This window comes from Hymenobacter sp. DG25A, from assembly GCF_001280305.1.
Lineage (GTDB): Bacteria > Bacteroidota > Bacteroidia > Cytophagales > Hymenobacteraceae > Hymenobacter.
The window spans coordinates 3107172-3568544 of record NZ_CP012623.1 but is presented as its reverse complement, the minus strand read 5'-3'; the positions used below and the strand labels follow the sequence as shown (position 1 = coordinate 3568544).

General features: G+C 58.2%; 396 protein-coding genes, 5 tRNA genes and 2 riboswitches (2 of these 403 running past the window's edge). Of the genes, 212 read left to right on the top strand and 189 right to left on the bottom strand.

Annotation, left to right across the window (positions count from 1 at the left end):
• Positions 1 to 452, top strand: partial view of a phosphatase PAP2-related protein gene (locus AM218_RS15260; protein WP_054414809.1) — the 3' portion only. It extends 190 nt beyond the left edge of the window; the window shows 452 of its 642 coding nt (coding positions 191-642); its start codon lies beyond the left edge, outside the window; its stop codon occupies positions 450 to 452.
• A gap of 4 nt (positions 453 to 456) precedes the next feature.
• Here AM218_RS15260 and AM218_RS15255 read toward each other — a convergent pair whose 3' ends face one another.
• Positions 457 to 1266: an SDR family NAD(P)-dependent oxidoreductase gene (locus tag AM218_RS15255; protein WP_054414807.1), complete on the bottom strand. Its 810-nt coding sequence runs from the start codon at positions 1264 to 1266 to the stop codon at positions 457 to 459.
• A gap of 55 nt (positions 1267 to 1321) precedes the next feature.
• On the bottom strand, positions 1322 to 2137 hold the full coding sequence (locus AM218_RS15250; RefSeq protein WP_054414805.1) for a phytanoyl-CoA dioxygenase family protein: 816 nt from the start codon (positions 2135 to 2137) through the stop codon (positions 1322 to 1324).
• Positions 2138 to 2395: 258 nt separating this feature from the next.
• On the opposite strand from AM218_RS15250, the gene AM218_RS15245 reads away from it, so the two are divergent.
• The 4 genes from AM218_RS15245 to AM218_RS15235 all read left to right on the top strand — a co-directional run bounded on the left by AM218_RS15245 (position 2396) and on the right by AM218_RS15235 (position 6047).
• Positions 2396 to 3130 carry a WG repeat-containing protein gene (locus tag AM218_RS15245; protein WP_197273984.1) on the top strand — a complete coding sequence of 245 codons (735 nt, stop codon included), beginning with the start codon at positions 2396 to 2398 and terminating at the stop codon, positions 3128 to 3130.
• Positions 3131 to 3216: 86 nt separating this feature from the next.
• Positions 3217 to 3870, top strand: a complete 654-nt coding sequence (locus AM218_RS15240) for an energy transducer TonB (RefSeq protein WP_054414801.1) — start codon at positions 3217 to 3219, stop codon at positions 3868 to 3870.
• Positions 3871 to 4114: 244 nt separating this feature from the next.
• Positions 4115 to 4405, top strand: a complete 291-nt coding sequence (locus tag AM218_RS16955) for an energy transducer TonB (protein WP_071843813.1) — start codon at positions 4115 to 4117, stop codon at positions 4403 to 4405.
• 85 nt (positions 4406 to 4490) lie between these two features.
• Positions 4491 to 6047: a hydroxymethylglutaryl-CoA reductase gene (locus AM218_RS15235; RefSeq protein ID WP_054414799.1), complete on the top strand. Its 1557-nt coding sequence runs from the start codon at positions 4491 to 4493 to the stop codon at positions 6045 to 6047.
• 74 nt (positions 6048 to 6121) lie between these two features.
• On the opposite strand, the gene AM218_RS15230 is transcribed toward AM218_RS15235, so the two are convergent.
• From AM218_RS15230 to AM218_RS15220, 3 genes are all read right to left on the bottom strand, one after another.
• Positions 6122 to 6649, bottom strand: coding sequence for a hypothetical protein (locus AM218_RS15230; RefSeq protein ID WP_054414797.1), 528 nt, complete (start codon positions 6647 to 6649; stop codon positions 6122 to 6124).
• Positions 6650 to 6756: 107 nt separating this feature from the next.
• The gene (locus tag AM218_RS15225) at positions 6757 to 7959 is read right to left on the bottom strand and encodes a homogentisate 1,2-dioxygenase (protein ID WP_054414795.1); all 1203 of its coding nucleotides are present in this window, start codon (positions 7957 to 7959) and stop codon (positions 6757 to 6759) included.
• A gap of 148 nt (positions 7960 to 8107) precedes the next feature.
• Positions 8108 to 9796, bottom strand: coding sequence for a S41 family peptidase (locus tag AM218_RS15220; protein WP_054414793.1), 1689 nt, complete (start codon positions 9794 to 9796; stop codon positions 8108 to 8110).
• Positions 9797 to 10157: 361 nt separating this feature from the next.
• Here AM218_RS15220 and ruvX point away from each other — a divergent pair, with 361 nt between their 5' ends.
• The 3 genes from ruvX (at position 10158) to AM218_RS15205 (ending at position 12300) form a co-directional block, all read left to right on the top strand.
• Entirely contained in the window at positions 10158 to 10568 is a 411-nt protein-coding gene (ruvX, locus tag AM218_RS15215) for a Holliday junction resolvase RuvX (RefSeq protein ID WP_054414791.1), read from the top strand.
• On the top strand, positions 10565 to 11164 hold the full coding sequence (gene def, locus AM218_RS15210; RefSeq protein ID WP_054414789.1) for a peptide deformylase: 600 nt from the start codon (positions 10565 to 10567) through the stop codon (positions 11162 to 11164). The genes ruvX and def overlap by 4 nt, the downstream gene beginning before the upstream one ends.
• A 164-nt stretch (positions 11165 to 11328) precedes the next feature.
• A complete protein-coding gene (locus AM218_RS15205) occupies positions 11329 to 12300 on the top strand; it encodes a zinc dependent phospholipase C family protein (protein WP_054414787.1) in 972 nt (323 codons plus the stop codon).
• Positions 12301 to 12354: 54 nt separating this feature from the next.
• Here the strand turns inward: AM218_RS15205 and AM218_RS15200 are convergent, their stop codons facing one another.
• Positions 12355 to 13317: an ion channel gene (locus AM218_RS15200; protein WP_054414785.1), complete on the bottom strand. Its 963-nt coding sequence runs from the start codon at positions 13315 to 13317 to the stop codon at positions 12355 to 12357.
• 85 nt (positions 13318 to 13402) lie between these two features.
• Here AM218_RS15200 and AM218_RS15195 point away from each other — a divergent pair, with 85 nt between their 5' ends.
• Together AM218_RS15195 and AM218_RS15190 are read left to right on the top strand one after the other, a co-directional pair.
• Positions 13403 to 13774: a DMT family protein gene (locus AM218_RS15195; protein WP_054414781.1), complete on the top strand. Its 372-nt coding sequence runs from the start codon at positions 13403 to 13405 to the stop codon at positions 13772 to 13774.
• A gap of 112 nt (positions 13775 to 13886) precedes the next feature.
• A complete protein-coding gene (locus AM218_RS15190) occupies positions 13887 to 16226 on the top strand; it encodes a patatin-like phospholipase family protein (RefSeq protein ID WP_054414779.1) in 2340 nt (779 codons plus the stop codon).
• 61 nt (positions 16227 to 16287) lie between these two features.
• On the opposite strand, the gene AM218_RS15185 is transcribed toward AM218_RS15190, so the two are convergent.
• The 4 genes from AM218_RS15185 to AM218_RS15170 all read right to left on the bottom strand — a co-directional run bounded on the left by AM218_RS15185 (position 16288) and on the right by AM218_RS15170 (position 20951).
• Positions 16288 to 17127 carry an MIP/aquaporin family protein gene (locus AM218_RS15185; protein WP_054414777.1) on the bottom strand — a complete coding sequence of 280 codons (840 nt, stop codon included), beginning with the start codon at positions 17125 to 17127 and terminating at the stop codon, positions 16288 to 16290.
• 59 nt (positions 17128 to 17186) lie between these two features.
• Complete coding sequence (gene pulA / locus AM218_RS15180; RefSeq protein ID WP_054414775.1) at positions 17187 to 19193, bottom strand: type I pullulanase; 2007 nt, start codon at positions 19191 to 19193, stop codon at positions 17187 to 17189.
• 63 nt (positions 19194 to 19256) lie between these two features.
• Positions 19257 to 19988: an alpha/beta fold hydrolase gene (locus AM218_RS15175; RefSeq protein WP_054414774.1), complete on the bottom strand. Its 732-nt coding sequence runs from the start codon at positions 19986 to 19988 to the stop codon at positions 19257 to 19259.
• Between the two features lie 33 nt (positions 19989 to 20021).
• Positions 20022 to 20951, bottom strand: coding sequence for a LysR substrate-binding domain-containing protein (locus AM218_RS15170; protein WP_054414773.1), 930 nt, complete (start codon positions 20949 to 20951; stop codon positions 20022 to 20024).
• Positions 20952 to 21082: 131 nt separating this feature from the next.
• Here AM218_RS15170 and AM218_RS15165 point away from each other — a divergent pair, with 131 nt between their 5' ends.
• Positions 21083 to 22597 (top strand): catalase, encoded by a 1515-nt coding sequence (locus AM218_RS15165; RefSeq protein ID WP_054414771.1) that lies wholly within the window; start codon positions 21083 to 21085, stop codon positions 22595 to 22597.
• A gap of 88 nt (positions 22598 to 22685) precedes the next feature.
• On the opposite strand, the gene AM218_RS15160 is transcribed toward AM218_RS15165, so the two are convergent.
• The 10 genes from AM218_RS15160 to AM218_RS15115 form a co-directional block, all read right to left on the bottom strand.
• Positions 22686 to 23123 carry a hypothetical protein gene (locus tag AM218_RS15160; protein ID WP_054414769.1) on the bottom strand — a complete coding sequence of 146 codons (438 nt, stop codon included), beginning with the start codon at positions 23121 to 23123 and terminating at the stop codon, positions 22686 to 22688.
• Between the two features lie 177 nt (positions 23124 to 23300).
• The gene (locus AM218_RS15155; protein WP_054414767.1) at positions 23301 to 24755 is read right to left on the bottom strand and encodes a M16 family metallopeptidase; all 1455 of its coding nucleotides are present in this window, start codon (positions 24753 to 24755) and stop codon (positions 23301 to 23303) included.
• A 12-nt stretch (positions 24756 to 24767) separates the two neighbouring features.
• Complete coding sequence (locus AM218_RS15150; protein WP_082318266.1) at positions 24768 to 26207, bottom strand: M16 family metallopeptidase; 1440 nt, start codon at positions 26205 to 26207, stop codon at positions 24768 to 24770.
• Between the two features lie 162 nt (positions 26208 to 26369).
• Positions 26370 to 28631, bottom strand: a complete 2262-nt coding sequence (locus AM218_RS16615; RefSeq protein WP_082318265.1) for a T9SS type A sorting domain-containing protein — start codon at positions 28629 to 28631, stop codon at positions 26370 to 26372.
• A 221-nt stretch (positions 28632 to 28852) separates the two neighbouring features.
• Complete coding sequence (locus AM218_RS15140) at positions 28853 to 29776, bottom strand: bestrophin family protein (protein WP_054414763.1); 924 nt, start codon at positions 29774 to 29776, stop codon at positions 28853 to 28855.
• Positions 29777 to 29951: 175 nt separating this feature from the next.
• Positions 29952 to 31289 (bottom strand): family 1 glycosylhydrolase, encoded by a 1338-nt coding sequence (locus AM218_RS15135; protein WP_054414761.1) that lies wholly within the window; start codon positions 31287 to 31289, stop codon positions 29952 to 29954.
• Positions 31290 to 31491: 202 nt separating this feature from the next.
• Complete coding sequence (locus AM218_RS15130; RefSeq protein ID WP_082318264.1) at positions 31492 to 33156, bottom strand: GMC family oxidoreductase; 1665 nt, start codon at positions 33154 to 33156, stop codon at positions 31492 to 31494.
• A gap of 105 nt (positions 33157 to 33261) precedes the next feature.
• Entirely contained in the window at positions 33262 to 33855 is a 594-nt protein-coding gene (locus tag AM218_RS15125) for a gluconate 2-dehydrogenase subunit 3 family protein (RefSeq protein ID WP_054414758.1), read from the bottom strand.
• A 121-nt stretch (positions 33856 to 33976) separates the two neighbouring features.
• Complete coding sequence (locus AM218_RS15120) at positions 33977 to 34822, bottom strand: SDR family oxidoreductase (protein WP_410471224.1); 846 nt, start codon at positions 34820 to 34822, stop codon at positions 33977 to 33979.
• A 712-nt stretch (positions 34823 to 35534) separates the two neighbouring features.
• The gene (locus AM218_RS15115) at positions 35535 to 36128 is read right to left on the bottom strand and encodes an FMN-dependent NADH-azoreductase (RefSeq protein ID WP_054414754.1); all 594 of its coding nucleotides are present in this window, start codon (positions 36126 to 36128) and stop codon (positions 35535 to 35537) included.
• Between the two features lie 160 nt (positions 36129 to 36288).
• Positions 36289 to 36397, top strand: a riboswitch (SAM riboswitch).
• Between the two features lie 72 nt (positions 36398 to 36469).
• Here AM218_RS15115 and AM218_RS15110 point away from each other — a divergent pair.
• Positions 36470 to 36763 carry a homocysteine S-methyltransferase family protein gene (locus AM218_RS15110; protein ID WP_054414752.1) on the top strand — a complete coding sequence of 98 codons (294 nt, stop codon included), beginning with the start codon at positions 36470 to 36472 and terminating at the stop codon, positions 36761 to 36763.
• Between the two features lie 29 nt (positions 36764 to 36792).
• Here AM218_RS15110 and AM218_RS16865 read toward each other — a convergent pair whose 3' ends face one another.
• Complete coding sequence (locus tag AM218_RS16865) at positions 36793 to 36954, bottom strand: hypothetical protein (RefSeq protein ID WP_157547683.1); 162 nt, start codon at positions 36952 to 36954, stop codon at positions 36793 to 36795.
• 159 nt (positions 36955 to 37113) lie between these two features.
• Positions 37114 to 38271, bottom strand: a complete 1158-nt coding sequence (locus AM218_RS15105) for a PA14 domain-containing protein (protein WP_071843812.1) — start codon at positions 38269 to 38271, stop codon at positions 37114 to 37116.
• Between the two features lie 101 nt (positions 38272 to 38372).
• A riboswitch (SAM riboswitch) is annotated at positions 38373 to 38479 on the top strand.
• 68 nt (positions 38480 to 38547) lie between these two features.
• On the opposite strand from AM218_RS15105, the gene metH reads away from it, so the two are divergent.
• Both metH and metF read left to right on the top strand, forming a co-directional pair.
• On the top strand, positions 38548 to 42258 hold the full coding sequence (gene metH / locus AM218_RS15100; protein WP_054414748.1) for a methionine synthase: 3711 nt from the start codon (positions 38548 to 38550) through the stop codon (positions 42256 to 42258).
• Positions 42259 to 42541: 283 nt separating this feature from the next.
• On the top strand, positions 42542 to 43498 hold the full coding sequence (gene metF, locus AM218_RS15095) for a methylenetetrahydrofolate reductase [NAD(P)H] (RefSeq protein ID WP_054415676.1): 957 nt from the start codon (positions 42542 to 42544) through the stop codon (positions 43496 to 43498).
• 83 nt (positions 43499 to 43581) lie between these two features.
• Here the strand turns inward: metF and AM218_RS15090 are convergent, their stop codons facing one another.
• The 4 genes from AM218_RS15090 to AM218_RS15075 all read right to left on the bottom strand — a co-directional run bounded on the left by AM218_RS15090 (position 43582) and on the right by AM218_RS15075 (position 58497).
• Positions 43582 to 44565, bottom strand: coding sequence for an NAD(P)/FAD-dependent oxidoreductase (locus AM218_RS15090; RefSeq protein ID WP_082318263.1), 984 nt, complete (start codon positions 44563 to 44565; stop codon positions 43582 to 43584).
• A gap of 124 nt (positions 44566 to 44689) precedes the next feature.
• Positions 44690 to 50794: a T9SS type A sorting domain-containing protein gene (locus AM218_RS15085; protein ID WP_082318262.1), complete on the bottom strand. Its 6105-nt coding sequence runs from the start codon at positions 50792 to 50794 to the stop codon at positions 44690 to 44692.
• Between the two features lie 278 nt (positions 50795 to 51072).
• Complete coding sequence (locus tag AM218_RS15080; protein ID WP_410471218.1) at positions 51073 to 55329, bottom strand: Ig-like domain-containing protein; 4257 nt, start codon at positions 55327 to 55329, stop codon at positions 51073 to 51075.
• Between the two features lie 432 nt (positions 55330 to 55761).
• Positions 55762 to 58497 (bottom strand): 4-alpha-glucanotransferase, encoded by a 2736-nt coding sequence (locus AM218_RS15075; RefSeq protein WP_071843811.1) that lies wholly within the window; start codon positions 58495 to 58497, stop codon positions 55762 to 55764.
• Positions 58498 to 58724: 227 nt separating this feature from the next.
• Between AM218_RS15075 and AM218_RS15070 the strand changes: the two genes are divergently transcribed.
• The 3 genes from AM218_RS15070 (at position 58725) to AM218_RS15060 (ending at position 67440) form a co-directional block, all read left to right on the top strand.
• Positions 58725 to 63863, top strand: coding sequence for a translocation/assembly module TamB domain-containing protein (locus tag AM218_RS15070; protein WP_231717597.1), 5139 nt, complete (start codon positions 58725 to 58727; stop codon positions 63861 to 63863).
• A gap of 8 nt (positions 63864 to 63871) precedes the next feature.
• Positions 63872 to 66274, top strand: coding sequence for a translocation and assembly module lipoprotein TamL (gene tamL, locus AM218_RS15065; protein ID WP_082318261.1), 2403 nt, complete (start codon positions 63872 to 63874; stop codon positions 66272 to 66274).
• 71 nt (positions 66275 to 66345) lie between these two features.
• Positions 66346 to 67440 (top strand): acyltransferase family protein, encoded by a 1095-nt coding sequence (locus AM218_RS15060; protein WP_054414737.1) that lies wholly within the window; start codon positions 66346 to 66348, stop codon positions 67438 to 67440.
• A gap of 92 nt (positions 67441 to 67532) precedes the next feature.
• Here the strand turns inward: AM218_RS15060 and AM218_RS15055 are convergent, their stop codons facing one another.
• From AM218_RS15055 to fdhD, 4 genes are all read right to left on the bottom strand, one after another.
• A complete protein-coding gene (locus tag AM218_RS15055) occupies positions 67533 to 68651 on the bottom strand; it encodes a serine hydrolase domain-containing protein (RefSeq protein ID WP_054414735.1) in 1119 nt (372 codons plus the stop codon).
• 182 nt (positions 68652 to 68833) lie between these two features.
• Positions 68834 to 71386, bottom strand: coding sequence for an FdhF/YdeP family oxidoreductase (locus tag AM218_RS15050; protein ID WP_054414733.1), 2553 nt, complete (start codon positions 71384 to 71386; stop codon positions 68834 to 68836).
• A 53-nt stretch (positions 71387 to 71439) separates the two neighbouring features.
• Positions 71440 to 71772, bottom strand: a complete 333-nt coding sequence (locus AM218_RS15045; RefSeq protein WP_054414731.1) for a DUF7009 family protein — start codon at positions 71770 to 71772, stop codon at positions 71440 to 71442.
• A gap of 85 nt (positions 71773 to 71857) precedes the next feature.
• A complete protein-coding gene (gene fdhD, locus AM218_RS15040; RefSeq protein WP_231717506.1) occupies positions 71858 to 72724 on the bottom strand; it encodes a formate dehydrogenase accessory sulfurtransferase FdhD in 867 nt (288 codons plus the stop codon).
• Between the two features lie 173 nt (positions 72725 to 72897).
• Between fdhD and moeB the strand changes: the two genes are divergently transcribed.
• The 3 genes from moeB (at position 72898) to AM218_RS15025 (ending at position 75675) form a co-directional block, all read left to right on the top strand.
• A complete protein-coding gene (gene moeB, locus AM218_RS15035; protein ID WP_054414730.1) occupies positions 72898 to 74007 on the top strand; it encodes a molybdopterin-synthase adenylyltransferase MoeB in 1110 nt (369 codons plus the stop codon).
• An 81-nt stretch (positions 74008 to 74088) separates the two neighbouring features.
• Positions 74089 to 75252, top strand: coding sequence for a putative sulfate/molybdate transporter (locus AM218_RS15030; protein WP_054414728.1), 1164 nt, complete (start codon positions 74089 to 74091; stop codon positions 75250 to 75252).
• A gap of 39 nt (positions 75253 to 75291) precedes the next feature.
• Positions 75292 to 75675 (top strand): nuclear transport factor 2 family protein, encoded by a 384-nt coding sequence (locus AM218_RS15025; RefSeq protein WP_054414727.1) that lies wholly within the window; start codon positions 75292 to 75294, stop codon positions 75673 to 75675.
• 7 nt (positions 75676 to 75682) lie between these two features.
• On the opposite strand, the gene moaA is transcribed toward AM218_RS15025, so the two are convergent.
• On the bottom strand, positions 75683 to 76690 hold the full coding sequence (gene moaA / locus AM218_RS15020) for a GTP 3',8-cyclase MoaA (RefSeq protein WP_054414726.1): 1008 nt from the start codon (positions 76688 to 76690) through the stop codon (positions 75683 to 75685).
• 127 nt (positions 76691 to 76817) lie between these two features.
• Here moaA and moaD point away from each other — a divergent pair, with 127 nt between their 5' ends.
• Positions 76818 to 77060: a molybdopterin converting factor subunit 1 gene (moaD, locus tag AM218_RS15015; protein ID WP_054414725.1), complete on the top strand. Its 243-nt coding sequence runs from the start codon at positions 76818 to 76820 to the stop codon at positions 77058 to 77060.
• A gap of 64 nt (positions 77061 to 77124) precedes the next feature.
• Complete coding sequence (locus tag AM218_RS15010) at positions 77125 to 77541, top strand: molybdenum cofactor biosynthesis protein MoaE (RefSeq protein WP_054414723.1); 417 nt, start codon at positions 77125 to 77127, stop codon at positions 77539 to 77541.
• A 3-nt stretch (positions 77542 to 77544) separates the two neighbouring features.
• On the opposite strand, the gene AM218_RS16610 is transcribed toward AM218_RS15010, so the two are convergent.
• Positions 77545 to 78705: an NTP transferase domain-containing protein gene (locus AM218_RS16610; RefSeq protein ID WP_231717505.1), complete on the bottom strand. Its 1161-nt coding sequence runs from the start codon at positions 78703 to 78705 to the stop codon at positions 77545 to 77547.
• Positions 78698 to 79195, bottom strand: a complete 498-nt coding sequence (moaC, locus tag AM218_RS15000; RefSeq protein ID WP_054414721.1) for a cyclic pyranopterin monophosphate synthase MoaC — start codon at positions 79193 to 79195, stop codon at positions 78698 to 78700. The genes AM218_RS16610 and moaC overlap by 8 nt, the downstream gene beginning before the upstream one ends.
• A gap of 112 nt (positions 79196 to 79307) precedes the next feature.
• On the opposite strand from moaC, the gene AM218_RS14995 reads away from it, so the two are divergent.
• Positions 79308 to 80525, top strand: coding sequence for a molybdopterin molybdotransferase MoeA (locus tag AM218_RS14995; protein WP_054414720.1), 1218 nt, complete (start codon positions 79308 to 79310; stop codon positions 80523 to 80525).
• Between the two features lie 91 nt (positions 80526 to 80616).
• Here the strand turns inward: AM218_RS14995 and AM218_RS16950 are convergent, their stop codons facing one another.
• The 5 genes from AM218_RS16950 to AM218_RS14975 all read right to left on the bottom strand — a co-directional run bounded on the left by AM218_RS16950 (position 80617) and on the right by AM218_RS14975 (position 84386).
• On the bottom strand, positions 80617 to 80763 hold the full coding sequence (locus AM218_RS16950) for an MFS transporter small subunit (RefSeq protein WP_197273983.1): 147 nt from the start codon (positions 80761 to 80763) through the stop codon (positions 80617 to 80619).
• A 43-nt stretch (positions 80764 to 80806) separates the two neighbouring features.
• Complete coding sequence (locus AM218_RS14990; protein ID WP_054414719.1) at positions 80807 to 82207, bottom strand: L-lactate MFS transporter; 1401 nt, start codon at positions 82205 to 82207, stop codon at positions 80807 to 80809.
• A 257-nt stretch (positions 82208 to 82464) separates the two neighbouring features.
• Positions 82465 to 83004, bottom strand: coding sequence for a hypothetical protein (locus tag AM218_RS14985; RefSeq protein WP_054414718.1), 540 nt, complete (start codon positions 83002 to 83004; stop codon positions 82465 to 82467).
• A 42-nt stretch (positions 83005 to 83046) separates the two neighbouring features.
• Positions 83047 to 83619 carry an energy transducer TonB gene (locus AM218_RS14980; protein WP_054414717.1) on the bottom strand — a complete coding sequence of 191 codons (573 nt, stop codon included), beginning with the start codon at positions 83617 to 83619 and terminating at the stop codon, positions 83047 to 83049.
• A 284-nt stretch (positions 83620 to 83903) separates the two neighbouring features.
• The gene (locus AM218_RS14975; protein WP_054414715.1) at positions 83904 to 84386 is read right to left on the bottom strand and encodes a tetratricopeptide repeat protein; all 483 of its coding nucleotides are present in this window, start codon (positions 84384 to 84386) and stop codon (positions 83904 to 83906) included.
• Between the two features lie 72 nt (positions 84387 to 84458).
• On the opposite strand from AM218_RS14975, the gene AM218_RS14970 reads away from it, so the two are divergent.
• Positions 84459 to 85106, top strand: coding sequence for a carbonic anhydrase (locus AM218_RS14970; RefSeq protein ID WP_054414713.1), 648 nt, complete (start codon positions 84459 to 84461; stop codon positions 85104 to 85106).
• Here AM218_RS14970 and glpD read toward each other — a convergent pair.
• Positions 85103 to 86746: a glycerol-3-phosphate dehydrogenase gene (gene glpD / locus AM218_RS14965; protein WP_054414712.1), complete on the bottom strand. Its 1644-nt coding sequence runs from the start codon at positions 86744 to 86746 to the stop codon at positions 85103 to 85105. The genes AM218_RS14970 and glpD overlap by 4 nt on opposite strands.
• A 309-nt stretch (positions 86747 to 87055) precedes the next feature.
• Between glpD and AM218_RS14960 the strand changes: the two genes are divergently transcribed.
• Positions 87056 to 94099, top strand: coding sequence for a tandem-95 repeat protein (locus AM218_RS14960; RefSeq protein ID WP_082318260.1), 7044 nt, complete (start codon positions 87056 to 87058; stop codon positions 94097 to 94099).
• 107 nt (positions 94100 to 94206) lie between these two features.
• On the opposite strand, the gene AM218_RS14955 is transcribed toward AM218_RS14960, so the two are convergent.
• Positions 94207 to 94279 (bottom strand) — tRNA-Met (locus AM218_RS14955).
• A gap of 284 nt (positions 94280 to 94563) precedes the next feature.
• On the opposite strand from AM218_RS14955, the gene AM218_RS14950 reads away from it, so the two are divergent.
• On the top strand, positions 94564 to 95667 hold the full coding sequence (locus AM218_RS14950) for an alpha/beta hydrolase (RefSeq protein ID WP_071843810.1): 1104 nt from the start codon (positions 94564 to 94566) through the stop codon (positions 95665 to 95667).
• Positions 95668 to 95739: 72 nt separating this feature from the next.
• Here AM218_RS14950 and AM218_RS14945 read toward each other — a convergent pair whose 3' ends face one another.
• Positions 95740 to 97599, bottom strand: a complete 1860-nt coding sequence (locus AM218_RS14945; RefSeq protein ID WP_054414708.1) for a BamA/TamA family outer membrane protein — start codon at positions 97597 to 97599, stop codon at positions 95740 to 95742.
• Positions 97600 to 97749: 150 nt separating this feature from the next.
• Here AM218_RS14945 and AM218_RS16605 point away from each other — a divergent pair, with 150 nt between their 5' ends.
• The 6 genes from AM218_RS16605 to AM218_RS14915 all read left to right on the top strand — a co-directional run bounded on the left by AM218_RS16605 (position 97750) and on the right by AM218_RS14915 (position 102443).
• Positions 97750 to 98310, top strand: coding sequence for a hypothetical protein (locus tag AM218_RS16605; protein ID WP_082318259.1), 561 nt, complete (start codon positions 97750 to 97752; stop codon positions 98308 to 98310).
• A gap of 37 nt (positions 98311 to 98347) precedes the next feature.
• On the top strand, positions 98348 to 98977 hold the full coding sequence (locus AM218_RS14935; RefSeq protein WP_071843809.1) for a class I SAM-dependent methyltransferase: 630 nt from the start codon (positions 98348 to 98350) through the stop codon (positions 98975 to 98977).
• A gap of 101 nt (positions 98978 to 99078) precedes the next feature.
• The gene (gene hemW / locus AM218_RS14930; protein ID WP_054414704.1) at positions 99079 to 100212 is read left to right on the top strand and encodes a radical SAM family heme chaperone HemW; all 1134 of its coding nucleotides are present in this window, start codon (positions 99079 to 99081) and stop codon (positions 100210 to 100212) included.
• An 80-nt stretch (positions 100213 to 100292) separates the two neighbouring features.
• Positions 100293 to 100712 carry a hypothetical protein gene (locus tag AM218_RS14925; RefSeq protein ID WP_054414701.1) on the top strand — a complete coding sequence of 140 codons (420 nt, stop codon included), beginning with the start codon at positions 100293 to 100295 and terminating at the stop codon, positions 100710 to 100712.
• 10 nt (positions 100713 to 100722) lie between these two features.
• Complete coding sequence (locus AM218_RS14920) at positions 100723 to 101409, top strand: alpha/beta fold hydrolase (RefSeq protein ID WP_054414699.1); 687 nt, start codon at positions 100723 to 100725, stop codon at positions 101407 to 101409.
• Positions 101410 to 101633: 224 nt separating this feature from the next.
• Positions 101634 to 102443 carry a cyclase family protein gene (locus AM218_RS14915; protein WP_316937422.1) on the top strand — a complete coding sequence of 270 codons (810 nt, stop codon included), beginning with the start codon at positions 101634 to 101636 and terminating at the stop codon, positions 102441 to 102443.
• Between the two features lie 243 nt (positions 102444 to 102686).
• Here AM218_RS14915 and rpmA read toward each other — a convergent pair whose 3' ends face one another.
• Complete coding sequence (rpmA, locus tag AM218_RS14910) at positions 102687 to 102998, bottom strand: 50S ribosomal protein L27 (protein WP_054414697.1); 312 nt, start codon at positions 102996 to 102998, stop codon at positions 102687 to 102689.
• 110 nt (positions 102999 to 103108) lie between these two features.
• A complete protein-coding gene (gene rplU, locus AM218_RS14905; RefSeq protein ID WP_044510541.1) occupies positions 103109 to 103414 on the bottom strand; it encodes a 50S ribosomal protein L21 in 306 nt (101 codons plus the stop codon).
• Between the two features lie 460 nt (positions 103415 to 103874).
• Between rplU and AM218_RS14900 the strand changes: the two genes are divergently transcribed.
• From AM218_RS14900 to AM218_RS14880, 5 genes are all read left to right on the top strand, one after another.
• Positions 103875 to 104837, top strand: a complete 963-nt coding sequence (locus AM218_RS14900) for a ribonucleoside-diphosphate reductase small subunit (RefSeq protein WP_071843808.1) — start codon at positions 103875 to 103877, stop codon at positions 104835 to 104837.
• Positions 104838 to 105011: 174 nt separating this feature from the next.
• The gene (locus tag AM218_RS14895) at positions 105012 to 105296 is read left to right on the top strand and encodes a GIY-YIG nuclease family protein (RefSeq protein WP_054414695.1); all 285 of its coding nucleotides are present in this window, start codon (positions 105012 to 105014) and stop codon (positions 105294 to 105296) included.
• Between the two features lie 549 nt (positions 105297 to 105845).
• Positions 105846 to 108221, top strand: coding sequence for a ribonucleoside-diphosphate reductase subunit alpha (locus AM218_RS14890; RefSeq protein ID WP_044510545.1), 2376 nt, complete (start codon positions 105846 to 105848; stop codon positions 108219 to 108221).
• 70 nt (positions 108222 to 108291) lie between these two features.
• A complete protein-coding gene (locus AM218_RS14885) occupies positions 108292 to 109038 on the top strand; it encodes a DNA-binding transcriptional response regulator (RefSeq protein WP_054414694.1) in 747 nt (248 codons plus the stop codon).
• 14 nt (positions 109039 to 109052) lie between these two features.
• Positions 109053 to 110135 (top strand): sensor histidine kinase, encoded by a 1083-nt coding sequence (locus AM218_RS14880; protein WP_082318258.1) that lies wholly within the window; start codon positions 109053 to 109055, stop codon positions 110133 to 110135.
• Positions 110136 to 110306: 171 nt separating this feature from the next.
• Here the strand turns inward: AM218_RS14880 and AM218_RS14875 are convergent, their stop codons facing one another.
• A complete protein-coding gene (locus AM218_RS14875; protein WP_054414692.1) occupies positions 110307 to 110957 on the bottom strand; it encodes a hypothetical protein in 651 nt (216 codons plus the stop codon).
• Positions 110958 to 111181: 224 nt separating this feature from the next.
• Positions 111182 to 111472 carry a hypothetical protein gene (locus AM218_RS14870; protein WP_052430506.1) on the bottom strand — a complete coding sequence of 97 codons (291 nt, stop codon included), beginning with the start codon at positions 111470 to 111472 and terminating at the stop codon, positions 111182 to 111184.
• A gap of 1014 nt (positions 111473 to 112486) precedes the next feature.
• Between AM218_RS14870 and AM218_RS14865 the strand changes: the two genes are divergently transcribed.
• Complete coding sequence (locus AM218_RS14865; RefSeq protein WP_044510551.1) at positions 112487 to 112891, top strand: hypothetical protein; 405 nt, start codon at positions 112487 to 112489, stop codon at positions 112889 to 112891.
• Positions 112892 to 113049: 158 nt separating this feature from the next.
• Here AM218_RS14865 and AM218_RS14860 read toward each other — a convergent pair whose 3' ends face one another.
• Entirely contained in the window at positions 113050 to 114180 is a 1131-nt protein-coding gene (locus AM218_RS14860) for a T9SS type A sorting domain-containing protein (RefSeq protein ID WP_197273981.1), read from the bottom strand.
• Between the two features lie 502 nt (positions 114181 to 114682).
• Between AM218_RS14860 and AM218_RS14855 the strand changes: the two genes are divergently transcribed.
• Both AM218_RS14855 and AM218_RS14850 read left to right on the top strand, forming a co-directional pair.
• The gene (locus AM218_RS14855; RefSeq protein WP_054414689.1) at positions 114683 to 115084 is read left to right on the top strand and encodes a hypothetical protein; all 402 of its coding nucleotides are present in this window, start codon (positions 114683 to 114685) and stop codon (positions 115082 to 115084) included.
• A 263-nt stretch (positions 115085 to 115347) separates the two neighbouring features.
• The gene (locus AM218_RS14850) at positions 115348 to 116238 is read left to right on the top strand and encodes a DUF5694 domain-containing protein (protein WP_157547681.1); all 891 of its coding nucleotides are present in this window, start codon (positions 115348 to 115350) and stop codon (positions 116236 to 116238) included.
• A gap of 22 nt (positions 116239 to 116260) precedes the next feature.
• Here AM218_RS14850 and AM218_RS14845 read toward each other — a convergent pair whose 3' ends face one another.
• Entirely contained in the window at positions 116261 to 116692 is a 432-nt protein-coding gene (locus AM218_RS14845) for a SpoIIAA family protein (RefSeq protein WP_157547680.1), read from the bottom strand.
• A 170-nt stretch (positions 116693 to 116862) separates the two neighbouring features.
• Here AM218_RS14845 and AM218_RS14840 point away from each other — a divergent pair, with 170 nt between their 5' ends.
• A complete protein-coding gene (locus AM218_RS14840; protein WP_054414680.1) occupies positions 116863 to 117141 on the top strand; it encodes a hypothetical protein in 279 nt (92 codons plus the stop codon).
• A 106-nt stretch (positions 117142 to 117247) separates the two neighbouring features.
• Here AM218_RS14840 and AM218_RS14835 read toward each other — a convergent pair whose 3' ends face one another.
• The 5 genes from AM218_RS14835 to AM218_RS17095 all read right to left on the bottom strand — a co-directional run bounded on the left by AM218_RS14835 (position 117248) and on the right by AM218_RS17095 (position 122159).
• The gene (locus AM218_RS14835; RefSeq protein WP_044510562.1) at positions 117248 to 117583 is read right to left on the bottom strand and encodes a hypothetical protein; all 336 of its coding nucleotides are present in this window, start codon (positions 117581 to 117583) and stop codon (positions 117248 to 117250) included.
• A gap of 147 nt (positions 117584 to 117730) precedes the next feature.
• Positions 117731 to 119368, bottom strand: a complete 1638-nt coding sequence (locus AM218_RS14830) for an MFS transporter (protein ID WP_054414677.1) — start codon at positions 119366 to 119368, stop codon at positions 117731 to 117733.
• 188 nt (positions 119369 to 119556) lie between these two features.
• On the bottom strand, positions 119557 to 120018 hold the full coding sequence (locus AM218_RS14825) for a hypothetical protein (RefSeq protein WP_054414675.1): 462 nt from the start codon (positions 120016 to 120018) through the stop codon (positions 119557 to 119559).
• Positions 120019 to 120335: 317 nt separating this feature from the next.
• Positions 120336 to 121661, bottom strand: a complete 1326-nt coding sequence (locus tag AM218_RS14820) for an alpha-amylase domain-containing protein (RefSeq protein WP_054414673.1) — start codon at positions 121659 to 121661, stop codon at positions 120336 to 120338.
• Positions 121662 to 121682: 21 nt separating this feature from the next.
• Positions 121683 to 122159 (bottom strand): alpha-amylase family glycosyl hydrolase, encoded by a 477-nt coding sequence (locus AM218_RS17095; protein ID WP_231717504.1) that lies wholly within the window; start codon positions 122157 to 122159, stop codon positions 121683 to 121685.
• A gap of 520 nt (positions 122160 to 122679) precedes the next feature.
• Between AM218_RS17095 and AM218_RS14810 the strand changes: the two genes are divergently transcribed.
• The gene (locus AM218_RS14810; protein ID WP_054414665.1) at positions 122680 to 123042 is read left to right on the top strand and encodes a VOC family protein; all 363 of its coding nucleotides are present in this window, start codon (positions 122680 to 122682) and stop codon (positions 123040 to 123042) included.
• 97 nt (positions 123043 to 123139) lie between these two features.
• Here the strand turns inward: AM218_RS14810 and AM218_RS14805 are convergent, their stop codons facing one another.
• The 5 genes from AM218_RS14805 to AM218_RS14785 all read right to left on the bottom strand — a co-directional run bounded on the left by AM218_RS14805 (position 123140) and on the right by AM218_RS14785 (position 130667).
• The gene (locus tag AM218_RS14805) at positions 123140 to 124669 is read right to left on the bottom strand and encodes a M56 family metallopeptidase (protein ID WP_054414663.1); all 1530 of its coding nucleotides are present in this window, start codon (positions 124667 to 124669) and stop codon (positions 123140 to 123142) included.
• Entirely contained in the window at positions 124666 to 125037 is a 372-nt protein-coding gene (locus tag AM218_RS14800) for a BlaI/MecI/CopY family transcriptional regulator (protein WP_054414662.1), read from the bottom strand. Before AM218_RS14800 ends, AM218_RS14805 begins: the two co-directional genes overlap by 4 nt.
• Positions 125038 to 125181: 144 nt before the next feature.
• Positions 125182 to 127305: a M13 family metallopeptidase gene (locus tag AM218_RS14795; protein ID WP_054414660.1), complete on the bottom strand. Its 2124-nt coding sequence runs from the start codon at positions 127303 to 127305 to the stop codon at positions 125182 to 125184.
• A 60-nt stretch (positions 127306 to 127365) separates the two neighbouring features.
• Entirely contained in the window at positions 127366 to 129468 is a 2103-nt protein-coding gene (locus tag AM218_RS14790) for a M13 family metallopeptidase (protein ID WP_054415663.1), read from the bottom strand.
• A 122-nt stretch (positions 129469 to 129590) separates the two neighbouring features.
• Complete coding sequence (locus AM218_RS14785) at positions 129591 to 130667, bottom strand: NADH:flavin oxidoreductase/NADH oxidase (RefSeq protein WP_054415661.1); 1077 nt, start codon at positions 130665 to 130667, stop codon at positions 129591 to 129593.
• A gap of 173 nt (positions 130668 to 130840) precedes the next feature.
• Here AM218_RS14785 and AM218_RS14780 point away from each other — a divergent pair, with 173 nt between their 5' ends.
• From AM218_RS14780 to AM218_RS14760, 5 genes are all read left to right on the top strand, one after another.
• A complete protein-coding gene (locus AM218_RS14780) occupies positions 130841 to 131758 on the top strand; it encodes an alpha/beta fold hydrolase (RefSeq protein ID WP_054414659.1) in 918 nt (305 codons plus the stop codon).
• A gap of 100 nt (positions 131759 to 131858) precedes the next feature.
• Positions 131859 to 132383, top strand: a complete 525-nt coding sequence (locus AM218_RS14775; RefSeq protein ID WP_054414657.1) for a DinB family protein — start codon at positions 131859 to 131861, stop codon at positions 132381 to 132383.
• Positions 132384 to 132425: 42 nt separating this feature from the next.
• A complete protein-coding gene (locus AM218_RS14770; protein ID WP_054414655.1) occupies positions 132426 to 133286 on the top strand; it encodes a pirin family protein in 861 nt (286 codons plus the stop codon).
• 45 nt (positions 133287 to 133331) lie between these two features.
• On the top strand, positions 133332 to 133796 hold the full coding sequence (locus AM218_RS14765) for an SUKH-3 domain-containing protein (protein ID WP_082318257.1): 465 nt from the start codon (positions 133332 to 133334) through the stop codon (positions 133794 to 133796).
• Between the two features lie 36 nt (positions 133797 to 133832).
• On the top strand, positions 133833 to 134864 hold the full coding sequence (locus AM218_RS14760) for a Gfo/Idh/MocA family protein (protein WP_054414651.1): 1032 nt from the start codon (positions 133833 to 133835) through the stop codon (positions 134862 to 134864).
• Here the strand turns inward: AM218_RS14760 and AM218_RS14755 are convergent.
• From AM218_RS14755 to AM218_RS14740, 4 genes are all read right to left on the bottom strand, one after another.
• A complete protein-coding gene (locus AM218_RS14755) occupies positions 134861 to 136747 on the bottom strand; it encodes a chloride channel protein (protein ID WP_054414650.1) in 1887 nt (628 codons plus the stop codon). The two genes, AM218_RS14760 and AM218_RS14755, sit on opposite strands and share 4 nt — an antisense overlap.
• A 225-nt stretch (positions 136748 to 136972) precedes the next feature.
• Positions 136973 to 137482: a GNAT family N-acetyltransferase gene (locus tag AM218_RS14750; RefSeq protein WP_054414649.1), complete on the bottom strand. Its 510-nt coding sequence runs from the start codon at positions 137480 to 137482 to the stop codon at positions 136973 to 136975.
• An 18-nt stretch (positions 137483 to 137500) separates the two neighbouring features.
• Complete coding sequence (locus tag AM218_RS14745; protein ID WP_054414648.1) at positions 137501 to 138745, bottom strand: TCR/Tet family MFS transporter; 1245 nt, start codon at positions 138743 to 138745, stop codon at positions 137501 to 137503.
• Between the two features lie 26 nt (positions 138746 to 138771).
• Positions 138772 to 139188 carry a hypothetical protein gene (locus AM218_RS14740; protein WP_157547679.1) on the bottom strand — a complete coding sequence of 139 codons (417 nt, stop codon included), beginning with the start codon at positions 139186 to 139188 and terminating at the stop codon, positions 138772 to 138774.
• 273 nt (positions 139189 to 139461) lie between these two features.
• On the opposite strand from AM218_RS14740, the gene AM218_RS14735 reads away from it, so the two are divergent.
• Positions 139462 to 140028, top strand: a complete 567-nt coding sequence (locus AM218_RS14735; protein WP_197273980.1) for an Hsp20/alpha crystallin family protein — start codon at positions 139462 to 139464, stop codon at positions 140026 to 140028.
• Between the two features lie 201 nt (positions 140029 to 140229).
• A complete protein-coding gene (locus AM218_RS14730) occupies positions 140230 to 140613 on the top strand; it encodes an Hsp20/alpha crystallin family protein (protein WP_054414636.1) in 384 nt (127 codons plus the stop codon).
• 80 nt (positions 140614 to 140693) lie between these two features.
• Here the strand turns inward: AM218_RS14730 and AM218_RS14725 are convergent, their stop codons facing one another.
• Positions 140694 to 141017 carry a hypothetical protein gene (locus tag AM218_RS14725; protein ID WP_054414634.1) on the bottom strand — a complete coding sequence of 108 codons (324 nt, stop codon included), beginning with the start codon at positions 141015 to 141017 and terminating at the stop codon, positions 140694 to 140696.
• A 30-nt stretch (positions 141018 to 141047) separates the two neighbouring features.
• A complete protein-coding gene (locus tag AM218_RS14720) occupies positions 141048 to 141317 on the bottom strand; it encodes a VF530 family protein (protein WP_054415659.1) in 270 nt (89 codons plus the stop codon).
• A 114-nt stretch (positions 141318 to 141431) separates the two neighbouring features.
• Here AM218_RS14720 and AM218_RS14715 point away from each other — a divergent pair, with 114 nt between their 5' ends.
• From AM218_RS14715 to AM218_RS14705, 3 genes are read left to right on the top strand one after another with little or no spacing between them, the layout of a single operon-like run.
• Positions 141432 to 142271, top strand: coding sequence for a glycoside hydrolase family 25 protein (locus AM218_RS14715; RefSeq protein ID WP_054414632.1), 840 nt, complete (start codon positions 141432 to 141434; stop codon positions 142269 to 142271).
• 19 nt (positions 142272 to 142290) lie between these two features.
• A complete protein-coding gene (locus AM218_RS14710; protein WP_054414630.1) occupies positions 142291 to 142656 on the top strand; it encodes a septal ring lytic transglycosylase RlpA family protein in 366 nt (121 codons plus the stop codon).
• A 24-nt stretch (positions 142657 to 142680) separates the two neighbouring features.
• Positions 142681 to 142887 (top strand): hypothetical protein, encoded by a 207-nt coding sequence (locus tag AM218_RS14705; protein WP_054414629.1) that lies wholly within the window; start codon positions 142681 to 142683, stop codon positions 142885 to 142887.
• A gap of 62 nt (positions 142888 to 142949) precedes the next feature.
• Here the strand turns inward: AM218_RS14705 and AM218_RS14700 are convergent, their stop codons facing one another.
• Positions 142950 to 143375: a DUF6799 domain-containing protein gene (locus AM218_RS14700; RefSeq protein ID WP_157547678.1), complete on the bottom strand. Its 426-nt coding sequence runs from the start codon at positions 143373 to 143375 to the stop codon at positions 142950 to 142952.
• Positions 143376 to 143550: 175 nt separating this feature from the next.
• Between AM218_RS14700 and AM218_RS14695 the strand changes: the two genes are divergently transcribed.
• Together AM218_RS14695 and AM218_RS14690 are read left to right on the top strand one after the other, a co-directional pair.
• Positions 143551 to 144522, top strand: a complete 972-nt coding sequence (locus AM218_RS14695; RefSeq protein WP_410471217.1) for a DnaJ C-terminal domain-containing protein — start codon at positions 143551 to 143553, stop codon at positions 144520 to 144522.
• A gap of 71 nt (positions 144523 to 144593) precedes the next feature.
• Positions 144594 to 144917, top strand: a complete 324-nt coding sequence (locus tag AM218_RS14690) for a chaperone modulator CbpM (protein WP_054414626.1) — start codon at positions 144594 to 144596, stop codon at positions 144915 to 144917.
• 6 nt (positions 144918 to 144923) lie between these two features.
• Here the strand turns inward: AM218_RS14690 and AM218_RS14685 are convergent, their stop codons facing one another.
• The 7 genes from AM218_RS14685 to AM218_RS14655 all read right to left on the bottom strand — a co-directional run bounded on the left by AM218_RS14685 (position 144924) and on the right by AM218_RS14655 (position 149487).
• On the bottom strand, positions 144924 to 145652 hold the full coding sequence (locus AM218_RS14685) for a ZIP family metal transporter (protein WP_054414624.1): 729 nt from the start codon (positions 145650 to 145652) through the stop codon (positions 144924 to 144926).
• Between the two features lie 222 nt (positions 145653 to 145874).
• Positions 145875 to 146618, bottom strand: coding sequence for an SAM-dependent methyltransferase (locus AM218_RS14680; RefSeq protein WP_054414622.1), 744 nt, complete (start codon positions 146616 to 146618; stop codon positions 145875 to 145877).
• 53 nt (positions 146619 to 146671) lie between these two features.
• A complete protein-coding gene (locus tag AM218_RS14675; protein WP_054414620.1) occupies positions 146672 to 146956 on the bottom strand; it encodes a heavy metal-binding domain-containing protein in 285 nt (94 codons plus the stop codon).
• 9 nt (positions 146957 to 146965) lie between these two features.
• Positions 146966 to 147310, bottom strand: coding sequence for a hypothetical protein (locus AM218_RS14670; protein WP_156126190.1), 345 nt, complete (start codon positions 147308 to 147310; stop codon positions 146966 to 146968).
• A gap of 53 nt (positions 147311 to 147363) precedes the next feature.
• Positions 147364 to 147972 carry a YcxB family protein gene (locus AM218_RS14665; protein ID WP_054414617.1) on the bottom strand — a complete coding sequence of 203 codons (609 nt, stop codon included), beginning with the start codon at positions 147970 to 147972 and terminating at the stop codon, positions 147364 to 147366.
• 85 nt (positions 147973 to 148057) lie between these two features.
• Positions 148058 to 148918 carry a carboxylating nicotinate-nucleotide diphosphorylase gene (gene nadC, locus AM218_RS14660; protein ID WP_054414615.1) on the bottom strand — a complete coding sequence of 287 codons (861 nt, stop codon included), beginning with the start codon at positions 148916 to 148918 and terminating at the stop codon, positions 148058 to 148060.
• A 167-nt stretch (positions 148919 to 149085) separates the two neighbouring features.
• Entirely contained in the window at positions 149086 to 149487 is a 402-nt protein-coding gene (locus tag AM218_RS14655) for a DUF4783 domain-containing protein (protein WP_054414613.1), read from the bottom strand.
• Between the two features lie 137 nt (positions 149488 to 149624).
• On the opposite strand from AM218_RS14655, the gene gpmI reads away from it, so the two are divergent.
• Together gpmI and AM218_RS14645 are read left to right on the top strand one after the other, a co-directional pair.
• Positions 149625 to 151175: a 2,3-bisphosphoglycerate-independent phosphoglycerate mutase gene (gpmI, locus tag AM218_RS14650; protein ID WP_054414611.1), complete on the top strand. Its 1551-nt coding sequence runs from the start codon at positions 149625 to 149627 to the stop codon at positions 151173 to 151175.
• Positions 151168 to 151734, top strand: a complete 567-nt coding sequence (locus tag AM218_RS14645; protein WP_054414609.1) for a hypothetical protein — start codon at positions 151168 to 151170, stop codon at positions 151732 to 151734. Before gpmI ends, AM218_RS14645 begins: the two co-directional genes overlap by 8 nt.
• A gap of 76 nt (positions 151735 to 151810) precedes the next feature.
• On the opposite strand, the gene AM218_RS14640 is transcribed toward AM218_RS14645, so the two are convergent.
• From AM218_RS14640 to prfA, 4 genes are all read right to left on the bottom strand, one after another.
• Positions 151811 to 152398, bottom strand: a complete 588-nt coding sequence (locus tag AM218_RS14640) for a hypothetical protein (protein WP_054414607.1) — start codon at positions 152396 to 152398, stop codon at positions 151811 to 151813.
• A 55-nt stretch (positions 152399 to 152453) separates the two neighbouring features.
• Positions 152454 to 152882 carry a secondary thiamine-phosphate synthase enzyme YjbQ gene (locus AM218_RS14635; RefSeq protein WP_054414605.1) on the bottom strand — a complete coding sequence of 143 codons (429 nt, stop codon included), beginning with the start codon at positions 152880 to 152882 and terminating at the stop codon, positions 152454 to 152456.
• Positions 152883 to 152885: 3 nt separating this feature from the next.
• Entirely contained in the window at positions 152886 to 154406 is a 1521-nt protein-coding gene (locus AM218_RS14630; protein ID WP_054414603.1) for a right-handed parallel beta-helix repeat-containing protein, read from the bottom strand.
• Between the two features lie 135 nt (positions 154407 to 154541).
• A complete protein-coding gene (prfA, locus tag AM218_RS14625; RefSeq protein ID WP_054414601.1) occupies positions 154542 to 155612 on the bottom strand; it encodes a peptide chain release factor 1 in 1071 nt (356 codons plus the stop codon).
• Between the two features lie 221 nt (positions 155613 to 155833).
• Here prfA and AM218_RS14620 point away from each other — a divergent pair, with 221 nt between their 5' ends.
• From AM218_RS14620 to AM218_RS14605, 4 genes are all read left to right on the top strand, one after another.
• Positions 155834 to 156508: a Tll0287-like domain-containing protein gene (locus AM218_RS14620; RefSeq protein ID WP_157547677.1), complete on the top strand. Its 675-nt coding sequence runs from the start codon at positions 155834 to 155836 to the stop codon at positions 156506 to 156508.
• A gap of 33 nt (positions 156509 to 156541) precedes the next feature.
• Positions 156542 to 157216, top strand: a complete 675-nt coding sequence (locus AM218_RS14615; protein WP_054414598.1) for a phosphoribosylanthranilate isomerase — start codon at positions 156542 to 156544, stop codon at positions 157214 to 157216.
• Between the two features lie 376 nt (positions 157217 to 157592).
• Entirely contained in the window at positions 157593 to 160256 is a 2664-nt protein-coding gene (locus AM218_RS14610; RefSeq protein ID WP_054414596.1) for a cation-translocating P-type ATPase, read from the top strand.
• Positions 160257 to 160411: 155 nt separating this feature from the next.
• Positions 160412 to 161692, top strand: coding sequence for a protoporphyrinogen/coproporphyrinogen oxidase (locus AM218_RS14605; RefSeq protein ID WP_071843807.1), 1281 nt, complete (start codon positions 160412 to 160414; stop codon positions 161690 to 161692).
• Between the two features lie 346 nt (positions 161693 to 162038).
• Here AM218_RS14605 and AM218_RS14600 read toward each other — a convergent pair whose 3' ends face one another.
• A complete protein-coding gene (locus AM218_RS14600) occupies positions 162039 to 165080 on the bottom strand; it encodes a M16 family metallopeptidase (protein WP_316937421.1) in 3042 nt (1013 codons plus the stop codon).
• 200 nt (positions 165081 to 165280) lie between these two features.
• Between AM218_RS14600 and AM218_RS14595 the strand changes: the two genes are divergently transcribed.
• Together AM218_RS14595 and AM218_RS14590 are read left to right on the top strand one after the other, a co-directional pair.
• Positions 165281 to 167035 (top strand): M28 family metallopeptidase, encoded by a 1755-nt coding sequence (locus tag AM218_RS14595; RefSeq protein WP_082318256.1) that lies wholly within the window; start codon positions 165281 to 165283, stop codon positions 167033 to 167035.
• A gap of 152 nt (positions 167036 to 167187) precedes the next feature.
• Positions 167188 to 167595: a hypothetical protein gene (locus tag AM218_RS14590; RefSeq protein ID WP_157547676.1), complete on the top strand. Its 408-nt coding sequence runs from the start codon at positions 167188 to 167190 to the stop codon at positions 167593 to 167595.
• A gap of 18 nt (positions 167596 to 167613) precedes the next feature.
• Here the strand turns inward: AM218_RS14590 and AM218_RS14585 are convergent, their stop codons facing one another.
• The 8 genes from AM218_RS14585 to AM218_RS14550 all read right to left on the bottom strand — a co-directional run bounded on the left by AM218_RS14585 (position 167614) and on the right by AM218_RS14550 (position 179834).
• Positions 167614 to 168711 (bottom strand): glycosyltransferase, encoded by a 1098-nt coding sequence (locus AM218_RS14585; protein WP_054414585.1) that lies wholly within the window; start codon positions 168709 to 168711, stop codon positions 167614 to 167616.
• 218 nt (positions 168712 to 168929) lie between these two features.
• Positions 168930 to 170342: an MFS transporter gene (locus AM218_RS14580; RefSeq protein WP_071843806.1), complete on the bottom strand. Its 1413-nt coding sequence runs from the start codon at positions 170340 to 170342 to the stop codon at positions 168930 to 168932.
• A 72-nt stretch (positions 170343 to 170414) separates the two neighbouring features.
• Entirely contained in the window at positions 170415 to 172253 is a 1839-nt protein-coding gene (locus AM218_RS14575; protein WP_054414582.1) for an alpha-amylase family protein, read from the bottom strand.
• Positions 172254 to 172351: 98 nt separating this feature from the next.
• Positions 172352 to 173068, bottom strand: coding sequence for an SDR family oxidoreductase (locus AM218_RS14570; RefSeq protein WP_231717503.1), 717 nt, complete (start codon positions 173066 to 173068; stop codon positions 172352 to 172354).
• Positions 173069 to 173229: 161 nt separating this feature from the next.
• Positions 173230 to 175509, bottom strand: a complete 2280-nt coding sequence (locus AM218_RS14565) for a glycoside hydrolase family 65 protein (protein ID WP_054414579.1) — start codon at positions 175507 to 175509, stop codon at positions 173230 to 173232.
• A gap of 48 nt (positions 175510 to 175557) precedes the next feature.
• Positions 175558 to 176211, bottom strand: coding sequence for a beta-phosphoglucomutase (gene pgmB / locus AM218_RS14560; RefSeq protein ID WP_054414576.1), 654 nt, complete (start codon positions 176209 to 176211; stop codon positions 175558 to 175560).
• 58 nt (positions 176212 to 176269) lie between these two features.
• Entirely contained in the window at positions 176270 to 178207 is a 1938-nt protein-coding gene (locus tag AM218_RS14555) for a glycoside hydrolase family 13 protein (protein WP_054414573.1), read from the bottom strand.
• A gap of 190 nt (positions 178208 to 178397) precedes the next feature.
• Entirely contained in the window at positions 178398 to 179834 is a 1437-nt protein-coding gene (locus tag AM218_RS14550) for a hypothetical protein (RefSeq protein WP_054414570.1), read from the bottom strand.
• A gap of 287 nt (positions 179835 to 180121) precedes the next feature.
• On the opposite strand from AM218_RS14550, the gene glgP reads away from it, so the two are divergent.
• The 3 genes from glgP to AM218_RS14535 all read left to right on the top strand — a co-directional run bounded on the left by glgP (position 180122) and on the right by AM218_RS14535 (position 183348).
• Positions 180122 to 181771, top strand: coding sequence for an alpha-glucan family phosphorylase (glgP, locus tag AM218_RS14545; RefSeq protein ID WP_054414567.1), 1650 nt, complete (start codon positions 180122 to 180124; stop codon positions 181769 to 181771).
• Between the two features lie 322 nt (positions 181772 to 182093).
• The gene (gene gntA / locus AM218_RS14540; protein ID WP_071843805.1) at positions 182094 to 182789 is read left to right on the top strand and encodes a guanitoxin biosynthesis heme-dependent pre-guanitoxin N-hydroxylase GntA; all 696 of its coding nucleotides are present in this window, start codon (positions 182094 to 182096) and stop codon (positions 182787 to 182789) included.
• Entirely contained in the window at positions 182755 to 183348 is a 594-nt protein-coding gene (locus AM218_RS14535) for a DUF1989 domain-containing protein (protein ID WP_054414562.1), read from the top strand. Before gntA ends, AM218_RS14535 begins: the two co-directional genes overlap by 35 nt.
• A gap of 19 nt (positions 183349 to 183367) precedes the next feature.
• Here AM218_RS14535 and AM218_RS14530 read toward each other — a convergent pair whose 3' ends face one another.
• Entirely contained in the window at positions 183368 to 184066 is a 699-nt protein-coding gene (locus AM218_RS14530; RefSeq protein WP_071843929.1) for an arylesterase, read from the bottom strand.
• Between the two features lie 190 nt (positions 184067 to 184256).
• Here AM218_RS14530 and AM218_RS14525 point away from each other — a divergent pair, with 190 nt between their 5' ends.
• Together AM218_RS14525 and AM218_RS14520 are read left to right on the top strand one after the other, a co-directional pair.
• Positions 184257 to 184568, top strand: a complete 312-nt coding sequence (locus AM218_RS14525) for a thioredoxin family protein (protein ID WP_054414557.1) — start codon at positions 184257 to 184259, stop codon at positions 184566 to 184568.
• An 11-nt stretch (positions 184569 to 184579) separates the two neighbouring features.
• Entirely contained in the window at positions 184580 to 184822 is a 243-nt protein-coding gene (locus AM218_RS14520; RefSeq protein ID WP_054414556.1) for a DUF6952 family protein, read from the top strand.
• Positions 184823 to 184917: 95 nt separating this feature from the next.
• Here the strand turns inward: AM218_RS14520 and AM218_RS14515 are convergent, their stop codons facing one another.
• From AM218_RS14515 to AM218_RS14495, 5 genes are all read right to left on the bottom strand, one after another.
• Complete coding sequence (locus AM218_RS14515) at positions 184918 to 185541, bottom strand: TetR/AcrR family transcriptional regulator (protein ID WP_071843928.1); 624 nt, start codon at positions 185539 to 185541, stop codon at positions 184918 to 184920.
• A gap of 74 nt (positions 185542 to 185615) precedes the next feature.
• Positions 185616 to 186287 (bottom strand): carotenoid biosynthesis protein, encoded by a 672-nt coding sequence (locus tag AM218_RS14510; protein ID WP_071843927.1) that lies wholly within the window; start codon positions 186285 to 186287, stop codon positions 185616 to 185618.
• A gap of 31 nt (positions 186288 to 186318) precedes the next feature.
• Complete coding sequence (gene crtD, locus AM218_RS14505; protein WP_054414547.1) at positions 186319 to 187815, bottom strand: 1-hydroxycarotenoid 3,4-desaturase CrtD; 1497 nt, start codon at positions 187813 to 187815, stop codon at positions 186319 to 186321.
• 26 nt (positions 187816 to 187841) lie between these two features.
• Positions 187842 to 188291, bottom strand: a complete 450-nt coding sequence (locus AM218_RS14500; RefSeq protein WP_054414545.1) for a hypothetical protein — start codon at positions 188289 to 188291, stop codon at positions 187842 to 187844.
• Between the two features lie 32 nt (positions 188292 to 188323).
• Positions 188324 to 189514: a class I SAM-dependent rRNA methyltransferase gene (locus AM218_RS14495; RefSeq protein WP_054414544.1), complete on the bottom strand. Its 1191-nt coding sequence runs from the start codon at positions 189512 to 189514 to the stop codon at positions 188324 to 188326.
• A gap of 130 nt (positions 189515 to 189644) precedes the next feature.
• On the opposite strand from AM218_RS14495, the gene AM218_RS14490 reads away from it, so the two are divergent.
• Positions 189645 to 190121, top strand: a complete 477-nt coding sequence (locus AM218_RS14490) for a GNAT family N-acetyltransferase (RefSeq protein ID WP_231717502.1) — start codon at positions 189645 to 189647, stop codon at positions 190119 to 190121.
• Here the strand turns inward: AM218_RS14490 and AM218_RS14485 are convergent.
• Together AM218_RS14485 and AM218_RS14480 are read right to left on the bottom strand one after the other, a co-directional pair.
• On the bottom strand, positions 190098 to 190550 hold the full coding sequence (locus tag AM218_RS14485) for an SRPBCC family protein (RefSeq protein WP_071843804.1): 453 nt from the start codon (positions 190548 to 190550) through the stop codon (positions 190098 to 190100). The genes AM218_RS14490 and AM218_RS14485 overlap by 24 nt on opposite strands.
• A 267-nt stretch (positions 190551 to 190817) precedes the next feature.
• A complete protein-coding gene (locus tag AM218_RS14480) occupies positions 190818 to 191261 on the bottom strand; it encodes a hypothetical protein (protein WP_054414541.1) in 444 nt (147 codons plus the stop codon).
• Between the two features lie 523 nt (positions 191262 to 191784).
• Here AM218_RS14480 and AM218_RS14475 point away from each other — a divergent pair.
• The 5 genes from AM218_RS14475 (at position 191785) to AM218_RS14455 (ending at position 198321) form a co-directional block, all read left to right on the top strand.
• Positions 191785 to 195810: a DUF8696 domain-containing protein gene (locus AM218_RS14475; protein ID WP_054414540.1), complete on the top strand. Its 4026-nt coding sequence runs from the start codon at positions 191785 to 191787 to the stop codon at positions 195808 to 195810.
• Between the two features lie 71 nt (positions 195811 to 195881).
• Entirely contained in the window at positions 195882 to 196853 is a 972-nt protein-coding gene (locus AM218_RS14470) for a PorP/SprF family type IX secretion system membrane protein (protein ID WP_054414539.1), read from the top strand.
• A gap of 119 nt (positions 196854 to 196972) precedes the next feature.
• Positions 196973 to 197566, top strand: coding sequence for a hypothetical protein (locus AM218_RS14465; RefSeq protein ID WP_157547675.1), 594 nt, complete (start codon positions 196973 to 196975; stop codon positions 197564 to 197566).
• Between the two features lie 174 nt (positions 197567 to 197740).
• Positions 197741 to 198001: an AbrB/MazE/SpoVT family DNA-binding domain-containing protein gene (locus AM218_RS14460; RefSeq protein WP_054414537.1), complete on the top strand. Its 261-nt coding sequence runs from the start codon at positions 197741 to 197743 to the stop codon at positions 197999 to 198001.
• Complete coding sequence (locus AM218_RS14455) at positions 197989 to 198321, top strand: type II toxin-antitoxin system PemK/MazF family toxin (RefSeq protein WP_054414536.1); 333 nt, start codon at positions 197989 to 197991, stop codon at positions 198319 to 198321. Before AM218_RS14460 ends, AM218_RS14455 begins: the two co-directional genes overlap by 13 nt.
• 11 nt (positions 198322 to 198332) lie before the next feature.
• On the opposite strand, the gene AM218_RS14450 is transcribed toward AM218_RS14455, so the two are convergent.
• The 4 genes from AM218_RS14450 to AM218_RS14435 form a co-directional block, all read right to left on the bottom strand.
• Entirely contained in the window at positions 198333 to 201311 is a 2979-nt protein-coding gene (locus AM218_RS14450) for a DEAD/DEAH box helicase (RefSeq protein WP_054414535.1), read from the bottom strand.
• A gap of 171 nt (positions 201312 to 201482) precedes the next feature.
• The gene (locus AM218_RS14445) at positions 201483 to 202712 is read right to left on the bottom strand and encodes an ABC transporter permease (RefSeq protein ID WP_054414534.1); all 1230 of its coding nucleotides are present in this window, start codon (positions 202710 to 202712) and stop codon (positions 201483 to 201485) included.
• An 86-nt stretch (positions 202713 to 202798) separates the two neighbouring features.
• Positions 202799 to 203608 carry a class I SAM-dependent methyltransferase gene (locus AM218_RS14440; RefSeq protein WP_054414533.1) on the bottom strand — a complete coding sequence of 270 codons (810 nt, stop codon included), beginning with the start codon at positions 203606 to 203608 and terminating at the stop codon, positions 202799 to 202801.
• Between the two features lie 121 nt (positions 203609 to 203729).
• Complete coding sequence (locus AM218_RS14435) at positions 203730 to 204155, bottom strand: ribosome-binding factor A (protein WP_054414532.1); 426 nt, start codon at positions 204153 to 204155, stop codon at positions 203730 to 203732.
• A 50-nt stretch (positions 204156 to 204205) separates the two neighbouring features.
• Here AM218_RS14435 and AM218_RS17145 point away from each other — a divergent pair, with 50 nt between their 5' ends.
• The gene (locus tag AM218_RS17145; RefSeq protein ID WP_262489777.1) at positions 204206 to 204334 is read left to right on the top strand and encodes a hypothetical protein; all 129 of its coding nucleotides are present in this window, start codon (positions 204206 to 204208) and stop codon (positions 204332 to 204334) included.
• Positions 204328 to 205737 (top strand): hypothetical protein, encoded by a 1410-nt coding sequence (locus AM218_RS14430; RefSeq protein ID WP_054414531.1) that lies wholly within the window; start codon positions 204328 to 204330, stop codon positions 205735 to 205737. Before AM218_RS17145 ends, AM218_RS14430 begins: the two co-directional genes overlap by 7 nt.
• Positions 205738 to 205821: 84 nt before the next feature.
• Here the strand turns inward: AM218_RS14430 and rpiB are convergent, their stop codons facing one another.
• The 7 genes from rpiB to AM218_RS14395 all read right to left on the bottom strand — a co-directional run bounded on the left by rpiB (position 205822) and on the right by AM218_RS14395 (position 210622).
• Complete coding sequence (rpiB, locus tag AM218_RS14425) at positions 205822 to 206250, bottom strand: ribose 5-phosphate isomerase B (RefSeq protein ID WP_054414530.1); 429 nt, start codon at positions 206248 to 206250, stop codon at positions 205822 to 205824.
• Positions 206251 to 206284: 34 nt separating this feature from the next.
• On the bottom strand, positions 206285 to 207154 hold the full coding sequence (gene tatC, locus AM218_RS14420) for a twin-arginine translocase subunit TatC (RefSeq protein ID WP_316937420.1): 870 nt from the start codon (positions 207152 to 207154) through the stop codon (positions 206285 to 206287).
• A 139-nt stretch (positions 207155 to 207293) separates the two neighbouring features.
• Positions 207294 to 207620, bottom strand: a complete 327-nt coding sequence (locus tag AM218_RS14415; protein WP_054414528.1) for a putative quinol monooxygenase — start codon at positions 207618 to 207620, stop codon at positions 207294 to 207296.
• Between the two features lie 69 nt (positions 207621 to 207689).
• Complete coding sequence (gene glyA, locus AM218_RS14410; protein WP_054414527.1) at positions 207690 to 208982, bottom strand: serine hydroxymethyltransferase; 1293 nt, start codon at positions 208980 to 208982, stop codon at positions 207690 to 207692.
• Positions 208983 to 209045: 63 nt separating this feature from the next.
• Positions 209046 to 209750 carry a metallophosphoesterase family protein gene (locus AM218_RS14405; RefSeq protein ID WP_054414526.1) on the bottom strand — a complete coding sequence of 235 codons (705 nt, stop codon included), beginning with the start codon at positions 209748 to 209750 and terminating at the stop codon, positions 209046 to 209048.
• An 80-nt stretch (positions 209751 to 209830) separates the two neighbouring features.
• Complete coding sequence (locus AM218_RS14400; RefSeq protein ID WP_054414525.1) at positions 209831 to 210043, bottom strand: hypothetical protein; 213 nt, start codon at positions 210041 to 210043, stop codon at positions 209831 to 209833.
• A 75-nt stretch (positions 210044 to 210118) separates the two neighbouring features.
• On the bottom strand, positions 210119 to 210622 hold the full coding sequence (locus AM218_RS14395; protein WP_054414524.1) for a hypothetical protein: 504 nt from the start codon (positions 210620 to 210622) through the stop codon (positions 210119 to 210121).
• Positions 210623 to 210740: 118 nt separating this feature from the next.
• On the opposite strand from AM218_RS14395, the gene ybiA reads away from it, so the two are divergent.
• A complete protein-coding gene (gene ybiA, locus AM218_RS14390; RefSeq protein WP_054414523.1) occupies positions 210741 to 211307 on the top strand; it encodes a riboflavin biosynthesis intermediates N-glycosidase in 567 nt (188 codons plus the stop codon).
• Here the strand turns inward: ybiA and AM218_RS14385 are convergent.
• Positions 211304 to 211561: a hypothetical protein gene (locus AM218_RS14385; protein WP_054414522.1), complete on the bottom strand. Its 258-nt coding sequence runs from the start codon at positions 211559 to 211561 to the stop codon at positions 211304 to 211306. The genes ybiA and AM218_RS14385 overlap by 4 nt on opposite strands.
• 117 nt (positions 211562 to 211678) lie before the next feature.
• On the opposite strand from AM218_RS14385, the gene AM218_RS14380 reads away from it, so the two are divergent.
• From AM218_RS14380 to AM218_RS14350, 7 genes are all read left to right on the top strand, one after another.
• A complete protein-coding gene (locus AM218_RS14380; RefSeq protein ID WP_054414521.1) occupies positions 211679 to 211939 on the top strand; it encodes a 4a-hydroxytetrahydrobiopterin dehydratase in 261 nt (86 codons plus the stop codon).
• A gap of 85 nt (positions 211940 to 212024) precedes the next feature.
• Entirely contained in the window at positions 212025 to 212759 is a 735-nt protein-coding gene (rsmI, locus tag AM218_RS14375; protein WP_054414520.1) for a 16S rRNA (cytidine(1402)-2'-O)-methyltransferase, read from the top strand.
• Complete coding sequence (gene lnt / locus AM218_RS14370) at positions 212749 to 214434, top strand: apolipoprotein N-acyltransferase (protein ID WP_231717501.1); 1686 nt, start codon at positions 212749 to 212751, stop codon at positions 214432 to 214434. The genes rsmI and lnt overlap by 11 nt, the downstream gene beginning before the upstream one ends.
• 142 nt (positions 214435 to 214576) lie before the next feature.
• A complete protein-coding gene (locus AM218_RS14365) occupies positions 214577 to 215401 on the top strand; it encodes an inositol monophosphatase family protein (RefSeq protein ID WP_054414519.1) in 825 nt (274 codons plus the stop codon).
• A gap of 34 nt (positions 215402 to 215435) precedes the next feature.
• Positions 215436 to 215633, top strand: coding sequence for a FeoB-associated Cys-rich membrane protein (locus AM218_RS14360; RefSeq protein ID WP_157547674.1), 198 nt, complete (start codon positions 215436 to 215438; stop codon positions 215631 to 215633).
• A 119-nt stretch (positions 215634 to 215752) separates the two neighbouring features.
• Positions 215753 to 216094 carry a hypothetical protein gene (locus tag AM218_RS14355; protein WP_054414517.1) on the top strand — a complete coding sequence of 114 codons (342 nt, stop codon included), beginning with the start codon at positions 215753 to 215755 and terminating at the stop codon, positions 216092 to 216094.
• 88 nt (positions 216095 to 216182) lie between these two features.
• Positions 216183 to 217478, top strand: coding sequence for an erythromycin esterase family protein (locus AM218_RS14350; RefSeq protein WP_054414516.1), 1296 nt, complete (start codon positions 216183 to 216185; stop codon positions 217476 to 217478).
• A 114-nt stretch (positions 217479 to 217592) separates the two neighbouring features.
• Here the strand turns inward: AM218_RS14350 and AM218_RS14345 are convergent, their stop codons facing one another.
• From AM218_RS14345 to radA, 4 genes are all read right to left on the bottom strand, one after another.
• Positions 217593 to 218465 carry a mechanosensitive ion channel family protein gene (locus AM218_RS14345; protein ID WP_054414515.1) on the bottom strand — a complete coding sequence of 291 codons (873 nt, stop codon included), beginning with the start codon at positions 218463 to 218465 and terminating at the stop codon, positions 217593 to 217595.
• A 72-nt stretch (positions 218466 to 218537) separates the two neighbouring features.
• Positions 218538 to 219557, bottom strand: a complete 1020-nt coding sequence (locus AM218_RS14340; RefSeq protein WP_054415644.1) for an SPASM domain-containing protein — start codon at positions 219555 to 219557, stop codon at positions 218538 to 218540.
• A 255-nt stretch (positions 219558 to 219812) separates the two neighbouring features.
• Positions 219813 to 221228: a TlpA family protein disulfide reductase gene (locus tag AM218_RS14335; RefSeq protein WP_054414514.1), complete on the bottom strand. Its 1416-nt coding sequence runs from the start codon at positions 221226 to 221228 to the stop codon at positions 219813 to 219815.
• A 249-nt stretch (positions 221229 to 221477) separates the two neighbouring features.
• A complete protein-coding gene (radA, locus tag AM218_RS14330) occupies positions 221478 to 222863 on the bottom strand; it encodes a DNA repair protein RadA (protein WP_044510752.1) in 1386 nt (461 codons plus the stop codon).
• 218 nt (positions 222864 to 223081) lie between these two features.
• Here radA and AM218_RS14325 point away from each other — a divergent pair, with 218 nt between their 5' ends.
• The 4 genes from AM218_RS14325 (at position 223082) to AM218_RS14310 (ending at position 226032) form a co-directional block, all read left to right on the top strand.
• The gene (locus tag AM218_RS14325) at positions 223082 to 223909 is read left to right on the top strand and encodes a metallophosphoesterase family protein (protein ID WP_054414513.1); all 828 of its coding nucleotides are present in this window, start codon (positions 223082 to 223084) and stop codon (positions 223907 to 223909) included.
• Between the two features lie 5 nt (positions 223910 to 223914).
• On the top strand, positions 223915 to 224523 hold the full coding sequence (locus AM218_RS14320; protein ID WP_157547673.1) for a hypothetical protein: 609 nt from the start codon (positions 223915 to 223917) through the stop codon (positions 224521 to 224523).
• 116 nt (positions 224524 to 224639) lie between these two features.
• The gene (locus AM218_RS14315; RefSeq protein WP_231717500.1) at positions 224640 to 225452 is read left to right on the top strand and encodes a metallophosphoesterase family protein; all 813 of its coding nucleotides are present in this window, start codon (positions 224640 to 224642) and stop codon (positions 225450 to 225452) included.
• Entirely contained in the window at positions 225436 to 226032 is a 597-nt protein-coding gene (locus tag AM218_RS14310; protein WP_054414510.1) for a hypothetical protein, read from the top strand. The genes AM218_RS14315 and AM218_RS14310 overlap by 17 nt, the downstream gene beginning before the upstream one ends.
• Here AM218_RS14310 and AM218_RS14305 read toward each other — a convergent pair.
• From AM218_RS14305 to AM218_RS14285, 5 genes are all read right to left on the bottom strand, one after another.
• Entirely contained in the window at positions 226022 to 227410 is a 1389-nt protein-coding gene (locus AM218_RS14305) for a lysophospholipid acyltransferase family protein (protein ID WP_054414509.1), read from the bottom strand. The genes AM218_RS14310 and AM218_RS14305 overlap by 11 nt on opposite strands.
• A gap of 256 nt (positions 227411 to 227666) precedes the next feature.
• On the bottom strand, positions 227667 to 228740 hold the full coding sequence (locus AM218_RS14300; RefSeq protein ID WP_054414508.1) for a chorismate mutase: 1074 nt from the start codon (positions 228738 to 228740) through the stop codon (positions 227667 to 227669).
• Between the two features lie 163 nt (positions 228741 to 228903).
• A complete protein-coding gene (locus tag AM218_RS14295) occupies positions 228904 to 229749 on the bottom strand; it encodes a prephenate dehydrogenase (protein ID WP_054414507.1) in 846 nt (281 codons plus the stop codon).
• The gene (locus AM218_RS14290; protein WP_054414506.1) at positions 229746 to 230939 is read right to left on the bottom strand and encodes a pyridoxal phosphate-dependent aminotransferase; all 1194 of its coding nucleotides are present in this window, start codon (positions 230937 to 230939) and stop codon (positions 229746 to 229748) included. Before AM218_RS14290 ends, AM218_RS14295 begins: the two co-directional genes overlap by 4 nt.
• 128 nt (positions 230940 to 231067) lie before the next feature.
• Positions 231068 to 231901, bottom strand: a complete 834-nt coding sequence (locus AM218_RS14285; RefSeq protein WP_054414505.1) for a prephenate dehydratase — start codon at positions 231899 to 231901, stop codon at positions 231068 to 231070.
• A 458-nt stretch (positions 231902 to 232359) separates the two neighbouring features.
• Between AM218_RS14285 and AM218_RS14280 the strand changes: the two genes are divergently transcribed.
• The 4 genes from AM218_RS14280 (at position 232360) to AM218_RS14265 (ending at position 236924) form a co-directional block, all read left to right on the top strand.
• Positions 232360 to 233334 carry a hypothetical protein gene (locus tag AM218_RS14280; protein WP_157547672.1) on the top strand — a complete coding sequence of 325 codons (975 nt, stop codon included), beginning with the start codon at positions 232360 to 232362 and terminating at the stop codon, positions 233332 to 233334.
• Between the two features lie 226 nt (positions 233335 to 233560).
• Positions 233561 to 234331, top strand: coding sequence for a porin family protein (locus tag AM218_RS14275; RefSeq protein ID WP_054414503.1), 771 nt, complete (start codon positions 233561 to 233563; stop codon positions 234329 to 234331).
• Positions 234332 to 234940: 609 nt separating this feature from the next.
• Complete coding sequence (locus AM218_RS14270) at positions 234941 to 235570, top strand: RNA polymerase sigma factor (protein ID WP_054414502.1); 630 nt, start codon at positions 234941 to 234943, stop codon at positions 235568 to 235570.
• On the top strand, positions 235557 to 236924 hold the full coding sequence (locus tag AM218_RS14265) for a carboxypeptidase regulatory-like domain-containing protein (RefSeq protein WP_082318253.1): 1368 nt from the start codon (positions 235557 to 235559) through the stop codon (positions 236922 to 236924). Before AM218_RS14270 ends, AM218_RS14265 begins: the two co-directional genes overlap by 14 nt.
• A gap of 4 nt (positions 236925 to 236928) precedes the next feature.
• Here AM218_RS14265 and AM218_RS16435 read toward each other — a convergent pair whose 3' ends face one another.
• Entirely contained in the window at positions 236929 to 237297 is a 369-nt protein-coding gene (locus AM218_RS16435) for a dodecin family protein (RefSeq protein WP_071843802.1), read from the bottom strand.
• A gap of 246 nt (positions 237298 to 237543) precedes the next feature.
• Here AM218_RS16435 and fumC point away from each other — a divergent pair, with 246 nt between their 5' ends.
• The 6 genes from fumC to AM218_RS14230 all read left to right on the top strand — a co-directional run bounded on the left by fumC (position 237544) and on the right by AM218_RS14230 (position 241995).
• On the top strand, positions 237544 to 238950 hold the full coding sequence (gene fumC / locus AM218_RS14255; RefSeq protein ID WP_054414500.1) for a class II fumarate hydratase: 1407 nt from the start codon (positions 237544 to 237546) through the stop codon (positions 238948 to 238950).
• A 141-nt stretch (positions 238951 to 239091) separates the two neighbouring features.
• Positions 239092 to 239688, top strand: a complete 597-nt coding sequence (locus AM218_RS14250; RefSeq protein WP_054414499.1) for a GNAT family N-acetyltransferase — start codon at positions 239092 to 239094, stop codon at positions 239686 to 239688.
• Positions 239681 to 240076 carry a diacylglycerol kinase family protein gene (locus tag AM218_RS14245; protein ID WP_054414498.1) on the top strand — a complete coding sequence of 132 codons (396 nt, stop codon included), beginning with the start codon at positions 239681 to 239683 and terminating at the stop codon, positions 240074 to 240076. Before AM218_RS14250 ends, AM218_RS14245 begins: the two co-directional genes overlap by 8 nt.
• Positions 240077 to 240190: 114 nt before the next feature.
• Complete coding sequence (locus AM218_RS17090) at positions 240191 to 240661, top strand: DUF6970 domain-containing protein (protein ID WP_231717499.1); 471 nt, start codon at positions 240191 to 240193, stop codon at positions 240659 to 240661.
• A 106-nt stretch (positions 240662 to 240767) separates the two neighbouring features.
• Positions 240768 to 241271, top strand: coding sequence for a DinB family protein (locus AM218_RS14235; RefSeq protein ID WP_054414497.1), 504 nt, complete (start codon positions 240768 to 240770; stop codon positions 241269 to 241271).
• 97 nt (positions 241272 to 241368) lie between these two features.
• Positions 241369 to 241995 carry a thioredoxin family protein gene (locus tag AM218_RS14230; protein ID WP_054414496.1) on the top strand — a complete coding sequence of 209 codons (627 nt, stop codon included), beginning with the start codon at positions 241369 to 241371 and terminating at the stop codon, positions 241993 to 241995.
• Between the two features lie 84 nt (positions 241996 to 242079).
• Here the strand turns inward: AM218_RS14230 and AM218_RS14225 are convergent, their stop codons facing one another.
• Positions 242080 to 242877, bottom strand: coding sequence for a DUF4382 domain-containing protein (locus AM218_RS14225; RefSeq protein ID WP_054414495.1), 798 nt, complete (start codon positions 242875 to 242877; stop codon positions 242080 to 242082).
• A 136-nt stretch (positions 242878 to 243013) separates the two neighbouring features.
• The gene (locus AM218_RS14220; protein ID WP_054414494.1) at positions 243014 to 246088 is read right to left on the bottom strand and encodes an AsmA family protein; all 3075 of its coding nucleotides are present in this window, start codon (positions 246086 to 246088) and stop codon (positions 243014 to 243016) included.
• A 163-nt stretch (positions 246089 to 246251) separates the two neighbouring features.
• On the opposite strand from AM218_RS14220, the gene AM218_RS14215 reads away from it, so the two are divergent.
• A complete protein-coding gene (locus AM218_RS14215) occupies positions 246252 to 247307 on the top strand; it encodes a PorP/SprF family type IX secretion system membrane protein (protein WP_197273978.1) in 1056 nt (351 codons plus the stop codon).
• 69 nt (positions 247308 to 247376) lie between these two features.
• Positions 247377 to 248642, top strand: a complete 1266-nt coding sequence (locus AM218_RS14210) for an SUMF1/EgtB/PvdO family nonheme iron enzyme (protein WP_054414492.1) — start codon at positions 247377 to 247379, stop codon at positions 248640 to 248642.
• Between the two features lie 70 nt (positions 248643 to 248712).
• On the opposite strand, the gene AM218_RS14205 is transcribed toward AM218_RS14210, so the two are convergent.
• Entirely contained in the window at positions 248713 to 249417 is a 705-nt protein-coding gene (locus AM218_RS14205; RefSeq protein ID WP_054414491.1) for a ComF family protein, read from the bottom strand.
• 142 nt (positions 249418 to 249559) lie between these two features.
• Between AM218_RS14205 and AM218_RS14200 the strand changes: the two genes are divergently transcribed.
• From AM218_RS14200 to AM218_RS14145, 12 genes are all read left to right on the top strand, one after another.
• Entirely contained in the window at positions 249560 to 249940 is a 381-nt protein-coding gene (locus AM218_RS14200; protein WP_054414490.1) for a carboxymuconolactone decarboxylase family protein, read from the top strand.
• Positions 249941 to 249943: 3 nt separating this feature from the next.
• Positions 249944 to 250309 carry a hypothetical protein gene (locus AM218_RS14195; RefSeq protein ID WP_054414489.1) on the top strand — a complete coding sequence of 122 codons (366 nt, stop codon included), beginning with the start codon at positions 249944 to 249946 and terminating at the stop codon, positions 250307 to 250309.
• Positions 250310 to 250475: 166 nt separating this feature from the next.
• The gene (locus AM218_RS14190; RefSeq protein WP_054414488.1) at positions 250476 to 251243 is read left to right on the top strand and encodes an exodeoxyribonuclease III; all 768 of its coding nucleotides are present in this window, start codon (positions 250476 to 250478) and stop codon (positions 251241 to 251243) included.
• A 143-nt stretch (positions 251244 to 251386) separates the two neighbouring features.
• Positions 251387 to 254767 (top strand): DUF4175 family protein, encoded by a 3381-nt coding sequence (locus tag AM218_RS14185; protein WP_054414487.1) that lies wholly within the window; start codon positions 251387 to 251389, stop codon positions 254765 to 254767.
• A 44-nt stretch (positions 254768 to 254811) separates the two neighbouring features.
• Positions 254812 to 255273 carry an ATP-binding protein gene (locus AM218_RS14180; RefSeq protein WP_054414486.1) on the top strand — a complete coding sequence of 154 codons (462 nt, stop codon included), beginning with the start codon at positions 254812 to 254814 and terminating at the stop codon, positions 255271 to 255273.
• Entirely contained in the window at positions 255185 to 255754 is a 570-nt protein-coding gene (gene ybeY, locus AM218_RS14175) for an rRNA maturation RNase YbeY (RefSeq protein ID WP_082318251.1), read from the top strand. Before AM218_RS14180 ends, ybeY begins: the two co-directional genes overlap by 89 nt.
• A 144-nt stretch (positions 255755 to 255898) precedes the next feature.
• Complete coding sequence (locus tag AM218_RS14170) at positions 255899 to 256627, top strand: GNAT family N-acetyltransferase (RefSeq protein ID WP_082318250.1); 729 nt, start codon at positions 255899 to 255901, stop codon at positions 256625 to 256627.
• Positions 256628 to 256876: 249 nt separating this feature from the next.
• A complete protein-coding gene (gene mnmG, locus AM218_RS14165) occupies positions 256877 to 258745 on the top strand; it encodes a tRNA uridine-5-carboxymethylaminomethyl(34) synthesis enzyme MnmG (RefSeq protein WP_054414485.1) in 1869 nt (622 codons plus the stop codon).
• 155 nt (positions 258746 to 258900) lie between these two features.
• Complete coding sequence (locus tag AM218_RS14160; protein ID WP_054414484.1) at positions 258901 to 259794, top strand: class I SAM-dependent methyltransferase; 894 nt, start codon at positions 258901 to 258903, stop codon at positions 259792 to 259794.
• 150 nt (positions 259795 to 259944) lie between these two features.
• Entirely contained in the window at positions 259945 to 261558 is a 1614-nt protein-coding gene (locus AM218_RS14155; protein ID WP_054414483.1) for an Ig-like domain-containing domain, read from the top strand.
• A gap of 726 nt (positions 261559 to 262284) precedes the next feature.
• Entirely contained in the window at positions 262285 to 262776 is a 492-nt protein-coding gene (locus AM218_RS14150) for a DUF4385 domain-containing protein (RefSeq protein ID WP_054414482.1), read from the top strand.
• Positions 262777 to 262882: 106 nt separating this feature from the next.
• Positions 262883 to 263368, top strand: a complete 486-nt coding sequence (locus AM218_RS14145) for a hypothetical protein (protein ID WP_054414481.1) — start codon at positions 262883 to 262885, stop codon at positions 263366 to 263368.
• Between the two features lie 199 nt (positions 263369 to 263567).
• On the opposite strand, the gene AM218_RS14140 is transcribed toward AM218_RS14145, so the two are convergent.
• On the bottom strand, positions 263568 to 264968 hold the full coding sequence (locus AM218_RS14140) for an inorganic phosphate transporter (RefSeq protein WP_054414480.1): 1401 nt from the start codon (positions 264966 to 264968) through the stop codon (positions 263568 to 263570).
• A gap of 190 nt (positions 264969 to 265158) precedes the next feature.
• Here AM218_RS14140 and AM218_RS14135 point away from each other — a divergent pair, with 190 nt between their 5' ends.
• Positions 265159 to 266679: a glycine--tRNA ligase gene (locus AM218_RS14135; RefSeq protein ID WP_054414479.1), complete on the top strand. Its 1521-nt coding sequence runs from the start codon at positions 265159 to 265161 to the stop codon at positions 266677 to 266679.
• Positions 266680 to 266775: 96 nt separating this feature from the next.
• Here AM218_RS14135 and AM218_RS14130 read toward each other — a convergent pair whose 3' ends face one another.
• Positions 266776 to 267180, bottom strand: coding sequence for a hypothetical protein (locus tag AM218_RS14130; RefSeq protein ID WP_054414478.1), 405 nt, complete (start codon positions 267178 to 267180; stop codon positions 266776 to 266778).
• Positions 267181 to 267412: 232 nt separating this feature from the next.
• Between AM218_RS14130 and AM218_RS14125 the strand changes: the two genes are divergently transcribed.
• The 8 genes from AM218_RS14125 (at position 267413) to AM218_RS14090 (ending at position 281822) form a co-directional block, all read left to right on the top strand.
• Positions 267413 to 269839 carry an efflux RND transporter permease subunit gene (locus AM218_RS14125; protein WP_054414477.1) on the top strand — a complete coding sequence of 809 codons (2427 nt, stop codon included), beginning with the start codon at positions 267413 to 267415 and terminating at the stop codon, positions 269837 to 269839.
• Positions 269840 to 269986: 147 nt separating this feature from the next.
• The gene (gene ileS / locus AM218_RS14120; protein WP_054414476.1) at positions 269987 to 273475 is read left to right on the top strand and encodes an isoleucine--tRNA ligase; all 3489 of its coding nucleotides are present in this window, start codon (positions 269987 to 269989) and stop codon (positions 273473 to 273475) included.
• A 263-nt stretch (positions 273476 to 273738) separates the two neighbouring features.
• On the top strand, positions 273739 to 274395 hold the full coding sequence (locus AM218_RS14115; protein WP_054414475.1) for a lipoprotein signal peptidase: 657 nt from the start codon (positions 273739 to 273741) through the stop codon (positions 274393 to 274395).
• A gap of 270 nt (positions 274396 to 274665) precedes the next feature.
• Positions 274666 to 276681: an ABC transporter ATP-binding protein gene (locus tag AM218_RS14110; RefSeq protein WP_054415637.1), complete on the top strand. Its 2016-nt coding sequence runs from the start codon at positions 274666 to 274668 to the stop codon at positions 276679 to 276681.
• A 352-nt stretch (positions 276682 to 277033) separates the two neighbouring features.
• Positions 277034 to 279538, top strand: a complete 2505-nt coding sequence (rnr, locus tag AM218_RS14105) for a ribonuclease R (RefSeq protein WP_054414474.1) — start codon at positions 277034 to 277036, stop codon at positions 279536 to 279538.
• 169 nt (positions 279539 to 279707) lie between these two features.
• Entirely contained in the window at positions 279708 to 280679 is a 972-nt protein-coding gene (locus AM218_RS14100; RefSeq protein WP_054414473.1) for a polyprenyl synthetase family protein, read from the top strand.
• Between the two features lie 120 nt (positions 280680 to 280799).
• Positions 280800 to 281432, top strand: coding sequence for a rhomboid family intramembrane serine protease (locus AM218_RS14095; protein WP_157547671.1), 633 nt, complete (start codon positions 280800 to 280802; stop codon positions 281430 to 281432).
• 114 nt (positions 281433 to 281546) lie between these two features.
• Complete coding sequence (locus AM218_RS14090; RefSeq protein WP_054414472.1) at positions 281547 to 281822, top strand: PLD nuclease N-terminal domain-containing protein; 276 nt, start codon at positions 281547 to 281549, stop codon at positions 281820 to 281822.
• A gap of 80 nt (positions 281823 to 281902) precedes the next feature.
• Here AM218_RS14090 and AM218_RS14085 read toward each other — a convergent pair whose 3' ends face one another.
• Positions 281903 to 282511, bottom strand: coding sequence for a DUF2939 domain-containing protein (locus AM218_RS14085; RefSeq protein WP_054414471.1), 609 nt, complete (start codon positions 282509 to 282511; stop codon positions 281903 to 281905).
• Positions 282512 to 282594: 83 nt separating this feature from the next.
• Between AM218_RS14085 and AM218_RS14080 the strand changes: the two genes are divergently transcribed.
• Positions 282595 to 283434: a glycerophosphodiester phosphodiesterase gene (locus AM218_RS14080; protein WP_054414470.1), complete on the top strand. Its 840-nt coding sequence runs from the start codon at positions 282595 to 282597 to the stop codon at positions 283432 to 283434.
• A gap of 363 nt (positions 283435 to 283797) precedes the next feature.
• Complete coding sequence (locus AM218_RS16860) at positions 283798 to 284196, top strand: helix-turn-helix domain-containing protein (protein ID WP_071843801.1); 399 nt, start codon at positions 283798 to 283800, stop codon at positions 284194 to 284196.
• A 703-nt stretch (positions 284197 to 284899) separates the two neighbouring features.
• Here the strand turns inward: AM218_RS16860 and AM218_RS14075 are convergent.
• Both AM218_RS14075 and recF read right to left on the bottom strand, forming a co-directional pair.
• On the bottom strand, positions 284900 to 285172 hold the full coding sequence (locus AM218_RS14075; protein WP_231717497.1) for a DciA family protein: 273 nt from the start codon (positions 285170 to 285172) through the stop codon (positions 284900 to 284902).
• A 125-nt stretch (positions 285173 to 285297) separates the two neighbouring features.
• Positions 285298 to 286410, bottom strand: coding sequence for a DNA replication/repair protein RecF (gene recF, locus AM218_RS14070; RefSeq protein WP_054414469.1), 1113 nt, complete (start codon positions 286408 to 286410; stop codon positions 285298 to 285300).
• Between the two features lie 190 nt (positions 286411 to 286600).
• Between recF and pdhA the strand changes: the two genes are divergently transcribed.
• The 13 genes from pdhA to AM218_RS14005 all read left to right on the top strand — a co-directional run bounded on the left by pdhA (position 286601) and on the right by AM218_RS14005 (position 302857).
• A complete protein-coding gene (gene pdhA, locus AM218_RS14065) occupies positions 286601 to 287644 on the top strand; it encodes a pyruvate dehydrogenase (acetyl-transferring) E1 component subunit alpha (RefSeq protein WP_054414468.1) in 1044 nt (347 codons plus the stop codon).
• 52 nt (positions 287645 to 287696) lie between these two features.
• The gene (locus tag AM218_RS14060) at positions 287697 to 288476 is read left to right on the top strand and encodes a tetratricopeptide repeat protein (RefSeq protein ID WP_082318248.1); all 780 of its coding nucleotides are present in this window, start codon (positions 287697 to 287699) and stop codon (positions 288474 to 288476) included.
• A gap of 87 nt (positions 288477 to 288563) precedes the next feature.
• Positions 288564 to 289040, top strand: a complete 477-nt coding sequence (gene ribH / locus AM218_RS14055) for a 6,7-dimethyl-8-ribityllumazine synthase (protein ID WP_054414467.1) — start codon at positions 288564 to 288566, stop codon at positions 289038 to 289040.
• A 232-nt stretch (positions 289041 to 289272) separates the two neighbouring features.
• Entirely contained in the window at positions 289273 to 289656 is a 384-nt protein-coding gene (locus tag AM218_RS14050; protein WP_044510862.1) for a TraR/DksA family transcriptional regulator, read from the top strand.
• A gap of 544 nt (positions 289657 to 290200) precedes the next feature.
• Positions 290201 to 291691: a pseudouridine synthase gene (locus tag AM218_RS14045; RefSeq protein WP_054414466.1), complete on the top strand. Its 1491-nt coding sequence runs from the start codon at positions 290201 to 290203 to the stop codon at positions 291689 to 291691.
• 54 nt (positions 291692 to 291745) lie between these two features.
• Positions 291746 to 292486 (top strand): type III pantothenate kinase, encoded by a 741-nt coding sequence (locus tag AM218_RS14040; protein ID WP_054414465.1) that lies wholly within the window; start codon positions 291746 to 291748, stop codon positions 292484 to 292486.
• A complete protein-coding gene (gene bamG, locus AM218_RS14035) occupies positions 292476 to 293804 on the top strand; it encodes a BamG family beta-barrel-assembly machinery protein (protein WP_054414464.1) in 1329 nt (442 codons plus the stop codon). Before AM218_RS14040 ends, bamG begins: the two co-directional genes overlap by 11 nt.
• A 22-nt stretch (positions 293805 to 293826) precedes the next feature.
• Positions 293827 to 294381, top strand: coding sequence for an LPS export ABC transporter periplasmic protein LptC (lptC, locus tag AM218_RS14030; RefSeq protein WP_071843800.1), 555 nt, complete (start codon positions 293827 to 293829; stop codon positions 294379 to 294381).
• 3 nt (positions 294382 to 294384) lie between these two features.
• Positions 294385 to 294654 (top strand): hypothetical protein, encoded by a 270-nt coding sequence (locus AM218_RS14025; protein ID WP_054414463.1) that lies wholly within the window; start codon positions 294385 to 294387, stop codon positions 294652 to 294654.
• Positions 294655 to 294789: 135 nt separating this feature from the next.
• The gene (locus tag AM218_RS14020; protein WP_054414462.1) at positions 294790 to 296916 is read left to right on the top strand and encodes a peptidylprolyl isomerase; all 2127 of its coding nucleotides are present in this window, start codon (positions 294790 to 294792) and stop codon (positions 296914 to 296916) included.
• 163 nt (positions 296917 to 297079) lie between these two features.
• Entirely contained in the window at positions 297080 to 298921 is a 1842-nt protein-coding gene (locus AM218_RS14015; RefSeq protein ID WP_231717496.1) for a tetratricopeptide repeat protein, read from the top strand.
• Positions 298922 to 299179: 258 nt separating this feature from the next.
• A complete protein-coding gene (recJ, locus tag AM218_RS14010; protein ID WP_054414460.1) occupies positions 299180 to 300904 on the top strand; it encodes a single-stranded-DNA-specific exonuclease RecJ in 1725 nt (574 codons plus the stop codon).
• A 111-nt stretch (positions 300905 to 301015) separates the two neighbouring features.
• Positions 301016 to 302857, top strand: coding sequence for a M61 family metallopeptidase (locus tag AM218_RS14005; RefSeq protein ID WP_082318247.1), 1842 nt, complete (start codon positions 301016 to 301018; stop codon positions 302855 to 302857).
• A gap of 42 nt (positions 302858 to 302899) precedes the next feature.
• Here AM218_RS14005 and AM218_RS14000 read toward each other — a convergent pair whose 3' ends face one another.
• Positions 302900 to 303613, bottom strand: a complete 714-nt coding sequence (locus AM218_RS14000) for a porin family protein (RefSeq protein WP_054414458.1) — start codon at positions 303611 to 303613, stop codon at positions 302900 to 302902.
• Between the two features lie 475 nt (positions 303614 to 304088).
• Here AM218_RS14000 and lptB point away from each other — a divergent pair, with 475 nt between their 5' ends.
• Complete coding sequence (lptB, locus tag AM218_RS13995) at positions 304089 to 304820, top strand: LPS export ABC transporter ATP-binding protein (protein ID WP_054414457.1); 732 nt, start codon at positions 304089 to 304091, stop codon at positions 304818 to 304820.
• Between the two features lie 171 nt (positions 304821 to 304991).
• Positions 304992 to 306488, top strand: coding sequence for a GH3 auxin-responsive promoter family protein (locus AM218_RS13990; protein ID WP_054414456.1), 1497 nt, complete (start codon positions 304992 to 304994; stop codon positions 306486 to 306488).
• A gap of 993 nt (positions 306489 to 307481) precedes the next feature.
• Here the strand turns inward: AM218_RS13990 and AM218_RS13985 are convergent.
• From AM218_RS13985 to AM218_RS13960, 6 genes are all read right to left on the bottom strand, one after another.
• On the bottom strand, positions 307482 to 308264 hold the full coding sequence (locus AM218_RS13985; protein ID WP_054414455.1) for a TIGR00266 family protein: 783 nt from the start codon (positions 308262 to 308264) through the stop codon (positions 307482 to 307484).
• 142 nt (positions 308265 to 308406) lie between these two features.
• Positions 308407 to 308769, bottom strand: a complete 363-nt coding sequence (locus tag AM218_RS16945; RefSeq protein WP_071843799.1) for a hypothetical protein — start codon at positions 308767 to 308769, stop codon at positions 308407 to 308409.
• A gap of 120 nt (positions 308770 to 308889) precedes the next feature.
• On the bottom strand, positions 308890 to 310449 hold the full coding sequence (gltX, locus tag AM218_RS13975) for a glutamate--tRNA ligase (protein ID WP_054414454.1): 1560 nt from the start codon (positions 310447 to 310449) through the stop codon (positions 308890 to 308892).
• A gap of 117 nt (positions 310450 to 310566) precedes the next feature.
• Positions 310567 to 311142: a pentapeptide repeat-containing protein gene (locus AM218_RS13970; protein WP_197273977.1), complete on the bottom strand. Its 576-nt coding sequence runs from the start codon at positions 311140 to 311142 to the stop codon at positions 310567 to 310569.
• A 35-nt stretch (positions 311143 to 311177) separates the two neighbouring features.
• Complete coding sequence (locus tag AM218_RS13965; protein ID WP_054414452.1) at positions 311178 to 311363, bottom strand: hypothetical protein; 186 nt, start codon at positions 311361 to 311363, stop codon at positions 311178 to 311180.
• A gap of 92 nt (positions 311364 to 311455) precedes the next feature.
• The gene (locus AM218_RS13960) at positions 311456 to 311845 is read right to left on the bottom strand and encodes a RidA family protein (protein ID WP_054414451.1); all 390 of its coding nucleotides are present in this window, start codon (positions 311843 to 311845) and stop codon (positions 311456 to 311458) included.
• Positions 311846 to 311902: 57 nt separating this feature from the next.
• On the opposite strand from AM218_RS13960, the gene AM218_RS13955 reads away from it, so the two are divergent.
• Positions 311903 to 312574, top strand: a complete 672-nt coding sequence (locus AM218_RS13955) for a 3-hydroxyacyl-CoA dehydrogenase family protein (protein ID WP_054414450.1) — start codon at positions 311903 to 311905, stop codon at positions 312572 to 312574.
• Between the two features lie 122 nt (positions 312575 to 312696).
• Here the strand turns inward: AM218_RS13955 and glmS are convergent, their stop codons facing one another.
• The 3 genes from glmS to AM218_RS13940 all read right to left on the bottom strand — a co-directional run bounded on the left by glmS (position 312697) and on the right by AM218_RS13940 (position 316927).
• Positions 312697 to 314532, bottom strand: a complete 1836-nt coding sequence (gene glmS / locus AM218_RS13950) for a glutamine--fructose-6-phosphate transaminase (isomerizing) (protein WP_054414449.1) — start codon at positions 314530 to 314532, stop codon at positions 312697 to 312699.
• A 108-nt stretch (positions 314533 to 314640) separates the two neighbouring features.
• Positions 314641 to 316131, bottom strand: a complete 1491-nt coding sequence (locus tag AM218_RS13945; protein ID WP_054414448.1) for a DUF4270 family protein — start codon at positions 316129 to 316131, stop codon at positions 314641 to 314643.
• Positions 316115 to 316927, bottom strand: coding sequence for a glycogen/starch synthase (locus AM218_RS13940; protein WP_054414447.1), 813 nt, complete (start codon positions 316925 to 316927; stop codon positions 316115 to 316117). The genes AM218_RS13945 and AM218_RS13940 overlap by 17 nt, the downstream gene beginning before the upstream one ends.
• Positions 316928 to 317054: 127 nt before the next feature.
• Here AM218_RS13940 and panC point away from each other — a divergent pair, with 127 nt between their 5' ends.
• The 7 genes from panC (at position 317055) to AM218_RS13905 (ending at position 323117) form a co-directional block, all read left to right on the top strand.
• On the top strand, positions 317055 to 317909 hold the full coding sequence (panC, locus tag AM218_RS13935; protein ID WP_054415629.1) for a pantoate--beta-alanine ligase: 855 nt from the start codon (positions 317055 to 317057) through the stop codon (positions 317907 to 317909).
• Positions 317910 to 317972: 63 nt separating this feature from the next.
• Positions 317973 to 318320, top strand: a complete 348-nt coding sequence (gene panD, locus AM218_RS13930) for an aspartate 1-decarboxylase (protein WP_044510915.1) — start codon at positions 317973 to 317975, stop codon at positions 318318 to 318320.
• Positions 318321 to 318420: 100 nt separating this feature from the next.
• On the top strand, positions 318421 to 319470 hold the full coding sequence (locus AM218_RS13925; RefSeq protein ID WP_082318322.1) for a lysylphosphatidylglycerol synthase transmembrane domain-containing protein: 1050 nt from the start codon (positions 318421 to 318423) through the stop codon (positions 319468 to 319470).
• Positions 319460 to 319945, top strand: coding sequence for a D-glycero-beta-D-manno-heptose 1-phosphate adenylyltransferase (gene rfaE2 / locus AM218_RS13920; protein ID WP_054414445.1), 486 nt, complete (start codon positions 319460 to 319462; stop codon positions 319943 to 319945). The genes AM218_RS13925 and rfaE2 overlap by 11 nt, the downstream gene beginning before the upstream one ends.
• Before the next feature lie 11 nt (positions 319946 to 319956).
• Positions 319957 to 320652, top strand: a complete 696-nt coding sequence (locus tag AM218_RS13915) for a zinc metallopeptidase (RefSeq protein WP_071843797.1) — start codon at positions 319957 to 319959, stop codon at positions 320650 to 320652.
• A 240-nt stretch (positions 320653 to 320892) separates the two neighbouring features.
• Positions 320893 to 322032: an acyl-CoA dehydrogenase gene (locus AM218_RS13910; protein WP_054414443.1), complete on the top strand. Its 1140-nt coding sequence runs from the start codon at positions 320893 to 320895 to the stop codon at positions 322030 to 322032.
• Between the two features lie 158 nt (positions 322033 to 322190).
• Positions 322191 to 323117, top strand: coding sequence for a helix-turn-helix domain-containing protein (locus tag AM218_RS13905; protein WP_044510927.1), 927 nt, complete (start codon positions 322191 to 322193; stop codon positions 323115 to 323117).
• Between the two features lie 83 nt (positions 323118 to 323200).
• Here the strand turns inward: AM218_RS13905 and AM218_RS13900 are convergent, their stop codons facing one another.
• Genes AM218_RS13900 through AM218_RS13890 form a run of 3 tightly spaced genes read right to left on the bottom strand, consistent with a single transcriptional unit; the run spans position 323201 to position 325094 of the window.
• Positions 323201 to 323974: a geranylgeranylglyceryl/heptaprenylglyceryl phosphate synthase gene (locus AM218_RS13900; protein ID WP_054414442.1), complete on the bottom strand. Its 774-nt coding sequence runs from the start codon at positions 323972 to 323974 to the stop codon at positions 323201 to 323203.
• Complete coding sequence (locus AM218_RS13895) at positions 323952 to 324707, bottom strand: hypothetical protein (RefSeq protein ID WP_054414441.1); 756 nt, start codon at positions 324705 to 324707, stop codon at positions 323952 to 323954. The genes AM218_RS13900 and AM218_RS13895 overlap by 23 nt, the downstream gene beginning before the upstream one ends.
• A gap of 9 nt (positions 324708 to 324716) precedes the next feature.
• Positions 324717 to 325094: a phage holin family protein gene (locus tag AM218_RS13890; RefSeq protein ID WP_054414440.1), complete on the bottom strand. Its 378-nt coding sequence runs from the start codon at positions 325092 to 325094 to the stop codon at positions 324717 to 324719.
• Between the two features lie 161 nt (positions 325095 to 325255).
• Here AM218_RS13890 and AM218_RS13885 point away from each other — a divergent pair, with 161 nt between their 5' ends.
• A complete protein-coding gene (locus AM218_RS13885) occupies positions 325256 to 326401 on the top strand; it encodes a J domain-containing protein (protein ID WP_054414439.1) in 1146 nt (381 codons plus the stop codon).
• Positions 326402 to 326511: 110 nt separating this feature from the next.
• Here AM218_RS13885 and AM218_RS13880 read toward each other — a convergent pair whose 3' ends face one another.
• A complete protein-coding gene (locus AM218_RS13880) occupies positions 326512 to 328065 on the bottom strand; it encodes an FAD-dependent oxidoreductase (protein WP_054414438.1) in 1554 nt (517 codons plus the stop codon).
• Between the two features lie 178 nt (positions 328066 to 328243).
• Positions 328244 to 328316 (bottom strand) — tRNA-Phe (locus tag AM218_RS13875).
• Positions 328317 to 329663: 1347 nt separating this feature from the next.
• Here AM218_RS13875 and AM218_RS17080 point away from each other — a divergent pair.
• The 5 genes from AM218_RS17080 to AM218_RS13850 all read left to right on the top strand — a co-directional run bounded on the left by AM218_RS17080 (position 329664) and on the right by AM218_RS13850 (position 334891).
• Positions 329664 to 329876: a hypothetical protein gene (locus tag AM218_RS17080; RefSeq protein WP_231717495.1), complete on the top strand. Its 213-nt coding sequence runs from the start codon at positions 329664 to 329666 to the stop codon at positions 329874 to 329876.
• A 122-nt stretch (positions 329877 to 329998) separates the two neighbouring features.
• Positions 329999 to 330853, top strand: coding sequence for a (Fe-S)-binding protein (locus AM218_RS13865; protein WP_054414437.1), 855 nt, complete (start codon positions 329999 to 330001; stop codon positions 330851 to 330853).
• Positions 330854 to 331015: 162 nt separating this feature from the next.
• The gene (locus AM218_RS13860) at positions 331016 to 331543 is read left to right on the top strand and encodes a hypothetical protein (protein WP_054414436.1); all 528 of its coding nucleotides are present in this window, start codon (positions 331016 to 331018) and stop codon (positions 331541 to 331543) included.
• 72 nt (positions 331544 to 331615) lie between these two features.
• Positions 331616 to 333556, top strand: a complete 1941-nt coding sequence (locus AM218_RS13855; RefSeq protein WP_054414435.1) for a CHU_0125 family OmpA-like outer membrane integrity protein — start codon at positions 331616 to 331618, stop codon at positions 333554 to 333556.
• A 186-nt stretch (positions 333557 to 333742) separates the two neighbouring features.
• Entirely contained in the window at positions 333743 to 334891 is a 1149-nt protein-coding gene (locus AM218_RS13850) for a proline and serine-rich protein 1 family protein (protein WP_054414434.1), read from the top strand.
• Positions 334892 to 334975: 84 nt separating this feature from the next.
• On the opposite strand, the gene AM218_RS13845 is transcribed toward AM218_RS13850, so the two are convergent.
• A complete protein-coding gene (locus AM218_RS13845; RefSeq protein ID WP_054414433.1) occupies positions 334976 to 335452 on the bottom strand; it encodes a DUF4293 family protein in 477 nt (158 codons plus the stop codon).
• Between the two features lie 91 nt (positions 335453 to 335543).
• On the opposite strand from AM218_RS13845, the gene AM218_RS13840 reads away from it, so the two are divergent.
• The 5 genes from AM218_RS13840 to AM218_RS13820 all read left to right on the top strand — a co-directional run bounded on the left by AM218_RS13840 (position 335544) and on the right by AM218_RS13820 (position 340695).
• Positions 335544 to 336746: a thiolase family protein gene (locus AM218_RS13840; RefSeq protein ID WP_054414432.1), complete on the top strand. Its 1203-nt coding sequence runs from the start codon at positions 335544 to 335546 to the stop codon at positions 336744 to 336746.
• 88 nt (positions 336747 to 336834) lie between these two features.
• Complete coding sequence (locus tag AM218_RS13835) at positions 336835 to 337380, top strand: GNAT family N-acetyltransferase (RefSeq protein ID WP_054414431.1); 546 nt, start codon at positions 336835 to 336837, stop codon at positions 337378 to 337380.
• Positions 337381 to 337443: 63 nt separating this feature from the next.
• The gene (gene truA, locus AM218_RS13830; RefSeq protein ID WP_054414430.1) at positions 337444 to 338235 is read left to right on the top strand and encodes a tRNA pseudouridine(38-40) synthase TruA; all 792 of its coding nucleotides are present in this window, start codon (positions 337444 to 337446) and stop codon (positions 338233 to 338235) included.
• Positions 338236 to 338390: 155 nt separating this feature from the next.
• On the top strand, positions 338391 to 340097 hold the full coding sequence (locus AM218_RS13825) for an ABC transporter ATP-binding protein (RefSeq protein WP_054415627.1): 1707 nt from the start codon (positions 338391 to 338393) through the stop codon (positions 340095 to 340097).
• 73 nt (positions 340098 to 340170) lie between these two features.
• Positions 340171 to 340695, top strand: coding sequence for a porin family protein (locus tag AM218_RS13820; protein ID WP_054414429.1), 525 nt, complete (start codon positions 340171 to 340173; stop codon positions 340693 to 340695).
• Positions 340696 to 340776: 81 nt separating this feature from the next.
• On the opposite strand, the gene AM218_RS16420 is transcribed toward AM218_RS13820, so the two are convergent.
• The 3 genes from AM218_RS16420 to AM218_RS13810 all read right to left on the bottom strand — a co-directional run bounded on the left by AM218_RS16420 (position 340777) and on the right by AM218_RS13810 (position 341937).
• Complete coding sequence (locus AM218_RS16420; RefSeq protein ID WP_071843796.1) at positions 340777 to 341460, bottom strand: outer membrane beta-barrel protein; 684 nt, start codon at positions 341458 to 341460, stop codon at positions 340777 to 340779.
• A gap of 226 nt (positions 341461 to 341686) precedes the next feature.
• Positions 341687 to 341760: transfer RNA gene (locus AM218_RS13815), tRNA-Pro, on the bottom strand.
• 103 nt (positions 341761 to 341863) lie between these two features.
• Positions 341864 to 341937: transfer RNA gene (locus AM218_RS13810), tRNA-Pro, on the bottom strand.
• Between the two features lie 347 nt (positions 341938 to 342284).
• On the opposite strand from AM218_RS13810, the gene AM218_RS16855 reads away from it, so the two are divergent.
• Both AM218_RS16855 and AM218_RS13800 read left to right on the top strand, forming a co-directional pair.
• The gene (locus AM218_RS16855; RefSeq protein ID WP_054414428.1) at positions 342285 to 342800 is read left to right on the top strand and encodes a T9SS type A sorting domain-containing protein; all 516 of its coding nucleotides are present in this window, start codon (positions 342285 to 342287) and stop codon (positions 342798 to 342800) included.
• A gap of 102 nt (positions 342801 to 342902) precedes the next feature.
• Positions 342903 to 344042, top strand: a complete 1140-nt coding sequence (locus tag AM218_RS13800; protein ID WP_054414427.1) for an NAD(P)/FAD-dependent oxidoreductase — start codon at positions 342903 to 342905, stop codon at positions 344040 to 344042.
• A gap of 118 nt (positions 344043 to 344160) precedes the next feature.
• Here the strand turns inward: AM218_RS13800 and AM218_RS13795 are convergent, their stop codons facing one another.
• Positions 344161 to 345945, bottom strand: coding sequence for an ABC transporter ATP-binding protein (locus tag AM218_RS13795; protein WP_054415625.1), 1785 nt, complete (start codon positions 345943 to 345945; stop codon positions 344161 to 344163).
• Between the two features lie 204 nt (positions 345946 to 346149).
• Here AM218_RS13795 and AM218_RS13790 point away from each other — a divergent pair, with 204 nt between their 5' ends.
• The 8 genes from AM218_RS13790 to coaE all read left to right on the top strand — a co-directional run bounded on the left by AM218_RS13790 (position 346150) and on the right by coaE (position 352776).
• Positions 346150 to 347241, top strand: coding sequence for a Glu/Leu/Phe/Val dehydrogenase dimerization domain-containing protein (locus AM218_RS13790; RefSeq protein ID WP_054414426.1), 1092 nt, complete (start codon positions 346150 to 346152; stop codon positions 347239 to 347241).
• A gap of 121 nt (positions 347242 to 347362) precedes the next feature.
• Positions 347363 to 348547, top strand: coding sequence for a transcription antitermination factor NusB (gene nusB, locus AM218_RS13785; RefSeq protein WP_054414425.1), 1185 nt, complete (start codon positions 347363 to 347365; stop codon positions 348545 to 348547).
• 91 nt (positions 348548 to 348638) lie between these two features.
• Positions 348639 to 348953: a YtxH domain-containing protein gene (locus AM218_RS13780; RefSeq protein WP_054414424.1), complete on the top strand. Its 315-nt coding sequence runs from the start codon at positions 348639 to 348641 to the stop codon at positions 348951 to 348953.
• Between the two features lie 111 nt (positions 348954 to 349064).
• Positions 349065 to 350066 carry an isocitrate/isopropylmalate dehydrogenase family protein gene (locus AM218_RS13775; protein WP_054414423.1) on the top strand — a complete coding sequence of 334 codons (1002 nt, stop codon included), beginning with the start codon at positions 349065 to 349067 and terminating at the stop codon, positions 350064 to 350066.
• Between the two features lie 161 nt (positions 350067 to 350227).
• Positions 350228 to 350749: a DUF1573 domain-containing protein gene (locus AM218_RS13770; RefSeq protein ID WP_071843793.1), complete on the top strand. Its 522-nt coding sequence runs from the start codon at positions 350228 to 350230 to the stop codon at positions 350747 to 350749.
• A gap of 98 nt (positions 350750 to 350847) precedes the next feature.
• On the top strand, positions 350848 to 351177 hold the full coding sequence (gene yajC, locus AM218_RS13765; protein ID WP_054414421.1) for a preprotein translocase subunit YajC: 330 nt from the start codon (positions 350848 to 350850) through the stop codon (positions 351175 to 351177).
• A gap of 19 nt (positions 351178 to 351196) precedes the next feature.
• Positions 351197 to 352168: a YbbR-like domain-containing protein gene (locus tag AM218_RS13760; RefSeq protein ID WP_157547670.1), complete on the top strand. Its 972-nt coding sequence runs from the start codon at positions 351197 to 351199 to the stop codon at positions 352166 to 352168.
• A gap of 2 nt (positions 352169 to 352170) precedes the next feature.
• Entirely contained in the window at positions 352171 to 352776 is a 606-nt protein-coding gene (coaE, locus tag AM218_RS13755) for a dephospho-CoA kinase (RefSeq protein WP_054414419.1), read from the top strand.
• 66 nt (positions 352777 to 352842) lie between these two features.
• On the opposite strand, the gene AM218_RS13750 is transcribed toward coaE, so the two are convergent.
• The 4 genes from AM218_RS13750 to AM218_RS13735 form a co-directional block, all read right to left on the bottom strand.
• On the bottom strand, positions 352843 to 354018 hold the full coding sequence (locus AM218_RS13750; RefSeq protein ID WP_316937419.1) for a GNAT family N-acetyltransferase: 1176 nt from the start codon (positions 354016 to 354018) through the stop codon (positions 352843 to 352845).
• 75 nt (positions 354019 to 354093) lie between these two features.
• On the bottom strand, positions 354094 to 355680 hold the full coding sequence (locus AM218_RS13745; protein ID WP_054414417.1) for a glycosyltransferase family protein: 1587 nt from the start codon (positions 355678 to 355680) through the stop codon (positions 354094 to 354096).
• Between the two features lie 6 nt (positions 355681 to 355686).
• Positions 355687 to 357294 (bottom strand): ArnT family glycosyltransferase, encoded by a 1608-nt coding sequence (locus tag AM218_RS13740; RefSeq protein ID WP_082318245.1) that lies wholly within the window; start codon positions 357292 to 357294, stop codon positions 355687 to 355689.
• A 244-nt stretch (positions 357295 to 357538) separates the two neighbouring features.
• A tRNA-Val gene (locus AM218_RS13735) sits at positions 357539 to 357616 on the bottom strand.
• Positions 357617 to 357797: 181 nt separating this feature from the next.
• Here AM218_RS13735 and AM218_RS13730 point away from each other — a divergent pair.
• Both AM218_RS13730 and AM218_RS13725 read left to right on the top strand, forming a co-directional pair.
• Positions 357798 to 360341 (top strand): AsmA-like C-terminal region-containing protein, encoded by a 2544-nt coding sequence (locus tag AM218_RS13730; protein ID WP_054414415.1) that lies wholly within the window; start codon positions 357798 to 357800, stop codon positions 360339 to 360341.
• A gap of 101 nt (positions 360342 to 360442) precedes the next feature.
• A complete protein-coding gene (locus AM218_RS13725; RefSeq protein WP_071843792.1) occupies positions 360443 to 361297 on the top strand; it encodes a TerB family tellurite resistance protein in 855 nt (284 codons plus the stop codon).
• A 126-nt stretch (positions 361298 to 361423) separates the two neighbouring features.
• Here AM218_RS13725 and AM218_RS13720 read toward each other — a convergent pair whose 3' ends face one another.
• Together AM218_RS13720 and AM218_RS13715 are read right to left on the bottom strand one after the other, a co-directional pair.
• Positions 361424 to 362572, bottom strand: coding sequence for a mechanosensitive ion channel family protein (locus AM218_RS13720; protein ID WP_054414414.1), 1149 nt, complete (start codon positions 362570 to 362572; stop codon positions 361424 to 361426).
• A 111-nt stretch (positions 362573 to 362683) separates the two neighbouring features.
• Entirely contained in the window at positions 362684 to 363910 is a 1227-nt protein-coding gene (locus AM218_RS13715) for a Glu/Leu/Phe/Val dehydrogenase dimerization domain-containing protein (RefSeq protein ID WP_054414413.1), read from the bottom strand.
• Positions 363911 to 364153: 243 nt separating this feature from the next.
• On the opposite strand from AM218_RS13715, the gene AM218_RS13710 reads away from it, so the two are divergent.
• Positions 364154 to 364462, top strand: a complete 309-nt coding sequence (locus AM218_RS13710) for an ArsR/SmtB family transcription factor (protein WP_044516101.1) — start codon at positions 364154 to 364156, stop codon at positions 364460 to 364462.
• A 138-nt stretch (positions 364463 to 364600) separates the two neighbouring features.
• Here the strand turns inward: AM218_RS13710 and hemA are convergent, their stop codons facing one another.
• Positions 364601 to 365872 (bottom strand): glutamyl-tRNA reductase, encoded by a 1272-nt coding sequence (hemA, locus tag AM218_RS13705; protein WP_054414412.1) that lies wholly within the window; start codon positions 365870 to 365872, stop codon positions 364601 to 364603.
• A 302-nt stretch (positions 365873 to 366174) separates the two neighbouring features.
• Here hemA and AM218_RS13700 point away from each other — a divergent pair, with 302 nt between their 5' ends.
• On the top strand, positions 366175 to 367368 hold the full coding sequence (locus AM218_RS13700; RefSeq protein WP_054414411.1) for an ATP-binding protein: 1194 nt from the start codon (positions 366175 to 366177) through the stop codon (positions 367366 to 367368).
• 73 nt (positions 367369 to 367441) lie between these two features.
• On the opposite strand, the gene AM218_RS13695 is transcribed toward AM218_RS13700, so the two are convergent.
• Both AM218_RS13695 and AM218_RS13690 read right to left on the bottom strand, forming a co-directional pair.
• Positions 367442 to 368590: a lipocalin-like domain-containing protein gene (locus AM218_RS13695; RefSeq protein ID WP_054414410.1), complete on the bottom strand. Its 1149-nt coding sequence runs from the start codon at positions 368588 to 368590 to the stop codon at positions 367442 to 367444.
• A 50-nt stretch (positions 368591 to 368640) separates the two neighbouring features.
• Positions 368641 to 369378 carry a carboxypeptidase-like regulatory domain-containing protein gene (locus AM218_RS13690; protein WP_197273976.1) on the bottom strand — a complete coding sequence of 246 codons (738 nt, stop codon included), beginning with the start codon at positions 369376 to 369378 and terminating at the stop codon, positions 368641 to 368643.
• A 163-nt stretch (positions 369379 to 369541) separates the two neighbouring features.
• On the opposite strand from AM218_RS13690, the gene AM218_RS13685 reads away from it, so the two are divergent.
• From AM218_RS13685 to AM218_RS13675, 3 genes are all read left to right on the top strand, one after another.
• Entirely contained in the window at positions 369542 to 371311 is a 1770-nt protein-coding gene (locus tag AM218_RS13685; protein ID WP_410471216.1) for an amino acid permease, read from the top strand.
• 135 nt (positions 371312 to 371446) lie between these two features.
• The gene (gene proA, locus AM218_RS13680; RefSeq protein WP_054414408.1) at positions 371447 to 376156 is read left to right on the top strand and encodes an anti-phage protein ProA; all 4710 of its coding nucleotides are present in this window, start codon (positions 371447 to 371449) and stop codon (positions 376154 to 376156) included.
• A 237-nt stretch (positions 376157 to 376393) separates the two neighbouring features.
• Positions 376394 to 377272: an SMP-30/gluconolactonase/LRE family protein gene (locus tag AM218_RS13675; RefSeq protein WP_054414407.1), complete on the top strand. Its 879-nt coding sequence runs from the start codon at positions 376394 to 376396 to the stop codon at positions 377270 to 377272.
• A 50-nt stretch (positions 377273 to 377322) separates the two neighbouring features.
• Here AM218_RS13675 and AM218_RS13670 read toward each other — a convergent pair whose 3' ends face one another.
• Positions 377323 to 378288, bottom strand: a complete 966-nt coding sequence (locus AM218_RS13670) for a DMT family transporter (protein ID WP_082318241.1) — start codon at positions 378286 to 378288, stop codon at positions 377323 to 377325.
• A 212-nt stretch (positions 378289 to 378500) separates the two neighbouring features.
• Between AM218_RS13670 and AM218_RS13665 the strand changes: the two genes are divergently transcribed.
• On the top strand, positions 378501 to 378908 hold the full coding sequence (locus AM218_RS13665) for an ester cyclase (protein ID WP_197273975.1): 408 nt from the start codon (positions 378501 to 378503) through the stop codon (positions 378906 to 378908).
• Positions 378909 to 378988: 80 nt separating this feature from the next.
• Here the strand turns inward: AM218_RS13665 and dusB are convergent, their stop codons facing one another.
• On the bottom strand, positions 378989 to 379978 hold the full coding sequence (gene dusB, locus AM218_RS13660) for a tRNA dihydrouridine synthase DusB (protein WP_054414406.1): 990 nt from the start codon (positions 379976 to 379978) through the stop codon (positions 378989 to 378991).
• Positions 379979 to 380037: 59 nt separating this feature from the next.
• Here dusB and AM218_RS13655 point away from each other — a divergent pair, with 59 nt between their 5' ends.
• The 4 genes from AM218_RS13655 (at position 380038) to AM218_RS13640 (ending at position 384335) form a co-directional block, all read left to right on the top strand.
• On the top strand, positions 380038 to 381087 hold the full coding sequence (locus AM218_RS13655; RefSeq protein ID WP_082318240.1) for a CPBP family intramembrane glutamic endopeptidase: 1050 nt from the start codon (positions 380038 to 380040) through the stop codon (positions 381085 to 381087).
• Positions 381088 to 381135: 48 nt separating this feature from the next.
• A complete protein-coding gene (locus tag AM218_RS13650; protein WP_054414404.1) occupies positions 381136 to 382071 on the top strand; it encodes a phosphatidate cytidylyltransferase in 936 nt (311 codons plus the stop codon).
• Positions 382072 to 382211: 140 nt separating this feature from the next.
• On the top strand, positions 382212 to 383501 hold the full coding sequence (locus AM218_RS13645; RefSeq protein WP_054414403.1) for a Glu/Leu/Phe/Val family dehydrogenase: 1290 nt from the start codon (positions 382212 to 382214) through the stop codon (positions 383499 to 383501).
• Positions 383502 to 383654: 153 nt separating this feature from the next.
• Positions 383655 to 384335 (top strand): phosphatidylserine decarboxylase family protein, encoded by a 681-nt coding sequence (locus AM218_RS13640; protein WP_054414402.1) that lies wholly within the window; start codon positions 383655 to 383657, stop codon positions 384333 to 384335.
• A 118-nt stretch (positions 384336 to 384453) separates the two neighbouring features.
• Here the strand turns inward: AM218_RS13640 and AM218_RS13635 are convergent, their stop codons facing one another.
• The 4 genes from AM218_RS13635 to ribD form a co-directional block, all read right to left on the bottom strand.
• Positions 384454 to 385629, bottom strand: a complete 1176-nt coding sequence (locus AM218_RS13635; RefSeq protein WP_054414401.1) for a glutathionylspermidine synthase family protein — start codon at positions 385627 to 385629, stop codon at positions 384454 to 384456.
• A 105-nt stretch (positions 385630 to 385734) separates the two neighbouring features.
• Positions 385735 to 386406, bottom strand: coding sequence for a Cj0371 family chemotaxis-regulating polar lipoprotein (locus tag AM218_RS13630; RefSeq protein WP_054414400.1), 672 nt, complete (start codon positions 386404 to 386406; stop codon positions 385735 to 385737).
• Between the two features lie 120 nt (positions 386407 to 386526).
• On the bottom strand, positions 386527 to 387009 hold the full coding sequence (gene msrC, locus AM218_RS13625; protein ID WP_054414399.1) for a free L-methionine (R)-S-oxide reductase MsrC: 483 nt from the start codon (positions 387007 to 387009) through the stop codon (positions 386527 to 386529).
• 119 nt (positions 387010 to 387128) lie between these two features.
• Positions 387129 to 388172, bottom strand: a complete 1044-nt coding sequence (gene ribD / locus AM218_RS13620) for a bifunctional diaminohydroxyphosphoribosylaminopyrimidine deaminase/5-amino-6-(5-phosphoribosylamino)uracil reductase RibD (protein ID WP_054414398.1) — start codon at positions 388170 to 388172, stop codon at positions 387129 to 387131.
• A 98-nt stretch (positions 388173 to 388270) separates the two neighbouring features.
• On the opposite strand from ribD, the gene prmC reads away from it, so the two are divergent.
• The 7 genes from prmC (at position 388271) to rfbA (ending at position 395355) form a co-directional block, all read left to right on the top strand.
• Positions 388271 to 389143 carry a peptide chain release factor N(5)-glutamine methyltransferase gene (prmC, locus tag AM218_RS13615; protein ID WP_054414397.1) on the top strand — a complete coding sequence of 291 codons (873 nt, stop codon included), beginning with the start codon at positions 388271 to 388273 and terminating at the stop codon, positions 389141 to 389143.
• A 97-nt stretch (positions 389144 to 389240) separates the two neighbouring features.
• Positions 389241 to 389840: an acyltransferase gene (locus tag AM218_RS13610; RefSeq protein ID WP_054414396.1), complete on the top strand. Its 600-nt coding sequence runs from the start codon at positions 389241 to 389243 to the stop codon at positions 389838 to 389840.
• Between the two features lie 4 nt (positions 389841 to 389844).
• Complete coding sequence (locus tag AM218_RS13605; RefSeq protein ID WP_054414395.1) at positions 389845 to 391140, top strand: nucleotide sugar dehydrogenase; 1296 nt, start codon at positions 389845 to 389847, stop codon at positions 391138 to 391140.
• A gap of 80 nt (positions 391141 to 391220) precedes the next feature.
• On the top strand, positions 391221 to 392252 hold the full coding sequence (gene galE, locus AM218_RS13600; protein ID WP_054414394.1) for a UDP-glucose 4-epimerase GalE: 1032 nt from the start codon (positions 391221 to 391223) through the stop codon (positions 392250 to 392252).
• Positions 392253 to 392316: 64 nt separating this feature from the next.
• The gene (gene rfbB / locus AM218_RS13595; RefSeq protein WP_054414393.1) at positions 392317 to 393372 is read left to right on the top strand and encodes a dTDP-glucose 4,6-dehydratase; all 1056 of its coding nucleotides are present in this window, start codon (positions 392317 to 392319) and stop codon (positions 393370 to 393372) included.
• Positions 393373 to 393414: 42 nt separating this feature from the next.
• On the top strand, positions 393415 to 394422 hold the full coding sequence (locus tag AM218_RS13590) for an SDR family oxidoreductase (protein WP_054414392.1): 1008 nt from the start codon (positions 393415 to 393417) through the stop codon (positions 394420 to 394422).
• 60 nt (positions 394423 to 394482) lie between these two features.
• Positions 394483 to 395355, top strand: coding sequence for a glucose-1-phosphate thymidylyltransferase RfbA (gene rfbA, locus AM218_RS13585; protein ID WP_054414391.1), 873 nt, complete (start codon positions 394483 to 394485; stop codon positions 395353 to 395355).
• Between the two features lie 69 nt (positions 395356 to 395424).
• Here rfbA and chrA read toward each other — a convergent pair whose 3' ends face one another.
• Together chrA and AM218_RS13575 are read right to left on the bottom strand one after the other, a co-directional pair.
• Entirely contained in the window at positions 395425 to 396642 is a 1218-nt protein-coding gene (chrA, locus tag AM218_RS13580; protein WP_082318239.1) for a chromate efflux transporter, read from the bottom strand.
• A 149-nt stretch (positions 396643 to 396791) separates the two neighbouring features.
• A complete protein-coding gene (locus AM218_RS13575) occupies positions 396792 to 397769 on the bottom strand; it encodes an isopenicillin N synthase family dioxygenase (protein WP_054414390.1) in 978 nt (325 codons plus the stop codon).
• A gap of 137 nt (positions 397770 to 397906) precedes the next feature.
• Here AM218_RS13575 and AM218_RS13570 point away from each other — a divergent pair, with 137 nt between their 5' ends.
• Both AM218_RS13570 and AM218_RS13565 read left to right on the top strand, forming a co-directional pair.
• Positions 397907 to 398734 (top strand): hypothetical protein, encoded by an 828-nt coding sequence (locus AM218_RS13570; RefSeq protein ID WP_054414389.1) that lies wholly within the window; start codon positions 397907 to 397909, stop codon positions 398732 to 398734.
• Between the two features lie 316 nt (positions 398735 to 399050).
• Positions 399051 to 401099, top strand: coding sequence for an OmpA family protein (locus tag AM218_RS13565; RefSeq protein ID WP_071843791.1), 2049 nt, complete (start codon positions 399051 to 399053; stop codon positions 401097 to 401099).
• 78 nt (positions 401100 to 401177) lie between these two features.
• Here the strand turns inward: AM218_RS13565 and floA are convergent, their stop codons facing one another.
• Together floA and AM218_RS13555 are read right to left on the bottom strand one after the other, a co-directional pair.
• Positions 401178 to 402176 carry a flotillin-like protein FloA gene (gene floA / locus AM218_RS13560; RefSeq protein ID WP_054414387.1) on the bottom strand — a complete coding sequence of 333 codons (999 nt, stop codon included), beginning with the start codon at positions 402174 to 402176 and terminating at the stop codon, positions 401178 to 401180.
• A 107-nt stretch (positions 402177 to 402283) separates the two neighbouring features.
• Positions 402284 to 402802, bottom strand: coding sequence for an NfeD family protein (locus AM218_RS13555; protein ID WP_502213741.1), 519 nt, complete (start codon positions 402800 to 402802; stop codon positions 402284 to 402286).
• Positions 402803 to 402862: 60 nt separating this feature from the next.
• Between AM218_RS13555 and AM218_RS13550 the strand changes: the two genes are divergently transcribed.
• Both AM218_RS13550 and AM218_RS13545 read left to right on the top strand, forming a co-directional pair.
• The gene (locus AM218_RS13550) at positions 402863 to 403459 is read left to right on the top strand and encodes a Crp/Fnr family transcriptional regulator (RefSeq protein WP_054414385.1); all 597 of its coding nucleotides are present in this window, start codon (positions 402863 to 402865) and stop codon (positions 403457 to 403459) included.
• Positions 403460 to 403541: 82 nt separating this feature from the next.
• The gene (locus AM218_RS13545; RefSeq protein ID WP_054414384.1) at positions 403542 to 404126 is read left to right on the top strand and encodes a DinB family protein; all 585 of its coding nucleotides are present in this window, start codon (positions 403542 to 403544) and stop codon (positions 404124 to 404126) included.
• A gap of 73 nt (positions 404127 to 404199) precedes the next feature.
• Here AM218_RS13545 and proS read toward each other — a convergent pair whose 3' ends face one another.
• Positions 404200 to 405675 carry a proline--tRNA ligase gene (gene proS, locus AM218_RS13540; RefSeq protein ID WP_054414383.1) on the bottom strand — a complete coding sequence of 492 codons (1476 nt, stop codon included), beginning with the start codon at positions 405673 to 405675 and terminating at the stop codon, positions 404200 to 404202.
• Between the two features lie 194 nt (positions 405676 to 405869).
• Between proS and AM218_RS13535 the strand changes: the two genes are divergently transcribed.
• Positions 405870 to 407075, top strand: a complete 1206-nt coding sequence (locus AM218_RS13535; protein ID WP_054414382.1) for a hypothetical protein — start codon at positions 405870 to 405872, stop codon at positions 407073 to 407075.
• Positions 407076 to 407122: 47 nt separating this feature from the next.
• The gene (locus tag AM218_RS13530) at positions 407123 to 408664 is read left to right on the top strand and encodes an OmpP1/FadL family transporter (RefSeq protein ID WP_054414381.1); all 1542 of its coding nucleotides are present in this window, start codon (positions 407123 to 407125) and stop codon (positions 408662 to 408664) included.
• Between the two features lie 85 nt (positions 408665 to 408749).
• On the opposite strand, the gene AM218_RS13525 is transcribed toward AM218_RS13530, so the two are convergent.
• A complete protein-coding gene (locus AM218_RS13525) occupies positions 408750 to 409688 on the bottom strand; it encodes a hypothetical protein (protein ID WP_157547669.1) in 939 nt (312 codons plus the stop codon).
• 174 nt (positions 409689 to 409862) lie between these two features.
• Between AM218_RS13525 and AM218_RS13520 the strand changes: the two genes are divergently transcribed.
• Together AM218_RS13520 and AM218_RS13515 are read left to right on the top strand one after the other, a co-directional pair.
• Positions 409863 to 412130 carry a S9 family peptidase gene (locus tag AM218_RS13520; protein ID WP_082318238.1) on the top strand — a complete coding sequence of 756 codons (2268 nt, stop codon included), beginning with the start codon at positions 409863 to 409865 and terminating at the stop codon, positions 412128 to 412130.
• 123 nt (positions 412131 to 412253) lie between these two features.
• On the top strand, positions 412254 to 413720 hold the full coding sequence (locus AM218_RS13515) for an energy transducer TonB (RefSeq protein ID WP_197273974.1): 1467 nt from the start codon (positions 412254 to 412256) through the stop codon (positions 413718 to 413720).
• Positions 413721 to 413726: 6 nt separating this feature from the next.
• Here AM218_RS13515 and AM218_RS13510 read toward each other — a convergent pair whose 3' ends face one another.
• Positions 413727 to 415172: an aldehyde dehydrogenase gene (locus AM218_RS13510; protein ID WP_054414378.1), complete on the bottom strand. Its 1446-nt coding sequence runs from the start codon at positions 415170 to 415172 to the stop codon at positions 413727 to 413729.
• Between the two features lie 113 nt (positions 415173 to 415285).
• On the opposite strand from AM218_RS13510, the gene AM218_RS13505 reads away from it, so the two are divergent.
• Both AM218_RS13505 and AM218_RS13500 read left to right on the top strand, forming a co-directional pair.
• Complete coding sequence (locus AM218_RS13505) at positions 415286 to 415957, top strand: hypothetical protein (RefSeq protein WP_054414377.1); 672 nt, start codon at positions 415286 to 415288, stop codon at positions 415955 to 415957.
• Positions 415908 to 416636, top strand: a complete 729-nt coding sequence (locus tag AM218_RS13500; RefSeq protein WP_157547667.1) for a hypothetical protein — start codon at positions 415908 to 415910, stop codon at positions 416634 to 416636. Before AM218_RS13505 ends, AM218_RS13500 begins: the two co-directional genes overlap by 50 nt.
• A 113-nt stretch (positions 416637 to 416749) precedes the next feature.
• Here AM218_RS13500 and AM218_RS13495 read toward each other — a convergent pair whose 3' ends face one another.
• The 7 genes from AM218_RS13495 to AM218_RS13465 all read right to left on the bottom strand — a co-directional run bounded on the left by AM218_RS13495 (position 416750) and on the right by AM218_RS13465 (position 425094).
• The gene (locus tag AM218_RS13495; RefSeq protein WP_054414375.1) at positions 416750 to 419134 is read right to left on the bottom strand and encodes a DUF6311 domain-containing protein; all 2385 of its coding nucleotides are present in this window, start codon (positions 419132 to 419134) and stop codon (positions 416750 to 416752) included.
• On the bottom strand, positions 419131 to 419847 hold the full coding sequence (locus tag AM218_RS13490; RefSeq protein WP_054414374.1) for a glycosyltransferase family 2 protein: 717 nt from the start codon (positions 419845 to 419847) through the stop codon (positions 419131 to 419133). The genes AM218_RS13495 and AM218_RS13490 overlap by 4 nt, the downstream gene beginning before the upstream one ends.
• A complete protein-coding gene (locus AM218_RS13485) occupies positions 419848 to 420804 on the bottom strand; it encodes a glycosyltransferase family 2 protein (protein ID WP_054414373.1) in 957 nt (318 codons plus the stop codon). It abuts the gene before it with no gap.
• 21 nt (positions 420805 to 420825) lie between these two features.
• Positions 420826 to 421569, bottom strand: coding sequence for a class I SAM-dependent methyltransferase (locus AM218_RS13480; RefSeq protein ID WP_054414372.1), 744 nt, complete (start codon positions 421567 to 421569; stop codon positions 420826 to 420828).
• Complete coding sequence (locus AM218_RS13475; RefSeq protein ID WP_082318321.1) at positions 421566 to 422543, bottom strand: glycosyltransferase family 2 protein; 978 nt, start codon at positions 422541 to 422543, stop codon at positions 421566 to 421568. The genes AM218_RS13480 and AM218_RS13475 overlap by 4 nt, the downstream gene beginning before the upstream one ends.
• A gap of 254 nt (positions 422544 to 422797) precedes the next feature.
• Positions 422798 to 424063 (bottom strand): hypothetical protein, encoded by a 1266-nt coding sequence (locus AM218_RS13470; protein WP_157547666.1) that lies wholly within the window; start codon positions 424061 to 424063, stop codon positions 422798 to 422800.
• Positions 423979 to 425094, bottom strand: coding sequence for a DUF6311 domain-containing protein (locus AM218_RS13465; RefSeq protein WP_157547665.1), 1116 nt, complete (start codon positions 425092 to 425094; stop codon positions 423979 to 423981). The genes AM218_RS13470 and AM218_RS13465 overlap by 85 nt, the downstream gene beginning before the upstream one ends.
• A 233-nt stretch (positions 425095 to 425327) precedes the next feature.
• Here AM218_RS13465 and AM218_RS13460 point away from each other — a divergent pair, with 233 nt between their 5' ends.
• The 3 genes from AM218_RS13460 (at position 425328) to AM218_RS13450 (ending at position 428778) form a co-directional block, all read left to right on the top strand.
• Positions 425328 to 426734, top strand: a complete 1407-nt coding sequence (locus tag AM218_RS13460) for a hypothetical protein (protein WP_054414368.1) — start codon at positions 425328 to 425330, stop codon at positions 426732 to 426734.
• A gap of 139 nt (positions 426735 to 426873) precedes the next feature.
• The gene (locus AM218_RS13455; protein WP_054414367.1) at positions 426874 to 427419 is read left to right on the top strand and encodes a hypothetical protein; all 546 of its coding nucleotides are present in this window, start codon (positions 426874 to 426876) and stop codon (positions 427417 to 427419) included.
• 126 nt (positions 427420 to 427545) lie between these two features.
• On the top strand, positions 427546 to 428778 hold the full coding sequence (locus tag AM218_RS13450) for a hypothetical protein (protein WP_157547664.1): 1233 nt from the start codon (positions 427546 to 427548) through the stop codon (positions 428776 to 428778).
• Here the strand turns inward: AM218_RS13450 and AM218_RS13445 are convergent.
• Together AM218_RS13445 and AM218_RS13440 are read right to left on the bottom strand one after the other, a co-directional pair.
• The gene (locus AM218_RS13445; protein WP_054414365.1) at positions 428775 to 429497 is read right to left on the bottom strand and encodes a glycosyltransferase family 2 protein; all 723 of its coding nucleotides are present in this window, start codon (positions 429495 to 429497) and stop codon (positions 428775 to 428777) included. The genes AM218_RS13450 and AM218_RS13445 overlap by 4 nt on opposite strands.
• A 103-nt stretch (positions 429498 to 429600) precedes the next feature.
• Positions 429601 to 430392, bottom strand: a complete 792-nt coding sequence (locus tag AM218_RS13440; RefSeq protein ID WP_054414364.1) for an SDR family oxidoreductase — start codon at positions 430390 to 430392, stop codon at positions 429601 to 429603.
• Between the two features lie 152 nt (positions 430393 to 430544).
• Between AM218_RS13440 and AM218_RS13435 the strand changes: the two genes are divergently transcribed.
• From AM218_RS13435 to AM218_RS13410, 6 genes are all read left to right on the top strand, one after another.
• A complete protein-coding gene (locus tag AM218_RS13435) occupies positions 430545 to 431075 on the top strand; it encodes a 3-hydroxyanthranilate 3,4-dioxygenase (protein ID WP_054414363.1) in 531 nt (176 codons plus the stop codon).
• A gap of 23 nt (positions 431076 to 431098) precedes the next feature.
• Positions 431099 to 432145, top strand: coding sequence for an amidohydrolase family protein (locus AM218_RS13430; protein ID WP_054414362.1), 1047 nt, complete (start codon positions 431099 to 431101; stop codon positions 432143 to 432145).
• 57 nt (positions 432146 to 432202) lie between these two features.
• Entirely contained in the window at positions 432203 to 433477 is a 1275-nt protein-coding gene (locus AM218_RS13425; protein WP_054414361.1) for a putative hexosyltransferase, read from the top strand.
• A gap of 47 nt (positions 433478 to 433524) precedes the next feature.
• Complete coding sequence (kynU, locus tag AM218_RS13420) at positions 433525 to 434808, top strand: kynureninase (RefSeq protein ID WP_054414360.1); 1284 nt, start codon at positions 433525 to 433527, stop codon at positions 434806 to 434808.
• A gap of 90 nt (positions 434809 to 434898) precedes the next feature.
• Positions 434899 to 435588, top strand: coding sequence for a hypothetical protein (locus tag AM218_RS13415; RefSeq protein ID WP_054414359.1), 690 nt, complete (start codon positions 434899 to 434901; stop codon positions 435586 to 435588).
• Positions 435589 to 435613: 25 nt separating this feature from the next.
• Positions 435614 to 436222 carry an alpha-ketoglutarate-dependent dioxygenase AlkB family protein gene (locus AM218_RS13410; RefSeq protein WP_054414358.1) on the top strand — a complete coding sequence of 203 codons (609 nt, stop codon included), beginning with the start codon at positions 435614 to 435616 and terminating at the stop codon, positions 436220 to 436222.
• Between the two features lie 79 nt (positions 436223 to 436301).
• Here AM218_RS13410 and AM218_RS13405 read toward each other — a convergent pair whose 3' ends face one another.
• Together AM218_RS13405 and AM218_RS13400 are read right to left on the bottom strand one after the other, a co-directional pair.
• The gene (locus AM218_RS13405; protein ID WP_054414357.1) at positions 436302 to 438980 is read right to left on the bottom strand and encodes a TonB-dependent receptor; all 2679 of its coding nucleotides are present in this window, start codon (positions 438978 to 438980) and stop codon (positions 436302 to 436304) included.
• Between the two features lie 175 nt (positions 438981 to 439155).
• Positions 439156 to 439446 (bottom strand): hypothetical protein, encoded by a 291-nt coding sequence (locus AM218_RS13400; protein WP_054414356.1) that lies wholly within the window; start codon positions 439444 to 439446, stop codon positions 439156 to 439158.
• A gap of 229 nt (positions 439447 to 439675) precedes the next feature.
• Between AM218_RS13400 and AM218_RS13395 the strand changes: the two genes are divergently transcribed.
• Positions 439676 to 441073 carry an FAD-dependent oxidoreductase gene (locus AM218_RS13395; RefSeq protein ID WP_054414355.1) on the top strand — a complete coding sequence of 466 codons (1398 nt, stop codon included), beginning with the start codon at positions 439676 to 439678 and terminating at the stop codon, positions 441071 to 441073.
• 98 nt (positions 441074 to 441171) lie between these two features.
• On the opposite strand, the gene AM218_RS13390 is transcribed toward AM218_RS13395, so the two are convergent.
• The 3 genes from AM218_RS13390 to rpoN all read right to left on the bottom strand — a co-directional run bounded on the left by AM218_RS13390 (position 441172) and on the right by rpoN (position 444053).
• Positions 441172 to 441603: a hypothetical protein gene (locus AM218_RS13390; protein ID WP_054414354.1), complete on the bottom strand. Its 432-nt coding sequence runs from the start codon at positions 441601 to 441603 to the stop codon at positions 441172 to 441174.
• 152 nt (positions 441604 to 441755) lie between these two features.
• The gene (locus tag AM218_RS13385) at positions 441756 to 442376 is read right to left on the bottom strand and encodes a hypothetical protein (RefSeq protein ID WP_054414353.1); all 621 of its coding nucleotides are present in this window, start codon (positions 442374 to 442376) and stop codon (positions 441756 to 441758) included.
• A gap of 93 nt (positions 442377 to 442469) precedes the next feature.
• Positions 442470 to 444053: an RNA polymerase factor sigma-54 gene (gene rpoN / locus AM218_RS13380; protein WP_054414352.1), complete on the bottom strand. Its 1584-nt coding sequence runs from the start codon at positions 444051 to 444053 to the stop codon at positions 442470 to 442472.
• 235 nt (positions 444054 to 444288) lie between these two features.
• Here rpoN and asnS point away from each other — a divergent pair, with 235 nt between their 5' ends.
• Positions 444289 to 445686, top strand: coding sequence for an asparagine--tRNA ligase (gene asnS / locus AM218_RS13375; RefSeq protein ID WP_054414351.1), 1398 nt, complete (start codon positions 444289 to 444291; stop codon positions 445684 to 445686).
• Positions 445687 to 445744: 58 nt separating this feature from the next.
• Here the strand turns inward: asnS and AM218_RS13370 are convergent, their stop codons facing one another.
• Positions 445745 to 445993: a hypothetical protein gene (locus AM218_RS13370; protein ID WP_054414350.1), complete on the bottom strand. Its 249-nt coding sequence runs from the start codon at positions 445991 to 445993 to the stop codon at positions 445745 to 445747.
• A 76-nt stretch (positions 445994 to 446069) separates the two neighbouring features.
• The gene (locus AM218_RS13365) at positions 446070 to 446582 is read right to left on the bottom strand and encodes a hypothetical protein (RefSeq protein WP_054414349.1); all 513 of its coding nucleotides are present in this window, start codon (positions 446580 to 446582) and stop codon (positions 446070 to 446072) included.
• Positions 446583 to 446848: 266 nt separating this feature from the next.
• Here AM218_RS13365 and uvrA point away from each other — a divergent pair, with 266 nt between their 5' ends.
• Entirely contained in the window at positions 446849 to 449893 is a 3045-nt protein-coding gene (uvrA, locus tag AM218_RS13360; RefSeq protein ID WP_082318236.1) for an excinuclease ABC subunit UvrA, read from the top strand.
• Between the two features lie 55 nt (positions 449894 to 449948).
• Here uvrA and AM218_RS13355 read toward each other — a convergent pair whose 3' ends face one another.
• The 3 genes from AM218_RS13355 to AM218_RS13345 are packed head-to-tail and all read right to left on the bottom strand — an operon-like array spanning position 449949 to position 451427.
• The gene (locus tag AM218_RS13355) at positions 449949 to 450548 is read right to left on the bottom strand and encodes a DUF4142 domain-containing protein (RefSeq protein WP_054414348.1); all 600 of its coding nucleotides are present in this window, start codon (positions 450546 to 450548) and stop codon (positions 449949 to 449951) included.
• A gap of 36 nt (positions 450549 to 450584) precedes the next feature.
• Complete coding sequence (locus tag AM218_RS13350) at positions 450585 to 450824, bottom strand: hypothetical protein (protein WP_054414347.1); 240 nt, start codon at positions 450822 to 450824, stop codon at positions 450585 to 450587.
• A gap of 48 nt (positions 450825 to 450872) precedes the next feature.
• Complete coding sequence (locus AM218_RS13345) at positions 450873 to 451427, bottom strand: DUF4142 domain-containing protein (RefSeq protein WP_054414346.1); 555 nt, start codon at positions 451425 to 451427, stop codon at positions 450873 to 450875.
• A 219-nt stretch (positions 451428 to 451646) separates the two neighbouring features.
• On the opposite strand from AM218_RS13345, the gene AM218_RS13340 reads away from it, so the two are divergent.
• Positions 451647 to 452492 (top strand): hypothetical protein, encoded by an 846-nt coding sequence (locus AM218_RS13340; protein ID WP_054414345.1) that lies wholly within the window; start codon positions 451647 to 451649, stop codon positions 452490 to 452492.
• A gap of 74 nt (positions 452493 to 452566) precedes the next feature.
• Here AM218_RS13340 and AM218_RS13335 read toward each other — a convergent pair whose 3' ends face one another.
• Together AM218_RS13335 and AM218_RS13330 are read right to left on the bottom strand one after the other, a co-directional pair.
• Entirely contained in the window at positions 452567 to 453367 is an 801-nt protein-coding gene (locus AM218_RS13335; RefSeq protein ID WP_054414344.1) for an enoyl-CoA hydratase-related protein, read from the bottom strand.
• 67 nt (positions 453368 to 453434) lie between these two features.
• Positions 453435 to 454130 carry a 2-C-methyl-D-erythritol 4-phosphate cytidylyltransferase gene (locus AM218_RS13330; RefSeq protein WP_054414343.1) on the bottom strand — a complete coding sequence of 232 codons (696 nt, stop codon included), beginning with the start codon at positions 454128 to 454130 and terminating at the stop codon, positions 453435 to 453437.
• A 155-nt stretch (positions 454131 to 454285) separates the two neighbouring features.
• Here AM218_RS13330 and AM218_RS13325 point away from each other — a divergent pair, with 155 nt between their 5' ends.
• Positions 454286 to 454633: a hypothetical protein gene (locus AM218_RS13325; RefSeq protein WP_197273973.1), complete on the top strand. Its 348-nt coding sequence runs from the start codon at positions 454286 to 454288 to the stop codon at positions 454631 to 454633.
• Positions 454634 to 454706: 73 nt separating this feature from the next.
• Here AM218_RS13325 and queA read toward each other — a convergent pair whose 3' ends face one another.
• Complete coding sequence (queA, locus tag AM218_RS13320) at positions 454707 to 455756, bottom strand: tRNA preQ1(34) S-adenosylmethionine ribosyltransferase-isomerase QueA (RefSeq protein WP_054414342.1); 1050 nt, start codon at positions 455754 to 455756, stop codon at positions 454707 to 454709.
• Positions 455757 to 455897: 141 nt separating this feature from the next.
• On the opposite strand from queA, the gene AM218_RS13315 reads away from it, so the two are divergent.
• From AM218_RS13315 to AM218_RS13305, 3 genes are all read left to right on the top strand, one after another.
• Positions 455898 to 457157: an ABC transporter permease gene (locus AM218_RS13315; RefSeq protein WP_054414341.1), complete on the top strand. Its 1260-nt coding sequence runs from the start codon at positions 455898 to 455900 to the stop codon at positions 457155 to 457157.
• A 172-nt stretch (positions 457158 to 457329) separates the two neighbouring features.
• Positions 457330 to 458193 carry an LOG family protein gene (locus AM218_RS13310; RefSeq protein WP_082318234.1) on the top strand — a complete coding sequence of 288 codons (864 nt, stop codon included), beginning with the start codon at positions 457330 to 457332 and terminating at the stop codon, positions 458191 to 458193.
• 229 nt (positions 458194 to 458422) lie between these two features.
• Complete coding sequence (locus AM218_RS13305) at positions 458423 to 459607, top strand: lycopene cyclase family protein (RefSeq protein ID WP_054414340.1); 1185 nt, start codon at positions 458423 to 458425, stop codon at positions 459605 to 459607.
• A gap of 173 nt (positions 459608 to 459780) precedes the next feature.
• Here the strand turns inward: AM218_RS13305 and AM218_RS13300 are convergent, their stop codons facing one another.
• The 3 genes from AM218_RS13300 to AM218_RS13290 all read right to left on the bottom strand — a co-directional run.
• Positions 459781 to 460467 carry an ABC transporter ATP-binding protein gene (locus AM218_RS13300; RefSeq protein WP_231717494.1) on the bottom strand — a complete coding sequence of 229 codons (687 nt, stop codon included), beginning with the start codon at positions 460465 to 460467 and terminating at the stop codon, positions 459781 to 459783.
• Between the two features lie 127 nt (positions 460468 to 460594).
• Positions 460595 to 460816 carry a DUF2795 domain-containing protein gene (locus AM218_RS13295; RefSeq protein WP_019948259.1) on the bottom strand — a complete coding sequence of 74 codons (222 nt, stop codon included), beginning with the start codon at positions 460814 to 460816 and terminating at the stop codon, positions 460595 to 460597.
• 138 nt (positions 460817 to 460954) lie between these two features.
• Positions 460955 to 461373, bottom strand: the 3' end of a protein-coding gene (locus AM218_RS13290; RefSeq protein WP_054414338.1) for a DUF349 domain-containing protein. 901 nt of this gene lie beyond the right edge of the window; 419 of the gene's 1320 nt are visible here — the last part of the coding sequence; the start codon falls outside the window, past its right edge — the gene reads right to left on this strand; its stop codon occupies positions 460955 to 460957.

Genomic DNA, 461373 nt, shown 5'->3' with positions numbered 1-461373 from the left:
ATGTATCGGGGCTTACGTTTGGCACCATATATCTGGGAATTGGGGCGGCCCTGGTGTATTTGCTGCCCCGGCCGGCCCGCCTGCTGCGGGCCCTGTGGGCATACTGGCTGCTGCAGGTTTGCCGCTTACTTACCCTGCTTCTGGTGCCTCTGGCCCCACCCCTGCAGCTGCGCCTGCTCCACGACCCGCTGGTAGACCGGCTGTTTTACGCCGCCCCTACACCCATTACCCATGACCTGTTTTTTTCCGGGCATACGGCCACGCTGTTTTTGCTGGCCTGCTGCGTGCCCGCGGGCTGGCGCCGCTACGCCCTGCTGGCCGGCAGCGCCCTGGTTGGGCTGCTGGTGCTCATTCAGCACGTGCATTACACCTACGATGTAGTAGCCGCTCCATTTTTTGCCGGGGGCTGCTATTGGCTGGCCTGCCGCATTACCCGCTACGCCGGTATTTAACCGGCTAGGGCAGATACTTTTCATAAATGCCCGCCGCAATTTTTTCAGTCAGATCCTTCGGTACCACCCTGGTAAGACCCGCCGAAAGGCGGTTAAGCGCTCCGGGTATCACCTCGGCCTGGCCGGCAAACAGGGCCGTAATAGCTGCGTGTGCTACCTGGTCGGCCGTCATGGAGAATTTGGCGGCCGTTTGCTGCATGGCTTTGTTCATGCCGGCCCGGTCGGCGAAGTTGGTATCGGTGGAGCCGGGGCTGAGGCAGGTTACCGAGATGTTACTGGCGCGTAGCTCGTAGCGCAGCCCCCGGGAAAACGAAACCAGAAAGGCCTTGCTGGCAGCGTACAGCGTGAGGGTGGGCACCGCCTGATAGGCGGCGGTACTCGCCACGTTCAGAATATAGGCGCGCTGTGCTTTGTGCAGGGTGGGCAGCAGCAGGTGCGTCAGTGTCACAGGCACCTGCATATTCAGTTGCAGCATATTGAGTTGGGTGGCCAGCGGCAACTCTTCAAACTTGCCCCAGAGCCCATAGCCGGCATTATTCATTACAACGGACAGGTCCGGGGCCAGCCCGGTAGCCCACTCGGCCAGCTGGCCAACGGCGTTTGGCTCGGCCAGATCCAGGGGTAAAGCATGGGCCTGCACGCCGTATTTACTGCACACGTGCTGCACCAGCTCGTTCAGCAGCTCGGCGGAGCGGGCCGTGAGTAACAGGTTATAGCCCCGCCGGGCCAGACCCAGCGCCAGGGAGCGGCCGATGCCGCGCGAGGCCCCCGTTATCAGTGCGTAAGGCCGGGGAGCAGGGGAGGAAGAAACCATCAGAATGCCAGATAAGAATGAACCACCACCGGCTGCCTGCCGCCGGTGGCAGGGCTTATTTTACCAGGTGCAGAAACCGAAGGTAGAACGGCGTAGCGCTATTCTCCCGCCGGGGCTCGTAGCGGCCCGCAACAATGGGCACATACATCACGCGGCGGCGGGAGCCTTCCCCAACCACGGGGGAGCGGGCCATGCGGTGCCACATGCGGCCATCGTGCACGGTTAAGTCGCCGGCCTGGGTTTCCACGGCTACTTCGTCGGGGTCGGGTGCCACGTCTTTAAAGTATTGCTTGCGGAACAGGAGGTTGCGCAGGCTCTGCCGGTGCGTACCGGGCAGCAGGCGCAGGCCGCCATTGCTTGCGGGCGTAGCATCCAGGTGCACGCCTACGTTCAGCATGGGGCCAATGCGCCGCCCATAGAAAACGTCCCGCAAAGAATCGGTGTGCCACCCCATCTGGGCAAACTCACTGCCCGGCACATTCAGGTAGTGGTTGATGACCAAGCCATTCTTTTCGTTTTCACCTATCCGCGCCCCCGGTGCTTCCAGTAGCGGAAACAGGGCCTGAAAGCGCGCATCCTGCAGAAAACGATGTAATACCGGGTGGTGCTGGGAGGCAAAGGCAAACCGCTGAATGAGAGGGGAGCCATCGATATCCTTCCCAAACTTAATGGGCACCCCGTTTATTTTTTGCACCCGCTGCGCCAGCCATTGCTGCTGCAGACCTGCCATGGCCCCCAGCAGCTCCTGCACGGTGGCGGGGGAGGCAAATCCCTGAAAGTGCAGAAATCCGTATTGGTTAAAGAATATCTGCTGCTCCGCGGTAAGGCTATTTCCAAGCACAAACCGGGGATATAGGAGGCTGGCTATCATGGTAATGGGAAGCAGATAAGGATAGCAGATAGAGTAGAATGAAGATACACAAAAAGGCCTCCTCTTATTGCCTGAACAAGAGTATAAATTAACAGGCGCGGCAAGGCCGCCTGGTCGGCGGCCATCATCAGCAAAATGAACTCTACCAAGAGGCTTGCAGTTTGCGATACCATTGTATCTTTGTGATTCTGACTAGCTTCCGGCTTTTTGCGTAGTATGAAGAAATGGTTGTTTGTTGCTTTATTTAGCTTTGGCTTAGTGGCCTTTACCCCAGCCGGGGAGTGGAGCAGCGGGGAGTTGATTCCTTTTCGGCAAGGGGAGAAATGGGGCTATACAGACCGTAACCGGCGCCTGATTCTTCCGCTGCGCTACGATGAAGCCGGCCCTTTTGTAGAGGAACTGGCCTGGGTGCGCGTAGCGGGCCTTTATGGCTATATTGATGGTAGTGGCTACGCCGTTACGCCCACGCACTTCACCAAAGCGTCTAATTTTACCCGGGGCCGTGCTACCGTAGAATTGAACGGCGAAACCTTTGCTATTGATGTGGCCGGCAAACGCCTGCCCATCTCTGAAACGCCAGCCCCGGAGGTAGAATACCTTTCCCTGGGTGATATTGTGCGGAAAGCGGGCAAACTGGGCTTTCGTTTTACGGTGGGCAGCACCACGGTACCCGCCATCTACGACGAGATACTGGAAGACTACCGGGGGCTATTGTTTGTGCGGCAGGGCAGCCAATGGGGTGCCATCAACCGCAAAGGCAAGGTAGTACTGCCCGTCATCTACGAGTCTATTAAAGTCACCGCGGCCAACGATTATAGCTATCCTATTGTGCAGCAGGCCGGCCTGTTGGGCTACCTGGATGCCGATGGCCACTTGCTGGTAAAGCCCAAATACCGCGCCGCCGAGCCGTTTGTGGGGGGGGTGGCTCGGGTAGAAACCCCGGACGGGCGCGTGGGCTATATTGATAGTACCGGTAAGGAGTATTTCGAGTAACGTAGCACCTATCATTAGCTGGTGTAATGCCCCGGCTCTGGAAAGTAGTAACTTCCAGAGCCGGGGCATTATTCTATTCTCACGCTATGCTGGACTTACCCCTCCTAAATGTGCGCTTGCAAACCTGCTACGAAAACTGGCAGGACATGTCTCCGGTAGAACAGGGCCATCATTGCGCAACCTGCAACCGGGTTGTTATTGATTTTACCCAAGCCCGGCGAGCCGACCTGGCAAGTGCTTTCCACGCCACTTCTGATGGCCGGGTATGTGGGCGGTTCCGGCAGGAGCAATTAGCACCCTTTCAGCTGCGGCCTAGCTTGCAACGGTTCCTGCTGGCCTTGGTGCTGGTTTGCGGTTTGGGATTATCGGCCAGCGAGGCAGTAGCGCAGGTAAAAAATCCTAAACCTTCCCCCACTTCCTCCACGCCTCAGGTATTCGGCATGGTGGCAGAAATATGGCCTACTTACACCCAGGGTGGCACCGATGGGCTACGTAAATACCTGATGACTAATACACACTACCCTGCTGAGGCAAAGGCTAACGGAAAGGTATTCGTCAGTTTTACGATTATGAAAAACGGGCAGGTGACCGATATAAAGGTGATAAAAGGTCTGGAGCCGCTATTAAATGCAGAAGCCGTGCGGGTTGTACGGCAGATGGGCCCGTGGTCACCGGGCCTGCAGCAAGGCAGGCCAGTGGATGTCAATTATACCGTACCTGTTTTCTTTCAGCGTAAGTAATATGTGCGCCTATCGCCTCAGGTATAGTAGTCCGTGGCTGTCAATTTTATTGCTGGGGTTGATATGTTCGAAGAATACTTTAATAAAAGCTCAGAGTAAGAAAATAACTCCATTTTCTATTCCTACTCCCCTATCAAGCAAGCCAGATACAACGGGCTTAAGTATGACAAGGACTGCGAGTAGTCCTATCACATTCGACCAGTGCTTCGGCGGAGATAGACCCTACTTTAGATCAGGTGGAGCAATGGCCATGCACACCTTTATCAGTAAAAATTATCAGTGGCCCAAGGCCGCCCCTACTACCATTACAGGTAGAGTCTTTGCTGTTTTTCGTGTTGATATACAAGGCAGAGTAAAGGATATCAGGTTGATCAACTCTTTACATCCACTACTGGATGCAGAAGTGATTAGAGCAGTTCAGTTGCTTGATGGTCGTTTTGATCCTGCCCGCACAGCTAATGGCGTGGCGGTAGAATCTATTCTAACTATCCCTGTTTCATTTCAGGGGAATAGCACCTCATTGCCGCAGCATTGAACGCACGTAAACCGTATTAGGCGCTTCGCCCAAACCTTCCTATTTTACCCGCTCAGAATCCAACCTTACGCCCGCTCCCACTACTATGCTCTTCACCCCCAGTCCCATGCTGCTGAAGCTGCTGTACACGCGCGGCAGCCTGCACAATACGCCCAACGGCGTGGCTTTCAGCATCAAAAACCGCCTCGATACCGTGCACCTCACCGGTATCGACCACGTGCAGATTGGCGACACTAAGATTCTCCCCGAGCACATCAGTCTGGATCTGGGCAATGGCGATGTACGCCCGGCCACGGGGTTAGGTCCGGATGGCCTGAGCATTGAGTTTCCAGTGGGCCACAGCCTAATATTTCTGCTGGAAACCCCTCCCCTGCCCGAAGGCATGCACGCCGTGCAGGTGCAATTTTCCGCCGACCCCTTCGGGCCGCTGCACGTGGAGGTGGAAGATGCCATCATGAACCTGCCCGATAACCGCACCCGCATTCCGCGCCAGAGCGACGATGACTATTCCGACGCCGCTATTCAGGCCCGGCAGCGCTTTGCCGAGGAGTTTACCGGCCAGCAATTCAAGCACCTGAAGCACTACTCCTTTGATGCCCACGACCTGCACGGCAATTGTGAGCATTTCACGGGCGTAGCCCAGATTCCGGTGGGCCTCGCCGGGCCCCTGCGCGTAAACGGCGAGCATGCCCAGGGCGAATTCCTAATACCCTTAGCCACGACCGAGGGCACCCTGGTAGCCAGCTACAACCGCGGCATGCAATTGCTGAACCTCTGCGGCGGCGCCAAATGCACCGTTATCGGCGACGCCATGCAGCGGGCCCCGGTGTTTGTGTTTGATGATGCCCGCGGTGCACGGGACTTCGGCCGCTGGATAGAGGAAAACATCAACTTGATCCGGCCCGAAGCGGAAAGCACCTCCCACGTGGCCAAGCTGCAGTACATCGATACCTACCTCTCCAACAAGTTTGCCTTCCTGCGCTTCAATTTCAGCACCGGCGACGCGGCGGGCCAGAATATGGTGGGCCGGGCCACCTTTGCAGCCTGCTCCTGGATTCTGGACCACTATAAAGGCTCCCCTATCCGGAACTTCTACCTGGAATCGAACTTCGCCACCGACAAAAAAGCATCCCAGATTAATGTGATGCGCACCCGGGGCAAACGTGTGGTGGCCGAGTGCGTGATTAAGCGCGACATTCTGCAGCAGCGCATGCGCGTAACGCCCGAGCAGCTGGCCTACCACGGGCAGGTGAGCAACGTGGGGGCCTTTCTCTCCGGCGCCAACAACAACGGTGCGCACTCCGCCAATGGCATTACGGCCATGTTTATTGCCACCGGGCAGGACGTAGCCAACGTCTCAGAATCCTCGGCGGGCATTCTGTATTCGGAGTTAACCCCCGAGGGCGACTTGTACATCAGCATCACCATTCCCTCGCTTATTGTGGCTACCCACGGCGGCGGCACGGGGCTGGCTACGCAGAACGAGTGCCTGCGCATGCTGAACTGCGTGGGCCGCGGTACCGTGAACAAGTTTGCCGAAATAGTGGCCGGCGTGGTGCTGGCCGGCGAGCTGAGCCTGGGGGCCGCCATCAGCAGCTCCGATTGGGTGAGCAGCCATGAGCAGTACGGGCGCAACCGGTAAACGAGGAATCAAGTCATAAAAAGAGCCCCGCTTCTTCACGAAGCGGGGCTCTTTTTTATGACTTGTCAAGCGACTTACAGCGGGTCGGCAGTTACCTTAAAGCGGGAGTCCGCGCGTACCGTAATGTCTTCGGAAATAGGTTTCTGAATCTCGGCTTTGGTGGTCAGCGTGTAAATTTCAGCTTTGATATAGTTGTCGAGCTTGGCGCCCGACGATACCAGATCAATGCTTTTTACGCCCAGGGGCACCTTGTCCAGGGAAGCCAGCTTGATTTCCGGCTGATCCTTGGCGCTGATGTAGATTTCAATGCGCTTCAGGAAGTCGAAGTTCTCGGAGTTAGGGTCGGTGATGGTGAGCGTGAGCTTATTCAGGCTGACATCCTTCACCAGCCCGGCCTCGGTTTTGTTGTTCTTGAAGCTCTCCTCTGATTTGGTATTGACAGTAACCGGCGAGAGCGGCACAAACTGCCCCAGCGGGAAGGAGCTGGAAATCTGAATATTCTGCGTGTCTTCGATATAGAAGGTCAGCAGCTGGTCTACTTTCTTACAGGCTACGGTGGCTAAGAGCAGAACGAGGGGAGCGAAAAGCAGGATTTTTTTCATGGAGCTAAATTAAAAGACAACCGCCCATACGGAAACCATATGGGCGGTGGTTGGCCAAAAGGGCCTGTTCCGAGCATTTTCTTAGCAGAAATCAGACCAACCTTGGCTTAGTCCATCATATCGGCGGCGCGGGGCGCTTCGTGTACAAAATCAGGATTCCAGCTCATGGGGTATTTCTCATCCACATACTGCAGAGCCGTTTCCGTGAGGTACAGCGGGCGGAACGTGTCCACCATCACGGCCAGCTCGTGGGTTTCTTTCTTGCCGATGCTGGCCTCTACCGTGCCCGGGTGCGGCCCGTGCGGCAGGCCGCTGGGGTGCACCGTAAACGAGGCCAGATCTACCCCCTTGCGCGACATGAAGTTGCCGGCCACGTAGTACAGCACCTCATCGGAGTCCACGTTGGAGTGGTTATAGGGCGCGGGAATACTCAGGGGGTGGTAGTCGAACAAGCGCGGCACAAACGAGCAGATGACGAAGTTGTGCGCCTCAAACGTCTGGTGCACGGGTGGCGGCTGGTGAATGCGGCCGGTTATCGGCTCAAAGTCATGTATACTGAAGGCATAGGGAAAGAAAAATCCGTCCCAGCCCACCACATCAAACGGCGAGTGCGCATACGTCAGCTGATGCAGAAAGCCTTCCTTCTTTACCTGCACCAGGTATTCGCCGGGCTCTTTCTCTAGTACCAGCTCCGTGGGCGGGCGCATATCCCGCTCACAGTAGGGCGAGTGCTCCAGCAGCTGCCCGAAGTGGTTTCGGTAGCGGCGGCAGGTTTCCACGGGGCTGAACGACTCAATAATAAGCAGCCGCACCGGCCCTTCCTCAAAGTGAAACTGATGAATGATGGTGCGCGGAATAACGATGTAGTCGCCGGGGCTGAAGGAGACTTTGCCCAGCTGGCTCCACAGCTCACCGCTGCCTTCGTGCACAAACACCACTTCATCGGCCAGGGCATTCTTATAGTAGTACTGCATCCGGCGCTCCGTGGGGTTGCAGATGCTCATCATCACATCGGCGTTGCCAATCAGCATCTGGCGGGCCTGCAGGTAGTCGCCGCCGGTGGTGGTCTGGCTGAGCGTGCGCAGGTGGCTGGGCTGCAGGGCGCGGTCTTTCAGTAGCTGGGGCGAATACGGCACCGGCTCGCCCACGGCCTTAATCTGGGTGGGCGGGTGGATGTGGTACAGCAACGACGACACGCCGCTGAAGCCCAGGGTGCCTACCAGCTGCTCGTGGTAAAGGGTGCCATCGGGCTGCCGGAACTGGGTGTGGCGCTTATGCGGAATCTGACCAAGACGGTGATAATAAGCCATGGGGAGACGGGTGGGTAAGGGTGGAAACCAGAGCGGTGAAGGTACAAAAAATGCCTTGGGCCGCGCCCGGCGCAACAGCCCCTAAAAAACACGGACCCGCCGTGCTTTTGCCCGACGAGTCCGTCAAAAACGCCAGCAGGGCCGGCCGTTATTCCATTGATATGCCCTGTGCCAGCAGAGCGCGGCCGTCTTCCACGGCGTGCAGGGCCTGCTGAAACTCCGCATCCTGCTCGTTCAGCACCGTGTAGAAGGCCGTTTTACCGTAGGCGCTCCGGGCTATGTGCGCCTTAATCTGGCAGCGCAGCAGGGCAGAGGAGTTCCGCAGGGCATCTTCATCCACGGCTACGCCTTCCTTCCGGGCCCGCTCGGCCAGGGCGCGCAACTGTATATCACTAACGCGGAAGGTGGCGTTAAATTGTTCGAAGCGCAGATCGTCCAGCTCGGCTTTGTGCCCCTGGTAGAAGTTGAGGGCATATTCGCGGATTAGATTCAGCCCCTGCAGACGGGTGTAGTAGCCGGAAAACACGGTGGTATCGCGCGGCACAAACACATCGGGCATGATGCCCCCGCCCCCGTACACCCGCCGGCCCCGACTGGTGCGGTAGCGCAGGGAGTCGGAGAAATGAATGCTGTCGGCGTGCAGGAACTCGCCCCGGCGCTGCCGCTCGCGCAGGTCCTGCGCATAGGCGGCCGTGCCGTGGGCGTACGATTTCTGAATGCACCGGCCCGAGGGCGTGTAGTAGCGGGCAATGGTGAGGCGCAGCTCCGAGCCATCGTTCAGGGCAATAGGCTGCTGCACCAGGCCTTTGCCAAAGGTGCGACGGCCAACCAGCAGGGCGCGGTCGTGGTCCTGCAGGGCGCCGGCTACCACTTCGGCGGCCGAGGCGCTGCCTTCATCAATGAGCACCACCAGCGGGCCCTGCTCAAACTCGCCGGCAATGCGGGAATAGGTCTGGGTATCGTACTGGTCGCCTTTGCCATCGGTATACACCAGCTTGCGGGTGCCGGCAATAAACTCATCGGCCAGCTTGGTGGCGCGGTCCAGGTAGCCGCCGGGGTTGCCGCGCAGGTCAAGCACCAGGCGCTCCATGCCCTGGCGGCGCAGGTCGTCGAGGGCCTGCTTAAACTCGTCGTAAGTACCGCTGGCAAAGCGGCTTACTTTAATGTAGCCGGTTTGGTTATCCACCAAGTAGGCCACATCCACGGAGGTATTCGGAATACGGTTGCGAACGATGCTGAACGACAACGGCCGCGCCTGGGCGCGGCGCTGCACCAGTAGCTGCACGGCACTGCCGCGCGGGCCACGCAGCCGGTCAAACATCTGCTCCATGGTGATGTGCCGGCCGGCTACCGGCTGGGTATTCACCGCCAGAATACGGTCGCCGGGCTGCAGGCCGGCCTGGTCGGCGGGGCCGCCGCTCAGGGGCGCCACCACGGTTACGGTATCCCGGAACACGTTGAATTCTACCCCAATCCCATCGTAGTCGCTCTGCAGAAAAGCGGCGGCTTTGGCCTGGTCGCGGGCCGGAATGAAGGTAGAGTGCGGGTCCAGGCGCTCCAGCATGCGGACAATGGCGTAGTCCGACAGGGCCTCCACATCCACGGAGTCCACGTAGTCGCGGTCTACATAGCTCAGGATTTCCTTGAACTTGAGGTAGCCGCGCACCGTGCCTTCGGGGTTTTGCTGCGAAGGCTGAAACCGATTGGCTCCCAGCAGAATACCGCAGCCCAGCGCCAGACTCAGCAGCGCCGGCTGCCGCCACCGCTGCCAGCCCGAACGTCCCGCAGATACTGGCGCTGCGTCGCGCACATAGTCAGGAGTAGAGGTTTTAGCCATGCAGTACCAGAAAACTCAAAAGCGGGGATAACCAAATCTAGTAAAACATTTCCGTGAAATTGTATCTCAGCAAGAATATTGGCTTATCTTATGCCTATAGTTCAATTAAATATCTGATTAACTTAAATAAACCCGTCTTTTAACCCCATACAGCTGGCTTTTCGGCCGATAGCACCGGCTTATTCTGCCACCAAATAGGCCCGCAGGTTATGAATATGGAAAGAAGGCCGGCTAGCTTATAGCTCTGAGCCGCGCCGCAATATGTCTGGCAATTAGGCGGAAAGGGTTGCGGCAAGCATCGTATCTTTGTGCGTTGGCTTCGGTTTTGGAGCTATTCTCTTGCTAGCTGATTTCTCTGTCCATGGGTCGCATTCTTGCTATTGACTACGGCAACAAGCGCGTAGGGCTGGCCGTCACGGACCCGCTGCAGATGATTGCTACCCCGCTGGAGACGGTGCACAGCAAGGATTTGCTGACTTACCTGAAAGCTTATCACCAGCGTGACCCGCTGTCGGCGCTGGTAATAGGCATGCCGCGTACGCTGCTCAACGAAGCTACCGACGCCACCAGCGCTGTAGTGGGCATGGTGCGCAGCCTGCGCCGGGAATTTCCGGAGGTGCCAGTGCATGAGATAGACGAGCGGTTTACTACCCGCATGGCCCACGCGGCCATGCTGGCAGGCGGCCTCTCCAAAAAAGACCGGCGCGACAAAGCCACCGTGGACCGCGTCAGCGCCACCATTATTCTGCAATCCTTTCTTGAATCCCGATGATTTATCCCATCGTTGCTTTCGGCGACCCGGTTTTAAAAGCCCGTGCCAAAGACATACCCGCTGATTTCTCCGCTGAAGAGCTTAAAAAGCTCATTGGTGATATGTACGACACCATGTACTACGCCCACGGCGTAGGCCTGGCCGCCCCCCAGATTGGCAAAAGCATCCGCCTGTTCGTTATCGATTCAGCTCCGATGGTAGACGATGAGGACGAGGAAACCGGCGAGCCTTTGCCCAACGCCGAGCAGGGCATTAAGCGGGCTTTCATTAACCCCGTGATGGTAAGCGAAACCGGCGAGGAATGGGGCTTTGAAGAAGGCTGCCTGAGCATTCCCGGCGTGCGCGAAATGGTGTACCGCCACGAAACCATTGTGCTGCGCTACGAGGATGAAAACCGCCAGCTGCACGAGGAAACCTTTTCCGGCATGACGGCCCGCGTGATTCAACACGAGTACGACCACCTGGAAGGCGTGCTGTTTACAGACTATGTAACCGGCCTGAAAAAGCAGCTGCTGCGCGGCAAACTCGCCCGCATCAGCAAGGGAGATGTGAATGCCGACTACCGCATGAAATTCGCGGGGCAGGGCCGGCGCTAGGCTCCGGCGTTACCACAAAAGCCCCGGCCCCTTTATAGAACTATTCTATGGGCGGCCGGGGCTTTTGCTATAAACCGGCCGGTAAATAAGCTGCCCGCTGTCAGCCGCTTGCCCAAGCCGAAAAGCCGGAGTACCTTTCTTGTCCTTTTGCCTGTCGTTCCTGTATGAAGCGTGTTCTTGCTGTTCTTGTTGGCGCCTTATTGGTGCTGCTGCCCCACCATCCCCGGGCCTGGGGTTTCTTTGGGCACCGCACCATCAACCGCCTGGCGGTATACACGCTGCCGCCCGGCATGATTGGCTTTTACAAAGCCAACATCGACTACCTGACGGAAAACGCCACCCGCCCCGACTCCCGCCGCACCGTGGTGGCCGGCGAGGCCCCGCGCCACTTTATTGACCTGGATGTGTACGGCGACAGCGCCGCCTACAAAATGCCGCGCAACTACACCGATGCCGTGGCACGCTACGGCGAGGATACCCTGCAGCGGCACGGCATTGTGCCCTGGCACGTCATCGTGATGAAAAACCGCCTCACGGAAGCTTTCCGCCAGCGCGACGCCGACCGGATTCTGGCCGTTTCGGCGGATATGGGTCATTACGTAGCCGATGCCTGCGTGCCCCTGCACACCACCCACAACTACAACGGCCAGCTTACGGGCCAGCGTGGCATTCATGGCCTGTGGGAAAGCCGCCTGCCGGAGCTGCTGGCCAGCGGCTACGATTTCTTTACCGGCCCGGCACCTTACATTGAGCGGCCGGTACCCGCCATTTGGGGCATTGTTACCCGCTCCAACGCAGCCGTAGACTCCGTGCTGCGGTTTGAGCGGGAGGTGACGGCCAAATTTCCCGAGGATAAGAAGTACACCTTTGAGCAGCGCGGCAACCAGACCGTGCGGGCTTACTCCCGCGAATTCAGCCGCGAATACCACCAGCGCCTGAACGGGCAGGTGGAGCGGCAAATGCGCCTGGCCGTGCGGATGGTGGGTGCTTTCTGGTATACCTGCTGGGTTGATGCCGGTCAGCCCGACCTGAGCAAGCTGACTGTGGCTTCGGAAACCGAAAAGAAGCGCCTGGCGAAGGAAAGCGAGGAGCTGCAGGTTGCGCCCCAGGCCAACGCCCCGGGCCATACCGATTGATTTTCAGTAAGGAATGAACCATGAGGCATTATCGCCTCCATGGTTTATTCCGCCTTATTCATTGCTGATTGCTTCCGTATCGTGGAGGCGGTCCAGATCCAGCACTACCATCCCATCTTCCTCAATGTCATAGGCCCGCACGTAGCGGCGGTTCCACTCCAGCTCATCAAATCGGTAGGAATTGCGCGCGTGCACATCCTGCGCAAAGGTGTCATCATAGCCTCGGAGCAGAATAAGGATTTCGGCGCTACGGCTGGCTAAATCAGCGGCCGTGAGGTTGTACAGGGGGCTTTCAGGCGTAATGTCGTGGACCACGGTCCAGTTCAGCGGAAAGAAGTATACCGAATCCCGCTCCAGCGCCAGGTTTTGATAGGTGCGGTTGCCATCGGCATCGGTAAACTGCAGCAAGACCTGCGCCCGCAGATCTACCAGGGTGCTGCGGTGGCGGTTGGCCACCCGGAACTGCAGGTTGGGGGTGCCATTGGCCCGGCGCGAAATAAGGGCCGTACGGCTAAACAAAATGCCCGCCCGGGGGCGCGAAAACCGCCCATAGAGCAGGCCGGTAGCCAGGGCCGCCATCAGCAGGCCGGTCATGGCCTCGGCGCTGGCCAGCAAGCCGGTTCCAATGCTATTGGGAGAGATGTTCCCGTAGCCCACGGTGGTGAAGGTTTGTATGCTGAAAAAGAAGGCTTGCAGGAACGGTGGAATATGCGTCAGCCCGGCCGTGCCGCTCAGGTAGTGGAGGCCCAGCCACAGGTAGCCGCCCGCAAACAGCACGTTTACCAGCGTGAGGGTGCCCAGCAGCAGTAGCAGAAACGGCCCCCAGGCCATGGTAATCAACTCCTGATAAAGGTCGTGCACGTGGCTGCTGCTACTGCGGCGGCGCACGTTAAAGCTCCCATCGTGGTTAATGGCCCGACGGGTGGGCCGCCCAAACTTGACGCCAATGCCCGGATCCAGCGGGCTGGGTGGAGAGGCGGCCCCGTTTGAAGTAGAAGAGCGGGATGAAAGTGCCATGTCCTGAGCAAGGTACTTACTTTCAGCCGGGCTTGTTTCTTAGCCTACGCCCCATACATTACCTGGCATTTTACCCATCATTTCCATGAAAGCCCTGTTTACCCTGCTGTTGCTCTCCATCTCCAATCTTTTCATGACCTTTGCCTGGTACGGGCATCTGCAGTTTAAAAAGCTGCCGTTGCTGAGCAAGCTGGGGCTGGTGGGGGTGATACTGGTGAGCTGGGGACTGGCTTTCTTTGAGTACTTGTTTCAGGTGCCGGCCAACCGCATCGGGTTTGAGGAGAATGGCGGCCCCTTCAATCTGTTTCAGTTGAAGGTAATACAGGAGGTTATTTCCCTCACAGTGTTTACCCTGTGCGCCGTGTATGTTTTCCGTACCGATAAGCTGGGCTGGAACCACGTAGTTGGCTTTCTGCTGCTGATTGCAGCTGTGTATGTTATCTTCCGAAAATGGTAGCCCGTGGTGCTGCTACCTTAAAATCAGCACAAACCTATATTTCCACAACTCCCCTCACTCACCTGCGTAGGAAACGCGCCCCTTGCCGGGGCACTCGGCACACCGTTCAACTATGCGAAAAAATTACTTCTGGCTGGCGCTGCTCCTGTGGCTGCTCAGCACACTGCCCACAAATGCCCAAAAGGTAGGTCTGGTTTTAAGTGGCGGCGGCGCCAAAGGTCTGGCCCACGTGGGCGTTTTGAAAGTGCTGGAGAAAAACCGCATTCCCATCGATTACATTGTGGGTACCAGCATGGGCGCCATTGTGGGGGCCTTGTATTCGGCGGGCTACTCGCCGGCGGAAATTGAAAAGATTGTGCTCAGTCAGGACTTTCAGGACTGGGTAGCGGGCCGGCCGCTCACGGGCAAGGTGTACAACTATTTTGAAACCGATTCTGACCCGGCGGCGCTGCATCTGGGCCTGGCCATCGATAAGAATTTTAAAACCCGCGTTACGCCCCGCCTCATCAACGATGCCACGCTGAACTACCAGCTGGCCACCATGCTGGCCCCGGCCGGCGCCATTTCCGACTACGACTTCAACAAGCTGCTGGTGCCTTACCGGGCCGTAGCCTCCGAGGTATTTACGCGGCAGCGCGTGGTGCAGCGCAGCGGCTCGCTGGCCGATGCCGTGCGCAATTCCATGGCCTTCCCGCTGGCCTTCCGGCCCATCCGCCAGACCGATGGCCGCTATCTTTTCGATGGGGCCGTGGTGGATAACTTCCCTACCGGCGTGATGACGGAGGAGTTTAAGCCCGATATCATGATTGGGGTGAACGTGGGCGACGTAGCCTTTAAGCAATACCCCAAAACGCCCAAGGATGATGAACTGCTGACCGGCACGCTTATTTTCCTGGGCTCGAATGTGGCCGATACTCTTTCCGTAGGAAAAAACGGCATTTTCATTCAGCCTGATCTGGAAGGCTACGGCGCCGGCGACTTCAACCGCGCCAAGAAGCTGGTGACCCTGGGCGAAGCCGCCGCCGAAGCCAAACTGGCCATGATGCTGCGCCGCATTCCGCGGCGCGAGGACACCCTGGCCCTACAGCAGCGCCGTCGCGCCTTCCAGGACCAGGCACCCCGCCCCGATTTCAAGCAGGTGAACGTGCAGGGGCTGCCCACCGAGCAACAGGCCTTTGTGCGGCGGTTCTTCCGGCGTTCCGGCACCAACTACACCCCATCGGACATAGAAGAAGGCTACTTCACGCTGGTGGATAACGACTTCTTTTCCAACGTGTATCCGCGGGTGATGTACGATAAGCAGAAGAAAGGCTACGTGCTGTCCGTGGATGCGCGGCAGAACAACAACCTTACCGCCGACCTGGGCGTGCTGCTTTCCACCCGCTCCATGAGCAACTTTTACCTGGGCGGCTCTTTCCGCTACCTCAACCGCTTCCTCTACACCGCCTCGGTCAACACTACCGTGGGCCGGTTTTACAACGGAGCCCACGGGGCTTTCCGGGTAAGTCTGCCGGGCCGTTTCCCGGTATATGTTCAGCCCCAGGTTACCTTTAACAACTTCAACTACCAGGACACCGGCGGCCTGCTGGGCACCAACACCGAAACCACCCAGATTCAGCAGCGGGACTTGGCCACCACCCTGCAGATTGGCCTCAGCCCCAACTACCGCAGCCGCTACATTATCACGGGCGGCGCCTTCACCACCCGCGACCGGTTTTCCAATACTGACGAGCTTAGCTCTAATGCCACGCTGGATGTTAACCGGGTAAGCGGGATTACCGCTGCCGTCAAGTTTGAGCGAAACTCCCAGAACCGTCGCCAGTATGCTACCCTGGGCCGCCGGGTAGAGTTTGGCTTCCGGGCCGTGAAAGCCATTGAAACCTACATTCCGGGCACTACCGCCTCCCCCGATATGGAAGGCCGGGATAAAAACCACCAGTGGCTGCGGGCCAATGCCTTCATTGAGCAGTTTTTCACCCTGAACAAGGTTGATAGCGTGGGCGTGCGCACCAGTGCCTGGGGCTTCACCACGGATCTGGTGGCCAGCACCCAGGGCCGCTTTGCCACCTACCGCTCTTCGCTCACGGCTTCCCCCGCCTTCCTGCCCCTCCCCGACTCCCGCACGCTGTTCCTGGACCGCTACCGCGGTACGGCTTATGCTGCCGGGGGCCTGCACTTTGTGCAGGGTGTAGCCGGTCCGCTGGAGTGGCGCACCTCCGTGTATGCCCACGTGCTGGTACGCCCCTGGGGCCGCGACCCGGAAAATACCTTGCTGGCCAAACGCCAGAACACCATTTCCCGCCCCTATTTCACCGCCATGACGGGCCTCACCTACCAAACGCCCGTCGGCCCCGCCTCCCTGCAATTCATCACCTACGATGAAAAAAACCACCGCTTCGGGGTGTTTGCCCACATTGGCTACGTGCTGTTCCGGGACCGGGCGCTGGACTAAGGTCTTTTGCCTCTTAACCATAAACCAAAGCCCCACTGGTCAGTACCGGTGGGGCTTTGGTTTAGGCGGCCTCCTGATCCGGGTACTGCGGGGGTTCTGCCTCCGGTGCATGCGGTGAAGAAGGGGTGGGCCCGCACCCCGCCAGAATGGCGCACTCCAGGTTCTCGCCGTGGTAAAACCGCCGGAACAGCACCGTAGCCAGCCACATAGCCATACAGGGAGCAACCCAGTAGAGCCACAGGCCATGGTAGCTGTTGGCCGCTACGGCGCTGCCCAGCGTGCGGGCCGGATTCAGGCTCATGCCCGAATAGGGCGTTTCGAAGATGATAAACAAAGCCAGGAGCAGCCCCACTACCCAGCCGGTGTACGCTTTCAGGCGCTTACTGTACAGGCACACCAACATCAGCAGCATCAGCACAAAGCAGATAAGGAACTCTCCGGCAAACGCCAGCCGGGTGCCGTTTGGTAAAGGCAGCGGCTGCGTAACAATGAAGTTCACGGCCGGGTGGGTGTAATAGGCACCGAGTACCGGCTTGAGTACCTGGCCCATACCTACCGCCCCGCTCACCTGGGCCAGCAGGTACCACAGGGCATCGGGCGTCCGGATCTTGCCCAGCTGCCAGAACCCCAGCGTTACGGCCGGGTTAATGTGTGCCCCGGACTGCTTGCCCCAGGGGCTGTACACAATGCTTACAATTACGAAGCCCATGCCTACCCCAAGCAACACCCGCCGCAGCATAGGCTGGTGAGACAGGGCCTGCCAGACAGGCGAAGCCGGGTGCTGCAGCAGAATGGTGAGCAGGCTGCCGCACAGCAGAAAAACACCTATACCCACTGCCTCGGCCACATAGTATGGCCAGTGCCTGCACCAGGCCCGCTGCATTTGGGAAATCAGCTTCATGGAGTCGTACCTAAGGTTTGGTACAACGGCCAATAGCCCGTGTAGTTACTACGGTTGAGCTAGGGCTGTACCAGCAGAAGCGCAGCGCCAGCGGGCAGGCCGAGCAGTTTGCCGGGTTCTACTACCAGTTCTTCCAAGCCTTTGGGATTGATCTGCTGGCCGCGCAGCACCACGGTATAGCTGCCGGCGGGTGCCGCCACCGCCGCCGGCGCAGGGTTGCCGTTGAAAAGCACGGTAATAGTCCCCCACTCGTCGCCGCCGGCATGGTTTTGCAGCTGGTAGCCAATGGTATTGGCCGGCATATCCGGCAGAAAAACCAGATGCTGCTGAATTAGCTCCTGCGTGGGCAGGCGGAAGGCCGGGTGCGCTTTGCGCAAGGCAATCAGCTGTTGATAAAATTGAAAAACCTCCAGATACTTTGCCTTGCGGGCCCAGTCCAGCTGGTTCACGTTATCGGGCAGATTGTAGGAGTTGTGGGAGCCGCCCTTGGTGCGCAGAAACTCATCCCCCACGGGCAGAAACGGCACCCCCTGCGAAGTAAACACAATGGTGTTGCTGAGCAGATCCATCCGGATCAACTCGGCTTCCGAAGCCCCGGGGTTGGCAATCGTGAGCTTGTCCCAGAGTACCCGGTCGTCGTGGCAGGCTACGTAGTTGATGGCCTGCGCGGGCGTGGTGGCCCAGGGCGCTTTGGAGTAGTTCACCTTGCTGTAATCGAGCTGCGGGTGGCGGGTAGCGGCCACAATGCCAAACTTCACGCTTTCCTCCAGCCCGGGCTGGCCACTGGCAAAGCCGGGCTCGGTCTGGCGGGCGTAGTGGCCTTTCACTCCGTCGCGCAGCTCGTCGCCGAAGGCGGCTATGCGGTCCATTTTCAGCACGTTGGCTTTCACAGCCCGCTGGGCTTCCGGCAGCGGACTGGCGCCGGCCGTCCAGCCTTCGCCATACACAAAGATGGAATGGTCGGTTTCGTCCAGGGCCGTACGCACCGCCCGCATGGTCCGGATATCCAGAATGCCCATCAGGTCAAACCGAAAGCCATCTACGTGGTACTCCCGGGCCCAATACCCTACGGACTCCACAATGAGCTTGCGCACCATGGGCCGCTCGGAGGCGACTTCGTTGCCGCAGGCCGCGGCGTCGGAGAGGGTGCCGTCGGGGTTGTGGCGGTAGTAGTAGCCGGGCACCAGCTGCTCAAAGGAGCTGCGGGCGGCATTGGCCGTGTGGTTGTAGACCACATCCAGCACCAGGCGCAGGCCCCGGCGGTGCAGGCGCTGTACCATCTGCTTCATTTCCCGGATGCGGACGGCGGGGTCGGCGGGGTCAGTGGAGTAAGAGCCCTCGGGCACGGAGTAGTTCAGCGGATCATAGCCCCAGTTGTAGCGGTTTTCGTTCAGCTGGCTTTCGTCAATAGAAGCATAGTCGTTGGTGGGCAGCAGGTGCACGTGGGTAATGCCCAGCTCGGAGAGGTGGTCGAGGCCGGTTTTCACGCCCTCGGGGCCCCGGGTGCCTATTTCAGCCAGGCCCAGGAACTTGCCTTTGTGCTGTATGCCCGACTGCGGCTGCATGGACAGGTCGCGCACGTGCAGCTCGCCAATGATAATATCGGTGGCCTGCCGGAGCTTGGGGCGCACATCATCTTCCCACTCCGCGGGGCTTACGGTGGCGGGGTTTAGCAGGGCCCCGCGCTGCCCGTTCAGGCCCACGGCATGCACGTAAGGGTCGGGCACTTCGGCCATCTGCCGGCCCTTAATGGTGGCCTGCACCACGTAAAACTGGCCGGCCGGCTGCGGGGGCAAGGCATACAGCCAGGTACCCCCCGTCGACTTTTGCATGGCGTAATCGGCAACCGGGGTGCCGCCCGTGCCTTCGGTATATAGTTTCAGGTGCAGCTTCTCGGCGGTAGGTGCCCACACCCGCAGTCGGGCCTGGCCCTGCACAAACGTCAGGCCCAAATCGGGCCCGGAGTAGGTGGGGTAGGCTTCGTAGGTATCCGGCGGCAGTGCGGTCCGGCAGGTGGTGAGGGTGGTGAGCGAGGCGAACAGCGTCACGAAAAGCCAGGATTTCATAGGAAGGGAATAGATGAGCAAGTTCGGTTTTTCCGACTGCTAATCCGCTATTCCAGCTTCAACTTAGAGCCGGGAGGCAAAAGCGCGCAGCTGTTCTGCCACTTCCCCGGGGGCTTCGTACGGCAGCAGGTGCCCGGCCCCGCCAATGATTTCCAACGGGGTACCGGGTGGCAGCAGCGGCAGGGTCTCCAGCCCGTGCACCGAGGGCGACATCACCTCGTCCCGGTCGCCGGCCAAAAGGAGGCAGGGTACGATAATGTTCCCCAGGCGGCCCGCAATATTTTCCCGGCTGCCGTGCAGCAGCCAGGCCTCCCAGGCCGGCCGGCTGCTGTGCAGGTTATCGTGCAGAATTTGCGCCTGGTCCTCCGCAGGCAACGGCTGGGCCGTGATGTGGCGCAGGGTATTTTCGGCGCTGTCTTTTTTTCCGAAGGCCTTCAGACTGGCGGCGCGCCCTTCATCAGTCATAGGCTCGGGGGTGGGCGGCGAAGGACTCAGCAGCGCTACACCAACCAGCCCGGGCGGCTGGTTGGCGGCCAGGGCCAACGCAATTTTTCCGCCCATGCTGTGCCCTACCAGCACGTAGCGCGTGAGGGAATGCTGCGCAACGAAGGCGGTTATTTGCCGGGCGTACGCATCCACCGAAAAGCCCTGGGGCGGAGCGGGTGCCCCACCAAAGCCGCCCAGATCAGGCGCCAGGAAAGAGTATTCGGGCGCCAGCCGGCGGGCTACGTGCTGAAAGGCACGGCCCGAGCCGGCCCAGTAATGCAGGCCAATAAACGTGAGAGGAGCCGCCATGGGCTTGTTCTACGCGCCTTTGACCAAAATGCGCTACCGCCACCGGATTTTCTGTCCGGCCTGCCCGGTGTGCAACCGGGCAGGCACCTGGCGCAGGATAATATCGCGCAGGGTGGCCAGCAGCGGTATCCGCACAAACCCGTGGTGCACCACCAGGCTGATTTCGCGCACCGGCTCGGGGGTGGCAAAGCGCTTCACCATGGGGTTTTCCAGCTCCTGCAGTACGGACAGCTCGGGCACCAGCGTATAGCCGTGGTTGTGGCGCACCAGCTGCTTCAGGGTTTCAATAGAGCCGCTTTCGTACACGAAAGGCCGCGTGGTATCTATGGGGGCCGGGGAGCAGATATTCAGGACCTGGTGGCGGAAGCAATGCCCCTGCTGCAGCAGCCACAGGCCCGGCGCGCCCATATCCTCGGGGCTGATGGCAGCCTTCTGGTACAGGGCATGGTCTTCAGAGATATAGCCCAGAAACGGTTCTTCCAGAACCGGCAGCTCCCGCAGCTGCCGGTCCTCGAGTGGGGTAACCAACAGGCCAATGTCCAGCTGATTATCCTTCAGCTGCTGAATGATTTGTGCTGACTGCAGCTCCTCTACCTGCACGCGCAGCCGGGGGTAGCGCTCTACCAGCTCCACCAGAAACAGCGGCACCAGGTAAGGCGCCAGCGTGGGAATGATGCCCAGGCGCAGCTCGCCCACCAGCTCGTTTTTTTCCACTTGCACTACCTCGCGCAGCTGCTGCACCTCACGCAGTACCTGCCGGGCCTGCTGCACCACTTTCACGCCCACGGCCGTGGGCTGCACGCCTTTGGTGGTGCGGTCGAAAAGCAGTACGCCCAGCTCCTCTTCCAGCTTTTGGAGCTGCATGCTGAGCGTGGGCTGCGTGACGTGGCATTTCTCCGCCGCCAGTACAAACTGCCGGTACGTGTCCAGGGCTACCAGGTACTCCAACTGTTGGATGTTCATCCTGCAAATATAGACACACGCTATATCAGTATAAAAACAATCGATTTTTCTTATACACGAACAACCTCAATCTTTGCGACATCCTCAGGGCCACACTGCCCGGGAGGTCCACGCTGATAACTCTTACTCCGATGGAAGAATCAACCCAACCGAAGAAGTTGACTACCGCTTCGGGTCGCCCGATTTTCGACAACCAAAACTCGCTGTCGGCAGGGGCGCGCGGCCCGCTACTGCTCCAGGATTACTTTCTGCACGAGAAATCGGCGCACTTTAACCGGGAGCGTACCCCTGAGCGGGTAGTGCACGCCAAGGGCAGCGGCGCCTACGGGAAGTTCACCGTGACCCACGACATCACCCACCTCACCCGGGCCCGGCTGTTCAGTAAGGTGGGCAACGAGTGTAAGATGTTTGCCCGTTTCAGCACCGTGGGCGGCGAGAAAGGCTCGGCCGATACCGAGCGCGACCCGCGGGGCTTCGCCCTGAAATTCTACACAGAAGACGGCAACTGGGACCTGGTGGGCAACAACACGCCCGTGTTTTTTGTGAAAGACCCGCTGAAGTTCACGGACTTCATCCACACCCAGAAGCGCGAGGCGCGCAGCAACCTCAAGTCGCCCACCATGATGTGGGACTACTGGAGCCTGAACCCCGAGAGCCTGCACCAGGTCACGATTCTGATGTCGGACCGCGGCACGCCCTACGGCTACCGCCACATGCACGGCTATGGCTCGCACACCTTCTCCCTCATCAATGCCGAGAATGAGCGGGTGTGGGTGAAATTCCACTTCCGTACCCAACAGGGCATCCGGAACTTCAGCAGCGCAGACGCGACCCGCATGAAGGGCGAAAACCCCGATTTCGCGCAGCACGACCTGGTGGAGGCCATCGACAACGGCGACTTCCCGAAGTGGACGATGTTCATTCAGACTATGACCGAGGAGCAGGCCCGCGACTTCCGCTGGAACCCCTTCGACCTGACCAAAGTGTGGCCCCAGGGCGAGTTTCCGCTGCAGCAGGTTGGCGTAATGGAGCTCAACCAGGTGCCTGCCAACTATCACGCCCATGTGGAGCAGGCCGCTTTTGCCCCCGCGCACGTAGTGGACGGCATTGGCTACTCGCCGGATAAAATGCTGCAGGGCCGCATTCTGAGCTACCCCGATGCGCATCGCTACCGCCTGGGCGCCAACTATGAGCACCTGCCCGTCAACGCCTGCCCCTTCGGCTTCAGCAACTACCAGCGCGACGGCCAGATGGCGCTGGGCGACAACGGCGGCCCCGGTCCTAACTACTTCCCCAACTCCTTCGACGGGCCCGTGGAAGACAAGACCCAGGGCGAGCCCGCCCAGGAGCTCGACGGCTTTGCCGCTCGCTACGACCGCAACGAAGGCCCCGGCAACGACGACCACTACACCCAGGCTGGCAACCTGTTTCGCCTGCTGGATGCCCAGGCCCAGCGCAACCTCATTGATAACGTAGTGGGCTCCATGAGCGGCATCAGCGGCCCCAGGAAAGACCTTATCACCCAGCGCCAGCTCTGCCACTGGTTCCGCGCTGATATCCGTCTGGGCATGGCTATTGCTAAAGGCCTGGGCGTGGATGTAGAGATGCCCACCGAGCATCCGCAGGCGGCTGCCGCCGCTGTATAGTTTTACCGCACGCCTATCTGCACGCAAACGGCCGGTCTTCCGCAAGGAAGCCGGCCGTTTTGTTTTTATGAGACTAGCTGTCTGGCGCTTAGGGATTCCGGGTGCGCTGCTTCCGGTGATAGGTCTTGGTGAATCCATCCCACACGTCATCCTGCACTACCAGCTCGTTGGCCGTTAGTTTGAGAATGATGACCGGCAAGCCATCTACGGATTTGATGATGTCACGCTGGTCATGGTAAATCCGGGAAGTTGCCAGGGCGCGGGTATAGGGGGTGCGCGCTACTTCGCGGCCATCCTCGTAGCGAATCAGGGTACCATCGGCCGCAAACTCCTGCACAACGGAGGGGCCCGATACCGGCGTGGTGGGCAGGCCGCCAAACCCGCCCTGGTAGGAGTCCCACACCCACTGCTGTTCCAGCGCGTGCGCATCGGTGGAAATAACTTCTGGGGTTACGTCAGGCTGCTGACAGCCTGATACCAGCAGTATAAAGCCGGCCAGCCAGAGGTTTTGCAGTAAGGGGCGCATCGTTATCGGGAGTTAAAAACAGCCAGTGGTTTCTATACCTAAGAGCCACCCGGCCGCGGAAGCGTTGCAAGCTTTGATACCGATTATGAGCGACTTGCCGATACTGAGGGATGAAAGCCAGAACGGCTGCCCGGAAACACCGGACAGCCGTTCTGAGGAGCGTAATAAGCCACTTGTTTACAAAGGCTTCTTGCGCGAGGCCTGAAACTTCTTGATCTGGGGGTCGATGATTTTCTTGTCGCCGACGACCACAATGGTCATGGCCTCGGGGCGCACGTATTTGCGGGCGGTTTCGCTCACCTGCTGGGGCGTTACGGCATTGATGTTCTTTACCTGCTCCGTGAGGTAAGAGTCCGGCAGGCCATGCAGCTCCAGGGTATTGAGCTGGCTGATGATGCCGGCCGGTGTGGAGTTGCGCAGCACAAACAGCCCCGACTCATAGTTCTGAATGCCTTTCAGCTCCTCCGCTGAGGGCGGAGTCTTCTGCAGGCGCTCTACCTCATACATGATTTCCTTGAGCGAGTTGCCGGTTTCCTGGGTGGTCACGTCGGCGTTCTGGCTCCAGTTGCCGGTGCGGTAGTGTGTTTCCAGAAAGCTGTAGGGCGAGTAAGTGTAGCCTTTGTCCTCGCGAATGTTGCGCGTGATGCGCGAGCCGAAAGAGCCGCCCAGCAGGGAGTTCATCACCCGCATCTTAATATAGTCGGGGTGCGAGGGGTCTATTACGGGCAAGCCGATGACGATGGTGGACTGAGGCGCGCCGGGGCGGTCCAGGGTCATGATGTCGGGGCGCGTCTGGGCTTTGGCTATCTCAATGTGCGGCGCCGGGCCTTTGGGCATTTCGCTCCAGGCTTTGGTAATAGCATCGCGCAGCCCCCCTTTATCAAACTTGCCCGCCACAAATATGGCGGTGCGCTGAGCGCCATACTGGTTCTGGTAGAAGGCTTTCACCATCTCCATGGTGAGGGCATCAATCTCGGCATCGGTGGGTAGGGGGCGGCCGTAGGGGTGCTTGCCATAGAGAGCCGCCGAGAATTTCTGGCGGGCCTGGGTGCCGGGCTGGGCGCGGGCCAGGTTCATCTGCCGCTTAAAGTCGGCTTTGATGCGGGGCAGCTCGCTTTCCGGCAGGGCCGGGTGCTGCACCACATCAGCCAGCAGGGCCACCATGTCCGGCGCAAACTCACTCAGGCAGGAGGCATAAATCTGCGTCTGGTCGCCGCCCACGGAAACGTTTAGGGAGCCGCCCATGCGGGCAATTTTATCGGCCAGCTGCGTGGCCGAAAGTGTGGTGGTGCCTTCGCTGAGCAGCTTGCTCAGTAGATCGGCAACGCCTACCTGGTTGGCTTCCTCGTGCACGTTGCCAGCCTGAATAGCCACCAGCATGGTTACTTTGGGCACTTCACCGTAAGGCACCAACTTGGCTTTCAGCCCGTTGGACAGCGTGAATTCTTCTTTTTCCGGCAGGGTAAAGTCACGGGGCGTACTGCCGGGCGGCGGGGTTTCCTTAGGGGTGGTTTGGGCCGGTGATTTATCGATTAAAACGGGTTTTACCTTGGGTTTGACCTGGGCCAGCGCGGCCGGCGTGCCGGCCGTAATAAGGGCCACGCAGAGCAGCCCGTTCAGTAGCATTTTCATGGCGTGATAAGGTTAACTTTTAGCCAATGGATTCACAATGAGCAGGGTGCGGTTGGTGGGCCGCAGGTATTCCTGAATGGTGCGCTGCATGATTTCGGGCGTCACTTTCCGGAACTCTTCTTCCAGCGTGTTGATGCGGGCGGGGTTGTTATCGAATAAGGCAAACGAGGCCAGCATATCGGCCCGGCCGAAGTTATCGGAGCCGGAAAGCTGGTCGTAGAGGGTGGAGCGCAGCTTTACCACGGCCAGGTCCAGGGTGGCCTGATCAATGCCGCCTTTGGCCAGGCGGTTGATTTCCTGATCCAGCACGCTCACCACGGAGTCAGACTTCACCGACTGATCATAGATTAAATCGCCCATCCAGAGCATGGGGCCGGAGTAGTTGAAGGCGTTGCCGAGGTAATTGATGCCGCCGTTCACGTTATCGGTGTAGCCGTGCTTCTGCACCAGCGCTTGGTAGAGGCGGGAGTCTTTGCCCTGCAGCAGAATCTGGTCCAGCAGAATGAGGGCATAATACTCCGGCGTGTTGCGGTCGGGCATGTGGTAGGCGAAAGCCAGCGCGGGCTTGGTGGCCAGCTTATCATCCTTGGTGAAGCGCTGCTCCTTTTCCTGGCGGGGCTCGGAAATATCGGGCTTGGGAGGCTGCGGGGCGCTGGGAATGTTGGCGAAGTACTTCTCTACCCACTTTTTAGCTTCGGCGGGCTCAAAGTCGCCTACCACGGCCAGGGCGGCATTGTTGGGCGCGTAGTAGGTTTTGAAGAAGGCCTGGGCATCGGGCAGGGTGGCCGCGTCCAGGTCTTTCAAGTCGCCGTAGAAGTTGTGGGCGTTGTTCCAGTTCTGGTTGGCTTTCTGGGGCATATCCAGCCAGGGGAAGCCGCCGTAGGGCTGGTTGAGCACGTTTACGCGCACCTCGTTTTTTACTACCCCTTGCTGGTTGGCGAGGCTGGCCTGGGTGATGGCAAGACCCCGCATCCGGTCGGCTTCGGCCCAGAGAATCGTCTCCAGCTTGTGGGAGGGCACTACTTCAAAATAGTTGGTAAAATCGAAGCGGGTGGAGCCGTTCAGCAAACCACCATTCTTCTGAATCAGGTTTATGAACTCCATCTTGCCCAGGTTCCGGGAGCCCTGGAACATGAGGTGCTCAAACAAGTGCGCGTAGCCTGTGCGGTTGCGGGGCTCGTTGCGGAAACCCACGTTGTAGTAGGCCGCTACGGTGGCCGTGGGCGCGGTGTGGTCCGGGGAGAGAATCACCTTCAGGCCGTTGGGCAGGGTGTAATACTCCACCGGAATCTGGAACGACGATACGGCCGGCTGGGCCGGAGCCGCGGCGGGCGCAGGCGGTGCCGTGGCCGCCGTGCCCGAGATGGTTTTCTGACTGCAGGAGCCTAGGCCGGCCAGCAGCGCCAGGCCCAAGGCGTACTGCGTAACTCTTGCGCGGGTTAGAGGAGACATAACAGCTAACAAGGGGGTTAGATATGATTTTACCGCCATGTTACTGAAAATTACTTACATCCTGAACCACTTATATTTGTCAAAGTGTAAAAGCTTCCGGAAAAGTTAAAGCCGCGTTTCTCCTGCGAGAAACGCGGCTTTAACTTTTCCGGAAGCTTTTAATTACCGCTTCAGAATACGGGTGTTCTGAGCTTTACCGTCCGGCAACACTACCCGCAGCATATAGGCGCCAGGCTGCAGGTTGGTGAGACCCAACATTTCCAGGTCATTGGTGCCGGCCGTTACCTCAGCGGTTTGCTGGAGCACTACCCGACCCGTCATGTCTAACAGCATCAGCTTAGCCTTACCGCTCATAGCGGCCTGAATGGTCAGGCGCAACTCATTGTGGAAGGGGTTTGGATAAGCTTCCATACGAGCTTCCACTGAGGCAGTACCTGCAAAGCTTAGCACTTTAGGACCAAAGAAATGCGCGGTGCCATCCAGATCAATCTGGCGTAGGCGGTAGTAACGCACACCAGCTTTGTTAGCCTCTGTATCAGTATAGCTGTAGTGCAGCAGGCTGTTGCTATTGGGGGATGCACTGGGCACAAAAGTGAGTGTGCGGAAGGCACGACCATCAGTGGAAACCTGTACCTCATACCCACGGTTGTTCAGCTCCATCACCGACTCCCAGGTTATTTCAGCATTTGCCCCTACCCGCTTGGCATTAAAGTCACTCAGGGAAACGGGCAGTATAGTAATGGTACCCTCACTCAGGGTAAAGGTTGCGAAGGTTGTGACGTTGTCCTTGGTCAGGGTATTGTCCGTGGTATTCAGCGCATCACGACCCAACTGTGCATAAGTATTGCCCCCGCCAGTAGATAGGAACAAGGAGAACTTACTCTCATCCAGTGTTCTATTATTGGGTGCAAGGTTCCTGGTTTCATTATCAAGATAATGAAAAACAAGAGTAGCCCTCAGCCCGGACGGAACGCCCGGCCGAACCCCAAAGATGCGGCGGATACCCGGATTACTATTGGCACCATTGTTTATATCCTTAGCGTTTTCAGCCGTGTTACGAGTAACCGTTATAGTACCTGGATCTTTTCCAATAAACGTAGTCGACAAACCAATATTACCAAAATCCTGCGTGGTACCAGCTGGTGCCGGGCTGTCAATAATGACGAATCCGCGGAGGTAGGTAGTTTCATTTTCACCCACCAGACGGGCGGAAGGAATAATCTTTCCATCTACTACCGTGGCAGGAATCAGCCGGACATACGATTCATCAATAGCAGCAATATTCGTAGCCAGAATACCTGATTTGAACGTGAGCTTACCACCTGCCTGAATGGCGAAGTTTTTTATCAGGGTCTTAGTCCCTCCACCATCAATTTCAACATTCACAAACCCCGACGTAGAGCCACTGATCGATTGGTCTGTTCCCGTGAAGGAAAGCAAGGTGTTATCACGCTGAATAAAGCTATCCTGCGTATTGCTGAAATTGCCGTACACTTTCAGCTGACCCACAATCAGGCGCGTAATGGCACGCTCATTCTGGCTTGTCCCCTGCATCGTCAGATTGCGCGTCATTGCCGGACCGGAAGTACTATTGTCATAACCCGGCACAACCGTAGTCACCTCTGACGTGGTTCCGTCTGAGTTTATAACCTCAGTTACTAAAGTAGTGTTAGGCTTGACAGCGTCGCTATAGATGTTGGGGTAAGAGATAGTGGAGCCGGAAGGAAAGTCAGGAATAGTGGCGTCTTTGGCAGCGGTAGGTACGCCCTGGGTCCAGTTTTCAGCATCAAACCAGTTATCATTCTTACCACCTGTCCAAGTGGTGGAGTTAGGGCCCTCGTTAGGGCGCACGCCCTCAATGGTGAAAGTAGCCCGGTAAAAAACGGAAGGAGGATCAGTTAAGGTATAGTCTTCTCCACCCTGAGCTGTATTGACTCCATCTGCAGCAAATTGGATACTTAATGAGTACGTACCAGCAGCTAGGCCAGTTAAAACATTGACGTTGGCCAAGTTGAAGGAAAACGTCCGATTGTTACCGTTGGGCGTACCCTGTACCAAGTTAATTGTGCCGGAAGATAGGTTAAATGTAGTTCCATTTGCACGTATCCGATAAACCAATCGGCCACCTGTCATAACATCAGGTGCACTCTCAGTTGTGGTTATGGTACCACCATTCAGAATCAAACTAGTGCTGAAGTCAGTGATATTGAAGGTACCAAGGTTTGCATCTTTGAAAGCTGGAGCTGGTACACCTCCTTTGCCGCCATAAATCTTATTCCCTTCGCCAAGATCTAAAATAACAGAAGAGCCCGTAATACTGCTATTATCCTGCGCTTGTGCAGTTTGCCTTGAACCAAAACTTAGAAAAAGAGCTAAAAACGGCAGTATTATCTGCCAGGTTTGAGTAGATTTTTTTGTCAACATTCGATGTGTGGGGGCGTGGGTGGATAAAGTAGCAGTACTATATCCTATGGATAGACATGTTCGAGCGCCATATACGGCCCCACTCAAAAACGACTGACTTTTTGTATAAATAATATAGCTAACATGCAAAAAACGACCAATGGGCCCCGTAGACAATGATTTTTTTATTTTATATCTTACAAATCATATTATTATATTAATATTTCTTTTCAAAAGCTGTACTAATGCACTACGCTATACGGGGGGGTGGCAAGTGCCTTCTTCACATGCGTTAATTCCACACCCAGCACCTCGTGCACGCTCACCCGAATTCGGTTAGCTATCAGGGTAATGGGCAGATCATTACTATCGAGGCCAAAGGGCTGTTCAATTTCCTCGCCTATCATCTCCAACCCAAGCATCACATAGGCCCCCATCATAGTAATGGGAATCATCCAATAGCCACAGGTATCTACCAGTATAATGGGCATGATACCGATGAAAAGGGTGATAAACATTTTGATGAAAAAGCTATAGGAAAAGGGAATGGGGGTGGAGCGTATTCGCTCACAGGAGCCATTCACCTCCATCATTCCCAGCAAATGGGGCTTCATGGTAAGCAAGTGAATGGGGTCGATGATCTGGGCCTGCCGCAACTGCTCAATACTTTCCTGCAGCACAGTGACCAAGCAGGTAGTAGGGCTTTCAGCAATCCGCAGACGGTCAATAATATCGGGGGTAGCTTCCAGCTGATTGAACTGAACGCCATTGCGCAACGCCCCCTTAAGGGCTATAGGAAAGTTAGAGATCAGGGCGGCGTAATATCGGCGGCTACGCACCGCATCGCGGGGCAAAACGGCGTTCAGCTCCATAGCTAAGCCGCGGCAGTGCGAAACCAGCTGCCCCCACAGGCGCCGCCCTTCATAGTAGCGGTCGTAAGCGGTATTGGTACGGAAAACCAGCAATAAGCTGAGCATTATCCCCAGAAAGGAGAAGTATTCCCGACCAATTTTAATGTCAATGGTGTGGTATTTCAGCACCACCAGCGCAATAAAAACGTTGTATACCCCTACCAGCGCCACGCGGCGCAGGAGCAATAAAATAACGGTTGACGTGTGAAAATGCCACAAGGCTTTCCACCAGTCACCGGCTTTGTAAACAATCATGAAAGGAGATTTAGGCCCTCCAACGTTAAACCTCAACGGTAGTTTTGCCTATAATCCACTACAGGGTGTTAGTACACTCAAAAAGCTAAACAGCTCTTGTTATAAGCGCATTTATAACGATATAATGAAATAATAATCAACTTAGTAGCTTATCCAATCAGACATCCTATCCATCCTATATCTCCACTTTCAGGGTGGCCGGCTGCGTGGTTACTTCAAACATCTCGCCGTGCGGCACAATGGTAATCTGCCCGTACTCCTTCAGCAGCATTTTATAAGACTCGGCTACCGGGTGGGGCTTGCGGTCCAGATCGAAAAGCCCACAGGCGTTTACGGAGCCGGCTTTGCGGGTCAGGCCGCTGTCCCAGTCTACCTGGTCGATGAGGGAATACCAGGTGAAGCCCAGCACCGGTACGCCTTCTTTGCGCATCTGCAGGATATTGACCCACTGTTTCCAGAGCCAGGTGGGGGCTTCCTGGGCATCAAAAACATTGGTTTCCGTGTGCATCACGGGCTTACGGTAGCGCTGGTAGTACTCGTAGGTGATATTGTACCAGCCCAGCACATCCACGCTGGTACACAGCGTGCCATCGGGCAGAATAATGCGCTCATTGCGGCCGTAGTAATCGTTGCCCATCACCTGGTAGCCGGGCGGCTCGCCGGCCATAAACCAGTCGTACTCCGTGCGCGTCATGCCGTTGTCGTAGAGGTAGTTCATCACTTCGGCATCGGGGTGGATGGCGTACAGCAAGTCAAGCGCCAGAAACCGGAGCCGGTTGCTGAGCTGGATAGAGGGCGTGCGGGTAGCGCGCAGCTCGTGCGTAAACTCCGCCGACTCACTCTGCACAATCACGGCATCGGGGCGGTGCACAGCAATTTGCTGGGTGCCCATAATGCTGGCCGCCACCAGGTGCTTGAGGGCCATTACAAAGGCTTTATCCGATTTTAGCTGCTCGTTCCAGGCGCCATCCAGCGCGCTCATGCGGGCCGTTACGTAAATCTCATTGATGGGCGTGTAGTAGCGCACCCACGGATAGCGCTTGGCCACGGCGCCGCAGTACTCAGCAAAGTACACGGGTAGCTCGGGGTTCTGATAGTTGCCCAGCCAGTCGGGTACGCCAAAGTGCATCAGGTCCAGGATGGGCGTAATGCCCAGGCGCTGGATTTCGGCCATGGCCAGGTCGGCAAACGTCCAATCGTACTGGCCCGGCCCTTTGTGGATACTGTAGTAGGGCAGGCCGTAGCGCAGCACCTTCAGGCCCATTTCCTTAACCAGCCCCAAGTCTTCCTTATACCGTTCGTAGTGGTGGCACTCGGCCAGCAGGTCGCGGCGGGTTTTGCCGTTATCAATGGTGGGGTAGCTGCACTCAATGCCCGTGGCAAACATAAAGTTGCCGGCCAGGCCGGTGGGCAGGCCGCTGCCGTCGCTGCCGCCGGCGCCGCCGTATTGGTCGCCCTCGTAGTTGCCGCTGCCGAACTTTTCTATGATGTGCTTAAGGAAGGTTTTGGCCATGACGGAGAAAGAAGGATTGAAGGGAAGAAGCTTCTAGTGGAGAGCCGATGAATAAAATTCTCTGTCATCCTGAGGCGGTAGCGGAAGGACCTTTTCACGTCAAAAAGAGTCGTTGTTAGGCTGGTTGTTTTAATGTGACAAGGTCCTTCGGCTACCGCCTCAGGATGACAGCTGTTTTTTTATCACCATTTCACCCTGCTTCTTACCTCATGGATTGCAGAAACTTATCAGCAGTACGCAGGCTGAGGGCCATAATGGTAAGGGCCGGGTTTACGCTGAGCGAGCTGGGGAAAATGGAGTTGTCGCAGATGTAGAGGTTGGGGACGTCAAAGGCCTTGCCTTCCGAATTCACCACCGCATCATCCCCGCTCAACCCCATACGCGCCGTACCAATAATGTGGGCATTGCGTGGAAACGACCAGATGTCCCGGGCCCCGGCCGTTTCCCAGATCTGGCGCATCAGGGTTTCGGCGTGGCGCATTATGCGCACTTCGTTTTCGTGGTTGGTGAAGTGAATGCGCGGCTTGGGCAAGCCGCGGGCGTCTTTTTCCTCTGCCAGCTCCAGAAAGTTTTCCGCGTGCGGCAGGCACTCGCCGTGCATATTAATGCCCGCTATGTGGTTGTACTGGCGCATATAAGCCCGCAGGGGCTCGCCCCAGAGCTTACGCTGCCGCACTGCCTGCCCGGCAAAGGTTAAGGGCATCACGCCAATGCTCTGCAGCAGATAGCCCCCGGCAAAGTCGGCGGCGGGCGGGCGGTGCAGGTCTTCGGAAATCAGGGCCCCGGGAATGCCTTTGTAGGGCCGTACATCCTCGGCAAAAGTGCCCCACACCTGGGTGCCGGTATGCGCCATAAAATGGCGGCCTACCTGCCCACTGCTCAGGGCCAGCTCATTCAATAGAAGCAGGCGCGGGGTTTCCACCGCGCCGGCACACAGAAACAGGTGGCGGCATTTCTGCCGCTGCGTTACGCCGTTTTGCTGATACACTACGCCGATGATGCGCCCCGTATCGTCCCGCTCCACCTCTGTTACAAAGCTGTTGGGCCGAATATCAGCCCCGTACGCAGCTGCCAGCGGCAGAAAGGTTACGTCCATGCTGGCTTTGGCGCCGGTGCTGCAGCCGGCCTGGCAGAAGCCCCGGTTGGTGCATGCCTCCCGCCAGCCCACGCCTTCCTGGTAGTAGCGCGCCGATAGCGCCGCATTGGCTGCCGGCGAGGTCTGAATGCCCAGCTGCCGGCAGGCGCGCTCCATGAGCAGGGCGGCACCGTTCAGGGGCAGCGGCGCCAGCGGATAGGGCCGGCGCCGGGGCTTGCCCCAGGGGTAATTTTCCGGGCCGGATATACCCAGAAACTGCTCCAGCTCGTCGTAATAAGGCTCCAGCTCATCGTAGCCGAAGGGCCAGTCGGCACCCACGCCAAAGTCGCGGCGGATGTGGAAGTCGTCGTCCTGGGCGCGGGGCGTGTAGGCCGTGTAATGCAGCGTGGAGCCGCCCACGCCGGTGCCGGAGTTGTTTTTGCCGAAAGCCACCGGGTCTTTACCGGCAGCCAGCCGCTCATCGTTCCAGAACAGAAACTCCTGGGCTTTCTCATCGGTAGCGAAGTCCCGGCGCGGGTTGTGCCAGGGCCCGGCCTCCAGGGCTACCACTTTCAGCCCGGCCATGGCCAGCCGGGCCAGCAGCGGCGCCCCGCCCGCCCCGGTCCCAATCACCACGCAATCTACCTCCCCGGCGGGGCTGGGCACGGGTTGGGGCTGCTCCTTTTCGGTGGGGGCAGCCGATTCTTTCAGCAGACTTTTCAGCAGCGGGTCCTGTATTTCAGACTTCACCGGGTTCTTTATCCCTTCTTCCAGCACTTCTTCGTCGGGCATATGCAGTGAAATGGTGTTGTGGTGAAATCGTGACCTGATGTTTTGAGAATATTATCAGCGCACGGGCATAGTCTGAACGTCAGACTACGCGCTTTGGCCATGGTACTAGTTCAGCTCCTCGGGCTCCCGGGGCTCCAGCTCATTCAGGCCGATGCGCGTCCAACCGGGTACGTCGGCCATGCCCACGTAGCCAATTTCCTCCTGGGCCAGGGGATGGGCGTAGTAGTTTTCGGTCAGCTCAGCCAGCAGCTCTTCAAAAAACCGCTCCTGATTTATCTGCTGCCAGTTTTCACCCGCGGCTTTGCCAGCCGCCAGCTGTTCCAGCACCGCATCCTGACGAGCCGCATCCAAAGCCATAAAATCCTGCTGAAACTGCGCCTGGGCTGCCTGATTGATACCTCCCAGGCCCATGCGGTAGGCTTCCCGGTCGGGGGGCAGCACGTCGTAGCGCCAGCCATCGGAGCGGCCTTCGGCCAGGCGGGCATCAATGGCCGGGGCCAGCGCAATGGGCGCGGGGCGGTCAGGTTGCGGCAGGAGCCGGGCGGCCACGACCCGCAGCAACTGGTACGTATCGGCATCAAAAAACTGCGGCAGATAGTATGTGGGGGCATCCAGCCGGGCCTGCAGCGCTGCGCGGGTGGCTTCCGTCACCAGGTCGGTTTGCAGCAGGGCGCGTACGGTGCCTTCGGGATAGGGCATATGGTGAAGTAGTAAAAGGGTGAGTTGGTGAGGTTGTGAAATTATGAATCGGTGAGTTTGATGTTCTGTAAGGCGCGGTTCTGCGCAAACCGAACATCAACTCACCATTTCACAACCTCCCCTATTGGTCGCTGCTGAGCTTGCCGCCGGTTACGTGTACCAGGCTGCCCGTCATGAAAGAGCCATCTTCTGAGGCCAGCAGCACATAGGCAGGTGCCAGCTCCTCGGGCTGGCCGGGGCGCTTCAGGGCTACTTCATACCCAAACTTCTCTACCTCTTCCCGCGGCATGGTAGCGGGGATGTTGGGCGTCCAGACCGGGCCGGGCACCACGCAGTTCACCCGAATTCCCCGCTCGCCCAGGTGGGTGGCCAGACTTTTGGTGAAGGCATGAATAGCCGATTTGCTGGCGGTGTAGTCAATCAACAGGGGGTTGCCGGTGAGGCCCACAATGCTGCCGGTATTAATGATGCAGTCGTTCTTTTGAAAGTGGGGCACGGCGGCCTGCGCCATCCAGATATAGCCAAGAATATTGGTATCGAAGGTGCGCCGGATCTGCTCTTCGGGAATGTCCTCAAACTTTTCCTGCGCCATCTGGAAGGCCGCGTTGTTCACCAGAATATTCAGGCCGCCCAGCTCCTTGCGCGTGCGGCTCACGGCCTGCCGGCACTGCTCCGGGTCGCGCACATCCAGCTGCAGCAGCAGGCACTTACGGTCCTGGGCTTCTACCAGGCGCCTGGTTTCCTCGGCGTCCTGGGTGTTTTGGTTGTAGAGTACCGCTACATGGGCTCCTTCCATGGCAAAGGCTACGGCCACGGCCCGCCCAATGCCGCTGTCGGCGCCGGTTATCAGGGCCACCTTATCCCGCAGCTTGCCAGCGGCGCGGTAGGTGCTGAAGCTCATGCCGGGCTGCAGCTTCATATCGGCCTGTTTGGCCGGATAGGGCAGCTTTTGGGCGGCCTTTTTCATGTCTTTGGCCGTGGGGCGCTCCACGGGTCTGGGGGCAGTATCTTGTTTAGCGGATGCTGATTTTTTAGGAGCCATAGTGCCAGGGAATAGTCGGTTGCTTTCTCTCTACGAGAAAACCTACGGCATAACCATCCAGCGGTTGGCTGGCATCCGAGTAGTTTTTACTGCACTACCACTTCTACCCGGCGGTTGCGCGCGCGCCGAAGGATGGGTGGTATTTGGCCTGCCGGGCAACCCGGTCTCGACTTCCCTCACGGCCTGCCGCTACGTACGGCCCTGGCTGAACGCCTGCATGCAGCCCGCAGATGCATCAGAAACAGCCGCATTTATCGAAGCACCCGCACCCGCCGTGCTCACCGTCGATATCAATTTTAAGCCCCAGTTGGCGCACTTCGTACCCGTGCGCCTGACGCGTAGATGCCGAAGGCCGCCGCCTAGCAACGCCACTGCGCGTAGGCGGCTCCGGCGACTTGGCGGGCTTACTGGGGGTTACTGCGTTTCTGGAGCTGCCACCGGAGCCGGCTGTCTTTCCGGCAGGCAGCGTGTGGCCGGCGTGGGCTTTATAGGACTGTTGCCGGCACTCGGCATGAGTTCAGACGAGGTGGCCAGCACTAAAAGCCGAGCGTTACACATCCATACGGCCGTGTAACGCTCGGCTTTGCCTCCGTTTATAAAGCACCCGGGCCTGAGAACTGCTCTAACTCGTTTTGCTTCAGACGATGGCGTGAATGCGCTGAATAGCTTCGCGCGCGCTGCCAATAGGTTGCTCCCCCAGAAGGTTAAGCTGGTCGGCGCTAATAATCTCGACGTCGGTAATACCCACGAAGCCCAGCACCTGGCGCAGGTAAGGCGTAGCCATATCATAGGGGCTGCCTACTTCTACCCCGCCTGAGGCGACCACCAGGTATGCTTTTTTATCATGTAGCAGTCCCATCGGGCCATCGGCCGAAAAGGAGAAAGTGAGGCCGGCCCGCGCAATCAAGTCAATCCATGCTTTGAGCGCAGCCGGGATGCTAAAGTTGTAAATCGGCACCCCAATGATGAGCATATCGGCCGCTTTCAGCTCCTGCACCAGCAAGTCAGAAAAAGCCAGGGCCTGCGTCTGATCGGCACTACGGGCGTCGACTGGCGTGTAGAACCCGGCAATCATCAGGTCATTGACGTAGGGCATGCCCGCCGCCACATCGCGGTAGTGCACATGCAGGTCCGGGTGCTTTATCTCCAATTCAGTCATCAGTTCGGCGACCAACTGGCGGCTGACCGAATACTCGGTGCGGCCACTGGAATTAACTACAAGTGCATTCATGAGCTGTTCTTATTAATTAGATTTATTCAAAAATATATTAAAATATTTTAATATATACTAAACAATTTATAAACTTAAATCCAAGGCAATTTTCCATTTGCCTTGTTGGAATAATGACGGGTGTGCAGCAATGAGTCCGCCGTTGTTTCTTGGTGGCACGCTGCTATCCAGAAAGACCGAGGGACCGGGCCCGATGACGTCTTGGCAACCTACCACGAGTAGGTACCAACTCCCATTTCACCGCGTTTTTAGGTGAAAGAAGATGACAGCCGGATCCGTACGCAACTGTGCGGGTTTCTTTCTGGATACGCGCTGCCCGCCCGCATTTCAATCCGAAAGAAATGTCCGCTACCACCCTCACCGCTCCGTCTCCCCTTCCCGACCTGCTCCGCCAGCGCCTCCTCATTCTGGATGGCGCCATGGGCACCATGATTCAGCGCCACCCGCTGACCGAAGAGGACTTTCGCGGCACCCGCTTTGCCGACCACCCCAAGCCCCTGCGCGGCAACAACGACCTACTCAGCCTTACCCGCCCCGACATCATCCGGGGCATTCACGCCGAGTACTTCGCGGCCGGGACCGACATGGTGGAAACCAACACCTTCTCCGGCACCACCATCGCCCAGACGGACTAAGGCCTCGAGCACGTTGTATATGAGCTGAACTACGAGTCGGCGCGCCCAATGCCGCTGTCGGCGCCGGTTATCAGGGCCACCTTATCGCGCAGCTTGCCAGCGGCACGGTAGGTGCTGAAGCTCATGCCGGGCTGCAGCTTCATATCGGCCTGTTTGGCCGGATAGGGCAGCTTTTGGGCGACCTTTTTCATGTCTGGCCGTGGGGCGCTCCACGGGCCAGGGGGCGGTAGCTTTCTTGGCGGATGCAGCTGGTTTTTTAGGAGCCATGCCAAGGAATAGTCAGCTGAGCCTGCTTTACGGAAAAACCGCTGCCACAACTATTCTCCGGCGGGTCAGGGCACGAGTTGTTTTTATTCCACTACTACTTCTACCCGGCGGTTGCGCGGCCGCTGTTTGGGGTCCCGGTTATCGGCCACGGGGCGGGTGCCACCGTAGCCTTTTGGAGTAAGGCGCGTGGAATCAATCCCCTGCTGCACCAGATACCCGCGCACAGTGCGGGCCCGCTGCTCCGACAGCTGCCGGTTCAGCTCCGCATTGCCCACGTTATCGGTATGGCCCGCAATTTCCAGGCGCAGGGTGGGTTGCGCCTGCAGCGTACGCACCAGGTGGTTGAGCATGGGCCGGGAAGTAGGCAGCAGCGTGGCTTTGCCCTGAGTGAAATACAGATTAGGCAGCGTAACGGTGGTGCCTTTGGTTAGGGTGCTTAGGTCGGGCAGCTCCCCGGCCGCGTTGGTATACGCTGGCACCGCTACCGGCTCCACTGGCCGCGGGGCAGCCGGAACTACCACTACGCGCCGGGCAGGCGGCGCTACTGACGGGCGGCGCGCGGGTGGCCGAACCGTACGCACTGCCGGCTTAGTAGCTCTGACTGCCACTGGTGCCGCTGGCGGAGCCGAAACGGGGGGCGTGGGCCGGGCCACTTCGCGCGGCACCGGTTTGGCTGAAGCTGGCAGCTTGGCGTACAGATATTGCGGCGGAACGGGCTGCGGCTCCTCGGCAGAATTAGGCAGCTGCCAGGTGAGCAGAGCACGGCTGTCCCACTGCACCTGGTAATATTCTACTCGCAGGGGGTAATAGCGGCCACCCGTGAGCTGTACCTGGGTAGTAACGGCCGTAGCCCGCTGGTCGCGCCAAGAGCTCAGCACCCGCTTGCCGCCCACCCAAACGCGCATGCCATCATCCGACACAATGCGAAAAGTATAGACCCCCGTAACGGGAATGTAGATGTGCCCTGTCCAGCGGATAGAAAAGTCCTCCCCCGATACACCCGGAGCTGGCGAGCGAAACTGCTCCCGCGGCAGGCCCGGCCCGGGCGAGCTATAGGTCCAATCAAAGTCGATGGTAGGATCGGTGCGCGTGTGCGCCAGCTCCTCGAAGTTGCGGCCGTTGTAATACTGCCCCTGCAAGCCGGTGCCGGGGGTTTTGGGCAGCGTTTGGGCCTGCAGAAAAGCGCCCGGCAGCAACAGCAGCGCCGTCATGAAGCCCAGAATACGTGATAACAGTAGCATTCCCAAAGAAACTTAAAAGCCCCCTAACTTCCTGATTCCCGGTAACGCCCCCGGGCCCGAAAAATTGGATTTAGGACATTGCTGCCGTATCTTCGTCTTGTTACTTATCCAGAAAGACCGAGGGATTGGGCCCTACGACGTCTTAGCAACCTGATCAAAACAAGGTGCTAACTCCCGTTCTACCTCTTTGGGTGGAAGAAGATAAGTACAGAACCCGCTCTGGCGCGGCTCTTTCTGGATAGGCTATTGACTGCCCCTTTTCCGAAAAGCCGACACATGCCGACGACGACCTCCTCCCCGCTCAACGATATTCTGCGCCAGCGCCTCCTGATTCTGGATGGGGCCATGGGCACCATGATTCAGCGCCATAAGCTGGAAGAAGCTGATTTCCGGGGCACCCGATTCGCCGACCACCCCAAGCCCCTGCGCGGCAACAACGACCTGCTCAGCCTCACCCGCCCCGATATCATCCGGGGCATTCACGCCGACTACTTCGCGGCCGGGGCCGACATGGTGGAAACCAATACTTTCTCCGGCACCACCATTGCCCAAGCCGATTACGGACTGGAGCACATTGTCTATGAGCTGAACTACGAGTCGGCGCGCATTGCGCGGGAAGTGGCCGATGAATTCACCGCCCAGAATCCCGGCAAGCCGCGCTTCGTGGCCGGTGCCGTGGGCCCCACCAACCGCACCGCTTCCCTCTCCCCCGACGTCAATCGCCCCGGCTTCCGCGCCGTGACGTTTGACGAGCTAGCCACCGCCTACCTGGAGCAGGTGCGCGGCTTGGTAGAAGGTGGCTCCGATGCCCTGCTGATTGAAACCATCTTCGATACCCTGAACGCCAAAGCAGCCCTGTACGCCGTGCAGAAGTTCTTCGACGAAGGCGGCAAAGTGGTGCCCGTCATGATTTCAGGCACGATTACCGATGCTTCCGGCCGCACGCTCTCGGGCCAAACGGTAGAGGCTTTCTGGAACTCTATTCGCCACTTGCCGCTGCTGAGCGTGGGTTTGAACTGCGCCCTGGGCGCGCATCAGCTCAAGCAATACGTGCAGGAGCTCAGCCGCATTGCTGATGTGCACATTTCGGCCTACCCCAACGCTGGTCTGCCCAATGCCTTTGGCGGCTATGATGAATCAGCACAGGAGTTTGCGGCGGTGGTGGAAGACTACCTCAAAGACAACCTGCTGACGGTGGTAGGCGGCTGCTGCGGCACCACGCCCCAGCACATTGCCGAACTCAGCAAGCTGGCCGAAAAATACCAGCCCCGCCCCCTGCCTGCTGTGCCGGCCGTTACGCGCCTGAGCGGCCTGGAGCCCTTCGGCATCAATGAAAACAGCCTGTTTGTGAACGTGGGCGAGCGGTGCAACGTGACCGGCAGCCGCGCCTTTGCCCGCCTTATCCGCACCGGCAACTACGAAGCGGCCCTGCAGGTAGCCCGCGACCAGGTGGAAGGCGGCGCGCAGGTCTTGGACGTGAACATGGACGAAGGCATGCTCGACTCGGAGCAGGCCATGACCACCTTCCTGCATCTCATTGCCTCCGAGCCCGACATTGCCCGCGTGCCCATCATGATTGACTCCTCCAAATGGAGCGTGCTGGAAGCCGGCCTCAAGTGCGTGCAGGGCAAGAGCATCGTCAACTCCATTTCGCTGAAGGAAGGCGAGGAAGTATTCAAAGCCCACGCCCGCACCGTGCGCCAGTACGGCGCCGCCGTGGTGGTTATGGCTTTCGATGAAAACGGTCAGGCCGATACGCTGGAAAAGCGCATCGAAATCTGCCAGCGCTGCTACGATATTCTGGTAAACGAAGTGGGCTTCCCGGCCGAGGATATCATCTTCGACCCCAATATTCTGACGGTGGGCACCGGCATGGAGGAGCACCGCAACTATGCCCTGGATTTCATTGAGGCCGTGCGCTGGATTAAAGCCAACCTGCCCGGCGTACTCACCAGCGGCGGCGTGAGCAACATCAGCTTCTCCTTCCGCGGCAACGACGTGGTGCGCGAGGCCATGCACTCCTCCTTCCTCTACCACGCCATTCAGGCCGGGCTGGACATGGGCATTGTAAACCCCAGCCAGCTGGCCGTGTACGATGAAGTACCCCAGGATTTGCTGGAGCTGGTAGAAGACGTGCTGCTCAACCGCCGCCCCGATGCCACCGAGCGCCTCGTGGACTTCGCCGAAACCGTGAAGCAGAAAGATAAAGCCGAAGTGGTAGCCGATGCCTGGCGCAGCCTGCCGGTGGCGGAGCGTTTGCAGCACGCTCTGATTAAAGGCATCACGGAGTTTATTGACCAGGACACTGAGGAAGTGCGCCAGCAGGTAAACCGCCCGCTGGAGGTCATTGAAGGCCCCCTGATGGCCGGCATGAACGTGGTGGGTGACTTGTTCGGGGCCGGCAAAATGTTCCTGCCGCAGGTAGTGAAATCGGCCCGGGTGATGAAGAAGGCTGTAGCCTACCTGGAGCCCTACCTGCTGGCCGACAAGCAGAGCGGCGACCGGCAGACCGCCGGCAAAATTCTGCTGGCCACGGTGAAAGGCGACGTGCACGACATCGGCAAAAACATTGTGGGCGTGGTGCTGGCCTGCAACAACTTTGATATCGTGGACCTGGGCGTGATGGTGCCGCTGGAAAAGATTCTGGACGAAGCCGTGAAGCAGCAGGTCGATGTTATTGGCCTGAGCGGCCTCATCACCCCCAGCCTGGATGAAATGGTGTACGTGGCCCAGGAAATGGAAAAGCGCGGCCTGAAAACCCCGCTGCTCATTGGCGGAGCCACCACCTCTCGTCTGCACGTGGCCGTGAAAATTGCGCCCAACTACTCCGGCCCCGTGGTGCACGTAAACGATGCCTCCCGCTCGGTGGGCGTTGCTGCCGCTTTGCTGGGCTCCGCGGATGTGGAATACGCCCGCACCGTGCGCGAGGACTACCGCCAGCTCCGCGAGGACTACGCCGGCCGCCAGCGGGAGAAAAACTACCTGCCCATTGAAGCCGCCCGCGAAAACGGCTTCAAGGCCGATTGGGAAACCACGCCCATCACGAAGCCTTCTTTCCTGGGCACCAAAGTGCTGGAAGATTACCCTCTGGCCGAGCTGGCTACCTACATCGACTGGACACCCTTCTTCCACACTTGGGAGCTGAAAGGCCGCTACCCCCGCATTCTGGAGGACGAAAACCTGGGCGAAGCAGCCACCAGGCTGTTTGAGGATGCACAGGCCTTGCTGAAGAAAATTATCGACGAAAAGCTGCTCACGGCCCGCGCCGTGCTGGGCTTCTGGCCCGCCAATACCCAAGGCCACGACACCATTCAGGTGTTTACCGATGAAACCCGGGAGCAGGTGCAGACCGAGTTTTTCACCCTGCGCCAGCAAAGCGAAAAAGCGCCCGGCATCCCTTCCCTGGCTTTCTCCGATTTTGTGGCCCCGCGGGAAACTGGCCGCGAAGATTATATCGGGGGCTTTGCCGTGACGGCGGGCCTGGGCATTGAAAAGCTGCTGGACCAGTTTGAAAAGGACCACGACGACTACTCCAGCATTATGGTGAAAGCCTTGGCCGACCGCCTCGCCGAGGCGTTTGCTGAGCGCCTGCACCAGCGCGTGCGGGAGGAGTTCTGGGGCTACGCGCCCGCCGAGCACCTCTCTAACGAAGACCTCATTCAGGAGAAATACCAGGGTGTGCGGCCCGCGCCCGGCTACCCCGGCTGCCCCGACCACACCGAGAAAATCACGCTGTTTGAGCTGCTGGATGCGGAAAATAAAACCGGCATCCGCCTGACGGAAAACCTGGCCATGTACCCGGCATCTTCCGTCAGCGGCTTCTACTACGCGCACCCCAACTCGCGCTACTTTGGTCTGGGCCGCATCGGCAAAGACCAGGTAGCGGACATTGCCCAACGCAAAAGCATGCCGCTGCCGGAGCTGGAGCGCTGGCTGGCCCCCAATCTGAATTACGACCCGGTTTCCGTGCCCGTAACAGCGTTGTAAGCCACAACAAAACATTCGGTTTCGTCATGTCGAGCGCAGTCGAGACATCTCGCGTGCTGATGTTGTCAAAGTAACTGTCATGCTGAGCCTGTCGAAGCATCTCTACCGCTTCGTCACAGTGGTATACCACACTAGCGAGATGTCTCGACTGCGCTCGACATGACGGCCTACGTGAAGCAAGACATGACAGGCATAAAAGAAGCGAATCGACTTTGGTTTCTTTTTAAGTACGAGAGCTAACATTCCCACCGCAATACCAACCAGTTCCTAGTTGGTGCTCTATATGAAAGTAACCGACCACCTGCTGCACGCCAACGGCAAAACGCTCTTCTCCTTTGAGGTGCTGCCGCCGAAAAAGGGCGAGAATATCCAGAGCCTGTTCACCAATATTGAGCCGCTGCTGGAGTTCAAGCCCCCGTTTATTGACGTTACTTACCACCGCGAGGAGTACGTGTACCGGCAGCACCCCAACGGCCTGCTGGAAAAGAAAACCGTGCGCCGCCGCCCGGGTACGGTAGGCATCTGCGCGGCCATCAAAAACCGCTTCGATGTGGATACCGTGCCCCACCTGATCTGCGGTGGCTTCTCGAAGGAGGAAACCGAAAACGCCCTCATCGACCTGCACTTTCTGGGCATTGATAACGTGCTGGCCCTGCGCGGCGACCCTATCAAGAGCGAAGGCAGATTCCTGCCGGACCCCGATGGCCACAGCTACGCCTGCGACCTGATTGGCCAGGTAGCCGACCTGAACAAAGGCTCCTACCTGGACGAGGAGCAGGATGACACCTGGGCCACCAACTTTTGCATTGGCGCAGCGGGCTACCCCGAGAAGCACTTTGAGTCGCCGAACTACGCGGCCGACCTGCGCTACCTCAAGCACAAGGTAGACCGCGGCGCCGACTACATCGTGACCCAGATGTTTTTCGACAACGAGCAGTTTTTTGCTTTCGAGAGGCGCTGCCGGGAAGCGGGCATTAACGTGCCTATCATTCCCGGCTTGAAACCCCTCACCGCCAAAGGTCAGCTCACCATGCTGCCCCGGGCCTTCTACCTCAACATTCCGGAAGAGCTGGCCGATGCCGTGCACCAGGCCCCCAGCAATGAGGTGGCCCGCGAAATTGGCATTGAGTGGTGCATCAACCAGAGCAAGGAGCTGATGGCCCACGGCGTCCCCTGCCTGCACTATTACAGCATGGGAAAATCAGACAGCATCCGTCGGGTAGCCAGCGCCTTGTTTTAGGAAGTGATATGGTGAGTTTGACATTCTGGTTGCGCTGATTGCGCGGTTTGAACGACAAACTCACCATATCACCACTTCACCGCTTACCGGCATTCTTCCTTGGTCAGGCTTTCGTTGATGGCAATGGCGGCCAGGGAGCCTTCGGCGGCGGCAATGATGGCTTGCTGGGGCGCGGGGGTGGTGTCGCCGGCGGCGTAAATGCCTTTGATGCTGGTCTGGGCCTTGTTGTTGGTCCATACCGCGCCGTTGGTGAGCAGCCGGCAGCCGGTTTCCTCGGCCAGGTTGCTGCGCTGGCGCTGCTGGGTGTGCAGAAACAAGGCGTGGCGGGCCAGTTTTTCGCCGTTTTCAAACACGATGTGGCGCAGCTCGCCGGTGGAGCGACCCTCCAGGTGGGCAATCTTGTCTTCGCGCACTACCACGCCGTGGCGGGCCAGGCGCTGCATACCCTTCTCCTTGATTCCGCTGGGGCCGTTGGTGCAGACTACTACGTCCTTGCTCCAGCGGCTGATGAGCAGGCCCAGGCCGAAAGCGGTTTTGCCCTGCCCGTATACGGCCAGCGGCTTGTCGCGCACTTCCCAGCCGTGGCAGTACGGGCAATGCAGCACGCCCCGGCCCCATAGCTCGCGCATGCCTTCGATGGGCGGGAGGTCGTCGGTGACGCCGGTGGCCAGCAGCACCCGGCGGGCCGAAACCGTCACCGGGGGGCCGCCCCTGTCCGGCTGCATGGTTACACAGAAGCCTATTTCCTGCACTTCAATACGGGTAACGCAGGCTTCCCGCGTGGTAACGGTGGGATAAGGGGCCAGCTGCTCATGGCCCAGGCGCAGCAGGTCGGCGGGCTTGATGCCGTCGCGGGTGAAAAAGCTGTGCACGCCCGGCGAGGTGCTGTTGCGCGGCGGTCCGCTGCTGCACACCAGTACCTGGCGGCAGCTGCGCCCCAGCACCAGGGCCGCACTCAGCCCGGCGCTGCCGCCGCCCACAATAACGACATCGTACTCAGAAATAGTAGGAAAAGAAAAACGACCGGAACCCGAAGTCGGCGATGGATCAGAAGCAGTAGATTTCATAGAAAAGCAAGGCAAACAGATAAGCAGCTTCTATGCTACGTACTTTGGCCAAGTTAGTCCGGCGAAAAACGAAAAAGCCCCCTCCAGGCAGGAGGGGGCTTTTCCATGTATTATAGGCGGGAGGCTAGTTTCTCTTCACCAGCTTTTGGGTCAGATTCACCTCCTTGCTGCGAATCGATACCTGATAGGTGCCTTCCGCCAGACTGCGGATATCCAGCGGCTGAGCCATGCCGCCCTGCAGGGTCAGCTGGCGCACTACGCGGCCCGTCATGTCCAGCACCTGCACCTGGTAGGCGCCGGCCGGTAGCGTACCCAGGTCCAGGGTGGCCTGGGCCGCCGCCGGGTTTGGATACACGCTGATGCTGATAGCGCGGGCCGCGAAGGTAACCGTGCGCACGGGCGTGATGTGCAGCTTGCCGTCGGTATCTACCTGCCGCAGGCGGTAGTACACCGTGCCGGTCCGCTGGCCTACGTTCACATCAGTGAAGGCATAGTCATGGAAAGTGGAGCTGCTGCCGTTGCCGCGCACCTGCCCGATTTGCCCGAAGGTGATGCCATCGAAGCTGCGCTCCACCTCGTAGTGGTCGTTGTTCTTCTCAATAGCCGTGCGCCAGGTCAGTTGGGCATTGGTGCGGATGGCCTTCACGTCAAACGTCGTCAGCTCTACGGGCAGCGGCGGGATGGTTACGCTAATGCTTACCGTGGTTACTGATTTCCCGCCCTGGGCATCTACCGTATTAACGGTGGCATTGTATACCCCCGCCGCGGCATTGGCCGCTATCGGAATGGTAATAGCACCGGTGGTAGTATTCAGCCGCAGCCAGTTAGGCAGCGTGCTGCCGGCGGCCAGTGCAACCGAGGTCAGGGCAGCGTCTGAATCCGTGACGGTAGCCAGATCCTGATTATCCTTCAGGGAGCTTTTGTTGTAGGTGTTGCCTACTGAGTAAGCGGCTTCCGTGTCCTCGTTGATGGTGATGGCTACCGTATTGGTTGTTTTGCCACCCTGCGCATCTACCGTATTTACCCGGAAGGTATAAGTACCTGCTACCGGCGCGGTAGTGCCGCTGACCGTGAACTGGCCCGTGGTGGTGTTGAAAGCCATACCGGCGGGCAGCGTGCCGCTGGCAATGCTGGCACTGGCTACCCCCCCATTATTGTCGGCTACCGTGGCCAGGGAAAACCCGTTGCTGAGGGCATCCCGGTTATAGGTGTTGGATGCGCTGTACACCGCATCAGCATCTCCGTTGAAGACCAGCGTTACCGTATGGGAAGTGATGCCACCCAGGGCATCCGTTGTGTTTACCTGGAAGGTATAGGTGCCTGCGACCAGCAGGGCAGCATCTGCTACCGTCAGCTGACCGGTAGCGGCATTCAGAGCAACACCGGCCGGCAGCGCGCCCACGAGTACCGCCGAGACAATGGCTCCGTCAGCATCCGTTACCGTGGCCAGGCTCTGATTGGTGGAGTAGCTTTTCACGTTTTTCGCGGCGGCTACTGTGTACACCGCCTCGCGGTCAGCATTGATAGTAATGGTTATCGGAACCGTCGACTTACCACTCGTAGCATCCGTCGTATTTACCGTGAAGTTGTAGGTGCCAGCGGCCAGCACGGTGCTGCTGCTCACGGTAAACTGACCCGTTGTGGTATTGAAGGCCATACCTGCAGGCAACGTACCCGTGGCAATAGATGCCGAGGCAAGTGCCCCGTCCGCATCTGTTACCGTCGCCAGCGACGAACCGTTGTTCAGCGCATCCTGGTTGTAGGTGTTCGAGGACGAATACACGGCTTCTTTATCCGCAGTGAAAGTGAGCGTGATAGTCTGCGTGGTGATACCGCCCACTACATCCGTGGTCGTCACCGTCAGCGGGTAAGAGCCGGCTACCAGAGTAGCGGCATTCGACACCGTAAACTGCCCCGTAGTCGAACTGAAGGCGACGCCGACGGGCAGCGTGCTGCCATTGGCCAGCACGGCCGAGGCCAGCGCACCGTCTGCATCCGTTACCGTGGCCAGAGAAGTCCCGGTCGTGTAGCTGTCGACGTTCTTGGCTCCCACTACCGTGTATACCGCTTCGCGGTCCGCGTTGATGGTGATGGTTACCGGAACCGTGGATTTTCCACCCGCAGCGTCCGTCGTATTTACCGTGAAGGTGTAAGCATTGGCTACTAATTGGGTCGTGTTGCTGACAGTAAACTGGCCAGTGGTGCTATTAAAGCTCATGCCAGCCGGCAACGTACCTGTGGCAATAGCCGCCGCGGTAAGGGTGCCATCGGCATCCGTTACCGTGGCCAGCAACGAGCCATTGCTCAGCGCATCCTGATTGTAGGTATTGGGAGAAGAATAAACGGCCTCGCGGTCCGCAGTGAAGATCAGCGTAATGGTGCTGGTTGATTTACCGCCGGTGGCATCCACCGTGTTAATCGTCAGGGGGTACGAACCGGCTACCAGGCTACCTGCAGTAGAGACGGTGAACTGGCCCGTGGTAGCATTGAGGGCTACGCCGGCGGGCAGGGTGCTGCCCACGGCCAGTATGGCTGAAGTCAAAGCACCATCCGCATCCGTAACCGTAGCAAGTGATGCGCCAGTTGTGTAGCTGTCTACATTCTTCGCAGCAGCTACGGTGTATACGGCTTCTTTGTCGGACGTTAAATTCAGGGTTACCGCTAGGGTAGTGGTACCGCCCGTAGCATCGGTCGTCTTTACCTGGAAGTTATAAGACCCAGCAACCAGCAGCGAGGCATCCGTTACTGTCAGCTGACCGGTAGCCGCGTTCAGGGTTACACCCGCCGGCAACGTAGTGCCATTAGCCAGCACGGCGGCTGTAATAGAACCATCAGCATCCGCAACGGTAGCCAGAGAGGTGCCATTGGTGTAGGTGTCGATGTTCTTGGCTCCCACTACCGTGTACACGGCTTCTTTATCCGCGGTGAAAGCCAGCGTGATGGTCTGCGTCGTGATACCGCCCAGCACATCCGTGGTCGTCACCGTCAACGGGTAGGAGCCGGCTACCAGAGTAGCGGCATTCGACACCGTAAACTGCCCCGTGGTCGAACTGAAGGCGACGCCGGCGGGCAGCGTGCTGCCATTGGCCAGCACGGCCGAGGCCAGCGCACCATCCGCATCCGTTACCGTGGCCAGAGAAACCCCGGTCGTGTAGCTGTCGATATTCTTGGCTCCCACTACCGTGTACACGGCTTCTTTATCCACATCCGATACCAGAATAGAATAAGTAGCGGTATTCGATACGGCGCTTTGGTTATCGGTAGCCGCGTAAGTGAACGTTACCGTGCCACCAAAGGCCCCGGAGGGGTCAAACTTCAAAGAAGCGGCCTGGGCCGGCGATAAGGATACTGTGCCGATGTTAGCGCTGGTTAGGGCCACGTAGGTGCCACTCACGCCGTCGGCGTTGTTATTGTAGAACAGTGTACCGTCAGCAGGCAGGCTCTTGATGGAGTACGAAGTAATCGTACCATCGGTATCCGTTGCATTCAGTGAGCTGATACCCGTTTGACCGGCCGTGCTGGCAATGGGGCTGCTCAGGGAGTTGCTCACAGCGGCGGCCAGCGGGGCCGCATTGCTGAGTGTGATGGTGTAAGTAGCCGGCGTGGTGTCAACAGGACCCGTAGCGCTGTTTGCGCGCACGGTGTAGGTGAAAGTTACCGTGGTGTTGCTGGCGCCACTCGGGTCGAAGGTCAGTTTATTGGCATCGGCGGCCAGCAGCTCAAACTCGGGGGTTGTCACGGCTACTCCATTCACATACAGTGTACCCTGGGTGTCGCCATTCGGAATGGTGCGAATGATGTAGCTGTAGAGTGACGTAGTCCCATTTAACGAACCCGAAAAGCCCGTGATAGAAGTAGCATTGGCGCTGCTCACAATCGGGCCCGAAGTCACGTTGCTGGCAATTGGCTCAGTAATGTTCTGGTTTACCGGTACAGTGTAGGTAGCCGTATTGGCACTGGCCAGGCCGCTGTTGTCCTTAGCCGTAAACTGTAGGGCGAGGGTGGTAGCCGTGGTGTTGGCAGCCGGGTTGAAATACAGGTAGGCGCCCACTGGAATAACAGTACTAGTGGTAATGACTGTTAAAGCGTTGTTGTTACGCCCCACATTAGCTCCCAGGTCGGTGGTGGAGTAGGTTAGTTCGCCCTGCGTCGTGGCGTTTGGCAGGCCGCTGGTAATTGTGAAGGAGGCAATGGTGCCGTCTGCATCCGAGCCGTTCAGCGTGCCATTCGGTGCCGTCCAGTTCAACCGGTACGCATCGTTTTTCGTGGTCGTTGTAACGCTGCTGTTCGTGCCGGAAATGGCGCGTGGGGCCTGGTTGCCGAGTGTAATGGTGACCGTAGCGGGCGTAGCATCTACGGTGCCGTTGTTGTCGGTGGCCGTGTAAGTGAAGGTGATGTTACTGTTCGTAGTGCCTGAGGGGTCGTATTTCAGCGAAGCCGCCTGCTGAGCGGTCAGGTTCAACTGGGAAGCCCCGCCATTTAACATGGCGCTGGTCATGGCCACATAGGTGCCAGAGGTACCATCAGCCGCTGTGTTGTAGTAGAGCGTGCCGCTGGCGGGCAGCGCCGAAATCTGGTACGAAGCGATAGCGCCGTCCGGATCCGTAGCCGTCAGGGCTGGAATAGCCGTGGGACCATTTGCGCCAGGAATAGCTTGGGCCGTCGTCATCGTCACGTCGGCGGCTACCGGTGCACTATTCGTGATGCTGAGGGAATAGGCCGCCGTGGAGGTGCTGATGTCGCCCTGCGAATCGGTGGCGTAGTAGCTGAAGCTAACCGTACTAACACTCGCCGTGCTGTTTGGCAAGAAGTAAAGGGAAGCCGCCTGGGCAGCACTCAGCACCAGGCCAGGGTAGTTGCCAGCGGTAACTTCCGTGTAAGTAGCACCCGATTTTACATACAGCTTGCCGGAGGTATTCAGCGCAGTCAGGCTGGCCGGCGTGATGGTGTAGGTATTGATAGCATCCCCGTTGACATCGGTAGCTGCCAAGGGCGACAGCGGCGTGTACACGGCGCGGGGCGTGGTAGAGCTCAATGCCGTGGGAACGGGCGGTGTATTTACCACGGTGGTTACTTTGGCCGCGGCGGCGGAGCCGTTGTTGTCCAGCGGGTCGGCGTCGTCGTTGCCAATGGTGCTGCTGGCCGTGCCGTTCACGGTAGTGCCCGGCATGACGAAGGTAATGGTGGAGGTGCTGCTGGCCCCGATGGCCAGGTTAGCAATGGTGGGCAGCGTCAGTACCCCCGTCGACTGCACATAGGTGCTGCCCGCTGGGTAAGTAGCCAGCACGGTGCCCGGGGTAAACTGCACCTTGGGCTGCACGCCGGTAGCGGCATAGTCGCCGCTGGCAGTAGTGGTGGCAGTGTAGGTTACGGTGGAACCTGCCTTGGCGTGGTTAGTACCCGATAAGGTCGTTGCCACGTTGGCCTGTGTGCACCACGTCATATTACCGATACCAATGTACTGCACACCCGGTAAGCCGGCGGCGGCCGAAAGCGTGTTCTGGTAAATGATACGCAGGCTGACAATAGGCTTATTGAACGTAATGGTAGCATTACCATTTGTCTGCCCATCTACGTTTTGCTGCTGCGCCGTAATTGTATTGTTACTGCGGCTGGTATAGGCGGCATTAGCCAACGTTACCGTCGCATCACTGGAAAGGTTAAGATTCAGGACCGTCCCGTCTGCCTGAACAGCATTCAGCGTTACCGCATCGATGTAAGTAGAAGCATTAGCATCGATATCCTCAATTGTGAAAGAGAGGTTATTAACGGGCCGGTTAAAGCCAAAAGCTATCTGCGTAGTAGCGCTGGCGTTACTGATATAGTCCGTAGACCAGAAGAGCGTTTTATGACCGAACGGCGAGTTGGCCAATGGTGTGATGTACAGGTTGGTTTCCGGGGCGCTAGGCTCTACATAAGTGCCTTGTGTACTGATGGTAGTGTTGTTGGGAGCGCCGCCCACAATGAAAGCCGGACGATCCTGCCAGTCTTCATTGTCGGTACGGGCAGTAAAGTCCAGCGTAGTGGTGGCTGTACAAGCAGCAGTCACAGCATTTGCCACCCTGGGCGAGGCCACAACTAGGCTGCGTTGTGCCTTGGCAACCGCCTTTTGCAGCTTGCTTGCGGCGGCGGGAGGTACAACCACTTCCCGCGGAATCGGGGCCTGGGCCTGCACTCCCAACGGCACCAAAGCCAGTAGTAGAAGTACGGAGGGTAAGAGTGCTTTCATGCAAAATAGGGGTGTAGAAGAAGGAATCAGACGAAGGGCAACCTTACGGGTGATATAGCGTAGGGTCTGCAAACCTACTGTGGCGCCCGCGGCTTGGTCGGCACAATTCGACCAATTACCTTATTCACTCGTTGGAATTCTGCTGTGCCCCGCCGACTCATTTTCCGCGACGGCTCTTGGCCCGGTCGCTGCTTTCTGTGGCACCTCCCGCCATCCAGTAAAAACAAAAGCCTCTCCCATCAGGGAGAGGCTTTTGTTATAATAAACAGGCCGTGAAACTATTTGTACTTCACCAGCTTGTGGCTCAGGTTCACCTGATTTCCCTGAATCAGAACCTGATACGTTCCACTTCTTACGGCCCGCAAATCAACCGTTGGGAGGCCGCCGCCCTGTACCTGCGTGCGGTACACTTCCCGCCCCATCATATCCAGAATATGCACCTGGTAAGTGCCTGCCGGCAGGGCCCTCAAATCTAAGGTAGCCTGCTCGGTGGCTGGGTTAGGATACAGGCTAATGCTATTGGCTGTAACAGTGCCCTTGATGTTTACTGCCCTTACCGATGTACGGTGCGCCTGGCCATCAACGTCCACTTGCTGCAGGCGATAGTACACCGTGCCTGTGTGGCGCAAACCTACGCTGACATCAGTGCAGCTATAATAGTGGTAGTTAGTGCTATTGCCGTTGCCGCGCACCTGCCCAATCTGGGCGAAGGTGATACCATCGAAGCTGCGCTCCACTGCAAAGTGGTCATTGTTCTTTTCTGAGGCGGTAGCCCACGTAAGCTGCACATTTGTGTTGCCGGCTTTTGCTTCAAAGCTCACCAGCTCCACGGGGAGTGTTACTGTAAAATCACTAAGCTTGTTGACACCAGCTTCAGACGTTCCGTAGGCTGCCAGATAAGCTGTAGCAGAAACAATATCGCCCGAGTTGATGGTGGCGGCAATAGTGTTAAATGTCACATCAAACAGGCCATTTGCGTCGGCGGTGAGCGTACCTACATATGATTGTGCTTCGCCATGCGCTACATTATCACCACTGGTAGTAGTGGTTGGGCCATTCTGGTTAGTATCGGCATTGTTGGCGCTATATACTTCCACAATAGTATTGGCAAACAGGGCGCTGCCCGCTGGGTTATTTCCAATATAGCCTTTTACACGAAGCTGCCCAGGACCGGCTTTTTCGATTAGCGTAATCACCGGGTAGTCCATGCCGCCATTCGCTTGGTTAACATTAGCTACTCCGTCATTAGCCGTTACACCATCTCCCTGCCCGTAGCGTGATTTTCCATTGGCATCCGCACTATTCACATAATAGGTAGCCGGAGTCAAGTCAACAGAAAGTAGTCCCTGCCCACCGGTGGTACCATTACCATTCTGGTAAATGGAGTTCTGGCTTATCCGGATGCCACGCTGACCATAATTGATTACAATACCCGATGATTGGTTTTGGGTAATAATGTTCTGGCTGATGATATCCGGATTGGTTCCCCGATCCGTACCATTACGCGACAGGTAGTGAATGCCCGAGCCTTCCAGCCGGGTAACAGCTCCGTACAGACCATTACCTGAGACAGTATTGTTTTGCACTTTATTAGTGCTGAGTTTGGCAATATCAAACTGAATGCCGCTACTGTTTGCATTAGCAATCAGGTTGCCGGTTATGGTAACCGGTCCCGCAACACTGCCGGCAGCTATCTGGTCGGCAATGGTGATATTGTCCCCTCCTGCCGTAATCCGACCGTTTTTGTCAAACTCATTGTTGGTAATAATATAACCTGCGCCTATTCCGGAGTAGCTCAGTCCTGAGCTGCCTGCGTATGCAATAAGGTTATTTTGTACCGTGCCCGAGGGGTTCGTCAATTTTACGCCAATTGTGCTGGTAGCTGGTGCTGGGGCCGCTCCGGCAGTAAAGGCATCTACGCCTATCAGGTTTTGTTCAATAAGCATATTGGTGCCACTGGTCACCGTTAAGGCGTTGGCACCACCATGCAGCGATACTCCGCGCACAATAGAATTATCCGCTGAAACCTGAATCAGGTTGGTGATATTTGTAGGTCCAACGATTTCTACTTCTGAACCATTCACCTTGCTGAGGGCCACTTTGCCGGTACCTACTGTGCCACCGGTTCCCAGCGTAATGGGGTTGGAGTTGTTCAGCGTACTCTGGGTAGTGCCATCAATGGCGGTGCCTGCGGCGTTGGCAGGCGTTGTAGCATTAGTAAGGCTTAGGCTGGAGCCCAGCGTAATTAAAGCACGGCTATTTATGGTAGCTGCCGTTCCAGCCGCATTCTTTAGCTGATTGGTAAGGCCAGCACGCAAACCTGGCTTAGCGGTACCGTCCGGAATCATAAAGATGGAGGTTTCCTGCCCGGCAGGGAAATCGGTTCCGCTATCAAACCCATTGTTATTGAATGGGCGCTGATCCAAACCGGTATTAACCAAAGCATTGGCATTCGTAATGAACTGCCGCAAAGAACCCTGGCCTGTATCGTTGGTATTCACAACTACATCAAAGCTGAAGCCGAAATCCGAGCCGACGGCTCCATTAGCAGCCAGCGTAACTGTAGCCAGGGACTGCGAGTTAGCAGGAAGATTGCCAGCAGTTCTGGCAGCGGCATCCGCCACGTTTGGCGCCTCACCTCCTACGCGGTTCCCATCACTGTTCACATATGTTTGTACAGGCAGCAGGCCTGCAACAAAGCCACCGCGGCGGCTGGTTACGGTGCTATTGACTACGCGTACTTTGTAAGTACCAGCAGCCAGCCCAGAGAATGTATAAATGCCATTAACTCCAGTTGTTGTAACTGCCTGATAAGCATTGGCACCAGTATATAACTCCACCGTAGCGCCATTACGACCGATGCCACTGCTGGCTGCCTGGCTGCGGCCCATGCCCCCACCATAATTCACATCCTCGTACACAATACCGCTGATGGTATTAGCAGCACCAACCGGAATGGTATAGGTAGTAGGGGATGATGAAAGACCGCTGCCATCTGTTACAGTAAACGTCAGCACTACGCGGCCTACATAACCTGCCGCAGGGTCAAAAGTCAGTAAGCTGAGCTGGCCAGCCGGAATGTTGACGCTAGGGGTTGTAGCAATGAGAGTACCATTGAAAGCCAGTAGGCCTTGTGCGGCAGTTGGCAGACCACCGGTAATGGTATAGTAAAACAAATCATTCTCCACGTCAGCACCTGACAGCGAAGGAGATAAAGCCGTTGCGTTTGCGGTATTTACCAAGGCTACGTTTACGCCATCAATAGCTACTGGCGTGGCATTGGTTACGGTAACAGTAATAGTGGTTGAATTGGAGATTTGTGCTGGTGTGGCACTGTTGGCTACCGTGTAGCTTACGCTGGTGGTAATGCTGGAGCCTACAATAGTAGCGGGTGGCGTGAAGCTCACCACGCCACTGGCACTGACGGAGAAAGTGCCCCCATTGCTGCCGGTAACATTGCTGGTGCCTGAAGTTGCGCCCTGGCTTAGAATCACCGAAGCCACATTAATAGCATTGGCACCCGCACCACCATCGGCAGCTACATCATTACTCAGAATACTGATGGTGATGGGTGTTTTGTAATTGGTTGACGCTACGTCCGGATTCACTATAGGAGCACCTATTACCACCACGGTAATGGTAGCGGAGTTGGACGGAAGACCCGCATCATCCTTCACAGTGTAAGTAACCGTTGCGGTACCTGCTGTGGCCGTGGGAGTGAAAACTACTTTGCCCAGATTAGCACCTGTGCCCTTGGCAAATGTGCCGGAACTGGTACCAGTGGCAGTACCCAGCACGATGCTGGTGTTATCAATTGTGCCGTTGCCGTTGGCATCCGTATCGTTGCTCAAAGCATTAATCACTAAATCAGTACCACTGGCAGCAACCGTGTTACCAGGGTCGTTGTTAGCTACGGGCGCAGTGTTTGTTACCGTTACTGTAATAGTAGCCGCCGCCGAACGTTGCGCTGGCGAAGCACTGTTGGCTACCGTGTAGCTTACGCTGGTGGTAATACTGGTGCCTACAATAGTAGCGGGTGGCGTGAAGCTCACCACGCCACTGGCATTGACGGAGAAAGTGCCCCCATTGCTGCCGGTAGTACTGGAAAGCACTACACTGGCCGTATTAATAGCACTGGGCGCCCCGGCACTACCTGGCGTATCATTATTAAGAATATTGATTGTGGTAGGTAGCTTATAGGTAGTAGAGGCCACATCAGCTACTGCTACTGGAGCAACGGTTACCGTGAAGTCGGCCCCAGAAGTGGCCGTAGTGTTACCGGGAGGTGAAACCTGAATCTTACCCGTCGTTGCACCTGATGGCACAGTAGCCTTGATTTGCGTGGCTGATACGAAGGTAAAAGCGGCCGTAGTACCGTTAAATTTAACGGCACTGTTACTTTTAAAATTCGTCCCAGTAATGGTGACTATGGTTCCTACTGGACCACTATTAGGCGTAAAGCCAGTAATAGTGGTAGTTGCGGCACTTAAGGATAAAGGCAAGCATACAATCAGAAATGCAATGAATGCCCACATCTTCCGAAGCTGAGTACCTTCGCTGCTCTTCCAAGCCCTATCAGGCCAGGCAGCTAGTTGCGAAGGGCTTAGTTGCTTCGACGACAACAAGGTTGGCAATCCTGAGATAAATGGTAAGGTTGTTTTCATTCGGTTTATGTAACCAGTGAGCTAAAAGGGAAGCAATGACAAGCAAAAGGTGAGTCTGTGCAGAATTTTAGCAACAAAAGTAGTTCATATTCCGTAGGCATCGTCCCTAAAATTCAAAGAATCATACTATAAGATCGGTTAACTCATCCATTACACACTTCATTTAATATAAAATATCCTTAATGTTTTATATTAAATGACCGTTCAAATATCAAATCACCACATCTATCTTTAGATTGTCATAAAAAAGCAGAGCTACTAACATTTCTGTTAATAGCTCTGCTTGTAAAGGGTTGGGAGAAATCAATACACTCTGTCCCGGCCGCTTTGCGCTACCAGTTCATGCAGGGTGTGGTTGAACTCCTCGGCGGCCAGCAGCTCTTCCAGCGGCAGGTGCAGGCGGTATTTCCAGAAGTGCTGCGGGTTGGCCGGCACGTTAATCTGCTCGTCCTGCGGGTTTTCCCGGCGCAGCTTGCCATCAATGGCCAGCAAATCCTGAATGGGGAATATGGCCCACATGGCGGGCGAGAACAGGTGCTGCAGCAGAATTTCGCGGGCTACCCAGGGCTCACAATAGAAGGGAGCCTGCTCGCCCCAGTGGCCCAGAATCTGCTGGAAGAAGCGCTGGGTTTTCTCGGCGTCTTCTTCCCACCAGCCGCGCACCGTGCTCATATCGTGCGAGCCGGGGCTTACTACCGATAGGTAAGGGGCCGCGTCGGGGTGGCCGAACTCGGTTTTGGGGTCGGCGGGCATGCGCTGAATGTTCAGGCCCAGAATACCCAGCTGCTTCATCACGCCCGGCACCGACTCGGGCACCATGCCCAGGTCTTCGCCACAAATGAGCATGTTGGTGGCGTAGCGCACGGCCGGCAGCTTAATCAGGCCCTGCCGGCGCCAGAACTCCTCGTGGCGGCGGTAGAAGAAATCAACGTACAAATCCCACACGCGCTGGCGGGTTGCCTCATCCAGCTCCTTAAAGGAATAGGTGTGCTGCAGCGTGATGCGCGGGTGCAGGTACTGGCCGTAGGTGCCCTGCTCTTCCAGAAACAGCACCTCATTTACCAGCTTGTACAGCCCGTCGCGGATGCGGCGCAGGTGGTCGGCGCGGCCGGGCTCCTGCCGCAGCTTTTCCTCGAAAACGGCTTCAATCTGGCGCTGGGTGCGCACTTCCTCCCGCAAGCGGAAGGCCTCGTAGCCAGCATCTTCCAGAAACTCATTTCGCACGGCTTCGGCATCCTGCCCGAAGATGTCGCGAAGCATGTGCCAGCGGATGTAGGGCTCACAGAGGCGGCGGTAGTCGAACCAGCCCAGCCGGTCGCGCACTTCGTCGCGGTGCAGGGGCAGGGCCGGCGCAAACCGCCCCAGCAGGCCCTCCACGGAGTCGCCCTGAATTTCCCAGATGCGGAAAAAGCCCAGGATGTGGTCGATGCGCAGGGCAACGAAGTAGCGCGAAAGGTGGGTGAGGCGCTGGCGCCACCAGGCGTAGCCGTCCTGCGCCATTCGTTCCCAGTTATAAGTGGGGAAGCGCCAGTTCTGGCCCGTAACCGAGAAGTCGTCTGGCGGGGCGCCGGCCTGGCGGTCCATGTGGTAAAGCTCGGGCTGGGTCCAGGCATCCACGGAGTGGCGGTAGATACCGATGGGCAGGTCGCCTTTGAACACCACGCCGTGGTAGCGGGCGTACTCCACGGCGGCGCGCAGCTGCTTGTCCAGGTGGAACTGCGTGAACAGGTGCAGGCCGTACTCGTCAAACTCCGCGCTGTCGAAATCCATAATCTGCCCGTAGGTGGGCGGGGTGCGGAAATCATCGGGCCACTGCTCAAAATCGGCCGTGCCGAACCGGTCGCGCCAGGCGGAGAAGGCCGCGTAGGGCACCAGCCAGCTTTTCTGCTCTTCGAGAAACTCTTTGAATTCCGCATTAGCCAGGAAAGCGGCTTTCTCCTGCTGATATAGCAGGCGGGCAAACTTCCACTTGGCGTTCATCACAGGCTCGTAGGCCACGTGGTCCAGGGCGTTGAGCTCGGTGCGCAGCTTGTCCAACTCAGCCTGCTGGGCGGCATCGGCCAGGGGCGCAATGCTATCCAGGTTGAGGTAGAGCGGGTGCAGGGCAAACACCGAAATGGCCGCGTAGGGGTAAGAATCAACCCAGGTGTGGGTGGCGGTGGTGTCGTTGATGGGCAGAATCTGCACCATCTTCAGGCCGGTCTGCTTGGCCCAGTCTACCAGCAGCTGAATGTCGGTAAACTCGCCTACGCCCAGGCCGTGACGGCTGCGCAGGGAGAAGACAGGCAGGGCCACGCCGGCGCCGCGCCAGTTGCCATTGGGGTAGCGAAACTGCTCGTCGTGGCGGATGCGCAGGGTGCGGCGCTCGGCCGGGGGCAGCAGCACGCGGTTTTCGCCGCCTTCTAAGTGCACTATTTTCTTTTGGGCCGCGTCCCAGATACCGTACTTGTAGTACACGGGGCGGGAGGAATCTTCCAGGGCCACATCCACGCACCAGGTGGGAAAGTCACGGTCAGACAGCACCACGGCTTTGCGCTCGTCCCAGGTGCCCAGGGCGTGGTCAGAGCCCAGCAAGCAGAGATGGTGGTTGGTATCCACGCGCGGGGCCGGCAGTTGAAAGCGCACTACGGAGTCGGCGAGGCGGGCCGTGGGGCGCGGGGCTACGTCTACCGCATTGCGGCGCATAAGGGCCTGGGTGAAGGCCGCCGTGAACAACTCGTTTTCCGGCTGGGCCGGTGCGCGCCAGTAGTCTTCCAGCACCACCCGCTCAAACTGCTGGGCATTCACGTGTTCCTGCCGGTTGGGTCCCCACTCCCACTGCGCGCTGCCGTCGCGCTCATCCACCAGCACATACTTGTATTCCAGGGTCAGCTCCTCGTCGGGCATGGTTGCTTCGCAGCTCCAGATGCCGGTATCAGGCTGGTACTGGAGCGTCAAGCCCTGGTCGGGCTGCCAGGCACCCAGTTGGGGCAGGTTGCCGCATACCATAAAGCGCTGGCCCCATTCGGTGCGGAATGGGAGAGTAAACCGTAGGATCATAGTGAAAGGGGACAGAATGCGGCCGAAAGATAACAGTCCGCGGGCTTGGAACGGGTGGAAGCGGCGGGAATCAGCCTACGAAAAATTGGGTCCGGTTGTCGGGTTATCCCTTAGAAATCTTCTAAAACTAACCCCGGCGCTCCTTTTTTCGTTGGGAGAACCACGAACCTTAACCCTGCTGCGTTATCAACTCTCTACCCACGTCTGCTCGTCGCGCTTTGTATGCCGTGCTGGGGTTGCTGGCCCTGGTCCTGTTTCTGGTCCTGGGGCTGATAGTAGCCCTGCAGATTCCCTCCGTACAGGACTATGCCGCCCGCAAAGCGGCCGGCTACCTCCAGAACAAAATCGGCACGGAAGTGCGCATTGACAAGTTCCGCACCGACTGGCGCCACGGCCTGGCCCTGGAAGGCGTGTACCTGGAAGATCAGAAAGGCGATACACTGGTGGCGGTGGGCAAAATGGCCCTGGGCCTGGATTTATGGGCCCTCACCAAATCAGAAATCAACCTCAGCTCTCTGGAGCTCACCGATGGCACCGTGCACATTGCCCGCACCGAGCCGGACTCCACTTACAACTTCGACTATATTCTGGCCGCCTTCGCCACCGGCGACACCACCACTACGACGCCCGCCGACTCTACCGGCGGCTTTAAGTATGATATCGGCGACGCGCACCTGCAGAACATCTACCTGACTTATAAGGACCAGGTAGACGGCCTGAATGTGCGCACCCGCGTGGGCGACCTGGCCGTGGCCATGAACGAGGTGGACGTAGACCGCAGCATTTACCGCGTAGAGACGGCGGCCCTGAAGAATACCAGCCTCGATATCACCCAAACCAAAGTGCCGCCGGATACCCCTTCTGAGCCGCTCACGCTCACGTTTGGGCTGGAGAAAGCCACCTTGGAAAACGTGGCCCTGAACTACCGCAACAACCCCTCGGGCCAGTACATCAAAACGCGCATCGGGCAGGGCGAGGTTACGGCGGATAACATTGACCTGCTGCGGCAGCGCATTGCCCTGAACTCCCTGACGCTGCGCAACTCGGAAGTGGCATTTGCCCAGAACGAGAATGTGCCCGTGGAACAGCGCGTGATTAACCCCGTGGAAACGGTGCAGAAGCTAGATTCGGCGGTGGCGCAAACCACCGGTGCGCCCACCAGCTGGCGCCTTTCTTTGAAGGAGTCGGATATCAGCGGGCTGCGGTTTGCTTTTGATAACGTGGATGAAAAGCGCCAGCGCACCCGCCTGCCGGCCATGGACTACAACCATATGCTGTTCGATTCGCTGGCCCTGCGCACCCGCAATCTGGTGTATACCAACAACCGCACTACCGGCCGCATTGATCTGCTGCGCGGCCGTGAGCAAAGCGGCTTCCGGGTAGACCGCGCCGCCGCCGACGTGGTCTACGACTCGGTGCAGATTCGGCTGGATAACCTCGACCTGATTACGCCGCACACCCGCATTCGCCGCACGCTGGCCATTGGGTTTGATTCCCTGGGCATGCTGGCCGACTCTAAGCTGATTGGCAAGATGCGCATGGAGGCCGACCTGCGCGACACGCGCCTGGGCTTCCGCGACATCCTGTATCTGGCCCCCGACCTCATCACCGAAAAGCCCTTCACCAGTGGCCCTAACCAGTCGGTGCTGCTGAACGGACGCATAACCGGGCGGCTGGACAACTTAGCGCTCAACAACGTGGAAATTGTGGGTCTGCGCAATACCATTGTGCGCGTCGATGGCCGCATCCGGGGTCTGCCTAATACCGATGGCCGCCTGTACACCGACCTGAATATCCGGCAGCTGACCACCACCAAACGGGACATCAACGACCTGCTGCCCGCCGGCCTTATTCCCCAGGACGTCATTGACCTGCCGGAGCGGGCCACGCTCAGCGGCACCGTGCGCGGCCGCCCCACCGCCAACGACCTGGCTCTGAATCTGCGCGCCAATACATCCTATGGCGGCGCTACCATTGTGGCCAACCTGCGGCCCGGCCGCGCCGGCCGCGAGCCGGTGGATGCCCGCTTCACCTTCCAGAACTTCCAGCTCGGCCGCCTGCTCAGGCAGCCTGATATTGGCGCGGTAACCGGCCGTGGCACCTACACCGGCGCTGGGTTTGAGCCTACCACCATGCGCGGCCAGCTGGTGGCCAAGCTGGACCGCGCCCGCTACGGCGACTACACCTACCGCAACATCGACGCCACCGTGGGCATTACGGGGCAGCAGTACGCCATTGATGCGCGCAGCACCGGCGACGCCAACGCCGCTTTCGCTATTAAGGGCACCGTGGATTTGCGCAACCCCAATGCCCCGCTTTACGCCTTCAGCGGCAACGTAAAAAGTCTGAATCTCACGGCCCTGGGCTTCTACACCGGCGGTGATTTGCGGGTGCAGGGTGATCTGGACGCCAACCTTTCGGGGTCGGATCTGAATACCCTCAACGGTACGCTGGTCGGCAATAATATCATAGTGGTATCGAACAACCAGGCCATTCCGCTTGACTCCGTGAATGCGCGCATTGTACAGGTGCCGGGCCGCACCGAGCTGGATTTCACCTCCACCATTCTGCAGGCCACCGTGCGCGGCAACACCCGCCTCGGCGACATGGCCACGGAGCTGCAGCGCCACATTGACCGGTACTTTGACCTGCCCGATGTGCAGTACCGCGCTTCCTCGGTGGCCCGCAATTTTACTTTCGAGGTGCTGGTGCCGAAGTCGGGCGCGCGGCTGCTGCCCAAGTTTGTGACGGGCCTCACGCGTATTTCGCCTTTCACGGCCTCCGGCAGCTACGACAGCCGCGCCGCCAACCTCACGGTCCGGTCCGATGTAGCCTATATGCGCTACCTGGGCACGGCCTTTGACTCGCTGAAAGTGCGGGTGGGCTCTGATCCGCAGAAGCTGGACTACTCCGTAGCCCTCGACCAGATTCGGCAGGATACCACGCTGCGGGTGCCCAATCCCTCGCTCACGGGCAGCATCGCCAACAACCAGATTGGCACCCGCCTGCGCATTGCCGAGGCAGACTCAGCAGAGCGGCTGAGCCTGGGCGGCGTGCTACAGGTGCTGAATGGGGCCAAAACCTATCAGTTCAGCTTTGCCCCGGATCTTGCAGTAGACCGCAAAGACTGGGTAGTGGGGCCCAACAACTTCATTCGCTATACGCCTTCCACGGGCAACATTGTGGCCCAGAACGTGCGGCTGAGCCGCAATGAAGGCGCAGCAGACCGTTTCCTGGCCCTGCAAACGCTGCCGGGGGCCCGCAACCCGCTGCAGGTGCAGATCGGCAACTTCGACCTGTATGCTATTGGCCGCGCGGCCGGCCTGCAGGATTCCCTGATTGGCGGCACGCTGAACGGGCAGGCCGTAGCCTACAACCTGGGACGTCCCGGCCAGGCCTTCACCGCCGACCTCTCCCTGGCCCAGCTGGCTTACAACAAATACGTGCTGGGCGATGTGCGCACCAACATTGTGAACAACGTGGCCGACCGCTACGACCTCACCGCTGAGCTCACCAGCCAGGACGGCAACGACGTGCGCGTGCGGGGCTTTTATAACACCAGCGGTGCCCTGGACCTCACCACCGACATTGCGCAGCTGAATGTACAGACCGTGGAGCCATTTTCCCTCGGACAGATCCGGGAGTCCAGCGGGGCACTGACCGGGCAGCTCACCATTCGGGGCACGACCACGGCGCCGCAGCTGCGCGGCAACGTGCGCTTCCGCGACGCGGGCTTCACCCTCTCGCAGCTGGGCGCACCCTACCACATTTCGGAGCAGGAGCTGGTACTGGATGACCGCGGCCTGCGCTTTGATGACTTTGCGGTGCTGGACTCCCTGGGCAGCAAGGCCATCTTCAACGGCTACATTATTCCGGCCCGCAACCTGGCCTCCGTCACGCAGTATCGCCTGGACCTGACAGCCGTCACCGACAACTTCCTGGCCGTAAAAAGCAAGCGCAGCGACAACCCGCTATACTACGGCACCCTGTTCGTGGATTCTGACTCGCGGATTACGGGCGTGCTGAACCGCCCCGCCGTGCGCACCCGCGCCACCGTGGCCGATGGCTCTGACCTGACCGTGGTGGTACCCACCGATGACCCCGTGGAGGTAGCGCGCGAAGGCATTGTGGTGTTTGTGGATAAAGACGCGCCCAAGCTGGACTCGGCCCTCACCGCGGTGGTCGAGGTGGACAGCGCCGCCGTGCCCACTGGCTACGACGTGCAGGCCAACGTGACCGTAACCGACCGCACGCCCTTTACCATTGTAATTGATGAAGCCGCCGGCGACAACCTGCGCGTGCGCGCCGAAGGCACCCTGAATGCGGTGCTGGATGAGCGCGGCGCCCAAAGCCTGACCGGCCGCCTGGGCGTAACGGAGGGCCAGTACGAGCTTTCCCTGTATGATCTGGCGGAGCGCAAATTCGACATTGCGCCGGGCTCCTTTATTCTGTGGACCGGCGACCCGTTCAACGCGCAGGTGGATGTTACGGCCATTTACAAAGTGCGCGCGGTAGCGGCCGACCTGATTTCCAACCAGCTGGATACCGACCAGCCCGAAATCAGCAACCTGGCGCGCAACCGCCTGCCTTTTGAAGTGCTGTTGAAGGTGACGGACCAGCTGCTGAAGCCCACCATTGGGTTTGATATCCGCCTGCCGGAAAACAGCACCGGGCCGGTGTCGGCACCGGTGCGCGCCAAGCTGGAGCAGCTGCGCCAGCCCAGCGAGCAGAACGAGCTGAACAAGCAGGTATTTGCCCTGCTGGCCCTCAACCGCTTTATTCCCGATAACCCGCTGAAGAGCACCGCCGCCCCGGGTGGCCTGGTGGCCAACCAGCTGCGCGGCTCGGCCAGCCAGGTGCTCACCGACCAGCTCAACAGCCTGACCGGCGAATACCTGGCGGGCATCGGCTTGGAGCTGGGCGTTGATTCGTACGCCGCCGTGTCGGGCACGGGCCAGCAGTACAACCAGACGGACCTGAACGTGGCCGTGCGCCGCCAGCTGTTTAACGACCGGCTGAGCGTGCGCCTCGGTACCGATGTGCCGCTGGGTGGGGGCGGCAACCAGGCAGCGGGCGGTGCCTCCGCGGCCAGCCAGTTTGCTGGCGACGTGAGTATTGAATACAACATTCTGAGCGACGGCCGCCTGCGGCTGCGCGCCTTCCGCAACAACGCTTACGAAGACATTGACGGGCAATTTATCCGCACGGGTATGGCCCTGATTTTCCAGCGCGACTTCAACAGCGCGCAGGAGCTGTTTGCCAAGATTGCGCCGGAAGTAAAGCAGGCCGTGCGCACCGACCGCCGCGCCCGCCGGGCCGAGAAAGCCGCCGCGCAGGATACCCTCCAGAACAAAGCCCTGAACTAAGACCGCCGATGTCAGTAATGAAAACCAAGATGACGGGAATGCGGAAAATAAACGAAACCCTGCCCCAGGTGCCGCAAAACTCAACCCGCTGGCCGGGTGCCGCTTACCGCGCCATGCTGGTGGTGGCGCTGCTGTTTTTGGCGGCGTGTAGCGGTGCCAAGTTCATTCCCAAAAACGATAAGCTCTATACCGGCAGCACGGTAAAGCTGACTTCTCCCTACTCCATTCCGCAGAAGGCCCAACTCCAGACGGAGCTGGAAACCGTTATCACCCCCAAGCCCAACGCTTCTATTCTGGGCATGCGGCCCAAGCTGTATTTCTGGCACATGGGCGAGGGCAAGAGCAAGGGAATAGGGCATTTTCTGGCCGAGAAGTACGGCGAAGCGCCGGTGCTGCTCAGTCAGGTAGATACCCAGAAGGTGAAGGGGCTGATGACGAACCGCCTCTACAACAACGGCTACTTTGACAGCCCGCGGGTGCAGACCAAGCCCAACGTGAAGGGCAACACCGCCACCATCGACTACACCGCTACGGTGCAGCGCCCCTACCTCATCAAGACCATTCATTTCCCCGACCGCGACACGCTGCTGGATAACGATATCCGCAAAACGCAGGCCGGCACCCTGCTGAAAGTAGGCGAGCCCTACAACCTGAACACGCTCATCACGGAACGCTCCCGCATTGATGACCAACTAAAGCAGAACGGGTACTACTTCTTCAACCCCGACTATATTCTGTACGAGGTGGACAGCACCCAGCACAACCAGGTAGATGTATACCTGCGCGTGAAGGGCAGTATTCCGCCCCGGGCCGCCAAGCCTTACGTGTTCAACCGCATTACGCTGAACACCCGCTACGGCCTCACGGACACCGTCGAATCAATTCGGCCTATCATCTACAAGAAGTACCGCTACGTGCCTGATGAGAAGATCTTCAAGGCCAAGGCTATTATCAATGCGGTGTTTATGTACCCCGACAGCCTGTACCGCCGCCGCCGCCAGGACCAGACGCTGAGCCGCTTGATGAGCCTGGGCACATTTAAGTTCGTGGATATTCAGATGCGGCCCGCCCGGCAGAAGACTGACTCGGCCGGCTACGGCTTTCTGAACTCCTCGGTGCGCATGACGCAGCTGAAGAAGAAATCGGTGCGGGCGGAGGTACAGCTGATAACCAAAACCAACGGCTTTACGGGCCCGGGCTTCACGGCCCAATACCGCAACCGCTCAGCCCTGCGCGGGGCCGAGCAGTTCCTGCTGAATCTGGTGGGTTCCTTTGAAACCCGCCAGGGCGGGGGCCGCAGCAACACCGGCGTGGAAGGCACTACCGGCCCGGTGCTGGGCCTCACCTCCTACGAGTTGGGCGTGAACTCCCAGCTGCTGGTGCCGCGCCTGATTACGCCGCCGCTGCCTTTCCTGGATGCCCGCCTGTCCAGCTCCGACTTTCAGCCGCGCACGTCCTTTGGCGCGGGCTACCGCTATGTGGAGCGGCGGAATTTTTTCCAGGAAGACTTTTTCAACCTGAACTACGGCTACAGCTGGAAAACCAAGATTACCAACGAGCAGGAGCTGCGCCCCGTGGACCTGCAGTACATCCGGCTGGCCAAAACCACCGACGAGTTTGACCAGCTGCTGGCACAGCGCCCGTTTCTGGCTAACTCCTTCCGGCAGCAGTTTATTCCGGCCTCCTCCTACCGCTACACCTACAACACGCAGGTGTATGAGCGCCGCCGCAACCAGGTGTATTTCAATGGCGGCCTAGAATTGGCCGGCAACCTGGCCAGTGCCGTCAGTAAGCTATCCGGCACTGCCGCCAATGCCAAGGGCCGCTACGAGATAATGGGGCAGGAATTTTCCCAGTACTCCAAGGTAGATCTGGAGTTCCGCAACTACTACCGCATCACCCAGAACCCCACCAGCGGCAACAAGATTGCCACGCGCGTGCTGGTTGGCCTGGGCCTGCCCTACGGCAATTCCGAGGTGATGCCCTACCTGAAGCAATATGGCGTGGGCGGCCCCAACAGCGTGCGGGCCTTTGCCCCGCGCGAAGTAGGACCCGGCCGCTACCGCCCTACCACCACCAACGTAGCCTCCCGCTTCTACGACCAGGTGGGCGACATCCGCCTGGAAGCCAACGTGGAGTACCGGCAGGACTTATTCCCCTACGTGAAGGGCGCCCTGTTTATGGATGCCGGCAACGTGTGGCTGGTGAACAAGGATGACACCCGCAAGGGCGGGCAGTTCCAAGTGGGCTCCTTCCTGAATGAACTGGCCGTGGGTGCCGGCGCCGGTCTGCGCGTGGATATTCAATTCATTGTTATCCGGCTGGATGTGGCCTACCCATTGCGCGTGCCGTCTGGCGGCAACGGCGGGGGTGCTTTCGTACCGAATCTGGCTATCGGGTATCCTTTTTAAAGCCGATTTTAGCTTATATTAATAACATTTTTTACATTAATATTACCATTATGTAGCAAGCAGCATCCTCTATGAACTATATCAAGCAGTTGGACAGCATCAGGGCCATTGCCTTGTTTCTGGTAGTGCTTAGCCACTGGATGACTGCCAACCCGCTGGTGATGGCCACCCACCCAGCCGGCATGGGGGTAAACACCTTCTTCGTTTTAAGTGGATTTCTCATTACTTCCATTCTACTGAGGACCCGCGAAGAGTATGATTTATCTGACGCAAATAAGCTGACAGCCGTCAAGATATTTTTTATCAGGAGGAGTCTGCGTATTTTCCCTATTTACTATTTAACTGTTTTTACTATTTTTTCTTTTAGCAGCTTTACCGATACTCATATCAGAGAAAACTTCGGCTATTATTTAACTTATACCTCTAATTTTTATTTTTATAAAATAGGCACCTGGGATGGAATGGTTTCCCACCTTTGGTCTTTAGCGGTAGAAGAACAGTTTTATTTACTGTGGCCGTGGGTTATGTTTTTTATTCCCCGGAAATATATCCTGCCTGGTATTCTGTTCTTTATTACTATCGGTATCATCAGCAACTATATTTTCTCTCCCCGGGGTTTGGGCTTTGTTCTCCCATTCACCTGTTTTGATGCTTTTGGCTTAGGCGCACTGTTAGCCTACATCATGGTTTTTCATAAAGAGCAGCTGGCCAAAACCTATCGGGTTTGTACTGTTCTGGGGGTGGTATGCTCATTTATATTAGTTTACGCCCTAGCCCAGCACCAAAACACCCTCATTCCCGGCAGAACGGATCAGGCCTTTATTGCTCTCTGGATTATAACCTATATTTTATATAAGCGAGAGACAAACCAGAAAATATTCTTTGTCTTAAACAGCCGCGTTTTAATATTTCTGGGCAAGATAAGCTACGGCATGTATCTGTATCATCTCCCCCTGGCCTACGACTATCCTTATCTGCACAAGTATATCAACTTACATTTACCCGCTTTTTTCATACAGCACGAGTTTTATGTCGTTTTCCTAGAGAATTCCATTTTACTGGTGCTCCTCTCCTGGCTTTCCTGGAAATTTCTGGAGCGGCCTATTCTAGGCCTGAAGGCTTATTTTGAAAATGAGGTAAGGCAGGAGAAAATGGTTCAGGCATAAATCCTAGCCGGTAGCTTTGCCGGAAACCTTACCACCTACTCCTACCCCTCTAAACCTATCTGAGCGGGGCTGTTTGCCGGAGGGGCTTTCTGCTATTTATAGTTCTCGGGGCGGTCCTGCAGTAAGCCCGGTACAAAGTAGTGGGCTACGGCTTTGGCCAAATAGGGCGGAAAACCGCCCCGAGTGTTGGTCAGCACGATAATAGTGAGCGGCTCCCGGTCCTTGTCCATAAAGCGCACCACATCGGCCAGGGCCGGGCCGCCGCTGTGCCCCACCAGGTGGTGGCCCTGGTATTCTTCCGTAATCCAGCCCAGCCCAAAGTGGGTGGGCGTTTGGTTGCGCAGGCGGTTGGCCTTCCAGAGCAGGGAAGTGTTTTCGGGTTTCAGCAGGGTGTTTTTATCGAGCGCAACCATCCAGTTGGCCAGGTCTTCAATGGACGAATAGAGCCCGCCGGCGGCGTAGTACCAATCCGGGAAGCGCATGTCGCTGATGAGGTAGCGCTGGTCGGGCTTTGACCATGAATACACCTCTGCCGCTCCCGGAAGAATAGCAGCGCTGCGCATCACGCCATTGTCCTGGCTCTGGTTGAAAGCCGTATGGCGCATTTTCAGCGGCACCAGCACTTTCTGCCGGAGCGCTTCTTCAAACGAAAGCCCGGTTACGCGGCTGATGATGGCCTGGAGCACCGCATAATCCGTGCTGACGTAAAAATCCTTGGTGCCCGGCTCGTAGTCCATGGGCAGCGCGGCGGCCGTGCGCAGGGCCTGGCGGTTGTTGCGCGTGGTAGCCAGCGGCACCAGCTTAATACCCGACTGGTGCGCGGCCAGCTCCCGCACCGTAATGCTTTGCCAGGTCGCCGGAATAGAATCCAGATACGTGCCGATGCGCTCATCCAGCTTCAGTTTGCCTTCCTGCACCAGCACGGCCAGCAGCGTGCCCGTCAGGGGCTTCGTGGCCGAGGCCATCTGGAACGGCGTTTGGGGCGTAACGGGCTGCTGCCAGGTGAGGCTGGCCATGCCATAAGTGCCCAGCTTCAGCACCTTGCCATTTTTGATGACGGCCACCGCCGCCCCCGGAATATGCTGCGCGGCCATGGTGCGGCGCATAAACACATCCACCGAGTCGGGCCGGGGCGCCACGGGAGCCGCATAGGTGCTGAAGCCTAGAAACAGGGCGGTCAGGAAAAGGAAAAATTGCAGGGGCGTTTTCATAGCAAAGCGTAGAAGTGATGGGTGACAGAACAGAAAGCACAATACTACGAAAGTATTCGTACTTGTGAAATCACATAATGATGTGATAGGCAATTAATCACCCCTACACTAAGCTACCCCATAAAAAACCGGCGTGCCGCTTGGGAAAGCAGCACGCCGGTAATCCTACCAATTTCTCGTAATTAAGCCTCTGCCGCCATGCGTATTTCCACGGGTGCCCCCACAGTTTTGTGGGCCGGCACCACGGTTACCACCACATACTTGGAAGTAGGCGTATTGCTGGTTTTCGCCACGCTGGATACGGGTACCAACGGGTTGGCCTCCGGAAAATACGCCGAAACGTTGCCCTTCGGAATATCATAGGGCACGGCCACAAACTTCTCCACCGTGCGCTTCTCGCCTTCAAAGTGGCTGGTGATGTCAATGAGGTCTTTGGCTTTGATGCCGCGGTCAGCCATGTCCTGCTGGTTCATAAACAGCACGCGCCGCTCGCCGTGAATGCCCCGGTACCGGTCGTTGTACTCGTAAATGGTGGTGTTGAACTGGTCATGGCTGCGCACGGTCATCAGCACCAGCTGGTCGGGCTCCAGATGGTGCTTTTCCAGCTCGGTGGTGGTGAAGTTGGCCATGCCGTTCTTGGTGGTGAACTTCCGCTCCCGGGGCCCATTGGGCAGGTAGAACCCGCCGGGGCGACGCAGCTTCTCATTGAAGTTCTCGAAGCCGGGAATCACGCGGGCAATATGGTCGCGGATCACGTCGTAGTTCTCCGTCATGGCCACCCAGTCGGCAATGTTGGTGCGGTTGCCTAGGGTGGCAATGGCCATGCCACTGATGATGGCTACTTCGCTCATCATCTGGCCTTCCAGCGGCACCAGCACACCTTTGTTCTGGCTTACCACGCCCATGGAATTCTCGCAGGAGGTCATCTGATGCCCCGATTTCTGCATGTCGATATCCAGGTGCGTAAAGCAGGGCAGCAGCAGGCTGGTTTCGCCGGTGACGAGGTGGCCGCGGTTGAGCTTGGTGCCCACATATACGGTTAGCTTTTGCTTGCGCATGCCTTCAGCAATAACCTCAGTATCAGGGCCGGCCGCCAGCAGGTTGCCGCCTAGGCCAAAGTACACTTTGGTCTTGCCCTTGTACATGGCCTTAATGGAATCAACCACATCCAGGCCGTGCTCATAGGGCGGCTTGAAGTTGAATTCCTTGCCCAGCGCATCCTGAAACTCTTTGGTGGGCTGCTCCCAGACACCCATGGTCCGGTCGCCCTGCACGTTGGAGTGGCCGCGCACCGGGCAGGTACCCGCGCCGGGAATGCCAATGGCGCCCTTCATCAGGTGCAGGTTCACGATTTCCTGAATGGTCTGCACGCCCTGGCGCTGCTGCGTAACGCCCATGGCCCAGCAGGTAATAATCTTCTGCTTGGTAGCCAGCATGTTGGCGGCCTCCAGCAGCTGCGCCCGCGAAATGCCGCTCAGCTCCTCAATATCCTCCCAGGAAGTGTTCCGGATGTTCTGCTCGAAGCTCTCAAACCCGATGGTGTACTTGGCCACAAACGCACGGTCTACTACCTGCCCGGGGTTCAGATCCTCGGCCTCAAACAGGTGCTTCATGATGCCGCGCAGCAGGGCCATGTCGCCATCTACCCGCACCTGCAGAAACAGGTCCGTAATCTGGGTGCCGTCGCCCATCAGCGCGCCCAGGGCCCGCAGGGGGTTCATGAAATCCTGGGGGTTTTTGAAGTGGTTGAGGCCGGCTTCAATCAGCGGGTTTACGCTGATGATTTTGGCCCCGTTGCGCTTGGCCTTCTGTAGGGCCGTGAGCATGCGCGGGTGGTTGGTGCCCGGGTTCTGACCAATAATCAGAATGACATCGGCGTCATAAATATCATTGAGCGTGACGGAGCCCTTGCCCAGGCCCAGCGTGGGGCTAAGGGCGGCGCCGCTGCTCTCGTGGCACATGTTGGAGCAGTCGGGCAGGTTGTTGGTGCCGAATTGCTTGGCGAAGAGCTGGAACAGGAAGGCCGGCTCGTTGGGCACTTTGCCGGAGGTATAAAACAGGGCTTCGTCGGGCGAGTCCAGCGCATTCAGGTGGTCGGCAATGAGCTGGAAGGCGGCGGGCCACTCAATAGGCTTGTAATGGTTGTCGCCGGGGCGCTTCACCATGGGGTGCGTGAGGCGGCCGGCGTTGTTCTGGTCGCGGTCGGTCATGCGGGAAAGCTCGGCCAGACTGTGGCGGGCAAAGAACTCGGGGCCGGCGGATTTGTCGTCGGCATCGGACGCAGTGGCTTTGGCGCCGTTCTCGCAGAATTCGGCTACGGAGCGGTGGTCGTCGGGGTCGGGCCAGGCGCAGGAAGAGCAGTCGAAACCATCTTTCTGGTTCATATTCAGCAGGCCCTTGGTGCCGCGGCTCAGGCCGCCTTCGACCCAGCTGAACTGCATGGATTTGATAACGGCCGTGACGCCGGCGGCCACGGTGGCGCGCTCTTCCAGCTTCAGGCCGGTTAAGGCTTCCGGGGGCTGCGCCAGAATGGGATGGTGGTATTTGGCGTTGGCCACGTCGGGGGCGGGAATATTGCTCTCGTCCCGGACGGCTTGCGGGTCGGGGCGGTAGTGGTCGGGGGCGGGGGCCTTACCCTGATCGGGACGCTCGCCGCTTTGAGGCACGTTGTTTTCAGCCGTTTGCTGTTCGGTCTTGCCAGCCTTGCTAGGGTCTTCGGCGGGTGATTTTTCCATTTCTTGACAAGAACTTAGGGTGGGGTTTCGAAAAGCAAATAACAAGCGGCGGGCTAATGTTTGCAGCCCAGGTCTTTCTCCACTAAAATACGTAATACCTGGTTAGCAAGCACTTCCACCTGCCCCTCCAGACTCACGGCTTCCGTGCTGGTCCATTGGTCGGCTAGCGGGGCGGGTAGCAGCACCCGAATGCGGGCGCCCTCGTAGCTGATGCCCGGCGTGCGGCCCGGGCTGGCGGCGTCGCGCTCCAGGGTATAGGTCAGACAATCGGTGGCCAGGGGCCCCAATGGCACCACCGTTTGCAGGCGGCCCAGGCGGCTGAATTCGGTCACCTCCTCGGGGGAGAGGCGCAGACGGAGGGTATTGTCTTCGAGGCGAAGCTTCATAAGAAAATAGCAGGGAGAGGCCCCGGTAAGCTAAAACGAAATTTAAGGACGTAATGGCTGAAAAAATATAACGCGCCGGCCCCGACTATACCCTGATGCGCCACTCGCCGCAGTAAATATTGAAGCGCTCCTGCCGCACAAAGCCGCACACCGTCATGCCGAAGTTTTGGGCGGCCTGCACCGCTAGGGAGCTAGGCGCCCCCACGGCCGCCAGCACGGCAATGCCTGCCACCGCCGCCTTCTGCACCAGCTCAAAGCTGACGCGCCCGCTCACCAACAGCACATGCTGATGCAGAGGCAGCCATTCCTGCAGCATCGCCGCGCCTATTACCTTATCCAAGGCATTGTGCCGGCCTACATCTTCCCGCAACAGCAGCAGCTCGCCTTCCGGCGAAAACAGGGCCGCCGCGTGCAGGCCGCCGGTTTGCTCAAACAGGGCCTGGGCGGCGCGCTGGCGCTCCGGCAGCTGGTGCAGCACGGCGGCAGTTACGTAGGGCCCGTCCGTGGGTAACACCGGGCAGGAGGCGGCGTGCACGGCTTCAATGCTGGTTTTGCCGCATACGCCGCAGCTGCTGCTGGTATAAAAGTGGCGCTCCATGCGCTGCAGGTCTACCAGCACGGCCGGGGCCAGCTCGGCCCGCACTACATTCTCGCGCTCTTCTTCCTTTTTTACGTCGGGGCAGTAAATTACCCCATACAGTTCGTCGCGCTGGCGGATCATGCCTTCCGTCAGCAGAAAGCCGGCGGCCAGCTCAAAATCGTGGCCGGGGGTGCGCATGGTCACCGCTACGGTGCGGTGCTGGCGGTTATCGGTGGGGCCGTAGCCTACCCGTATTTCCAGGGGCTCTTCGGCGGCCAGCACATCGGGCGCTATGGTTACGCTGTTGCCGCGCACGTTGTGCACCGTTACATACTCGTAGCTGGTGGGGGGCAGAAAGACGGGAGCAGACACGGCAGACAGTAAAAAGAAGAAGGTGGCACCAGTACCCCAACGGGCGCCGGCCCCTACAGGGACAGTTGTATTTGTTTAACTTTATCAGACCACCGTAAGTTTTACCGCTACGTGGGCGGCCACCTTTCAGGCCGGCCGGCTTTCATCTTATTCCTTTTATTACTTCCCTATACGTGCTTACCGCTACCGAAAAACAGAGATACCGCCGCCACCTGCAACTACCCGAGATTGGCGAGGCCGGCCAGCTACGGCTGCGCGCGGCGCGGGTGCTGGTGGTGGGCGCGGGCGGGCTGGGCTGCCCGGTGCTACAATACCTGGCCGCGGCCGGCGTAGGCACCCTGGGCATTGCCGATTCTGACCGGGTGGAGCTCAGCAACCTGCAGCGCCAGGTCCTCTATGGCCCCGCCGATATCGGCCACCTGAAAGCCGCCGCCGCCGCCCGCGAAGTGCACCGCCTCAACCCGGATGTGTACTGCCGCCAGCACGTGATGCGCATAGACCGCGCCAACGTGCGGGAGGTGCTGGAGAACTATGATATGGTGGTGGATGGCTCCGATAACTTCCCCACCCGCTACCTGCTGAACGATGCCTGCGTGAGCATGGGCAAGCCGCTGATATCCGGCGCTATTTACAAGTTTGAGGGCCAGGTTTCCGTCTTCAATTACCAGGGCGGTCCTACTTACCGGTGCCTGTTTCCCACACCGCCCAGCGCCACCGAGGCGCCCAACTGCGACGCCACCGGCGTACTGGGCGTGCTGCCCGGCCTGGTAGGCACCGCGCAGGCCACCGAAACCCTGAAGGTGATTCTGGGTCTGGGCGAAGTACTGAGCGGCCGCCTCTGGATTTTTGATGCCCTAACCTTTCAGAGCCGTTTGCTGCGCTTTAAGCGCCACCCGGAGCACAGCCAGCTGCACCTGGACAGCGCCAACATCTCCGATTACGTGGACTGGTGCGCGCCCGATTTGCGTAGCGTGACCCCCACCGAGCTGCAGGACCTGCTTCATTCTGATTCGCCCCCGTTTCTGCTGGATGTGCGGGAGCCCGCCGAGCACTCCATCTGTCACCTGAGCGGGGCCATGCTGCTGCCGCTGGCCCACATTGCACAGGGCGCCAACCAACTGCCCCGCCAGCATGCCGTGGTCGTATATTGCCACCATGGCACCCGCAGCGCCCAGGCCATTGCCCAGCTGCAGGATCAGTTTGGCTTCAGCAACCTGCTCAACCTGACCGGCGGCATTCACGCCTGGGCCTCCGAGATAGATACCCAAATGTCCACGTACTAGAAAAAGCCCGAGGCAGCGGCAAAGCGTAGCTACTTTGCTGCTCTAAATCTTCCGTTTACCTGCTTTTGTTTCTGATTTCTGATGCCGCTCACCGCTTCTGCCCCCACCCGCCCCCGTATTCGCTTCGACCGTAACGAACTGGCGGGTGCTTTCGGGGATTTGGGCACCGACCTGCCCCTGCTCATCGGTATCATTGCCGCCTCCGGGGTGGATAGCGCCAGCGTGCTGGTCATGTTTGGGCTGATGCAGGTGTTTTCGGGGCTGTGGTATGGCCTTCCCATGCCGGTGCAGCCCCTCAAGGCTTTTGCGGCCCTGGTTATTGCCCAGAAAATTCCGGGGCGCATTATCTATGGCGGGGGGCTGGCCATTGGCGTTGGCATGCTGCTGCTCTCCGTTACCGGCCTGATTGATGCCCTGGCCCGCCTGATTCCCAAGCCCGTGGTGCGCGGCATTCAGTTTGGGCTGGCCCTGCAGCTGGCCACCCTGGCCCTGAAAGACTACGTGCCCGCCGACGGGGTAGGCGGCTACGCCCTGGCTGCCGCCGCCTTTCTGATTACGGTGGTTTTGCTGGGCAACCGCCGCTGGCCCGCAGCGTTGTTTGTGGTGGCCTTGGGCATTGGGTACGCGTTGGTATTCAAGCTGGATCTGGCCACGGCGCAGCGTGCCGCGGGCTTTCACCTTCCCTCCTGGCACATTCCAGCTACCGCCGATATCCTGACCGGCGCCGTGCTGCTGGCCCTGCCGCAGATTCCTCTGTCGCTCGGCAACTCCATTCTGGCCACCAAACAGGTACTGCACGACCATTTCCCGGAGCGCCCTATTACGGTGCGGCAAATCAGCTTTACCTATGCTTTGATGAACCTGGTAAACCCGTTTTTCGGTGGGTTTCCGGTTTGCCACGGCTCGGGCGGGCTGGCCGGGCATTATGCCTTTGGGGCCCGCACGGGCGGCTCGGTGCTGCTGTATGGCGGGCTGTTTCTGATTCTGGGTCTGTTTTTCAGCCAGGGCTTTGCGCAGGTAGTGCAGATTTTCCCGCTGCCCGTGCTGGGTGTGCTGCTCTTGTTTGAAGCCCTCACACTCGCCGCCCTGCTCCGCGACGTTACCTCCTCCCGCAACGACCTGGTGGTGGCCCTTCTGGTGGGTTTGCTCTGCGGTGGCCTGCCCTATGGCTACCTGGTGGGCCTGGTGGTGGGCACGGCCGTGTACCACGCCATGCGCCGCAACTGGGTGGGGTTGGGAAAGTAAGCCTGCTTCACGGCTCTAATTATTGCTAACTATCACGCCATGACCTCGCCCGAGCAAAACAAGCAGAACGCCATTGCCTTCTATGAGCTGATGTTCAATGCGTGCCAGCCCATAGAAGCTGTTGCGCGCTACGTGGGAGCTGAATACATTCAGCACAACCCCGGCGTACCCGATGGCAAGGATGGCTTCATTGCCTATTTCGAGCGGATGGCGCAGGAGTACCCCGGCAAGCGCGTGCACGTGAAGCGGGCCATTGCCGAGGATAACTACGTGGTGCTCCACTGCCTGCAGCACTGGCCCGGCGACCATGACTACGCCGGCATGGACATCTTCCGTTTTGATGAGCACGGCAAGATTGTGGAGCACTGGGACGTTCTGCAGGTCGTCCCGAGCAGGTCCGCCAATACTAACACCATGTTCTAAAAACGTCCTACCCCCCTATCGTCGACATGGACTCAAAGCTGAGCTGATGCAGGGGGCGCTGCTGTTCGGCTTCGAAGCCGTTGGCGGCGCGGTAGCGGAAGGCTGTGGTCAGGGCCGTGCTGATTTCCTCGTCGGTGGCGCCGCCGCGCAACAGGGCCCGCACGTCCAGTACGCCCTGGTCGTAGAGGCAGGTTTTAAGGCCGCCTTCGGCCGTGAGGCGGATGCGGTTGCAGGTGCCGCAAAACGTGCGGGAGTAGGCCGCAATAATGCCCACGTTTCCGGCGTATCCCGGTATAGTATACTCGGCGGCTGTGGCGCCGGGAGCCGTGGGCACCGGCATTAAACCAGGAAAGTGTGCCGCCAGATGCTCCCGGATGCGCACGTGGTTCCAGGGCAGCGACATGGCCGCGTGGCTGCCGCCATTAAAGGGCATTTCTTCAATAAAGCGCACCTCTACGGGCAGGTCGCGGGTGAGCTCGGCCAGTGAAATAATGTCTTCCGTGTTCTGCCCATCCATTACTACCGCGTTAATTTTCACCTGAATACCGGCCGCCACTAAGGCATCAAAAGTAGCCAGCACTTGGGGCAGCTCGTCGCGGCGGGTGATGCGCAGGAAGCGGGCTCGGTCCAGCGTATCCAAGCTGAGATTCACGCTCCGGATGCCCAGCCGTACCAGCTCGGGCACGTGCGGGGCCGTCAGCACCCCGTTAGTGGTCAGCCCGATATCGGTAATACCTTCTATCTGCCGCAGCCGCCCAATGAACGGCAGCAGGCCCCGGCGCACGAAGGGCTCTCCGCCCGTGAGGCGCACTTTGTGCACACCCAAGCGGGCCAGAATCCGGACTACGCGCTCCAGCTCTTCGTAGCTCAGCAGGGCCTGCCGGGGCACGTAGTCGATGCCCTGCTCCGGCATGCAGTAGAAGCAGCGCAGGTTGCACCGGTCCGTAACGGCCAGCCGCACGTACTCGAGGGGGCGGCCGTGGTTATCATACAAAACGGAAGCGGTGGCAGGCATAGGGAGAGGAGCAGAAGGAAACCCGCCGCAAGAAGCGCGGCAGGTTCTGAACAAAAAACGCACCCGCGCCTTTTCTGTTCAATTTAATTTATTTGATCGGCAATTCTTGCCCGCCGTACTTACACCTATGAACCTGACCATTGCCCTTTTTGGCATTGCCCGCGAAATAGTAGGCCAGTCCCAGCTTGAACTCACGCTGCCGCCCAATACCTCAGTGCAGCAGCTCCTTAGCCAGCTGCAGGCGCAATATCCCGGCCTGAGCCAGCTCAGCAGCCTGGCCGTGGCCCGCAACAATGAGTATGCCCAGGGCGAAGATTTACTGCAGGAGCGGGACGAAATTGCCCTGATTCCCCCGGTAAGCGGCGGCTGATTCTTCCCGCACTGTCCATCACCCGTTTCTTGCCGGCCTGCTTTCGGGCTGCCTTTTTCTGCTTATGCTTATTGAACTTACCGATCAGCCCATTGATGTAGCTGCCGTGCTGCAGGCCGTGCAGGCCGATGGCGCCGGAGCTGTCAACGCCTTCATCGGGACGGTGCGCAACCAGAGCACCGGCCGCCGGGTGGTGCGCCTGCACTACGAAGCCTACGATGCCATGGCCGTGCACCAGCTGCGGCGCGTAGCCGAGCAGGCTCAGGAGCGCTGGCCCATGCTGCAGAAAGTGGCCGTAGTACACCGCAAAGGCACCCTGGCTATTGGCGATATTGCCGTAGTCGTGGCCGTAGCCACCCCCCACCGCGCCGAGTCCTTTGCCGCCTGCCAGTTTATCATCGATACTCTGAAACAGGTGGTGCCCATCTGGAAAAAAGAGGAGTACGAAGACGGCACCGTGTGGGTAGCCGCGCATCCCTAGCCATTAGCTTTTCCGCCCCAATTCCCGCTCCGCGGCTTCCCGCTCCTGCGGCGTATTCACGTTGCGCAGCTCCTCGGCGGCGGGCGGTGTCAGCACGGCTACATCGGAGTTGATGAGGGCTTTGCGCGGGCAGGAATAGCCCAGAGCCAGAAACCGGAGCAGCGCCGCATAGCTCTGCGGCTCCCAGATGGTAATGAGCGGCTCCGGAAACTCGTTTTCCGGGCTCTGAAAGGCCGTGGCCATGCGGCCGGCCTGGCGGTGCTCCACCAGGTAGCGTAGCGTATTTTCCGAAAGAAAAGGCAGGTCGCAGGCTACTACCAGCCAGGCCGCATTGGGGTTTTGCCGGAAGGCGGAGAGGATGCCGCTCAGCGGGCCCAGGTCCAGAAACTGGTCGGGCAGGGGCTGCAGGCCGGCGGGTATATCCGCTACCTGATCCGGCCGGCAGGAAACAAATACTTCCTGGCACCAGGGCGCCAGCAACGCGGCGGCGTGGGCCCGCTGCTCCTCCTGGTGGTAGCGCAGGCGGCTTTTATCCGCCTGCATGCGCTGGCTGCGCCCCCCGGCAAGCACCAGCCCGAAGATTGGCGGTGTATGCTCCTGCCAGCACTGCCGCACCCAAGCCGCAATACCGGCGGTATCGTCCAAAGACAACACCGGCACCACCCGGCCCGCGGTGTGCTCCTGCAGGTAAGCCGGAATTTCCGTTTCTCCTTCCGAGAGTAAAAACAGCTGCACGTTGGTGAGGCGGTCCAGCTTGCGGTCCAGGGGTTTGCGGGGGTCAATGATGGCTATCTGCTGCTGCGCCCGGAAGTGGTTGCCGTTTACCAGCACCAGGCTCTGCTCGCCCAGCCACTGCTGCTGAGTAAACCGATCCAGGTTTTGGGGCAGATCCAGGCGGCGAAAGTGGATTTTATCGGTCAGCTCCGTGGCTCCGGCCTGCAGCACGGGGCTGAGTACATTTTCCGCCTCCGCGTCACCGGCGGCGTGGTCGGCATCTACATAAGCCACCCGCAGATCGGTAGTAAGATGGGGCAGCAGGCGCGCGGTTAGCTCTTTAATGATGCCGCAGGGCGCGCCCAGAATAGCCAGCTCGTGGCGGTTGAACTCGCCCACGGCGGGCCGCGCCATGGCGGCGTGTTTGGTATGGGCAGCGGCGTTATTCATCGTCGGAATAGTGAAAATCCTGTTTACCCCCGGTCTTGGACAACAGGCGGGTTTCCTGGATAATGATGTTGTGCGAAAGCGCCTTGCACATGTCGTACACCGTCAGGGCGGCCACCGAAGCGCCGATCAGGGCTTCCATTTCCACGCCGGTTTTTCCGGTTACGGAAGCCACGCACTCAATGACGATGGTATCCGGCTCGTACACCCGGATGTGCACCTGGCAGTCATCCAGCCCCATAGGGTGACACAAGGGAATCAAATCAGATGTTTTCTTGGCGGCCATAATGCCGGCCAGAATAGCCGTTTGAAACACCGGGCCTTTGCGCGTGGGCAGGTCGCCGTGCTGCACCAGCCGCAGAATATCAGCGCCCACCAGCACACGGCTGCGGGCCCGGGCTACGCGCCGCGTAACGGCCTTGGCCCCAACATCGACCATGGCGGGCTGCCCTGCGGCATTCAGGTGGGTGAGCTTGGAAGGAGAATCAGCCATACAAAAGAAATGAGGCGGAAGCTTTAGCTTGCGCCGGGGTGCAGAAATAACCGGAAACCACTGAAAAGGTATACGGCTTACGCTGGGCTCGTTGCTGCAAATTACCTGCTTTATGCTCACTGTTGACGAAGCTACCCGCCGCGTACTGTCCACCGTCCGTCCCCTGCCCGCCGAAACGATACCACTGCCGGAGGCGCTGGGCCGGGTGCTGCGCGAACCGCTGTACGCCGACCGCGACTTTCCGCCCTTCAATCGGGTGGCCATGGATGGCATTGCCGTAGCCTTTGCCGCCGTGGCTGCCGGTCAGCTCACCTTCCCTATTGAGCGCACCCAACTGGCCGGGCAGCCGCCCCTGCCCCTGCAGCAGCCCGGCGCCGCCATCGAAATCATGACCGGCGCTGCCCTGCCGCCCGGCACCGATACCGTGGTGCGCTACGAGGACCTGACTCTCACGGAACCCACTAACGGAACCCGCAGCGCTACCTTACAAGTGCCCCCGCCGGCCCCCGGCCACAACGTACACCCCCGCGCCGCCGACCGCCGCCAGGGCGACCTGCTGCTGCCCGCCGGCACGTTGTTGGGCGCGGCGGAGCTGGCCGTAGCCGCCACCATTGGCGCTGCCACATTAGCCGTTACGCGCCGCCCCAAAGTAGCCGTGGTCAGTACCGGTGATGAGCTGGTAGCCATTGCCGATACGCCCCTGCCCCACCAGATCCGGCGCTCCAACGCTTACATGCTGCAGGCCGCGGCGCAGCAGGCGAGTGCCCTGGTCAGTATTTTTCATTTTGATGATGATATGGCGGCGCTTCAGGCGGGTTTGCCGCCGCTGCTGCGGGAATATGATGCGGTGCTATTAAGCGGGGGCGTATCCAAGGGCAAAGCCGATTTTCTACCCCAGGCTCTGCAGGATGCCGGGGCCGAAGAGCTGTTCCATGAAGTGCAGCAACGGCCGGGCAAGCCGTTCTGGTTTGGCCGGTACCCGCAGGGGGCCGTGGTCTTTGCCCTGCCCGGTAATCCGGTATCCACTTTCGTGAATTACTACCGCTATGCGCAGCCGTGGCTGCAGGCTGTGCAGCAACCAGCCGCCCTCCTGCCGGCCCCAACCTACGCGGTGCTTACCCAGGAAGTAACGTTCCGCCCGCGCCTGACGCACTTCTTATTGGTGAGCCTGACTAGCGGACCCGACGGCCGCCTGCTGGCCACGCCCGAACGCGCCGGCGGCTCCGGCGACCTGGCCAGCCTGCTCTCCAGCGACGGTTTTCTGGAGCTGCCGGCGGAAACCGAACTCTTTGCGGCCGGCAGCGTCTGGCCGGTATGGCGGTTTCGCTAAGTAGCTTGGCTGTACAGAACCCAACTGCCCGCCCACCGAAAACGCCCCTGGATAGACATATCCAGGGGCGTTTTCGGTGGGCGGGCGGCGCTTACTTAAAGAGGTCCAGCGCCTTTATGAAGGTTTGCGACACCCCCCATAGCAGGGGAATGCCCACGTAGAGCCAAGCCAGCACCAGCTTCAGAGTGGAGGTAGGGGTAGCATCGGCCGCGGGGGCCGGGTTTATTCTGGTTTCCATCAGCAAAGTGACTTAAAAGTAAAAGACGAACACGCGGGAGAAATCAGGCCGCCACTTTGGGGGTGGCAGTTTCTTTCACGTGGTAGCGAGCATCCACGGCTTTTATCATCAGGTTGGCCAGAAAGCCAACCACCAGCAGGCCCGCCATGGTGTAAAACACGCTTTGGTAAGCCGCCGCACCTACCAGGCCTTTAGCCTTCTGACTATCCCGTAAGTAGTTCACCAGCAGCGGACCTAATACCCCGGCCGTAGACCAGGCGGTGAGCAACCGCCCGTGAATGGCGCCTACCTGCATGGTGCCAAACAAGTCGCGCAGATACGCTGGAACAGTGGAAAAACCACCGCCGTACATGCTCAAAATCACGCAGCAGGCTACTACAAATAGCGTGAGCGAGGCGTTAGCGGCCAGCGTGGGCACCAGCGCATACAGGGCAATGCCTAAGCCAAAGTAAATCATGTAGGTAGGCTTGCGCCCCAGCTTATCCGAGGCCGACGACCAGAAGAAGCGACCCAGCAGGTTAAACAAGCTGAGCAGGCCCACAAAGCCGGCGGCGGCCGCCGCCGTTACGCCCTTGCCCGCGCCCATTGCCGCATCGGAGAAGGAGTCCTGAATGAGCGGCGAGGCCGATTCCAGCACGCCAATGCCGGCGGTTACGTTCATACACAGCACTACCCACAGCAGCCAGAACTGCGGCGTTTTAATAGCGGTGTCGGCGTCTACATTGGCCGTGGTAATCAGAGCGCTGCGCTGGGCATTGGGCACGTAGCCGGCTGGTTTCCAGCCCTCGGCGGGCACCCGTATGGTGAATACGCCCACCATCATAAATGCCAGATAAATCAGGCCCATGGTAATGAACGTGGGTGCTACGCCCATAGGGGCCGTGTCTTTGAAGTACGACATGAGGGCTACGGCCAGCGGAGAGCCAATCATGGCGCCGCCCCCAAAGCCCATGATGGCCATGCCCGTAGCCACGCCGGGCCGGTCAGGAAACCATTTGATCAGGGTGCTGACCGGCGAGATATAGCCGATGCCCAGGCCGATGCCGCCTACAAAGCCGTAGCCAAAATACACCAGCCAGATGCTATGTAGGCTTACACCCAGGGCCGAGATTAGAAAGCCGCCGCCAAAGCATAGTGCCGAAGCCATCATGGCCTTGCGCGGACCTACCCGCTCCAGCCATTTGCCAAACACCGCGGCCGAAAGGCCCAGCAGCACAATGGCAATGGAGAAGATAACGGCCAGCTGGCCGGGCGTCCAGTCCGTGGGGGCGGGGGCATCTACGTTGCCGCTGATGAGGGCCCCCATGGGTTTTTTGAAGACGCTGAAAGCATAGGCCTGGCCAATAGCCAGGTGAATGGCCAGGGCCGCGGGCGGTACCAGCCAGCGGCTGTATCCGGGGCCGGCCACGCTATGACTGCGGTCCAGAAAAGAAGCTACTGCCATGAATAGGGGGGTGTAAATGGTGGGATACCCGGGTACGAGCGTGTACTTTCTTACGAAGCCGGGTCATTCGCTAAGAGGGTAGGTAAGTAGCGCGTTTTTTAGCTGGTTATCAACGAAATGTGCAGTTTTTTTGCTCATTTGCTATAGCTAAACCCTGGCCCGGAATATGGCCGCTCCGGCTGCCCACCCATCGGGCCTCATGACCACAAAAAAAGCCCCGCCGAAGCGGGGCTTGTATGCCTTGATTTGAAACGGTGTTATTCGGCCACTACTTTGCCGAGGTCTTTCACGTCCCGGCTGGTTTCCATGGTGACAAACTCGGCCTGCAGGGCCCGGATGCGGAGCTCATCGCGGGCGCGCAGATCCAGGCGGATCTGCTGCAGCCGGTTATTGAGGCGGCGATAGATGGCGGTGGCATAGTCCCAGTCGCGCTGCGTCCATTGCCGGCGCAGGGTGCGCGTCTGGCGCAGCAGCTGCGTGTAGGCAGGCTCTATGTTTTCTACCGTGAGCTGCTCAATATTGGCGTAGGTGCCCAGCAACTGCTGCGTGAAGGCGCTGGTGGCGCCGGTATCCAGCGGCTGCCGGTTGCGGGCGCGGGAGGCAGAATCCCAGCGGCTGGCCCGGCTGGCGGCTGTTTTGGCTTTCTGCGCTGCTCTCTCGGCCAGGGTATCCAGTTCGCGTACTTCCTGGCGTACGGCTTCCTGTCGCTCGCGGGGAGTTGAATCGCAGGCGGAGGTAAGTACCAGGGTACCCAATAGCGCCGTAGCAGGCAGAAAGCGGAATAAGTTCATTTTCATAGCGCTAACATACGGCCTAATGGCCCCCGGGGATATAGTCGCTTAGGGCTTTAGGCGAAAGTTGAAGGGCATTTCGTACACCACTGGTACGGCATGGCTGCCCCGGCGGGCCGGAATCCACTGCTGCGGTATGTTTTTCGCTACCCGCATGGCTTCCTCGTCGCAGCCGGCGCCAATGCCCAGCAGCACGTGATAATCTGAGGCCTGCCCCAGGGTATCAATCACAAACGTAACAATGACTTTACCCTGCACATTCTTGTCCTGGGCCATGGTGGGGTAGTTCAGCTTGCTGACGTAGGTACCCAGCAGCGCATCGCCGCCCAAAAACAGCGGCGGCTGATCAACCCGGCCGTTTGTCCAAGCATTTTTTTCCTTAACCTGATACACCCGGTCTTCTACCGGGCGGTAGAAAAGCAGCTTGTTTTTGCTGTGGTCGTACTTCTGGGCCAGCACCTGCGTCCCGTCGCGGGTGTAGGCGTAGTACTCCCAAACGCCTACTTTATTGCCTTTTTCTATCGTGCCACTTTCGTATTCGGTTTTACGAACGCGCTGGGCCAGACTACTTTGGCAAAGGCAACACAAAAAGAAAAAAAGAAGAAGTAAAGAACGGGCCATAGCTCGATATAAAAGGGTGGGTGGGAAAATTTTTACTTGTTTTGTTCTATTTCTAGCCAACTTCCAAAAAGCGCTTTCCTGCAAATTATCAGAGGCTTCCGTCTTCAACTAAAGAAATGGCTTGGCTAAAGGACCAGAACACACTCTGCCATTTATCCGGGAAATATACAAAAATTGAATTTAACTCCGCAAGAATACAGCCACTTAGCCGCTCACAAATCAGGGAGTTTTCGCCCGAGAACCGGCTACTCCGTGAGCAAGTTGGGCTGATTTTGGGCGGGCCGTTAATTATCTGCTTCGGGCAGCTGGTCGCGCAAATCCCGGATGCGCGCCTGCAGGCCGGGCATTTGCGGGCACAGGCGCGCAAGGCGCTGCAGAATGCGCAGTGCTCCGCGCTCATCGCCCAGCAACTGGAGCATGCCGGCCCAGCCGCTCAGAGCACCAAAGTGGCGGGGTTCAAGGCGCAGCGTTTCCTGAATATCGAGCAGAGAGGCACGGTAGCCGCCCCGCAGATAGTGGGCGGTGGCGCGCTTGTTCCAGCCTTCGGCCCAAGTGGGGCGCTGCTCAACTAAATGGGTAAATTCCGCAATGGCCCGGGTATATTCTTCGGCGGCCAGGGCCCGCATGCCTTCTTCCAGGTGCTTGTTCAGGGCCGGGTCGCCGGAGTCGAGCCATACTTCCCAAATAGCGTGCTGCACGGCGGCAATTTCTACCGGGGCAGATGCCTTCCGCAGCAGCTCAAACAATTCATCCAGGGACTGCGACATAAACGGGCCAATAGAAAAATTGTGCCAGCCCCGGCCAGGGTTCAGAACTAGTATACGTATTTTGGCGCCCCCATGACAACGTACGAACAACTCTTCGAGAACAACCGCCAGTGGGTGGCGCAGAAAACGGCCCAGGACCCGGACTTTTTCATCAAGCTTTCCCGCGAGCAGCGTCCCGAGTATTTATTCATTGGTTGCTCCGATTCGCGGGTGCCGGCCAATGAGATTATGGGTCTGGATGCGGGCGAGGTATTCGTGCACCGCAACATTGCCAACGTGGTGCCCAACACCGACCTGAACGTGCTGTCGGTTATCAACTACGCCATAGAGCACCTGCAGGTGAAGCGCATTATTGTGTGCGGGCACTACCAGTGCGGCGGCGTGCGGGCCGCCATGGAAAGCAAGGACCTGGGCATTCTGAACCCCTGGCTGCGCAACATCCGCGACGTGTACCGCCTGCACGCCCAGGAGCTGAATCAGATAGCGGATGATACGGCCCGCTACAAGCGCCTGGCCGAGCTAAACGTGCTGGAGCAGTGCATCAACGTCATTAAAACCGCTGAGGTGCAGCAGAGCTATCTGGAAAAAGGATACCCGGAGGTGGAAGGCTGGATTTTTGACCTGCACAACGGGCAGCTGATTGATTTGAAAATCGATTTTAAAGCCCGCCTGCAGCAGATTCAGCAAATCTATAACCTGACGGGCCAGTCTCACCATTAAGCCGGGGAGGCCACCAGGCTACGCGGGTGAAACCGCTGCACATACTTCCGGTAAGCTGCTACTTCCGCCGCCGCCTGCATTTCGGTCCAGTTAAGGTGTCGGCAGGCTACTTCGGCGGCGGCCTCTGCCACGTCTAACCCGGCGGCGGCATTCAGCCCCAGCATGGTGCGGCGCAGCAGGCAGTCGGTTAGGGTTTGGGCCTGCTCCTGCTGCACGGCAAACACGATTTCGGCTGCCAATGTAGGCGAGTCCGGCGTGAGAGGTTGGAGCAGGTCAGGCGTGGCAGTGGCTAGGTGTAGCAACTGGGCGGTGCGCCGCCCGTAAATGCGCACCAGACGCTCCAGGGTGGCCTTGGGCACAGCCGGAAACTCCTTGAGCAACTGCTGCTGAAAGCCGGCTGTTTCCTCCGCGGGCAATGCGCCGGGCAACGGCGTATGTGCCGTAGCACAGGCACCGCAGGGCTTCACGAGGCGCTTGCATAACAGATTCACCACTTCCTCGGCCAGACTCCGATAGGTGGTGAGCTTGCCCCCTACCACTGAGAACAGCCCTTTGATACCCGCGGAGTCCTGGTGCACGAAATGCCGTCGGGTAATACCGGCCTCGCGGCCGGCCGGCACAAAGGGCAGCGGCCGCACCCCGGCATAGGTATACAACACCTGCTCCGGGGCAAGCCGTGCCCGGGGAAACAGCCGATTGGTTTCGGCCAGTAAATAGGCTATTTCATCCGCGGTGGCTTCTATCTGGTCCAGGCTGCCGGTGTAGCGCGTGTCGGTGGTGCCAATGAGGTAGAGGTTGTTCCAGGGCAGAATGAAGAATGGGCGACCATCCGTATGGGCTTCGGCATATAGGCCTACTGCCGGTGCCCCTGTAAAAGGCGCCACTACCAGGTGCGTGCCTTTGGTGCCGGCCACCAGCGGGGAAATGGCCGGGGACTTACCGGCCAGCACAGCATCTACCCAGGGGCCGGCCACATTCACCACCAGCGGGGCGTGGGCAGTATGCTGCTCGCCGGTCAGCAGGTTGGTGCAGGTGATACCGCGCACCTGGCCCTGCTCGGTCAGCAGGCGGTCGGCGCGGGTGTAGGTGAGCACCTGGGCACCCAGCGCCCGGGCCGCCAGCACATTTTCTACCGTGAGGCGCTCGGGAAACGTTACCTGGGCATCATAGTACAACGCGCCGCCTTGTAAGCCCTCGGTACGCAAACCTTCCGCACGGGCTAAGGTGCCGGCGCGGAAAAGCATCTGGTGCCGGGGCAGCGACTTATCCCAGGAAAGCATATCGTAGGCCACCATGCCTACCCGCATAGTAAACGGCCCGCGCCGGGCGCCCTGGTATAAGGGTACAAGCAAGGGCAAGGGGTGCACCAGATGGGGCGCTATGCGCAGCAGCGTTTCCCGCTCCCGCAGCGACTCCCGCACCAATCCCAGCTCCGCGTGCTCCAGGTAGCGCAATCCGCCGTGTATCAGGCGGGTAGACCAGCTGGTGGTGCCGCTGGCTATATCTCCTTTGTCCACCAGCAGCACCTGCAGGCCGCGTTGGGCAGCATCGTGCGCAATGCCAGCGCCGTTGATGCCTGCCCCGATGAGAATGACATCATAGACCGGTGGTTGCTGAGGAAAAGGCTGCTGAAGCGGCATAGAACAGGTTTACTGCTTCATAAGATACGGAACCGGGGTCTGCCGTTGAACAAATTAACTGCTTATGCGAGGCTTAGCCTTAGAAACCAGAGCAGGAAGGATTTATAAGGAATTTAAATAATCATAGATAATTTTTAGTTATTCCATTTTTTTTCAGAATTATCCTAATTAGATTTAAAGCACAAATATATCTTATAAGAATTCTATTGAGCTTGAAACAGGCTCATAAGCTTGATAACAATCTCATCCTCAGCGGGGAGCCAAGTCCATATTTTTCTCATCTACACACCTACCCATCAGATTTTTTGTATGAGTATTTATCTACTTACCAGACACAAAACCAGTTTTAGGAGCTACGGCTTCCTGTTGTTTTGGTTGCTTAGCCTTACCGGCATAACAACAAGCTACGCGCAGACATCGGTCCCGGAGGGTTATGCGCCTACCATTATCTCAGACAAGGATGACTACGCGCCGGGCGAAACGGCGCACATCATGGGTAGTGGCTGGACCGCCGACCAGATGGTGCACGTGGAGTTTAAGGAGGAGCCGGATTACCCGGATTACCACGTGTATGATGTGGCGGTGAAGGAAGATGGGACGTGGCAGATAGATTATGCTATTGAGCAACGGCACCTGGGGGTGAAGTTCACGGTGACGGCCGCGGGGCAAGGAAGCGGCTTTAAGGCGATGACTGTATTTACTGATGCAAATGTATCTTTCAGTATCACTGGCCTTCCTTCAGGAACTTCCTTTAATATACCAGTATATTTTTCCAATGCAACGGGGAGTGGAGCTACTAGTACCCTTACGCCAGTACCCTCTAGCGCATCTTTGGCTGTTAAAAACAACACTAAGCTCTATTTCACTTATCCCTTAACCTTTTTAGGCAGTGATAATGTGACATACAAGGCGTCCTCCTTTAACCCCGCCAGTTTAGGCTCTGGTAACGCCCCGAATAACATTACTTATGAAGAGACTATAGATGTACCCTCAGGATTAGTGAATATCACTTGTGCTTACGCCCCGGCTCCTCCTACACTAACTTTAATTACACCCACAATTAAAAATGTAAATGATGCGGGTTTCACTCTAAACGTAACTGGGACTAACTTTCTACCAACAGCGAAGGTGCAGTTTAATGGCGTTGATCGACCTACTACTTACGTAAGTGCTACTTCCCTTAAGGCTACTATTCCAGCTAGCGACTTAACTACAGCAAAGTCAATTTCCGTTACAGTTTTTACGCCAGCACCAGGAGGAGGAACATCGAGTATCGTCAGTTTTAAAGTGAATGGTAAACCTACAGCTACTGATGATGTAGCCTCTGTCAATGAAGATGCTACTCTCAATAGTGCCTCTAGCTCAGTGCTTGCAAATGATACGGATAATGATAGTTCAACTCCTAATGCTCCCTATTCTGGTCTCACCGCTATACTAGCTTCAGGCCCGGCGCACGGTACGCTCACACTGAATTCCGATGGCACTTATACCTACATTCCAATTGCCAATTACAACGGATCTGATTCTTTTACTTATCAAGCAAGGGACACCGACGGAGCAGTAAGTAATTTAACTACCGTTTCCATTACAGTGAATTCCGTTAACGATGCCCCAACTGGTGCAAACAAAACAGTTACCACGTTAGAGGATACGGATTATACTTTTACAGCTGCTGATTTCGGTTTCTCCGATACCGATGGCAACAGCCTGGCAGCCGTGAAAGTTACTACCCTGCCCTCGGCCGGGATACTAAAGCTCAACGGTTCGCCCGTAACAGCGGGACAAGTTATTCCGGCCGCTAGCGTGGCAAGTTTAACTTTCTCCCCTACTCTGAATGCTAATGGTGCTGGCTATACTAGCTTCACGTTCCAAGTGCAGGATAATGGCGGTTCCAGTAATGGTGGCCTCGACCTAGATCAGTCGCCTAATACCCTTACCCTCAATGTAACTCCAATAAACGATGCCCCCGTGGCTGAAGCACAAAGCGTAACCACGGATGAGGATGTAGCCGTTGCTATTGCGCTAACTGGAACGGCTATAGAAGGAGATGCCCTGACTTATAGCATAGTAGGAAACCCTGCTCATGGCTCAGTATCTGGATCAGGCGGTACGTTCACCTATACGCCCCATGCCGATTACAACGGCACCGATTCGTTTACTTTCAAGGCAAAAGATGGAGCGCTGGATTCCGCGCCGGCCGCCGTTTCTATCACGGTCACTGCTGTGAATGACGCCCCCGTAGCTACAGCGCAATCTGTTAGCACGGATGAGGACATGAGCAAATCGGGCACACTGACCGGCACTGACATTGACAGCTCTGTATTAACGTTTGCGCTAGGCGCCCAAGCCACTTACGGTACAGTTACGGTGCAATCAAACGGCAGCTACACCTACATACCAGCAGCCAATTACAACGGCCCCGACTCCTTTACCTTCACAAGCAACGATGGCAGCCTGACTTCCTTAGCCGCTACGGTTTCTATAACGATGAATGCGGTGAATGATGTACCGGTAGCTACCGCGCAAAATGTAACCACCGAAGAGGACGCGGCCGTGGAAATTGTACTCGCTGGCACCGATGTAGATAATGACCCACTTACTTATACGCCGGGCAGTGTTAATTACGGATCCCTGGCGCAGAAAGCAGGCACCAGCAATACCTACATTTTCACACCAGAAGCCAACTATAATGGCCCTGCTGCCTTCAGTTTCACGATCAACGATGGCACATTAATTTCTACTCCGGCCACCGTGTCAATTACGGTCGATGCCGTGAATGATGCGCCAGTAGTAGCTCAGGCAATTTCTGATATTTCAGTGCTGGAAGATGCCACTAACACGGAATTGAATCTGAGCAACACATTTACGGATGTAGACATTGCCACCAATTCAGACGCTTTAGCTTTAACAGTATCCGGTAATACCAATCCAGCTCTCGTTACGGCTAGCTATAACACTGCTACTAAGAAACTAACTCTGACATACAGTGCTAATCAGTCAGGCACTGCTAGGATCAAGGTAAAAGCTACCGATAACTCCTCCGCAGTCGTTGAAGACGAGTTTGTTGTAAACGTAGCGCCAGTTAACGACGCGCCAGGCTTTGTAAAAGGTGCTGATCAGATAATAGACGAAGATGCCAGCACGCAAAGTGTAAGTAACTGGGCTGCAAACGTCAGCGCAGGGCCTAGTGATGAACAAGAGCAGCAGGCTCTGGCTTTTAATGTATCGAATGACAATAACAACCTTTTTTCAATCCAGCCTAGCCTTGCTGCTAATGGGACGTTAACCTACACGCCGGCGGCCAATACCTATGGCTCAGCCACTGTGCATGTAAGCTTGCAGGATGATGGTGGTACCGCCAATGGTGGAGTTAATGAAAGTGCTACCCAAGAATTCACTATCACGGTGAATTCGGTCAACGATGAGCCAGCAGGCACAGATAATACGCTCACTACGCTGGAGGATACAAATTATACTTTTGCAGCGACAGATTTCGGTTTCTCGGATACCGATGGCAACAGCCTGTCCGGCGTGAAAATCACAACGCTGCCCGCCGCAGGGACGCTTAAGCTCAGTGGTTCCCCGGTAACAGCAGCGCAACTGGTTCCAGCCGCTAGTCTGGCAAATCTATCCTTCTCCCCTGCCCTGAACGCCAACGGGACCAGCTATAGCAGCTTCACTTTCCAGGTGCAGGATAATGGCGGCACCAGTAATGGAGGCCTCGACCTGGACCCAACCCCCAATACCATTACCCTGGACGTCACCCCGGTTAACGATGCCCCCGTGGCTGAGGCGCAAAGCGTCTCCACCGAGGAGGATGTAGCCAAATTGATTACTCTGACGGGAACGGATATAGAAGGGGATGCCCTGACTTATAGCATAGTAGGAAACCCTAATAATGGCTCCGTATCCGGGTCTGGCCATACTTTCACGTATACGCCTAACGCCGATTACTATGGCTCCGACTCGTTTACTTTTAAAGTGAATGATGGGGCGCTGGATTCCGCACCGGCTACTGTGTCTATCACGGTAACGCCCGTCAACGATGCGCCTACCTTGGCAGCTATTTCTGCACCAGAGGCTATTAATGAAGATGCCCCTGAGCAGACCATGTTGCTTAGTGGAATTAGTAGTGGAGCAGCCAACGAAGTACAGACACTTACGGTAACGGCAACTTCCGACAACACGTCCCTTATCGATAATATAGCAGTGCTTTATACCAGCCAGGAAGTTACTGGCAGCTTAAAGTATACCCCTAAGGCTAACCAGTATGGCTCTGCTTTGATTACTGTAAAAGTGAATGACGGAGACCTGGAGGTATCCAGAACCTTTACCATCACCGTCAATGCCGTCAACGACGCGCCTTCCTTCACGAAAGGCGCTGACCAGACAGTGCTGGAAGACGCCGGGGCGCAGAGTGTCGCCTGGGCGACGGCCATCAGTGCCGGGCCTGCCAACGAGAGTACTCAACAGGTGACCTTTGTGGTGAGCAATACCAACACAACCCTGTTCACCAGCACCGGCCAGCCCGCTATTGATGCCACTGGCCAGCTCACGTATACGCCCGCAGCTAATGCCAACGGTGTTGCCACTCTTCAGGTAACGCTGACTGATGATGGCGGCACTACTTATGGCGGGGTAGCACAAAGCGCGGAGCAAACTTTTACTATCAACATCACGCCGGTGAATGACGCTCCGGTGGCCATGAAAGACACGGGAACAGTAAACGAGGATTCCGCACTATATGGGGGCTCGGTAGTGGCCAATGATACTGATGTGGATGATGCTACCTTGACGGCCGTACTAGTGACAGGCCCGGCACATGGTTCGCTCACGCTCAACCCCGACGGCAGCTACACCTACACCCCGGCCACGAATTACAACGGCCCCGACTCCTTCACCTACAAAGCCCAGGATGCCGCCCACGCTGCAAGCAACCTGGCCACAGTAGCCCTGACTGTAACGGCCGTGAATGATGCGCCGGTGGCCGATGCTACCACCATCAGCACGAATGAGGACACAGAGAAAACCGGCACCCTGACGGGCTCAGATATTGAAGGCTACAGCCTGATGTTTGCCCTCGGTACGGCCCCGTTACACGGCACCGCCTGGGTGCTGGCGAACGGCAGCTTTAGCTATAAGCCAGCCGCTGACTACAACGGCCCGGACTCATTCACCTTCACGGTGAATGATGGGGAGTTAACATCGGCTGTTGCCACCGTTTCTCTGACTGTTAACGCAGTGAATGATGTGCCCACGCTGGCTGCTATATCTGCCCCAGCTGCTATCAATGAAGATGCCTCCGAGCAAACCCTCTCGCTGAGCGGCATCAGCACCGGAGCCGCCAACGAAACCCAAACGCTAACCGTGACGGCCATCTCTGGAAATACAGCGCTGCTGGCTAATCCTACCGTAGTTTATACCAGCCCTGAGGGCACTGGCACGCTTAAATACACCCCCACAGCCAACCAGTTTGGCTCAGCTACGGTAACGGTGAAAGTTAGTGATGGTGAAGCTGAAACGACTCAGAGCTTTACCGTTACGGTTAATCCGATTAACGATGCTCCTTCCTTCACGAAAGGCATTGACCAGGTGGTAAATGAAGATGCCGCAGCGCAAACTATCAGTGGCTGGGCTACGGCCCTCAGCGCCGGCCCCGCTAACGAGGCAACACAGACGCTGAGCTTTGTGGTGAGCAACTCCAATACCGGTTTGTTTGCTGCCCAGCCAGCGGTAGACGCCACCGGTAAGCTTACGTATACGCCGGCTGCCAATGCCAATGGGGTAGCCACCGTCAGTGTAAATATTAAAGACACTGGGGGCGTTGCTGCTGGTGGTATAGCGGAAAGCGAGATACAGACATTCACCATTACGGTTAATGCCGTCAACGATGCGCCTTCCTTCACCAAAGGCGCCGACCAGATTGTTCTGGAAGACGCCGGAGCACAGAGTATCACCTGGGCAACGGCCATCAGTGCCGGGCCTGCCAACGAGAGTACTCAACAGGTGACCTTTGTGGTGAGCAATACCAACACAACCCTGTTCACCAGCACTGGGCAGCCTGCTATTGATGCCACTGGCCGGCTCACCTACACCCTGGCTCCTAATGCCAACGGGGCAGCCACGATAAGCGTCAAACTGCAAGACAATGGCGGAGTAGCGAATAGTGGCACTGATGAAAGCGTGGCCCAGAGTTTTACCATCACGGTAAATCCTGTCAACGACATGCCGGTCATCACCAGTATCACTGCTCCCACTGCCCCTATGGCCATTAATACAGCAGTGAATGTGAGTGCCGTGTTTACCGATGTAGACGCCTTCGCAGCTGGTAATTATACCGCAACCTGGAATTGGGACGATGGCAGCACTTCTACCGGAACGGTTTCCGTCGTCAGTGGCGTGCTGACTGTCACGGGCTCCTATACCTACAAAACTCCCGGTGTATACAACCTCACGCTCAGCCTGACCGATAATGGAGGCAGTAGTGCAACTGCTACTGCGGCGGCGCCCTTACAAGCCACTCCGCTCACCTATCAGTATGTGGTTATTTATGACCCCAACGGAGGCTTTGTTACGGGTGGCGGTTGGATCTGGTCGCCAAAAGGAGCCCTCCGTACAAACACCGCGGCAGAAGGCAAAGCCAACTTCGGCTTTGTGGCCAAGTATAAAAAAGGCTCCACCACGGTAGTAGAGGGCAACACCGAATTCCAGTTTAAGGCCGGTGATGTAAACTTTAACAGTACCTCCTATGAAGCTGCCCGCCTGGTCATTTCCGGGAGCAAGGCCAGCTATAAAGGTGTAGGAACAATTAATGGCACCGGCAACTATGGCTTTATGACCTCGGCCGTAGATGGCCAATACAATGGGGATACCAAGGTCGACCGTTTCCGTATCAAAATATGGGATGTAGCCACCAGCGCCATTGTGTACGACAACCTGCTGGACAACCAGGCGGATAACTTCGATTTGGTCAATGCTCCAACTACTGTTATCCAGGGAGGCTCCATCGTCATCCACAATCCTGACGTGAAGACCAGCACCAAGACCAGCACGCTGACAACCACAGATGGCCCAGCCCCTGCCGCAGCATCGAAGGCGACTTTCTCCAACTTCCCCAATCCCTTCTCCGAGAAAACAACCCTCACCTTCGCGCTGGACAAGGATGACAGCTATGAGCTAACGCTGTACGATGCCAAAGGCATGCTCATGAAGCGAATTCAAACAGGCACTGCCGAAGCCGGCCGGGTTTATTCCTTTGAGCTGAGTGGCCGGGAACTGGCGGAGGGCATCTACTTCGCCCGCCTGGTAACGTCCTCCAAAGTGCAGACGATGCGAATAGCCGTCCGGAAATAGTTTGTAAAACCGGGGCCGTGCCTGGACAAGGTCATGGCCCCGGCTACAGCTAGACTTAACAAAGAAAAGGGCCTGACTGTCTGGAAAGACAATCAGGCCCTTTTAGGTAGCGGGGACTGGACTCGAACCAGTGACCTTTGGGTTATGAGCCCAACGAGCTACCAACTGCTCCACCCCGCACTGTTTGGTTCTGCAAATGTACGAGCCTTTTTGGGAAAAGCATGATTCAGAGCAAAAAAACCATGACCCGAGAGTTTGACACCTGATAATCAGGGCCTTTTTTTAGCAAAAATCAGACAGGCCAGGAAAGGAAAATTTTATTCTATTCAGCTAAACAGTAAAAATATTACGTAAGCGTTTTTCAATTGAATGATTCACATTTTATCCTCCGATACCTAATGAACCTTACTTTCATATCCCTACGCGGAGCAAAAGCATGGTTGTTGCCGGCTTTATGCGCCGGAATGCTGACAGCCTGCAGCACGGAAACCAAAACTGAGCAAACCACCACGAATGTGGCCACCGATAGTACCGGCATGGCCACGACCACCAGCGATACTGCCACAACCGGCGCGCAAAAGCCCCTGAAACCTGCCGGGCCGGCACCCAGCTGGGCCCCAAACATAGGCCCGGAAATGCAGGTGGTTATTGATAAGCTGGCCAGCTTAAGTGGCCCCACGCCTCCGGAAAAACTCACCCCCCAGGAAGTGCGCAAGGCTCCTTCACCTACCGATGCGGTAATGGCCGTGATGCAGGAGCATGGTATTCCCATGCCGGCTTCCCCGCTGGATACCGTCACGAAAGAGGTAGCACCAGGAGTTAGAGCCCGCATCTATACGCCACGCGGCGCCACAGGTCCGCTGCCGGTAGTAGTGTATTACCACGGCGGTGGCTGGGTCATTGCCAACCTCGATACCTATGACCCATCTGTGCGGGCCCTGGCCGAGAAAACGGGCGCCATTTTCGTATCGGTGGCTTACCGGCAGGCGCCGGAACACAAATTCCCGACGGCTCATAACGATGCCTTTGCAGCCTACCAGTGGGTACTGAAGAATGCCGCTTCCATCAACGGCGACCCTAAGCGCGTAGCCGTGGCCGGAGAAAGCGCCGGCGGCAACTTAGCCGCTAACGTCTGCATTATGGCCCGCGACAAAGGCCTTGCCCAGCCTAAACACCAGCTGCTGGTCTATCCCATTGCCGGCTACGATATGAATACGCCCTCGTATCAGAAAAACGCCAACGCCAAGCCCCTGAGCAAGCCTTTCATGGCCTGGTTCTTCAAGCACTACCTACGCACCCCCGCCGACGGTAACAGCCCCCTGATTTCGCTGGTGAAAGTGACCAACCTGAAAGGCCTGGCCCCCGCCACGGTTATCGGGGCGGGTATCGACCCACTGATGAGTGAAGGGAAAGCCTACGCCGACAAGCTGCAGGCCGCCGGCATTCCGGTGAAGTACCAGAGTTATGACAACGTAACCCACGAATTCTTTGGCATGGGCACCGTAGTACCTCAAGCCCGCGAAGCCCAGGACCTGGCCGCCAGCCAGCTGAAGGCCGCGCTGAAATAAGACTAATAGCTGATAATAAAAGCCGCTGTGGTATAACCGCAGCGGCTTTTGTGTGCCGTATTACCAGCTCTGCTAAAACCGATTGGTGATGCCGAAGTGGATTTTAGAGGCCCCCAGCGCCAGCGCCTGCCCTTTGGCCCGGCCCACGGAATACACAAACTGAAATACCCCGGCGCCGGTACGGAAGCTCAGGCCGGCGCCCAGGCCGGTGGGGTTGTTGGTACTTTGGGCACCCACTATATCCTGCTGCAGCATTCCCTGATCGGCAAACAGGAAAACGTACGCATCCTGCCCGGTATACTGCCGAAATTCCACCGTGCCCACGGCATACTGGTTAGCGTAGAAATTCAGCTCGTTGAAGCCCCGCAGGGTAGTGAGGCCGCCCAGACGGAACAGGTCGTTGAGGAACAGGCGCTGGTTGAGCAGCATCTCGCCACGCACCCGCGTGAGTACCACCCCGTTGCGCCCTACCCGGAAATACCGCTCCGCGCGCAGGCCCAGCGTGGTTTGCGTGGAGCGCAGGGGCAGGCGCTGGTAGAGCGTGTCATTGAGCTCGGAGTTTTTGAAAATGCGCTTGTTGCCGATGGCGGCCTGCGCCGTCACCAGCACGCCCTGGCGGGGGAAATACAGGTCATCCAGGGTGTTCCAGGAGTAGTCCAGGCCGTAGGAGTTGTATTCGGTGTCGATGTTGGGGGGCAGCGTGGTGCGCTGGCGGAAGGTGGAATCGGCCAAGAGGCGGGAGCCACGCCGCTCGGTGAAAAAGGCAATGCGCCCGGCCCTGGCCATGGGGTAGGTGACCTGCACGCGGGGCCGGATAGTTTGGAACGCCTCGTTCTGCCGGTACAGATTAAAGCTGCCGCTTACCTCCAGCGGCGTGCCGAAAAATCCCGGGTGCACGTACTGCGCATCCAGCAGCTGCGAAAGGGCATCAACTTTGCGCCACTGCAGGCCCAGTTGTTTGCCGCCGCCGCGCAGGTTGCGCAGATTAATGGTTACGTCACCGGTGAGCTGCACGCGCTTTTGGGTGGGGCCGGGCGCGGGGTTGGGCAGCACGCCCACAATGGCATCAAACTGGTTGGCGGGACGGTCTTCCAGCAGCAGGTATACGCGCGCTTTACTTTGGGCAAAGCGCACTTCGGGGTTGGCCTTCACCCGCAGATAGGGCAGCTGGCGCAACAGCCGTGCCGCCGCATCTACGCGCTGCTGACTGTAGGGCTGGTTGGGCAGAATCTGCAGGTACCGCATCAGGAACTGCTTGCGCGTTTTGGTGGCGCCCACAATCTGCAGGGAGTCGAAATACACCACCGGCCCGCGCTCCAGCACTACCCGGCCGGCAATGTCGCGGCCCGTGAGCTGGAACGAATCGAGGCGAACGGTGGCGAAGGGGTAGCCCTGGTTTTCGGCTTCGGCAAGAATGCGCTGCTGCAGGCGCACCCAGTCGGCGGGCACAAAGGGCTTGTTGGTGAAGAACCGCTCCCGGTAGCCGGCGCGGGTTAGCAGGGCGTCGCCGAGGTTGCCGTTACGCAGGCGGGCCCAGCGGAAGGGCTCCCCCACGTACAGGCGCACCCGTACGGTATCAGCTTGCCACTGCAGCGTGTCGGCGGAGGCGGTGAGGTAGGCATCGTTCTGCAGGCTGAGCACCAGGGCCCGCACTTCGCGCAGCACGGCCAGGGAATCGGGCAGCAGGCGGCGGTAGCGGTAGCGCCGCACCACGGGCTGGTCGGTGGCTTCGGTTTCCAGTACCAGTGTGCGTGGCCGGGCCTGCACAGCGGTCCGCTGGCGGGTAGTGTCAGGAGTAGTTTTAGGAGGCAGCGGTGGAGTAGCCAGGCCCGGCACGTTGGGTGCTGCCGGCGAAATCTGCGCCCACGCGCTACCGGAGCCGCTCAGGAGCAGCCAGCAGCATCCCAGAAAAAGCAGTAAGCGCACGGCCATGACGGCAAGTAAACGCAAAACCGGCGGTTTCGTGCCAGGAACAATAAGACAGCGCCGGGAAATACTGAATCTGTATCCAGACAGGCAGCTGATGTGAGGACTAGACTATATTGCCGCGTTTTGTAGCCATCCTATTCTCAACTACTAAAAATGCCCCGAGCCATCAATCCTATTGAAATTCCTGAAGTAAGCTTTACCTCCACCGGCGAACTGCTCATTACCGCCTCGGCTACCTCTTCCAAACATGACTTTGATTTTTATGAAGGCCAGTGGAAGCTGCATAACCGCAAGTTGAAATCCCGGTTGGCGAACTGTACTGAATGGATAGAGTTTGAATCGACGCAGGAAATGCATCGGGTTTTGCAGGGCCTGGGAAACATCGATAATTACCTGGCTACGTTTGATGGTGTGCCATTTGAAGGAATGTTGGTCAGGCTTTTCAACCCTACTACCCGGCTCTGGAGTATCTACTGGGCTGATTCCAACGCCGGCCGGTTAGACCCGCCCGTGGTTGGCTCCTTCGATCAGGACGTTGCGCATTTCTTCACCAAGGACATTTTTGACGGCCGGGAAATTCTGGTCATGTTCCGGTGGGATGCCCGGGACAAAGAAAATCCGGTGTGGAGTCAGGCTTTTTCTGCTGACAACGGCCAATCATGGGAGTGGAACTGGTATATGCACTTCAGCCGAATGAACTCCCAGGCCCGGTAAGCTTCTATTTATATACTATCCTCAACGCTTGCACCTTATGGACCACAACCCTACTGCCGTCGCCTTGTTCGATAAGCTGGCCAATCAGTACCAGGCCAGGTACATGCAGCAGGAACAGTATCATGCTTCCTTCGACGCTTTTTGCCGCCGCGTTGCTAAGCCCAACCCAGCCGTTCTGGAAATTGCCTGTGGCCCCGGCAACATCACCCAGTACCTGCTCCGTCAACGCCCCGATTTTCAAATCCTGGGTATCGACCTGGCTCCGAACATGCTGGCGCTGGCCCGGCAGAATAACCCCACGGTGGAATTTCAACTACTGGACGGACGGCATATCAGTCAGCTCGACCGGCAGTATGATGCCATTATGTGCGGCTTTTTTCTGCCCTATCTTTCCAAAGAAGAAGCTGTAAAGCTCATTCACGATGCGGCCGCGCTGCTGACCGAAGATGGGACGCTGTATATCAGTACCATGGAGGAGGACTATAGCAAGTCGGGCCTGCAGTATTCCAGTTCCGGCGAGGCTTTGTACATGTATTTCCATCAGGCCGATTATCTTCTGGAAGCCCTTACCGAAAGTGGGTTCAGGGACATCGAAGTGCAGCGCCTGACTACGCCTGGTCAGAACGATACTGTCACCACGGATCTGCTGATTCTGGCCGGCAAATGAAGGCAGGCCGCTGCTGGCTGCCCCCATTCTCCCCGGCTCAAGCGTTATCTTTGTACCCCGCAACGCCCCAGGCACCCTGCCCGGCCGCTGCGGATTGCTTCATGCCCGGACTCTACCTCCATATTCCCTTCTGCAAGCAGGCCTGCCACTACTGCGACTTCCATTTCAGCACCTCCCTGGCGCTGAAAAGCCGCCTGGTAGAAGCCATTGGCCAGGAACTGGCCCTGCGCCGCGACTACCTGGGCCCGGATGCCGTGCTGGACACTATCTACTTCGGCGGCGGCACGCCTTCCCTGCTCACGGCCGCTGAGCTGGACTTCATCCTGGAGGAAATTCACCGCCATTTCCGGGTAGCAGAAGGGGCTGAAATTACCCTGGAAGCCAACCCCGACGACCTCACGGCCCTGAAAGTGCGGGAGCTGGCCGCCTCCCCCATCAACCGCCTCAGCATCGGCCTGCAGAGCTTCCACGAGCCCCACCTGCGGCTGATGAACCGCGCCCACTCCGCCGCCGAATCGGAAACGGCCGTGCGGCTGGCCCAGGACGCGGGCTTCGAGAATATTTCGGTGGATCTGATTTACGGCGTGCCGGCCCCCGACCATAGCATCTGGGAGCAGGACATGGCCCGGGCGTTTGCCCTGCAGGTGCCGCACCTTTCCTGCTACGCCCTTACCATTGAGCCCGGCACGGTGTTCGGGCATCAACTCAAAAAAGGCACGTTTAAGGCCCCACCCGATGAGTTTGTGGCCCAGCAGTTTGAGCTGCTGCTCACGCAGATGCGCGCCCACGGCTACCAGCAGTACGAAATCAGCAACTTCTGCCAGCCCGGCCGCGAGTCGCGCCACAACTCCGCCTACTGGCGCGGGGTGCCATACCTGGGCCTGGGTCCCAGCGCCCACTCCTTCAACGGCAGCAGCCGGCAGTATACTGTGGCCAACAACCCGCAGTACGTGGCCGCCGTGCTGGAGCGCCAGCAGGTGCCTGCCACCGTGGAAATCCTCTCCCCCACCAACCGCGCCAACGAGTACCTGATGACCAGCCTGCGCACCGCCCAGGGCTGCGACCTGCGCCACCTGCGCCAGCACCTGGGCGTAGACCTGCTCGGCACCCACGCGGCCTACCTGCAGCAGCTCCAGGCCACCGGGCAGGCCACCATCCGCCAGGAGGTGCTGCAGCTCACGGACCAGGGCAAGCTGCTGGCCGATCAGATTACGCTGGAGCTGTTTCAGGAGTAAGCCGGCGGGGCAACGTATTGGTCTTCAATCCCTGGAAAATTGGCCGTACGTCGCGTCCGGTTTTCCCGTACATTGAGGCAATGAACCGCCTGATTGATGCCCTCGTGGACGATGCCGACTTCTTCGTCGAGCATGTTCAGCTTACCGCCATTGTCTTCGACAACACCAACGACGTGACCCTGTGGGCTACCACGGTGTTCGACGATGACCTGCATTTTTTCCATCTGGGCCTGGAGTTTCAGGCGCTTGATGTGATTCTGCGCCTGGCCGGCCCGCGCGCCGAGGCCCTGCAGGAACAGGTAGCCGATGCCCTGGCTACCGTAACCGACTGGCCCTGCCTGCTGGAGTACAACACCGAAGCGTCGCCGCCCGTGGTGCTGCCCGATGTGGCCCTGAAGCTGTCCTGCACCTACCCCGCCGACACCGACGAGGACGACGAGGAAGCCATGCCGCACAACATCTTTTACCTCGAAGACATCTACCTGCGCCTCGAGTCATAAGCCTGCCGCTATGATGTACCTGATTCCCGGGCTGGGCGCTGATGAGCGGGTTTTTCGCAACCTGCTGCCGCTGCTACGTAGCCCGGTAAAGGTACTTCCCTGGCTCACGCCTCTGCAGCAGGAAAGCCTGCCGCATTACGTAGCCCGCATAGCCGAATTAGTGGATTCCACGCAGCCTTGTCTGGTAGTGGGCGTATCGTTTGGCGGGGTGGTGGCGCTGGAGTTATGCCGGCTGCGGCCGCTGGCCGAGGCAGTGCTGATATCCAGCATTCCGGATGCCGGCTGCCTGCCTCTTTCGCTGCGCGCTATCCGGGCTTCCGGGGTGTATAAGCTGGTGCCGCCCCAGTTGCTGAAGCTGTTCCCGCGCGCCGGGCAGTGGTATTTCGGGGTGCGTAACGGCGAAGAGTACCGCCTGTTCAAGGAGATTCTGGGCGATATGGAGCCCCGCTACACCCGCTGGGCCATCGACCGGCTCCTGCACTGGGACAGCACCGATACCGGCCGCTGCCTGCAGATTCTGGGCACGAAAGACCGGGTATTCCCACCCGGCCCCGCTCCCGTAGATTATCTTATCCAGGGTGGCGGCCACTTCATGATTCTCAGCCACGCCCTCGAAATCAGCCATATTTTAAATCGGCTGGCCGAAGCCCAGGCCACCGGCACCAACGCCGAAGCCCCGGTGCCGATAAGTCTGTAATTGGGGGCTGTTGAGAGTTAAAGTTAGCCAGCATAAATCGGTCGTCCTGCTGAGCGAAGCCCAAGCATCTCGCTCCCGCCGTTGTTGAGCAAAGTACGTCTTTACAAAAAGCCCGTCATGTCGAGCGCAGTCGAGACATCTCGCGTGCTGAGGTTGTGGTGCTAATCATTGTATACCACACTAGCGAGATGTCTCGACTGCGCTCGACATGACGTTCTTTTACTTTGCATCTTCCTAATTCCGCCACCGCCCCCATGCTCGCCACCTACCCCTATCAAAACCGCACCTTCACCTTCAACCCGGCCGCCCCGCTGGATATTTCCCTGCCGCTGGCTCCCGGCGAAAACCAGGTGAATTGCTTCTGGGCTGAGCCGGTGCAGTTTGATGTTATCCGGGTAGGCAGTTTTGTGGGCAGCGTGGCCGATGGGGGTAGTACCAACTACAAGCGCGTACACGTAACCCCCCACGGCAACGGCACCCACACCGAATGCTACGGGCACATCTCCCCCGATCCGGCAGCCACTCTCAACCGTTGCCTACGCCGCTTCCTGTTCGTAGCCCGGCTGGTATCGGTGCAGCCCCGCCCCCAGCCCAACGGCGACGAGGTGGTCATGCTGGCCGACGTGCTGCGCGAGCTGAACGCCGGACCCGATGCCGCCATTCGCCCCGAAGCCCTGATTCTGCGCACGCTCCCCAACCACAAGTCCAAGCGCAGCCGCCAATACTCCGGTACCAACCCCACCTATGTAGAGCCTGCCCTGGCCCAATACCTGGCTGAGCACCACATCGAGCACCTGCTGCTGGACCTGCCCAGCGTAGACCGGGAAGAAGATGCTGGCCAGCTGCTGGCCCACCACGCCTTCTGGCAGTACCCGCACGCCACCCGCCACCAGGCCACCATCACTGAGCTCATCTTCGTGCCCGATGAAGTAGAAGACGGCCTCTACCTGCTCAACCTGCAAATCACCAGCCTGGAGCTGGACGCCAGCCCCAGCAAACCCGTGCTCTACGCCTTAGGCAGCACCTCAGCTTAAAGGCCCTGACCACCAACCTCCTCTGTCATCCTGAGCAAAGCGAAGGACCTTCTCACGCTAGAACGAGTCGTTACAACGATTATCGTTTTGGCGTGAGAAGGTCCTTCGCAAGCTCAGGATGACACAACTTGAGGGTTAGCTGAGAGTATTTGAGGGGTAAATAGGAGTGCACCTCTCACCGCAATGCAGAAAGGGACAGCCCTTGCGGACAGTCCCTTTCTGAAAAAGCGAAGCTTAAAAAGCTTACTTGTTGTCTTCAGCCGACTCCGTAGCCGAGGTGTGAACCTCAGCGGCGTCTACCGCTGCGGGCAGAACCGATACGAAAGAACGGTCTTTGCGGCCCTTGCGGAACTGCACGGTACCATCAATCATAGCGAACAGGGTGTGGTCCTTGCCGATACCCACGTTCTGGCCGGGGTGGTGCTTGGTGCCACGCTGACGCACGATGATGTTGCCGGAAATGATGGCCTGGCCACCGAAGATTTTCACGCCCAGACGCTTGGAATGCGACTCGCGGCCGTTGTTGGAAGAGCCTACGCCTTTCTTATGTGCCATGGTATTTTGAACTTTTAGCTACCAGCGGTTGGCTGCTAGCTGATGGTCTGAGGAAAGCCCAGCCGGGAAGAGAAAGCTACTGACCAGAGGCCGCTAGCTTACCGCTTTCCTTAGCCGATGCTGTTGATCATTACTTTGGTGAACTGCTGACGGTGACCGTTCAGCTTCTTGTATCCCTTACGGCGCTTCTTCTTGAACACCAGGACTTTGTCGCCCTTTACGTGCTCCAGAATAGTACCCGTTACGGCTACGTCCAGCAAGGGCGCGCCGATGGTCAGCGTACCGTTGTCATCGGTCAGCAGGGCTTTGCCCAACTCCACCTTGTCGCCGACGTTGCCGGCCAGTCGGTGAGCGTATACAAATTTATTGGCTTCGACCTTGGTCTGCTTGCCAGCTATGTTGACGATTGCGTACATCGGCGTCTTCGCGGTTTCTGAAAAATGGAAGGCAAAAGTACAAGTACGAATCTACAATTCCAAACCTAACTCGTTAATCATCATTATCCCTACCCGGCCCGGCGCCCTCAGCCCTACTTATGAGGCTCCCGCACAGAGCACGCGAATAACATTTTTGTGGATAATTATGATTGTCCACACCTCATTTGTGGATAACTTTTGTAAAATCCCTGCTTTTTGGTATTTCTCGGGGTATTTTCCAGCTTTTGCCGTTGTGGACAACATTCGGGGCATACACAAAAATTAACAGAGAAAAAACGGGCTCGGGGGGCGCGGCTCCCGAAACTGCGGTTTATATTTGATGCTCCGGGGTTGGCAGCTGCCCGCCGGATATTCCAAAACATTCCGGTTGCCACGAAGTTGAAAACCACGACTTCCCCGGCTGTTCCGGTCTTAATTCGCTACTCAAACCTTGCCTGCTATGGAACCTTTGCTCGTCGAAAATCCCAACCGCTTTGTACTGTTCCCCATTCAGCACGATACGGTGTGGCAGATGTACAAGAAAGCCGAAGCCTCCTTCTGGACGGCCGAGGAAATCGACCTGAGCCAGGACCAGAAGGACTGGGAAGCCCTCAACGATGGCGAGCGGCACTTCATCAGCCACGTGCTGGCTTTCTTCGCTGCCTCTGATGGCATTGTGAACGAGAACCTGGCCGTGAACTTCATGCAGGAAGTGCAGATGCCCGAGGCGCGCTGCTTCTACGGTTTCCAGATCATGATGGAAAACATCCATTCGGAAACCTACTCCCTGCTGATTGACACCTACATCAAAGACCCCAAGGAAAAGGACCGCCTCTTCAACGCACTGGAAACCGTGCCCTGCGTGAAGAAGAAAGGCGAGTGGGCCCTGAAGTGGATTAACTCCGAAGACTTTGCCGAGCGCATCATTGCCTTCGCGGCGGTGGAAGGCATTTTCTTCTCCGGCTCGTTCTGCTCCATCTTCTGGCTGAAGAAGCGCGGCCTCATGCCGGGCCTCACCTTCAGCAACGAGCTCATCAGCCGCGACGAGGGCCTGCACTGCGACTTCGCCTGCCTGCTCTACGAGAAGTACCTGGTAAACAAGCTGCCCGAGGCTCGCGTGCACGCCATCATCCGCGACGCGGTGCAGATTGAGCAGGAGTTCGTGACCGATGCCCTGCCCGTGAACCTGATTGGCATGAACGCCAAGGCCATGTCGCAGTACATCGAGTTTGTGGCCGACCGCCTGCTGCAAAGCTTGGGCTACAGCAAAATCTACAACGCCACCAACCCCTTCGACTTCATGGAAATGATTTCGCTGCAGGGCAAAACCAACTTCTTCGAGAAGCGCGTGGCCGAGTACCAGAAAGCCGGCGTAATGAGTGAGCGTACCGAAAACGCTTTTTCGCTGGACGAGGATTTTTAACCGAAGCCTTCCAGAAGTACAGAAGCCCTCTACCCCCCCTGTCATCCTGAGCCAAGCGAAGGACCTTGTCACGTTAGCACGAGTCGTAACAACGAGTATCGTTCCAGCGTGATAAGGTCCTTCGCTTGGCTCAGGATGACAGTTTGCTTTAAGCGAGAGTTAATTATCTGCTCTATGCCCTACTATACCTACATCACTACCAATCCTGCCCGTAGCGTACTGTACATCGGCATCACCAATAACCTACGCGACCGGCTGGCGCAGCACTACGAAAACCGGGGCCAGCCGCAGACCTTTGCCGGGCGCTACTTCTGCTACCACCTCATCTACTTCGAAGAGTACACCGACAGCCAGACCGCCATTGCCCGCGAAAAAGAGCTAAAAGGCTGGACGCGCACCAAAAAGAATGCCCTCATAGCCACGCAGAATGAGCAGTGGGAGTTTCTCATGCCAGGCTAGATTGCCAGGATGGGTTGCCAAAACTTCTCCTCCATCAACTCCCCCTTACAGCCTAACTCAACATTCTGCCCCACATGTGTCATCCTGAGCTTGCGAAGGACCTTCTCACGCTAGGGCGAGTCGTTGTTACGCTTGTCGTTCTAGCGTGATAAGGTCCTTCGCAAGCTCAGGATGACAGAGAGAAAAATGGCGTGGAAAATTTAGTAGCTGAGTTGGAAGAATAGTCATCTTTCAGAGAGGGGAAGCTGCCTGACTCCGCCTCCCCCGCCCTACCCTGTTGTACCAAATTCCCCACTCCCGCGCAACCCGAATTTCCGCTTGCCTTCCCCGGCAACATAGCGCGGCGCCGATACAAAAACCTGCTGAATTGCACTGATTTAAGGCAATGTGGAAAACTTCTGAAAAGAAGGTTTGTCCTGCCCGTGGAAGACCGATAACTTCCGGAATCAATCTGCTCCGTGAGCGGCGGATTGCGCCTCTTGTTAGAACCTTCGGCTGGCTCTGCGCAGAGCAGCCCCATCCTATCCAACCTCATAACCTGCTACGTCTATGCTGGTACTCAAACGCGACGGTCGCCGCGAATCCGTGAAATTCGACAAAGTCACGGCACGCATTGAAAAGCTCTGTTACGGGCTTAACATGATGTTCGTATCGCCGGTGGAGGTGGCCAAAAAGGTCATTGATGGCATTTACGACGGCGTAACCACCGTAGAGCTGGACAACCTGGCCGCGGAAACCGCCGCCTCGCTCACCACTAAGCATCCCGACTACGCTATTCTGGCGGCGCGCATTGCCGTGAGCAATCTGCACAAGGTTACCTCCAAGTCGTTCAGCAGCACCATGAAGCGGCTGTACACCTACGAGGACCCCAAAACCGGCGAAAACGCTTCCCTCATTGCCAAAGACGTGTGGGAGGTAATTCACAAGCACGCCGCTACCCTGGACTCGGCCATCATCTATGACCGGGACTACAGCTACGACTACTTCGGCTTTAAAACCCTCGAGCGGAGCTACCTGCTGCGCGTAGACGGCAAAGTGGTAGAGCGACCCCAGCACATGCTCATGCGTGTCGCCATTGGCATCCATAAGGACGATCTGGAGTCGGCTATTGAGACCTACAACCTCATGAGCGAGCGGTGGTTCACGCACGCCACGCCTACGCTGTTCAACGCCGGCTCGCCCAAGCCCCAGCTCAGCTCCTGCTTCCTGCTCACGATGAAGGACGACTCCATCACGGGCATTTACGACACCCTGAAAAACTGCGCTCAGATTTCGCAGTCAGCCGGCGGCATTGGCCTGAGCATTCACAACGTGCGCGCCACCGGTTCCTACATCAAAGGCACCAACGGCACCAGCAACGGCATCATCCCGATGCTGAAAGTGTTTAACGACACGGCCCGCTACGTAGACCAGGGCGGCGGCAAGCGCAAAGGCGCCTTCGCCATCTACATTGAGCCCTGGCACGCCGATATCTTCGACTTCCTGGATCTAAAAAAGAACCACGGCAAGGAGGAAAACCGCGCCCGCGACCTGTTCTACGCCCTCTGGACGCCCGACCTGTTCATGAAGCGCGTGGAAGCCAACGCCGACTGGACGCTGATGTGCCCCAACGAGTGCCCCGGCCTGGGCGACACCTGGGGTAAGGACTTCGAGCGCCTCTACGAGAAGTATGAGCGCGAAGGCCGCGGCCGCAAAACCATTAAGGCGCAGGAGCTGTGGTTCTCTATTCTGGAAAGCCAGCAGGAGACCGGCACGCCCTACATGCTGTTCAAGGACGCTGCCAACAGCAAGAGCAACCAGCAGAACCTGGGCACCATTAAGTCCTCCAACCTGTGCACCGAGATAATGGAGTACACCGACGAGAACGAAATTGCGGTGTGCAACCTGGCCTCGCTGGCGCTGCCGCGCTACCTCAAAGAAGAAAACGGCACCGTGATGTTCGACCACGACAAGCTGTACGAGGTAACGTACCACGCCACCAAGAACCTGAACAAGGTAATTGACATCAACTACTACCCCGTGCCCGAGGCGGAGCGCAGCAACCGCCGCCACCGCCCCATCGGGTTGGGTGTGCAGGGGCTGGCCGATACGTTCATTGCGCTGCGCATGCCCTTCGAGAGCGACGAGGCAAGCGGACTGAACAAGGACATCTTCGAGACCATCTACTTCGCGGCCATGACGGCCTCCAAGGACCTGGCCATGAAGGACGGCGCCTACGAAACCTTCCAGGGCTCACCCCTGAGCCAGGGCAAGTTCCAGTTTGATCTGTGGGGCGTAACGCCCGACTCCGGCCGTTGGGACTGGGATACCCTGCGCCAGCAGGTAATGGAGCACGGCGTGCGCAACTCCCTGCTGGTAGCGCCCATGCCGACGGCTTCTACGGCCCAGATTCTGGGTAATAACGAGTCGTTTGAGCCGTATACCTCCAACATTTACGTGCGCCGCGTGCTGAGCGGCGAGTTTATGGTGGTGAACAAGCACCTCCTGAAGGACCTGGTGAAGCTGGGCATCTGGAACGATCAGATGAAGACGGCCATCATTGCCGCCAACGGCTCGGTGCAGGACATCCCCAACATTCCGCAGCACATTAAGGACCTGTACAAAACGGTGTGGGAGATTTCGCAGCGCCGCATTATTGATATGTCCGCTGACCGGGGCGCCTACATCTGCCAGAGCCAGAGCCTGAACCTGCACGTGCAGAACGTGAACTTCGGCAAGCTCACCAGCATGCACTTCCATAGCTGGAAGAAGGGCCTGAAAACCGGCATGTACTACCTGCGCACCAAAGCCGCCGCCGATGCCATCAAGTTCACGGTGCAGAAGCAAGCCGCCGAAACCCTGGAGCCCATGAACGTAGCCGACCAGGCCGCCGCCATGGCCTGCTCCCTGGATAATCCGGACGCCTGCGAGGCGTGTGGCTCTTAACAAGCCCTAACTAAATATAAAAAACGAGCCCGGATATTAAATAAATCGGGCTCGTTTTTTATTTGCCTATATGATTGGAAAAGTTTCATTACTTATTTTAATAACAAAAACAATGTTTTCATTTTTCAAAAACAAGGAAGACAAAAGCAAAAAGACAGAAGCACACCTGATAGATGAGCTAGCGCCTTTGACTGAATTCTCCCATGAAGAGTTTGAAAAAGCAAAACTCAAAGCACGTATTGCTTTTGTAGATGATGAAGAAGTAAATTATGTTAATCGTTTACAAAAAGATGGATACAACGTTGCATATTGGGAAGACATAGAAAATATAGATGATTTTGCAAATAAAGGATACAATGTTGTTGTGTTAGATATACAAGGTATTGGCAAAACCATTTCCGAGTCCTCTGAAGGCTGGGGAATTCTTAAATATTTAAAGAACACGTATCCGCATATTGTAGTAATAATGTATACCGGAGCAGATTGGTCTATAACCAAATTCAAAAACCAAGCTGACCAAGCAGATGATTTCATTGGCAAAGACTTTGATTATCTCGATTTTAAATACACACTAGATACAAATATCAAAAAAGCCTTTTCAAATAAATATCATTTAGAAATAAATAAGCGTGAATTAATGAAAGTAATCAAAGGAACTGATTCACCTGACGAAATTATTCAAATCCTGCAAAAATATGGCAAAGATAAAGAATTAGCCATAAAGAAGGTAAAGGAAGTAACCAGCAATGGAGAAGTAATAAAAACCGCTAGTGCGTTTTTATCGTTAGCAAAAACAATATTTGATCTTGCTAACTAATAATCATTATTTATATGAATCAGGTTTTTACAACAATTTCAGTATCATCTTCTAAAGTTAAAATAACCGGAGGCTGTATTATTGGCCCTCCAAGTGAGTACCTACACACTCGTAACCAAGATGCATTGTTGAAATTTTATTCCCAGCTATTAATTGAGAATAAAATCAACGAAACACCACGAATAGGAATTGATTGCCTTGGATTTAGCTATATAATATATAAAAGCCTATGTTATATAGGCTTGATTATTTCCTCTCAAAAAGGAAAAATGCCTAACAAGGTAGTTAAAAAATATTCTGACAATATTTTTAGCGACATCTATATCAAAGCAAGAATAGTTGATGATTATAAAATTATCAACTTTGAAGAATACATACCAATAAGCCTAGTCACTGGCAATATTCACGAGCTACGTGGATTAAACTCAAAAATCGTATCAAGTGTAGATGAGCTTATCGACTTTAAAAGCGAAAAAGATTGGGAATCTTCTTTTGATAAAGCCGATAAAAACCACAAAAAGATATATGTAGCATCAAGATTAACACGATTTATATTAGACAAACTAAAATTAACTAGACCGGACTTTTTTGAAACTGCAAGAATAAATACAGACAAAAATTTTGAAATACAGCGCTCTGTAAATAAAATAGTTAAGATATTCAGAAACGATTTTAAGAACAAACACCTTTACTCCGAAGGCTTCACAAATCAAAATATGCCTGGCGAAAAGGAATATTTTGAAATTTTATTAATGATACTTATAGAAAATGCTATTAAATACTCAATTGATCTTGTAAGGCTCTATCCAAGAGTTAGAATACAGGAAACTATGCGGCGGGGTCAAAAAGTAACAATTACAGTATCTTCCTATGGGCAACTTATACCTAAGGAAGACAAAGAGAGGATTTTCGAGCCTGGGTTTAGATCTAATATCAATCGTTCAATTGCCTCTGGCACTGGAATGGGATTAACTAATGCTAGAAAGCTAGCTGCATTGTTTAATTGCACTCTTACGTATGATTGCGAATATCCTGTTGAGCAAGGCATTAATGCTGGATGGAATGACTTTAAAATTACATACATGCTGAATAGATAAAAAAGCATGTGTTTTTAGTGGTATGCACCCATATTAGAGTATATGTCATGCGCTACTCTCACTCCTCCTAATATTTGAGTAGATTTTGAAGTATATGGCCATCGATGCTGCTTTACACTCAAAAAGAAAGGCCCGCAGTTTTGCGGGCCTTTCTTTTTGAGTGTAAAGCTCTTAAGACTTAGCATACGGGAAGTTGCGCGACACCTTGCGCATCATGCGCTCTACCAGGTCGTCGGTGGAGGAGCCGAGGCCATCATCCATGGTCTTGAAGAAGCGCCACAGCAGTTCGCCGTTGCTGCCTTCGTTCAGCTGGAGGAAGAGCGTGCCGGTGCCGGTTTTGCCGCCCATGCCGCCTACCAACAGAGCCGTAGCAAGCGCGGCACCATCTGACTTGGTCTGCTCCTGCTCAAAGCGGCCACCCAGCACGGCATCCACGCCGAGGATTTTGGCCAGCTCGTCGCGCGTCATTTCATCCAGCTTATCCATCACGCCGGCTTTCTTCAGCAGGATGTTGGTTTTGTCTACGTCCTGGAAGCTAACGGTGTAGTTGTTGGCTTTGCGAAGCAGGAAGGTATACAAGCTAGCCTGGATAGACTTGGACATGGATTTCTCCTGCTCCCGGTTAGCCTCGGCGCTGAAGTTCTTCGGCTGCTTTTTGTAGGTGATTTTGGTTTCGAAAGGCAGGATAGCTACCGTCTTGTGCTTGGCAATTTCGGTCTTCAACTTGGGGCTTTCGAAGATTTGCTTCGCGCTTTCGAAGCCTTGCGCATAAGAGAATGAGATGCTCAGAGCGAGCAACGCGGATAGATAGAATTTCTTCATGTTTTGTGGTGTGGAATAGGTTGTATTGGCGAAAGATAAAAGATGATATTATCAAATCAATATATAATACCAAAGCACCCTGCCGGCTGGTGGGTGGCGGTGGCTGATGCCTGCCCGGGACTAGCTGCTGCCAGGCTGAGCAAGGCCGCGTAGCCGCCACTATACAGGAACAAAAAAAGGCTTCCACCGCAGTGGAAGCCTTTTTTATAGATAACGGGCTGCTACTAATGGCGTCCCTTGCCGTGCCCTTTTCCATGGCCACGGCCGCCGCCATAGTAGGCACCGCGGGGGGCGTAGTACACGGGGCGGGCCGGCACCACCATCACGGGGCGGGGCTGATAATAGTAGTGCTTAGGGCCTTTCGCCTTTTTGGGGTGATGCACTTCGCGCACCACAATGACGGGGGGCGGCGCCGGGCGGCCAATATTGATGGTAACCTGGGCGCTGGCTGGCGTAGCGCTAAGCCCCAGAATAGCTGCTACCAGAAAGGCAGCGAGAGAGAAGATTTTCAGCATATACAAACGGTGAAGGACAGGGAGGCAAAATACACCTCGACAGTGCTCAAAAAACACGCCAAAACGCCGCCGTTTTAGCCGCTCCCCACCCTAAAGTTCCCGGAACCCCCATAGCACCCCGGAAAACGCAACATGTTAGCCCCGGCCCTAAACCAGTTCGGGTCAGATACCCAACCAAGTTGGTATCAGACCCGAGCTAATTCCCCTTAGGGGGCTATCTGGTAATTTCCTGTTCTACGCAGGCGCAGCGGAGCGGCGCATGGCCGCAGCCACCCCGGCCTTAGTAAACAAACCGGCCCAACCGACGACGGGCGGCAGCCGAAAGCGAAGTAGCAGGACGAACAGAAAGGGCGGAGGAAGCAACAAAACGTTTCATGACTCAAAAAGAAAAAATGTGAATTGACTTGATTTATAAAATACAGGCGCTGAGCCGCTTAGTAAACAAAGCGTCCCAAACGGCGGCGGGCAGCAGCCGACAGCGAAGCAGAAGGTTTCAGGGAACGAGCGGAGGAGGAAGTGAAGCGTGACATGGCTGAAAAGAGAAAGAGAGTGGATGAATGATTGCTGGTTTGGATCAGGTCCGTACTGTGCGTTTCTGAACATCACTGCGGCGAACCTGTATAGTAGTACCCAAGCCCCGTGCCAATGTTATAAGTTATTGATTATCATATATTTATAACGAATATCAGCTACACCCACTCCGTAAAAAACGTCCGTAATCAGGCAGACTGTCCGTTTTCGTACACTCCTGACCCGGGCAATGCAGAAATCCGGCTTTTACTGGTGTTTTTTTTTTCGGGGCTGGCCGCGGCTGGGCGGCCGCGAGGTAGCCCTGGCAGTAAAAAAGCCGCTTATAGCGGCTTTAATAGCATCTTTTCAATAATCAGTAATATATATATAAGCCCACAGGCAACCGTTCAGCTGAGTTGGGAATCTTACTGGCAACCGGGAAGGGCTGCCCGCTACGCCGCGGGCCGCAGCTTCCTTATCCAACCTCCTTACCCCTACCACGCTATGAAAACACTCCTCCAAAAAGCCTCCCGCCTGGTGCTGGTGGCCGCCTTCGCTGGTCTTGGCTTCACGCAGCCGGCCCAGGCCCAAACTGCCAACCAGGCCCCAGCCGTTAGTGTACTGAAAGTAAACGACTTCACTTATATAGTGCGGGCCAGCAACCCCCAGCGGCAACGCAGCCGGCTGCAAGTGGTTCGGCTGAGCGACAATGCCGTTGTCTACAGCCAATCTACCTTTAAGCCCACCTTTGGCGGCCGGCTGAACGTGCAGCAGCTGACGGATGGGGAATATGCCGTGGTGGTGAAAGTAGGCCAGGGCGTAACCCGCTACTCGCTGAACCTGCAAACCGAAACGGAGCGCACAGTACACCTGGAGAATGTGTCGCTAGCGGCTGTGAACACGAAATAACTTCCCTCCCACCGGTGGGCATAAAACAAGGCAGGGTATCCACGTAAAGCGGATACCCTGCCTTGTTTTTGTAGGGGTGCTACCTACTCACTTCCAGTAGGTAGGTGACCATGCCCAGCAAACCGGCCATCGGCCGCGCGGCCACCGTCAGGCCCAAATTATTTTACCAGCAGGCGTTGGCTGCTGGTGCCGGTGCGCAGCAGATATAGCCCGGGGTTTAAGCCCTGCAGGTCCAGCGTGGCCTCGGTGGCCCGGGCACCTACCGGGTATTGGCGCACTTCCCGGCCCAGGGCATCGGTTAAGGTAAGCGTAGTTTTGCGGCTGAGGGCCCGCAAATGCACCGTGGCGGTGCCCTGCGCTGGGTTGGGGCTAATGCTCTGCATGATGGAAGCAGCCTGCCGGCGGGCGCTCGTCAGCACATCGCAGCCCGTGGGCGGCACTTTCAGGGGCTGCGGCGTAAAGAAGGGGCTCTGGTTGAGGGTGTCTTTCTCCGCCTGGCTAATGTAGGTGTTGGGGTAGTCGACATACCCCAGATACAGCAGGTCGCTGTAGTCGCAGGTGGGCAGGCCGTCGTCGCAGCCGGGAGGGTGGGGCAGGCCAAAGGCATGGCCCATCTCGTGCGCCAGTCGCCCCACGTACAGGCAGGGCGCATAATGGGGCGGCTCGGGGTCGGTGGGGCAATAGCGGGTGGTAGGCAGGTTGAGCAGGCCTTTGAAATCATTGGAATCCATGACCACAATGCCGCCGCCCCCGCAGCCGCCGCACTGCCCGCAGGCCGCTTCGGCATCTATGTAGAATACGTACACATTCTGCGGGTCGTAGTACATGCCGTTCACGGCCGCAAACCCGTCCTGGGCCACATTATAGAAGAACTGCGCAAAGTTGTTGCCATTGGGGTTGGTCTGGTACCAGGCCGCATCGTGCGGCGTCTGGTAAACTTCCACCACCGGCTCCCGCAGCGTAAAGGTTTTGGTGTTGCCCATTTGCTGCTGATAAAAGCTTTGTACGTGCAGCGCCGCGTTGCTTATAGCCGTGGCATAGGCGGGGTTGTAGGTCCGGTCGGTGGGGATTAGGTAAATGATCCGCACCTGCGGGGGAAGCGCCTCGCGCCCGCTGCCGGTGCGGGGAGGAAACTTAAACGTGGCGGGAATATCTACCAGCTGCATGGCGCCGCCGGGCTGGCAGGTATGCAGCAGCAGCTTCCCCGGGCCGGGGGTGGTAGGCTGCTGGCTCCAGGCCAGCGGAACTACTCCAAAAGCCAGCAGGAAAAGTAAGTACAGGTTTTTCATAGCGGATAGGCGTAGCAGGTTGAGTAAGTAGAAATAGAAATAAGACAGCCAACAAGCCTCCCGCAGCAGCCAGCGGAGGCTGGTCTGAGGGGAAAGGCACACCATGAACCGGGAACGGAAAGAAGCTCAACAGAGCAGGCGCGAAACGGCGGATAGCAACAGCACAAAACTTCCCAGGCCTTAGCCGGCTCTTACCAGCTAAGGATTAATCATAAATATTATATTCAATATACAATAATTAAGAGAGTTTTTCAATCATAACTGGTGTTTAACATGATGATCAGGCCGGTTGCTTAGTGGCCTGCTGAAAGGGCATCTACCGGGGTTGCCGGGCCTCTTATTGCATTGTTCCTTTATTGATTCATCTTTCTTATAATCAGAGAATTATATACAAATAATATGCAACCGCGTGTGGAAAACGGTGTCTATGATACATCATACAAGTACTGCTTCGCCGCTGGGCGGGCAGCCGTTTTTTCCAACCTTTTTACCACACCACGCTATGAAAACGCTCCTGAAACAAGCCCCCCGCCTCCTTCTGGTGGCCGCCTGCGCCAGTCTGGGTTTCACCCAGGCTGCCCAGGCCCAGTCCTCTGCCCGTCCGCAGCCCGTTTGCGTGGATAAGGTGGGCGACTTTACCTACTTAGTGCGCGTGAGCAACCCTCATTTTAAAAAGGGTGAGCTGCAAGTGGTGCGCCTGAGCGACAAGGCCGTGCTGTACGAAAAATTCACCGACAAACCCGTTTTCGGCAGCAAGCTGAACGTGAAGGAGTTGCCCGATGGGGAGTATGCCTTTGTGGTGAAAGTGGGCAAAGAAGTAACCCGCTACACCCTGGACCTGCACACGGAAACGGAGCGTAAGGCAAACCTGGGCTCCGTATCGATGACGGCCATGGCCGAATAGCCAGTCAGCGTCCCCCACTTAAGGCGCACACCTAAGTAGCCAATAGCCCCCTTGCCCCGGATTCGGCAAGGGGGCTATTTGTGTTTTGGAGGCAGGCTTCTGCACCCGCCAAAGCAGCAGCCCGCGTGGGAGAAGAGCGGGCCTGCGCTGCCAATTTCCGGCGGCCGCTAGCAACCTGTTCGTTGACTTTAGTATCTCTGGGTAGATGCCAGACGGAGCAAGCGGCTCCTCCCGGCCTTCCCCTTCCATATCTCTCTATCCCTATGCCCCAATTATTACCTGCCTTGATCTGCCTGGTTGGTCTGTTTAGCTGCACGGCTACGCATACCCCTGCCCCTACTCCCGCCACGGCTACGGCCGGGCACCCCACCGAAATCTGGCTATTCTCCTCGCCCCACCTGGGGCAACTGCACAAGCCCGCTAACCCACTGACTGATGTGCTGACGCCCCGGCGGCAGGCCGAGCTACGGGCCCTGCAGGACCAGATGCAGCGCTTCCGGCCCGATGCCATCCTGGTAGAAGAGTTGCCCGAGCAGCAGGCCCGCATCGACAGCCTGTACCAGCGCTACCGGCAGGGCCAGCTGGTGCTGGATAGCCTTCCCGATGGCCGCTCGGAAGTATTTCAGCTGGGCTTTGCATTGGGCAAGCGCCTGGGCATCAGCCGCATTTACTGCGTAAACGCCCCGGGTGGCACCTCGCAGAGTATTCTAAACCAGGGCACTAACCTGACGCTGTATGAGCAGGCCACCGCGGAGCACCGGCAGTTTTACAAGCCCGTGGTGGAGCAGTTTGAAAGCGGCACTATCACGCTTGCGGGCCTGTACTCCTTTCTCAACAGTCCGGCTTTTCTGCAGCAGCTGCACACGCTGGTGTACCGCACCCCCGCCCGGGTAACCGATGGCACTCTAAAGCCCGACCCCATGGTAGATGCCGCCTTCATTAGCCCGCACCACGTGGGGGCGGAGTTCATTTCCGTGTTTTATAACCGCGACCTGAAGGTTTACTCCAACATTGTAACCACGCAGCTGGCTACCGGCAGCTCCCGGATTCTCACCATCATCGGGGGCCGGCACGTGGCGTCTTTGCAGGGCATTTTCGCCACGGACCCCGCCTACCGGGTAGTGCCGGCGGCGGCTTATCTCAAGCACAAGTAGCCCGCCCAGGGCAGTCAGCTTACTACTGCGGAGCGGCGGGCTGCTGCAGAAGCCAGGCCAGAGCCTCGGCCTCCGTTTCGAAAGAGCGGTACTGCAGGGGCAGCCCCAGCACCTGGGTGGTAATGTAGGCGGTGGCCAGGCGCACCATAACATTGGGCGAAACGATGACCGCGCCGTGGCGGTAGCCGCCCTCGGACACCGCCCGGGGCATCCACTCCTGGGTTATCCAGGTTTGCTCCTCCGCCGTGAAGGGCTGCATCGGGCGCTGATCAATCAGGATGCGGCTCCAGCCGTGCCGCTGCAGGGCCAGCATCATGTGCGTAAACACAGCCCGGGTATCTTCGGGCCGGCGGGGGCCGCTGCCCCAAATGGTACGCATAAACCCAGCAGGCTCTTCCAGCAGGCGCCCGGCGGCATTCTCAAAATAGATAGTGGCGGGTTTCAGCTTGCTCATGAAGGGCAAAAATATCACCTAATCCGGTAAGGTTTCAACTGCCTGAAACACCGGGCGGCGGACCACCGGCAAAACCAGTATGCGCTGCCGCTGGGCTGGAACAGAACAAAGGGTTTGGTACAGCCGGTGCCAGGTGGTAAAATTGCCGGCTCCATTACTATTCTTTCCTCATGCACGAGCCTATTCTGCAACTGGTTCACCAGGCCCACGCCCTCACGGAAACTGCCGCGCTCCAGGAGGCTGCTCCCGGTGCCCGCCGGCAGCTCCTCCTCGCCGATTTATCGTTGCACCTGGTGCAGGCGGCTCTGCGCCAACCGCACCCCGACCCGGCGCAGCTAAAGCGCTACCTGTTTTCTATCCTCACGCTCTGTGATGGACTGGTAGATGACCTGGACCTGAAAGCCATGGCCGAAACCGTGCTGGCCTCCCAACGGCCGGCCGCAGAGTAAAGCCCTACCTGGTTACCAGCAGCGTACCATCCCGGCCGGCGCATAAAAAGAGCCGCCCCTCCTCAAGGGAAGGGCGGCTCTTTTTTATATCTACCAGTGGTAAAGCCTAAGGCTTGGGAGCAGGCGGTGGCGCCGGCATCTTCATATCCGGGGCATCTACCCGAATCACACCCCGTTTGGCCGGAGCAGCTTTTCTGGTTGGTGCGCCCTTGTTCTTGCGTTTGGCTTTGCGGTAAGCAGCCCAGCGGCGGAACACGCCCAGGCGCTTTTTCTTGCTGCGGCTATTGCCTTTGTAGCGTCGGTAAACGGGACGCGGCACTTTAGGAGGGCTTAACAGCAGAGCCGTTTCGGCCAGCGCAACGCTGGCAGACTCGGCCGCCACCTGACCCGGCTCTACCAGCATCAGAAAAGCCAAGAGCAGAATAAGCAGGAGTTTGGGCATATAGAAAGGGAGTAGAAGACCTGTTGATCTTCCTGTCACAAAGTTAATGCCGGAAGTGTGTTTTCGCCCCTGCTTTTTGAACCAAACTGTGAATTATAGTGTTATTTGATGTTTTTTCGTCGAGCTTAAACACCACCGGCCCATCCCCTACACCGAAGTAGCCACTTCTACATTTATAGTTTTGGGGAAAGCCAGGAAGTGCGTGACGCGGGGCGGCTGCGGACCGGTATGGAACTGGCGAACCTGGGCTTCTACGGCCACGTCCTCGCGGGTGAAGCGGTGGTGCTGGCGTTCATGCTCGCCCCAGGTAGCCACGTAAAAGAACTCGGTAATCTTTTCGGGCTGGGCTACATCGGCAAATAACCCGGCCCGCAGGGCGCCGTCGCGCAGGCGCAGGCGGGTGAGGTGGGTTGCGGCCTGCCGGAAGGCGGGCCAGCTGGCGGCCGGCACATGGTATTCTATCATTACTACCACGGGGCCATCGTCGGGGTCAATGTCGCCCTGCACTTCGGGGTCGGGCCAGTGCTCGGCGGGGGCCAGGTCCAGCCCCTCGGCCGAGCGCATGGGGAAGGGCAGCGCCAGCAGCATGCTCACCAGCATCCAGGCAGCCGTGAGCAGCAGGGAAAGCTCCAGGCTGGTGCGGTCGGCCAGCTCGCCCCAGACCACGCTGCCCAGCGCCAGCCCCGCCTGAAACAGCAGCATGTACACACTGACTACCCGCGCCTGCACCCACTTGGGCACGTGCAGTTGCACGGTGGTGCTGAAGCTGGTCATCACCATCAGCCAGGCAATGCCGGAAATAAACATCACCGGATACAGCAGGTACACCGAGGTAAGCAGGGCCAGCGCCACGTTGGTACCCACAAACACCAGGGTACCCAGCAGCACCCGTTGGTTGAAGTTGAGCCGGTGCCCCGCGCGGCCCATCAGAAAAGCCCCGGCCACGGCCCCCGCTCCCAGCCAGGAAAGCATAATACCGTAGTGCCCCGAGCTGAGGTGCAGGCGGCGCGCCACCACCACCGAGAGCAGCGCCCACATGGCACTGGCCCCAAAGGAAAAGGCAAACGTGCGCACCAGCACGGCATAAATAGCCGGCGAGTACTGCACGTAGCGCAGCCCGGCCCGCAGCGCACCCGTAAAGTTCTCGGCCGGGCCGGTGGCTACCTCGGGGTTGCGCTTCCAGCTATACACTACGGCCCAGGTTCCCAGAAACGACAGCCCGTTCAGCAGAAACACCCACCCCGGCGAGTAGTAGGCAATAATGGCCCCGCCAATGGCCGGCCCCACGGCCCGGGCAATGTTGTTGCTGACGCCGTTCAGGGTAATGGCAAAGGGCAGCGCCTGCCGCGGTACCAGCTCAATGGTGACTGTTTGCCAGATGGGGCCATTCAGAGCAGCCCCAATGCCCAGCAGAAATGTGAAGCCCAGCACGCCCAGCGCTGATATTTCACCCATAAGTGCCAGCGTGCCCAGCCACAGCGCCACCACCGCCATAAAGCCCTGAGTGAAGAGCAGCAGCTTGCGCCGGTCAATCAGGTCGCCCATGGCGCCGGCGGGCAGGCTTAGCAGGAAGGAGGGCAGGCTGGTGGCGGTTTGCATGAGGGCCACCAGCAGCGCCGAGGTAGTAAGGGTAGTCACCAGCCACACGCCTGCCACATTCTGCATCCAGGTGCCGATGTTGGACACCACGGAGGCAATCCAGATGGCCCGAAACAAGGAATAGGCGAAGGGCGTCCAGAGCGTGGCTTTGGGAGCGTCAACGGAGGAAGGAAGCGAAGCAGGCATAGAGGAACAGCAAGCCGAAAACGACCGGCTCTATTTCAGAACCAGCTAACGGGCGAATTGCTTTCCTACGCATGCCGCCGGGAAAGGGGTGCTTAGCCGGCGGCTTCTCAGCTACCCGTAAAACCGGCAGGCCCGGGACCACTAAATGGCAGCCCCGGACCTGCTGATTTCCGCCGCCTGGCGCGCCCTTACAGCCCCGACGATGCCAGGGCCAGCCGGGGCAGCCGGGCTTTCACCTGGCGCACCACCACCGACTGCCGGTGGGCATCGGGCTGCACTTCCAGGGTGTAGCGGAAGGCCCGGGCGCCTACGTTCATGAGCAGGGCGTAGCGGCCGGCGGGCAGCTGGCGGAAGTTGAAGCGGTGCCCGTAGGTGGCCGATGAGTAGGCTTCTTCAAACAACACCCGCCCAGTGCGGAGGCGCATTACCTGAAGGCGGCCGGGCTGGCCGGTGGGGTTGGCAATGCGCACCCGAATGCTTTCCGCATCGGGGCTTTCAATGGATACCGGTGCAACCTGCTGGGCCTGGGCGGCGCCGGCCATACCCAAAGCCAGCAGGCCCGCAAAGGTGAAGCGGCCCAGATGCCGACGAACCGAGGAAGCCAGCGAAGTGGCACGGGAGGAAAAGAGAGCGGGGGCAAAGCGTTTCATAGCAGTAGGATGAAAAGAGTGGAACAGAGCGGTACTAAGCGGAGGAGCGGTGTGCGGTTTCGAACAACTCTCCTGCCACCCGGTATAGGAGTAGCCAAGCCCCGTGCCATTTCAATAAAGTATTAACAATCAATAATTTATATATAAAATACATCTGCCTTGCATTGCAAAAATTGTCCGGATTTGGGCACGGTGTCCGCTCACGCACAGCGCGGCGGCTACGCCCGCAGCCCGGGCCCGGCACGCAAAAAGGCCGACTGTTTCAGTCGGCCTTTTGCAGTTTGTAAGAGCAGGAGCGCCGGGGCGCAGCTGGTGGGCTATTGCCAGGTATCGGTGCGGGTCAGGCTGGTGCCCGAGGGCGTAAAGGCGCGGTTGGCGCCGCCTTCCCAGAGCACGTTGCCGGCGCCGTCTTTGCGAATGTATTTGTATTGCACAGCCGTGCCGCTGGTCAGGTTCACGGTGCCGCTCCACTTGGGATAGGCTGCACCGCTCAGCTTAATGGCGCTGGCCGCGTTCCAGCTACCCAGCTGGGCCGTGCTGCCTACTACGTACACATCCTGCCCCGAAACGGTATTGCTGTAGGTGACATTGAAGGTAACGGCCGTGGTGGTGGAAGTGGGCGGCGGCGTGGTAGTGCCCGTGCCCGGCACCCATACGGAGTAGCTGCGGGCATTCACCGGGAATACGCCGTAGCCATTGGCATCGGTGCTGATGGTGCTGGTATTGTTGCCGGTTTTATCCGTGAGCGTGGTACTCTTGAAGGGCGTGGTAATGCCTTTGCTGCGGGCCGAGCTGCCGTCGTTCAGCAGGAGTAGCAGACCGGCGTGCGTGGCGTCGCCGGCACGGGAGTAGGCATATACATCGGCATCATCTACACTGGTGTACTCAAAGCCTGCGCCGTAGCCGTTGGCTTTCCGAATACCCATAAGCTTCTTGATCTGGGCACCCAGGCCGTACTCGTAATAGTCGCGGTAGAACACGCAGGGATACCCTTTCTCGCGGGTCAGGATGTAGGCGTAGGCCAGCATCTTGAGGTTGACAACCGGCGAGTACAGGGCCCCGCCCTGCTGGTCGGTATCGTGGTTATCCACGAAGGATACGGACAGGGGGCCATTGGCCTCGGTGAAGCCGGCAAACTGCAGGCCCCGCATATCCCAGGTGCCGTTGCCGTTGCTCATATCCTGAAAGGTATAGTGCAGGGGCACGTCGAAGAGGCTGGTGCGCCCGCCGGTAGCTGCGGCGTAGTTGTTCAGGTCGGTGAGGTTGCGGAACCAGGCTTCGCTCACGGCAAAGCGGCCGCTGGTGCCTTTCACGGCGTCCAGCCACTCATTCACAAACGACGTCTGGATGTGCTTGGTGGCATCCAGGCGGTACCCGTCCAGGTTGAGCTTGGTGGTAATCCAGTTGCCCCAGTTCTTGGTCTCGGTGCGCTGGTTTACATCGGCATAGCGGATTTCGGAGCCCAGCAGGTTATCGTAGGCGTCGTTGTTGGCGTAGGGCTGAAAGTCCCAGGCATTCCACTGGTACCAGCCGTTGTTGGGCGCCTGCTGCGTGCCGTTAAAATTGTAGTAGTGCCACTTGTAGCTGCTGTACGTGTTGCCGCGGCCCGGATACGTGAAGCTGGTGTACACATTGTAGTTCACGCCCCCAATGTTGAACTGCTCCTAGGCATCGGCGGAGGTCAGGTGGTTCATCACCATATCCTCATATACCTGAATGCCTTTGCCGTGCAGGGAAGTTATGGCTGCCTGGAGCTGGCTGAGTGTGCCGTAGCGCGTGGCTACGGTACCTTTCTGGTTGAACTCGCCCAGGTCGTAGCGGTCATACACGCCGTAGCCCACGTCCAGCGCGCCGGAGCCTTTGTAGGCGGGCGGCAGCCACATGGCCGTAATACCGGCGTCACTGAGCTCCTGCGCTTTGGCGCCCAGGTTTTGCCACCACGTGCCGGCCGCGGTGGTGGTGGGCACGTCCCAGTAGAAGCCCTGCATCATCACGCCATTCGCGACTACCGCGCTTTGCGTTTGGGGGGTAACAGCCATGGTGGGCGAAGCACCCGGCTGGACGGCATCCTTGTTACAGGATGACAAAAGACTGCCTGTGGCAGACAGCCCCAGAAGGGCGGCCGCTAGCAATTTTCTCATGAAATGGGGGGTTGGTTTGTAAGAGAGGTTTGTGGAACAATACTAGGAAATCTCTACCCCGCAAGTGCAATAGAATTATGGCCAATATGGATAGAACTTTATAAGCATAAAATCATTTAAAGTATTAACTATCAATAATATAATGAAAATGAAATTTATGTAAAATGCGAAATTTCGCCATTGGAAAAGTATTCGCTTTTCTTACTTCTATCCAATCGGTTAAAAATCACCTCATTTTCTGCCTCTTTTTTCTCTCCTATCTTATTGTTTTGGTACAATGCTTTACGGTTCATTTTCCCCTGCCACTCCGCGTGTTACAGCCGGCAGGTGTAGGCTGTTTTTCACCTGGTGCAAGGCTCCGTAGCTGGCGCCCTTACGTCGGGTTAGCCACCCTACTCCCCGCAAGCCGTTAATTAGGTGGCCTACAAGCGCGGGCTGCAGCAGGGGCTGGCCCGGCCTGGCAGCTGAGACAGAAAAACCCGGTACATTTCTGCCTTACTCACCTTAATTCTCTTCTTCTATGTTTGAAGGCTTACGCACGGTAGTTTATCCGGTCGGTAATCTGACGAAGGCCAAAGCGTGGTACAGCGCCGCCCTGGGGCAGGAACCCTATTTTGATGAGCCGTTTTATGTTGGCTTCAACGTGGGCGGCTATGAACTGGGCTTGGTGCCCGATGCCCCCGTAGCCGGGCAGGCCGGCCCCATAGCCTACTGGGGCGTGCCCGATGCCGCCGCGGCCTTTGCCCGGCTAATAGAGTTGGGCGCCCACCCCCACGAAGACGTGCACGATGTAGGCGGTGGCATTCTGCTGGGCACCGTGCAGGACCCGTTTGCCAATCTATTGGGCGTAATTCAGAACCCGCATTTCGCGCTGCCGCAGTAATTCCGGGCTCAAGAAGCCGGCACTGCAGATATCAACCACCAAAAAGCCCTCTGTCAATAGCTGACAGAGGGCTTTTTGCACATTAGTATTTATGCCGCTACTTCGTAGTCACGATAATGACGCCATTCTTGCCTTTGGCGCCATACTGCTTCTCAGCGTCGGCATCATTCACAATCCGCACCTCCTTAATGGTGGACGATGGAATCTGCTTCATTTCTGCTTCGGTTATTTCCTTCCCGTTCAGCAGAATCAGGGCCTTGCTCATATCGGTTTTTTTCGGCGGGGCGGCGGCTTCTACCTTTCGGTTAAAGGCCCGTACGGCGCTGGAATTGACATTGGCTTTGGTGGTAATGACAACTACCCCATCCACCACCTGGTCGCCGAAAACTTTGCGGGCGTCTTCGCCTTTCAGCACCTTCATCGATTCAATCGAGTTAGGATCCAGCTTATCTACCTCGCTCTTGGGCATGAGCTGGCCATCCACGTAAAACAATGGCTCAGCTGCCGCCACCGCGGCTACCGGCTCGCCCTTCTCTGTAAAGACCACCTGCTTGGGGCGACGACCAATGGCAATTTCAGCCTTATAGCGCAGGTTGCTGCCATCGGCAGCGCGCAGCTCCGATACCCCAATCAGCCGGTAACCGGGATATTCCTTTACGATGTGCGCCAGCGCCGCCGGGGGTAGGGCGCTGATAGTAGTGGCCTTTTCAACCTCCTCGCCAGCGGGTGCTACGGCAGCCTTTGGCGTGAGCATGGCGGAAGCCGCCTCCGGCGCCGAGAAGCTCAGCAGGCCCAGCGCTAAGGGCAGTATCAGCAGGTAGCGGGCAGTTTGTTTGCGGGAAGAAGCATGGGAATTCATCATACGAATGCGGTTTTTTAGAGTGATAAAGGAGAAGGGAGTTACCAGCGCTGGGCCCGGCGCCAGGGTGCTAAGCCGCACGAGGCTGTATTGATATTGTCTGGCATCGAGGCGGCCGGCGCGCAGCACCTCCTCGTCCGTGATGAACTCCAGGTTTTCCTGCACGGCCCGCAGCAGCAGCCACGTGCCGGGGCTAAACCAGCCCATAATTCGCTGTAGGTGGGCCAGCAGCACATCCAGCGTATGCCACTGGTGCACATGCACCTGCTCGTGCAGCAGAATAGCCGGGAGCTCTGCAGCGCCGTGCTGTTCCGGGTTCAGATAAATCGTCTGCCAGAAGGAAAACGGATTCACCTCGGCGGCCACCTGGCGGAAGGGCACCCCGGCCGCCATGGCCGGGCGCGAAGCCCGGTGCACGCCGGCCAGGGAAGCGCCCTGTAGCAGCAGGCGCAACAGCATGAAGCCTACGCCCGCCCAGTATACCCCCAGCAGCCAGAGCCCATAATCAGGCGCAGTGGGAGCCGCCGGCGCGGAGACAACGCGCATGGCCCATTCCGGCAGTACAACCGCGCCCAGCTGCACTGGCCGCACCAGCAGTGCCGATACATCTATCAGCGGATACAGCAGGGAAAACACGCCCGCGCCCAGCAGATACACCCGGTTGAGCTGATGGAACGTGAGCCGGCGCAGCAGCGCATAATACAGGCCCAGCAAAAGCAGCAAGGCCGCGTTGGCCTTCAGCAGATAAATCAGCACGTCCGGTATCATGACTGTGGGGGCTTTTGGCGTTCAATCATGTCAATGATTTCCTGCAGCTCGGCGGCACTGATTTTCTGGTCCTGGGCGAAGAAGGATACCAGCTCTTTGTAGGAGTTCTTGAAATAGTCGCCCACAAACGTGCTCATAAACCGCTTGCGGTAGTCCTCGGCCGCAATCAGAGGCGTGAAACGGTAAGTGTTGCCCAGCTTCTCGCTCTGCAGGTAGCCTTTGCGCTCCAGGTTGCGAATGGTGGAAGCCAGCGTGGTGTAGGGTGGCTGGGGCGCGGGCAGCAGCTCCAGCACCTCCTTGATAAACCCACCTTCCAGTTTCCAGAGCACCTGCATGGCCTCTTCCTCGGGTTGTGTTAGTCGTTCCATAGCTTTATTACGAATTATTCGTAATTCTACGAAACTTTCGTAATAAACAATGCAAGTCGGCGTAAATATTTTTCAAACACCAACAAAAAAGCCGCCTGCGCAATGCAGACGGCTTTTTTTAATTAGAACGATAAACCTATCGGCTTACCAGATGCGGGCCCGCTCATTCTGGGCGCGCACCATTTTACCCTGGTCTTTGCAGCCGAAGGCTTCGTAGAACTCGGGCATGTTCATCAGCGGACCGTTGGTACGGTACTGGGCCGGGGAGTGTGGGTCCGTCTGTACCTGCTGGCGGATATACTCCGGGCGGGCATTGGTGCGCCATACCTGGGCCCAGGCCAGGAAGAAGCGCTGCTCGGGCGAGAAGCCGTCGTACTGCGGACGGGGGTTGCTGCCGTGCTGCTTCTGGAGCTGCTTCTGTAGGGCCGAGTACGCCAGAGCTAGGCCACCGAAGTCGGCCAGGTTTTCACCCATGGTCAGCTTGCCATTCACAAACACCGAATCCAGGGGCTGGAAGGCCGAGTACTGGGCGCCCACCATGTCGGCGCGCTTCGTGAATTCGTCAGCATCTTCCTTGGTCCACCAGTCGCGCAGGTTGCCCTGGGCATCCGACTGACGACCCCGGTCATCGAAGCCGTGCGTGATTTCGTGGCCGATAACGGCACCCATACCACCGTAGTTTACCGCGTCATCGGCCTTGGGGTCGAAGAACGGCGGCTGCATGATGCCGGCGGGGAATACAATTTCATTCAGCGAAGAGTTGTAGTAGGCATTCACCGTGGGCGGGGTCATGCCCCAAACCGAGCGGTCAATGGGCTTGCCGTAGCGGCTCAGGTTGTCTTTCGACTCCCACTCGCGGGCGGCCAGCATGTTTTTCAGGTACGACTCACGCGAGATGTTCAGGGCCGAATAGTCCTTCCACTTGTCGGGGTAGCCGATTTTTACGGTGAAGGCATTCAGCTTTTTCAGGGCTTCTTCCTTGGTGGCGGCGCTCATCCACTCCAGCCCGCGGATGTGCTCACCCATGGCTTCCTTGATGTTGGCTACCATTTCCTGGGCCTTCACTTTGGTTTCCGGGGTGAAAGCCTTATCCACGTACAGCTGGCCGAAGGCTTCGCCCAGGGCACCATCCGTAGCGCGCAGCATGCGCTTCCAGCGGGGCTGCTGCTCCTTGGCGCCGCTCAGCACCTGCTGAAAGCGGAACGACTCATCTACATACGCCTTAGGCAGGGCCGATGACACGGAATTGACGAGGTGGGCGCGCAGATAGGTTTTCCAGTCGGCGAGGGACTCCTGCTTGAGGGCCGTGTTGGCTTCCTTCAGGAAATCAGGCTGACCTACAATTACTTCCTTGGCCGAGCTCAGGCTCAGCGCGGGCAGCATGGCCGTCAGGCCCAGGTTAGGATACAGGCGGTTGGCCTCGGCCACCGTCATCTTGTTGTAGTTGGCGTAGGGGTCGCGCAGGGCTACCCGGTCTTTGCTAGCTTTGGCCAGGCGCGTCTCAATGCGCAGCACCGTAGCGGCATTTTTGGCGGCCGTGGCCGGAGCCTCGCCCAACATTTTGAAGGTGTTGGTGAGGTAAGTAGTGTAAGCCGCCCGGATGCCTTTGGAGCGGGCATCATCCTTCAGGTAATAGTCGCGGTCGGGCAGCGTGAGGCCGCCTTGGCTCAGGTACAGCGCGTACTCGTCGCTCTTTTTGCGGTCCTGGTTTACGCCCAGGCCAAACACCGAGCGGGTTTGCAGGCGCTGAGCCCGTACCAGCGCCGTTTGCAGGCCTTTCAGGTCTTTCACGGCCGCAATACGGGCCAGCTCGGGCTGCAGATACTTCAGGCCGGCTTTTTCAATGGCCATGGAGTCCATGGAAGAAGCATAGTAGTCGCCTACTTTCTGCAGGTTAGAGCCCTTGGTAGCCGAGGTGTTGGACGCCGACTCCTCCAGAATGCCGCGCATCACGGCTTCGTTCTGGTTGATGAGGGTATTCCAGGAACTCCAGCGCGACTCGGCCGCCGGAATAGGATTGTTCTTCAGCCAGGTGCCGGAAGCATACTGGAAGAAGTCGTCGCAGGGCGACACGGACTTGTCGATGTTGGCGGGGTCGAGGCCCACGCCGGGCAGCACCGGGCCCGCCGAGGCCGTAACCGCCGTAGCCGTAGCCGGGGCCGCCGTGGGCTCGGTGGCCTTGGCCACCGGCGTGCTGCTGGCACAGCCCGACAGCACCAAGCCAGCGGCAGTACCCAGCGTCAAAAGAAAAGCACTAGTACGAAACATAAGAACGGTAAGAAGAGAGGAAAAATGAAGAAAGAGGAGGTGATGAGGAGCTAAATATAGTTACCAGATCTTTGCGCGGTCCTGCTGGGCGCGCACCATTTTCTGGCCTTCCTGGCAGCCAAAGGCTTCGTAGAACTGGGGCATGTTCATGAGCGGGCCGATAGTGCGGTACTGCCCCGGCGAGTGGGGGTCGGTGAGGATCTGCTGGCGCAGGGCTTCGGGGCGGATGTTGGTACGCCGCAGCTGGGCCCAGGAGAGGAAAAAGCGCTGCTCCGGTGTGAAGCCATCAAACTTAGGCCGCGGGCCATTGCCGTAGCGCTGCTGCAGCTGCTTTTGCAGGGCACCATACACTACCGTGAGGCCAGCAAAGTCGGCCAGGTTTTCACCCATGGTCAGCTTGCCGTTCACAAACACCGAATCCAGGGGCGAGAAGGCCGAATACTGGCGGCCTACTACCTCAGCGCGCTGGGTAAATTTATCGGCATCTTCCTTGGTCCACCAGTCGCGCAGGTTGCCTTCAGCGTCGTACTGACGGCCCTGGTCGTCGAAGCCGTGGGTGATTTCGTGGCCGATAACGCCCCCGATGGCGCCGTAGTTTACTGCATCGTCGGCCTTGGGGTCGAAGAACGGGGGCTGCAGGTACCCGGCCGGGAACACAATTTCGTTCATCGGCGGGTTGTAGTAGGCATTAATAGTAGAGGGCGTCATGCCCCACTCGTTGCGGTCAATGGGGCCGCCGTACTTTTTCACTTCCTGACGGTAGTCCCACTCGCGGGCGGCCAGCATATTTTTCAGGTAGGAGTCTCGCGTAATGGTGAGAGCCGAGTAGTCTTTCCACACATCGGGGTAGCCGATTTTGACGCGCAGGGCGTTCAGCTTTTTCAGCGCTTCGGTCTTGGTGGCGTCGCTCATCCAGGTATTGGTCTGAATGTGCTCGGCCATGGAAGCCTTGATGTTGGTGACCATTTCCAGGGCCTTTTGCTTGGCGGCGGGGGAAAAGGCTTTGTCTACATAGAGCTGGCCAAAGGCTTCGCCCAAAGCTTGGTCAGTAGCCCCCAGCATGCGCTTCCAGCGGGTGGGCAGCTGCTTGGTGCCGCCCAGCACCTGGCTAAACCGGAACGACTCATCCACATACGCCTTTGGCAGGGCTGAGGAAACGGAGCGCACTAGGTGCCAGCGCAGGTAGGTTTTCAGATCGGCCAGCGGCTCGGTCTTTAGCACTTTGTTGGCTTCATCCAGGAAAGCGGGCTGCCCCACAATCACCTCCTGGGCCGTGCCCAGTTGCAGGGCGTCCAGCACGCGGGGCAGGTTCAGGTTGGGGTAGCGCTTGCTGGCCTCGGCCAGCGCCATTTTGTTGTAGTTGGCCTGCGGGTCGCGCAGCTCCACGCGGGTGCGGGAAGCCTTGGCCAGGCGCGTCTCGATGCGCTCTACCGTAGCCGCGTTTTTCTGGGCAGTGGCCGGCTTGTCGCCCAGCAGGGCAAACATATTTGTGAGGTACTTGCGGTAAGCGGCCCGGATGGTTTCCGTGCGGGCATCCTGCTTGAAGTAGTAGTCGCGGTCGGGCAGGGTAAGGCCGCCCTGGTACAGACCCACAGCGTATTGGGTGGTTTTTTTCTCATCTACCTCTACCCCGGCCCCAAAGAAGGCGCCGGTTTTCAGCAGCTTGTGACGGGCTACCACATCCTGCAGGCCGCGCAAATCTTTCACGGCGGCAATGCGGTTTAGCTCGGGCTGCAGCGGGGCCAGGCCGGCCTTTTCAATGGCCACGGTGTCCATGGCCGAGGCATAGAAGTCGCCGACCTTCTGCAGATTAGAGCCTTTCTCGGCGGCGGTATTGGCGGCGGCTTCTTCCAGAATGCGGCGCAGCAGAGCCTGGGTCCGGTCGCCGAGCAGGTTGCGCGGGCCCCAGCTGGAGGCATAGGCCGGAATGGGATTGTTCTTCAGCCAGGCGCCACCGGAATACTGAAAGAAGTCGTCGCAGGGCGAAACGCTGGGGTCCAGGTCGGCCACATCCAGGCCCACACCTTTTACTACGGCTTCGGTGGGGGCGGCCGGCGCGGCGGCCGTGGGAGTAGTGGGCGCCGTTTGGCTGGCGGCACAGCCCGCTATAGCCAGGGCGGCGGCCGCGGTGAGGGAGCGGGTGAGAATAGAAGTCTTCTGCATAGAAAAGAGAAGGGAAGAAAGAGTCAGAAGCTGGCCTTTGCGGGGCAAAGACCAGCTTCTGCAAGTTAAGCTGCATCAGCTACTTCTCTCCCTCTGCGGTGTGCTGGGTCCTGATGCCTCTTTTAGCGTTTTCGGGGGCGGGCCCGCAGGTATTGATCGGGCCAGGTAATCTCAGCGTCCAGCTCGTGGGCGGCGTGCAGCGGGAAGTAAGGGTCGCGCAGCAGCTCCCGGGCCAGCAGCACCATATCGGCCTGGTGGTTGGCAATAATGCTTTCGGCTTCCTCAGCCGTGGTAATCATACCCACGGCGCCGGTGGGCAGGCCGGTTTCCTGTTTGATGCGGGCGGCGAATGGCAGCTGGTACATGGGCCCCACGGGAATAGGCGCCACGGGCACGTTACCGCCGGTGGAGCAGTCCAGCAGGTCTACGCCCTTTTCTTTCAGCACGCGGGCCAAGGCCACGGAGTCATCGGCGGTCCAGCCGCCTTCGGTCCAATCGGTAGCGGAGATGCGCACCAGCAGCGGGTACTCAGCGGGCCACACGCTGCGGGTGGCTTCCACTACTTCCAGCAGCAGGCGGATTCGGTTTTCGAAGGAGCCACCATAGGCATCGGTGCGCTGGTTGCTGAGCGGCGACATGAACTCGTGCAGCAGATAGCCGTGGGCCGCGTGCACTTCAATCACCTCAAAGCCAGCCTCCAGGGAGCGAACTGCGGCCGCCCGGAAATCAGCTACCACCTTTTCAATACCGGCCGGGGAGAGTTCCTGCGGGGCTGCTTCGTCCCCGGAAAACGGCAGGGCGCTGGGCGCTACCCGCACCCAGCCGCCTTCCTCGGTAGGCCCGATGAGCGTGCCGCCTTTCCAAGGGCTGCGGTGGCTGGCTTTGCGGCCGGCGTGCGCCAGCTGAATGCCGGACACGGCGCCCTGGCTTTTCAGAAAATCGGTGATGCGCTTCAGGAAAGGCACATGGGCATCCTCCCAAATCCCCAGGTCATCGGGGGTGATGCGGCCCTCCGGCGAAACGGCGGCGGCTTCCGTAATGACCAGTCCGGCCCCGCCCACGGCGCGGCTGCCTAGGTGCACCAGGTGCCAATCGTTGGCAAAGCCATCCTGGCTGCTGTACTCGCACATCGGCGACACGGCAATGCGGTTTTTAAACGTAATGCCGCGCAGAGTAAGCGGCGTGAAGAGCTGAGACACGGTATAGCGGGCTGAGGTGATACAGAAAGTCTTCATAACTCTATTGCGGGGCCCGGGGTTTAGCTGCAACTGGCCAAGTCCGGCGCCGGGAGCTCAATCGATACCCAATTATCCCGGCCTCCGTAAAGCCCAGCATTCCCCTGTCTGTTTCCTGACCTCTTTTCCTGACTTCTATGGATATGCACTACATCCGGCGCGGCACCGGCAAGCCTTTGCTTTTGGTACATGGTATTGGCGGCAGCTGGCGCTCCTGGAATACCATTCTGGATGATTTGGCCGCCGAGCGCGAAATTATTGCTGTGGATTTGCCGGGCTTTGGCGACACGCCCCCGCTGTCCGGTCCGGTTACCATTGGCACACTGGCCGATGCCCTCACCGAATTCCTGGAGGCGCACCAGTTGCTGGGGATTGATGCCGTGGGTAGCTCCATGGGGGCCCGCCTGGTGCTGGAAATGGCCCGGCGGGGCGGTGTGCTGGGCGCGGTGGTTTCCCTGGACCCCGGCGGATTCTGGCAGGGCTGGGAAATTCCCGTCTTCTACTACACCGTGGCAGGCTCTATTCGGCTGGTGCGGGCGTTGCAGCCCGTTATGCCAGCCCTGACCAGCAGCGCAGTGGGCCGAACGGCCCTGTTTGCGCAGTTCTCAGCCAAACCGTGGCGGCTGTCGCCAAAAATTACGCTGGATGAGATGCGCACCTTTGCCGCCGCACCTTCTTTCGATGAGCTGCTGGAGAGCCTGGCCTACGGCGAAAAGCAGCAAGGCGCGCCCGAAGGGTCTGTTGCGGCGCCGCTGGTTATTGGCTGGGGCCGGCAGGATCTGGTTTGCCTGCCGCGGCAGGCAGCGCGGGCCCAGGCCCTGTTTCCCGATGCCCGGCTGCATTGGTTTGCGGGCTGCGGCCACTTTCCGCAGTGGGACCAGCCCCAGGAAACCGTCCGCCTGATTCTGCAGGTAACCGGTGGGCAATACAGGGGGCAGGAAGCGGGCAAAGAAGCCACAGCTGCTACCGCCAGGCCGCAGCGCACCCTGGCGGTAGCAGCTGTGGCAGGGGTAGCCGTAGCCGGCCTGTGGCTGCTGGCCCGCCGCTCCCGATAGATCATATAAGTAGCGCCGCCGGCATAGAGTTAGCCAGGCCCGGTCCCAAACACTTGCCTGGTGGCTTGGTTTAACGAATTATTTTCACTGCCTTTTCCTCATAGGTGTGGCTGAATCCCTGGAAGTATGGCTGCGCGGCCCGTTGCCCGCAATTCCCGCTTTGTTTCAACCCGTGGCGCATGCCCTGCTGCAGGCCCGGGAAGAAGTAACAGCGCTACTGACTGATTTCCCGGCCGACCTGCTCTGGGAACGGCCCGCCGGCGTGGCTTCCGTGGGCTTTCACCTCCAGCACTTGGCCGGCGTGCTCAGCCGCCTCTTTACCTATGCCCGCGCCGAAACGCTGACGCCCGAGCAGCTGCAGGCGCTCCGCGCCGAAGGCCAGCCCACCAGTGCCACGGCTACGGAGTTAATCGGGCAGTTTTCTGAGCAGGTAGATAAAGCACTGGAGCAGCTGCGCCTAACGCCGCAGGACACCGCCACGGAGCCGCGCGGAGTGGGCCGGGCCCAATTACCCTCCACCGTGCTGGGTTTGCTGTTTCATGCCGCCGAGCATACCCAGCGCCATGTGGGCCAGCTGCTGGTAACGGCCCGGGTGCTGCAGGCCGCCTCAACCCCGGACCGGTAAAGCCAGTATCCCTTCCCATTATCTATTCTCTGCCTGATTTCTATGTCGCTTCGCCAAATAAAACAGCAGCACCGCGCCGTTAGCGCCCCTATTGCTGACCTGGTTACCTACCGCGCCCTGCCCACGCAGGCCGTGGAGCACATCGACCCGTTTCTGTTTCTGAATCACCACGGTCCGCAGGTGTATCGGCCTAAAAACCAGGGGCTGCCGTTTGGCCCACACCCGCACCGGGGCTTTGAGACGGTTACGTTTATTGTGGCCGGCGACATTCTGCACAAAGACAGCAGCGGGCACGAAAGCGTGATTGAAGCCGGCGGCATTCAGTGGATGACGGCCGGGCGCGGCCTCATTCACTCCGAGGTGTCCTCCGAGCAGTTTAAAGCCGCCGGCGGCGACCTGGAGATTCTGCAGCTATGGGTGAACCTGCCCGCTAAAGACAAGATGGTGGAACCGCGCTACATCGGGCTGCAGAAGGATGAAATTCCGACGGTGGCGCTGGATGAGGGACGAATTCTGATTCATGCCGTATCGGGCACCTGGGCGGGCACGGCCGGGGCCATTCAGCCGCTGGCCGATGTGCAGCTGGCCACCATTGACCTGCAGGCCGGTAGCACCCTGGAGCTGGGCATTGCCGCCGAGCGCAGCATCTTCTTCTATACCATTCAGGGAAAGCTGCGCGTGAACGGGCAGGAGACTGAAGCCCGCCAGCTGGTAGAGTTTACCCACCAAGGCGACGAGCTCCGGGTAGAAGCCCTGACCGATGCCAAAATCCTGCTGGGCCACGCCCGGCCTTTTGGCGAGCCCATTGTAGCATACGGTCCTTTCGTGATGAATACGGAAGCCGAAATCCGCCAGGCCTACCACGACTATCAGTCGGGAAAATTTGGCACCTGGCAGGGTTAAAACGCATTAGTTTCCCTGATTGAACTTCTTTACCTTACTCAGCTTATGAGTAATTCTACTAGTCGTTCGTTCATATTCTCTGCTGAGGTGCACCATCTGCTGGTAGAGGCAGGCTGGCACGCAAACCGTACGGTGGAGCTTAGCCACTGCCAGGTGCCCGCGTCTACCGTGGCGGGCTGGCCCCCGGCAGTGCTGGCATTTTTAAGCGAGTTTGGCGGCCTCATGCTCTACTTCATCCGCCGCGACGATAGTATTGCCTACCTCCACTTTGATGTGGTGCGCGCCCACCAGAATGCCACCGGCTACCCTCTGGCCGACTATGCTTTCCGGGCCGGCGAGCTGGCCCTGTACATCATTGGCCAGGCCTACACGGAGAATCTGTTGCTGCTGATGAGCGCCACCGGCCAGGTATACGGCGGCTACGAGGAATGCCTGTATGCTATTGCCGGGAACGGGGAAACGGCCATTGAAGCCATTTGCCTGGATTTGCCGTTTCGGGAGATACCCTAAGCCGGTTCTGCCCGGCGGCTTATATGCTTGTGCCTTATGCCCACCCCTATTCAAACTGGTCTGCTTGCTTACGGAATGTCGGGGCGGGTATTTCACGCGCCTTTTCTGGAGGCCCACCCCGGCTTTACGCTGGCGGCCATTACGGAGCGGCACCAGCGGCAGACCCACCTGCACTACCCGGCCGTGCGCAGCTACCCCAGCGTAGATGCCTTACTGGCCGATGAAGCCGTAGAGTTGGTGGTGGTAAATACTCCCAACAATACCCACGTGGAGTTTGCCCGGCAGGCGCTGCAGGCCGGTAAGCATGTGCTCCTGGAAAAGCCCGTGGCCACTACGGTGGCGGAAATACAGGAGCTGTACCACCTGAGCCGCCGCGTAAACCGCGACTTGCTCCCCTACCAGAACCGGCGCTGGGACAGTGACTTTCAATTGGTAAGGCAAGTGGTAGCCAGCGGGCAGCTGGGCCAGCTCATGGAAGCTCATTTCCGCTTCGACCGCTACAAGCTCGCGCTCAACAAAAAAACCTTCAAGGAAGAGCCTATTCCCGGCAGCGGCCTGCTCTACGACCTGGGCCCGCACCTGCTGGACCAGGTTATCAGCCTGTTTGGCCCACCTCAGCACAGCTACAAAGCCCTGGGAAGCTACCGCCCCGGCTCCCGGGTAGATGACTACTTCACCTTCCACCTCCGGTACGCCACCGGGCTGCACGTTACGGTCACCAGCAGCCTGCTGGTAGCCGACCCCGGCCCGGCCTTTGTGCTGCATGGCACGGCGGGCAGCTTCAGCAAGCCCCGCGCCGATGTGCAGGAAGCACAGCTGCTGCAGGGTCTGTCGCCGGGAGCGGATGAGTACGGCCTGGAGCCCGAAGAGGCAACCGGGCGGCTCACGCTGGTAGGGCCCGATGGCGCGCTTTCGCCCCGGGCTTTACCGGCGCCGCGCGGCCACTATATGGGTTTGTTTGAAGCCGTCCGGCAGACCATTCGGCACCAGCAGCCCTACCCCATTACGGAAGCCGATATGGTGGCCCAGCTGGCCCTGCTGGAGCAGCCGCCAACTGCCGTCGGCTAGCTGCGGATGCGGTTGCCGCGCAGCAGCTTATTGCCGCGCAGCATAATCCGGATACCATGGCGGCGCAGGGAAATATCCGTTTGTGAGCCTTCCTCTTCCTCCAGCCGGAACCGGTACGAGCGGATGATATCGTGGTACGACAGCACCCCCGTGACCAGGCGCGGATTGTCCGGTGATACCACCGGCAGCACATCTACCCCGGCCCGGGCCATAGTGCTTACCGCCGCGCGCAGGGTATCGGTGGCCTGCACCGAGGGCAGCTGGGCCGAAACGATGCTGCGGATGGGGGCCGCCAAATCAGGGTACGGGCCGTACAGCTCCGCCACGCTCACAATGCCCTCAAACACCCCCGTATTGTCCACGATAACAAAGTAGTTGGCGCGGTTATCGGGTTTGCGGCCCAGCCACTCGCGCACTTCCTGCAGGGAGTTTTCGGCGCTTACCGTGAGGCCGCCTTCGCGCAACACCTGCTCCACCCGGATTTTCTCCAGGGCATCGGGCTCGTAGGAATCGGGGGTTTTTACACCGCGGCGGGCAATTTTCTCCGTCATGATGGTATTGTCCATCAGCAGGGTAGAAACCAGGTACGACCCCACGCAGGCCCCCAATAGGGGCAGTAGCGGATTGGACTGTCCCGTGAATTCGACAGCAAAGATGATGGACGTCAGCAGGGCCCGGGAGGCGCCGGCAAACATAGCGGCCATGCCTACCAAAGCCGCCAGCGGCAGCACAACACCCGCCTCGGGGAACAGCTGCTGCGCGCCCAGCCCCAGCAGCGCGCCGGTAGCCCCGCCAATGGTGAGCAGCGGAGCCAGCGTGCCGCCGGAGGTGCCACTTCCCAGGGAAACAGCCCAAGATGTAAACTTCAGCAGGCACAAAGACAGGATAACCTGCAGGGGCAGCTTGCCCGACAGCAGGTCGGTGATATTCTCATAGCCCACGCCCAGCGTGCGCGGGGCAAAGTAGCCCACCAAGCCCACGGCCAGCCCGCCCAACGCCGGCCACCACATCCAGTGAATGGGCAGCTTCTCAAACATATCCTCAATCCAGTACACCAGCTTGGTTACCAGCACTGAAATGACGCCAATCAGCAGCCCCATCACGCTATAAACGGCCAGGGCCTCGTTGCCGGGGGCGGCTACCAGCGGCATGGGGAACGTAGGGCCTGATTCGAACAACAGGTGGTGACCCGCGGCCCCGGTAATGCAGGCCAGCGCCACAGGAATAATGGAGCGCGGCGAAAACTCGAACAACAGGAGCTCAATAGCCAGGAAAATGGCTGCTACCGGCGTGCCGAAGATGGCCGTCATGCCGGCCGTGGCGCCCGCCGCCAGCAGCACCTTGCGCTCAGCGTGGGTGATTTTCAGCAGCTGGCCCACCGTAGAGCCAAAGGCGCCGCCCGTAGCAATAATAGGCCCCTCGGCCCCGAACGGCCCGCCGGTGCCAATAGAAATGGCCGCCGAAAGGGGCTTCAGCAGCATGATGGAAGGCTTGATGCGGCTTTTATTGGTCAGAATCTGCTCCATGGCCTCTGGAATACCGTGGCCCCGAATGGCCTTGGAGCCATACAGCGCCATGAGGCCCACAATAAGGCCACCCAGGGCCGGCAGAATTATCACAAATAACCCCAGCTGGTTTTCAGCCGGGCTGTGGTACCGCACCGACAGCTCCCCGAAAAAAGACAGGTTCGTTACCAGGTTAATGAGGTACACAAGCAGGCGCGCTACCGCGCTGATGACCACAGCAATACCCACGGCCAGCACTGCAATCCAAATCGTTCGTCGGGTATTTTGCAGGCGCTGGGTCTGCATGTTTTCCGAGGCCAGGGCCAGGTCGAGCGAGGTAGAAACAGGGATGCCGGTGTGGGGAGCCGTATTCTTCATCAAGCAATGGGTTTGGTACTATTAATAGACACGTTGCACCCCTAATTGGTTTTTCTCCTGATCCGGAAGCCAAAGAAGCGCTTAGAGAGGGTACGAGCGCGACGCCACAAAAGTAAAGCCGCTTTCCGGGACAGGGGGTAAAAAGCGGCCTCGCCGCCGCCTTTACACGCCGGCATTGCCAGAGCTATAAATCTATAAATTCCTAAACCTTAGAATATTGACTTACTAAAAACCCAGCTGCTTTTCATAGCAAAAAAAACGCAGCCCCGGCCGGAAGGCCAGCGTGATTTCGCCCGCAAAGCGGTAACCCAGCTTAGGGAACAGGGCCTTCGTGGCGCGGTTTTCAGAGTTGGTATCAACGCGGGCTACGCGCAGGCCCCATTGCCGGCCCTGCTCCTCAGCCTGGGTTAGTAAGGCCGCCGCTATTCCTTTTCCCTGCGCGGCGGGGTCCACGGCCAGGCGGTGCGTAACCACGGCGGGCTCGGTGGCGTCCCAGTCGGCCTGGGCGTATTCCGGGTCCTGGGCCGTGGTGAGGGCCGCTACGCCGGCCACCTGCCCGTCCAGCTCAGCTACCCACAGCCAGGCTTTTGCTATATCCTCCTGAAACACCTGCTCATTGGGATACGTGGCTTCCCACTGAAAATTGCCGGCCGCGTGCATCAGCGGCACCACTGCCCGCACAATGCGCAGAATAGCCGGTAAATCGGCGGGGGTAGCCAGGCGGATATGGAGCATAGGAATAGGCTGCCGGTACTAGGCGGAGGTTTGCTGCGCTACGGGGGCCGGATGCCGGTAGTGCGCCAGGGAGCGGAGGGTGAACAGCAGACTGGCCAGCGCCAGCACAGAGCCCATCAGAAAGGGCGCACCCGCAAAGTGCACCGGCGCCCCGGGGCTGGTGAAATAGGCAAACAAGTTGGTCATGAGCGGCGGCCCCAGAATGGTGGTCAGGCTCACCAGGCTGGTGAGGGCGCCTTGCAGCTCGCCCTGCTCATTGGGCGGCACCTGCCCGGAAATAATGCCCTGCAGCGCCGGCCCCGTAATACCGCCCAGGCAGTAGGGCACCAGAAAGGCGAACATCTGCCAGCTCTGGCCGGCAAACGCAAACAGCAGCAGGCCAAAGCTATACAACAGCAGGCCGGCATATACGGTATTGCGCTGGCCCAGCCGGGCAATAATAAAGCGGATGAGCCCGCCCTGCACAATAGCTGTGAGCAACCCCACAAAGCCCAGGGAATACCCCACCCAGCGCTCCGTCCAGCTGAATTTCAGCATGGTATAATATGTCCAGGTAGACTGCACGGCGTGGGAGGCAATGTACACCAGCACCAGGGATACGATGAGGCCGGCCACCACCGGGTAGCGGCGCAGCTGCAGCAGGGAGCCTACGGGGTTGGCCCGGCGCCAGTTAAAGCGGCGGCGGTGCTTCAGATCCAGCGACTCCGGCAGCACCAGATAGCCATACAGAAAGTTAACCAGGCTCAGACCGGCCGCCACCATAAACGGCACCCGGGGGCCCCAATGGCTGAAAATACCGCCCAGTGTGGGCCCAATGATGAAACCCAGCCCAAAGGCCGCGCCCACCATTCCAAAATTCTGCGCCCGCTTTTCCGGGGTGCTGATATCGGCAATGTAAGCGGTGGCGGTAGTGAAGCTGGCCCCGGCTACGCCGGCAATCAGGCGCCCCACAAACAGCCACCCGATAGTAGGGGCCAGCGCCAGAAATATGTAGTCGATACCCAGGCCCAGGAGCGAGAACAGCAGGATGGGGCGCCGGCCAAACCGGTCACTAAGCCCGCCCAGCACGGGGGAGCACACAAACTGCATGATGGCGTAGGAAAACGTGAGCCAGCCGCCGTACTGCGAAGCCTCGCTCAACCCGCCGCCCGTGAGCTGCTCAATCAGCCGGGGCATGACGGGAATTATGATGCCCAGCCCGATGACATCTACCAGAATGGTGACGAAAATGAAGCCTAAGGCTGCGTTGCGTTTAGCAGACATGGGAGTAGAATAGATACTACGGATACTCAGACCATGGAAACACTCTGGCCTTGCAGCCAGGCAATGGCCTCACCTTCCTCAATAAAGCGTTCAGCACCAAAGGCTTTGCCCACAAAAAAGGAAGCCGGCGGAAAGGCGGCATCGGCCTCCTGATTGCGCAGCATCACCGGCCCCAGCAGATACGCCAGCTGCAGGCTACCACCCAGGCGCGCTACGGCGCCGGGCAGAAAGGTAGTTACCATCCATTGCGCGCCTTCTTTATCGGTATTGATGCGGCGCCGGGCATCCAGCAGCCAGTGCCGGCACTTATGCTCAGCGGCCTGGTCCAGCAGATAAGCATAGCCCGCATACATTTCCGCTCCGGAGACTAACCGCATCCATCGGCCAAAGAGAATATCCAGGTCGGCACGATAAACCACGTGGAGAAAGTCGGAAACGTGCATAGGATAGAGAATAGGATGCTAAAGGTAGGAAGGCGGAGCAGGGAATTCCTATTGCCTGAGCTATATGGCCCAGTCATTATGTAAAGTTGATGAGATGCGGAAAGCTTGCAAAGGACAAAGTTATATAGCCATTGTTGGAACAAAGGCATATAATTATAGCGTATATTTAATTAGTTATATATCTAATCATTTCACCCGTTTTAACCACTCTACGCCATGGCTATTCAAAAGTATCAGAGCTCCTTTCCCGGAGCGCCCTCCAGCTTCTCCTCCATGCTAGACCGCTTCTTCAATGACTCATTGGCCTCGCAGGGCAGAGTAGCCAGTTTTTCGCCTCAGGTTGATGCATTTGAAACCGAGCAGGGTTTCGAAATAGAAGCGTCCCTGCCCGGCCTGAAGCGCGACGAAATAAAGGTGGATTTTCAGCAGGGCCGCCTGGCTATTTCCGGCGAGCGGCAGTTCCACAACGAGCGGAATGAGCGGCAGTACCATCTGGTGGAAAACTCCTACGGCTCCTTCTACCGCGCCTTCGATATGCCCGACACGGTGGACGCCAATAAGATAGAGGCCACCTTTGAAGATGGGGTTTTGCACGTGCATGTTCCCAAAGACACCCAGAAAACCATGCGCCACCAGATTGAGGTGCGGGGTAAGCAGGGCGGCCAGGCAGGCGGAGGCGACGGCAATGTTGGCAAAGGCAGCACCAGCGGAAAAATGTCGGAGCGGGTGGGCCGCAATGCCACGGAAGTGCCCGTGCAGGAAGCTTCTACGGGCCAGCGCGGCGGCAGCCAGCAAAATGCGCCCGGCACCTCCAGACAAGGCTCCGGCGTTGGCTCTTAAGTAGAGTAGCCATACCATAAACCAACCAAAAAAGCAGGCATTCCGGGCGCGGAATGCCTGCTTTTTTGTGGCTCATTTGCAGACAATATGGCCGAATGCAGGCTCCTGGCGCTCTTTCACTGCGCCATTATGGCTTATTTATAGCGGGTTACAGATTGGTACGGGGTTTGAATAACCTGCAGTAACCTTACTAATTTCCTCATGAAGCTCATCAGCAAAGAATTTATTCACAACCTGGCCCCCCAGCTGGATTTGCTCAACACCTTGGGTGGTGGCACGGCACAGGGCACGTTGCGGGTAGATAAGCGCGAGAAGGGCGTCGTTATTCACGTTGCGGCGCCTTCCGTGCAGCCCGAAAACTTCCACGTGGTGCTGCACCACAACCGCCTCACGGTATTTTGCGACTTCCGGCATCAGCCGGAAGACAAGCTCAGCGCTCCGCTGTTTGCCCAGTCCCTGGAGCTGCCCGATACGCTGGACCTGACCCGCATTGATGCCGTGCACGAGAACAACGAGCTGCAGGTGCGCATTCCCTACAAGGATGTCACTGGCAAGCCCCGCGAAATCGACATTCGGCAGCGCTAATTTTCTTCTTCCCCTTTGGTTTTACGGAGCCACTGCCCCCGGCAGTGGCTCTTTTTTATGCGGAACAGTGGTTGCCGGCGCTAGCTGAACAGCGGCCACAGCAGCACAAAGCCCATCAGCAGGGAAAGGTAAAACCAGCCCATCAGCTGCCCGCGGTACCGGCGCGGCAGCCAGTTGCTGAGCACCAGCACCGCCACTACCACCAGCGTGAGGTGCAGCAGCAGAAACACCACCGTTTTCACCCAGTTGCTGACAATGGTATTCTCCGGCTGCAACTGGTTGCTCATGCCCAGCCCGGAGGTAAGCAGCTGGAGCAGGTAGAAAGCCACCAGCTCAAACACCACAAACAAGCCGGCCCCGAGGAGTAAGGCCTGCGGGCTGGATTTCTGGGAGGCATCGGCCATAGTTGTTCCGGGTTAGGGCTGAAATTTGGCTTAAGGCTTTGGTTTTCCCAGCACCTCGGCCGTACGGGCCTGAATGTAAAGCTCCTCTACCTTAGCGCGGGCCCAGGGGGTGCGCCGCAGAAAGGTAAGGCTGGATTTAATGCTGGGGTTCACGGCAAAGCAGTTTACCCGGATGCGGCTATCCAGCTCCGGCCAGCCATAGTGGGCCACCAGGTACTCCATTATCTGCGCCAGCTTTACGCCGTGCAGCTCGCGGATCAGGTGCCCGGACTCGTCCCGGGCGTCATCAGAAACAGACATACAAGCATACTTTGCGGCGAAGTTGCAAAAACTCTGGCGGCTTTCCGGCAGGCAGGGACCGGGCCGCAGGTACCAGAACCGGCCGGCGTGCGTTACTTTTGCCATGCCCCGCCTATGAGTCGTTCCCGCCGCCGTACTCCCGTTGCCCGCCACCGTGCCGGCCCTGCCCGCCGCTGGTGGTTGGTAGGGCTGCTCCTGCTGGTGCTGGCCGGCGGAATTTATAGCCAGTACCGCCGCCAGGTAAACCGCTATGCGCGCCGCCTTTATGCTACGCTGGTTCATCCGCACCTGACGGGCTCAGAGCGCACACCCCTGCTGGATGGCTACTCCGTGCACGGCATTGATGTATCGGCGTATCAGGGTCACATCGACTGGCCCCGCGTGGCCGCCAACAACGTCCGGTTTGCCTTTATTAAAGCAACGGAGGGCGTAACCCTGCGCGACCCGCGCTTCCCGCGCAACTGGCGCGAGGCCCGCAAGGCCGGGGTATTCCGCGGGGCCTACCACTACTTCCAGCCCAACTACGATGGCGCCCAGCAGGCCAACCTGTTTGTGCGCACGGTACCCCTGCAGCCCGGCGACCTGCCCCCGGTGCTGGACGTAGAAGCCCCTGATTTTCATGATGTAGCCGTAATGCGCCGCAACATTGCCACCTGGCTGCGGCTGGTAGAGCGCCACTACGGTGCCCGCCCCATCCTGTATTCCAACTACAGCTTCTACCGCCGCTATCTGGCCGGGCATTTTGACAAGTACCCGCTGTGGCTGGCGCACTATGAGGTGGCTCAGCCGGCCCTGGCCCGGGAGAAGTGGATTATCTGGCAGCACAGCGACGAATCCTACGTGCCCGGCATCCGGGGTACCGTGGACTTTAATGTGCTGCAGGGCAACTACAACAATCTGCTGGCCCTGCGTCTGGCGGGTTCACGCCCCGCAGCCGCACCCCTTCCCCGTTAGTTTTTGCTATTTTTCCGGAATGCGCTTCCTTTCTTTTCTTCTGCTGGCCGTGGCTTTCCTGACGGGCTGCGCCGGCGGCAAAGCCTTTACCCAAACCGGCCAGGCCTCTTACTACGCCGATAAATTCAACGGCCGCAAAACGGCCAGCGGCTCAATCTATCGGCCGGGGCAGCGCACGGCCGCGCACAATACCCTGCCCTTTGGCACGGTGGTGCGCGTAACCAACCCGCGGAATCACCGCTCCGTGAAAGTCACCATCACCGACCGGGGCCCGCATGTGAAAGGCCGCATCATTGATCTTTCCCGCAAGGCAGCCCACAAGATTGGGGTAGATAAAGCCGGGGTAGCGCCGGTACAGCTGAAAGTGGTGAAAAAAGCCCGGTAACAACTTCTATAGCAACTTCCTCTTATGCGCATTAAAAAGAAAGTGCAGTGGCCCATAGCCAACTATACCAGCCGCTATACCGCGCTGGGTGCCTTTGTAAAAGCGGCCGAGGCCCAGACCTGGACCGAAGCCGAAGTGCAGTTTGTGATAGATGAAGTAGTGGAAGCCCCGGATGATGCCGAGGCCCTGGCCATTCTGCAGGACTACACCCAAACCGGCCCCAACAGGTAAGGGGCAACCCCGCCAGCGCCGGATTGCCCCTTATAAAATCAGGTAAAGAAAGGAACTGCTGATTAGCTGCGACGCCCTTTTTTGGTCTTCAGCTTCATCTTGGATTTCTGCGTGTCCTGAAATGCGGCCTTGGAGAGGCTATCCTGCTCCATCCGCATTTCCTTGGTGGTTACACGGCCGGTGAGGGACATAAAGTCGCCTTCCTTCATTTGCACGGTGGTGCTGTCGCGCAGTACTACGGTGCCGTCGGCTTTCACCCGGGTGCCGTTCAGCAGGGTTTCGTCCTGCAGAACGGGGTCGGTGTGGCCGCTGCGGGTTACCAGAAACTTACCATCTTTTATCGTATAGCCCTCTTTCAGAGAAACAGAGGTGGGTGCCGTGCGGGACTTGGGCGCCACCGGGCGGCGCGGGGGTAGCTTTTTGCTTTGAGCCTGAGCCGTGAGGCCAAATAGAGCCAGAGCTAACGTGAGATAAGTAAAGCGCTTCATAGAAAAAAGAATAAACAAAGGGTGGGGAATGGGTCTACAAAGTACAAATTACAGGCCAGAAAGTACTGGCAGCCCCGCCTTCACAACTTCTCTTTTGGCAGATTCGTTTTTGACCCCGGCCACCCGCTATTGTTTTGCGTACCCTCAAGCAGGGTAGCGGCCCTAGTGCTACCTTTTGTCCGCTTTCTCACGCCCAGCGTTGCACCCCGTGGATTACAAAGACTACTACAAGATTCTCGAGCTCGATAAGTCGGCTACCAAAGACCAGATCCGGAAGCAATACCGCAAGCTGGCCCGCAAGTATCACCCCGATGTGAACCCGAACGACCCGGAGTCCGAGCGCAAGTTCAAGGAAGTGAATGAGGCCAATGAGGTGCTCAGCGACGAGGAGAAGCGCAAAAAATACGACCAGCTAGGGGCCGACTGGCAGCGCTATCAGCAGACCGGGGGCGCCGGCCGGGGCAGCGCCGGATTTGACTGGTCCCAGTATGGGGGGCAGCCCGGTGCGGGGGGCTACGGCGGCTTCAGCGGGGGCGAAAACCCCTTTGGCGACGCGGATTTCTCCGATTTCTTCAGCTCCATTTTTGGCGGCATGGGTGGCGGAGGCGGCCGCAGCGGAGGTGCCCGCGCCGGCGCCGGCCAGGATTACCAGGCCGAGCTGGAACTCACGCTGGAAGAAGCCTACCGGGGCGGGCCGCGTACGCTCACTGTCAACGGCAAAAACCTACGCATCACCATTCAACCCGGCGTGGAAGACGGCCAGACCATCCGGCTGCGCGACCAGGGCGGCCCCGGGCGCCACGGCGGCCCCAATGGCTCGCTCTACATTACCTTCCGCATCAAGCTCGACCCACGCTACACCCGCACCGGCCACGACCTGACCATGGAGGTTCCCGTCAGCATTTACAAAGCGCTGCTGGGTGGCGAGCAGGTGGTGGAAACCCTCTCCGGGCCAGTGAAAATCAACATCAAGCCCGAAACCCAGAACGGCACGCGGCTGCGGCTGCGCGGCAAGGGGTTCCCGGTTTACCGGCAAGCCGGTCAGTTCGGCGACTTGTACCTGCGCCTTACCTTAACGCTGCCCAAGCACCTGAGCGATAAGGAAAAGGAACTGTTTCAACAGCTGGCGGAGCTGCGCAAGGAATAGAGGTGGCCCGTTAACAGGGCGCTTTGCCAGGCAACTGGCTGCCATTCATCGGAAACTGACAATTGAAGAGTATGGAAACGCACATCATCACCATTACCTACCGGGAGTGCGCGGCCGTTTATGGGCTGAGCGAAACTGACCTGCGGGAGTTCACGGAGTTTGGCCTGGTGCAGCGCGCCGAAGCGCCCGATGCCATTCTGGCTGAGCCTGACCATCTGGCCCGCCTGGCCCGCCTGCAGCACGACCTGGGCCTGAGCCCCGAAGGCGTGGATATTGTACTGGCCATGCGTCAGCGGCTGCTCAGCCTGCAGGCCGAGCTACAGCGCCAGCAGGCCCGCGCCGCCCAGTTGGAGCGCCTATTGGGTGGCTCCGCCCCCACCTTCGATATAGAATAAAATAGACTAGCTGACCAGCAGCGCCAGCCCGGCGCCCAGCACGGTGGCCGTCAGCTTGGGCATATTCAGGCGATGCTCGGGGCTGGTTTCAAAGAGAATTGTGGTGGATACGTGCAGAAAATTGCCGGCCACCAGGCCCAGCAGCGCCGCGTACCAGCCGTTATGCAGCAGGGCATCCAGCGCTACGTAGTTGCTCACCAACACACCGGCCGGGGAGGCCAGCGCGAAGAGCAGCAGATAAGGCAGGGCCTTCGTAAAGCTTCCTAAGCGAAGCATGAGCGCCGCCATCAGGGCAATGGCCGCCGGAATATGGTGCAGCGCCACGCCCGCTACCACGGTATAAAAGTTCCGGGCAATGTCGCCGGCCTCCGGGGTGCGCACCAGAATACTGCCTTCCATAAAAGAGTGCAGCACCAGGGCAAACAGCAGGAGAAAGGGCACCCGCCCGCCATGGCCGGTATGATGGTGAATATGCCCGTGCTCCACGCCCTGCGAGAACACCTCCAGCAGCAACTGCCCAAAGAAACCGGCCAGCACAAAGTAGCCTACCCGGTGCGAATTGGGGGAAAGCTGCAGGGCCTCCGGCAGCAGGTGCGTAACGGTAAGCGTGAACAGATACGCCCCACTGAAAGCCAGCAGCGGCTTCAGCCAGGTGGTATGCGCCGTTGGAATCAGGCGGGTGAGCCAGCCAGCCCCGAGCACCGATCCGAATAACACGGCAATGGCTAACCACATAGGTAAAATGGTGAAGTAGTGGGTTGGTGAAATAGTGAAGTGGTGAGCTAGGGAAGTAGTGCGTTTTTTCGTTCTGTCATCCTGAGGCGGTAGCCGAAGGACCTTATCATGCTGGAACGGCCATCGTAACAATGACTCGTTCAACCGGCATAAGGTCCTTCGGCTACCGCCTCAGGATGACAGCTCTTTTTTTCATCATCTCACCACTTTACAATTTCCTCCTTATTTCTTGAGCACGAAGATCATTCGGGGGCTGGTCTGTTCGTTGTAGGGCGCCAGGTGATAGTCTCCCAGCACTTCGGCCAGACGTAGGTCCGTCATGGAGAAGTACTCCTCAAACTGCGCCCGCCGCAGGGCCCGCACCCGCTCCTGATGATGGTGAAGCCGCCCGTGCTCATCCGCAAAGCGAATATCCTTTACAATGAAGTCGGCATCGAGGTGGCGGGTGAGGTGGAAGGTGATGCCGTCTACCGTTTTTTCCTCGTGGCTGACCAGCTCGCGCACGGTGCGCTCGGTGTTCATGAAATCAATAACCAGCTTACCGCCCGGCTTCAGGGCCTGCACCGCCGAGCGCAGGGCCACCACATTCTCAGTTTCGTTCTGAAAGTAGCCGAAACTGGTAAAGAGGTTAAAAATGAAGTCGAACGGGCCGTAGGGCAGCGGGTCGCGCATGTCGTGCACGTAGAAGTGCAGGTGTTCGTGCGCAAACTGCCGGGCATAGGCAATGCTCTGGGGCGACAGGTCGACCCCGGTTACATCGTAGCCGTGCTGGCTGAGGTAAATAGCATGGCGCCCCTTGCCGCACCCCAGATCCAGCAGGTGGTGCGTGGGTTTGGGCTGCAGGTGGGCCAGCAGCCAGTCGATAAAATGCTCCGCTTCCTGCTGGTCCCGGTCGCGGTACAGCAGGTGATAGTAGGGAGAATCAAACCACGTGCTGAACCATTCCGGATCAAACGACTGCGCCATGCGGGAGAAAATAAACCAATAAAATAGGCGCGGCCGGCATAGCCGTTTTATTATTACAGCGAGTCGGGGCCGGCCGCAGCCGACTGAGCAGCAGCAGGGTTAGGCTCCAGGTCCATGCCGCACACGGGGCATTTGCCGGGCTTGTCGCTGGCGCTGCCTTCGCAGTTCATGGGGCACACGTAGGCCGCTACCCTGGCTACCGGAGCCGTGGCAGGCGCGGTAGAAGGCGCAGCAGCCGTGGCGGGCGTGGTGGTAGCCGGCTCGCTCTGGCAGGAGGCTAAAGCGCTAACCGCGACCAGCACGAGGCCAGCCGCGGTTGCTTTGATTGACTTCAACATGGATGGGACTTACTCTCCGATGGGCGAATCGCTGGCTTTTGCCGGCTTGGGCGCATCCTTTTCCCGCTTGGTCAGCTCTACCTTCTCAGCATCGGCTGAAATAGTATGCTCAGCGGGTTCTTTGCCGTGGCGCTCCAGATCTACGCCGGAGCTGATGGGCTCCTCAATAGCGGCGCCTTTGTGCTGGCTTGGCGCTTCGGCAGTGTGCTGATCAAAGTACTGCGACGAGCGGGTGCCGGGAGCCACCATGTCCAGGGATACTTTCTTTTCGGGGCGCCAGTCAGAAGGTTCGGCGCTGCAGGAGGCCAGCATCAGGCCAGCGGCCAGGCAGGAGAGCAGTTGTTTGGAGTTCATATAGATATTCAGCAAAAGACGTAAACAAAGGTACGAGGCAGCCGCCACTCCGGTTAAGCTGCTGGCTTCGCCTCGGCGGCCAGCAGGCTCTTGCGGCGCAGCAGCGATTCAAACAGCTTCAGGTCGTTGGGCGAGTTGAAGATACGCGTGGGCAGGTACAGGAACATGGGTACCGTGAACGTGCGGGCTACCCAGCCTTTCCACCCGGTAGGCATTTCAGCATTAGCGGGGGCTTTCAGGTAGAGCTGGTAGGCACCATCCTGCTGCCGTACTTTTTCTATCATTTCCCACGGAATGTTCATGCCCTGCTTGTCGTTCAGGCGCATCAGGATCTGGCGCTGGTCTATTTCGTAGTTCACCCGCTCAAACAGGGCTTTGGTTTGCTCCATTTGGGCCAGGGCCTGCACCTGTGCCGAACGCAGCACCACGAACAGCACCGTAACCAGCACAGCGGCCACTACCCACCACCACGAAAACACAAAAATGGCGGGCAGCAGCACGATAACCAGCGGAATGAGGGCGTACCACCACTCCTTTTTCCAGACTTCGGTGAGGGCCATGCGGACGTAGGTATTCGAGTCGAGCTGGCTTTTTTTGGTGCGGATAGCCAGCGGGGAAGCCCCCTGGGCCTGGCGGAATCCGCGTTGATTGGGTTGTTGCATGGTATTATTTGTTGGTGGCCAGTTGTTAGGGGCAGGTTATGTACCAGAAAAACCTGGCAACCGGCACCGTTCAGCTAGTCACGCATTAAAAAGCTTTCAAACTCATATCCAGGCTGCCGGCCGAGTGCGTGAGGGCGCCTACCGAGATAAAATCGACGCCGGTGCCGCCAACTTCTCCAATGGTTTCCTCGGTAATGCCCCCGGAGGCTTCCGTGGGGAAGCGCCCGGCAATCAGGGCCACGGCTTCCTGCAGCTGGGCGGGCGCCATATTATCCAGCATGATGCGGTCTACGCCGCCCGTGTCCAGCACCTGCTGCACCTCGGCCAGCGTGCGGGTTTCAATTTCAATGGGCAAGGTGCGGCCCAGCTGGCGCAGGTAAGCGTGGGTGGCCTCAATAGCCTGCCGGATGCCGCCCGCGTAATCCACATGATTATCCTTCAGCATAATCATATCAAACAGCCCGTAGCGGTGGTTGGTGCCGCCGCCAATGAGCACGGCCCATTTCTCGCAGAGGCGGAAGTTGGGCGTGGTTTTGCGCGTATCGAGCAGGCGGGCCTGGGTGCCGGCCAGCAGCTCCATCAGATGGGCCGTGTAGGTGGCAATGCCACTCATGCGCTGCATGCAGTTGAGTACCAGCCGCTCGGCAGTCAGAATACTGCGGGCGGGCCCTTCTACCGTGAAAGCCACGTCGCCGTGCCGCACGCGGGTGCCATCGGCCAGCAGCACTTCCACCGTCAGAGCCGGATCTACCTGCTTAAAGATGAGCTCGGCCAGCTCCACGCCTGCCAAAACCCCCTCACCTTTTACCAGCAGCCGCGCCCGGTTGTGGGCTGAGGCCGGAATAGAAGCCAGAGAGGAATGGTCGCCGTCGCCGACGTCTTCGGCCAGGGCAGTTCGGATGAATTCAGAAAGAGCGTTCGGGGTGAGGTACGGGGCGTTTTGCACGGTGCAAAAATAGAAAAAGGCCCCGACATACGCCGGGGCCTTTTTTCAGGAGGACAATATAGGTAAGAAGTTAAAGCAGTGGCTGATCCGGAATAGGGGCCGCTTCTTGGCAGCTGGCTGCCGGCCCGGTTCGCCTGCTTTTTACTTCCTGTACCCTAAACAGGTCTTTATTCTTTGGTGAAGTCAATGGTATCGATGAGCAGCTTACCCTGGGCGGGCTTCATTTTAATGAACACCCGATAGGAGCCGCTTTTGCCCACGTACTTGCCGATGGCATACTGAATGCCTTCGTTTGAAGAACCCTGGTGAATAAACTCGAAGCTGGTGGGTGCGTTCTTGGCAAAGAAGTCCTTCAGGACAAACTCGGCCTGGGTAGCACTATAGCTCTGCTTGTCGCCATCAAAGCCCAGCTCCACGGCCGAGCCGAAGTACTGCGCCACGCCGTGGGAAGAGCCACCGCGGACGGCACCCTTCACAGCCCCGAAAGCTTCGCCCTGAGCGTAGGCACCTACTGTCGTCAGCAGCCACAACCCAACCAGAACTACAACACGGAAAAAGGAAGTTTTCATAAGTAATATTAGAATACCCGGCCATTCACCAAAACTATGCCAACCGCGTAAGCCTGTGATAATAATCTCCGTTGCTTTGCAAAGGACAATAGTAAGAAAAACCCGGCGGTTCGGCGAAGGGCCGTTATCTTTGCATCATGAATAAACAGGTATTGTTGGTCATTCTGGATGGATGGGGGTTGGCCACGAACCCCGAGGTGTCGGCTATTGATAAAGCGAATACGCCCTACGTGGATTCTCTCTTTCAGCGCTTCCCCCACAGCAAGCTGCAGGCTTCCGGGGAGGCCGTTGGGCTGCCCGAGGGGCAGATGGGCAACTCCGAGGTAGGCCACATGAATATAGGGGCCGGCCGCGTAGTATACCAGGATCTGGTGCGCATCAACAAAGCTATTCGGGAGCGGAAGCTGGGCCAGATTCCGGCCCTGGTGAAGGCCTTTGAGTACGCCCGCGAAACCGGCAAGAATGTTCATTTCATGGGTTTGCTCTCCGATGGCGGCGTGCACTCGCACATTGAGCACCTGAAGGCCCTGTGCACCCTGGCGCACGATGAAAGCGTGCACAACGTATTTATTCATGCCTTCACCGATGGCCGCGACACCGACCCCAAAGGCGGCGTGACCTATGTAAACGACCTGGAGCAGCACCTGCAGCGCGGAGCCAGCGGCAAAATAGCCTCCATTGTGGGCCGCTACTACGCCATGGACCGCGACAACCGCTGGGAGCGGGTGAAGGAAGCCTACGATTTGCTGGTGAACGGCAAGGGCACACCTTCGCAAAACCTCATCCAGAGCATGCTCGACTCTTACAAGGCAGGCGTGACCGACGAGTTCCTAAAGCCCATTGTGAAAGTAGGCGCCGACGGTCTGCCCCTGGCTACTATTCAGGAAGGCGACGTGGTTATCTGCTTTAACTTCCGCACCGACCGGGCCCGCGAAATCACGGAGGCCCTTACGCAGCAGGACTTCCACGCCTACAACATGCATCGGCTGAACCTGCACTACCTCACCATGACCAACTACGACAGTACGTTCGTGGGCGTCACCCCAATTTTTGAGAAGGACAACCTCGAAAATACTTTGGGCGAGGTACTGGCCGCGCACGGCAAGCGCCAGATTCGCATGGCCGAAACCGAGAAGTATCCGCACGTAACGTTCTTCTTCTCCGGTGGCCGCGAGGTGGAGTTTCCCGGCGAAACCCGCATCATGCGCCCTTCGCCTAAAGTAGCCACCTATGATCTGCAGCCCGAGATGAGCGCCTACGACCTGCGCGATGCGCTGGTGCCGGAGCTGCAGGCCCGCTCGGCCGATTTTGTGGTGCTGAACTTTGCCAACGCCGACATGGTAGGCCACACCGGCGTGTTTGAAGCCGCCGTGAAGGCAGTGGAAACCGTGGACCAGTGCACGCATGACGTGGTAGAAACCGCTCTGGCGGCCGGCTATGCCTGCATCATTATTGCCGACCACGGCAACGCCGACATGATGATAAACCCCGATGGCACGCCCAATACGGCCCACACTACCAACTTGGTGCCCTGCATCCTGGCCGACAACAGCTACACCGGCACCCTCAACAACGGCAAGCTGGGTGATATTGCCCCCACCGTGCTGGAGCTGATGGGCCTGCCCCAGCCCGCCGAAATGACCGGGCACTCCTTGTTGGCAGCGGCGCCTGAGGTAACTCATGCATAAGGTATGGCTGGCTGGTGCGGTTAGCCTGCTGCTGGCAGCCTGCAGCCCCGATGCCGGGGCGCCCAGGCCCGTCGTCCGGTCCCGCTATTTCAACCTGAAAGGGTTTCTCGATGCGCAGGCGGCTTTACTGAATCAGCAGCGGCCGACGGTGGAGAAGCGGGTGCAGCTGCGCAACGGCCAGCTGGAAACCACCCGCGTACCGCAGGTAGACTGGGCCAAGGAGCTGCAGATCTTCTACCAGGCCGATATCACCAAGCCCGCCCTGCGCGGCGCCTATACCATTGACTCCGTTGTAACCGATGGCCTGCTGCGGCGCACCTACTCGCGGCGGCAGGGCATTGAAAACCCGGTCCGCACGCTTACCGTGGTAACGGAAGGCCCCCAGGTGCGCGAAGTGCAGGCCGTTATAACCCAAGACAACCCGCTGTTCTTCTCCGAGAAGCAGTTTGAAATGCACATCCGGCAGAATAAGCTGGCCGACTACCAGGTGCGCGGCGTACAGAAGCTGGTACTGTTTGATACGCTGCGCTATAGTGCCTCGTCACGGCTGGTACAGTAGCCCGGCAATTCATCTTTATACAAAAAGCCCTTGCCTGTTATAGGCAAGGGCTTTTTGTAAGGTGTAAAGCGGAGGATTAGTCTACGTAATACTCAATCTGAACGGCGTTTACCTGGCCGTTGCGCATGGTCAGGGCCACGGTGTTCAGGCGGTTAGTATCGCCGATGCGCAGACTGTCGCAGCGGCCGGTTTTTTTGGCGTAGCGGGCTTTGTAGGCCGCGCCCAGCTTGGTGCGCAGCTGCTTGCCATATATTGGAGAGAAATCGGTGATGGTGACTTGCTGAAGCAGGTCTTTTTCGGGGGTCTGGTAGTACTCGAAGCGGTTGTGATGGTGCCGTATGGTAATCAGGGTATCTACCTGCCCTTCCACATGCCGGTTTTTGACGGGCGTCCGTTTTTCTACGGTGCCGCCATCGGCCAGCAGTTCCTCCGTGGTTATTTCCTGCTCAAAAGGCTCTTCGGCCACGGCATCGTCTACCAGAGTGCAGGCCACGCGGGGCGCGGCCGGAGCGGGTGTGGCAGGAGGAATGGGCTTCTCCACAGCAGGCTTCGGCTGTTCTACCACGGCGGGTGCTTTTTCCTGGCAGCTCGAAAGCAGCAGGCTCAGGCCCAGGGTCAGGGTCTGGCCACCGTGTTTTGCGGCTGAAGTCAGAAGGAAAAGCATAGCGGGCAAAGGGAGGATATGCCGCTATACGGGGAAATGGCTGGCAGGTAGGCGCTTATTTTTCCTCGCCCATCACGGTAGCCACCACCCAGCGGCGGCCGCCGTGGTTGCGGTGCTCGCCTAAGTAAATTCCCTGCCAGGTACCCAAGGCCAGCTCGCCGTTTGTGATGGGCACGCTTACGGCATGGCCCAGGAGGCTGGCTTTGATATGGGCGGGCATGTCGTCGGGGCCTTCCTGGGTGTGGCGGAAGTAGGGGGCATTTTCCGGTACCGCGCGGTTGAAAAACTGCTCGAAGTCGTGGCGCACGGTGGGGTCAGCATTTTCGTTGATGCTCAGGCTGGCGGAGGTGTGCTGGATAAAGAAGTGCGCCGTACCCACGCGGATTTTTTCCAGCTCCGGCAGCTCCGCTACCAGCAGATCAGTAATCAGATGAAAGCCCCGCTGCACGGCCGGCAGGCGCAGGCGCTTTTGTGTCCAGAGCATCGGTTACGGGTTTTTCCGCTCGTAGGCGCCCATGTCGGGCGTGGCGGGGTCGCGGGGTACGCGCAGCAGGTCATGGGGGAAGGCGGGTAGTGGCAGGGCCTGGTTGCTGGCAGGCGAGAGAGTATCCAGGCTGAAATCGAACTTCTCGGGAATGCTGCTATTGTAAGGTGTCTTCCGGAATTTGGGGTCCTGGTTCAGGATGTTGCCATTGTTGGCCAGGCCGGGGTTGGTGGCGCTGCTCGCGGCGCCTTTGTAGGCCTGGGTAAGCAGCAGGCTGTGGTCTACCTGAATGTTGGCGAGGTATCGCTCAGCATGGTGGAAGAACAGTTCCTCCTTATCCTTATTATCACCCCACACAATGCTGTTTTTCAGGCTGATGGTGGGACTAATGCGGCGCTTAGGGTCCTGAATGGGAAGCTCATCGGAAAACGTGAGCGAGGACGTCTCGCGGCGCGGGAACTCGGGGGTGAAGTTGGCAATGGTGCAGTAGCGCAACGTGTAGGTACCGCCCTGGAAACCCGCCAGGGCATACTCGCCGCAGTTGGAGAACAGGCAGTTGTTCACCTCAAAATTACCCGAGAAGCCCAGAATACCGCCGCCGAAGGGCAGTGAGGTACTCCCAAAGTTGAGCGCCCCGCCGGAGACATTCCGGAACACGGTGTTTTCCACCTTCACACCCGGGAAAGGCTCCTTCGCCTCAAAGTTGTTGACCAACAGGCCAAAGGCAGCGTTCCGGATTTCGGCGTAGCGCACCACGTTGTTGCGGCTGCTGGCATCAAACTGGATACCAGCCCACTGCCCGGGGATATTGTCATAGGCAGGCTCCAGCCGGTCACCATCAAACCGCACGATGCGCGGGTCGGTGGGTTTCAGGGGGGCGTCGGGCTGCAGATCAGGGTTTACCAGCAACTGGCCGCGCACCACCATGGCGGCCCCGGCGTGGAAGTACACCCGGGCGCCGGCTTCTATGGTGAGGCGGCAGTCTGCATCGACCAGCGTATAGCCAAAGATTACGTGGGGCTTGTCGTTGCGCCAGACTTCGTTGCAGGGCAGGGTTTCCTCGGAGTGGTAGTAGGCGTTTTGCCCGTAGGACACCAGCTTCACGTCCTGCTCGTTGCCGTTGGTGCGGAACTGCAGTAGGTCTTCTACCAGAAAAGGCTTGTTCTCGGTGCCGGGGCCCAGCACGGCGCGCACCAGAATCTGCAGGCTGTCTTTGCCCTTAATTTCCAGGTTTTCGGCAGACTGCCGGGCATCTCCATCCACAATCAGCGAATAGGTAGCGCCGGCCTTACCGGCCAGCTTTACCTGCTCTACCCGCACGGCGCGGGCGTTGCGGTTGTACACCCACAGGCGCTTGGTGACGGTGCCAATCTGGGTGAAAACGGTGTCGAACAGCACCGTATCAGCGGAAAACTCCAGGCGGGCGCTTGCGTCCCGGGTTACTATATCTTCCTTGGGCTCGCAGCCCGGCAGCAGCGAGAGGGCCGCGGAGAAAATCAATAGCAACGGGAGCAGAAAGCGCATACAATTGATAAAAAGACGTCATGCAGAGGCGGAGCCGGAGCATCTCGCGTGCTGAGGTTGCAATCTATTGATTACTACACTAGCGAGATGCTTCGGCTCCGCCTCTGCATGACAAACGTTATATTTTTCTAAAACTTATGCCACGCCTTCGCGCAGGCGCTCGGCGCTTTCGGCAATGCGGAGCTGCTCCACAAAGTCATCGATGTTGCCTTCCATCACGCTGGCCAGGTTGTACACCGTGTAGCCAATGCGGTGGTCGGTTACGCGGCCCTGGGGGTAGTTGTAGGTGCGGATTTTATCGGAACGGTCGCCGCCGCCAATCATGCTTTTGCGGGCAGCGCCTTCCACTTCGTTTTTCTTGGCCAGCTCAATCTCATAGATGCGCGAGCGAAGCACCTGCAGGGCCTTGTCGAAGTTTTTGAGCTGGGACTTCTGGTCCTGGCACTGGGCCACCAGGCCCGTAGGCAAGTGGGTAAGGCGCACGGCCGAGTAGGTAGTGTTTACCGACTGACCACCGGGGCCCGACGACATAAACAGGTCCTTACGCACGTCGTTCATGTCAATTTCCACGTCCAGCTCCTCGGCTTCGGGCATCACCACAATGGAGGCTACGGAGGTGTGGATGCGGCCCTGAGTTTCGGTGGCAGGCACGCGCTGTACGCGGTGCACACCGCTCTCAAACTTGAGCTTGCCGTACACGTCCTCGCCCTTCACGGCCAGAATAATTTCCTTGTAGCCGCCGGAAGTGCCTTCGGTGGCGTCAATCAGGTCCATTTTCAGCCCGTTCTTTTCGGCGTAGCGCATGTACATGCGCTGCAGGTCGCCGGCAAAAATAGCGGCTTCGTCGCCACCGGCCCCGGCCCGGATTTCCATGATAACATCCTTGGAATCGTTGGGGTCTTTGGGGAGCAGCAGGTCTTTGATGACGGTTTCGAGGCGCTCCTGCTCGGGCAGCAGGGCTTCCAGCTCGTCCTTCGCCATCTGGCGGAATTCTTCGTCTTTCTCGGTTGAAATAACCTCCTTCGCGCTTTCGATGTTGGAGAGGACGCTCTGATACGCCTTGTACTCCGTCACGATTTTGTTCAGGTCTTTGAATTCCTTGTTGAGGGTCTTGAAACGCTTCATGTCGCTCATGACATCGGGCTGCATGAGCTGTTCGTTTACGTCGTTGAAGCGCTGTTGAATGGCCTCCAGTTTATCTAGCATCTTGCCTTCAGAGTATTGTATTGGGAGTACAAAGGTACGGAAACAAACCCGAGGAACCTGCCGGCCGGTTCCCGGTTAGAGAAACGCAGAATCAATCAGTTAGCTTGTACGCTTCTGGCTGTTGCCCAGGTATTGTCTTGGGAAAATGCCCCGGCTGTCGTCTCTTTGTTTTCCGGTAGCCCACTTTCTCGTTGGCTTCCACCCGTTTTTTCATCTTCGCCATGCCCCTCCGTTTTTCTGCCGTTTTGCTGCTGGTTCTGCTGGCGGCCGGCTGCCGCCCCGATCAGATAGAGCACCTCAAGGACACCAAGCGCATTGCCATTGAGGCCGAAAACTGGCAGGTGAAGCGCATTATGCCCAAAGACCTGCTGCGCGCCACCCGCTGGGCCGGCGACTCCCTCAGCAACCAGGGCAACCGGGAGCTGCAGCTGCTGCTGAAGGATGAATTGCAAAAAGGCGGCGTAGCCCGGGCCCTGCCCTACTGCCGCCCGGAGCGCTATGCTTCCCTTGATACCCTGGCCCGCACCCTGCAGGCCACCGTGCGCCGCGTGAGCCTGCGCCCGCGCAACCCCGCCAACCGCGCCGCCCTGCCCGCCACGGAGCTTCAGCCCGATACCCAGCGCGTGGTACGCCGCCCCTCGGCCGAGGTGTTTTTCTACCAGCGCCCCATTGTGCTCAGCAGTCAGGAGTGTCTGCGCTGCCACGGCGAAGTGGGTAAGGATATTTCGGCGGCCGACTATGCCCTCATTCAAAAGCAGTACCCCCAGGACCAGGCTACCGGCTACCGCCTGGGCCAGGTAATGGGCGCCTGGCAGGTGCAGCTGCAGCGCCCCGGCGTAGCGGAGTTCTACACCATGAAAACGCGCAAGATTATGAAACGGCGCAAGCTGTTTTAACTGATTTTCACGTACTTGCCCAGAGCTTCCCCAATGGCCTTTCCTGCTTACTACCCCCGCATCAAAATCTGTTGCATCAGCACGCCCCAGGAACTGGCTATTGCCGTAGCGGCCGGCGCCGATGCCTTGGGCCTAGTGGCCAAAATGCCTAGCGGGCCCGGGGTGATTACCGATGAGCAGGTTCGCAAGCTGGCTCTGCTCACGCCCCCGGCCGTGGGCTCCTTCCTGCTCACCAGCGAAACAACTACCAGCGCCATTATTGCGCATCAGTGCCGCACCGCTACCACCACCCTGCAGCTGGTAGACACGCTCAGTACCGGCTCCTACCAGGATTTGCGCACCGCGCTGCCGGGCATTCAGCTGGTGCAGGTCATTCACGTGGTAGATGAGTCGGCTATTGAGGAGGCGCGGCGCGTGGCCCCGCACGTAGATGCCATTCTGCTGGATTCCGGCAACCCCAACCTGGCCATAAAAGAGCTGGGTGGCACCGGCCGGGTGCATAACTGGGAGTTGAGCCGCCGCATCCGGGATAGGCTAAATCTGCCCCTTTTCCTGGCTGGCGGCCTCACGCCCGAGAACGTGCAGGAAGCCCTGCACATGGTAAAGCCCTTTGGGGTAGATGTATGCAGCGGAGTGCGCACCAACGGACAGCTGGACCCCAACAAGCTGCGCCGGTTTATGATGGCCGTACGCGGCTACACGGTATAAGGACAGGCTTTAATGGCCCGACAGCAAGAGGTGTTTATATCTCTTGCTGACCCACGGGCGGCGGGTTAACCCGTCAGCAGAAGGTGCTGCCCAACCGGCGGGGGCTGTTTTCAGGCTGAACAGGTAGGACTGCAACCAACCCGGATCCTGATTCCGAAAACAGCCCTGGAATTCGTTGACGAAATATCGTATATTGATTATATATCCTCCCCGAAACGCAGGGTATGTCTGGCTGCCGTGCCCAATCAAATTTTCAGAATCCCATCCTTTGTAGGCTTCCGGAAAGGCCGGAGCCGTTGGCCCTGCTGACTCCTGCTGGCTTAGCGGGGCCTGTGTTCGGCATCTGTATTCTACTTTCTAAACGTGGTAGCCAGCCATGAATAAGGATACGAAAGCCCCTGCCTGGTACAGCCTCAGCCCCCGGGAGTGCCTGGAGCAGCTGGCCACCACGGCTGAGCAGGGCCTGAGCCCGACCGAGGCCGAGCGTCGGCTGCGCCAGTATGGCCCCAACCAGCTGGCTGCCAAACCGCCGCGCCCGGCATGGCTGAAGTTTCTAGATCAGTTCAAGAACGTGTTGGTGCTGGTACTGCTGGCCACCACCGCGCTGGCCGCCGCCATTGGCGATATGAAAGACGTGGTGGTGATTTTAGTGGTGGTAGTGCTTAACGCCGCGCTGGGCTTCTACCAGGAACACCGCGCCGAGGCCACGCTGGCGGCTATTGCCCGGATGCTGGCCCAGCGGGCCCGGGTGCGGCGCGCCGGTCAGGCCCAGGAAATTGGAGCCGAGCAGCTGGTGCCGGGCGATATAGTGCTGCTGGAAGCCGGCGACCGGGTGCCGGCCGATGGCCGCGTGCTGGTAGCGCACAACGCCGAAGTGGCCGAGGCGGCTCTCACCGGCGAGTCGCAGGCCGTGGGCAAGCAGGCCGAGGCGCTGCCGCCCGGCACGCCGGCCCTGGCCGAGCGCGTGAACATGTTGTTTATGAACACAGTAGTCACGCGGGGCCGCCTGGAGCTGGCCGTAACGGCTACGGGCATGGCTACTGAGATGGGCCGCATCAGTGGCCTGCTGGCCGCGGCTCCGGAGCGGCCCACGCCCCTGCAGGAGCAGCTCGACGCCTTGGGCAAGCGGCTGGCCCTCATTGCGGGCGTGGTAGTGGTCCTGATTATGGGGCTGGGCCTGCTGCGTGGGGCTCCGGTACTGCAAACGATGATGACCTCCATTGCCCTGGCCGTGGCTGCCATTCCGGAAGGGCTGCCGGCAGTGGTAACCGTGATTCTGGCCATTGGCATGCACCGCATTGCCAAGAGCCGCGCCGTGGTTAAAAAGCTGGCGGCGGTTGAAACCCTGGGCTCTACTACGGTTATCTGCTCCGACAAAACCGGCACGCTCACCCTCAATCAGATGACGGCCTGCCGGCTGTTCTACCAGGGCCGGTACTTTGCCGTGAGCGGCGAGGGCTACTCCGGCCAGGGCACTATCCATGCTGAAAACAACGCCGCACTGCCTGATTTTCAACCCCTGCTCCTGCCCGCCGCCCTGTGCGCCGACTCCCGCATCCGCGACGGCCAGCTTCTGGGCGACCCCACCGAGGGCGCGCTGCTGGCGCTGGCGGCCAAAGGCGGCGTAGCGCAGGAGGAGGCCAGCACGCACCACCCGCGCATCGCCGAAATCCCATTCGACTCGGCGCACAAGTTTATGGCCACTTTTCACTACGATGATGGGCAGGTGCAGATGCTGGTGAAAGGAGCGCCCGACGTGCTGCTGGCCCGGTCCGGCAGCTTTCTGGGGCCCACGTGCGAGGTGGCCCTTGATGCGCCGGGTCGCGCCGCCTTCGAGGCCGCCAACGCCGCATTTGCGGGGCAGGCGCTACGCGTGCTGGCAGTGGCCCGGCGCACGATTCCGGCCGCCGAGTTTGACCCTGCCGGTCCGCTGATGCCCTGGGCCGAGGCGTTGAGCCTGACCGGCCTGGTTGGCCTCATCGACCCACCTCGTCCAGAGGCCCGCGCAGCCATTCAGCAGTGCCGGCAGGCGGGCATTCAGGTGAAGATGATTACCGGTGACCACAGCGCTACCGCCGGGGCCATTGCTCAGCAGCTGGGCCTGGCCGGCGCCGTGCTCACGGGGGCCGACCTTGACCGCCTCGGCGTGGACGAGCTGGCGGGGCGCATCGAGCAGACCGCCGTTTTTGCCCGCGTTGCGCCGGAGCATAAGGTGAAGATAGTACAGGCCCTGAAGGCCCGCGGCCATGTGGTAGCCATGACCGGCGACGGCGTGAACGACGCGCCGGCGCTGAAAAACGCCGATATCGGCGTGGCTATGGGCATCACCGGCACCGAGGTGACCCGCGAAGCTGCCACTATGGTGCTCACCGACGATAATTTCGCCACCATTGTGGCGGCCGTAAAGGAAGGCCGCACCATCTACGACAACATCGTCAAGTTTGTGCGCTTTCAGCTTTCTACCAACGTGGGGGCCATTCTTACCGTGCTGGGGGCGCAGCTGCTGGACCTGCCCACCCCGTTCACGACCATCCAGATTCTGTGGATCAACATCATTATGGATGGCCCACCCGCCATGACGCTGGGCCTGGAGGCCGCGCGGCCGGGCATCATGCAGGAGCCCCCGCGCCGCGCCGATGCGCCGATACTCTCGCTGCGCCGATTTGGGCTGCTGCTGCTCTATGGGCTTATGATGGCGGCCGGCACGCTGGCTTTGTTTCATTATGCCCAGCCGCATGGCCAGACTTATGCCCTCACGCTGGCCTTCACTACGTTCGTGCTGTTCCAGTTTTTTAACGTGTTCAATGCCCGCACAGAGCACGGCTCTACTTTCAACGGGCAGTTTTTCAGCAATGGGCGGCTGTGGCTGGCCCTGGGCGTGGTGCTTGGGCTGCAGGCGCTGGTAGTGCAGTGGTCCCCGGCCCAGCTTATCTTCCATACCAAGGCCCTTTCGGCCCCGGATTGGGCCCTGGCGGTGACCGTGGCCTCATCCATTTTACTGCTGGAGGAAGGCCGCAAGCTGCTGCTGAAGCTATTGTAGGTCGGTTCGGCCATTCGCAGTAGCGCTCATAGCGGCCTCAGCACGCTATTTTCCATGGCGCAGGGTAGCACTACGCACCTCCCCAACAGCGGCTTTCAGCTGACGGCGAGCTATAGCGGGCCAACCTTCAGGGGGTGTTTTCAGTTTGGGCAGGTATGACTGCTTCCGCTGAGAAACCTATCATCATCATTGGGGCCGGCATGGCCGGCCTCACCTGCGCCAATTATCTGCACCGCGCCGGGCGCCCCGTGCTGGTGCTGGAAGCCTCCGATGCCGTGGGTGGCCGCGTGCGCACCGATATTACGCCCGAAGGCTTCCGGCTGGACCGCGGCTTTCAGGTGCTGCTCACGCGCTACCCGGAGGTGCAGCGCATGTTGGATTACGGAGCACTGCAGCTTCAGTCCTTCGCCTCCGGTGCGGTTATTCGCCTGCCCGATGGCCGCGAAACCACCCTTCGCAACCCTTTACAGCACCCTACAGGCGCCTTTTCCGCTCTTGCCTCGCCCATTGGCTCCCTGCCCGATAAGGTCCGGATTCTGAGTCTGGCGCGCCATGTGCAGCAGTGCTCCAGCGAGGAGTTGCTGGCCCGGCCTGAGTTGAAAGAGCAGACCACCCAGCAGTTTTTGCGGGAGTATGGCTGGAGCGAAACCATGATTAACACGTTCTTCCGCCCCTTCTTCGGAGGCGTATTTCTGGACCGCGACCTGAGCACGGCCGCCAACTTCTTCCAGTTTGTGTTCAAGCAGTTTGTGGAAGGCGAAGCCGTGGTACCGGCGCTGGGCATGCAACAGATTCCGGAACAGCTGGCCGCGCGCCTGCCCGCCGGCACGGTGCGCCTGAGCACGCCCGTGACCGCCATAGATGGCACCACCGTACGCCTCTGGACCGACCAGACCCTGGAAGCCGCCGCCGTGGTAATGGCCACCGATGGCGAAACCGCCGCCCGGCTGCTGCCGCACTCCGCCACTAATGCACCGGCCACCAATTTTCGGCATACCACCTGCACCTACTTTGCCGCGGCCGGCGCCTCCCCTGGCCGCGCCGACCGGCTGCTCCGCCTAAACGCCACTGAGCCCTCCCTGGCCCACAATGTGTGCTTCCCGTCTGATGTCAGCCCCGCTTATGCGCCCGCCGGCCAGACGCTGGTATCGGTAAGCACCCACGGGGAGCATGGCCTGAGGGAGGAAGCCCTCACACAACGGCTACAAGAGGAACTAACGGCGTGGTTTGGCCCGGCTGCCCGGCAATGGCAGCATCTGCGCACCTATAGCATACCGCACGCGCTGCCCACCTATACCCCGGAACTAACGGCCCCTCATACCCTGCGGCTTACCGATACGCTCTACCAGGCCGGTGACCAGGCCGCGTACCCGTCGCTGAACGCTGCCATGGCCACCGGCCGCGAAGTGGCAGAGATGCTTCTTGCTGGTTACTAACACGTGCCCTGTGGAGCAAAGCCAGGCTCGCACGCTGACATTGCAATAAGCCCGTCCTGCTGAGCGCAGTTGAAGCATCTCGCGTGCTGACGTTGCCATCCTATCTGTCATCCTGAGGCGGTAGCCGAAGGACCTTCTCACGGCTGAACGACCATCGTAACAACGACTTGTTCAAGCGGGAGAAGGTCCTTCGGCTACCGCCTCAGGATGACAGGCGAAGAGGTAGAGATGCTTAGACTCCGTTCAGCATGAAAGCTTTAATATCATGACGGCTTTACTATACTAAAGGCATAAAAAAAGCCCGGTTCCTTGGTAGGAGCCGGGCTTTTTTGGTGGAGTCTACCGCTTACTTGGCGTCCTCTTTTTCTTTCACTTTCGTGCTGTTGTCGTCGGCTTTTTGCTTGCGCTTTTTCTTGCCGTCCTCGCCTTTGGTCTTCTCCTTGGCTTTTTTCACGTCGCTGTCGGAGAGCTGCTTGGCCATATCTATGGCAGTAGGAGCGGCGGCCGGGGCGGCAGCGGCGGCTACCGGGTTGCCTTCCAGATCCAGCTCTACTACTTCGTAGCCCAGCTCATTGATAGCGGGGAAGCTCTTGGCCCGGTCACCTACTACCACAATGTACATGTTATCGGGGGTGAAGTACTTCTGGGCCAGAGCCTGTACGTCTTCCTTCTTCAGCGTGCGCAGAATCTCGCTTTGCTGCTGTACATAGTCCTTGTTGAGGTTGTACTCTACCATACGGCCCAGGAAAGCGGCTTTCTGACGGCCGGTTTCATACTTCAGCGCGTCGCTCTGGCCCACGGAGGTTTGCAGGAACTGCAGCTCTTCGTCGCTGATGCCGGCGGTGCGGTAGTTATTCATTTCATCCACAAACTCCTTCACGGAAGCCGCGGTAGCATCACCCCGAACGCCGGCCTGAGCCGTGAACGGACCTGCGTAGTGTGAGCCGTTGAAGTAGGAGTACGCCCCGTAGGTGTAGCCCTTTTTCTCGCGCAGGTTCAGGTTGATGCGGCTGTTGAAGTCGCCACCCAGCAGGTGGTTGGCGAGGCCGGCGCGGTAGTACTCGCCGGTGGCATCATACGGCAGGCTGAGGTAGCCCACCCGGATTTCCGACTGCGGCGCGCCGTCTTTGTTCACGAAGTAGATGCGCGTCTTTTCGGGCGTAGCGGTAGTCGTGGTGGCAGCGGGCAGCGTTACGTCCTTCTTGGTCCAGCTCTGCAGGAAGCCCAGCTTGGGTATTACCTGCTTCTGGTCTACATCCCCCACAATCACCAGATTGGAGATGTTGGGCGCGTAGTTGCGGGCGTAGAACTGCTTTACATCGTCCAGAGTAAGGGCCTGCACGCTGGCTACGGTGCCGCTGGCGGGCACGCGCATGATATCCGAAGCCGGATACACCAGGCGGGCAAAGGTTTTGTTGGCAATGGCCGTGGCCTGCGTGTTCTGGTTGGCAATGCCTTCCAGCGTCTGCTTTTTCAGGCGGGCAAAGTCAGTTGCGTCGAAGCGGGGGTGCAGCAGACGCTCTTCCAGCAGGGCCAGCGTTTTGTCCAGGTTTTTGGTCAGGGACTGCACGTAGATGGTGGTGTTGTCGTTGCCGGGCACTACCGTAATGGAGCTGCCCAGCTTGTCCAGGGCAGCGCTCATTTCTTCGCTGGTATACTTCTGCGAGCCTTCGTTCAGCATAGAAGCCGTGAGCGAGGCAATACCGGCTTTGGAGGGGTCCTGCTGCTCCAGGCGGTGGCCACCGGGAATGGTGAGCTGCATGGTAACGGCCGGAATTTCGGTGTTCCGCGTGCCAATCAGCTTGAGGCCGTTAGGCATCGTTTCCTGCCAGTAGGCGGGCACTTTCACCACGGGGTTAGCACCCGACTTGGGCTGCTGGCTGCGGTCGAAGGAATCCTTCGCCTTCACATATGTCAGGCCTTTATACTCATCGGCCGGGGCTTTAAAGCCATCCTTAGACACCGTGAAGTTGTTGGCTTTGGCTACTAGGGCCGTAGCACCTTTGGGCACCACGCTCAGAATTACAGCCTTTTTGCCTTTGATGTACTGGTTGTACACGCGCAGCACATCGGCTTTCGTCACTGCCCGGAGTTCCTGCAGGTCTTTGGTAATGCGGTTGGGCGAACCGGTAAACGTTTGGGCAGCGGCCAGGGCCGATACTTTACCGCTTACGCTGGCCAAACTATTGATTGTCTGCGATTCGCGGCCGGCTTTAAAGCGCTGCAAATCCTCATCGGTTACGCCGCGCTTCTCAAACTCCAGCAGAGAGTTGCGGGCAATCAGCTCCAGGCTGTCGAGGCCTTTGCCGGGGAAGCTCAGGGCCACAATGGTAAACTCTCCGCCCAGCTCAGCGGAAGGGTGGTTTGCCGAAGCCTGCACGGCTTTCTGCGTTTTCACCAGGTTTTTGTAGAGCAGCGAGTTTTTGCCGCCGCCAATGATTTCGGCCAGCGCGTCCAGGGCCACCTCATCGGGGTGGTAGCGGGGCACGGTGGGGAACACCATTTGCAGCATGGGGAAACGCACGTTGTCCTCGTAGCTCACGTAGCGGTCCTGGGTGAGCTTGGGCGCGGCCAGCTTCACATTCTGCACGGCGGGGCCGGGCTTAATGGCACCGAAGTATTTCTCGGCCAGCTTCATCACCTCGGCGGGCTTCACATCGCCGCCCACGGTGAGGGTAGCGTTGTTGGGGCCGTACCAGCGCAGGAAGAAGTTTTTCAGGTCGTTTACGTCGGCGCGGTCTAGGTCTTCCAGGTAGCCGATGGTCAGCCAGCTGTAGGGATGGCCGTAGGGATACAGGGTTTTGGCTACGTATTCGGAGGCCAGCCCGTAGGGGCGGTTATCGTAGTTCTGGCCCCGCTCGTTCTTTACGGTAGAGCGCTGAATCTCAAATTTTTCCTGCGTAACGGCATCCAACAGGAAGCCCATACGGTCGGCTTCCAGCCATAGGGCGGTTTCCAGCTGGTTGCTGGGCAGGGTTTCGTAGTAGTTAGTCCGGTCGCGGTTGGTGGAGCCGTTCATCTCGCCGCCGGCCGCCGATACCAGCTTGATGTGCTTGCCGCTGGGCACGTGGTCGGAGCCCTGGAACATCATGTGCTCAAAGAAGTGGGCGAAGCCCGACTTGCCGATGGTTTCGCGGGCCGAGCCCACGTGGTAGGTCACATCCACGTGCACTACCGGGTCGGAGTGGTCTTCGTGTACCACCACCGTTAGGCCGTTGGGCAGCTTGTACTTCTCGTAGGGGATTACCACTTCCCCGGGCTTGCTGGCCACTTTTTCTACTAGGCGCGCACCACCGGAAGTGGTGGTTTTGGCTGTTGGCGCCGATTTTTTCTGCTGGGCTGCTGCCGGTGTAACCACCAGCAGCGTGCTCATTCCAAGCAGCCACAAATGCTTTTGAAGCATAAGAAATTTTAAAAAGATGAAGGATAAAGTACCAAGGTAAAGTGAAGGTACAAGTCTATAGACATTTCCCCATAACCAGAAGCTGCATCTGTGTACAGTAGTTGCGAAGTGCCTGGTAATTCGACACTTTTAGTCCAGCTTCCTTCCTAATTGTCCAGCCTCTCTTACCTCTCACTGTTCTGCCCATGCGCCCTTCCTCGTTGTTTGTATTGAGCTCCGTTATAGCCTGTGGTGTGCTGGGCGGGTGTGAAAGCCGGAACACCACTTCTTCTACCTCCTCCGCTGCTTCTACTGACACTCTATCCCGGTATACGGCGCCTGACTCGGCTGCTTCTCCAACAGATACCGCCGTGGTACCGGCACCGCGGGATGGAATTACCGCCGCGGGCATCGGGGAGTACATTAAAGTGCTTTCTTCGGATGATTTCCAGGGCCGCAAGCCCTTCACCGCCGGCGAAACCAAAACCACGGAGTACCTGGCCAATGAGTTTAAAAAGCTGGGGCTGAAGCCCGGGCCCAATGGCACGTATTTTCAGGAAGTGCCGCTGGTAGAAATTACCGGCATGCCCGACAGCATCATGCGCATCGCGGGCGGCAAAGGCAAGCCGTTTAACCTGCAGTACAAAACCGATTTCATGGCTTTTACCGAGCAGGAAAAGCCGCAGGTCACGGTCAGCAACTCGCCGCTGGTATTTGCCGGCTACGGCGTGGTGGCCCCCGAGTATAACTGGGACGACTATGCGGGGCTGGACGTGAAAGGCAAAACCGTGGTGGTGCTGGTAAACGACCCCGGCAATGCCGGCACCGATACTACCCTGTTCAAGGGCAAGGCCATGACCTACTATGGCCGCTGGATGTACAAGTACGAGGAGGCCGCCCGCCACGGCGCCACCGGCCTGCTTATTATTCACGAAACCAAACCGGCGGCCTACCCATGGTCGGTGGTGCAGACCAGCTACTCGGGGGCCAAGCTGCGCCCGCAAACCCCTGACCGGGGCGCCAGCAAGTGCAAGCTGGAAGGTTGGATAACACTGGATGCCGCCCGCCGCCTGTTTACGGCCGCCGGTATGCGCTACGATGATGTGTATGCGGCCGCCAATCAGCGGGGCTTCAAAGCCCGGCCGCTGGGGCTGAACGTAAGCATCAACATCAAAAACAAAATCCGGCGCACGTCCTCCAAAAACGTGCTGGCGGTGCTGCCCGGCGCTACCCGGCCGCAGGAGTACATTATTTACACGGCCCACTGGGACCACCTCGGCATTGGGCCCGTCGTGCAGGGCGACTCCATCTACAACGGGGCGCTGGATAATGCCAGCGGCGTGGCCGCCCTGCTCACCATTGCCAAAGCCTACACCCAGCTCCCCAAAAGTCCCGACCGCAGCATTGTTTTTCTGGCCGTAACCGGCGAAGAGCAGGGCCTGCTGGGCTCGGCGTACTACGCGGAACACCCCCTATTCCCGCTCAACAAAACCGTGGCTGACCTGAACATGGACATGCTCCGGCCCTACGGCCCCATGCGCGACGTGACAGTCATCGGCTACGGGCAGTCGGAGCTGGACGACTACGCCCGCGCGGCGGCCCGGGAGCAGCAGCGCTACCTGCAGCCCGATAAGAGCCCCGAAGAAGGCCATTTCTATCGCTCCGACCACTTCAGCTTTGCCAAAGTAGGGGTGCCCGCTCTGTATGCCAGCGGCGCCTTTGATAGCCGTGCCAAGGGCAAGGCGTTTGTGGAAGAGCAGCGCGCCGCCTTCACGGCCCAGCACTACCACCAGCCCAGCGACGAGTACAACCCTGCCTGGGACCTGCGCGGGATGGAGCAGGATGCCCGCCTGCTTTTCACCATTGGCCTGAAGCTGGCCGGCGAAACTACTTTCCCGCAATGGAAAGCCGGCTCTGAGTTTAAAGCCGCCCGGGACAAGAGCATGGGTACCCGTAAATAGGATACCTAGCTGCCCGTATAAACTATTCAAAAAGCCCCCGCTATCTGCGGGGGCTTTTTTGCGTAAAACACGTAAAACATTGGAGCCCGGGCTGCTTGTTGAGTAGCCTGCGGCCCATTGCTGCAGTACCTTTCGACTTTCCTTTCTTTACTGTGCCTCTTCCTACTGCCGAACTCCCGTATGTGCGCCTGACTTACCGGCCGGATCTACGCATTCTGTTTATGCGCTGGACGCGGCTGGTTTCTTCGCAGGAGCATAAAACCGGCTATATGCAGGGCCTGAATTTTGCCCGGGAGCATCAGGTCGGCCACTGGCTGGTGGATCTGCGCACCCGGGGCCTGGCGGAAACCGAGGACTTTAAGTGGGTTTTACAGGAATTCTGGCCGCAAATGCAGCAGGCCTTACCGGGTACCTCTTTCCGCATTGCGTACCTGGTTACGCCCTATCATCAGGAGCTTATCAACAGCCGGCTGATAGCGGAGGATAAGATGTTTCGGAGCTTTATTGAGGAAAAGGATGCCTACCAGTGGCTGGGGGCGCCCATGGCCACGATTTCCTAGCCATTGCGGCAGGGTGGCCTATACCTCCGCCCACCGGTACCGGCGCTCCTTCCACCAGATGCCTCCCGGCCACGCGGTATAGGCCAGCACGGCCAGAGACATCAGCAGCAGGTAGCCATCATACAGCAGCAACACGCCCAAACTTTCCCGGTGCCCGGCCTGGCGCAGCGTAATAGCCAGGAACAGCGTCTGGAACAGTACTTTGCCGGCGTACAGCATACCCGCCGTGCCCAGCGGAAAAAGGCCCGGCCAGCCCAGGGCGGTGTAAAAAACGCCGTAAGAGCTGAACAGCACTACCAGTTGCCAGGGCAGCCGCACGGCACCTTTCATCCAGCGCTTGCGCTGGTGCAACAGATGCCGCAAAGTGGGCTGCGGCACCGATACCCCCAAGGCGGAGGGCGTAATGATGTTCCGGTATCCCCAGCCCTGTGCTACAATCTGCCCGAAAAGCTGCAGGTCTTCGGTAATGCTGAAAGCCAGCGTTTCGTAGCCCCCAATAGACTCATAGGCGGCGCGCGTGACCAGCATGTTGTTGCCAACGGCCGTTACGGGCAGGCCCAGGTCGGTGAGCAGGCGGATGAGGTTTAAGCCAAACAGCCAGTCTAGCCCCTGCAGGCGCCCGAAGAGGTTGCCGCCGGCCGTGGTGATGCCCGTGACCACGCCCACACCGTGCGGGGCAGCGGCCAGCATGGTGTGCACCCAGTCAGGCGCCAGGGCCATATCCGCATCGGTAATCAGGAAATACTCGGTGGTGGCGGCGCGGCAGAGGTGGGCCAGCACGTTGCTTTTGCCCCGGGCAGTGCCCAACCGGTGCCGGATGGGCAGCAGCCGAAACCAGGGCTTATCAGCAATAAAGCGCCGCACAATTTCTCTGGTGTCATCGGTAGAAGCATCATCCCCGATCAGAATTTCGAGCTGCTCCCTGGGGTAGTTCAGTCGGGCCAGGGCCCGCAGGCAGCGCTCAATGGTGGCGGCTTCGTTGCGGGCGGCAATCAGAATGCTCACGCGGGGGGTAGCCTTATGGCGGGCCAGCCGGGGCCGGGGCCCTAACAGCAGCAGGAGCACCACGGCATACAGGCCAAAGAATACGCTGAAAAAGACCGTAGCAACCAGCATACAACACCCGGAAAATCATCTTAGCCGCCTGCTCTCACCAGGGAACCTGACAGAACGCTAGTTGAATAGCATACGGCGGAAAAAGCAGTTGCTGCCGCGGGGAAAACGCTGATTTTTAATTATATATAACTCCGTATTAATGCGGATGGCGCGAGAAAAATTGACATAAAAAAAGCCCCGGCTGCTGGCAGCTGGGGCTTTTTTACAAGGCTTGTGCTCTACACGCGCGGGTCCGTTTGCAGGGGCGCGTCGTAGGCGGGGCTTTCCGGGGCAAGCGCTACCGGGTTAGCCGGCAGGCGGATGTCGTCCTCATCATGCACAATCAGCGTGAGCAGGCCCGAGATAATCATGGAGCCACCGCCCAGCACCAGGGTGTAGATAGACTCGCCCGCGAATACATTCTTGGTAAAGAAGCCCAGAATGAGGCCGGCTACAACCTGCGGAATAACAATGAAGAAATTGAATACCCCCATGTAATACCCCATTTTGTTGGCGGGCAGCGCCCCCGCCAGCATGGCATAAGGCACCGACAGAATAGAAGCCCAGGCAATGCCTACCCCCACCATGGAGAACAGCAGCATCTTCGGATCCTGAATAAAGTAAATCGAAATCAGACCCAGGCCACCGGCCACCAGACAAAGCATGTGCGTGAACCGGCGGCTGGTTAGCTTGGCAATGGAAGGCAGCACCAGAGCCGCAATGGCGGAAACACCGTTGTACACGGCAAAGCAGATGCCTACCCAGTCAGCGCCTTCATTATAAATCTTGGAAGTAGCGTCGGAGGTGTGGTAGATGTGGCTGGTAACGGCGGGGGTGGTGTAAATCCACATGGAGAACAACGCCAGCCAGGAAAAGAACTGCACCAGGGCCAGCTGGCGCATGGTTTTGGGCATATGCAGAATGCCCGCAAACGATTCCTTGAAGCCGTTGAAAACCCCGGCGGTCCGGCGCTTCTCCTCCTCAAACTCTTCCATATTGGCCGGCGGGTACTCGCGCGTGCGCAGCACCGTCCAGAGTACGGCCAGGAAGAACACAATACCCCCGATATAGAAGGAATACTTCACCGACAGCGGAATCATGCCGGCCGGAGCGGTATTCGGGACGTGAAACAGGTTGGTAAACATCCAGGGCAGAGAGGAAGCCACTACGGCGCCTACGCCAATGAAAAACGTTTGCGCCGCAAAACCCGTGATGCGCTGCGAGGAAGGCAACAGGTCACCGACCAAAGCACGGAAGGGCTCCATGCTGATGTTGATGCTTGAATCCATAATCCAGAGCATGCCCACGGCCATCCACAGGGCGGTTACGTTGGGCATCACCAGCAGCGCAAACGATGCCAGGATAGCGCCAATTAAAAAGAACGGCCGCCGGCGGCCCCAGCGCGGGCTCCAGGTACGGTCGGAAACGTACCCGATAATGGGCTGCACCAGCAGCCCCGTCAGTGGCGCGGCCAGCCAGTACAAGGCTATTTCGGTACCACCCAGCGTTTCAAAAATGCGGCTCACGTTGGCGTTCTGCAGGGCAAAGCCAAACTGAATGCCAAGGAAGCCGAAGCTCATATTCCAGATTTGCCAGAAGCTCAGCCGGGGTTTTTCGCGGGTACTGCTCGCCGTTGCTACGGAAGTTGCCATTCGCTATGGGTGGGATTAAAAAGGGAGAGGAATCAGAAGGATTAATAGATTGACTTTCAGAATACTGGCACCTTAGTGGCGCTCCTGTATCTCGAAGACATAGGCGCTCTGGGGTGTGAGCGTCATGGTCAGGTTATCGGTAGCGGGCGTGCCGTTCAGCAGGTCCTGGTAGCTGTACACGCGGTTGGGGTTGAGGCCCATGGCCGTGAGGGCCTGCGGGGTAATGCGCAGCGTGGGCCGCATGGTTTTGTCTTTGCTGAAGTTGGCCACGATGAGCAGCTTCTGCTTATCAGTATAGCGCAGGAAGGTGTATACGTGCTTCTGGTCGTAGTCTTTGCCCAGGTTGTTGGCATCCTGCAGCTCGTAGAACCGGCCGCGACGAATGGCGTCGCTGCTGCGGGAAAGGTTGAGCAGGCGGCTGTAGAAGTCGCGCAGCTGCTTTTGCGTGCTGTCCAGCTTGCCCCCGTCGAACTTGCCGCCGTTCATCCATTTCTGATGGTTGGGCACGCCCCAGTAATCGAAGATGGTGGTGCGGCCATCGGCCCCGGAGAAGCCCTCGGCACCGTTAGCGGGCTCGCCCACTTCCTGCCCGAAGTACATCATCACCGGGCCCGAGGCCAGTGTGGCCGATACCACCATGGCCGGAATAGCGGCTTTGGGGTCGCCGGCAAAGTCTTTGGAGGCAATGCGCTGCTCGTCGTGGTTTTCCAGGAAGCGCAGCATGTGGGAGGAGAAGCCGCGGCTTTCTTCGCGCCACACCCGGGTAATATCCTCGGTGTTGCCCTCGCCGCGCATCAGGCGGCGCAGGCCGTCGTAGAGGCCCACTTTGTCATACAGGTAATCGAAGTGGCCCTGCTCGATGTACATCTTGTAGGTCTTGGCGTCGTAGGCTTCGCCGATGAACACCAGCTCAGGCTTCACCTTTTTGAGCTCCGGAATAACCCAGGCCCAGAACTCTACGGGCACCATCTCGGCCATGTCGCAGCGGAAGCCGTCCACGTCCTTTTTGGCCCAGTACACCAGAATATCGCGCATTTTCAGCCAGGTATCCGGAATGGGCGCAAAATGCTTGGCACGGCCGTGCTGGTAGTCTACGCCGTAGTTCAGCTTAATGGTTTCAAACCAGTCGTCTACCTTGGGCGTGGCCGAAAACACGTCGTTGCCGGTTACTTTGGCGGGGTTCTCGGCAAACTTACCATCTTCCTTCGGGCCTTTCTGCGCCCCCAGCGGGTTGTTGCCGGCCGGCACTACCAGGGGCTGACCGGGCAGGTAATAGAAGTTGTTATTGACGGCAAAAGCCTTGGTCTTGTCGTCCTTCTCCCCCAGGTCTACCACACCCGCGGGCTTGGCATCCGACTTATAGGTGCGGGCTACGTGGTTGGGAATGAAGTCGATAATGACTTTCAGGTCGTTGGCGTGGGTGCGCTTTACCAGGCCCTCAAACTCCAGCATGCGCGCTTTCACGTTCACGGCCAGGTCAGGGTCCACGTCGTAGTAGTCCTTAATGGCGTAGGGCGAGCCGGCCCGGCCTTTCACCACGTCGGCATCGTCCAGGGCAATGCCGGCCTTGGTGTAGTCCGTCATGGTGGCGTGCTCAATCACGCCGGTGTACCATACGTGCGTGGCGCCCAGCTTCTTAATAGCCTGCAAAGCTACGCTGTTGATGTCGTTGAACTTGCCCACGCCATTCTCAGTAATGGTGCCGTAGGGCTTGTTGGTAGCCACTTTGTTGCCGAACAGGCGGGTCATCATCTGATAGATAACCAGCTTGTTTTCCTGGGGCACCTCGTCGGTGGTATTGGGGTCAGCTTGGTAAGAAGTCACGGCACGCGGCGCAAGGGCCGGAGAGAGTAGTTGAAAAGATGCCAGCGCGAATAAAGCACCGGCAGCAGGCAATAATAGCTTTTTCATAGTCAGGCGTAAGATAACCAGTTGTGCGTTGATAGTTGCCAGTTGTCAGTAGGTTTAATAAAACCCGGACAACTGGCAACTATCAACGCACAACTGATTTACCATTGCTGGGTAAGGGGGTGAATCATGAGCTCATCCACCACCACGTGGGCCGGGGCTTCCAGCACGTAGCGCACAGCCTGGGCAACATCCGAAGGGCGCAGGTGCGTGTTTTCCACCTCCGGGCTGCCGGGCTGGGCATTGTTGAAATGGGTATCCACCAGACCAGGGAAAATGGTGCTGACCTTGATGCCGAACGGCCGTACTTCCTTGCGCAAAGAGCCCAGCAGGGCATCCTGGGCATACTTGCTGGAGCCGTATACCGAGCCGTGCTCAAAAGTGCGGCGCGCCACATCTGACGTTACCCCCACAATATGGCCCCGGTTCTGCACCTTAAAGTGCGGCACGGCCGCTTTGCACAGCAGGAAGGTGCCCTTCACATTCACGTTGTAGATCCGGTCCCACTCCTCGGCATCAAAGTGCTCCAGCAGGCCAAAGCTGCCCACCCCGGCATTGCACACCAGAATATCCAGACGGCCGAAGTGCTGCAGAGCAATTTCCACGGCCTGCTGCGCATCTGCCTCGTCGGTTACGTCGGCGGCCAGGGGCAAAATCTGGCCGGACTGGGCCACATCCGCCAGCTCCTCGGCACCACGGGCCAGGGCAACCACGCGCACGCCCTGCATGGCCAGCAGCAAGGTAATGGCCCGCCCGATGCCGCGACTGGCACCTGTTACAATAGCTACTTGGTCGGTGAGGTCCGTCATGGCAGTCATTTTCTCCAACATACTGGAATTATGGGTATTTGTTGGCTGTCAGCTATTTGGCTTTACCAAAAATAACTTTTCCCGCCTTAATGCCTGTTCAGGGCGGCGGGGCTGGTCCCAAAAACCAGAACGTCATGCTAAAGCAGCATGACGTTCTGGTTTTTAGTGCCTTATTTTCCGACGGCTACGGCTTCCCCGTTCACGTGTACCGTCAGGGGCTTGTCTGATTCAATATTGACGCCGTCGCGGCCTACGTGCACTTGCAGCACGGCCCCGCGGAAGCGGATGCGGAAGCTGAAGCCCGACCACTGCGTAGGCAGCATGGGCCGGAAGTGCAGCTCGCCGTTGCGTACGCGCATGCCGCCAAAACCCTGTACTACGGCCATCCAGGTGCCGGCCATGCTGGTGGTGTGGCAGCCGTCCTCGGTGTCGTTGTTGTAGTCGTCCAGGTCGAGGCGGGCAGTGCGCAGGTACATTTCGTAGGCCTTCTCCTGCATGCCCAAACGGGCGGCCAGCACCGCGTGCACGCACGGCGAGAGCGACGACTCATGCACGGTGCGCGGCTCGTAGAACTCAAAGTTGCGGCGAATGGTGGCTTCCTCAAACCGGTCTTCCAGCAGGAACATACCCTGCAGCACATCGGCCTGCTTGATAAAGCAGGAGCGCAGGATCCGGTCCCAGGACCATTTCTGGTTCAGGGGGCGGTCGGCGGCGGGCAGGTCCTGCACCAGAATCTGCTCCTTGTCCATGTAGCCTTCCTGCTGCAGCATGATGCCGCGCTTCTCATCCCGGGGCAGGAACATGTTGCCCATGATGTCGCGCCAGGCGGCAAAGTCGTGCTGCTCGTCCAGCTTCAGCTCCATGGCCAAAGCAGCGTAGCGGCCGGGGTGCTCTTTGCTGATTTTCTCCAGTACGTGCAGCGTGTACTCCAGCGTCCAGAGGGCAATGGTGCTGGTGTACCAGTTGTTATTGACGTTGTTTTCGTACTCGTTGGGGCCGGTTACGCCCAGCATCACATACTGGCCTTTCTCCTCGGAGAAGTTCACGCGCTGCGCCCAGAAACGGGAAATGGCCACCAGCACATCCACGCCGTAGTCGGCCAGGTAGCTTTCGTCGCCGGTGTAGCGCACGTAGTCGTAAATGGCGAAGGCAATGGCGCCGTTGCGGTGAATTTCCTCGAAGGTGATTTCCCACTCGTTGTGGCACTCCTCGCCGTTCATCGTCACCATGGGGTACAGGGCGGCACCGCCCGTGAAGCCCAGCTTCTGGCCGTTTTCAATGGCTTTGCCCAGCTGCTTGTAGCGGTAGAGCAAGAGGTTGCGGGCCACCTGCGGGTCGGCCGTGGCCAGGTAGAAGGGCAGGCAGTAGGCCTCGGTGTCCCAGTAGGTGCTGCCGCCGTATTTCTCGCCGGTAAAGCCTTTGGGGCCGATGTTTAGGCGCGGGTCTTCGCCGGTATAGGTCTGGTTGAGCTGGAAGATATTGAAGCGGATAGCCTGCTGCGCGGCCGGGTCGCCTTCAATGATGATGTCACTCTCGGCCCACTTGGCGGCCCAGGCAGCGGCCTGCTCCTTCAGCATGGCGGCAAACCCTTTAATGCGGGCCTGCTGCACGGCGCGGCGGCACACATCCTGCAGCACGCCCCGCTCGTGGTTTTCGGAGGAGATATTGGCGGCAAACTTGGTGAGCACGGTTTCCTCGCCGTCCAGCACATTCACCGTGAAGATGTGCGCCACGTACTTCTCGCTCTCAATGGGGTGCGTGAAGGGCTTTACCTCCACGCCACCCTGCGTGAGCGTGAACACCATGCCGGTGCACACGTCAAACTCAGTTTTGCGGGTGCGGGCCGTTACAAAAGCGCCCTGCTCCTGCACCGAGCGGCTTACTTCTTCCCAGAACTTCTCGTCGTAGTTGGCGTCCTGGTTTTTAACATCGAAGTCGATGAAGGGAGTGAGCGTGGCTTTGCCGGAAAAGCCTACCGGCGTAATGGAGTACTGCACCACGCCTACCTCGTCGTCTACAATGCTGCAGAAACGCTTGGACTTGATTTTCACCCGCTTGCCGTTACTCAGCAGCACCGTGCAGGTACGCTCCAGGTAGCCTTCCTGCATGTTCAGCACGCGGCGGAAGTCTTCCACCGTGGCTTTGGCCAGGTCCAGCTCTTCGCCGTCAATCTCCACGCCAATGCCAATCCAGTTGGCGGCGTTCAGCACTTTGGCGAAGTAGTCGGGGTAGCCGTTTTTCCACCAGCCCACGCGGGTTTTATCGGGGTAGTACACGCCGGCCACGTAGTTGCCGGGCAGGGTTTCGCCGGAGTACTGCTCTTCAAAGTTGGCGCGCTGGCCCATGCGGCCGTTGCCCAGCGAGAAAATGCTTTCGGAAATCTTGTTCAGGTGCGGATCGAAGCCTTCTTCAATAATCCGCCACTCATCTATTTTAAGGTAATCTTTCATCTGTAAGGGAAGACAAAGGGTACGCTGAATATCAGGGGGAGCCGGCGGCTAGCGCAGCTCCTGCAACCGTGCAACGGTCATTTCTTCGAAGCCGGGAATCACAAAATCAGCGTCGCTCAGAATCGAAGCGTCGCCGACGCCGATGCAGTGCATGCCGCCGTTGCGGGCAGCTTCCAGGCCGGCTACGGCGTCTTCAAACACCACGCACTCCTCGGGCGCTACGCCCAGGGCCTTGGCGCCTTTCAGGAACACTTCGGGGTCGGGCTTGGCGTTGGCTACGTCGGTACCGTCCACAATAGCATCGAAGAGGGGCAGCAGCTGCACGCGCTCCAGAATGAGGCGGGCATTTTTGGAGGCCGAGCCCAGGGCAGTTTTGAGGCCGGCGGCACGGCACTCTTTTAGGAAGCGGCGCACGCCGGGCAGCACGTCGGCTTCGGTCATGCGGTGCACGTCTTCCAGGTACACTTCATTCTTGCGGGTGGCCAGCGTTACCTGCTCCGCTTCGGGCAGGGTTACGCCGCCTATTTCGAGGATGATTTCCAAGGAGCGCATCCGGCTCACGCCTTTCAGCCGCTCGTTGTCGTGTTCGGTAAAATCGATGTTCAGCCCGGTTGCTAACGTCTTCCAGGCCTGGTAATGGAATTTCGCTGTGTCCACGATGACTCCGTCGAGGTCGAAGAGACAGGCTTTAATTGTTGCCATGTAGGTAGAAAAAAGAAAGGAACGAAACCCAAACGGGCTTCGCTCCAGAGAAATCAGGTTACTTCTTCAATTCCAGCACCAGTGTGGTCATGGCCGGTACTTTCAGGGACTTCAGATCCAATACTGCCGCGCCGCTGATAATGTCCTGGGCGCTGGTGTAGCCCTGCAGGCGCTCGGCAAAGCGGGCGGTGTCTACCGTCTTGTCTTCCTTGCCGGCGTTCATCACCACCATCACCGACTGGCCCTGGTCGTTGTAGCGGAAGTAGGTGTACACGCTGCCGTCCGGCACAAAGTGCATGCGCTTGCCGGAGTGCAGGGCGGGGTGGGTTTTGCGGTAGTTAGCCAGCTTGCTCACGTGCTGGAACATGTCCTGCTCCTGGGGTGTGCGGCCAGCGGCCGTAAAGGCGTTATGCTTGTCGCCGGCCCAGCCGCCGGGGAAGTCGGACCGCACCAGCCCGTCGGGGTTGGAGAAGTTCTTCATCAGAATCTCGGTGCCGTAGTACAGCTGCGGAATGCCGCGCTCCGTGAGCAGCCACGTGAGGGCCATTTTCTGCTTCTTCACGTCTTCGCCCAACACGGAGAAAACGCGGCTCATGTCGTGGTTATCCAGGAAGATGACGTTGCGCATGGCATCCTCGTACATCCAGTCGCCCTGCGAGGTATAGTAGATTTTGGCAATGCCTTCGGCCCAGCCAGCCTCCTTCGTCAGGGCATCTTCAATGGCGTATTTCATCATGAAGTCCGTTACGCCGGGCAGGTTGCTTTTGAAGCCGTTTACCGGCGCAAACCCGTTGCGCGACCAGAATGCCTGCTGCGCTACGCCCTCGGCATTCTGCACCCAGGTTTCGCCAAACATGCCCAGCTGCGGGTACTCGTCCAGCACGGCCTTGCCCCAGCTCATCAGGAATTGGGGGTTGGAGTAAGGGTAGGTATCGATGCGAAAACCATCGAGGCCGGTGTATTCCACCCACCAGATAAAGTTCTGAATGAGGTAGTTGGCCACCAGTGGGTTTTCCTGGGCCGGGTCGGGCATGGTGGTATCAAACCACGTGGTGTTGAACAGCTTACGGTCTTCCGCCGAGCCGTAGGGGTCGTTCACGGTGCCGTCGCGGTAGTTGCCGCGCGTGAAGGTGGGCCACTGGTGAAACCAGTCTTTGGCGGGCTGATCCAGGAACAGGTAGTTGTGGCTGCCCATGTGGTTGAGTACCACGTCGTGAATCACTTTCAGGCCCTGCTGGTGGGCGCGCTGCACAAACTGCACGTAGTCCTCATTGGAGCCGTAGCGCGGGTCCACAGCGTAGTAATCCGTCAGGGCATAGCCGTGGTAGCTGGCTTTGGGCATGTCGTTTTCTACCACCGGGGTGGGCCAGATGGCGGTTACGCCCAACTCCTTGAGGTAGTCGAAGTGGTCTTCGATGCCCTTCAGGTCGCCGCCGTGGCGGGCGTACATGGAGTCGCGGGCAATGCGCTCCACCTTCATACCTTTCACGATGTCGTTCTTCGGGTTGCCGTTGGCAAACCGGTCGGGCATCAGCATGTAAATGAAGTCGGAGCTGTTGACACCCTGCACTTTGGACTTGTCGCCGGGGGTGGTGCGGGCGCGCAGCTCGTACTCGTACTTCGTCTTTTTGGCGCCTTTGAACTCCAGCTTCAGCTTGCCGGGTTTGGTCTCTGGGCTGATGGTGAGGTTGATTACCAGATAGTTCGGGCTCTCCAGCTTCTGGAAGCCCTCCAGTGTGACGCCGGGATAGTTAGCCAACTCCACTTTGCTGCCGGCAATGCCGGGACCATGCACCAGCAATTGCAGCTTGGGGTTTTTCATGCCCACCCACCAGAACGTAGGGTCAATGCGGGTAATGGCGGCCGCTTTTTTAGCCGGGACGGCAGCTGTTTCTGCTACCGGTACACTAGCAGGAGTAATGGCCGGAGCAGGCGCAGCGTGTAGGGCGGTGAAACCCAGGCACAGGGCCAGGGGCAGGAAGCGGGAAAGTCGCATAAGGGAGGAGCGTTATTCAACGGGCGAGGTGCAAGTTATCCTCTCCGGCGGCGCTATCCAAAATCAGCCCCGCATTTCCCGGACGCTCAAAAACAGCGAAATTTCGCTCCAAAGCCCGAAAACGGCCTAAATAAAACGCCCGTGGCTCCTGAGGAACCACGGGCGTTTGCCTATGCTAAATCCAATTCGCTTACTGCAGCTTGGCCAGCCACAGTGAGGCATTCAGGTGCAGGCGGGCGTGGCTTACGTTTTCGTTCCAGCCATCGTACACGGTGTTGCCGGGGGAGCCGGTGCCGTCATCGGCCGGCGAGGAGTCGCCGATAATCACCACGCGGCCCGTGCCGAAGGTGCTGGAAGCGGCCATAACGTTGCTGGTGCTCTGCGTGGAGCCCAGGCGCCAGATCAGGCCCTGTACGGTGCTGTTGGCGGTGGGGCTCAGCGTCATGGTAGCGCCGTTGTGGAAGGAGAGCTGCGAGACGAGGCCCTGCGAGCCGTTCATGATGGGGTTGGTGGAGCTAACCAGCGCATTGGTGCTGTTCTCCACAATGTTATCGGAGTTTACGGAGAAGCCGAAGGGGTTGGCCTGCACCGAGTTGTTGGTCATCAGGTCGTTCCAGATCTGGGGGGAATCCCAGCCGTCGTTGTTACGGTCGGAAATGATGTGGTCGGAAATCATGAACAGACCACCGCCGTTCTGCACGTAGCGCAGAATGGCCGTTTTCTCAGCGGCGGTAAACACCACGTTGGGCTCATCTACCACAAACACGGCGTAGTTGCTCAGGTCCTGGGTGTTGGTAGCATCACCATAGGTAATGCGGCCGCCAGCGGGCAGCTGCGCTACGGTGTGGCCCTGCTTGGCCAGGGCTACGCCCCAGGCCGAAATGGCACCGGTCCAGTAGGTTTCGGGGGTGGTGGAGGTGATACCAGACTGGGCGGGAGTAGGCGTGGAAACGGCCACGCCACCATCTACATCCAGTACCCAGTCGGCGTTGCCGGCCAGCTCACCGTGCGAGCCATCGAACAGGAATTTCTTGCCCGTGCCGGTAGGCGGCGGGGTGCTGCCACCATACTGCTCAATGGTAATGTTATCAATGTTGATGCGGTTGGTGCCGCCCGAGATTTTGCGGATCTGCAACCGTACGGTGCCGCTCAGGTTGACGCTGAACGAAGCCGTTTGCAGCGAGGTGCTGCTAGTGGTGATGGTGCTGCCCACTTTGGTGTAGGTGCTGCCGCTGTTGGTGGAGGCCCACAGCTCCCAGGTAGAGCTGGCATCAGTCCCGTACACGGCGTGCTGCACGGTTACCACGCCGGCCCCGGCGGTGGTGTTAAAGTTCATGGTGAGCTTGCCCACGTTGCGCACCCGCGCCGACTGAGCGCCGGTTTTGTGGTCGGCGGTGGTGTTGCCGATCAGAGCATCGTCCAGGGTCCAGGAACCGGAGCTCAGGGTAACCGAGCCGGTGGTGTAAGCGGTTTTGGTGCCGGTTTCGAAACCCTCGGGGAAGCCGGTGGCGCTAACGGCCTGGGTAGCGGTGCGGGCGGCCGGGGCCTGTGGGGTGGGGTCCTGCACGGAGTTGCAGGATACCGCCAGGCCCAGCAGGGCCATGGTGAGAATACGGGTAATGTGCATGTAGGAAAGGGGTTGGGGTGGTGAAAAAAAGAGGTAGAGCTGGCAAAACTACCGGCTAACCCATTAAATGAGAGGAATGCAACGTTACCGTTTTGTTACTATATTTTATCGGCAGGCTGCTATGACGCCTTAGTACAGCAAAGCAGTTGTATCCCGGGCCGGGCCGCCTACGTAGGCAGGCAGCCACCCCACCGGCCAAGGCAAAAACCCGCCGCTTTGCGGTTTTCTGCCGCTTATTTCTCACCTTCAGGACGGCTTACCGCGCTTCTCTCTACCCGCTTCTCTTTATGGCATTTACCTTTCGCTCTTACGCTGCCGCGCCAGAATTTTACACGTCGGCTGCTTACTTTTCCATGGAGTTTGCCCTGGATCAGGCCCTGAAAACCTACTCCGGGGGCCTGGGCTTTCTGGCCGGCTCCCACATGCGCTCGGCCTATGAGCTCAAGCAAAATCTGGTAGGCATCGGTATCCTCTGGACCTATGGCTACTATGACCAGACGCGCAACGAAGACCAGACCATGCGCGTGGACTACCGCCACAAGTCCTACTCCTTCCTCGAAGACACCGGGCTCATCTTCCCCATCACTATTCATGGTGCGCAGGTGAAAGTAAAGGCCCTGTACCTGGCCCCCGAGGTTTTCGGCACGGCCCCCATGTTCTTCCTGACCACTGATATTCCGGAAAACGACTACATCTCGCGCACCATCTCCCACCACCTCTACGATGCCGATACGGCCGCCCGCGTGGCCCAGAGCATTCTGCTGGGCACCGGCGGCGGCACCCTGCTGGATCTGCTGGGCCATCAGGTAGATGTATATCACCTGAATGAAGGCCACGGCCTGCCGCTGGCGTTTTACCTGTATGAAAAGCACGGCCGGCAGTTGGAGGAAGTGCAGAAGCGCCTAGTATTCACTACCCACACCCCGGAGCTGGCCGGCAACGAGGAGCACCCTATGAAGCTGCTGGAGGACATGACCTTTTTCGGGAATGTGCCGGCCGACGAGGTGCGCCGCATTGCGGGCGTGGAAAACAACCAGCTCAGCTACACGCTGGCCGCGCTGCGCATGGCACGCAAAGCCAATGGCGTTTCCAAAGTGCACGGCAAAGTGGCCAACCAGATGTGGGGCGGCTATAAAGGCATCTGCCCCATTATCTCCATCACCAACGCCCAGAACGGCACCTACTGGCGCGACCCAGCCCTGCACCACGCCCTGACCAGCCACCACGACAAAGCCCTGTGCGCCCGGAAGCGGGAAATGAAAAAGGCCCTGTTCGACATCGTGGCCGACCAGACCGGCAACCTCTTCGACCCCGACGTGCTGACCATTGTGTGGGCCCGCCGCTTTGCCGGCTACAAGCGCGCCGACCTGATTCTGCGCCACTTCGAGCGGTTTCAGCGCCTGCTGCAGGACACCAAGCGCCCCATCCAGATGATTTGGGCGGGCAAGCCCTACCCCAAGGACTACGGCGCCATTGCCACCTTCAACGGCATCATGCAGAAAACCAAAGGCTTTAAGAACTGCGCCGTACTCACGGGCTACGAGCTGGGCCTCTCGGCGGCTCTCAAAAAGGGCTCCGATATCTGGCTGAACACCCCGCGCTTCCCCCGCGAGGCCTCCGGCACCAGCGGCATGACGGCCGCCATGAACGGCAGCCTCAGCCTGAGCATTGCCGATGGCTGGATTCCAGAGTTCGTGCGCGAGGGCGAAAACGGCTTCCTTATTCCCCTGGCCAACATCAACGAGCCGGAAAACGTGAAGGACGATGTGGAGGCCACCGGCGTGCTGGATGTGCTGGAGCAGGAAATTCTACCGCTTTACTACGACCAGCCCGAGCGGTTCCTGGAACTCACCAAAAACGCCATGCGCGAAGTAGAGCCCGAGTTCGACTCGGGCCGCATGGCGCGGGAATACTACGAGAAGATGTATACGGTGTAGCCGTTCTACCCTTTTTTTCAGGCTTGCCTGGCCGCCCTACCTCCTGGTGGGGCGGCTTTTTTTTGGGTTTTCGAGGCCGGATGGCGGCGCGCCACGTATGTAGCCATTCCCTGCCCGACTTATGCACCCTGGGTGCTTAAGTAGCTGAGCGCAGTGGCGTTGAGAGCAGGCCTGCAGAAAGAACGAAGTGCGGTTGGGCTTGCCCCGGAATCCCCGGTGCCGGGCCAGCTCCACAGTCGCCTCAACCTCGTCCAAAGTTTGCCCGTATCGGAGCAAAGGAATAGGCTTATTCCGCACCCTGTTGCGAAGCAAATTTTTGAATATGACTGAAGAAGAATCATATATAGTTACAAAGGAATATCTTGACTTTATACAAAATCGAGAATTCCCTTGCGTTGCCGCCAAAACGGCGCTTGCCTGGAATCAGATAAAATGCCTCGTAGTTGACCACATGGCCTGCCCCAAAGACGATGCCGCCATTCTGGAGTTCATCTATGAATTCGTGGAGACTTACCGCACCGCCGATAAGCTCTACCACAGCGCCGCCATCATTTTTAAAGGCCCCGAAAACCCCACCGAAGCGCAGTTCGAGGAGTTCTTCTGGCAGCGCTTGCAGGCCGTGTCTAACCTGGACGCCCAGCGCTACGGCTACGACCAGCGCGTGGTAGCCGACCCCAGCTCCCCCGATTTCAGCTTCAGCCTAAAAGAAGAAGCCTTTTTTGTGATTGGGCTGCACCCCGGCAGCAGCCGGCCGGCCCGGCAGTTCAAGTACCCCACACTGGTGTTTAATGCCCACGACCAGTTTGAGCGCATCCGGGAGGCGGGTAAATACGACTCCCTGCGCCAGACCATTCGCACGCGCGACGTAGCCTATTCGGGCTCCATCAACCCCATGCTCGAAGACTACGGCCAGTCCTCAGAAGTCTATCAATACAGCGGAAGGGCCTATGATCAGGCCTGGAAGTGCCCTTTTTTAAGCCAACATGTCCTCCCAGCTAACCATCATTCCGCCGCGTAGCGGCGTTTCCTTTCTGCTCAAAAAAGGCCAGCGCCTGAAAGTCGTTGATATCGAAGGCGAGCAGGTCTCGGACTTTGTGTGCTATAACCTGGCCGACAAGGAGGAGTACCTGTCCTCGGGCCGCACCATTGACTACGCCGAAACCATTCTGCTTACCAAAGGCCATCCGTTCTACTCCAACCGGAGCAACGTGATGTTTGATCTGGTGGAAGACACGGTAGGCCGGCACGACTTCCTGCTCACGCCCTGCAGTGCTGATACCTTCCGCATTATCTACGGGCATACCCAGCCGCACCGGGGCTGCTTTGGCAACCTGTGCGCGGCGCTGGAAGAATACGGCATCCGCCCCGATGCCATTCCCATCAGCTTCAACATCTTCATGCACGTGACCGTGGATGGAGATACCGGGCGCGTAGCCGTGCTGCCGCCCAAAAGCAAAGCCGGCGACTATGTGGTGCTGGAAGCCCGCATGGATTTGCTGGTGGGCCTCACGGCCTGCTCTGCGGAAATGTCAAACAACTACGCCTTTAAGCCCATTGGCTACCAGATAGAAGGCTAAGGCCGGCCTTTGGGCCGGGTTACTCTTTGGCCATAATCACGCCTTCCAGCACGGTCCATACGTTGTGGGCCAGAATCTTCTGGCCCTCGGCGTTGGGGTGCACGCCATCGGGCAGGTTCAGCTCGCGGTGGCCCAGCACACCCTGGAGCAGGAAGGGCACAAAGTCCACGCTGTTTTTTTCCGCCAGCGTGCGGAACAGGGCTTTGAACTCCTGGGCGTAGTGCACAAACCGGTGGCCGCCCAGCGGGCCCAGATCAAAGGGAAACTCCAGGCCCACCAGCACTATGCGGGCCTCGGGGTACTTCAGCCGCACCTGGTCGATGATTTCCTGCAGGTTTTGGGTGGTTTCGCGCACCGGAATGCCGCGCAGGCCGTCGTTGGCGCCCAGCTCCAGCACAAATACATCTACCGGCTGGCGGGTGAGCACGCTCGCTACCCGGTGCTTGCCCCCGGCGCTGGTTTCCCCGCTCACGCCGTAGTTAAAGGCTTTGTAGGGCAGTTGCAGGGAGTCGATGCGCTGCTGCAGCAGGGCCGGAAACGATTCGCTGGCGCGCAGCATGTAGCCGGCCGTGAGGCTGTTACCGAAGAAGATGATGTTTTGCATACGAACAGGGGGAGCTGCCGGCGGCGCCGCTACGGGTTGCGCCGGCGTGGGCGAAGTGCACGCTCCCAATAACCACAGTAGCGCCAGCAGCAGCCCGCTGCCAGCACCACGCATACGCCAGGGAAAAGGAAACGTGCCCATACTTTTCTCTTCCAAACGGCAGGCCGGGCTTCCGGGTTTGCCCGGCGCTAAATGCACCCCCGCTGAAACCTTTTGCCCGGTTCCGGCTTTAAGCAGGCAACCAGATAAGAATAGTTCTTATCTAGGATGCGTACCTTTGTAAGACCAACCTTGTTTTTCCGTTATGTCTGTTACGAAAGCAACTGATACCGAATTCCGTCAGCTTCTTGATTCCAATGAGAAAGTAGTAGTGAAATACTACGCCGACTGGTGCGGCAACTGTCGCCTGTTCTCCCCCAAGTACAAGCGCCTGGCCGAAGCCAACGCCGGCATGACGTTTCTGGACGTAAACGCCGAAACCAGCCCCGAGGCCCGCAAACTGGCGAACGTTACTACGCTGCCCTTCTTCGCTATTTTCCGCAATGGCGAGCTGGTGGATACTGTTTCGGCCAGCAAGGAAGAAGCGGTAGCCGAGCTGATTGGTCAATTGAACTAAGGCCCGGCCGCATGAAAATTCCTGCCATTAAACAACTGGTTGAATCCCAGACGCTGGATGCCCTGGTGGCCGCTGAAGAAGCGCTGCTGGAAGAACAACAGCCTGCTTTTGAAGTGCCCGGCGAAGACGAAGGCGAGAAGCTGACCCACGTATTTGCCGCCATCTTCATTCTGAACCACATGCGCGACAACGGCAGCGAGTTTAAAGATGCCCTGCGCGAGTACACCAAGAAAGTGCGCGTTTCCATTAGCTAAACGTCCCTTTCTTACACCCAACTGCCCCGGAAAGCACCTGCTATAAGCGGTACTTTCCGGGGCAGTTGGGTTATAGCGCGGTTGGCCGGAGCAGCTTACAGCCTGGCAAAGTGGGAGGCCGCTAGCTGCATGCCTTCATCGGTGCAGATGCCCCGGATATAGTAGAGGTAGATGCTGCGGAACACTTCTGCCAGGTTGTAGCGGCTGGGCGGGAAAATATCGGTGTTCAGAATCAGGTTAACCTGCTCCAGAATGATTTTGGTAACCAGCTCAATGTTGATGTCGCCGCGGAACTGCTTGCGCAGGATGCCGTCGTTCAGCAAGCCGTGGATCTGGGGGTAGGAATACGTCACCAGGTGGTCCATCATCAGGTTCCAGGCGGCGGGGTGCTCCCGCTGGATGTCGGCGTAGTTGCTGCTGGGCGTTTGCTGTAATTCCTGGATGCCGTCCTGCAACAGCAGCAGGATACGCTCCACCGGGTTATCGGTTCTGGCGAACAGGGCGGCGTGCTCCCGCTGCTGGCGCTCCATGTCGTGCACCACCACCTGCGTTACCAAGTCGTTCTTATCCTCGAACATGCCGTGAAAAGTAGCCGGCGACACGTTCAGCTTCTGAATGATCTGCTCCAGGGACAAGGGACCGATGCCTTCGCGCAGAAAAAGCACGCGCACTTCCTCCAGCAAGGTGTGGTGCAGCGTAGTAGTGGGAGTAGAATTCATGGCGTGGAGGAAACCGGCAATAGAGGTGGTGGGCGCAAGATGCCCCACTTAATAAAAGCTTAATGTATTACTGCTTAACGCAGCATACCCAGCCCAAAGAAAAACAGCAGCTGCACCAGGAATACGAAAGGTACCAACTGATTGCTTTTCACGAAATGGCTGCGGTTAAAAAACACCTGCAGAATGAAAGATAGGGCAAACCAGGCTTTAAAGTTCTGCAAGGGAATAACATCGGCCATCCAGTGCCAGAAATCATAGCGCACGGCTACGGGCTCAATGCACACATCCATGCCCACCATGAGCAGGGCGCCCACTACGGCCCGCAGAATATTAGGCAGGGGCAGGTAGCGCGCCAAAACCCCGGACATATAGGTGAGCATCAGCCAGTTCAGGCCAATAATCAGCGGCACGCCCCAGAGCTGAAAACCTAATACCGGGCCGTACGCATAGTTGCCGAAGATAACCTGGCTGCGCACGCCCAGCACCTCAACGCCAAAGCCTACCACCATCACCACCAGACAAAACCAGTAGAACTCCCGGTTGCGGCTGGGTTGAAAGGACAGCAGCAAAGCGGCCGTGAGCAGCAGGTTCAGGGGAACAAAGCGGAGGTAAAAGCTGGGGTCAAAGGAGAAAGCCAGCCCCAGAAATCCGGTAACGTGAAATAACAGCACAATACCCTGGGCCACGCGCAGGCGCTGGCGGCTGGGCGCCGGCAGAACGGGCGGAGCCGCGGGCGGATGTAACATAGAGTCGGTAATCGGCATGAGAAACAATAGATCAGGCAGGAACCAGGTCGGCTACAATAGCGGCCGAAAGCAGGCACAAGGGAATGCCCCCGCCCGGGTGTACGCTACCCCCACAAAAATACAAGCCATCGAGTTTACGAGAAAAATTCGGGTGACGCAGAAAAGCGGCCAACATATTATTGGAGGAGCTGCCATATAACGCCCCGCCAAACGATGAGGTTTGGCGCGCAATACCCGGCGGGTCCCACACGTGCTCGGCCCGGATAAGCGGGGCTACATCCCGGCCCAGGGCCAGCTGCAGGCGGCGCAACACCGCGGCGCGGGTCTGAGTAATAAGCGTATTCCAGTCCTGGCCCTGGTCGTGGGGCACGTTCACCATCACAAACCAGTTTTCGTGGCCGGTGGGGGCATCGGTGGGTGTTTTTTTGGAGGTGATGTTCACGTACACCGTCACGTCGTCGGCCACGGTCTGCTCCCGGAAGATGGCCTCAAACTCCTGGCGGTAGTCAGCAGAGAAAAAGATGTTGTGCACGCCCATTTCCGGAAACTCAGCCCCGATGCCCCAGTAGAAAATAAGCGCGGAAGAAGAGCGGGGCTGTGCCAGAGTACGTTCGGGGGCGGGCAGCTTAGGCAGCAGGCGGCGGTAGGTGGGCACCACATCCATATTGCTGACCACTAGGCCAAAGTCGTATACATCCTGGGCCGTGCGCAGGCCGGTTACGTGGCCGCCGGCCGTGAGAATTTCCTCCACGGGCTCGTTGTAGCGGAACTCGACGCCCAACTCCTGGGCCAGCCTGACCAGGCTTTCGGCAATGCTGTAAATGCCACCTTCAGGGTAAAATGCGCCAATGCCGTGCTCCAGATGCGGAATCAGGCTGAGGGTGGCGGGGGCCTGGTAGGGGTCGGAGCCGTTGTAGGTAGCAAACCGGTCGAAGAGCTGCACCAGGCGGGCATCCGGGAAAGTGGTCGCGTGGCGCTGGTGCATGGTGCTGGCCAGGCCCAGGGTGGGCAGCACGGCCAGGGCTTTCACTACCTCCGGGCTGGTGTAGGTGCTGAGCTTATGCAGCGACTTGCGCAAAAACGTGTCGGCGGTGCCTTCGTAGGCGCGGGCGCTGCGGCGCAGGAATTCCAGCACCTCGGCGGCGGGCACGCCCAGCTTATGTTCTACCTCGGCCGCAAATCGGGCTTCATCGGCCCAGGCCGTCAGGCGGGTTTTATCAGCAAAGAAATACTGCGTGATGGGGTCCAGCCGCTCGTAGCGGAAATAATCCTTGGGGTCGCGCCCGGCCAGCTGGAACAGCTCATCCACCAGCTGGGGCAGCGTAAACAGGGAGGGGCCACCATCGAAGCGGTAGCCGCCGGGCAACTCCAGCTGGTGCATTTTCCCACCAAACGTGCTCTGGGCTTCAAACACCGTTACCTTATGCCCCCGGGCCGCCAGCCTCACCGCCGTAGCAATGCCCCCAATACCAGCACCAATGATGGCAACAGCTGGTTTGCGGGGGGCGGAGGTTTTCTTGCGCGGCACGGGACAGGAATGATGGTGGGACGCAGCTATAACTCTAAAACCTGCTTAATGTCTTCGGTTCCAAGGTTAAAAGACACCGATGCCGGACGCTGAATCGGGCTATCTACTCCGGTAACCACCAGGCCCTCAAATGCCTGCAAATGCAGCACACTGAATCCCCGTCGAAATACGACCAACTGTTGCAGCTGTGTATCCAGCACGGCCAGGCGCTGATTGGGGCTCGAAAAAAGCGCCTGCTGCCACAGGGGCAACGCCACCCGCCGCCCTACCGCGTCCCATATAGGTGGGCCGCCGTAACTTCCCGGAAGCTGAACCCGGCGGCCATTGGGGGTAATCCAGAAGCAGGGTCCGTGTAAGGGTCCACCTTGGTTCATCTCCTGCAGAGCGCCATATTCCAGCCGTTGGGAAGTATCTCCCGCAAAGAGCTGGCGCTCCACGTTGGAGAAGTTCCAGGGATCTGGCAAGGTGTTAACCATACAAATGAATTGTTTAAAGCTGAAATCCCAGATTAATCCACTGCCAGCACCAGCCCTTTCAGGTACTCCCCTTCCGGGTGGAAGAGGCTGACGGGGTGGTCGGCGGGCTGGGTGAGGCGGTGCAGGATGCGGGCGGGACGGCCGGCCTCAATGGCGGCGGCCATAATGGCGCCCTCAAACAGCTCCATGCTAACTACCTGTGAACAGCTGAACGTAAACAGCAGGCCGCCGGGTGCAATCTGCTTAATACCGGCCACATTCAGGCGTTTGTAGCCCATCAGGGCATTGTGGCGGGCGGAGAGGTGCTTGGCAAAGGCGGGGGGGTCCAGCACGATAAGGTCGTACTGGTTGTGGCGGTCTTTCAGGAAGCTGAACACGTCCTGGGCGTAGGCTTCGTGCTTTTCCTGCAGGCCACTCAGCTCGGCGTTGCGGTTGGTCAGCTCAATGGCTTTTTTGCTGGAGTCTACGGAGTGCACCAGCTCGGCGCCGGCCTGCAGGGCATACACGGAGAAGCCGCCGGTGTAGCAGAACGTGTTCAGCACGCGGCGGCCGGGGGCGTAGCGGGCCAGCAGGGCGCGGTTGTCGCGCTGGTCAATGAAGAAGCCGGTTTTCTGGCCGGTTTCCCAATCCACGGCAAAGCGGTGGCCGTTTTCTTCTACCACATGCTCCTGGCCGGTGCTTTCGCCCAGTAGATAGCCGTTCTGAGCATCGGGGGCAGCTTTGGCGGGTACGGTTTCGGCGCTCTTATCGTAGATGGCGCGCAGGTTTTCGCCTAACACGACTTGCAGAGCGGCGGCAATGAGGGGGCGGGCTTTGTACATGCCGGCGCTGTGCGCCTGCACCACGGCCGTGTCGCCGTACACGTCAATAATCAAACCGGGTAGGCCGTCGCCCTCGGCGTGGATGAGGCGGTACACGTTGGTGTTGCCGGTGCCAGTGAGGCCCAGGCGCTGACGCAGCTGGTAGGCGTTGCGCAGCTTCTGCTCCCAGAAAGCGGCATCGGGCAGCTGGGCCTCGGTACCGAAATCGAGCATGCGCACGGCAATGGAGCCGGGGGCGTAGTGGCCCACACCCAGCAGCTCGCCGTTGGCGGCCAGTACGCTCACTACTTCGCCCTCCACTACCTCGCCCTGCATCCGGGCAATGGCGCCCGAAAACACCCACGGATGCAGGCGTCGCAGGGATTGATCTTTACCGGGTTTGAGCGTGAGCGTGGCAGACATGGCAGCAGGTTCTAAAAATGGGACTACAAAGGTACGCACCCGGCCGGGGTTAGCCACCTGCCCCTACCGAATTGCCCTCCTCTCCTACTGCAGCCGGTTCCGCCTTATCTTGCGGCCCTTATTTATGCCTATGTCTGCCGCCGTCGAAATCATTGCCTACCGTCCCGAGCACCAGGCGGCCTTCCGCGACCTGAACCACGAGTGGATTACTACCTATTTCAGCCTGGAAGAGCCGGACAAGCGCATGCTCGACGACCCGCAAGGCTACATCCTGGACCCGGGCGGCTATATTTTCATGGCCCGCTATCAGGACCAGACGGTGGGCACCTGCGCCCTCATCCGGGAGCCCGACGGCAACTTTGAGCTGGCAAAAATGGCGGTTTCGCCTAAAGCCCAGGGTTTGGGCATCGGGTACCGGCTGGGGCAGGCGGCTATTGACCAGGCCTGGGCCGCCGGGGCCCACCACGTAGAGCTGCTCTCCAACCGCAAGCTTACGCCCGCCCTCACCCTGTACCGCAAGCTCGGCTTCGCGGAAGCACCCCTCTCCCCTTCTGAGTATCAGCGGGCCGATATCCGGATGGTGCTAGCGCGCCCCGGCACCAAGTAGCCGCCGGTAAATAGGCCGGCGCCAGGCAAACTGCGCCCAGATAACGGGGTACAGCGCCGCTTCCAGCCACCGGAACAGGGAGCGGTATTCGATATCCTCTACGATATAGGTGCCGCCCCCCGGCGCGGGTTCCAACAGATGCCGGTGCCGCCAATAGCCCAGCGGCGGCGGCAGTTCCTGGCCTTCATCAACGAAATAATAGGTGCCATCGGGCATAATGCCGTGCTCGATAATGAGGGAGGTCCAGCGGTGACGCAATGGTCCGGCACCTATTTCTATTTCCACCCGGTCGCCGCGCTGGCAGCCATCAAACCGCAACAGGTGGAAGGGCGGGAATGGCGGAGCCAGTGCCAGGAACAGCTCCCGCGTGAAGCCCTGCCAGACCTGGGCAGGTGGTTGGGCAACATGAGTGCGAAGAAGGAGGTGCATCTTGGGTGCTAACCTTGGGTGCCTTGCTTTGTTTTTATGCAGCTTGGATGGCTGTACAGGGCGTGGTGAACCATAAGGCAGAATAAAACATAAGTAAATAGTCAAAAAGCCGAATAATAGAGGTGCGGTAGATAAATTATGATTGTTCTGAAATTTGTCAGCTACCTGAAATTATGTAAAGTGACAAAAACCAGATGATAGTGGGAGTATTGGTACTTCCCCACTGCCCCTAAAATCCTGTTTGCTCATTCTCTCAAAGTGATAGAGCTACGGTCGTTGGTAAGCGTAAAGACGCAAATTGTCTGGCGATGTATCCATTTGAAAATGACCAACTTCTTCTATCTTCTGCTGAATAGTATGTAGGTCTTGCGTGACGGCCTTGTTGCTGGGGAATCTGGGGAAGTCTAACCATTCGATTTCTTTGTAAGCGGCCCACCCTAGCCGGGGAGTGCCAGTAATCATTGCTTCCATAGCACTAGGATAGTAGTCAAATAGGTAGCTTTTATCCTCATCTATAAGCAGCCACCGCTCTACATCAATGTCCTCCCAAATAAGCTTGACCTGACACGCCTGTACTAAATGCCAATTCGTAACAAGCGTTGTAATCAGCTTCACCCATTTTGCGTTGCTCATCAAAGGGTGAAGCTTGGCAGTCAGGATGACCCTATCTAGTGCATCATCATCGCGTCTTGCTGCAAAATGACGTTTCATAGTTAAAAAGCCTGTACAGTATCTATTAGCTACGAAAGGTAATATCTCAGTATGACTCCATAATAGAGGCGGGACACACTTAGGCACCTTGTGTCCGATAAGTAAACGTTACGTTAAGTTATTAGGCAATCCAGACTTAATCCCTACCTATTTTTCAATTCCTCCGTCTGCTCCCAAATCAGCCTTCTTTTAATGGACTTGTCAGTAGTCACTAAATCTATGACCAGTTGGATTTTCTGATTCGGTAGCACCACAATATTATCCTTCACCGGGCGCTAATAGATAAGCAGGTAAGAAAACCCAACGTTTTCTGGCCGAAGGTGTGAACTCACCCGATCCTCTGCATCACTATTAGAACATTGCCTGGCACAAAATGACCAACAGTGTGTAGATTTAGTGAAACCAGCTGGCAGTGCCCTTGTTAGCAGTACGTGGTCAGCGGGTTCGTCCCCAGAGGGCAATATGAGTGGCTCTTTTCTTCCGGAGTATCTGCTTGCCTGTCCGCCTACTTAGCTGCCCTACTATGCCCACCGAGCTAGCGCATCCTACCCTTTTTCCTACCAGGGTTTCTTCCTGGCCCGGCCAGCGGGCAGGCATCAGGAGTCGGCGGCCGACTAAATGGCTGCTAACGCTGCTGCTTCTACTGCTGAGCGGCGCGGCCACTACAGCACTAGCACAGGGCACGCCGCCCCCGCCCCCGGAGTGCGCGGCCGATGAGAAGTTTGCCAACACGTGGTACTTCGGCTTTAAGGCGGGGCTGGACTTCAACCAGGCCTCTGCCGACTCCCTCCCGAAGGTGCTTACTGATGGGGCGATGGATGCCCCCGCCGGCTCGGGGGTGATGTCGGATAAGGACGGCAAGATTCTCTTTTACAGCAACGGCGAAACCGTTTGGAACGGCGACGGCACCGTGATGACCAACGGCACAGGGCTGGCGGGCAACCGCTTCACTACCGACGGCCCCCTGCCCATCAGGAAGCCGGGCATAACTCAGCCGGGCCAACCAACGCGCTACCTGCTCTTCACCCTGGATAGCACCGTGGGCCTGAGCTATTCAGAAATAGATATTCCCGCAGGTGGTGGACCGGGCACCGTCATCGCCGCCACCAAAAACACGCCCCTGGCTCGCGGTACGGCGGAGAAAATAACGGGCGTATTTCATAAAAACGGCTGCGACATCTGGGTTATCACGCACGGCTGGGGTGATGCCAAAACCGGCAATGACAACCGGGGCGACGCCTTTCTGGCCTACCGCGTAACGGTGACCGGCGTGCAGCCTGCTCCCATTATTTCGACCGTCGGCAGCCTGCACGCGCCGAGCAAGTCGCCCGTAGGCTACAAAGGCCAGATGAAGGTGACCCCCGATGGCCAGCGGCTGGCCCTGGCCCGCTACAGTGAAGTGGTAGGCGACAGCAGCAGCACCGTCGAACTGTTTGGGTTTGATACCGGCACGGGTCAGGTTAGCGCCAACCCACAGGTGCCGTACGTGGTGGAAAGCGGCGCAGGGAAATACTACGGGGTGGGGTTTTCGCCTGGCAGCTACCTCTACGCCACAGTGCGCAACCCGGCCAAACTGCTGCAATTTGATATCAGCGGCAACGTGCCGGTAACCAAGCAGGACATTCCGCTCAAGCAGAAGACCCCGGCCGACCTGGGCTCGATGCAGGCCGCGCCCGATGGCAAGATTTACGTGGCCCGCGACAACCAACCCGCGCTGGGCTTCATTCCCTACCCCGACTCGCTGGGAGCCAAGGTCGGCTACGCCGACGATAGCCTGCAACTGGGCGGCCGCCTGAGTGGCCTGGGCCTGGTCAACTTCAATCAAAGCTCCCTGCTGCGCGTGGGGCCTAGCGCAGAGATAACGGGTTGTCGACAAATCACCTTCATGGCCCCGCCCATTGACTTTGACGGGAAGACTTATGCCTGGTCGTTTGGCGACGGTGCCACCTCAAACGTTGAGAATCCCGTTCATACTTACGCTACGCCCGGTAACTACACCGTGACGCTACGCATCACGACGGCGTGCTTTTGCCGCGAAAGCTCGGGCATTATCCAGGTGCCGGCCCTGCCCAAGCCGGGTAGCATTGCCGGCCCTCAGACCCTGTGCGCGGGAACCGCGCCGGATACGCTCACCAGCACCGTCAGCGCTTCGGGTGACGCCGGGCTGCCGCTCGTTTACCAGTGGGAAAGGTCAACGAATAACACCACCTTTACCGCTATCAGCGGGGCAACCGGCGAGACTTACCTGCCACCAGCCTCGCTACCGAATGGCACCACTTATTTCCGGCGGCGCGCCCAACTGCTTCTGCCCAATCGGCCAGCTCCTTACTGTACCCCCACCTTTACCGCCTCGGTAGCCATCAAGGTTCTGCCGGCTCTGACTGCAGGCAGCATTGCGGCTAACCAAACCGTGTGCGCGGGCACCAAACCGGCTCCCCTTACCAGCACCACGGCGGCCACGGGCGGCACCGGCACCTTTGCTTACCAGTGGGAATCTTCGGTAGATAATGTAACCTGGGCAGCCATACCGGGCGCCACTTCTGCAACATACGCACCCCGCGGCCTCACCACTACCACCTACTACCGGCGCCAGGTGCGTTCCGGCACCTGCACTACTGTGTCTTCCAATACCGTGAAGCTAACTGTGCTACCCGCTCTTTCGGCCGGCAGCATTGCCACCAGCCAGGCCCTCTGTGCGGGCGGAACCGCTGCCCCTCTCACCAGCGAAGCCCCGGCCACGGGCGGCACGGGCAGTTTTGTGTATCAGTGGGAATCATCCAAGGATAAGGTGACGTGGACGCCCATCAGCGGGGCCACCAGGCCGACGTATGCGCCGGGCCGCCTGAATGCTACCACCTATTACCGGCGGCGGGTAACGTCGGGCAGTGCCTGTGCTCCGGTCCTGTCCAATGTCGTTACCATTACCGTAACACCGGCCCTGACGGCCGGTACCATCGGGGCCAACCAGACGCTGTGCCTGGGCGCTACGCCGGCCCGCCTTACCAGCACCGCAGCAGCCACAGGCGGCACGGGTGCCTTTACCTACCAGTGGGAATCAAGCCCGAATAACTCCAACTGGACGCCCATTGCCGGCGCTACCGGCACCAGCTACGCGCCCGGTCCGCTTACGGCCACTACCTACTACCGCCGTCAGGTAATTTCGGGCCCTTGCGGACCGGTGTATTCGCCTTCCATCGTTCTGACGGCCCTGCCCGCGCTGAGTGCGGGCAGTATTGCGGCCAGCCAGGATATCTGTGCGGGTGCCACGCCGGCGCCCCTCACCAGCAGGGCCCCGGCTACGGGCGGCACGGGCAATTTCGTTTACCAATGGGAATCCTCGACGGATAATGTAACCTGGAGGTCCGTGAGCGGGGCGGTGGGCACAACTTACTCGCCGGGCCCGCTCACAACTACCACTTCCTTCCGGCGCCGGGTAACCTCGGGCACGGGCACCTGTGCCACGGCCGTTTCCAACGAAGTAACGGTGACAGTGCAGCCCGTGGTGAAACCGGGCGTGACGCTGGCGGCACCACCCACACAGTGCACTGGTACGGCGCTGGTCTTTACGGCGGTGCCGACCAACGCAGGCACTTCACCTACTTTCCGCTGGTTTGTGAACAACGCAGCCGTGGCCAGCGGGCCCACGTTTACCAGCAGCACGCTGGTCACCGGCGACCAGGTACGGGTGGAGGTGACGCCCACGGCGGGGCTGTGCAGCGCGGGTCCGGCCGTGGCCACGGTTACGGTAACGCGCACGCCCACGCCGCAGCCTACCCTCAGCATTGCGGTGCAGCCGGGCGGGCCGGTTTGCCCGGGCGCGCCGCTCACGTTTCGTATTGCCAGTGTGACCAACGCTGGTCCGGCCCCCACCTATCAGTGGCTGGTGAATAACAATGCCGTGGGAGGCGCTACGGGCCCGGTCTTCACCAGCACTACGCTGCGGGAGGGCCAGATTGTGACGCTGCGTCTGCGCACCACCAACGTGTGCGGACAGTCCGTTACGGCCGTTTCCAATGAGGTGGCGGTGCGTATTAGCCCACCGGTGGACGTGGATGCCGGCCCGGACAAGGAGATTCTGGCGGGCTCCTCCGTTATTCTGGAAGGTCGCGCCGATGGCACCTACCCGGTCACGTGGACGCCGGCCACGGGGCTGACCATTTCGCCTAACGCCCCGCTACGGCCGGTGGCCTCGCCCACGGAAACTACCACCTATACCCTCTCGGCCGGTGAAGGCGGTTGCGCCGACTTCGACCAGGTGACAGTGACCGTGCGCCCAGCCATTCGCATTCCTAACGCCTTCACGCCCAACGGCGACGGCCGCGACGACACCTGGCAGATAGAGTTCATCGAGCAGTTCCCCGACAATACCGTGAGTGTGTTCAACCGCTGGGGCAACCGCATCTTCTCCGCCAATAACTACAGCCGGGCCAATGAGTGGCGCGGCGACATCAACGGCAAGCCCGCGCCGGTGGGCACCTACTACTACGTAGTGGAGACCAAGGGGCCGCTGGGCCGGTCGTACAGCGGCTCGATTACGATTTTGTATTGAAAAACGTCTTGCTGCGCTTGTGGAAGCCGGGTCACCTGCTGCTTCGCTAGCCACTTCATACCACTACTGCTATGAAAAGAGCCCTACCCTTCCTGCTGCTCCCGCTGCTACTGGCCGCGGCGCCGGTTCTGGCCCAGCAGCAGGCGCAGTACAGCCAGTACATGAACAACAATTACATCCTGAACCCGGGCACCACCGGGGTGGAGGATTACATTGATGTCAAGTTCAGCTACCGCACGCAGTGGACGGGCCTGGAGGGGGCACCCAAAACCTACTACGCCAGTGCCAGCTCCTCGCTGGGCAAGTGGCGCAGCACCAGCAAGCGCACCATTCGGGACCGGCGGCGCCCATTCCACGCCATAGGCGGCCTGGTATATAGAGATGAAACCGGGCCCACCAGCCGGACGGGGGCCTACGCATCCTACGCCTACAATCTGGTGCTGCGGCCCGACCTGCGGGTGGCGCTGGGCCTCTCGGCGGGCATGCAGCAGTTTGCCGTGGATGGGCAGAAGCTGCGTTTTTTCGACCCTACTACCCAGGCAGGTAGCGCCTCCTCGCAGGTGCTGGATGGGTCGGTGGGTTTATGGTTGTACAGTTCCCGCTTTTATCTGGGCCTGTCGGGGGCGCAGCTGCTGGGCAATCAGCTTAATTTCTCCTACGGGCCCGGCCTGCAGGGCGAAGGCGCGCCCGGCAACACGTTGAAGCGGCACTACTTCGCCACGGGCGGGGTGCGGCTGCCGCTCAACGATGACTGGTCGCTGGTACCTTCAGTGCTGGTGAAAGCCGTGAACCCGGCCCCGCTCTCGGTTGACGTCAACGCCAAGCTCAAGTACCAGGACCTGCTGTGGATCGGTGCCTCTTGGCGTGCCTTCGACTCGGCTGTGGCTATCGTAGGCCTCAGCTACGAGCAGTTCACGCTGGGCTATTCCTACGATGCCGGCCTTTCCGAGCTGGCCGGCTACCACGGCGGCAGCCACGAGGTGCTACTGGGTTTGCGGCTGAAGAAGAAAACCCAGGTGGTGTGTGCTAATCGGTTCTGGTAGGGGTTTAATCCCTGTTAAATCAACTTATATCAAGCGACAAAACATGGCTAAGTAAGTCAGGATACTAAGGAACCGCTTCATCATTTTATTTAATTTGGGCGGTCTTTATAGTTTCCCTCATGGATAATTGGCCTACTATTGTTGCTATTGTAATTGCCTTAAGTGGCGGTGTTTTTCTCCTGTCCAGGCCCTTACCAGTCGATTATAAAAATGGGGAGTATCGGCGTCATCTAACCAAAGTGGAGAAAGCCGCTCTTCAGCGGGGAGAGGTCGTGGAGAAAACCCATAAGGCGTACCAGACCGTCTGGAAGTCTTATTATGACCAGGGACCTTTACGGATAGCACTGGACAGGTCTGGAAAGTATACCTTCACCCCTCATGGTCGTTGGCAACGCCTGACCAAGCAGGGACGCTTAGAAGCTGATTCCTATCCCAAGGCAGTGTATCCCGAGGCCTCTTGGCGACAGTACTTAGCCAACGGCCAACTCGATTTTGCAATGTATGATCTGCCCACTGTATTTGAAGGCGACTCGATTGTGGAGACGCGCATCGTGCAGTTCAGATATTCCAATCCGCTCGATACCGCTTATGTACAGCATATGTTTAGCAAAGGCAACAAGGAAGTAACGCCTAGCACCTTTTCGTTTGACGGAGCTGGTAGAAAGCTTATTCCGCAGGAGCAGATGAACAATCTATTAGATTTAAAGCGGTAAATCTGTACGAAAAGTCGCCTTACGGTAAGTAACTAATATACATAACCAGCACTTCCAAGCCATATAAGGCCTTATAATCCATACTTATCGGTCATTATACAGGAGCGTGTTTCTGAGGAAATGAACCCAATAGCGCCAATCAAATGTAATTACATTGTACGTACATTTGCTTCTATGAACACGCGCCTGATTCGGGTGGGCAATTCCCAAGGGATTGTGTTGCCCAAAAAGTTACTGCAGCAATATCACCTTATCGGCGAGGTTGACCTGCAGCCCACGCCGGAAGGTCTGCTTATTAAGCCGGTCAGTAAGCCCAGTCGCCAGGGCTGGGACGAGCGTTTTCAGCACGCCATTGCCCAAGGTCAGGCGCCGGAAGTAGAGCTACTGGAAGGATTTTCCGACGACGCTTTTGAGGAAACGGAATGGCAGTGGTAGCCGTGCAGCGTTTTGAGGTATGGCTTGTGAATCTCGACCCAACCCAAGGCAGCGAAATCAATAAAACGCGCCCTTGTGTAGTACTCTCGCCCGACGAGATGAACCGCTACCTGCACACGGTAACCATTGCGGCCCTGACCAGCACCCGGCGCGACTATCCCTCCCGGGTAGACTGCACCTTTCAGGGCAAAGAGGGCCAAGTCGCACTCGACCATATACGGTCAGTGGACAAAACCCGCCTAGTGCGCCGCCTGGGCACATTGCCGAAAGCTACCGCCCAGGAAATCTGCGACCGACTACAGGAGATGTTTCAGTACTAACCCTCCGCGCACTACCCCAGCAACTCCTCAATATCCTCCTTCGTCAGGCTCTTGATGATGGCCTCATCGGTAGATATCAGATCCGTAACCAGCTGGATTTTCTTGTTCTGCAGGGCTAGGATTTTTTCCTCTACCGTGCTCTTGGTGATGAACTTGTAGGTGAAGACGGTCTTTTCCTGGCCGATGCGGTGGGCACGGTCGATAGCCTGGGCCTCCACGGCGGGGTTCCACCAGGGGTCGAGGATGAACACGTAGTCGGCGGCGGTGAGGTTGAGGCCCACGCCACCCGCTTTCAGCGAAATCAGGAATACGCGCAGCTTTTCGGTTTCCTGGAAACGGGCCACTTCCTTGTGCCGGTCGCGGGTGTTGCCGTCGAGGTAGGCGTACTTAATCTGCTTTTCATCTAGGGAAGCACGCACAATGTCCAGATGCTTCACAAACTGGCTAAACACCAGCACCTTGTGCCCCTCGGCCACCACACTACGAATCATGCGGATAACCTCGCGCAGCTTTCCCGATTCCGCCTCGTAGGTTTCATCGGCCATGCGGGGGTGGTTGGCAATCTGGCGCAGCTTGGTAAGACCCTGCAGCAGCATAAACTGCGTGTTGGCAGTGCCGTGCTCCTCTATATTTTTGAGGATTTTGTTGCGGTAGAAGCTCTTGGTTTCCTCATAGCACTGGGCCTGCTCATCCGTCATGGTGCAGTAGCTTAGGTGCTCAATCTTATCGGGCAGCTCGCGGGCTACCTGGGCCTTGTGCCGGCGCAGGATAAAGGGCTTGATGAGCGTGTGCAGACGCTTGGTCTTGTGCTCATCCTTCTCTTTCTCAATGGGTTTGAGAAACTCCTTACGGAAGAAGGCCTGGGTGCCCAGTAAGCCGGGATTGATGAACGACATCTGCGACCACAAATCCATGGTGCTGTTTTCCACCGGCGTGCCCGTCAGAATAAGGCGGTGGCGGGAGCGAAGGCCGCGCACGGCCTGGGAAGTGGTGGAGCTAGGGTTTTTGATAGCCTGCGACTCATCCAGAATCACGTAGTCAAACTGATACGTTTTCAGCATTTCAGCATCCAGCCGCACAATACCGTAGCTGGTCAGAATTAGGTCGTAGTCCTGAAACTGCTCCACGTTTTTATCCCGGTAAGTGCCCGTGTAGATCAGCACGCGCAGCTCGGGGGTAAACTTCTGGGCTTCGCTCATCCAGTTATATACCAGCGAGGTAGGCATCACCAGCAAAGAGGCCGCGCCTTTGGATTCGCCGCTTTCCTTGCGGTGCTGCAGCAGGGCCAGCGTTTGCACGGTTTTGCCCAGTCCCATGTCATCGGCCAAGCAGCCACCAAAATGGTAGTCCTTCACAAAGTGCAGCCAGTTGTAGCCGGCCTTCTGGTAGGGGCGCAGCTGCCCAATGAAGCCTATAGGCAGGGGCTTGTCCTCCACGGTCTCAAACCCGCGCAGGCGCTCCAGCTTGCGGCTCATGGTTACGGTGGCCAGGTTGCCATTCTGCAGGTCGTTTACCAGGGCCACGTGGTGCTTGCGCAGCGTGAGCGAGTGATGGTGCTCCTCAGAAAAAGCGAACAGCTCCAGGTACTCCGTAAACCACTCTTCGGGAATGATGGCAATTTGCCCGTTGGGTAGGCGGAACTCGTGGCGGCGCCCCAGAATATAGGGCCGCAGCCGGATAAAGGGTATTTCGTAGTCGCCGAAGCGCACGGTGCCGTGGATATCGAACCAGTCGCTGGTTTCGGTGATGCCCACCTGCACGGTAATGGCCCCGATGAAGTAGTCCTTGCCCGACTCCGTGCTTTGCTGCACCGTGAAGCCCATGCGCTCCAGATCCTCGGCGTAGCTGTGCAGCCAGCGGAAGGCGGTGGCTTTTTCCAGCACAGCGCGGCCGTTGCGCATTTCCAGGGCGCGCTGGCGCAGCTCCCGAATGATGTCCTGCTCCACATCCAGGTTGCGGATGAGGCGGTGGAAAATGTAGCTACCGTCGTTCTTTTCCAGCTTCACGCACACCCGCTTGTCGTAGCTGTTGTGCACGGTATGGTCGCCGTAGCGGAAAGAGAGGTCGAAGTGGATGTGCTCAGTAGGCTGTACCAGAGTGGCCACGCCCCCGCTTTCTGAAAGGGACGTAGCCGCCCGGCCCCGGACGCCGCGTGGGCGCGCTTCATCCAGGGTGATAACCGTGGCGCTGGGCACATCGGAAAAGGTGAGCTGCGGCCGGGCCACATAGCGCTCCGAGCGGATATCAAAGCCGCGGGCGTGCACGTCAAACGACTCCACCAGCGGGGCCACGAAGCGCTGGAAGTAGCTGTCCTCCACCTGCCGGGGAATGATGATGAACTTCTTGTTCAGGAAAGGCTGCAGCTTTTTGCCATCCACATCATTGCGGAAAGCATAAATCACATCATCCAGCAGCATCCAGGCGGGCTGGCAGCATACCAACACGGCGCCTTTAAACTGGAAATCGAGGCGCTGGCCCTGGTACTGAATGGTGGGGAAGTAGTGGGTATTGTCGTCGTTGCGGCGGAAGTGGAAGAGCACGGAGGCAGGCTCCGGCGCCATAGCTATTTCGTGCCAGGTTGGTTCGCCATCCTTGCCCATAATGAAGACCTGCTTGCCCGCCAGGCGGTCCAGAATCTGGCCCATGCGGTTCTGCACGTAGCTGCTGATGCGTTCCTGCAGGGCCTTGTCGCCTTTCTCCGGGTCGTACACCTTCAGGAAAAAATCGGCGGTAGCAATCTTCTTTGGCCAGAACTCCTTTATCACGGCGTCCTGCTGAATTTGGTCCGTGAGGGCCACAATTTCAAAGTCCGTAACATCCAGACCATCAGCAAATTCTGGAGCATTTTTTGCTGATACGCTCTGGTGCTGCAAGGTTAGTTGGCCGCGTGCGTTACGCTGCACCACGTACGACTCAAACAGATAGCCCAGGTACTCATGCTCCAGCAATGAGTAGACTATCTGAAAGGGCTCTGAAGTGGAAACTTTCATAAGGGCGGCCTAAAAATGGCGTTGAAAGTAAGAACAAATACCAACTAGCAGATATTCTTTTAAAAAGTAAAACTAAATCTACAAATAGTTATATGTAAAAGATGAATAAGCATTCCATGTCTATCAACTTGCTACCATGGTAGACAAGAAGGTTGCGCTTTTGTGGCAGAATTAGAGGTTGTCTCTGATATCCAGCTTGGAGGCGCTAAGCGCCGGCCGAATAGAAACAACGATAGTGATGATAATGATTGCAACGCCGGTCCACACAATATCAGAGAGTTGCATCTTCACGGGGTAGGAATCAACCACGCTGGTGGCCATACCCATGGATACCAGATGAAAAGTTTGCTGCAGCCAGCAAATGGTTACCCCAATCACCAGGCCGGTAATAGCACCTACCTGCGCCACAATAGCCCCTTCAAACAGGAAAATGTTCCGAATGGTGCGCTGGCCGGCCCCCATAGCCTGCAGAATAGCCACGTCCTTGCGCTTGTCAATGACCAGCATCGACAAGGAGAAAAAGATATTTAGCGAGGCAATGAGCAGAATAAAGGCGAAGGTGATGAACACAAACATCTTCTCCACTTTAATGGCTTTCAGCAAGCTCACGTGCTGCTCATCAGAATCCAGCACTGAGAATTTAGGCCCCAGCAGCTCCTTCACCTCGCCCTTTACCTCTTCAATAGTGCGGCTCTGGCTTACTTTCACCTCCAGACTGGTGCGCTTGTCTCCGTAGTTCAGCAGCTTCTGCGCAAAATTCAGGGGCACGAAAACGTAGCTGTCGTCGATATTCTGCTCGATGAGGAACACGCCACCGGCCAGAATGGGCAACTCGTTGAACGCATTTTCCGGGTTGAAGGAAAGAGTGCGCTTGCCGGTATTGCGCGGGTACAGCAGCGTGAGGGGCGCCAAGCGGTTGTCCAGGGCTATACTCAGCTCGTGCTGCACGCCGGCCCCGATGAGAGCATACTCGCCCCCTTCTTTTTCCAGGCGGTGGTCACCCTGCACCAGGGCCGAGTCGATGTTGCTCTGAGCGAAGAAGTTGTCGCTCACGCCCTTCATCTTCACCACCATCTGCCGGTCGTGGTAGCGCAGCAGGGCATTGTCCTCAATTACTTCCGTTACCAGGGCCACGCCCGGCATGGCGCGCAGGCGCGTGAGCAGCGGCGCATCTACCTCAAACGACTTGCCCTTGAGGGCGGTAATCTTCAGATCAGGGTCGGATTTGCCGTAGAGCGAGCGTACCAGATCCTCCAGCCCGTTGAACACCGATAGCACAATGATAAGCGCCATGGTGCCCACGGCCACTCCAACCATGGAAATGTTGGAGATGATGCTGATGATGTTGCGCTTCTTCTTGGAAGAAAAATAACGCCGGGCAATGAGCAAAGCGACGTTCATGCGGGGCGGAAATCAGGCGAAATAAGAAAGGACAGAGGTAGTGGGCAAGATACGTTACTCCCGCTAAGCGGGCGGTGCACCAGGCTTTATTTCCAGGCTTTTACAATGAGGCCGGTACCGGAATCATGCCGGGTGTTGGCATCAAACCAGTTCAGCACCAGGCAAATGGGGAACGTCAGGAGGTAGTAAAAGGGCAGTACCAGGAAAAACAGGCGCGACTTGCCCAGCATCAGAATGGGGTACTTCATGCTCAGGCGCCAGGAAACCTGACCCGGCTCGCCGTAGCTGTAGCGTGCCTCAATACGCTCAAAACCGGCGGTGCGCAGCTTCTGCTGAATCTCATGGATGTTATAGCCGTCGCGCACGTGCTCCTCAATAAAGGAGGTTTCGTCGTCGGCGTGCACGTCGGAGCCGCCCTGGTCGGAGGGGGTCGAAATCAGCAGCATGCCGCCGTCCTTGAGGGAGGCGTGGATGTTGCGGAACACTTCCACATCTTCCAGAATGTGCTCCATCACGTCCACCGAAAGGGCCAGGTCGAAGGTGTTTGGCTCGCGGTAAAGCACCAAGTCCTGCACGGCAAACTGCACCTGCGGCCGATTGATTTGCCGGAAAAACCGGTTGGAGTCGGCTACCTGCTCTTCCTTCACATCCACGGCCAGAATCGTCCAGAGCTTGCTCAGCCCCGACAGCCAGTAGGTATACTGCCCGTAGCCCGAGCCCGCATCCAGAATCACCAGGGGTTCCTGCTGGCGGCCTTTGGCCCACTGGCGCAGCTCGCGGTGCACGTGCCAGGTGCGCAGCAGCAGCAAATCGAGCAGCACATAAAACAAGCGGCGGAGCCAGGGCGTGCGGTTGAATACTTCGCCCAGGGTGCGTTTAATCGGGTCGTAATGCAAGGAGGTGAAATTGTGATATGGTGAGATAGTGAGATGGTGTGTTTGCTATTCTGGTGACGCATTTCGCGCAGGCTGCGCGGCCTGAACGTCAACTCACCATTTCACAAACTCACTATTTCACCTATTCGTCCTCGTCGGCGAACAGCTTCGGGCGCTTGGGGTTGGTCTGATGCTCGGTATCATCTTCGGAGGGCGGGGGCGGAATGCTCAGCCCACCCAGCACCTTATCGATGTGCGCCGCATAGGCGGCACTGTCATCAAGGAAGAAGACCAGTTCGGGAATCACGCGCACCTGCTTGCGGATGCGCTTGGCCAGGGCCTGCTTAATAGCTTTGCTGTTGTCGCGCACATGAGCTAGGCTGTCCTCGCCGCTATTGGCCAGCAGGCTGCTCAGGTAAATGCGGGCAACGCCCAGATCCGGCGATACGCGCACGGTGCTGATGCCCGGCGCCAGGCCCGGGAACAGGTGGGGCAGGTCGCGCTGCAAAACGGAGGCCAGTTCCTGCTGTAACAGGCTGGCAAATTTCTGTTGTCGTTTACTTTCCATACGTTAGAAAAACAAAGGTACGGGTTTCGGGGCTTCCTAAACCGATAGATATGCGCCGCATCTATCAGGCTTATACGGTCGAAGTGCGCGGCCTACCTGCTACTTTTGACGGCGGCCGGCCCGGCGTCGGGTATCCGGCGGCCTTATTTATCGGTTTGTTGCTTTCTGCTCCTTGCTAGGTTTCTTCAAAAGTACGCTTCTTACGCGGCTGGCAGCCCTGCTGCTGCTGATTTTGGGGCTGCGGCTGCCCCTGCTACTGGGCCTGCCCGTAACGCCCGCCGAACTGCACGCCCTGCTGGTGGGGGAGCGAATCCACGCCGGGGCCATTCCCTACCGCGACCTGTACGACAGCATGGCGCCCCTGGTCACGGTATTTCTGGGTCTGCTGGATACTATAGCCTCCCGGCCCGTGTGGCTTTACCGCCTGCTGGCCCTCACGGCGCTGGTAGCGCAGGCCCTGCGCCTGAACTTTGTGCTCAACCGCAGCGGCGTACACCCGGAGCGGGGCTATCTGGTGGCTCTCACCTACCTGCTGCTGGGCAGCATCACCACCGACCTGGATACCCTTTCTCCGCTGCTGCTGGGGCAAACCGGCGTTGTGTACGCCCTGAGCGCCCTGCTGCCCACCCTGCGGGAAGGCTATGATAACCGCCGCCTGTTCCGGGCCGGGTTCCTGATTGGTACCGCCGCTCTGGCCTTCCTGCCGCTGGCGCTGTTTCTGCTGGTGGGTTTGTTTGCCGTTATCATCTTCGCGGCCAACTCCTTCCGCAGCTTTTTGCTGCTGGTGTGTGGTTTTCTGTTTCCTTATGCCGTAGTGGCCACTCTCTGCCTGTACGCCGATGCTCTGCCGGGCCTCAACCAGTTTCATTTGCGGCCCATGCTCTATGGGCTGGCGGCGGCGCAGGAAGGGCTGCCGCGCGAGCTGCTGCTCAAACTTTTAATTGTGCCCGGCGCCGTGTTGGTGCTTTCCCTGCTGCGCACGTTTACCACGCCGCTGGGGCTGGTTTTTCAGGTGAAGTTTCAGCAGCTGATGCTGAGCTGGCTGATGGTGGCACTGGGCATTTTGCTGCTCACGCGCGGCACGGCCCCCGGCAGCCTGGTGCTGCTGCTGCCCCCGGCCGCGTATTTCAGCTTATTCCTGTGGCAGAAAAGCCCCCGCCCCTGGCTGACGAACGTGCTGCTGCTGGTCCTGATTGGGGTGGTGACAACCGTGCGCTACCGCAGCCTACTTCACCTGGAAGGTGTGCTGCGGCTGCCCAGCGAGGCCAACTATGCCGTGCGGCCCAACCCCACCTACGCCAAGCTGCAAAACCAGCCCCTGCTGGTGCTGGGCCCCGACCGCAGCCCCTATCTGCAGAACCAGCTGGTTACCCCTTACCTCGACTGGGACCTCTCGCAGATTGATTTTGGCCACCTCAACGAGTATGCGGCTGTGGTGCGCCTTACCCGCAATATGGCCAGCAGCCTACCCCGCTATATCATCGACCAGACCGGCCTTATGCCGGAGCTGCAATACAAGGCCCCCACCGTATTCGGGCGCTATAAGCCCGCCGGCACGCCGCGTCTCTATCAGCGGAAATAATGAATAAGCGAAAAGCCCCTGATATCACACTGGATATCAGGGGCTTTTTCTTAGCAGGACTCGCCGGCCAGATAGCCGGCAGGCTTAGCAGTCGATTTTATTTACCCTGGTCAGGTGGCGGCCCCCTTCAAAAGCGGTGTTCAGAAACTCGCTGACGATGGCGCGGGCGTCTTCCTCGCTGATAAAGCGTGCGGGCACGCAAATAATATTGGCATCGTTGTGCTGGCGGGCCAGGCGCGATATCTCCGGCATCCAGGCAATGGCGGCGCGCACACCCCGGTGCTTGTTAGCCGTGATGGCTACCCCATTGGCGGAGCCGCACACCAGGATTCCCCGTTCAAAATCACCGGCTTCTATGGCGCTGGCCAGCGGGTGCACAAAGTCGGGGTAGTCTACGGAGTCCGCTGAATAGGTTCCGAAGTCCTCCACCTGGTAGCCGTTATCGCGCAGCCATGCGAGCAGCATTTGCTTGTACTCAAAGCCGGCGTGGTCGGAGCCGATGGCAAGTGTCATAGCGTAAATCAGAAAGGAAGATGAAGACAGAAAATCAGGCGACGCCTTTATTTTCGGCCAGTTGGGCGTTGAGGCGGGCAGTATCGTTGCGGCGCACCATGCGGGCAATGTTAATGCTCAGCTCGTAGAGCAGCAGAATAGGAATGGTAACAATAATCTGCGCCGAAACGTCCGGGGGCGTGATGATAGCAGCTATTACCAGAATCACCACAATAGCGTGCTTGCGGTACACGCGCATGATTTCGGGGGTAATCATCCCAGCTTTGGCCAGGAAGAACACAATCATGGGCAGTTCAAACACAAAAGCACAGGACATGGACATGGTAGTGAGCGTGGAAATGTAGCTCTGCATGTCAATCTGGTTTTCAATGGTGGGGTCTACCACGTAGCCCGCCAGGAAATTGATGCTGAGCGGGGCGGCAATGTAGTAGCCGAACAGCAGCCCCAGCATAAACAGCACCGACACGAAGAACACGGCACCCTGCGAGTTATTCCGCTCGTGTGGGTAGAGGCCGGGCTTAATAAAGCGCCATACTTCCCAGAACAGATACGGGAAGCCCAGCACCAGACCCACAATAAAGGAGGTGCTGATGTGCATGGTGAGCTGCCCGCTCATTTCACGGTTCTGAATTACAAACCCGATTTTATCGATGCACAGATCCGGCGCACCTACCCAGGCGCCAAACTTGCAGAACATGCGGTAGGTCCAGAAATCGGGGCGGGAGGGGCCCAGAATCAGGTCGTGGAACAGGAAGTCCTTGGCAAAAAACGCCGCCAGGGTAAATACTACAACTGCAATGGCGGCACGAATGATGTGCCAGCGCAACGCCTCCAGGTGGTCAATGAAGGACATTTCGTGCTGGTCGCCCAGCGTGGGTCCTGTTTGTAATTGAGGCTGATTCACTGAAAAGAGAAAATGCTGAATTAAGGAATAACGAGTGCCGTGGAGGCATAAACGAAATGGCTATCCTTTCAGATGTTGGCCCTTCCACTTTATGGCGCTTATGGCAACGCATGCAACAACGCCGCCCCCGGAACAGGTTCTATTGCAGGCCTTTCCCTCCTAATACTGCCAGCGTGGTTCCTTTTTCGGGGGCACCATCCAGCAGGGGCATGGCCTTGCTAATCAGGGCTCGTACTGCAGGGGCTTTAAGGGAATTGTCATGGTCCTCCTGGGTTTCCCATACTTCCGTAACCCAAACCACCGAGGCGTTGTGCACATCCTGGCTGACCAGATAAATCCAACACCCCTTAGCCGAGGAAACCAGTTGCGCCGCTTCCAGCAGAATGGCGGCCAACTCCTCCCCTTTCCCTTCCACAGCCTTCAGTTTCCCGAACAGACCATACTTCGTTTGACTTCCTTGTGGCATGTGCCCTGGTGCGTGATGAGAGAGAAGTGAACTGCCAGAAGGCCGGCACTAACGCGCCGGCCCTCTTGGTTAGGCAAACAGCGGAAACTGCTGCATCCACTCGTTTATCTGCCGGCGCACCTGCCCCAGGTGGGTGTCATTGTCGTGGTGCATCAGCACATCATCAATGAACTCCACAATGCGGCTCATATCGGCTTCCTTCAGACCGCGGGTGGTCACGGCGGCTGAGCCGATCCGCATACCACTGGTCACGAAGGGCGACTTATCATCGAAGGGCACCATGTTTTTGTTGATGGTGATATCGGCCTTGATGAGGGTATTCTCCGCCAGCTTGCCGGTGAGTCCTTTGCTGCGCAGATCAATCAGCATCAGGTGGTTATCGGTGCCGCCGGAGATAATCTGGTAGCCACGGTCTACAAAGCCTTTGGCCAGAGCCTGGGCATTGCGGATTACCTGCTGGGTGTAGTCAGTGTAAGCATCAGAGAGGCACTCGCCAAAGGCCACGGCCTTAGCGCCGATGACGTGCTCCAAGGGGCCGCCCTGCGTGCCGGGGAATACGCCCGAGTCCAGCAAGGCTGACATCATGCGGATGTCGCCTTTGGGCGTTTTCAGGCCGAAGGGGTTTTCGAAGTCCTTGCCCAGCATAATGAGGCCGCCGCGCGGGCCGCGCAGGGTTTTATGCGTGGTGGTGGTAACAATGTGGCAGTGCTCGAAGGGGTTATTCAGCAAGCCCTTGGCAATGAGGCCGGAAGGGTGCGAAATATCGGCCAGCAGCAGGGCACCTACCTCGTCGGCGGCTTCGCGCAGGGCTTTGTAGTCCCAGTCGCGGGAGTAGGCCGAGGCGCCGCAGATGATGAGCTTAGGCTGCTCGCGCTTGGCAGTTTCCTTTACTTTCTGCCAGTCGATGAGGCCGGTTTCGGGTTCCACGCCATAGAAAGACGGCTTATAGAGCTTGCCGGAGAAGTTTACCGGCGAGCCGTGCGTGAGGTGGCCGCCGTGGGAAAGGTCGAAACCCAGGATTTTGTCGCCGGGCTGCAATACCGCCAGCATCACGGCGGCGTTGGCCTGCGCGCCCGAGTGCGGCTGCACGTTCACCCACTCCACGCCAAACAGCTCCTTGGCCCGGTCAATGGCCAGCTGCTCAATCTGGTCTACGATTTCGCAGCCGCCATAGTAGCGCTTGCCAGGCAGGCCCTCAGCGTATTTATTGGTCAGAATAGAGCCCTGCGCCTGCATCACCTGCTCCGAAACATAGTTCTCGGAGGCAATCAGCTCGATGCCATGCGTCTGACGTTCTTTTTCCTGACGGATCAAATCAAAGATAACCGTGTCTCGGGCAATGATGGGGGCGTGGGTTTCCATAGGTTCAAAGGTACGGCGGGGGTGGGGAACTGCCAACTAGCGGGTTGCCCCGATTGGGAAGCGTTAGGAAGGCCGTTTAGCAATGGTATAAGGCTCCTCGCTATTGGGCACCGTGTGCAGCGTAAGCGTATCCAGGTTCAGGACGCTGAGGTGGGCCAGCTCCGGGTTGTGGCGGTACACGCAGCCGGTGTCCAGGTTCAGGGCCCCGGCTTTCACCGCTATCCGCCGGCGCACCTCCGCTACGGGCGTGGGCACATGGCCGTGCACCAGCCGCTTTCCCTGCAGGCGGGAAGCATCAAAGGTGAATTGCTTAATGTTCATCATGGTCTGATGATCCTGCCGCATAAGATCCGGCGGCTGGCGAAAATCGAAGCCCGCGTGCACCAGCACAAAATCCGTCAGGTCAAACTCATAGGGCAGCGCATTCAGCCAGTGCAGATAAACGGGCGGAATATCGGCGGCCGTGGCGGCGCCAAAGCTGCTGAGGGTCAGTTCCCGGTCGGCGGGGGAGGCCCAGGTTTTTCCTATGTGGCCGTGGGCGGCATCCAGCAGCTCCTGGTCGTGGTTGCCGCGCAGGCAGTGTACGGCCAGCCCGCGCGCCTGCAGCTGCATCAGGTAGTCGAGCACGCCTTTGCTGTCGGGGCCCTTGTTCACGTAGTCGCCCAGCACATAGAGCTCGTCGCGGGGCGAAAACAGGACAATTTCTTCCAGGGCGCGGCGCAGGGTGCGCAGGCAGCCGTGCACATCAGTGGTAACAAAGCGGGCCATAGCAGCGGATAATCTTAGGCAGGAAATAAAAAAAGCACCTTCCAAAGCTGGAAGGTGCCGGGAGTCAAACCAAAAACAGCCTAGCTGTAGGCGGGTTTATCAATATCAGGCTTGTCGAGGTTGCGGTTGGGGTGACGCTGACGTGCATCAGCCGCTTCCTGTTCCAACCGATCCTCCAGATCCGGATCGAGCTGATTGACGGGCAAAGATTCGGCTTTGGGCTGGCCGGTGCCGGCGGGGTTGCCGTGGTTCTCCTTCGACTGCTGGTTGGTGCTATTGCTCTTATAAGGCATGGCGCGTTTCCGTTAAAAGTGAACAAAAAAAGCCCGGCTCCGCACCCTCAGAGAATAGGGAGCCGGGTGAAATATTTACTGGTCAATGGCGGTATCGGTGGCGTTGGGGTCGGTCAGGTCGGCGTTGGTGCCCTGGCGGGCGAGGTCGGCGTTGGTACCGGTGGGGCGGGGCTCCATCTGGTCCATGCCCACGCGGGAGTTGGGGTTCTGCATTTCGTCGCGGCCGGGGCGGGCGTCGTCGGCATCCAGCTCATCTACCGGCCGGCGCGACTCCAGATCCAGGTCCCGCTCTTCGGGCATGTCCTGGTTAGGACCATTAGGGCGGCCTTCATCCTCGGTGCGCATATTATCATGCGGATGCTGAATGTTGTCGGTATTCTCGTTTACTGATACGGCCGTGCTGCCATTGCCGCTGTCGGTGCCAAAACCTTCTTTGCCGTCGCGGTTGCCGAAGCCCCCGCGGGCATCTTCGTTTTTAGGTGGGTTTGCCCCGGGAATGATGTGGCCGGCAGCCAACTCTTCATCGGTGGTATCGTCGTTTATAACGCGTATGGGGCGGTTGTTGTGGTCGGTTGCCATAGAAAAGGTCAGCAGGTGGAATGGGAATTCATTCTAGAAAGTGTACTGTGGTTTTTGGAATTAGGTTTAGGTTTGATGAGAGGTAGCCCTGAACCCACCGCCGCCTTCTTTTTCCTTTATGGCTGCTGCTCTTGCCTCTGTTCGCTCCCTCGAAGCCCTGTTAGATTACCTCAGCCAGAGGCAGCCTGTGAAATACCTTTTCTTCTGGGGCCATACCGGAAGGCCGGGCGCTGCCGTGGGCAAAGAATGCTTTAGTCAGTGGTACCCGGCGCCCTTCACTCTAAATGGCCAGACCTACGCCACCACCGAGCACTACATGATGGCCGAAAAGGCGCGTTTATTTCAGGATGAAGCTACCCGGCAAGCCATCCTAGCCGCCCCTCATCCTCATCAAGCCAAAACCCTGGGCCGCCAGGTACAAAATTTTGAGGAAGGCCTGTGGAATGATGCCCGGGTGGCCATCGTGGTGGAAGGCAACCTGGCTAAATTCAGCCAGTATCCCGCGTTGCGCCAGTTTCTTCTGGATACCGGCCAGCGCGTGTTAGTGGAAGCCAGCCCGGTGGATGTTATCTGGGGCATCGGACTGGCGCAGGACGATCCGCGGGCGGCTAACCCCGCCGAATGGCCCGGCCTTAACCTGCTGGGCTTTGCCCTGATGGAAGTTCGGGGCCAGCTCAACCGCTAGCGCATAATCTTGCCCCGCAAATCCCAGTGGCTGTGCGCCACCTCCTGGCTGCCGGGCTTGCGCTTGATGGTGCGCGTGAACCGCTCACCGGTAATGGCGCCATCGGGCCGGCGCTTGCCGAAGAACAGTGTGACTGGCTCCCCATGCTCATTGGTAATAAAGGTGATATCGTAGCCTTTAAACACGTCATCAATCCGGGAAGAAGGCTCATAGACTTTACTAAGCTTTTGATCTAACAAACGGTGTAAGGGCATAGAAAGCGTAGATTACGGTGTCCGGATTTTTACGAGGTCCATTGGCTGCGGGTATAGGATAGCCCGTATTTTAAACACTACTTCCGGCTCTTCTCCCACCCTTTCTTCTGCCCTGTTATGTGGACCGAACAAGACAATGCCCTCACCCGCACTTTTAAGTTCAAAAGCTTCCAGACGGCCTTCAGCTTCATGACCGATGTAGCCGAGGAAGCCGAGTATCAGAACCACCATCCCTGGTGGAGCAATGAGTACAACGTGGTTACGTTCCGGCTCCGCACGCACGATGCCGGCAACACCGTGACCGAAAAAGACCGGCAGCTGGCCGCCGCCATTGATAAGCTGGCCGAGGAGTATAAAGGGCAATCAGTTGCCGGTTGATAGTTGCCTGTTACCGGTTTGGTCAAATATCTTCAGCTGGTAACCAACAACCGGCAACCGGCAACTGACAACTACCTTTGTCTTTATGTCTGATACGCCTACCGTTCTGTACCTGGTTCCTACCCCCATCGGCAACCTGGAGGATATTACCCTCCGGGCCATTCGCATTCTGGGCGAGGTAGATACCGTATTGGCCGAAGATACCCGCACCAGCGGCCGCCTGATGCAGCACCTGGGCCTGAAAAAGCCCATGCTCAGCTACCACCTCCACAACGAGCACCAGCAGGTGCAGCGCCTGCTGGAAAAGCTGGAAAAAGGCGAGCGAATGGCCCTGGTGTCGGATGCCGGCACCCCCGGAATTTCTGACCCCGGCTTTTTATTGGTGCGCGAGTGCCTGGCCCGGGGCCTGAAAGTGGAGTGCCTGCCGGGCGCCACAGCCTTTGTGCCGGCCCTACTGAAATCGGGCTTCGGAGCCGAGCGGTTTACGTTTGAAGGATTTCTGCCGGTGAAAAAAGGCCGCCAGACCCGCCTCAAGGAGTTGGCCACCGAAACCCGCACCATGATTTTTTACGAGTCGCCGCACCGGATTGTGAAAACCCTGGAACAGCTGGCCGAAGTGCTGGGCCCCGAGCGCCCCGCCTCCGTGAGCCGGGAGCTGACCAAGCTGTTTGAAGAAACCGTGACGGCTTCTCTCTCCGAGCTGGCCGCCGAGTTTGCGGGCCGCTCCGCCATCAAAGGCGAAATTGTGCTGGTGGTGCAGGGCCTGAAGGAGGAACGCATCAAAGAAGACCGTTATAAAGAAGACCATCGTGCCGAATAACCCCACCCTTGCCCCTGCTCCCGCTGCTATTGCCCCGCCGGCCGTGGCCGGTTGGGCCTATTGGCTGCCCAGCTTGCTGGCTTTCCTGAGCGCGGGCCTGCTGTGGGCAGGCTGGCCGGTGCACCCCGCTGCCCTGGCCCTGTTGCTGCTGGTGGCCTGGGTGCCCTATCTGCGGATGGAGCAGCTGCTGGTGCAGCGCGGCTCCAGCGGCTGGAAGGTGTGGCGCTACTCGTACCTGGTGCTGGTACTCTGGAATGCCTTTACCACCTACTGGGTGAGCTACAGCACATTGGGCGGCGGCATCACGGCCGTGGTCTGTAATGCTTTGATGATGAGCGCGCCGGTTATGGCGTTCTACCATACCAAGAAGCGCCTGGGCCCTACGCTGGGCTACCTGTCTTTACCGGTTTACTGGATTGCCTTTGAGCAATTGCACCTGCACTGGTTTCTCACCTGGCCCTGGCTTACGCTGGGCAACGGCTTTGCGCAGGCCAACCAGTGGGTGCAGTGGTACGAGTACACCGGCTTTCTGGGCGGCTCCGTCTGGATCTGGGCCGTAAACCTGCTGGTATTCTGGGCCTGGTTTGGCCGTGAAGGTGTAGCACCCTGGACCTTCGGGCAGGGTCGCTTCCGCTGGGCGTGGCCCGTGCTGGCCGTTGTTCTGCCGATAAGCTTGTCGTCCATTATTGGCCGCAGCTACCAGGAAAAAGGCGCTACCGCCGAGGTGCTGGTGATTCAGCCCAACGTGGACCCTTACAATGAGAAGTTTGAGAGCGGCCCCAACTTCATTTCCTACGATGAGCAGCTTACGCGCCTGCTCACCCTCACCGGGAAAAACCTGACCCCGCAAACTAAACTGGTACTGTGGCCCGAAACCTCCCTGGATGAAACTTACTTCGAGGATTCCTTCGATGGCAACCTGAAAATTCAGCGTATCCGGCAGTGGCTGGGTCAGCACCCCGGCGTAGAGCTGGTGACCGGCCTGACCAGCGTGGGCCGCTACCGCTCCAAGGAAGAAGCCAGCTCCACCGCCCGCTTCCGCGAGGATTTGGGCTACTATGATATCTTCAATGCGGCCGTGCATTTCCCCGGGGCCGTAGGTCGGCCGGAGTTCTACCATAAGTCGCGGCTGGTGCCGGGCGTGGAGGGCGTACCGCCGTGGCTGTCGGCTTTTGTTATTGATTTGGGCGGCACGGCCGGCGGCCTGGGCTCTCAGCCCGAGCGCACCGTGTACCAGACCAAAACGCCTAACCTGCGCCTGGCGCCCGTTATCTGCTATGAATCGGTGTATGGCGACTTTGTGGCCGACTACGTGAAGAATGGCGCTACGCTCATCGGCATTATCACCAACGACGGTTGGTGGTCTGACTCGCCCGGCCACTTGCAGCACCTGCAGTACGCTACCCTACGCGCCATTGAAACCCGCCGCGACATTGCCCGCTCCGCCAACACGGGCATATCCGGCTTCATCAATCAGAAAGGCGAAATCACCCAGCAAACCGGCTGGTGGGTGCAGGCCGTGAGCCGCGCCACCGTGCATCTGAACGAGGAGCTGACGTTCTACGTCCGCTACGGCGAGCTGATTGGCCCCGCCTGCCAGGTACTGGCGGTGTTGCTGTTTTTGCTGACGGTGATACGCCGGTTTACTTCCAAAACCCGTTTTACATCTAACTAACACCCCTACTGTCATCCTGAGGCGTTAGCCGAAGGACCTTCTCCCGTCAGCACGAGTCGTAACAACGATTATCGTTCCGCCGGGAGAAGGTCCTTCGCAAGCTCAGGATGACAGTAGGGGTCCCAAACATAAATTCCACTTCATGGATTTCAACCAACTCAGCCTGCAGGTAGCCGAGGTAGCCCGCCGGGCCGGCCAGTTCATTCATCAGGAAGCCGCTACCTTCGACCGGGGCCGCATTCAGCACAAAGGCCTGCACGATATGGTCTCCTACGTAGACCAAGAGGCGGAAAAGCTGCTGGTAGCCGGGTTGCGGGAGCTACTGCCCGAGGCCGGCTTCATAACCGAGGAAGGCACCACCGGTGGCAGCAGCCAGGCCACCAGCGCCGGCACCGAGCTGACCTGGATTATTGACCCCCTGGACGGCACCACCAACTTCATCCACGGCCTGCCCATCTACTCCGTGAGCGTGGCTTTAATGCAGGGCGCCGAGCTGGTGATTGGGGTGATTTACGAAGTCAACCAAAAGGAATGCTTCCGGGCCGTGCGCGGCGGCGGGGCGTTCTGCAACGAGCAGCCCATCCGGGTTTCCACCACCCAGGACCTGAATCATTCCCTCATTGCCACGGGCTTCCCCTACAGCAACTTCAACCGCATCGACACCTACCTGCCCATCCTGAAGGAGTTTATGCGCCGCACTAACGGCGTGCGCCGCGTAGGCTCCGCCGCCATTGACCTGGCCTGGGTAGCCGCCGGCCGCTTTGATGGGTATTTCGAGTTCAACATCAACTCCTACGACGTAGCCGCCGGCATTCTGCTGGTGCGCGAGGCCGGTGGCCACGTGACGCAGTTTCTGCACGACGGCGACCCCATCTTCGGGCGGGAAGTAGTAGCCTCCAATACCGCCGTGCACGCCGAGATGCAGGAAGTAATTGGGGAACATTGGCCGGCACACACGCCCGCCTAAACTTTTTCTTTGGCTTCGTAGTTTTGTGACCATCATGTGGATACAATACCTCATTATAGCCCTGCTCTTTGCCGGCGCGGCCTTTTATGTAGGCCGCATCTTCTGGCGGGCCTTTTTCGATAAAACTGCCAAAGGCTGCGCCAAAGGCTGCGGCAGCGCCTGCTCGGTTATTGACGTAGACCGCCTGCAGAAAACCATTGAGGCAGCCGCCAGTCGCCAGGCTGCCAGGTAGCCGGTTTCTCTTCTCCGATATTAAAACAACCTGTCCCCGCATTGGCTACGTATAGCCGATGCGGGGATTTTCTTTTCCCCTGCGCCATTGCTCTCCCTACATACCAAACGCCCTTCCCCATGCAAGACAAAGAAGAAGAACGGTCTTTAATAAACGTGGAAAAACGCCTCAACTCTGAAGGTTTCACAGCTGACTTCCGCGTAAAAGATGGCCGGCTGCATACCATCAGCGAAGAATCGGCCAAGAGCTACGCGCCCGATGAGGTGACGATTGTGGATTTCTACCGCTTTGAAGGGGAGAGTGACCCCAGTGATATGTCCATCCTCTATGCCCTGGAAACCTCCGACGGGGCACGCGGCACCATTTCCTCCGCCTACGGCACCTACGGCGACACCGACGCCCTGGAATTCCTGAAGCAGGTAGAAGACTTGGGTAAAAACCTGGATAAGAGCCATAAATAAGCTCGTCTGCCCTGTCTGACGTCTGACCGAGTGCGCTGCAACCCCCATTGCAGCGCACTCGCTGTTTCCGCCCTCATCAAACTCAACCATGAAAACGCTCCTTCCCACCTATTCTCTGCATTCTGCCGCCGACCTGGATCCGCTGTTGGAAGCCATTGGTGAGGCGCGCTTGGTACTGCTGGGGGAAGCCTCCCACGGCACGCATGAGTATTACACCTGGCGCACGGCGCTGAGCAAGCGCCTCATCAAGGAAAAGGGCTTTCAGTTTATTGCGGTGGAAGGCGACTGGCCCGACTGCTTTGAGGTGAATGCGGCCATTAAGCAGGACCAGGTCACCTACGGCTCGGCCGCCCGCCTGCTGCAGACCTTTAACCGCTGGCCCACCTGGATGTGGGGCAACTGGGAAATTTCGGCGTTGATTGATTGGCTGCACCAACTCAACCAAAAGCGCCCGCAAGAGCAACGCGTGGGCTTTTTTGGGCTGGATGTGTACAGCCTCTGGGACTCCTTGCAGGAGATTATGCGCTACGTGGAAAAGCAGGGAGATGGCGCCATTGAAGCGGCTCACCGAGCTTTTCGCTGCTTTGAGCCCTTCGGCAACGACCCGCAGGAGTATGCCGAGTCGGTGGCTTATGTGCGGCAGGACTGCGAGGATGAGGTAACGGAAATGCTGCAGGCCCTGCGCAAGCAGATTGCCGCATCTGCCCCCGATGGCCTGCTGGTGCGGGAGCAGAAATTCAACGCGGAGCAGAATGCGCTGGTGGCCGTAAATGCTGAGCGCTACTACCGCGCCATGATTAAGGGCGGCTCGGCCTCCTGGAATGTGCGCGACGAGCACATGATGGAAACCCTCACCCGCCTGCTGGACCTGCACGGACCCGACAGCAAAGCCATTATCTGGGAGCACAACACCCACATTGGCGATGCGCGCTACACCGATATGCCCCGCGACGGCTCCGTGAACGTAGGCCAGCTGGCCCGCGAGAAGTACGGCCGCGACAAGGTATTTGCCGTCGGCTTCGGCTCTTACCAAGGCTCCGTGGTAGCGGGCAAGAAGTGGGGCGCTACTCCGGAAAAAATGCCCGTGCCGGAAGCTCCGGCGGGCTCCTGGGAAAACATCCTGCACCAACAGCTCCACGGCGAAAATGGCCTGCTGTTATCGAAGGAGCTAAGCCCGCTGCCTATTCTGCAGCAGCCCATTGGCCACCGGGCCATTGGCGTGGTGTACCGCCCGCAGTTTGAGCGGTTTGGCAACTACGTGCCCTCCATCCTGCCGGAGCGCTACGACGCCTTTCTGTTCTTGGATAAGACCAAAGCCCTGCACCCGCTGCCTATCCAAGCCGACGAGCACACGCCCCCGGACCTGTATCCCTGGGTTTACTAAACAAGTAGCGCGAAGCTCCGGCTTCGCGTACGAGCAGAGCGAGTAGCCGGCGTCTGCTGACATTAGAACTCGCTGCGCTCGTACGCGAAGCCGGAGCTTCGCGCTACTTTGGTTTTACTGCTGGGCGGTTTTCTTTTCTTTGGAGGCGGCCGTTGAGCTGCTGTCGGGCCCGGCCAGGGAAATATCGGCCTCATCAAAGGCCCGCTTCAGGGCAATAATAGCGTCGCTTTTGGCCCCTACATATTCAATCTGCTTGGAGTGCAGAATCCAGAAGCGCAGCTGAAAGGTGACGGCATCGTTGGTAAAAGCCGTGAACATGAGCTGCACCGGCTTGTCAGGCGCCAGATTAGGCAGCTGAGCAATGGTTTCCAGAGCTACCTGCCGCACATGTTCCAGGTCGGAGTCGTGGCGGACGCCGCCATCCACATCCACGCGCCGGAAGCGGTTGGCGGAGAAATTAATCAGGGCGTTTTCGAACACGCTTTTGTTGGGCACGCGCACCAGCTCGCCCGTTACCTGCCGGATTTCCACAGTGCGCAGGCTGATGCGCTCCACCACCCCAAAAAACGTGGTGGTCTGCACCATATCCCCCACATTAAAGGGCCGCTGAATGGCAATGATAATCCCGGCAATGAAGTTGGCGGCAATATCCTGAAAGGCAAAGCCCAGGGCCAGGCCAATAATCCCGACACCCGCCAGCAGCGAGGTGACGGTCTTATCCAGGTTCAGAATACCCAGCACAAAGAATACACCCAGCAGCAGCGTTACCAGGTAGGCTACCGCTGATACTAAATCGTTGATGGCCTCGCTGTGCGAAACCCGCCGTAGCACATCGGCTATCAGCCGGCGCACCAGCCGCGCTACAAAAAAGGTGATAACTAAAACAACGGCCCCAATCAGCACATTGGGCAACAGCATAATGGCCTGGCGAAGCCAGGAATGCAGCTTTGTCCCTAAGAGGGAAAAAGCCTTATCTACTTCAAGCATACGGTGGTTCAGACAGTTCTACCCGCCCACATACGAAGCTGTGCAGCAAAAAGTGGCAGCCGGCCCGTGGCCTTAACCCCACACGCGGGTGCCTTCAGTGCAGTTGCGGCACATGTCAATCTGGTCGCGACCCTTTAACAATGAGGCGCGGAACTGCTGATACTTGGGGCCGTGCCACAGCCCGCGGAAGGTTTGCTGCTGCAGGTCGCCGAGGCGGTATTCGGCGTCCTTATCAAAGCAGCAGGGCACCACCAGGCCGTCCCAGGTAATCACGCAGCTGTGCCACATCTTCCAGCAGTGGTTCAGCAGCTTGTTCTTGATGCTCCAGGTGCCGTTGTTGTTCTCGTAGCGGGAATAGTAGTCAATGGTGGGGATGAGCGGGGAGCCCTGGGCGTAGTCATAAATCTGGGCGGTTTTAAACCACACATCATCCACGCCCAGGTCTTTAGCCAGCGCTTTGGCATCTTCCATTTGATGCTCGTTGGGACGAACTACCAGAAATTGGAATACCACCCGCGGCGTGCTCGATTTCAGCTCTTTCCGCCACTTGATAATGTTCTTGGTGCCTTCCAGCACCTTATCCAGCTTGCCGCCCACCCGGTATTGCTGGTACACTTCCTGAGTGGTGCCATCAAGAGAGATAATCAGCCGGTCGAGGCCTGACTCCACGGTGCGGCGGGCATTCTGGTCGTTGAGGTAGTGGGCGTTGGTGCTGGTGGCCGTGTAAATGCCTTTATCGGCGGCGTATTTTACCAGCTCCAAGAAGTGCGGGTGCAGGTAGGGCTCGCCCTGAAAGTAGAAAATTAGGTACCAGAGCCGGGAGGCTACCTCATCAATGGTGCGCTTGAACAGGTCATCGGGCAGCATGCCGGTGGGGCGCGTGAAGGAGCGCAGGCCGCTGGGGCACTCCGGGCAGCGCAGGTTGCAGCTGGTGGTGGGCTCGAAGGAAAGCGCCAGCGGCAGCCCCCAGTGCCGGGCCTTGCCCGTGAGCTTGCTCAGGGCATAGCCGCCTACCACCTGCGCCGTATTCAGGGCGCGACGCGGAGTCAGCTTCGACAGAAAATTCAGGCCATCAAGAACGGTGGAGCGCATAGAAGCATAAAGGTCGGGAATGCAGCGCAAAGCCGGCCACTCCATTTTCAGCACCTTAACCCCTAAAAGCAAGCGAAAGTTGTTCCCCGGGCGCGTCTTTCCGGGCCGGTTATACCGGTGCGGCCGGCAGAAGGACACCGTAACCGGCAGTGCGCCGGCATAAGTTACTAGAGGCCAGAGCCTGAGCATCAACTAAACAAAAAACGCCTTCCAACAAAGTCAGAAGGCGTTTTCGGGGTCGGTGCTAACCAACCGTTATCTCTTGATTTCGGCGGTACTGGTATACAGAGCCGCTTTGCCGAAGGAGTCTTTGATTTCCTCTACGGCCGCGTGGCTGCTGAGGCGCTTGGGCTTGGTATTCAGGAAGGTACCGTCCTCGGCCAGCAGCATGTAGCTGGGCACGTTGTCCAAGGCGTAGGCGCGGGCCAGGGCAGAACGCAGACCACCGGAAGCGCGCACGTGCACGCCCGGCAGCTTCTTGCTGACCACCAACTGGCGCCAGGCGGGCTCGTTCTCATCAAAGGCAATGTTGAGGAAGACAATGTTCTTGCCTTCAAACTTTTTGGCCAGATCCTGTGCGTAGGGCAGGTCGCGCAGGCACAAACCGCTGGTAGATTTCCAGAAGTTGATGTACACCAGCTTGCCGGCAAAGCTGCGCAGAGAGACGGAGTCGCCTTTGGCCGTAACCAGCTTGAAATCGGGGGCCTGGGCACCAATGGAAAAGGACTTGTGCGCGTCGAAGTCGGCCTGCAGGGCGGGCAGGTACTTGCCGGACTCCGGCTGGGTGCGGAAGTCGCTGAGCATGGCCTGCGAGAGTTTGATGTGCCCAAAGCGGAATGACTCCTGCATAATGCGGCCCAGCACCAGCGGCCGGACACTGCCACTGAGATTCTCCTTGGCCACCTCATAGCATACCTGGTAGAAATCAGGGTCGGAGCGCTGGTGGCTCTGGCTCTGCGCCTGGTAGTGAACGTAGTTCAGCAGAAACTCCTGATACATTTCGTTCTGCAGGGCAGAAGCGTTGTTGATCAGGCTTTTATCATTGAGGAATTCGTAATACGTAGGCGACATTTTCAGACGTCCCTCGGTGGCTACCACCTGCTCGCGCAGGTCCTGGAAAGTCAGCCGGTCGTTGGCGTAGGTATAGGCAATTTCGGCCTTCACGTAGTTGATGAACGGCTGAGAAAGGCTCTCTTCATTTTCAGCCAGGAACTTGTCTTCAGCTTTCCGCCGATAATCCAGAAAGCTCAGAAATCCCGGCTCGTAAAGCATGATATTTTCGGGCAGCACCTGAAAACCATCGTTCTCCACAAACTTGTCATCCATCTCCGAGAGGAAAGTGTTGGCTTCCGCCCCCTTGCCCTTAAAGCGGATGGAGCCCGCCATATCGGAGCCCTTAAACTTGATTTCCAGAGCATTGCCCGGCTCCACAAACAGGGCCGTTACGTCGTCGCCGTACACCAGGTCGGCGCGGGTAGGGCCGTCTACTTTCAGGGCCAGCCGGAACTCGCCTTTGCTGTCAACGCGGGCGTAGGTCAGCTGCTCGTTGGCCTGCAGGGGATTATCGCGCACGGAAATGGCGATGGTATCACTGTCCTGGTTACTGATTTTACCGGTAAGTAAAACGGTGCCCTGCGCCCAGCCGGACAGCGGCGCCAGAAGCGCAGCCATCAGACAGCCAGCAGCTATGCGGAAGGAAAATGCCATTAGAACGTATATCGAGGTAGTACGGCGCTTACAACAAGGAGGGTTAAACTGAACTTATCCGCGAATCTGCCCGGGGCCAGATGCCTCATTCTCTGATTTTTCGCGGGAAAAGTCAATTTAGATACCGAAGATAAGGCATTTGGATTGAGAAAGTCCAATCCGCAATGTTACTTTTTTCGTAACCGGCTGCCTACGCGGCTGTTTACGCAGATTTTAGCCAAACAAACCACTGAGCACCTCATCCAGGCGGCCTACCGGATGCACCCGGATGCCAAAACGCCCCAGATCGAGCCCCCGGGCATTAAACTGCGAAATATACATTTCGCCAAACCCCAGCTTTTCGGCCTCGGAGAGGCGCTGATCCAGCCGGCTCACGGCCCGTATCTCCCCACTCAGGCCCACTTCGGCCGCTAGGCAGGTTTCGCCGGACAGCGGAATATCATTCAGCGAGGAAACCACGGCCGCGCACACGGCCAGGTCCAGGGCCGGGTCGTCGAGGCGCAGGCCACCGGCAATGTTCAGGAATACGTCGTGCTGACCTAAGCGCAGGCCGCTGCGCTTTTCCAGCACGGCCAGCAGCATCTGCAGGCGTTTGGCATCAAAGCCGGTGCTGCTGCGCTGGGGCGTGCCGTAGGTGGCGGGCGTAACCAGGGCCTGCACTTCTACCAGCAAGGGGCGGTTGCCTTCCAGCGTGGCACCAATAGCCATGCCGCTCAGCGTTTCGGTGCGCTGCGAAAGCAGAATTTCCGAGGGGTTACTCACCTGCCGCAAACCAGAGCCTTGCATCTCATAAATACCCAACTCTGAGGTAGATCCGAAGCGGTTTTTGATGGTGCGCAGAATGCGGTAGCTCAGGTGCCGGTCGCCCTCAAACTGCAGCACGGTATCCACCATGTGCTCCAGAATTTTGGGACCGGCAATGGAGCCGTCTTTGGTGATGTGGCCGATGAGCAGCACGGGTACGCCGGTTTCCTTAGCATACTTCAGCAGCTCCTGGGTGCACTCGCGCACCTGGCTCACGGAGCCCGCCCCCGATTCCACCAGCCCCGAGTGCAGGGTTTGAATGGAGTCGATGACCACGATGTTGGGCTGCAGCTGGTCTATCTGCTTGAAGATATTCTGGGTATTGGTTTCGGTGAGAATGTAGCAGCCCGGGTGCTGCTCACCAATGAGACGCTCGGCGCGCATCTTGATCTGCTGCTCACTTTCCTCACCCGACACATACAGCACCTTCAGCTGGCGCAGCTGCATGGCAATCTGCAGCATGAGCGTGCTTTTGCCGATGCCCGGCTCGCCCCCAATCAGCACCAGGGACCCAGGTACCAGGCCCCCGCCCAGCACGCGGTTCAGCTCGCCATCGTGGGTGATGATGCGGGGCTCTTCTTCATAGTGTATCTCACTGACGGGGCGCGGCTTAGACACTTTGGTGGTGCTGGCAGCGGCCGGCGTTTTCCAGGAGCCGGCGGCCTGGGTGTCTTCCTTCTGCACCACTTCCTCCACGTAGGTATTCCACTCCCCGCAGGAAGGGCAGCGGCCAATCCACTTCACGGATTGCGCCCCGCAGTTCTGGCAGAAATAAAGGGTCTTCAGTTTGGCCATTCGGGTAAGCTCAGGGGGAAATAAGAAGAATGCGCGGCGGCGCAAAAAAGTTTGGCAAGAAACACCTTTTAACCGCAGCACCGAAAGCCGCGGCCAAAGCACTTTCCACAATTAACCGGGCCGGCAAACTACCCACCCCGGCAGTTGTTCGTATAAGTCCGGGGCTGGTTATCAGCGGGGGCGGGTAGCGCTTGTGTTTTGGCTCTTGAGGCGCAGTTATGACATCTTTCTTCTCTTCTTTTTCTATTCGATTTCTTCTGGGTACCCTGCTCCTTTCTCTGGCCGGCTGCGAGTGGGTGGAGTTCAGTCCCAACGACCACCGGGCTCCGGCCGAAGAAAGCCACCTCACGCGCAAAAATCTGGCCCGCCTGGAGCAGCAGACCCTGCCGCCCGGCGACACGCTGCGGTTTGTATTCACCGGCGACTCCCAGCGGTTTTATGAGCAGGCCGATGCTTTTGTACAAAGCGTAAACCAACAGCAGGGCATTTCCTTTGTGGTAGTGGCCGGGGATATTTCTGATTTCGGCCTGAACCGCGAAATGCGCTGGGTAAATGAAAAGCTGAGTAAGCTAAGTGTGCCCTACCTCACCGTCATCGGCAACCACGACCAGGTAGCCAACGGCCGCGCCGCGTATCAGGAAATATTCGGGCCCCTGAACTACACGTTTACCTACGCCGGCACCCGCTTTATCATGACGGATACCAACGGGCGCGAGTACAACTTCAACGGCCGCATTCCGGACGTGCCTTGGGTGGAGCAGCAGCTGGCCGATACCGTGGGCGTACAGCGCCAGGTGGTGATGTCGCACGTGCCCCCGGAAGACCCCGACTTTGACCCGGCCCTGCGCCCGGCTTACACCGCCGCGCTGCGCAATGCCCCGCGGCTGGTATTTGAGCTGAACGGCCACCGCCACGATTTTCACATCGGCCAGCCCTTTGATGATGGCGTGACCTATATCAACTCCTTTGCCTTTGAGAAACGCCAGTATGTAGTGCTCACGGTGTGGGGCCAGAAGCAGTTCCGCCTCCAAACCATTGCTTTCTGATGCGGATGCTGTTCCTGTTTTTGCTGCTGGCCTTGCCGCTGACCGCCTTGGCCACCCCGCCCCTGCCCCCCGATTCGGCAGCCGCGCCTGCGGCCAAGCACTGGTATCACCCGCGCCATTTGATGCTGCAAACCGGGGGCGGCATTGGCATGGTGGCCGTGGGCGCCGGCTACAGCTACTGGCGCCAGCGGCTGAGCACGGATATTTTGGTGGGCTACGTACCGAAACAACACGCCGGCACTGAGCTCACTATTGTCACGCTGAAAGCGTCTTACTCGCCGGTACGCCTGCCGCTGGGGGCGGACTGGCAGCTGACGCCCCTGACGGTGGGCGCCTATGGCAGCTACACCCACGGGCTGCAAAACCCCGGCGAGCCCAACCAGTACCCCGATGACTACTACTGGTTTTCGCGCACGCTGCGCTACGGCCCGTTGCTGGGCAGCAGCATTGCCTATACGGCCTGGCCCACCTCACCCGACCATAGCCGCTCCCTAGCTTTTTATTATGAGGTGGGCTCGAATGACTTATACCTGCACAGCTACCTCACCAACCGCCATAGCCTGCGACCGTCCCAGCTTCTGACGTTGGCTATCGGTCTGAAAATGAATCTATAACAAGCCGAACAACCCGGCAAACCGGCAGTGATTTCAGGAGTTTTGTCGGCTTTTATCCCGCGCCGGCAACATACCGGGCTAAAGCTATGCGCAGCAGCAGTCAACATATAAGACGTGTGGGTGGAGCGTTGATGGCGGGCAGCTGGCTGATGGGGTGCAGCCTGCTGGAATCCAGCCCCAACCAGGCCTACGCACCGGCCGCCGAGCAGCACCAGACCAGCCGCAACTTAGCCCGGCTGGCCGCGCAGCCCCCTACCCACCACGGCGACACGGTACGCTTTGTCTTGGTAGGCGACACCCAGCGGTTTTATGATGAAACGGCGGACTTCGTGGCCAGCGTAAACCAGCAGCCGCGCATCGATTTTGTGACTATTGCCGGGGATATTTCTGATTTCGGGCTGGGGCGCGAAATGCACTGGGTGCACCGCCGCCTGCAAAAGCTGCGCGTGCCCTACCTCACTGTCATCGGCAACCATGATGAGCTGGGCAACGGCCGCGCCGCCTACCAGGCGCACTTTGGCCCCCTGAACTACTCCTTTGTGTACCAGGGCACGCGCTTTATCTGCCTGGATACCAATGGCCGCGAGTACGGCTTTAACGGCCGCGTGCCCGACCTTGACTGGCTGGAGCAGCAGCTGGCCGATACCGCCGGCATTGCCCGAACCGTCATCCTCTGCCACGTCCCCCCCAACGATGCTGACTTCGACCCCAAACTGGTGCAACCCTACACGCAGCTGCTGGGCCGCCATCCTAAAGTAACCCTGCACCTAGGCGCGCACATTCACCGTTTCACGGCCGGGCAGCCCTTTCACGATGGGCTTACCTACCTTACGGCTTATAACCTGCGGAAGCGGCGCTACCATATTCTGACGCTGTGGGGGCAGCGCTACTTCCGCCTGGAAACCGTCAGCTATGCTAAGGTGCGCTAAAGCCGGGGCCCTGGTGGCCGCCCTGTTTCCCCTGCTGGCCCAGGCCCAGAAGCCTATGCCCGGCGCAGGCCCATTTTTTCTGACGGTGCAGGTAGGCGGTGGCATTGGCACAGTGGCGGTAGGCGGCGGCTACCGGCTGGCCCGGCAGCGGCTGGAGCCCGAGGTACTGGTAGGTTATGTACCGCGGCGGGTGGCCGGGGGGCGGGCGCTGGGTATTATCACCCTCAAAACCACTTATATCCCCTTCTCTCCTAAGCTGGGGCAGCACCTGCAGGTAAGTCCTGTTACGGTAGGCGGCATGGTGAACTACACGCTGGGCCGGCGCTTTTTTCTTACCAGCCAGTCTACCGGCCGCTACCCCACCAGGGGGTATTACTGGTGGTCCTCGGCGGTGCGGGTGGGGGCCTTTTTGGGGCCGCGCCTTACGTATGTGGCCCCGGCAGCGCAGGGCTTCCGGCGCACCAGCGCCTATGCTGAGCTCAGCACCAATGACCTGTATCTGGTGAGCATGCTGTCCAACAAGACACTAAGCCCGGCGGAAATCCTGACGTTGGGGCTGGGCGCCAAAATCAGTCGATAGCCGCCTCGCCTTTCTTGCCGGCTTTGGCGGCCAGATAGGCCACCCGGGCTTCGTTCAGCAGCTGTAGAATAAGGGTGCGCTGCTGTAGTAGCGCTTCCATGGCAGGCCGCTGCTGCCGGAAAAGCTGCAGGGTACGCAAGCGCCGCAGCCGGCCTTCCAGGTTGCCCCAGTAGTTGAGGGCAAAAAAGCCCGCCGGGGCCAGGCTCAGAGCGTAGAGGGTGGTCCAGCGCCAGTCCTGCGTGAAATGGTGCACCAGCGCCGTTTGGGCCACATACCCCAGGCTGAAGGTAAGCATGCCCGTGACCAGCATAATGGGCGCCAGAAAGGCAATGTCTGTCGTGGCTTTGCGGGCAATCAGGGAAGGTATAATGTAGGGAATGTAGTTGTTGATAACGCCGTACACATACAGCGGCAGCCCCAGAATAAGGCGCGAGGCAGTGCTAACGGCGCGGGAAAAGCGGGTGCCGGTTTTCTGCTGACCAGCTTCCAGCGCTTCATCGGTGAGCCGGAATTTATGTAGTTGGGCCAGATACGTGGTCAGCTGCCGGCGCACTTCCGTGAGGTGGGCGGGGGCGTGCTGCTCGAAGTAGAGAATGGCCTGCTGCAGCGTGCGGCTCAGCTGGAAGTTGTCGTAGAGCGTGGTGGGGTCGTCATCGGGGTTGAGATGGTCGCCGAAGGTGCGCTCTACCTGCCGGGCCAGCTCGTCCTCGGCGGCGTCGCGGGTAATCACGAGGCGCACTTCCATGCGGCGGCGGATTTCCTCGGTCAGCAAATCGGCCGCTGCTTCGGGGTCCTGCTGGTAGGCCGCGGCATAATCGGCTACCCGGATAGGCGGGGCCACATTGATAAAGACATCGGAGCGAAACCGGGTCGGATCGAAATAATTAATACCCAGCGGTAGCACGTGCAGCCCCAGCTGAAAATTATAGCGGGCTTCCGTACCCAGGGCAATGCGCGCCGCGCCGGTTTTCAATGGCCGCAGCTTACGCTCTGATACGCTGGTGCCCTCCGGAAAAATCATCACTGTGCCGCCCTGGCCCAAATAATCAAAGCAGCGGCCAAAGGAGGCCTCGTTGCGGGCCGCTATTTCCTCCAGACTGGCGCCGCCTTCCCCGGTTTCGGCATCCTGCCGGCGGTAAATGGGAATCGAGTTGCCGGACTCCATAATGCGGCGCAGGATGGGGTTTTGAAAGAAGGTGCTCTTGGCCAGAAAGGCAATGGGCTCCCGGCGGTTTACGGCCACCACCAAAGGATCCATCAGCGTGTTGGGGTGGTTGCCGGTAATCAGCAGCGGCCCCGGCATTTGCAGCCGCTGTGGATTACGAACTTCGAGCTTACGAAAAAACACGCGCAGTGCTACCTGCACCAGCGGTTTCATAACAGTATAAAAGAGCATGGGCCCAAGTACGGCAAATCCCCATCACCGACAAGCAAGGGATGAAAACGGCAGCTGTCTACTCCTACAAATCTCTTCTTCCAACTCCTTCAAAAACAGCTGTCATCCTGAGCTTGGCGAAGGACCTTATCAGGTAAGAACGAGTCGTTGTGACGCTTGTCGTTTAGCCATGATAAGATCCTTCGCGGGGCTCAGGATGACAGAAGAACTGTGAGTGATTTAGGATAAGAGAAGCTCTTTACTCCCGGTTCATTATGGCGTTCTGCCGGTTGATGGACTCCAGGTGCACGGCGGCGAAATACTGCTCTACAAACTCCGGGGTGAGTCCCACAGACGTGCCCTGGCGCTGGGCGCGCTCCAGCACTTCGTTCCAGCGGCTGGTCTGCAGGATGGTGATGTCGTTTTCCTTCTTGTACTCGCCTATTTTTTCGGCCACGCCCATGCGGCGACCCAGCAGCTGGATAATTTCGGCATCGAGCTGGTTGATTTGCTCGCGCAGGCTGGCCAGGGCCGTCAGGAACTCGCGCTGGTTGGTGGTTTCGTGGCGCCACACCAAATCCTGAATCAGGTCCTTCAGTACTTCGGGCGTGATTTGCTGCTTGGCGTCGCTCCAGGCCGCGTCGGGGTTCTGATGGCTCTCAATCATGTTGCCATCGAAGCCCAGGTTGAGGGCCTGCTGGGCCACGGCGAAGAGCGTATCGCGGCGGCCGCAGATGTGGCTGGGGTCGCAGAGCAGCGGCATTTCCGGTTGGCGGCGCTTCATCTCGATGGGCAGGTGCCACATGGGCGCGTTGCGGTAGTCGGTGTTGCCGTAGCTGCTGAAGCCCCGGTGAATGAGGCCCACTTTTTCCAGCCCGGCCTTTTGCAGGCGCTCCACGGCGCCCACCCACAGCTCCAGCTCCGGGTGAATGGGGTTTTTCACCAGCACCGGTACCTGCACGCCGCGCAGCACGTTGGCAATTTCCTGCACCGAAAACGGGTTGCCGGTGGTGCGGGCGCCCACCCACAAAATATCTACCCCAAAGGCCAAGCAGTCTTCCACGTGCTTGGCGGTGGCTACTTCTACGGCTATCGGCAGGCCCGTCAGCTCACTGGCTTTCTTGAGCCAGGGCAGGCCCTTGGTGCCCACGCCCTCAAAGCCGCCGGGCTTGGTGCGGGGCTTCCAGATGCCGGCGCGCAGGGCCTGCACCTTGCCGGTGGCGGCCAGGCGCTGGCAGGTATCCAGCACCTGCTCTTCGGTTTCGGCGGAGCAGGGTCCGGAAATCAGGTAAGGCTTATCGTCTGGCTGGCGGTTGAAAAGGGCAGATTGCATGATGTATGGCTGGTTTTTGAGTTTTGTAGAAAAATGATGCCTTGTACCGGTCATGTCGAGCGGAGTCGAGACATCTCGCGTGCTGATGTAGTAGTAGTAATTAGGTTTACCACACTAGCGAGATGTCTCGACTGCGCTCGACATGACGTTCTTACAGTGAGCGTTACTTCAGAATTTTCTTAATGAGGTTGGCTTGCTGGATCTGCTGGTACACGGCGGCGTAGTCTTCCTGGGCAATGAGCTGGCGCAGGTGCTGCAGCTGGTGAATGTGCTCATCGAGTACATCCAGCACGTTCACGCGGTTCTGGCGGAAGATGGGCACCCACATATCGGGGGAGCTTTTGGCCAGGCGCACGGTGGAGGCGAAGCCCCCGCTGGCCAGGGCAAAAATCTGCTGCTCTTCCTTTTCCTTTTCTAATACGGTGAGGGCCAGTGCGAAAGACGTGATATGGGAAATGTGTGACACGTACGCCGTATGCAAATCATGAGCAGCCGCATCGAGGTACTCAATGTTCATCTGCAGCTGTTCGAAGAGGCTTTGCACCTGCGCCACGGCATCAGCATCACTCTGTTCGGCGTCGCAGATAACCAAGGTTTTGTCGGTGAACAGTTCCGGCACGGCGGCTTCCGGGCCGGAGTATTCGGTGCCGGCCATGGGGTGCACGGCCACGAAACGGCCCCGCTTGGGATGCCCGGCCACAGCGGTCAGCAGCATGGATTTGGTAGAGCCCACGTCGATAACTACCTGGTTTTTCACCGCATCCAAAACCTGGGGCAGCACCGTGAGCATGGCATCCATGGGCACGGCCACTACCACCAGGTCGGCCCGGCGCACGGCGCTGATCAGGTCCGGGGTGCCTTCGTCAATCAGCTGTAGCTGCCGGGCCTGCAGCAGGTTTTCGGGGCTGTGGTCTACCCCAATAATGTGGCTGGCTAATCCTTTCTGCCGGAGGCTGATGGCCAGTGAGCCGCCAATGAGCCCGACACCGATGATAGTTACAGTTTTCATGAGGCTGAAGTAGTAAAAGAGGGTTGAACCCGGGCCGCGCGAATGCGCCCTAGAGCAGCCTGCAGCACCGCCGTGGGCTGGCACAAACTCACCCGAATAAAGCCGTTGCCATTGGTACCGAAAATGCCGCCGGGCGTGAGGAAGACCCGCGCCGTGTGTAGCAACTCGTCGCTCAGGGCGAAGCCATCCGCATACCCGGCCGGAATGGCCGACCATACAAACAAGCCCACCTGCTGGCGGGCAAAGCTGCAGCCAATGGTTTCCAGCAGCTCAAACACCAGCTCCCGGCGGGCGGCATAATGGGCGTTCAGCTCCGCGTACCAGCTTTCATCCAGCTGCAGGGCTTCGATGGCCGCCAGCTGCACCGGCAGAAACATACCCGAATCGAGGTTACTCTTGAAGCGCAGCACTTCCTGCAGCAAATCGGCGCGGCCCAGGAGCATGCCCACGCGCCAGCCCGCCATGTTGTGCGACTTACTCAGGGAGTTCAGCTCCAGCACCACTTCCCGCGCCCCCGGCACGGCCAGCAAACTTTGCGGCGGCTCCTGGTTGAGAATGAAGCTGTAGGGGTTGTCGTGCACCAGCAGAATATTGTGTGCCGTGGCAAAAGCCACCAGACGGGCAAAAAAGGCGGCATCGGGTGGGGTGCCGGTGGGCATGTGCGGGTAATTCACCCACATCAGCTTCACGCGGCTCAGGTCCTGGTGGGCCAGCGCCTCCAGGTCGGGCAGCCAGTGGTTGGCGGCGGTCAGGTCGTAGTCTACGGGGGTGGCGCCGCTGAGCTGGGCGGCGGCGCGGTAGGCCGGGTAGCCAGGGTTCGGAATCAGTACTTCGTCCCCGGCTTCCAGAAACGTCATGCTGATGTGGATGATGCCTTCCTTGGAGCCCAACAGCGGCAGCACTTCCGCCTCCGGGTTCAGCGCCACGCCGTAAAACCGCTGGTACCAGTCGGCCATGGCCTGGCGCAGGGCCGGCACGCCTTTATAATTCTGATAGGCGTGGGTGTTGGGCAGCTGGGCCGCGGTAGTAAGGGCCGCAATAACGAGGGGATGCGGCGGCATATCCGGGCTGCCAATACCCAGGTTAATCACCGGCGCGCCGGCCTTATTCAGCCTCTCAATTTCGCGCAGCTTCTGAGAGAAGTAGTACTCCTGCGTGTGGTGAAGGCGGCTGGCTACGGAAACTTGCATAGATGTTCGTTTTTATCTGTCATGCAGAGGCGAAGCCGAAGCATCTCGCGTGCAGTGGTATATAATTACTATGGCAAACTCAGCAAGCGAGATGCTTCGCCTCTGTCTGATGTTCTGTGGTTTCGGGCTTACTTATAGGTGGCGCCTCTGTGATATACGCCCAGCACCTCCAGCCCTTCCGTTACGGGCTTTATTTCCCGCAACGCGGCTTCCAGCTGGGCCGGGTCGTCAAACTCCAGGTCGGCGTGGAAGTAGTAATGCCAGGTTTTGGCCGGAATGGGGAAGGACTGGAGCTTGGATAGGTTGATGCCCTGCCCGGCAATGCGGACCAGCACCTGGGCCAGGCTGCCCTGGGCGTGGGTGGTATGGAAGTACACCGAGGCTTTATTGGACTGCGCCACCGGCGCCGCATTCTCGGGCCGCGCCAACGCCAGAAAGCGGGTGTAGTTTTTCTTTTCGGAGTGAATATCCTTCTCCAGAATTTCCAGCCCAAACAGCTCGGCGGCCAGCTTGCCGGCCACGGCGGCCATGCCCGTGCGCAGCCCTTCCCGGATGCGCTGCGCACTGAGAGCCGTGTCTTCGGTTTCTACCAGCCGCCAGGGGCCGTGCTGGTTCAGGAAGTCGGCGCACTGCAGCAGGGCCATGGGATGGGAGTGCACCTCCTGAATATCGGCCAGCTGCTGGCCGGGCAAAGCCATCAGATGCTGCCGGATCTGCAGGTACACCTCGCCGGTTACGCGCAGGTTGGCCTGGCGCAGCAGGTTATAGTTGGGCAGAATGCTGCCGGCAATAGAGTTTTCAATGGCCATCAGGCCATAGGGTGCCGTGCCGCTGGCTACCTGACGCACCACTTCTCCAAACGTGGCGCAGGGCGCAGTCAGGGCCGCGGGGCCGAAGTAGTGCCGGGCAGCTATCTGGTGGAAGCTGCCTTCGAAACCCTGAATGGCAATGGTATGCGGCATGGTAATCAGCGAAAAACGGAAATAAAAAAGGGCCGGCGCGGTTGCGGGGCCCTAGGTAGTTGCTGCATTCTGAGTGGTTAGAACATGCAAAAGGGGCCCCGCTGCTTCCGGTAATAGAAGTAGTAGCGAAAGAAGAAGCTGAAAGGAGCGGTACCGGAACGCATGGAATCAGAAAGGGCGTAAAAAAAGCCTCCGGGTAGGGAGGCTTGCATGAGTTTGTGGGATGATGCTACAAACAGGGGCCTCGCTGCTACGGTTTGCCGTAGTAGAAGTAGTAGCTAAAATAGAAGCGGGCCGCGGGCGTAGGCATGATCTGCAGGGGGTTGTTGACCAAAGCTAGCCAAGGATTTCGAAAATGCAAGGTACTGGGGGCAGTTTTCGATGACCTTTGCCGTCAGCCGGCCCGGTTTATGCCCTGAATGCGGCCGGGGCAGTATCTTGCTTCGCTATTCTCCTGCATGATGCGTTTTAGAGTGTTGTTATTGTTGAGCTGGCTGCTGCCAGTGGCCGGCGCGTGGGCGCAGGGCGAGTCTATTGTGCTGCAGCGGGCCAACCAGCTGATCTTGGAGCGCAAGTATGAGTCGGCCTTTGTACTGCTGCAGAACTTTGACCCCGAGCATAAGCGCCCGGCCGTGGCGCTTATGGCCTCGGAGCTGGCGCTGCAGTACCACAGCCGGCACCTGAACTACCGCCGGTTTGCCTTCCGCAACCTCTCGCTCACCCAGCCGCTGGACTCCATCCGGGTGCTGGCCCGCACCGATACGCTGGCCTTTTTCTTTCCCGTGCGCACCATTCTGGAAGGCCTGCACAAGAAGTACCCCGATAACTATAAGCTGGATAAAGGCCTGGCCGACTACTATTTTGAGGTGCAGCAGTGTGGCTGCGCCGAGCCCGGCCGCACCGAAGACAACCTGTTCCCATTGATGGTGCAGCATTACGAAGCAGCCCACAAGCACGGTTACGGCGACTACCTTTCCTACTATGCCCTGGGCTATGCCTACATGCGGCTGGGTCAGTTTAAAGCCAGCTCAGGGGCCTTTGAGCACACCATTTCCCTGCGCAAGAACTACGCCCTGGCCCATTTCAACCTGGCTTACGACTACATAGAGCTGCACCAGCTGCCCAAAGCCCGCCACGAGGCCCAGCTGGCCGTGGCCCTGTTCACGGAGCCACAGTTTAAGTCCGATGCGCAGTACATGCTCGAGAATCTGGAGCGGCGCATTACCAAGTTAAAGGCCGAGGCGGCGGCCGCCAAAGCTGCGGCGGCTAAAAAGAAGAGCACGCCCAAGGCCACGGCGGCCCGCAAGCCCAAACCATCTAAAAAACCCATTCCCAAAATAGCACCCATGCCGCGCCCGGCGGCCCTGCCCGACAGCTTGCCCGTAGCTCCCGCCCCCATCGATACGCTGCGCTCCGCTGCCCGCCCGGAATAACCGTCTGGCAGCTTTAAAAACAGCCTTATCACACTCTATTTGGTGCTGTTAAACACCGGTTATTAATTATAATATTCTGATTATCAATCATTAAATAATTCATTATTCTGGGCTACAAATAACTGGCACGGTTTTGTAATAGTACTGTTCAGAAGCCGGACGGCCCGTAGCGCGCACTGTGGTTACCGGTCCTTATTCTTCCTCCGCACTCCTGATTTTTACTGCCATGATTTTGAAGCGACTTTTCGGCCGCCTGGCCGCGGCTACCCTATTGTTTTCGGCGTTCGGCAACCTGGCCCAGGCGCAGGTGCAAACCCACCGTGTACCCGCCTACACCGGCCGCACCCCCACTCGCACTACCTATTCCACTTCCGCTGCCTCTACCACCAAAGGCGTACAGCTGGGCATTAAAGCCGGCGTGAACGTAGCCGACTGGTCCGGTGATGCCGTGAACAGCGTGATGGACCTGGCCGATTTTACGGAAGGTGCCGTTACCAAGGAAATGAAGCCCGGCTTCCACGCCGGCCTGTACGCTACGCTGCCCCTGGGCGAGCATTTCGCCATTGAGCCCGGCGCCCTGTACTCGGAGAAAGGCATGCAGCTTTCCGGCAAGATTCCCTTCGAGCAGTTTGACTTCCTGAATACCCGCGTGACGGCCACGGCGCGCATGGCCTACCTGGATGTACCCGTGCTATTAAAAGCGTACCTCACCCCCGGCTTCTATCTCTATGCCGGGCCCCAGGCCTCTTTCCTGCTGAGCAACAAAGTGCGGCTGCAGGCCGGCGCTCTTGGCTTCTCCGCTTACCAGCATGATTTTGACGTGAAAGATCAGTTCCGCCCCGTCGATTTTGGGGTAGTAGGTGGCCTGGGCTACCAGTCGGATATGGGCCTGGGCATCAGCGCCGGCTACGACTACGGCCTGTCTTCGTTGGATAAGAACAACCGCTTTGATGCGCAGAACCGCGTGATTAAAGCCTCGCTCAACTACTCCTTCTAAGCTCCGCTGAGCTCTTTCTAATAGATTAGTAAGCATGCAAAAAGCCCCGCTGTGCAATCAGCGGGGCTTTTTGCATCTGAATAGCCGGGAAGGCGGCCCCGGCCATAACAACTAAAACGGCGCCGGGGCAGACCAGGCCTTACAGGGGCAGTAGCTCCAGCCGTCTGCAAACAGCTGGCCGCCCCTGACTGGGCTGGTGAGTACCGGACCCAGCCTGCCCCTATGCTTTCACCGCGGAAAATTCTGTTGGGTTTGTGCGTTGCTTTCGAGCGGTTTCCGATGGCAAAGCATTTCTGTTTTTATCCTGATATTCATTGCTGCCGGGCACCTTCCTGCGCCTGCTTTGCGGCGCATTTTTGGGCGATGAGCGGGCCAGCAAGGCAACTTCGGTGCGGCAGTTGCCGAGTAAGTTTTTATGCGGGTATCACGAAGTATTTTCTGTCTGATGCCGGCCGGCATCCGATTCCACACGGGGCCGTTGGTTTTTCGGTAAGCACACCAGGGTAAGCTGAGCCCTGCAAGCTTACGCGCTGCAGATAAACCGCAGACCCCGTATCTTATGGCAACGAAACCGTAGCTTTCCCGCTTACCTGTTGGGTTCTGCATCTTATGTGGTTCAAACGTCGCCCTACGCTGCCGGCTGCCCTCTCCGATGAGGAGCTGCTACTACGCTACCGCCAGCACGGCGACGTAGCCGACCTGGGCGTGCTCTATGAACGCTACATGACGGAGGTATTTGCCACCTGCCGGCGCTACCTGCACGAGGAAGAAGATGCCAAGGATGCCGTGATGCAGCTCTTTGAAAAGCTGGTAGATACCCTGCGCCAGCACGAGGTCAGCAACTTCCCGGCCTGGCTGCACACCACGGCCCGCAACCATTGCCTGATGGTGCTGCGCGCCCACAAACGCACCGGCCCCGACAGCGGCGGAAGTCTGGTGTTGCACTTTTCTGATGCCGCCGATATGGAATCGGTAGTGGCGCGGCATCAGTCAGACGATGACCCGGAGGAAGCCCTGTTTACCGAGGAGCGCCTGCAGGCGCTGGAACATGCCCTGGCCGAGCTTCCGCCCGGCCAGCAGCAGTGCCTGAGGCTGTTTTACCTCGAAAACAAATGCTACCGCGACATCTCCACTGAAACAGGATACGACCTGAACGCAGTAAAAAGCCATATCCAAAACGGCAAGCGCAACCTGCGCCGCCACCTCGAATCACCTTCTTCCTTCAATGCACCCTCATAGCTCCGCCTCCTCCGCCACCTCTGCAGCTAACCGGCATTTGCCCGTAGAGCTGCTACGGCGCTACGTAGCCGGAGACCTTCCCTCTGCTGAACAGCATACCATAGAAGCCCACACCCTGGCATGTACGCAGTGCGCCGATATTCTGGAGGGCCTTTCCCAAACCGATGCGGCCACCACGGACCGGGCCCTGACCGAGCTACACCAGCGCTTACAGGCCCGCGTAGGCAGCGGGGCCGCTGGTCGGCCCATAGGCGGGATGTGGTGGCAGGCCGCCGCGGCCATTTTAGTACTGGTTATAGCCGGCACTTTCTTCTGGATGCGGCCGCACCGCCAACCAGCCGCTTCTTCCCCGGCTCAGCAAGCCGTAGTTACGCGCACCCCAGCGGCTGCGCCGCAGCCGGAGGCCGCGGCCCCCGTGACCACGCCCGCGCCACTGGCTGCAAAAAAAATAGTGGCAGTCGTTCAGCCGGTTAGCAAGCCCGTAGCTCAGAAAAAAACGAAAGCCCGTCGCACCCGCTACGTGGCCACGATGCGCAACAAATGGCGCAACGTACCACCTGCACCGGCTGCAGGCGCCGGTAAGGCATCTTTAGCTACCACCAAACCTTCCCCGGACAGCGGGCAATACGCCGCGCAGGTGGCGCCATTGTCAGCAATGGATTCGGCAGCTGCCACCACAACTGCTGCCGGTAAAGCCCCGGCAGTTTCCTCGCCCGAAACCCTGAAGCCCGCCACACAGCCGGCCCGCCGCATCAGTGGCCGCCTGACCGATGGGCCTACCGGCAAAGCGCTGGCCGGCGTAGCCGTGCATGCCACCGGCACTGCCGTGCAAAGCAAAACCAATGAAGACGGCCGGTTTGAGCTGCTGGTGCCGGCCGGGGTATCCAGCCTCACGTTTATGGCCGCCGGCTACCGCGACAATGAGCGTGTGCTGGGCCCTGACTCCATGCTGGCCCTGAGCATGACGCCCCTGACCAGCACGGCACCCAGTACCGTAGTGCCGGAAGGCCGGGGACGGGCGGCCAAAATGCCCACTATCCCGGATATTGCCCCCACGCCCGCCGGGGGCCTGGCCGCCTTCAATCAATATGTAGAGCGGGAAGTTCGCTACCCGGAAAAAGATCCGCCTGCCGCCGCCTACGGGGCCAAAGTGGCCGTAAAGCTGCGCTTTATTGTGGCGGCCGATGGCTCGCTGCAGGATATTAAAGTAGTAGAACCCCTGAGCGACGAGTACGATGCGGAAGCCATCCGCCTGCTGAAAGAGGGCCCGGCCTGGTACCCGGCCGTGGTAAATGGGCAACGCATTGCCCACAAGGCCCAGGTAAGCGTGATATTCCGCTTCGACAACCGCTAACCAACTAGCCGCTGTAGCCACCCCCGCTTTCGGGGGCGGTAGCGCTGCCGCCGGGCTTTACCTCCAGGGGCTCATCGGGGTGCGTTTTTATTTCCACGCCACTATAATCGGGCATGCCGGATCCGGCCACGGCTTCCGCGGCACCGGCTCCGTGGCCTGGCACCCACTTGTGCATCACCTCAAAGCTGATTTTGGCGGTGACCCGGTACTCCACAATTTTATTGTCGCGCACCCGGCAGCTCTGGTCTTTTATGTAGATAGATTTGATGCCTTTTACCGTGGTGCTGGTCTCCGTGAGGGCCCGCTGCAGGGCATCTTCGAAGCTTTTCTCAGAGCTGGCCAGTACTTCAATCACTTTTTTGATAGTGCTCATAGGGCGTAACAAGGTAGAGATGAGAGGAGAGTAGCACGTAACAGGGGCTGGTGTGTACGTAGTCAGCGGCGGCATGGCTGGTATTCCAATGGGCAGCAGAGTTTTCGGGGCAGCACGCTTTGGGCTCCCGGCCGTTGTGTACTTTTGCCGCGCCGCCTGCCCGGCCCATGCCGTATACCGCGGTGCCGCCGGTTGGCCAGTTTACTTGTTCTCTGTTATCTCATTTCCTTCTCACCCCATAGCGTTATGACCCAGTTCCGCAAGGAGAAAGACACCATGGGCACCGTGCAGGTGCCCCAGGACGCCTACTACGGCGCCCAGACCCAGCGCTCCATCGACAACTTTCAGATTGCCCAGGACATCAACCGGATGCCCAAGGAAATCATCCGTGCTTTTGCTTATCTGAAGAAAGCCGCCGCCCTCACCAACCGCGACGCCGGCATTCTGACGGCCGAAAAAGCCGAGCTGATTGGCCGCGTGGCCGATGAAATTCTGGAAGGCAAGCTGGACAAGGAGTTTCCGCTGGTGGTGTGGCAAACCGGCTCGGGCACCCAGAGCAACATGAACGTGAACGAGGTAATTGCCTACCGTGGCCACGTGCTCAACGGCGGGCAGCTCTCGGATGAGAAGAAGTTTCTGGCACCCAACGACGACGTCAACAAGTCGCAGAGCTCAAATGACACCTTCCCCACGGCCATGCACATTGCGGCCTACAAGATTCTGGTGGAGGTTACCATTCCCGGCATTGAGAAGCTGCGCGACACGCTGCGGGCCAAGAGCGAGCAGTTCATGCACATCGTAAAAATCGGCCGCACGCACCTCATGGACGCCACGCCGCTTACGGTGGGTCAGGAGTTCAGCGGCTACGTGTCGCAGCTCGACCATGGCCTGCGCGCCATCAAAAACACGCTGGCGCACCTTTCTGAGCTGGCCTTGGGCGGCACCGCTGTGGGCACGGGCATTAACACGCCTCCCGGCTACTCCGAAAACGTGGCCAAACACATTGCCGACCTCACCGGCCTTCCCTTCATCACCGCCGAAAACAAGTTTGAAGCCCTGGCCGCTCACGATGCCATTGTGGAAGCCCACGGCGCCCTGAAAACGGTAGCTGCCAGCATGATGAAAATAGCCAACGACATCCGCCTGCTGGCGTCAGGCCCGCGCGCCGGCATTGGCGAGCTGCACATCCCCGACAACGAGCCCGGCTCCAGCATTATGCCCGGCAAGGTAAACCCCACCCAGTGCGAGGCCATGACCATGGTAGCCGCGCAGGTAATGGGCAATGACGTGGCCATCAACATTGGCGGCATGAGCGGCCACTTCGAGCTGAACGTGTTCAAGCCCGTGATGATCTATAACTTCCTGCACTCCGCCCGCCTGATTGGCGACGTGTGCGTGAGCTTCAACGATAAGTGCGCCGTCGGCATTGAGCCCCTGGAAGCCAACATCAAAAAGCACGTAGACTCCTCCCTGATGCTGGTAACGGCCCTCAACCCGCACATTGGCTACTACAAAGCCGCCGAAATTGCCCAGAAGGCTCACAAAAATGGCTCTACGCTGAAGGAAACCGCCCTGCAGCTCGGCTACCTTACCGAGGAGCAGTTCAATGAGTGGCTGAAGCCCGAGGACATGGTAGGCGAGATTAAAAAGTAGCCAAAAAGTAGCGCGACGCTCCGGCTTCGCGCACGAGTGCAGCGAGTAGCAGGCGTCTGCATACGTCATAACTCGCTCTGCTCGTGCGCGAAGCCGGAGCTTCGCGCTACTTTTGTTTTTCTCTAACCGTTCCACGCCCACATGGATTTCACGCGCTGCATTACCCTCGAAAACGACCGGGTTCGGCTACGGCCCCTGGAGCTTACCGATTTTGAGGATTTGAAGGCCGTCATCTTCGACCCTGAAATCTGGCGCTTCACCGTGGACCCCAACCCCGGCGACGCCGTGGGGCTGGCCGGTTACCTGACCAAGGCCATGCGCGAGCGAAAAAAAGGACTGCGCTACCCGTTTGCCATTGTAGATAAGCAAAGCGGCCGGGTGGTGGGCAGCACCAGCTACGGCAACCTGGCGCTGGCCGACCACCGCCTGGAAATTGGCTGGACGTGGCTGGGCGCTGACTATCAGCGCACCGGCCTGAACCGCGCCGCCAAGCACCTGCTGCTGAAATATGCTTTTGGCGAGCTGGGCTGTGAGCGGGTAGAGCTGAAAACCGATGCCCTGAACTGGAAATCCCGGGAGGCCATGCGCCGTATGGGCGCCACCGAAGAAGGCATCCTGCGCAGCCATATGGTTACGCAGGGTGGGCGCCGCCGCGACTCCGTGTACTTCAGCATCCTGAAACCAGAGTGGGATATGCTCCGGATGACCATTTTTCAGGAGTTCGACGCCCGTGGCTAGCCAACCGCAACGTTTCCGGGTATTGCGGCAGCGCGCCGCCAGCTTTGGCCACGCCTTCCGGGGGGTGCGCCTGGCCCTAACCTCCGAGGTGCACCTACGCTTTCATGCGCTGGCTACGGCGGGCGTGGTTGCGCTGGGATTTTACTTCCGTCTGGAGCGGTGGGAGTGGGCCCTGGTGGCCCTGGCGGTGGGGGCCGTGTGGAGCGCCGAATTGCTGAATACGGCAGTAGAAGCTATTGTCGACCTGGTGTCGCCGCAGTATCATCAGCTGGCTGGCCGCGCTAAAGATGTAGCGGCCGGCGCGGTGCTGGTAGTGGCCCTGGCAGCCCTGGCGGTAGGCCTGCTGATTTTTGGACCCCGCCTCTGGGAGTTGCGGACCCACTTTTAGGGTTTGGCGGCTATAGAACCACGCCGGCCCCGGCGGCGTAAGCAGTAGCCCGGGCGCATCCGGCCTTGTATTTGCATTCTGCCTGTTACTTTCGCGCCCCTATTCCTGTCTGCTATGCGTTTGCTTTTCTCTTTTGCTCCTTTGTTTGCCGCGGCCCTGCTCAGCACTACCGCGTGTCAGCGCCAGGTGGCGGTAACCACGCCTACTGATGATACTGCCGGCCCCGTTAGCGGGCCTTCCACCCCGGCTCCGGTAGCTAATCCAACCACCGAGGCTACTCCTGAACCTGCTATGGTACGCTTTGATACGACGGCCCGGCCGGCCTGGCTGCAAAAGAAAATCAGCGCCCTGCAGGCTGATAAGCCCCAGAACCCGCGGGCCCGCATTCTGAGCTACACCTTGGAGGGGCAAACGGTATACTACCAGAGCGCCCCCTGCTGCGACCAGTTCACCACCCTGTACGACGCCAAGGGCAAAGTAATTTGCCAGCCCGACGGGGGTATTACGGGCCGCGGCGACGGCAAGTGCCCCGATTTTGAAAAGAACCGAACCAATGAGAAGTTGGTTTGGGAAGATGCGCGCTAAAGCGGCTCTCCTCCCAACCGGGCCCTAGAGCTGCGGCCTGGCGTATGGCCGGCTAACCCCGGACGCGCGCTTTCTGCTTCCTCCGCCTTTGCAACCACTTATATTCATGAGTAACACCATTGAAAAACTGGCGGCCTACAACGTGTGGGCCAACAACACGCTCTTGCGTCGATTAGACGAGATTGAAGCCTCCGGGCAGGAAGTTCCGGCCGTGTGCCTGCGTCTGTTCAGCCACGTACTCAACGCCCAGGCCATCTGGATTGGCCGGCTGACCGATACCAAGAGCCCCGTGAAGGTTTGGCAGGAGCACACCCTGGCCCAATGCCACCAGCTGCACGAGCAAACCTCCGGGCGGCTGCTGCACTTAATCAGCAGCGCCGATGAAACCGAGCTTAACCGCCTGATTGCCTACACCAACTCGGCCGGGGAGTCTTACGTGAGCCAGGTAGCCGATATTTTTACCCACGTGCCGGTGCATGCCAACTACCACCGGGCCCAAGTGGCCCTGCGCCTGCGCGAAAACGGTCTGGAGCCCATCAATACCGACTTTATCACCTACTGCCGCGAGCTGACTGCCCAGGCCGCTATGGCCGATACGCCCAGCTTATAGGTAGATACAGATAGCGAAAACCTCCCTTTAGCCGGCTCCCCGCCGGCCAAAGGGAGGTTTTGTTTGTTATACCTCTTTTGACATTCACGCTGTACAGATGAACTCCATTATCACTACGGACCCTGTGCTCAGTCCCGAGCGGCTGGCGGGGGCTCATTCCTATAACTCTTACCGGACCCTGATTGATGAGCTGATGGCCGAGGGTAAAACCACGGGCCCCCTGCAGTCAGAGGACCTCACGGACTACGCCCGCCTCAACATTCAGCGCATGGAGCGCCTCGACAAAAAAACGGAGCTGCTGCCCGAGCTGCTGCAAGCATTAACGGGCCTGGCGGGCCGCTACGAATGGCTTATCCTCACGGAAGGCTGGTGCGGGGATGCCGCCCAGATTGTGCCGGTGCTGGAAAAGATAGCACAGGCCAGCAACGGCCGCATCAGCACCCGCTATTTCCTGCGCGACGAAAACCCGGACCTGATGGACCGCTACCTCACCAACGGTGCCCGCTCTATTCCGCGGCTGGTGGTGCTGCACGCTGATTCCCTCACAGAGCTTGCCAGCTGGGGGCCCCGGCCCGTACTGGCGCAGGAGTTGTTCTCCAGCCTGAAAGCCAGCGGGGCCACGCACGAAGAATATGCGGAGCAGGTGCACGCCTGGTATGCCAAAAACAGAACGCAGGCCACGCAGCAGGAACTCCTGACTCTGCTGCAGCAACTGCCTGGCTAGGGTTGAAGGCTGGTAATTTCAATGCCATAAAAAAAGGACCTCCGCACAATGCGGAGGCCCTTTTTTTATGGCATTGAAATTACCTTAGTCCAGGCTGATAACGCCCAGATCAGTAGTGTGGTCGTTGGTCACCTGCACATCCGTCTTGTCAACGTTTTTGTAGGGCTCGCCGGCGCGGAACTCCACCCGGTACGTACCAGCCGATACACCCGGAATCAGGAAGCCACCATCGTTATCAGCGAAGGTGCTGAGGGTATCTACTGCGCCACCGGCCGTGCGGATAGCCAGCACCTGCGGATGAGCCGCCGCCGGATCTACCGTGCCACGAATAGCACCCGCCGCGGCCAAAGCTACGGCCCGGATTACCGGCTTCAGGTTGTATTCGCCATTGCCGCGCGCCACAATGGACTTAGCCACGTCAAAGTCGAGCACAATGCTATAAGTGACGCCTTCTTCCAGATCGGTGTTCAGCTTTACTTTCAGGCCGGAAGTCTGGCCGCTGGGAGTTTTCAGCGCTACAGTGGTTCCGTCTTTCAGGGTCAGGGTGTTGTTGTCGCCCAGTACCAGACGGATCTGCTCAATGTGCCCCGCGGGGAAGGTGCTGCCGGCAATAACGGCGGCGCGGCCATTCACATAGTCCAAGAGGTTGTAGCGGGTGGCCGCTACCTGATCCAGGGTCTGCCAGCCGTCCTCACCGTTGGTATCAGTTACGTTTACCTGTACGTTTTTCAGGTCGATATTCACGGCTTTATAGTCGCCGGGGGCATCTACCAGCAGCACGCGCACCTGGGCGGCGGCCGGGGTATTATCGTTGTCGTTGTTACAGCCGGTCAGAGCCAGCGCGCCGGCCATAGCCAGCGGAATCAGACGAAAAATCTTCATATAAGCGGTTTGAGGGAAGGGGAAGCTAAAATACGTTCATCGATGAGGCTACTGCCTCCGCGGCCAAGAGCAAGTATTATACCGCATATCGGCTTTAAACGTTACCCAGCAAAATTATATTGCCCTTTATATTGTCCTATGACTTGGTAGTGTCCGCTTTAGCGGGTTCCGGGGCCGGTACCGGGGCGGCTTTGGGCTTGCCGAACAGAATGTTGCCGAGCTTCTCTTTGGCCTGGGTTTTCAGTCTGGCTTCGGTTTCGAGGCGCTTTTTTTCTATTTCCAGCCGGGCGCGGTCTTCCACGGCCTGCTTCTGGTCGGCCAGGCTGCGCTTCACGCTGTCCTGCTGCAGGCCGGCTTTGGCCAGCAGCTTGTTCTTGGCGTCGCTCACCTTCGATTCTACTACACTGGTCACCAGGCTTTTGGCTATGTCTTTAGCCTGGCCTTTCACGCTACCGCTGCTCAGGGCCACTTTGGGGTCGGCCATGGAGCCGCCAATCTTCACGCCCAAGGTCACGCGCTCCGTGCCTTTGATATCCGATACGCCGGTCAGCTGGGTGAGCTTGCTGTTGAGCTGGTTGCCTACTTTGCCCGTGGGCATATCAATGGCCGTGACGTATTCCAGGTTGCCATCTACGTTGCTGGAGCCGCCCACCGTGAGCTTTATCTGCCCCACATTAAAGTCGAAGGGCTTCACAATGAAGTTGCCATTGAGCATTTCGGCCGCTATGTCTTTGTGCTCGACGGCAAAATTCTTGAGCTCCTGCAACTGCGTGAGGGCGCTGATTTTGTTCATTACCGGCGAGTTGCCTAGCGCCGCCCGAATGATTTCGAACACGCCCTTACCCGTGAGGGAGCTGTACACCGGCATCATGTCCTGGCCCATTTCCCCGCTCACGTTAAAGTTGGTGGAGAAAATGCCTTCAATCTGCTGGGCCAGGGGCACAAACTTCTTGATGGAGGTAAACGCCTGAAAAGCATTCTGGAAGTTCAGGTTCTTGATGTTCAGGCCGAAATCAAACTTGGGGTGCGCCAGGTTTTTGCTGCTGTAGCTGCCGTTGGTGGCAAAAGCGCCGCCCAAGGTATTGAAGGTGAGCCCGTTCAGGCGCACGGCCTCGTCGCGCACGGTTACGGTGCCTTTGGCATTGTCCAGCTTCAGGTTGTCGTACACAATGGTGCCCACATTGGTGTTCAGCGTCAGGTCGAAGAACTTGGGAATCTGCAGCACGCCATCGGCCTTGGTAGCGGTGGCGGGGGATTTGGTGGCCGCTACGGCGCCGGTAGTGGGCTTGGCCGTTACCTCGTCCACCATCCACTCGTTCACATTAAAGCGGCGGCTGTTCACCGTCAGGTTGCCTTTCAGGGACTGGCCCGGCGTGAACAGGTAGCCCAAATAGTTGCTGATAACGCCCGAAGCGGCAATATCCGAGGTGCCGACAAAGCCCTGCATGTCTTTCAACACAATCTGGTTGTTGTTGAAGGTGGCCGTGGCGCGGCTGATTTTCACGCCCTGGGGCAGGTCTTTGCTTTTGTAGGTGACGTTGTTGGCATTCACGGTGCCCGAGGCTACCACATTCTGGTACCGCTCGGCTTCCACATCGGCCATGCTGCCTTTGGCGGCCACGTTGCCGTTCAGGCGGCCGGTCACGGTCATGCCTTCCAGCGGGAATATTTTGGTGAGCTTGGTCAGGTCCACGGTGCCACGCACATCGGTGTCAAACAGCGGCTTGTCGATGTTCTGCAGGGCAATGCGGCCTTCCAGCGGCTCGCCATCCAGCAGCATTTTAAACTGGGGAATGTTGATGCGCGTGTCGTTGGGCTGGCCGGTGGCGTTGACCACAGTGCCGTTGAGCGTCAGGTTTTCGATGGGAGCCGGGAACTGCTTGCTCTTCACGTAGCCGTTGGTCAGGTTCAGCTTGGCCTGCACCACGGGCATCTGGGTTTTGGAGTAGATGCCTTTAGCCGTACCATCTACGAACAGCTTGCCGCGCATCAGCAAATCTTTCACAGGGTACACTTTCAGCATTTCGGCCAGGTCCACGTTGGCTTTCACGCGGCCGTCTACCTTCATGGGCTCCAGCCCGTCGATGGCCACGTTGCCGTCAATCGGGTTGGTGCCTAGGTCCAGGTGAAACTGCTTCACGTTCACTTTCATGTTGTTGGTGAAGCCCGAGGGGTTATCCACCACCATATCCACGTTGATGTTGCGGGCGGCCTGTGGCAGGTCGGGGTACTTGAACATGCCGTTGTTTACCTGCAGGTTCACGCCGTAGCCGGGCATCTTCACGTCGTTCTGCACGCCTTTCAGATAGCCGTTGAAGGCCATTTTGCCGCTGGTCTGAATGTCCTTGAACTTCTCAGTGAACACCCCGGGCACCAGGCTCAGAATGTTCTTGAAGTCGGTTTCCAGGGCCTTAAAGGTCATGTCGTAGGTGATGTCCGTGTCGTTGGGCAGGCCCACTTTCCCGGCGAAGGAGAAGGGAAAGTCGTTGAGGCGCACCTGATTTTCCTTGAAGGTGAACAGGAACTTATCCATATCCATGCCCATAGTCACGTCGGCGTCCAGCTTGGTATTTTCGAGGTAGTTCACCCCGTCATAGTTCATAGTGAAGCCGTCGGCCGTGGTCTTCGACACCATATCGAAGATATTCCGGGCGAAGTCGCCGGAGCCGGTGTGGTTTACGTGGCGGGCCTGCATGGCAAACGGTATGCTCAGGTCCTCGTAGCGCAGGCGGCCGTTAGTAATTTCCCAGCCTTTGATGGCCACTTTCACCTGGCTGGTATCCTTGCCCTGGGTAGCGGCGGCGGAGTCAGAAATAAAAATATCCCAGTTGGCGCGGCCGCTTTTCAGCACCCGCAGGCTGATGTCGGGCTCATCCAGTTGCACCGATTTGATTTTGATTTCGTCGCCGCGCACCACGCTCATTAAGTCCAGCCCCACCCGGAAGGAAGGCAGGTAAGCCAGCGTGTCGCGGGCAAATGAATCCTGCCCGATAATGCGCAGCTCATCAATGCTGAGGGCCAGATCCGGAAAGGAGCGGAGCAGGCTTAAGCTCACATTTTCAGGCTGATACTCTACCCGGGCGGCAATGCGCTCGGCCAGCTGCTTATCCAGCACCTGCTTGAGCTTGTCTTTGAACAGCACCGGCGCCAGGGCAATGGCAGCCACCAGCACCACCACGAAAATCAGCAGACCTAACAGGAATTTACGCATAACGGTAGGAGGGAAGAAAAAAGAATAACGCGCCTTGGGCCCGGTTTGGTGCCAGCACCTTACCAGAGCTATATCGGTAAAGATGCCGGGATTTTGCCATTTTCGAGGCCTCAATGCCTTTGCCTTGCACCAAATTGCGGGCCAGCCTCGTTTAGCACCCCCTATGCGCTTTCCACTATTGGTACGCCCCGGCTTTCCCGGACGCCGTTTGGCGGCCTGGCTGGGCGCGGGCCTGCTGCTGCTGGGTGCAAAGGAGCAGGCAAAGGCGCAGGACCTATACTTCTCCCAATCCTACGCCACCCGCCTGCACCTGAACCCGGCTTTCACGGGCCTGCAGCACGACTACGGCATTTCCCTGGCGTACCGGGAGCAGTTTCCATCACTGGCGGGCTCGTTCCAGACCACGCACCTGGGCGCCGACTACCGCTTCGAAAAGCAGCGCAACGCCGTGGGCCTGCTCGTGAACATGGACCGGCTGGGAGCCGTAGGCTACACCCGCCTGGAGGCCGCCGCCCTCTATGCCTACCATGCCCGCCTGAGTGAGGACGTGCACCTGAGCGCCGGCGCCCAGCTCACCTACGGTTCCCAGCGCATCAGCTACAGCAACCTGGTGTTCGGCGACCAGCTCTCCGACGACGGCCTGCTGACCGGCGCCAGCGCCGAACCGGTGCCCTTTGACCCGGTGCATTACCTGAGCGGGGGCGTGGGTGGATTGCTGTATAACCGCCAGGCCTGGGCGGGTTTAGCCCTTTATCACCTGAATCAGCCCAACCTGGGAAACCAGGCCCAGGGGCGCCTGCCCCTGCGCGCAACATTTACCGGCGGCGTAAAGCACTTTTTTTCAGAGTCCACCGTTAAACAGTCCTACCGCGAAATCAGCGTTTCGCCTACTGTGTCGTACACCCATCAGGGGGCGTCGCAGCGGGCTGAGGCGGGGTTGTACGGAACTGTTACTCCCATCACCATGGGCCTGCTGTACCGGGGCATACCGCTGCCCGGGGCACCGCGCCCGGCCTCGGTGCTGGCCGTGGTGGCGGGCGTGCAGCTCACGGGCTTTCGGGTAGGCTATAGTCATGATGTGGAGCTGGGCAGTAGAAACCTGGGCGCGGGCGGTGCTCACGAAATTGTACTGGTGCTAGAGCAGGTAGATATGCTGGCAGCGGCTCGTCGTCGCATTAGCCGTAAAAATTACCGCTTGCTTCCTTGTCCGGCCTTCTGAGTTTTTGTATTATTGCACTCGAATTGCCTTCTTACAACTCTTTTCTTCTCAGGTATTTCCGCTACCGCTATGAATTTCTCTAAGTACCTGCGCTACGCTGCTGTAGGAGCCGTTGCGCTGGCTTCCTGCAAAGGGGGGCCGCCTACTAGCACTAAACCGGGTAAGTACAGCTCCACTACCGGCTTGGAATATAATACCGAGCAGGGCATGAAGGTAGCTGATTACCAAGGTATTCCGGAAGGCCCCGGTCTGGTATTCATCGAAGGCGGCCGTACGGTACTAGGCTCGGCTGAAGAAGATGTGGCCATGACCCGCGACAACATTGAGCGCACGGTAACCATTGCTTCCTTCTACATGGATGAAGCCGAGGTGGCCAACATTCACTGGCTGGAGTATTTGCACTATGTCCGTAAAGACTCGGCGGAAGAATTCTATCAGTCGGCTTTGCCCGATACCACCGTATGGGCCCGTGAGCTGTCGTTCAACGACCCTTATGTGGATTATTACCTGCGTTACCCCGGTTTCCGCTACTTCCCCGTGGTGGGCGTAAGCTGGCTCCAGGCCAACGACTTCTGCACCTGGCGTACTGCTAAGGTGAACGAGAAGCTGGCGGGTGTAGGCGAAGGCGACGGCTCCGGTAAGAAATCAGGCGGCTTCAAGCTGTTCGGCAAAAAGAAAGGTGGCGACGCCGCTGCTCCTGCTGATGCCGGCGCTGAAGGAACCGGTGCTGCTAAAGTTTCTATTGAGAACGGCAACACTCTGCCCAACTACCGCCTGCCCACTGAGGCTGAATGGGAATATGCCGCTCAGGCCCTCATCGGTACCCAGGAGGCTGGCAACGAAAACCAGGAAAACAAGCGTATCTATCCCTGGGATGGTCGCCAGATGCGGAACCCGTATGGCAAGAAGCAGGGCCAGTTCCTGGCTAACTTCAAGCGCGGCCGCGGTGACTACGCCGGTATTGCCGGCAGCCTGAACGATGGCGCCATGATTACGGAATACATCTACGCTTACCCACCAAACGACTACGGCCTGTACAACATGGCCGGCAACGTGAACGAGTGGGTGCAGGATATCTACCGTCCGCTGTCCTTCCAGGATGAAGAAGATCTGAACCCCTTCCGTCGGAACGGCTACCTGGATAAGGCAGAAGGCTACGACAAGAAAGGCTACCAGTCGCTCATCGATGACGAGGTTCGCGTGTACAAAGGTGGTTCGTGGAAAGACGTAGCCTACTGGCTGTCGCCCGGCACGCGCCGCTTCATGGCTCAGGACTCGGCTACCGCTGCTATCGGTTTCCGTTGCGCCATGATCAACGCCGGCTCAAACAAGTAATCTTCGGTTTCAATAGCTGAACCACAAAAAAGCCGCTCCCGAAAGGAAGCGGCTTTTTTGTGGCTTTTAGTTAGCGGTCGGCCGTGGCAATGGTGGCAATACTCACCTCCCGGCAACCGGCGGCCAATAACACCACGGCACAGGCTTCCAGGGTAGCTCCGGTAGTCAGCACATCATCCACCAAAAGCACCCGTAGCCCGGCCAGCGCAGCCGGGTTGGGTACTTCGAAAACCGAAGCCACGTTTTCCCAGCGCGCCACGCGGTTTTTCCGGGTTTGGGAGCTGGTGTGCTCCGTGCGGCGCAATACGTTGGGCAGCCACGGCACCTGCAGGCCCTGTGCTAAACCTTCGGCAAAGAAGTCGGCCTGGTTGTAGCCGCGCTTGGCCAGCTTGCGCGGGTGCAGGGGCACCGGCAGAATGAGGTCAAACTCCGGCGTGAAGCCTTTTTCAGCCAGCTCATAGCCATACCAGCGGCCCAGCACCAGGCCTACTTCCTGCTGCCCCTGGTATTTAAGCTGATGCAGTAGGTGCTGCACGCGGCCGTGCTGCAGAAAGCGCAAGTAGCTGAATGCATGGCGCACGGGCACTTTGCCCCAGAAGCGTCGTGTCAGCGGATTGGCCTCAGCCGGCAGTAAATGATAATCGGTGTAGGGCAGCTCGGTGCGGCAGCTGGTGCAGATATACTCCTCGCCCCGGGCCAGGGAATCGGCACAGGCCAGGCATACGCGCGGAAAAACCAAGGAAACGAAGTCGTGCCAGATAGCGGGTAAAGGCATAACACCAACAATAGATAAGGTAGATAACAACCTTGGGAAGATAGGAAAAGGCGGCTTACTACCGCAGTTCTTCGCCGGGGAACGAAGCATTTGTGCCTACTTTCGTGTTACCATCTTCCATCGTCTTTTTAATCTAAGCTATATGAGCCTCGTCTCTGAATTTAACGACTACCGCCAGCGGATGAATGAAAAAATCATGGCGGCCGATAACAAGGTCATCAAGCGTTTTTTCAACCTAGATACGAACACTTACCAGGAAGGTGCCCTGGACGTAAAAACCAAGGAAATGCTGGGCCTGGCCTGCTCCATGGTTCTGCGCTGCGACGACTGCATCAAGTATCACCTGGGCAAATGCTACGAGGAAGGCATCAGCGACGAGCAGTTGTATGAAGTCTTTGCCATTGCCAACCTCATCGGGGGCAGCATCGTGATTCCCCATTTCCGCCGCGCTGTGGAGTACTGGGATGCCCTGAAGGAAGAGTCTGCTGCGCCCGTGCCGCCCCATGCTGAGCACACTGCCTAAGTCATGCTGAACCCCGAGGAAACCGAAGCCCAATTTGAGCAGCGCTGGTGGGAGCTGATGAACCAGATGCGTGAGCGTTTCGGCAAAAAGCCCGACCTGAATGCCCTGCTCCTGCTCATTGGCGTGCAGGAGCTGGGCCAGGGCGCCGGCCCCTTCACCAAAGAGCAGAAGCAGGACCTGATGCACATTGCTACCTGCCGCCTCTTCAGCCTGTCGGGCTATTACGAGCAGGAAAGCGTGGACGAGGAAGGCTGGCCGCATTACAAGCTCATCCGTCCCGTGCCGTTCTCCACTCTGAAAGAGCAGGAGCGGATGCTGAAATGGCATATGCTGGAGTATTTTGATGCCTTCCTGCGCGAAGAGGAGTAAAATCACTCTACCTGTGTCCTTCCAAAAAACTTGTCATCCTGAGTTTGCGAAGGACCTTATCAGGTAAGAGCGATACTCGTCACAACGACTCGTGCTAACGTGAAAAGGTCCTTCGCAAGCTCAGGATGACAAGCGTTTTTTATAAGCCATTTCAAGTTTTTCATTCTTGAAAATTCTCTCCTACAACGTCAACGGGCTGCGTTCAGCCCTGAGCAAGGGCCTGCTGGATTGGGTGCAGCAAACCGACCCGGATGTGCTGTGCCTGCAGGAAATTAAGGCCGGGCGCGAGCCGCTGGATGTATCGGGATTTGAAGTGCTGGGCTACCACGTGTACCAGCACCCGGCTGAAAAACCCGGCTACAGCGGCGTGGCAACCTTCAGCAAACAAAAGCCTAGGCACGTAGCTACCGGCTGCGAAATTCCGCTGTATGACTGCGAGGGGCGCGTGCTGCGCCTGGATTTTGATGATTTTTCGGTGTTGAACGTGTACATGCCCTCGGGCACCAGCGGGCCGGAGCGGCAATCGTTTAAGCTGGAGTGGCTGCGGTTCTTCCGCGAATACGTAGTCCAATTACGCGCCGCCGGCACGCCTCCGCTGGTTATTGCCGGCGACTTTAACTGCTGCCAGCAGGGCCTGGACCTGCATAACCCCAAAGCCAACCAGAACAGCCCCGGCTTCACGCCGGAAGAGCGGGCCTGGTTTGCCGCCTTCCTGGCCGATGGCTTTACTGACTCCTTCCGCCACGTGCACGGCGACGCCCCCGGCCACTATTCCTGGTGGACGTACCGCAGCGGGGCCCGCACCCGCAACGTGGGCTGGCGCTTGGATCATTTATTAGTAGACCAGGCGCTGCAACCGCGCATCAGCGGGGCGGGTCTGTTAACTGATGCGGTGCATTCCGACCACTGCCCGGCGCTGGTAGAGTTGCGCTAGGGAACAAATACCGGCTGTGGTGTTGTCGTTGAGCGAAGGGCCGCCGGATAAGCCGGCAGTGCTGATAATGCGTATCTTGTCCGGTCCTGAACAGGCGTGTTTTTATGCTGGTGGAGAAAGAAACTGAGTTGGTTACAAGGCATATGGCGGCCCAGCCGGGCGCCCTGGCCCAGGTACTCACGCAGCTGGAGGCCTTTAAGCGCAAGTTTTATTTAAATCTGCTGGTGCGGGGGGCGCTGGTGGCAGGCGGCCTGCTGCTCACCCTTTTTCTGGTTTTCAACCTGCTGGAGTACTTTCTGTACCTGCCCACCTGGGTGCGGGGCGGGCTGCTGTTTGGCTTTCTGGGCCTGGCCGTTTACGCCTTTGTGCACTGGATCTGGCAGCCGCTGGCCGCGCTTACCAACCTGCGCCGCCTGCTTTCCGATGAGCAGGCCGCCCTGCGCGTAGGGGAGCTATTTCCCCAGGTACAGGACAAGCTGCTCAACGCTCTGCAGCTGCAGGGCCAGGCCCGCGAAAACGCCCTGATTGCCGCCAGCCTGGACCAGCGTGCCGCCCAGCTTACCGGGCTGGAATTCGCTGAAGGCATCAATATCAAATCCCAGACCCGGCCGCTGTGGAAGTACGTGGCCATTCCGGTGGGTATTGTGGTGCTCCTGCTCCTGGTATATCCCAGCCTCTTTGTGCAGGGCACCGACCGTATTCTGCACTACCGCCGCACGTATTCGCCGCCGGCACCTTTCCGGTTTGTGGTGGAGAATAAGAATCTGAAAGCCTTTAAGGGCGAAGATTTCAAGCTGGAAGTTGCTGTGGAAGGGGAGGCCCTGCCCAATGAAATCAGCATACAATACGGGGGGCGGGAGCGGCGCCTGCAGAAAGAATCCGGCAACCGGTTTACCTACCAGTTTCAGCAGCTGCAGCGCTCCGTTGATTTTCAGCTGGCCGCCGCGGGCTTCACCTCCGATGAATATGCACTGACGGTGCAGGAGCGCCCTAACCTGCGCGACTTTACCGTGCAGATTACTTACCCCGGCTACCTGAACAAAGCCAGCGAAACGGTGCAGAACACCGGCAACCTGACGGTGCCCGAGGGCAGCACGGTGCGCTGGGAGTTTGCCACCGCCGCAACTGATCAGCTCCAGCTGCTCTTCAAAAACCCCGAAGAAACCGTGACGGCCCAGGCCGACGACGACCAGTTCCGGGTAACGCGGCGCGTGCTTCGGTCCCAGGAGTACGCCGTGCGCCTGCAAAACGCCGCCAGCCTCAACCGCGACCCTATCCAGTACCAGCTCACGGCTATTCCAGACCAGGTACCGGACATCACGCTGGAAACCTTCCCCGATACCACTTCCCTGCGCTACCTGGCGCTGGGCGGCACCGTGCGCGACGATTATGGCCTCACGCGCCTGCAGCTGCACTACCGGGTGCTTTCCAAAGCGCGGCCTAATGCCGGCTATCAGACGCGCGCCCTGCCCCTGCAAAGCGGCTCGGCCCAGGTGTACGCCTACCAGTGGGATTTACGGCCGGTGGGCATGAAGCCCGGCGACCACCTGGAATACTATGTGCAGGTGTGGGATAACGACGGCGTGCACGGACCTAAATCGGCCCGGAGCCGAGCCGCGGAGTTTAAGCTGCCTTCGCGCTCTGAGTTACAGCAGCAGCTGAGTGCGCAGTCGAAGTCGGTGCAGAGCCAGCTGAGCCGCTCGGCGGAGCAGTCGAAAAAGCTGGAGCGGGAGCTGGCCAAGGCCGAAGATAAGCTGAAGGTGAAGCGCGACCTGAACTTCCAGGACCGCAAGCAGCTGAAAGATATGCTGGCCCAGAAGCAGCAGATGGACGACCAGATTGCCGACATGAAAAAGCTCTTTGAGGAGCTGAATCAGAAGCAGAATGAGCTGGACCCCAAAAGCCAGGAGCTGGCCGAAAAAGCCGAGGAGCTAAAAAAGCTGATGGACTCCCTGCTGGACCCCGAAACCAAAAAGCTCTACGACGAGCTGCAGAAGCTGCTGGACCAGAAGCAGGACCAGAACCAGCTGGAAATGCAGCAGCTCATGCAAAAACTCGAAAACAAGGAAAACACCCTGCAGAAAGAGCTGGAGCGGGCGCTGGAGATGTTCAAGCAGCTGCAGTTTGAGCAGAAGCAAGAGCAAACCCTGGAAAAGCTGCAGCAGCTGGCCAAGGAAGAGCAGCAGCTGGCCGAGAAAACTGAGCAGAACGACAAGAACAACCCCGAAAACAAGCTCAGCAACCAGGAGCAGAAAGCCAAGAACGACCAGCTCAAGCAGGAGCAGGCCGAAAAGCAGCAGCAGTTTGACGAGGTGCAGAAAAACCTGGACGAGCTCAAGAAGATGGACGACCAACTCAACAACGAGAATGGCGCCGACGACATGCAGCCCCAACAGCAGCAGGTAGACGAGCAGATGCAGCAAAGCCAGGAGCAGCTGGGCAAAAACCAGAATCAGAAAGCCAGCCAGAACCAGAAGCAGGCCGCCCAGCAAATGCAGCAGATGGCCCAGCAGATGGAGCAGCAAATGAGCGAGGAAGAGTCAGACCAGCAGCAGGAAAACATTGATGACCTGCGCGACATCCTCGAAAACCTCCTGAAGCTATCCTTTGATCAGGAAAGCCTGATGAAGCAGTTCCGCACCGTAGACCAGCAGGACCCGCGCTTTGTGCAGCTGGGCCAGCAGCAGCGCAAGCTCAAGGACGATGCCCGCGTGGTGCAGGACTCGCTCTACGCGCTGGCCAAGCGCGTGTTCCAGCTGCAAAGCTTCGTGACCCGCGAAGTAGGGGAGATGAACGGCCGCATGGACGAGGCCATGGACCAGATCCGGCAGCGCGACGTAGCCCGTGCCACCGCCCATCAGCAGCAGGCCATGACCAGCATGAACAACCTAGCCCTGATGCTGAACGACGCCCTGAAACAGATGCAGGACCAGCAGCGCCAGGCGCAGCAGCAACAGCAGAGTGGCGGCAAGCCCGGCAAGAAAAAGAAGAAAGGCAACCAGGCCGGCGAGGGCCAGTTGGGCAAGATGCAGCAACAGCTCAATCAGCAGATTCAGCAGCTGCAGCAAAGCGGCAAAACCGGCCGGGGCCTGTCCGAAGAGCTGGCCAAGCTGGCTGCCCAGCAGCAGATGCTGCGCGAGGCTTTGAAGGAGCTGGAGAAAATGCAGCAGGGTGGCAAAGAAGGAAAAGGCCAGCAGGGTGGAGGAAACCTAGGGGATGTGAAAAAAATGATGGAACAAACCGAGACGGACCTCGTAAACAAGCGGCTAACGGAGCAAACGGTTATGCGTCAGCGTCAAATTCTGACCCGCCTGCTGGAAGCCGAGAAATCGGCCCGGGAGCGGGACCAAGATGACAAGCGGGAAGCGCAGACCGCCCAGAACCGGCCGCCGGTTTTTCCGCCTGCTTTCGAGCGCTACAAACGGCAGAAAGAGCGGCAAACGGAACTGCTTCGGACAGTGCCCCCGGCCCTCACTCCGTACTACCAACGGGAGGTGAGTGAATATTTTCAGAAAATGAAATAGCGTCTCGCTAAATTTACCCCCCTTCCGCGTCCCTTCCCCTTTTTATGAAGCAGGTAAAAATTCAGATTCCTTCGCTCGTTGAGAATATCCGCGTGGTAGAGAGTTTCATCGACAACTCGAAGGATACCTTTAATATTGAGGACGATATCTACGGCAACATCATGGTGGCCGTGACGGAGGCCGTCAATAACGCCATTCGTCACGGCAACAAATTTGATAAGGATAAGAACGTTTTCCTGTCGTTGCAGATGGGGCAGGATAAGGTCAAGTTTGAGGTGGAAGATCAGGGCGAAGGCTTTGACTACACCAATCTGCTGGACCCTACTGCTCCGGAAAACCTGGAAAACCCCGGAGGCCGCGGTATTTTCCTCATCCGCCATCTGGCCGATGAAGTAGAATTCAGCAAGGAAGGCCGCCATGTGCAGCTCACGTTCCATTTGGTACCCGAGGCTGATTCTGAAGGCTCCACTACTACCTCTTCCGCCACTGACCATAACGCGGCATGAACTCCCTGCCCCCGAGCACGAAGAAGACCACGATGACGACACCCGCGGGCGCGAAACCCACGGCATCGAATTCCTGGTAGAAGACGTTGATTTTGAGCTGGGTGACGCCGAAGCGCTGACCTCCTGGATTGAACGGGTGGCCGCGGTGCACGAGCACGAAATCGTGCAGCTCACCTACATCTTCTGCTCCGATGAGTACCTGCACCGGGTGAACGTGGAGTACCTCGACCACGACACCTACACCGACGTCATCACCTTCGACAATGCCGATGATGCCGATATCATTGAAGGGGACGTGTTTATTTCGGTAGAGCGGGTGCGCGAAAACGCCGCCAAAATGGGGATTCCCTTCAAGGATGAGTTGCACCGCGTGATGATTCACGGCGTGCTGCACCTGCTGGGCTACCAGGACAAAGACCTGCTGAGCCAGACGGCCATGCGCAAAAAAGAAGACGACTGCCTCTCGCTGCGTACCTTCTAATACCTCAGCTTGCCCGCATTACAAACGCCCGCCCTCCGCGCGGGCGTTTTTTTATGGCTACCGGGCTATCTTAGGAGCCTATATCCTGCTGAATTTTGCGAAGTATCCTGGTTATACTTATTGGCCTGCCTTCCTGACTGCCCCATGGCTGCTACCCCACATTCTCCCTTGTTTATTCCCGGCGAAGCGCTGGATTTTTATCTGGGTCAGGGGTATTACCGCATGCATCAGGACCTGTTCACCTGCCATTTCCTGCCCATTGAAGAAGAGCTGTACACGGCCCATTGGCTCCGTATAGTTCTCTCCCGGGTGCAGTATGGCCCCCAGCAACGGCGTCTGTTACGGCTAAATGAGCGGTTTACCACCACCACGCAGCCGTTTCACCTCACCCAGGAATACGAAACCCTGTATGCGCTTTACCGCAACAGCATCACCTTTGATGCCCCGCCCACAATAGAAGCCTTTTTACTGGCCGGGGCCTCGCACAACGTCTTTACCACGGAGGTAATCGAAATCCGGGACGGCGGCCTGCTCATTGCCCTCGGCATTTTCGATAGCGGCCTCCGGAGTATGGCGGGCATTATGAATTTCTACCACCCGGCTTACCGCAAATACAGCCTGGGCAAGTACCTGATGCTGCGCAAGCTGGACATAGCGCAGGAGCGGCAGTACCACTATTATTACCCCGGCTACGTGGTACACCAGTATCCCAAATTCGACTACAAACTATTCCCCTGCCCGGCCGCCACCCAGGTATATGACTCCCGGAGCGGGCGGTGGCGGGCCTTTTCCTGGGCGGAAGTAGCCCGGCAATCAGCTGAGCTATTGCGGGAAATGCCGGAGGATGAGCCCGACAGCAATTCCGGCGAGTAAACTGCCCCTGCACAAAAAAGCCGCTGACTGCGTATCTTTGCGCACGTTTTGAGCGGGTTGCGTTTGGCTTTCTGATTCTGATTTCTGGATGAAGCGCCTGCCCAACCGCGGGCGTTTTCTGTTTGATTTATACCGCGCGAAGCTCCAGCCAGCGCCTGATTGAACGCCCGGCCTTGCCCCTGATGTTACCCCCGAACTGTTAGTTCACCGACGTGCGAAGCTGGAGCTTCGCGCTACTGTTTGCCCGCCATGTTTCAGCAAGAAGATTACGATGTTATTGTAGTAGGAGCCGGCCACGCCGGTTGTGAGGCCGCTGCCGCGGCTGCCAACCTGGGGTCCAAGGTGCTGCTGGTAACGATGAACATGAACACCATTGCGCAGATGTCCTGCAACCCGGCCATGGGCGGGGTGGCTAAAGGGCAGATTGTGCGCGAGGTGGATGCGCTGGGCGGGCAGTCGGGCATTATCACCGACAAAACCATGATTCAGTTCCGGATGCTGAACCGCTCTAAAGGCCCCGCCATGTGGAGCCCGCGCGCGCAAAGTGACCGGATGCGCTTTGCCGAGGAGTGGCGCATGACCCTGGAGCAAACCCCCAACGTGGACTTCTGGCAGGAAGCCGTTACCGGCCTGGTAGTGGAAGATGAAACCGTGGTGGGGGTGAAAACCGCGCTGGGTATCGAGTTCCGGGGCAAATCAGTAGTGCTCACCAACGGGACTTTCCTGAACGGCCTTATTCACATTGGTGAGAAGCAGTTTGGCGGCGGCCGTGCCGCCGAAAAAGGCAGCACCGGCATTACCGAGCAGCTGATTGAGCTGGGCTTTGAAGCCGGCCGCATGAAAACCGGCACCCCACCTCGCGTGGATGGCCGCTCCCTGGACTACTCCAAAATGGAGGAGCAGCCCGGCGACGAAGTGCCCAGCAAATTCTCCTACCTCGATACGCCCACGCTGCCCAAGCAGCGCCCCTGCTACATTACCTATACCAACCCCGAGGTGCACGAAATTCTGAAGGAGGGTTTCGAGAAGTCTCCTATGTTCCAGGGCCGCATTAAGGGTCTGGGGCCGCGCTATTGCCCTTCGGTGGAGGATAAAATCAACCGCTTCGCCGATAAGGACCGCCACCAGATTTTTGTGGAGCCCGAAGGCTGGAGCACAGTGGAGGTGTACGTAAACGGCTTTAGCTCTTCTTTGCCCGAGGACGTGCAGTACCGCGCCCTGCGCAAAATTGCTGGCTTCGAAAACGCGAAGATGTTCCGGCCGGGCTACGCCATTGAGTACGACTTCTTCCCGCCCACCCAGCTGCAGCTCACGCTGGAAACCAAGCGCATCAAAAACCTCTATTTCGCGGGCCAGATTAATGGCACCACGGGTTACGAGGAAGCGGCTTGTCAGGGCCTGATGGCGGGTATCAACGCCCACAACTGCGTGCACGGCAAAGAGCCTTTTATCCTGAAGCGCAGCGAAGCCTACATTGGGGTGCTCATTGATGACCTGGTCAACAAAGGCACCGACGAGCCCTACCGCATGTTCACCAGCCGCGCCGAGCACCGCATTTTGCTGCGCCAAGACAACGCCGACCTGCGCCTCACGCCGCTGGGCTTTGCCTTAGGGCTGGCCTCGGAAGAGCGTATGGAGCTGGTACGCCAGAAGGAGCGCGAGACGGCTGAGATATTAGAGTTGCTGCAGCAGCATGCCATTGAACCCGCCGAAATCAACGGGCTGCTGGAAGAGCTGGGCTCGGCTACCATTCACGAGAAGACCCGCGCGATTAACCTGCTGCGTCGCCCCAATATTGAGCTGGCAGACCTCACACGCACCTTGCCTACGCTCACGCTGGCTTTGGCTCCCTTCCGCGCCGACTCGCTGGAGCAGGCCATCATCCGCATCAAGTACGAAACATACATTGAGAAGGAACATCAGCAGGCCGGCCGCATGCAGGAGCTGGAAAACTTCGTGATTCAGGGCCGGCTGGACTACCAGCAAATGCCGGCGCTTTCCTATGAAGCTCGTGAAAAGCTGCTGCGCGTGCAGCCCGAAACTATTGGTCAGGCGGCCCGCATCAGTGGCGTTACGCCCGCCGATATTTCGGTATTGATGGTATACCTAGGGAAATAATGCCGATTTTTGAATTCTGAATCCCGGCCGGGCAGTGGAGTTACTCTTCTTGCTGGTCGGGATTCAGAATTTGTTTTTTAGAACTTTGCCTACTGAATAGGGCAGGAGCTGGCTTCCGTTGCTATTCAACCCTATAGAATTCAGAAGAAAAAAGCGTGCTGTACGAACGTCTGGAGAAGTGCCCGGTTTGCGGGAAGAGCAGCTTTCGCAATAAGCTGGTGGTGGAAGACAAATCGGTGAGCCAGGAGAGCTTTGCTATTGTGCAGTGCGAGGCCTGCACCTTCCAGTTCACCAACCCCCGCCCCGATGCCCAGGGCATAGGCCGCTACTACGAGTCGGAAGCCTACGTCTCACACAACAGTACGGCTGCCGGCGTTATCAACCAGGTGTACCGGCTGGCGCGCATGTTTACCATGCGCCGCAAGGTGTCGTTGCTGAACCACCTAGCACCGCGCCGGGGCAAATTGCTGGATTACGGCTGCGGCACCGGGCATTTCCTGGCCGCGGCCAAGCGCAAAGGCTGGCAAGTGGCCGGCTACGAGCCCAACGCCCGTGCCCGCGAGGAAGCCACACGCCGCGTGGGCCAGCCCGTAGGCAGCGAGAGCCTGAGCTCCCTGGAAGCCGGTTCTTTTGATGCCATTACGCTCTGGCATGTATTGGAGCACGTGCACACGCTGAATGAAACGCTGCACCAACTCATCGGCCTGCTGAAGCCCGACGGTGTGCTGATCATAGCCGTGCCCAACGTGGAAAGCTTCGATGCCCAGCATTACAAGCAGGATTGGGCGGCCTACGATGTCCCCCGCCACCTCTACCATTTCAGCCCCAAAACCATGGCGCTGCTGCTCAAAAAGCACAAGCTGCAGCTACGCCAGACCCTGCCCATGCCGCTGGATGCCTACTACGTGAGTATGCTCAGCGAAAAGCATCAGTCGGGTAAGGGCAAAGGAATGCTGAGCGTGTTGCGTACCGGCTACGCCTCCAACCAGTACGCGGCCGATAACGAAAACCAGTATTCCAGCCTGATTTACGTAGCAGGCCGGCGCTAACGGCGAGCCTCTTTAGCGGGCGCTGCGTAAGACCGCACCCGTACTTTGCGGGAACGGCAGGAGGGGAGGGGAGACCAGCTGTTGCGGCGGCTGCGGCTGCATGTGGTTTCCGGTTCCGATATTGCCGGCCGTTTCACGTTGTAGCCTGCCATGCCAGCCCGCGCTTACCTGCCCCTGTTTTTTCTTGCCGGAACCGTGCTCAGCGGTTGCGCGGCTATCAGCTCGCCGGAGGGCGGCGCTCGGGATACTGTGCCGCCCAAGCTGGTCAGCACCCAGCCCGCCGACCGCTCCGTGAACGTAACCGGGCGCACCATCCGGCTGGAGTTTTCCGAGCCGGTACAGGTAAAGGACCTAACCAAAAACCTGCTGGTAGCACCCCTGCTTTCCGACGAGAACAAGTATAAAGTACGGGAGGAGCGCAATGCCATTGAGCTTCAGTTCGAGAAGCCCTTCGAGGCCAACACTACCTACTCTTTCAACTTCCGCGAAGCCATTTCCGACATCACGGAAAGCAACCCGGCGGCTGATGTTATCCTGAGTTTCAGTACCGGCCCGGCGCTGGACTCGGGCTCGGTGCAGGGCCGCGTGCGCGACCTGCTGACCCAGGCGCCTGCCGCTGATGTATCCGTAGTGCTGTACCCCGAAACGGATACGGCCAACATCCGGCGCGGCCGCCCTTACTACCTGGCCCGCACCGATAAAGAAGGCCAGTTTGTGCTGCGTAATCTGAAAGTAGGCCGGTTCCGGATTTTTGCGCTGGCCGATAAAAACCAAACCAGCCGCTACGAGGAAGGCGAAAAAATAGCCTACCTGCCCGAGGTGCTGGCCGTGCGCCCGGGCCTGGATTCGGTGCAACTCATGCTCACCCGTCCCGACTCCCGCCCGCCCATCATTCTTTCCCAGAAAGCCGAAGCCGCGCGCTTTGCCGTCACCTACAATGAAGGCGTCCGCTCGGCGGCGCTGGCCTCGCTGGCAGGCAGTACCGTGGCTCCGGAATTACTGCAGGTAGCCGAAGCCGGTAAGCGCGTGAACCTATACCAGACGCTGGCTCTACCGGCCGGCCGCTACCTGCTGGCCGCCACCGACAGCGCCGGCAACGTAGCCCGCGACACGGTAAGCGTGAAGTTTGCGGCGGCCACCCCAGGAGCCAGCCAGGGTATTCCCTGGACCATTGAAGGCAATGCCAAGGAAGTTTACCGGCAGGGGCAAATCACGGTGAAGTTTTTTGAGCCGCTGCGCCTGGAGCCTAAAAAGCCGGTGGGCGTGTTGGTGGAAGATTCTACCACACGACGCCCGCTTCAGCCGGCCAGCGTAGTCCTCAGCCCCGACCGCACCCAGCTAACCGTGGCCCTGAATACCCGCGCCCGCAACAACCTAACGCTGATACTGGATAGCACCGTGGTGCAAAGCGTAACCGGCCAAAGCCTGCGCCTGCGCCCCATGCGCTTTACCCTCACAGATCAGGCTACTACCGGCACGGTAGCCGGCACGGTGCAAACCACCGCCAAGCGCCGGTATGAGCTGCAGCTGCTGGATGAGAAAGGCAATCTGGTTCGTTCTCTGGCCTCACCTAAAACTTTCCGCCTGGACAATCTGGCCCCCGGCTCTTACCGCATTCGGGTGCTGATTGATGCCAACGGGGATGGCCGCTGGCAGTCCGGCGACCCACAGCTGCGCGTGCTGCCGGAACCTGTATTCATCTATCCGCAGCCCATTCAGGTACGGGCCAACTGGGAAGTGGAAGACGTTCGGGTTACGTTCTAGCAGTTGCCATTTCGCCTTTTAGAACCGCCGGCTCCCGGGAGTCGGCGGTTTTTTTATGCCTAGCCCGCGCATGGTTTTTCGCCGCGCCCGGGTGGGTTATCCACCCTCCTGCCTGAGCTATCCACATCCGTTTTCCCTGCTGGGAAGCGGCAGAGCGGGTTTTTCTCCAAGCGCTAAACCGTATTCCACAGGGTTATCCACGGGGCACCGGGGCCGGGAGGAAATCTGTGGATAATGATGTGGCAACGTGGGGATAACACGTGGAGAAATTGCGGATAAGTTTTTTTGCGCATCTGCGGCCCAGCACAGCCAAAACCGACGGTGGATAAGGGTGGATAACTCGGCCTGTGGAATGAGCTAATCCACACAGGGGGGTAAGTGTGAATTGTGGATTCGTGGATAAGCCTGTGGATTGTTAATAAATCAAACAACTATTTATAAATCAGTAATTTATAATCCACATTGCCTGTGGATTGTGGGTGTATAAGGGTGGACTTGTACACAAGTTTTCAGCCTGTGAATAACTATTCCCGATTATCCACTTATCCACTGCCCTAACGATGGGGATTAAAAAAGAATATTTAAAAAAAGACTTTTAAAAAGTTATTAACGGAGTGGAAAACTCCGGGCCGGCCAAAAAAAATGCGGGGCCGGAAAATGCATGAGCGGCCCGGCCACTTCTGCCGCCGGCCGGCGTATACGGGGCAGTCAGCCACCCCAGCCGCCATGCCCTTTAACTACGACCAGGATTTTCAACACACCGATTTTCGCCAGCACCCGGAACTGTATCGGGTGGGCAAGGGTGAACAGGGCGTGCTGCTGGTGCAGCCTTACAAAAGCGAGATACTCCCGCACTGGCGCTTTCGTACGCCGGAGGTAGCCCGGGAATCATCGGAGCACATTTTTGGCCTGTTCCTGGATTATCTGAAAGCCGAAGATTTTGTGGGAGCTGATATGGCCCGCAAGTTTCTGCAGATGGGCTACACCCGGGCCCGGCGCTACGCCAACCACCGCGGCGGCAAGAAATACGATGGGCCGGTGCCCGCTGATAAAAAAGGTCAGAGCGGCGCGCACGGCAGGGCCGAGCTGCCCCGCGCCCCCGAGGACCCCGAAAAGGCGGCCGCTGCGAGCATCTTTAAGCTGAAGTGGGATGAGGCCCGCCTGCACCCCGAGTACGTGCGGCAGCGGGCCGCCTTTGAGACGCGCTACGGAAAGTGAACCCCTCCGCCCGCCCCGGCGTAAGCAAGCCCGGCGAAAGACCCCCGGAGTGCCGCTCCATTGTCTACCTTTACGCCTCAAACCTCCCAACCAATCAACTCTCGCTATGAATACGCCCAACCAAAGCCCCAGCAGCATCGACGAAAATGAAATTACCCTTGGCGTTGGAATGGGTCCGCTGAAATTTGGCGCCAGCATGGATCAGGTGCGCGTCCTGATGGGCGAGCCCGAAGAAATTGAGGAATCAGACGACGACGACGAGTTTGAGCACCAGGCCTGGAATTACCTGGACGAAGGCTACTCGCTGTACTTCGACCGCGAAGACGACTACCGCCTCAGCTGCATTGAAACCGACAACCCCGGCATGCGCCTGTTTGGCCAGGCCATTCATGGCAAAAGCCAGCAGGAAATTCAGGACCTGATGACGGCGAATGGCTTTACCCACAGCGAAATAGAGAAGATGGATACCGGCGAAGTGCGCCTCTCATACGAAAAGGAAATGATTGACCTTTACTTTGATGAAGACCAGCTGCAGTTCATCAACTTCGGGGTGTTTATCAACGAGGACCTGGAAGTGCAGTGGCCTGCGTAAGCAGAGTTTTCCACAAAAAGCCACTTATTTACTGTGGATAAGTGGATAAGTGGCTAATTCCCCGCACGTTTCGTTGGCCGGAATCCAGTAAAATTCAATTGTCAGTGCAATAGTCCAGATTAGCCCGGCCCGACCGGAAAACAAAAAAGCCACCCCGTAAGAGGTGGCTTTTTTGTGCTTATTCAAGAGTAGCGGTTGCCTACATCAGAGCCCGGAACAGGAGAAACAGGCCCCCCGCGAGGAACATAGTAACCGGCAGGGTAAGTACCCAAGCCAGGGCAATGTTGCGCACCATTTGCGGGTTCAGGTTTTTGATGCCGCGGTTGGCCACCATAGAGCCGGCAATGGCCGAGGACAGCACGTGCGTAGTAGATGCCGGCAAGCCTGCCCAGGTAGAAATGCCAATCATGCTGGCGGCTACCAGCTCGGAGGAAGCGCCCTGCGCATAAGTCAGGTGTTCCTTGCCAATCCGCTCGCCAATGGTTTTCACAATGCGCTGCCAGCCCACCATAGTACCCACGCCCAAGGACAAAGACACCATCAGCAACACGCCCCACGGCGCGTAGTCGGTGAAGGAGCGCATGTCCTTGATGCCATCGTCATAGATTTTACGGTCGGCAGTGCTCAGGCTTACTTTCTCGCTTTCCATAATCTTCTTGGCCCGGCTGTAGGTCAGCAGAATGGCTTTGCGGATGTGGAAGCGCTGTGCCTGGGGGAGCTGCGAAACATCGGTTTTACCGAGGAAAATGCTGTCCAGTGTGGCAGTCTGCAGTTTTACTTCCGTCAGGTTTTTACGCTCTGCGGCGCTGAGCTCTGCCGGATTTATCTTGTTAATCACCAATTCTACCCGGGCCAGTGACTCGCGCATATCCAGGGGATTCTTGCTATGGTCGAGCGCGAAATAGGTGGGGACAATGCCAATCAGAATGAGCATAATTAGACCCACGCCTTTCTGGCCGTCGTTGGAGCCGTGGAAAAAGCTCACCAGCGTACAGGTAACCACCAGCACCAGCCGGATCCACAGGGGTGGGGGCTTGCGCTTGTGGGGCTCCTTGAAGATGGCCTTGTTGCGTACAAAGCGCTTCAGGATAAACATCAGAATGATGGTGAGCGTGAAGCCGAACAGCGGACCAATAAGCAGGGCTATACCGGTTTCGCTGGCTTTACTCCAGTTTACGGCCGCCCCGCTAGAGCCCGGCAGCAAGGAGAAGGCAATGCCTACCCCCAGAATGGAGCCAATTAGCGCGTGGGAGCTGGAAGCCGGAATGCCGTAGTACCAGGTACCCACGTTCCAGAGAATAGCTGACAGAATCAGAGCCCCTACCATGGCTATACCATGATACACGTTCTGGTCTACCAGACTTTCCACCGGCAACAGGTATACAATACCCATGGCCACGGCAATACCACCGGCAAATACGCCAATGAAATTCCAGAATGCCGACCACACTACCGCCACCCAGGGCCGCAGCGTGTTGGTGTAAATAACCGTAGCCACGGCGTTGGCCGTATCATGAAAGCCGTTTACAAATTCGAATGCGCAGGCTGCTACCAAACAAAGTACTAGCAGTAGCAGCACATGAGGCTCTAAGCCAAACATAGGGGGAGGATTGGTAAAAAAATGAATACGGCAAAGGTAGGCTTGTCGGAAACCGGCGCAATGTTATCAAATTGTTACGGACAGGAGGCCCTGTTTGCGGTTAACGTAGGATTACCGTTCATGTTCCGCGCGCAGGCTTTAGGCAGGCGCCATGCTGTGACAAGCTAAAGCTTCTGCTACTTTTGCAGCTATGAGCAAGCAACCGCAGCAAACTGCCAATACCACCGAAGGCACGCTGGCCGACATTGTGGCCCACGCCAAGGAATACGGCTTCGTGTTCCCTTCCTCCGAGATTTACGATGGCCTGGCTGCCGTATATGACTACGGCCCCAACGGCGTGGAGCTGAAAAACAACCTCAAGCAACTCTGGTGGAAAGCCATGACGCAGCTCCACCAGAACGTGGTGGGCATTGACGCGGCCATCTTCATGCACCCGCTCACGTGGAAAGCCTCCGGCCACATTGATGGCTTTTCTGACCCCATGATTGATAACCTCGACAGCAAGAAGCGCTACCGCGCCGATGTACTGCTGGAGGAAAAAGCCGCCGAGTACGAAAACGCCGGCGACAAAACCCGCGCCGACGCCCTGCTGGCCGAGATGGGCCGCCTGCTCACGGCCGAAGATCTGGCCGGCGTCAAGCAGCTCATCCTCGACGAGAAGATTCTCTGCCCCGTCAGCAAAACCGGCAACTGGACCGATGTGCGCCAGTTCAACCTGATGTTCTCCACGCAGGTGGGCGCCGTGGCCGACGACTCCAGCAAGATCTACCTGCGCCCCGAAACGGCCCAGGGCATTTTCGTCAACTTCCTGAACGTGCAGAAGTCGGCGCGGCAGAAGGTGCCGTTTGGCATTGCCCAGATTGGCAAAGCCTTCCGCAATGAGATTGTAGCCCGCCAGTTCATCTTCCGCATGCGGGAGTTTGAGCAGATGGAAATGCAATTCTTTGTGCGCCCCGGCACTGAGGGCGAGTGGTACAACGTGTGGAAGGAAACGCGCCGCCGCTGGCACGAGGCCCTGGGCCTGCCCGCTGACAAGCTCCGCTTCCACGACCACGACAAGCTGGCCCACTACGCTAAGGCTGCCGTGGACATCGAGTTTGAATTCCCCTTCGGCTTCAAGGAAATTGAGGGCATCCACTCCCGCTCCGACTTCGACCTGACCCAGCACCAGGCGCTGAGCCGCAAAAAGCAGAACTACTTCGATAACGACATCAACCCCGAAACCGGTAAGCCCTACGGCAACTACGTGCCCTACGTGGTAGAAACCTCCGTGGGCGCCGACCGTCTGTTCCTGGCCACGCTCTGCCAGGCGTTCCAGGAAGAAACCATTACCGAGGGCGAAGGGGAGGAGCAGAAAACCAAAACCCGCAAGCTGCTGCGCCTGCACCCGGCCGTGGCCCCGGTGAAAGCCGCCATTTTCCCGCTGGTAAAAAAGGATGGCCTGCCCGAGAAAGCCAACGAAATCTACAACAGCCTGCGCTTCGATTTCCGGGTGGTAGTAGAAGAGAAGGACAGCATTGGTACGCGCTATACCCGCCAGGACCTCATCGGCACGCCGTTCTGTATTGCCGTAGACCACCAGACGCTGGAAGACAATACCGTAACTGTCCGGCACCGCGACTCCCGGGAGCAGACGCGCATGCCTATTGCCGAGCTGCGCAGCTACATTGGGGAGGCCGTGAGCTTCTCGCGCATTTTCGAGAAGCTGTAGGCTGACTTATCCAGAAGTTATCAACAAAAAGCCCCGGGATGATTCATCCCGGGGCTTTTTTTTATGCGGTAAGCAGTGCAACAGGTGTGCGAAGTGCTAGTTGTCGCCGAGCCAGGCGGCGGCCTCCTTGCGGGAGGTGAAGTAGTTGAACTCTACGTTGTCCGGGGTGATGGTATTGCCGACGCCGGCGGAGTAGTTGCCAATCTGGTACTGGTACTGGCCTTCGGACAGGACGGCGGCAATAAAAATGGGACGGTTGAAGGTATTGGGAATGTTGCTGACCAGGGGACCCAGAATCTGGTCTTCCTCGTCGGAAGGGGGCGCGTTGCGCTTCAGGTCCAGCAGCAGCTTGCCCACGTTCTTGCCCAGCATCTCCTCCAGCGCCCGCTGGTACGCCAGCCCAAACGAAACCGATAAACGGGTTGCGTTGTAGCTTAAGTACAGGGTTTCAGTAGCGTGATGATAGGTCAGGGACGCTTCCGGGGTTTGGTACAAAGTCATATATGCGGAAAAGGCAGGCTTTATTAAGTATAGTGCAATTAAAGTATTGTATAGAAAGCCGTTTGGCCGATTATTGTTTAATAAATCCACACAAAGTTGTCGATATTTTCAGGAATATTTCGCGTATAAGTCCAAAAAATTTTGTCTTCCGCCGAAACGATTTTAGCTAACCTGTCAGTCGGTTTATACCGGCATTACCTGATTCCGTACCTTTGCTCCATTTTAGCGGCCTATGTGGAGTAAACTCGCCTTATTCATTATCAAGAACCGGCGGCTTCTGGTCCTGCTCCTGGCCGCTATTACTGTGTTTATGGGCTGGCAGGCTCGCAAAGTCGAGATGACCTACGACTTTGCCCAGGTGGTGTCGCCCACCGACCCGGACATGGTGTATTTCCAGCGCTTCAAGCGCACGTTTGGCGAGGACGGCAACGTGCTGGTGCTGGGTATGCAGGACAGCTCAGTATACCGGCTGGGCAACTTCAACGAGTTGCGCATCCTTACCGATACCCTGAATAAAGTGAAAGGGGTGAGCGGGGTGCTCTCCGTTACCAAGCTCATCAGACTGGAAAAAGACACGGCCACCCAGAGCTTCCGGGCCAGCCCCATCTTCCGGCGCTTCCCCCAGACCCAGCACGAGCTGGACTCTTTGATGGGCGTAGTCAACCGGCAGGAGTTCTACAAAGGCCAGCTGATTTCGCCCACTACCGGCGCCACGCTGCTGGCTCTCACCATGGACCCCAAGTACCTGAACTCCTCCAAGCGGGAGTCGGTGATGAAGGAGATTCTGGGCCACGCCGAGCGGTTTCAGCAGAAAACCGGCATCCGGCTGCACTACGCCGGCCTGCCCTACGTGCGCTCTACCATGACCACCAAAGTGGCCGGCGAAATGAAGTTTTTCGTGGGCCTGACGGTGGTGATGATGGCTCTCACGCTACTCATGTTCTTCCGCACGTGGTCGGCGGTGGTGTTTCCGCTGCTCATTGTGCTGGTGGTGGTGGTCTGGTGCCTGGGCTCCATGGTGCTGTTGGGCTATAAAATCAACCTGCTCACCGGCCTGATTCCCAGCATTATCATCGTCATCGGGATACCCAACTGCACCTACCTGCTCAGCCGCTACCACTACGACTACCGAAAATCCGGGAATCAGGTGCTGGCCATGACGCGGGTTATCCGCAAAATCGGGCTGGTTACGCTCATGAACAACACCACCACGGCCATTGGCTTTGTGGTGTTCTGCTTCACCAACATTGCCATTCTGTATCAGTTTGGGCTGGTGGCCACCATCAACATCTTCGTGGCCTTCATCATCTCCTTTATTCTGATGCCCATTGTGTTCACCTACCTGCCGCCGCCCACGGCCAAGCAGCTGGAACACCTGGAAGCCAAGCCCCTGACCAAGCTGCTGGAGTTTTTCGACTACCTGGTGCTGCAGCGCCGCGGCACCGTATATCTGATTGCCGCCGCCCTGGTCACGCTCTCCATTTTTGGCATTGCCAAGGTGAAATCGGTGTCTTATATGGTGGATGATCTACCCAAGGATTCATCGGTTAACTCCGACCTGAAGTTCTTTGAGCAGCACTTCAATGGTGTAATGCCCCTGGAAATTGTGGTGGATACCGGCAAGAAAAAGGGCATTCTGAAGCTGAAAAACCTGGAGAAGATTGACCGGCTTGAGAAGTACCTGAGCACCCAGCCCGTACTCACCACGCCCGTGAGCATCGTGACGTTCCTGAAAGCCTCTACCCAGGCTTTCTACAACGACGACCCCCAGTACTACCGCCTGCCCGATAACTCCGAGAAGAACTTTATCCTGAGCTACCTGGCCCGCTCCCAGAAGAAAGGCGGCAGCATGGACAGCAAGCTGCTGCGCTCCTTTATCGACTCTACCGGCCAGCAGGCGCGTATTTCACTGAAAATTGCCGACATCGGCTCCCGCAACCTCGACACCCTGCTCACCCGCCAGATTCAGCCCCAGATTCAGGAAATCTTCAACGGCACGGGCATGGAGGTGAAGATGACGGGCACCACCATTCTCTTCACCAAGGGCAATGAGTACCTCATTGGCATGCTGAAGGAAAGCCTGATTCTGGCCTTTGTGCTGGTAGGTCTAGTGGTCATGATTTTGTTCCGCAGCATCCGGGCCGTGTTCTTCACCCTGTTGCCTAACCTGGTTACGCTCATGCTAACAGGTGGCCTGATGGGCTATTTCGGCATTCCACTGAAGCCCAGCACGGCGCTTATTTTCAGCATTGCGCTGGGTATTGATGGCGACAACTCCATTCACCTGCTGGCCAAGTTCCGGCAGGAGCTGGCCGTAAATGGCCGCCGCGTGCGGGCCGCCATCAGCACCACGCTGAGCGAGGCCGGCACCAGCATGATTTACACCAGCATTGTGCTGTTTCTGGGCTTTTCGGTGTTTGCCTTTTCTGAGTTTGGCGGCACCAAGGCCCTGGGCCTGCTCATGTCGGCTTCTCTGCTGATAACCAATTTCTCGAACCTGATTCTGCTCCCATCTTTGCTCGTTACCTTCGAGCACGGCAAGGACGAAACTATTGATAACTCGCTGATTCAGCACTACGATGACTCGTACCTGGTAGAAGACGACGACCTGGAGCTCGACCTGGACCGCATTCAGGTGCAGCCCAAGCTGGAAGCCTGAAAAACAAAAAAGCTGTCCTCCTGAGCTTCGCGAAGGACCTTATGCCTATTGAACGACAATCGTTATTTCGACTTGTTCAGGTGTGGCAAGGTCCTTCGCGAAGCTCAGGCTGACAGAGTAGATATAGCCTAAGATCCCACAGATCATATGAACTACCCCGAATACAAGCAGCCCCTCAACTACGGCCAGGTCGGCACCGATATCCTGGCGTGGTGGAAGCAGAACAGCATCTTTGAGAAAAGCGTGAGCACCCGCGAAGGGCAGCCCACATTCGTGTTTTACGAAGGTCCGCCTTCGGCCAACGGTGCCCCCGGCATTCACCACGTGATGGCCCGCACCGTGAAGGACATCTTCTGCCGCTACCAGACGCTGCTGGGCAAGCAGGTAAACCGCAAAGGCGGCTGGGACACCCACGGCCTTCCCATTGAGCTGCAGGTAGAAAAGGAGTTGGGTATCACCAAGGAGGACATCGGCAAGAAAATCAGCATTGAGGAGTACAACCAGCGCTGCCGCGAAACCGTGATGCGCTTCAAGGCCCAGTGGGACGACCTCACCGAGAAAATGGGCTATTGGGTGGACCTCGATGACCCCTACATCACCTTCGAGCCGGAATACATTGAAAGCTGCTGGGCCCTGCTCAAAAAGCTTTACGACAAAGGCCTGCTCTACAAAGGCTACACCATTCAGCCCTACTCGCCGGCCGCCGGCACGGGCCTCTCGTCGCACGAGCTGAACCAGCCCGGCACCTACCGGGACGTGAAGGACACGACCATCGTGGCCCAATTCAAGGTGAAGCGCGACGAGAAATCAGAGAAGCTGTTTGGCAATGTTAAGCTGGATGAAGTGCCCCTGGCGGCGCTGTACGGCGATACAGCCTCGGAGCCCGAGGTGTATATCCTGGCCTGGACTACCACGCCTTGGACGCTGCCGGCCAACACCGGTCTGGCCGTGGGCAAGAACATTCCCTATGTGCTGATAAGCACCTTCAACCCTTACACCTACGCGCCCATCCGGGTAGTGCTGGCGGAGGCCCTGGTAGGGAAATATTTCACCGAGAAGGGCAAAGACGCATCGTTTGAAGACTTCAAGCCCGGCGACAAAGTACTGCCCTGGCGCATCGAAAGCACCTTCAAAGGCGCCGACCTGGTCGGCATCAAGTACGAGCGGCTGTTTGGTCACGGAACCGGCTTTCCGGCTTTCGAAGGGGAGGAGCGTGCCTTCCGCGTGATTCCCGGCGACTTTGTCACTACCGAAGACGGTACCGGCATTGTGCACATCTCGCCCACCTTTGGGGCCGATGACTTCCGGGTAGCGCAGCAGAACGACGTGCCCGCCCTGATGGTGATGGATGCCGAAGGCAAACCCACGCCCATTGTTGACCGCACCGGCCGCTATGTGCCCCAGATGGGCGAATTTGGCGGCCGCTGGGTGAAAAACTACGACGGCCACGACCAGTCCGGCGCCGACTACAAAACCCTGGACGAAAGCATTGCCATCCGCATGAAAGGCGACGGTACGGCCTTCAAAGTGGAGAAGTATGAGCACACCTACCCGCACTGCTGGCGCACCGATAAGCCCGTTCTCTACTACCCGCTGGATTCCTGGTTTATCAAAACCACGGCGGTAAAAGACCGGCTCATCGAGCTCAACAAAACCATTAACTGGAAGCCCGAAAGCACCGGCACCGGCCGCTTCGGCAACTGGCTGGAAAACCTGGTGGACTGGAACCTGAGCCGCTCGCGCTACTGGGGCACGCCCCTGCCCATCTGGCGCACCCAGGATGGCTCGGAGGAAATCTGCATCGGCAGCATCGAGCAGCTCAATGCTGAAATCGAGAAGGCCGTAGCCGCCGAAGTCATGACCCACAACCCCTACAAAAAGGTGGATGATAACTGGGTGATGGCCGTTGGAGAACAACCAACAACCAAAAAAATCGACCTGCACCGGCCCTACGTGGACGATATTTTCCTCGTTTCGCCCTCCGGCTTGCCCATGTACCGCGAAACCGACCTCATTGACGTGTGGTTTGATAGCGGCGCCATGCCTTACGCCCAGTGGCACTACCCGCTGGAGAACAAGGAGAAGTTTGAGAAGAATTTCCCCGCTGATTTCATTGCCGAAGGCGTGGACCAGACCCGCGGCTGGTTCTTTACCCTGCACGCGCTGGCCGTGATGCTGGAAGACTCCGTGGCCTTCAAAAACGTAATGGCCAACGGCCTGGTGCTGGACAAAAACGGCAACAAGATGAGCAAGCGCCTCGGCAACGCCGTGGATCCGTTTGCCACCATCAGCCAGTACGGCCCCGATGCCACGCGCTGGTACATGATTGCCAACGCCCAGCCCTGGGACAACCTCAAGTTCGATCTGGCCGGCATTACGGAGGTGCAGCGCCGCTTCTTCGGCACGCTGTTCAATACTTACTCGTTCTATGCCCTCTACGCCAACCTCGACGGCTTCCAGGCCCGCGAGTTTGACCGGGTGCCGCACTCGGAATTAAGTGAGCTGGACCGCTGGATTCTTTCCAAGCTTCAGTCGCTCATCGTGGAAGTGCGCGGCCACTACGACTCCTACGACCCCACCAAAGCCGCCCGCGCCATCCAGGATTTTGTGACGGATCAGCTCTCCAACTGGCACGTGCGCCTCTCGCGCCGCCGTTTCTGGAAGGGCGAGCTGACCCAGGACAAGCGCGCCGCCTACGAAACCCTGCAGGAATGCCTGGTAGTGGTGGCCCAGCTCATGGCTCCTATTGCGCCCTTCTTCGCTGAATGGCTCTACAAGAACATGACCGACTCCATGCGCGAGGAGGCCGTAGCCAAAAACACGCCCCTGGCGCCCGAATCGGTGCACCTCACGCTGCTGGTGCAGGCCGATGAGTCGCGCATCGACAAGGCCCTGGAAGAACGCATGGAGTTGGCCCAGCGCATTTCTTCGCTCACCCACTCCCTCCGTAAAAAGTCGGTGCTGAAGGTGCGCCAGCCCCTGCAGCGCATTCTGGTGCCCGTTCTGAACGACACCACGCGGGAGCAGGTAGGCCTGGTGGAGGACCTGATCTGCGCCGAGGTGAACGTGAAGCACGTGGAGTTCCTCGACGATACCAGCGGCGTGCTGGTGAAGTCGGTGAAACCCAACTTCAAGCGCCTGGGCCAGCAATATGGTGCCCGTTTGAAAGCCGTGGGAGCCCGCATTCAGCAGATGACGGCTGAAGAAATCAGCACCCTCGAAAAAACCGGCCAGCTAGCCGTGGAAGTCGAAGGGCAGCCGATAACGCTGGCACCTGATGACGTGGAAATCCGCACCGACGATTTGCCCGGCTGGCTGGTAGCCACCGATGGCCCGCTAACGGTGGCCCTGGACGTGACCCTGACCGACGAGCTGCGCCAGGAAGGCGTGGCCCGCGAGCTGGTGAACCGCCTGCAGAATCTGCGCAAAGACAGCGGCCTGGAAGTGCAGGACAAAATCCGCGTGACCTTGGGCCAGCAGCCCGAGCTGGAAGCCGCCGTGCAGTCGTTCGGCGACTACATCCGCACCGAAGTGCAGGCCCTGGCCCTGAATTTCGCGGCTGATGTAAACGGCGGTTCCGTGCTGGAATTTGATGACTATAAGGTGCCGGTGCAGCTGGAAGTTGCAAACGCCTGAGGCTGAAGTGCCAACCGATTCTGTAGAAAGGTCGGTTGGCACACCGCCGCACAAAGCATTTTGCAGCCCCGCTAAATCGGCTTAAAAGGGCACAAAACGCCCGAAAAATATATACCAGAGGGCAGGAGAATGGACAGGCCGCTTCCCACCGGAAAGTCTAAAATTCTTCGTCACTTTGTACCTGGAGAGGGGAGAGGTTCCGATGCTGACACTACGTCAGGGCGAAGTCTCACTTCTCACTTCTAACCTCTCACTTCTCACAAATGAAGTACTGGAAATACTACCTGGTGGCGCTGCTGGTCATCGTCATTGATCAGCTCTCAAAGTGGACGGTGCACCGCTATATGCCCATGGGTATGCCCGGCGAAATTCACCTGCTGGGTGACTGGTTTAAGCTGCACTACACGCTGAATCCCGGCATGGCCTTCGGGGTAGAGCTGCCGCCGCCCTACGGCAAAATCCTGCTCACCAGCTTCCGCTTGGTAGCCGTCACGGGCATTGCCTACTACATCTACAAGCTGTGGAAGCAGCACGCGCCTAATGGCTTTATCGTGTGCGTGGCCATGATTCTGGGCGGCGCCATCGGTAATGTCATCGACTCCATTTTCTACGGCGTTATCTACGAAAATGCCCCCTTTGGCTCGCCTACGCCCTGGTTTCATGGGCAGGTGATTGACATGCTGTACGTGGATATCTACGAAGGCTTTCTGCCCATGTCCTGGCCGCTGGTAGGCGGCTCGCACGTGTCGCTGTGGCCTATTTTCAATATTGCCGATGCGGCCATTTTCGTAGGTGTTATGCTGATTCTGGTGTTCCAGAACCGCTTTTTCGGACATCATGAGCAAGCGCACCCCCTGGCCGCCGATGACGTAGCCGCCGCCCAGGCCCGCCACGACGCCGAAGCCTCCGAAGTAGCTTAGCGCCACCCATTACCAGCCAAAACGGCCCGCCGGACTTGTTCCAGCGGGCCGTTTTGCGTAGCACGCACAGTAGCGCGAAGCTCCGGCTTCGCGTATGAGCGAAGCGAATTCCAGCGCGCTTGTAGTCGTCATCAACATCAGCATATGCCTGTTACTCGCGTTGCTCGTACGCGAAGCCGGAGCTTCGCGCTACTGTGCGTGCCACAATTCTTCCCCGCTTATCTTTACCTGCCTCACTTGCGAAGCTTTGCTTCGTGCTACCTGCCCTCCGTGTCTCAGCCCATTCTCTCCGTTCGTAACCTCACTATTGACTTCGCCAGCCACCGCGGCAACACGCGGGCCGTGGATAGTATCTCGTTTGAGCTGAAAAGGGGCGAAACGCTGGCTATTGTGGGCGAGTCGGGCTCGGGCAAATCGGTGACGTCTTTGGCTTTGATGGGGCTGATTCCGCTGCCGCCCGGCCGTATTACTACCGGCGAAGCCTGGTTTCAGTCGGAAGCGCTGGGGGAGGTGGACCTGCTAAAGCTGACCGATAAAGAGTTGCAGCAGGTGCGCGGCAACGACATCAGCATGATTTTTCAGGAGCCGATGACCTCCCTGAACCCCGTGTATACCTGCGGCAGCCAGGTGGTAGAGGCCCTGCGCCTCCACACTAAGCTCAATGAAAAAGAAGCCGAAGCCCGCACCGTGGAGCTGTTCACCATGGCCCAGCTGCCCCGCCCGGAAAAGATCTTCAAAAGCTACCCCCACGAAATAAGCGGCGGCCAGAAGCAGCGCGTAATGATTGCCATGGCTATGGCCTGCAACCCCGCCATTCTCATTGCCGACGAGCCCACCACGGCCCTGGACGTAACCGTGCAGGCGCGCATGCTCCGCCTCATCGATGACCTGCGCCGGGAGCACAACACCGCCGTCATCTTCATTACCCATGACCTGGGCGTGGTAGCCGAAATTGCGGACCGGATTCTGGTCATGTACCGCGGCCGCGTGGTGGAGCAGGGCGCCGTGCTGGACATCTTCACCAACCCCCAGCACCCCTACACGAAAGGGTTGCTGGCCTGCCGGCCAAAATTATCGGTAGGCCGAAAAAGATTACCCGTGGTAGCCGATTTTATGCAGGAAACGGCCGATGGAAGCTTCATTACGACTGAAAGTGCCTCGGTGCAACTGCCTATTGCTGAAACAGGTGAATCCTCTTACAACGGCGCTGAAACCACCAAAACGTTTCCCGTGGAACATCCCGTTTCACGCCCAAAAGAGCCTGCTTTCGGTCTGGAAACGGCTCCTGCTGCTGAATCTGGCCTGCCCTTGCCCGCTGAGGCAACCGGCATTCCGATGGTGGCAGAGCTGCAAGACATTTCAGCCAACCGCCCCGTAAGTCAGCCGCCTAAAGTGGAGGTAGAGGACGTTTCGGAACAGCCTCAATCTGGTCTTGCTGCCAACCCCGCAGCTCCAAAACCAAAACCCTTGCTGCAGGTAGAAAACCTGAATGTGCACTTCCCCATCCGGAAGGGTTTCCTGCGCCGCAAGACGGAATACGTGCGGGCCGTGGACGGGGTGAGCTTTGATATTTACCCCGGCGAAACGGTGGGTCTGGTAGGGGAGTCGGGCTGCGGCAAAACCACCCTGGGGCGCACGCTGCTGCGGCTGGTGGAACCTACCTCGGGCAGCATGCTGTTCGAAGGAGTTGATCTGGCTAAGTTGCCGGCTGGTGAGCTGCGCCGCCGGCGGCGGGAGTTTCAGATGGTGTTTCAGGACCCGTATGCGGCCCTGAACCCTATGATGACGATTGGCGAAGCCATTCTGGAGCCCATGCGCGTGCATGGCGTAGGCGGCACCAAGCAACAACAGAAGGCCCGCGTGCTGGAGCTGCTGCGCACGGTGGGCCTGAAGGAGGAGCATTACCTGCGCTACCCGCATGAGTTCAGCGGCGGCCAGCGCCAGCGCATCTGCATTGCTCGCGCCCTGGCCCTGCAACCCAAATGCATCATCTGCGACGAAGCGGTATCCGCCCTCGACGTATCGGTGCAGGCGCAGGTACTCAACCTGCTAAACGACCTGAAACGGGAGTTCGGCATCACCTATCTATTCATCACCCACGACCTGTCGGTGGCCCGCTTCATGAGCGACCGGATCCTAGTGATGCGCCAGGGACAGATTGTGGAAAGCGGCCCCGCGGCCGAGGTCTACGCCAACCCCCAGCACGAGTACACCCGCCAGCTGCTGGCTGCCATTCCCAAAGATGAGCCGGCCGATATCCGCGCCGCCGTCGCCAGCCGGGCGTAGGAGGGAAGCCGGTTTATTCAAGGCCCGTTGTCATGTCGAGCGAAGCCGAGACATCTCGCTAGTGTGGTAAATAGTAATTAGCAACACAACCTCAGCACGCGAGATGTCTCGGCTCCGCTCGACATGACGGTCAAGCTTGATATGGCGGCTTTGTTGTCATCCTTAACCCAAGCATAACCTCGCATTTTCGGCTAGAAATAGTTATTCGCCGATATATTCCGTATCATCTTTTCAAAGCCACTTTAGGGCGCTATTACCTTATTCCCGGAAGCTTCGTAACAACTCCGAAGCTTTCCTCTTACTCAACCCCGCCGCCTGCGAAAAAGACAACCACTGGCGGCCCGTTTTCTACATGAAAGAAAAAGACGACTCTGCCGCCCCCCGCGCCCCTCGCGCGAAGGCGACCCGCGGTGACAACGCCGCTGCCCCAATCAGCAAAGACCAGCTGTTCCGCATATTCCGCGACAACCCGGGCAAAGTATTTTCCTACCGCCAACTCTCCCGCCGCCTTGGCGTGACCACCAAAGAGCAGCGCGACGATATTTTCAGCCATCTGAAGGCGCTGCGCAAAACCGGCCTGCTTACGCTGCTTCAGAACGACGACTATCGTCTGACCGATGCCAGTGCCCTACAGCAGGCTACCGAGCCCGCCAGCGGCCGAAATACGCGCAGAAAACAAGAGGACATGAAGCCCCGCGGTGGTGGCCGTCCGGTGGAATCCGAGTTCGGTCAGGACCCCGTGGTGCACCGCCGCCGCGAAGCTGGTTTCGACTTTCCCGGTGACGAGCCCTCCGGTGCCCGCCGTCGGCGCGAGCATGGCGGTGGCGCTGCCGAGGTGATAACCGGCACCGTGGCCCTGGCCACCGACAAATACGCTTTCATCATCAGTGAAGAAAGCGAGCAGGACGTGCGCGTGTTCACGGACCGGCTGATGTACGCCATGCACGGCGACACAGTGCGCGTACGCCTGCGCGGCTCCCGCGACGGCCGCCCCGTGGGCGACGTGGTGGAAGTGCTCAAGCGAGTGCGCCCCGAAGTAGTGGGCCGCCTGCAGGTGCAGGGTGGTATCGGCTTTGTGAAGCCCGACAACCGTAAGCTGTACTTTGATGTGTTCGTGCCTTTCGAGAACCTGCAGGAAGCCCGCAACGGCGAGAAGGTGCTGGTGCGCATTATTGATTTCCCGGAAGACCCCAGCCGGTCGCCGGTGGGGGAAGTGCTGCGCAGCTTTGGCCCCGCCGGCCAGAACGAGGCCGAGATTAACGCCATCATGGCTGAGTTTGGGTTGCCGTTTGAGTTTCCTTCGGAGGTAGAAGCCGAGTCGGAAACTATATCGGAGGCCATTCACGTGCAGGAAATGGCCCGCCGCCGCGACTTCCGCGACATCACCACCTTCACCATTGATCCCGCCGACGCGAAGGACTTTGATGATGCCCTGAGCATCCGGAAGCTGGAAAACGGCCACTGGGAAATTGGCGTGCACATTGCCGACGTAACCCATTACGTACGCCCCAACACCGAGCTGGAGCGCGAGGCCAAGCACCGCGCCACCTCCGTGTATCTGGTAGACCGGGTAATTCCCATGCTGCCCGAGCGCCTCTCCAACGGCCTGTGCTCCCTGCGCCCCCACGAAGACAAGCTGACCTTCTCGGCCGTGTTTGAGCTGGATGAGGAAGGCAAGCTTTATGATTCGTGGTTCGGCAAAACCATCATTCACTCCGACCGCCGCTTTGCCTATGAAGAAGCCCAGGAGCGTATTGAAGGCCTGGAAGCCGACTATACCGCCGAGATTCAGCTAATGAACAGCATTGCCAAAAAGCTGTGCGCGGCCCGCTTCAAGCAGGGCGCTATCAGCTTCGAAACCCAGGAGGTGAAGTTCCGTCTGGATGAGAATGGCAAGCCGCTGGGCGTGTATGTGAAGGAGCGCAAGGACGCCCACAAGATGATTGAGGAGTTCATGCTGCTGGCCAACCGCAAGGTGGCGGAGTTTGTGTTCAAGCTCAAAAACCGCAAGCCGCGCCTCACCATGGTGTACCGCGTGCACGATGCCCCCGACCCGGACCGCCTGCAGAACTTCGCCCTCTTCGCCCAGAAGTTTGGCCACACGCTGGACCTCACTAACCCCAAAAAGCTGAGTGCTGAGCTCAACGATTTGTCGGTGGAAGTGGTGGGCCGGCCGGAGCAGAACGTCATCCAGACGCTGGCTATCCGCACCATGGCCAAGGCCACGTATACCACGGATCCGCGCGGGCACTTCGGTCTGGCCTTCGACCACTATTCCCACTTCACTTCCCCTATTCGCCGCTACCCCGATATGATGGCGCACCGCTTACTGGAGCACTATCTGGAAGGCGGCAAGAACATGGAGGTGGAGCCCATTGAGGAGGAGTGCAAGCATTCTTCGGAGCGGGAGAAGATTGCCGCCAATGCCGAGCGCGCCAGCATCAAATTCAAGCAGGTGGAGTTCATGTCCGAGGTTATCGGCGAGCAGTTCACCGGCGTGGTGTCGGGCCTCACGGAGTGGGGCATGTACATCGAAATTGAGGAGAATAAGTGCGAAGGCATGGTGCGCCTGAGCGACATTCCCGGCGACTATTTCGAGCTGGACAAAGACAACTACCGCATCGTGGGTCAGCGCAGCAAGCGCATTATCCAGTTCGGCGACGAGCTGCAGGTGGTGGTGAAAGCTGCCAATCTGCTAGACCGCACCATCGACTTCGAGCTGGTAGACAACCGCCCCGATTCCGTAAAGCAGCGGGAGCAGGAAGAGCGCCGCAACAGCAAGCCCCGCGGCTACCGCCCCGAGCGCAGCAGTGGCGGCGGCAAGCCCGGCGGTAAAGGCGGCAACCGCCGCCGGTAGCTTATCATGCATCTAATGAAAAAGCCCTTGGTGTCTTTCGGGACGTCAGGGGCTTTTTGCTAGTAGGTCCTGCTACAAGGCTGCGCAAATGAAATTCACCAGCGCCTGACAAAATCGGGCTCCACCGGTTTCCTCCGTACCTTTCCCCCTGAACCGTACCCGCTCCTCCGTGGACCTTTCTTTTTTCGCTGATAAACTCTCCGCCGGCCTGGCCCAACTGCACTACGGCCACCAGCCCACTGCCCTCTACGAGCCCATTCGCTACATCATGGGCTTGGGTGGCAAGCGCATCCGCCCTCTGCTCACCCTGCTGGGCGCGCACCTCTTCACCCACGACCTCGACCCCATTATCAAACCCGCGCTGGCCACCGAAGTCTTCCACAACTTCACGCTGCTGCACGACGACATCATGGACCAGGCGCCCCTGCGCCGGGGCCAGCCCACGGTGCACGAAAAATGGAACGCCAACGTGGCCATTCTGAGCGGCGACGTGATGCTGGTGCGGGCCTACGAGCTGTTCCTGGATGTACGCCCCGAGCTGCTGCCCCAGGTGCTGCGCCGCTTCTCGCAAACGGCTGCCGAGGTATGCGAAGGCCAGCAGTGGGACATGAATTTTGAAACCGAAACCCAGGTCAGCATCGAGCAATACCTGAACATGATTCGGCTGAAGACGGCCGTGCTGCTGGGCTTTGCCCTGGAGCTGGGCGCCCTGCTGGGCGGTTCTTCTCAGGAGGATGCTGACCACCTGCGTCAGTTCGGTACCGATATCGGGTTGGCCTTCCAGCTCCGCGACGACCTGCTGGACGTGTACGGCGACGCCGCTACCTTCGGCAAGCGGGTAGGGGGCGACATCGTATCGGATAAGAAAACCTTTCTGCTGCTCACGGCCCAGGCGCAGGCCAGCCCCGCCCAGCGCACGGAACTGGCCCGCTACATTGGCCAGCCGGTTACTGATGCAACGGCTAAAGTGGAGGCCGTGCGCGCCATCTACGACGAGCTGGCAATTCGCGCCCAGACGGAGGCACTCATCAACACGTACTTTCAGGATGCCCTGCACCACCTGGAGCGGGTGGCGGCTCCCGCTGACCGCAAAGAGCCGCTCCGTCTGTTGGCACTGCAGCTCATGGAGCGGGAAAGCTAGGCTCGCTTTTAAGGCGTTTTTCCGGCTTCTGGCAGCCACTTATTTGCTAGCAGCTACTTGGCGCTGTTTTACTCTTTTGGAGCGCTATATGGGCTCCTTTTTCACGTTTTCCTGTTCCTCATGCTCAATCTGAGCCCCACCCTCGTTTTAACTCTCCTGACGGCTGCCATTTCGGTGTATGCCTGGTCTAACCAGCAGCTTTTGGAAAGCTGGATCCTGAGCCCCTACAAGGTGAAGCGCCAACATGAGTGGTACCGCTTCCTCACCTCCGGCTTCCTGCACGCCGACTGGATGCACCTCATTTTTAACATGCTGGCCTTTTACTCCTTCAGCCCCATCGTGGAAGGTGTGTTTGTGGACCAGTTTGGCACAACCTGGGGCTTGCTGGCTTTCCTGCTGCTTTATCTGGGCGGCATCATCCTCTCGGATATTCCCACCTACGTGCGGCACCGCGACGACCGTGACTACCGCAGCCTAGGCGCCTCGGGCGGGGTCGCATCCGTCATCTTCGCCAGCGTGTTGTTTCAACCCACTGCCGGCATCCGCATCTTCCCGCTGCCCTTTGATATTCCCGGCTTCATCTTCGGCTTCCTGTACCTGGGTTACTCCTACTACATGGGCCGGAAGCGGGGCGATAATATCAACCACGATGCCCACTTCTATGGGGCTTTGTATGGGGTGGTGCTCACCCTGGCGCTTATTCCGGAAGTAGGCCCATATTTCCTTGGTAAGATCCTGGAGTATATTTCATAAATATCTGATAATCAATATAATAACGTAATTTTATTTGCATATTTATATCCAATCCGGGGATAGTGCGTAAGAAGTGGCAAATCTCTTCCTTCCATTCCTATAACTCTCCCTGTTATGAATAAGCTTGCTCCCTATCTGAACCGTGTAGCTGTGGCTCTGCCTATGCTGGCCCTGCTCTTGGTTATGTCTTCGTGCAGCCGCTACAATGCGAATGGTGGTCTGGCTACCTGGGGCTACGTGTTGCTGGCTCTGGATATCCTGGCCATGATTGATGTATTCCGTCAGCCCTGGTCTATTGGCAAGAAGCTCCTGTGGGCAGCCATCATCTTCTTCTTCCCCCTGGGTGGTCTTATCATCTATTACCTTTTTGCCGGTCGCGGCAAAGCCTAAGCATTCCGCTTTTCACAACAACGGCCCACTGCAGATTCTGCGGTGGGCCGTTGCTTTTTATAGCTGTTGAGAGGAGAGGGTTATCGACTTTGGTTGCGCTCCTTCTCCAGCCGGGCTACATGCCGGGCCAGCTGTCCTCCATTGGTTATCTGCTTTACCTGCCAGTGGTCACCCTGGTTCTGCAGCTTCACCTCCAGTACCAGAGTCGTATCATAGCGGGGCTGGGTGAACTCCAGACCTACCAGAGCTTCGTCTCCCTGGCGCTGATTGTATTTGATACCCTTAAAGCGGCTATCGGGGCTGATAATGGATCCGGCCATCCCCAGCACCTTCACGGGCAATGCCGGCCGGGCTGCGGCCTGGTCCGGGTTGGCTTCAATGTAGCGCACTATCTCCTGCCGGGCTACCTGGCCCAGCTGCGGTTTAAGCAAGCGAAGCGCGCCCTGCATCAGCATGCTGCTCCCACCCGGAATGGCTTCCATCACGCGCTGGTCAGTCATTTGCTCCACCAGGTTATCTGTCAGCGTGTGCAGGTCTACGTAGTGCTCAAACGTGGCTACGTCGTGCATTTTCGCTGCTTTCACCGCCTGTATCAACGCATACTCCGGCCCGCCTGTCAGTCGCTTATAATACAGGTAGCCACCTATGCCCAATGCAGCCAGCACGGCTATGATCAATAATTTCTTCATTCTTTTTCGGTGTTATGCTGATTATACGGCGTGCAGGCATGCCTTTTAGTACCCTGCCGGGTGTGCGTGCGTAGATACGTTCTATGCCACATACTATTGCCTCCCGCCCAGAAGTCCATGGACATCGTGGATGCCGGGGCCTGCGTCCAGAAAATACCATGCCCGGATTCTTACACGCCCTTTCCCTGGGCGTAGACGTGTTGGAGCTGGATGTAGTTATCTCTGCCGATAACCAAGTAGTGGTGTCGCACGAGCCGTGGTTTTCCTCGGCTATCTGCCGCTTGCCATCAGGGCTGCCTATTCCCTCTGGTTCCGAGCAGGAGCACAATCTTTACCAGCTCCCCTATAGTGCTATTAAGCAGTATGACTGTGGCCTGACGCCGCATCCGGGTTTTCCTTTTCAACAACCAGTAGCGGCCGTCAAGCCCTTGCTACGCGACGTTCTCACGCAGGTATCGGCGGCTGCCCAAACGATGGGTCGTGCGCTGCCCCGTTTCAGTATTGAGATTAAGAGTGAGCCAGGCGGTGATGGTGTTTTTCATCCTGCGCCGGCGCGCTTCGTGCAGCTCGTTATGGAGGTTGTGCTGGCCTCCGAATTTCAGGACCGCACTACCCTGCTCAGCTTTGATCCTCGCATCCTGCAGGTAGCCCATACGCAGTATCCCACGGTGCCTTTGTGCCTGTTGGTGGAGGATGAAATCCCTCTGTCAACTCATCTTCAAAAGCTGGGGTTTATACCCGCTGTCTATGGCCCGCGCTTCTCCCTGGTTACGGCCGAACTGGTAGCGGCTGTTCACGTGCTGGGTATGCGGATTATCCCCTGGACAGTGAATGAACCCGATGCTATGAAAGCTCTACTGTCTATGCACGTAGATGGGCTTACCACGGATTATCCTGACCGTCTAGCGCTGCTAACCTCCTGATTCAGGTTAATAGCTCTGGCTTTTGCGCGTGTGCTCTCAGCATTACACTGCGTAAGCACGCCCTTGTCATCCCGGCTTATACCAAGGAGAAGTTTGTGGTAACTCAGTTGATGGAAGTTGACTTCTTAAAGGGCTTTATACGGGTGAGTTACGAGTTTTGTAACGTTACATACAATGTTATTTGTAAAATGTATCAATGATATGTAACGTGTATCATGTAATTTCGTATTCTGTAAATTGTATCTGATACTGTAAATGTGTAATTGTTACACCGTGTAATTGTAATGCGATTTACGTATCATGTTTGTATAGCTTGTTCGTTTTTTACATATTTACATTTCCCCAGTAATACACCCTCCTTATATGCCACATCAGGGCGAAATCCTGCAGGAAGCCATTAAAAACAGCGGTATTTCCATTACACGTATAGTGGAAGAACTGGGTATTACACGCCCTACTATCTATCGTAAATTCAAAGATGAAACACTTGATTACGCTTTTGTAAAACGTATCGGTGATATAATTTCGCATGACTTTTCGAACGACTTTACATTACCGCAACAAGCATCTTTGCCATTTGTAACATCCGGTTATAATGTTACACCTGTTACACCTATTACAAATCGGCATTCCGTTACACCTTCTTCTGTATCATTAACTGATCAGGACTATGCCAAGCAGCTAATGGTCCTCCAAAACAAGTACATAGCACTGTTAGAGGCTTACAATGAGTTGCTGCTTAAAGTGTATGGTCCACGCTAACAAAAATGTTCCACGTGAAACATTTTTGTACAACTGCAGTAGCGGACAGCGTAATAGCAGGCTGGTAATTGAAGGGGGGGAAATAGGGAGATAAGTAATCAGGTAAAGGAGGGCGGATATGACTAGGATAAGAGCTGGTAGGGGGAGAAGAGCGAGGATATCGAAAGCAGTGTATAGAAGTTTTGCCTAAGCTGGAGGGACAGGTTAACGGCCAAAAGGCACCAGGAAGCTTCTGCTAAAATCCGAAAAAAGGGATAGTCAAACCGATCCACACTAGGCACAGTAGCTGCCAAAGGAAAGGGAGAAAGTGGGGTAGTATAAAGCCAATAGAAGGGCTAGACTACCCAGGATAAAGGCGGTAATATGGGATGAGGCAACAAGCCGGAAGGGGGAGTTAATCTACTCTGCAGAGAAGCCTGTCTTGGGTGAGGCCCGAAGAAAACAGCACAACCAGATGAGGTCGTAAAAAGCGGGGTGGAGCCGCGTCTGCCTTGAATAAAAGGAGGGAGGAATAGGAAGGCCAGGTAGCAGCCTAAAGGCGAGTAGTGAACTGCCTATAATAGAAAAACAACCCCTCGCTCTAAGTGGGCAAAGGGAGAGTAGATCAATGCAGGATAAGACAAACCTGGGAAGACCAGGCTATATGAGCACTGCGGCAGTGGGCTGCTGAATAAAGTAGAAAAAAGCCGGGTAGCCGAAACGGCTATAAGAAGATGACTTCTGAAATAACCTGCTCACCCACTTCGGCATTGATAATATCCAGCACCCGGGTCTTAGCCATCACCAGCTCATGCTTGAGAGGGGCCGAGCTCAGGCGCACAAACAGTTTGCCGTTGCTCACATATACCTGTTGGGTTTTCATAGCCACCGCCTTGCCCATTACCCGCTCCCAACTGGCTACTACGGTTACCTCATTCAATTTGCCCTGCAACCGGTAAGCCTTAAGCAATGCCGTAATACCGTCCTTCAAAGGCACAATATCCCCCTGACGAGAATTTGGGTTCGAATTATGCTTTTTCAAAGTGAAGTGGTATTTTAACGCGCGGAATTACGCTGAGAAGCTGAACAGCAAAGATAGGGGAGAATGAAGGCCTTCTAACTTTATAAAGCACGGACAGTACCACGCTCCACCAAAAACCGACTCACCTGTTCCGAGAGCGAAGCCAGAATCCGGTCGGTGCGCTCCAGGTGAGTATCGGTCAAGAAAACCTGGCCGAAGGTGTGGTCAGCTACCAGCTGCAATAGTCGGGTAATGCGCCGCTCATCCAGGCGGTCAAAAATATCATCCAACAGCAGCAGGGGTTTGTGGCCTTTGCGGGCCGCAGCCATTTCAAACTGGGCCAGCTTTAATGCAATGGCGTAAGACTTTTGCTGACCCTGGGAGCCGTAGCTCTTCACGGGCATACCATCCATCAGAAAGACAAAGTCGTCCTTGTGAGGGCCGATGGTGGTGCGCTGGAGGATCAGGTCCTTGCGCTCATTTAAGCGAAGGAGCTTACCAAAGTCAGCGTCGCTGAGCTGGCTTTTATATTCCAGGGTCACTTGCTCCCGGCCATCGGCCAGTTGCTCGTAGTGCCGCTGAAAAATAGGGGTGAACTCCGCCAGGAACTGTAGTCGTTGCTGAGTAAGTTGCTCGCCAAGGGGGGCCAGCTGTTCGTCCAGCACCAGCAGGTAGTCCCGGTCATAACCGCTCTGGCGCTCGGCGGCCAGTTTGAGCAAAGAGTTACGTTGCTTGAGCAAGTGGGAGTAGCGGATCAGCAACTCCAGATAAGCGTGGTCCAGCTGCGAAATAAAGCTGTCGAAAAACTTGCGTCGCTCCTCACTACCCTGCCGAATCAAGTCCGTGTCGTAAGGAGAAATCAGGACCACCGGGTATTTTCCTATGTGGTCTGATATCCGTTCGTAGGGTTGCTTGTCGTGCGTCAGGGCTTTCTTCTGGCCGGCGCGCAAACTGCATTGTATGGTTTCCAAGGTATCCGCAGGAGGGGTGCGAAACCGCCCCTTCACTACAAAGAACTCCTCTCCCTGCTTAATGCTCTGGGCATCGGAGGAGGTAAAGGCACTTTTCGTCAAACACAGATAATGGATAGCATCCAGCAGATTAGTCTTGCCACTACCATTGTCTCCCACGAAACAGTTGATATGCGGAGACAGCCGGAGCGAGGCTTCATCGTAGTTTTTGAAGAATAATAGGTATAGACTATCCAGTATCATTCGGTTCGGAATTGCAATCCTTTTACGTACTTTCGCATCCCAAACGCGAACAACCGAAAGCAAGATGGCGGAGACGAAAGTAAAGGCTACCCCAAAGGCTTCCAATTCGGCGAAAAAATCGTCGGCTCCGAAAGCTGCAGGTAAAGACAAGAAGGTAACCCCGGATACGGTAAAACAACCTGATCCGGTTATGCCACCGGCTGGTGATCCGCATGCTGCGGCTCCGAGAGCTACCACTACGGACAAGCCACAGTTTCCGAAGGAGACTTATATGCAGTGGTATGAGCAAATGATGCTCATGCGCAAGTTTGAAGAGAAAGCTGGCCAGCTATACGGCCAGCAAAAGATAAAGGGCTTCTGCCACCTCTACATTGGTCAGGAAGCGTGCGTTGCCGGGGCGGTATCAGCCCTGACCAAGGGTGATAAGTGGATTACGGCTTACCGTGACCACGCGCATCCCCTGGCGCTGGGCACCTCGCCTAATGCCATCATGGCCGAGCTGTTTGCGAAAGCTACCGGTTGCTCCAAAGGCAAAGGCGGCTCTATGCACATGTTCGATAAGAACGTGAATTTTGTGGGCGGCCACGGCATTGTAGGCGCGCAGGTTCCGATGGGTGCCGGCATTGGCTTCGCTGAGAAATACAACAAGACCGGCAACCTCTGCATCTGCTACATGGGTGATGGTGCCGTGCGCCAGGGTGCCCTGCACGAAGCCTTTAACATGGCCATGCTGTGGAAGCTGCCGGTTATCTTTGTAGTAGAGAACAACGGCTACGCCATGGGTACATCCGTGCAGCGTACTTCTAACGTCACGGAGCTGTATACCATAGGCGAAGCCTACGACATGCCTTCGGAGCCGGTGAATGCCATGAGCGTGGAAGACGTGCACAACGCCGTGGCCCGCGCCGCGGAGCGCGCCCGTGCCGGCGAAGGCCCCACGTTCCTGGAGTTCAAAACCTACCGCTACAAGGGCCACTCCATGAGTGACCCCGCCAAGTACCGCACCAAGGAAGAGCTGGAGGACTACCGCTCCCGCGACACCATCGAGTCGGTACGCCACACCATCCTTACCAACAACATGGCGACCGAAGAAGAACTGGCCGCTATTGATGAAAAGATCAAAGCGCAGGTTCAGGAGTCGGTAGAGTTTGCTGAGAACTCCCCGTACCCCACCGCCGATGAGCTGTTCAAGGACGTGTATGTACAGCAGGACTATCCTTATATCCGCGACTAATTACCGAGCGGAGTACTAACCGGCTTCACGGCCGCTTTTCTGAAATCAAGTAATGTCAAAGATTCCCTACACGCGGAACAGTCCGCTGAACCGCAGCCAGGTAAACCAGGAGCCTGCAGACCCCACGCAGCCTAATCCGGAAGCCCTCAATCCGGAGCACCCGCTGTTTGAAGATCCGGATGCCCTGGCTGCCCGCCTGGCAGGCTCGGAAGATTTCGTGCGCAGCAACAAGAATCTCCTGCTCGGCATTCTAACCGTGGTGATTCTGGCAGTAGTAGGGGCTTTTGGCTGGTATACTTGGCGTAATAAGCAGGATGAGAAAGCGCAAGCTGCTCTTTTTCAGGCTGTTAATTACTGGGAAGCTGATTCCGTGAAGAAAGCCATGAAAGGCGACGGTCAGTACGAAGGTCTGGAAGCAGTAGCTTCCGAGTACGGCAGCACCAAAGCCGGCAACCTGGCAAACTTTTACGCCGGCGCCGCCTCTTTGAAAGAAGGCAAATTCCAGCAGGCTATTGATTATCTGCAGGACTTCAGCTCCGATGACGAGCTGGTGCAAGCCCGCGCCTATGCATTGCAGGGTGACGCTAACCTGGAGCTGGGCAAAACCAAGGAAGCCGCTGACCTGTATGAGAAGGCGGCCGACTACAAAGCCAACGAATACTTCTCGCCGAGCTATCTGCTGAAAGAGGCTGCCGCCCTGGAGCTGGCAAAGGACTATGCCGGAGCCGTAGCGGTATATGATAAGATTCTGACCGATTATCCGGCCGCTGCCGAAGCCAACGAGGCCAAACAGTACAAAGCCCGCGCCCAGGGCCTGGCCGGCGGCAAATAAGCCCCAAAAAAGGCATTAGAAGCTGCGCTCTTCCGTGAGGAGGGGCGCAGTTTTAGTTTACGATTCAGACCAGACGAACAAGCCCGCATGGCCACTTCCCTCAAAAACCTCAGCGACTATACTTCCGACCACTTTATTGACATCAGCGAGAAGAAATTTGGGCTGGTAGTAGCCGAGTGGAACCGCGAGATAACCGACGTGCTCAGCCAGGGCGCTTACGATACCCTTTTGAAGCATGGTGCCAAAGCGGAGAATATCTACCGCAACACCGTACCCGGAAGCTTCGAGCTGACCTTGGGTGCCCAGTTGCTGGCCCAGCACGAGGAGATTGATGCCGTTATATGTCTGGGTGTGGTTATTCAGGGCGAAACCAAGCACGACGACTATATCAATAATGCCGTTGCCCAGGGCATCACTCTGGTAGGGCTGAAGTTCAACAAGCCCGTCATTTTTGGTCTGGTGACCACCAATACTCTGGAGCAGGCCTGGGACCGGGCGGGCGGCAAGCACGGCAACAAAGGAGTGGAAGGTGCCGTGGCCGCCATTCATATGCTAGGCTTCTAAGCAGTTAAGCAGGGAAAGCGAAGCCAAAGCCAGGGCAAAAAGCTGGCTGTTCCCAACAAAAGCGTAGCTTTGCGGCCGTATTAAAACCGGGGTCGGTTAAGAAAGGCCGAGATGACGCTTGCATACGCTTCAACTTCAAACTAAATTGAAACGCCTGCTGTTAAGTCATATCTAGCTCTAGTCAGACTATCCGGTATTTTGCTAACCCACTTATAATCAATTCCCTGTTCCCATGAGTGAAGAAACCCTACGCTATTCCAGGGAAGAACTGGCCGAGTTTGAGGCGATTATTCAAGACAAACTCACCGCTGCCCGCAAGGAAGTAGCTTTCATCAAAGAAACACTGAGCCGCAAGAACGATTCGGGTACGGACAACACCGCTTCTTCCTCCAAAGTGTTGGAAGATGGTGCTGATACCGCTGAAAAGGAAAGCCTGAACCAGTTGGGCGCCCGGCAGATGAAATTCATCCAGCAGTTGGAAAATGCGCTGGTGCGCATCAAAAACGGCACTTATGGCGTGTGCATCGGCACGGGCAAGCTCATTCCCAAGGAGCGCTTGCGGGCCGTACCGCACACCCAGCATTCCATTGAAGCCAAAATGGCTCGGCGCGACTAATTTCTGCCGCTCATACTTACTTGCCCGGACTATCGGCCGGCTGCCCACTTGGGGCTGCGCCGCTGGTCCGGGCACTGTTTTCTCCGAGTTTTCGTTTCTTCGAAAACCTGATTTTTTTAGTACCCTTTTTGAATCGGTACCGTAGCGATACGGCACGCAAGCCTGCACTTATGGGCAAGAAACATTTCTCCGACGACACTCCCGGCAGCCGGGGCCGCACGGGCAGCCGCCCTTCCGGTCCTTCCAGAGGCTCCGACAACTCCCGCAACTTCTCCTCCCCCCGCCGCTCAGAAGGCGGCGCTGGTAATGAGCGCCGCTTTGGTGGCAACTCAGCCCCCGGGGCGGTGACTTCAGCTCCCGCCCGGCCTTTGGCCGTCCGCCCCAGGGTGGGCAGGGCAGCTACGGTGGCCCCAAGAAATTTGGTGGTGCTGGTGGCTACGGCGACAAGAAGTTTGCGCCCAAGCGCGACTTCGACCGGGATGCCCCGCGCCGTTCCTATGATGACCGCCGCGAAACCAATTCCGGCTATCGGGATGAGCGCCCGGTGAAACCCTTTGAGCCTAAAGGTACCTGGGCCGGCCAGCCATACCGGCACGAGGATAAGCCCGCCGTTCCCCGCGGCGACCGGGGCGAGCGGAACCGCAAATTCAATAAAGTAGGCCCCAACCCGGCACCGGCTGCGGCCCCACAAAAGGCTTTCGATAACGACGAATATCGGGCTCCGGAGCGTGGCGCGGACCTGGGTCCGGACCGTGAAATCCGTCCTGCCCGTCCCTTTGATTTTCGGGGTCGTCCGGATGAAGGCACGTTTGAGCGGGAGCGGCCTCGTAGTGCGCCTGACCGCCGCGAAGGTGGTGCCGGCCCCCGCAGCTTTGGGGAGCGGCCCGCCTTTGGCAGCCGTCCATCCTCAGACCGCAAAGACAGCGGAAGCCGCCCTTATGGCGACCGAAATGAGAGTGGCAGCCGCCCGGCTTACGGCGACCGGCCGCAGGCGCGCCCATATGGCGACAAGCGGGAAGTCCGGCCTTACGGGGACAAGCGTGAGGCGCGCCCATACGGTGATGCCGGCAAAGACCGTCCTTCGTACGGCGACAAGCGCGAAGCACGCCCGTATGGCGAAAGAAGCGAGCGGCCTTTCGAAAAGCGCGACGCACGCCCAGCCGGAGCTGATAAGCGCGCCGGCCGGGATGTTCCTTCTAACCGCGCGGGCAAGCTGAAGTACGGCGAAGTTGCTGGCGAAGCCCCAGAGTACAAGAACCTCAAGTTTTACGAAGACGATAAAAACCGGGGCAACAAGCGCCGCCGCGAGGAAGAGGAAGTCAACTCCGACGAAATCCGCCTGAACCGCTACATCGCCAACGCCGGTATCTGCTCCCGCCGCGAGGCCGACTCGCTGATTGTAGCGGGCGAAATTAAGGTAAACGGTGAGGTAATTACCGAACTGGGCTACAAGGTGAAACCCACCGATACGGTACAGTACGGCAAAACCAATCTGAACCGGGAAAAGCTGGTGTATGTGCTGCTGAATAAGCCCAAGGACTTCATCACTACCACGGAAGACCCCGAAGGTCGCCGGACGGTAATGGAGCTGGTGGCCAGCGCCTCGAAAGAGCGTATTTTCCCGGTAGGCCGCCTGGACCGCAATACCACGGGCCTGCTGCTATTCACCAACGATGGCGAAGTGGCGCAGAAACTCTCGCACCCCTCGCACAAAAACAAGAAAATCTATCAGGTAGAGCTGGATAAGCCCCTGACGGAGGAGCACCTGAAGCTGATTACGGCCGGGGTGGAGCTGGAAGACGGCAAGGCCGAGGTGGATGACGTGGCCGTAGTGGCGGGCAACCCGCATTTTGTGGGGGTTGAGATTCACATTGGTCGTAACCGAATTGTGCGCCGCATTTTCGAACACCTGGGGTATGATGTGGTAACCCTGGACCGCGTGCAGTACGCTGGCCTGACGAAGAAGGACCTGCCCCGCGGCAAGTGGCGTTTCCTGTCGGAGAAAGAGGTTATCCGCCTGAAATATTTCATGTAGAAAGCAACCCTGTACCGGGTTGCCGACTCCTCTTGGCAACATCTTCTGCCTTCTATGCACTTACTCACCCTCGACATTGGTAACACAGCGGCAAAGCTGGGCTATTTTGTGGAGGGTGAGTTGGTGCAACAGGAGGCCGGGCTGCTCCCGGAACAGGTAGTGGAAATGGTTTCCCGCCTGCGTCCGGATCATGCTATTATTGCCACGGTTTCGGCTCGCCCGGTAGAGGAGTGGGTGAAGGAACTGAAGCCCTACGTTCGTGGAACGGTGCTGCCTTTTGCTCCCGCCGCTACTCCCATCCCTCTCCAAAATGCTTACGCCACGCCCCACACGCTGGGGGCTGACCGTTTAGCCGCGGCCGTGGGAGCCGCCACCCTTTTCCCCCGGCAGGACGCGCTTATTCTCGATGCGGGAACAGCGCTGAAAGCGGATTGGGTGGAAGGCGGCCACACGTTTCGGGGGGGGAGTATTGCGCCGGGGCTGCAGCTGCGGTTTCAGGCCCTGCATACTTTCACGGGACGGCTGCCGTTGGTAACGGCACCCTCGCTGGCAGAAGCGGTGCCGCTTACCGGCACCGATACGCAGTCGGCCATTCGCAGTGGCGTGGTGAATGGCATGGTGGCCGAAATAAATGGAATACTGGCCGCGTACCGGCATCAAAGCCCGCATCTGGCGGCCGTTCTGACCGGTGGCGACGGGCCTTTCTTTGAACCGCGGCTGAAAGGACGCATCTTTGCAATTCCCGAGTTGGTTCTGCTCGGGCTTCACCGAATTCTGGTGCATAATGTCAAGTAAGAAATTCGCCGGCTTCGTTGGCTTGGTAGTACTCAGTGCGCTGGCCGCTCCACGCAGCCAGGGACAAGGTCTCGGTAACTCTCCCTATTCCCGTTTGGGGCTGGGCGATGAAGTGCCCAATACCGGCGGCATTCGTCAGCAGGGCATGGGAGGCGCCGGCCTGGCTGCTCCTAATGGGTCCCACGTGAACGACCAGAACCCCGCTATGCTGTTCTATACCACGCGCACCACCTTTGAGCTGGGTCTGAATGGTCAGTACAAAACGGTGAAGAACAACGTGGCCTCGCAGAAAGACGGGAGTGCAACGCTGGGCTATATGGTATTGGCCGTGCCGCTGTCTAGCCGGTGGGCGGCTTCACTGGGTCTTCGGCCGTATAGCGTAGTTGACTTCGAGGCAAAAACCATTGATAAGGTTGAGGGAGACCCTAATGCCCGCTCGCTGAAGCAGTATGAGGGCACGGGCAGCCTGAGCCAGGCCTACATTGCGCAGGGCGTGAAAGTGGCAAAGGGCCTTACGGTAGGAGTTACGGCATCCTATATCTTCGGGGCCATTGACCAGAAAACCAAAGCCACCCTGCTTACGGATACCTCGTCTATCAGCGCGTCTACCACTACTGCCGTGGTAGGGGAGCACACGTATTATTCGGACTTCAACTTCCGGGTAGGCTCTCATTATCGGACGGCGCTCAACAGCAACCTGAATCTGAATGTGGGTGGTACCTACACCTTCGGCTCTAAGCTGGATGGTACTAACTCAGTGGTGCTGGACCGCGAGCGGATAGATGGCACCCTGTTGGAGCGGACGCCGGTGCAGAATGATCAGACGGGGGCGGCTACGCTTCCCTCTACCATTCAGGGCGGAATCTCCTTCGATAATAACAAGAACTGGACCGTGGCGGCTGATGCCAGCCAGACCAAGTGGTCGGACTACCGTGGCTTCCGGGGTACTAATACTACCCCCCTGGATAATACCTTCCGGGTAGCGGCCGGTGGCGAGCTGACTCCTGATCCAACATCCGTCGACAGCTACTTTAAGCGGGTAACCTACCGGGTGGGCCTGAGCGTGGCCTCCATGCCATACCGGCCAGCCGGGCAAACCCTCTACGACCGGTCCGTCAGCTGGGGCTTTACCCTGCCGGTGCCTTCGGCCACGGCCCTGGACGCTGCGGCTGTAAATCTCTCCTTCACCTACGGCATGCGCGGCAATACCGACGTAAGCACGGCTTTCCCCAAAGGCAACATTCAGGAAGACTATGTGCGCGCTCAGCTGGGCTTTACGCTCAATAACCGTTGGTTTATCAAGCGCCGCGTAGAATAACCGGCCACTCTATTCTGACAGCATGAGCAGCCACGGCAGGCATTGGCTTTGGAGTGGGTTGCTGCTGGCAGCGCTGGGCACCGCCTGCGAGTCAAAATCGACGGTTAGTGTGAAGCCGGTGGTTTATAAGGGACCGTTGCTGGAAAGCCAGCACGTCACCATCCTGTTCAGCGACTCTGCCAAGCTGCAGATTAAGCTCACGGCCCCCGTGCAACAGCAGTTCGAAAACGGCGACCAGGTATTCCCCAAGGGCATGCAGGTCGTGTTTTTTGGGAAGGATAAGCAGGTAGTGAACACGCTCAGTGGTAACTATGGCAAGTTCGACCGCAACAGCAACCTGTATATCGTGCGCGGCAATGTGCGGGTGAACAACGCCGAGAAGCATCAAAAGCTGAGCACCGAAGAGTTGTTCTATAACAAGCAGAAGGGAACGATTTACACCGACAAGTTTGTGCGGGTAGAAACCCTGACTGAAATCCTCACCGGCACCGGCCTGACCGCTAATCAGGAGTTTTCGCGCTATAAAATCCTGAAGCCCGCCGGTATTTTCACTGTAGAGCCCCCGGCGGCTGAATAAACCATGGAATTCCGCTTCGATAAGTCCTTGTTCCGTACCGTGCTCTTTTCAGTAGCACTGGTGATGTTCGTTATTGCCACCTATCAAACCATCGAGCAGAACGATAAAGACGCCATAAAGGATAATTACGAGCTGTTTATGCTCTCCTTTGGCTGCCTGCTACTCTACCGCTTGCTAGGTATGAAGTCCAAGCCGGTGCCTCCTGCTACCCCGGAAACGCCCGCAAAAAAGGCCCGCAAAACTCCGGCGGCACGTCCGCGGGCTCGTAAATAACCCTCCCATAGCAACCGCTACACGCTGCGGCACCCGCACTTTGTCTGGGGGCCTGAGTATTAGCTTTGAATGTCCGGGGGATTCTGGTTATTTTGCGCCTCATTCTACTTTTCTTACCGCGCTTTTTTCAACTAAATGGCATTAATTAAAACGATTCGGGAAAAATCGGGCTGGGCAGTCGGCACCGTTGCCATCGGGATGCTGCTCTTTATTGTCGGTGGCGACCTTATTGGGGGCAAAAACCGTCTTTTCAACCGTAATGAAAACGTCGTAGGCGAAATTGCGGGCGAGAAAGTGGAATATGATGAGTACCAGCGCGTACTGGAGGACACCAAACAGGCCTTTATTGCCCAGAACCAGCGGCAGCCCGACGAAAACACGATGGGCTACCTGCGGGAGCAGGCCTGGAACAAGATTCTCTACCGTCTGGCCTTCCAGAAGGAGTTCGACGCCCTTGGCCTGAAGGTTTCAGACGAAGAGCTGACCGACATGGTGCAGGGCAAGAACATTCACCCCAGCATCAAGCAGGCTTTCACCGATCCTAAGACCGGCCAGTTTGACCGCAACCGGGTGCTGAGCTACCTGCGCAACCTGGACAAGCTGCCCCCCCAGGCGCAGGATGCCTGGTATAACTTCGAAGCCAACCTGGGACCTGAGCGCCTGGGCAACAAATACAACAACCTCATTAAGCTCTCTACCTACGTCACGTCGGCGGAGGCCAAGCGCTTTGCCGAGGACAACAACGCCCGCGCCAGCATCAGCTACCTGCTGGTACCCTACTTCTCCATCTCCGACTCGGCCGTGAAAGTGACCGATGACCAGCTGCAGGCGTACCTGGACAAGCACAAGAGCCAGTACAAATCGGAAGAAAGCCGCTCCATTGAGTACGTGACCATTCCGGTTTCGGCTTCTACGGAAGACAGCACTTCCATTAAAACCACCATCGACCAGCTGGCCCAGCAGTTTGCTACTGCCCCCAACGACTCGCTGTTCGTGAAGCTGAATACCGACCCCGAGTACCCTTACAACGGTGCTTACCTGTCGCCGGCTGATCTGCCCGAGAAGCTGCGTCAGAACCTGCCGCTCACGCCCGGTAAAGTGTATGGCCCTTACGCGGAGAACGGCACGTACAGCCTGTTCAAAGTAACCGGCACGAAAGCCGGTGCACAGCCTGCCGCCCGCGCCAGCCACATCCTCATCAAGCCCGCTGACGCTACTCCGGCTGCTAAAGCGGCTGCGCTGGCCAAAGCCAAGGAAATACTCGCTAAAATCAAAGGCGGGGCTGATTTCGCGGCCATGGCTCGTCAGTACGGTACAGACGGTACCACCGCTACCGGCGGCGACCTGGGCTGGTTCACGAAGGGTCGTATGGTGCCCGAGTTCGAAAACGCCGTATTCGCGGCTTCTTCGGCGGGCTTGCTGCCCAACCCTGTAGAAACCTCCTTCGGCTACCACATCATTAAAGTAACGGCTCCTAAAACCACGCAAACCTATCAGGTGGCGGCCGTGCAAAAAACCATTACGCCTTCCGATGCTACCCGCGAAGCAGCGTATGCCCGCGCCCAAGAGCTGAAAGGCAAAGCCACGGACCTGGAATCTTTCCGCGCGGCCGTAGCCGCCGACAAGACCCTGCAGAAGCAGGAAGCCAAAGGCCTCGACAAAGGTGCCCAAGCGGTGAACAACCTGCAGGGCGCCCGCGAACTGGTGCGCTGGGCTTATTACAACGACGGCAAGCAAACCGAAATCGGGGACGTGTCTGACGTTTTCGAAATCGGTGACCAGTACGTAGTAGCAGTACTCACCGGCACCCGTGAAAAAGGCACCGTTGACCTGGCCAGCGTAAAGCCCGAGCTGACGGCTCTGGTGCGCAACGAGGAGAAAGCAAAGCAGATCATCGCTAAGCTGCAGGGTAAATCCGGTTCGCTGGAGCAGATTGCGGCCGCGTATGGCTCCGGTGCTCAGGTAAACAAAGCCGATAACATTGCCATGGGCGCCGGCATGATTCCCGGCATCGGTAATGAGCCCGTAGCCGTTGGCACGGCCTTCGGTCTGAACCCCGGTCAGAAGTCGGCTCCCATTCAGGGTGAGCAGGGCGTGCTGATTGTGCAGCTCAACAAAATGGACCGCGCCAATACCCCCGCCGATATCAACGCCATTAAGCGTCAGCTGTTGGTGCAGCGTACCTCGCGGATGGATGGTGCCATCTACGAAGCCATCAAAAACAAAGCGGATATCAAAGACAACCGCCCGCGCTTCTTCTAAGCCGCGCCGCGTTGCTTTCCCGAGCAAAAGGGCCGTACCTTGAGGTGCGGCCCTTTTTTGTGTCCGTATTAGCCGGTAGTTTATGCTCCTTATGCAATGAAAATTGCCTGACGGTGGTTTGTGCTTTGTGGCAGCCGGTTCGGCTCCTTTTCGTCTTTGCTATATGCGTAACAGGTTTATCCATAGCGGCTGGCGCCGGATGCTGGCGTTGGCAGTGGTTTGCGGGGGGCTGGCTACGGCGCCGGCGCTGGCCCAGGAGGTAGTAGGGGAGGCCGCTTTGGCGCGCGAATACGTGCGCAAGGGCGACTTTGCCAAGGCCGAGGTGCTGTTCAGTCAGCTGTCCGCTGATGCGCAGGTATCTCCCAATATTCTTCCCGAATACCTGCGCACCCTGCAGGAGCTGAAGCAGTTTAAGGAAGCCGAGAAACTGGCCAAAAAAGCCCAGCGAAAGCGCCCCAACGACCCCTTGGTAGGCCTGATGCTCGGGCGGGTGTATGAAACCAGCGGCAACACCGCGGAAGCCACCAAACAGTACGAGCGGGTAATAGCGTCGCTTAAGCCCGAGCAGGTATTGGCCGTGGCCTACAATTTTCAGGAGCGCAACCAGCTGGAGTGGGCCGAGAAAACATACCTGCGCGGCCGGGAGTTGGCCCAGAACGATACCGAGTATGCGCCCCAGCTGATTCAGCTGTATACCCGGCTGCCGCGCACCGAGCAGATGCTGGCCGAAACCCTGCACCTGCTGCAGCAGAATGAGCGCCAGCTGCCCTTTGTGCGCAACATGCTGCAGAACAGCCTGCGCGAGGAAAAGGACTTCGATGCCCTGCAGAAGATCCTGCTGACCAACGTGCAGCAGCACCCCGAGCAAAGCGTGTACAGCGAGCTGCTGCTCTGGCTGTTCGTGCAGCGCAAAGACTTTACCGGCGCGCTGGTGCAGGCCCGCGCCCTCGACCGGCTGGCCCGCAGCGAAGGCAGCCGCGTGATGGACCTGGCCGATATTGCCCAGCAAAACAAAGATTACGAAACGGCCATTGAGGGCTACCAGTACATCATTCGCGAGTACCGCAACGGCCCGCTCTACACGGCGGCCCGCCAGCGCCTGCTGCAGGCCCGCGAAGACCAGGTGCGCAATACGTTTCCCGTTGATGTCACCAAAATCAAAGCCTTGCTCACGGAGTACCAGCAGCTACTGACGGAGCTGGGCCCCGGCTCGCCCGATAGGGGCGAGGTGCTGCGCAATATGGCCGAGCTGTATGCTTTTCAGCTCGATGATAAAGCCAAAGCCGCGGCCCTGCTGGAAGAAGCCATTGCCTCGCCCCGCGCCACCGCCGAAACCATTGACCAGGCCAAAATAACCCTGGCCGATTTGTACCTGCTGCGCGGCGAGCCCTGGGAAGCCACCCTGTTGTATTCTCAGGTAGAGAAGTCACACAAAGACTCCCCGCTGGGCTACGATGCCAAGCTGCGCAACGCCCGCCTGAGCTATTTCGCCGGCGACTTTAAGCTGGCCCAGAGCCACCTGGATATTCTGAAGGAAGCCACCAGCCGCGAAATTGCCAACGATGCCATGCAGCTCAGCCTGCTCATCTCCGATAATACCGCCATGGATACCGCCGGGGTAGCCCTGCGCGAATACGCCGCCACCGAGCTGCTGGTGTTCCAGAATAAAATACCCGAAGCCCTGCGCAGCCTGGATGCGCTGGTGCAGAAGTACCCCGGCCACGCCCTCACCGATGAAGCCTGGTACCTGAAAGCCCAGCTGCAGCGCCGCACCGGCGACTACGCCGGGGCCATCACAACCCTCACGCGCATCACCGCCAACCCCAAGTACGACGTGCTCAGCGACGACGCGCTGTTTCTGGCGGCCACCATTCAGGAAGAGAACCTGAACGACAAGGAGAAAGCCCAGGAGCTGTATAACCAAGTGTTGGCCAAATACCCGGGCAGCATTTACACCGCCGAGGCCCGCAAGCGCTTCCGCAAGCTGCGCGGCGACAGTTTGTAGGCCCTTCGCTTAGCGGAAGAACAGGAACATCAGCGCCAGAGACAGCAGGAAGCCCAGGTACATCAGCCCATCGGAGAGAATGTATTGGCGATACTTTTGGTAAAAAGTGCGCAGTCTTTTCATGTGGCTGAAAGCAAGGCAGAAGGAGCGCAAAAATACGCAATAATGAGCCGTTAGCTAGGTTAGGCGTGGCGGCGGGCTGCGGTTTTCTTCTTACTTTTGAAGATAGCGCGCCCGTTGGGCAGCATCTCCCCAGTTATGCAAAAACGATGGATCCGGAAGCCTGCGCCCGACCCTGAAAAGGTCCGGCACCTGGCCGACGCCTTGCGCGTCAATCCTTCCATTGTGGCCCTGCTGTGCCAGCGCGACGTATGCACCTTTGAGGAAGCCCGCGCGTATTTCCGTCCCTCCCTGGAGGAGCTGCCAGACCCCTTGCTGATGCGCGACATGGACCGCGCCGTAACCCGCCTGCAGCACGCTCTGCACGCCGGGGAGAAAGTGCTGGTTTTCGGCGACTACGACGTGGACGGGACTACCTCCGTGGCCGTGGTGTATGCCTATTTGCACGCCTTTTTCGGGTCGGAGCGCATCGACTACTACATTCCGGACCGCTACAAAGAAGGCTACGGCATTTCGGACGCCGGCATCGACTTTGCCGCTGACAACGGCTACGCCCTGATTATTGCGCTGGACTGCGGCGTGAAGGCCGTGGATAAAATAGCCTACGCCAACACCAAGGGCGTCGACTTCATCATTTGCGACCACCACTTGCCCGGTGATGAGCTGCCGGCGGCCATAGCCGTGCTGGACCCCAAGCGCGCCGACTGCCCGTATCCGTTTAAGGAGCTTTCCGGCTGTGGCGTGGGCTTTAAGCTGATGCAGGCTTTCTGTCAGCATCTGGGCCAGGAGGAAGCTCCGCTGCACGAGCTGCTGGATTTATTGTCGGTGAGTATTGCGGCGGATATCGTGCCCATTACCGGCGAGAACCGCACACTGGCTTACCACGGCCTGCGCCTGCTCAACGACGCCGCGCACCCCCAGCGCCCGGGCCTCGATGCTCTGCGGGACCTGGCCGGGCTGCGGGAAAGCAAGCTCAACATCAGCAGCCTGGTCTTTGGCTTCTCGCCCCGCATTAACGCGGCCGGCCGCATGGGCGACGCCAAGCGCGCGGTTTCTATGCTGCTGGCCCAGAGCAAGGAAGACGCCTTTGAGAAGGCCAGCGTGGTAGACAAAACCAACCAGGACCGCCGCGGCTTCGATACGCGCATCACCAAGGAAGCTCTGGACATGATTGAGGCCGACGCCAGCATGCGCGACGCCCGCTCCACAGTGCTCTACAACGAAACCTGGCACAAGGGCGTCATCGGAATTGTGGCTTCCCGCTGCCTCGATAAATATTACCGGCCTACCATCATCCTCACCGAAAGCAACGGTAAAGCCACCGGCTCGGCCCGCTCCGTAATGGGGTTTGATGTGCACCAGGCCATTCTGGAATGCGCCGATTTGCTGGACCAGTTTGGCGGGCACATGTACGCGGCCGGCCTCACGCTGCCGGTAGAAAACGTGCCTGCTTTCCAGCGGCGCTTTGAGGAAGTCGTGTCGGCGCGCATTACGGATGAGCAGCTGATTCCGGCGGTGGAAATTGATGGTGAGCTGGACCTGAGCGACATCACCATGAGCTTCTACAAGCTGCTCTGCCAGATGGAGCCCTTCGGCCCCGGCAATGCCAATCCCACCTTTGTGTCGCACGGCGTACACGCCCAGCCTGACTCTGCGCGGATTGTGGGGACCTCGCATTTGAAAATTGTGCTCACGCAGGATGGCCACCACAGCGTGGATGCCATTGGCTTTGGCCTGGGCGACTTCCTGCCCCAGATCCAGCAGGGCCGCCCGTTCAGCGTGTGCTATACGGTGGAGCTGAACGAGTACCGCGGCGTAAAAACTCTGCAGCTGCGCCTGAAAGATTTGCGCTGGGAAGAATAGCCTCTTCCTGCCGGGCAACCCAACTATCGACTTCCTGTCTTTCCTGTTATATTTCTATGACTTCGGGCCGTGCAGCCACTTCAGCTGCGCTTGCTTACTGGTTTAGCTGCTATGAGAAAAGGATGCGTATTGCTGGCCCTCGGGCTTAGCCTGAGTGGGGTGGTAGAGGCCCAGCAAGCCCCGGCGGGCTACCAGATTGGGGTGAACCTGCAACAGGTAGAAAACGACCGGATAAAGATTGTGGTGAAAACTCCGCCTGTGCGCGAGGGCAAAGCCACCTACGTGATGCCCAGTGTGGTGCCCGGCTCCTACTCCAAGAAGGACTACGGCCGTTTTATCACGGGTTTTCAGGCCTATGATGCCAAAGGCCGTAAGCTGAAAAGCAGCCGCGACGGCAACAACGTCTACATCATCGACAAAGCCCGCACCCTAGACCGCATCGAGTACCTGGTAGATGACACCTGGGACTCGAAAGACAATAGCAACTTCATTTTCCAGCCCGGCGGCACCAACATTGATGCCGGCCGCAACTTCGTGCTCAACCATTACGGCCTGTATGGCTATCTGGAAGGCTACAAAATGCTGCCCTATCAGGTAACCATAGAAAAGCCCGCCGAGCTGTACGGCGCCACCTCCCTTACCCGGCAGCCCGCCTCGCCCACCCAGGATGTATTTACGGCCAGCAGCTACGTGAGCCTGGCCGATGCGCCCATTATGTACAGCCGCCCCGATACGGCCAGTTTCATGACCGGGGGCGCCCGCATTTCAGTATCCGTCTTCTCTGAAACGGGCCTGGTAAAAGCCGCGGAAGTACGGCAGGCCATGCAGCCCATGGCTGAGGCTCTGGCCAAATTCTTTGGCCGCATGCCCGTACCTGCTTACCACTTTATCATGTACTTCCCGGCGTTTTCCTCGCCGGTCGTGAATAAGCAGGGTGGGTTTGGGGCCATGGAGCACTCGTACTCTTCGGTGTATTTCCTGCCCGAAATTGCCGATGCCGAGCGCACCCGCTCCATGATCCGGGAAGTTGCCTCCCACGAGTTTCTGCACATTCTGACCCCGCTGAACATGCACAGCCGGGAGATAGGGGAGTTCGATTTCCGCAACCCCCAAATGTCGCAGCATTTGTGGCTGTACGAGGGCGTAACGGAGTACTTCGCGCACCTGGTGCAGCTGCAGGGCGGCCTCACGCAGGAAGAGGATTTTCGCAAGGAAATGAAGAGCAAGATTGAGCAGGCCCAGAAGTACGGCGACGTTTCGTTTACCGTAATGAGCCGCCAGATTCTGGAAAACACCTACAAAGACATGTATGAGAACGTCTACAAGAAAGGCACGCTCATTGGTTTTCTGCTCGATATCCGCATTCAGGAGCTCACCCAGGGCCGCCTCACGCTGCGCGACGTGCTGCTGCAGCTGGCAAAGAAGTACGGCCCCGAGCGCCCCTTTGAAGACGACCAGCTGATTGGCGAAATAGTGGCCCTCACGCACCCCGACGTACGCCAGTTCTTCACCGATTACGTGCAGGGCAGCCAGCCCCTGCCGCTCAGCGAGTACTTCGAAAAAATAGGCTGGCGCTACGCCCCCAAAGCCCGCGTGCTGGTAAAGGCCTTCGGCGAGCTGGGCTTTAAGTATGACCAGGACAAGCAGGAGTTTATTGTGGCCCAGACCCGCGCCGAGCGCAACGGCTTCGGTCTGCAGAACGACGACGTGATTCTGCAGGTGAATGGCACGCCCCTTTCCATGGAGAATGCCGAGAAGCTCCTCCGGCCGTTGGTGGAGCCTGCCACCGACGGCAAAGTGCGCATTACCTACCGCCGCGGCAGTACGCAGCAACAGGTAGAAGCTGCCCCGCAGGAGCTGGAAGCCGAGATGAAGAACCTCGTAGAGCCCCTATCCACCCCAACGCCGGCGCAGCGGGCCCTGCACGACCAGGTACTGCGCCCCCGCGCCTAGCTGCCGGGGCGGGATATAAAGGCAGCTAGGCCAGCGCGCCGCCTATTTGCCCAGACTCAGGGGTAGCAGGTAGCCCACCTGCAGCATAAAGGCGTCGTTGAAGGCCTTGGGCTCGTTGTCGATATCTTTGGTGTCAATCAGGGAGTTAAAGCCGCGGTTGTAGCGCAGGCCAATGCTGAGGCCGCTTTCGGTTTGGTAGCCCAGGCCGGCCACCGCGCCCAGGTCGGCACTGGCCAGGTCCGATTTACTGTCGCCGGTATTCTTCTCCACCCGGTCTTTCTGGCCGTTGGTATACTTGGTCGTGATTTCTGTATCGGAGCTGGAGCGGGCCAGGTAACCAAACTGGGGCCCCAACTCAAAGAACAGGCCGCCGGTGTTGATCTTGCCCAGCACCAGCACGTCAATATAAGTCAGCACCCGGGTTTGCTCGAAGGAGTATTTGTCTACGCCCTCGGCGAGGCCCGATTTCTGCTCCGTTTCCAGCTGATAGCCGCGGCGGTTGAGCAGCACTTCGGGCTGCACGGAGAAGAACCCATCGCTCGAAACCGGAATCTGAAGGAACAATCCCGCGTTAAAGCCCAGCTTGCGTTGGTCCTGGCTGGTATTGTAGTTGGGGCCGGCTATCTGCTCCACGTCATTGCCGGCCAGCTTCGCGTAAGTGGCCCCGGCTTTCACGCCCAGGCGCATACCTGCCGGATCTTGGGCCTGCGCCGTGGCCGCGCCCAGCACAAGCAGAAAGGTTAAGATCTTTTTCATATACCGTTTATAAAGGGGCTTGATACAGCAATAGAAATCCTGCGCTACGGGTGGGCAGAGAAAGCAGAAAAATCAGGCCGGGGCTATGAAAGCGTGCGGGTAGGTGTAAAAGGAAAGGCTGGTTTCTTTGTGGGTTTGCTGCTTCCGATACCCCGGCTAAAGCAGCGTAGAAACCGGGTATTGGCCGAATGATAGATTTTACATTGGAGTAGTTTTTATTCCGAAACACCCCGCCATGCAGGGTCTTTCGGCAACCCAGGTATCTATTATTATAATGTAAATGACTGCTAATTACTTAGTTAATATACGCTCCAGGCTGTCAGGGGGAATTGACCACTATCACGCGGGAGAATGATAAAAATCAATATTAGGCTGACCCGGGAAAGGGCTGATAACCCCGACGGGCGGATCTACGTCCTGCTTTCACCCGCGGGCTGCTACGGCTACCCGTTCGGCTTTGCTACCTTTGCCATCCATGATTCTGAAAGCTGAACACCTGATCAAGAAATACAAGTCGCGCACGGTTGTTAACGACATGAGCGTGACGGTGGGCCAGGGCGAAATCGTCGGGCTGCTGGGGCCCAACGGCGCCGGTAAAACCACCTGCTTTTACATGATTGTGGGCATGGTGAAGCCCAACGAAGGCCACATCTACCTCGACGACGAAGAAATTACCAATCTGCCCATGTTTCAGCGGGCACGGCGGGGCGTAGGCTACCTGGCCCAGGAAGCCTCCGTGTTCCGCGACCTGACCGTGGAGGAAAATATCCTCTCCGTGCTGGAAATGACCAAGCTTTCCCGCCAGGAGCAGCTGGATAAAGTAGAAGAGCTGCTGCACGAGTTCAGCCTCACGCACGTGCGCAAAAACCTGGGCCGGGTGCTGAGCGGGGGCGAGCGGCGCCGCACGGAAATTGCCCGGGCCCTGGCCGTAAACCCCAAATTTGTACTGCTGGATGAGCCCTTTGCCGGCGTAGACCCCATTGCCGTGGAAGAAATCCAGGGCATTGTGGCCAAGCTCAAACACAAGAACATCGGCATCCTCATCACCGACCACAACGTGAATGAAACACTTAGCATCGTGGACCGGGCGTACCTGCTGTTTGAGGGCAAGCTGCTGAAGGCCGGCACCGCTGAGGAGTTGGCCGCCGATGAAACCGTGCGCCGCGTGTACTTGGGCAAGCACTTCGAATATAAGCGCAAAATTTAACCACCTGGGCTGCCACAGGAGCCAGAAGGTGGGAGTGGGGCGGAAAAGCGGCTGTTTCCAACCGAAACGGTAACTTTCAGGCCGTGATGTGGGTAAAACGGCCACCAAACGGGCGTTAGCGCCCTTCCTTTTATTCCTGATTCGGTGATTAGCAGTATTCTGACGTGGGCCATGCAGCGGCGCCTGACCAGCATCAACCATTTCCGGGACCACCCGCTGGAAGTGCAGGAGCAGGTATATGCCGGTTTGCTGCGGCAGGCCCAAGGCACGGAATGGGGCCGGCAATACGGCTACGCCGATGCGCCCTCGCGGCAGGAGTTTGCCCAGCGGGTGCCCGTAAGCAGCTACGAGCAGCTATACCCATACTTGGAGCGCATGCTGCACGGCGCCTCCGATGTATTGTGGCCTGGTGAGGTAGAGTGGTTCGCCAAATCCAGCGGGACTACCAATGCCCGCAGCAAGTACATTCCCGTGTCTCCGCAGTCTTTGCATGAATGCCACTACCGCGCCGGCCGCGACATGGTGGCCATGGCCACCAGCCTGTATCCGGAGGCCGATGTGCTGGCCGGCAAAACCCTTTCCCTGGGCGGAACGCACGCCAGCAACCCTTTCCGTCCGGGTACCGACTCGCGCGTGGGAGATGTCTCGGCGGTAGTGATGCAGAACCTGCCGGTGTGGGCCGAGTTCCTGCGTACCCCGCCGCTGGAGCTGGCCCTGCTGGATGAATGGGAGGAGAAGATAGAGCGCATTGCCCGCCACGTACAGCACGTAGACGTTACCACCCTGGCCGGCGTACCCACCTGGATGATTGTGCTGCTTCGCCGCGTAGTAGAGCTTTCCGGGGCCGCTGATATCAGCGAAGTATGGCCCAATCTTCGCCTGTTTCTGCACGGTGCGGTGGCCTTTGGCCCCTACCGGGAGCTTTTCCGCCAGCTTATCCCCGGCGGGCAGATGCGCTACCTGGAGATATACAATGCCTCGGAAGGCTACTTCGCATTTCAGGATCAGCCCGATTCCGAAGACATGCTGCTGCTCCTGGACCACGGTGTGTATTACGAGTTTCTGCCCCCGGATCAGTTTGAGGCCGAAAACCCGCAAACGGTTTTGCTGGAGGCAGTAGAGCTGGGCATAAGCTACGCACTTATCATCAGCACCAATGCCGGCCTGTGGCGCTATAAAATTGGGGATACCGTGCGCTTTACCTGCCTGGCTCCCTACCGCATCCGCATCACCGGCCGCACCAAGCATTTTATGAATGCGTTTGGAGAAGAGGTAGTTATAGAAAATGCTGAGGCCGCGCTGGCCGCTGCTTGTCAGGCTACGGGGGCGCTGGTGCGGGACTTTACGGCTGCGCCCATCTACTTTGAAAACGGCAGCAACACCTCCCGCGGGGGCCATCAGTGGCTGATAGAGTTTACCCAGCCGCCCACCAGTTCCGAGCAATTCGCCCAGGTGCTGGACCAGACGCTACGCAGTTTAAACTCCGATTATGACGCCAAGCGCCACCGCGACTTGGCCCTGATAGCCCCCGAAGTCACCGCTGTGCCAGCCCGCACGTTTGAGCAATGGCTGGCTAAAAAAGGCAAGCTCGGCGGGCAGCATAAAGTGCCGCGCCTAAGCAACTCACGCGAAGTCGTAGATGAGATTCTATTGCAACTAAAAGATTAGTTATAAATTAGGGGAGGTTATTGTTGTCTCTGACATCCCCTATGTTGTGTGCTTCTCACCATTCCCTCGGGTTTTTCGGCCGGCACTACGGCTGCATTTACGCTTTGTGCGTGGGCATAGGGCTGCTGGAAAGCTGTGCTTTACTTGCCGGCCATCAGCAGGTTACGCTTAAACCCGCCTCTAACCGCTTTGATATAAAAGGGGAAAGGCAGGGAAGGTGGCAGGAATATTTTGACGCGCATAATACTCAACCGGCTTCGCGGGGACGGTATCAGCATGGCCGGCCGGTAGGCCGCTGGCGCTATTATGGCCCCAACACGGGCTTAGAGCGCGTGGAGCGTTATCATTGGTTGCAGCCAGGTACCCTAACGCTCATCTATTTTCACCCAGGTGGTGATATTTCCAAGCGTGGGCGAGCCCGGATAGTATCTGAGCCCGATGGTATTCATTTTTATTGGACGGGCATCTGGCATATATATAGTCCGACGGGAGAGCTAATTCAGGAGGAAGAGTATGTTTTAGGCAAGCTCCGCAACCGGAAAGCAATAATAAAAATGGGAAAATGAACTAACACAGGCAAACCGCTATTATGCTAAAAACCGTAGGATCAGCTATATAAGAGTAATATAATTTATCTTAGATAATAATCTGGATAAGTATAATTCTTATAGAATAAGTTCTATATTAGTGACAAGGTTCCCCCCTAAATTCCGCCCTGTGTCCACTGTTGCATCCCACTCCCCAACTCGGTCATCTGGCCGGAGCCGGCGCTACTATTCCAGCCGGCAGAAAACCAAAAAGGCCCTCACCAATAAAATAGTCCTAGGTTTTCTGGGCTTTTTGCTGCTGGCTTTGCTGGTTAGCTTAATCGTTATTGCGGTAAAAGCCTCTATGTCAGCCGAGCACGAGCCAGGGCTCAGCGCGGCATTGCGGTCGGTTTCGGCCTTGGGAAGCCGGATGGGCTGAGGAAGAAGCTAGGTAACCAGTTGGTTACTATTCGTCCAGAATGCCTCCCACCAGCTTGCCCAGTACGCCGCCGCTTTCTTTACCGGCATTGGTGCCGTTGGGCATCAGGGCCTGAATGAGCTTCTTTACGGGCATAGATTGCAGCCATACGCGGCCAGTGCCGCGCAAGGTGGCCAGTAACAGCCCCTCGCCCCCGAAAATCATTGATTTCAGGCCCCCGGCCCGGGTTATGTCAAAGTCGATGCCGGGCTCAAAGGCTACCACGCAGCCGGTGTCTACGCGGAGAAGCTCGTTATTGAGATGCTTCTCGATAATGGTGCCGCCGGCATGAATAAAGGCTTTGCCGTCGCCGGTAAGCTTCTGTAGAATAAAGCCCTCACCGCCGAAGAAGCCAGCGCCCAGCCGCTTGTTGAAGTGAATGGCAATTTTAGTGCCCCGGGCGGCCGCCAGAAATCCATCTTTCTGCACAATCAGGCCCTGTGGCAGCAGGCGCAAATCAATAGGAAGGATGGTGCCCGGGTAAGGCGCCGAGAAGGCTACGCGGCTCTTGCCATAGCCGCCCCGGTGCGTGAAGTGCGTCATAAACAACGACTCGCCCGTAATCAGGCGCGAGCCCGCCGAAAACAGCTTGCCCATCAGGCCCTGGTCGGGCTCGGAGCCGTCGCCCATTTTGGTTTCAAAGGCAATGGCCTCTTCCATGTACACCATGGCGCCGGCTTCGGCAATGACGGTTTCCTGAGGATCCAGCTCGATTTCCAGTACCTGAATATCAGAGCCAAGAATACGGTAGTCAATGTCGTGCGCTTGCATAGCGGGGTTGTGAGGTTTCGGGCCCAAGTATAGCAAACTGCCGATAAATACAGCTTATCAGGCGAAGTATTATAAGACCAAAGCCCGGTCCTGCTGGCTGCAGAGTCGGGCTTTGGAGTATTTCATAGTATGGGATGAAGGACTATTCATCCTCCACCGTATCCATGGCGGTATCGGAAACGTCATCGGTTTTGCTGGCCTTTTTCTTGGCCTCCCGACTAGTGCGGCGCATAAAATCCTCTTCTGATTCCTCGGGTTCCTGCGCGGCGGAGTCCTCAACCGGGAATTCTTCTTCGTCTTTCTCGCCAAACTGCCCGTCGCGGTTCACCAGCTTTTTGTCGCGCACGTGGCGGTTCAGGAAGGTGTTGATTTCCTCAATAGAATAGTTGGAGGTGATTTCGCCCAGCGGATTTACCTTGATTTCGAATCCCTCCAGATCTTTATGCACTTTGGCCTTTTTCTCGGGGTCGACAGTTTTCTTCTTATTGACGGGTTTCTTAGCCATGATATCCTGCGTGATTCGTGAAGAGAAAAGCAGGTGCAGCCCTATAAGCACGAAGGCCGCTCCGCAGCAATGCTGTACGGAGCGGCCCCGGTGGCGGATGCCTTAATTCAGAAATGCTGCCTAAGCTGAAGCGTGAGCGGCTAGGTTGCTAATGGCCGTTTCCAGCCGCTGCGCGGTTTCTTCCGCGCCCAGAATGCTCATAATGGCCATTAGATCGGGGCCAGCGGCGGCGCCGGTTACGGCCACGCGCAGGGCCTGCAGTACCTGGCCTATTTTGATGCCCTGGCGCTCCAATACCTGCGTGAGCAGGGCCTTAATGCCATCAGCCGTCGTGTCGGCGGCTGCAGGTAGCTGCTGGGCAAACTCAGCGAGGGCGCCGGCTACCTGGGCATTCCATTTTTTGCTGATCACCTGCTCATCGTAGCTGGTGGGCCGGTGGAAGAAAAGCTGTGCCTCTTTGGCCAGATCAGCCGGGAAGGTGGCGCGCTCTTTCACCAGCGCCGCAATCTGCTCGGCTTTCGCGGCGGGCACGTCCACGCCCTGGGTTTTCAAGGCGTCCAGCAGGTACTGTGCCAGCTCACTGTCGGGTTTGGCGCGCAGGTATTGCTCGTTGTACCAGCGCACTTTGTTTTGGTCAAAGCGGGCGGGAGACTTGCTGACGCGCTCAATCGTGAACGTCTCAATCAGCTCGTCCATGGTAAACAGCTCCTGCTGCGTGCCGGGGTTCCAGCCCAGGAAGGCCAGGAAGTTGATGAAGGCTTCGGGCAGATAGCCCGATTCGCGGTAGCCGCTGCTCACGGTAGGCTCGCCGGTTTCAGCGTCTTTGCCGTGCCATTCCAGGGGGAATACCGGGAAGCCCAGCCGGTCGCCGTCGCGCTTGCTGAGCTTGCCGGTGCCGTCAGGCTTCAGCAGCAGGGGCAGGTGGGCAAACTGCGGCATGGTGCTTTCCCAGCCAAAATAGCGGTACAGCAGCACGTGCAGCGGCGCCGAGGGCAGCCACTCTTCACCTCGAATCACGTGGGTGATTTCCATCAAATGGTCATCCACGATATTGGCCAGATGGTACGTCGGCATGCCGTCGGACTTCATCAGCACCTTATCGTCCACGCTGGAGGAGTGGACTACCACCCAGCCGCGGATCAGGTCGTTGAAGCGGATTTCCTCCTTACGGGGTACTTTCAGGCGGATAACGTAGGGCGTGTTGTTGTCGAGCAGCTGTTTTACCTCATCCTCGGGCAGTGTGAGCGAGTTGCGCATCTGCGCCCGCGTAATGCTGTTGTACTGTGGGTTGGGCACCTTGGCGGCCGTGAGGCGGGCGCGCATGGCGTCCAGCTCCTCCGGCGTATCAAAAGCATAGTAGGCATGGCCGCTATCCAACAGCTGCTGGGCATACTGCAAGTACATGGGCTTCCGCTCGCTCTGCCGGTAGGGGGCATGCGGGCCGGGTGTTTCGGTCCAGGGGCTTTCGTCCAGCGTGATGCCGCACCACTCCAGGCTCTGCCGGATGTAGTCTTCGGCGCCGGGCACAAAGCGGTTCTGGTCGGTATCTTCAATGCGCAGCAGCATTTTGCCGCCCAGCTTGCGGGCCAGCAGGTAGTTGTAGAGCGCAGTGCGCACGCCGCCAATGTGCAGCGGTCCGGTGGGGCTGGGCGCGAAACGCACCCGTACTTCTCTTTCCATAATACAGTCGGTTCGCCGCGCTTTCGGGTGGGAAAACGCGGCGCAAAGGTAGGTAATTAGCCGGGGAGGCACTAGGCCTTCCGGCAGGAATACATAAGCGGCCAACGCCCGGAGGCATTAGCTGATAACCAGGTCAAACTGCGTGAGCAGGCCCGGCAGGCTTTGCAGGGAAAACCGGGCGTGCTTGACTTCATTCTGAGCCGGGTCCAGCACCACATCCTGGGCCGTACGGAAATCGGCCCCCAGGAGGCGGGTTTGCTGGAACACGGCTCTTTGTAGTTGACAGTCCTGAAATACCGCGTTGGTCAGATCGGCCTGCGTGAAGTCGGCTTCCTGCAGAGAGCAACCCACAAACCGGGTATTGGGCAGGGCCCGGCCCAGAAAGGAAGCATAGTCCAGCTGGCAGTGGTCGAAATGCACGCCAAACAGCATGTCCCGGCATACCTGGAATTGCAAACCGATGAGCTTGCAGCCGGCAAAGGCTACATTCTGAAACGCCGTGTTAGCAATGCTGGCCCCTGCCAGATTGCAGTTCTCCAACAGGCACTCACTAAAGCGCCAGCCGCTCAGGTTGGTCTGGCTGAAATCGAAGCCGATGAAGTGATACTCCTCAAACTCACGCTGGCCGGCCAGCTCCGGCGGCAGCGTGCGGGTCAGCACGTGCTCGGCCGGAAAGTAAGTGGGTTTGCGCAACGGCTTGGGAGGCTTACGCGAAGCAGGCGGCCGCATCAGTCCCGGTTTCGATAGACCATGAACAAGAGCAGACCAAGTGCAGTAATGCCCCCGCGAATAGCCCAGGAAACGGTGTTGCCCCACTGGTCAATCCAGGTCAGGAACATGAATTTCATGCCCAGCAAAGGCAGCAGTAGCGATACCAACCCGATAATGAGCAGTCCCAGACCAAGCTCTTTCATACACGCAGATAAAAATAGAGGATATGTACCATCAGGAAGTACCATAGTAGTCCTGATAAGGGCAAGCTAAGCCTTCAGGAGCAAATTTTCTACTATGCTTTGACGGCAATACAGGATATTTCTACCTGCACATCTTTGGGTAGGCGGCTTACCTGCACGGTTTCCCGGGCCGGCGCATAGTCCTCGGTGAAATAGCTGCCGTAGATTTCATTGATCAGCGCAAAGTTGCCCAGATCAATCACGAAGATGCTGGTTTTTACTACATCGCGCAGGGTAAGGCCAGCCGCGGCCAATACGGCCTGCAGGTTGCGCATCACCTGATGGGTTTCCACCACCACGTCGCCATTGCCGGTCAGTTGCCCGGTAGCGGCATCCAGGGCTATCTGGCCTGATACATAGACGGTATTGCCCGCCTGAATAGCCTGGCTATAAGGGCCAATGGGAGCGGGGGCAGCGGGAGAGTACAGGATGGTATGCGCCATGAGCAATGAGGAATTGAAGGGTGGAAGTCTATCTTTAAGCCCCCAAAGTAAACAACTATGCATCTGTTTATCGTCGAAGGCAGCCATCTGGAAGAGGAGTTGCGCCGCAAATTCGGTCCGGAACATACCTACGACTTTTGCCCGGGTACTTCCTTCGACCTGCTCACGCGCCTGGGAGCGGCCGATGTGGCCTTCGACCTGCGCCCCTGGCCGGAGCTGCATTATGAGCGCCCCCGCCAGCCCCTGTTTTACGATACCACCCGCCACTCCCTGGCGCAGCTATTTCATCACGAAGAAGCCCCTTTAGGCCCCGTATTTGGCCTGTGTGCTGTGCCTACCCTGCTGGACCGCCGCCTGCTGGAGGTGAGCTTATACAATGCTACGGATGCCCCGGCGCTGGCCAACGTATGCGCTGAATTAGGAACCGAATACCGGGTAGTAGCCGAGCGGGTAGGGCTGGTCACGCCGCGCATCGTCACGATGATTATCAACGAGGCTTGCTACACCCTGCAGGAAGGTACCGCTTCGGTGCAGGACATCGACCTGGGGATGAAGCTGGGTACCAACTATCCGCACGGCCCTTTTGAGTGGGCCAATGCTATTGGAGTAGCGCGCGTGTATGATATTTTGGAAGCCCTCTATCAGGACACGCACGAGGAACGCTACAAAGCCTGTCCGTTGCTAAAGCATATGGCTTTGCGTAGTGAATCCTTTGAAGTGGCGGTTTAAGATAGACGCTTTATACTGGTCACATTAATGAAAAGCACGTGTTGCAAACTTTGGTTGGCAGGACAATAAAAAAAGGGAAGTGCCAATTGGCACTTCCCTTTTTAGGCTTTAGGAGGCAGAGGTTATTCCACCGTCACGGATTTAGCCAGGTTACGGGGCTGGTCTACGTTGCAGCCGCGCAGTACCGCAATGTGGTACGACAGCAACTGCAGCGGCACTACCGATACCAGTGGCATCAGTACTTCGCTCGTTGCCGGCACCTCAATGACGAACTCAGCCATAGCCGGAATCGTGGTGTCTCCTTCGGTTACCACGGCAATAATGCGGCCTTTGCGGGCTTTTACTTCCTGAATATTAGATACTACCTTCTCGTATGAGCTGTCCTTGGTAGCAATAACCACTACCGGCATGTTCTCATCAATCAGGGCAATAGGACCGTGCTTCATTTCCGCCGCTGGATAGCCTTCGGCGTGGATGTAGCTGATTTCCTTCAGCTTCAAAGCGCCTTCCAGGGCTACCGGGAAGTTATAGCCCCGGCCCAGGTACAGGAAGTTGGGAACGTCCTTGAAAATTTCCGCAATCTGCTTGATTTCCGTGTTCAGCAGCAGTGCCTTCTCCACTTTCGCGGGAATGTTTTCCAGCTCCACCATCAACTCCCGCAGCTTCAGGTCGGAGAGGGTACCGCGCTTGCTGCCTACAATCATAGCCAGCAGCGTAAGCACCGTTACCTGCGCCGTAAAGGCTTTGGTAGAAGCTACCCCGATTTCAGGGCCCGCGTGGGTGTAGGCCCCTGCATCAGTAGCACGGGCAATGCTGCTACCCACTACGTTGCATACGCCGAAGATAGTAGCGCCTTTGCTCTTGGCCAGTTCAATAGCCGCAAGCGTATCAGCCGTTTCGCCAGACTGGGAAATAGCAATAACAATGTCTCGCTCCGTGATGATGGGGTTCCGGTAGCGGAACTCCGAAGCATATTCTACTTCTACCGGGATGCGCGCCAGGTCCTCAATCAGATACTCGGCTACTAGGCCTGCGTGCCAGGAGGTACCACAGGCGACAATAATGATGCGCTGGGCATTCACGAATTTCTGTTCGTAGGCGCGTACGCCGCCCATATTCAGGTGGCTGGCTTCCAACTCTAAACGGCCGCGCATGGAGTCGAGGATCGAGCGGGGCTGCTCAAAAATCTCCTTCAGCATGAAGTGCTCGTAACCGCCTTTTTCGATGCTCTCGAGGGCCATTTCCAGCTTCTGGATGTATGGCGTCTGCTTTACATCTTCTTTGCTACGAATCTCCATTTTGCCATCCCGAATAACTACAATCTCATAGTCATTCACGTACACCACTTCATTGGTGTACTCAATGATGGGCGTAGCATCAGAAGCCAAGAAGAACTCGCCTTCCCCGATGCCGATTACCATAGGAGAGCCTTTGCGGGCCGCAATCAGTTGATTCGGCTCATCCCGGCTCAGTACCACGATGGCATAAGCACCCACTACCTCGTGCAGAGCGAGGCGCACAGCTTCTTCCAGGGAGCAGTTGTTTTGCTTCTGAATCTCCTCAATCAGATTTACGAATACCTCTGTATCCGTATCGGAGTGGAACACGTGGCCCTGCAGTTGCAAGTGCGTTTTCAGCGCGGCGTAGTTCTCAATAATGCCGTTGTGAATAATGGCAATCCGCTCGGAGGTAGAATAGTGGGGGTGGGCGTTGGAGTCATTGGGCTCGCCGTGGGTGGCCCAACGGGTGTGCCCCATGCCGGTGTGGGCATGCAGATCTTTATCGGCAATGAATGCCTCCAAGTCAGCTACTTTGCCTTTCTTTTTGTAAACGTTCAAGTCGCCGTTCAACAAGGCTACGCCGGCGGAATCGTATCCGCGGTATTCCAAACGACGCAGGCCTTTCAGAATGATGGGGCAAGCCTCACGGTGCCCAATGTATGCTACAATGCCGCACATAATAGTTCAGTGAAAAAGGGAAACAGGCAGAAAAAAGGCCGGCTAGAACCACCGGAGCAGATGCTCTCCAGGGAAACCAGCCGACAAAAATGCTAAAACAAGGTATTTCTACAGGCTGGAGGTGTATACGCGCAACCTGATATTATTGGCGTCGAGTACGGCGCGATTCAGGGTGAGGTTAGAAAGTAGGGGGCCAACTCCAGCGTCCGTCGTCAAATTGTTAATGCTACGCGCAGAGGGCGTCAGCAAAAAGCCCTCCGGTAATTCAGCATCCAACTTGCCCGCTACATAAGCCTGCACATAGCTGGTTAATAACACGCTGTAGTACTTGTTGGTAGGGCCCAAATCGTAGTACGTTACTACGGCAGCACTACCCGCACCCTGTGCCGGCGAAATATCACTTTGCACCAGCCGGTCCTGTATAACCCCATTGATGTTCCGGGTCAATACCTGGTTGTTGCGGTTCACTTCGTACAGAAAAGCAAACGAAGGATTTGGGAACTGCAAATTGGCAAAGGGCTTTACCGGGATAATGAGTTCTGCCCGGTTGATGATAAGGCTCGGCTGTTTACGCAACTCGGTTAGGCCCGGAATAAACAGCTTGGTACTTAAGCCAGTGCCCTCCTGAAGATAGGTTAGCCCATCTGTTTTGTCTGCCGAAACAGAATCCTGACGGGTGCGCAAATCCGCAAAAGCTCCCGCCTCGGTCAAATCCGTACTGATTTGGGTAAAGAAACGAGGCGCATTTGGGTTGGCCCCAGAAGCGTTAGGATCACCCAGATCGATGCTGTAGGTCCTGGTTTGAGTTTTTCGTTTATCTACGTGGAAATAGACCACCAGGCGGGTGCTATTAGAACGACTAAACTGAACCATAGAACCCGAAAAACCGGCTGTGGGCGCCAGGGCCAGGCCAGGTAATAAAGCAGAAAGGGTAGTCTGGTTGAAACCTGGCGTATTCAGCGCCTCAAACAGTTGCGTAGTATAGGTCATAGACTGACCGGCTTTCACCAGCGGCAACCGCCCTACCCGGACCGGAACAGATACTGCTACAGTAGTTGTATCGTCGGCTGAGGTTGGGTTCTTCAACTGCCGCACCGTAACAGTACGGTTAAACCGCTCGCTCACATTCGTCAGCAAGGCTGGCGTTTGTACGGGCAGCGAGCTGGCGGAAGTGTACGTTACCCGCTCTTCCAGTGGCTGGGTCAGGCGAAAAAGGTCGAAACGAACGGGCTTGAAATCGGTACCATATACCTTCTCAAAACCTAGCCGCAGCACCACCGAATCGAGGCGGGCATTGGGGTAGAGAGAAGGAAGCGAATCGGTAGAAACCTTGGTTTCAAAAAACGTCCGCGCCGTAATGACGCCCAGATTGGCATCCTGCAGGCGGCCCACCAGATACTGGTTACGCCCCAGCGTGCCGAGCGAATCCAGCTTTACGGTGGAGGCCGTGACGGAAAAATCCTTGAATTCGGTGCTGATAGGCGTAGTGCCGGGAAGGTCCAGGCCTAGCTCATTGGGGTCTTCGCAAGCAGTAAGCAGGAGGGAAGCCGAAAGAAAAAATGCCGACGCCCGTCGGAAGGCGCTAGCTGGCCAATTCATTATAAAGAGCGTAGTAAGAGGTAAGCAGATTATCATCGGCCGCTACTTGGCCAATGCTGCGCTTCTGGGAATACTCGTTGAAAAGTGCATTCAGATTATCGCTGAAGTCTTCGTCCGATTTGATGACCGAGTCAGCATACTCCATGCCGATTTTGATGAAACCGCCGAAATCAGCAGACTTCAGATGCGTAAGCATCTCATCATCAATGTCCAACATCTTGGCCTTCTCAATAATGTCGCCTTCAAATTTGTGGGCGAATTCATTGTTGTAGACCGTGAAAATCGACTTGGAGTCCTTGAAAATCGGATCCTTCTTGTAGGTCGTTTTCAGGTACATCGGAATCAGGCCCGTCATCCAGTCGTTGCAATGAACGATATCCGGCGCCCAGCCCAGTTTCTTCACGGTTTCCAGCACACCCTTGCAAAAGAAGATGGCGCGCTCATCATTATCCGGGTGGAACTGGTTGTTTTTATCGACCAGTACTGACTTGCGGTGAAAATAATCTTCGTTGTCGATAAAATAAACCTGCAACTTGGCATTCGGAATCGACGCCACCTTGATAATCAGGGGCTTTTCCTCCTCACCCACGGCAATGTTGATGCCGGACAGACGTACAACTTCGTGCAGACGATTCTTCCGCTCGTTGATAATACCGAAACGAGGAACGAAAATTCGGATTTCCATCCCCATTTCCTGCATTCCCTGGGGCAACATCCGCAGAAACTCCGCTACCTTGGTCGTCTGCAAAAACGGATTAATCTCCGTGGCAGCATAGAGTATTCTCAGCTTAGACATACAGGGTTCTGTGGTTAAAATTGGGAGGGCACACTTTGGGATGCACAAAATTAAACATTTTTAGGCGAAAATTCAACGAAACCCGCCCGTAGGTGCCTGTATGGCGTCGGAAGGCCCCTGTGTGTATATGGAGATTCTGCAAACCGCTGCCGGGTTGCAAGCGCGCACCGAAGGGTGGCGCCAGAACGGGCAGCGCATTGGGCTGGTGCCCACGATGGGCGCGCTGCACGAAGGCCACCTGCAACTGGTTAGAGCGGCCGCCCGGGAGAATGATGTCGTCGTGGTCAGCATTTTTGTCAACCCCACCCAGTTCAACAACCCGGAAGACTTCCGGCTGTACCCGCGCCTGCCTGAAGCTGATGCAACCCTGCTGCAGGATACCGGCTGCACCGTGCTGTTCGCGCCCTCCGTGGAGGAAATGTATCCTCAGCCCACCGTCATGCGCTTTGACTTTGGCGCCCTAGAGCAGGTGATGGAAGGTGCCCACCGCCCGGGGCACTTCAACGGGGTGGCCACTGTAGTGAGCAAGCTGTTTCACCTGAGCCGGCCGCACCGTGCCTATTTTGGGCAGAAAGATTTGCAGCAGGTAGCCGTTATCCGCCAGATGGTGGCCGATCTGAGCTTTGATCTGGAGCCGGTTGCCTTCCCCACCGTGCGTGAAGCTGATGGGCTGGCCATGTCCTCCCGCAACCGGCGCCTTTCGCCGGAGGCCCGGGCGGTGGCTCCGCGCCTGTACCAAGCCCTGGAGCTGGCCAGCCGCTTGCTGCAGCAGCAGGCCACGGTGGCCGAGGTGCAGCAACAGGTAAAGGCTTTTCTGCAGCAGCACCCGGAAATTGAGCTGGAGTACTTTGATATCAGCAACGCTCGCACCCTGCAACCGCTGGAAGACGGCACCGCGCCGGCCGGCCAGGTGGCTTTGTGCCTGGCGGCATGGCTGGGCGGCGTGCGGCTGATTGATAACGTGGTAGTGAACCTGGCGTAAGCCATCCTCCGGTGCCACGGGATTTAACTATCTTTGCGGCCTTTCATTCACCCGCTTTCACACATGCAAATCGAGGTTCTCAAGTCCAAAATTCACCGGGCCAAAGTCACGCAGGCTGAGCTACACTACGTAGGCAGCGTTACGATTGATGAGGACCTGCTGGATGCCGCCAACATGGTGGAAAACGAGAAAGTGACCATTGTGAACGTGAACAATGGGGAGCGGTTTGAAACCTACACTATCCGTGGCGAGCGGGGCTCCGGCATGATTTGCCTGAACGGCCCGGCTGCCCGCCGTGTCGCCGTGGGCGACATCGTGATTATCTTCTCCTACTGCCTCATTGATTTTGCCATTGCCCGCCAGCATCAGCCCACGCTGGTGTTTCCGGACCAGCATAACCGGCTGGTATAATTATCGTTGCTTCTTCTAAAGTGCCCGGTGCCAGTCTGTTTGCCAGATAATGGTAGCGGGCACTGCGCTACCGGCTCCTTTTAACCGGCTCCATATTTTCGTGAAAAAACTGCTCAATATTCTGAAGTATGTGCTGCTGCTGGCTTTCTCCGCCCTGCTGATGCGGTACGCCGTGCGCGACCAGGACCTGAGCAAGGTAGGGCGTTACATGCGCGAGGCCAATTACTTCTGGATGGGCATCACGGTCCTGCTCTCGGCGCTGGGCTACTTCAGCCGCGCCTACCGCTGGAAAATGCAGCTGGATGCCACTAAGCACAAGCCCGGCTATTGGGATGTATACCACGCCATGATGGTGGGCTACCTGGCCAACCTGGTGCTGCCGCGTATGGGCGAGGTAGTGCGGTGCTCCATCCTGCGGCGTACCGGCGGCATTCCGGTGCAGGTGGCCCTGGGCGCCGTGATTACCGAGCGGGTAATTGATGTGCTGGTGCTGTTTTCCTTGTTGGGCGCTACGCTTCTGCTGGATTTCAATAAATTCTGGGCCTTTGTACTGAGCTTGTTCTCGGATAAGTATAATACGCTGGCTCAAAGCCGGGATATCATTATTGCGGCGGTTAGTATTGTCGGGGTGCTGGTGCTCATTGGCGGTTATCTGCTGTACCGGAATGTGGAGCGGCTGCGGCAACTGGCCTTGTTTAACAAGCTGGAAGGCTTCGTGCGCGGGCTTATGGAGGGCGTATTCAGCATCCGCAAACTGGATAGCAAAGGCCTGTTCCTGCTGCATACGGCCTTTACCTGGCTGGTCTATTATCTCATGGACTATCTGGCATTTTTCGCCTTTCCGGAAACCCATAACCTGAGTATGGCTGCCGGTCTGGCAGTCCTCACGTTTGGGGCGTTTGGCATGGCCACGCCGGTGCAGGGCGGCATTGGGGCCTTTCACCTGATGGTGCAAAGCACCCTGCTGGTTTATGGCGTGTCGAAGGAAGCCGGTATTGCGTATGCGCTGGTAGTGCATGGCACCCAAACGCTGCTGGTAGTGCTCATGGGTGGTATCAGCTTTGTAGTCAGCATGATCAAGTCGGGTAGGGCAAAACGCGCCATAGCGGCGGCAGTGCCCGATGCCGCCACCCCCGCCTATGTGGAGTAAAGAAAAAATCTTCAGCCGCGAGGCCCTGCGGCCCGTGCTGGAACAGTGGCGCCAGCAGGGCCGCCGCGTGGTATTTACCAACGGCTGCTTCGACCTGTTGCACCTCGGCCACGTCGATTACCTGGAGAAAGCGCGGCACCTGGGCGATGCCCTGGTGGTGGGGTTAAACACCGATGCCTCCGTGAGCCGGCTGAAGCCAGGCCGGCCGTTGCAGGACGAAATGTCACGGGCCCGCATTCTGGCTTCCCTTTTGTTTGTGGATGCGGTAATACTCTTCGATGAGCCTACGCCGCTGGAACTCATTCAATGGGTGCAGCCTGATATCCTGGTAAAGGGGGATGACTACGCCATCAGTGGAATTGTAGGCCATGAGGAAGTGTTACAAAGAGGCGGACAGGTGCTCACCGTACCGCTGGTAGCTGGCTACAGCACCACGCGTATTGTAGAGCGCATCCGCCAACATCTTACTCCCTAAGCGCTTCCCCTATGTACTCTACAAGCCCAATATACCTGGTCGTTATCGGGGCCATGATCGTTAGCTGGCTGATCCAGTGGCGCCTGCGCAGCAAGTTTGCCAAGTATGCCCAGATTGGTCTGAAATCAGGCCTCACGGGCCGGCAGATTGCCGAGCTCATGCTGGCCGACCACGGCATTACCGACGTCAAAGTCATCAGCACGGAAGGTCGCCTTTCCGACCATTACAACCCCGCCGATAAGACCGTTAACCTCTCCGAGTCGGTGTACGCGGAGCGCAGTGCCGCCGCTGCTGCCGTAGCGGCGCACGAATGCGGCCACGCCGTGCAGCACGCCACGGCCTACAGCATGCTGCAGTTCCGCTCGGCCATGGTGCCAGCCCTGAGCGCGGTGTCCCGCTTTATGCCCTTCATTCTCCTGGCGGGGGTGTTGATGCTGCGTACCACGCTGATTCCGCTGGGCGTGGGCATAGCACTGTTCTCGCTGACCACGCTGTTCTCCTTTGTTACCCTGCCCGTGGAGTTTGATGCTTCCCGCCGGGCCCTGGCTTGGATTGACAAGCGCGGTATTGTAACCTCCCAGGAGCACGCCATGGCGAAAGATGCCCTCTGGTGGGCGGCCATGACGTATGTGGTAGCCGCTATCAGCTCCCTGGCCACTCTGCTTTACTACGTAAGCATTTTTATGGGCAGCCGCGACCGGCGCTAACCTGCCGGCCGCTTCTTTGTTAACAGCAACGGGCCTCTTCGCCAGCCGGAGAGGCCCGTTGCTGTTTCGCTGCTCAGGCTGCAAATTCCGTAAGCTCCGCAGTAATGCGGGCGGCTAAAGCTGGCCCGACAGAAAAATACGGGCCTGCTGCTGTAACTGCCGGTTGAGTAGCTTAATTTTGACCACAATTCCCACCCGCTGCCCCAAGCAGCTCCACCTTCCTCACCCAAGTCTTACCGCATGGATTTCCAGCTCACCGAAGAACAACTTGCCGTTCAGGCTGCCGCCCGCGACTTTGCCCAAAATGAACTCTGGGCCGGCGTAATTGAGCGCGACGAGCACCAAAAATTCCCCGCCGAGCAAATCAAAAAGATGGGCGAGCTGGGCTTCATGGGTATGATGGTAAGCCCCGAGTACGGTGGCGGTGGCATGGACACGGTTTCCTACGTGCTGGCCATGGAAGAAATTTCCAAGGTCGATGCCTCCTGTTCCGTTATCATGTCGGTGAACAACTCGCTGGTGTGCTGGGGCCTAGAGAAGTACGGTACTGAGGAGCAAAAGCAGAAATACCTGCCCCGCCTCACGTCCGGCGAAATCATTGGCGCTTTCTGCCTCTCGGAGCCCGAAGCCGGCTCCGATGCCACCATGCAGCGCACCACCGCCGAGGACATGGGCGACCATTACCTGCTGAACGGCACCAAAAACTGGATTACCAACGGCTCCTCCGCCTCGGTGTACCTGGTTATTGCCCAGACCAACCCGGAGTTGAAGCACCGCGGTATCAATGCCCTCATCGTAGACAAAGACACTCCCGGTTTCGTGGTAGGTCTGAAAGAGAACAAGCTGGGCATCCGCGGCTCCGACACCCACTCCCTGATGTTCACGGACGTGAAGGTGCCCAAGGAAAACCGCATCGGCGAGGATGGCTTCGGCTTTAAGTTCGCCATGCAGGTGCTGGCCGGCGGCCGTATCGGTATTGCGGCGCAGGCCCTGGGCATTGCCTCCGGTGCTTACGAACTGTCGTTGAAATACTCGAAGGAGCGCAAGTCGTTTGGCGTGCCGATTTCCCAGCACCAGGCCATTCAGTTTAAGCTGGCCGATATGGCCACCAACATCGACGCTGCCCGCCTCCTGTGCCTGCAGGCCGCCCATGATAAGGATGCGCACCAGGACTACGCCAAATCCGGCGCTATGGCCAAGCTGTTCGCCTCCAAAGTGGCCATGGACACGGCTGTAGAAGCCGTGCAGGTGCATGGTGGCTATGGTTTTGTGAAAGAATTCCACGTGGAGCGCATGATGCGCGACGCCAAAATCACCCAGATTTATGAGGGTACTTCGGAGATTCAGAAAATTGTAATCTCGCGGGAAATCCTCAAGTAAAAGGCGAATTGCCTAAAAGTCAGATTCATTGCACTAAACCCAGTCAATTTTTTGACTGGGTTTTAGTTTTTGTGAATTTTTATATCTTATTTTGCATTGTATAAACTCGGGCAAGTAGCGCCCGTTTTCCACTCAGCTCCCCCACACCTAAGCGGTTTATGGAAGATTACAATAAAGTGATAGAGTCGCTCGGCGTCCGCTACATCAAAGCGAAGAACCTCGTCTTGCAGCAGCCTTTCACGGTGCGCAATTCGTACGACGTTGGCAATAATCTGATTCTCCTGCACAAAGGGCATATTTCCTTTGGCGATGATGAGCAGACCACGGTAGAAGAGGGCGAAATGCTCTTTATTCCCGGCGGTCGGGCCACGCGCGTGGCCTACGGCGAAGGCGGCGGTAAGGTCATCACCAACGATGACCTGATCAGCAACAAAGACAAGTTTTTCCACTCCAACTCGGACCTCGACCTCATCGGCGACGCTGAAGAAAGCCACAGCTTTGTAAGCTTTGAGGCCAAGGTATTTGACTCGGTTAACTTCTTTGCTTCCCTTGATGTACCTGCTTTCCTGATTACCGGCAATTCCAAGCTGGCTAACCTGGTGATTAAGGTAGTAGAAGAAAGTCTGCAGGAACTGCCCGGCCGGGAGCGTCTCATCACAATTTACACCGAGAACATTGTGGTGGAAATTGTGCGCTACATCTTGAAAAACAAGATGTTTGTGGAGCAGCTGGCCACCAACAGCACCTACTTCAAGGATCCGCGCCTCATTGACCTGTTTAACTACATCAAAGAGAACCTGGGCGGCGACCTGTCGAACAAGGTACTCAGCGGCGTAGCCAACGTGTCAGAAGACTATGTAGGCCAGTATTTCAAGATGCTGACCGGCATCAACCCCCAGGACTACATCGAATACCAGCGCATGGAGCGGGCCGTATTCCTGCTGCGCACCACCAAGAAGAGCATCCGCGACATTGGTAAAGAAGTGGGGTATAAAGACACCGCTTATTTCTGCCGTCGCTTTAAGATGATGTTTGGTATCCCGGCCGGCAAAATGCGCCGTCGTGAGTCCGCCATGAACATCTAATTCAGCTTCAGTTGCTAATAAAAAAAGGCCCTGGCATAATACCAGGGCCTTTTTTTATGCGCGTTAAGCGCCAATGCGGCTACTTAGTTAAGGGCCGTGCTGGCTACGGTGTTAAAGGACTGGACTACCGCCGCTACCTCCGGCAGAAAGCCCGGCTCTTTTTCAATCTGATTGCCAATAACAATCACATCGGCCCCGGCCTCCAGGGCATCCTGCGCTTTTTCAGTGGTATTGATACCGCCGCCTACAATGAGGGGTGCCTCTACCGCCTGGCGTACGGCCTTAATCATGGCTGGGGATACCGGATACATAGCGCCACTGCCACCATCTAGGTACATGAGGCGCAGACCCAGCTGCTCGCCGGCCATAGCCGTACAGGCCGCAATGCCGGGCTTATCATAGGGGAGGGGCGTGGTGCCGCTTACGTAGCTGGCCGTGGTCTGGCGGCCGGTATCCACCAGCATATAGCCGGTGGGCAGAATCTGAAGCTTGCTCTGGCGCAGTAGAGGGGCCGCAATAACATGCTGCCCAATCAGAAATTCCGGGTTGCGCCCGGAAATCAGCGAGAGCAGCAAAATGCCGTCGGCCTGCCCGTCCAGGTGCAGGCTGTGGCTGGGAAACAGCAGCACCGGCACCGAAGAGTGGCTTTTGAGCAACTGAATAAGGGTAGCCTGGTACGAATTCAGTACCAGGCTACCCCCAACAAAAAAGTAATCGACCGGATGGGTCTCGCTTAGCTCCAGCAAATGCCGGCAGCCCGCCTCGTCCAGCTGGTCGGGGTCGAGCAGTACGGCCAGCGACTTCTGGCCGCGGGCGCGGCGTTTGCTAAGGCCTTCATAGAGACTGTTGAGGCGCATTCGCGTCGTCGTGGTGATACGTAAAGTCTATGTCCTGCGTGGCCGGTTGAGCGGCGGGCGCTGTTGCAAGGTCGTTATTTTTGTCTACAGGCAAATATTCTCCCACTTTTTTGGCTACATAAGCCATCAGCACCGCCGAAACCTGGGCAATCAGCATCTTGCCGGTATCTGACTTCAGGAACACGTTGAAGGCATCGGCCATAATGGAAGAAGCGCTGGCAGCGGGCTGCTGTGGCCGTAAAGCCGGCGTGGTAGGCCGGGCAGAGCGGGTGGTATACTGGCTGATGGGGCTGTCGAGCGGAGGGAACGGGTCTTCGGAGTCCGTGTGGTACACGTCGGGGGCCAAGTCGGCGCGCTCGTGGCGGCCGGGCGCCTGGCTGCCACGGTCGTACTGATGCGGGCCGGCACCAAAGCCCAGATCATCCGCCTCGGCGGTGTCTGCGGGGTTGTAAGCCGGCTGGCGGTGACGGCTGTGCAGGGATTTGCTGGGATGATAGTCCAAGTGTTCCTCGTCTTCGAACTCGCCTTCCTCAGCAGGGCGCGAGCGGAAGGCACGGGCCAGCAGCCAGATGCTGCCCGCTACGCCGGCGCCAATCAGGGCGTACTTACCAATGCGCTGGGTTTGCTCTTTGATGTCTTCTACATCGCCCAGCAAAGCGCGCTCATATTCCAGCTTCTGGCGCTCCAGAAACTCTTTTTCATCTTCAAAAAGAGGGTTGTGCAAATCGGCCATGGGAGAGGGTTAGGCTTGGCGTTTATCAGATTTATAAATGGTATTGCTCAGCATCTTGTCAGCCAGCCCTTGGAACAGCTTTTTATCCACTCCCACGATAAATACAATCAGCAGCAGCAGGTAAATAGCAGCTACAATTCCAAAGCCCCAATAGGAGCTATCAAAGGCGGCGTTCAGCGCCAAGCCGGCAAAAATGCTCAGGAAAACCAGAAAAAGCAGTCCAATGATGGCCATGGTCAGGCCATGGGCAGTACCAATAAAGGCATTTTTAACTTTTTCCTGGGTTTCGAGGCGTACCAAGTCAATACGCGTATCGAGATAACCCATCAGGTTCCCGATCAAACTGTCATTGCGGGGCGTTTTGGTAGCGTCGTCGTCGTTAGCCATGCGGCAGAAGGATTTTAGGGAGATAAATGCGTTTAAGATCTGGGGTACGGAAAAAACACAAAGAATGGTGCAATGCTAATGGAACTTCATACGGAAAAGCCTGTTCATCGTCTAAATTCCTACCGTAAAAGTCCCGTTCTTGCCCTGCTTACCGCTGTATTTTGAGCCCGAACCATTACCACATCCTGGGAGTAACAACTACGGCTTCGGCGCTGGAGATTAAGCAGGCGTATAAGCGGCTGGCCCTCCGCTACCACCCCGACCGCCACCGGGGCGATACCCGCTTTGAGGAGCAGTTTAAACAGGTCAGCGTTGCCTACGGCATCTTATCCGACCCCGCCCGCCGGGCTTCCTACGACCACGGTTTGCGCCAGGATGCGCTGCGGGCCGATGCCGCCCGCCGCCAGCAGCAGTTTCGGGCCCAGGGCCAGCGTGTGTACGGTGTACCTATGCCCGCGGCTCAGCCACTGCGCACACGCCGCCCAGCTTCTTCGGCGGAGCGCCATTACCGGCCCATTCCCAAACGCCGCACCCGCTTTACCCGCCGCGACTATTGGTTGATGCTGGTGTTGGCCGGCTTGTTTATCCTGTTTGGGCTGTCGGTGAAGGTTACCATGGACCACCTCACGGCCCTTTCCAACTACGATGATGGCCTGCAGGCGTACGGGCAGCGACGGTGGAGCGTGGCGCATGCCTATTTCTCCGAGGCCGTGCATTTCAAGCCGGAGTTTAGTGCCGCCCGGCGGCGGCGTGGCGAGATAGAGCAGCTGGTGTTTCACGATTATGCCAATGCGCTGACGGACTATCAGGTGGCCTTGCGGGAGCCTGCCTCGGTACGGCAGGCCGCCGAACTATGGTGGCGCGTGGGCCAGTGCCAGACCGAGCAGGGTCGCATGGATAAGGCCTTGCGCAGCTACAACCAGGCCATCCGGCTGGACTCTACTCTGGCCGGCCCCTGGTTGGGAAGGGGTGAACTGCGCATGTTTGAGGAGCGGCAGTTCCGGGCCGCCATCCGGGATTTATCTGTGGGCCTGCGGCAGCGGGCGGCCCAGGGGCAGAGCCCCTCGGTGCGCTACCAGACGTATCGGGGGCTGGCCTGGTTTAAACTGGGCGAGTATGATGCCGCCCGGGAAGACTACCAGCAGGTGTTGCTGAACAACCCGCAAAACGGACAGATTCATTTCCTGCTGGGCCGGCTGGCGCAGGAGCAAGGCAAGCCCGTAGCGGCCTGCGAGTTTTATGCCCGGGCTGTGCTGCTGGGCTATAGCTACGCCGAGGAAGCCCGCCTGAAAAGCGGCTGCCAATAAGCGACAAGCACGGTGTCTGCCGCGAAAAAAGGATTTTCATTCCAGCTAATGCATAAACAGACGAGCCCGGTATAGGTACCGGGCTCGTCTGTTTTGGTTGTCTGCTCAGCTTATTCCGCCGGGGCAAGTCCCGTATTGGCGGGGCCCATCAGCAGCTTGCCGTAGGCATCGAAGCGGGAGCCGTGGCAGGGGCAGTCCCAGCTGTTTTCCAGGCCATTCCAGTGGACCACGCAGCCCAGGTGCGGGCAAATGGCCGAGCACTCATGTACCTTGCCGTTGGTGGCTTTGTACACGGCCACTTTGGTGATGCCACGGCGCAGCACAGCCCCCGAGCCAGCGGGAATATCCTCGGGTTTGGAGACGTCGCCTCCGGTTAGCAACTCGGTATACTCGGTGGCCACATTCACGTTTTCGCGCACAAACTCCTTAATGGATTCCGGCTTGAGGGTTACGCGGCCCGGCTCGTAGAGCTTTTCCCAGGGATTGGAGCGGCCCATAACCAGGTCCCGGATCAGCATGGCGCCCAGGGTGCTGTGCGTCATGCCGTGGCCGGAGTCGCCGGTTATGAGGTACACGTTGTCGTTATCCAGCGGATTGCGGCCCGCAAAGCCCAGGCAGTCTACCGGCTCCATCACCTGCCCCGACCACTGGTAGTCGATGCCCGTAATCTGAGGGAAATGCTCGCGCGCCCAATCTTCCAGGCAGCGCAGCCGCTCTTGGGGGTTTTCTTCCTGCCCGGTTTTATGATCTTCGCCACCCACAATCAGCAGGTCGTAGCCCGTTTCGGGGGCTTCCTGCAGGCGGATGTAGTGGTAAGGGTCGGCGGTATCCCAGTACAGGGCTTTGGTAACCGAGCCCTTGGGCACGCGCGCCGTGAGCACGTAGGTGCGGTAGGGCGCCTGTTTGGTGTGCATCACTACCCGGTCGTTGAACGGCGTGTTGGTAGCAATAACAATGGCCTGGGCCGTTACTTCCACGCCACTAGCGGTAACTACCCGGGCCTGGGCGCCGCCTTCCACGGTTTCTACGTGCGAGTTCGTAAAAATCTGCCCGCCCAGCGCCGTAATGGCATCCGTCAGGCCGTGGAGGTATTTGAGAATGTGAAACTGGCCCTGGTTAGGAAACCTTAGGCATTCGCCGGTTTTGAAGCCTTTCACCCCAGCATCGGCTAACTGCTCTACTTTCTTCAGCCCGGCGCGGTGGGCGGCCTGTAGCTCATCGGCCAGCTCCTGGGGCTTGCCATTCGCGGGCAGGAACAGGTAGCCTTCCAGGCGTGAGAAATCACAATCAATCTTCTCGGTTAGCACGATTCGCTCTATCTCATCAATAGCGGCCCCGTGGCTTTCGGCGGCTAGCTGGGCACCTTCCTTGCCAAAGAGGTTTTCCAGGGTGGTGTACCCATCATCCAGCGCATTAGAGAGGTGGGCAGTGGTGCGGCCACTTTCGCCGCTGGCTATTTCACCGTCTTCCAGCACCACCACTTGCTTGCCTTCTTTGCATAGAAGGTAGGCGGTAGTCAGCCCCGCAATACCGGCTCCCACGATGACTACATCCGCCGAAATCGGTTTTTTAAGGGGCGAGAAGGTGGGTAGCGCGTCGGCGGTAGGAAACCAGACGGATTGAGTGGCCCCTGAAGTATGGGCGCCAGAAACACGGGTGGGCATAGCGGGAGTAGAATAGTTCTCCTGTGCTTACGGCCCACCTGGGCCAAGGTTAATTTGCCAGAAAGCCTGGATAAGAGCCAGCAGGTTAAGCGGATGACCAAGCTCCGCCAGTGGCGCTTCGGAAAGGTAGTAAACGAAAAAGCCCTGCCGGCGAAGTGCCGACAGGGCTTTTAATCTGTGGTAATGATTGGAATCGAACCAACGACACCAGCATTTTCAGTGCTGTGCTCTACCAACTGAGCTACATTACCATCTCCTCGTAGGCCGTATAGCCATTGGGGAGCACAAAAGTAGTAAACCCAATCCAACCTGCAAGGCGTATCGTAAAAAAATCTTTCCGGCGGCCAAAAGATATAGTTTGTTATGCATAACGACTATATTTCGGCTTAAACCCCAAACCTACCCATTTTTCCTGTGCATTTTTCTATCCAAAACATTCTCTTCCTGCTGGTAGCGGTGGCGGGCTTTGGCCTGTTTGCCTGGCAGGCACGGAAGATACGGGCCAACATCCTCGTCGGGCGCGACCGGGATATGAGCGGCCACGTAAACGAGCGGCTGTGGAAAACGCTGCTGGTGGCCTTCGGGCAGCAGAAGATGTTTAAACGCCTCACGCCGGCCTTTCTGCACCTGATTGTCTACATCGGCTTCATCGTTATTAACATTGAAGTCATTGAGATTCTGATTGACGGCATTTTCGGTACGCACCGGGTGCTGGGCTTTATGGGGCCGCTCTACTCCGCTCTCACGGGTACCAATGAGGTGCTGGGGGCGCTGGTAGTGCTGGCCGTGGCAGCCTTCTGGTGGCGCCGCAACGTGCAGGGTGTGCGCCGCTTTTCCGGTCCGGAAATGCGTGCCTGGCCCCGCCTGGATGCCAACGTGATTCTCTACATTGAAGTGGTGCTGATGGTGGCGCTGTTCCTGATGAACTCCGCCGACCTGAAAGCCCACCAGCTGGAAGGCAAAGATCTGGCCGGTGCCTTCCCCATCAGCCAGTTCCTCACGGGCTTGCTGCCCGACAGCTTGGGCAGCCTGGTGGTGCTAGAGCGCGTGGGCTGGTGGGCCCACATTGTGGGTATTCTGCTGTTCCTGAACTACCTGCCTTCGTCCAAGCACTTCCACATCATCATGGCTTTCCCGAACGTGTACTTCTCCCGGCTGGTGCCGCAGGGGCAGTTCTCGAACGTGGACAGCATCACTCACGAGGTGAAGGCCATGATGGACCCCACCTACCAGGTGCCGGCTCCGGCCACCAACCCTGATGGCTCGGCGGTAGCGCCCACGCCGTTTGGCGCCAAGGATGTGAACGACCTGGCCTGGACCAACCTGCTCAATGCCTACTCCTGCACGGAGTGTGGCCGCTGCACCTCCGTATGCCCGGCCAACCTGACGGGTAAGCTGCTCTCGCCGCGCAAAATCATCATGGACACGCGCGACCGGATGGAGGAGAAGTACAACGCCCCGCTGATTTTCGACCCGGCCCTCTACGGCAAAGAAGCCAAGCACGACCCGCAGGAGCAGCTCGACAAAGAAAACCACACCCTGCTGCGCGGCTACGTGACCCCGAGGAACTCTGGGCCTGCACCACCTGCAATGCCTGTGTGGAAGCCTGCCCCGTGAACATCAACCCCCTGGAAAGCATTGTGGAAATGCGCCGCTTTCTGGTGCTGGAAGAGTCGGCGGCCCCCAACTCGCTCAACGTTATGTTCTCCAACATTGAGAACAACGGGGCTCCCTGGGCCTTCTCGCCGTCAGACCGCTTTAACTGGGCTGATGATTTGTACGTGGCCGACAAGGCTACTACCGTCGCTTAAAAATGCTGAACGTCCTGCGGAGGCTCTGCTCCGCAAGACCTTTGAATTCAACTTAATCTGACTTTCGTCAACCAAGTATAATGGCTGATCTAACTGCCAAGCGCCCCGTTTCTGTTCCACTCATGGCCGATCTGGCCGCCCGGGGCGAAACCCCGGAAGTGCTGTTCTGGGTGGGCTGCGCCGGGGCCTTCGATGACCGGTATAAGCGTGTAACGCGGGCTTTCGTGCGTATTCTGGAGCATGTGGGCGTGAAGTACGCCGTGCTGGGCATGGAAGAAACCTGCACCGGCGACCCGGCCAAGCGTGCCGGCAACGAGTTCCTGTTTCAGATGCAGGCCATGCAGAACATTACCACCCTCAATGGCTACGGCATCAAGACGGTGGTAACGGCCTGCCCGCACTGCTTCAATACCATCAAAAACGAATACCCGGCCCTGGGCGGTCAGTACGAGGTGATTCACCACAGTACCTTCCTGCAGCAGCTCATTAACGACGGCCGCGTGAAGGCTGAAGGGGGCGAGTCGTTTAAAGGCCGCCGCATTACCTTCCACGACTCCTGCTACCTGGGCCGCGCCAACAACATCTACGAGGCGCCCCGCGCCGTGCTGGAAGTGCTGGACGCCGACCTGGTGGAAATGAAGCGCTGCAAAACCAACGGCCTCTGCTGCGGCGCTGGTGGCGCGCAGATGTGGAAAGAGCCCGAGCCCGGTAAAAAGGACATCAACATTGAGCGCACCGAGGAGGCCCTGGCCACGCTGGACGGCAATGCCGAAGTACTGGGCAACCTGACCGGCGTGGAAAGCACCGCTCCGGGCCTGCCCGCCGGCTCCAACCACGGCGGCAGCATCATTGCCGTAGGCTGCCCGTTCTGTATGACGATGATGGCCGACGGCGTGAAAAACAAGGAGCGCGAGCAGGATGTGCAGGTGTTTGACCTGGCCGAGCTGATTGCCTCCGCCGAGGGACTAAACGCCTAAGCATCAACCCCAGCATAAAGCCTGTAAGCATTGTTTAACTGGTCCCGGCGGAACTTCCCGCCGGGACCAGTTATTTTGTATCAAAACGGCGGGCTTCTGCGTTGATAAGCTGCTCCTGACGCATCGGCTGCGCCGTGTTTTCTCCCGAAATTTCTATTGCTCATGTTTGTTCAGTTTGAGGATTTACCACCCACGGCGCGTATCTGGATTTACCAGGCCAACCGGCCCCTGACGCCGGCGGAAGAAGCGGCCGTGCAGCCCCTGCTGCGGCAGTTCGCCACCGACTGGACCAGCCACGGCCGGGCCCTGCAGGCCTCGGCTGCGTTTCTCTATCATCAGTTTCTGGTCGTTGGGCTGGATGAAAACGTAGCCGATGCCAGTGGCTGCTCCATTGATGCCTCCGTGCGCTTTGTGCACGAGTTAGAAGCCCGGCTGGGCATCACCCTGCTGGAAAAGTCGAACCTGGCGTTTCTTCTGGGCGGGCAGGTGTGCCAGCTGGACCGCCGCGAGCTGCGCGCGGCCGTAGCCGATGGTCGTTTGCAGCCCGATACGCCGTATTTCGACGCTACCATCACCACCCACGCGGAACTGCAGCAGCACTGGCCGGCCCCGGCCACCGCTACCTGGCTGAAACGCTACTTTCCGGCCCCGGCCACCAATGGCGTCCCGGAGGGATACAATGCAGCCTAAACTTAGTATACTTGTTACCCCTTATCCGGAAGCCGTGCCCTATAGGCGGCTCCGACCATCATCCTACTTTCTATGCGGAAATTTCTGATTCTATGGGTAGCCACCGGCACCACGGCCCTGCTGGGAGGCTGTAGCGCTTCGGAGCAGGCTACCAAAGCCGATAAGCGTTTTACCCGCGGCGAATACGAAACGGCCATTCCGCTCTATAAAGCCGATGTCAAGCGTGGCAAGCGCGTGGCCTATTCCAACTACCGCATTGCGGAATCCTACCGCTTATCTAACCGCATAGAGCAGGGTGAGGAGTTTTACAAAGCAGCCGTGAATGGGGGCGTGAAAAGCGCTGATGCCCGCTTCTACTATGGGTTGGCTCTGAAAGCTAACGGTAAGTACGACGAAGCGGCTGAGTACTTCACCGCTTATGCAGAAACCGGCGGCAACCAGGCCCTGGCCACCCGCGCCGAGCTGGAAGCCAAGAACCTGAAGCAGATACCGGAGTTGCTGGCCCTCAAGACCAACAACGAAGTGCAGGCCCTGGACTCGTTAAATTCGCCGTCCGCGGATTTCAGTGCTACCCTTATGCCCACAACCAGGGAGCTGGTATTTGCCTCGGGTCGGGATGGGAAGAAGTACCTGGGCAACGGCGAAGGGTTTAATGATCTGTACGCCATTAAGTTTGCCGATGAGCAGAATATGACCGGCGGCACCGTGCGTAAGTTGGAGGCCAAGTTCAACGCCCCCGGCATGCACGAGGCCAGCGCTACGTACTCGCCCGATGGCAAAATGATGATTTTCGCCCGCTCGAACGACGGCACTAAGAAGGAAGCCAAGAAAGGCTTCCAGAGTGTGGATCTGTTTGTTTCCTACTACCGCGGAGCGGAATGGACCGAGCCGGAGCTGCTGCGCGGGGTAAACAGCCGCACGGCCGATGACTTTTCGCCGGTGCTTTCCCCTGATGGCAAAACGCTGTACTTCGCCTCCAGCCGCACCGGCGGGCAGGGCGGCAACGACCTGTACAAAGCCACCCTGGAAGAGGGCAACCGCTTTGCCAGCCCCGAAAACCTAGGGGATAAAATCAATACGCCCGGCAACGAGAACTTCCCGGCCGTAGCGCCCGATGGTACGCTGTATTTCTCTTCCGATGGGTATCCGGGCCTGGGCAAGCTGGATATCTTTATGGTGGACAAAGGCGTGGTGAAAAACCTAGCCGCACCCATCAACAGCCCCGGCGACGACTTTGCGCCGTTCTTCACGGCCAAGGATATGGGCGTGTTCTCCTCTAACCGCAGCGGCGGCAAAGGCAGCGACGACCTCTACCTGTTCCGCAAGAAGCCGCGGAAGCTGGTGACGCTGTATGCCGATGGTACCGTGCTGGAGCGGGACAGCAAAACCCGCCAGACCAAGCCCCTGGCCGGAGAAGATGTGGTGCTGCTGGGCCGCAATGGCCAGCGCCTGCAGGAAACGAAATCCGGTCCCGATGGTAAGTTCACTTTCAAGCTGGACACGGCCACTACCTACGCGCTGGTGGCCGACCGCCCCGGCTATTTCACGGCCCGCCAGGGCCTGAGTACCATTGGCAAAGTGCCCCCGCAGGACCAGCTGCCTAATGAGCAGAACGATATCCGCCTGCCCGTCACGCTGACCCTGGACAAGATTGTGGTGAACAAAGCCATTGTGGTGGAGAATATCTTCTACGATTTCAACAAGTGGAATATTCGCCCCGATGCGGCCCTGGAGCTGGATAAGCTGGTAGAAACCCTGAACGACAACCCCAAAATCACCATCGAGCTCAGCTCGCATACCGACTCCCGGGGTAAGGACGCCTACAACCTGAACCTCTCCCAGAAACGGGCGCAGTCGGCGGTAGACTACATCATTTCCAAGGGGATTGACAAGAGCCGCATTACCGCCCGCGGTTACGGCGAAACCCGTCCGGTTATCAAAAATGCCCGCAAGGAGGAAGAGCACCAGCGCAACCGCCGCACGGAGTTCAAAGTCACCCGGATTGATCAATAATATTTGATCAAATGGATATTTATAAAAAGCCCTTAATCACTATGATTAAGGGCTTTTTTGGGCATGAGCTTTTAGAGTAAGCCGGCCGGAACATACAGAAATACTATATAGTTCCAGATTGGCACAATACTTGGCATAAGCGAGCTTGGGTACGGATGAGCCGCTGCCCGCTTAGTTACTACTGCCATGAACAAGGCACTACTCCTTTGCTGCAGCTTTCTGCTATGGGCCGCGCAGCTGGTGGCCGCTCCGGCCAACGTAAATTTCGTTTCGGAACATGGCGTTCCGTTTGAGCTGGTGTTTGATGGGCGCCCGCTAACCCGGACTATTTCGCGCGAGGTGTATATTGACCGGGTGCAGCCCGGCTTTCACTGGGCCGAGTTTCGGATTCCGGCCGGCCGGGGCTTCGTGAAATACCGGACCCGTGTGTTTCTGGATGCCGGCTACGAATCGAATTATATCCTGATTGCCCGCCGCGGCTTTGCGCCGGTACTGCGCAAGGTTTCGGCAGTGCCTATCCGCTACAACCGCGGCCCGCGCCGCGACGATGGCCACCATGGTCGGTATGAAGACCGTGACGGCCGCTACGATGACCGGGACGACCGGCGCGACGAGGACCGCCGCCCCGATTACGACTCGCACCTGGACCAGGACGATGACCGCAACGGCCGCTACGAGGACCGCTCGGGCTACAACCGCCGCTCTAATTCCCTGATGAGCTCCGCCGATGTGGATGACCTGATTCAGGCGGTGGATGCCAAGCCGTTTGATAGCGGCAAGCTCTCCATTGCCAAGGATGCGCTTAGCCAAGCGGATATCCGGTCCGAGGACTTAAAGCGCCTGCTGCGCCGCTTCGATTTTGAGAGCCAGCGCCTGGAGCTAGCCAAATATGCCAGCAGCCACGTGGCCGATCCGAAGAACTTCTATCAGGTATATGAGCTGTTTAACTTCGACTCTAACATAAAAGAGTTGCAGCAATACAGCGCCCAGGCCCGCCAGAACGACGACTACCGCCCCGGTTACGAGGACCGCAGCCGCTCCGTGATGACGCCGGCCGAAGTGGATGGGTTATTGCGGGCCGCCACCACGAAGTCCTTCGATAAAGACAAACTGGCTATTCTGCAGGATGGGCTGGCGCGCACCTCCATCCGCACCGACGACCTGAAGCGCATGCTGCGGGCCTTCAGCTTTGAGGATCAGCGGCTGGAGCTGGCGAAATACGCCTACAGCCACGTTATCGACCCGCAGAATTTTCCGCAGGTGTACGCCCTGTTCAACTTCAATTCTAATGTAGAGGCCCTGCGCGACTACGTTAATCAGCAACCCCGCCGCTAACCTGCCTCTTCTGCGCTATGAAACAGCAAAAAGGCTTCCCGAAAGGGAAGCCTTTTTGCTGTTTTGGTGTTTGGGGAGCAGCGTTTACCGCAGGCGGTCCATGCTGCGCACCAGCTGCTCGTCGCGGCGGATAAAGCGGTTGGCCAGCAGGTTGAGTAGCAGTGCCAGCGTGGGCAGGTAAAAGCCCGCTTCGAAAGCGCCGGCCAGCTTTACATTCAGCATCCGCTCGCCTACGCCGGAGTAGTACCAGCTGGCGCCAATGGTGCCCATAATCAGGACCAGATTCAGCAGGCCCAGCTGGAGCTGGCGGAAGCGGTTGCGGAACTGGAAGATTTCGAAAACCGCCACGGCAGCCGAAGCCAGCGCCAGGGCGGCAATGGGCCAGGTAGCCGTGGGTACTGACATGCCGGGGTCGGCGTGAGCATAGGTGAGCTTGGTGGCGGTGAGCTGGAGCTCCTGGCCGCTGAGCGGATCCACTTTGCTCCAGATAGGCAGGAAAACAACGCTTAGCATGGCCAACGCCAGCAGCAATAGGAACACGCTTTGGATTCTTTGTATCATCTTTGTGTTTTGCTAGTTCAGACTGGCCCGCGTATGCCGCGGGCCGGCAAAAGTAGCCAACAACGACCGGAATAACCGCATTTCAATACCAATGCAAACTGCATATATCGTGGACGCCGTCCGCACCCCTATTGGCAAATTTGGCGGTGCGCTCAGCAGCGTACGTCCCGACGACCTGGCCGCACACGTGTTGCGCGAGCTGATGCGCCGCAATCCTTCGGTGGATAAATCGGCCATTGAAGACGTGATTATGGGCGCCGCCAACCAGGCCGGCGAAGACAACCGTAACGTGGCCCGCATGGCGGCGCTGCTGGCCGGCCTGCCGACTACCGTGCCCGGCAACACTGTAAACCGCCTGTGCGCCTCCGGCCTGCAAAGCATTATGGATGCCGCACGTGCCATTAAAGCCGGCGAAGGCGACATATACCTGGCCGGCGGGGCCGAAAGCATGACGCGCGCGCCGTTTGCCATGGCGAAGTCGGAAACTGCCTTTGGCCGTGACTTTACTGCCCACGATACCACGCTGGGCTGGCGCTTCGTCAACCCCAAGCTCTCCAAGCTGCATCACCCCTTCACCATGGGCGAAACGGCGGAGAACGTGGCCCGGAAATACGGCATCACGCGGCTGGAGCAGGATGAGTTTGCCTTCAACTCCCAGCGCAAATACCACCGGGCATTCGAGAAAGGCCGTTTCCGCCGCGAAATTGTGCCCGTATTCGTATCCAGCCCCAAAGGCGACGCGGCCCTGTTCGACCACGATGAGCCCCCGCGCCTCTCTACCATGGAGAAGCTGGCCAGCATCCGCCCGGCTTTCCTGCCCCTGGATGGTACCGTAACGGCCGGCAACTCCGCCGGTATCAACGATGGTGCTGCCGCCGTGATGATGGTAAATGAAGCGGCCCTCAAGCTATACAACCTGAAGCCGCTGGCCCGGGTGGTGGCCTCCGCCGTGGCGGGCGTCGATCCGGCGTACATGGGTCTGGGCCCCGTGCCCGCCACCCAGAAAGTGCTGCACCGCGCCGGCCTCACGCTCAATGAGTTGGATCTGATTGAGCTGAACGAAGCCTTTGCCGCTCAGAGCATTGCCTGCATGCGCGACCTGAACCTGGATCCGGAGAAAGTGAACGTGAACGGCGGCTCTATTGCCATTGGGCACCCGCTGGGCTGCTCCGGCGCCCGCATCACGGCCACCCTCATCCATGAAATGCAGCGCCGCGAAAACGTGCGCTACGGCCTGGCTACTATGTGTGTAGGCGTAGGGCAGGGCGCTGCGGTTATTTACGAAAAGCTGTAACGGTCATTCCGAGGCAGGCGGAAGCTGCGGGGCTCAGTGTCTCAACTCAGATTCCGCCTGCCTCGGAATAATAAATAACTCTTCGCGCATGGCCGATTCCCTGCTGACGCCGACCCTTGCGTTGCCCATACCGGGGGCGCGGCTGCGGCCCTGGCGGCAGAGTGACGCGCCCGCACTGGCCCATTACGCCAACGACCGGGCTATCTGGCAGAACCTGCGCGACACATTTCCGCACCCCTATACCACCGAGGATGCCGAGTATTTCCTGGCTCTGGTAGCTGATAGTCAGCGGGACATACACCTGGCCATTGAAGTAGGAGGGGAGGCCGTCGGGAATATTGGAGTGCACTTCAAATCGGATATCCGTCGCCGCTCTGCGGAAATTGGCTACTGGCTGGCCCGGGACTACTGGGGCCGGGGCCTGGCTACTGCTGCCGTACGTACACTCTCCGACTACGTGCTAGGCAACTTTGATGTGTGCCGTTTATTTGCGGTGGTCTTCGAGCCCAACTATGCTTCAGCCCGTGTGCTGGAAAAGGCCGGTTACGCCCTGGAAGGCCGGCTGCGCAAAAGCATTGTGAAAGATGGCCAGATGCTGGACTCCCGCCTTTACGCTCTCATCAAGGAAGAATAAGCCGGCCGGCCGGAAGCCTGTGCTCCTGGCTTTTCCTTTTCTCTTTCTGATTTCTCCCTGCCCTTGCGCTACTTCCTTCATCTCGGCTACGATGGCAGCCTGTACCACGGCTGGCAGGTACAACCCAACACGCTGACGGTGCAGCGCGAGCTGGACCGCTGCCTGTCGCAGGTGCTGCGCCAGCCGGTGTACTCCCTGGGCAGCGGCCGCACCGATTCCGGCGTGCACGCCAGCCATCAGGTAGCGCATTTTGACGCCGAAATACCCGACACGCTTGACCCCGAAACACTGCTGTACCGGCTTAACCGGGCGCTGCCGCGCGATATTCGGGTGTATGCGGTGCATCCGGTGCCGGATAAAGCCAACGCCCGCTTCGATGCCGAAGCCCGCACCTACGAGTACCACGTACGCCTCGTGCCCGACCCCTTCACGCCCGCCCACGCCCTCTACCTCGACCGCGCCCCGGATCTGGCAGCCATGAACCAGGCGGCCGGTTACCTGCTGGGCTCCCGCGACTTCACCAGCTTTTCCAAAGTGAAAGGCGGTGAGAAGCACTACGTGTGCGTTTGCTACGAGGCCGGCTGGCGCGAAGTGCCCGGCGGGCTTATTTTCCGCATCCGGGCCAACCGTTTTGTGCGGGGCATGGTGCGGCTGGTGGTGGGCACGCTGCTCACCGTGGGCCGCGGTAAGATCACGCCCGAAGAGTTCAAGCAGATTCTGGACGACCAGAGCCGGGTGGCGGCCAGCGGCGCGGCCCCGGCCAACGGCCTGTTTCTGGCCCGGGTGGAATATCCGCCCGAACTGGTGCCGGTAGAACAGCTACCCGCCGGAATGCCGTACTTTGTGAGCCGTTAGCCCCACGGGGTTAACAGCACTGCAACTTAGGGGCAGGATAAGGGGTTATTGACCTTCGTAACCCCTTCTATTCTAAAACACATATCCACTTGGAGCAGGCAACTACCGCCACCAAAACCGGCAATATCTTCGACTGGCAGGTGCTGCGCCGGCTGATGACCTACGTGCGCCCTTACCAGCGGGTATTCTACTTTCTGATATTCCTGACCGTGGCCACGGCTGCGCTGGGCACTTTGCGTCCCTTCCTGATTCAGCAGATGGTGGACGTGAGCATTGAGCAGGGCGACATGGTGGGCGTGAACAAGATGTTCGGTCTGCTCATTATCCTGCTGGTGGCTCATACCCTGGTCAGCTACCTGCAAACCTACTTCGGCGGCTGGCTGGGCCAGTACATCGTGCGCGACATCCGGGTAGACCTCTACCAGCATATCCTGAATCTGCGCCTGAAGTTCTTCGACCGCACCCCTATCGGGCAGCTCGTCACGCGCAACATCTCCGATGTGGAGACTCTGTCGGATGTTTTCAGCGAGGGTCTGGCCGCCATGATTGGCGACATTCTGCAGCTGGTGTTCATCATGGGCTTCATGTTTTACATCGACTGGCGCCTGACGCTGGTAAGCCTGTCCGTGATTCCGCCGCTGCTTTTCAGCACTTATGTGTTCAAGGAGAAGGTGAAGAAGTCCTTCCAGGAGGTGCGCACGGCCGTAGCGGCCCTGAACTCCTTCGTGCAGGAGCACCTCACGGGAATGAACGTGGTGCAGATTTTCAACAACGAGGAGCGCGAATTCCGCAAGTTTGAGAAGATCAACCAGGAGCATACCCGCGCCAACATTCGCTCCGTGCTCTATTATAGCATCTACTTCCCAGTGGCCGAAGTATTGGCGGCCGTAGGAGTGGGGCTGCTGGTATGGTATGCCGCGCAGGGTCAGATTGAAGGCACCATTTCCAAAGGCGCGCTCATCGCCTTTATCATGTATAATGCGTTGTTTTTTAGGCCGATTCGTCAGATTGCGGACCGGTTTAATACTCTGCAGCTGGGTCTGGTGAGCACGGAGCGCCTGCTGAAGCTGCTCGACAGCAAAGAGCTCATTGCCGATACCGGCACCTTCGCCCCCGCCAACCTGCGCGGCGACGTAGAGTTCGACCACGTCTGGTTTGCCTATAACGACGAGGAATGGGTGCTGCGCGACATCAGCTTCACCGCTCAGGCCGGCCAGACGGTGGCCTTTGTGGGCGCTACCGGTGCGGGCAAAACCAGCATCATCAACCTGCTCAGCCGCTTCTACGAAATCAACAAAGGCACCATCCGCATCGATGGCCACGATCTGCGCGAGTTCGACCTGAAACACCTGCGCCGGCACATTGGCGTGGTGCTGCAGGATGTGTTCCTCTTTGCCGGTACTATTAAGGACAATATCACCCTGGGCAACCAGGATATTACCGAAGCCCAGATCTGGGAAGCGGCCGATTTGGTGGGTGCCCGGCGCTTTATTGAGCGCCTGCCCGGCGCCCTGCAGTACGAGGTAATGGAGCGCGGCGCTACGCTTTCCGTGGGCCAGCGCCAGCTCATCAGCTTTGTGCGCGCCATGGTGTACCAGCCGCGCATCATCATTCTGGATGAAGCCACGTCTTCTGTCGATTCGGAAACCGAGGAGTTGATTCAGCAGGCCATTGAAAAGCTGATGCAGGGCCGCACCTCGCTGGTTATTGCCCACCGCCTCAGCACCATCCAGAAAGCGGACCGCATTATTGTGCTGGACCGGGGCGAAATCAAAGAAAGCGGCACCCACGAGGAGCTGTTGCGCCACGGCGGCTTTTACCAGCAGCTCTATCAGATGCAGTACAAAGACGCGCTGGCCTAACCGTGTAAGAGTGCCTTCTGAATTATCCGCTCTGCCCTGCTAACAGACCCCTGATACCCCTAATTAAGAACGAATGACGCGTTGGTTTTTTCTGCTGTCGATTTTGATAGCTGCTTTGGCGGCCGGTATTTATGCCTATCTGGGTGGCTTCCGCTCCCCGGAAGTGGAGTTGGTAACCACGCAGGGCCCCATTTACCTGGCCGGCAAATATTTCAACGGCCGCGTCGATAGCAAAGAGTTTGGGCCCCTGTTCCGGCAGGCCCACCAGCTGCAGGAAAGCGGGCAGCTGCGCGGCGAGCTGGCAAACATCTACTACAACGACCCGGAAGCCGCCGGCGACACCGTAAAGGCGTTCATTGGCCTGATTGTGCCCGATACCACCACGCAAACGCTACCCAGCGGCTACCGCTACAGCACATTCAGCGGCGGGCAGCGCGTGGTGCGCGCCCGCATCAATGCCAGCTACATGGTGGCTCCGGATAAATTGTATGCCGGCATCAAGCGCTATGCCGAGCTGCAAAAGCTCAAGCTGCAGAAGGTGTATGTGGAAAGCTTCCCGGCTAAAGGGCCGGTAGAGGTGATGGCGGTAGTACAGTAAACAGTATTATATAAGTTATAAGCTAGCAAAAAGGCGGCTTCGAAATCCCGGAGCCGCCTTTTTGCATTGTATTACGCTCTGTTAGCGCCCTAGATAGTAGGAAGCGCCTAAGTGTAAACTACTGAGACCGAATCTGAAATTGAAAGAAGTGTCCACTGTCCGGAACCGATTTTCATTATCTTTTTTAGTATCTGCAAGATGGTAATATCCCATACCTCCTACTGAAAGCTCTAAACCTATGTTCTCAGTTGGAAAAAGTACAAAGCCAGGTGACAAACTCGCGTAGTAACCATCTTTACGGTTTGTCTGGTCACTATAGCCAGGATAATCAGTCTTAGAAACAGAATAAGTGTTATTGTAACCTGCACCTAACTGCCCATAAAAGGCCACTTTATCACCCAAAAACTTATAATAGCGAACCATCGGCCCTATACTGAGGTAGCGAGATTTGCTTTTTGAATCTACATGTCTACCTCCGGAGTAATCATTGATATAGGCGGAGGAATTCTGCCAGCTGCCATTTAGACTGCCTGATAGTCCAATAGCCAGGTTCTCAGATATAAAATATCCAATTGAAGGTGAGAGTCCCAAATCTATATTCTTACTTTCATTCGAGGAGTTTGTAGAAGAGGAACCTGTTGTTTCAGTCTTCGCGCTATAAAAATTGATTGAGCCTGATAATAGCTTGGTACCCGGAGCAATTTGGGCCTGGGCTGAACAGGCAACTAAACTTAGGAAAGCGACACTACAAATAGCTTTTTTCATTGTGGAGGAAGATAGATAAGAGAAAGAAATGAAAAGTAAGGTAATGGCTTTACTAACATCCTTTTATAGAATATATTTTAGACTCTATTAATAATTTGGCAATGTGTTGTTGTCCAAGGCACTGAAAAGTAAAAAATCTGCTAGAGCAGATTGTTAAAAGGTACCTAAAGCAAAAGCCCGCTGAACCGAAGTTCAGCGGGCTTTTTTGTAGAGGCGGGAAAATATGTCGGGGTGGCAGGATTCGAACCTACGGCCTCGTCGTCCCGAACGACGCGCGCTACCGGGCTGCGCTACACCCCGTGGTGGGTGCTGCCGGTAGCACCCAGGGTACTAGTAATTTTTAGGCCGGAAAAAAGCCTCCGAACCGAAGTTCAGAGGCTTTCCGAGCCGCAGCTCTATTCAGTCGGAGTGGCAGGATTCGAACCTACGACCTCCAGCACCCCATGCTGGCGCGATACCAGGCTACGCTACACCCCGATGGAATCGAGTTGCAAATGTAAGGCAACGACAGGATGCAACGCAACTTTATCGGCTATAAAATCTTGATTGCGCTTAGTACAGGAGCCCGGCAAAGCCATTTTCTCTGGGTAATATATTGATGAAAAGCAGGTTATCGGCTTCGTGTTTTTAGAAGAAAATCCGATAAAAGACAATGGCAGCCGCACTTGTCTTTCGCTTTCAGCCTGCCTTGAGTAAGCTTCAGAGCCGTAAAATAAAAGCAGGCTATATCTGTTTTGTGCAACATTTTGGTGCGATTTCTGCCTTGTAGCAACAGAATTTCTTTAATTTTACAAAAGGAGCTTTCTCTTTTTCGGGTGCTGTTTATGAAAACATTTACTTCGCTGATGGCGCTGGCCATTCTTTTGGTAGGAGTCCAAGCTGCTTCAGCTCAGACGAAGCCCGCCGCTAAGCCTGCTGCCAAACCGGCCGCTAAGGCTCCGGCAAAACCTGCAGTAAAGCCTGCGGCCTCGGTGGCCAAGCCGGCCGCAGCTAAGGCAACCCCGGCTAAGCCAGCTCCCGTTGCTGCAGCAGCCCCGGCCGCCCCGGCTCTCATTTCAGATACCGATAACGCTGCGCCTGCCGCCGCCTCTACCGACGCGCTGAAGGTGCGCATCGAAAGTAACCCCATTACCAAGCGCCTGGTAGTGCGGACCAATGCCACCGGTCCTACCCGCGTGGAGGTGAACGATGATGCGGGTCGTCCGGTGCTGACCCGGGATATTGTAGCCGGCGACGCGGCCGCGGTGCTGGATGTCAGCCGCCTGCCCGCCGGTAGCTATATTGTGCAGTGCACCTCCGGGGAGCGGCGCGGAATGCGCCGCGTAGTGCTCGGTCAATAGTTTCACGGCAAAACTCGTATTTAAAAGAGCCCCGCTGATGTAGTTAGCGGGGCTCTTTTATGCCCTTGCCTGGCAGATAAGGTAGTTGCGTACCTTCGCTTTATGGCGCAGCGGCTTTTCTCCTATTGGGAGCACCAGACGTTTCTGGATGCATATGATGTAGTAATTGTAGGAGGCGGTATTGTGGGACTCACAGCCGCCATTTTCACCCGGCGGCTGCGGCCCACGGCCCGCGTGTGCGTACTGGAGCGCGACCTGCTGCCCAACGGAGCCAGTACCAAAAACGCCGGCTTTGCCTGCTTCGGCAGCATTTCGGAGCTCATCGAGCAGGAAAAGAAAAGCGGCACCGCCGCCTTACTGCAAGTGGTGCAGGCCCGCTGGCAGGGTTTGGCCCTGCTGCGGGAGCTGCTCGGGGATGAGGCGCTGTGCTACGAAGGCGTTGGGGGGTATGAGCTTTTTCGACCCGAAGACGCAGCCCTGGCGCACACCTGCCGGGAAAAACTGGGGTACTACAACCAGTTGCTGGCCCCCATTATTGGTACTGCCGATATCTTTCGGGATGCTACGGCCCAAATCCCGGAATTGGGCTTTGCCGGCGTAGATATGATGTTGGAGAATACGGCAGAAGGCTGTCTGGACAGCGGCCGCATGATGCACCGCCTGCTGCAGCTGGCCTGGCAGGAAGGCGTAACGGTGCTGCACGGCTGCCCGGTTACTGCGCTGGAAAGCCGCGCCGCTGATGTACGGCTGGAAACGGGGCTGGGTCCTATGCTGGCCGGGCAGGTGCTGCTGGCCACCAATGCCTTCACGGCGCAGTTTTTCCCGGAGCTGGATGTGCAGCCCGGCCGCGGGCAGGTGCTGGTTACGGAGCCTATTCCTGGCCTTGCCGTACGCGGCACCTTTCATTATGATAAAGGCTACTATTACTTCCGGCAGATAGGCAACCGGCTGCTGCTGGGCGGCGGCCGCAACCTCGACTTTGCCGCCGAAGCTACCACCGAGCCCGGCCTTACCGATCTGGTGCAGAACCGGCTGGAGCAGCTGCTCAATGAAGTTATTCTACCCGGGCAGCGCCCCCGTATCGATTACCGCTGGAGCGGTGTTATGGCGTTTGGCGCTGATCTGGAGCCCATTATACAGCCACTGGCTCCCGGAATCTTCGGGGCTTTGCGCTGCAACGGTATGGGCGTAGCCATGGGCGCCGGGAGCGGGCGCCGGGCCGCCGAAATGATGAACAGGTAGTAGCCAAAAAGTAGCGCGAGGCTCCGGCTTCGCGGACGAGCGCAGCGAGTTCCAACGCGGCTGTATACGTCAGAACTCGCGTTGCTCGTCCGCGAAGCCGGAGCTTCGCGCTACATTCTTACACTTCTTCGCTTTGCAGCTGCCGCTCGTACAGCGCCCGGTACAGGCCCTGCTCGTCGCGCATCAGTGCCTCGTGCGTACCGTGCTGCACAATCTGGCCGTCATCCAGTACCAGAATCTCATCGGCCAGCTTTACCGAGGACACCCGGTGGGAGATGATGAGGCTGGTGCGGTTGGCCATAATGCGCTGCAGGCTGGCCAGAATAGCGTTTTCCGTGTTGGTGTCCACGGCGGATAGGGAGTCGTCGAGAATCAGGATGCCAGGCTCTTTTACCAGGGCGCGGGCAATGCTGACGCGTTGCTTCTGGCCGCCGGAAAGCGTAATTCCCCGCTCACCCACTTTGGTGTCGAAGCCTTCCGGAAAGCGGATGATGTTGTCGTATACGTTGGCATCCTTGGCGGCCTGCAGCATGCGTTCCTCCGTGGGTTGGTCCAGGCCGAAGTTGATGTTGTTGCGGATGGTATCGGAAAACAGGAACACATCCTGCGGCACGTAGCCGATTTGCTCCCGCAGCGAAGTCAGGGCGTAGTCGCGCACGTCCACGCCATCTACCTGAATGCTGCCGCCGGAAACGTCGTAGAGGCGGCAGAGCAGGGCGGCCACGGTGCTTTTGCCCGAGCCGGTGTTGCCGATGACGGCCAGCGTCTGGCCCGGTCGGATGCGGAAGGACACGTCGCGCAGGGCCTGAATACCGGTATCGGGGTAAGTGAAGGAGACGTGGTCGAACACAATGTCACCCTGAATTTCCTTCTCCACATTCTGCCGCGAGACGATATCCGTTTTCTGGTGCAGGAACTCGTTGATCCGGGCCTGGGAGGCTTCGGCGCGCTGCACCAGGGAAGACGTCCAGCCCAGGGCCGTCACGGGCCAGGTGAGCAGGTTCACGTAAATCAGGAACTCCGCAATGCTGCCCGTAGTGATGGTGCCCCGAATCACTTCCTGGCCGCCCACCCACACGGTAATAATGGTGCTGAGGCCCACCAGGAACAAAATCAGCGGAAAAAACAGGGAGTTCACAAAATTCAGGCTCAGCGACTTCTGCTTGTACTCATCGGAAGCCAGCGCAAACTGCCGGTGCGAATCTTCTTCCCGCACGAACGATTTCAGCACCCGGATACCTGAAAACGCTTCCTGCACAAATGTGGTCATGCCGGCCAGGGAGCGTTGAATCTCGTCGGACTTCCGCTCAATCAGGTTGTTCACGTAGAAAATGCTGATGCTCAGCACCGGCAGCGGCAGCAGGGTGTACAGCGTCAGCTTCACGTTCACCATCAGCATCAGCGGCACAATCAGCAGAAACAAGATAACCAGCTGCAGAAAATACATGATGGCCGGCCCGATGTACATGCGCACCCGACCCACGTCCTCGCTGATGCGCGACATTAAATCTCCGGTGCTGTGGCGGCGGTAGAAGGATAGGGGCAGGGACTGGTAGTGCTGGTAGATTTCGTTTTTCTGGTCGTTTTCGATGAGCCGGCTCATCACGATAAGCGTCTGGCGCATGAAAAACAGAAAGATGCCCCGCAGCAGCGCCATCGTCACAATTAGCACCCCGTAGAGCAGCACGTTGCGGCCAAATAAGGCATACACGCCACTCTGCGCCTCAGTGCCGGCGTAGAGGTGATAGAGGTCAATTCCTTCGCCTACCAGGTCAAAGGAATAGCGCACAATCTGGGCCGGGAAAATGGCCAGCAGCGTGCTCAGGGCCACAAACAGTACCCCCCCCAGGAAGTGCCATTTATAGCGGAAGAGGTATTTATTGGTGGAAGCGAGGGCGCGCACGTAAAGCAGGTTAGGACGGGTGGGCAACCTCCGACGCCATAAGCTTGTACATAGCTGATAGGGTGCCGGAGTCAGAAAAACGGGTTACTTTTGCACCCGAATTGCGGGGGCGGTATTGTCGTGTTGACAAAGATACAACAAGCCGGCCCTTACGGTTTCCCACCCAAATTTTCCCACCCACCCTTTTTCAAACATTCCACCCGCATGGTTGAAATTCAAACCCTGGCTCCCGCGTCCATCTTTGGTCAGATTGCCGAGCACGAGCACGAACAAGTCGTGTTCTGCCACGACAAGGACACCGGTCTGCGCGCCATCATCGGCATTCACAATACCGTACTGGGCCCGGCCCTGGGCGGCACCCGCATGTGGCACTACGCTTCTGATGCGGAAGCCCTGAAGGATGTATTGCGCCTCTCGCGCGGCATGACCTACAAGGCGGCCATTTCCGGCCTGAACCTGGGCGGTGGCAAAGCCGTGATTATTGGGGATGCCAAAACGCTGAAAAACGAAGCCCTGCTGCGCAAATTCGGCCGCTTCGTGCAGAACCTCAACGGCAAGTACATCACCGCCGAAGATGTGAACATGACCACCAAGGACATGGAGTACATCCGGATGGAAACCAAGCACGTGGCCGGCCTGCCCGAGAGCATGGGCGGCTCCGGCGACCCCTCGCCGGTAACGGCTTACGGCACCTACATGGGCATGAAGGCCGCCGCGAAAAAGGCATTCGGCTCCGACTCTCTGGCCGGTAAGCGCATTGCCGTGCAGGGCGTGGGCCACGTGGGTACCTACCTGCTGGAGCATCTTTCCAAGGAAGGCGCCAAAATCATTCTGACCGATTACTACGAAGACCGCGCCATTGAAGCCGCTGCCAAGTTTAAGGCGGTAGCCGTGGGTCTGGAGGAAATCTACGACCAGAACGTGGACATCTACTCGCCGTGCGCGCTGGGTGCCACCATCAACGATGATACCCTGGACCGTTTGAAGTGCAGAGTTATTGCCGGCTGCGCCAACAACCAGCTGCAGGACGAAAATGTGCACGGCCCGGCGCTGGTAGAGCGCGGCATCATCTACGCCCCCGATTTCCTGATCAACGCCGGTGGCCTGATCAATGTGTACTCCGAGGTGATTGGCGGCAGCCGCCAGTCGGCCCTCACCCAGACCGAGAAAATTTACGATTTCACCACGCAGGTGCTTGAAAAAGCCGAGCAGGAGGGGACGCATCCACAGGCCGCTGCCATTCGGCAGGCTGAGGAGCGCATCGCCGCCATCGGTAAGGTTAAATCCACTTACTAATTGGTGAGATGGTGAAATAGAGAAATGGTGAGTTTGATGTTCCAGTGGCGCAGGACTGCGTTATCAGATCATCAAACTCCCTGTTTCTTCCTCTCACCAACTCACATCTTCACCAACAAGAATGCTCAATCGTCGCACGCTCCGCATTAAAGTCATGCAGGCCCTCTATGCCTATCAGCAGGCCATTGGGTCCGATGCCTCCCTGGCCCTTGACCGCATTGCGGATGCCTTTGCGCCGGACCTGAACTCGCCCGAGCCCCAGGACCGCAAGGTGCTGAAAGGCCAGCAGAAGATGGCGGAAGTTATCTTCAAGGACTGGCTGAAAACCGGCGAAGAGCCGGAGCCCCTGGACGACAAGGAGGTAAACGACGCCGTGCAGGATGCCATCAAGTACTATAAGAAGGCCAAGGCCAAGGATGGTACTTTCTTTGGCGGGCAGATGGTGCACGCGGCCGAGAGCATTCATGACCAGTACATTCACCTGCTGAACCTGCCTACGGCCTTGCTGCAGGTATTTGAGGAGGAGAAAAACCGCGAGTCGCGGCGCTACACCGCGCCCAAGGAGCAGCGCCTGGATACCACGCGCCTGGAAGAAAACCAGGTGCTGCAGAAGCTGGCCGAGAACAAGCAGCTGCTGGACCTCACCATTCGGCGCACCCTGCACTGGGGCGGCGAGGATGAGATGGAGGCCCTGCGCCGGGCCTGGCGCAACGAAATCCGCAACGATGCCGAGCTGCAGAGCTACCTGGCCGCCCCGGCCGGCTCCTACGCCGAGGATCAGGAAATGGTGAAGCACCTCTACAAGGAATACGTGTTCAAAGGCGAGGCCCTGCCGGCCTGGCTGGAAGAAGACGACCTGAATTGGGAGGAAAACCGCTCCGTGGTGAAAAACCTGGTGATGAAGACGCTGAAAATGCTGGACGAGCAGGCCGACGAAAACCTGGAGCTCATGTCCCTGTCGGCTAACTGGCAGGAGGACAAGGAGTTTGCCGAGGCTCTCTACAAGCAGACCATGGAGGCCGATGAGCAGTACGAAAAGCTCATTGCCGACTCCGTGCAGAACTGGGACGTGGAGCGCGTAGCCCTCACCGACAAGATTATCCTGAAAATGGCCTTGTGCGAGATGCACTCTTTCCGGGCTATTCCGGTGAAAGTGACCATCAACGAGTACATTGAAATCAGCAAGAATTACAGTACTCCCAAGAGCAAGCAGTTTGTGAACGGTATTCTGGATAAATTGGCGCAGGACCTGACGGCCAGCGGCGCTATCCGTAAGTCAGGCCGCGGGTTGCTGGATAACCAGTAGCCGACGGCAACCTCCGGTGCGCCGGAACCGTTGAGCCTACCTACCATTCATCCGTATTCTCCTATTCCCACCACGCCACGTTTTCCGCACTATGGGTAGCAAAACCACTACCGGCATCTTGTGCTTTGCAGGCGGCGCCCTCACCGGGGCCGTTCTCGGCATTCTATACGCCCCCGAAAAAGGCCGCGAAACCCGCAGCTGGCTCAGCTATAAGCTCGAAAAATACCGCGAGACCCTGGCCGACCTCACCGAAAGCCTCGTGACCAGCCGCAACGAAAACGCGCCGTCCTCGGCCAAATCGGAAGGCCAGCGCGTCATCCGCGACGCCAAGGACAAAGCCGAGCAGCTGCTGGGAGATGTTGATCAGCTTATCAATCAGATTAACTCCCGCCGCTCCACGCTGTAATTTTAACGGAATGTGAAAAATGGGAAGTATGTGCTGATGTGCGGGTGCCAAGCCAACACGTAGCCACGCTTCACATTTTTCACATTTTTTCTTTTCGCATATTCATTCGTCATGCATACCATCACCCTCATTCCCGGCGACGGCATCGGGCCGGAAATCACCAAAGCGGTTATTGACATTTTTTCCGCCGCGCAGGTGCCCGTGCAATGGGAAGAGCAGAACGCCGGTCAGACCACGTTTGACCAGTCGGGCGAGCTGATTCCGCAGACGCTGCTGGACTCTTTGGAGCGCAACCGGGTGGCCCTGAAAGGCCCCATCACCACGCCCGTGGGCAAAGGCTTCCGCAGCATCAACATCACGCTGCGTCAGAAGTACGATTTGTACCAGAACGTGCGCCCGGCCCAGACCACCGAGGGCATTACCTCCCGCTACGCCGGCGTGGACCTGGTGCTGTTCCGCGAGAACACCGAAGGCCTGTATTCCGGGCTGGAAGTGTATGATGAGCGCCTGGGTATCTCCGACTCATTTAACCGCATTACGGTAAATGGCTCGCGCAAAATCTGCCGCGCGGCCTTTGCCTACGCTGCAAAGCACGGCCGCAAAAAGGTAACGCTGGCCCACAAAGCCAACATCCTGAAAATGGCCGGCACCCTAATGCTGAATGCCTGCAAGGAAGCCGCCACCGAGTTTCCGCAGATTGTGTTCGAGGACAAGATCATCGACAACATGTGCATGCAGCTGGTGAACAAGCCCGAGCAGTTTGACGTGGTAGTGACGACGAACCTGTTCGGCGACATTCTCTCTGACCTCTGCGCCGGCCTGGTAGGCGGCCTGGGTGTGGTAGCCGGCGCCAACATCGGCGACGACATGGCCATTTTTGAAGCCGTACACGGCTCTGCCCCCGATATTGCCGGCCAGGGCAAAGCCAACCCCACCGCCCTGCTGCGCTCGGCCCTGATGATGCTCCACCACCTGGGCGAGCACCAGCACGCCGACCGCATCCAGAAAGCTCTGGAAGCTACCCTCAAAACCAAAGAGAAGTGCACCGGCGACCTGGGCGGCCAGGCTTCTACCAGCGAGTTTGCCCAGGCCATTATTGACAACCTGGCCTAGCGGTTACGGCCTGATTCTGAAAGCCCTTCTGCGGTTTCTGTCGTTGCCGATGGGAATTGGCGGAAGGGCTTTCGGGTTTATATTTGGGGCGACTTACATTAGTACTTTCAAACGTTGTTTTAACTGAAAATCTGCCTGCGGGCAGTTATTGTTCTCTTTCTATGAAACGCACACTCCTTTCCGCTTTCCTGCTTTCCGGTGTATTATTGATGGGCTCCTGCAGCCAGGACAAGCCTGCTGAAGCCGGTGTTGAGGGCATGAACGCTGCCGCCAACGAAGCCGCCGCCAACCCCACCGTAGACAACCCCAACGTAGCCAGCGACACCGAAGCGCCCAACCCCAACGCTCCGGTCATGACCTTCGCCGAAAACGAGTTTGACTTTGGTGACATCAAGCCCGGCGCCATTGTAAAGCACACTTTCAGCTTCACCAACACGGGCAAAAGCCCGCTGCTGATTGAAAATGCCATTGCCTCCTGCGGGTGCACCACGCCTAACTGGACCAAAGACCCCATTGCCCCCGGCGGCAAAGGCACTATTGATGTGCAGTTTAACAGCCAGGGCAAAACCGGGATTCAGAACAAAGAAATTTCGGTGCAGGGCAATACGCAGCCCAGCGTAACCAAAATTGCCATCCGGGCCAACATCCTGTCGGATGGTGGTCAGGGCCCTGTTCGGAAATAATTTGTAACTCGAATCCTGAAGGCGAGAGGGCGCGGTATGCTACCACAGTAGCCGGCGGTGCCCTCTTTCTTTATTTTTCTCATTCTGTTCGCTTACCCATGTTTCTTACATTGTTGCTGCAGGCTCCGGCCGGCGAAGGTTTTACGTCGCTGTTGTTTCCCATTGCCATTGGTCTGGTGGTGTATTTCTTTATGATCCGGCCGCAGCAGCGCCGCTCTAAAGAGGCCAAGCAATTCCGGGAGGCGGTAGCCAAAGGCATGCAGGTGGTAACTATTGGTGGCCTGCACGGCAAGGTGGTAGAGCTAACCCCGGAAACCGTAGTGCTGGAAGTAGACCGCGGCACCAAGCTGCGCTTCGACCGCTCGGCCATTGCCCGCCAGGTTGGCGGCGCGGCACAGCCGGAGGCCGTTATGGTTTCTGAGTCCTGATTTATAGCTTGTTTGTGGTGTGTCGCTCCTGAATGTTCGTCATATGGCCCGCTGGTTTGTGCGCCCCTTTGTGGGCCAGGAGCGGAGCTATTGGCGGGCCGTAACGGCGTGCTTTCTGGCCGCTTCCACGTTCTGGATGCTCAACGCCCTCAACAAGGTATACACCACGCGCATTGCCTACCCGGTGGTGTGGCGCTACGATGCCCGGAAGTATATTCCGGTGCAGCCGTTGCCCCCGGAGGTAGCCGTAAACGTAACGGCCCGGGGTTGGAAGCTGCTGCGTAAAAACCTGAAGCTGGACGTGCGCCCGGCCGAAATTGTGCTGGGCCGCCTGCCCGGCACCAAATTTCTGCCGGGCACCGCCCTGCGCCCAGCGCTGATGGGTGCTATGGAAGGCATGCAGCTCAACTACGTCCTCACCGACACTATTTTCGTGGAGTTCGACCGGCTGGTGACGCGCCGGCTGCCCCTGATGCTGAGCCCGTCTGCCGACGGTACGGCGCTGCCTTTTCTGGCCCAGTTTTCTCCGGAGAGCATCTCCTTCCGGGGGCCTTCCCGGGTGGTATCGCGCCTGAGCAGCCCCTATCTGGTGCATTTGCCCCAGGCCCCGGCTGGCAGCAGCAGTGGCTCCATTCGGGTGCCCATTGGCGGGCCCAAGCTGGTTACTACCGATGTGCAGGATGTGCATATCCGGCTGCAGCCCCGGCCCCTGGTCAACCGGGTGGTATCGGTGATGCCGGAGCTGCACAATTTCCCTATCGGGCAGGCCTACACCATCCGCCCGGTACGCATGCTGGTAGAGGTACAAAGCTTCCGGGAAGACACCGCCCGCCTCGATCTGGCGCAGGTGCGGGTACTGCTGGATTATGGGCAGCTGCACGCCGCCGATTCTACCCTGCAACCCCTGCTCACGCCCACCAAATCCCCAATCCGGGGGGCACGGCTCCTGACACCGGTGGTGCATGTGTCGCTCACTTCGCCTAAGAAATAAGCATGCGCCGCATTGGGATAACCGGCGGTATTGGCTCCGGCAAAAGCGTAGTCTGTCGTCTGTTTCAGGTGCTGGGCGTGCCGGTGTACGATTCTGACGCCCGGGCTAAGTGGATAATGGCCCACGACGCGGTGCTGCGCACCGAGTTAATAACAGCTTTCGGCGCGGCTACCTTCACGGCCGAAGGTCAGCTGGACCGCACTTACCTCGCCCGGCGCGTGTTCCAGGACCCCGCGCAGCTGGCCGCCCTCAATGCCCTGGTGCACCCCCACGTAGGCCGCGACTTTGAACAGTGGGCCACCCGGCAGCAAACCCAGCAGCATCCCTATGTGCTGAAGGAAGCGGCCTTGCTGTATGAATCCGGCGCCTACCGGCAGCTCGACCAGATTATTACCGTTTTTGCCCCCTCTGAGGTGCGCCACGCCCGCGTACTGCGCCGCGACCCGCACCGCACCGCCGATGACGTGCTCAGCATTATGGGCAAGCAGCTAAGCGAAGAGGAAAAGCTGCAGCGCGCCGATTTTGTAGTCTACAACGACGATACCCATCTGGTGATACCGCAGGTGCTGGCAATTCATCAGCAACTGATGGGTGAAATGGTGAAATAAAGCGTTTGCTGGTCTGGTTTTGAGTAAGAAGTACTAACCGACCTGCAAACGCCCTATTTCACTACCTCACCGAATAATGGGGCAGCGCTCAAAGGGGCGTGTGGGGTCAAACAGCTTGCGGTAGGTAATGTGGGTTTTGAAGATGCGCGCGCCAATAGACCGGATAATGGCCAGCATGCGGGGATTGAAGTCGCCAATCCAGTTCATCTCAATTTCCGTGTAGCCGGCTTGCATAAACTGCTGCTGCGCATGCACCATCATGGCCGACTCTACTCCCTTGCCCTGCCAGGCCGGCACCACGCCAAATATCACCCCAAACATTTTCTTGGGCTGCCGCCGCTGGTAGCGCCACCGCTCATACAAAAAGCGAAGCTTGCCCGTAAGGTTAAGGCGGGGGCCTACGTGCTTGAAAATCTGGTTTAGCTCCGGCAGGCTCACAAAAAAGGCCACGGGCTCATCGTGGTGGTAAGCAAACCACAGCAGCCGCTCATCCAGAATGGGCTGTAGTTGCTTAATGAGGTTGCGCGCTTTCTCCAGCGGCATGGCACTAATGCCGGAATGGTTGGCCCAGGCCAGGTTATACACGTGGTGAAAGTCCCGGGCCATGCGCTCTGCGTCCTGCCCGTTGGCGTGCGCAAAGCGGAACTCGGGGTGCTCGGTGGCATAGCGCTCGGCGGTTTTGTGAAAGCTGGCATGTAGCGGCGCGGCTACCTCCCGAAAACAGGTGTACTGCTTGAAATACACCTGAAAGCCATACTGCTCAAACAGCTGCTGATAGTAGGGTGGGTGGTAGAACATGCCATAGTTTGGCTCCGTGAAGCCATCTGTGAGCAGCCCCCAGAACCGGTCCCGCTCCCCAAAGTTGATGGGGCCGTCCATGGCCTGCATGCCCCGCGCCGTCAGCCAGCTTTGGCAGGCTTCAAAAAGCTGATTGGCGGCCGCCTGATCATCCGTGCACTCAAAAAAGCCCATGCCGCCGGTGGGTAGGGTGGTATCGGTGTGGGCATTGTGGTGGTTGATAAAGGCCGCCACCCGCCCGATGGGCTCGCCCTGCGCATTAGTCAGTATCCAGCGAATGGCCTCGCCATGCGCGAAATTAGAGTTACGTGCCGGGTCAAAGGTGGCTTCGATGTCGTTATCTAAGGGGCGAATCCACTGGGGGTGCTGCTGGTAGAGGCGTTCCGGCATATCCCGGAACAGGCGCTGCTCGTCGGCAGTACGAACTTCAATCAACGACATCATCAAATCTGGCAAAGGGTACGGCGGTGCAAGTTACGGCAATGGCCGAAAACCTGCCGACAAGGCAGCGGCACTTTGCTAGCGCTGAAAAATGGATAAGATTTTAACGCCATCCGCCCGGATGTGGTACACCTCCCTGCCTACGCTGTCGAGGTAAGACTGCGGATGCCAGCGGTACCCCGTAATATAGTATCGGGCACGGGCATTGGGCTGGTATTGAATGCGGGCGCGCTCCGCGGGCGGCAGCAGCAGCGAGTTGTTATACAGCGGCTCCTGCATGCTCACCATCTGAATAGTCAGTTTTGGAGAGGCATCGTGAATGAGCAGCCACTCCAGCCCTTGCCGGAAAGCCAAACCCCAATAGTCCCGCTCAAACAACTGCTCGGCCAGCGGCGCAGGTAAAAAGCTGAAGTAAACCTGCTGAAATGGATGCATCCGCACCATGCGGACGGCCGTAAGCGGCAACTCCAGCAAGGCGGCTATCAGAAAAGCCCCCGCTACCCAGCGCAGGGGCCGGCGGGTTCTAACGGCCCGCACCAGACTGCGCAGGCCCTGCACGGTAAATAAAAGCAGGGCCGGATAGATGAAATAGACATGCCGCCAGCCATCGTATACCACCGCCTGCGTGCCGATGACGACCAGCAGCGGGCCCAGCAGCCACAGGGCAAACCAGGCATCGGCCTGAGCGGAAATGCTCCAGGTCCATGTTCTGCGGGAGCGAAATAAGCGGGTAAGCTGCTGACTCAGCCCCAGCAGAGCCAGCAGCGAATAAGATACCGGGGTGGTAATCAGAATCCAGACAGGCAGGTAATGCCAGGGCAGTTGGTTAGCCGGTATCAGCTTGCCCCAATAAAGGCAGGGTTCCACCCAGAAGTAGCTGTCCAGCTGGTTTAACGCCGCCCACAGCTCGTTTACCGGAGTGGCCCACAGATAAGGCCAGCCCAGGAAAGCCACGGCTAGTGTGGTGGTCAGATATACCAAGATCAGAAACGCCCGGCGAGACGAGGAATAAGCGTGGGCGGGCAGGCGAAGTAGCACTGCCAGCGTAGGCAGGGCCACTAACAGGCCCTGCACCCGGATATCGGTAGCCAATGCCGTCAGAATGCCCAATACCAGCACGCGGCCCAGGTTTGGCTGGTCCCGCATCCAGAGCAGGCCGGCTACCGCCAGCGTGAACAAGGCCATAAATACGATGTCCTTGCCGTTGTAGAATGCCTCGGCAAAGAACCGGGGCGAGAGCACCAGCAGGATACTGGTTACCAGGCCCCAGCGCCAGTCCTGGAAGCGCCAGCGCCCGATGTAATACAGCCCGCCAACGCCCAGCACAAACGTGCAGAACACCAATAAATGCCGCAGAAAGTATAGGGGTCGGGCGTCTCCATCGGTAAGCACATAGCCCAGCAACGATACCACCATCTCAAACACCGGACCATGGTCGCTGTCATGATACTGCCGGATGTCGGGAATGGGGGAGTGCCCGGCCGTTACGCGCTGGGCCAGTTCCGGGGCCAGTTGCCGGGCTGCGTAGTTTAGGCTCACCAGGCCGTTCAGGTGGTTATTCACCTCGTCCCACGACACGCCGTAGTCGCGGTGCAGCAGCCCGCCTATCAGCAGCAACAGCGCAAAGAATATGCGGGGCAGACGCCGCGCCCAGGGCCCTTCCATAGTAGGTTAATACCGCTGAAAAATGGATAGCACCCGCATACCGCTGGCCCGGATAGTATAGACTTCGCGCCCCATGCTGGGTGGGTAGGGCTGTGGGTGCTCCCGATAGTTCGTCATAAAATAGCGGGGCGAGGCGTTGCCCAGATCCAAGCGGCGGGCTTCCTCCGGCCGCAAAATCAGATAAATTATATTGATTGGGTTTGCCGAGTTGGTTTGCAGGGTGATTTTGGGCGAAGGGTCATGCGCCAACAGCCACTCCACGCCCTGGCGGTTGGAGAGGGCCCAATAGTCGCGCTCAAACAGCCTTTCGGCGGCTGGGCCGGGTACGCAACTGAAGTATACGTTTTGAAATGGATGATCCTGCACCATCCGGATGAGGGTGTAAACCATTTCGGCGGCACCTAGGCCTACCACAGCGAATGCCAGCGGCCGCCAGGCCCGGTGCTGCTTTACTGCCTGCAACATAGCACGCACGCTAACCACCGCCAGCAAGAGCAGGGCTGGATACAGAAAATACAAGTGCCGCCAGCCATCATATAGAACGGAGTGCAGCAGCACCACTACTACAATAGGTCCTACTGCCCAACCCAGAAACAGCACATCGAAGCGGTAGTGGGGCGAGGTGCGCAAGCGCTGAAAGCTAAACCCAGCAACTATGACCAGCACACCGCCTACAAAGGCCAGTGTGTAAGCCACGGGAGTAGTAACTAAGATCCATACCGGAATGTAGTGCCAAGGTAGCTGGGTGGACAGGAGCATTTCTCCCATATAAAGCACCGGGCCTACCCAGCGGAAATGGCTCATAGTCTGGAAAGCCAACACTAGGTTACCCACCGGGTTTGCCCATAAATAAGGCCATCCCATAACTGTAAATACAAAAGCGGCCACCAGAAAAGCTCCACCCGAGCGTAGCAGAGTAGCTTTATTAGGCGTAGGCCGCGCAAAAGCTTCCAGGCTGAGCATTCCAAGCGTAAATGCAACCAGCATTAGTCCCATAATCCGGACATCAATTGCCGCCGCGGTAGCTAGTCCGTGTACTATGGCTCTTCCTACAGTGGGCTTCTCCAGTAGGCGCAACAGCGTGTACATGGCCACGGTGAAAAAGGCCATGAAAATGAGGTCTTTGGAATTATAGAAGCTCTCGGCAAAAAAGCGTGGGGAGAGCAGCAAAAGCAGGCAGCTCAGCAAGGCCCAGCGCCAGTTATGAAACCGCATAAGCCCAATCCGGTACAGCGCCCACATGCCCAGGGTGCAGGTGAGGTAGTTGAGCAGGTGTTGTAAAAAATAGAACTCCCTAGTATTCCCGTGAGTAAATATCCGTCCTAGTAGGGCCACTGGCAGCGCAAAGAGCACTCCATGGTCATGTTCGGAAAACCCTTCGAAGGGGGGAATCATGCCATACGTCTTTTCCTGCCGGGCCCATTCCGGGAAGAAAAGATCAGCAATATATTTAGCGTTAACCTGACCATTCAGGTGGTCGATGGGCTCATCCCAACTCAGGCCATAGTCGCGATAAAGCAGCAACCCTAGCAGTAGGATAAAGGCGAAGAACAGACGAGGTGCCAGCCGCGCCCAGGATAATGGGTATTGAAACAAAGTAAATCGACCTAGCATACCGACTGAATAGTTTCCGGGAATTTTCGGCGAAGATAACTACCCTTAGCGCTCTATATCATTCCACTTCAGTTCGCTTGCTCTTTTACGAATATAAGTGCTGCGTTTCTTTGTCAGGAACCAGTAGGTTTATTTTGCTGAGCAGGCTATGTTTAATAATCTCTCTTGTAGACTATTAGTGATACCAGATATCTGGTGCAAAAACAAAACAAAAAAGGACAGCCATTTCTGACTGTCCTTTTCGTGGTGGGAGATACTGGGTTCGAACCAGTGACCCTCTGCTTGTAAGGCAGATGCTCTGAACCAGCTGAGCTAATCTCCCTTTTCCTTCCCGGTGTGTGCCGTTTGGGAGTACAAATATGGCGGGTGTTTTCGAATACACCAAACTTTCTCCGACCTTCGACTAGAAATTTTTTGGTCTTTGCTGCGTTAGAAGCCCGGTTTTTGGTAGCAAAGTATTCATATTCAGAATTGTTGAGGCGTTGGGAATCGTTAAAAAAATATTGCTTTTCGGTCTGATTTTTTTTGCGCTGCTGCTGAGTGGGCTGCTGGCGGCTGTGAAATTGGGGGAAAAGCACATCATTAGCCTGTTTGTGCAGGAGGCTAATCAGTACCTGGCTACGCCGGTGCAGGTGGGGCGCATAGAATTATCCCTTCTCGACCAGTTCCCCCGCGTTTCTATCACCCTGCACAACGTCACCATTCATGGCACTCTGCCGGCTGATACGGCGGCGCTGGCTCGTGTGCGCACGCTGTACTGCGCATTTGATACCTGGGATGTTCTGTCGGGGGATTACCGGATCCGGGCGCTTACGCTGGGACAAGGGAAGGTTTTGGTGCGGCGTAATGTGCAGGGGGAGGGCAACTACAACGTTTTTCGAACCGATACTGCCCAGGCCCAAGACCGCCCCTTGGTTTTCGACCTAAAGAAAATCAGCCTCCAGCAGGTAGGCGTAGTGTATCAGGATGAAGGCCTGCACCAGCGCTACCGCCTGCAGGCGCACGATGTACAAGCCACCCTGGCCGTAGCCGAGCCCCTGATTAAGATTGCCGCCACGGGAACTACCCGTGTAGCGGCCATAGAGCTGGGCGCCGATGCTTACCTGCGTGACAAGGAGCTGACGCTGCGTACCCAGCTGACCGTAGACCGGAAAACCAGGCTGGTAACGCTGGCGCCCTCGGCGTTGCGCATTGGCCCGGCGGACTATCAGGTGGCGGGCACCATAGCTTACGCGGGGGCCACGCAGCTGAACCTGACGGTGCAGGGCAAGAATACCAATGCGCAGTCGGTGGTGGCACTGCTGCCGGCCCGGCTGGGGCGCCGCCTGGGTGTATACCGGAGCCAGGGTGAGGTGTACTTCAACGGCGCGGTGCGCGGCGAGCTGTCGGCGCGGGCCAACCCGCAGCTGACGCTGGCCTTTGGGTGCCGCAATGCTTCGTTTTTTCACCCGGGATACAAGCAGCGGGTAGAGCGGGTATTCCTGACGGGAACCTTCAGCAATGGCGCCCACCGCAACGCGCAAACCTCCGTTCTTTCCCTGCAGGATGTGCGGGGTACCCTGCAGGGGCGGCCGTTTAGCGGCGCTTTGCACTACGCCAACTTCACGGACCCCACTATGCGCCTGCGCCTGCTTGCTGATATGGATATCGGTCAGGCGCTGCGCTTCTTTCCGGTGGCCGCCGTGCGGGCCGGCAGTGGGCAGGCCACGCTTCAGCTGCAGTTTCAGGGCAATCTGCGCGCCTTCAAAGCGCAGTCGGGCCGGGGCGGCGAGGCGGCCGGGCAGCTGCTGCTGCGGAACGTGAGTTTGCGCCTGCGCGATTATCCGCAGCCTATTTCCCGCCTTACCGGCCGGCTGCAACTGCGCGGCAACACCGTGGCGCTGGTAGGCTGCTCGGCCATGTGGGGGCAGTCAGATTTTCAGGTGAATGGCGCCCTGCGCAACTTTCTGGGGTGGGCCTTGCGTCCGGGGCAGGCCCTGCTGGTAGATGCTACCGTAGCCTCGCGGCAGCTGAATTTGAATGAGCTGCTGGCGGCTTCTTCCCAGCCGGCGGCTGGCGCGCGGGTGGCTACAGTAGCTCCTGCGGAGTATGCGGCTCTGGCCGTGCCCGCCTCCCTGGCCCTCAACATCCGGGCCTCGGCCCAAAACGTCCTGTTTCGGCGGCTGCACGCCTATAACCTGCAAGGCACGGTTCGGCTGCAGAACAAGGTGTTTTCCTCGCCCGGGCTCAGCATTGAGGCGCTGGGCGGGCGGGCCAGCGTGCGGGGCACAGTAGATGCGCGCCGCCCCGACCTGATCAAAGCCAGCACCGTAGCCGCGTGCAGCGGCATGCCCCTGGACAAGCTGTTTTATGTGTTCGAGGATTTCGGGCAGCAGTTTATTACGCACAAGCACTTGCGCGGCCTGCTGACTGCCTCCGGCGAATCAGACGTGTATTTCAATCAGCGCCTCGAGCCAATAACCGACCGGCTGGAAGCGGAAATCAAAGCTTCGGTGCATAACGGCGAGCTGCTCAACTTCGAGCCCGTGCAAAAGTTGTCGATGGTGGCCAGCCGGGAGCAGCTGCGCCATCTGCGCTTCGCGGAGCTAACCAACAACTTCTACATTCAGAGCCGCACGGTGTATTTGCCGGAAATGGAAATTCGCTCCAACGTGCGCACGGCTTCCCTGATCCGGGTTACGGGCACGCACACCTTTGATCAGCAGATGGATTATCACGTGTCGATTCCGGTGCTGCCGGGTTTGCTGCGGCGCGTTTCCATTGGGGGCGAAACGAATACAGGGCCGGCTATTCTGCTGGCCGTGCAGGGAGATGAAGACAACTTCCGGGTGAGCTTTGACCGGCGCCGGACCGCGCCGGCCGCAGCCCGGCCCCCGGCTAAGCCGCGTACCGCCATAGAGGAGCTGCTGGCCCGGCGGGAGAGGGTACCAGCTCCCGCTCCCGCTAGCGCGGCAGTAAATGCTGAGCCAGCAGCGCGCCCGTCCGTTGTGAAACCCCGGGAGAAAAAGCCCGTGGCACCCGCACCCGGCGAGTATTTCGACTTCTAACAGCACCGCCCAATACCAAAAAAAACGCGCAACTCAACATTCCGATACGGGGTGCGTTAAGGAGGGCTGTAATTAAGTTTCAACACCAAATCCTCCCTGGTATGAACGAGAATCAACTGCTGCAGCAGTACTCCGAAGAAGAAAAGACAGCCTATATCAGCGTTATTGCCAGCCTGGCCTCCGCCGACCGTGAAGCTTCGGCGGTTGAGGTAGAATTTCTGCAGCAGCTGGCCCACACGGCCGGCCTGAGCGGCGGGGCTACCCAGCAGGTAATTGCTGCCGCTAAAGACTCTACCAATGAAAGTGTGAAAGCCAACCTGGATGTCTTGCGCAACAGTGAGTTGCGCTTTTCCCTGATAACGGACCTCATTAGCTTTGCCCGTGCCGATGGCGCTTATGCCAACGACGAAGAAGCTATGGTCAATAAAATATCCGCTTATCTGGGCATCAGCCCGCAGCAAACCCACACGCTGGAGCAGGTGGTAGACCAAGCGGCCCAGGTGCCGCACGATGCCAGCGACCCGGCCAAAAAAGGCTTCCTCAACGGCATTACCGACAAGCTGGATAGCGTAGGCATTCCGAAGGGTGCTTTGCTCGGTGGCCTGCTGGGCGTAGTTGCGCCCATGGTTCTTTCCGGCATGATGGGCGGCAACCGCAGCAACACTGGCGGCATGGGTGGCATGGTGGGCGGTGGCAGCACCATGGGCGGCCTGCTGGGCGGCGCCATGGGTGGCGGCAGCTCAATGGGTGGCCTTCTGGGCGGCCTGCTGGGCGGCGGCCTGCTCAGTGGTGTACTGGGCGGCAATCAGCAAGCAGCTGTAGATCCTTATGGAGCCAATGCTCCGCAACAGGGTACGCACGTAGGCAGTGGGGGCCTAGGCTCCCTGATTTCTATTCTGGGTGGCCTGGGTGGCCGGCCCGGCTCGGCGCCCCGCAGTGCGGGGGGGGTGGGCTGATGGGCGGCGGCATGGGCAGCCTGCTCGGTGGCCTGCTGGGCGGCCGCTAGTCGCACCTCCATCTTCTGATAAAATAAAAAAGCGCCGGTAGTCTCAGACTGCCGGCGCTTTTTTATGCCCTGTTGCTTAGCTGATTATAGGCTGCTGAGTGGATTGCAGGCCGCGCAACGGGTCTTGGTTGGCCAGCTGCACCAGGGTGGTGTTACTGCTCACGAAGCTGCCGCCAAACTGCTCCACAATCTCCACCAGGCAGTAGTTAAGGTCTTCCTTCACGGCCAGGTATTCATCGTAATCCACAGTTTCCACGAAGTACTGCACCGTTACTTCCTTGGCCGTGGGCGTGAGGGCCGAGAATTTGATCTGTACCTCGGGCGTGGTGAGCTTGTGCGCCTGAATCATGCGGTGCGCCTCCTTAATAATCTGACGCAACTGCTCGCTGGTGGTGGCGTGGCTGAGCGCCAGCGTGAAGCTGACGCGGCGCGCCGTGCGCAGGGAGAGATTATCCAGCGGCTTATCAATCATGGACTTATTGGGCACCGTCACAAAGCTTTTTTCGGCGGTGCGCAGGCGGGTGCTGCGGAAACCTACTTTTTCCACCGTGCCGGTTACGCCGCCCACTTCCACCAGGTCGCCCACGGCAAAGGGGCGGTCCAGGAAAATGGTGAACGAGGCAATGAGGTTTTCCAGGCTTTCCTTGGCGGCAAAAGCCACGGCCAGGCCGCCAATGCCCAGGCCGCCAATCAGGGCCGTTACATTCACGCCGAATACGCGGCTCAGCATCAGCAGAAATGTGAGCGAGAGCACCAGCACCTTCATGAGGTCTTTGGCGAAGGGAATCAGCTGGTTGTTGAGGCGGGAAGGCGTGGTTTCGGCGCGGCGCTGGAACACCAGCACCAGAAAGTCAATCAGCCGCAGTGCAATCCACCCAATCCCCATGAACACGGCCAGCTGAAACAGGCGAAACAAGGCCACCTGGGGCCAGGGCTCATTGCGGGTCAGCTCCGAGCTGCGCACCGGATAATCGAGCACCTGAAAAGCGAAGTAGGCGGTTATCAGGAAGATAACCACCGACAGCGGCTGAATCAGCAGGGCCTGAAACTGCTGCTCCGAAACCCCTTCCGTGCGCTTGCGAATGGCCCGGAACACCAGCTTGGAGAGTAGGCGGGAGAGCAGCCGCTTAAAGAGGTAGCCAAACAGCAGAATGCCCAGGCACCACAAATAGGCCTGCACATCATTCCCTAGAAAGCGCTTATGCAGAAAATCCTGTAGGAGCATAGTAAGTAGCGCGAAGCGCCCGCTTCGCCGCGTGTGGTTGCGCTGACGGGAGCCTCCCATCAGCGCAAGCCGGTTTAACGATGCGCGAAGCGGGCGCTCCGCGTTCCTGCTTTACACCAGCTGGCGCAGGGCCAGCTCGAATGATTTCATGGCAATGCCCGTGCGCTGGTTGCCCTGCTGCCGGGTGCGGGCCAGGGCCGAGCGGATAATGCGCGACGTGTCGCCGAAAATGGCTTCGTCGGTGATTTCCACGTTGGTTTCCATCAGGTAGGCGAAAACCCGGGCCATGCCGCAGTTGGCAATAAAATCGGGGATGACGGATACGTGCTGGTCGGCGTACTCGCCGGTGGCCCCAAAGAAGATTTCCGGGTCCTGGAACGGCACGTTGGCCCCGCAGCTGATAACCTCCAGGCCGGCGCCGGTCAGTTGTTCTATCTGGGTGCTGGTTACCAGGCGCGAGGCCGCGGCGGGAATGAAAATCTCGGCTCCGGAGGTCCAGATCTGGCGGTTTACCTCCTCAAAGCTCAGCAGGCCATCGGCTACCAGCGTGTTGTTCTCGCGGCGCAGGAACAGCTCCCGCACTTCCTCAAAGGAGAAACCTTCCTCGCGGATCAGGCCGCCGCTGCGGTCAATAATGCCGGTGATGCGTACGCCCTGCTGGGCCAGGTAATAGGCCGCCGCGGCGCCCACGTTGCCCCAGCCCTGAATGATGGCGCGCTTGCCCTGCAGCTCGCCGCCCCACAGCTCGTAGTAGTGGCGCACGGCTTCGGCTACGCCGTAGCCCGTAATCAGGTCGGCAATGGTATAGCGGCGGGCTCGGTCCGGGGTGAACTTCTCATCCTCCACCACTTTCACCACGCCCTGGCGCAGCTGGCCTATTTTCTGAATTTTCTGGGGCTCGGTAGCGCGGTAGTGTCCGTTCACGATGCCCTCCTGCGGGTGCCATAGGCCGTAGTCCTCCGTTATCGGAATTACATCGTGAATCTCGTCCACGTTCAGGTCGCCGCCGGTGCCGTAGTAGCTTTTCAGCAGGGGAATAACGGCGCGGTACCAGCGCTCCAATACGCCACGCTTGCGTGGGTCCTGGGGGTCGAAGTTGATACCGGACTTGGCGCCGCCAATGGCCGGGCCCGAGACGGTGAACTTCACCTCCATGGTTTTAGCCAGGCTTTCTACTTCACGCTTGTCCAGGCCTTTGCGCATGCGCGTGCCCCCGCCGGCGGCCCCGCCCCGTAAGGAGTTGATTACTACCCAGCCTTCGGCTTCGGTTTCCGCATCTTTCCATTCAAAAACGATTTCCGGACGCTTGTTTTCAAACTTTGCCAGCAGGTCGCGCATACACTATTTGGGGTGGGTGGGATGAAGAAATATTTGGCAAAGGTAAGCACCTAATTGCGAGCTAGCCCGGTTCTTGCTCTTGTTGTCTTTCAGGAAGACAATCAATACCTGAAAAAGCACAACAAAAATTAAATTCTACAAATCTTTTTCCAAGCCACTTTCGTTACTGTAGGAACTTTGCACTAGGTGTATAGCGTATTAGCCATACTTCGCTCCTCCCGTCGTTTATTTTTGTACTTGTTTATGAAACCATTGCTTTCTCGCGTCGAATCGAAGAAGGTAGATAAGGCCGCTGCGATGCTTAAGGTGCTGGCTCACCCCAAGCGCCTGGCCATCGTCGACCTGCTGGGTAAGGAAGAAAAGATGACTGTCACGGAAATCTACCGCAATCTGGATTTACCGCAGGCTATAGCTTCTCAACACCTTATAACTCTCAAGGATCGGGGCATTTTGTCCTCATTCAAGGTGGGCACCAAAATCTACTACTCCCTGTCAATCCCCAAATTATTGGACGTGATTGATTCTCTTGAAGACTGCTGCGATACGCTCTAGTCTTACAGGATGCTACTACTTCAGCAAGAAGTAGGATAAAGGGCGCTACCGGCGCCCTTTGTCTTTTGCAAAGAAAATGGCCCCGCCTCCGGAATTTCCGGAAGCGGGGCCATTTTCTTTATAGCGGTATACAGCGGGCTACGAGGTAGCAGGCTGCTTTTCCAGATCAAACATATCGGTGAGCACCTCAATGAGCTGCTCGGCATCGTCGCGGCGGCACACGGCTTTTAGCTGCAGGACGCGCTGCTTCAGCACTTTCTGCATCAGGGAGCGGGTGATGTCGTCGAGGCGCTTGGCTTCTTCGGCGGATACTTTCTTCTGGAAGCGGTCCATTTCCTCCTGGCGCAGCTGCTCCAGGCTGGCTTTCATGCGCTGAATAATGGGCGATACCATCATTTCCTTGGTCCAGTCGGAGAGGCCGGCAATGCTTTCGGCAATGATGGCGCGCACGTGCGGCACCGCAGCCAGACGCTGCTCCAAGGCGGCGCTGGCCTTGCTGTGAATGGCATCAATGTTATACACCAGCACGCCGGGCACGTTTTCTACATCGGCCTCAATGCTGCGCGGCACCGATAGGTCGATGAAGAATTTGTAGCTGAGCACGTCCAGGCGCTCTACCATGTCGCGGGTGAAGAAAGGCTCGTCACGGGCAATGGAGGAGATGATGACGTCGGCTTCTTTCAGGCCGTCTACCAGGTTTTCGAAGTCCAGCACTTTCACGCCGCACTCCTCGGCCAGCGTTTCGGCTTTGCTGCGGGTGCGGTTGCAGATAGTAACGTCGGTGAAGAGCTTGCTGTCGCCGAGGTGGCGGCACACGTCGGCGCCAATCTCACCCAGACCCACTACCAGTACGCGGGGGTTGGCCACGTCGGTGGTCAGCTCTTCCACCAGCTCCAGGGTGGCGTAGGAAGTAGAGGCGGCGCCGTCGCGGAAGGAGGTTTCCTGCTGCACGCGCTTGTTGGTGAAGAACACTGTGTGCAGAATGCGGTGCAGGAAGGGGCCGGCGCCATCTTCATCAGCCGACCACTGGTAGGCCATCTTCACCTGGTTGCTGATCTGCAGGTCGCCTACTACTTGGGCATCCAGGCCCATCGACACCTCAAAGAGGTGCTGCACGGCCTCCTCATAGGTATTGAGCAGGTCGAAGTAGGGGTAGTAGGGTGTGATATCGGTAATGCCTTTCAGCTGGCCCAGCGCCTCAATAATAGCGGGACTCTGGTCGCGGTCGGCGGCGTAGTATACCTCGGTACGGTTGCAGGTACTGAGCACGAGCAGGTCGGAAAGACCCAGGTCGTGGCGTAGGGTGTGCAGAAAGCGGCGGCAGGCTGCCTCGTCCAACGAAATCAGCTCCCGAATTTCCAGCGGGGCTTTTTTGAAGGAAAGACTAATGGCCTTGAACGGGTGGAGCATAGCAGTTGCTAGTGCGTATTGTAGGCATCAAAATTACGGCGCAATCGGTTATGATACTAACTGCCGCCAAACCGGTAGCGCTCAGGATATCTTAAACAACGGTTAAAAAGCGCAACAGAGGGCATTTTGTTCCGGCCGGGTGACTAAAATCATCTTTTGCAGACCCCGGTCTCACATCATTATGGGAGGAATGTGCGTTGAGGGGTCTAGCCGATAGAAACGCTGCCAAGTCGGCGAAGCCCGTACTTTCGTACCATACGACAAAGCCCTGCCCTTGGCTTTACGCCCTTTTGATATTTCCTGTGCTGCCTGTTCTCCCCATCTACGACCAGAAATCCCGCATCAAGCTCATCATTGTAGCCGTGGCGCTGCTGGTAGCCGGGGCCACGGTGGTGTATACCAACATTCTGGTGCAGCGCCTCTCTGAGCGGGAGCAGCAGCAGATAGACCTGTACGCTAAGGCCCAGCGGTTTATCATCAACTCCGAGGTGGACTCCAACACCAATTTTGTGTTCGAGGAAATCATCAACGCCAACAAAACCATTCCCATCATCTTCACCGATGGCAACGGCTACCCCCTGGATGCCAAAAACCTGGAGGTGCCCAAGCGGCTGAACGAGGTGCAGCGCATGGCCCTGTTGCAGCGGGAAATTCAGATTATGAAAAGCCAGCACCCGCCCATTGTGGTGGAGCTGGGCGCGGGCCTGCGCAACTACATCTATTATAAGGACTCCGTACTGCTGGCCCAGCTGCGCACCTACCCGCTGGTGCAACTGGCCGTAATTGGCTGCCTGGCCGTTATTGCCTACTTCACCTTCAGCTACTCGCGCCGGGCCGAGCAAAACCGCGTGTGGGTGGGTCTGGCTAAGGAAACAGCCCACCAACTAGGCACGCCGCTGAGCAGCCTCATGGCCTGGCACACCTACCTAAAGGAAAGTGAGAAGTTTAAGAACGAGCCCATTGTAGACGAACTGGGCAAAGATGTGCGCCGCCTGGAAATTATTACGGAGCGCTTCAGCAACATCGGCTCCGTACCCATTCTCAAGGATGAGAACATTCTGCGCGTGACGCAAAACGCCATTGCCTACCTGCAAAGCCGGGTTTCCAAGAAAGTAACCTTCGAAATCCGCACGGACCTGCCCACCGACACCCCGGCCCAGGTGAACGTGCCGCTGTTTGACTGGGTAATCGAAAACATCTGCAAAAACGCCATTGACGCCATGGACGGGCGCGGCAGCATTACCATTCACTTGCGCCGCCCGGCCCGCAACAAGTCCCAGATTGCCATTGATATAACAGACACCGGCAAAGGCATTCCCAAGAGCAAGCTGGACAGGGTTTTCCTGCCGGGCTTCACCACCAAAAAGCGCGGCTGGGGCCTGGGCCTGGCTCTGGCCAAACGTATTATTGAGAACTACCACAAAGGTCGCCTCTTCGTGAAATGGAGCGAGGTAGGCCGCGGCACCACGTTTCGGGTGATTTTGAACGGGGAGTAAGTAAATAAAAACACCTGTCATCCTGAGCTTTGCGAAGGATGACAGGTGTTTTTGTGGTGATTCTATCTACTATTTATTTGCCTGAACTGCCCTGCGGCACTGATACCGGGCTTGTTGCTTCGGCGGTGGTATTGGCGGGGGCGGCTTTCTTGTTTTTGACTTCTTTCCGGTTGGTGATTTCCACGTAGCTATTGCCCGTAACCGGCTGGCCGTGGTGGGTGCCCGTTACGCGGCACATGCCTTCCCAATAGGGCAGCTTTACGGCCGTAAACAGGCGCAGGACCAGTTCCTGATCGGGTACCAGGGGCTCAATGGTAAGGTCGTAGCCCTGGCTGGGAATTTGGAGGCGCCAGCGGGCGGGGTAGCGGTTGCCGGAGCGTGGGCTGGTCCACCAGGCAGTGGTTTCCAGCTGAAAATCCTCGGCGGCTAGGTGCGTGTTCTGGCCCTGCGGGCCGAAGTGGGAGCCGCCATCAATGGCGCGGCCGGTTTGCTTTTCGTAGAGGTGGTAGGCCATAATTTCCTCCCGCGGCTCGTTCAGGTGCAGGCTAAACCAGTCCCAGCCAATGTTGGGGTTGGTCACGGAGTTGCAGTTCCACTGCCGGTCGTACCACAGCTCGCCTTCTACCTCGTGTAGCTTGCCGTTCACCTCCAGCGTGCCCGTGGTGGCCAGGCGCGGGTAGCTGTAGTAGCCCGCTTTGGCTACGCCGCCATAGTCCTCGTAGCCGGTGCCACCGTGCAGCAGAATGGGTTTGGTAGGCGTGGTGCTCAGATCAATAGCCATGCCCTCGTGGGCGGCCATGCGGGCCTGCAGGCGGTAAATGCCTTCCTGGCCGCTGAGCGTCCAGCGCTGCTTTTGCTTTTCCATGGAAAGCGCCAGCGGCAGGGTAGAGGGCAGCAAATCGGAGAGATTTTCCAGCTTGTAATCGTAGCGGAATTGCTGGGTGGCGGGGTCGGTAATAGCGAAATTCACCATCTGCCAGTCTTTCTTGCCGCTGATATTGAAGTGGAAGAACACGTACTCTACCCCAAATACTTCGCCCGTTACTTTATCCTTCAGGTGGCCGGTGAAATACCACCACTCCAAGGAGTTGCGCTGGTGCACGGCTTCTTCCTGGGGCAGCTGGGCGCGCTCCTCAAACACATCATGCTTGTTGGTGGGCTTGAGGGCACAGCCGGTAGTAAAGGTGAAAAGGAGGAGGGTAGCGAGCAGCAAATTCTTCATACCCCGGGAAAAGGAATTTCGGGGGCAAAAGGTTTGCGGGTTGCAGATGCTTAGTGGCGGAAGAGTCGCTGCCAGAGACTACGGGGAGAGTACCAATGACTTGTATCATGGGCGCCTACAACTATCACGCCCAGTAATGGTCGTGGATCCACACTAAGCGATACTTCAATAAATCCTTTCTGTATTTCCGAGAGGCTTCTTTGCTCCCGCAGGTACCCAATGGCTGAAAATTCCAGCTTTAGACCCGGGGTTACGGGCGTTGGTATATGTAAATTAAAGGTACCGTCTTGGTTAGTTGAAACCCCATGATTGGTTTTATACACCAAAACAACAGCACCAGGGAAGCCTTGACCAGTGCTGGCATCAATTACCCGCCCTGTGATTAAGATTGAGGACTCCAGAATTGAGTCCTGCTCCATTACCTCTGTCGTGACTTGGGATGCCAAAGCCGTTTGCTTCGGTTGCTCAATTTGCTGAGCGCGGGCATTTGGTGCCAGTACAAGGCTAATTCCTGATACGGTTACGGCCGTTGTCAGCCAGGTACGCCAGCGCGGTATAGATACTGCCGCTAGCAAGGGCCGTTCCAACTGATCAGCCCGACCCTGCCCACAACTATTCCCGCTCTGCCGTTGCAGCCACGCCACCACTTCCGCATCCGTCATCCGGGTAAAATCCACCACCACTTTATCACAGGCGGCGCAGTGCCGACCCTGACCAGCGGGCGTCATGGCGGCCCAGTTTTCAGAGCAGGGCTGCGGGATGGAGAGCGTGAGGGAACGACGGGACATGGGCGGCGAAGAACAGGTTTCGCAGGCAGGATGCCAAAAGTCAGCACATTGCATACACCTCGGAGAAGTATCCCAATTTATCTTTCCGGCATGCTACCGGGCCAATAGATGCCGCCGCGCCGCATTATTCTGTATCTTTTGGCCCCTAAAACTATTTACTCCCTTGTCTGCACCACTGCCAACCACCCGCTCTGCCAGCCTGTTTCGGCGCAAGAACATTGCCGACATCCTCCACAACCCGCCCGCTGATGCCGAGCCGCATATTGGCGCCGTAGAAGGCGGCCTGGCCCGCCACCTCACCGTGCGCGACCTCACGGCCCTGGGTATTGCGGCCGTTATCGGGGCTGGTATTTTCAGCACCATCGGCAACGCCTCCCACGATGGCGGCCCCGCCGTTTCGCTGCTGTTTGTATTCACGGCCATTGCCTGCGCTTTTTCGGCGCTATGCTACGCACAGTTTGCTGCTACTATTCCCGTCAGCGGCTCGGCCTATACCTACGCCTACGTCTCCTTTGGTGAGCTGGCCGCCTGGATTATCGGTTGGGCACTGATTATGGAATATGCCGTTGGCAACATTGTGGTGGCCATTTCCTGGTCCGATTATTTTACCGGGCTGCTGGATGGCATTGGGCTGCATATTCCGGCTTACCTTACTATGGGCACGCAAAGTGCCTACAAAGGCTACCACGAAGTGCTGGCCCTGATGCAGGCCGGCAAGCCGCTGGCCGGTGCTTCCCCCGCCCAGCTGGATGCCTATAAAGTGTGGAACAGCGCCCCGGCCCTGTTCGGCGACCTGAAACTGGTCTGCGACCTGCCCGCCTTCATGATTACCGTGCTGGTTACGGCGCTGGTGTACATCGGCATCAAGGAATCCAAAACCGCCTCCAACCTGCTGGTGCTGCTCAAGCTGATTGTGGTATTGGTGGTGATTGTAGTAGGAGCGTTTTACGTGAAAACGGCCAACTGGAGCCCCTTTGCCCCCAACGGCGTAGGCGGCGTGCTGAAAGGCGTATCCGCGGTATTCTTCGCCTATATCGGCTTTGATGCCATTAGCACCACAGCCGAGGAATGCAACAACCCGCAGCGCGACCTGCCCCGCGCTATGATCTATGCCCTCATCATCTGCACGGTGTTGTATGTGATTATCACGCTGGTACTCACCGGCATGGTCAGCTACAAAGAGCTGGGCGTCGGCGACCCTTTGTCGTTCGTGTTTGAGCGGGTTGGTCTTGACTGGCTGGCGGGTGTAGTAGCTGTATCGGCCGTATTTGCCATGACCTCCGTGCTGCTGGTATTCCAGATCGGCCAGCCCCGTATCTGGCTGACGATGAGCCGCGACGGCCTGCTGCCCAAGGTGTTTGCCAGAGTGCATCCCAAGTTTCATACGCCTTCCTTCTCCACCATCGTAACCGGCTTCTTTGTGGGCGTGCCGGCCCTTCTCCTGAACATGGACCTGGTGATTGACCTGACCAGCATCGGCACCCTGTTCGCCTTTGCGCTGGTATGCGGCGGTATCCTCATCATCGACCCCCACGGCACCTCCAAGGCCCGCTTTAAAGTGCCCTATGTGAATGGCCGCTACCTCGTGCCGCTTATTCTGATGGTTATTGGCGTGCTGCTGCTCAACTACAACCGTACCGCCATCAACGAGTTCTGGAGCGCTATAACCAGTGGTCAGTACGAACTGTTCCGCCATCAGATTCCGATGCTGGTCTTCCTGTTTTTCTGCGTGGGGCTGGCCTGGGCTTCGTTCACCAAAAACCTCTCCCTGCTGCCCGTACTGGGTCTGCTCACCAACCTGTACCTGATGACGCAGCTGGGCATTGGCAACTGGATGCTGTTCTTCGGCTGGCTGATTATCGGGCTGGTGATTTACTTCGGCTACAGCTACAAAAACAGCAAGCTGAACCAGCCCGCGCTGGCCGTGCGCTAGGTATTACGGCTTCTACCTGGCCTATACTTCTCAAACCCGCCGGCTGGCTCAGCTGGCGGGTTTGCTGCGTAATTGGCGGGGCATTTAGCCCTGGATGTGGATTGAGTTAAGACTACCATTATTTATAAAAAGGAAATGACGATTGATCCTTCCCTCGCGGCCCGTCTGGAAGCCTCGCGCCAGGAGCTGCTGGATTTAGGGATGCGCAATCCGCTGCTGAATTTTCGAGTGTCGAAAGCACAGGGCGTGGGCGTGGTGCAGGAAGAAGCCACAGCGGTGTATGAGGTACTGGTACGCCAAGGCAAAACCATGTATTTCCAGGCTGCTTCGGAGCCTGCGAAGCCGGACGTGGCAGTGCCGGAGGGGCCCGAAATTACCCTTGCCAAGGCCGCCCGCCAGGCCCTGCTTCTCGACAACAAGCTGCAAACCGCCGAGCCGCTGGCCAAGCTGGAAAGCCGCCTGCTGAACACCTACTACACCGCCCGCACCAGTCTGGAAGAGCAGGGCGTTAATATTCTGTACCTGGCTCTGGGCATGCTTACCTGGTACGAAGCCGAAAGCAGCGCCGAGCCCCGGCTGGCCCCCTTGGTGCTGGTGCCGGTGCTGCTGGAGCGCGGTACAGCCGCCGAGCGCTTTAAGCTGCGCTACACCGGGGCCGAGGTAGAAGGGAACCTCTCGCTGCAGGCCCGGCTGCGCGCTGGTTTTGGCCTGGCACTGCCCTTGCCGGAGCTGGAAGAGGATGGCCGCCTGCCGGAATATTACGCTGCCGTAACCCAAGCCATTGCTGGCCTGCCCCGCTGGGCCGTAGCCCCCGACAGTATTGCGCTGGGCTTTTTCTCCTTCGGGAAGTTTATGCTGTACCGCGACCTAGACCCCGCCAACTGGCCCGCCGGTGCTTCCCTGCTCCAGCACCCCGCCATTGGGGCGCTGCTGGGCCCCGATACCGGCTTCTCCGATGCGCCTCCGACGGTCAGCGACACCGCTTTTCTCGACACGGAAAGCCCCGCTCACGAGCTGCACCAGGTGCTGGACGCCGACTCCTCCCAGTTGCTGGCCCTGCTGGCCGTGCACGAAGGCCGCAACCTGGTGGTGCAGGGCCCGCCCGGCACGGGCAAGTCACAAACCATTGCCAACCTGCTGGCCGAAGCCATTGGGGCCGGCAAAAAGGTATTATTCGTGGCCGAAAAAATGGCGGCCCTAGAAGTAGTAAAACGCCGCCTCGATAAGCTGGGGCTGGGCGCGGCCTGCCTGGAGCTGCACAGCCATAAAGCCAACAAAAAAGCCCTGCACGACGAGCTGCGCGCCACGCTCAGCCTGGGCCGCCCGGCCTCTGCCGTGGGTATCGAAGACCAGGTAAGCCAGCTCCCGCGCTACCGCCAGAGCCTCAACGACTATGCGCTGGCTGTGAATGCGCCCATCGGGCACAGCCGCCGCACCGTGCAGCAGGTGGCCGGCGAGCTGTTGCAGCTGCGGGAAGCGCGGGGAGCAGTGGAGCTACCGCGCCTCCCGTTTCCCGGCCTGGCGCAGTGGACGGATGCCGAGGCGGCTCAGGCCGAAGCCCTGGCTGCCCGCCTGCAGGCTACACTACAGAAAACCGGCGTGCCCCGTCAGCTTTTATTCTGGGGTAGCGAGCTGACCGTGCTGCTTCCTGCCGATGCGGACGCGCTGACGCACGCGCTACGGGCAGCACAAACAGCGGTAGCCGAGCTGCAAACCGCCGCCGCTAACCTGGCCCAACACCTGGGGCTGCCCATTCCAACCCAGCGGGTGGCCGCCGAGCTGCTGCTGCCCGCCGCCCGCCATGCCCAGCTGGCCCCACCCCTAACCGGCGTAGCGGTAGCCGAGGAAGCCTGGAACCGGCAGGCTACCCACCTCGCGGAAGTACTGCAGGCGGGCTCGGCCCTGGCGGCCCTGCACCAGCAGCACGATGACACTTTACTGCCTGAAGCCTGGGGCCAGCAGCTGCTGACCGAACGAGCCCTGCTGCTTAGCCACGGCCCTAAATGGTGGAATTTTCTCAGCGGCGACTACCGCCGGGCCCGCCAGCGGCTGCAAAGCCTGTGGCGGGCGCCCCTGCCCAAAGAGCCCGCCGGGTTAGTAACCGTCCTGGATGCCATTCACGAAGCCGCCCGGCACCAGCAGGTGCTGAACGAGGCCGCCCCGCTCATGGTCCAGTTGTTCGGTGCCGCCTGGCAGGGCGCGCGCTCCAATTGGCCGGCGCTGGCGAAGGTGCAGCAGTTCCTCTCCCTCTCGCACCAGCGCATCAGCCGCCACGAGCTGCCGCCGGCGTTGCTGCCGTACCTGGCCCGCGTGGCCCAGGCGGCCGAAATCACGGCGCCATTGGTGGTGCTGGAAACGGCGCTGGCCCGGCATCGTACCACGGTGCAAGCTGTGGTGGAGGCGTTGCGCCTGAACGAGGCGCAACGTTTCGGGCCGGAGGGCCGCCTGCAGTTTCAGTTGTTTACCGCGCAGCAGGAAAAGCTGGCCACTTGGGCTGATAATCTGCCCAGGCTGCAGCTGGTGGTGGAGTGGAACAACGTGTCTGCTACCGTGCAGGCCGAAAACTTCCCGGGGCTGCTGCCGCTGGCGGAAAGCTGGGCCGAGGCGGCCCATTTGCTGGTGGCCGCCGTGCGCCAGACCTGGCTGGAGTATCTGCAGCGGCAAGCCTACGAGCAGCATCCGGCCCTGCGGCAGTTTGAGCGCGCCGGCCACGAAGCCTTGGCCGCCCGTTTCCGCCAGGCCGACCGTGACTCGCTCTACCATAACCGTGTGCGGGCGCTGCTTCTGCATTACGAGCAGCTGCCCAACCCCCAGGCCGGCGGGCAGATGCTGCTGCTGCGCAACGAATTCGCCAAAAAATCCCGGCACAAGCCCCTGCGCCGACTCATGGAGGAGGCCGGGCAGGCCATTCAGGCCATTAAACCGGTGTTTATGATGTCGCCGCTTTCGGTGGCCAGCTACCTGCCGCCGGGCGCCGTGGAATTTGATCTGGTGGTGTTTGACGAAGCCTCGCAGGTGAAGCCGGTGGATGCGCTGGGCGCCATTGCCCGCGGCCGGCAGCTGGTAGTGGTCGGCGATTCGAAGCAGCTGCCGCCAACTTCCTTTTTTGATTCCCTGACCGGCACCGGCGAAGAAGCCGATGAGGAAAACGTGACGGCCGACATCCAGAGTATTCTGGAGCTGTGCAAAGCCCGCCAGATGCCGGAGCGAATGCTGCGCTGGCACTACCGCTCGCTGCATCAGTCCCTGATTGCGGCTTCCAACCATTTGTTTTACGAAGACAAGCTGGTGATTTTCCCCAGCCCCGGCGGGCAGGGCCAGCTGGGACTGGTGTACCATCATCTGCCCCATACGCACTACGAGCGGGGCACCACGCGAACCAATCCGCTGGAGGCGCAGGCCGTGGCCGAAGCAGTGCTGCAGCACGCCCGAACCACGCCCCGGCTGACGCTGGGCGTGGTGGCCTTCAGCACGGCCCAGCGGCAGGCCATTCAGGATGCGCTGGAAAAGCTGCGCCGCCAGCACCCCGAAACCGAAGCATTCTTCAACCGCCACCCCCACGAGCCATTCTTCATCAAGAACCTGGAAAACGTGCAGGGCGATGAGCGGGATGTTATTCTGATCAGCATCGGGTACGGGCGCACCCGGGAAGGGTACCTCACCATGAGTTTTGGCCCCCTGAACGGCGAAGGTGGCGAGCGGCGCCTGAACGTGCTCATCACCCGCGCCAGGCAGCGTTGCGAGGTATTTACCAACCTCATAGCCGATGACCTGGACCTGGGCCGCACCCGCGCCAAGGGCGTGGCCGCCCTGAAAACCTTCCTCAACTTTGCCCAGCACGGCCGCCTGAACCAAAACCAGGAAACCGGCCGCGCAATAGAGTCGCCGTTTGAGGAGGCGGTGTACCGCGCCCTCACGGCCCGTGGGTACGCGGTGCGCCCGCAAATCGGGAGCCAGGGCTTTTACATCGATCTGGCCGTGGTGGACCCGGAGCAGCCCGGCCGCTACGTGCTGGGCATTGAGTGCGACGGTGCCATGTACCACTCGGCCCGCTCGGCCCGCGACCGGGACCGGCTGCGGCAGGAGGTGCTGGAAAACGTGGGCTGGCGCCTGCACCGCATCTGGAGCACCGACTGGTTCCGCGACCCGGAGCGGGAAGCCGAGCGGGCCGTACAGGCCATTGAGGAAGCCCGCCGCCTGCCTGCCCAGGATGAGCCCGACGAGCCGGAAGCGGTGGTAGTCAGTGAAGCCGCCCTAGAAATTAATCGGGAAGAAAACCTGCCAGTTAGCCAGCCCCAGGCCACTCCTTATCAAGTGGCGCAACTGCCGGCTGCCGTGGCGCACCGCGAGCTACACCAGCACAGCCTGGGCCAGCTGGCCCATTGGCTGGCGCTGGTGGTGCGCATCGAAAGCCCGATTCACCTGGACGAAGCTACCCGCCGGCTGGCCCAGGCCAGCGGGGCCACGCAGGTGGGGGCGCGCATCCGCAAGGCTGGCCGCGACGCGGCACTTTTGGCCACCAACCTGCGCCACATCCGGCAGCAGGGAGAGTTTTTGTGGGATATGACCATGCAGGAAGCCCCCGTGCGCGACCGGAGCCCGCTGCCCGCTATTTCGCGCAAGCTGGCTTTTGTAGCCCCGGAAGAACTGGCCCGCGCCCTGCGTACGGTAGTGGAGCAGAGTTTTGCGCTGCCCCGCGAGGCTGCAATGCTGGCCACTGTGCGCATGCTAGGATTCAGCCGCCTGTCGGAGGAGATGCGCGAGCAACTGGATGGCGTAGCGCAGGAATTAATAAGTAAAAAACAGTTATGGGAAAGAAACGGCCTCCTGCAACCAGCCGAATAGTTTCCTCCCTGTACTTTATTTCTATCAGGTATCCGAGCTAAAGAAATGGCGACAGATATGATGGTTTGATATCTTTCGGCATGAAGAAGCTGCTTTTCCTGTTGCTGCTGGCTGCAGTGCCCGCCCTGGCGCAACAGGCAACCAAACCTGCCCCCAATGCCAGCCAAGTAGCAGCTAATCGGAGTAGCACTGCATTTCAGGTTCCTGGCCGCGAGTTGCAGCCATGGGGTTTGGCGTATGACAGACGCAGTAAATGCTTCTTTAGTAGGCAGCATTCAACAGCGCAAAATTGTGCGGATTGATAAAAAGGGTAATCCTGAAGACTTTTGGATGCCTGCGCCGGTACCCGCGCCCGATATGCAATGGGGCCAGCAACAACTGCCGGTTTTAGGCGAAGTGCGGGCCCTAGGAATAGACGCTGCCCATCGTAGTCTTTGGGCCTGCGCCACTGGCTGGGGGCCGCAAGGCAAAAGATCGGGCATATGGGAATTTGACTCCCAATCTGGGTTTTTACGTCAGTTAGGCTTTGTAAATGATACAGCACAGCACCTGCTAAACGCACTGGCTGTGAGTAGCAAAGGCGTAGCCTATGCTACCGACCTAAAAACAGGTGCCATATATCGATTGCGCACTAACCAGCCTCCGGAAGAGGAATTAGAAGCCTGGCTACCCGCGGGCACATTTGCGGCACCCAGCGGCATTTGTCTCAGCGACGATAATCGTACGCTCTACGTAGCCGATACGCGCGGTATTTTTAGCGTAAATCTGACTTCAAAGCAGATGATGCCGGTGTCGGCTACAGAAACTCTCGACTTGAATCAGCTGAAAAGCTTGTCTTATTATAAAGGGGCGCTGATAAGTATTCAGGATAACGGAGCACCCCGAATTCTTCGCTTTCAGTTAGATGCTTCGCGTCAGCGAATTACAGGTACACAGATACTGGAAACCACTCGGTCTGAAACATCGGCTGGGCCAGCCTCCGGCATAGTTGTCGGTGATGACTTCTACTATATTGCCAACAGTCACCAATCGGTAGTGATTAAGCCTGGAGAGGCCCCTGCGCTTCCGGCTGCAGAAGTAGCGGAACCGATTGTAATACGCTTATCTCTTTTGTAGCACCGGGCAGCTCATTCGGCAAATAGGAATAAGGCGTTTAAAGCAGCCTGCTACCGGGCCCGGTGAATAATAAAAACGCTGAGCAGAATAATAACCATGCCCAGCACGTGCCACAGGTTAAAGGCCTCGCCATCCAGCAAGCCCCAGCCCAGCGCCACAATGGGCACGATGTAGGTATTGGACGCCGCAAACAGGGCCGTAGAGCTGTGAATGAGCTTGTTGAACAGTACCATGGCAATGGCGGTGCTCATGGTGGCCAGCAGGGCAATGTAGCCGAAGGCCGTCCAGGCGCCGGGCACGGTAGTCAGCTTGTGCAGGAAATCGGTGCCCAGCAGCAGGAAGGCCAGTGCCGGTCCGCCAATTAAAAGCAGGAGTACCCCGGTAACCGCCACCGACGGAATACCCTGAAAGTGGTGCTTGATGATGTTGAGACTCACGCCGTAGCCCGCCGTGGCCAGCACAATGTACAGCCCGTACCAGGCGTTGCCTTCGCCGGCGGGAGTAGCTTCCCCGCCGCTGCCGCCCAGCAGCATCAGCACCACGGTGCCGGCCAGGCCCAGCGCAATGCCCAGCACCCGCAGGCTGGTCAGGCGCTGCCCAAAAAACAAAGCCCCCATGAGCAGGGTGAACACGGCCGTCAGGGCATTGAGGACGCCGGCCAGCCCCGAGGCCAGCTTGGTTTCAGCATAAGCAAACAGGAACGCCGGAATAAGCGTGCCGATAACGCCGCTGAACAGCAGCCACTTAAAACGGCTGCGCTCGATGCGGCCAATGTGCTTCAGGGAAAATGGCAGCAGCAATAGCGCCGCCACGCTCACCCGCGTAGCGCCCAACTCCAGCGCCGAAAACACCACCAGACCCTTCTTCATCAGAATAAACGAAGTACCCCAGATACAGGCCAGCACCACCAGTAGAAACCAGGCCGAGGCCGGAACGCGGTGGGGTGGGGCCGAGGCAACGCTGGGAGGGGCGGGAGCAGTAGTAACGGCCGGGGCGGGAGTAGAAGAAGTAGCCATGGGTGTGCAAAGGTCGCAACTTGTTCCGAAGTGCCCGAAGAAGCGCCGCAGATGTTTCAGCGCGGGCGGGCCCGGTCAGGGGCACCATAGGCTTTAAGTATGGTTTATATCTTGATTTTTAGGTAAATACAAATAGTAATACTTCGTCGTGTTATTGACTCTGATAGTGGGCTGCAGTACAATTGTAGCAATACTCATTATTAGCAGATAATATGATGGTGGAAGAAGATAACCGGGAAACGGTGCTGCGCTATGTAGCCGCGTTCAACGAGGGAGATATGGAGGCCCTGCAGCAGGTGTTTTCCCCGGATGCGCAGGTGTACGGGGTGTTAGGCTGGGGTAGCATAAAAGAGGCAATACCCATCTGGCAGGAGCTGTGGGCGGCTTTCGGGCTCCAGCTCCTGATAGAATCTATGGTGGCAGAAGGGGAGGTGGTAGCGGTGCGCTACACCGAGCGGGGCCATTCGGTAGGCTCTTTCCGGGGTGGCCCGGTTACGGGCAAATCCTATGAAATAGTGGCTATGGAGTGGTTTCAGATGCACCACGGGAAAATACACCGCCGCTGGGGTGCCCGCGACTATGCTGCCCAGATGCGGCAAATGGGGCTGCCGCTCAGCTAGCCATTTCGCCATTAGAAAAATAAAGAAAGCCGCCGGAAACAAGTGCTTCCGGCGGCCTTTTGTACAAGGATGCTTGTTGCCTACATCACCATAACGGGCTCCGCGGCAATAATTTCGTTTAGAATGCTGTGTACTTCCTCCGGCGAGTCCGTCTCTACCAGGCGCATGCGCCACTGCTTGGCGCCTTCCAGGCCGCGGAAATACTGGGCATAGTGGCGGCGCATCTCAAAGATACCCACGCGCGAGCCTTTCCACTCAATGCTTTTCTCGAAGTGCATGCGGCACATGTTCACGCGCTCCTCCACGGTGGGCGGGGCCAGCAGCTCGCCGGTGGCCACGTAGTGCTTCACCTCCCGGAAAATCCAGGGGTAGCCAATGGCGGCGCGGCCAATCATGATGCCATCCACGCCGTAGCGGTTTTTGTACTCCAGGGCTTTCTGGGGCGAGTCGATGTCGCCGTTGCCGAAGATGGGAATTTTGATGCGCGGGTTATTCTTGATGGCCGCAATCAGGCGCCAGTCGGCATCCCCCTTGTACATCTGCACGCGGGTGCGGCCGTGAATGGTGAGGGCCTCAATGCCGACATCCTGCAGGCGCTCGGCTACTTCCTCCACATTTTTGGTGGTGTCGTCCCAGCCCAGGCGGGTTTTCACCGTCACAGGCAAATGCGTGTTGCGCACCACGGCGGCCGTCATTTCCACCATTTTGGGAATGTCGCGCAGTAGGGCGGCGCCGGCGCCGCGGCAGGCTACCTGCTTCACGGGGCAGCCGTAGTTGATGTCGATGAGGTCAGGGCCGGCCACGGTGCTGATGCGGGCGCACTCGCCCATGGTATCCACATCGGAGCCAAAGAGCTGAATGCCAATGGGCCGCTCGTAGTCGAACACGTCGAGCTTTTTGCGGCTTTTGGCGGCATCCCGAATCAGTCCTTCCGAAGAAATAAACTCGGTATACATCAAATCAGCCCCATTGGCTTTGCACACGGCCCGGAACGGCGGGTCCGAAACGTCCTCCATGGGAGCAAGCAAAAGCGGGAAGTCAGGCAGGGCAATGTCGCGGATGTGTACCACAGGGTAAGCTATTACAGGATTTTGCGCAAATTTACGACACTTCCAACTGTCCTGCCCCCATGAAAGGTTTCGTCCCCAGTCGTTTGCACCCCATTCTGACCTTGCTGCTGCTGGTAGGCCTTATGTTTTTGTGTTTTTGCCTGGCTTCATTTGTGCTGATGCTGCTCACGGGGGCCCTGTTTGGCATTGGGCTGATGGAGTTTAGCCAGGTAATGCAAAATCCTGCCCGGCACCCGCAGGGCTGGCCCATGATGATGCTGGCTCAGGGCATATTTCTGCTGGGCGGCTTTGCCGGAGCCGCGCTGGTGCTGGCCCGGATTCAGGGCCAGACCTGGCGGGAGGCCTTTGCCCCCCGGCACCCGGTACCCATCCGTTGGCTGCTGCTGGGCGCGGTGCTGATTGTGGTGATGCTGCCGGCCATGTCGGGCCTGGTGCAATGGAACGCCGATATTCACTTCCCTGCCTTCCTGCACGAGTTTGAGGTATGGGCCCGCGACAAAGAAACCCAGGCCCAGGACCTCACCCGCTTCCTGACCGAGTTTGAAACCAGCACCCGGCTGCTGATTGGCCTGCTGGTTATTGCCGTGGTACCGGCCATCAGCGAGGAGCTGGTGTTCCGGGGCGTGATTCAGCGCCAGCTCACGCGCTGGTTTGGCTCGTACCACACGGCCATCTGGCTGTCGGCTATTATCTTCAGTGCCATTCACATGCAGTTTTTTGGCTTTGTGCCGCGCATGGTGCTGGGCGTGGTGCTGGGCTACTTATATGCGTGGTCGGGTAATATTCTGGTGCCTATGGCGGCGCACTTTACCCAGAATGCCGTACAGCTGGTGCTGCTCTATATGCAGCAGCGGGGTGCCCTGGCCACCAGCTTTGATCCGGATTCTACTGATGCTTTGCCCTGGCCAGCCATGCTGGTATCGGCGCTGCTGAGCGGCGGGCTGCTGGTGCTGGCGTACCGACATTTCAACCAGGACCTGGCCCCCAAGGTGATGCACACCCTTTCCCACGATGGCGTGCAGATTGGGGGCACCATCCCCCCGGCCGGGCATACGCTCACCAGCCATGGCATCGAGCCCGCCCCCGGCAGTCAATTGCCGGCAGGGTAAGCTAAGGCAGGCTGCTTCCGTTATATTGCTTCTTAAATCTGATTTCGTTTGTCTATTTCTACGCCTGCCTCCGCCCCCGATACTTCCAACGACAAAAAACCGATGTCCAATCTGGCACAGCGGGTGTTGTACGGCGCCATTGGTGCGGCGGCGCTGATCGGCTGTATCTGGTACAGCGCCTGGACGTTTGCCCTATTTTTTGCCGTGGTGCAGGCCCGCATGCTGTGGGAGTTCTACCGCATGATGAAGCGCTCCGGCTATGCCCCGGCGGCGCTGCTGGGTATGGCCGCCAGTCTGGTGCTGTTTATGGGCGTATCCGGGTTGTTTCTGAGCATGGATGCCCGGCAGCCGCTCAACAGCCTGGGAGCGGTAGTAACGGCCACGGAAGAGCTGGCGCTGGTATTGCGGGCTTTGCTGCTGAGCTTTTTACTGCTGCTGCCGCTGGCACTGATCGTGCGCGAAATGATTATCTGGCCGCGCTCTAAGCGGCCCTTTGCCAACGTGGGCGTCAACCTAACCGGCCTGTTTTATGTGAGCGTGCCTATGACGCTGCTGGTGCCCTTGGCTTATAGTGGCGGCAGCTACGACTACCGGCGCGTACTGGCCCTGCTGCTGCTGGTATGGGCCGCGGATACCGGCGCCTACGCCGCCGGCAAAAACTTTGGCAAGCACAAGCTGGCCCCCAGCATCTCACCCGGCAAAACCTGGGAAGGCTGGGTGGGCGGCACCCTGCTCACCCTAGTAGTTGGCTGGGCGCTGGGCTACCTGCTGCCCGAAATACCCCTGGCCCAGCGCCTGGTAGTGGCCGGGGTAGTAGCCGTATTTGGGGTGCTGGGAGACTTAGCCGAATCGATGCTGAAGCGCAGCGTGGGCGTAAAAGACTCCGGCCGCATTCTGCCCGGCCACGGCGGCCTGCTCGACCGGTTTGATGCCTTCCTGTTCATTCTGCCGGTGCTGCTGCTGCTGCAGGTATTGTTGGGCTAGGAAAGTACCCAGGGTAGTTTCCTTGCGTATGGCATAAACCTGCTACCTTTGGCCACCCATTCACCCCGCGCTGTTCCCGCTGCCCACCAGCGGGTTTTGCGTTGGTTATTTTCCACCCACTTTTACTTTTTTCTCTTCGTATGGCTGCCACCACGGTGTACAAAGAACCCGCCCCCCGCGTCGACGCCGAAAACCCTTTGGAATCTATGATGTCGCGCTTCAACGTGGCCACAGAAATTCTGGGTCTCGATGAAGAAACCTACAACGTGCTTAAGGCACCCGATAAGCAGGTTATCGTGCACATCCCCGTGACCATGGACAACGGCAAAGTGCGCGTTTTCGAAGGCTACCGCGTGGTGCACAATACCATTCTCGGCCCTTCCAAAGGCGGCATCCGCTACGATAACAACGTGCACCTCGACGAAGTAAAGGCCCTGGCGGCCTGGATGACGTGGAAGTGCGCTGTGGTTGATATTCCCTACGGCGGTGCCAAAGGTGGTATCATCTGCGACCCCACCACCATGAGCCCCGGCGAAATTGAGCGTCTCACCCGCGCCTACACGCTGGCGCTGAAAGACGTATTTGGCCCCGATCGCGACATTCCGGCCCCTGATATGGGTACCGGCCCGCGCGAAATGGCCTGGCTGATGGACGAATTCAGCAAGACCGTGGGCGCTACCTCACCCGCCGTAGTTACCGGCAAGCCGCTGGTAATGGGTGGCTCGCTGGGTCGCACCGAGGCCACTGGCCGTGGCGTGATGGTATCGGCGCTGGCGGCGCTGAAGAAGCTGGGCATGGAGCCCACGCAGGTTTCGGCCGCCGTGCAGGGCTTTGGCAACGTAGGCTCCTGGGCCGCTAAGCTGCTGAGCGAGAAAGGAGTGAAAATCAAAGGCGTATCCGATGTAAGCGGTGCTTACTGGAACGACAATGGTATCAACATCGACGAAGCCATTGCCTACAAGAACGCCCACAAAGGCCGCCTGGATGGCTTCACCGGCGCTACCCTGATGGACAACGCCGACGACCTGCTCCTCACGGACGTAGACGTACTAGTGCCTGCCGCGGTAGAAGACGTTATTACCGAGCACAACGCCCACCATATCAAAGCCAAGCTGATTGTAGAAGGCGCCAACGGACCCACTTCGGCTTCCGCTGACCCCATCATCAATGAGAAAGGCATTATGGTGGTGCCCGATATTCTGGCCAATTCCGGTGGCGTAACCGTATCCTACTTTGAGTGGGTGCAGAACCGCCAGGGCTTTAAGTGGACCGAGGAAATGGTAACCGAGCGGGCCGACCGGATTATGTCCGACGCCTTCGAGAAAGTGTACGCCACCAGCCAGAAATACAACATTCCCATGCGCATTGCCGCGTATGTGGTTGCCATTGATAAAGTAGCTCAAACCTATAAATACCGCGGCGGTTTCTAAGCCCGGGCATTGCCCTTTGCTGCTTTCCGGCAGTAGAAGTTCTTCCGAATTTTACGGCCCATCTGGCGCGCTGGCGCTCGGATGGGCCGTTTGTCGGAACCGGGCAGGCCGCTGAAGCCCCGTATCGCCTGCCCCCACCGTTGCCGTTATTCCATGAAGATTCACAAAGAAGGACGACGTATTCTTTTCTTTACCCTGCTGGCGCTGCTGGCCGTTAACCTGCTGCTGTTTCGGGTAAATGCTGCCAACGATACGTTTAATAAAATATTCGCGGGTGCCTCCGTGGTAGCCTTTCTGCTGCTGCTGCAATTCTTCCGCAGCCCGTTCCGCAACCTGCTCACCCACGAAGATCTGCTGGTTTCGCCCGTAGATGGCAAAGTAGTGGTGATTGAGGACGTGCACGAGTCGGAGTATTTTGACGACACGCGCAAGCAGATCAGCATCTTCATGTCGCCGATTAACGTGCACATCACCCGCAATCCTATTTCGGGCATTGTGCGCTATTTCCGCTACCACCCGGGCAGCTACCTGGTGGCATGGCACCCCAAAAGCAGCACCAAGAACGAGCGCACCACGGTAGTGGTAGAGTCGGATGCGGGGCCGTTTGTGCTTTTCCGGCAGATTGCCGGCGCCATGGCCCGCCGCATTGTCTGGTATGTAAACGAAGGCGACGAAGTAACCCAGGGCGAGGAGTTTGGCTTCATCAAATTTGGCTCCCGCGTGGATATTTTCGTGCCGGTAGATACCGAAATGAAAGTGAAAATGGGGGACAAGGTGAAAGGCGGCGAAACGGTTATCGCGCAGCTGAAAATCATCCCGCCCCGCCTCTTCTAAATCACGGATACGCCGGGTTTTAGATTCGCTGACCTTCGGTTGTGGCCGATTCTTTTCTAACGCCAGCGGCCGCTCCTATGCAGGAGCGGCCGCAGTTGTTTTTGGGAAGTGGGAAAGTCTACTGTAGCACGTGCGGCACAAACTCGGATAGGTTCGTGATGAAAGCGGCGTCGCGACGGAAGCCCAGCGCGCAGGCTTCCCCGGCCCAGAATACGCCGGCCTGATAGCGCCGCGCCTGCGGGTCGGTGGGCAGCTCGGCCCAGCGCTGGTACACCGCGGGCTGCTGCGCAAATTCGCCGGCTACGGCCGTGCCTTCCTGGCCTCCCGACTTCAGCTCCGTTACATTCTGCCCCTCGCGGCCCAAAACCGGCTTGCGCACGTGGTGCCCGTTTAGCGGCTGCAAGGAGGCTTCCAGCAGCAGCGGGTGATGCGGAAACACCTGCCAGAGCCAGGCCAGAATACCTTTGCTTTGGAAGAGCAGCGTATAAGCCGGGTTGGCAATGATAACGTCGCGGGAAAGCAGCAGCTGGGTAAGCTCCGCCGTCAGCTCGGGCTCTTCCGTGGCCAGAATCTCCCACGGCACCAGCTTAAACAGGAAGCCAAACCGCTGCCATTGCTCCGGCTCTACATGGGCCCAAACGCCCCGCTCGTCGCCTGCTACGGATACCTGCATGGCATCGGCAGAGCACACGTGGGCACTGGCAAAACCGGCCGCCAGCGCGGCCTCCGCCAGAATAGCACAGTTGGTTTCGTCTTCGGGGCTGCCGGGCAAATGCACCAGCAGCAGGTTGTTATCCAGGTCCGGGTTGAGGGCCAGCCACTCGCTGAACTGGCCCTGCAGGCCTTCAAACAGGCCATTGGCCTGGCGTTCCTCATCGGCCTGCCCGGCGGCTACCAGGCTGGCCCACTGCACCACGGCCGTTTCGGGCAGGCCGGTGGCCGTATCGGCGTTAAACTCCAGCAGCTTAATGCCTTCGGGTGTTGCTGCCAGGTCAAAGCGGCCATACAGGTGCCAGTGGCGCTCATCATTCCAGGAATGCCGCACGGCCGCCCATAAGTTGGCCGGAATGGCCAGCAGCTGCAGCAAGTCGTCCGGAATGGGGTCGGGAATGGCCTGAACCAGCATTTCGTAGAGCGTGTCGGCGGCTTCCAGCAGCGCTTCGGCCTCGGCTTCAGAAAGCTGCACGGCCTCACGGGCTACGTAGGCAGCGCAGGCATCTTCCACGGCCCAGTCCCAGCCCAGCGCACGAATGGCCGGTGTGACGTCGCCGGAGAGAGGAAGCAAGCGAATCATACGCTAATGAATTATGAACGAGCTGGAAGGGTAAAAACGGCACCAGCAGCTCCTTTTTAGAAAGGCAGCTGCTGGTAGATCATGCGGATGGATGGCGGGCAATAATCAGCCGCCGAAGCCGCCGCCATAGCCCCGGCTACCGAAGCCGCTGCTGCGGCCCATGCGCGGGGCGGTGCTGCGGTAAGCGCCCCGCGAGAACGTGCGGCTTTCCTGAATGCCGGCCGAACGGGAGCTGCGGTTGCCGGAAAAACCCCGGCCGAAAAAGCCCCGACCCTGGGTTTCCCGCTCGCGGGCAACGTTCTGGCGCCAGCCCATGTTGTTTTGCATCACGCCGGGGTTGGCGTAGTACCCGGGGTTAGGCGTAAGGAAGCGGCCGGCCATGTAGCCGATGCCGCTCCACATAAGCACGTCCATCATGCCAGTGCTGCCCACCCGGTTTTCCGGGTTCTGACGGCTGTAGTCCTGCATTTGCTTTTGCAGCGCCTGGCCTTGCAGGGTATCTACTTTGCCATCAAAATGATGCAGGATAGCTGCTACCTCCTCCTTGCCCGCGGGCCGCTCAGCCGTGATTTTCCACTCGCCGGGCTGCACCTCGGTCATCTCCGTGATAACCCCTTGGCTGTAGGTTTCGCCGCTCCAGTCGCCGGAAGCAGTTTCCTCCGCTGCCCGGTTATCCGAAGAGCAGCTGGGCAGTGCGGTGAGGCCTAAACTAGCCGCGGCCGCTACCAGCAGCAGGTTGCGCCGCCAGTCGCCGAGGGGATAAAAAGTCTTTTTCATGGGTGGGAGGAAATGCCGGGCGAGAATACAAGAATACTGAAACGGGGCAGATGGTTGACTGCGCGCTCAGGAAGGAATGGGAATCCGAAAACTCAACGAGGACGCGGCGAAAATCGTTTGCTAAAACCAGCGGGCCGCCGTCAGCATGAGCTGCTCCAGGGCCTGTTGGTCGTCGGCGTCGAAGTCGTTGAGCTGGTCGCTGTCTACGTCCAGCACCGCTATTACCTGGCCGTTTTTCAGCACGGGCACCACAATTTCGGATTTGGAATCGGAACTGCAGGCAATGTGGCCGGGGAACTGCTCCACATCGGGTACTAAGATGGTTTTGGCCTGGTCCCAGCTGCTACCGCACACGCCTTTGCCGCGCCGGATGCGCGTGCAGGCAATAGGCCCCTGGAATGGACCCAGGACCAGCTCATCATCTTTCACCAGATAAAAACCCACCCAGAAAAACCCGAAGGCCTGCCGAAGCGCGGCCGCCGTATTGGCCAGGTTGGCCACCAGGTCCGGCTCGCCGGTTGTCAGGGCTTCAATTTGGGGGAGAAGCTGGCGGTATTGCTCGGTTTTGCTGAGCGTGGTATCTAACAGAAGTTCTTCAGCCATAATAGGGTGATAAAAGGAGGGAGGATACGTAACAGCGAAACGCCGGCACCGGTTTGGGTGGGTAAAACAGCCGGCGGGCCAGCAAAGGTAACGTAGCCGCGGCGCCGCCGGGTATGGGCTTAGTAGCCTTCGTTTTTCCGATACACGAATACCTGATCGGAGCCGAGGGGGAACTGTTCGTGGAGGCCAGTGAGCCCGAGCCGGGGTGCCGCCACGCCTGCGCCTAAGTGATTGGCACTCCGTAGTACCCTGATTTCGTCCCAGAGCCCATCGGCCAACAGCGTATTCAGCACCGTAGGCCCCCCTTCTACCAGCACCGATTCTACGTTGCGGCGGTACAGGTTTTCCAGAATCTGGGGGAACAGGTCATCGGCCTCCGACAGCTTTACATAGCCCAGATTGCCTTTGGTGGCGCGCTGGCGGTAGGTGTACACCAAGGTGGGTTGGGTGCCATCGAAAAGATGATGCGTAGGCGGCAGGCTCAGGTTTTTATCGATGACCAGGCGAATAGGGGCGGGGCCGGGCCATTCGCGCACGTTCAGGTAAGGGTTATCGTGCAGGGCCGTGCGGGTGCCTACCAGAATGGCGTGCTCCTCGCCGCGCCACTGGTGCACCGCCATGCGGGCCAGCGCGCCGCTGATTTGCACGGGCTGATAAAACCGACCGGAAAGAAAACCATCGGCCGTTTCGGCCCACTTCAGCACAATGTAGGGCCGCTTTTGCTCCTGAAAGGTGAAAAAACGCCGGTTCAGCCAGCGCCCTTCCGATTCCAGCACGCCGGTTTCTACTTTGATGCCCGCCGCGCGCAGCTTGGCCAGGCCGTTGCCCGCTACCAGCGGGTTAGGGTCGAGGTTGCAGACTACCACCTCCGGAATGCCTTTGGCGATGAGCAGGTCGGCGCACGGCGGGGTTTTGCCGTGGTGGGAGCAGGGCTCCAACGTCACGTAGGCGCGGCTGTGGGGCAGCAGCGCCGGCTCCGATACCGATTCCAGGGCATTTACCTCCGCATGGGGCCCACCGTACTGCCGGTGCCAGCCTTCCCCGATAATGCGTCCCTGATGCGTGATAACGCAGCCTACCAGCGGATTAGGGCGGGTATAGCCAGTGCCCAGTCGCGCCAGGTCAAGGGCGCGGCGCATCATGAGGTCGTCAACAGCAGTCATAGCCGGGTGGGGAGCGTAACTTTGTGGGACCGAAGGTACGAAACCCCGTCGAGGCCCGGCTGCACCCCGCGCTTTTCTTCGTCTACCCGCTTGTTTCTATGACTATTCGCCAACACACTGCTTCCCTCACGCATCATCTGCAAGCCCTATACCCGGAGCCGGAAGCGGCGGCCATTGCCGGCCTGGTGCTGGAGCATGTGCTGGCGGTTTCTCCCCTGCAGCGGCGCATGCAGGCTAATGAGGAAGTGCCCTCCGGTGTGGCCCAACAGCTAGAAACCATACAAGAACGGCTGCTGCTGCATGAGCCGGTGCAATACGTATTAGGCGTAGCGCACTTTGCGGGCATGGAGCTGGAAGTAACCCCCGCCACGCTTATTCCCCGGCCCGAAACCGAAGAGCTTATCCAACTGATTGTGCAGGAGCAACAGGCGCATCGCACAGGCTTAACGCTATTGGATGTAGGTACGGGCAGTGGCTGTATTGCCCTGGCTTTGTGCCAGGCGCTGAAGCCACAGCGTACAATAGCCGTTGATATTTCGGCAGAAGCGCTTGCCGTGGCGCGTCGTAATGCGGCGCGCTACGGTTGTGCCGTAGAGTTTCAGCAGCTGGATATTCTGCAAGCCACTCCGGCAGATATTCCTCCACATTCTCTGCAAATCCTGGTCAGCAATCCGCCCTATGTACTGGAGAACGAGCGGCCTCTGATGCGCCGCAATGTGCTGGAATATGAGCCGGCCACGGCCCTGTTCGTTCCCGATAACGACCCGCTCCTCTTCTACCGGCGTATTGCGGAGCTTGGCCAGGAGCTGCTGCAACCCGGTGGCGCGCTGTACTTTGAAATCAATGAGCAGTACGCCCAGGAGTTATGTCAGTTGCTGGCCGCCTTGGAATACCAGGCCGTAGCAGCCCACCCCGACCTGTTTGGCAAGGACCGTATGGTGCGCGCCACGTGGTCCGGCAGGGCATTATAATTACGTAACGTAGTAATGCTCACCATCCAATTCAATAAACTGATAAAAGCCGTACCTTTGCGGGCTCAAATCTGCTGCTGAACAACCCGCTGCCGGAATGCCCGACGCTGTCCTGTACTTTGCTCACCCGACTGCCGTCCTCGATGAAGGCTGCCGCATTGGCAAGGGCTGCCGCATCTGGCATTTTTCGCATTTGATGACGGGCTGTCAGCTAGGACCCGGCTGCAGTATCGGTCAGAATGTAATGATTGCGCCTGGCGTAGTGCTGGGGCAGAATGTGAAAGTGCAGAACAACGTTTCCCTGTACTCTGGCGTAACCTGCGCCGATGATGTCTTCCTCGGCCCATCGGTGGTTTTTACGAATGTGAGGAATCCTCGGAGCGCGGTGCCGCGCCGCGACCAGTACCAGCCTACCGTGCTGGAACGGGGCGTGAGCGTGGGCGCCAACAGCACTATTGTGTGCGGCGTGCGCCTGGGGGAATATGCCTTCGTTGGGGCCGGATCCGTGATTACCCGCGACGTGCCGGCCTATGCCCTGGTATACGGCAACCCTGCCCGCCAGCATGGCTGGATGAGCAGGCAGGGCCACCGGCTGCAGTTCAACCCCGAAGGAATAGCCGTTTGCCCGGAAAGCAAAGAACAGTATCAGTTACAGAATAATAAGGTTTTCCCTTTTAGTACCCGCACCAACCCATAATATCGTGTACGAGCAACTGCTTCAGAAACAGGCCAAGCTGGCCGTCATTGGCCTCGGGTATGTGGGCCTGCCCATTGCCCTCGAGTTTGCCCGCAAAATCAGCGTTATCGGTTTCGATATCAACGCCCAGCGCGTAGAGTTGATGCGCAACAATATTGACCCCAGCGGGGAGCTGGAGGCCAAAGATTTTGATGGTTGTGATATTACGTTCACCGATTCGCTGGACGTTCTGCGCGAAGCCCGCTTCTTCATTGTGGCGGTGCCTACGCCCATTGATGAGCACGCCATGCCTGATTTGCGCCCCCTGCTGGCGGCATCGGCCACGGTAGGCAAAGTGCTGAAGAAGGGTGACTATGTGGTATTTGAGTCCACAGTTTACCCCGGCTGCACGGAGGATGACTGCATTCCGGTAATGGAAAAGCTCTCGGGGCTGAAATTCCCCGAAGATTTTAAAGTAGGCTATTCGCCGGAGCGCATTAACCCCGGCGACAAGGAGCATACGCTGGCCCGTATCGTGAAAGTAGTATCCGGCTGCGATGCCGAGTCGCTGGACCTGGTTGCAAAAGTATACGAGCTGGTGATTACGGCCGGTGTACACCGCGCCAGCAGCATCAAAGTAGCCGAGGCGGCTAAAATCATCGAGAATACCCAGCGCGACGTGAACATTGCGTTGATGAATGAGCTGTCGATGATTTTTGACCGCATGAACATCAACACCTACGAGGTATTGGAAGCTGCCGGCACCAAGTGGAACTTCCTGAAGTTCTCGCCCGGTCTGGTAGGTGGTCACTGCATTGGTGTAGACCCTTACTATCTCACCTACAAAGCCAAAGAGCTGGGATATGATGCCAAGGTGATTCTTTCGGGCCGTAGCACCAACGATAACATGGGCGCCTACATCGCACGCAAAACCGTGCAGATGATGATTAAGAAAGGCAAAGACGTAGCCAAGAGCAAAGTGCTGGTAATGGGCGCTACGTTCAAGGAAAACGTAGAGGATATCCGCAATTCCAAGGTGGCCGATGTCATTCAGGAACTGAAGAATTTTTCCGTGAACGTCGACATCGTGGATCCGCATGCTGATTCCGATGAGCTGCACCATGAATACGGTTTCCGCCTGACGGATCCGGCATCCATCAGCAAGGATTACGACGCGGTTATAGTAGCCGTAAGCCACTCTCCTTATACGGATTTGGATGAGGCCTATTTCCAGTCGATTACGAGGGAAAATGCGGTGTTGGTTGATATCAAAGGCCTCTACCGCGGCCAGATGCAGGAGCTTCAGTATTGGAGCTTGTAATTCGATTAATCGTTGCCAGTTCAGTTGATATCAAAACTGGGACGGAGCATAGGTATCCGCCGATTGAAAGCTAAGACTATATGGAGAGGACGAAAATTCTTGTAACCGGCGGGGCAGGCTATATTGGCTCCCATGCGGTGGTAGAGCTATATGAAGCTGGCTTTCTGCCGGTTATTATCGATAATTTCAGCAACTCCCGGGAGTCGGTGCTCAATGGCATCGAGCAGATTTTGGGGGTACGGGTACCGTTTCACCGCGTAGACTGCAACGATGCGGAGGCCATGCGGGCTGTTTTTGCCGAGGAAGGCAACCTGCAGGGCGTGATTCACTTTGCCGCTTACAAAGCAGTAGGAGAGTCAATTGAAAAGCCGCTGGAGTATTACCAGAACAATGTCGGCTCGCTGCTTACGCTGTTGCAGGTTATGCGCGAGTTTGGTGTGGAAGCTTTGGTGTTTTCGTCGTCCTGCACGGTGTATGGCATTCCGGATAAGCTGCCCGTAACGGAACAAACCCCCACGAAAAAAGCCAATTCTCCGTACGGTGCTACCAAGCAAATGTGCGAGGATATTCTGCGGGACGTAGCGGCAGCGCCCAGCAATAAGCTGAAAAGCATTCTGTTGCGCTACTTTAACCCGGTGGGAGCTCATCCTTCCGCCAAAATAGGAGAGTTGCCCCTGGGAGTACCGCAAAACCTGGTGCCCTACGTTACCCAGACGGCGGCCGGCATCCGGGAAAAGCTCACTATCTACGGGAATACCTATGATACGCCCGATGGCACCAACATCCGGGACTACGTGCACGTGGTAGACTTGGCCAAGGCGCACGTGGTGGCTGTGGAGCGGCTGCTGGACGGTAAAGGGGACATGGTGGAAACCTTTAACATTGGTACCGGCCGGGGCAACTCCGTACTGGAGGTAGTACACGCGTTTGAGCGGGCTACGGGCCTAAAGCTGAATTATGTTATCGGGCCACCCCGGCCCGGTGATGTGCCCGCCATTTATGCGGATGTAACCAAGGCAACGCAGGAGCTGGGCTTCCGCACTACCTCCACGCTGGAGGAGGCGCTGGCCAGTTCCTGGAAGTGGCAGCAGTCCTTGCAAGCGGTTAGCTAGTAGCTTTCCGCTTTCTGTTTTTCCTATCACAGGCTATTCGCTAATAGCCTTATAGCTTAAAAAGATGAAAATCATTATCACCGGCGGGGCCGGTTTCATTGGGTCGCACGTGGTGCGTCTGTTCGTAACCAAGTATCCGGAGTATCAGATTCTGAACCTGGATGCGCTGACTTACGCCGGCAACCTGGAAAATCTGCGCGACATTGAAAATGCGCCCAACTACCGCCTGGTGAAAGGTGACATTACCGATCAGGCATTTGTTGATCAGCTCTTCGCCACAGAAGAGCCTGACGCAGTAATTCACCTCGCCGCCGAAAGCCACGTCGACCGTAGCATCACCGATCCGCTGGCCTTCGTGAAGACCAATGTGCTGGGCACGGTACACCTGCTGAATGCCGCCAAAAACCTGTGGAAACCACTGGGCTACGAGGGTAAAACCTTCTACCACGTTAGCACCGACGAAGTGTACGGCTCCCTGGAAATGGGCCCGGAGATGTTCACCGAAGACACCGCCTACGACCCCCGTTCGCCCTACTCGGCTTCCAAGGCTGCTTCCGACCACTTTGTGCGGGCCTGGTATCATACCTACCACATGCCGGTAAAATTGAGCAACTGCTCCAATAACTACGGCCCCAACCACTTCCCGGAAAAGCTGATTCCCCTGGCTATTCATCGTCTTCGCAACAACCAGCCGGTGCCAGTATATGGCAAAGGCGAGAACGTGCGCGACTGGCTGTTTGTGAAAGACCACGCTACGGCCATCGATGCCGTATTCCACAAAGGCAAAGTAGGAGAAACCTACAACATTGGTGGGGTGAATGAATGGAAGAATCTGGACCTGATTCATCTGCTCTGCGATACCCTGGACGAGAAAACCGGCCAGGAAAAAGGCACGTCGCGCAAGCTCATCACCTTTGTCACCGACCGCGCCGGCCACGACCTGCGCTATGCCATTGACTCCAGCAAAATCATGAACGAGCTAGGCTGGAAGCCGTCCGTCACCTTTGAGGAAGGCCTCTCCCAGACCGTAGACTGGTACCTGCAGAACCAGGAGTGGCTCGACCATGTAACTAGTGGGGCTTACCAGCAATACTATCAACAGCAGTACACCGCCCGCTAGAGCGGATTGCAGTACTGCTTTTTGAACAAAGAAATAACGAAGATGTACGAAACTCCTTTTCACGACCAGCCGCTCCACGATGTGAGCTTCCTTGTTACCGGTGGGGCCGGCTTTATCGGCTCTAATCTGGTGGAATACCTCCTGAAGTATGGGGCTAAGGAAGTGCGTGTGCTGGATAATTTCTCCAACGGCTTCCGCAAGAATGTGCGGCTGTTTGAAGGTAATCCGGCGCTCCGGGTTATAGAAGGAGATATCCGGGACCGGCAAACTTGCATTGATGCCTGCAAAGGTATTGATATGGTGCTGCACCAGGCAGCGCTGGGCTCAGTGCCCCGTTCTATCAACGACCCTATCACCAGCAATGATGTGAACGTAGGGGGCTTCGTGAATATGTTGGTAGGCGCGAAAGAAGCCGGCATAAAGCGGTTTGTATATGCTGCTTCCAGCTCTACTTACGGCGACCACAAAGCCCTGCCGAAGGTAGAGGACCGCATCGGGAAGCCTCTCTCGCCCTATGCTGTGACCAAGTATGCCAATGAGCTGTACGCTGATGTATTTGGCAAAACCTATGGCATGGAAATCATTGGTCTGCGCTACTTCAACATTTTCGGTCCCCGCCAGGACCCCAATGGGGCCTATGCAGCCGTAATTCCGCTGTTTATTGATGCCGTGCTGGAGGGAAAGTCGCCGCGCATGAATGGCGACGGTGGCCAGACCCGCGACTTCACCTTCGTGGAAAACTGCGTGCAGGCCAACATTAAGGCTGCCCTAGTGCAGAACCCGGAAGCCGTGAACCAGGTGTACAACATTGCCGTGGCAGACCGCACCTCCCTCAACGACCTGTTCAATATCCTGAAGGAGGAGGCCGGCTCCGATATCAACCCCGAATACGGCCCCGACCGCGCCGGCGACATCCGGGACTCCCTGGCTGATATCAGTAAGGCCAGAACTCTGCTGGGCTACGACCCGCAGATCCGCATCCGCGAAGGCCTACAGAAGACGCTGACCTGGTTCGAGACCAACCAGGAGTTTATTGCCGAGCGTAACTAGCACCATCCTGTCTTCCTGCTCAAGCTGACGGGATAGATTTTAAGATACTAAGTTCTCCTTATGAAAGGTATTATCCTCGCCGGTGGCTCCGGTACCCGGCTGCATCCCCTCACGCTGGCCGTGAGTAAGCAGTTGATGCCCGTGTACGACAAGCCGATGATTTATTATCCGCTGTCTATTCTGATGATGGCGGGTATTCGGGAAATCCTCATCATTACCACCCCGCACGACCAGGAGCAGTTCAAAAAGCTGCTGGGCGACGGTGTTAATCTGGGCTGCCGCTTTGAGTACGTAGTACAGGAGGTGCCTAACGGCTTGGCGCAGGCGTTTGTCCTAGGCGCTGATTTTATCGGCAACGATAAAGTGGCCCTGGTATTGGGCGACAATATCTTCCATGGCGAAGGCATGGAAGAGCTGCTGAAGTCTAACAACGACCCGGAAGGTGGCGTAGTCTATGCCTACCACGTGCATGACCCGGAGCGTTATGGCGTGGTAGAGTTTGATGCCAACAACCAAGCGCTCAGCATTGAGGAGAAGCCGGCTACCCCCAAGAGCAACTATGCCGTACCCGGTCTGTACTTCTATGATAATGAAGTAGTACAGATTGCCCGCGACCTGAAACCAAGCCCCCGGGGCGAGTACGAAATTACCGACGTGAACCAGGAGTACCTGCGCCGCGGTAAGCTGAAAGTAGGCATTCTGGGCCGTGGCACCGCCTGGCTCGACACGGGCACTTTTGAAAGTCTGATGCAGGCCGGCGAATTTGTGCGCGTGCTGGAGCAGCGCCAAGGCCTGAAGGTGGGCTCCATTGAAGAAGTGGCCTACCGCCAGGGCTTCATTGATGCTGACCAGTTGCGCAAGATTGCCGCGCCACTGCGCAAAAGCGGCTACGGAGATTATCTGATGCGCCTGCCCGAGCAGTTGCTCATGTAAGCCACCGCAATGCTTAAAAACAAAACAGCCCTTCTCTGCAGTGAAGGGCTGTTTTGTTAAAAGGCGTCCTTAAAACAAAAGGCCTGCCAGCAGGCCGGCGCCCACAATAATGTAGGATGGCACCTTTTCCCAGAGCAGCACCAAAAAAGTAGCCGCCACCAGGGCAATGTTAATGGTGGTATCGGGGAGGGGGTGGTATAGCAGGAAAGTGGCAGCCCACACCAGCCCGGCCGATACAGCATTGACGCCTTCCAGGGAAGCTTTTACTACCCGATAGCGGCGCAGCTGGTCCCAGAACCGAATCAGAAAGAAGATAAGCAGCGTGCCAGGCATAAAAATGCCCACCGTAGCTACAAGGGAGCCTACCAACTGCCCGCCAATACCGTGCTCACGCATGGCCAGCGTCCCTATATAGGAGGCAAATGAGAAATTAGGGCCCGGCAGTGCCTGCACCAGTCCCAGGCCGGATAGAAACTCCGGGGCCGTGAGGTAGTGCTTGAATTCTACAAACTCGGCGTAGAGCAGCGGGGCCAATACCTGTCCGCCGCCAAATACCAAGCTGCCGTTGCGGTAGAAGTTCTCGAACAGGCGCACGGGTAGCTCTTTCGTAAAGCTACCCAGCAACGCGGCCGTAATCAGAATGCCTATCCAGAGAATAAAGTTGGCCCATTCTATTTGCAGGGGCTGCTTTTCCTCCTGCGGCAACCGGCGGTACCGGAAGGTGGTAATCAGGCCGCCGGCCAGCAGCAGGAGGGGCAGCACCCAGGGCAACTGGAAATAGTAGGCCAGCATGGCCGCCGCTACCAGCAAGGCAACGGAAGTCTTGGTTTGAATGACCTTCTGGGTAATCTTGAAAGCGGAGTAGGCTACAAAGCCCACCGCAATAGGCTGCACATACTGAATTACGTGCGCTACCTGGTCCTTATCCAGGTAGCTCATGGCCAGGCCGGCCACCGTCATGATGAGGACGGCAGGCAGCATCCAGATAAGCAGGGTGAGGTATGCCAGGTTAGGCCCGCCCAGCCGAAAGCCAATAGCCGTAATGGTTTGGGTAGATGTAGGGCCCGGCAGCAGCTGACATAGAGCGGTAAGCTCCAGCAGCTCGGCCGTGGTAAGGTAGCCGCGCTTCTCCACCAGCAGCCGAATCATCATGGCCATGTGGGCCTGCGGGCCGCCAAAAGCCGTGCACCCCAGCGCCGCCACATCCTTCAGGAATATGATGTTGCGGACCCGCTTGGTTCGGTCGCCACGGGGGGGAGGAGCCAGGATAATTTCTTCCGTTTCCACAGTCGGTTGCCGGTTGTCGGAGGAGGGGAGGGGCCAAAGCAGAGTGAGCTACTCAGGTAACCTACAAAATAAAACCGGTTGCCGGGAGTCAGGGCCGAAAAAGTGCAGCCTGACTTCCGACAACCGGTTAGTGTATTCGAGTCAGAAGATTACTTTTTCTTCAGGCCCAGCTCAATGAGGCGCTCATTCAGGAACTCGCCGGCCGTAATGTCGGCTTCCTTCTTGGGGTTCTCCGGCGTTACACAGTTCTCCAGGGCCGCCAGGCTCATTTCGGAGCGGGGGTGCATGAAGAAGGGAATGCTGTAGCGCGAAGAGTTCATCTTCTCCCGCGCCGGGTTTACCACGCGGTGAATAGTGCTTTTCAGCACGCCGTTGGTCAGGCGCTGCAGCATGTCGCCCACGTTCACCACAATCTGGTCGGGCAGAGCCGTGATAGGAATCCACTTGTCGTCGCGGCGCTTCACCTGCAGACCGTCAGCCGAAGCCCCCATGAGCAGGGTAATCAGGTTGATGTCGCCGTGCTCGGCGGCCCGTACGGCATCGGCCGGAACCGAGTCGGGGTTTTCGATGGGGTAGTAGTGAATGGGACGCAGGATGGAATTGCCATTGCGCACCTTGTCGTCGAAATAATTTTCGGGCAGGTGCAGATACAGGGCAATGGCGCGCAATACGTCTTTACCGGCCGCTTCCAACGTTTTGTAGGTGGTGAAGGTGCTTTCGTGGAACGTAGGCACTTCCGCCGGCCAAATGTTGTCGGGGTATTCGTTCTTGATGGGGTCGTTGGCATCATCTACCTCCTGGCCCACGTGGAAGAACTCCTTCAGGTCGCCGGTGTTGCGGCCTTTGGCGTGCTCCTTGCCTTTGCCAGTGTAGCCGCGCTGGCCTGCCAGCGCGGGATTTTCATACCGCTGCTTTACGTCGTCGGGCAGGGAGAAGAAGGCTTTTACGTCGGCATACAGCTGGGCTGTCTGCGCATCGTTGAGGCCATGGTTCTTCAGGGCTACAAAACCAATATTCTGGTAAGCTTCGCCGAGTTGCTGAACAAAGCGCGCTTTGCGGGTGGGGTCGCCGGAACGAAAGTCGGCGAGGTCGAGGGATGGAATTTCTTCCAGCAATTTTTCCTCCATAGTGAAAAAACAATATACTTTTGGGCAAACCTTACGTATTGCGCAAGGTACTTAAAAATCATGTTGCTACCGAGCAACACTTAGGACTTCGGTAGCAGTTCATCCGTTATCTCTCTGACCACCACTTTGCCCTTTTTATGAAAGCATCAGCTTTACTACTCGGTAGTGTATTTCTCCTCGGTTTGGGGGCCTGCGATTCTGCCCGCCAAACCAGCGATACGCCTGGTTCCGCCACCGCGGAGAGCGTAAATACTACCCCGCGCGCCGAAGCCATGGAAAATAATGGCATTCGCTTCACGCCTTTCGAAGACTCGCCGAAGAATCCGGAAGCTATGATGCAGCTGAAGTCGCCGGTGACGGGCTCTACGGTGCCTTCCGGCGCCGTGGCCTTCGACTACGACATCACAAATTTCCAGCTCACGAAAATGACCGGCGGCATGCACGCCGATGAAATGGCCAACTCAGAAAAAGGCCAGCACATCCATAACATCGTGGATAACGAGCCTTACACGGCCCACTACACCACGGAGTTCACCAAGAACATTCCCGATGGCCAGCACGTGATTCTGTCGTTTCTGTCGCGCTCTTACCACGAGAGCCTGAAGCACCTGGGGGCGCATGATCTGCGCGTTATCACGGTGGGCAAAGTAACCACGCCGCTGAACTTCAACACCAAAGCGCCGCACCTGTTCTACAGCCGCCCCAAGGATACCTACTCCGGCAAGGATGCGCAGAAAGTGATGCTGGACTTCTATCTGGTGAATACCACGCTGGCACCCGATGGCAATAAAGTGCGTGCCACCATTAATGGCACCGAGTTTATGCTGGACCGTTGGGCGCCGTACATGATGGAAGGCCTGCCCATGGGCGAAAACACCCTGAAGCTGGAACTGGTAGATGCCAATGGCACGCTGATTCCCGGCCCGTTCAATTCGGTTACCCGCACGTTCACGCTGCAGCCCTAACCTCCGCTCCGGCATAAGACTGCTTTCTTATTAAAACAGGCCCGTGTACTATCGTGCACGGGCCTGTTTGGCGTTTTTATCCTGCTATTCGCTTAAAATTTATCGGGGACAGAAGTCAATATTATTGCACTTTCATATAATATTATTAATATAGTTTTGTGTAAATCGAACAAGAAACAAGATCAGCCCTGTTGTTGCGTTTTAAGAGCGTAACATGAGGCTGGGAGAAAACGTCTCTGTTCTGATTTCGAACGTAGGCGTTTCCGGAGTGGACTCTGAGTAGAGCCACTTACAACCAGCTTTTTTCCGCTACAGTATGCTACAGGTAAGACACTGGCTTTTGGGTTTGGCATTGTGTGGGATGGGAATGCGCGCGCAGGCGCAACACGCCGTATGGGCGGGTAAACTGGTGGAAGTATCGTCGCAGAAAGCAACGGGTAAAGAAGCGTTTTCCCCTGAGAAAGTACTAGGCGAGCCTAATGCGCTGCCGCTGGGACAGATCAGCAACAATGCCTGGATTCCTAAAAAGGAAGGCTCCAACGAATACATCGAAGTAAAATTCGGCAAGTCGCTGATAGCCAAGCAGGTGACGGTGGTGGAAAATTTCAACCCCGGCTCCGTTACTAAAATTGAATTGGTGGATACCCGGGGCACCAAGCACCAGGTATATGAAAATAAGAATCCGGGGTCGCTGCCGGAAGCCTTCCGCACGCTGACCGTCACGTTTTCTCCCGGTACCTACCGCACCATTGGCGTGGGCGTTACCATGAATACCAAGGCCGTAAATGGGGTAAACCAGATTGATGCCATTGGCATTGCCGACGTGGCTGAGCTGATGGTGAAGTCGGAATTCAAGCAGGCGCCCAAACCAGCTGGCGTAGACTCCACCATGGAAAACCTGGGGCCGAACGTGAATTCCAAGTACGTAGATACCCACCCCGTTATCTCGCCCGATGGCCGTACGCTGTTTTTTGCGCGCCAGGAGCACCCCCAGAATATAGGCGGCAGCAACGATGTGCAGGATGTGTGGTACAGCACGCTGGCCCGTTCCACTTCTGATAAAAAAGTGTGGAACCAGGCCAAAAACATTGGCGCCCCCATCAATACGCCCGGCCCCAATGGCCTAGCCTCTATCTCCACAGACGGCAACCTGGCCCTGCTCATCAATGTGTACAAGGACGATGGTACGCTGGACCCTAAAGGTGCCAGCTTCAGCCGCCGCACCAAAACCGGCTGGGGCAAGCCGGTGAAAATAGACATTGATGATTTCTACAACGACGACGACGAAAACGTAGACTATTACCTGGGGCCAAACGGCAAGGTTCTGCTGATGGCCGTGGACCGGAAAGATGGCAAAGGCCAGCAGGATATCTATGTGAGCTTTCTGAAACCCGACGGCCGTACCTGGAGCCGCCCTCTGAACCTGGGTGGCACTATCAACACCAAAAAGCCAGAGTTTGCCCCTTTCCTGGCCTCGGATGGTAAAACCCTGTATTTCGCCTCGGAGGGCCATCAGGGCTACGGCAAGAGCGACATTTTCTACAGCAAGCGTCTGGATAACTCCTGGACCAACTGGACGCAGCCCCGCAACATGGGGCCCAACGTTAACTCCCCGGACTTCGACGGCTATTTCACCCTCTCGGCGGCCGGCGACGAGGCCTACCTGGTTTCCTCCCGCAATGGTATCGACAACTCGCGCGACATCTTCCGCATTGGGCTGGTGCCGCAGTTTAAGCCGGAAGTAGTAACGCTGGTGCGCGGCCGGGTGCTGGATGCCTCCACCCAGAAACCCATTGATGCCGTTATTCACTACGAAAACCTGCTGACGGGTGAAGAGTTGGGCGTGGCCGAAACCAACCCCGCCGATGGCAGCTACACCATTGTTCTGCCCTCGGGCGTGCACTATGGCTACCGCGCCGAGGCTAAGGACTACCTCTCGGAAAGTGACAACCTGGACGTAACCGACCGGCAGAAGTACACGGAAATTACGCAGGACTTGTTCTTGGTGCCGTTTGCCGTAGGTCAGAAAATCAAGCTGAACAACATCTTCTTCGCCCAGAGCAAGTACTACCTGCGCGAAAACTCCTACCCCGAACTGCAGCGTCTGATCAAGATTCTGAAGAACTACCCCAACGTGGAAATCAAGCTGGAAGGCCACACCGATAACCAGGGCGACCCCGCGCTGAACCTGAAGCTTTCCATCGACCGGGTAAATGAGGTGAAAAAGTACTTGGTATCGAAGGGCATTAACGGCTCCCGCATCACTACAGAAGGCTACGGCGGCACCAAGCCCATTGCCAGCAATGATGAGGAGGAAACCCGCAAGCTGAACCGCCGCGTAGAGTTTACCGTGACGAAGAAGTAGCGCGCTTCACCAGCAGTTATAGCCACAAAAAAGCCTCCTGCTCTGAGCAGGAGGCTTTTTTAATGTGAGTAGGTGGCGTTAGCTCAGTCGTGTTTCATTCTGGCCGGGCTTGGTGCTGTTCTGGCCGCCAGGGTTGGCAATGGAGTCGCGCATATCGGTATCGGCCTGCACGTTGCGCATTTTGTAGTAGTCCATCACGCCCAGGTTACCGCTGCGGAAGGCTTCGGCAATGGCTTTGGGGATTTCCGCTTCGGCTTCTACCACGCGGGCTTTGGCTTCCTGGGTTTTGGCGCGGTTTTCCTGCTCCACGGCTACGGCCATGGCACGGCGCTCCTCGGCTTTGGCTTCGGCTACTTTCAAATCGGCGGTGGCCTGGTCTATCTGGAGCTTGGCGCCAATGTTTTCTCCGATGTCGATATCGGCAATATCAATGGAGAGAATTTCGAAAGCAGTGCCGGCATCGAGGCCTTTGCTGAGCACCAGTTTCGAGATTTTATCCGGGTTTTCGAGCACTTCTTTGTGCGACTTGGAGGAGCCGATGCTGGTTACGATGCCCTCACCCACGCGGGCCAGAATGGTTTCCTCGCCGGCGCCGCCCACCAGCTGCGTAATATTGGCGCGCACTGTAATGCGGGCTTTGGCAATAAGCTGAATGCCATCCTGCGCCACGGCCGCCACGTTGGGCGTGTTAATCACCTTGGGGTTTACGCTGGTGGTCACTGCCTCAAATACGTCGCGGCCGGCCAGGTCAATGGCGGTGGCCTGCTTAAAGGTGAGGGGGATGTTGGCTTTGTCGGCGGAAATCAGGGCTTTGATGACGCTGGGGATATTGCCACCGGCCAGGTAGTGGGTTTCCAGGTCGTTGGCCGTCAGCTCCAGGCCCGCTTTGGTGGAGGTGATAAGCGAGTTGACAATGAGGGAGGGCGGCACCTTGCGCACCCGCATAAACGCCAGCTGAAACAGGCTGACCCGCACACCGGAAAACAGGGCCGTAATCCAGAGACTGACGGGGAAAAAGTACAGCAGCACCAGCAGCGCCACCGCGGCCACTGCTAACGGGAAAAAGGGGAAGTTCATGGGGCGTTTCGGGTTGTGAAGGGCTGATTACCAGTTTCGGTGAAATAGGTAGCAGCAACTAACAACTAAAAACTGACAACTCGCAACCAGACCCAAGCAACCCTGCTTCAGGCCTGCTCTACCACAATGCGGTTTTGCTCAATGCGCAGCACCCGTACCATTTGCCCGGCGTCCACAAACTCACCCCGCGTCACTACTTCACGCCGGTCCTCAGCAAACAGCGCCGTGCCGGCCGGGCGCAGCGCCGAGAGCGTGCGGCCCACGGTGCCGGGCTGCACATCGGGCAGGCGCGCATCCCGCACGTGGCTGGAGTGCACGCTGGTAAGCGCCATTTTATTGAGGTTGCGCGGGCGCAAGCCTACATACACCAGCACGCCCGTTATCAGCAGCGAGGCCACCAGCATATAGTGTCCGTAGGGCGTGCCCAGGTCGCGGTAGCCCATCCAGATGCCGGCTATCAGCAGGGCCAGCCCGGCCAGCCCTACCACGGTGGTGCCCGGAATAAAAATTACCTCGGCCGCTACAAACAGCAGACCGAACAATAACAGGAGTGCAATAGTGAGCCAGTCCATGACGAAAAGGGAAATGCAGTAGGTGGAGGGAAGATACGCAGAAAGCTTCGGCAAGCGGCGGAAGGTGCTTATTTTACGAACAGTACGAGTCTGGTTTCGTCACTTACACTTATCATGGCTACTTCCGCTACCCGTACCCCCACTGCCGCGCCGGCGGCCCACCTGCGTGAGCTGCTGCACCGCGTGCCGGACCTGCAGGCTCCCGATGTTGAGGCGCTGCTGCGTTGCTGGCACAAGCCGGTGCAGCTGCGGCGCGGAGATTTTCTGATTCAGGAAGGCCAGATTGATCATTATCTGTATTTCATTGACGAAGGCATACTGCGCATCTTTCTGCCCACGGCGCACGAGGAAATATGCGTGGGCTTTGGCTATGCCAGCACCCTGATTTGCTCGTTTCCCTCTTTCGTGGAAGGCCGGCCCTCTGCCTACGGCATTCAGGCCCTGAAAGCCTGCCGCCTGCTGGCCATTTCCCGCACCCATTTGCTGGAACTGATTGAAACGCACCCCAACATTGGGCGCTTCTGGCGCACGGAAATGGAGCGGGCTGTGGTAGGCCGCATCGAGCGGGAAATAGATCTGCTGCTGCCCGAGCCCCAGCGCCGCCTGGATAGGCTACGTACCCGCAGCCCGCACCTGTTTCAGCTGGTGCCGCGCAAGTACATTGCCTCCTACCTGCGCATGACGCCGGAAACGCTCAGCCGGCTGCGCTAAATATTGATTTGCATCAAGGTTTTAAGCGCGAAGATGTGAGAAGTTTGAACCGTCACTTATCCCTCACTTCACACTATCCGCTATGAAACCCCAGGCCTTTCTGCAACAGCTCCGGGAGCAGGTTCAAGCCCAGCTCGCTATTCTTGAAACTGAGTTTGAGCCGCTGGATATCCGGGCACTCCAATTCAAGCCCGCCCCGGCCAGCTGGAGCGTTCTGGAGTGCCTGGAGCACCTGAACCGCTACGCCCGCTACTACCTCCCGGCCCTGCGCAAGGCGCTGGCCCAGGAGCGCCCCAACGCCAGCACCGATGCCGAAGTAGGCTTTAGCTGGCTGGGGCGAAAATCCTACGAAACGGTGCGGCCGGAAAACCACAAGCTGCAGAAAACCCTCCGGCACATGAACCCCGCGCAAAGCACCCTGGACCGCAGCGTACTCACGGAGTTTCGGCAGCATCAGGAAACCTTGTTGCGCCTGCTGTCCCGGGCCGCCCACGCTAACCTCAACCGCAAAGCCGTGCCCATCGAGTTCTTCCACCTGTTGAAGCTACGTCTGGGCGAAACCTTCCAGTTTGTTATAGCCCACCAGGAGCGCCACCTGCAGCAAGCCCAGCGCGCCCGGCAGCAGTACCAGAGCCAGGCTACCGACGAGCTGCGGCTGGTAGTGTAAGCGCTTCGATTACAGCAAAAAAGCCCCGCTACAGGACGTGCAGCGGGGCTTTTGTTAGCGGAATGCCGACTGATTAATACGCCTTGGCAAAGTAAGCGCGGCGCTGGCTGGGCTTGCCGGTCAGAATGCAGATGCCATCCTCATCAGGCTCATTCAGGGCCAGGCAGCGGATGGTGGCTTTGGTTTCGTCCTTGATGCGCTCCTCGGTTTCTGAGGTGCCATCATAGTGGGCCACTACGAAGCCGCCTTTGCCTTCCAGCACCTGCTTAAACTCCTCATAGGTGTCTACGCGGGTGGTAAGCGTGTCGCGGAAGGCCAGGGCTTTGCGGTAGATGTTCTGCTGAATATCCTGCAGCAGCTGGTCGATGCTGGCCACGATGTCGGCCAGGGGCAGGTTCATTTTCTCTTTGGTGTCGCGGCGGGCAATTTCCACGGTGCCGGCGTCCAGGTCGCGCATGCCTACGGCCATGCGAACGGGCACGCCTTTCAGCTCCCACTCCGCAAACTTAAAGCCGGGGCGCTCGGTGTCGCGGTCATCAATCTTCACGGAAATGCCGCGGGCAATCAGGCCCATCTGAATGGGGCGGATGCGCTCCAGCAGCTCATCCAGCTGGCCGGTTTTGTAGATGGGAACAATCACCACCTGAATGGGAGCCAGCTTGGGCGGCAGCACCAGGCCTTCGTCGTCGGAATGCGCCATTACCAGGGCCCCCATCAGGCGGGTGCTTACGCCCCAGCTGGTGCCCCACACGTGCTCCAGCTGGCCCTGCTTGTTGGCAAACTGCACGTCAAACGCCTTGGCAAAATTCTGCCCCAGGAAGTGCGAGGTGCCGGCCTGCAGCGCCTTGCCATCCTGCATCATGCCTTCAATGCAATAGGTTTCTAGGGCGCCGGCAAACCGCTCGTTCTCGGTTTTTACACCTTTAATAACGGGCAGCGCCAGGTGCTCTTCGGCAAACTCGGCGTACACGTCCAGCATCTGGCGGGTTTCGGCCAGGGCTTCCTCAGCGGTGGCGTGGGCCGTGTGGCCTTCCTGCCACAGAAACTCCGCCGTGCGCAGAAACAGGCGGGTGCGCATTTCCCAGCGCACCACGTTGGCCCACTGGTTAATGAGCAGGGGCAGGTCGCGGTAGCTCTGGATCCAGCCCTTGTAGGTGCTCCAGATAATGGCCTCCGAGGTGGGGCGCACAATCAGCTCTTCTTCCAGCTTAGCGTTGGGGTCTACGCGCAGCTTGCCGGGGTTGTCGGGGTCGGTTTGCAGGCGGTAGTGGGTTACTACGGCGCATTCTTTGGCAAAGCCTTCCGCGTTTTTCTCCTCGGCTTCAAATAAGCTTTTGGGCACGAACAGCGGGAAGTAGGCATTCTGGTGGCCGGTGCGCTTGAACATGTCGTCCAGGGTGCGCTGCATTTTTTCCCAGATGGCGTAGCCGTAGGGCTTGATAACCATGCAGCCGCGCACGGCCGAATTCTCGGCCAGACCAGCGCGTTTCACCAATTCATTATACCACAGCGAATAATCTTCGCTCCGCTTCGGCAGGCTTTTGCTCATGATGGGACTATCTTTGGGTAGAGTAGGAATAGTTCCGCAAACTGGTACAACATTTGTCAGTAGTTTGGGGCACCGTTTCGGGGCGAAATTACGTTATTAAACCGGAGCATTCTGCCCTTGTCTAAAAGTGACAGGCAACCGTTTGGGGTTGTTGGTACTCTTTTCTTTAGTCGTCCTCTGTTTGTTGCGCTGTCATGAAAAAATCCCTCACTACTTTCCTGTCCGCTCTGGCCCTGGTTGCGCTGGGAAGCTGTGCGGGCACTTCTGCTCTCACCACGGAGAGCGACGGGGTCTATTACTCGTCTAAAGACCAAACCACCGTGGACCCCGCCCTGGCCGCCGTGCAGGCAAACCGGGGCGCGGAAAGCGTGCCTTCCAACGAGTCATCGGCCACGCAGGACTCTCGCACTGATCAAGGGCGGGAGCAGTACAGTGATTCGTACTCCACTTACGATGATGACGAATACACGTACATGGCGCGTATCCGGCGTTTCCATCAGCCCAGCTACTGGTCTTTCGCGCCGGGCTACTATGATTACGCCTACACCAGCTACGCCTACGACCCCTGGTTTTACGGCGACTATGCCTACGGCCGTCGCTACGGCTACTACGACCCCTTTTATGACCCCTTCTATGGTGGCGGCTCTTACGTGAACATTTCCATTGGCTGGGGCTGGCCTTCCTACCGTCGTCCTTATGGATACGGCTATGGGTATGGCGGCTATGATTGGGGCTACCGGAACGGGTACCGCAATGGCTACCACAACGGCTATTATAACAACCGCTACAACGACTGGGGCAAAACCTCGCGGGACAACACCTACTACGGCCCCCGCCGTGACCGGAGCACCAACGTAGGCCCCGGGAACTCCACTACCCGCGGACGCGGCGTAATTACCGACCGCCGCGCAGTAGATAGCCGCACCAATACCTCCGGCGGCACCTCCATTAGCGTGCCGGCCACGGAGTCGGGGCGCCGTCCGGTTTCCACCTCACCCGGCACCAACCGGCCTATTCCGGCCCGGGGCCGCATTGAGGAGCGCAACGCCGATGGCGGGGTGCGGGGCAGTGTGAATGACCCGGCTTCGCGGCCCGGCCGCGTGCTGGAAAGCCGGCCCCAGATGCCCACGCCCAGCCCGGCCCGGGAAGAAGAGGAAACCCCTCGTCCGCAGCCCCGCCGCTCGCGCAGCTACCCGGAAGGTTCTGAGAGCCGCGAAGAGCGTCCGGCCCGGTCTGCGGAGCAGCCCCGGCGGGAGCGTACCCGGGAGTACACCCCGGAGCGCAGTGAGCAGCCTTCCCGCTCTTATGAGCGGCCCGCCGAGCGCAACAGTGAGCCGGCCAGCCGCCCCACGCCTTCCTCCAACGACAACGGCTCGCGTGGCCGTGGCCGCGTTAACTAAGCGCCGCCAGCCTTGCGCGTATTCGTTCTGCTTCCCACCTTCTCTGTATGAAAACCCTTCCGTTCTGGCTTGGCCTGGCTTGTCTGGGTCTCGCCCTCCCTTCTGTTGCCCAAACCGATGCTGATGCACTGCGCTACTCCTGGCAGCAGTTTGGCGGCACGGCCCGCACCCAGGCTATTGGGGGCGCCACCACCGCCGTGGGCGCCGATCTGGGCGTGCTAAGTACCAACCCGGCCGGGTTGTGCTTGTATCGTCAGTCGGAGTTTAGCTTTACGCCCGGGCTGGGCTTTTCCAATACCACCACTTCGGGGGTGGGCAGCCCTCTGGAGAATAACCGCAGCAGCCTGCACATCGGCAGCGTGGGCGTGGTGTTTACCAACCGTCTGGCTGATAACGATAACTCATCGGACTGGCGCGGGAGCAGCTTTGCTATTGGGGCCACGCGCATCAACGATTTCAATTCCCGCTTTCATTACAAAGGGAACGTAGCTGACAGGCAGACTTTCTTTGAGTACTTACGCGAATCGCCGGCTACGCAGGATGACCTGGATGCGGAATACGGACAAAACGGGGAGAACATCACCACTCTGGATGGACTGGGCTATGGGGCTTACCTGACGAATGTGAACCAGGACGAGCAAGGCCGGGACTATGTCTCTACCATCAACCGCTCTGAGCCGGTTCTCATTGATGAAACGGTTTCCACTACTGGCTCGCAAACGCAGTACGACTTTGGCTATGGTGCCAGCTACCGCGACAAGGTATACCTGGGCGCCAGCCTGGGTGTGGTCCGGACGCGGTATAATCTGCTGCGGGAATACAGTGAAGCAGAGGACGACGCGAATACGGCCTTTACCTCGCTGCTGCTGCGCGATGAGGTAAACACGACCGGCACCGGCCTTAATGTGCGGGCCGGGGTTATTTACCGGGCCAGCGACCAACTGCGAATCGGGGCCTCGGTGCAGACGCCTACGTTCAGCAGCCTCACCGAAACCTACAAAACGTCGCTCAGTACCAACTTCTCCGGCCTGCAAGTAACCAATTCCAACGGCACCGTCAGCACCATTAATGATGCCATGGCGGTAACGCGGCCCGGCGAATCAAACTACACCCTCACGTCGCCTTTCCGGGCCAATGTGGGTGGGGCGTTGGTAGTGGGTAAAAACGGCTTTGTTTCGGCTGATGTCGAATACGTGAACTACGGCCAGGCCCGCCTGCACGCCGATAATGAAAAGAAAACGGCCGATGAGTCTTATTTCGATGAGCAAAACCAGGCCGTGGCAGATAAATATAAATCGGCCGTGAACGTGCGCCTGGGGGGCGAGCTGCGGGCCGATATCTTCCGCTTCCGGTTGGGCTACGCCCTCTACGGCGACCCATTCAAATCCAACGAGGCAGACCGCACCCGCGCATACTATACCGGTGGGGTGGGCCTGCGCCAGAAAAATACGTTTATCGATTTGTCGGGGGTGTACACCACCGGCAGCTCCACTTATTCGCCGTTCAATTTAGCGAATGGCCAGCAGCCCCGCCTTACAATTGATGAGCACCGCTTTACCACCAGCTTTACGGTTGGAAAGCTCTTTTAAATCGGCCTGCTTATTACCATAAAAAGAGCCGGTGCCTTCAAGGCACCGGCTCTTTTTATGGCTTTATAGTACGTGGTACGGAGCTTTATTCTTTGTCAATTCTGACCTGAAGCGTGGCCCGGGGGAGAGCTGTATTATTGGTCACATCTTCCACATAAATAGCTCCGGTGCGCCCGGCGGCCGTCCGGAAAGTCAGCACTTTTTCCTTCACCAGCGCGCCGGAGCGGGTAGGGGTAGTGCTGACCTTTGCACTATCATATAACGCTACCAGATCAGTGGCTTTCGTAAGCAGGCTGAATTGCGCCTGGGCGAGGCTGGTTTGGCGGATGGTAGTAGCGTTGCGGGTAAGCCACGCCGTACTATTGAGCACCGGGGCAGCAGCGGCCACGGTGGCATCGGTTGGAGAGGCCAGCTCTATTCCGCCGGCGGCCGAAGGCAGAGCTATGAGGTCCACCAGCTGCTGGGCGGCCGGGTTATCGCGCACGGTAAAGCCCGGAAATACCAGGCCCTGCCGGGCATTGAGCGTGCTGCGGCTGCTGGTGCGGCGGGCGGCTTGCAGGAATACCTTGTAGGGGTGGTAGGCCTTCAGCGAGTCCGGATTCCGCACGGTAAGCAGGTAGGAGCGGGAAACAGCTTTGCCATCCGCATTGGTGAGCGTATGTTTCCACCGCTCGTAGCCGGAGGTAGTACGGGCACCAAACGTAAGCTGATAGTTGAAATTGAGGCTGCTGAACGTGGTGTCGAAGTAAACGAGCTGCGGGAGCTTCTTTTCTTCGTCCTTCTCCTTGGGAGTGTAGTCTACGGTAATGGTGTAATGCTGCAGGAGTGGGTCGTTTAGACTATCACGCAGGTCGCCGGTTACGCGCGTGGTCAGCGTATCGCCGGGGGTGGTGAGCAGCCGGTCGTTGGAGGTGAAGCGCGAGGAGCCCACGAAGTTAAAGCGGGGTTCTGAGCCGGGTTCCGGCGTGCAGGCGGCCAGGCCGCTCAGGACCAACAAACAAATAACGGATAGACGAAGAGCCATAGAAAACAAAGGTGGGAAGAACGCGGCAAAGTCAGGATACCCCGGGCAAGCAACCTTTGCCGCCTGCCGCCGACTTTGCGCCACAGGCGGCCCCATCCCAGAGCAGACGCACTTCTTTTCCCGGAGGGCGTGTTATCTTTAACGTCAGTATCCCCGCCGAAATTTTTCCACTCTATGCAATTTCGCACTCTCGGACTAGCCTTAGCGCTGGCCCTGACCAGCCCCGCCCTGCTGCCTGGGCTCACCCCCACCGCTGTTGCCCAGCAGAAAAAGGACATCACCCTCGAAGACATCTGGCAAAAAGGCACGTTCCAGGCCAAGTCGGTGCCCGGCTTTAACTGGATGCGCGACGGCCGCTACTACTCCTCCCTGGATAAAGGCGACCTGGTGCAGCACGACGTAACCACCGGCCAGGCCGTGCAAACGCTGGTTGCCGCCCAGGATCTGAAAGCGCCCGGCAGCCCCCAGCCCCTGGCCGTAGAAGGCTACGAGTTCAACGCCGATGAGCAGAAAATCCTGTTCTGGACCGACGAAGAACCCATTTACCGCCGCAGCTCCCGCGCCCTGTACTACGTGTACGACCGCGCCGCCAAGAAGCTCACGCCCCTGAGCGCCGGCAACAAGCAGAGCTACGCCACCTTCTCCCCCGATGGCAGCAAAGTGGCTTTCGTGCGCGACAACAACCTGTTTGTGGTAGACCTGACCACCATGCAGGAAAAAGCCGTGACCACGGACGGTGTGCGCAACAAGCTCATCAACGGCAGCACCGACTGGGTGTACGAGGAAGAGTTTGAGTTTGCGAAAGGCTTCTTCTGGTCCCCCGACAGCAAGCAGCTGGCTTTCTACACCTTCGATGAGTCGCAGGTGCCGGAGTACAACCTGCAGGAGTGGGGCCCGCTCTACCCCAAAGACTACCGCTACAAATACCCCAAAGCGGGCGAGAAAAACTCCATCGTGAGTGTTTCTACGTTTGATGTAGCCGCCGCCAAAACCACGAAAATGGACGTGGGCCAAGAGCCGGACCAGTACATCCCGCGCATTATCTGGACGCAGACGCCTAACGTGCTCAGCATCCGCCGCCTCAATCGCCTGCAGAACAAGCTCGAGATTCTGCACGCTAACGCCAGCACCGGCAAAACCGACGTAGTGCTGACTGACACCGACGCGGCCTACGTGGAAGTAAACGACGACCTGCGCTACCTGAAAGGCGGCAAGCAGTTCCTGTTCACCAGTGAGAAAGACGGCTACCGCCACCTCTACCTGTATGATATGAAGGGCAAGCTGGACCGTCAGCTGACCAAAGGCCCCTGGGAAATTGCCGAAATCAACGGCTTCGATGAGAAAAACGGGCTGGTGTACTTCACCAGCACGGAAGGCTCGCCCATGGAGCGCCACCTGTACCGCGTGAGCCTGAAAGGCAAAGGCAAAACCCGCCTCAGCGAGGCGGGCCGCGGCGTAGATGCCGTGAACATGAGCCCCGACTGCCGCTACTACCTCAACTACCACTCCGAGGCTGGCGTGCCGCAAGTAGTGAGCCTGCGCACCGCCCAAACCGGCAAGCTGGTGAAGGTGCTGGAAGACAACGCCGCCCTGCGCCAGACGCTGGGCCAGTACAACCTGGGTAAGCTGGAGTTCATCAACTTCAAAAACTCGGAAGGCGTAGCCCTGAATGGCTGGATAATGAAGCCCGCCAACTTTGACGCTAATAAGAAATATCCCGTGCTGATGTACGTGTACGGCGGCCCCGGCTCCCAGACCGTGAAGGACGATGCAGGTGGAGGCATTGCCTTCACCAACTATCTCTGGCATCAGCTGCTGGTAGAGAAAGGCTACATCGTAGTATCGGTGGATGGCCGCGGAACCGGCGCCCGCGGCGCGGCTTTCAAGAAATCCACCTACGCCAACTTGGGCAAACTGGAAACCATTGACCAGGGCGAAACGGCCAAATACCTGGGCACGCTGCCCTACGTAGACAAGGCCCGCATCGGCATCTGGGGCTGGAGCTTCGGCGGCTACATGACGGCCCTGGCCCTGACCAAGGAGGCCGACCTGTTCCGCATGGGCATTTCCGTGGCGCCCGTTACCAACTGGCGCTATTATGACACGGTGTACACCGAGCGTTTCCTGAAAACCCCGCAGGAAAACCCCGCCGGCTACGACGACAACTCGCCCGTGCAGTTCGCCGATAAGCTGAAGGGCAAGCTGCTGCTGGTACATGGCACCGGCGACGACAACGTGCATTTTCAGAACTCCGTGGCCTTTACGGATGCCATGATCAAAGCCAACAAAGACTACCAGACGCTGTACTACCCCAACCGCAACCACGGTATTTATGGGGGTAATACCCGCCTGCACCTCTACCGCCAGATGACCAACTTTATCCTGGAAAATCTGCCGCTTACGCCCGATGGCTCTTCGGGCGCGGCGAAGTCGGTGAATTAGCCGTAAACGCCTCTGCCTGGAATTGCCCAGGGCTTTGCGAAGCACAGTTTGCTTGCAAAGTCCTGGGCAATCTTGTTTATTGCCAAAACCTTAAACCCTCTACGCCCGGTGCTATTTATGCTCATGCCCCTCCAACGTAGCTTGTGGAAGCCATTTTTCTCCTTGATTTTCCTGCTGACTGGTGCCTGTCAGCAACAGCCGGCCGAGAAAACGCAGCCGGCTAATGCCCCCGCCGCGGCCTCCTTGGATTCGCTGGCTGCTGATACCACCCTAGCGGTGGAGCCCCCGAGCGATAAGCCCGTTACCTGGCACCGCCTGACCCGCCGCACCAACCCCAACGCGCCCCTTTTGGTGTATAGCCGGGTAGCCCGGCCCCCGGCCAGCGAGCTGGTCGCCAGCCCGCCACTCCGCGAAACCCGCCTGTTCGACCTCACCCGCAAAGCCAGCCAGTACTACCGCATCGACCCTACCCACCCCGCCGAAGTTCGCGGGCAGGAGGGCACCGTGGTGCGCATTCCGGCCGGCTGTTTTGTCGACGGGCGGCAGCAGGCCATGGCAGGCCAGGTCTGGATTGAGTTGAAGGAATGCTATTCGCTGGTGGATATGCTGCTCTCCGATATGGTGAGCGAAACCGCCGACGGGCAGCTGCTGACTGCGGGCGGCGGCGTTTTCATCCGGGCTTCGGCCCACGGCCAGCAGCTGGCGCTGGCTCCCAACCGCACTTATCAGGTAGAGTTACCCGTTTCGCGTCAGCAAACCGGTATGTCCCTGTTCCGGGGCGTCAGCGCTGAGCTGCAGCCCGTGCGGTGGGAGGAAACCGCCCCCGCCGATCCGGCCCCGGAGCAGATTTATACCACGGCCGAGCAGCTGCCCACCTACGGCAAAAGCCCCACAGATATCAACAAGCTCATCCGCTACCCTAAAACGGCTTTGGCCCGGGGCACGCAGGGAATGGTGTTTGCCTCCTTCGTGGTAGATGAGGCCGGCCGCATCAACTCCCCCAAAATCCTGCGGGGTATTGGCGATGGGTGCGATGAAGAAGTACTGCGGGTGCTGCGCCAAACCTCGGGCCACTGGACGCCCGGGCAGCAGGATGGCCGCTTTGTGAAAGTGAAAATGGTGGTGCCCATTCGCTTTAATCCGCAGGAAGGCATGCTCACCACGTCCGATACTGCCCTGACTTCAGCCCCGACCGATACGGTGGAAGAGGCAGAGGAAGGGCTGACTTCGGCGGAGCACTACGTCTTCCGGACCAGCAACCTGGGCTGGCTGCTCTGTGCCCGGCCCTACTCCGCTCCATCGCCGTCGGCAGAGCTGGCCGTGCGGCTGGATGCGGACCCCAACACCAGCGTGCGCCTGGTGCTGGCCGATGGCCGCACCGTGCTATCCGGCGTTCCAAATGAAACCGGCAGCTATGTTTTCCGCCACGCGCCCGCCCAGCCCAAAGGCACGCTGGTAGCGGTGCGCTACTTCAACGATACGCCCTACCTGGCCCTGCGGCAAACGGATGGCGCCCCGGATACCACCCAGCTGCAGTTCCGGGAAACCACCCTGGCCCAGCTGGAAACCGCCTTGCGGCGGTTGGAATAAATCCGGCTAGCCCAGCTTGAGGGTGATGCTCTGGGGCTCGGTGAAAAAGCGAAGCGCTTCCAGCCCGCCTTCGCGGCCCACGCCGGAGTTTTTCATGCCGCCGAAGGGCGTGCGCAAATCCCGGTGCAGCCAGGTGTTAATCCAGACAATGCCGCTGTGCAGGGCATGCGCCACGCGGTGGGCCCGGTTCAGGTCGCGCGTCCAGATGGTGGCGGCCAGGCCATAGTCGGTGCCATTGGCCCAGGTTATGGCTTCTTCTTCGGTATCGAAGGGGGTGAGGGTGACCACGGGCCCGAAGATTTCCTCTTTGTTTACCCGGCATTCGGGCGTGAGGCCTTCGAACACGGTTGGCTCTAGGAAAAACCCATTGGCGCAACGGCCTTCCAGATGCACGCGCTTACCGCCGGCCAGCAGGGTGCCGCCTTCCTCGTGGGCCAGCTCAATGTAGCTGAGCACTTTTAGCAGATGTGCCTCGCTGACTAGAGCGCCCTGCCGGCTGCCGGCCTCCAGAGGGTCGCCTACCGTAAGGCCGGCCACGCGCTCCAAAAAGGCAGCTTTGAAAGGCTCGTAAATGCTGCGCTCGATAAAGATGCGCGAGCCGCACAGGCAAATCTGGCCCTGGTTGGCAAACGAGCTGCGGATGCTGATATTCACGGCTTCCGTCAGGTCACAGTCGGCGAAGATGAGGTTGGGGTTTTTGCCGCCCAGCTCCAGCGAGAGTTTCTTGAACATGGGCGCAGCCGTGCGGGCAATATGCTCGCCCGTTTTCGTACCACCCGTAAAGCTGATGGCCTTTATGGCGGGATGCTCAATAATGGCCTGTCCGGTTCCGGGGCCGGCGCCGTGTACAATGTTCAGTACTCCAGCGGGCAGCCCGGCTTCTATGCAAAGCTCACTCAGTAAAAAAGCGGTGTGCGGGGTAATTTCCGAAGGCTTGGCCACCACGCAGCACCCCACAGCCAGCGCCGGCGCAATTTTCCAAGTAAACAGGTACAGGGGCAGGTTCCAGGGCGAGATGCAGCCCACCACGCCCAGCGGGTGCCGCACGGTGTAGTTCAGCGCCACGCCTTCCTGAAAGTGGGTTTCGGAAGCAAAATGCTGCGCGGCGGTGCCGAAAAAGGCAAAGTTGCTGGCTGCCCGGGGTATATCCACAGTGCGGGCCAGGCTCACGGGCTTGCCGTTGTCCTTGCTTTCGGCCTGCGCCAGCGGTTCCAGCTCGCGCTCAATTAGTTCCGAAATCCGCACCAGCAAACGGCCCCGTTCCTCGGCGGGCAGGGCGCGCCAGGCGGGCAGCGCGGCTTCTGCCGCCGCTACGGCCGCTGCAACATCCTGGGTATTGGAGTCGGGCAGCAGAGAGTACACCTGGCCGGTAGCGGGCTCGATGTTGTCGAGGTAGCGGCCGGCCGCCGGCGGCACCAGCTGGCCGTTGATGTAGTTCTGAAGCTTTAGCATGGGTGGGGGAAGATGGGGCAGCAAGGTAAAGCTAACTGATTTGAATAGCTACTTTTGCAAACTGGGCCTGCGGCTGAAAAACAGCACTTCCCGCTACCCATCCACTCTCCTGAATGAAATACTGGCTTCGCCTTGCCCTGGTCACCGGCTTTTATGCTCTGCTGTTTGTGTTGTTCACATGGCCCCTGGCCACGCAGCTTACCACGGCTTTCCCCACCCGGCCCGGTTCCGGAGGCGACTCCCTGCTGTATATCTGGAACTTCTGGAATTTCCGGGAAGCGGTAGCCAGCGGCAACAATCCGTTCTATACCAATTGGCTGCTTTATCCCGGGGGCACTTCGTTGTGGATGCATGCCTACATGCCCGTGCTGGGTATGCTGAATGTATGGCTGCAAAACGAAATGCTCATCATCAATCTGGGGCTGCTGGTAAGCCATACCCTGATTAAGCAATTGCGCAACCTGGGCGTGCCCGATTACGGCGGCCCCTGGTGGGGCGGTGATGCCGTGAGCTACCTGCTACCGGCACCCAACAGCCGCTTTCTGGATTTTGGCTGGGCTCAACGGCTGTTTCTGAATCCGAAGGTATACAACATACCGGGGTCCGTGGAAATCGTGCTGTTCCTAGGGTACTCCCTGCTGCTATTGGGGCTGATAGTGATGATGTGGCCAAACCGCCCGGCCTCCCGCCGCCACCTGGATGCGGCCGGCCGCTGGCCTGGATGCTGCTTTTTTTGTGCTGTTAACGCTGCCCGCACTGCGCATCTTCGGCAAACAGCATCTTAATCTGCCCACCGCGCTGCTGCACTTCATTCCTTTCGTCAACAACATCCGGGTGCCCACGCGCTGGGTTATGATGGTTAGCCTGCTGCTGCCGGTTGTGTCGTTCAGTGCGCTGGAAGCTATCTGGCAGCCCTGGCTGCGCCCCCGGTGGCAAACTGCGCTGAGTGGGCTGTTGCTGGGCATGATACTGGTAGAATACTGGCCCAAACCCGTGCATCTTACCACTGCCAACGATATTCCGGCGGTGTATGCGGAAGTAACCCGGCTGCCCGGCACCACCTTGTTCCCGGTTCCGTTCGGGCTGCTGGATGGCAACCGCCAGGTAGGCATTGTGCAGACCGAGCAGTTCTTTTACCAGACTCAGCACCATAAAAAGCTGCCAATCGGGTATCTCTCCCGCATTAGCCCCGATGTCTTCGCCTCGTTTCAGCAGGATATAGTGCTGGGCCGCCTGCTGGCCTTGCAGACTCACCCCGATACAGTTCTGCCTGTTGTATGTACACCCGCTCAGGTCCAGGCTTTTCTGCGCAAGTATCAGCCGGCTGCTTTCGTTGTGCACCCCAACTACCAAAACCAGCCTGTGCACCGCTACCTGCGCCAGATGCTGCTACCGCTGGGCTACTCCGAGCGGCTGATAGATGGGTACAGCCTGCTTTGGCGCCCGGCTTCAGAAATCAGATAATGCTACTGGTATTCGCTGAAACCGAAGGCCCGCCGCCTAGGGAAAAATTCCGGGCGGCGGGCTTTCATCCTGGCTGTTCATCTGCCCGAAGCAGCCTCCTTAGCCCTAGTAATCTAGTGCCTGGCAGCGAGCGGCGTGGCCATGGGTAGCGTAGGTGTCAGCAGGTAATTATTGTAGATGAGTTGGCTCGAATCCGGCGTTTGCCGCCACACTGCTACACCGGCGGGCCGCAACTCAAACTCATCCACCACATAGCGGCGGCCCTGGGTCCAGATGCGTACGTGCTGGCCGGGCTGCGTTACGTGGATGTGCGCCGTAACGCGCACCCAGTCGCCCAGCACGTTGGTGCTGAACTTGGTTTCAATGGCGCTGCTGTCCAACACGGTGCCAGCCGGGTTGCTGAGGCTCCAGTGCAGGGCCGGCAGCTTCTCCGTGCGCAGATACACCCACACTGAGGCTTCATACCAGCCCGCCTGCGGGATATTCTGGTTGAAAAACAGCTCCGGTGCCCGGCGTATCGGCTGGGCGCCCGGCCCCAGCAGTGGCGGAATATCCGGCTGAAAATCCGGATCTTTTCTGGGCTTATCAAAGCTGTTATGCCACACCAGCGGCGTGGCCTCACTGGCCCAATAGGTTGGAAAGCGATGCAGCGTAGGGCGTTGTTTCTGGAAGGCTGCCTGCAGGGCGGGCCGGGCTTCCAGCTGGCTAAGGGGCAGCTCGGCCAGCCAAACGGCCGAGTCGCGGTAGAACACCCGCGCCCGCGCCAGAATAGATGTCTCCGCCGAATCAAGAGTGGTTTTAGGGTCAACCAGCAGCAGCAGGGGGCGCCGGTCGGGCAGGCGGCGCAACAGGGCTTTGTCGATGGCCGGGTGGCTGAGCAGCTGTGCCAGCTCCTGCGCCTGGTAGAGGGCCGTGCGCGAAAGCTGGTGAGTGGCCAGAGGCAGCGCCGTTTCCAGCGAAGCACGCATGCCCTGGTACAAGCTATGCGCTACGCGGTGGCCACTCTCAGGCAGGGAGATTACCTCACTGCCCATCAGGAAATAGGGTAGCGGGATGATGGCCTGAAAATCGGAGGGTTGGCGGCCGGCCTGTGCCAGGCGGTTTTGGAAATGGTCGGGGGCGGGGCGTGGGGCAGGCATCTGCCGGCCGGCCGAACAGGGCAGCTGCTGAATCAGCTGCCCTTTGTGGCCGGCGTTCAGCATGCCTTCCGCAAACCATAGCAACAGTCCCAGCGCCAGAACAAAGCCGGCCCTTTTGCCGGGCCGATGCCACCGTAGCCAGCGGTAGGCCTGGTACAGCGCGTATGCCAGATAAACGGAGTAGAAGTAGTAGAAAATCCAGGCAAAGCGCCCGATGGAGCGAAACTGCCGAATCGGCCCTAAATAATTCAACAAGCCCTCCAGACCCCAGCGGAACGGCCAGCCCATCGAGAACAGCAGAATAAGCGTGCCGGCCCACAGGCTAACGCGCAACATGGGCGGCAACGCGGGGCGGCGCAGGCGCTGCCACTGCTTGCGCCGTACCCGGCCAAATACCCGTGCCAGGGTAAGCACGGCCAGGGTGGTACCCACCAGGCCCACATACGCCAGGCCTTCCCAGCTAGGATCAGGGGTGTGAAAGATGGTTTGCCACCAGATGCGCGTGGGAACTTCTACCGGGAAAAATACGCTCCAGAACGAGGAGCTGTAGGCGAAGAATCCGTACGGCAAGCCCGTGCGGTCGGCAGCATAGGGGTCCGTCAGGCGCAGCACACCTTGGAAAATAACCATCGGGAGCAGAGCGCTGGTCAATACCGGCCACCAAAACCGCCAGAACAAGCCGCTGCCCGCCGGGCGTTGCCACCACGCCACGGCGCTATACACCAGCAGCAGCAACGCCCCGATAATAATATAATATGGGTGCAGGCCACCGAATAGGAGCATGTTGGCGCCATATAGCGCATACCAGAGGCGGTTGCCAGTTTCATCGGCGCGCACCAGCAGGTACCAGAGCAGCGGCACAGCGCAGCTGTAGGAAAGCGCATAATGGCCCAGTAGCCGTTCCAGCTGCGGGGCCAGCAGCACCATACAAACGGTAACGGTGGCCGCATACCAGTCGGGCAGGGGCAGGCGCCGGAGCAGGGCCAGCAGCGGCAGCGCGCTAAGCAGCTGCGCCAGCAGCATAGCACTGTTGAATACAGTTACTACATCCAGCGGCAGTCCGGCCTGCTGCAGGCTGCGCAGCACCAGCGAAAACAGCGGCTGGTTATCGGTATATACCACATGCTCCCCAAAGGGGTAGTTCATGCCCGTAAACCAGACGCCGACATCGTGCTGCACATACCACAGCGCGGTGTAGTAGTTCTTATAGCCGTCCTCAGAACTCCCAAATAGGTAGTGGCCGGGGTGCCAGAGCACGGGACCAAACAGGAGGGAGCCCAGCAGAATCAGAATAAGCAGCACCGCCAGCGGCGTAAACCAGTACCGCGGTGTGGCAGAAGTAAGCGGAGTATTTTTCACGCCAGTCGACCCATGAGGAGTTTCAGAAAGCTGGCTCCTTCGGTGAGCAGCACCTGGGGGCTCATGCGCGAAAACACGATGCCGGGTTTCAGGCGCACTGGTACGGGCTGCACCCGCAGCTGCGCGGCCGGGCGGGAAGCGAGAAAAATAAATTCCAGATCGAACAGGTACCGGTCTATAGTAGTAGCCAGAAATACTTCGCGCCCGCGCCGGTTAAACCCCTTCAGCCCGCATTGGGTGTCAGATACCGCCAAGCCCAGCAGATGGCGGGTGCTGTGGCGCAGCAGCTTGGATATGATAATGCGCCCACGGGGCACCTGGGTGTAATAATGGGTGTCGCGGGTACCCACGGCTACGTCCGCTCCGGCCAGCAGCGCTTCCAGCACGGCCGCTACACTGGTTTCTTCGTAGGGAAAATCAATATCCGTGAACAGGCAGAGCGCATGCTCAGCCTGCTGCACTCCGTAGCGCAACGCGTAGCCTTTGCCCCGGTTCTGCGTGTAAGTGAGGTAGCGGGAGTTAGGCAGCAAGCTGGCCAGCAGGTCTACATCGGCCGCCGATACGCCCCGCGAAGAGCCATCGTTCACCACAATCACGTGCAGCTGCACCTGCGGAATCAGCTCCGTTGCCCGTGCCACGCGCCGGGCCAGATTGGTTACCCAACCAGCCGGCGGGTTATAACACGGTAGAACTAAGTCAACGGAAACAGCCATTTAAGCAGATGGATGCGGAGTATAGGGCGTCGGCGCGGGCATATCGGTTTCGTCGATGATGTAGAGAGGCCGCTGGCGAGTGTTAGCCCCCAGCCGGGCAATATACTCCCCAATAACTCCAATACACATCAGCTGCACGCCGCCCAAAAACAGTACACTCACAATAGTAGAAGGCCAGCCGGCTCCGTAGTTCTTCAGGAAAAAGCGGGCATAAATGGCATACATCATCACTAAAAAGGCTATGCCCGATACCACAAAGCCAGTAACGGAAGCCACGCGCAAAGGCAAATCGGAGAAGGAAGTGATGCCATCCAGAGCCAGCCGGATGAGCTTGCCATAAGTATAGCCCGGGGTGCCGCCGCCCCGCTCAGACCGGTCGAACTCCAGGAACGTCTGGCGGTAGCCAATCCAGGAAATCTGCCCCCGGATAAACTTATTCTGCTCCGGCATGCGCTTTAGCGCCTCCACTACCTTGCGGGAAACAATGCGGAAGTCGCCCGTATCTAGGGGGATGTTGACGGAGGTAATACGGGCCAGCAGGCGGTAGAACACCTTGGCGGTGAATTTCTTAATGGCGCTTTCCCCCTGGCGGGAGCGGCGCTTGGCATACACCACTTCATAGCCCTCGTGCAGCTTGGCGTACAGGGACGGAATCAATTCTGGTGGATCCTGCAGGTCACCGTCCATCACCACCACGGCTGCCCCGCGGGATAAATCCAGTCCGGCCGTAATGGCAATCTGGTGGCCAAAGTTGCGGCTGAAGGTGATGAAGTGCACGCGCGGGTCGCGGGCGGCCAGCTCCCGAATAATGGTCAGGGAGCGGTCGGCAGAGCCATCATTGACGAGAATTACCTCAGCCTGCAGCGGCAGCGCGTCGAGCATAGCGCTCAGACGGGCATACAGCGTCGGCAGGTTCATTTCCTCGTTATAGATGGGGATGATAATGGATAAATCCACGGCGTCTTGGGAAAATAAAGGCTAAACCGGCTTGCGGGCCAGGGCAAAAACACTCACCCCCACGGGGGCATTAAGCGCCTGCAGCAAGCGGTTTTCGGTGGTGATGTAGCCGCGCAGCAGCATGTTGAGCAGCGGGGGAGTGGCGAAAAAATCGTCTTTGACCGGGCCTTTCTCAGCCGGCAGCAGGCGCTTGAGCAGGCGTACGGCCGCAGTGGGAAAAAACAGGCCCACATTCCAGTAGGAGTGGCGCTGCACCTGCAGGCCGGCCCCGCGGAGGGCGGCCGTGAGTTGGGCGGCAGAATAGCGGCGCCAGTGCTGGTTTACCTCATCGTGCTTACCCCACAGAAATTGAAAGGCCGGCACAAACACCAATAGCTGCCCACCGGGCCGCAGCACCCGCATCCATTCGCGCAGGGCCTGCGCCTCGTTTTCGATATGCTCCAGCACATCGGAGGCCACTACCAGATCAAAGGTGGCGTCGGGGAAGTCCAGCCGGGCACCATCCATGCAGGATACGTTATTGATGCCGCGCTGCCGGGCCACGGCCACGCCGGCCTCGCTTACGTCGATGCCGGTCAGGTTGGTATAGCCTACGCTTTCCAGACGCTGCAGCAGCGGTCCGCCGGAGCAGCCAATTTCCAGCACGGCGGCAGTTTGCGGCAGCTTCAGGTCCTGAATCAGGCGAAACACCATGTCGCGTCGGGCCTGAAACCACCAGTAGTTTTCTTCTATCTGGTGATACTTCAGTTCGTACTCAATATTCATGATGCGGTGCCGGTTGGTACTCCCGTCGGGCGCGGCAAAGCAGGCGCGTCGGTTATGTTGGTGTCGGAAATGATATAGAGCGGCCGTTGACGCACGTTGGCCAGCAGGCGGGCCAGGTACTCGCCAATAATACCCACCGCAATCAACTGCACGCCACCCAGAAACAGGATGCTGACCATCAGCGAGGCCCAGCCCGGCTGGTAGTCGCGGGTTATAAAGCGGGCATACAAGGTGTAGAGCATCACCAGAAAGGCGACGCCCGAAACCAGAAAGCCGCTGACGCTGGCGGCTTTCAGCGGCACATCGGAAAAGCCAGTGATGCCATCCAGGGCCAGGCGCAGCATTTTGCGGTAGGTGTAGCCCGTTTCGCCGCCAGCGCGCTCGGCGCGCTCATACTCCACGTAGGTCTGGCGGTAGCCAATCCAGGAAATCTGGCCGCGGATAAACTTGTTCTGCTCCGGCATCTGCCGCAGGGCATCTACCACCTTGCGGGATACGATGCGGAAGTCGCCCGTATCCAGAGGGATGTTGACGGAGGTGATACGGGCCAGCAGGCGGTAGAACACCTTGGCGGTAAACTTCTTAATGGCGCTTTCCCCCTGGCGTGTACGGCGCCTGGCATACACTACTTCGTAGCCTTCGTGCAGCCGGGCGTACAGGGCCGGAATCAGCTCCGGCGGGTCCTGCAGGTCGGCGTCGATGATGACCACGGCCGTGCCCCGGGAAAGGTCCAGCCCCGCCGACACGGCAATCTGGTGGCCGAAGTTGCGACTGAAATCGATGTAACGCACGCGGGAGTCCTGGGCGGCCAGATCCTGGATGAGGGCCAGGGATTGGTCGGCGGAGCCATCATTCACAAATACTAACTCGTAGCTCCTGAGGGCCATCGAAACCAATACCCCCCGCAGCCGCTCATACAGCGCCGGAATATTTTTTTCTTCGTTGTAAATGGGAATGATAACGGACAGATCCACAGTAGGCAGCAAGCAAGAGAGAAAGGGTAACAGAACAGGTTGCAGCTGCCGCTATAAGCGTCTGCAACCGATGCTAAAAGGCTTGGTCCTAAACTAACAGAGGCGCGAAAGTACGGAATTAACCAAGCACAATAGCTGCTCCGGGTGCCAACTTGTAACGCTCATCCTATGATCCTACATATTGAGCGGTGGTAGAAAGAATGCCCCTTATCAGTACAGGAAAGCTGGGCACCAGAGCTGAAACTATGCTGGTGCTAATCCTGCAAGGGGAGGTTGTTTTTGAAGGTTCTCCCGGCAACTGGCTGGTCGAATACATCGATATAGGCCGGCCGAATGAGCAGGTGAGCCGCCTCAAATGGGTCGCCTTCCAATCTCACTACCAGTCTATTGGCAGGGTGATGGGGCCGCAGGACAAAACAAGGGCGAGTCCAGCCCTTATATACCTCTACAATCTTGCGGGAAGGAACCTCATAGTTTTCTATCTGCTGGCCGGTTTGGGCATCCAATTCCTGAATCCGAAGAATGGGAAGGTTACTCATGCCTACCACGCGCACCCATACCGATACCTCATAATGGGCTGTATCCACGGCTTGTGGAACCGGGCCATTAAAAAGCACGGCCGCCTGCGGGCTCCGCAACGACCCGCCACCCAGCGGCGACGCGGTGCCGCTGGCGGCAGGCCAAGTGCGGCGCACCACATCTGAGCGGGCAGGCAGGTGGGGGGCAGCAGCCAGAACTGCCTGCCGGTAGGGGGTTGCCTCTAAAGCGGCTACCGGGAGCTCATACAAGCTGACATGAGCATCTTTCAACAACAGTTTGCTTAAACTGATAAGCCGCCGTTCGGCGGGCGTGAGGGCTTCCTCGGTTACCAGCAGCAGCAGCGGCTTGCGCGAGGGAAGCTGCGCGAGCAGGGTTTTCGGCAGTTCGGGGGCCGACAGCAGCTGGGCGGCCGCCAGGCCCTGCGCCTGTGAGGTGCGGGACATGGAGGAGGCTACAATGGGCAGCCCCGTCTGAAGGGAGGCGCGCATGGCTTCGTAGGCGGAAGCGGGTATATCATTGGTGCCGAATTGCTCGGGGCCCAGCAAAAAGTAGGGTAGGGGCACAATGGCCTGATAGGTGCTGTTGGGAGTGCCCTGCCAGTTCAAGTAGTCAATGTAGGTATCAATGGGGTGCAGCAGGGCCCGTGCGGTATAATCCGGATTAGCGTTGGTGTTCTTCATGCGCTGAACCCAGGTATTGAGGGCCGTGCGCCCTTCCCAGCCCCATACCAGTACTACCAGCAGCAGGAGCATGTGCGCAAAACGGCCGGCCCGGTGCTGGCGCAGGTAGCGGCCCAGCTGGTAGAAGTAAAACACGGCATACACCGTAAAGAAATAGTAGAAAATCCAGGCGAAGCGGCCGATGGAGCGAAACTGCCGAATCGGACCCAGGTAGTTCAGCAAGCCTTCCAGACCCCAGATAAACGGCACGCCCCAGGCAAACAGCAGCGTAAGCAGACCGGCGTACAACCCAACGCGCAAGGGGGGGGGAGTACCGGCCGCAATATGAGTTGCCACTTCCCCTGAAGCAGGTAGCGCAGCCCCTTCACTCCGGTAAGAATTAATACTACCAGGCTCATCAACCCCACATAAGCCCAGCCTTCCCCAACGGTTTCGGGGGTGCGGAAGGCAGCACGCCAAAAAGAAGCCAGCGGCTCGAGCACGGGGTAAAACACGCTTTCGAACCGGGAGCGGTATACCAAAAAGCCGTAGGGCGTAGCCGGCCGGTCCGTAACAGAGTCCGTGAGGGCCATCCAAAGCTGGAATAGAATGATAGGCAGCACCGCCGCCAGCACCATCCGGACTACCAACGTCAGCGGATACGCGTTGCGGTTAGGGCGCCGCCGTTGTAACCAGGCAACCAGCGCGTAAGACAGCCCCAGCAAGGCCGCCAACAGCAGATAATAGGGGTGCAGCAGGCCGCCCATCAGCCCGACGGCAACATAACCCAGCAGCGGGCCCCAGGCCCGGGGCGCGGCCTGCGCCCGCACCAGCAGGTACCACAGCAGCGGGACAATGAAGGCGTAGGAAAGCGCATAGTGCCCCAGCCACCGCTCCAGTTGCGGAGCCATAAAGCTGATGAGCAGCGCGCCGACCACTGCCGGCCCGGCAGGCAGCAGCACCCGCCGTAATAACAAGTACACAACTACTGCCGTGAGCGGTAGCGCCAGCAGCATCAGGCTATTAAGGAGCGTCAGCCCTACATCAGCTACGGGTATGCCGGCCTGTTGCAGGTAAGCCAATGGAATACCCAGCAGGGGCTGGCCATCGGCAAATACCAGATGGTCGCCGTACGGGTAGAGCATGCCTTTAAAGTGACTGCCGTGGCCGTAGCGGATGTGGTAGAGTAGGGAATAGTAGTTCTTGGTACCGTCTCCCCCGGCAGCAAAAGTGTACTGGCCCGGATGCAGCAGAATGGGCCCCAGCGCCGCATACATCAGGCTAAAGGTGAGCAGCAGCAGCGCTAGAATAGGAAGCCCGTGTCGGCGTAAAGCAGAATGCAGTAAAGGCAAGATAGGTACGAATAGAAAACAGGATAGCCGGAAACCGGGCAAATATAGCAGGGCGCGCATGCGGAACCCAGCCAGGGCGCATACACCACCACGACTTCGGCGCTTCCACCCGAAGAACCATACAACTCAGGCTGATGCGAGAGAATAAGCGGCTCTTCTGTGGGCTTGTATATCTTTGGCGCCTCTGGCTTTATCGGCGGCGAGCTACTTATTTGTCCTCAGCTATCTTCTTTATGATTTCACTTCGCCGTGCGGGCAACAAGTTATTCTGGCTCCTGCTTGGGGCGCTGGTGCTCATTAGTGCAGGCCTCTATAATGGCTTCCCGCTCGTCACCTCCGACACGGGCACGTATCTGAATAGTGCCTTGCAGCTAAAGGTGCCCGATGACCGGCCCATTACCTACGGCCTGTGGGCTTTGGTTACGGGCCTGCGTAGTACGCTGTGGCTGGTGATTTTTGCCCAAGGCCTGTTGCTGGCCTGGCTCCTTTGGCGGTGCATAGCCGTGTTTGCACCCCGCCTGCAGCACCCAGCCGGAAGGCTGGCTTTGGTGGGCGGAGTAGCTTGGCTAACGGGCGTTTCCTGGTACTGCAGCCAACTGATGCCCGATATTTTCACGGCGGTGGGCGTATTGGCGCTGGCACTGTTACTGCTGGCTCGTCCGGCATCAACCGAACGCCTCGTGTTGCTGGGCATCCTGCTGCTGGCCGCCGTTATGCACTCTTCCAACCTGCTTACTTTCTCCCTTACAGTGCTGGGGGTGGGCGTAGTGGGTTGGCACCAGCGGCTGTTTCGGCGGGGTATCCTGCACCGGCCTGATTGGCTGCTGGTGCTGGGTATAACATTGTCGGGCTGGGTAGTGCTGCCGGTGCTACACGCGGCTTTTGGCGGCGGTTTCCAAATTTCGAAAGCTTCCCCGGCCTTCCTGGTAGCCCGGTTGTCGGAGAGTGGGGTGCTGGATAAGTTTTTGCAGGAAAACTGCGGTCCTGAAAACCAGTATCTGCTGTGCGCCTTCCGGGACCAGCTACCCAACGACGCCATGCAGTTTATGTGGGATGGGAACAGCCCCCTGCATCGCACCGGGGGCTGGAATGCCAACCGGGCAGAGTACCAACACATCATCCGGCAGGTGTTGCTTTCCCCGCGCTACTACCCACTCCTGCTATCGGAAAGCATTCAGGCCACGCTCCGGCAACTCACGCACGTGGCGCACGGGGATGGGCTGACTCCATTTCGGGAAAACACCAACCCCTACTGGAAGGTAGCCGAGTACGCGCCCTATGAGCTGAAGGAATACATGTCGTCGCTGCAAAACCGGGGGCAGCTGGATTTCAAGAACTTGAATGAGCGGGTATACGGCGCGCAGCTACTGGCTTTATTGGTGGTGGGGCTGATGCTGTTCGGCCCTTGGAGCGCCCGCGTGGCTCCGGCGGCGGCAGGTTTGGTGCTGGTATGCGGGGCGGGTATCGTAAGCAATGCCTTGGTAACCGGGAGCCTGGCCAATGTGCTCGACCGGCTACAGGGACGGGTAGCCTGGCTGTTACCCTGGGTGGCATTGCTGCTGTTGGCGCAGTACCTGCCGGCCTGGCGGTGGCCTGCTCATGCAACCGAGCCAAAGGTGAAAGCCGACTTGCTACCCTAAAGACCATGCAGTGGCAGGGTTTCTTAATGCTGGTTTTGCCGCAGTATTTGGCGGAAGTTGGCCGCTGGCCAAAAGGCTCATGCTGGAACGTACGTCGTGAATGTTGAGAATCTGCCTAATTTCGCCGGTATACTATTTTATGAATACCACCATGAAATCATTGCTATATGCCCTGGCCGCTTTCAGCCTAACGGCCTGTTCTTCCAACGCTGAATTAGGAACCCCCGGCGACTATATCACGCGCAATGACTTTGAAGCGATGATGGGTTGGATACCCGATGCCACGGCTCTCACCAAAGAGCACGCGCATTCGGGTGAGTACGCCATTCAGGTTAACCCCAATCAGGAGTTCAGCCTCACTTACACGGCAATGCTGGGCAATGTAAGCCCCCATAAACTGCGGGGCATTCGGCTGGAAGCCTGGGTTTATCTGCCCGATGACAAGACTACCGGGGTGCTGGGCGTGCAGATTCTCGACCCCAGTCAGGGCAATAAGGAAATTTTTGGGGACGGCATCAACCTGCAGGAAACAATTAGAGATTATAAGAAATGGGTGCTGGTCAGCAAAGACATTACGCTGCCCGATAATATTGCCTATACCCATAACCTGAAGGTGTTTCTGTGGCGCGCCGGAACCGCCTCCACCGTGTACGTGGATGACCTGAGCCTGAAGGGTATCGAATAAACCGCCCGACTACAGGCTGCGAAAGCAGCGGGCGCCGTCTTTTAGCTTTATATGCACCCAGGATTTTCTCGCATTTCAGCCGCGTTGCCCCACCCGAAGCAGAAGTTGTGGCAACTGGGCGCTGTTTTGGCCTTTTGGCTGGAAATGCGCCTGTTCACGGATCTGCGCAACTATTATGGGCCATTCTGGAGCCCTATCTGGTTTTATCTGGCTTCGATGGCCCTGTGCGTGTGCGCGGTGCTGGCACAGCTGGATCAGCCCGCGCCCTTGGTAGCCCCGCCGCTACAAGGCCGCCGGGTGCTGGGTTCTTGGGTGGTAGGCTTGTTGGGTGGGGTGGCAGTGCTGTACGCCCAGGCCCCGGTTATTCTGGGCAACCCCATCAACGTGGCCCAGTCCGACATCATCCCCATCTTGCAGAATTATGTGCAGCGGTTTCAGAGTGGGGAAGTGGTGTACAAGTATATTACCAACCTGCCTTACCCCCTGTTTCCCAATCACCTGCCCCTGCAGTGGCTGCCCTACGTGGTAGCCGACCAGCTGGGCATAGACTACCGCTGGTGGGCGCTGGGGTTGCTGCTGCTGGGTGGTTTTGGCGCTTACCTCGCGTTTCTGAATGCTCAGCGCCTGCATGTACTGGTGTTTGCGGGCGCGGCAGTACTGCCCTGGTTTCTTTTGCGGCACATCATCCAGGTAGATAGTGGCCTGTTTGCCCATACCATGGAGTTTACCATAATTGCTTACTACTGTGTACTGGCGGCCTCCATCTTTTCCCGCTCGGCGCTGGTGCAGGCAGTTGCCCTGGTATTGTGCTTGTTGTCGCGGTACTCGGTGGTGTTCTGGGTGCCGCTGTTTTTATGGTTGCTGTGGCGGGAGCGGGGCCGCTGGCATGCCGTTTTCGTAGTAGGCCTGACAGTCTTGGGTATATGGCTGATTTACGTTGGGCCCTTCCTGTCAAAGGACTGGACCATATTCACGCACGCCCTGAGCGAGTATAAGATTGCTACCCTGGGCGAGTGGAGCCGCACCAATGGCCCCGATGGCAAGCCCGGGCATCTATTTGGGGGGCTCGGCTTTGCCTCCTGGTTTTATGCCTATGGCCCCGGCGACATTCCCGCCCGCATTAGCCTGCTGCAGAAAGCCCACATCCTGGCATCCGTAGGCGCCGTAGCCCTGAGCGCGGGCGCCTACTGGCTCCTGCGCCACCGCCTCGATTACCGGGTGCTGGCGCTCACTTCGCTTGGCTTCTATTTGAGCACCTTTTACGCTTTTATTCAGATTCCTTACGCCTATCTCACCTCGCTCACACTATTTATCTCGGTGTTCGTGGTGGCTATAGCGTGGCGTAAACCAGCAGTTTAGCCAAACAGCCCATACTTCACAATGCAGTAAATAGCCCGCACTCCATCGCGCCAGCCTATTTTCTTGCCCTCGGCATAGGTGCGGCCGTAGTAGCTGATGCCCACCTCGTAGATGCGTACGCCGGGCACGCGGGCTACTTTGGCGGTTACTTCGGGCTCGAAGCCAAACCGTTTTTCTTCCAGGGTAAGGCTCTGAATAATATCCCGGCGGAACAGCTTGTAGCAGGTTTCCATATCGGTCAGGTTCAGGTCGGTGAACATGTTGGACAGGGAGGTCAGGAATTTATTCCCGATGCTGTGCCAGAAAAACAGGATGCGGTGAGGCTTGCCGCCCATAAAGCGGGAGCCAAATACCACATCGGCAAAGCCTTTCAGAATGGGCTTAAACAGCACGTTGTATTCCTCCGGGTCGTACTCCAGGTCGGCGTCCTGGATAATCACATAGTCGCCGGTGGCTTCCCGGATGCCGGTGTGCAGGGCCGCGCCTTTGCCCTGGTTTACGGTGTGGCGGAGCAGGCGCAACCCCATTTTAGGGTGCTGCTCCATGTAGCCGGCAATAGCTTCCGCCGAGCCATCGGTGGAGCAGTCATCAATCAGAATAATCTCCTTGCGGATACCATTCACCAGCACGGTTTCGTGCAGCAAATCCAGAATCTGGTGAATGGTGCGGGCCTCGTTATAAACCGGAATAACGATAGAGAGCGTATCAAACTTGACCAAATCGGGGGTAGTTGAGCGTGGTAGGGGGCGGGGAGCCGCCGCGAAGGAAGCGCCTGAAAGCGTTTCCGCCAACAGCGGCCCCCAAGCAAATTAATATAAACCGCTACAGGCTGCCGGTGCGGCCGCCATCTACGGGCACGTTGATGCCATTGATATAGCCGGCGGCCGGCGAGGCCAGAAACGCCACGGCGGCCGCCACTTCCTCAGCCTGCCCAAAGCGCGCGGCCGGAATCAGGCGCAGCATGCCCGCCTCAATTTCCTCGGTGGTCTGCCCGGTAGACTGTACTTTCTTCTCGATGAGCGAGGTATGGCGCTGCGTCATAGTGGCCCCGGGCAGCACGTTGTTTACCGTAATGCCGTGCGCGGCCAGCTCGTTGGCCAGGGTTTTGGCCCAGTTGGCCACCGCCGCCCGAATGGTGTTGGACACACCCAGACCCGGCAGCGGCTGCTTTACGGAGGTGCTGATAATGTTGATGATGCGCCCGTAGCCGCTGGCTTTCATGCCCGGCACCACGGCCTGCGCCAGCAGGTGGTTGCACACCAGATGCTGCTCAAACGCCACCCGAAAGGCATCCACGCTGGCATCCAGAATAGGCCCGCCGGAGGGGCCGCCCGTGTTGTTTATCAGAATGTTAAAGCCCGCGGGGTGAGCGGCCAGGTATTCCTGCAGGTGCTGGGCCAGCTGGTCGGGCTGCGAGAAATCAGCCACGATGTAGTCGTGCTGCTGGCCGTGGTCGGCGGGCAGGGCGGCGGCTACTTCCCGCAGGCTGGCTTCGTTGCGGGCCAGGAGCGTAACGGTGGCGCCCAGGCGGGCAAGCTCTTCGGCGGCGGCCCGGCCAATGCCCTGGGTACTGCCGCCCACCAGCGCGCGGTAGGGAGTTAAGGAAAGATTCACGGGGAATAGGAATAAGGATGCGACGGGCGGCAAGGTAGAAAGTTGTGGGCTTACGCGGGAAGTTGCGGCCGCAATTCCGTACTTAGCCGGGCATTTGTGCCGGTTTTTTGGCCCGTTGCGCCCGTTGTTCTCCCACCTCAACACTCCCCGCTATGCCCGTCGCCCGTCCTTTCAACTTCCAGCAGTGGATTGATGAACACCGCCATTTGCTGAAGCCGCCCGTGGGCAACCAGCAGGTGTTTAAAGACAACAAAGACTTTATTGTGATGGTAGTGGGCGGCCCCAACGCCCGCAAAGACTATCATGTGGACGAAGGGGAGGAGCTTTTCCTGCAGATAGAGGGTGACATCGTGGTGAAAATCATTGAGGACGGCAAGCCGGTGGATATCGAAATCAAGCAGGGCAGTATGTTTCTGCTGCCGCCCGGCGTGCCCCACTCGCCGCGCCGCCCGGCCGGCACCGTGGGCCTGGTGCTGGAGCGCTACCGCAGTCCCGGCGAGCTGGATGGCTTTCAGTGGTACTGCGAAAACTGCGGCACCAAGCTCTACGAGGAATTCGCTGAAATCACGGACATCGTGGCCCAGCTGCCGCCCATCATGAACCGCTTCTGGCAGGACGAAGCCAAGCGTACCTGCAAAAACTGCGGCACCGTGATGCAGCCACCCGCGCCGGTTGCTTCCTGATTTCTTGCCTCTAGTTCCCACCCGTGCTTAAAATCGATATTCACACCCACATTCTGCCCGAAACCTGGCCCGACCTGCGCGAGCGGTACGGCTACGGGGGCTTTATCCGGCTGGAGCACCACAAGCCGTGCTGCGCCCGCATGATGCAGGATGACAAGTTCTTCCGCGAGGTTCAGGATAACTGCTGGGACCCGCAGGTGCGCATGCGGGAGTACGACCAGTTTGGGGTAGATGTGCAGGTACTCAGCACCGTGCCCGTTATGTTCAGCTACTGGGCCAAGCCCCACGATGCCCTGGACCTGAGCCGTCTGCTCAACGACCATATTGCCGGCGTGGTGGCCCGCTACCCCACGCGCTTCGTGGGCCTGGGCACTATTCCCCTGCAGGCCCCCGATCTGGCCATAAAGGAATTGGAACGCTGCGTGAAAGAGCTGGGCATGGCCGGCGTGCAGATCGGCTCCCATGTAAACGACTGGAATCTGGATGCTCCGCAGCTGTTCGAGGTGTTTGCGGCCGCCGAAGAACTAGGCGCCTGTGTGTTCGTGCATCCGTGGGACATGATGGGCCAGCAGAAAATGCCTAAATACTGGCTGCCCTGGCTGGTAGGCATGCCTGCCGAAAGTACTCTGGCGCTTTGCTCTCTGGTGTTTGGCGGCGTACTGGAGCGTCTGCCTAAGCTACGCGTAGCCGTGGCCCACGGCGGCGGCACGTTTGCCTCTACCATCGGCCGCATCGAGCACGGCTTTCAAGTCCGCCCCGACCTTTGTGCTATTGATAACAACGTAAACCCGCGGGAGTACCTGGGCCGTTTTTGGGTAGACTCCCTGGTGCACGACCCGCTGATGCTGGACTACCTGGTGAAAACACTGGGCGCCGATAAAATCACGCTCGGTACCGATTATCCTTTCCCACTAGGCGAGCTGCAACCGGGACAATTGATTGAATCCATGCCTTTTCCCGATGAAATAAAAGCCCGCATGCTGGGCCAGAATGCCCTGGACTGGCTGGGTCCCCAGCATCCGCAGATAGCCAGCCTTATGACCTCCAACGCAACCACCGGACTCCGGTAAAAGAGGTTATGAGGAAGCATGATGCTAAGCTGGTAAACCTTTGTAGCCATTCCTGAGATGCTCGAGCCTTCATATCGTCGTCAGGCGGTGTATTACGGGTTGTTGTTTATGATGCTGATGGTGTTAGTGCCCCGGGCTGGCCACCAAGGCGACATAGGCTACTGGGCAAATTGGGCATCGTATATACTTGAGCATGGGCTGGGCAACACATACGCTGACCCCAGCAACAACTACAATCCCTTTTACCACTACATCCTGTGGCTCTTCGGAAAGCTGCTGGGTAATGCTGAGCGTATCAGGTCCTATATCAACTCGTTGAAGGGATTCACGCTACTCTTTGACTTTGCCGGGGCCATTTGGGCTGCCTCGCTGGTAGCACAGCGTAACCGCCGATTTGAGTTGAGCCTGCTACTGCTGTTCAATATTGCATATCTGTATAACACCCTGATTTGGGAGCAGGTGGATGCCATTTACACGTTCTGGGTGTTTGGGGCCGTAGTATTCGCAGTACAGAGGAAGCCAGTGCTTAGCGTAATGCTCTATGTATTGGCGTTGGCTACTAAAACGCAGGCCATCATCTTTATGCCTCCGCTACTGTTACTGTGGCTTCCCCTTTGGTGGCAGCGCCCCCAGTGGATCTGGAAATCTGTTGGCGCCGCTGCACTTACATCATTATTACTGTTAGCACCCTTTATCTGGGGTGGTACCAAAAACTACCTGCCCCATATTCTGGACATAAACCGGGACGCGGTTGATTATGCTCCGGTGGTGGCCGTGAATGCCTACAATTTCTGGTATCTTCTTTTTCAGAATGTAGACCTGCGGTTTGTTTCCGATGCCCAACATTTCGCCGGGCTCACCTACAAGGGGTGGGGGTTGTTGCTCTTCTTTGGCTTTTCCGCCATTACACTTTTTCCCTTGCTAGCCTCGGCTGTGCAAAGTGTGCTGAAGTGGCCACGTACCCAAATCCGCCTTAACCCAGGTCCATCTATAGAATTGGTTCTGCTAAGTTGTGTCCTGATTCCGTTGGTTTTTACGTTTTTTAATACCCAGATGCATGAGCGGTACTGGCACCCGGCAATTCTGTTTTTAGGAGCTTACGGTATTTTAACACGTAGTTACTGGCTGTATATACTCGTTTCGGTGGCCTACTTCCTCAATCTGGAATCGGTGCTGCATTTCCTGAAATCAAAGCCTTACACCATCACCATTATGCAGCCCTGGTTTGTGGCCACTTTATTTGGTCTGATCATTCTGTTGGGCTTGGTTAAGCTGTACGCCAGCGTAAAATGGCCTTGGACAGCGTTGCCGGAGCCATCTGCCTCAAGTTAAGCTAGTCCTACTCGTAGAGGCCTGCCCCTGCCTATCTTTGCCCGCACATGACCTTCGAGCCTACTCCCGAATTCGCCGCCCACCTCGACGCGCAGGATCCGCTGCACCTGTTCCGCAACCTGTTTCATATTCCGCCGGGCCCTGAAGGGGAGGAAGCGGTGTACCTGTGCGGCAACTCGCTGGGCTTGCTGCCCCGCGCCGCCCGCGCTGCCGTGGAGGAGGAATTTGCCTCCTGGGAAGAGCGCGCCGTGGAAGGTCATTTCTTGGGCGCTATGCCCTGGATGCACTACCACGAAAACCTGACGGCGGCTACGGCCCGGCTGGTAGGGGCCAAACCCGTGGAAGTGGTGGTGATGAACAGCCTCACGGTTAACCTGCATCTGCTGCTGATTTCCTTCTACCGGCCCACCACCTCGCGCTACAAAGTGCTGATGGAAGGCGGCGCTTTTCCTTCGGATCAGTATGCCTTGGAGTCGCAGGTAAAGCTGCACGGCTACCAGCCCGATGAGGCCATTGTAGAGCTGGTGCCGCGCCCCGGGGAGCACACGCTGCGCACCGAGGATATCGAAGCCAAAATTCAGGAGCTGGGCGATTCGCTGGCTACCGTGATTCTGGGCGGCGTGAACTACTACACCGGGCAGGCCTTTGATATGGCCGCCATTACGCAGGCCGGCCACGCCGTAGGGGCCATAGTGGGCTTCGACCTGGCCCACGCCGCCGGCAACCTGCTGCTGCACCTGCACGACTGGGACGTGGACTTTGCCTGCTGGTGCTCCTACAAATACCTCAACTCTGGCCCCGGCGGCACCAGTGGCGTGTTCGTGCACGAGCGGTTTGCCAACCGCCCGGATCTGCCACGCCTGGCCGGCTGGTGGGGCCACGACCCCGCCGACCGTTTCCAGATGAAAAAAGGCTTCCGGCCCATGCCCGGCGCGGCCGGCTGGCAGCTGTCCAACGCCCAGATTTTCCCCATGGCCATACACCGCGTGGCCCTCAACCTGGTAGACGAGGCGGGCGGCATGCCGGCGCTGCGGCGCAAGAGCGAGCAGCTCACGGCCTACCTGGAGTTTATGATTTGTCGCCTGCAGTTGCCCAAGGAAGTTCTGGAAATCCTTACCCCGCAGGACCCCGCCCAGCGCGGCTGTCAGCTTTCCCTGCTGGTGCACCGCAACGGCCGCGAGCTGTTTGAGCACCTAGCCAGCGTGGGCGTGATGGCCGACTGGCGCGAGCCCAACGTCATCCGGATGGCGCCTGTGCCCTTGTATAACACGTTTGCCGACGTACAGCGCGCCGGCGCGGCCCTGGCCGATTGGTCGCTTTTGGCGGAATAATTTTTTGAGTTTAGCTGTTTAAATGCAGTCTGAATTCGTACCTGCACATATCCCACCTGCGGATATCTGTTATTTAAGTTGATTTCACCTATGGCTGAAGAATATGCGGCCAAAATGGCCACCAAATCCCTGGCTGAGCTGCTGCAATACGTAACGGCCCGCTACCAGTACCGGGAAGATGCCGTGCTGGCTGCGCTGGACGAGCTGGCGCGGCGCGGACAGCCTTACGCCGAAGCCGAAACCCTCCGGCCTTCCCTGGAAGCTGCCGTACGCGAGCAAGAAGTGCAGCAGGCCGCTGCCCGCCAGCTCTCGGAAGTAGATAATGCTGAAGTGGCAGCCGAAGTCGCCACAACGGAAACGGCGCTTTACTCCCCTATATCCATTACCATTCTGTCGGTCTTCTTTTCCATGCTGGCCGGCGGTATTCTGCTGTGCATGAACCTGTTCTGGCTGGGCCGGGTGCGGGCCATGATGGGGCTAATTCTGTTCTTGGTAGTATATCTGGTAGTAGGTACGCAACTGCTCATGTGGGGCATTATGCAGCAAGGCGTCAACCCGTTTTTGGCGGCCCTTATCTTTAATGGGGGGGCGCTGGCGGCGTATTTGCTCTGGTTCTGGCCCCGCTACGTAGGCACCACCAGCTACCGCAGCCGCAGCCTGTTGCTGCCCATTCTCCTTTGCTTCCTGCTGGTGTTGGGTTTGCAGAAGATGATGCCCTACCTCATCAAGCAGCAGCCTAAAGAAGTGCAGCGGGAAATGGAGCAGCTCATCAAGCGTTAAACTCCGGTTTTTAGTAGCCGCTGCCGTGCCGCTTTCCTCACTTTTCCTGCCTGCTGCCGATGTCTGGCTTGATCCGCAGTTTCTGCCGGCGGCGGAAGCAGCCCGGCTGCAGCAGGAGTTGACGGAAACGCTACAATGGCGGCAGGAGCCCATCCGGCTGTTCGGGAAGGACGTGCTGCAGCCCCGCCTCACGGCCTGGTACGGCGACGCCACCGCCTGTTACAGCTACTCCGGGCTGTCCCTCACGCCCCGGCCTTGGACGCCCGCCCTGCTGGCCCTGCGCACCCAGGTAGAACAAGCCGCCGACACCACGTTCAACAGCGTGTTGCTCAACCTTTACCGCACCGGGCAGGATAGCATGGGCTGGCACGCCGATGATGAGCCTGAACTGGGCCCGGAGCCGGTTATTGCATCGGTCAGCCTGGGAGATACCCGGCGCTTTCGGTTGCGCCCCCGCCACCCGCAGCAGTTGCATCAGGCCCCGCTTGGTTTGGATTTACCCTCGGGTAGTTTGCTGCTGATGCGCGGCTCCACCCAGCAGCACTGGCTGCACGCCGTGCCCAAAACCGCCCGCCCCGTCGGGGCTCGCATCAACCTTACCTTTCGCACTATTCACGCCAGACTTGGTCACTGATTTTTTGACTCGGTTAAGCAGCAATAAAAAAGCCCTTCCATCACTGGAAGGGCTTTTTTCGAATAGGGAGGGGTCGGGATTATTTGATATCCACAAGTACACCTACGAAACCCAGGCGTCCAATGTTGGGGCCGCCATATACCTGGGTGTTGTTCTGGTTCAGCAGGTTAGAAGCACCGGCCTGCAGGGTAGCCCCCAGCTTAGGCAGGGAGTAGCCCACAAAAGCGTCCAGGCTGCTGTAGTCTTCCAGCTCACCCTGCGCGAAGGGCATTTCGTAGAGGTGACCCTGGGCCCAGCGGTAGTTCAGGGAGTAGCTCAGGCTGCTCATGGCCACGCCATTCACGCCCAGGTTAAACTTGTGCTTGGGCGTGTTGAAGAAGGTCTGGAAGCCTTCGGGCAGGTTATCTTCTTGCAGCACGTTCAGCGAGTAGTTACCGGTCAGGTTCAGCGCCTTGGTCATGTAGTACGTCAGGCCCAGCGCAGCGCCCTGCGTACGCACTTCCTGGCTGGCATTGGTCCATATCTGTAGCACGCGGGTTTGGGCATCGCGGCCCTGAAACTGGGTAGCCATACCGTTCTGCAGCTGCTGAGCCGTAGGGCGGCTACCGTCGCGGTTGCCGATGAAGCGCTGCGCTCCGATGAAGTCGTTGTAGTTGCTGCGGAAGTAGTTAACGTCTACCAGCACTTTCTCGGCCAGAATGGCTTTGTAGCCTACTTCAAAGGTGTTCAGGCGCTCCAGTTTCAGCTTGGCGTATTCTACCGGGCTGAGGTTGGTGAGGCTGTAGCCCTGGAAGCCATTGCCCACGTTGCCCAGCAGCAGTACCTGGCCTACGTCGAGGCGGATGTACTGGTCCAGCTGGGTAGGGGAGCGGAAGGCGCGGCCGTAGCTGGCGCGGAAGTTATGCTGCTTGTTGGCACCAGCCGAGTACACGGCTGAAGCGCGCGGCGAGAAAGCCGGGTCAAAGTTCTTGAAGTCGTCTACGCGGCCGGCAACGGCCAGCTTCAGGCGGTCATCCAACATGGTGTGGGTCAGCTGGGAGTAGCCGCCCAGTTCGTGGTTCTGAATCCGTTGGTTATCATCGGCGTACAGGTTGCCGTTGGAGCCGAGGCGGAACTTCCGGTAAGCAGCACCTACAATCAGGTCGGTAGCCTCACCAAAGTGGAAGTTGTACTGGGCGTTGCCCTCGTTCAGCAGGGAACTGGGGTTGAGGCGGGCACCGCGGCCGGGGGTAGCATCCTTGATAATCTGGCTGCGCAGCGAAGCAAACTCTGCGCTGTTGGGGTCGAGCTGGTATTTAGCCGCGGCGGCCTGGGCGTTGGCCTGGGCCTGCTCGTTGCTCAGCCCATTCTGGCGGGAGCCTGCATAGGTCTGCACGTAGGCATTGTAATAGGCCTGTGCATAGCTAACCGGGTTGCCCTGGGCATCTTTTGCGCCAGGAATCGGTGAGGTCTGAATAAAGGCCCCCAGGAAGCTCAGATCGTAGGAGTTGTTGCCGAAGTCCTGTACGGACTGGCCCCGCAGGAACCAGTTTTTGCCCTTGATTTCGCCGTGGTACTGGTTGGTACCGAAATCCTTGAAGCGGTAGCGGCTGCTGCTCTGGTAGGAGGCTGTACCTCGGGCAAAGCTGGCCCCAATCGTCATTTTGGTGTTGCTGTTCAGCAGGTACGAAACGGTAGGCTGGAACTTGCGGGCCGTAGCCTTGTCATCATTCGCCACCAGAGTTTTCTCATCGAAGCCGGGCATGAAGACCGTTTTGCCCCGCACTTCGGGGAAAGGGAAGGACTGGGAGAAAGTGTAGCCGCCCAGCTCGCCGTAGCGGTTCACCGCATCATAGCCCAAAGTAGAGCCTTGTGCATTGTTGCGACGCTCAATTTGGGTACTGGAAGCGCTGTAGTTCTCTGCCAGCCAGTCATCGGCTGTGAGGTAGCTGCCTACCACTTTAAAAGCAAACTTTTCGCCTAGCTTTTTGGCGTAGCGTACTTGGCCATCCAGGTAGCTGCGCTGGCCGCCGCGTACCCGGAAGCTCAGGCCTTCGCTCACGAAGGGGTCCCGGGAGTTCAGCAGCAATACGCCGTTAAAGGCGTTGGCACCATACAGGGCCGAGGCCGGGCCGTGAATGATTTCAATGCTCTCAATATCCAGCTCCGGCAAGCCCGTCAGGTTGCCGGCGTTGGCGTTCAGTGAGGGCGACTGAGTATCGAAATAGTCGGTCAGCTGAATCAGACGCTCCGATTTGGCTGAGTTAAAGCCACGGGTGCTCAGGCTGTTCATCAGCAAGCTGGAGCTGTTCACGTCAATGCCCTTGAAGTGGTTGAGGCCCACCTGAATATCAGCGGTGGGAATACGCTCAACCTGCTGGGCCGTGATTTTCTCCACCGTTACCGGGGCCTGCAGAATGCCTTCCTCCACGCGGGAGGCGGCTACTACTACTTCGTTGGTGAAGGCCGCGCTGGGCTCTAGGGCTATACTGAGGGCGCCATCAGGCTTCTGCAGCGTAATTTCCCGGGTTTCGTACCCTACAAACGACACCGATAAGACCACAGGAGTCGCGTCGAAATCGGCGCGTAACGTGAACTTGCCTTCGCGGTCGGTGCTGGTACCCACAAAGGTACCTTTCAGAAAGACGGTAGCGCCGGGCAGCGCCTCACCGGTGTTTGTCTGGACTATTCCCGAAATAGGATTTTCCTGCTGCGCCCAGGTAGAGTGGGCAAGGCATAGGAATAGCACCAGGAGCCAGGCTCCGTAGAATTTTTTCATACAATAGGTGAACAGAAAAGAGGTCGGAATAGAAAATGAGGCACAAATGTAATGGAAAGCCCACCGGGCGCCAAAACATACCGACACTTATTTGTTTGCCTATCAGTAGGATAGAGGGTGGAATGAAATAGGGTTTATTAAAGACAGAATAGAGCCGCGCTAACGCTACCGCCCGCTAGTAGCGAATATCCGGATGGCCATAGAGGTTCTGGCATTCCATGCGGCCAATTATAAATTCTCCTATTTCAAGGATATCAGACCGGGAGAAGGTAACCCCCAGGCGGCCAGCCGGCATGGTAGAGAAAGCGGGCAGCGTTTGCTGAAAGGGAATAGACAACTGTTGCGGCGGCACAACGGATTTTGCCACGGCCGGCCGCTTGGGGCGGGGCAGCGGGCGGAGTTTAATGGTAGCAGAAGAAGAAACGCCAGGTTCGGAAGCAAATAACGAAAAGGGTGTCCACTGCATAACGGTAGAGATAAGAGGGGGTGGGTGGGGCGGAAGCTTTGCTATACCAGGTAAATCACAGCATCGTATAATTTCATATTGATCAAGTATAATCAAATGTTTAGAATAATTCATCTAATTATGTAGAATATTTTAATAATGCTGTAATCTGCAAATACGAAGCCGCCACCAAGCACTTCTGTGTTTGCCAAAACCGATTTAGATTGCGCTACGCTGTCTGCTATTCTGTATGAGTTCATCTTCTTCTGACGCTGCTACGGCAGGTTTTCCTGCTGCTTCCACTGAACGCTACACCATTATGGGCGCCGGGCTGGTGGGCTCTTTGCTGGCGCTGTATCTGGCCAAGCGCGGGTACCCGGTAGAGGTGCTGGAGCGTCGCCCCGACCCCCGCCTGGCCGGTCCCATAGAAGGCCGCTCCATTAACCTGGCGCTTTCCGACCGGGGCTGGCGGGCCTTGGAGGGCGTGGGCATAGCCGAGCAGATCCGGCAGGTGGGCATTCCTATGTACGGGCGCGTGATGCACGATGTAGCCGGCAACCTCACCTCCCAGCCCTACGGCCAGGATAACCAGGCCATCTACTCCGTGTCCCGGGGCGGGCTGAACCGTACGCTGCTGGAACTGGCCGAAGCTATGCCCGGCGTGGAGGTGCAGTTCAGTCAGCAGTGCCTGAACGTGGATTTACGCTCCCGCACCCTGGAGCTGCGAAACACCACTACCAATGAAGTATACAAGCGCGGATTTCAGCACCTGTTTGGGGCCGATGGGGCCTTTTCCGCGGTGCGCGGCGCCCTGCAGAAGACGGACCGCTACAACTACTCCCAGAGCTACCTGGAGTACGGCTACAAGGAGCTGAATATTGCCCCGGGCCCCGGCGGTACCTGGCAGCTGGAAAAGCATGCTCTGCACATCTGGCCCCGCGGGCAGTATATGATGATTGCGCTGCCTAACCTGGATGGCTCCTTCACCTGCACGCTGTTCTTCCCCTACGAAGGCCCGCATTCCTTTGCTGCTCTGCAAACGCCGGAGCAGGTACAGGCCTTCTTCCAGGAAGTGTTTGCTGATGTAGTGCCGCTGATGCCGGAGCTGGTAGAAGACTTTTTCCAGAACCCCACCGGCTCCCTGGTAACCGTGCGGTGCTTCCCCTGGGCGTTTGATGATGCGGTGCTGCTGCTGGGCGATGCCTCCCACGCCATTGTGCCTTTCTACGGGCAGGGCATGAATTCCGGGTTTGAGGACTGCACCGTACTCAACCAGCTGATGGACGAGCACGGCCAGGACTGGCACACCATTTTTCAGGAGTTCGAGCGCCAGCGCAAGCCCAATACCGATGCCATGGCCGACCTGGCCGTGTACAACTTTGAGGAAATGCGTGACCGGGTGGCCGACCCACGCTTTCTGCTACAGAAGAAAATCGAAAGTAAAATCTCGGCGCAATATCCCGGCCGCTGGGTTCCGCTCTACTCGCAGGTAACCTTCTCTGCCACGCCCTACGCCGAGGCCTGGAGCGCCGGGCAGCGCCAAGACCAGATTATGCAGCGCCTAATGCCCCACATTCAGAGTGAGGCCGACTACGACCTGCCCCAGGTGCAGGCCTTGGTAGCAGCCGAAATGGACGCGAAGCACTAAGCCCCCGCCTGCCCTAAAAGTAAGCCGCCCAGCGCGCCCATCAGGATTGATTGGGCAGCCGGGCGGCTTGTTGTTGCAGGTAGAGTGTGGAGTAATATCTAGCGCTTAGCCATGGCCGGGGCTTCAAAAAGGGCCAGCGGCTCGCGGTTGCGGAGCCAGTAAAAGGTAGCCAGCTGGCTGGAGCGTAGCACCCGGCTCAGGTCCGCCGCGTATTGACGGTCTAACCGGCGCTGCGCGCGGGTAGCTCCTACCAGGCGGGAGGCCGCGGCCTCCTTCTGGCACAAATGGCTATAGGTGTAGCGCTGAAACTGGCTTTCCTGCATGGGGCTTAAATCCAGCGCATCGCTGAAGCGCTGGGTGATGAGCTCTGCCTTATCGGATTTCGAGAGAATCAAGGGTTCGGCGGGTTCCTGATCAGCCAAGAAGTTAGCGGGACGCATATTGGACTGCGCCTGTACACCACGAGTGCCGGCCAGCAGACCTACCAGCAAGAGCAGAGCAACCAGGCGAACGGTGTAAGAGTGAAACATGGCAATAGGTGGTGAAAAAGGGAGAGGTACAGAATTATGTTCCAAAAGTACAAGAAAGAAATACAATTCAATCTAGGTATCAGACGAAATTATTTATTCTTATACCAAACCCGCTGAAAACTCGTCTAAACCGGCCTTTTAGCCGACCAACCTCAACAGTAAGCGGCTAAAACGAATACAATGCCCAGGCCAGCGCCTAGGCCAGCCGCCACCTGGGCTTTGGTATGTGCCCGTAAGGTCAGGCGGGCCCACAAAACGGCCGCTGCCACCGCCAGCATCATCCCAATCAGAAAAGCCGCACCCGGCGTGGAAAGCTGTTGCAGGCCCAGCAGCGAGAGCAAGCCCAGCGCGCCGCCCATGCCCATGGCGTGGGCACTGATTTTCCAGCGCAGCGTTACCACAAAAGCCAGCAGCACGGCCAGGGTCATGCCCAGCATCATCTGCGCCAGCAGCGGGTCAAACACGGTCGGGCGGTGTAGCAGCAAAGCGGCAGCCCCAAAGCTGACGGTGGCCAGCAGCAGGGGCCAGGCACGCTGCTGCCGCTCCTGCAGCAGCAGGGAGCTGACCACCCCGGCCCTGTACAGGGCAAAGGTGCCCAGCGTGGGCAGAGCAAAGGTGAAAACCGCTACCACTGCCATAACCACCCACCGGTCGGGCAGGGCCGGCCGCGCCAGCGCGCTGGGCAAGGCGTAGCAAACCAGGGTAAATAGATATGTAGGGACCAGCAGCGGGTGAAATACTCCCGAGAGCAGGATAGCAGAATGCTTTTTCAAGAACAGGCAGAAGAGGTAGTGAGGCGCAAGATACAGCCCCGGCGGAGCACCCCGCCGGGCATAAAAAAAGGCCGGTAGCTACCGGCCTTTCTCTTAGAGCTCTTTGCGCAGGCGCGCTACCGGAATATTCAGCTGCTCCCGGTACTTGGCCACGGTGCGCCGGGCAATATTGTAGCCCCGGGCGTTCAGCATCTTTTCCAGCTTATCGTCGGATAAGGGCTTGCCTTTGCTTTCGCCTTCAATAATTTCCTTCAGAATATGCTTTACCTCGCGGCTGCTGGCGTCTTCGCCGGAGTCGGTGGCAATGCCCTCGGAGAAGAAGTACTTCAGCGGGTAAATGCCGAACTCCGTCTGCACGGCTTTGGAATTAGCCACGCGGCTTACGGTGCTGATGTCCATGCCGATTTCCTGGGCAATGTCCTTCAGAATCATGGGCCGCAGCTTGCCTTCGTCGCCCTCCAGGAAAAACTCGTGCTGGTAGCGCACAATGGAGTCCATGGTTTTCAAAAGCGTATTCTGGCGCTGCCGGATGGCATCAATAAACCACTTGGCCGAGTCCAGCTTCTGCTTTACGAAGGTGACGGCCTCCTTCATCTTGGTGTCCTTCTTGGCCGCCTTGTCGTAGGTCTGGAACATCTCCTGGTAGGCCGGCGACACGCGCAGCTCGGGGGCGTTGCGGGCGTTCAAAGTCAGGCTTAGCTGGCCGTTGTCGTTGGTCAGAATGAAGTCGGGGATGATGTACTGTACCTTACCGAGGCCTACCGGGCCGGTACCGCCGGGCTTGGGGTTCAGCTTCAGAATCAGGGCAATGGCCTCCTTCAGCTCGTCATCTTCCAGATCCAGCTTCTGCTGAATGCGGGTGTAGTGCTTCTTGGTAAACTCGTCGTAGGTGTCGGTCAGAATCCGCTCGGCGTGCTCTACTACCGGGTCGTCCTGGTGGCGGCGCTCCAGCTGCAGCAACAGGCACTCCCGCAGGTCGCGGGCGGCAATGCCGGGCGGGTCGAAGCTCTGAATCAGGTGCAGCACCTGCTCAATTTCCTCGGTGGTGGTTTCAATGTTCTGGGAGAAGGCCAGATCGTTGACAATGGCCGACAGGTCGCGGCGGATGTAGCCGTCGCCATCAATGGAGCCGATGAGCTGGCGGCCAATGGCTTCCTGCTTTTCGTCTAAGTCGGCGAAGCCCAGCTGGTCCAGCAGGGAGTCGATGAGGGAGCCGCTGGTGTCGGCCAAGGGCATTTCCCGGTCGTCTTCCGGCTCGCCGGGACCGTCGCCCTGCATTTTGTAGCCGGCTATTTCGTCATCGTTGAGGTAGTCGCCCAGGTCCAGATCGTCATTATCGTTCTGGCGTTCCTCGGGGGCGGCTTCTTCGGCTACGGGCAGCTCAATTTCGGGCTGCTCATCGGCAGGCTCGTCAAAATCTTCATCCAGCGTGCTGTTGTCGCTATCGAACTCGGCATCGGGGTCGTTGTCGAAATCCTCGGCGTCTTCGTCGCGGTCCTGCTCCTCAAACTCCTCCTCGGGCTCGTCGTCGCCTTCTTCCAGGGCCGGGTTGGCCTCCAGCTCTTCTTTGATGCGGGCTTCCAGCTCGGCAGTGGGAATCTGCAGCAGCTTAATGAATTGTATCTGTTGGGGGGACAGCTTCTGCTGGAGAAGCTGTTTCATGTCCAGTCGTTGCATACTCTAAAAAACGGTACGCCCCGCTGGCAGCGAAAGCGGGGTTTAACTTCAAATGTAGGCCTTTCTGTACTTGAGTTAAAGTAAAAAAGTTTGGCCTGCCAGCGGCGCCTCAGCCTGTATACGGTGGCAGGTTGCCTGCCCGACAAGCCGGTGGCATAATTTCGCTTCCGGCCGCTTTTCAAAACCGCTACCTTTGCCCACTTATCCTTATCAACCCCGAACCAAAAAAGTCCCGATGTCCGACCTCCGAAGAAGCAGCGTGCAGGAATTGCTCCGCAGCGAAGAGCTGGAACGCGAAGTGCTGGTGAAAGGCTGGGTGCGCACCCGCCGCGGCAACAAATACGTGCAGTTCATTGCCGTAAACGACGGCTCCACCATCCATAATATACAAGTGGTGGCTGATGCGGAGAAGTTTCCGGAGGAAAATCTGAAGGACGTAGCCACCGGCGCCTGCGTAGCCGTGCGCGGCAAGCTGGTGGCCTCACAGGGTAAAGGCCAGACGGTAGAAGTGCAGGCTTCGGAAATTGAAGTGCTGGGCAAAGCCGATCCGGAAGAGTACCCGCTGCAGAAAAAAGGCCACTCCCTGGAGTTCCTGCGCGAAATTGCTCACCTGCGCCCCCGTACCAACACGTTTGGCGCCGTGCTGCGCATCCGCCACACGCTGGCTTTCGGGGTGCACCAGTACTTCAACGACCGGGGTTTCTTCTACGTGCACACGCCCATCATTACCGGCTCCGATGCCGAGGGTGCCGGCCAGATGTTCCGCGTAACCACGCTGCCCGAGCAAAACCCGCCCCTGAACGAAGCCGGCCAGGTAGACTACAAGGAAGATTTCTTCGGTAAAGCCACCAACCTCACGGTATCGGGGCAGCTGGAGGGCGAGCTGGCCGCCATGGCCCTGGGCAAGGTGTACACCTTTGGCCCCACGTTCCGCGCCGAAAACTCCAACACGGCCCGCCATCTGGCTGAGTTCTGGATGATTGAGCCGGAAATGGCTTTCCATGACCTGCAGGACAACATGGACCTGGCCGAGGATTTCCTGCAGTACCTGGTGCGCTACGCCCTGGAAAAGTGCGCCGACGACCTGCAGTTCCTCAACGAGCAGTATGATAAACAGCTGCTCACGCGCCTGCAGTCCGTGGTAGACAATGCCTTCCAGCGCCTTACCTACACCGAGGCCATTGAGATTCTGAAAACTGCCAAGCAGAAGTTCGAATTCCCCGTGGACTGGGGCACCGACCTGCAGAGCGAGCATGAGCGCTACCTGGTAGAAAAGCACTTCAAGAAGCCCGTTATCCTGACTAACTACCCCAAGGATATCAAGGCTTTCTATATGAAGCTGGACGAAGATGGCCGCACCGTAAGCGCCATGGACGTGCTGTTCCCCGGCATCGGCGAAATCATTGGGGGCTCGCAGCGCGAGGAAAACCTGGAGAAGCTGAAAACCCGCATGGCCGAAATGCACGTGCCCGAAGAAGACCTCTGGTGGTACCTGGATCTGCGCAAGTTCGGCACCGCGCCGCACTCCGGCTTTGGTCTTGGCTTCGAGCGTCTGGTGCTGTTCGTCACCGGCATGGCCAACATCCGCGACGTTATTCCTTTCCCGCGCTTCCCGAAGAACGCGGAGTTTTAAGCGTAGCCTGAGTAAATGCTAAAAGAAGAAGGCGGCCTATGTGGGCCGCCTTCTTCTTTTAGCAGTAATCCCGCAGCTCTTTATCGTCCACAGCCAGCAGGTTGTCCAGCCGCACCTCAAAGCCATCTTCCAGGCGCAGGTACTCCACTTTGTCGCGCAGAAACAGGTCCGTGATGACGCCGCTGTAGGTGCTGGGCGGCGTGTCGGGCTCGGTGCGGTAAACCAGGGTGCAGCGCTGGCGGGTAGTGGCCAGGGCCTCCAACTCGTCGTAGAACGAGCAGTTGATGGGTTGATAGTCGGTAGCCATAGCAGGCTGTACGCAAAAGCCCCGGCACAGATACCTGCGCCGGGGCTAATTTCTTTATTCGGATAGAGGGCGAAGCTTAGTGCTTGCCTTTGCCGTGGCCTTTTCCGTTACCGTTGCCATTCCCGTTGCCGGGGTGGCCGCGGTAGTCATCATGCCGGCCATCGTTCCGGTTATCGCCTACCACAATCACCCGGTCGCGGGAGTAATTACCGCGCATTTTCTTGGCTTGGCCAGGAGGCATGCCATGGGGGTGGCCTTTTTTATATTTCGTGCGGTGCTCCTCAATGCGGACCCAGGGCTGGGTGCCGCGGTAATTGAGCACTACTGGGTGGAAGTTGGAGGAATTATAGCCATTCAGGCTGCTCAGGCGCGTCCAGCGGCCGTCGCGCTTTACAATGTAGCGCCTGTCCTGCAGGTCATAGTAGCCGTCGTACTCCGGTACATAGTAGTAGCGCGTGCCCGCTGGTGCGGCAGGGCCCCAGGAAGGTGGGTTGATGTTGATGTTAACCTGCGCCTGCGTAGGAGCTGCTGCGCCCAGCAGGAATAGCGCGAAAAAGCCGGAAAGCGCAATTTTCGGGAAGAACTTCATAGGAAAAGCAAGTTGAGATGAACAATCAAAGTTCAGCGAGGCAAGAACAACGCCAAATCTGTATAGTGTACGCATCCTATGAAAAGAACTCCGGATTTGCGGGCACAATCCGGTTGAGTTTGTTGTTAGAGCCTCTCTGTACTGTTGACAACGTCTGACAGCCTTCTAACCCAGGCGGCGCTAAAGTCCTTGGGAAATAAGCTATTCACACTAGCCGCCGGGGTTCGTTTTACGTACCTTTGCAGACTTATCCGCTTCGCTGTTGCATGGCCAAAAAATCATCTGTATCCGCTTCTTCCACCACCTCCCGCAAAGGGCGCGCGTCTCAACCCGCTGCTCCTGCCACGGCAGTAGCCGTAGCCGATAACTTCGAACAGCATACTGCTGCCGTGCAGGCGGTGCCGCTGGCAGAGCAGGTCAGCGAAGCAGTGGTGGCTGCGCATTCCACTGTCCGGCCCTTGGCCGCCGATGTGGAGGCGCCGTTTATTGAAGTATACGGGGCGCGGGAGCACAACCTGAAGAACGTTACTGTCAAAATTCCGCGCGGCAAGCTGGTGGTCTTCACCGGTATTTCCGGCTCGGGCAAGTCGTCGTTGGCGTTTGATACGATTTACGCCGAAGGCCAGCGCCGCTACATGGAGACGTTTTCGGCCTATGCCCGCTCCTTCATGGGCGGGCTGGAGCGGCCCGATGTAGACAAGATTGAGGGCCTGTCGCCGGTTATCAGCATCGAGCAGAAAACCACCTCGCGCAACCCCCGCTCCACGGTAGGCACCATCACGGAGATTTACGATTTCCTGCGCCTGTTCTACGCCCGCACGGCCGAGGCGTTCAGCTATGCCACGGGCAAAAAGATGATCCGGCAGTCAGACGACCAGATCATCAACTACATTCTCAAGCACTTTGATACCGGCAAGCTGGTGGTGCTGGCACCAGTGGTGAAAGGCCGCAAAGGCCACTACCGCGAGCTGTTTCAGCAGATTGCCAAGCTGGGCTTCACCAAAGTGCGCGTAGATGGCGAGCTGCTCGACATCACGGCCAAGATGCAGGTGGACCGCTACAAAATTCACGACATCGAAATTGTCATTGACCGGCTGACGGTGAAGGAGGAGGACCGGTTCCGCCTCTCGGGCTCGGTGCAGAATGCGCTAACCCACGGCAAAGGCACCATGCTGGTGCTGGACCCCGATTCCGAGAAGACCCAGTTCTTCTCGCGCTTTCTGATGGACCCCACCACCGGCATTGCCTACGACGACCCGGCGCCGAATACCTTCTCCTTTAACTCGCCCTACGGCGCCTGCCCCGTGTGCAACGGCCTGGGCGAGGTGCAGGAAATCACCCGCGAGTCGGTGATGCCCGATACCAAGCTCAGCATCAGCCGGGGTGGCATTGCACCGCTGGGCGAGTACCGCGACATCTGGATTTTCCAGCAGCTGGGCCTGATTCTCAAAAAGCACAAAGCCAGCCTGAGCACGCCCATTGATAAGCTGCCCGCCGAGCTGGTGGACCGCATGCTGCACGGCATTCCGGAAGATGAAGACGCCGACCCCAAAAAAGCAGGCTATACCGAGCCGTTTGAAGGCATTATTCCCTTCCTGCGCCGGCAGATGGATTCCGAGTCGGATAACATCCGGGAATGGATTCAGCAGTACACCCAGGCCAAAGAGTGTCCTGAGTGCCACGGCTACCGCCTGAAGAAAGAAAGCCTACACTTCAAAATTGCCGACCACCACATTGGTGAGCTGTCGGTGATGGATATTAAGCAGCTGGCGGAGTGGTTTGAGGATCTGGAAAACCGCCTGACGGACCGACAGAACCTGATTGCGCGCGAGCTGCTGAAGGAAATCCGCAAGCGCATCGGCTTTTTGCTGGAAGTGGGCCTGGATTACCTGGATCTGCACCGCTCCGTGCGCACGCTCTCGGGCGGCGAAAGCCAGCGCATTCGTCTGGCCACGCAGATTGGTACCCAGCTGGTGGGCGTGCTCTACATTATGGACGAGCCCAGCATTGGCCTGCACCAGCGCGACAACGAGCGGCTGATCAAGGCCCTGCAGCACCTGCGGGATTTGGGCAACTCCGTGATTGTGGTGGAGCACGACAAGGACATGATTATGCACGCCGACCACGTGCTGGACATTGGTCCGGGCGCGGGCATCCATGGCGGGCACATTGTGGCCGAAGGCACGCCAAAGGAAATCTTCTCCAGCGGCTCGCTCACCTCCCAGTATCTCAGTGGCCAGAAGCACATTGAGCTGCGCAAAACCAAGCGCACCGGCGACGGGGGCGAGCTGGTGCTGAAAGGCGCCAAAGGCCACAACCTGAAAAACGTGACGGCGAAATTCCCCCTGGGCAAGTTCATTGCCGTCACGGGCGTGTCGGGCTCGGGCAAGTCCTCGCTTATTCACGATACGCTATACCCCATCCTCAACCAGTACTTCTTTAATGCCAAGCGCGAGCCGCTGGCTTACGGCAGCATTGAAGGGCTGGACCTGATTGATAAGGTGATTGAGGTGGATCAGTCGCCGATTGGGCGCACCCCGCGCTCCAACCCGGCCACCTACACGGGTGTGTTCACGGAGATTCGTCAGCTGTATTCCTCGCTGCCGGAAGCCAAAATCCGGGGCTATGGGCCGGGGCGCTTCTCCTTCAACGTGAAGGGCGGGCGCTGCGAAACCTGCGAGGGCGCCGGCATGCGCACCATTGAAATGAACTTTCTGCCCGACGTGCACGTGCCCTGCGAAACCTGCAAAGGCCGCCGCTACAACCGCGAAACGCTGGAAGTGCGCTTCAAAGGCAAGTCGATTACCGACGTGCTGGACATGACGGTGGAAAAAGCCGTGGAGTTCTTTGAGTTTCAGCCCCGCATCCTGCGCAAAATCAAAACGCTGAATGAGGTGGGCCTGGGTTACCTCACGCTGGGCCAGCAGGCTACCACGCTATCCGGCGGCGAAGCGCAGCGCGTGAAGCTGGCCACGGAGCTCAGCAAAAAGGACACCGGCAAAACGTTCTATATCCTGGATGAGCCCACCACCGGTCTGCACTTCGAGGACATCAACCACCTGGCCGTGGTACTCCAGAAGCTGGCCGACAAAGGCAACACCGTCCTCATCATTGAGCATAACCTGGACCTGATTAAAGTGGCCGACTACGTTATTGACATCGGCCCCGAAGGTGGCGCGGGCGGCGGCTCTATTGTGGCGCAGGGTACGCCCGAGCAGGTGTCAAAAAGCAAGAAAGGCTACACAGCCCGCTTTCTGGCCGAGGAGCTGAAAACCAGCAAATACGCCGAGGAAGAAGCCCCGGTTGCCTAATAAAAAAAGCCTCTGTAATTACTACAGAGGCTTTTTTTTGATACAGCTTACACGGCTATTTGCGTTCCTTCACGGCGGCCAGCATTTTCTGGGCTTGTTCCAGATGGTGCTGAAGCACCGGGGTGGTTTTCTTGGCAAAGGCTTTAATGTCGGGGTCCATGGCTTTTTCTGAGGCTTCAATGAACTCCTTCACGTCTTTCTCATGGTCCTGCACCATTTCCCGCAGGTATTCCTTGTCCATATTGATGCCCGTTTTCTCGGTCACATCTTTATAGACGTCCTGCTGGTCTTCGCCCATAGCGGCGGGTAGGGTAATGTTCTTTTTCGCGGCCAGCGCCTTCAGCTCCGTGTTGGCTTTGGTGTGGTCGGTCACCATCATGTTGGCAAACTGCTTGGCCTCAGGAGTAGTGGCTTTGGCGGCTACGGCTTTGCCCAGCTCTACTTCCATCATGCCGCCACTGGCGGCTTTGGTCATGAACTCGGAGTCGTAATCCTTCTTTTCCTCCATCTTACTGGTGCCAGCGGAAGCCGTTGCGCTGTCGTTCTTGGCTTCATTTACTTCTTGGGCGGTTTCCACGGCGTCCTGCCGGGAGTTGCAGCCACTGCCTGCCAGCAGCAGGCTGGTGCAGAGCACGCCATATAGGGAAAGTTTCATGGGTTATAGCGTTAAAAGTTAAAGGATGGGAATAGACTACTTGCGGGTGGCCGCGGTATCCATAGCCGCGGCCGAGTCGGCGTCCGCTATTACGGTGGGGCCGGCATTATTATCAATAACGGTAGCATCTGCCTGCACACCCCCTTCTTCGGCGGCTTTGTCCATGTCACTTACCACTTCGCCGGCGGTGCCATCGGTGCGCTTATCGGTATTGCAGCCCGCACTCAGCGTGAGAACTGCCAGCAGGGGCAGGTAAGCAAACATTGCCTTTTTCATACGTGTTAAGGTGTTTTGGAAGTCGAAAGAAAAAAGAATCAGATAGGGTTATTTCAGATCCTCGGTCTGGTCTTCGAGGTCTTTGAGCTGGCTGAGGTGCTGCTGCACCACGGGCAGGTAGTTGGCGGCAAATCCGCGAATGTCGCCATCATAGGCGTCTTCGCGCATGTCGTCAAAAGCCTCGGCCAGTTGCTTATAGCTTTCCGTGAGCTGACCAATGTATTCCCGGTCGAAGCTGCCCCCGGTATAGCTGCCAAATTCGCGGTAGCGCTTCTGCTGCTCGGCGCCCAGGCCGGTAGGTAGCACAATGCTTTTCTGCTGCGCCAGATTCCGCAGGGCCTGGTCGAGGGTGGTGTGGCCTTTTTGCAGGGTGCCGGCCAGGGCGCGCACGGCGGGCAGGACCGCTTTCTGCTGGGCCAGCTGACTGAGCTGCACAGTGAGCTGACTGGCTACGGCCGTATTCACCATAAACTCGGCGTCGCGCTCCTGTTTTTTGGTGACGTCTTCGCTGCTGATGCGGCGCTCATTTTCGAATTTGGCTTCGGCTACGGGGTCTTTCTGGCTGGCATCGGGCGAGCAGGCAGCTGTTTGCAGCAACAGCATAGCCGGGAGGAGTACCCGGCCAAGAAAAGGCAACGGAAGGAGGGAAGAGCGTTGAGACATAGCCCTCTATACGAACCTACGCACCCCATGTTCCTTCAAAAGGAAAATCGAAAGACTGAAAAGTTCAAAGCGTAAATTTTTGGTATAGATTAAACCTTTTGAATATTCTGCTTTCTAAGCCGCCAAACCATTTCTTCCACCGTTCAAACTCCTGCTCCTATGTACGTTTCTGCCCTTCGTTCCGTGTGTTTTTCGGCCCTGGCCGCTGCCTGCCTGCTCCTGGCGGGCTGTAACAAAGAAAGTGATGAGCTAAGCCCCGACCGCACGGCCTCCGCCGAGGACTATGCTACGGTAGAAGAGGAGAACGTAACCATGAGTGACCTGACGGCTGCTGCCGAGCCCGCCGACTTAACCGCCTCCGGCAGCCCGGCCGTAGCCCCCGACGACCTGCGCCTGATCCTGCCGGACTGTGCCACCCGCACCTACAATGCCGTTACCCGCACCCTCACCCTGTATTTTGGCCCCACCAATTGCCTGGATGCCCGCGGCGTAGCCCGGCGCGGAAAAATGGTGGTTGTGTTTCAGGGCGAGCGGCGGCAGCCCGGCGCCTCCGCCACCATTTCCCTCGTTGACTATTACGTGAACGACCGGCACCATACCGGCACGCGCATCATCACTACCCTGGAAAAGGGCTCTTACAGCCTGCTGGTGCAGGATGCCAGCGTCACCACGCCCAATGGCACGGCCACCTGGAACTCGGAGCGCACCTACACCCGCACCGCTGGCTTTGGCACCCGCACCGTGTTCGATGATGAATACAAAGTAACTGGTAATGCCTCCGGGGTAAACCGCAAAGGCGTGGCCTATACCGCTCAGATTGAGCAGCCGCTGGTGAAAGTATTGCGCCGGGGCTGCGCCCGGCATTTTGTGGCCGGTACTATCAACATCACCAACTACAAAAACCGCAGCCTGCTGCTCAACTACGACCCCACCGGCACCCAGGCCTGCGACAACATTGCCTCCGTTACCATCGACGGCAAAACCCGCCTGATTAACCTGCGCTAAGCAATAGTCAAAACATGAAAAGGCCCTGTGCAGGAATGCGCAGGGCCTTTTTTGTGCAGGAACAGCGGGCCTGCCTATTCGCCTTTAAAAACGGGCTTGCGCTTTTCGGCGAAGGCCTGGACGCCCTCCTGGTAGTCCGCCGACTCGCCGGCAATCTGCTGGCAGTGGGCTTCGTAGTCCAGCATGTCATCCAGCGTGGCCGCTCCGGCTTTGTTCAGCATCTGTTTAATCAGGCCAATGGCTTTGGTGGGCGCGGCGGCGTAGCGGGCGGCCAGCGCGTAGGTAGCTTCGTCCAGCTGCTCGGGTGCCACCACCTGGTTCACTAAACCCAGCCGTAAGGCTTCCTTGGCAGGTACTTTGCTGCCCAGAGTGCACAGCTCAAACGCCTTCAGCGTGCCCACTAGGCGGGGCAAAAACCACGAGGAGCCTGAATCAGGCACCAGCCCAATATTGATGAAGACCTCAATCAGGGAAGCATCGGTGGAGGCTACAATGGCGTCACACGCCAGGGCCAGGGAGCAGCCCGCGCCGGCGGCCACGCCGTTGAGGCGACAGATGATGGGCTTGGGTAGGGCCCGCATAGCCCGGATAATGGGGTTGTAGCGCTTGTGCAGGGAATCGTAGAACGAGCGTTTCTCGCCGCTGCTGGCGCCCTTCAAATCCTGGCCCGAGCAGAAGGCCCGGCCAGCGCCCGTGAGCACCACCACACGCACCCGCGTATCCCGGGTTACCTGCTTCAGCGCGTCCTGCAGCTCATAGCTCTGCGGGTCGTTGAAGGCATTGAACACATCGGGACGGTTCAGGGTGATGGTGGCCACGCCATCGGGGCGTACCTCGTAGATCAGGCAGGTATAGGTAGGCTGGGTAGGTTGCATAGAAAAGCAGTTGGGTACAGATGGGGCTGGCAAAGTAACCGCATCAGCGGAAATATTGCACTGGATATCAGATGGTGGGCTGCGCGGCGCGCAGGAAGGTTTCCGCTACCAAAAGGTCTTCCGGGGTGGTAATCTTCAGGTTGCGGTAGTCGCCCTCCACCAGCCGGATGGGGTGCAGATCTTCCACCACGCTGGCATCGTCCGTGAAGGTGGGCAACTCGGGCAGCTGGTAAGCGCGCTGTAGCAGCTGTAGCTCAAAGCATTGCGGGGTTTGTACCAGGCGCAGCCGGGAGCGGTCCAGGGCATAGGAACCATTCTGGGATAAGCCCCGCACGGAGTCTTTGGGCACCACGGCCGCCACGGCGGCTCCGTGCTCTTCTGCGGCTGCATAGGTATTGTTTATGACGGCAAACGACGTGAGCGGCCGCACGCCATCATGCACCGCCACCACTCCCTCCGTGGCACTGGCGGCCAGCTCCGCGAGGCCCAGGTGTACGGATGCCCAGCGCGAGGCCCCGCCGGCCACCACGGTGTGCGGAATCTGCACGGCGTGTTCCTCACAGAGCAGCTGCCAGGCCGTAAATGCATCGGCCGGAAGCACCAGCACGATGCGCTGCACCTGCAAAGCAGGGTTGGCGAAGCGGCGCAGGGTATGCAGCAGCACCGGCTCACCCAGCAGGCTTAGGAACTGCTTGGGGCGGTCGGCGCCCATGCGTGTGCCGCTGCCGCCGGCAACGATAATGGCAAAGCGGGGAAGAGGCATAAAAAGCTAAAAAAAGACGTTGGCCGGAATCAGCCGCGGCCCGGGCCACGCCCAAAAATAGCGTATATTCGGTAAGGCCGCCTGCCGCAGTGTGCCGCCCAACTATGGCCCGGTTTCCGGCCCGGATCTGCCTTCGCCTTTATCCTGATATAGCTATGATAATGCCAACCAGCCCCTCCGCTTCCTCTGCACCTTCCCTTCCTGCCTCTGCTTCCTGTGCGGAAGTTATTCCACCCCAGACTATCAGGGCGCTGGCCATTGGTGCCCGGGCCACCGGCGTAGAGGCCATTGGGGCCCGCAGTATGGGCGCTCTGGCCCTGGGCGCCATGGTTTTTGGAGCCGTAGCCATTGGGGCGCTGGCCATTGGCCGGCTGGCGGTACGCCGCCTGTCGGTGCGCGCGTCCCGGCTGGGGCACGTGGAAATAGAGCATCTAACCATTAAGCGCTTGCAGGTGGGCGAACTGCTGGTAACCGGGCAGGTTAGTATGCCATCGGGCCGCTGAGCCAGTAGCTGCTGTAAACAAAAAGCCCGGCTGCGTTGGCAACCGGGCTTTCAGTATTGGTCCAATTAAGAGACTACAGAATCAGCATGGCGTCGCCGTAGCTGAAGAACTTGTATTTCTCTTTGATAGCCGTTTGATAAGCCTCAATAAGAAGGTCGTAGCCGGCGAAGGCGGCGGCCAGCATCATCAGCGTGCTTTCCGGGGTATGGAAGTTGGTCAGCAGGCAGTTGGCAATTTTGAAATCGTACGGAGGGAAGATAAACTTATCCGTCCAGCCCTCGGTCGCCTTCAGGCGGGAATTGGCTGATACCGACGACTCCATGGCGCGCATAGAGGTGGTGCCAACGGCGCAAACCCGCTTTTTGCGGTCCAGAGCCCGGTTTACGATGGTAGCCGTTTCGGGGGGGACCACAAAGTTCTCCGAATCCATTTTGTGCTTGGTCAGGTCTTCCACGTCAACGGCGCGGAAAGTGCCCAGGCCCACGTGCATCGTAACCGCCGCCACCTCTACGCCTTTAATTTCCAGACGCTTCATTACCTCGCGCGTGAAGTGCAGACCGGCCGAAGGCGCGGCCACAGCACCCGTGTGCTTGGCGTAAATAGTCTGGTAACGCTCTTTGTCGGCTGGCTCGGCTTCGCGGGTGATAGACTCCCGGGGAAGGGGTGTTTCGCCCAGGTCGTGCAGCGCTTTATAGAACTCCTCGTCGGTACCATCAAACAGGAACTTGATGGTACGGCCGCGGGAAGTAGTGTTGTCAATTACTTCCGCCACCATATCGGACTCGCCGAAGTATAGCTTGTTGCCCACGCGGATTTTGCGGGCCGGGTCTACCAGCACGTCCCACAGGTGAATTTCCTTGTTCAGCTCACGCAGCAGGAACACTTCAATCTTGGCGCCGGTCTTTTCCTTGTTGCCGTAGAGGCGGGCCGGAAACACTTTCGTGTCATTCACCACCATCACGTCGCCTTCGTCGAAGTACTCAATGATGTCTTTGAACACCCGGTGCTCAATCTTGCCACTGTCACGGTGCAAAACCATCAGCCGAGATTCGTCACGCGTTTTGGCGGGGTGCTGTGCTACCAGATTTTCGGGCAGGTCAAATTTGAACTCGGATAGTTTCATGGGCCAGAAAGGGCAATAGTAGGGGAACCTAACGAAAAATTTGAGGGCACGAAAGTACGCACAATGGCTGGATTAATTGTTACTTTCCGGCCGAAATCTGGTTATTGCCCTTATTGGGTCCCGCCCTCAACTTAGCTCCCTATGAAAGCCTTGCGTCTGACTCTTGAGAGCTTCCGGTTTGCATGGCAGGCACTGAAATCAAACCTGTTGCGCACCATTTTGTCTTTGCTGGGCGTCACGGTGGGCATCTTCGCCATCATTGCCGTGTTTGCCGTGGTAGATTCTTTGGAGGCCAACGTGCGCCAGAGCATGAGCTTTGTGGGCGATAAGGTGATTTACGTGGCGAAATGGCCCTGGGCGTTTGGCGGCAATTACCCGTGGTGGAAATACTTCAACCGGCCGGTGCCTACCGTGCGCGAGTACCGCCTGCTGGAGCAAAACCTTACCTCCAACAATAAAGGGGTAGCCATCTTCGCCGCCACCGGCGGCAACACGCTCAAAGCCGGCAACAACAGCCTCGCCGACTGTGCCCTGCAGGGCGTGAGCTTTGCCTATCGGGTGGTATCGGATGTGCCCATTACGGAAGGGCGCTATTTCACGGCGCAGGAAATAGAGGCGGCGCGCCCGGTGGCCATTATCGGCTATGATATTGCCAGCAACCTGTTTCCCGGCCGCTCCGCCGTGGGCCAGGAGTTTAAAGCCAAAGGCCAGCGGTTTGTGGTAATTGGGGTGATGCAGAAAGAAGGCAAAAAGCTGCTGGACACCCCCAGCAACGACACCAACTGCCTGATTCCCTTCGGGGCCTTCAGCAAGATGTTTGCCCTGAGTACCGGGGGCATGACCGGCGTAACTCCCACTATAGCCGTGAAAGGCATCGATGCCGACCCCGGCCTGCTGAACCTGGAGGCCGAACTGCAGGGAGCCATGCGCAACATTCGCGGCCTGAAGCCTAAGGAGGAAGACAACTTTGCCCTGAACCGCCCCGAAATGCTGGCCAATGCCATTACCTCCCTTTTTTCCGTCATTGGCATTGCCGGGGCCGTTATTGGCTCCTTTGCCATTCTGGTAGGAGGCTTTGGTATTGCCAACATCATGTTCGTATCGGTAAAAGAGCGCACCAATATCATTGGTATTCAAAAGTCACTGGGCGCCAAAAACTACTTTATCCTGTTTCAGTTTCTGTTTGAAGCTGTTTTCCTGTGCCTGATTGGCGGGGCCGCCGGCATACTGCTGGTGTGGCTGCTTACGCTGATACCGCAGGAGGCCATGCCGCTATTCCTCTCCGCCGGCAATATTACCCTAGGCCTCACCATATCAGTGGTAATTGGTATGCTGGCCGGTATTGTGCCAGCCGTGCTGGCCGCCAATATGGACCCTGTGCTGGCCATCCGGGCCAAGTAGCCCTGCTGGTAACGAAAACTTAACGGGTGTAGGCCAGATAAGCACAAATCGTTAAATTGCGGGTCCGTACTTTGGGTCGCCCTGCTTTTGCGCAGGGCGTCTTTTTTTTGCCAATCCCACCCTTTTTATATCCCCAACGGTCATTCCAGACCGTTTTTTACGTCGAGACAGAATGACGAAACTTAAGAAAACCAGCAAAACTAAACTCTCCGATGAGGCCCTGAATGCCGGCAGCGGACAGACCATCAGCCAGCCCAACATCAACGATAATAAGATAACCAGCATCAGTGACCTGCGCGAGCAGTCCCATGGTATTCGTACCCTGCAGCTGGATGATGAGCAGCGCATCCGCAAAGCCTTCGTAGACAAAGACTGGAACGAAATCAAGATTGCCGACTCCTGGCAGATCTTCAAGGTGATGGCCGAGTTCGTGGAGGGCTTCGAGAAGATGACCAAAATTGGCCCGTGCGTGTCCATCTTCGGCTCGGCGCGCACCAAGCCCGATAACCCTTACTATCAGATGGCCGAGGAAATTGCGGCCAAGCTGGTGCGCCACGGCTACGGTGTTATCACGGGTGGTGGCCCCGGCATTATGGAGGCCGGCAACAAAGGCGCCCGCTCCGAGGGTGGCCGCTCCGTAGGCCTCAACATTGAGCTGCCCTTCGAGCAGTTCCACAACATCTACATTGACCCCGATAAGGTTATCAACTTCGATTACTTCTTTGTGCGCAAGGTGATGTTTGTGAAGTACGCCCAGGGCTTCATTGGCATGCCCGGCGGCTTTGGCACCCTGGACGAGCTGTTTGAGGCTATTACCCTCATTCAAACCAAGAAAATCGGCCGCTTCCCTATTGTTCTGGTAGGCTCGGCTTACTGGAATGGCCTGTTTAAGTGGATTGAGGAAGTGATGCTGCACGAGGAAAGCAACATCTCCGCCGAGGACATGCACCTGGTGCAGATTGTGGATGATGCCGCTTCGGCCGTAAAAATCATCGACGACTTCTACAGCAAATACCTGCTCTCGCCCAACTTCTAAACCTCGGATTCGCCCGGATTTTTTCGGATTTCACGGATTTTGTAGGTGGTGCTTTTGCTCCTTCACAAAACCGATGGACTTATTCGGCAGTTAATTGATTACAAAAGCCGCTTCTTCGGAGGCGGCTTTTTTGTTTAATGTTGTTCCTTCGCATTTAGTAAAATTGCCTGTTCAGGTCTCTGTTGCGCATATCCACGCCGCCTTGCTCAGCAAATCGTCCACAAAATCCGTGAAATCCGAAGAATCCGAGCGAATCCGTGATTATGACTACCTGCTGGCCGGCGGGGGCGCGGCGGGCCTGAGTCTGCTCTACCACCTGCTGCAGGAGCCCCGGCTGGCCGGCAAGCAGATTCTGCTGATTGAGCCCGAGCGCAAAGACCAGAACGACCGCACCTGGTCTTTCTGGGCTGATGCGCCCACGCTCTTTGATGGCGTAGTAGCACATGAGTGGGCGAAGCTGGCTTTCCGCAGCCCGGAGTTTGAGCAGGTATTTGCCCTGCAGCGCCACCGGTACAAAATGATTCGGGGCCTGGACTTTTACCGCTTCGTTAAGGCAGCTGTAGCCGCGGCCCCGCAGGTAACCTGGGTAACCGGCACCGTAGAGCGGCTGGAAGAAGCCCCGGGCGGCGTGGTAGCGCACACCAGCGCCGGTACCTTCTCCGCCCGCTACGCCTTCGATAGCCGCCCCCCGCAGCTGCAAAAACGGCCCGACAAGCACCGCTACCTGCTCCAGCACTTTGTGGGCTGGGAAGTGGAAACCGAACAGGACGTTTTCGATCCGGAAACGGTAGAGTTCATGGACTTCCGCGGAGCGCAGCAGCAGGAAGCGCGGTTTATGTACGTGCTGCCCTTCAGCAAGCGCCGGGCCCTGGTAGAGTACACCCTGTTTTCAGCCGAGATGCTGCCCAAAGCAGCCTATGAGGCCGAAATCAAAGCGTATCTGCACACGCTGGGCGTAGAAAAGTATCGGATAGAAGCCGAGGAGGTAGGCGCTATACCCATGACGGACCACCCGCTCCCGGCCGTGCAGAGTCCACATATCATCAACATTGGTACGCGGGGCGGCCGGGCCAAGCCCAGCACCGGCTACGCGTTTAAGCGCATTCAGCAACAGTCGGCAAGGCTGGTGGCGGCGCTGGCGGCTACCGGCCACCCACCTCAGGACCCCACCGGCGACCAATGGCAGTTCCGGCTATTCGATACCCTGCTGCTGGATGCCATGCAGCGCCGCGGCGAAAAAACCCGCGACATCTTCGCGCAACTGTTTCAGCGCAACCCGGTGGAGCGCATCTTTGATTTTCTGGATGAACGCACCACGCCCTGGGAGAATCTGCAGGTAATGCATTCCGTGTCGCCGTGGCCGTTCCTACGCTCCATCTGGCAGGTGCTGCGCGGCCGGCCGGGGCAGCGGTGAAAGGGATATAGGGCAATAATCCTCTATAAAATTCTCTGTCATCCTGAGCTGTGCGAAGGACCTTCTGCCCGCAGAACGAGTCGTTGTTACGCTTGCCGTTCAGCCGTGAGAAGGTCCTTCGCAAGCTCAGGATGACAGAAAGATTGTTGGAGTAGAGGTTACTTGGGGTCAGCTTATAGCCTCACCTCTAAGCTTTCTTCACTCTCCAAAAAGGCCCTCTCCATTTGCACGGCTTCTGCTGATAACGGCTGGAGCTGGGGTTGCGGGCGGGACAGATTCAGGAGGTAGCCGGGCAGGGCGGCCAGATTATCCAGGTCGTGGGTGATGCAGAGAATGGTTTTGCCTTCGTTGTGCACCCAGCTTTTCAGCAAATCAAATACGCGGCGGCGGTAGTACACGTCCAGCTGTTGGGTGGGCTCATCCAGCAGGTATAGGCCGGCATCTTGCAGGCTGAGCTGGGCCAGCCATACCAGCTGCTGTTCGCCGCCGCTGAGCTGGGTAAAGTCGCGACGGGCCAGGTGGGCGGCGCCTACGCGGGCCAGCGCCTGCTCAGTGAGGGTGTAGTCGGTGGGGGAGTAGTTGCTCAGGAAGCGGTGGTGGCGGTAACGGCCCATTACCACCAGCTCCCGCACCTCAATGGGAAATGAAACGGAGCTGCGCTGGGGAAGGTGCGCCAAAAGCCCTTCGGCCGCCGGCCGGTGTACGGTGCGCAGGTCGTGGCCGCCCAGGTGCACGGTACCATCGTAGGGAATTTGCCCCGTGAGGGCCCGAAAAAGGGTGGTTTTGCCGCAGCCGTTGTGCCCGATGATGGCCACGAAGGCGGGCTCGGGTACCAACAAAAAAAGGTTGCGGAGTAGCACGCGCTGTGCATACCCCGCAACCAATCCTTGAATGTTGAGTGCTGAGGGTTGAATGCTGGATGACTGATTATCTGCTTCTAAACCGATATCAATCATTCAACCTTCAACCTTTGACATTCAAAATTCCTTAATACTCGTCTTCGTTGAACATGAAGTCTTCTTTGGTCGGGTAGTCCGGCCAAACTTCTTCAATATTCTCGTAAGGCTGACCATCGTCTTCCAGAGCCTGCAGGTTTTCTACAACCTCCATCGGAGCGCCCGAGCGGATAGAATAGTCAATCAATTCGTCCTTGGTGGCGGGCCAGGGGGCATCTTCCAGATACGAAGCCAATTCCAGCGTCCAGTACATAGTCGTGTGTTGCTACAGAAAAAAGGTGGGCAAAAGTAGGTGTTCGGCAGTTAAAACCTAGCTACTGCTCAGGAAATAACCCAATAACAGCGGCAGATTACTTAACGAGCACAACGTAAAATAGTGTGCAAGGTTGAACTAAGCAACTAAACGCTGGCGCAGAAGTTCAATTAGCTCGTTTTTAGTGCGGATTTTTCTTTCGAACGTGCGGATCTTGCCCTGTAGCATGGTGCGGAAGGCTTCGTTGCCGGGCGAGTCGCTGAGCTTACCCAGGTTCTCTTCAAGCACTTCCTGCTCCTGGCGGTCGTACTTAATAAAATCGCGCAGGGCCTGCACCCGTACGTTGTATTGCTCCTCAGGCGTGCTGCTGGTATCTAGGCCGTTGGCCTGGCGCTTGCGCACGAAGTGCTCCAGAGCGCTGAGCTCAAATACTTTGTCGCAGGCAGCCAGAAACTGCTCCCACACCCGGTCCGACTCTTCGCCGCGCACGGGGCCCACCTTTTTCCAGGCGGCCTGCAGCTCCTTGGCGCGGGCCACGGCCTCGCCCATAGGGCGGT

Coding starts and splice junctions, on each gene's coding strand:
- AM218_RS15165 (WP_054414771.1), top strand. CDS start 21,083: ATGGAAGAATCAACCCAACCGAAGAAGTTGACTACCGCTTCGGGTCGC.
- AM218_RS13640 (WP_054414402.1), top strand. CDS start 383,655: ATGAAGATTCACAAAGAAGGACGACGTATTCTTTTCTTTACCCTGCTG.
- radA (WP_044510752.1), bottom strand. CDS start 222,863: ATGGCCAAACTGAAGACCCTTTATTTCTGCCAGAACTGCGGGGCGCAA.
- AM218_RS14715 (WP_054414632.1), top strand. CDS start 141,432: ATGAGTCGTTCCCGCCGCCGTACTCCCGTTGCCCGCCACCGTGCCGGC.
- AM218_RS13820 (WP_054414429.1), top strand. CDS start 340,171: ATGACGCGTTGGTTTTTTCTGCTGTCGATTTTGATAGCTGCTTTGGCG.
- AM218_RS13635 (WP_054414401.1), bottom strand. CDS start 385,629: ATGATTCGCTTGCTTCCTCTCTCCGGCGACGTCACACCGGCCATTCGT.
- AM218_RS14670 (WP_156126190.1), bottom strand. CDS start 147,310: ATGAACTCCAAACAACTGCTCTCCTGCCTGGCCGCTGGCCTGATGCTG.
- AM218_RS14620 (WP_157547677.1), top strand. CDS start 155,834: ATGCCCCTCCGTTTTTCTGCCGTTTTGCTGCTGGTTCTGCTGGCGGCC.
- AM218_RS14285 (WP_054414505.1), bottom strand. CDS start 231,901: ATGCCGCATACCATTGCCATTCAGGGTTTCGAAGGCAGCTTCCACCAG.
- AM218_RS13460 (WP_054414368.1), top strand. CDS start 425,328: ATGATTTCACTTCGCCGTGCGGGCAACAAGTTATTCTGGCTCCTGCTT.
- AM218_RS14810 (WP_054414665.1), top strand. CDS start 122,680: ATGTTTGAAGGCTTACGCACGGTAGTTTATCCGGTCGGTAATCTGACG.
- AM218_RS13645 (WP_054414403.1), top strand. CDS start 382,212: ATGGCTGCCACCACGGTGTACAAAGAACCCGCCCCCCGCGTCGACGCC.
- AM218_RS14350 (WP_054414516.1), top strand. CDS start 216,183: ATGAAAACGCTCCTTCCCACCTATTCTCTGCATTCTGCCGCCGACCTG.
- AM218_RS14635 (WP_054414605.1), bottom strand. CDS start 152,882: ATGCTCTGGACACAAAAGCGCCTGCGCCTGCCGGCCGTGCAGCGGGGC.
- AM218_RS14230 (WP_054414496.1), top strand. CDS start 241,369: ATGAACTCCATTATCACTACGGACCCTGTGCTCAGTCCCGAGCGGCTG.
- AM218_RS13435 (WP_054414363.1), top strand. CDS start 430,545: ATGCCCGTCGCCCGTCCTTTCAACTTCCAGCAGTGGATTGATGAACAC.
- AM218_RS14360 (WP_157547674.1), top strand. CDS start 215,436: ATGTGGATACAATACCTCATTATAGCCCTGCTCTTTGCCGGCGCGGCC.
- AM218_RS14450 (WP_054414535.1), bottom strand. CDS start 201,311: ATGAAAGTTTCCACTTCAGAGCCCTTTCAGATAGTCTACTCATTGCTG.
- AM218_RS15075 (WP_071843811.1), bottom strand. CDS start 58,497: ATGATCCTACGGTTTACTCTCCCATTCCGCACCGAATGGGGCCAGCGC.
- AM218_RS13725 (WP_071843792.1), top strand. CDS start 360,443: ATGAACGAGAATCAACTGCTGCAGCAGTACTCCGAAGAAGAAAAGACA.
- AM218_RS15240 (WP_054414801.1), top strand. CDS start 3,217: ATGCTGGACTTACCCCTCCTAAATGTGCGCTTGCAAACCTGCTACGAA.
- AM218_RS13670 (WP_082318241.1), bottom strand. CDS start 378,288: ATGGCTACTTCTTCTACTCCCGCCCCGGCCGTTACTACTGCTCCCGCC.
- AM218_RS14760 (WP_054414651.1), top strand. CDS start 133,833: ATGCCCACCCCTATTCAAACTGGTCTGCTTGCTTACGGAATGTCGGGG.
- prfA (WP_054414601.1), bottom strand. CDS start 155,612: ATGCTAGATAAACTGGAGGCCATTCAACAGCGCTTCAACGACGTAAAC.
- AM218_RS15110 (WP_054414752.1), top strand. CDS start 36,470: ATGTCCGCTACCACCCTCACCGCTCCGTCTCCCCTTCCCGACCTGCTC.
- AM218_RS14215 (WP_197273978.1), top strand. CDS start 246,252: ATGCGCTTTCCACTATTGGTACGCCCCGGCTTTCCCGGACGCCGTTTG.
- ruvX (WP_054414791.1), top strand. CDS start 10,158: ATGGGTCGCATTCTTGCTATTGACTACGGCAACAAGCGCGTAGGGCTG.
- AM218_RS13890 (WP_054414440.1), bottom strand. CDS start 325,094: ATGGCTAACGACGACGACGCTACCAAAACGCCCCGCAATGACAGTTTG.
- AM218_RS14130 (WP_054414478.1), bottom strand. CDS start 267,180: ATGACTTTGTACCAAACCCCGGAAGCGTCCCTGACCTATCATCACGCT.
- AM218_RS14770 (WP_054414655.1), top strand. CDS start 132,426: ATGTCGCTTCGCCAAATAAAACAGCAGCACCGCGCCGTTAGCGCCCCT.
- AM218_RS15045 (WP_054414731.1), bottom strand. CDS start 71,772: ATGAAGCTTCGCCTCGAAGACAATACCCTCCGTCTGCGCCTCTCCCCC.
- AM218_RS14595 (WP_082318256.1), top strand. CDS start 165,281: ATGCGCCCTTCCTCGTTGTTTGTATTGAGCTCCGTTATAGCCTGTGGT.
- AM218_RS13350 (WP_054414347.1), bottom strand. CDS start 450,824: ATGAAAAAGGCAATGTTTGCTTACCTGCCCCTGCTGGCAGTTCTCACG.
- AM218_RS14405 (WP_054414526.1), bottom strand. CDS start 209,750: ATGGCCCGCTTTGTTACCACTGATGTGCACGGCTGCCTGCGCACCCTG.
- AM218_RS14720 (WP_054415659.1), bottom strand. CDS start 141,317: ATGTCTGTTTCTGATGACGCCCGGGACGAGTCCGGGCACCTGATCCGC.
- rnr (WP_054414474.1), top strand. CDS start 277,034: ATGAAAGAAAAAGACGACTCTGCCGCCCCCCGCGCCCCTCGCGCGAAG.
- AM218_RS15135 (WP_054414761.1), bottom strand. CDS start 31,289: ATGGCCAAAACCTTCCTTAAGCACATCATAGAAAAGTTCGGCAGCGGC.
- gpmI (WP_054414611.1), top strand. CDS start 149,625: ATGAATAAACAGGTATTGTTGGTCATTCTGGATGGATGGGGGTTGGCC.
- msrC (WP_054414399.1), bottom strand. CDS start 387,009: ATGGCTGAAGAACTTCTGTTAGATACCACGCTCAGCAAAACCGAGCAA.
- AM218_RS13715 (WP_054414413.1), bottom strand. CDS start 363,910: ATGCGCGACCTGCTGGCAAAGTTTGAAAACAAGCGTCCGGAAATCGTT.
- def (WP_054414789.1), top strand. CDS start 10,565: ATGATTTATCCCATCGTTGCTTTCGGCGACCCGGTTTTAAAAGCCCGT.
- AM218_RS13345 (WP_054414346.1), bottom strand. CDS start 451,427: ATGCTGTTGCTGCAAACAGCTGCCTGCTCGCCCGATGCCAGCCAGAAA.
- gltX (WP_054414454.1), bottom strand. CDS start 310,449: ATGGAAAGAGAAGTACGGGTGCGTTTCGCGCCCAGCCCCACCGGACCG.
- AM218_RS14575 (WP_054414582.1), bottom strand. CDS start 172,253: ATGAAAAAGCTATTATTGCCTGCTGCCGGTGCTTTATTCGCGCTGGCA.
- AM218_RS14520 (WP_054414556.1), top strand. CDS start 184,580: ATGAAAATTCCTGCCATTAAACAACTGGTTGAATCCCAGACGCTGGAT.
- AM218_RS14380 (WP_054414521.1), top strand. CDS start 211,679: ATGTGGACCGAACAAGACAATGCCCTCACCCGCACTTTTAAGTTCAAA.
- AM218_RS14975 (WP_054414715.1), bottom strand. CDS start 84,386: ATGTCGCAGTCCCTGGATGAATTGTTTGAGCTGCTGCGGAAGGCATCT.
- panD (WP_044510915.1), top strand. CDS start 317,973: ATGCAAATCGAGGTTCTCAAGTCCAAAATTCACCGGGCCAAAGTCACG.
- AM218_RS14320 (WP_157547673.1), top strand. CDS start 223,915: ATGCTGTTCCTGTTTTTGCTGCTGGCCTTGCCGCTGACCGCCTTGGCC.
- AM218_RS14490 (WP_231717502.1), top strand. CDS start 189,645: ATGTCTGCCGCCGTCGAAATCATTGCCTACCGTCCCGAGCACCAGGCG.
- AM218_RS13750 (WP_316937419.1), bottom strand. CDS start 354,018: ATGATGTCGTTGATTGAAGTTCGTACTGCCGACGAGCAGCGCCTGTTC.
- AM218_RS14700 (WP_157547678.1), bottom strand. CDS start 143,375: ATGAAGCGCTTTACTTATCTCACGTTAGCTCTGGCTCTATTTGGCCTC.
- glgP (WP_054414567.1), top strand. CDS start 180,122: ATGGCATTTACCTTTCGCTCTTACGCTGCCGCGCCAGAATTTTACACG.
- ribD (WP_054414398.1), bottom strand. CDS start 388,172: ATGACTGCTGTTGACGACCTCATGATGCGCCGCGCCCTTGACCTGGCG.
- AM218_RS14195 (WP_054414489.1), top strand. CDS start 249,944: ATGCTGAACCCCGAGGAAACCGAAGCCCAATTTGAGCAGCGCTGGTGG.
- AM218_RS15175 (WP_054414774.1), bottom strand. CDS start 19,988: ATGGCGGCTCCTCTCACGTTTATTGGCCTGCATTACTGGGCCGGCTCG.
- AM218_RS14250 (WP_054414499.1), top strand. CDS start 239,092: ATGGATTTCACGCGCTGCATTACCCTCGAAAACGACCGGGTTCGGCTA.
- AM218_RS13945 (WP_054414448.1), bottom strand. CDS start 316,131: ATGAATTGGCCAGCTAGCGCCTTCCGACGGGCGTCGGCATTTTTTCTT.
- AM218_RS13455 (WP_054414367.1), top strand. CDS start 426,874: ATGAATACCACCATGAAATCATTGCTATATGCCCTGGCCGCTTTCAGC.
- AM218_RS15155 (WP_054414767.1), bottom strand. CDS start 24,755: ATGAAAATGCTACTGAACGGGCTGCTCTGCGTGGCCCTTATTACGGCC.
- AM218_RS14800 (WP_054414662.1), bottom strand. CDS start 125,037: ATGGAACGACTAACACAACCCGAGGAAGAGGCCATGCAGGTGCTCTGG.
- AM218_RS13955 (WP_054414450.1), top strand. CDS start 311,903: ATGCATCTGTTTATCGTCGAAGGCAGCCATCTGGAAGAGGAGTTGCGC.
- recJ (WP_054414460.1), top strand. CDS start 299,180: ATGCAAAAACGATGGATCCGGAAGCCTGCGCCCGACCCTGAAAAGGTC.
- AM218_RS13630 (WP_054414400.1), bottom strand. CDS start 386,406: ATGAAAAAGACTTTTTATCCCCTCGGCGACTGGCGGCGCAACCTGCTG.
- AM218_RS13610 (WP_054414396.1), top strand. CDS start 389,241: ATGCCCGACGCTGTCCTGTACTTTGCTCACCCGACTGCCGTCCTCGAT.
- AM218_RS13710 (WP_044516101.1), top strand. CDS start 364,154: ATGAAACCATTGCTTTCTCGCGTCGAATCGAAGAAGGTAGATAAGGCC.
- AM218_RS15235 (WP_054414799.1), top strand. CDS start 4,491: ATGCTCTTCACCCCCAGTCCCATGCTGCTGAAGCTGCTGTACACGCGC.
- AM218_RS14725 (WP_054414634.1), bottom strand. CDS start 141,017: ATGGCCGATGCCTCCCAGAAATCCAGCCCGCAGGCCTTACTCCTCGGG.
- AM218_RS14845 (WP_157547680.1), bottom strand. CDS start 116,692: ATGAGCAAGCTGAAACCCGCCACTATCTATTTTGAGAATGCCGCCGGG.
- AM218_RS14365 (WP_054414519.1), top strand. CDS start 214,577: ATGGATTTCAACCAACTCAGCCTGCAGGTAGCCGAGGTAGCCCGCCGG.
- AM218_RS14265 (WP_082318253.1), top strand. CDS start 235,557: ATGCACCCTCATAGCTCCGCCTCCTCCGCCACCTCTGCAGCTAACCGG.
- AM218_RS14355 (WP_054414517.1), top strand. CDS start 215,753: ATGCAAGACAAAGAAGAAGAACGGTCTTTAATAAACGTGGAAAAACGC.
- AM218_RS13570 (WP_054414389.1), top strand. CDS start 397,907: ATGAAAGCATCAGCTTTACTACTCGGTAGTGTATTTCTCCTCGGTTTG.
- AM218_RS14145 (WP_054414481.1), top strand. CDS start 262,883: ATGAATACGCCCAACCAAAGCCCCAGCAGCATCGACGAAAATGAAATT.
- AM218_RS14790 (WP_054415663.1), bottom strand. CDS start 129,468: ATGCAGAAGACTTCTATTCTCACCCGCTCCCTCACCGCGGCCGCCGCC.
- pdhA (WP_054414468.1), top strand. CDS start 286,601: ATGCCACCGGCTGGTGATCCGCATGCTGCGGCTCCGAGAGCTACCACT.
- AM218_RS14060 (WP_082318248.1), top strand. CDS start 287,697: ATGTCAAAGATTCCCTACACGCGGAACAGTCCGCTGAACCGCAGCCAG.
- AM218_RS16605 (WP_082318259.1), top strand. CDS start 97,750: ATGCCCCGAGCCATCAATCCTATTGAAATTCCTGAAGTAAGCTTTACC.
- AM218_RS13770 (WP_071843793.1), top strand. CDS start 350,228: ATGAAACGCACACTCCTTTCCGCTTTCCTGCTTTCCGGTGTATTATTG.
- ribH (WP_054414467.1), top strand. CDS start 288,564: ATGGCCACTTCCCTCAAAAACCTCAGCGACTATACTTCCGACCACTTT.
- AM218_RS15025 (WP_054414727.1), top strand. CDS start 75,292: ATGACCTCGCCCGAGCAAAACAAGCAGAACGCCATTGCCTTCTATGAG.
- AM218_RS14305 (WP_054414509.1), bottom strand. CDS start 227,410: ATGAAACCGCTGGTGCAGGTAGCACTGCGCGTGTTTTTTCGTAAGCTC.
- AM218_RS13845 (WP_054414433.1), bottom strand. CDS start 335,452: ATGATACAAAGAATCCAAAGCGTGTTCCTATTGCTGCTGGCGTTGGCC.
- AM218_RS14525 (WP_054414557.1), top strand. CDS start 184,257: ATGTCTGTTACGAAAGCAACTGATACCGAATTCCGTCAGCTTCTTGAT.
- AM218_RS15105 (WP_071843812.1), bottom strand. CDS start 38,271: ATGCTACTGTTATCACGTATTCTGGGCTTCATGACGGCGCTGCTGTTG.
- AM218_RS14960 (WP_082318260.1), top strand. CDS start 87,056: ATGAGTATTTATCTACTTACCAGACACAAAACCAGTTTTAGGAGCTAC.
- AM218_RS13550 (WP_054414385.1), top strand. CDS start 402,863: ATGGCTACTTCCGCTACCCGTACCCCCACTGCCGCGCCGGCGGCCCAC.
- AM218_RS13695 (WP_054414410.1), bottom strand. CDS start 368,590: ATGAAGAATTTGCTGCTCGCTACCCTCCTCCTTTTCACCTTTACTACC.
- AM218_RS13390 (WP_054414354.1), bottom strand. CDS start 441,603: ATGTTTCACTCTTACACCGTTCGCCTGGTTGCTCTGCTCTTGCTGGTA.
- AM218_RS13855 (WP_054414435.1), top strand. CDS start 331,616: ATGCGGAAATTTCTGATTCTATGGGTAGCCACCGGCACCACGGCCCTG.
- AM218_RS14485 (WP_071843804.1), bottom strand. CDS start 190,550: ATGCACCTCCTTCTTCGCACTCATGTTGCCCAACCACCTGCCCAGGTC.
- AM218_RS14995 (WP_054414720.1), top strand. CDS start 79,308: ATGCTCACTGTTGACGAAGCTACCCGCCGCGTACTGTCCACCGTCCGT.
- AM218_RS13675 (WP_054414407.1), top strand. CDS start 376,394: ATGACAGACGCAGTAAATGCTTCTTTAGTAGGCAGCATTCAACAGCGC.
- AM218_RS14385 (WP_054414522.1), bottom strand. CDS start 211,561: ATGCCCTTACACCGTTTGTTAGATCAAAAGCTTAGTAAAGTCTATGAG.
- AM218_RS14535 (WP_054414562.1), top strand. CDS start 182,755: ATGTCCTCCCAGCTAACCATCATTCCGCCGCGTAGCGGCGTTTCCTTT.
- AM218_RS13915 (WP_071843797.1), top strand. CDS start 319,957: ATGTACTCTACAAGCCCAATATACCTGGTCGTTATCGGGGCCATGATC.
- AM218_RS14135 (WP_054414479.1), top strand. CDS start 265,159: ATGAGCAAGCAACCGCAGCAAACTGCCAATACCACCGAAGGCACGCTG.
- AM218_RS14115 (WP_054414475.1), top strand. CDS start 273,739: ATGAAGTACTGGAAATACTACCTGGTGGCGCTGCTGGTCATCGTCATT.
- AM218_RS14300 (WP_054414508.1), bottom strand. CDS start 228,740: ATGCAATCTGCCCTTTTCAACCGCCAGCCAGACGATAAGCCTTACCTG.
- AM218_RS14325 (WP_054414513.1), top strand. CDS start 223,082: ATGACATCTTTCTTCTCTTCTTTTTCTATTCGATTTCTTCTGGGTACC.
- AM218_RS14690 (WP_054414626.1), top strand. CDS start 144,594: ATGGAAACGCACATCATCACCATTACCTACCGGGAGTGCGCGGCCGTT.
- AM218_RS13740 (WP_082318245.1), bottom strand. CDS start 357,294: ATGCTAGGTCGATTTACTTTGTTTCAATACCCATTATCCTGGGCGCGG.
- AM218_RS14990 (WP_054414719.1), bottom strand. CDS start 82,207: ATGGCAGTAGCTTCTTTTCTGGACCGCAGTCATAGCGTGGCCGGCCCC.
- floA (WP_054414387.1), bottom strand. CDS start 402,176: ATGAACTTCCCCTTTTTCCCGTTAGCAGTGGCCGCGGTGGCGCTGCTG.
- AM218_RS13790 (WP_054414426.1), top strand. CDS start 346,150: ATGGTTGAAATTCAAACCCTGGCTCCCGCGTCCATCTTTGGTCAGATT.
- AM218_RS14585 (WP_054414585.1), bottom strand. CDS start 168,711: ATGCTGGTTGCTACGGTCTTTTTCAGCGTATTCTTTGGCCTGTATGCC.
- AM218_RS14685 (WP_054414624.1), bottom strand. CDS start 145,652: ATGTGGTTAGCCATTGCCGTGTTATTCGGATCGGTGCTCGGGGCTGGC.
- AM218_RS14495 (WP_054414544.1), bottom strand. CDS start 189,514: ATGTCTGCCACGCTCACGCTCAAACCCGGTAAAGATCAATCCCTGCGA.
- AM218_RS13330 (WP_054414343.1), bottom strand. CDS start 454,130: ATGCCTCTTCCCCGCTTTGCCATTATCGTTGCCGGCGGCAGCGGCACA.
- AM218_RS14335 (WP_054414514.1), bottom strand. CDS start 221,228: ATGGCTGCGCTTCTGGCGCCGCTGTCCGGCTGGGCGCAGGGCACCGTT.
- AM218_RS13335 (WP_054414344.1), bottom strand. CDS start 453,367: ATGCAACCTACCCAGCCTACCTATACCTGCCTGATCTACGAGGTACGC.
- AM218_RS13340 (WP_054414345.1), top strand. CDS start 451,647: ATGTACGTTTCTGCCCTTCGTTCCGTGTGTTTTTCGGCCCTGGCCGCT.
- AM218_RS14870 (WP_052430506.1), bottom strand. CDS start 111,472: ATGCTGAAAATCTTCTCTCTCGCTGCCTTTCTGGTAGCAGCTATTCTG.
- AM218_RS14610 (WP_054414596.1), top strand. CDS start 157,593: ATGAATAAGGATACGAAAGCCCCTGCCTGGTACAGCCTCAGCCCCCGG.
- AM218_RS14755 (WP_054414650.1), bottom strand. CDS start 136,747: ATGAAGAATACGGCTCCCCACACCGGCATCCCTGTTTCTACCTCGCTC.
- coaE (WP_054414419.1), top strand. CDS start 352,171: ATGCGCCGCATTGGGATAACCGGCGGTATTGGCTCCGGCAAAAGCGTA.
- recF (WP_054414469.1), bottom strand. CDS start 286,410: ATGATACTGGATAGTCTATACCTATTATTCTTCAAAAACTACGATGAA.
- AM218_RS13800 (WP_054414427.1), top strand. CDS start 342,903: ATGGCGCAGCGGCTTTTCTCCTATTGGGAGCACCAGACGTTTCTGGAT.
- AM218_RS15200 (WP_054414785.1), bottom strand. CDS start 13,317: ATGGCACTTTCATCCCGCTCTTCTACTTCAAACGGGGCCGCCTCTCCA.
- yajC (WP_054414421.1), top strand. CDS start 350,848: ATGTTTCTTACATTGTTGCTGCAGGCTCCGGCCGGCGAAGGTTTTACG.
- AM218_RS14855 (WP_054414689.1), top strand. CDS start 114,683: ATGAAAACGCTCCTGAAACAAGCCCCCCGCCTCCTTCTGGTGGCCGCC.
- AM218_RS14310 (WP_054414510.1), top strand. CDS start 225,436: ATGCTAAGGTGCGCTAAAGCCGGGGCCCTGGTGGCCGCCCTGTTTCCC.
- AM218_RS14345 (WP_054414515.1), bottom strand. CDS start 218,465: ATGCTTGAAGTAGATAAGGCTTTTTCCCTCTTAGGGACAAAGCTGCAT.
- moaD (WP_054414725.1), top strand. CDS start 76,818: ATGAACCTGACCATTGCCCTTTTTGGCATTGCCCGCGAAATAGTAGGC.
- AM218_RS15090 (WP_082318263.1), bottom strand. CDS start 44,565: ATGAAATCTACTGCTTCTGATCCATCGCCGACTTCGGGTTCCGGTCGT.
- nusB (WP_054414425.1), top strand. CDS start 347,363: ATGCTCAATCGTCGCACGCTCCGCATTAAAGTCATGCAGGCCCTCTAT.
- AM218_RS17090 (WP_231717499.1), top strand. CDS start 240,191: ATGCGTTTGCTTTTCTCTTTTGCTCCTTTGTTTGCCGCGGCCCTGCTC.
- AM218_RS15010 (WP_054414723.1), top strand. CDS start 77,125: ATGCTTATTGAACTTACCGATCAGCCCATTGATGTAGCTGCCGTGCTG.
- AM218_RS13720 (WP_054414414.1), bottom strand. CDS start 362,572: ATGCTCCTACAGGATTTTCTGCATAAGCGCTTTCTAGGGAATGATGTG.
- AM218_RS14340 (WP_054415644.1), bottom strand. CDS start 219,557: ATGCGCTCCACCGTTCTTGATGGCCTGAATTTTCTGTCGAAGCTGACT.
- AM218_RS13690 (WP_197273976.1), bottom strand. CDS start 369,378: ATGTCCCGTCGTTCCCTCACGCTCTCCATCCCGCAGCCCTGCTCTGAA.
- AM218_RS16955 (WP_071843813.1), top strand. CDS start 4,115: ATGGCCATGCACACCTTTATCAGTAAAAATTATCAGTGGCCCAAGGCC.
- AM218_RS16855 (WP_054414428.1), top strand. CDS start 342,285: ATGAAAACATTTACTTCGCTGATGGCGCTGGCCATTCTTTTGGTAGGA.
- AM218_RS13745 (WP_054414417.1), bottom strand. CDS start 355,680: ATGGAAGGGCCCTGGGCGCGGCGTCTGCCCCGCATATTCTTTGCGCTG.
- AM218_RS14765 (WP_082318257.1), top strand. CDS start 133,332: ATGAGTAATTCTACTAGTCGTTCGTTCATATTCTCTGCTGAGGTGCAC.
- AM218_RS14095 (WP_157547671.1), top strand. CDS start 280,800: ATGCTCAATCTGAGCCCCACCCTCGTTTTAACTCTCCTGACGGCTGCC.
- tamL (WP_082318261.1), top strand. CDS start 63,872: ATGTCAGTAATGAAAACCAAGATGACGGGAATGCGGAAAATAAACGAA.
- uvrA (WP_082318236.1), top strand. CDS start 446,849: ATGGCCAAAAAATCATCTGTATCCGCTTCTTCCACCACCTCCCGCAAA.
- AM218_RS13940 (WP_054414447.1), bottom strand. CDS start 316,927: ATGTCTAAGCTGAGAATACTCTATGCTGCCACGGAGATTAATCCGTTT.
- AM218_RS16435 (WP_071843802.1), bottom strand. CDS start 237,297: ATGAGCACTATCAAAAAAGTGATTGAAGTACTGGCCAGCTCTGAGAAA.
- AM218_RS14150 (WP_054414482.1), top strand. CDS start 262,285: ATGCCCTTTAACTACGACCAGGATTTTCAACACACCGATTTTCGCCAG.
- AM218_RS13965 (WP_054414452.1), bottom strand. CDS start 311,363: ATGAAAGAGCTTGGTCTGGGACTGCTCATTATCGGGTTGGTATCGCTA.
- AM218_RS13405 (WP_054414357.1), bottom strand. CDS start 438,980: ATGAAAAAATTCTACGGAGCCTGGCTCCTGGTGCTATTCCTATGCCTT.
- AM218_RS13370 (WP_054414350.1), bottom strand. CDS start 445,993: ATGGCTACCGACTATCAACCCATCAACTGCTCGTTCTACGACGAGTTG.
- rfbB (WP_054414393.1), top strand. CDS start 392,317: ATGAAAATCATTATCACCGGCGGGGCCGGTTTCATTGGGTCGCACGTG.
- AM218_RS14840 (WP_054414680.1), top strand. CDS start 116,863: ATGCACGAGCCTATTCTGCAACTGGTTCACCAGGCCCACGCCCTCACG.
- AM218_RS14270 (WP_054414502.1), top strand. CDS start 234,941: ATGTGGTTCAAACGTCGCCCTACGCTGCCGGCTGCCCTCTCCGATGAG.
- AM218_RS13535 (WP_054414382.1), top strand. CDS start 405,870: ATGAAAAAATCCCTCACTACTTTCCTGTCCGCTCTGGCCCTGGTTGCG.
- AM218_RS13910 (WP_054414443.1), top strand. CDS start 320,893: ATGGATTTCCAGCTCACCGAAGAACAACTTGCCGTTCAGGCTGCCGCC.
- rpmA (WP_054414697.1), bottom strand. CDS start 102,998: ATGGCACATAAGAAAGGCGTAGGCTCTTCCAACAACGGCCGCGAGTCG.
- AM218_RS14735 (WP_197273980.1), top strand. CDS start 139,462: ATGCTAGACCGCTTCTTCAATGACTCATTGGCCTCGCAGGGCAGAGTA.
- AM218_RS13960 (WP_054414451.1), bottom strand. CDS start 311,845: ATGGCGCATACCATCCTGTACTCTCCCGCTGCCCCCGCTCCCATTGGC.
- AM218_RS14025 (WP_054414463.1), top strand. CDS start 294,385: ATGGAATTCCGCTTCGATAAGTCCTTGTTCCGTACCGTGCTCTTTTCA.
- AM218_RS14780 (WP_054414659.1), top strand. CDS start 130,841: ATGGATATGCACTACATCCGGCGCGGCACCGGCAAGCCTTTGCTTTTG.
- AM218_RS14985 (WP_054414718.1), bottom strand. CDS start 83,004: ATGAAAATGAACTTATTCCGCTTTCTGCCTGCTACGGCGCTATTGGGT.
- AM218_RS13530 (WP_054414381.1), top strand. CDS start 407,123: ATGAAAACCCTTCCGTTCTGGCTTGGCCTGGCTTGTCTGGGTCTCGCC.
- rsmI (WP_054414520.1), top strand. CDS start 212,025: ATGTCTGATACGCCTACCGTTCTGTACCTGGTTCCTACCCCCATCGGC.
- AM218_RS14875 (WP_054414692.1), bottom strand. CDS start 110,957: ATGAAGAAATTCTATCTATCCGCGTTGCTCGCTCTGAGCATCTCATTC.
- AM218_RS13985 (WP_054414455.1), bottom strand. CDS start 308,264: ATGCAAGCGCACGACATTGACTACCGTATTCTTGGCTCTGATATTCAG.
- AM218_RS14470 (WP_054414539.1), top strand. CDS start 195,882: ATGAAAAGAGCCCTACCCTTCCTGCTGCTCCCGCTGCTACTGGCCGCG.
- fumC (WP_054414500.1), top strand. CDS start 237,544: ATGACCCAGTTCCGCAAGGAGAAAGACACCATGGGCACCGTGCAGGTG.
- AM218_RS14795 (WP_054414660.1), bottom strand. CDS start 127,305: ATGTTTCGTACTAGTGCTTTTCTTTTGACGCTGGGTACTGCCGCTGGC.
- AM218_RS16420 (WP_071843796.1), bottom strand. CDS start 341,460: ATGAAAAAAGCTATTTGTAGTGTCGCTTTCCTAAGTTTAGTTGCCTGT.
- AM218_RS14880 (WP_082318258.1), top strand. CDS start 109,053: ATGAATCAGGTTTTTACAACAATTTCAGTATCATCTTCTAAAGTTAAA.
- AM218_RS14290 (WP_054414506.1), bottom strand. CDS start 230,939: ATGCAAGTTTCCGTAGCCAGCCGCCTTCACCACACGCAGGAGTACTAC.
- AM218_RS13780 (WP_054414424.1), top strand. CDS start 348,639: ATGGGTAGCAAAACCACTACCGGCATCTTGTGCTTTGCAGGCGGCGCC.
- AM218_RS14710 (WP_054414630.1), top strand. CDS start 142,291: ATGCGCTTCCTTTCTTTTCTTCTGCTGGCCGTGGCTTTCCTGACGGGC.
- AM218_RS14945 (WP_054414708.1), bottom strand. CDS start 97,599: ATGGCCGTGCGCTTACTGCTTTTTCTGGGATGCTGCTGGCTGCTCCTG.
- AM218_RS15170 (WP_054414773.1), bottom strand. CDS start 20,951: ATGAACATCCAACAGTTGGAGTACCTGGTAGCCCTGGACACGTACCGG.
- moaA (WP_054414726.1), bottom strand. CDS start 76,690: ATGCCTGCCACCGCTTCCGTTTTGTATGATAACCACGGCCGCCCCCTC.
- metH (WP_054414748.1), top strand. CDS start 38,548: ATGCCGACGACGACCTCCTCCCCGCTCAACGATATTCTGCGCCAGCGC.
- AM218_RS14825 (WP_054414675.1), bottom strand. CDS start 120,018: ATGAAACGCTTTGCCCCCGCTCTCTTTTCCTCCCGTGCCACTTCGCTG.
- AM218_RS15195 (WP_054414781.1), top strand. CDS start 13,403: ATGAAAGCCCTGTTTACCCTGCTGTTGCTCTCCATCTCCAATCTTTTC.
- AM218_RS16610 (WP_231717505.1), bottom strand. CDS start 78,705: ATGAATAACGCCGCTGCCCATACCAAACACGCCGCCATGGCGCGGCCC.
- AM218_RS14295 (WP_054414507.1), bottom strand. CDS start 229,749: ATGAAAACTGTAACTATCATCGGTGTCGGGCTCATTGGCGGCTCACTG.
- AM218_RS14090 (WP_054414472.1), top strand. CDS start 281,547: ATGAATAAGCTTGCTCCCTATCTGAACCGTGTAGCTGTGGCTCTGCCT.
- AM218_RS15060 (WP_054414737.1), top strand. CDS start 66,346: ATGAACTATATCAAGCAGTTGGACAGCATCAGGGCCATTGCCTTGTTT.
- AM218_RS13490 (WP_054414374.1), bottom strand. CDS start 419,847: ATGGCTGTTTCCGTTGACTTAGTTCTACCGTGTTATAACCCGCCGGCT.
- AM218_RS14680 (WP_054414622.1), bottom strand. CDS start 146,618: ATGGCGCAGTCGTTTGATCCGGAATGGTTCAGCACGTGGTTTGATTCT.
- AM218_RS14805 (WP_054414663.1), bottom strand. CDS start 124,669: ATGATACCGGACGTGCTGATTTATCTGCTGAAGGCCAACGCGGCCTTG.
- AM218_RS14050 (WP_044510862.1), top strand. CDS start 289,273: ATGAGTGAAGAAACCCTACGCTATTCCAGGGAAGAACTGGCCGAGTTT.
- AM218_RS14400 (WP_054414525.1), bottom strand. CDS start 210,043: ATGCCTTATAAGAGCAATAGCACCAACCAGCAGTCGAAGGAGAACCAC.
- AM218_RS14435 (WP_054414532.1), bottom strand. CDS start 204,155: ATGGAAAGTAAACGACAACAGAAATTTGCCAGCCTGTTACAGCAGGAA.
- AM218_RS15130 (WP_082318264.1), bottom strand. CDS start 33,156: ATGCCCGACGAAGAAGTGCTGGAAGAAGGGATAAAGAACCCGGTGAAG.
- galE (WP_054414394.1), top strand. CDS start 391,221: ATGGAGAGGACGAAAATTCTTGTAACCGGCGGGGCAGGCTATATTGGC.
- AM218_RS13315 (WP_054414341.1), top strand. CDS start 455,898: ATGAAAGCCTTGCGTCTGACTCTTGAGAGCTTCCGGTTTGCATGGCAG.
- AM218_RS13860 (WP_054414436.1), top strand. CDS start 331,016: ATGTTTGTTCAGTTTGAGGATTTACCACCCACGGCGCGTATCTGGATT.
- AM218_RS15115 (WP_054414754.1), bottom strand. CDS start 36,128: ATGAATGCACTTGTAGTTAATTCCAGTGGCCGCACCGAGTATTCGGTC.
- AM218_RS13525 (WP_157547669.1), bottom strand. CDS start 409,688: ATGGCTCTTCGTCTATCCGTTATTTGTTTGTTGGTCCTGAGCGGCCTG.
- AM218_RS13835 (WP_054414431.1), top strand. CDS start 336,835: ATGGCCGATTCCCTGCTGACGCCGACCCTTGCGTTGCCCATACCGGGG.
- ybiA (WP_054414523.1), top strand. CDS start 210,741: ATGGCTGCTGCTCTTGCCTCTGTTCGCTCCCTCGAAGCCCTGTTAGAT.
- AM218_RS13850 (WP_054414434.1), top strand. CDS start 333,743: ATGAACAAGGCACTACTCCTTTGCTGCAGCTTTCTGCTATGGGCCGCG.
- AM218_RS14920 (WP_054414699.1), top strand. CDS start 100,723: ATGATGTACCTGATTCCCGGGCTGGGCGCTGATGAGCGGGTTTTTCGC.
- AM218_RS13575 (WP_054414390.1), bottom strand. CDS start 397,769: ATGGAGGAAAAATTGCTGGAAGAAATTCCATCCCTCGACCTCGCCGAC.
- AM218_RS13880 (WP_054414438.1), bottom strand. CDS start 328,065: ATGCCCACCCGTGTTTCTGGCGCCCATACTTCAGGGGCCACTCAATCC.
- AM218_RS13310 (WP_082318234.1), top strand. CDS start 457,330: ATGACGAAACTTAAGAAAACCAGCAAAACTAAACTCTCCGATGAGGCC.
- AM218_RS13545 (WP_054414384.1), top strand. CDS start 403,542: ATGAAACCCCAGGCCTTTCTGCAACAGCTCCGGGAGCAGGTTCAAGCC.
- AM218_RS13990 (WP_054414456.1), top strand. CDS start 304,992: ATGCAGCGGCGCCTGACCAGCATCAACCATTTCCGGGACCACCCGCTG.
- AM218_RS15150 (WP_082318266.1), bottom strand. CDS start 26,207: ATGTCTCCTCTAACCCGCGCAAGAGTTACGCAGTACGCCTTGGGCCTG.
- rplU (WP_044510541.1), bottom strand. CDS start 103,414: ATGTACGCAATCGTCAACATAGCTGGCAAGCAGACCAAGGTCGAAGCC.
- rpoN (WP_054414352.1), bottom strand. CDS start 444,053: ATGCAACGACTGGACATGAAACAGCTTCTCCAGCAGAAGCTGTCCCCC.
- AM218_RS14730 (WP_054414636.1), top strand. CDS start 140,230: ATGAAGCTCATCAGCAAAGAATTTATTCACAACCTGGCCCCCCAGCTG.
- AM218_RS15255 (WP_054414807.1), bottom strand. CDS start 1,266: ATGGTTTCTTCCTCCCCTGCTCCCCGGCCTTACGCACTGATAACGGGG.
- lptB (WP_054414457.1), top strand. CDS start 304,089: ATGATTCTGAAAGCTGAACACCTGATCAAGAAATACAAGTCGCGCACG.
- AM218_RS14605 (WP_071843807.1), top strand. CDS start 160,412: ATGACTGCTTCCGCTGAGAAACCTATCATCATCATTGGGGCCGGCATG.
- AM218_RS14465 (WP_157547675.1), top strand. CDS start 196,973: ATGGATAATTGGCCTACTATTGTTGCTATTGTAATTGCCTTAAGTGGC.
- AM218_RS13840 (WP_054414432.1), top strand. CDS start 335,544: ATGCAAACTGCATATATCGTGGACGCCGTCCGCACCCCTATTGGCAAA.
- AM218_RS13825 (WP_054415627.1), top strand. CDS start 338,391: ATGACCTACGTGCGCCCTTACCAGCGGGTATTCTACTTTCTGATATTC.
- kynU (WP_054414360.1), top strand. CDS start 433,525: ATGACCTTCGAGCCTACTCCCGAATTCGCCGCCCACCTCGACGCGCAG.
- AM218_RS14085 (WP_054414471.1), bottom strand. CDS start 282,511: ATGAAGAAATTATTGATCATAGCCGTGCTGGCTGCATTGGGCATAGGT.
- AM218_RS14980 (WP_054414717.1), bottom strand. CDS start 83,619: ATGGCCCGTTCTTTACTTCTTCTTTTTTTCTTTTTGTGTTGCCTTTGC.
- AM218_RS14895 (WP_054414695.1), top strand. CDS start 105,012: ATGCCCTACTATACCTACATCACTACCAATCCTGCCCGTAGCGTACTG.
- AM218_RS14935 (WP_071843809.1), top strand. CDS start 98,348: ATGGACCACAACCCTACTGCCGTCGCCTTGTTCGATAAGCTGGCCAAT.
- AM218_RS16945 (WP_071843799.1), bottom strand. CDS start 308,769: ATGGCTAAGAAACCCGTCAATAAGAAGAAAACTGTCGACCCCGAGAAA.
- AM218_RS15205 (WP_054414787.1), top strand. CDS start 11,329: ATGAAGCGTGTTCTTGCTGTTCTTGTTGGCGCCTTATTGGTGCTGCTG.
- AM218_RS14750 (WP_054414649.1), bottom strand. CDS start 137,482: ATGCTCCATATCCGCCTGGCTACCCCCGCCGATTTACCGGCTATTCTG.
- AM218_RS14860 (WP_197273981.1), bottom strand. CDS start 114,180: ATGAAAAACCTGTACTTACTTTTCCTGCTGGCTTTTGGAGTAGTTCCG.
- lptC (WP_071843800.1), top strand. CDS start 293,827: ATGAGCAGCCACGGCAGGCATTGGCTTTGGAGTGGGTTGCTGCTGGCA.
- AM218_RS14140 (WP_054414480.1), bottom strand. CDS start 264,968: ATGTTTGGCTTAGAGCCTCATGTGCTGCTACTGCTAGTACTTTGTTTG.
- AM218_RS13510 (WP_054414378.1), bottom strand. CDS start 415,172: ATGCTAAAGCTTCAGAACTACATCAACGGCCAGCTGGTGCCGCCGGCG.
- AM218_RS14570 (WP_231717503.1), bottom strand. CDS start 173,068: ATGACTGCCATGACGGACCTCACCGACCAAGTAGCTATTGTAACAGGT.
- prmC (WP_054414397.1), top strand. CDS start 388,271: ATGACTATTCGCCAACACACTGCTTCCCTCACGCATCATCTGCAAGCC.
- AM218_RS13590 (WP_054414392.1), top strand. CDS start 393,415: ATGTACGAAACTCCTTTTCACGACCAGCCGCTCCACGATGTGAGCTTC.
- AM218_RS15220 (WP_054414793.1), bottom strand. CDS start 9,796: ATGGCTAAAACCTCTACTCCTGACTATGTGCGCGACGCAGCGCCAGTA.
- panC (WP_054415629.1), top strand. CDS start 317,055: ATGGAGATTCTGCAAACCGCTGCCGGGTTGCAAGCGCGCACCGAAGGG.
- AM218_RS13905 (WP_044510927.1), top strand. CDS start 322,191: ATGGAAGATTACAATAAAGTGATAGAGTCGCTCGGCGTCCGCTACATC.
- AM218_RS15140 (WP_054414763.1), bottom strand. CDS start 29,776: ATGATTGTTTACAAAGCCGGTGACTGGTGGAAAGCCTTGTGGCATTTT.
- AM218_RS16950 (WP_197273983.1), bottom strand. CDS start 80,763: ATGGAAACCAGAATAAACCCGGCCCCCGCGGCCGATGCTACCCCTACC.
- AM218_RS14125 (WP_054414477.1), top strand. CDS start 267,413: ATGTGGAGTAAACTCGCCTTATTCATTATCAAGAACCGGCGGCTTCTG.
- AM218_RS15230 (WP_054414797.1), bottom strand. CDS start 6,649: ATGAAAAAAATCCTGCTTTTCGCTCCCCTCGTTCTGCTCTTAGCCACC.
- AM218_RS13355 (WP_054414348.1), bottom strand. CDS start 450,548: ATGAAACTTTCCCTATATGGCGTGCTCTGCACCAGCCTGCTGCTGGCA.
- AM218_RS13865 (WP_054414437.1), top strand. CDS start 329,999: ATGGCCGATCTGGCCGCCCGGGGCGAAACCCCGGAAGTGCTGTTCTGG.
- AM218_RS14565 (WP_054414579.1), bottom strand. CDS start 175,509: ATGAAAGATTACCTTAAAATAGATGAGTGGCGGATTATTGAAGAAGGC.
- AM218_RS14235 (WP_054414497.1), top strand. CDS start 240,768: ATGAGTAACACCATTGAAAAACTGGCGGCCTACAACGTGTGGGCCAAC.
- AM218_RS14500 (WP_054414545.1), bottom strand. CDS start 188,291: ATGGTTAACACCTTGCCAGATCCCTGGAACTTCTCCAACGTGGAGCGC.
- AM218_RS15160 (WP_054414769.1), bottom strand. CDS start 23,123: ATGCGCCCCTTACTGCAAAACCTCTGGCTGGCCGGCTTTATACTGCTG.
- pulA (WP_054414775.1), bottom strand. CDS start 19,193: ATGAAATCCTGGCTTTTCGTGACGCTGTTCGCCTCGCTCACCACCCTC.
- AM218_RS14655 (WP_054414613.1), bottom strand. CDS start 149,487: ATGAAAACTTCCTTTTTCCGTGTTGTAGTTCTGGTTGGGTTGTGGCTG.
- AM218_RS14445 (WP_054414534.1), bottom strand. CDS start 202,712: ATGAACGTCGCTTTGCTCATTGCCCGGCGTTATTTTTCTTCCAAGAAG.
- AM218_RS14580 (WP_071843806.1), bottom strand. CDS start 170,342: ATGGCAACTTCCGTAGCAACGGCGAGCAGTACCCGCGAAAAACCCCGG.
- AM218_RS14630 (WP_054414603.1), bottom strand. CDS start 154,406: ATGCGCTTTCTGCTCCCGTTGCTATTGATTTTCTCCGCGGCCCTCTCG.
- AM218_RS13395 (WP_054414355.1), top strand. CDS start 439,676: ATGAGTTCATCTTCTTCTGACGCTGCTACGGCAGGTTTTCCTGCTGCT.
- rfbA (WP_054414391.1), top strand. CDS start 394,483: ATGAAAGGTATTATCCTCGCCGGTGGCTCCGGTACCCGGCTGCATCCC.
- ileS (WP_054414476.1), top strand. CDS start 269,987: ATGAACTACCCCGAATACAAGCAGCCCCTCAACTACGGCCAGGTCGGC.
- AM218_RS14275 (WP_054414503.1), top strand. CDS start 233,561: ATGATTTTGAAGCGACTTTTCGGCCGCCTGGCCGCGGCTACCCTATTG.
- AM218_RS14705 (WP_054414629.1), top strand. CDS start 142,681: ATGCGCATTAAAAAGAAAGTGCAGTGGCCCATAGCCAACTATACCAGC.
- AM218_RS13775 (WP_054414423.1), top strand. CDS start 349,065: ATGCATACCATCACCCTCATTCCCGGCGACGGCATCGGGCCGGAAATC.
- AM218_RS13900 (WP_054414442.1), bottom strand. CDS start 323,974: ATGCGCCTCAACAGTCTCTATGAAGGCCTTAGCAAACGCCGCGCCCGC.
- AM218_RS15030 (WP_054414728.1), top strand. CDS start 74,089: ATGCCGCTCACCGCTTCTGCCCCCACCCGCCCCCGTATTCGCTTCGAC.
- AM218_RS14080 (WP_054414470.1), top strand. CDS start 282,595: ATGCCACATACTATTGCCTCCCGCCCAGAAGTCCATGGACATCGTGGA.
- AM218_RS16860 (WP_071843801.1), top strand. CDS start 283,798: ATGCCACATCAGGGCGAAATCCTGCAGGAAGCCATTAAAAACAGCGGT.
- AM218_RS14890 (WP_044510545.1), top strand. CDS start 105,846: ATGCTGGTACTCAAACGCGACGGTCGCCGCGAATCCGTGAAATTCGAC.
- glpD (WP_054414712.1), bottom strand. CDS start 86,746: ATGCCGCTTCAGCAGCCTTTTCCTCAGCAACCACCGGTCTATGATGTC.
- AM218_RS14455 (WP_054414536.1), top strand. CDS start 197,989: ATGGCAGTGGTAGCCGTGCAGCGTTTTGAGGTATGGCTTGTGAATCTC.
- AM218_RS14530 (WP_071843929.1), bottom strand. CDS start 184,066: ATGCGTGGTGCTGGCAGCGGGCTGCTGCTGGCGCTACTGTGGTTATTG.
- mnmG (WP_054414485.1), top strand. CDS start 256,877: ATGTTTCAGCAAGAAGATTACGATGTTATTGTAGTAGGAGCCGGCCAC.
- AM218_RS14640 (WP_054414607.1), bottom strand. CDS start 152,398: ATGCTTTTCCTTCTGACTTCAGCCGCAAAACACGGTGGCCAGACCCTG.
- moaC (WP_054414721.1), bottom strand. CDS start 79,195: ATGGCTGATTCTCCTTCCAAGCTCACCCACCTGAATGCCGCAGGGCAG.
- AM218_RS13655 (WP_082318240.1), top strand. CDS start 380,038: ATGAAAGGTTTCGTCCCCAGTCGTTTGCACCCCATTCTGACCTTGCTG.
- hemA (WP_054414412.1), bottom strand. CDS start 365,872: ATGCTCCACCCGTTCAAGGCCATTAGTCTTTCCTTCAAAAAAGCCCCG.
- AM218_RS13565 (WP_071843791.1), top strand. CDS start 399,051: ATGCTACAGGTAAGACACTGGCTTTTGGGTTTGGCATTGTGTGGGATG.
- AM218_RS14885 (WP_054414694.1), top strand. CDS start 108,292: ATGATTGGAAAAGTTTCATTACTTATTTTAATAACAAAAACAATGTTT.
- AM218_RS14835 (WP_044510562.1), bottom strand. CDS start 117,583: ATGCCCAAACTCCTGCTTATTCTGCTCTTGGCTTTTCTGATGCTGGTA.
- AM218_RS17145 (WP_262489777.1), top strand. CDS start 204,206: ATGCGCCGCATCTATCAGGCTTATACGGTCGAAGTGCGCGGCCTACCT.
- AM218_RS14415 (WP_054414528.1), bottom strand. CDS start 207,620: ATGCCACAAGGAAGTCAAACGAAGTATGGTCTGTTCGGGAAACTGAAG.
- AM218_RS13505 (WP_054414377.1), top strand. CDS start 415,286: ATGAAATACTGGCTTCGCCTTGCCCTGGTCACCGGCTTTTATGCTCTG.
- AM218_RS14645 (WP_054414609.1), top strand. CDS start 151,168: ATGCATAAGGTATGGCTGGCTGGTGCGGTTAGCCTGCTGCTGGCAGCC.
- AM218_RS14615 (WP_054414598.1), top strand. CDS start 156,542: ATGGCCTTTCCTGCTTACTACCCCCGCATCAAAATCTGTTGCATCAGC.
- AM218_RS13520 (WP_082318238.1), top strand. CDS start 409,863: ATGCAATTTCGCACTCTCGGACTAGCCTTAGCGCTGGCCCTGACCAGC.
- metF (WP_054415676.1), top strand. CDS start 42,542: ATGAAAGTAACCGACCACCTGCTGCACGCCAACGGCAAAACGCTCTTC.
- AM218_RS14925 (WP_054414701.1), top strand. CDS start 100,293: ATGAACCGCCTGATTGATGCCCTCGTGGACGATGCCGACTTCTTCGTC.
- AM218_RS14510 (WP_071843927.1), bottom strand. CDS start 186,287: ATGTTACATCCGCCCGCGGCTCCGCCCGTTCTGCCGGCGCCCAGCCGC.
- AM218_RS15190 (WP_054414779.1), top strand. CDS start 13,887: ATGCGAAAAAATTACTTCTGGCTGGCGCTGCTCCTGTGGCTGCTCAGC.
- AM218_RS14170 (WP_082318250.1), top strand. CDS start 255,899: ATGGCTGCTACCCCACATTCTCCCTTGTTTATTCCCGGCGAAGCGCTG.
- AM218_RS14555 (WP_054414573.1), bottom strand. CDS start 178,207: ATGCGACTTTCCCGCTTCCTGCCCCTGGCCCTGTGCCTGGGTTTCACC.
- AM218_RS14460 (WP_054414537.1), top strand. CDS start 197,741: ATGAACACGCGCCTGATTCGGGTGGGCAATTCCCAAGGGATTGTGTTG.
- asnS (WP_054414351.1), top strand. CDS start 444,289: ATGTCCGACCTCCGAAGAAGCAGCGTGCAGGAATTGCTCCGCAGCGAA.
- glmS (WP_054414449.1), bottom strand. CDS start 314,532: ATGTGCGGCATTGTAGCATACATTGGGCACCGTGAGGCTTGCCCCATC.
- AM218_RS14745 (WP_054414648.1), bottom strand. CDS start 138,745: ATGTCTGCTAAACGCAACGCAGCCTTAGGCTTCATTTTCGTCACCATT.
- AM218_RS14515 (WP_071843928.1), bottom strand. CDS start 185,541: ATGAATTCTACTCCCACTACTACGCTGCACCACACCTTGCTGGAGGAA.
- AM218_RS14220 (WP_054414494.1), bottom strand. CDS start 246,088: ATGCGTAAATTCCTGTTAGGTCTGCTGATTTTCGTGGTGGTGCTGGTG.
- rpiB (WP_054414530.1), bottom strand. CDS start 206,250: ATGACACTTGCCATCGGCTCCGACCACGCCGGCTTTGAGTACAAGCAA.
- AM218_RS14950 (WP_071843810.1), top strand. CDS start 94,564: ATGCTGACAGCCTGCAGCACGGAAACCAAAACTGAGCAAACCACCACG.
- AM218_RS13425 (WP_054414361.1), top strand. CDS start 432,203: ATGCTCGAGCCTTCATATCGTCGTCAGGCGGTGTATTACGGGTTGTTG.
- AM218_RS13515 (WP_197273974.1), top strand. CDS start 412,254: ATGCCCCTCCAACGTAGCTTGTGGAAGCCATTTTTCTCCTTGATTTTC.
- AM218_RS14210 (WP_054414492.1), top strand. CDS start 247,377: ATGAATTTCTCTAAGTACCTGCGCTACGCTGCTGTAGGAGCCGTTGCG.
- AM218_RS14675 (WP_054414620.1), bottom strand. CDS start 146,956: ATGTTGAAGTCAATCAAAGCAACCGCGGCTGGCCTCGTGCTGGTCGCG.
- pgmB (WP_054414576.1), bottom strand. CDS start 176,211: ATGGCAACAATTAAAGCCTGTCTCTTCGACCTCGACGGAGTCATCGTG.
- AM218_RS14830 (WP_054414677.1), bottom strand. CDS start 119,368: ATGCCTGCTTCGCTTCCTTCCTCCGTTGACGCTCCCAAAGCCACGCTC.
- glyA (WP_054414527.1), bottom strand. CDS start 208,982: ATGGAAACCCACGCCCCCATCATTGCCCGAGACACGGTTATCTTTGAT.
- AM218_RS13365 (WP_054414349.1), bottom strand. CDS start 446,582: ATGAAGTTCTTCCCGAAAATTGCGCTTTCCGGCTTTTTCGCGCTATTC.
- proS (WP_054414383.1), bottom strand. CDS start 405,675: ATGAGCAAAAGCCTGCCGAAGCGGAGCGAAGATTATTCGCTGTGGTAT.
- AM218_RS14740 (WP_157547679.1), bottom strand. CDS start 139,188: ATGCACGTTTCCGACTTTCTCCACGTGGTTTATCGTGCCGACCTGGAT.
- AM218_RS16615 (WP_082318265.1), bottom strand. CDS start 28,631: ATGTTGACAAAAAAATCTACTCAAACCTGGCAGATAATACTGCCGTTT.
- AM218_RS14180 (WP_054414486.1), top strand. CDS start 254,812: ATGAAGCAGGTAAAAATTCAGATTCCTTCGCTCGTTGAGAATATCCGC.
- AM218_RS15050 (WP_054414733.1), bottom strand. CDS start 71,386: ATGGAAAAATCACCCGCCGAAGACCCTAGCAAGGCTGGCAAGACCGAA.
- AM218_RS14200 (WP_054414490.1), top strand. CDS start 249,560: ATGAGCCTCGTCTCTGAATTTAACGACTACCGCCAGCGGATGAATGAA.
- AM218_RS14850 (WP_157547681.1), top strand. CDS start 115,348: ATGCCCCAATTATTACCTGCCTTGATCTGCCTGGTTGGTCTGTTTAGC.
- AM218_RS14155 (WP_054414483.1), top strand. CDS start 259,945: ATGCCAGCCCGCGCTTACCTGCCCCTGTTTTTTCTTGCCGGAACCGTG.
- AM218_RS14040 (WP_054414465.1), top strand. CDS start 291,746: ATGCACTTACTCACCCTCGACATTGGTAACACAGCGGCAAAGCTGGGC.
- AM218_RS14475 (WP_054414540.1), top strand. CDS start 191,785: ATGCCCACCGAGCTAGCGCATCCTACCCTTTTTCCTACCAGGGTTTCT.
- AM218_RS15085 (WP_082318262.1), bottom strand. CDS start 50,794: ATGAAAGCACTCTTACCCTCCGTACTTCTACTACTGGCTTTGGTGCCG.
- AM218_RS15185 (WP_054414777.1), bottom strand. CDS start 17,127: ATGAAGCTGATTTCCCAAATGCAGCGGGCCTGGTGCAGGCACTGGCCA.
- AM218_RS14020 (WP_054414462.1), top strand. CDS start 294,790: ATGGCATTAATTAAAACGATTCGGGAAAAATCGGGCTGGGCAGTCGGC.
- AM218_RS14395 (WP_054414524.1), bottom strand. CDS start 210,622: ATGGCAACCGACCACAACAACCGCCCCATACGCGTTATAAACGACGAT.
- AM218_RS15120 (WP_410471224.1), bottom strand. CDS start 34,822: ATGAAAAAGGCCGCCCAAAAGCTGCCCTATCCGGCCAAACAGGCCGAT.
- AM218_RS15080 (WP_410471218.1), bottom strand. CDS start 55,329: ATGTGGGCATTCATTGCATTTCTGATTGTATGCTTGCCTTTATCCTTA.
- AM218_RS13665 (WP_197273975.1), top strand. CDS start 378,501: ATGATGGTGGAAGAAGATAACCGGGAAACGGTGCTGCGCTATGTAGCC.
- AM218_RS14000 (WP_054414458.1), bottom strand. CDS start 303,613: ATGAAAAAGATCTTAACCTTTCTGCTTGTGCTGGGCGCGGCCACGGCG.
- AM218_RS13295 (WP_019948259.1), bottom strand. CDS start 460,816: ATGTACTGGACGCTGGAATTGGCTTCGTATCTGGAAGATGCCCCCTGG.
- AM218_RS14900 (WP_071843808.1), top strand. CDS start 103,875: ATGGAACCTTTGCTCGTCGAAAATCCCAACCGCTTTGTACTGTTCCCC.
- AM218_RS15055 (WP_054414735.1), bottom strand. CDS start 68,651: ATGAAAACGCCCCTGCAATTTTTCCTTTTCCTGACCGCCCTGTTTCTA.
- AM218_RS13325 (WP_197273973.1), top strand. CDS start 454,286: ATGATAATGCCAACCAGCCCCTCCGCTTCCTCTGCACCTTCCCTTCCT.
- AM218_RS14970 (WP_054414713.1), top strand. CDS start 84,459: ATGACAACGTACGAACAACTCTTCGAGAACAACCGCCAGTGGGTGGCG.
- hemW (WP_054414704.1), top strand. CDS start 99,079: ATGCCCGGACTCTACCTCCATATTCCCTTCTGCAAGCAGGCCTGCCAC.
- AM218_RS14480 (WP_054414541.1), bottom strand. CDS start 191,261: ATGAAACGTCATTTTGCAGCAAGACGCGATGATGATGCACTAGATAGG.
- rfaE2 (WP_054414445.1), top strand. CDS start 319,460: ATGTGGAGTAAAGAAAAAATCTTCAGCCGCGAGGCCCTGCGGCCCGTG.
- AM218_RS14205 (WP_054414491.1), bottom strand. CDS start 249,417: ATGCCTTTACCCGCTATCTGGCACGACTTCGTTTCCTTGGTTTTTCCG.
- ybeY (WP_082318251.1), top strand. CDS start 255,185: ATGTGCAGCTCACGTTCCATTTGGTACCCGAGGCTGATTCTGAAGGCT.
- queA (WP_054414342.1), bottom strand. CDS start 455,756: ATGAAACTATCCGAGTTCAAATTTGACCTGCCCGAAAATCTGGTAGCA.
- AM218_RS15225 (WP_054414795.1), bottom strand. CDS start 7,959: ATGGCTTATTATCACCGTCTTGGTCAGATTCCGCATAAGCGCCACACC.
- AM218_RS13480 (WP_054414372.1), bottom strand. CDS start 421,569: ATGAATATTGAGTACGAACTGAAGTATCACCAGATAGAAGAAAACTAC.
- AM218_RS14015 (WP_231717496.1), top strand. CDS start 297,080: ATGCGTAACAGGTTTATCCATAGCGGCTGGCGCCGGATGCTGGCGTTG.
- AM218_RS16865 (WP_157547683.1), bottom strand. CDS start 36,954: ATGAAAAAGGTCGCCCAAAAGCTGCCCTATCCGGCCAAACAGGCCGAT.
- AM218_RS15125 (WP_054414758.1), bottom strand. CDS start 33,855: ATGCCCTATCCCGAAGGCACCGTACGCGCCCTGCTGCAAACCGACCTG.
- AM218_RS14185 (WP_054414487.1), top strand. CDS start 251,387: ATGGCGGCCCAGCCGGGCGCCCTGGCCCAGGTACTCACGCAGCTGGAG.
- AM218_RS14550 (WP_054414570.1), bottom strand. CDS start 179,834: ATGCACATTACCCGTATTCTCACCATGGCCCTGCTGGGCCTGGCGGTA.
- AM218_RS14280 (WP_157547672.1), top strand. CDS start 232,360: ATGATGCGTTTTAGAGTGTTGTTATTGTTGAGCTGGCTGCTGCCAGTG.
- AM218_RS14865 (WP_044510551.1), top strand. CDS start 112,487: ATGAAAACACTCCTCCAAAAAGCCTCCCGCCTGGTGCTGGTGGCCGCC.
- gntA (WP_071843805.1), top strand. CDS start 182,094: ATGACTGAAGAAGAATCATATATAGTTACAAAGGAATATCTTGACTTT.
- AM218_RS15250 (WP_054414805.1), bottom strand. CDS start 2,137: ATGATAGCCAGCCTCCTATATCCCCGGTTTGTGCTTGGAAATAGCCTT.
- proA (WP_054414408.1), top strand. CDS start 371,447: ATGACGATTGATCCTTCCCTCGCGGCCCGTCTGGAAGCCTCGCGCCAG.
- AM218_RS13400 (WP_054414356.1), bottom strand. CDS start 439,446: ATGCAGTGGACACCCTTTTCGTTATTTGCTTCCGAACCTGGCGTTTCT.
- bamG (WP_054414464.1), top strand. CDS start 292,476: ATGTCAAGTAAGAAATTCGCCGGCTTCGTTGGCTTGGTAGTACTCAGT.
- AM218_RS14225 (WP_054414495.1), bottom strand. CDS start 242,877: ATGAAGATTTTTCGTCTGATTCCGCTGGCTATGGCCGGCGCGCTGGCT.
- AM218_RS17095 (WP_231717504.1), bottom strand. CDS start 122,159: ATGAGAAAATTGCTAGCGGCCGCCCTTCTGGGGCTGTCTGCCACAGGC.
- AM218_RS14005 (WP_082318247.1), top strand. CDS start 301,016: ATGAGAAAAGGATGCGTATTGCTGGCCCTCGGGCTTAGCCTGAGTGGG.
- AM218_RS14665 (WP_054414617.1), bottom strand. CDS start 147,972: ATGCAACAACCCAATCAACGCGGATTCCGCCAGGCCCAGGGGGCTTCC.
- AM218_RS13895 (WP_054414441.1), bottom strand. CDS start 324,707: ATGGCCGATTTGCACAACCCTCTTTTTGAAGATGAAAAAGAGTTTCTG.
- AM218_RS13415 (WP_054414359.1), top strand. CDS start 434,899: ATGGCTGAAGAATATGCGGCCAAAATGGCCACCAAATCCCTGGCTGAG.